At 70.2% G+C, this 456,506-nt stretch carries 416 protein-coding genes, 4 tRNA genes, 5 pseudogenes and 2 riboswitches (2 of these 427 running past the window's edge); of the genes and pseudogenes, 212 read left to right on the top strand and 213 right to left on the bottom strand.

Going from position 1 to position 456,506, the window contains the following annotated elements; translation table 11 throughout:
* The 5 genes from OG828_RS29570 to OG828_RS29550 form a co-directional block, all read left to right on the top strand.
* On the top strand, positions 1–1,098 hold the 3' portion of the coding sequence (locus OG828_RS29570; RefSeq protein ID WP_328502841.1) for a diaminopimelate decarboxylase. 282 nt of this gene lie to the left of the window's left edge; the window shows 1,098 of its 1,380 coding nt (coding positions 283–1,380); its start codon lies beyond the left edge, outside the window; its stop codon occupies positions 1,096–1,098.
* A 169-nt stretch (positions 1,099–1,267) separates the two neighbouring features.
* A complete protein-coding gene (locus OG828_RS29565) occupies positions 1,268–1,660 on the top strand; it encodes a hypothetical protein (protein WP_328363295.1) in 393 nt (130 codons plus the stop codon).
* Positions 1,657–2,406, top strand: a complete 750-nt coding sequence (locus OG828_RS29560; protein ID WP_328440265.1) for a transcriptional regulator — start codon at positions 1,657–1,659, stop codon at positions 2,404–2,406. Before OG828_RS29565 ends, OG828_RS29560 begins: the two co-directional genes overlap by 4 nt.
* Positions 2,407–2,428: 22 nt before the next feature.
* On the top strand, positions 2,429–2,914 hold the full coding sequence (locus OG828_RS29555) for a roadblock/LC7 domain-containing protein (RefSeq protein WP_328502840.1): 486 nt from the start codon (positions 2,429–2,431) through the stop codon (positions 2,912–2,914).
* Positions 2,915–2,927: 13 nt separating this feature from the next.
* A complete protein-coding gene (locus tag OG828_RS29550) occupies positions 2,928–3,302 on the top strand; it encodes a hypothetical protein (RefSeq protein WP_328363286.1) in 375 nt (124 codons plus the stop codon).
* A 94-nt stretch (positions 3,303–3,396) separates the two neighbouring features.
* Here OG828_RS29550 and OG828_RS29545 read toward each other — a convergent pair whose 3' ends face one another.
* The 3 genes from OG828_RS29545 to OG828_RS29535 form a co-directional block, all read right to left on the bottom strand.
* Positions 3,397–3,981: a hypothetical protein gene (locus tag OG828_RS29545; RefSeq protein ID WP_328502839.1), complete on the bottom strand. Its 585-nt coding sequence runs from the start codon at positions 3,979–3,981 to the stop codon at positions 3,397–3,399.
* 119 nt (positions 3,982–4,100) lie between these two features.
* Positions 4,101–4,961: a MurR/RpiR family transcriptional regulator gene (locus OG828_RS29540; RefSeq protein WP_328363280.1), complete on the bottom strand. Its 861-nt coding sequence runs from the start codon at positions 4,959–4,961 to the stop codon at positions 4,101–4,103.
* Positions 4,958–6,466 carry an aromatic amino acid ammonia-lyase gene (locus OG828_RS29535; RefSeq protein WP_328363277.1) on the bottom strand — a complete coding sequence of 503 codons (1,509 nt, stop codon included), beginning with the start codon at positions 6,464–6,466 and terminating at the stop codon, positions 4,958–4,960. The genes OG828_RS29540 and OG828_RS29535 overlap by 4 nt, the downstream gene beginning before the upstream one ends.
* 141 nt (positions 6,467–6,607) lie before the next feature.
* Here OG828_RS29535 and OG828_RS29530 point away from each other — a divergent pair, with 141 nt between their 5' ends.
* The 5 genes from OG828_RS29530 to OG828_RS29510 all read left to right on the top strand — a co-directional run bounded on the left by OG828_RS29530 (position 6,608) and on the right by OG828_RS29510 (position 10,400).
* On the top strand, positions 6,608–7,651 hold the full coding sequence (locus OG828_RS29530; protein WP_328502838.1) for an ABC transporter ATP-binding protein: 1,044 nt from the start codon (positions 6,608–6,610) through the stop codon (positions 7,649–7,651).
* Entirely contained in the window at positions 7,648–8,289 is a 642-nt protein-coding gene (locus OG828_RS29525) for an ABC transporter permease (RefSeq protein WP_328502837.1), read from the top strand. The genes OG828_RS29530 and OG828_RS29525 overlap by 4 nt, the downstream gene beginning before the upstream one ends.
* A complete protein-coding gene (locus OG828_RS29520; RefSeq protein WP_328372273.1) occupies positions 8,289–8,951 on the top strand; it encodes an ABC transporter permease in 663 nt (220 codons plus the stop codon). The genes OG828_RS29525 and OG828_RS29520 overlap by 1 nt, the downstream gene beginning before the upstream one ends.
* 10 nt (positions 8,952–8,961) lie before the next feature.
* Positions 8,962–9,894: an ABC transporter substrate-binding protein gene (locus OG828_RS29515; RefSeq protein ID WP_328363267.1), complete on the top strand. Its 933-nt coding sequence runs from the start codon at positions 8,962–8,964 to the stop codon at positions 9,892–9,894.
* Positions 9,895–9,968: 74 nt separating this feature from the next.
* Positions 9,969–10,400, top strand: a complete 432-nt coding sequence (locus tag OG828_RS29510) for a hypothetical protein (RefSeq protein ID WP_328372271.1) — start codon at positions 9,969–9,971, stop codon at positions 10,398–10,400.
* Between the two features lie 439 nt (positions 10,401–10,839).
* On the opposite strand, the gene OG828_RS29505 is transcribed toward OG828_RS29510, so the two are convergent.
* A complete protein-coding gene (locus OG828_RS29505; protein ID WP_328363264.1) occupies positions 10,840–12,228 on the bottom strand; it encodes a cystathionine beta-synthase in 1,389 nt (462 codons plus the stop codon).
* A 161-nt stretch (positions 12,229–12,389) separates the two neighbouring features.
* On the opposite strand from OG828_RS29505, the gene OG828_RS29500 reads away from it, so the two are divergent.
* From OG828_RS29500 to OG828_RS29490, 3 genes are all read left to right on the top strand, one after another.
* Positions 12,390–13,409 (top strand): SGNH/GDSL hydrolase family protein, encoded by a 1,020-nt coding sequence (locus OG828_RS29500; protein ID WP_328363261.1) that lies wholly within the window; start codon positions 12,390–12,392, stop codon positions 13,407–13,409.
* Between the two features lie 366 nt (positions 13,410–13,775).
* On the top strand, positions 13,776–14,993 hold the full coding sequence (locus OG828_RS29495) for an acetyl-CoA C-acetyltransferase (protein ID WP_328440257.1): 1,218 nt from the start codon (positions 13,776–13,778) through the stop codon (positions 14,991–14,993).
* Between the two features lie 281 nt (positions 14,994–15,274).
* Positions 15,275–16,051, top strand: a complete 777-nt coding sequence (locus OG828_RS29490; RefSeq protein ID WP_328504958.1) for a hypothetical protein — start codon at positions 15,275–15,277, stop codon at positions 16,049–16,051.
* Positions 16,052–16,128: 77 nt separating this feature from the next.
* Here OG828_RS29490 and OG828_RS29485 read toward each other — a convergent pair whose 3' ends face one another.
* Positions 16,129–16,440: a hypothetical protein gene (locus OG828_RS29485; protein ID WP_328363255.1), complete on the bottom strand. Its 312-nt coding sequence runs from the start codon at positions 16,438–16,440 to the stop codon at positions 16,129–16,131.
* 102 nt (positions 16,441–16,542) lie between these two features.
* Between OG828_RS29485 and OG828_RS29480 the strand changes: the two genes are divergently transcribed.
* Positions 16,543–16,773, top strand: a complete 231-nt coding sequence (locus tag OG828_RS29480; protein ID WP_210576407.1) for a DUF4287 domain-containing protein — start codon at positions 16,543–16,545, stop codon at positions 16,771–16,773.
* A gap of 90 nt (positions 16,774–16,863) precedes the next feature.
* On the opposite strand, the gene OG828_RS29475 is transcribed toward OG828_RS29480, so the two are convergent.
* The 3 genes from OG828_RS29475 to OG828_RS29465 form a co-directional block, all read right to left on the bottom strand.
* The gene (locus tag OG828_RS29475) at positions 16,864–17,775 is read right to left on the bottom strand and encodes a Bax inhibitor-1/YccA family protein (protein WP_328440256.1); all 912 of its coding nucleotides are present in this window, start codon (positions 17,773–17,775) and stop codon (positions 16,864–16,866) included.
* Between the two features lie 188 nt (positions 17,776–17,963).
* Positions 17,964–19,139 (bottom strand): 4-hydroxybenzoate 3-monooxygenase, encoded by a 1,176-nt coding sequence (locus tag OG828_RS29470; RefSeq protein ID WP_328502836.1) that lies wholly within the window; start codon positions 19,137–19,139, stop codon positions 17,964–17,966.
* Positions 19,140–19,301: 162 nt separating this feature from the next.
* A tRNA-Leu gene (locus tag OG828_RS29465) sits at positions 19,302–19,384 on the bottom strand.
* A 378-nt stretch (positions 19,385–19,762) separates the two neighbouring features.
* Here OG828_RS29465 and OG828_RS29460 point away from each other — a divergent pair.
* Entirely contained in the window at positions 19,763–20,533 is a 771-nt protein-coding gene (locus tag OG828_RS29460; protein ID WP_328363247.1) for an ABC transporter ATP-binding protein, read from the top strand.
* Entirely contained in the window at positions 20,533–23,070 is a 2,538-nt protein-coding gene (locus OG828_RS29455; protein WP_328502835.1) for an ABC transporter permease, read from the top strand. Before OG828_RS29460 ends, OG828_RS29455 begins: the two co-directional genes overlap by 1 nt.
* Before the next feature lie 73 nt (positions 23,071–23,143).
* On the opposite strand, the gene OG828_RS29450 is transcribed toward OG828_RS29455, so the two are convergent.
* A complete protein-coding gene (locus OG828_RS29450; protein ID WP_328502834.1) occupies positions 23,144–24,433 on the bottom strand; it encodes a cyclopropane-fatty-acyl-phospholipid synthase family protein in 1,290 nt (429 codons plus the stop codon).
* A 189-nt stretch (positions 24,434–24,622) separates the two neighbouring features.
* Positions 24,623–26,014 (bottom strand): NAD(P)/FAD-dependent oxidoreductase, encoded by a 1,392-nt coding sequence (locus OG828_RS29445; protein WP_328363243.1) that lies wholly within the window; start codon positions 26,012–26,014, stop codon positions 24,623–24,625.
* Positions 26,015–26,536: 522 nt separating this feature from the next.
* Here OG828_RS29445 and OG828_RS29440 point away from each other — a divergent pair.
* A complete protein-coding gene (locus OG828_RS29440; protein ID WP_328363241.1) occupies positions 26,537–26,749 on the top strand; it encodes a hypothetical protein in 213 nt (70 codons plus the stop codon).
* A gap of 52 nt (positions 26,750–26,801) precedes the next feature.
* Here the strand turns inward: OG828_RS29440 and OG828_RS29435 are convergent, their stop codons facing one another.
* The 7 genes from OG828_RS29435 to OG828_RS29405 all read right to left on the bottom strand — a co-directional run bounded on the left by OG828_RS29435 (position 26,802) and on the right by OG828_RS29405 (position 34,622).
* Positions 26,802–27,761, bottom strand: a complete 960-nt coding sequence (locus OG828_RS29435) for a Ppx/GppA phosphatase family protein (RefSeq protein WP_328502833.1) — start codon at positions 27,759–27,761, stop codon at positions 26,802–26,804.
* A complete protein-coding gene (locus OG828_RS29430) occupies positions 27,758–28,288 on the bottom strand; it encodes a DUF501 domain-containing protein (protein WP_328363237.1) in 531 nt (176 codons plus the stop codon). Before OG828_RS29430 ends, OG828_RS29435 begins: the two co-directional genes overlap by 4 nt.
* A 26-nt stretch (positions 28,289–28,314) precedes the next feature.
* On the bottom strand, positions 28,315–28,791 hold the full coding sequence (locus OG828_RS29425; protein ID WP_328502832.1) for an FtsB family cell division protein: 477 nt from the start codon (positions 28,789–28,791) through the stop codon (positions 28,315–28,317).
* A gap of 92 nt (positions 28,792–28,883) precedes the next feature.
* Positions 28,884–30,170 (bottom strand): phosphopyruvate hydratase, encoded by a 1,287-nt coding sequence (eno, locus tag OG828_RS29420; protein WP_328363233.1) that lies wholly within the window; start codon positions 30,168–30,170, stop codon positions 28,884–28,886.
* A gap of 294 nt (positions 30,171–30,464) precedes the next feature.
* The gene (locus OG828_RS29415; RefSeq protein WP_328363232.1) at positions 30,465–31,160 is read right to left on the bottom strand and encodes a transglycosylase family protein; all 696 of its coding nucleotides are present in this window, start codon (positions 31,158–31,160) and stop codon (positions 30,465–30,467) included.
* A 3-nt stretch (positions 31,161–31,163) separates the two neighbouring features.
* Positions 31,164–31,346, bottom strand: a riboswitch (cyclic di-AMP (ydaO/yuaA leader).
* A gap of 177 nt (positions 31,347–31,523) precedes the next feature.
* Positions 31,524–32,522, bottom strand: coding sequence for a LysM peptidoglycan-binding domain-containing protein (locus OG828_RS29410; protein WP_328502831.1), 999 nt, complete (start codon positions 32,520–32,522; stop codon positions 31,524–31,526).
* 126 nt (positions 32,523–32,648) lie between these two features.
* The gene (locus OG828_RS29405; protein ID WP_328502830.1) at positions 32,649–34,622 is read right to left on the bottom strand and encodes a recombinase family protein; all 1,974 of its coding nucleotides are present in this window, start codon (positions 34,620–34,622) and stop codon (positions 32,649–32,651) included.
* Between the two features lie 157 nt (positions 34,623–34,779).
* Between OG828_RS29405 and OG828_RS29400 the strand changes: the two genes are divergently transcribed.
* Positions 34,780–36,018 (top strand): cytochrome P450 family protein, encoded by a 1,239-nt coding sequence (locus OG828_RS29400; protein WP_328440249.1) that lies wholly within the window; start codon positions 34,780–34,782, stop codon positions 36,016–36,018.
* Between the two features lie 6 nt (positions 36,019–36,024).
* On the opposite strand, the gene OG828_RS29395 is transcribed toward OG828_RS29400, so the two are convergent.
* Both OG828_RS29395 and OG828_RS29390 read right to left on the bottom strand, forming a co-directional pair.
* Entirely contained in the window at positions 36,025–36,999 is a 975-nt protein-coding gene (locus OG828_RS29395) for a nucleoside triphosphate pyrophosphohydrolase (protein WP_328502829.1), read from the bottom strand.
* A gap of 69 nt (positions 37,000–37,068) precedes the next feature.
* Positions 37,069–37,716, bottom strand: a complete 648-nt coding sequence (locus OG828_RS29390; protein ID WP_328502828.1) for a SurA N-terminal domain-containing protein — start codon at positions 37,714–37,716, stop codon at positions 37,069–37,071.
* Positions 37,717–37,953: 237 nt separating this feature from the next.
* On the opposite strand from OG828_RS29390, the gene OG828_RS29385 reads away from it, so the two are divergent.
* Entirely contained in the window at positions 37,954–38,259 is a 306-nt protein-coding gene (locus OG828_RS29385; RefSeq protein WP_328363222.1) for a hypothetical protein, read from the top strand.
* A gap of 13 nt (positions 38,260–38,272) precedes the next feature.
* On the opposite strand, the gene OG828_RS29380 is transcribed toward OG828_RS29385, so the two are convergent.
* From OG828_RS29380 to OG828_RS29365, 4 genes are all read right to left on the bottom strand, one after another.
* Complete coding sequence (locus OG828_RS29380) at positions 38,273–39,760, bottom strand: protein kinase domain-containing protein (protein ID WP_328372266.1); 1,488 nt, start codon at positions 39,758–39,760, stop codon at positions 38,273–38,275.
* A 38-nt stretch (positions 39,761–39,798) separates the two neighbouring features.
* Positions 39,799–40,419, bottom strand: a complete 621-nt coding sequence (locus OG828_RS29375) for a hypothetical protein (protein ID WP_328363219.1) — start codon at positions 40,417–40,419, stop codon at positions 39,799–39,801.
* A 231-nt stretch (positions 40,420–40,650) separates the two neighbouring features.
* Positions 40,651–41,394 carry an N-acetyltransferase gene (locus OG828_RS29370; protein WP_328363216.1) on the bottom strand — a complete coding sequence of 248 codons (744 nt, stop codon included), beginning with the start codon at positions 41,392–41,394 and terminating at the stop codon, positions 40,651–40,653.
* A gap of 15 nt (positions 41,395–41,409) precedes the next feature.
* Positions 41,410–42,180 carry an HNH endonuclease family protein gene (locus OG828_RS29365; protein ID WP_443062441.1) on the bottom strand — a complete coding sequence of 257 codons (771 nt, stop codon included), beginning with the start codon at positions 42,178–42,180 and terminating at the stop codon, positions 41,410–41,412.
* Positions 42,181–42,290: 110 nt separating this feature from the next.
* Between OG828_RS29365 and OG828_RS29360 the strand changes: the two genes are divergently transcribed.
* Positions 42,291–42,476 carry an antitoxin gene (locus OG828_RS29360; protein ID WP_328440246.1) on the top strand — a complete coding sequence of 62 codons (186 nt, stop codon included), beginning with the start codon at positions 42,291–42,293 and terminating at the stop codon, positions 42,474–42,476.
* A gap of 104 nt (positions 42,477–42,580) precedes the next feature.
* On the opposite strand, the gene mfd is transcribed toward OG828_RS29360, so the two are convergent.
* The 3 genes from mfd to OG828_RS29345 form a co-directional block, all read right to left on the bottom strand.
* Positions 42,581–46,111 (bottom strand): transcription-repair coupling factor, encoded by a 3,531-nt coding sequence (gene mfd, locus OG828_RS29355; protein WP_328502827.1) that lies wholly within the window; start codon positions 46,109–46,111, stop codon positions 42,581–42,583.
* Between the two features lie 451 nt (positions 46,112–46,562).
* Complete coding sequence (locus tag OG828_RS29350; RefSeq protein WP_328502826.1) at positions 46,563–49,127, bottom strand: ABC transporter permease; 2,565 nt, start codon at positions 49,125–49,127, stop codon at positions 46,563–46,565.
* The gene (locus OG828_RS29345; RefSeq protein ID WP_328363204.1) at positions 49,124–49,912 is read right to left on the bottom strand and encodes an ABC transporter ATP-binding protein; all 789 of its coding nucleotides are present in this window, start codon (positions 49,910–49,912) and stop codon (positions 49,124–49,126) included. Before OG828_RS29345 ends, OG828_RS29350 begins: the two co-directional genes overlap by 4 nt.
* A gap of 460 nt (positions 49,913–50,372) precedes the next feature.
* On the opposite strand from OG828_RS29345, the gene OG828_RS29340 reads away from it, so the two are divergent.
* The 7 genes from OG828_RS29340 to OG828_RS29310 all read left to right on the top strand — a co-directional run bounded on the left by OG828_RS29340 (position 50,373) and on the right by OG828_RS29310 (position 58,453).
* Entirely contained in the window at positions 50,373–51,866 is a 1,494-nt protein-coding gene (locus tag OG828_RS29340; protein WP_328502825.1) for an MFS transporter, read from the top strand.
* 15 nt (positions 51,867–51,881) lie between these two features.
* The gene (locus OG828_RS29335; RefSeq protein ID WP_328502824.1) at positions 51,882–52,370 is read left to right on the top strand and encodes a GNAT family N-acetyltransferase; all 489 of its coding nucleotides are present in this window, start codon (positions 51,882–51,884) and stop codon (positions 52,368–52,370) included.
* A gap of 272 nt (positions 52,371–52,642) precedes the next feature.
* The gene (locus tag OG828_RS29330; protein WP_328502823.1) at positions 52,643–53,482 is read left to right on the top strand and encodes a helix-turn-helix domain-containing protein; all 840 of its coding nucleotides are present in this window, start codon (positions 52,643–52,645) and stop codon (positions 53,480–53,482) included.
* Entirely contained in the window at positions 53,454–53,669 is a 216-nt protein-coding gene (locus OG828_RS29325; RefSeq protein WP_328502822.1) for a DUF397 domain-containing protein, read from the top strand. The genes OG828_RS29330 and OG828_RS29325 overlap by 29 nt, the downstream gene beginning before the upstream one ends.
* 353 nt (positions 53,670–54,022) lie before the next feature.
* The gene (locus OG828_RS29320) at positions 54,023–56,260 is read left to right on the top strand and encodes a hypothetical protein (RefSeq protein WP_328502821.1); all 2,238 of its coding nucleotides are present in this window, start codon (positions 54,023–54,025) and stop codon (positions 56,258–56,260) included.
* Between the two features lie 187 nt (positions 56,261–56,447).
* Complete coding sequence (locus OG828_RS29315) at positions 56,448–56,849, top strand: DUF485 domain-containing protein (protein WP_328363185.1); 402 nt, start codon at positions 56,448–56,450, stop codon at positions 56,847–56,849.
* The gene (locus tag OG828_RS29310; protein ID WP_328502820.1) at positions 56,846–58,453 is read left to right on the top strand and encodes a sodium/solute symporter; all 1,608 of its coding nucleotides are present in this window, start codon (positions 56,846–56,848) and stop codon (positions 58,451–58,453) included. Before OG828_RS29315 ends, OG828_RS29310 begins: the two co-directional genes overlap by 4 nt.
* Before the next feature lie 58 nt (positions 58,454–58,511).
* Here the strand turns inward: OG828_RS29310 and OG828_RS29305 are convergent, their stop codons facing one another.
* From OG828_RS29305 to OG828_RS29295, 3 genes are all read right to left on the bottom strand, one after another.
* Positions 58,512–59,399 carry a cellulose-binding protein gene (locus OG828_RS29305; RefSeq protein ID WP_328363181.1) on the bottom strand — a complete coding sequence of 296 codons (888 nt, stop codon included), beginning with the start codon at positions 59,397–59,399 and terminating at the stop codon, positions 58,512–58,514.
* 209 nt (positions 59,400–59,608) lie between these two features.
* Complete coding sequence (locus OG828_RS29300; RefSeq protein WP_328502819.1) at positions 59,609–62,644, bottom strand: SUKH-4 family immunity protein; 3,036 nt, start codon at positions 62,642–62,644, stop codon at positions 59,609–59,611.
* 8 nt (positions 62,645–62,652) lie between these two features.
* Positions 62,653–63,636 (bottom strand): SMI1/KNR4 family protein, encoded by a 984-nt coding sequence (locus OG828_RS29295; RefSeq protein WP_328502818.1) that lies wholly within the window; start codon positions 63,634–63,636, stop codon positions 62,653–62,655.
* A gap of 292 nt (positions 63,637–63,928) precedes the next feature.
* Here OG828_RS29295 and OG828_RS29290 point away from each other — a divergent pair, with 292 nt between their 5' ends.
* Positions 63,929–64,465, top strand: coding sequence for a YwqJ-related putative deaminase (locus OG828_RS29290; RefSeq protein WP_328363174.1), 537 nt, complete (start codon positions 63,929–63,931; stop codon positions 64,463–64,465).
* A gap of 34 nt (positions 64,466–64,499) precedes the next feature.
* Positions 64,500–64,994 carry an SUKH-3 domain-containing protein gene (locus OG828_RS29285; RefSeq protein ID WP_328502817.1) on the top strand — a complete coding sequence of 165 codons (495 nt, stop codon included), beginning with the start codon at positions 64,500–64,502 and terminating at the stop codon, positions 64,992–64,994.
* Between the two features lie 24 nt (positions 64,995–65,018).
* Here the strand turns inward: OG828_RS29285 and OG828_RS29280 are convergent, their stop codons facing one another.
* Entirely contained in the window at positions 65,019–66,320 is a 1,302-nt protein-coding gene (locus tag OG828_RS29280) for a sensor histidine kinase (protein ID WP_328363170.1), read from the bottom strand.
* A gap of 241 nt (positions 66,321–66,561) precedes the next feature.
* Between OG828_RS29280 and OG828_RS29275 the strand changes: the two genes are divergently transcribed.
* The 7 genes from OG828_RS29275 (at position 66,562) to OG828_RS29245 (ending at position 72,168) form a co-directional block, all read left to right on the top strand.
* Positions 66,562–66,633: transfer RNA gene (locus OG828_RS29275), tRNA-Gln, on the top strand.
* A gap of 116 nt (positions 66,634–66,749) precedes the next feature.
* Complete coding sequence (gene glmU, locus OG828_RS29270) at positions 66,750–68,198, top strand: bifunctional UDP-N-acetylglucosamine diphosphorylase/glucosamine-1-phosphate N-acetyltransferase GlmU (protein WP_328502816.1); 1,449 nt, start codon at positions 66,750–66,752, stop codon at positions 68,196–68,198.
* Between the two features lie 85 nt (positions 68,199–68,283).
* Complete coding sequence (locus OG828_RS29265; protein ID WP_210576446.1) at positions 68,284–69,264, top strand: ribose-phosphate diphosphokinase; 981 nt, start codon at positions 68,284–68,286, stop codon at positions 69,262–69,264.
* 192 nt (positions 69,265–69,456) lie between these two features.
* A complete protein-coding gene (locus tag OG828_RS29260; RefSeq protein ID WP_328363162.1) occupies positions 69,457–70,050 on the top strand; it encodes a 50S ribosomal protein L25/general stress protein Ctc in 594 nt (197 codons plus the stop codon).
* A gap of 164 nt (positions 70,051–70,214) precedes the next feature.
* Positions 70,215–70,811: an aminoacyl-tRNA hydrolase gene (gene pth, locus OG828_RS29255; protein ID WP_328440231.1), complete on the top strand. Its 597-nt coding sequence runs from the start codon at positions 70,215–70,217 to the stop codon at positions 70,809–70,811.
* Between the two features lie 54 nt (positions 70,812–70,865).
* Positions 70,866–71,354, top strand: a complete 489-nt coding sequence (locus tag OG828_RS29250; protein WP_328440230.1) for a hypothetical protein — start codon at positions 70,866–70,868, stop codon at positions 71,352–71,354.
* Positions 71,355–71,487: 133 nt separating this feature from the next.
* Positions 71,488–72,168 carry an LPXTG cell wall anchor domain-containing protein gene (locus OG828_RS29245; protein ID WP_328502815.1) on the top strand — a complete coding sequence of 227 codons (681 nt, stop codon included), beginning with the start codon at positions 71,488–71,490 and terminating at the stop codon, positions 72,166–72,168.
* 67 nt (positions 72,169–72,235) lie between these two features.
* On the opposite strand, the gene ppc is transcribed toward OG828_RS29245, so the two are convergent.
* A complete protein-coding gene (gene ppc, locus OG828_RS29240) occupies positions 72,236–74,965 on the bottom strand; it encodes a phosphoenolpyruvate carboxylase (protein ID WP_328502814.1) in 2,730 nt (909 codons plus the stop codon).
* A 308-nt stretch (positions 74,966–75,273) separates the two neighbouring features.
* Between ppc and OG828_RS29235 the strand changes: the two genes are divergently transcribed.
* Positions 75,274–76,284 (top strand): acyl-CoA desaturase, encoded by a 1,011-nt coding sequence (locus OG828_RS29235; protein WP_328502813.1) that lies wholly within the window; start codon positions 75,274–75,276, stop codon positions 76,282–76,284.
* Positions 76,281–76,955, top strand: a complete 675-nt coding sequence (locus OG828_RS29230; protein WP_328363148.1) for a TetR/AcrR family transcriptional regulator — start codon at positions 76,281–76,283, stop codon at positions 76,953–76,955. The genes OG828_RS29235 and OG828_RS29230 overlap by 4 nt, the downstream gene beginning before the upstream one ends.
* On the opposite strand, the gene OG828_RS29225 is transcribed toward OG828_RS29230, so the two are convergent.
* Together OG828_RS29225 and OG828_RS29220 are read right to left on the bottom strand one after the other, a co-directional pair.
* Positions 76,952–77,314, bottom strand: coding sequence for a glyoxalase (locus OG828_RS29225; protein ID WP_328502812.1), 363 nt, complete (start codon positions 77,312–77,314; stop codon positions 76,952–76,954). The two genes, OG828_RS29230 and OG828_RS29225, sit on opposite strands and share 4 nt — an antisense overlap.
* Positions 77,314–78,123 carry a trans-aconitate 2-methyltransferase gene (locus OG828_RS29220; RefSeq protein WP_328502811.1) on the bottom strand — a complete coding sequence of 270 codons (810 nt, stop codon included), beginning with the start codon at positions 78,121–78,123 and terminating at the stop codon, positions 77,314–77,316. The genes OG828_RS29225 and OG828_RS29220 overlap by 1 nt, the downstream gene beginning before the upstream one ends.
* A gap of 125 nt (positions 78,124–78,248) precedes the next feature.
* Between OG828_RS29220 and tamR the strand changes: the two genes are divergently transcribed.
* Entirely contained in the window at positions 78,249–78,746 is a 498-nt protein-coding gene (tamR, locus tag OG828_RS29215; RefSeq protein ID WP_059196100.1) for a MarR family transcriptional regulator TamR, read from the top strand.
* A 94-nt stretch (positions 78,747–78,840) separates the two neighbouring features.
* Here tamR and OG828_RS29210 read toward each other — a convergent pair whose 3' ends face one another.
* Positions 78,841–79,611 (bottom strand): response regulator transcription factor, encoded by a 771-nt coding sequence (locus OG828_RS29210; RefSeq protein ID WP_328363135.1) that lies wholly within the window; start codon positions 79,609–79,611, stop codon positions 78,841–78,843.
* 230 nt (positions 79,612–79,841) lie between these two features.
* On the opposite strand from OG828_RS29210, the gene OG828_RS29205 reads away from it, so the two are divergent.
* Complete coding sequence (locus OG828_RS29205) at positions 79,842–80,297, top strand: GNAT family N-acetyltransferase (protein WP_328372261.1); 456 nt, start codon at positions 79,842–79,844, stop codon at positions 80,295–80,297.
* Here the strand turns inward: OG828_RS29205 and galK are convergent.
* The 3 genes from galK to galT all read right to left on the bottom strand — a co-directional run bounded on the left by galK (position 80,290) and on the right by galT (position 83,564).
* A complete protein-coding gene (gene galK / locus OG828_RS29200) occupies positions 80,290–81,453 on the bottom strand; it encodes a galactokinase (RefSeq protein WP_328502810.1) in 1,164 nt (387 codons plus the stop codon). The genes OG828_RS29205 and galK overlap by 8 nt on opposite strands.
* A 90-nt stretch (positions 81,454–81,543) precedes the next feature.
* Positions 81,544–82,506, bottom strand: a complete 963-nt coding sequence (gene galE, locus OG828_RS29195) for a UDP-glucose 4-epimerase GalE (protein WP_328502809.1) — start codon at positions 82,504–82,506, stop codon at positions 81,544–81,546.
* Positions 82,503–83,564 (bottom strand): galactose-1-phosphate uridylyltransferase, encoded by a 1,062-nt coding sequence (gene galT, locus OG828_RS29190; RefSeq protein ID WP_328363129.1) that lies wholly within the window; start codon positions 83,562–83,564, stop codon positions 82,503–82,505. Before galT ends, galE begins: the two co-directional genes overlap by 4 nt.
* A 177-nt stretch (positions 83,565–83,741) precedes the next feature.
* Here galT and OG828_RS29185 point away from each other — a divergent pair, with 177 nt between their 5' ends.
* Both OG828_RS29185 and OG828_RS29180 read left to right on the top strand, forming a co-directional pair.
* Positions 83,742–85,421 (top strand): sodium:solute symporter family protein, encoded by a 1,680-nt coding sequence (locus tag OG828_RS29185; protein ID WP_328440224.1) that lies wholly within the window; start codon positions 83,742–83,744, stop codon positions 85,419–85,421.
* A 21-nt stretch (positions 85,422–85,442) separates the two neighbouring features.
* On the top strand, positions 85,443–85,790 hold the full coding sequence (locus OG828_RS29180; protein ID WP_210576462.1) for a hypothetical protein: 348 nt from the start codon (positions 85,443–85,445) through the stop codon (positions 85,788–85,790).
* Between the two features lie 44 nt (positions 85,791–85,834).
* Here OG828_RS29180 and OG828_RS29175 read toward each other — a convergent pair whose 3' ends face one another.
* The 5 genes from OG828_RS29175 to OG828_RS29155 all read right to left on the bottom strand — a co-directional run bounded on the left by OG828_RS29175 (position 85,835) and on the right by OG828_RS29155 (position 93,170).
* A complete protein-coding gene (locus OG828_RS29175) occupies positions 85,835–86,551 on the bottom strand; it encodes a helix-turn-helix transcriptional regulator (protein WP_328363124.1) in 717 nt (238 codons plus the stop codon).
* A gap of 259 nt (positions 86,552–86,810) precedes the next feature.
* Entirely contained in the window at positions 86,811–88,637 is a 1,827-nt protein-coding gene (locus OG828_RS29170; RefSeq protein ID WP_328502808.1) for an outer membrane protein assembly factor BamB family protein, read from the bottom strand.
* Positions 88,638–88,720: 83 nt separating this feature from the next.
* Positions 88,721–90,577, bottom strand: coding sequence for an outer membrane protein assembly factor BamB family protein (locus OG828_RS29165; RefSeq protein ID WP_328502807.1), 1,857 nt, complete (start codon positions 90,575–90,577; stop codon positions 88,721–88,723).
* Positions 90,578–90,811: 234 nt separating this feature from the next.
* On the bottom strand, positions 90,812–92,614 hold the full coding sequence (locus OG828_RS29160; RefSeq protein ID WP_328440220.1) for an ABC-F family ATP-binding cassette domain-containing protein: 1,803 nt from the start codon (positions 92,612–92,614) through the stop codon (positions 90,812–90,814).
* Between the two features lie 178 nt (positions 92,615–92,792).
* Positions 92,793–93,170, bottom strand: a complete 378-nt coding sequence (locus tag OG828_RS29155; RefSeq protein ID WP_328363117.1) for a MerR family transcriptional regulator — start codon at positions 93,168–93,170, stop codon at positions 92,793–92,795.
* A gap of 75 nt (positions 93,171–93,245) precedes the next feature.
* Between OG828_RS29155 and OG828_RS29150 the strand changes: the two genes are divergently transcribed.
* Positions 93,246–93,974, top strand: a complete 729-nt coding sequence (locus OG828_RS29150) for an SDR family oxidoreductase (RefSeq protein WP_328440219.1) — start codon at positions 93,246–93,248, stop codon at positions 93,972–93,974.
* 133 nt (positions 93,975–94,107) lie between these two features.
* On the opposite strand, the gene OG828_RS29145 is transcribed toward OG828_RS29150, so the two are convergent.
* The 7 genes from OG828_RS29145 to rsmI form a co-directional block, all read right to left on the bottom strand.
* Entirely contained in the window at positions 94,108–95,226 is a 1,119-nt protein-coding gene (locus tag OG828_RS29145; protein ID WP_328502806.1) for a peptidoglycan recognition protein family protein, read from the bottom strand.
* A gap of 222 nt (positions 95,227–95,448) precedes the next feature.
* Positions 95,449–96,342 (bottom strand): 4-(cytidine 5'-diphospho)-2-C-methyl-D-erythritol kinase, encoded by an 894-nt coding sequence (locus tag OG828_RS29140; protein WP_328502805.1) that lies wholly within the window; start codon positions 96,340–96,342, stop codon positions 95,449–95,451.
* The gene (rsmA, locus tag OG828_RS29135) at positions 96,339–97,256 is read right to left on the bottom strand and encodes a 16S rRNA (adenine(1518)-N(6)/adenine(1519)-N(6))-dimethyltransferase RsmA (protein ID WP_328502804.1); all 918 of its coding nucleotides are present in this window, start codon (positions 97,254–97,256) and stop codon (positions 96,339–96,341) included. Before rsmA ends, OG828_RS29140 begins: the two co-directional genes overlap by 4 nt.
* Before the next feature lie 101 nt (positions 97,257–97,357).
* Positions 97,358–98,845, bottom strand: coding sequence for a ubiquitin-like domain-containing protein (locus tag OG828_RS29130; RefSeq protein ID WP_443062440.1), 1,488 nt, complete (start codon positions 98,843–98,845; stop codon positions 97,358–97,360).
* Between the two features lie 144 nt (positions 98,846–98,989).
* Positions 98,990–99,871 (bottom strand): TatD family hydrolase, encoded by an 882-nt coding sequence (locus tag OG828_RS29125; protein ID WP_328502803.1) that lies wholly within the window; start codon positions 99,869–99,871, stop codon positions 98,990–98,992.
* A 59-nt stretch (positions 99,872–99,930) separates the two neighbouring features.
* On the bottom strand, positions 99,931–100,326 hold the full coding sequence (locus tag OG828_RS29120; protein ID WP_328502802.1) for a hypothetical protein: 396 nt from the start codon (positions 100,324–100,326) through the stop codon (positions 99,931–99,933).
* A gap of 190 nt (positions 100,327–100,516) precedes the next feature.
* The gene (gene rsmI / locus OG828_RS29115; protein ID WP_328363103.1) at positions 100,517–101,374 is read right to left on the bottom strand and encodes a 16S rRNA (cytidine(1402)-2'-O)-methyltransferase; all 858 of its coding nucleotides are present in this window, start codon (positions 101,372–101,374) and stop codon (positions 100,517–100,519) included.
* A 62-nt stretch (positions 101,375–101,436) separates the two neighbouring features.
* On the opposite strand from rsmI, the gene OG828_RS29110 reads away from it, so the two are divergent.
* From OG828_RS29110 to OG828_RS29100, 3 genes are all read left to right on the top strand, one after another.
* Positions 101,437–103,188 carry a dolichyl-phosphate-mannose--protein mannosyltransferase gene (locus OG828_RS29110; RefSeq protein ID WP_328502801.1) on the top strand — a complete coding sequence of 584 codons (1,752 nt, stop codon included), beginning with the start codon at positions 101,437–101,439 and terminating at the stop codon, positions 103,186–103,188.
* A gap of 73 nt (positions 103,189–103,261) precedes the next feature.
* Complete coding sequence (locus tag OG828_RS29105; RefSeq protein ID WP_328440213.1) at positions 103,262–104,890, top strand: penicillin-binding transpeptidase domain-containing protein; 1,629 nt, start codon at positions 103,262–103,264, stop codon at positions 104,888–104,890.
* A 111-nt stretch (positions 104,891–105,001) separates the two neighbouring features.
* On the top strand, positions 105,002–106,681 hold the full coding sequence (locus OG828_RS29100) for a penicillin-binding transpeptidase domain-containing protein (RefSeq protein ID WP_328502800.1): 1,680 nt from the start codon (positions 105,002–105,004) through the stop codon (positions 106,679–106,681).
* Positions 106,682–106,769: 88 nt separating this feature from the next.
* On the opposite strand, the gene OG828_RS29095 is transcribed toward OG828_RS29100, so the two are convergent.
* Positions 106,770–107,117 carry an SsgA family sporulation/cell division regulator gene (locus tag OG828_RS29095; protein WP_328363094.1) on the bottom strand — a complete coding sequence of 116 codons (348 nt, stop codon included), beginning with the start codon at positions 107,115–107,117 and terminating at the stop codon, positions 106,770–106,772.
* 168 nt (positions 107,118–107,285) lie between these two features.
* Here OG828_RS29095 and OG828_RS29090 point away from each other — a divergent pair, with 168 nt between their 5' ends.
* From OG828_RS29090 to OG828_RS29065, 6 genes are all read left to right on the top strand, one after another.
* Positions 107,286–108,341, top strand: coding sequence for an energy-coupling factor ABC transporter permease (locus OG828_RS29090; protein ID WP_328502799.1), 1,056 nt, complete (start codon positions 107,286–107,288; stop codon positions 108,339–108,341).
* Between the two features lies 1 nt (position 108,342).
* Positions 108,343–109,104 (top strand): cobalt ECF transporter T component CbiQ, encoded by a 762-nt coding sequence (cbiQ, locus tag OG828_RS29085; RefSeq protein ID WP_328502798.1) that lies wholly within the window; start codon positions 108,343–108,345, stop codon positions 109,102–109,104.
* Positions 109,092–109,859: an energy-coupling factor ABC transporter ATP-binding protein gene (locus OG828_RS29080; protein WP_328502797.1), complete on the top strand. Its 768-nt coding sequence runs from the start codon at positions 109,092–109,094 to the stop codon at positions 109,857–109,859. The genes cbiQ and OG828_RS29080 overlap by 13 nt, the downstream gene beginning before the upstream one ends.
* Positions 109,860–109,916: 57 nt before the next feature.
* The gene (locus OG828_RS29075; RefSeq protein WP_328363085.1) at positions 109,917–110,378 is read left to right on the top strand and encodes a MarR family winged helix-turn-helix transcriptional regulator; all 462 of its coding nucleotides are present in this window, start codon (positions 109,917–109,919) and stop codon (positions 110,376–110,378) included.
* A 129-nt stretch (positions 110,379–110,507) separates the two neighbouring features.
* Positions 110,508–110,990 carry an organic hydroperoxide resistance protein gene (locus OG828_RS29070; RefSeq protein WP_328363083.1) on the top strand — a complete coding sequence of 161 codons (483 nt, stop codon included), beginning with the start codon at positions 110,508–110,510 and terminating at the stop codon, positions 110,988–110,990.
* Positions 110,991–111,065: 75 nt separating this feature from the next.
* The gene (locus OG828_RS29065; RefSeq protein WP_328504955.1) at positions 111,066–112,229 is read left to right on the top strand and encodes a serine hydrolase domain-containing protein; all 1,164 of its coding nucleotides are present in this window, start codon (positions 111,066–111,068) and stop codon (positions 112,227–112,229) included.
* Between the two features lie 113 nt (positions 112,230–112,342).
* Here OG828_RS29065 and OG828_RS29060 read toward each other — a convergent pair whose 3' ends face one another.
* On the bottom strand, positions 112,343–112,885 hold the full coding sequence (locus tag OG828_RS29060; protein WP_328502796.1) for a hypothetical protein: 543 nt from the start codon (positions 112,883–112,885) through the stop codon (positions 112,343–112,345).
* A gap of 119 nt (positions 112,886–113,004) precedes the next feature.
* Positions 113,005–113,280, bottom strand: coding sequence for a DUF1876 domain-containing protein (locus OG828_RS29055; protein WP_328502795.1), 276 nt, complete (start codon positions 113,278–113,280; stop codon positions 113,005–113,007).
* Positions 113,281–113,456: 176 nt separating this feature from the next.
* Here OG828_RS29055 and OG828_RS29050 point away from each other — a divergent pair, with 176 nt between their 5' ends.
* Positions 113,457–114,971: a metallophosphoesterase family protein gene (locus OG828_RS29050; protein ID WP_328502794.1), complete on the top strand. Its 1,515-nt coding sequence runs from the start codon at positions 113,457–113,459 to the stop codon at positions 114,969–114,971.
* 39 nt (positions 114,972–115,010) lie between these two features.
* Here OG828_RS29050 and OG828_RS29045 read toward each other — a convergent pair whose 3' ends face one another.
* Both OG828_RS29045 and OG828_RS29040 read right to left on the bottom strand, forming a co-directional pair.
* Positions 115,011–115,856 (bottom strand): EamA family transporter, encoded by an 846-nt coding sequence (locus OG828_RS29045; RefSeq protein WP_328502793.1) that lies wholly within the window; start codon positions 115,854–115,856, stop codon positions 115,011–115,013.
* Entirely contained in the window at positions 115,853–116,413 is a 561-nt protein-coding gene (locus OG828_RS29040; RefSeq protein ID WP_328502792.1) for a YbaK/EbsC family protein, read from the bottom strand. Before OG828_RS29040 ends, OG828_RS29045 begins: the two co-directional genes overlap by 4 nt.
* A 139-nt stretch (positions 116,414–116,552) precedes the next feature.
* Here OG828_RS29040 and OG828_RS29035 point away from each other — a divergent pair, with 139 nt between their 5' ends.
* Positions 116,553–117,113: a class I SAM-dependent methyltransferase gene (locus tag OG828_RS29035; RefSeq protein WP_328502791.1), complete on the top strand. Its 561-nt coding sequence runs from the start codon at positions 116,553–116,555 to the stop codon at positions 117,111–117,113.
* Positions 117,114–117,317: 204 nt separating this feature from the next.
* On the opposite strand, the gene OG828_RS29030 is transcribed toward OG828_RS29035, so the two are convergent.
* Complete coding sequence (locus OG828_RS29030) at positions 117,318–118,505, bottom strand: RNA-guided endonuclease InsQ/TnpB family protein (RefSeq protein ID WP_328502790.1); 1,188 nt, start codon at positions 118,503–118,505, stop codon at positions 117,318–117,320.
* 923 nt (positions 118,506–119,428) lie between these two features.
* Entirely contained in the window at positions 119,429–119,998 is a 570-nt protein-coding gene (locus tag OG828_RS29025) for a YceI family protein (RefSeq protein WP_328502789.1), read from the bottom strand.
* Positions 119,999–120,096: 98 nt separating this feature from the next.
* Here OG828_RS29025 and OG828_RS29020 point away from each other — a divergent pair, with 98 nt between their 5' ends.
* The gene (locus OG828_RS29020; RefSeq protein WP_328502788.1) at positions 120,097–120,771 is read left to right on the top strand and encodes a GNAT family N-acetyltransferase; all 675 of its coding nucleotides are present in this window, start codon (positions 120,097–120,099) and stop codon (positions 120,769–120,771) included.
* 70 nt (positions 120,772–120,841) lie between these two features.
* Here OG828_RS29020 and OG828_RS29015 read toward each other — a convergent pair whose 3' ends face one another.
* Both OG828_RS29015 and OG828_RS29010 read right to left on the bottom strand, forming a co-directional pair.
* Complete coding sequence (locus OG828_RS29015) at positions 120,842–123,064, bottom strand: MMPL family transporter (RefSeq protein ID WP_328502787.1); 2,223 nt, start codon at positions 123,062–123,064, stop codon at positions 120,842–120,844.
* Between the two features lie 138 nt (positions 123,065–123,202).
* Positions 123,203–123,817 carry a TetR/AcrR family transcriptional regulator gene (locus OG828_RS29010; RefSeq protein ID WP_328363026.1) on the bottom strand — a complete coding sequence of 205 codons (615 nt, stop codon included), beginning with the start codon at positions 123,815–123,817 and terminating at the stop codon, positions 123,203–123,205.
* A gap of 178 nt (positions 123,818–123,995) precedes the next feature.
* Between OG828_RS29010 and OG828_RS29005 the strand changes: the two genes are divergently transcribed.
* Entirely contained in the window at positions 123,996–127,223 is a 3,228-nt protein-coding gene (locus tag OG828_RS29005) for a S41 family peptidase (protein ID WP_328502786.1), read from the top strand.
* 76 nt (positions 127,224–127,299) lie between these two features.
* On the opposite strand, the gene OG828_RS29000 is transcribed toward OG828_RS29005, so the two are convergent.
* Positions 127,300–127,920, bottom strand: a complete 621-nt coding sequence (locus OG828_RS29000; RefSeq protein ID WP_328372248.1) for a MerR family transcriptional regulator — start codon at positions 127,918–127,920, stop codon at positions 127,300–127,302.
* A 209-nt stretch (positions 127,921–128,129) separates the two neighbouring features.
* Between OG828_RS29000 and OG828_RS28995 the strand changes: the two genes are divergently transcribed.
* From OG828_RS28995 to OG828_RS28980, 4 genes are all read left to right on the top strand, one after another.
* A complete protein-coding gene (locus tag OG828_RS28995) occupies positions 128,130–129,635 on the top strand; it encodes a flavin-containing monooxygenase (RefSeq protein WP_328502785.1) in 1,506 nt (501 codons plus the stop codon).
* Entirely contained in the window at positions 129,632–130,549 is a 918-nt protein-coding gene (locus OG828_RS28990) for an alpha/beta fold hydrolase (protein ID WP_328502784.1), read from the top strand. Before OG828_RS28995 ends, OG828_RS28990 begins: the two co-directional genes overlap by 4 nt.
* A complete protein-coding gene (locus OG828_RS28985; RefSeq protein WP_328502783.1) occupies positions 130,546–131,430 on the top strand; it encodes an SDR family oxidoreductase in 885 nt (294 codons plus the stop codon). Before OG828_RS28990 ends, OG828_RS28985 begins: the two co-directional genes overlap by 4 nt.
* Before the next feature lie 77 nt (positions 131,431–131,507).
* Entirely contained in the window at positions 131,508–131,747 is a 240-nt protein-coding gene (locus OG828_RS28980; protein ID WP_328363011.1) for a hypothetical protein, read from the top strand.
* A gap of 88 nt (positions 131,748–131,835) precedes the next feature.
* Here OG828_RS28980 and OG828_RS28975 read toward each other — a convergent pair whose 3' ends face one another.
* A complete protein-coding gene (locus tag OG828_RS28975) occupies positions 131,836–132,627 on the bottom strand; it encodes an exodeoxyribonuclease III (RefSeq protein ID WP_328502782.1) in 792 nt (263 codons plus the stop codon).
* Positions 132,628–132,787: 160 nt separating this feature from the next.
* Here OG828_RS28975 and OG828_RS28970 point away from each other — a divergent pair, with 160 nt between their 5' ends.
* From OG828_RS28970 to OG828_RS28960, 3 genes are all read left to right on the top strand, one after another.
* Positions 132,788–133,594 carry an SDR family oxidoreductase gene (locus tag OG828_RS28970; RefSeq protein WP_328502781.1) on the top strand — a complete coding sequence of 269 codons (807 nt, stop codon included), beginning with the start codon at positions 132,788–132,790 and terminating at the stop codon, positions 133,592–133,594.
* A 27-nt stretch (positions 133,595–133,621) separates the two neighbouring features.
* Positions 133,622–134,491, top strand: a complete 870-nt coding sequence (locus tag OG828_RS28965) for a helix-turn-helix transcriptional regulator (RefSeq protein ID WP_328363003.1) — start codon at positions 133,622–133,624, stop codon at positions 134,489–134,491.
* Between the two features lie 64 nt (positions 134,492–134,555).
* Positions 134,556–135,038, top strand: coding sequence for a GNAT family N-acetyltransferase (locus OG828_RS28960; protein WP_328440192.1), 483 nt, complete (start codon positions 134,556–134,558; stop codon positions 135,036–135,038).
* Here OG828_RS28960 and OG828_RS28955 read toward each other — a convergent pair.
* Both OG828_RS28955 and OG828_RS28950 read right to left on the bottom strand, forming a co-directional pair.
* Positions 135,028–135,699 (bottom strand): response regulator transcription factor, encoded by a 672-nt coding sequence (locus OG828_RS28955; protein ID WP_328502780.1) that lies wholly within the window; start codon positions 135,697–135,699, stop codon positions 135,028–135,030. The genes OG828_RS28960 and OG828_RS28955 overlap by 11 nt on opposite strands.
* Positions 135,660–136,943 (bottom strand): sensor histidine kinase, encoded by a 1,284-nt coding sequence (locus OG828_RS28950; protein WP_328502779.1) that lies wholly within the window; start codon positions 136,941–136,943, stop codon positions 135,660–135,662. Before OG828_RS28950 ends, OG828_RS28955 begins: the two co-directional genes overlap by 40 nt.
* A gap of 153 nt (positions 136,944–137,096) precedes the next feature.
* Between OG828_RS28950 and OG828_RS28945 the strand changes: the two genes are divergently transcribed.
* Positions 137,097–138,476: a penicillin-binding transpeptidase domain-containing protein gene (locus tag OG828_RS28945; protein WP_328502778.1), complete on the top strand. Its 1,380-nt coding sequence runs from the start codon at positions 137,097–137,099 to the stop codon at positions 138,474–138,476.
* A gap of 114 nt (positions 138,477–138,590) precedes the next feature.
* Here the strand turns inward: OG828_RS28945 and OG828_RS28940 are convergent.
* The 7 genes from OG828_RS28940 to galU form a co-directional block, all read right to left on the bottom strand.
* A tRNA-Ala gene (locus OG828_RS28940) sits at positions 138,591–138,664 on the bottom strand.
* Positions 138,665–138,791: 127 nt separating this feature from the next.
* Positions 138,792–140,069 (bottom strand): divisome protein SepX/GlpR, encoded by a 1,278-nt coding sequence (gene sepX, locus OG828_RS28935; protein ID WP_328502777.1) that lies wholly within the window; start codon positions 140,067–140,069, stop codon positions 138,792–138,794.
* Positions 140,070–140,253: 184 nt separating this feature from the next.
* A complete protein-coding gene (locus OG828_RS28930) occupies positions 140,254–140,889 on the bottom strand; it encodes a GNAT family N-acetyltransferase (RefSeq protein WP_328362985.1) in 636 nt (211 codons plus the stop codon).
* 20 nt (positions 140,890–140,909) lie between these two features.
* On the bottom strand, positions 140,910–141,416 hold the full coding sequence (locus tag OG828_RS28925) for a MogA/MoaB family molybdenum cofactor biosynthesis protein (protein WP_328502776.1): 507 nt from the start codon (positions 141,414–141,416) through the stop codon (positions 140,910–140,912).
* On the bottom strand, positions 141,413–141,925 hold the full coding sequence (moaC, locus tag OG828_RS28920) for a cyclic pyranopterin monophosphate synthase MoaC (protein ID WP_210576518.1): 513 nt from the start codon (positions 141,923–141,925) through the stop codon (positions 141,413–141,415). The genes OG828_RS28925 and moaC overlap by 4 nt, the downstream gene beginning before the upstream one ends.
* 84 nt (positions 141,926–142,009) lie before the next feature.
* A complete protein-coding gene (gene glp / locus OG828_RS28915; protein WP_328502775.1) occupies positions 142,010–143,332 on the bottom strand; it encodes a molybdotransferase-like divisome protein Glp in 1,323 nt (440 codons plus the stop codon).
* A gap of 5 nt (positions 143,333–143,337) precedes the next feature.
* Positions 143,338–144,240, bottom strand: a complete 903-nt coding sequence (gene galU, locus OG828_RS28910) for a UTP--glucose-1-phosphate uridylyltransferase GalU (RefSeq protein WP_328362975.1) — start codon at positions 144,238–144,240, stop codon at positions 143,338–143,340.
* A gap of 132 nt (positions 144,241–144,372) precedes the next feature.
* Here galU and OG828_RS28905 point away from each other — a divergent pair, with 132 nt between their 5' ends.
* Entirely contained in the window at positions 144,373–144,954 is a 582-nt protein-coding gene (locus OG828_RS28905) for a 5-formyltetrahydrofolate cyclo-ligase (protein WP_328502774.1), read from the top strand.
* Positions 144,955–145,015: 61 nt separating this feature from the next.
* Here the strand turns inward: OG828_RS28905 and OG828_RS28900 are convergent, their stop codons facing one another.
* The gene (locus tag OG828_RS28900) at positions 145,016–147,808 is read right to left on the bottom strand and encodes a penicillin acylase family protein (RefSeq protein WP_328502773.1); all 2,793 of its coding nucleotides are present in this window, start codon (positions 147,806–147,808) and stop codon (positions 145,016–145,018) included.
* A 253-nt stretch (positions 147,809–148,061) separates the two neighbouring features.
* Here OG828_RS28900 and OG828_RS28895 point away from each other — a divergent pair, with 253 nt between their 5' ends.
* From OG828_RS28895 to mscL, 6 genes are all read left to right on the top strand, one after another.
* On the top strand, positions 148,062–149,591 hold the full coding sequence (locus OG828_RS28895; RefSeq protein ID WP_443060194.1) for a potassium/proton antiporter: 1,530 nt from the start codon (positions 148,062–148,064) through the stop codon (positions 149,589–149,591).
* Between the two features lie 231 nt (positions 149,592–149,822).
* A complete protein-coding gene (locus tag OG828_RS28890) occupies positions 149,823–151,115 on the top strand; it encodes an MFS transporter (protein WP_328502772.1) in 1,293 nt (430 codons plus the stop codon).
* A gap of 67 nt (positions 151,116–151,182) precedes the next feature.
* The gene (locus tag OG828_RS28885; RefSeq protein WP_328362960.1) at positions 151,183–151,509 is read left to right on the top strand and encodes an FmdB family zinc ribbon protein; all 327 of its coding nucleotides are present in this window, start codon (positions 151,183–151,185) and stop codon (positions 151,507–151,509) included.
* A 106-nt stretch (positions 151,510–151,615) separates the two neighbouring features.
* Entirely contained in the window at positions 151,616–152,449 is an 834-nt protein-coding gene (locus tag OG828_RS28880; protein WP_328362957.1) for an S-methyl-5'-thioadenosine phosphorylase, read from the top strand.
* 169 nt (positions 152,450–152,618) lie between these two features.
* Entirely contained in the window at positions 152,619–153,173 is a 555-nt protein-coding gene (locus OG828_RS28875) for a hypothetical protein (protein ID WP_328502771.1), read from the top strand.
* 138 nt (positions 153,174–153,311) lie between these two features.
* The gene (mscL, locus tag OG828_RS28870; protein ID WP_328440180.1) at positions 153,312–153,770 is read left to right on the top strand and encodes a large conductance mechanosensitive channel protein MscL; all 459 of its coding nucleotides are present in this window, start codon (positions 153,312–153,314) and stop codon (positions 153,768–153,770) included.
* 82 nt (positions 153,771–153,852) lie between these two features.
* Here mscL and OG828_RS28865 read toward each other — a convergent pair whose 3' ends face one another.
* Positions 153,853–154,035: a hypothetical protein gene (locus OG828_RS28865; RefSeq protein ID WP_210576529.1), complete on the bottom strand. Its 183-nt coding sequence runs from the start codon at positions 154,033–154,035 to the stop codon at positions 153,853–153,855.
* Positions 154,036–154,172: 137 nt separating this feature from the next.
* On the opposite strand from OG828_RS28865, the gene OG828_RS28860 reads away from it, so the two are divergent.
* From OG828_RS28860 to OG828_RS28845, 4 genes are all read left to right on the top strand, one after another.
* Complete coding sequence (locus tag OG828_RS28860) at positions 154,173–155,411, top strand: low temperature requirement protein A (protein ID WP_328362946.1); 1,239 nt, start codon at positions 154,173–154,175, stop codon at positions 155,409–155,411.
* 40 nt (positions 155,412–155,451) lie between these two features.
* Positions 155,452–156,477, top strand: coding sequence for a P1 family peptidase (locus tag OG828_RS28855; protein ID WP_328502770.1), 1,026 nt, complete (start codon positions 155,452–155,454; stop codon positions 156,475–156,477).
* A gap of 174 nt (positions 156,478–156,651) precedes the next feature.
* Positions 156,652–157,887, top strand: a complete 1,236-nt coding sequence (locus OG828_RS28850; RefSeq protein ID WP_328502769.1) for a L,D-transpeptidase — start codon at positions 156,652–156,654, stop codon at positions 157,885–157,887.
* A 186-nt stretch (positions 157,888–158,073) separates the two neighbouring features.
* Positions 158,074–158,820: a DUF6227 family protein gene (locus OG828_RS28845; protein WP_328362940.1), complete on the top strand. Its 747-nt coding sequence runs from the start codon at positions 158,074–158,076 to the stop codon at positions 158,818–158,820.
* Positions 158,821–158,923: 103 nt separating this feature from the next.
* Here the strand turns inward: OG828_RS28845 and OG828_RS28840 are convergent, their stop codons facing one another.
* The 4 genes from OG828_RS28840 to OG828_RS28825 all read right to left on the bottom strand — a co-directional run bounded on the left by OG828_RS28840 (position 158,924) and on the right by OG828_RS28825 (position 164,780).
* Entirely contained in the window at positions 158,924–161,029 is a 2,106-nt protein-coding gene (locus tag OG828_RS28840) for a PTS fructose transporter subunit IIABC (protein WP_328502768.1), read from the bottom strand.
* Between the two features lie 358 nt (positions 161,030–161,387).
* The gene (gene pfkB, locus OG828_RS28835) at positions 161,388–162,335 is read right to left on the bottom strand and encodes a 1-phosphofructokinase (RefSeq protein ID WP_328502767.1); all 948 of its coding nucleotides are present in this window, start codon (positions 162,333–162,335) and stop codon (positions 161,388–161,390) included.
* A complete protein-coding gene (locus OG828_RS28830) occupies positions 162,332–163,093 on the bottom strand; it encodes a DeoR/GlpR family DNA-binding transcription regulator (RefSeq protein WP_210576535.1) in 762 nt (253 codons plus the stop codon). Before OG828_RS28830 ends, pfkB begins: the two co-directional genes overlap by 4 nt.
* Before the next feature lie 172 nt (positions 163,094–163,265).
* A complete protein-coding gene (locus OG828_RS28825; protein ID WP_328502766.1) occupies positions 163,266–164,780 on the bottom strand; it encodes an MFS transporter in 1,515 nt (504 codons plus the stop codon).
* Between the two features lie 62 nt (positions 164,781–164,842).
* Between OG828_RS28825 and OG828_RS28820 the strand changes: the two genes are divergently transcribed.
* Positions 164,843–165,808, top strand: a complete 966-nt coding sequence (locus OG828_RS28820; protein ID WP_328502765.1) for a helix-turn-helix transcriptional regulator — start codon at positions 164,843–164,845, stop codon at positions 165,806–165,808.
* 64 nt (positions 165,809–165,872) lie between these two features.
* On the opposite strand, the gene OG828_RS28815 is transcribed toward OG828_RS28820, so the two are convergent.
* Positions 165,873–166,475 (bottom strand): TetR/AcrR family transcriptional regulator, encoded by a 603-nt coding sequence (locus tag OG828_RS28815; RefSeq protein WP_328442423.1) that lies wholly within the window; start codon positions 166,473–166,475, stop codon positions 165,873–165,875.
* A 485-nt stretch (positions 166,476–166,960) separates the two neighbouring features.
* A complete protein-coding gene (locus OG828_RS28810) occupies positions 166,961–167,956 on the bottom strand; it encodes a sigma-70 family RNA polymerase sigma factor (protein ID WP_328362927.1) in 996 nt (331 codons plus the stop codon).
* A gap of 196 nt (positions 167,957–168,152) precedes the next feature.
* Between OG828_RS28810 and OG828_RS28805 the strand changes: the two genes are divergently transcribed.
* The gene (locus OG828_RS28805) at positions 168,153–168,671 is read left to right on the top strand and encodes a GNAT family N-acetyltransferase (protein WP_328502764.1); all 519 of its coding nucleotides are present in this window, start codon (positions 168,153–168,155) and stop codon (positions 168,669–168,671) included.
* Positions 168,672–168,705: 34 nt separating this feature from the next.
* On the opposite strand, the gene OG828_RS28800 is transcribed toward OG828_RS28805, so the two are convergent.
* Positions 168,706–169,497 carry a dioxygenase family protein gene (locus OG828_RS28800; RefSeq protein WP_328362923.1) on the bottom strand — a complete coding sequence of 264 codons (792 nt, stop codon included), beginning with the start codon at positions 169,495–169,497 and terminating at the stop codon, positions 168,706–168,708.
* 130 nt (positions 169,498–169,627) lie between these two features.
* Between OG828_RS28800 and OG828_RS28795 the strand changes: the two genes are divergently transcribed.
* A complete protein-coding gene (locus tag OG828_RS28795; RefSeq protein WP_328502763.1) occupies positions 169,628–170,155 on the top strand; it encodes a MarR family winged helix-turn-helix transcriptional regulator in 528 nt (175 codons plus the stop codon).
* Between the two features lie 215 nt (positions 170,156–170,370).
* On the opposite strand, the gene OG828_RS28790 is transcribed toward OG828_RS28795, so the two are convergent.
* Together OG828_RS28790 and OG828_RS28785 are read right to left on the bottom strand one after the other, a co-directional pair.
* Positions 170,371–171,912, bottom strand: coding sequence for an MFS transporter (locus OG828_RS28790; RefSeq protein WP_328362919.1), 1,542 nt, complete (start codon positions 171,910–171,912; stop codon positions 170,371–170,373).
* Between the two features lie 137 nt (positions 171,913–172,049).
* The gene (locus OG828_RS28785; RefSeq protein ID WP_210576543.1) at positions 172,050–172,697 is read right to left on the bottom strand and encodes a TetR/AcrR family transcriptional regulator; all 648 of its coding nucleotides are present in this window, start codon (positions 172,695–172,697) and stop codon (positions 172,050–172,052) included.
* A 255-nt stretch (positions 172,698–172,952) separates the two neighbouring features.
* Between OG828_RS28785 and OG828_RS28780 the strand changes: the two genes are divergently transcribed.
* From OG828_RS28780 to OG828_RS28755, 6 genes are all read left to right on the top strand, one after another.
* Positions 172,953–174,257: a M6 family metalloprotease domain-containing protein gene (locus OG828_RS28780; RefSeq protein WP_328502762.1), complete on the top strand. Its 1,305-nt coding sequence runs from the start codon at positions 172,953–172,955 to the stop codon at positions 174,255–174,257.
* A gap of 167 nt (positions 174,258–174,424) precedes the next feature.
* Positions 174,425–176,110: an IclR family transcriptional regulator domain-containing protein gene (locus OG828_RS28775; protein ID WP_328502761.1), complete on the top strand. Its 1,686-nt coding sequence runs from the start codon at positions 174,425–174,427 to the stop codon at positions 176,108–176,110.
* Positions 176,111–176,264: 154 nt separating this feature from the next.
* Positions 176,265–177,269 carry a sugar ABC transporter substrate-binding protein gene (locus tag OG828_RS28770; protein WP_328502760.1) on the top strand — a complete coding sequence of 335 codons (1,005 nt, stop codon included), beginning with the start codon at positions 176,265–176,267 and terminating at the stop codon, positions 177,267–177,269.
* Between the two features lie 178 nt (positions 177,270–177,447).
* Positions 177,448–178,416 (top strand): ABC transporter ATP-binding protein, encoded by a 969-nt coding sequence (locus OG828_RS28765; RefSeq protein ID WP_328502759.1) that lies wholly within the window; start codon positions 177,448–177,450, stop codon positions 178,414–178,416.
* A gap of 26 nt (positions 178,417–178,442) precedes the next feature.
* Positions 178,443–179,294: an ABC transporter permease gene (locus OG828_RS28760; protein ID WP_328372240.1), complete on the top strand. Its 852-nt coding sequence runs from the start codon at positions 178,443–178,445 to the stop codon at positions 179,292–179,294.
* A 174-nt stretch (positions 179,295–179,468) separates the two neighbouring features.
* Positions 179,469–179,541, top strand: a tRNA-Arg gene (locus tag OG828_RS28755).
* Positions 179,542–179,621: 80 nt separating this feature from the next.
* On the opposite strand, the gene OG828_RS28750 is transcribed toward OG828_RS28755, so the two are convergent.
* The 9 genes and pseudogenes from OG828_RS28750 to OG828_RS28710 all read right to left on the bottom strand — a co-directional run bounded on the left by OG828_RS28750 (position 179,622) and on the right by OG828_RS28710 (position 188,702).
* The gene (locus OG828_RS28750) at positions 179,622–180,050 is read right to left on the bottom strand and encodes a type II toxin-antitoxin system VapC family toxin (protein WP_328502758.1); all 429 of its coding nucleotides are present in this window, start codon (positions 180,048–180,050) and stop codon (positions 179,622–179,624) included.
* Entirely contained in the window at positions 180,047–180,325 is a 279-nt protein-coding gene (locus OG828_RS28745; protein ID WP_328362903.1) for a hypothetical protein, read from the bottom strand. The genes OG828_RS28750 and OG828_RS28745 overlap by 4 nt, the downstream gene beginning before the upstream one ends.
* A 434-nt stretch (positions 180,326–180,759) precedes the next feature.
* Positions 180,760–182,454, bottom strand: coding sequence for an IS1182 family transposase (locus tag OG828_RS28740; RefSeq protein WP_328441959.1), 1,695 nt, complete (start codon positions 182,452–182,454; stop codon positions 180,760–180,762).
* 461 nt (positions 182,455–182,915) lie between these two features.
* A complete protein-coding gene (locus OG828_RS28735) occupies positions 182,916–183,239 on the bottom strand; it encodes a helix-turn-helix domain-containing protein (RefSeq protein ID WP_328502757.1) in 324 nt (107 codons plus the stop codon).
* Positions 183,239–183,501 (bottom strand): annotated as a pseudogene (locus tag OG828_RS28730) (type II toxin-antitoxin system RelE/ParE family toxin); the annotation flags it as partial. The gene OG828_RS28735 and the pseudogene OG828_RS28730, both read right to left, overlap by 1 nt.
* Before the next feature lie 100 nt (positions 183,502–183,601).
* The gene (locus OG828_RS28725; protein ID WP_328440165.1) at positions 183,602–184,099 is read right to left on the bottom strand and encodes an FBP domain-containing protein; all 498 of its coding nucleotides are present in this window, start codon (positions 184,097–184,099) and stop codon (positions 183,602–183,604) included.
* A 528-nt stretch (positions 184,100–184,627) separates the two neighbouring features.
* A complete protein-coding gene (locus tag OG828_RS28720) occupies positions 184,628–184,963 on the bottom strand; it encodes a hypothetical protein (RefSeq protein ID WP_328502756.1) in 336 nt (111 codons plus the stop codon).
* Positions 184,964–185,157: 194 nt separating this feature from the next.
* The gene (locus OG828_RS28715) at positions 185,158–186,873 is read right to left on the bottom strand and encodes an ABC transporter ATP-binding protein (protein WP_328502755.1); all 1,716 of its coding nucleotides are present in this window, start codon (positions 186,871–186,873) and stop codon (positions 185,158–185,160) included.
* A complete protein-coding gene (locus OG828_RS28710; protein ID WP_328502754.1) occupies positions 186,870–188,702 on the bottom strand; it encodes an ABC transporter ATP-binding protein in 1,833 nt (610 codons plus the stop codon). The genes OG828_RS28715 and OG828_RS28710 overlap by 4 nt, the downstream gene beginning before the upstream one ends.
* A gap of 77 nt (positions 188,703–188,779) precedes the next feature.
* Between OG828_RS28710 and OG828_RS28705 the strand changes: the two genes are divergently transcribed.
* Both OG828_RS28705 and OG828_RS28700 read left to right on the top strand, forming a co-directional pair.
* Positions 188,780–189,640: a helix-turn-helix domain-containing protein gene (locus tag OG828_RS28705; protein WP_328502753.1), complete on the top strand. Its 861-nt coding sequence runs from the start codon at positions 188,780–188,782 to the stop codon at positions 189,638–189,640.
* 243 nt (positions 189,641–189,883) lie between these two features.
* Entirely contained in the window at positions 189,884–190,234 is a 351-nt protein-coding gene (locus tag OG828_RS28700; protein WP_328440159.1) for a hypothetical protein, read from the top strand.
* 40 nt (positions 190,235–190,274) lie between these two features.
* Here OG828_RS28700 and OG828_RS28695 read toward each other — a convergent pair whose 3' ends face one another.
* The 3 genes from OG828_RS28695 to OG828_RS28685 are packed head-to-tail and all read right to left on the bottom strand — an operon-like array spanning position 190,275 to position 193,833.
* Positions 190,275–191,129, bottom strand: a complete 855-nt coding sequence (locus OG828_RS28695) for a transferase (protein WP_328502752.1) — start codon at positions 191,127–191,129, stop codon at positions 190,275–190,277.
* Complete coding sequence (locus OG828_RS28690; RefSeq protein ID WP_328502751.1) at positions 191,126–192,382, bottom strand: glycosyltransferase family 4 protein; 1,257 nt, start codon at positions 192,380–192,382, stop codon at positions 191,126–191,128. Before OG828_RS28690 ends, OG828_RS28695 begins: the two co-directional genes overlap by 4 nt.
* A 59-nt stretch (positions 192,383–192,441) precedes the next feature.
* The gene (locus OG828_RS28685; RefSeq protein WP_328502750.1) at positions 192,442–193,833 is read right to left on the bottom strand and encodes an alpha-amylase family glycosyl hydrolase; all 1,392 of its coding nucleotides are present in this window, start codon (positions 193,831–193,833) and stop codon (positions 192,442–192,444) included.
* A gap of 105 nt (positions 193,834–193,938) precedes the next feature.
* Here OG828_RS28685 and OG828_RS28680 point away from each other — a divergent pair, with 105 nt between their 5' ends.
* The gene (locus OG828_RS28680; protein WP_328502749.1) at positions 193,939–194,676 is read left to right on the top strand and encodes a TetR/AcrR family transcriptional regulator; all 738 of its coding nucleotides are present in this window, start codon (positions 193,939–193,941) and stop codon (positions 194,674–194,676) included.
* A 103-nt stretch (positions 194,677–194,779) separates the two neighbouring features.
* Here OG828_RS28680 and OG828_RS28675 read toward each other — a convergent pair whose 3' ends face one another.
* On the bottom strand, positions 194,780–195,052 hold the full coding sequence (locus tag OG828_RS28675) for a hypothetical protein (RefSeq protein WP_328362870.1): 273 nt from the start codon (positions 195,050–195,052) through the stop codon (positions 194,780–194,782).
* Between the two features lie 221 nt (positions 195,053–195,273).
* Between OG828_RS28675 and OG828_RS28670 the strand changes: the two genes are divergently transcribed.
* Complete coding sequence (locus tag OG828_RS28670) at positions 195,274–195,705, top strand: SRPBCC family protein (protein WP_328362867.1); 432 nt, start codon at positions 195,274–195,276, stop codon at positions 195,703–195,705.
* Positions 195,706–195,748: 43 nt separating this feature from the next.
* Positions 195,749–196,501, top strand: a complete 753-nt coding sequence (locus OG828_RS28665) for a PP2C family protein-serine/threonine phosphatase (RefSeq protein ID WP_328440152.1) — start codon at positions 195,749–195,751, stop codon at positions 196,499–196,501.
* A 5-nt stretch (positions 196,502–196,506) separates the two neighbouring features.
* Here the strand turns inward: OG828_RS28665 and OG828_RS28660 are convergent, their stop codons facing one another.
* Positions 196,507–198,141 (bottom strand): cellulase family glycosylhydrolase, encoded by a 1,635-nt coding sequence (locus OG828_RS28660; RefSeq protein ID WP_328502748.1) that lies wholly within the window; start codon positions 198,139–198,141, stop codon positions 196,507–196,509.
* Between the two features lie 236 nt (positions 198,142–198,377).
* On the opposite strand from OG828_RS28660, the gene OG828_RS28655 reads away from it, so the two are divergent.
* Positions 198,378–199,148 (top strand): SAM-dependent methyltransferase, encoded by a 771-nt coding sequence (locus OG828_RS28655; protein WP_328502747.1) that lies wholly within the window; start codon positions 198,378–198,380, stop codon positions 199,146–199,148.
* On the opposite strand, the gene OG828_RS28650 is transcribed toward OG828_RS28655, so the two are convergent.
* A complete protein-coding gene (locus OG828_RS28650) occupies positions 199,121–200,350 on the bottom strand; it encodes an MFS transporter (RefSeq protein WP_328502746.1) in 1,230 nt (409 codons plus the stop codon). The two genes, OG828_RS28655 and OG828_RS28650, sit on opposite strands and share 28 nt — an antisense overlap.
* Before the next feature lie 71 nt (positions 200,351–200,421).
* On the opposite strand from OG828_RS28650, the gene OG828_RS28645 reads away from it, so the two are divergent.
* Entirely contained in the window at positions 200,422–201,405 is a 984-nt protein-coding gene (locus tag OG828_RS28645; RefSeq protein ID WP_328502745.1) for a winged helix-turn-helix domain-containing protein, read from the top strand.
* Positions 201,406–201,414: 9 nt separating this feature from the next.
* Positions 201,415–201,921 carry a glutathione peroxidase gene (locus OG828_RS28640; RefSeq protein WP_328502744.1) on the top strand — a complete coding sequence of 169 codons (507 nt, stop codon included), beginning with the start codon at positions 201,415–201,417 and terminating at the stop codon, positions 201,919–201,921.
* Positions 201,922–202,036: 115 nt separating this feature from the next.
* On the opposite strand, the gene OG828_RS28635 is transcribed toward OG828_RS28640, so the two are convergent.
* Both OG828_RS28635 and OG828_RS28630 read right to left on the bottom strand, forming a co-directional pair.
* Entirely contained in the window at positions 202,037–202,840 is an 804-nt protein-coding gene (locus tag OG828_RS28635) for a maleylpyruvate isomerase family mycothiol-dependent enzyme (protein WP_328440145.1), read from the bottom strand.
* Positions 202,837–203,451, bottom strand: coding sequence for a TetR/AcrR family transcriptional regulator (locus OG828_RS28630; protein WP_328362843.1), 615 nt, complete (start codon positions 203,449–203,451; stop codon positions 202,837–202,839). Before OG828_RS28630 ends, OG828_RS28635 begins: the two co-directional genes overlap by 4 nt.
* A 72-nt stretch (positions 203,452–203,523) precedes the next feature.
* Here OG828_RS28630 and OG828_RS28625 point away from each other — a divergent pair, with 72 nt between their 5' ends.
* From OG828_RS28625 to OG828_RS28615, 3 genes are all read left to right on the top strand, one after another.
* Complete coding sequence (locus OG828_RS28625) at positions 203,524–204,312, top strand: SDR family NAD(P)-dependent oxidoreductase (protein WP_328502743.1); 789 nt, start codon at positions 203,524–203,526, stop codon at positions 204,310–204,312.
* A gap of 56 nt (positions 204,313–204,368) precedes the next feature.
* On the top strand, positions 204,369–205,796 hold the full coding sequence (locus tag OG828_RS28620; protein WP_328502742.1) for a coniferyl aldehyde dehydrogenase: 1,428 nt from the start codon (positions 204,369–204,371) through the stop codon (positions 205,794–205,796).
* Positions 205,797–205,900: 104 nt separating this feature from the next.
* Positions 205,901–206,788 (top strand): MerR family transcriptional regulator, encoded by an 888-nt coding sequence (locus tag OG828_RS28615; RefSeq protein WP_328362836.1) that lies wholly within the window; start codon positions 205,901–205,903, stop codon positions 206,786–206,788.
* A 4-nt stretch (positions 206,789–206,792) separates the two neighbouring features.
* On the opposite strand, the gene OG828_RS28610 is transcribed toward OG828_RS28615, so the two are convergent.
* The 3 genes from OG828_RS28610 to OG828_RS28600 form a co-directional block, all read right to left on the bottom strand.
* A complete protein-coding gene (locus tag OG828_RS28610; protein ID WP_328362834.1) occupies positions 206,793–207,653 on the bottom strand; it encodes a hypothetical protein in 861 nt (286 codons plus the stop codon).
* A 113-nt stretch (positions 207,654–207,766) separates the two neighbouring features.
* Complete coding sequence (locus OG828_RS28605; protein ID WP_328502741.1) at positions 207,767–209,611, bottom strand: MFS transporter; 1,845 nt, start codon at positions 209,609–209,611, stop codon at positions 207,767–207,769.
* 207 nt (positions 209,612–209,818) lie between these two features.
* Entirely contained in the window at positions 209,819–212,089 is a 2,271-nt protein-coding gene (locus tag OG828_RS28600; protein ID WP_443062520.1) for a serine hydrolase, read from the bottom strand.
* A 1,053-nt stretch (positions 212,090–213,142) separates the two neighbouring features.
* Between OG828_RS28600 and OG828_RS28595 the strand changes: the two genes are divergently transcribed.
* From OG828_RS28595 to OG828_RS28585, 3 genes are all read left to right on the top strand, one after another.
* A complete protein-coding gene (locus OG828_RS28595; protein WP_210581551.1) occupies positions 213,143–213,901 on the top strand; it encodes a GOLPH3/VPS74 family protein in 759 nt (252 codons plus the stop codon).
* 340 nt (positions 213,902–214,241) lie between these two features.
* Positions 214,242–215,099, top strand: coding sequence for a helix-turn-helix domain-containing protein (locus tag OG828_RS28590; RefSeq protein ID WP_210581553.1), 858 nt, complete (start codon positions 214,242–214,244; stop codon positions 215,097–215,099).
* Between the two features lie 219 nt (positions 215,100–215,318).
* Complete coding sequence (locus tag OG828_RS28585; protein WP_210581554.1) at positions 215,319–215,528, top strand: DUF397 domain-containing protein; 210 nt, start codon at positions 215,319–215,321, stop codon at positions 215,526–215,528.
* Positions 215,529–215,642: 114 nt separating this feature from the next.
* Here the strand turns inward: OG828_RS28585 and OG828_RS28580 are convergent, their stop codons facing one another.
* Positions 215,643–216,320: a hypothetical protein gene (locus OG828_RS28580; RefSeq protein ID WP_328504953.1), complete on the bottom strand. Its 678-nt coding sequence runs from the start codon at positions 216,318–216,320 to the stop codon at positions 215,643–215,645.
* A 449-nt stretch (positions 216,321–216,769) separates the two neighbouring features.
* Between OG828_RS28580 and OG828_RS28575 the strand changes: the two genes are divergently transcribed.
* The 5 genes from OG828_RS28575 (at position 216,770) to OG828_RS28555 (ending at position 221,013) form a co-directional block, all read left to right on the top strand.
* Positions 216,770–218,275 (top strand): helix-turn-helix domain-containing protein, encoded by a 1,506-nt coding sequence (locus OG828_RS28575; protein ID WP_328502740.1) that lies wholly within the window; start codon positions 216,770–216,772, stop codon positions 218,273–218,275.
* A complete protein-coding gene (locus tag OG828_RS28570) occupies positions 218,257–218,841 on the top strand; it encodes a helix-turn-helix domain-containing protein (protein ID WP_443062439.1) in 585 nt (194 codons plus the stop codon). Before OG828_RS28575 ends, OG828_RS28570 begins: the two co-directional genes overlap by 19 nt.
* 170 nt (positions 218,842–219,011) lie before the next feature.
* Positions 219,012–219,728, top strand: coding sequence for a ParA family protein (locus tag OG828_RS28565; protein ID WP_328502738.1), 717 nt, complete (start codon positions 219,012–219,014; stop codon positions 219,726–219,728).
* 674 nt (positions 219,729–220,402) lie between these two features.
* Complete coding sequence (locus OG828_RS28560) at positions 220,403–220,579, top strand: hypothetical protein (RefSeq protein WP_328502737.1); 177 nt, start codon at positions 220,403–220,405, stop codon at positions 220,577–220,579.
* A 122-nt stretch (positions 220,580–220,701) separates the two neighbouring features.
* Positions 220,702–221,013, top strand: a complete 312-nt coding sequence (locus tag OG828_RS28555; RefSeq protein WP_328502736.1) for a hypothetical protein — start codon at positions 220,702–220,704, stop codon at positions 221,011–221,013.
* Between the two features lie 110 nt (positions 221,014–221,123).
* On the opposite strand, the gene OG828_RS28550 is transcribed toward OG828_RS28555, so the two are convergent.
* Both OG828_RS28550 and OG828_RS28545 read right to left on the bottom strand, forming a co-directional pair.
* Positions 221,124–221,771, bottom strand: a complete 648-nt coding sequence (locus OG828_RS28550) for a X2-like carbohydrate binding domain-containing protein (protein ID WP_328502735.1) — start codon at positions 221,769–221,771, stop codon at positions 221,124–221,126.
* On the bottom strand, positions 221,717–223,519 hold the full coding sequence (locus OG828_RS28545) for an alpha-L-fucosidase (protein ID WP_328502734.1): 1,803 nt from the start codon (positions 223,517–223,519) through the stop codon (positions 221,717–221,719). The genes OG828_RS28550 and OG828_RS28545 overlap by 55 nt, the downstream gene beginning before the upstream one ends.
* A gap of 503 nt (positions 223,520–224,022) precedes the next feature.
* Here OG828_RS28545 and OG828_RS28540 point away from each other — a divergent pair.
* Positions 224,023–224,949: an expansin EXLX1 family cellulose-binding protein gene (locus tag OG828_RS28540; RefSeq protein WP_328502733.1), complete on the top strand. Its 927-nt coding sequence runs from the start codon at positions 224,023–224,025 to the stop codon at positions 224,947–224,949.
* Between the two features lie 45 nt (positions 224,950–224,994).
* On the opposite strand, the pseudogene OG828_RS28535 reads toward OG828_RS28540, so the two are convergent.
* Positions 224,995–225,318, bottom strand: a pseudogene (locus tag OG828_RS28535) (TetR family transcriptional regulator C-terminal domain-containing protein); the annotation flags it as partial.
* Between the two features lie 351 nt (positions 225,319–225,669).
* On the opposite strand from OG828_RS28535, the gene OG828_RS28530 reads away from it, so the two are divergent.
* A complete protein-coding gene (locus tag OG828_RS28530; protein ID WP_328502732.1) occupies positions 225,670–225,792 on the top strand; it encodes a cellulase family glycosylhydrolase in 123 nt (40 codons plus the stop codon).
* Positions 225,793–225,973: 181 nt separating this feature from the next.
* Here OG828_RS28530 and OG828_RS28525 read toward each other — a convergent pair whose 3' ends face one another.
* Entirely contained in the window at positions 225,974–226,609 is a 636-nt protein-coding gene (locus OG828_RS28525; protein WP_328502731.1) for a TetR/AcrR family transcriptional regulator, read from the bottom strand.
* A 137-nt stretch (positions 226,610–226,746) separates the two neighbouring features.
* Here OG828_RS28525 and OG828_RS28520 point away from each other — a divergent pair, with 137 nt between their 5' ends.
* The 8 genes from OG828_RS28520 to OG828_RS28485 all read left to right on the top strand — a co-directional run bounded on the left by OG828_RS28520 (position 226,747) and on the right by OG828_RS28485 (position 237,620).
* A complete protein-coding gene (locus tag OG828_RS28520) occupies positions 226,747–227,892 on the top strand; it encodes a VOC family protein (RefSeq protein WP_328502730.1) in 1,146 nt (381 codons plus the stop codon).
* A complete protein-coding gene (locus OG828_RS28515; protein ID WP_328502729.1) occupies positions 227,889–228,827 on the top strand; it encodes a fumarylacetoacetate hydrolase family protein in 939 nt (312 codons plus the stop codon). Before OG828_RS28520 ends, OG828_RS28515 begins: the two co-directional genes overlap by 4 nt.
* Positions 228,824–230,458 carry a bifunctional 3-(3-hydroxy-phenyl)propionate/3-hydroxycinnamic acid hydroxylase MhpA gene (gene mhpA, locus OG828_RS28510; protein WP_328502728.1) on the top strand — a complete coding sequence of 545 codons (1,635 nt, stop codon included), beginning with the start codon at positions 228,824–228,826 and terminating at the stop codon, positions 230,456–230,458. The genes OG828_RS28515 and mhpA overlap by 4 nt, the downstream gene beginning before the upstream one ends.
* Entirely contained in the window at positions 230,455–232,473 is a 2,019-nt protein-coding gene (locus tag OG828_RS28505) for an acetoacetate--CoA ligase (RefSeq protein WP_328502727.1), read from the top strand. Before mhpA ends, OG828_RS28505 begins: the two co-directional genes overlap by 4 nt.
* A gap of 56 nt (positions 232,474–232,529) precedes the next feature.
* Positions 232,530–233,150 (top strand): malonic semialdehyde reductase, encoded by a 621-nt coding sequence (locus OG828_RS28500; protein WP_328502726.1) that lies wholly within the window; start codon positions 232,530–232,532, stop codon positions 233,148–233,150.
* A gap of 624 nt (positions 233,151–233,774) precedes the next feature.
* Entirely contained in the window at positions 233,775–235,925 is a 2,151-nt protein-coding gene (locus OG828_RS28495; protein ID WP_328502725.1) for a PP2C family protein-serine/threonine phosphatase, read from the top strand.
* A gap of 271 nt (positions 235,926–236,196) precedes the next feature.
* Entirely contained in the window at positions 236,197–236,733 is a 537-nt protein-coding gene (locus OG828_RS28490) for a hypothetical protein (protein ID WP_328504952.1), read from the top strand.
* 95 nt (positions 236,734–236,828) lie between these two features.
* Positions 236,829–237,620 (top strand): SURF1 family cytochrome oxidase biogenesis protein, encoded by a 792-nt coding sequence (locus OG828_RS28485; RefSeq protein ID WP_328502724.1) that lies wholly within the window; start codon positions 236,829–236,831, stop codon positions 237,618–237,620.
* A 7-nt stretch (positions 237,621–237,627) separates the two neighbouring features.
* Here the strand turns inward: OG828_RS28485 and OG828_RS28480 are convergent, their stop codons facing one another.
* Together OG828_RS28480 and OG828_RS28475 are read right to left on the bottom strand one after the other, a co-directional pair.
* The gene (locus OG828_RS28480) at positions 237,628–238,176 is read right to left on the bottom strand and encodes a MarR family winged helix-turn-helix transcriptional regulator (protein ID WP_328502723.1); all 549 of its coding nucleotides are present in this window, start codon (positions 238,174–238,176) and stop codon (positions 237,628–237,630) included.
* Positions 238,177–238,369: 193 nt separating this feature from the next.
* Complete coding sequence (locus tag OG828_RS28475) at positions 238,370–239,248, bottom strand: helix-turn-helix domain-containing protein (RefSeq protein WP_328502722.1); 879 nt, start codon at positions 239,246–239,248, stop codon at positions 238,370–238,372.
* 168 nt (positions 239,249–239,416) lie between these two features.
* Between OG828_RS28475 and OG828_RS28470 the strand changes: the two genes are divergently transcribed.
* The 3 genes from OG828_RS28470 to OG828_RS28460 are packed head-to-tail and all read left to right on the top strand — an operon-like array spanning position 239,417 to position 241,346.
* The gene (locus OG828_RS28470) at positions 239,417–239,956 is read left to right on the top strand and encodes an NAD(P)H-dependent oxidoreductase (protein WP_328502721.1); all 540 of its coding nucleotides are present in this window, start codon (positions 239,417–239,419) and stop codon (positions 239,954–239,956) included.
* Positions 239,957–239,996: 40 nt separating this feature from the next.
* Positions 239,997–240,440 (top strand): DUF6069 family protein, encoded by a 444-nt coding sequence (locus OG828_RS28465; protein ID WP_328502720.1) that lies wholly within the window; start codon positions 239,997–239,999, stop codon positions 240,438–240,440.
* Positions 240,441–240,485: 45 nt separating this feature from the next.
* Positions 240,486–241,346, top strand: a complete 861-nt coding sequence (locus tag OG828_RS28460; protein ID WP_328502719.1) for an SDR family oxidoreductase — start codon at positions 240,486–240,488, stop codon at positions 241,344–241,346.
* A gap of 95 nt (positions 241,347–241,441) precedes the next feature.
* On the opposite strand, the gene OG828_RS28455 is transcribed toward OG828_RS28460, so the two are convergent.
* Positions 241,442–241,606 (bottom strand): hypothetical protein, encoded by a 165-nt coding sequence (locus tag OG828_RS28455; RefSeq protein ID WP_328502718.1) that lies wholly within the window; start codon positions 241,604–241,606, stop codon positions 241,442–241,444.
* Positions 241,607–242,050: 444 nt separating this feature from the next.
* On the opposite strand from OG828_RS28455, the gene OG828_RS28450 reads away from it, so the two are divergent.
* The gene (locus tag OG828_RS28450) at positions 242,051–243,037 is read left to right on the top strand and encodes an ester cyclase (RefSeq protein WP_328502717.1); all 987 of its coding nucleotides are present in this window, start codon (positions 242,051–242,053) and stop codon (positions 243,035–243,037) included.
* 307 nt (positions 243,038–243,344) lie between these two features.
* On the opposite strand, the gene OG828_RS28445 is transcribed toward OG828_RS28450, so the two are convergent.
* On the bottom strand, positions 243,345–244,241 hold the full coding sequence (locus tag OG828_RS28445) for a LysR substrate-binding domain-containing protein (protein ID WP_328502716.1): 897 nt from the start codon (positions 244,239–244,241) through the stop codon (positions 243,345–243,347).
* Positions 244,242–244,353: 112 nt separating this feature from the next.
* On the opposite strand from OG828_RS28445, the gene OG828_RS28440 reads away from it, so the two are divergent.
* Together OG828_RS28440 and OG828_RS28435 are read left to right on the top strand one after the other, a co-directional pair.
* The gene (locus OG828_RS28440) at positions 244,354–245,316 is read left to right on the top strand and encodes an oxygenase MpaB family protein (RefSeq protein WP_328502715.1); all 963 of its coding nucleotides are present in this window, start codon (positions 244,354–244,356) and stop codon (positions 245,314–245,316) included.
* Positions 245,317–245,351: 35 nt separating this feature from the next.
* Positions 245,352–245,654, top strand: a complete 303-nt coding sequence (locus tag OG828_RS28435; protein ID WP_328502714.1) for a YciI family protein — start codon at positions 245,352–245,354, stop codon at positions 245,652–245,654.
* Positions 245,655–245,795: 141 nt separating this feature from the next.
* On the opposite strand, the gene OG828_RS28430 is transcribed toward OG828_RS28435, so the two are convergent.
* The 3 genes from OG828_RS28430 to OG828_RS28420 form a co-directional block, all read right to left on the bottom strand.
* Positions 245,796–246,398, bottom strand: a complete 603-nt coding sequence (locus tag OG828_RS28430) for a transposase (RefSeq protein ID WP_328504951.1) — start codon at positions 246,396–246,398, stop codon at positions 245,796–245,798.
* Positions 246,399–246,847: 449 nt separating this feature from the next.
* Positions 246,848–247,000 (bottom strand): transposase family protein, encoded by a 153-nt coding sequence (locus OG828_RS28425; RefSeq protein WP_328502713.1) that lies wholly within the window; start codon positions 246,998–247,000, stop codon positions 246,848–246,850.
* Between the two features lie 179 nt (positions 247,001–247,179).
* Positions 247,180–248,640: an aldehyde dehydrogenase family protein gene (locus OG828_RS28420; RefSeq protein WP_328502712.1), complete on the bottom strand. Its 1,461-nt coding sequence runs from the start codon at positions 248,638–248,640 to the stop codon at positions 247,180–247,182.
* Positions 248,641–249,021: 381 nt separating this feature from the next.
* On the opposite strand from OG828_RS28420, the gene OG828_RS28415 reads away from it, so the two are divergent.
* The 6 genes from OG828_RS28415 (at position 249,022) to OG828_RS28390 (ending at position 254,510) form a co-directional block, all read left to right on the top strand.
* A complete protein-coding gene (locus OG828_RS28415) occupies positions 249,022–249,582 on the top strand; it encodes a MarR family winged helix-turn-helix transcriptional regulator (RefSeq protein WP_328502711.1) in 561 nt (186 codons plus the stop codon).
* A 236-nt stretch (positions 249,583–249,818) separates the two neighbouring features.
* Entirely contained in the window at positions 249,819–250,226 is a 408-nt protein-coding gene (locus OG828_RS28410) for a nuclear transport factor 2 family protein (RefSeq protein WP_328502710.1), read from the top strand.
* A gap of 637 nt (positions 250,227–250,863) precedes the next feature.
* Positions 250,864–252,060: a cytochrome P450 gene (locus OG828_RS28405; protein ID WP_328502709.1), complete on the top strand. Its 1,197-nt coding sequence runs from the start codon at positions 250,864–250,866 to the stop codon at positions 252,058–252,060.
* Complete coding sequence (locus tag OG828_RS28400) at positions 252,057–252,254, top strand: ferredoxin (RefSeq protein ID WP_328502708.1); 198 nt, start codon at positions 252,057–252,059, stop codon at positions 252,252–252,254. Before OG828_RS28405 ends, OG828_RS28400 begins: the two co-directional genes overlap by 4 nt.
* Positions 252,251–253,381 (top strand): NAD(P)/FAD-dependent oxidoreductase, encoded by a 1,131-nt coding sequence (locus tag OG828_RS28395; protein WP_328502707.1) that lies wholly within the window; start codon positions 252,251–252,253, stop codon positions 253,379–253,381. The genes OG828_RS28400 and OG828_RS28395 overlap by 4 nt, the downstream gene beginning before the upstream one ends.
* Before the next feature lie 154 nt (positions 253,382–253,535).
* Positions 253,536–254,510 (top strand): oxygenase MpaB family protein, encoded by a 975-nt coding sequence (locus tag OG828_RS28390; protein WP_328502706.1) that lies wholly within the window; start codon positions 253,536–253,538, stop codon positions 254,508–254,510.
* Between the two features lie 633 nt (positions 254,511–255,143).
* On the opposite strand, the gene OG828_RS28385 is transcribed toward OG828_RS28390, so the two are convergent.
* Both OG828_RS28385 and OG828_RS28380 read right to left on the bottom strand, forming a co-directional pair.
* A complete protein-coding gene (locus OG828_RS28385) occupies positions 255,144–255,764 on the bottom strand; it encodes a TetR/AcrR family transcriptional regulator (protein ID WP_328502705.1) in 621 nt (206 codons plus the stop codon).
* Between the two features lie 143 nt (positions 255,765–255,907).
* The gene (locus tag OG828_RS28380) at positions 255,908–256,579 is read right to left on the bottom strand and encodes a TetR/AcrR family transcriptional regulator (RefSeq protein WP_328502704.1); all 672 of its coding nucleotides are present in this window, start codon (positions 256,577–256,579) and stop codon (positions 255,908–255,910) included.
* A gap of 130 nt (positions 256,580–256,709) precedes the next feature.
* On the opposite strand from OG828_RS28380, the gene OG828_RS28375 reads away from it, so the two are divergent.
* From OG828_RS28375 to OG828_RS28365, 3 genes are all read left to right on the top strand, one after another.
* Positions 256,710–259,925: a bifunctional cytochrome P450/NADPH--P450 reductase gene (locus OG828_RS28375; RefSeq protein ID WP_328502703.1), complete on the top strand. Its 3,216-nt coding sequence runs from the start codon at positions 256,710–256,712 to the stop codon at positions 259,923–259,925.
* 138 nt (positions 259,926–260,063) lie between these two features.
* A complete protein-coding gene (locus tag OG828_RS28370) occupies positions 260,064–261,110 on the top strand; it encodes a zinc-binding dehydrogenase (protein WP_328502702.1) in 1,047 nt (348 codons plus the stop codon).
* A gap of 867 nt (positions 261,111–261,977) precedes the next feature.
* Positions 261,978–263,660, top strand: a complete 1,683-nt coding sequence (locus OG828_RS28365) for an RICIN domain-containing protein (protein ID WP_328502701.1) — start codon at positions 261,978–261,980, stop codon at positions 263,658–263,660.
* On the opposite strand, the gene OG828_RS28360 is transcribed toward OG828_RS28365, so the two are convergent.
* The 6 genes from OG828_RS28360 to OG828_RS28340 all read right to left on the bottom strand — a co-directional run bounded on the left by OG828_RS28360 (position 263,630) and on the right by OG828_RS28340 (position 268,078).
* Positions 263,630–263,887, bottom strand: coding sequence for a hypothetical protein (locus tag OG828_RS28360; protein ID WP_328502700.1), 258 nt, complete (start codon positions 263,885–263,887; stop codon positions 263,630–263,632). The two genes, OG828_RS28365 and OG828_RS28360, sit on opposite strands and share 31 nt — an antisense overlap.
* Positions 263,888–264,036: 149 nt before the next feature.
* A complete protein-coding gene (locus OG828_RS28355; RefSeq protein WP_328502699.1) occupies positions 264,037–264,942 on the bottom strand; it encodes a diacylglycerol/lipid kinase family protein in 906 nt (301 codons plus the stop codon).
* A gap of 57 nt (positions 264,943–264,999) precedes the next feature.
* Positions 265,000–265,431, bottom strand: a complete 432-nt coding sequence (locus OG828_RS49620; protein ID WP_443062519.1) for a hypothetical protein — start codon at positions 265,429–265,431, stop codon at positions 265,000–265,002.
* Positions 265,431–265,601, bottom strand: coding sequence for a hypothetical protein (locus OG828_RS49615; RefSeq protein WP_443062438.1), 171 nt, complete (start codon positions 265,599–265,601; stop codon positions 265,431–265,433). The genes OG828_RS49620 and OG828_RS49615 overlap by 1 nt, the downstream gene beginning before the upstream one ends.
* 1,031 nt (positions 265,602–266,632) lie before the next feature.
* Positions 266,633–267,490, bottom strand: coding sequence for a hypothetical protein (locus tag OG828_RS28345; RefSeq protein WP_328502698.1), 858 nt, complete (start codon positions 267,488–267,490; stop codon positions 266,633–266,635).
* Positions 267,491–267,940: 450 nt separating this feature from the next.
* Positions 267,941–268,078, bottom strand: coding sequence for a hypothetical protein (locus OG828_RS28340; RefSeq protein ID WP_328505069.1), 138 nt, complete (start codon positions 268,076–268,078; stop codon positions 267,941–267,943).
* Positions 268,079–268,361: 283 nt separating this feature from the next.
* Between OG828_RS28340 and OG828_RS28335 the strand changes: the two genes are divergently transcribed.
* Positions 268,362–269,147 (top strand): SDR family oxidoreductase, encoded by a 786-nt coding sequence (locus OG828_RS28335; protein ID WP_328440137.1) that lies wholly within the window; start codon positions 268,362–268,364, stop codon positions 269,145–269,147.
* A gap of 147 nt (positions 269,148–269,294) precedes the next feature.
* Positions 269,295–270,869, top strand: a complete 1,575-nt coding sequence (locus OG828_RS28330; RefSeq protein WP_328362811.1) for a sodium:solute symporter family protein — start codon at positions 269,295–269,297, stop codon at positions 270,867–270,869.
* Positions 270,870–270,995: 126 nt separating this feature from the next.
* Here OG828_RS28330 and OG828_RS28325 read toward each other — a convergent pair whose 3' ends face one another.
* Positions 270,996–272,111 carry an ADP-ribosylglycohydrolase family protein gene (locus OG828_RS28325; protein WP_328440135.1) on the bottom strand — a complete coding sequence of 372 codons (1,116 nt, stop codon included), beginning with the start codon at positions 272,109–272,111 and terminating at the stop codon, positions 270,996–270,998.
* 121 nt (positions 272,112–272,232) lie between these two features.
* Between OG828_RS28325 and OG828_RS28320 the strand changes: the two genes are divergently transcribed.
* From OG828_RS28320 to OG828_RS28310, 3 genes are all read left to right on the top strand, one after another.
* Positions 272,233–273,330 (top strand): hypothetical protein, encoded by a 1,098-nt coding sequence (locus OG828_RS28320; RefSeq protein WP_328502697.1) that lies wholly within the window; start codon positions 272,233–272,235, stop codon positions 273,328–273,330.
* 104 nt (positions 273,331–273,434) lie between these two features.
* Entirely contained in the window at positions 273,435–273,935 is a 501-nt protein-coding gene (locus OG828_RS28315; RefSeq protein ID WP_328502696.1) for a DUF2165 domain-containing protein, read from the top strand.
* Positions 273,932–274,435, top strand: coding sequence for a DUF1579 family protein (locus OG828_RS28310; protein ID WP_328502695.1), 504 nt, complete (start codon positions 273,932–273,934; stop codon positions 274,433–274,435). The genes OG828_RS28315 and OG828_RS28310 overlap by 4 nt, the downstream gene beginning before the upstream one ends.
* Before the next feature lie 19 nt (positions 274,436–274,454).
* Here OG828_RS28310 and OG828_RS28305 read toward each other — a convergent pair whose 3' ends face one another.
* The 3 genes from OG828_RS28305 to OG828_RS28295 form a co-directional block, all read right to left on the bottom strand.
* Positions 274,455–274,997, bottom strand: a complete 543-nt coding sequence (locus OG828_RS28305) for a hypothetical protein (RefSeq protein ID WP_328502694.1) — start codon at positions 274,995–274,997, stop codon at positions 274,455–274,457.
* A 78-nt stretch (positions 274,998–275,075) separates the two neighbouring features.
* On the bottom strand, positions 275,076–277,661 hold the full coding sequence (locus OG828_RS28300) for a bifunctional FO biosynthesis protein CofGH (RefSeq protein WP_328502693.1): 2,586 nt from the start codon (positions 277,659–277,661) through the stop codon (positions 275,076–275,078).
* A 123-nt stretch (positions 277,662–277,784) separates the two neighbouring features.
* On the bottom strand, positions 277,785–278,630 hold the full coding sequence (locus OG828_RS28295) for an LLM class F420-dependent oxidoreductase (RefSeq protein WP_328502692.1): 846 nt from the start codon (positions 278,628–278,630) through the stop codon (positions 277,785–277,787).
* Positions 278,631–278,830: 200 nt separating this feature from the next.
* Here OG828_RS28295 and OG828_RS28290 point away from each other — a divergent pair, with 200 nt between their 5' ends.
* Both OG828_RS28290 and OG828_RS28285 read left to right on the top strand, forming a co-directional pair.
* Positions 278,831–280,282 (top strand): CapA family protein, encoded by a 1,452-nt coding sequence (locus OG828_RS28290; protein ID WP_328502691.1) that lies wholly within the window; start codon positions 278,831–278,833, stop codon positions 280,280–280,282.
* A gap of 61 nt (positions 280,283–280,343) precedes the next feature.
* Positions 280,344–280,505, top strand: coding sequence for a hypothetical protein (locus tag OG828_RS28285; protein WP_328362785.1), 162 nt, complete (start codon positions 280,344–280,346; stop codon positions 280,503–280,505).
* A gap of 31 nt (positions 280,506–280,536) precedes the next feature.
* On the opposite strand, the gene OG828_RS28280 is transcribed toward OG828_RS28285, so the two are convergent.
* Complete coding sequence (locus OG828_RS28280; protein ID WP_328502690.1) at positions 280,537–281,226, bottom strand: hypothetical protein; 690 nt, start codon at positions 281,224–281,226, stop codon at positions 280,537–280,539.
* A 720-nt stretch (positions 281,227–281,946) separates the two neighbouring features.
* Positions 281,947–282,627 carry a GntR family transcriptional regulator gene (locus OG828_RS28275; protein ID WP_328502689.1) on the bottom strand — a complete coding sequence of 227 codons (681 nt, stop codon included), beginning with the start codon at positions 282,625–282,627 and terminating at the stop codon, positions 281,947–281,949.
* Between the two features lie 80 nt (positions 282,628–282,707).
* Here OG828_RS28275 and OG828_RS28270 point away from each other — a divergent pair, with 80 nt between their 5' ends.
* On the top strand, positions 282,708–283,247 hold the full coding sequence (locus OG828_RS28270; RefSeq protein ID WP_328502688.1) for a YbhB/YbcL family Raf kinase inhibitor-like protein: 540 nt from the start codon (positions 282,708–282,710) through the stop codon (positions 283,245–283,247).
* A 7-nt stretch (positions 283,248–283,254) separates the two neighbouring features.
* Positions 283,255–283,683 (top strand): annotated as a pseudogene (locus OG828_RS28265) (metal-dependent transcriptional regulator); the annotation flags it as partial.
* A 45-nt stretch (positions 283,684–283,728) separates the two neighbouring features.
* On the opposite strand, the gene OG828_RS28260 reads toward OG828_RS28265, so the two are convergent.
* The 4 genes from OG828_RS28260 to OG828_RS28245 all read right to left on the bottom strand — a co-directional run bounded on the left by OG828_RS28260 (position 283,729) and on the right by OG828_RS28245 (position 287,730).
* Positions 283,729–284,598 (bottom strand): NAD(P)H-binding protein, encoded by an 870-nt coding sequence (locus OG828_RS28260; RefSeq protein WP_328502687.1) that lies wholly within the window; start codon positions 284,596–284,598, stop codon positions 283,729–283,731.
* A gap of 119 nt (positions 284,599–284,717) precedes the next feature.
* Positions 284,718–285,569: an MBL fold metallo-hydrolase gene (locus tag OG828_RS28255; protein ID WP_210581585.1), complete on the bottom strand. Its 852-nt coding sequence runs from the start codon at positions 285,567–285,569 to the stop codon at positions 284,718–284,720.
* A 384-nt stretch (positions 285,570–285,953) separates the two neighbouring features.
* Positions 285,954–286,511 (bottom strand): GNAT family N-acetyltransferase, encoded by a 558-nt coding sequence (locus OG828_RS28250; protein WP_328362768.1) that lies wholly within the window; start codon positions 286,509–286,511, stop codon positions 285,954–285,956.
* Entirely contained in the window at positions 286,495–287,730 is a 1,236-nt protein-coding gene (locus OG828_RS28245) for a transcriptional regulator (protein WP_328502686.1), read from the bottom strand. Before OG828_RS28245 ends, OG828_RS28250 begins: the two co-directional genes overlap by 17 nt.
* 204 nt (positions 287,731–287,934) lie before the next feature.
* Here OG828_RS28245 and OG828_RS28240 point away from each other — a divergent pair, with 204 nt between their 5' ends.
* From OG828_RS28240 to cyaB, 4 genes are all read left to right on the top strand, one after another.
* Entirely contained in the window at positions 287,935–288,465 is a 531-nt protein-coding gene (locus OG828_RS28240) for a hypothetical protein (protein ID WP_328502685.1), read from the top strand.
* A complete protein-coding gene (locus OG828_RS28235; RefSeq protein WP_328362756.1) occupies positions 288,462–288,650 on the top strand; it encodes a hypothetical protein in 189 nt (62 codons plus the stop codon). Before OG828_RS28240 ends, OG828_RS28235 begins: the two co-directional genes overlap by 4 nt.
* A gap of 192 nt (positions 288,651–288,842) precedes the next feature.
* Entirely contained in the window at positions 288,843–290,225 is a 1,383-nt protein-coding gene (locus OG828_RS28230; protein ID WP_328502684.1) for a hypothetical protein, read from the top strand.
* On the top strand, positions 290,222–290,803 hold the full coding sequence (gene cyaB / locus OG828_RS28225; RefSeq protein WP_328502683.1) for a class IV adenylate cyclase: 582 nt from the start codon (positions 290,222–290,224) through the stop codon (positions 290,801–290,803). The genes OG828_RS28230 and cyaB overlap by 4 nt, the downstream gene beginning before the upstream one ends.
* A gap of 19 nt (positions 290,804–290,822) precedes the next feature.
* On the opposite strand, the gene OG828_RS28220 is transcribed toward cyaB, so the two are convergent.
* Positions 290,823–291,659, bottom strand: coding sequence for an endonuclease/exonuclease/phosphatase family protein (locus OG828_RS28220; protein WP_328502682.1), 837 nt, complete (start codon positions 291,657–291,659; stop codon positions 290,823–290,825).
* 91 nt (positions 291,660–291,750) lie between these two features.
* Here OG828_RS28220 and OG828_RS28215 point away from each other — a divergent pair, with 91 nt between their 5' ends.
* Both OG828_RS28215 and OG828_RS28210 read left to right on the top strand, forming a co-directional pair.
* Positions 291,751–292,143, top strand: a complete 393-nt coding sequence (locus OG828_RS28215; protein WP_328502681.1) for a nitroreductase/quinone reductase family protein — start codon at positions 291,751–291,753, stop codon at positions 292,141–292,143.
* A gap of 20 nt (positions 292,144–292,163) precedes the next feature.
* Positions 292,164–292,394 (top strand): hypothetical protein, encoded by a 231-nt coding sequence (locus OG828_RS28210; RefSeq protein WP_328502680.1) that lies wholly within the window; start codon positions 292,164–292,166, stop codon positions 292,392–292,394.
* A 63-nt stretch (positions 292,395–292,457) separates the two neighbouring features.
* Here the strand turns inward: OG828_RS28210 and OG828_RS28205 are convergent, their stop codons facing one another.
* From OG828_RS28205 to OG828_RS28185, 5 genes and pseudogenes are all read right to left on the bottom strand, one after another.
* Positions 292,458–293,909: an aldehyde dehydrogenase family protein gene (locus tag OG828_RS28205; RefSeq protein ID WP_328502679.1), complete on the bottom strand. Its 1,452-nt coding sequence runs from the start codon at positions 293,907–293,909 to the stop codon at positions 292,458–292,460.
* Positions 293,910–294,000: 91 nt separating this feature from the next.
* Positions 294,001–295,725: pseudogene (locus OG828_RS28200) on the bottom strand (N-acyl-D-amino-acid deacylase family protein); the annotation flags it as partial.
* A gap of 96 nt (positions 295,726–295,821) precedes the next feature.
* On the bottom strand, positions 295,822–296,940 hold the full coding sequence (locus OG828_RS28195) for an LLM class flavin-dependent oxidoreductase (protein ID WP_328440117.1): 1,119 nt from the start codon (positions 296,938–296,940) through the stop codon (positions 295,822–295,824).
* 115 nt (positions 296,941–297,055) lie between these two features.
* The gene (locus OG828_RS28190; protein ID WP_328502678.1) at positions 297,056–297,826 is read right to left on the bottom strand and encodes an SDR family NAD(P)-dependent oxidoreductase; all 771 of its coding nucleotides are present in this window, start codon (positions 297,824–297,826) and stop codon (positions 297,056–297,058) included.
* A 17-nt stretch (positions 297,827–297,843) separates the two neighbouring features.
* A complete protein-coding gene (locus tag OG828_RS28185; protein WP_328502677.1) occupies positions 297,844–298,758 on the bottom strand; it encodes a TIGR03619 family F420-dependent LLM class oxidoreductase in 915 nt (304 codons plus the stop codon).
* A gap of 232 nt (positions 298,759–298,990) precedes the next feature.
* Between OG828_RS28185 and OG828_RS28180 the strand changes: the two genes are divergently transcribed.
* Positions 298,991–304,147: a hypothetical protein gene (locus OG828_RS28180; protein WP_328502676.1), complete on the top strand. Its 5,157-nt coding sequence runs from the start codon at positions 298,991–298,993 to the stop codon at positions 304,145–304,147.
* Between the two features lie 6 nt (positions 304,148–304,153).
* Here the strand turns inward: OG828_RS28180 and OG828_RS28175 are convergent, their stop codons facing one another.
* Positions 304,154–305,386, bottom strand: coding sequence for an amidohydrolase family protein (locus OG828_RS28175; protein WP_443062437.1), 1,233 nt, complete (start codon positions 305,384–305,386; stop codon positions 304,154–304,156).
* 206 nt (positions 305,387–305,592) lie between these two features.
* On the opposite strand from OG828_RS28175, the gene OG828_RS28170 reads away from it, so the two are divergent.
* The 3 genes from OG828_RS28170 to OG828_RS28160 all read left to right on the top strand — a co-directional run bounded on the left by OG828_RS28170 (position 305,593) and on the right by OG828_RS28160 (position 311,061).
* Positions 305,593–308,544, top strand: coding sequence for an AfsR/SARP family transcriptional regulator (locus OG828_RS28170; protein WP_328502675.1), 2,952 nt, complete (start codon positions 305,593–305,595; stop codon positions 308,542–308,544).
* Between the two features lie 206 nt (positions 308,545–308,750).
* Positions 308,751–308,960 (top strand): hypothetical protein, encoded by a 210-nt coding sequence (locus OG828_RS28165; RefSeq protein WP_328362714.1) that lies wholly within the window; start codon positions 308,751–308,753, stop codon positions 308,958–308,960.
* Positions 308,961–309,633: 673 nt separating this feature from the next.
* Positions 309,634–311,061, top strand: coding sequence for an O-antigen ligase family protein (locus tag OG828_RS28160; RefSeq protein ID WP_328440112.1), 1,428 nt, complete (start codon positions 309,634–309,636; stop codon positions 311,059–311,061).
* On the opposite strand, the gene OG828_RS28155 is transcribed toward OG828_RS28160, so the two are convergent.
* On the bottom strand, positions 311,021–312,583 hold the full coding sequence (locus OG828_RS28155) for a FadD3 family acyl-CoA ligase (protein WP_328502674.1): 1,563 nt from the start codon (positions 312,581–312,583) through the stop codon (positions 311,021–311,023). The two genes, OG828_RS28160 and OG828_RS28155, sit on opposite strands and share 41 nt — an antisense overlap.
* Positions 312,584–312,680: 97 nt before the next feature.
* Between OG828_RS28155 and OG828_RS28150 the strand changes: the two genes are divergently transcribed.
* The 3 genes from OG828_RS28150 to OG828_RS28140 are packed head-to-tail and all read left to right on the top strand — an operon-like array spanning position 312,681 to position 315,020.
* Positions 312,681–313,829, top strand: coding sequence for a lipid-transfer protein (locus tag OG828_RS28150; protein WP_328502673.1), 1,149 nt, complete (start codon positions 312,681–312,683; stop codon positions 313,827–313,829).
* 4 nt (positions 313,830–313,833) lie between these two features.
* A complete protein-coding gene (locus OG828_RS28145) occupies positions 313,834–314,250 on the top strand; it encodes a Zn-ribbon domain-containing OB-fold protein (RefSeq protein WP_328362702.1) in 417 nt (138 codons plus the stop codon).
* Positions 314,247–315,020: an enoyl-CoA hydratase/isomerase family protein gene (locus OG828_RS28140; RefSeq protein ID WP_328502672.1), complete on the top strand. Its 774-nt coding sequence runs from the start codon at positions 314,247–314,249 to the stop codon at positions 315,018–315,020. The genes OG828_RS28145 and OG828_RS28140 overlap by 4 nt, the downstream gene beginning before the upstream one ends.
* Positions 315,021–315,207: 187 nt before the next feature.
* Here the strand turns inward: OG828_RS28140 and OG828_RS28135 are convergent, their stop codons facing one another.
* Together OG828_RS28135 and OG828_RS28130 are read right to left on the bottom strand one after the other, a co-directional pair.
* Entirely contained in the window at positions 315,208–317,568 is a 2,361-nt protein-coding gene (locus tag OG828_RS28135; RefSeq protein WP_328362697.1) for a serine/threonine-protein kinase, read from the bottom strand.
* A gap of 246 nt (positions 317,569–317,814) precedes the next feature.
* Positions 317,815–318,558: a VOC family protein gene (locus OG828_RS28130; protein ID WP_328502671.1), complete on the bottom strand. Its 744-nt coding sequence runs from the start codon at positions 318,556–318,558 to the stop codon at positions 317,815–317,817.
* Positions 318,559–318,692: 134 nt separating this feature from the next.
* On the opposite strand from OG828_RS28130, the gene OG828_RS28125 reads away from it, so the two are divergent.
* Entirely contained in the window at positions 318,693–319,328 is a 636-nt protein-coding gene (locus tag OG828_RS28125; protein ID WP_210582598.1) for a TetR family transcriptional regulator, read from the top strand.
* Between the two features lie 235 nt (positions 319,329–319,563).
* On the opposite strand, the gene OG828_RS28120 is transcribed toward OG828_RS28125, so the two are convergent.
* Positions 319,564–320,013, bottom strand: coding sequence for an Lrp/AsnC family transcriptional regulator (locus OG828_RS28120; protein ID WP_328362692.1), 450 nt, complete (start codon positions 320,011–320,013; stop codon positions 319,564–319,566).
* Positions 320,014–320,095: 82 nt separating this feature from the next.
* On the opposite strand from OG828_RS28120, the gene OG828_RS28115 reads away from it, so the two are divergent.
* Positions 320,096–320,725, top strand: a complete 630-nt coding sequence (locus OG828_RS28115) for a LysE family translocator (RefSeq protein ID WP_328502670.1) — start codon at positions 320,096–320,098, stop codon at positions 320,723–320,725.
* Positions 320,726–320,772: 47 nt separating this feature from the next.
* Here the strand turns inward: OG828_RS28115 and OG828_RS28110 are convergent, their stop codons facing one another.
* Together OG828_RS28110 and OG828_RS28105 are read right to left on the bottom strand one after the other, a co-directional pair.
* Positions 320,773–321,255: a nitroreductase family deazaflavin-dependent oxidoreductase gene (locus OG828_RS28110; protein WP_328502669.1), complete on the bottom strand. Its 483-nt coding sequence runs from the start codon at positions 321,253–321,255 to the stop codon at positions 320,773–320,775.
* Positions 321,255–322,565 carry an acyl-CoA dehydrogenase family protein gene (locus tag OG828_RS28105; RefSeq protein ID WP_328502668.1) on the bottom strand — a complete coding sequence of 437 codons (1,311 nt, stop codon included), beginning with the start codon at positions 322,563–322,565 and terminating at the stop codon, positions 321,255–321,257. The genes OG828_RS28110 and OG828_RS28105 overlap by 1 nt, the downstream gene beginning before the upstream one ends.
* 76 nt (positions 322,566–322,641) lie before the next feature.
* Between OG828_RS28105 and OG828_RS28100 the strand changes: the two genes are divergently transcribed.
* Positions 322,642–323,817, top strand: a complete 1,176-nt coding sequence (locus OG828_RS28100; RefSeq protein WP_328502667.1) for a thiolase C-terminal domain-containing protein — start codon at positions 322,642–322,644, stop codon at positions 323,815–323,817.
* Between the two features lie 3 nt (positions 323,818–323,820).
* On the opposite strand, the gene OG828_RS28095 is transcribed toward OG828_RS28100, so the two are convergent.
* Complete coding sequence (locus tag OG828_RS28095) at positions 323,821–325,029, bottom strand: esterase-like activity of phytase family protein (RefSeq protein ID WP_328502666.1); 1,209 nt, start codon at positions 325,027–325,029, stop codon at positions 323,821–323,823.
* Between the two features lie 162 nt (positions 325,030–325,191).
* Here OG828_RS28095 and OG828_RS28090 point away from each other — a divergent pair, with 162 nt between their 5' ends.
* On the top strand, positions 325,192–325,617 hold the full coding sequence (locus OG828_RS28090) for a pyridoxamine 5'-phosphate oxidase family protein (RefSeq protein WP_328362674.1): 426 nt from the start codon (positions 325,192–325,194) through the stop codon (positions 325,615–325,617).
* Between the two features lie 45 nt (positions 325,618–325,662).
* Positions 325,663–326,328, top strand: coding sequence for a pyridoxine/pyridoxamine 5'-phosphate oxidase (locus tag OG828_RS28085; protein ID WP_328502665.1), 666 nt, complete (start codon positions 325,663–325,665; stop codon positions 326,326–326,328).
* 17 nt (positions 326,329–326,345) lie between these two features.
* Here OG828_RS28085 and OG828_RS28080 read toward each other — a convergent pair whose 3' ends face one another.
* On the bottom strand, positions 326,346–326,723 hold the full coding sequence (locus OG828_RS28080) for a Zn-ribbon domain-containing OB-fold protein (protein WP_328362666.1): 378 nt from the start codon (positions 326,721–326,723) through the stop codon (positions 326,346–326,348).
* Between the two features lie 141 nt (positions 326,724–326,864).
* Positions 326,865–328,592: a hypothetical protein gene (locus OG828_RS28075; protein ID WP_328502664.1), complete on the bottom strand. Its 1,728-nt coding sequence runs from the start codon at positions 328,590–328,592 to the stop codon at positions 326,865–326,867.
* 718 nt (positions 328,593–329,310) lie between these two features.
* Between OG828_RS28075 and OG828_RS28070 the strand changes: the two genes are divergently transcribed.
* From OG828_RS28070 to OG828_RS28060, 3 genes are all read left to right on the top strand, one after another.
* On the top strand, positions 329,311–330,546 hold the full coding sequence (locus OG828_RS28070; RefSeq protein ID WP_328362660.1) for a flavin-containing monooxygenase: 1,236 nt from the start codon (positions 329,311–329,313) through the stop codon (positions 330,544–330,546).
* A gap of 288 nt (positions 330,547–330,834) precedes the next feature.
* Positions 330,835–333,060, top strand: a complete 2,226-nt coding sequence (locus OG828_RS28065) for an acetate--CoA ligase family protein (protein ID WP_328502663.1) — start codon at positions 330,835–330,837, stop codon at positions 333,058–333,060.
* A gap of 1 nt (position 333,061) precedes the next feature.
* Positions 333,062–333,910, top strand: coding sequence for an enoyl-CoA hydratase/isomerase family protein (locus OG828_RS28060; RefSeq protein WP_328502662.1), 849 nt, complete (start codon positions 333,062–333,064; stop codon positions 333,908–333,910).
* A 5-nt stretch (positions 333,911–333,915) separates the two neighbouring features.
* Here OG828_RS28060 and OG828_RS28055 read toward each other — a convergent pair whose 3' ends face one another.
* On the bottom strand, positions 333,916–334,878 hold the full coding sequence (locus OG828_RS28055) for a hypothetical protein (RefSeq protein ID WP_328502661.1): 963 nt from the start codon (positions 334,876–334,878) through the stop codon (positions 333,916–333,918).
* Between the two features lie 83 nt (positions 334,879–334,961).
* On the opposite strand from OG828_RS28055, the gene OG828_RS28050 reads away from it, so the two are divergent.
* Positions 334,962–335,555, top strand: coding sequence for a flavin reductase family protein (locus OG828_RS28050; RefSeq protein ID WP_328502660.1), 594 nt, complete (start codon positions 334,962–334,964; stop codon positions 335,553–335,555).
* A 66-nt stretch (positions 335,556–335,621) separates the two neighbouring features.
* On the opposite strand, the gene OG828_RS28045 is transcribed toward OG828_RS28050, so the two are convergent.
* On the bottom strand, positions 335,622–335,762 hold the full coding sequence (locus OG828_RS28045; protein WP_328502659.1) for a hypothetical protein: 141 nt from the start codon (positions 335,760–335,762) through the stop codon (positions 335,622–335,624).
* Positions 335,763–336,092: 330 nt separating this feature from the next.
* Positions 336,093–336,485 (bottom strand): ester cyclase, encoded by a 393-nt coding sequence (locus OG828_RS28040; RefSeq protein ID WP_328440095.1) that lies wholly within the window; start codon positions 336,483–336,485, stop codon positions 336,093–336,095.
* A 126-nt stretch (positions 336,486–336,611) separates the two neighbouring features.
* Here OG828_RS28040 and OG828_RS28035 point away from each other — a divergent pair, with 126 nt between their 5' ends.
* From OG828_RS28035 to OG828_RS28025, 3 genes are all read left to right on the top strand, one after another.
* Positions 336,612–337,190: a PadR family transcriptional regulator gene (locus OG828_RS28035; RefSeq protein ID WP_328440094.1), complete on the top strand. Its 579-nt coding sequence runs from the start codon at positions 336,612–336,614 to the stop codon at positions 337,188–337,190.
* Positions 337,191–337,210: 20 nt separating this feature from the next.
* Entirely contained in the window at positions 337,211–338,191 is a 981-nt protein-coding gene (locus OG828_RS28030; RefSeq protein WP_328440093.1) for an NADPH:quinone reductase, read from the top strand.
* A gap of 214 nt (positions 338,192–338,405) precedes the next feature.
* Entirely contained in the window at positions 338,406–339,935 is a 1,530-nt protein-coding gene (locus OG828_RS28025; RefSeq protein ID WP_328502658.1) for an AAA family ATPase, read from the top strand.
* Positions 339,936–339,971: 36 nt separating this feature from the next.
* Here OG828_RS28025 and OG828_RS28020 read toward each other — a convergent pair whose 3' ends face one another.
* Positions 339,972–341,303 (bottom strand): MFS transporter, encoded by a 1,332-nt coding sequence (locus tag OG828_RS28020; RefSeq protein WP_328502657.1) that lies wholly within the window; start codon positions 341,301–341,303, stop codon positions 339,972–339,974.
* A 117-nt stretch (positions 341,304–341,420) separates the two neighbouring features.
* Between OG828_RS28020 and OG828_RS28015 the strand changes: the two genes are divergently transcribed.
* Entirely contained in the window at positions 341,421–342,482 is a 1,062-nt protein-coding gene (locus tag OG828_RS28015) for a GlxA family transcriptional regulator (protein ID WP_328502656.1), read from the top strand.
* On the opposite strand, the gene OG828_RS28010 is transcribed toward OG828_RS28015, so the two are convergent.
* The 4 genes from OG828_RS28010 to OG828_RS27995 all read right to left on the bottom strand — a co-directional run bounded on the left by OG828_RS28010 (position 342,390) and on the right by OG828_RS27995 (position 346,962).
* Positions 342,390–343,643, bottom strand: coding sequence for an MFS transporter (locus tag OG828_RS28010; protein ID WP_328502655.1), 1,254 nt, complete (start codon positions 343,641–343,643; stop codon positions 342,390–342,392). The two genes, OG828_RS28015 and OG828_RS28010, sit on opposite strands and share 93 nt — an antisense overlap.
* Positions 343,644–343,739: 96 nt before the next feature.
* Positions 343,740–344,789 (bottom strand): Zn-dependent alcohol dehydrogenase, encoded by a 1,050-nt coding sequence (locus OG828_RS28005; protein WP_328362637.1) that lies wholly within the window; start codon positions 344,787–344,789, stop codon positions 343,740–343,742.
* Complete coding sequence (locus OG828_RS28000; protein ID WP_328440088.1) at positions 344,789–345,940, bottom strand: acyl-CoA dehydrogenase family protein; 1,152 nt, start codon at positions 345,938–345,940, stop codon at positions 344,789–344,791. The genes OG828_RS28005 and OG828_RS28000 overlap by 1 nt, the downstream gene beginning before the upstream one ends.
* A 113-nt stretch (positions 345,941–346,053) precedes the next feature.
* Complete coding sequence (locus OG828_RS27995) at positions 346,054–346,962, bottom strand: SDR family oxidoreductase (protein ID WP_328502654.1); 909 nt, start codon at positions 346,960–346,962, stop codon at positions 346,054–346,056.
* 84 nt (positions 346,963–347,046) lie between these two features.
* Here OG828_RS27995 and OG828_RS27990 point away from each other — a divergent pair, with 84 nt between their 5' ends.
* Entirely contained in the window at positions 347,047–347,973 is a 927-nt protein-coding gene (locus OG828_RS27990; RefSeq protein ID WP_328502653.1) for a cyclase family protein, read from the top strand.
* Positions 347,974–348,371: 398 nt separating this feature from the next.
* Here the strand turns inward: OG828_RS27990 and OG828_RS27985 are convergent, their stop codons facing one another.
* From OG828_RS27985 to OG828_RS27975, 3 genes are all read right to left on the bottom strand, one after another.
* On the bottom strand, positions 348,372–348,845 hold the full coding sequence (locus OG828_RS27985; RefSeq protein WP_328504950.1) for an ATP-binding protein: 474 nt from the start codon (positions 348,843–348,845) through the stop codon (positions 348,372–348,374).
* A gap of 481 nt (positions 348,846–349,326) precedes the next feature.
* A complete protein-coding gene (locus OG828_RS27980) occupies positions 349,327–350,193 on the bottom strand; it encodes an acyl-CoA dehydrogenase family protein (protein WP_328362625.1) in 867 nt (288 codons plus the stop codon).
* Between the two features lie 8 nt (positions 350,194–350,201).
* A complete protein-coding gene (locus OG828_RS27975) occupies positions 350,202–351,329 on the bottom strand; it encodes an acyl-CoA dehydrogenase (RefSeq protein WP_328362622.1) in 1,128 nt (375 codons plus the stop codon).
* 124 nt (positions 351,330–351,453) lie between these two features.
* On the opposite strand from OG828_RS27975, the gene OG828_RS27970 reads away from it, so the two are divergent.
* Entirely contained in the window at positions 351,454–352,956 is a 1,503-nt protein-coding gene (locus OG828_RS27970; RefSeq protein ID WP_328502652.1) for a class I adenylate-forming enzyme family protein, read from the top strand.
* Between the two features lie 16 nt (positions 352,957–352,972).
* Here the strand turns inward: OG828_RS27970 and OG828_RS27965 are convergent, their stop codons facing one another.
* Complete coding sequence (locus OG828_RS27965) at positions 352,973–353,485, bottom strand: EF-hand domain-containing protein (RefSeq protein WP_328362616.1); 513 nt, start codon at positions 353,483–353,485, stop codon at positions 352,973–352,975.
* A gap of 177 nt (positions 353,486–353,662) precedes the next feature.
* Positions 353,663–354,043: an STAS domain-containing protein gene (locus OG828_RS27960; RefSeq protein WP_328372227.1), complete on the bottom strand. Its 381-nt coding sequence runs from the start codon at positions 354,041–354,043 to the stop codon at positions 353,663–353,665.
* A 338-nt stretch (positions 354,044–354,381) separates the two neighbouring features.
* Between OG828_RS27960 and OG828_RS27955 the strand changes: the two genes are divergently transcribed.
* Together OG828_RS27955 and OG828_RS27950 are read left to right on the top strand one after the other, a co-directional pair.
* The gene (locus OG828_RS27955; RefSeq protein ID WP_328362613.1) at positions 354,382–354,960 is read left to right on the top strand and encodes a sigma-70 family RNA polymerase sigma factor; all 579 of its coding nucleotides are present in this window, start codon (positions 354,382–354,384) and stop codon (positions 354,958–354,960) included.
* A gap of 299 nt (positions 354,961–355,259) precedes the next feature.
* On the top strand, positions 355,260–356,636 hold the full coding sequence (locus OG828_RS27950; protein WP_328504949.1) for a zf-HC2 domain-containing protein: 1,377 nt from the start codon (positions 355,260–355,262) through the stop codon (positions 356,634–356,636).
* Positions 356,637–356,803: 167 nt separating this feature from the next.
* Here OG828_RS27950 and purU read toward each other — a convergent pair whose 3' ends face one another.
* Positions 356,804–357,685: a formyltetrahydrofolate deformylase gene (gene purU / locus OG828_RS27945; protein WP_210582561.1), complete on the bottom strand. Its 882-nt coding sequence runs from the start codon at positions 357,683–357,685 to the stop codon at positions 356,804–356,806.
* A gap of 46 nt (positions 357,686–357,731) precedes the next feature.
* Positions 357,732–358,232: an SCO4402 family protein gene (locus OG828_RS27940; protein ID WP_210582560.1), complete on the bottom strand. Its 501-nt coding sequence runs from the start codon at positions 358,230–358,232 to the stop codon at positions 357,732–357,734.
* A 117-nt stretch (positions 358,233–358,349) separates the two neighbouring features.
* On the opposite strand from OG828_RS27940, the gene OG828_RS27935 reads away from it, so the two are divergent.
* Entirely contained in the window at positions 358,350–359,657 is a 1,308-nt protein-coding gene (locus OG828_RS27935) for an ABC transporter substrate-binding protein (protein WP_328502651.1), read from the top strand.
* A gap of 58 nt (positions 359,658–359,715) precedes the next feature.
* Here the strand turns inward: OG828_RS27935 and OG828_RS27930 are convergent, their stop codons facing one another.
* Positions 359,716–361,251 carry a hypothetical protein gene (locus tag OG828_RS27930; protein ID WP_443062518.1) on the bottom strand — a complete coding sequence of 512 codons (1,536 nt, stop codon included), beginning with the start codon at positions 361,249–361,251 and terminating at the stop codon, positions 359,716–359,718.
* Between the two features lie 805 nt (positions 361,252–362,056).
* Positions 362,057–363,445: a transcriptional regulator gene (locus tag OG828_RS27925; protein WP_328502649.1), complete on the bottom strand. Its 1,389-nt coding sequence runs from the start codon at positions 363,443–363,445 to the stop codon at positions 362,057–362,059.
* 305 nt (positions 363,446–363,750) lie between these two features.
* Between OG828_RS27925 and OG828_RS27920 the strand changes: the two genes are divergently transcribed.
* The 3 genes from OG828_RS27920 (at position 363,751) to OG828_RS27910 (ending at position 366,860) form a co-directional block, all read left to right on the top strand.
* Positions 363,751–364,413, top strand: a complete 663-nt coding sequence (locus OG828_RS27920; RefSeq protein WP_210582233.1) for a bifunctional DNA primase/polymerase — start codon at positions 363,751–363,753, stop codon at positions 364,411–364,413.
* 90 nt (positions 364,414–364,503) lie between these two features.
* Entirely contained in the window at positions 364,504–365,274 is a 771-nt protein-coding gene (locus OG828_RS27915; protein WP_328362593.1) for an ABC transporter ATP-binding protein, read from the top strand.
* Positions 365,271–366,860 carry a transporter gene (locus tag OG828_RS27910; RefSeq protein ID WP_328362590.1) on the top strand — a complete coding sequence of 530 codons (1,590 nt, stop codon included), beginning with the start codon at positions 365,271–365,273 and terminating at the stop codon, positions 366,858–366,860. The genes OG828_RS27915 and OG828_RS27910 overlap by 4 nt, the downstream gene beginning before the upstream one ends.
* A 120-nt stretch (positions 366,861–366,980) precedes the next feature.
* Here OG828_RS27910 and OG828_RS27905 read toward each other — a convergent pair whose 3' ends face one another.
* Positions 366,981–367,895, bottom strand: coding sequence for an alpha/beta fold hydrolase (locus OG828_RS27905; protein ID WP_328440078.1), 915 nt, complete (start codon positions 367,893–367,895; stop codon positions 366,981–366,983).
* Between the two features lie 629 nt (positions 367,896–368,524).
* Entirely contained in the window at positions 368,525–369,217 is a 693-nt protein-coding gene (locus tag OG828_RS27900; protein WP_133912046.1) for a metal-dependent transcriptional regulator, read from the bottom strand.
* Positions 369,218–369,427: 210 nt separating this feature from the next.
* On the opposite strand from OG828_RS27900, the gene OG828_RS27895 reads away from it, so the two are divergent.
* From OG828_RS27895 to OG828_RS27885, 3 genes are all read left to right on the top strand, one after another.
* A complete protein-coding gene (locus OG828_RS27895) occupies positions 369,428–369,826 on the top strand; it encodes a RidA family protein (protein WP_328502648.1) in 399 nt (132 codons plus the stop codon).
* Between the two features lie 31 nt (positions 369,827–369,857).
* Positions 369,858–370,271: a GNAT family N-acetyltransferase gene (locus OG828_RS27890; RefSeq protein ID WP_328504948.1), complete on the top strand. Its 414-nt coding sequence runs from the start codon at positions 369,858–369,860 to the stop codon at positions 370,269–370,271.
* 147 nt (positions 370,272–370,418) lie between these two features.
* Positions 370,419–371,846, top strand: a complete 1,428-nt coding sequence (locus OG828_RS27885) for a PAS domain-containing protein (protein WP_328362580.1) — start codon at positions 370,419–370,421, stop codon at positions 371,844–371,846.
* A 31-nt stretch (positions 371,847–371,877) separates the two neighbouring features.
* Here OG828_RS27885 and OG828_RS27880 read toward each other — a convergent pair whose 3' ends face one another.
* The 3 genes from OG828_RS27880 to OG828_RS27870 all read right to left on the bottom strand — a co-directional run bounded on the left by OG828_RS27880 (position 371,878) and on the right by OG828_RS27870 (position 374,588).
* Positions 371,878–372,633, bottom strand: coding sequence for an SIS domain-containing protein (locus tag OG828_RS27880; protein ID WP_328502647.1), 756 nt, complete (start codon positions 372,631–372,633; stop codon positions 371,878–371,880).
* A gap of 139 nt (positions 372,634–372,772) precedes the next feature.
* Entirely contained in the window at positions 372,773–373,150 is a 378-nt protein-coding gene (locus OG828_RS27875; RefSeq protein ID WP_328440074.1) for a VOC family protein, read from the bottom strand.
* Between the two features lie 337 nt (positions 373,151–373,487).
* Positions 373,488–374,588 (bottom strand): citrate synthase 2, encoded by a 1,101-nt coding sequence (locus OG828_RS27870; RefSeq protein WP_328362574.1) that lies wholly within the window; start codon positions 374,586–374,588, stop codon positions 373,488–373,490.
* 305 nt (positions 374,589–374,893) lie between these two features.
* Between OG828_RS27870 and pdxH the strand changes: the two genes are divergently transcribed.
* A complete protein-coding gene (pdxH, locus tag OG828_RS27865; RefSeq protein ID WP_443060191.1) occupies positions 374,894–375,577 on the top strand; it encodes a pyridoxamine 5'-phosphate oxidase in 684 nt (227 codons plus the stop codon).
* Between the two features lie 12 nt (positions 375,578–375,589).
* Here the strand turns inward: pdxH and OG828_RS27860 are convergent, their stop codons facing one another.
* The 11 genes from OG828_RS27860 to OG828_RS27810 form a co-directional block, all read right to left on the bottom strand.
* Positions 375,590–376,150 (bottom strand): hypothetical protein, encoded by a 561-nt coding sequence (locus tag OG828_RS27860; protein WP_328362571.1) that lies wholly within the window; start codon positions 376,148–376,150, stop codon positions 375,590–375,592.
* A 34-nt stretch (positions 376,151–376,184) separates the two neighbouring features.
* Positions 376,185–376,787 (bottom strand): TetR/AcrR family transcriptional regulator, encoded by a 603-nt coding sequence (locus OG828_RS27855; RefSeq protein ID WP_328362568.1) that lies wholly within the window; start codon positions 376,785–376,787, stop codon positions 376,185–376,187.
* On the bottom strand, positions 376,775–377,509 hold the full coding sequence (locus tag OG828_RS27850; protein ID WP_328502646.1) for an enoyl-CoA hydratase family protein: 735 nt from the start codon (positions 377,507–377,509) through the stop codon (positions 376,775–376,777). The genes OG828_RS27855 and OG828_RS27850 overlap by 13 nt, the downstream gene beginning before the upstream one ends.
* On the bottom strand, positions 377,506–379,074 hold the full coding sequence (locus OG828_RS27845; RefSeq protein ID WP_328362562.1) for a 4-coumarate--CoA ligase family protein: 1,569 nt from the start codon (positions 379,072–379,074) through the stop codon (positions 377,506–377,508). Before OG828_RS27845 ends, OG828_RS27850 begins: the two co-directional genes overlap by 4 nt.
* 17 nt (positions 379,075–379,091) lie before the next feature.
* On the bottom strand, positions 379,092–380,225 hold the full coding sequence (locus tag OG828_RS27840; protein WP_328502645.1) for an acyl-CoA dehydrogenase family protein: 1,134 nt from the start codon (positions 380,223–380,225) through the stop codon (positions 379,092–379,094).
* A 57-nt stretch (positions 380,226–380,282) separates the two neighbouring features.
* Positions 380,283–382,124, bottom strand: a complete 1,842-nt coding sequence (locus tag OG828_RS27835; protein WP_328502644.1) for an acetyl/propionyl/methylcrotonyl-CoA carboxylase subunit alpha — start codon at positions 382,122–382,124, stop codon at positions 380,283–380,285.
* Positions 382,125–382,141: 17 nt separating this feature from the next.
* A complete protein-coding gene (locus OG828_RS27830) occupies positions 382,142–383,740 on the bottom strand; it encodes an acyl-CoA carboxylase subunit beta (RefSeq protein WP_328502643.1) in 1,599 nt (532 codons plus the stop codon).
* Positions 383,737–385,404 carry an acyclic terpene utilization AtuA family protein gene (locus OG828_RS27825; protein WP_328502642.1) on the bottom strand — a complete coding sequence of 556 codons (1,668 nt, stop codon included), beginning with the start codon at positions 385,402–385,404 and terminating at the stop codon, positions 383,737–383,739. The genes OG828_RS27830 and OG828_RS27825 overlap by 4 nt, the downstream gene beginning before the upstream one ends.
* Positions 385,401–386,195, bottom strand: coding sequence for a TIGR03084 family metal-binding protein (locus tag OG828_RS27820; protein ID WP_328502641.1), 795 nt, complete (start codon positions 386,193–386,195; stop codon positions 385,401–385,403). The genes OG828_RS27825 and OG828_RS27820 overlap by 4 nt, the downstream gene beginning before the upstream one ends.
* Before the next feature lie 100 nt (positions 386,196–386,295).
* Positions 386,296–387,255 carry an EamA family transporter gene (locus OG828_RS27815; RefSeq protein WP_328502640.1) on the bottom strand — a complete coding sequence of 320 codons (960 nt, stop codon included), beginning with the start codon at positions 387,253–387,255 and terminating at the stop codon, positions 386,296–386,298.
* A gap of 190 nt (positions 387,256–387,445) precedes the next feature.
* Complete coding sequence (locus tag OG828_RS27810; RefSeq protein WP_328502639.1) at positions 387,446–390,313, bottom strand: FAD-binding and (Fe-S)-binding domain-containing protein; 2,868 nt, start codon at positions 390,311–390,313, stop codon at positions 387,446–387,448.
* Positions 390,314–390,475: 162 nt separating this feature from the next.
* On the opposite strand from OG828_RS27810, the gene serC reads away from it, so the two are divergent.
* Entirely contained in the window at positions 390,476–391,594 is a 1,119-nt protein-coding gene (serC, locus tag OG828_RS27805; protein WP_328502638.1) for a phosphoserine transaminase, read from the top strand.
* A 69-nt stretch (positions 391,595–391,663) separates the two neighbouring features.
* On the opposite strand, the gene OG828_RS27800 is transcribed toward serC, so the two are convergent.
* From OG828_RS27800 to OG828_RS27790, 3 genes are all read right to left on the bottom strand, one after another.
* A complete protein-coding gene (locus OG828_RS27800) occupies positions 391,664–392,029 on the bottom strand; it encodes a hypothetical protein (protein WP_328362537.1) in 366 nt (121 codons plus the stop codon).
* Positions 392,030–392,094: 65 nt separating this feature from the next.
* Positions 392,095–392,916 (bottom strand): ABC transporter permease, encoded by an 822-nt coding sequence (locus OG828_RS27795; protein WP_328502637.1) that lies wholly within the window; start codon positions 392,914–392,916, stop codon positions 392,095–392,097.
* A complete protein-coding gene (locus tag OG828_RS27790; RefSeq protein ID WP_328362531.1) occupies positions 392,913–393,884 on the bottom strand; it encodes an ATP-binding cassette domain-containing protein in 972 nt (323 codons plus the stop codon). The genes OG828_RS27795 and OG828_RS27790 overlap by 4 nt, the downstream gene beginning before the upstream one ends.
* A gap of 100 nt (positions 393,885–393,984) precedes the next feature.
* On the opposite strand from OG828_RS27790, the gene OG828_RS27785 reads away from it, so the two are divergent.
* Both OG828_RS27785 and OG828_RS27780 read left to right on the top strand, forming a co-directional pair.
* Positions 393,985–394,761 carry a TetR/AcrR family transcriptional regulator gene (locus tag OG828_RS27785; RefSeq protein WP_328362528.1) on the top strand — a complete coding sequence of 259 codons (777 nt, stop codon included), beginning with the start codon at positions 393,985–393,987 and terminating at the stop codon, positions 394,759–394,761.
* Between the two features lie 32 nt (positions 394,762–394,793).
* Entirely contained in the window at positions 394,794–395,210 is a 417-nt protein-coding gene (locus tag OG828_RS27780; RefSeq protein WP_328362525.1) for a PPOX class F420-dependent oxidoreductase, read from the top strand.
* 21 nt (positions 395,211–395,231) lie between these two features.
* Here the strand turns inward: OG828_RS27780 and OG828_RS27775 are convergent, their stop codons facing one another.
* The gene (locus OG828_RS27775; protein ID WP_328502636.1) at positions 395,232–396,200 is read right to left on the bottom strand and encodes a WD40 repeat domain-containing protein; all 969 of its coding nucleotides are present in this window, start codon (positions 396,198–396,200) and stop codon (positions 395,232–395,234) included.
* A gap of 89 nt (positions 396,201–396,289) precedes the next feature.
* On the opposite strand from OG828_RS27775, the gene OG828_RS27770 reads away from it, so the two are divergent.
* Positions 396,290–396,964 (top strand): SGNH/GDSL hydrolase family protein, encoded by a 675-nt coding sequence (locus OG828_RS27770; protein WP_328502635.1) that lies wholly within the window; start codon positions 396,290–396,292, stop codon positions 396,962–396,964.
* Here the strand turns inward: OG828_RS27770 and OG828_RS27765 are convergent.
* Positions 396,952–397,579, bottom strand: a pseudogene (locus tag OG828_RS27765) (aminoglycoside adenylyltransferase domain-containing protein). The gene OG828_RS27770 and the pseudogene OG828_RS27765 overlap by 13 nt on opposite strands.
* Entirely contained in the window at positions 397,576–397,956 is a 381-nt protein-coding gene (locus OG828_RS27760; RefSeq protein ID WP_328362516.1) for a winged helix-turn-helix transcriptional regulator, read from the bottom strand. Before OG828_RS27760 ends, OG828_RS27765 begins: the two are co-directional and overlap by 4 nt.
* A 97-nt stretch (positions 397,957–398,053) precedes the next feature.
* Between OG828_RS27760 and OG828_RS27755 the strand changes: the two genes are divergently transcribed.
* Positions 398,054–398,893 carry an SDR family oxidoreductase gene (locus OG828_RS27755; protein WP_328502634.1) on the top strand — a complete coding sequence of 280 codons (840 nt, stop codon included), beginning with the start codon at positions 398,054–398,056 and terminating at the stop codon, positions 398,891–398,893.
* Between the two features lie 56 nt (positions 398,894–398,949).
* Positions 398,950–399,579 carry a maltokinase N-terminal cap-like domain-containing protein gene (locus tag OG828_RS27750; RefSeq protein WP_328362510.1) on the top strand — a complete coding sequence of 210 codons (630 nt, stop codon included), beginning with the start codon at positions 398,950–398,952 and terminating at the stop codon, positions 399,577–399,579.
* A 40-nt stretch (positions 399,580–399,619) separates the two neighbouring features.
* On the opposite strand, the gene OG828_RS27745 is transcribed toward OG828_RS27750, so the two are convergent.
* Positions 399,620–400,039, bottom strand: a complete 420-nt coding sequence (locus tag OG828_RS27745; protein WP_328502633.1) for a hypothetical protein — start codon at positions 400,037–400,039, stop codon at positions 399,620–399,622.
* Positions 400,040–400,122: 83 nt separating this feature from the next.
* Here OG828_RS27745 and OG828_RS27740 point away from each other — a divergent pair, with 83 nt between their 5' ends.
* The gene (locus OG828_RS27740; RefSeq protein ID WP_328502632.1) at positions 400,123–400,935 is read left to right on the top strand and encodes a helix-turn-helix domain-containing protein; all 813 of its coding nucleotides are present in this window, start codon (positions 400,123–400,125) and stop codon (positions 400,933–400,935) included.
* Positions 400,932–401,177, top strand: coding sequence for a DUF397 domain-containing protein (locus OG828_RS27735; protein ID WP_328502631.1), 246 nt, complete (start codon positions 400,932–400,934; stop codon positions 401,175–401,177). The genes OG828_RS27740 and OG828_RS27735 overlap by 4 nt, the downstream gene beginning before the upstream one ends.
* Here the strand turns inward: OG828_RS27735 and OG828_RS27730 are convergent.
* Positions 401,174–402,103 (bottom strand): nuclear transport factor 2 family protein, encoded by a 930-nt coding sequence (locus tag OG828_RS27730; RefSeq protein WP_328502630.1) that lies wholly within the window; start codon positions 402,101–402,103, stop codon positions 401,174–401,176. The genes OG828_RS27735 and OG828_RS27730 overlap by 4 nt on opposite strands.
* A 131-nt stretch (positions 402,104–402,234) precedes the next feature.
* Here OG828_RS27730 and OG828_RS27725 point away from each other — a divergent pair, with 131 nt between their 5' ends.
* Positions 402,235–403,230, top strand: coding sequence for an aldo/keto reductase (locus tag OG828_RS27725; protein WP_328440053.1), 996 nt, complete (start codon positions 402,235–402,237; stop codon positions 403,228–403,230).
* 120 nt (positions 403,231–403,350) lie between these two features.
* Here OG828_RS27725 and thpR read toward each other — a convergent pair whose 3' ends face one another.
* Positions 403,351–403,923: an RNA 2',3'-cyclic phosphodiesterase gene (thpR, locus tag OG828_RS27720; RefSeq protein WP_328502629.1), complete on the bottom strand. Its 573-nt coding sequence runs from the start codon at positions 403,921–403,923 to the stop codon at positions 403,351–403,353.
* A gap of 58 nt (positions 403,924–403,981) precedes the next feature.
* On the bottom strand, positions 403,982–404,719 hold the full coding sequence (locus OG828_RS27715; protein ID WP_328502628.1) for a hypothetical protein: 738 nt from the start codon (positions 404,717–404,719) through the stop codon (positions 403,982–403,984).
* Positions 404,720–404,797: 78 nt separating this feature from the next.
* Here OG828_RS27715 and OG828_RS27710 point away from each other — a divergent pair, with 78 nt between their 5' ends.
* Positions 404,798–405,328 (top strand): GNAT family N-acetyltransferase, encoded by a 531-nt coding sequence (locus OG828_RS27710; protein WP_328502627.1) that lies wholly within the window; start codon positions 404,798–404,800, stop codon positions 405,326–405,328.
* A gap of 164 nt (positions 405,329–405,492) precedes the next feature.
* Here the strand turns inward: OG828_RS27710 and OG828_RS27705 are convergent, their stop codons facing one another.
* Both OG828_RS27705 and OG828_RS27700 read right to left on the bottom strand, forming a co-directional pair.
* The gene (locus OG828_RS27705) at positions 405,493–406,854 is read right to left on the bottom strand and encodes an MFS transporter (protein WP_328502626.1); all 1,362 of its coding nucleotides are present in this window, start codon (positions 406,852–406,854) and stop codon (positions 405,493–405,495) included.
* A gap of 27 nt (positions 406,855–406,881) precedes the next feature.
* Positions 406,882–407,319 carry a MarR family winged helix-turn-helix transcriptional regulator gene (locus tag OG828_RS27700; protein ID WP_210582160.1) on the bottom strand — a complete coding sequence of 146 codons (438 nt, stop codon included), beginning with the start codon at positions 407,317–407,319 and terminating at the stop codon, positions 406,882–406,884.
* A 153-nt stretch (positions 407,320–407,472) separates the two neighbouring features.
* On the opposite strand from OG828_RS27700, the gene OG828_RS27695 reads away from it, so the two are divergent.
* Positions 407,473–407,655, top strand: coding sequence for a ribbon-helix-helix protein, CopG family (locus OG828_RS27695; protein ID WP_328362478.1), 183 nt, complete (start codon positions 407,473–407,475; stop codon positions 407,653–407,655).
* A gap of 7 nt (positions 407,656–407,662) precedes the next feature.
* Here the strand turns inward: OG828_RS27695 and OG828_RS27690 are convergent, their stop codons facing one another.
* Positions 407,663–409,075, bottom strand: coding sequence for an NCS2 family permease (locus OG828_RS27690; protein ID WP_328502625.1), 1,413 nt, complete (start codon positions 409,073–409,075; stop codon positions 407,663–407,665).
* A gap of 148 nt (positions 409,076–409,223) precedes the next feature.
* Here OG828_RS27690 and OG828_RS27685 point away from each other — a divergent pair, with 148 nt between their 5' ends.
* Together OG828_RS27685 and OG828_RS27680 are read left to right on the top strand one after the other, a co-directional pair.
* The gene (locus OG828_RS27685) at positions 409,224–409,508 is read left to right on the top strand and encodes a DUF2530 domain-containing protein (protein ID WP_328362473.1); all 285 of its coding nucleotides are present in this window, start codon (positions 409,224–409,226) and stop codon (positions 409,506–409,508) included.
* Positions 409,509–409,612: 104 nt separating this feature from the next.
* Positions 409,613–412,006 (top strand): HAD-IC family P-type ATPase, encoded by a 2,394-nt coding sequence (locus OG828_RS27680; RefSeq protein ID WP_328502624.1) that lies wholly within the window; start codon positions 409,613–409,615, stop codon positions 412,004–412,006.
* 95 nt (positions 412,007–412,101) lie between these two features.
* Here the strand turns inward: OG828_RS27680 and OG828_RS27675 are convergent, their stop codons facing one another.
* The 5 genes from OG828_RS27675 to OG828_RS27655 form a co-directional block, all read right to left on the bottom strand.
* Positions 412,102–412,947: a hypothetical protein gene (locus tag OG828_RS27675; protein WP_328502623.1), complete on the bottom strand. Its 846-nt coding sequence runs from the start codon at positions 412,945–412,947 to the stop codon at positions 412,102–412,104.
* A 93-nt stretch (positions 412,948–413,040) separates the two neighbouring features.
* Positions 413,041–413,937 carry a hypothetical protein gene (locus OG828_RS27670; protein ID WP_328502622.1) on the bottom strand — a complete coding sequence of 299 codons (897 nt, stop codon included), beginning with the start codon at positions 413,935–413,937 and terminating at the stop codon, positions 413,041–413,043.
* 191 nt (positions 413,938–414,128) lie between these two features.
* Positions 414,129–414,998, bottom strand: coding sequence for a calcium-binding protein (locus tag OG828_RS27665; protein ID WP_328440045.1), 870 nt, complete (start codon positions 414,996–414,998; stop codon positions 414,129–414,131).
* Between the two features lie 415 nt (positions 414,999–415,413).
* Positions 415,414–418,533, bottom strand: coding sequence for a sacsin N-terminal ATP-binding-like domain-containing protein (locus tag OG828_RS27660; RefSeq protein ID WP_328502621.1), 3,120 nt, complete (start codon positions 418,531–418,533; stop codon positions 415,414–415,416).
* 76 nt (positions 418,534–418,609) lie between these two features.
* A complete protein-coding gene (locus OG828_RS27655; protein ID WP_328502620.1) occupies positions 418,610–419,347 on the bottom strand; it encodes a helix-turn-helix transcriptional regulator in 738 nt (245 codons plus the stop codon).
* Positions 419,348–419,526: 179 nt separating this feature from the next.
* On the opposite strand from OG828_RS27655, the gene OG828_RS27650 reads away from it, so the two are divergent.
* Positions 419,527–419,796: a hypothetical protein gene (locus tag OG828_RS27650; protein WP_328502619.1), complete on the top strand. Its 270-nt coding sequence runs from the start codon at positions 419,527–419,529 to the stop codon at positions 419,794–419,796.
* Between the two features lie 34 nt (positions 419,797–419,830).
* Here the strand turns inward: OG828_RS27650 and OG828_RS27645 are convergent, their stop codons facing one another.
* Entirely contained in the window at positions 419,831–420,757 is a 927-nt protein-coding gene (locus OG828_RS27645; protein WP_210582133.1) for a DUF3027 domain-containing protein, read from the bottom strand.
* Between the two features lie 439 nt (positions 420,758–421,196).
* Between OG828_RS27645 and OG828_RS27640 the strand changes: the two genes are divergently transcribed.
* The 4 genes from OG828_RS27640 to OG828_RS27625 all read left to right on the top strand — a co-directional run bounded on the left by OG828_RS27640 (position 421,197) and on the right by OG828_RS27625 (position 424,852).
* Entirely contained in the window at positions 421,197–422,600 is a 1,404-nt protein-coding gene (locus tag OG828_RS27640; protein WP_328362447.1) for an MFS transporter, read from the top strand.
* A gap of 275 nt (positions 422,601–422,875) precedes the next feature.
* Positions 422,876–423,355, top strand: a complete 480-nt coding sequence (locus tag OG828_RS27635) for a DUF2771 domain-containing protein (RefSeq protein WP_328372218.1) — start codon at positions 422,876–422,878, stop codon at positions 423,353–423,355.
* A complete protein-coding gene (locus OG828_RS27630; RefSeq protein ID WP_328362444.1) occupies positions 423,325–424,014 on the top strand; it encodes a futalosine hydrolase in 690 nt (229 codons plus the stop codon). The genes OG828_RS27635 and OG828_RS27630 overlap by 31 nt, the downstream gene beginning before the upstream one ends.
* A complete protein-coding gene (locus tag OG828_RS27625) occupies positions 424,004–424,852 on the top strand; it encodes a 1,4-dihydroxy-6-naphthoate synthase (protein ID WP_328440038.1) in 849 nt (282 codons plus the stop codon). The genes OG828_RS27630 and OG828_RS27625 overlap by 11 nt, the downstream gene beginning before the upstream one ends.
* Positions 424,853–424,883: 31 nt before the next feature.
* Here the strand turns inward: OG828_RS27625 and OG828_RS27620 are convergent, their stop codons facing one another.
* On the bottom strand, positions 424,884–425,267 hold the full coding sequence (locus OG828_RS27620) for a cold-shock protein (protein ID WP_067434904.1): 384 nt from the start codon (positions 425,265–425,267) through the stop codon (positions 424,884–424,886).
* A 174-nt stretch (positions 425,268–425,441) separates the two neighbouring features.
* On the opposite strand from OG828_RS27620, the gene OG828_RS27615 reads away from it, so the two are divergent.
* Positions 425,442–425,690 carry a hypothetical protein gene (locus OG828_RS27615; RefSeq protein WP_328362435.1) on the top strand — a complete coding sequence of 83 codons (249 nt, stop codon included), beginning with the start codon at positions 425,442–425,444 and terminating at the stop codon, positions 425,688–425,690.
* On the opposite strand, the gene OG828_RS27610 is transcribed toward OG828_RS27615, so the two are convergent.
* Both OG828_RS27610 and OG828_RS27605 read right to left on the bottom strand, forming a co-directional pair.
* Positions 425,669–426,319 (bottom strand): HAD family hydrolase, encoded by a 651-nt coding sequence (locus tag OG828_RS27610; RefSeq protein ID WP_328372215.1) that lies wholly within the window; start codon positions 426,317–426,319, stop codon positions 425,669–425,671. The genes OG828_RS27615 and OG828_RS27610 overlap by 22 nt on opposite strands.
* A gap of 40 nt (positions 426,320–426,359) precedes the next feature.
* A complete protein-coding gene (locus OG828_RS27605; RefSeq protein WP_328502618.1) occupies positions 426,360–427,358 on the bottom strand; it encodes a hypothetical protein in 999 nt (332 codons plus the stop codon).
* A 208-nt stretch (positions 427,359–427,566) separates the two neighbouring features.
* On the opposite strand from OG828_RS27605, the gene OG828_RS27600 reads away from it, so the two are divergent.
* The 3 genes from OG828_RS27600 (at position 427,567) to OG828_RS27590 (ending at position 430,777) form a co-directional block, all read left to right on the top strand.
* Entirely contained in the window at positions 427,567–430,092 is a 2,526-nt protein-coding gene (locus tag OG828_RS27600) for a helicase C-terminal domain-containing protein (RefSeq protein ID WP_328502617.1), read from the top strand.
* Between the two features lie 235 nt (positions 430,093–430,327).
* Positions 430,328–430,456, top strand: coding sequence for a hypothetical protein (locus tag OG828_RS27595; protein WP_282615195.1), 129 nt, complete (start codon positions 430,328–430,330; stop codon positions 430,454–430,456).
* Positions 430,457–430,546: 90 nt separating this feature from the next.
* Positions 430,547–430,777, top strand: coding sequence for a hypothetical protein (locus OG828_RS27590; protein ID WP_328502616.1), 231 nt, complete (start codon positions 430,547–430,549; stop codon positions 430,775–430,777).
* Here OG828_RS27590 and istB read toward each other — a convergent pair.
* Entirely contained in the window at positions 430,746–431,978 is a 1,233-nt protein-coding gene (istB, locus tag OG828_RS27585) for an IS21-like element helper ATPase IstB (RefSeq protein WP_328502615.1), read from the bottom strand. The two genes, OG828_RS27590 and istB, sit on opposite strands and share 32 nt — an antisense overlap.
* A gap of 164 nt (positions 431,979–432,142) precedes the next feature.
* Between istB and OG828_RS27580 the strand changes: the two genes are divergently transcribed.
* Positions 432,143–433,786 carry a DNA repair helicase XPB gene (locus OG828_RS27580; RefSeq protein WP_210577876.1) on the top strand — a complete coding sequence of 548 codons (1,644 nt, stop codon included), beginning with the start codon at positions 432,143–432,145 and terminating at the stop codon, positions 433,784–433,786.
* Positions 433,787–433,802: 16 nt separating this feature from the next.
* On the opposite strand, the gene OG828_RS27575 is transcribed toward OG828_RS27580, so the two are convergent.
* Positions 433,803–433,985, bottom strand: coding sequence for a hypothetical protein (locus tag OG828_RS27575; protein WP_328362418.1), 183 nt, complete (start codon positions 433,983–433,985; stop codon positions 433,803–433,805).
* 202 nt (positions 433,986–434,187) lie between these two features.
* Here OG828_RS27575 and OG828_RS27570 point away from each other — a divergent pair, with 202 nt between their 5' ends.
* Positions 434,188–436,227 carry a HelD family protein gene (locus OG828_RS27570; RefSeq protein ID WP_328502614.1) on the top strand — a complete coding sequence of 680 codons (2,040 nt, stop codon included), beginning with the start codon at positions 434,188–434,190 and terminating at the stop codon, positions 436,225–436,227.
* 79 nt (positions 436,228–436,306) lie between these two features.
* Here OG828_RS27570 and OG828_RS27565 read toward each other — a convergent pair whose 3' ends face one another.
* The gene (locus OG828_RS27565; protein WP_328362412.1) at positions 436,307–436,999 is read right to left on the bottom strand and encodes a copper homeostasis protein CutC; all 693 of its coding nucleotides are present in this window, start codon (positions 436,997–436,999) and stop codon (positions 436,307–436,309) included.
* A gap of 95 nt (positions 437,000–437,094) precedes the next feature.
* Positions 437,095–437,760 (bottom strand): maleylpyruvate isomerase family mycothiol-dependent enzyme, encoded by a 666-nt coding sequence (locus tag OG828_RS27560; RefSeq protein WP_328502613.1) that lies wholly within the window; start codon positions 437,758–437,760, stop codon positions 437,095–437,097.
* 48 nt (positions 437,761–437,808) lie between these two features.
* Between OG828_RS27560 and OG828_RS27555 the strand changes: the two genes are divergently transcribed.
* Positions 437,809–438,471, top strand: coding sequence for an HD domain-containing protein (locus OG828_RS27555; protein WP_328502612.1), 663 nt, complete (start codon positions 437,809–437,811; stop codon positions 438,469–438,471).
* Positions 438,472–438,481: 10 nt separating this feature from the next.
* Positions 438,482–439,549: a GNAT family N-acetyltransferase gene (locus OG828_RS27550; RefSeq protein WP_328502611.1), complete on the top strand. Its 1,068-nt coding sequence runs from the start codon at positions 438,482–438,484 to the stop codon at positions 439,547–439,549.
* Positions 439,550–439,552: 3 nt separating this feature from the next.
* On the opposite strand, the gene OG828_RS27545 is transcribed toward OG828_RS27550, so the two are convergent.
* Together OG828_RS27545 and OG828_RS27540 are read right to left on the bottom strand one after the other, a co-directional pair.
* Positions 439,553–439,831, bottom strand: coding sequence for a DUF4031 domain-containing protein (locus OG828_RS27545; RefSeq protein WP_328440030.1), 279 nt, complete (start codon positions 439,829–439,831; stop codon positions 439,553–439,555).
* The gene (locus tag OG828_RS27540) at positions 439,828–440,232 is read right to left on the bottom strand and encodes a hypothetical protein (protein ID WP_328362397.1); all 405 of its coding nucleotides are present in this window, start codon (positions 440,230–440,232) and stop codon (positions 439,828–439,830) included. The genes OG828_RS27545 and OG828_RS27540 overlap by 4 nt, the downstream gene beginning before the upstream one ends.
* Positions 440,233–440,287: 55 nt before the next feature.
* Between OG828_RS27540 and OG828_RS27535 the strand changes: the two genes are divergently transcribed.
* The 9 genes from OG828_RS27535 (at position 440,288) to OG828_RS27495 (ending at position 447,459) form a co-directional block, all read left to right on the top strand.
* Positions 440,288–441,205, top strand: coding sequence for a MurR/RpiR family transcriptional regulator (locus OG828_RS27535; protein WP_328362394.1), 918 nt, complete (start codon positions 440,288–440,290; stop codon positions 441,203–441,205).
* Between the two features lie 75 nt (positions 441,206–441,280).
* The gene (murQ, locus tag OG828_RS27530; protein WP_328502610.1) at positions 441,281–442,216 is read left to right on the top strand and encodes an N-acetylmuramic acid 6-phosphate etherase; all 936 of its coding nucleotides are present in this window, start codon (positions 441,281–441,283) and stop codon (positions 442,214–442,216) included.
* Positions 442,217–442,232: 16 nt separating this feature from the next.
* Positions 442,233–443,669, top strand: coding sequence for a PTS transporter subunit EIIC (locus OG828_RS27525; RefSeq protein ID WP_328502609.1), 1,437 nt, complete (start codon positions 442,233–442,235; stop codon positions 443,667–443,669).
* A gap of 9 nt (positions 443,670–443,678) precedes the next feature.
* Positions 443,679–444,518 carry an aldo/keto reductase gene (locus OG828_RS27520; protein WP_328502608.1) on the top strand — a complete coding sequence of 280 codons (840 nt, stop codon included), beginning with the start codon at positions 443,679–443,681 and terminating at the stop codon, positions 444,516–444,518.
* An 82-nt stretch (positions 444,519–444,600) separates the two neighbouring features.
* Positions 444,601–445,152, top strand: coding sequence for a DinB family protein (locus tag OG828_RS27515; RefSeq protein WP_328502607.1), 552 nt, complete (start codon positions 444,601–444,603; stop codon positions 445,150–445,152).
* A 219-nt stretch (positions 445,153–445,371) separates the two neighbouring features.
* The gene (locus OG828_RS27510; protein WP_328440025.1) at positions 445,372–446,241 is read left to right on the top strand and encodes a hypothetical protein; all 870 of its coding nucleotides are present in this window, start codon (positions 445,372–445,374) and stop codon (positions 446,239–446,241) included.
* 90 nt (positions 446,242–446,331) lie between these two features.
* Positions 446,332–446,607, top strand: coding sequence for a type II toxin-antitoxin system Phd/YefM family antitoxin (locus tag OG828_RS27505; protein ID WP_328362377.1), 276 nt, complete (start codon positions 446,332–446,334; stop codon positions 446,605–446,607).
* Positions 446,604–446,855, top strand: coding sequence for a type II toxin-antitoxin system RelE family toxin (locus OG828_RS27500; RefSeq protein ID WP_328362374.1), 252 nt, complete (start codon positions 446,604–446,606; stop codon positions 446,853–446,855). The genes OG828_RS27505 and OG828_RS27500 overlap by 4 nt, the downstream gene beginning before the upstream one ends.
* Positions 446,856–446,889: 34 nt before the next feature.
* Positions 446,890–447,459: a hypothetical protein gene (locus OG828_RS27495; protein WP_328440024.1), complete on the top strand. Its 570-nt coding sequence runs from the start codon at positions 446,890–446,892 to the stop codon at positions 447,457–447,459.
* A gap of 13 nt (positions 447,460–447,472) precedes the next feature.
* Here the strand turns inward: OG828_RS27495 and OG828_RS27490 are convergent, their stop codons facing one another.
* The 5 genes from OG828_RS27490 to thrC all read right to left on the bottom strand — a co-directional run bounded on the left by OG828_RS27490 (position 447,473) and on the right by thrC (position 453,389).
* Positions 447,473–448,987 carry an MFS transporter gene (locus OG828_RS27490; RefSeq protein ID WP_328362368.1) on the bottom strand — a complete coding sequence of 505 codons (1,515 nt, stop codon included), beginning with the start codon at positions 448,985–448,987 and terminating at the stop codon, positions 447,473–447,475.
* A gap of 178 nt (positions 448,988–449,165) precedes the next feature.
* The gene (gene groL / locus OG828_RS27485; RefSeq protein ID WP_328362365.1) at positions 449,166–450,794 is read right to left on the bottom strand and encodes a chaperonin GroEL; all 1,629 of its coding nucleotides are present in this window, start codon (positions 450,792–450,794) and stop codon (positions 449,166–449,168) included.
* 332 nt (positions 450,795–451,126) lie between these two features.
* Entirely contained in the window at positions 451,127–451,333 is a 207-nt protein-coding gene (locus OG828_RS27480) for a cold-shock protein (RefSeq protein WP_019057200.1), read from the bottom strand.
* Positions 451,334–451,741: 408 nt separating this feature from the next.
* A complete protein-coding gene (locus tag OG828_RS27475) occupies positions 451,742–452,017 on the bottom strand; it encodes a MoaD/ThiS family protein (RefSeq protein WP_328362361.1) in 276 nt (91 codons plus the stop codon).
* 88 nt (positions 452,018–452,105) lie between these two features.
* The gene (gene thrC / locus OG828_RS27470; RefSeq protein ID WP_328502606.1) at positions 452,106–453,389 is read right to left on the bottom strand and encodes a threonine synthase; all 1,284 of its coding nucleotides are present in this window, start codon (positions 453,387–453,389) and stop codon (positions 452,106–452,108) included.
* A gap of 18 nt (positions 453,390–453,407) precedes the next feature.
* Positions 453,408–453,565, bottom strand: a riboswitch (SAM riboswitch).
* 158 nt (positions 453,566–453,723) lie between these two features.
* On the opposite strand from thrC, the gene OG828_RS27465 reads away from it, so the two are divergent.
* Together OG828_RS27465 and OG828_RS27460 are read left to right on the top strand one after the other, a co-directional pair.
* On the top strand, positions 453,724–454,668 hold the full coding sequence (locus OG828_RS27465) for a glucosyl-3-phosphoglycerate synthase (protein WP_328372213.1): 945 nt from the start codon (positions 453,724–453,726) through the stop codon (positions 454,666–454,668).
* A gap of 87 nt (positions 454,669–454,755) precedes the next feature.
* A complete protein-coding gene (locus tag OG828_RS27460; RefSeq protein ID WP_328502605.1) occupies positions 454,756–456,165 on the top strand; it encodes an alpha,alpha-trehalose-phosphate synthase (UDP-forming) in 1,410 nt (469 codons plus the stop codon).
* Here the strand turns inward: OG828_RS27460 and otsB are convergent.
* Positions 456,133–456,506, bottom strand: the final stretch of a protein-coding gene (gene otsB, locus OG828_RS27455) for a trehalose-phosphatase (RefSeq protein ID WP_328502604.1). The gene runs 463 nt beyond the window's last position; 374 of the gene's 837 nt are visible here — the last part of the coding sequence; its start codon lies off the right edge, out of view — the gene reads right to left on this strand; the stop codon is at positions 456,133–456,135. The two genes, OG828_RS27460 and otsB, sit on opposite strands and share 33 nt — an antisense overlap.

Below are 456,506 nucleotides of genomic sequence, written 5' to 3'. Positions count from 1 at the left end.
GCGAGCCCGGGTGAGCTGGCCCTGGCGCGGGCGGCGGGGCTGTCGCCGGACCGGACGGTGCTGGACTCGCCCGCGAAGACCCCGGCCGAGCTGCGCGAGGCGCTGGCGCTGGGGATCGCCGTCAACGCGGACAATCCGCAGGAGCTGGACCGTATCGACGGGCTGATGAAGTCCGCGATCAGCCGCTCACCCCTGGGGATACGGGTGAATCCGCAGGTCGGCGGGGGTTCCATCGAGGCGACTTCCACGGCGACGGCGACCTCGAAGTTCGGGGTGGCGCTGCGGGACGAGGGGGCGCGGGAGTGGGTCGTACGGGCGTATGCCGTGCGCCCGTGGCTGACGCGGCTGCATGCGCACACCGGGTCGCAGGGCATCCCGCTGTCGCTGATGGCGCGGGGCACCGCGGAGACGTTCGCGCTCGCCGAGGAGATCAACCGGCGGATCGGGCGGCCGCAGATCGACACGATCGACATCGGCGGCGGGCTGCCGGTGAACTTCGCCTCGGACGCGACGACGCCGACGTACGCGCAGTACGCGCGGGTGCTGCGGGAGGAGGTGCCGGGGCTGTTCGACGGGCGGTACGGGCTGGTGACCGAATTCGGGCGGTCGTTGCTGGCCAAGCACGGGACGGTGGTGGCGCGGGTCGAGTACGCCAAGAGCGCGGGCGGGCGGCGGGTGGCGGTCACGCACGCGGGCGTGCAGGTGGCGGCGCGGACGGTGTATGTGCCGGGTTCGTGGCCGCTCAGGATCGCGGCATACGACGGGAAGGGGCGGCCCAAGGAGGGGCCCGAGGTGGTGCAGGACGTGGCCGGTCCGGCGTGCTTCGCGGGTGATCTGCTCGCCGAGGGGCGTGCGCTGCCCTTGCTGGAGCAGGGCGACCATGCGGCGGCGCTGGACACGGGCGCGTACTACTTCGCGCACCACTACGCGTACAACTCCCTTGCCCGGCCCGGGATTTACGGGTTCGCGCCGGACGGCTCCGGGGGCGTCGCCTTCGCGACGGTGCGGGAGCCGCAGAGCGTGGACGAGATCGTGGCCGAATCGGGAGGGGCGCACGCGGCCGCTCTCACCACTCTTCGCGCACCCGGGCGCCCTTGACGCACCCCGGCGGAGCTCCGGCTCAACGGCTGGGGAAAAGGGGTCAGTTGACCCACCTTAGTCACTCGCCGCATGTTCCACTGGAAAATGCCAGAACCCTCACCCGCCGCTCACACGGAGCGTAGTTTCGGCGTCACTCAGCCGAACACCAGGCGGGAGGGGAGCCACGGTGCCCGGAATCGACGAGTGCTTACAGGAAGCCATGCGACTGCCCGGCGCCCGGGGCGCCGCCCTGGTCGACTGGACCAGCGGCCTGGCCCTGGGCTCGGTCGGCGAGTCTCCCGGCGGCGACCCGGACACGACCGCCGCGGAGACGGCCGAACTGGCCCGGCTGGCCGCCGAACACCGGGCGTTCGCGCCGCGCGACGACGCCGATGAGGCGGACCTCCCGGTCGAGGACCTGATCATCAGCAACCGGGACAGCTACCACGTGCTGCGGTTCGTGTGGACGTCCTTCGACAGCAGCGTGTTCCTGCATCTGTGGCTGGCCCGCGCGGACGGCAACCTCGCACTGGCCCGGATCCGGCTCGGTGAGATGGCCGGACGGCTGGTGCTGGGATGACGACCGTGCGTACCTCCCCGGCCACACCACCACCCCGCCTGCCGGTACGGGACCGGACGGCAGCCGATCGGCGTGCGAGGGTCGGTGTGTCGCCGATGCTCAGCCGACTCGCCGACGAGCGCGCCACCGGCGTCCTGCTGCGCGAACGCGGCACGCTCCACCTCGCCGAGGGCCATGTGGTGCACGCCGAGAGCCCGTCCTCCCCCGGCCTCGACGCGCTGCTCACCCGGCCCGACATCGCCGAGGGCGCCCTGGAGATCTGCCATCTGCTCGCGCTCTACGACGCCGCGTACTTCGCCCTGTCCCCCAGCAGCACACCGGGCCGCTTCCGTTACGAGGCCGAGCCCTCGCCCGGCCCCGGCCGCCCGGTCCCGGTGGCCGCCGTGGAACACGAGACGCTCCGCCGGCGCGACCTCCTGCACGCCATCTGGCCCGATCCCTCGACGGACGCCGATCCCCTGATCAGGGCCGACCCCGCGGACGCCCCGCCCGTCACCCCCCGGCAGCGGGCGGTCCTGACCCGGGTGGACGGCGTCCGGACGGCGACGGACATCGCACGGGAGCTGGGCCGCCCGGCGTTCCACACGCTGGTGGACATACGGCGGTTGGCGGCGGCGGGGCTGGTGACCGCGACCACCGCACACGGCGCGCGGGCCTCCGTACCCGCCGAGCCGCTGCCGCCGCCACCGCCCGATCCCGACATCGCCTTGCTGAAGAGAGTCAGGGATGCGCTGGAGGCCCTTTGACCGACCGAGGAGAAGAACCCTGATGGCGGCCGACCCGGCAATACTCGACGAACTCCACCGGCTCACCACCCGCGTCCCCCAGCTGACCGGCGCCCTCGCCGCCAGTGTCGACGGCCTGGTCATCGCCGCGGACACCCCCGGCTGCGAACCCGAGAGCGTCGCCGCCCTGACCGCCGCCGCGCTGGGCGTGGCCGTACGGATGACGGACGTCACCGGCCAGGGCGAGCTGCGCGAACTGCTCGTACGCGGCGTGCAGGGCTATGTGGCGACGTACGCGGCGGGCCGCAGCGCCGTACTGACGCTGCTGGCCCGGGACGACGTGAGCGTCGGCCGCCTCCACCTGGAGGGGCGCCGCGCGGCCACCCGTATCGGAGAGCTCGTCGACGCCCGGCCCAAGACGAGGCCGGCCCCGGCCAAGGCCGCGAACGGTGCCGTGCCCAAGCCCCCGCCCACCCGCACCAGAACTCCCCGCACCAACCGCACCACACCCACCACCACCGAAAGTTGAGAGGAGCCCCGACATGGCAAACACCGAGACCGCACTCAAAGAGGCCCTGACGTCCATAGAAGGCGCGACCGGAGTCGCGCTCGTCGACTACACCTCCGGTATGGCACTCGGCACGCTGGGCGGCAGCAAGAGCTTCGACCTCGGCGTGGCAGCCGCCGGCAACACCGACGTCGTACGCGCCAAGATGCGCACGATGGAGCACCTCGGCCTGAAAGGCCAGCTCGAGGACATCCTGATCACGCTGACCGACCAGTACCACCTGATCCGCCTGCTCACCGGCCGCAGCGGCAACGGCCTCTTCCTCTACCTGGTCCTGGACGCCAAACGCTCCAACCTGGCGATGGCCCGCCACCAACTGAGGAAGATCGAGCAGGACCTGGAGGTGTAGCGCCCCGAAGGGGCGCGGGGAACTGCGCGACCAGCCACGACGGCGCCGCACCAACCCGACGCCCCATCCCGGCACTACCAACGCAACGCACCACTCAAGCCAGCGCAGCAGCACGGCGACGCGCCCCACCCGGGGCCGCGTCGCCCGCCGCGATGCCGGTGCTGCGGTAGGCCTTCACGGTCTTACCGACCGGCCCCCCACCATTCCCGCCCAGCCAATCCACCCGCACCCACAACAACGCGTCCCCCGCCCGCTCGCGCCGCCCGAGCCACGCCGCCTTCAGCCACAGCCCGACCCCGCACCCGGCCAGCAGCAACCCGCCGGCGACCGGGACGGCAAACGCGCTGCCGAGGGCGGCGAGGAAGGCGAGCAGCAGCCACCACCGGTGCCCGCGCCGCCAGTTCCGTACCGTCACATGCCGGTCCTGGAGTACGTCGTGCTTGCCCGCGCGGGCGGCCGACTGGGCGAGGGCGACGTACCGCTTGCGCCGGCCCCAGGCCACCACGGCCGTCCCCACGATGAACAGCGCGGCCCCGGCGAGCACGCCGATCCGCCGTCCCGTCAGCCCCGGCACCAGAATCCCGATGCCTGCCGCCACCACACCCAGCCACCACATGGGCGCCGCTCCGGCCCGTACGACGACGGCCACCCGAGCCAGCCCCTGACCTCCGCGTGACACTTCCCGCCTCCTCGTCGCGTTGCCACACAGTGCTCGTTCGAGCGGGAGGTTAGCCGCACAACGTGAGACGAATCTAAGAGTCGCGTCACTTCACCGCGTCACGCGACGAAGAGCCCTTGTCACTCCACGAAAAGCCCCTTAGCCGCAGCCTTCGCGTCGAACTCCTCCAGGCGGGCCTGCGCGTCGGGCAGGTCGTCGCACATCGCCTCCAGCAGTACCCGGCCCAGCAGCATCGGCGCGCAGGCGGTGTCGAAGGCAAGCCCCGTGCCGACGGCGGCGGGCAGCAGCAGGTCGGACACCTTGGCGACCGGCGCGAACGCGGAGTCGGCGACCGTCACGACCGTCAGGCCCGCCTCCTTGGCGTAGCCCAGCGTGTCCACGACCTCCCGCGGATGCCTCGGCAGCGCGAAGCACAGCAGGGTGGACGCGCCGGCCCGGACCGCGGCGTCGATCCGGTCGTGGATCATCGTGCCGCCCTCGTTGAGCAGCCGGACGTCGGGATGAACCTTGGCGGCGAAGTAGGCGAAGCCGTACGCCTGGGAGGCCGCGGCCCGCAGCCCGAGCACCGGCAGCGGGCGGGACGCGGCCAGCAGCCTGCCCGCCCTCGCGACCGGCCGGGGATCGGCCAGCAGCTCCGCCAGATGCCTCAGGTTCTCGATCTCGGCCTCGACGGCCTGCTGGTACTCGTTGTACGACGCCGAGGCCCCCGTCTGTTCGGCGGGCGCGACCTCGCGCAGGTGCTTGCGCAGCGCGGGGTAGCCGTCGAAGCCGAGGGCGACCGCGAACCGGGTCACCGACGGCTGGCTGACCCCGGCCAGCTCGGCCAGCTCCACGCTGGACAGGAACGGCACCTCGGCCGCCCGCCGCACCATGCTGTGCGCGATGCGCCGCTGGGTCGGCGTCAGCCGGTGCCCCTCGAAGAGCGCCTGCAGCCGTGCGGCCGGGCTGTCGGTCACGCTCGTACTCCCCTCGGCGGTCATGACTCGCTGCCCCTCCAGATGTCCGTGAAACGGTCCAGCAGTGCGGTCGCGGCCGTCACGTCGTCCGTGAGCGGCCGGTCGGCCAGGTCGTCGTCGAGCACCGACTCGGCCAGTTCCAGCGCCCGGCCGACCGGCAGCTCGGGGTCGGGCCTGAGGCCGCGCAGGTGCAACGCCCGTACGGCGGCGACGAGTTCGCAGCCCACCACGAGACGGTACGCGCCGCACGCCCGCAGCGTCTGCCGGGCGGCGAGCGAGGCGAAGCTGGCCTGCTCCTCGACGCCCCGGGAGAGTACAGCGTGGCCGAGCGACGCGGGAGCGGAGAAGGCCCGCAGATCGCCGAGGGCCGCCGCGGCGGCGTACTCGAGGATCATCACGCCGGAGGAGGCGGGTTCGTTGTCGGCGAGGAAGGGCTTGAGGCGGGTGTAGGCGGGCTCGTTGAGGGTGGACAGGCGGGAGGTGGACAGCCTCGCCACCTGTGTGAGCGCGAGCCTGAAGTGGTCCAGGGACAGGGCGAGTTGGGCCTGGTAGAAGCCGCCGTGGTGGTAGGCGGTCATGTCCTCGGGGGAGATCAGCGGGTTCTCGGCGGCGGCGTTGATCTCGACGTTCAGCACCTCCTCCAGCGCGTCCGCCGCGTCCTGCGCGGGCCCGTGGATCTGGGGCAGGCAGCGGAAGCCGTACGGGTCCTGGATCCGCCCGAGGGGAGGGGTCGGCCGGTCCGCCGCACCGAGCAACTCCCGCATCCGGCGGGCGACTTCGGAGGAACCCCGGTGCGGGCGGGCGGCGTGCACGGGGGCGGCGTACGCCTCGTACGAGCCGTCGACGGCGAGCAGTGACAGCGCGCCGACGACCTGGGTGGCGCCGATCAGCCCGCGCAGTTCGTGCACGGCGAGGGCGGCCTGGCCGAGGGTGAGGGCGTTGCTGCTGATCAGCGCGAGGGCGTCGTTGTTGTCGAGGGGCTGCGGTTCGGGCGCCCCGGAGCCGCGCCACGGGTGCTCGCCGGCCAGCGCGAGCCCGACCTGCGCGAGGGCGGCGAGGTCGCCGGTGCCGACCGAACCGAACTCGTTCACGACCGGGTACGCGCCGCTCTCCAGCGCCTCGCACAGGGCGGTGACGACGGAGGGGCGCAGGCCCGCGCCGCCGGCCAGCAGCTGATTGGCGCGGACGGCGAGCATGGCCCGCACCTGCCGGGCCGGGAGCTCGTCGCCGATGCCGCCGGCGTGGCTGCGCAGCAGACGGAGGCCGTGTCCGGCGGCGGCCTCGGTGGGCACGTCCTCGTTCCGGTTGGCGCCGACGCCGGTGGAGCGGCCGTAGACGCGTCCGGTCGCGGCGATCTGCCGGGCGGCGTCCCAGGACTCCTCGGCGCGTTTCATGGCCTCGGTCCCGGGGACCGGCCGCGCTCCACCGTCGGCGAGGCGCACGACGTCCGCGACGCCGAGCCCGACACCGTCGAGGACGACCAGGCCGGTATGCGCGGCCTCCGGCATGTCCACGATCCGAGACGACATAAGGCCCAAACTCCCCTCAAGTCGGACATTCGATCTTGCCTGCCGGTCATCCGTTACCTCGGATTAACGCCCGAGCATTGACAACCTATTCAGACACCAAGAACTCTGCATGACGTTATACAGCCGGGCAAGGGACACATCATGATCCAGTTCGACGCGGTCCACAAGCGCTTCCCGAACGGCACGACAGCAGTCGACGACCTCTCCCTGGAGATGCCGGAGGGCGGCGTCACCGTGCTGGTCGGATCCTCCGGTTGCGGGAAGACGACCACCCTCAGGATGATCAACCGGATGGTCGACCCGACCTCCGGCACCATCCAGGTCGGCGGCAAGGACGTCACCCGGCAGGACGCGGCCGAACTGCGCCGCTCCATCGGGTACGTCATCCAGCAGGCCGGGCTCTTCCCGCACCGCACGGTGCTCGACAACATCGCCACCGTGCCGCTCCTGCTCGGCTGGGGACGCCGCAAGGCACGCTCCCGCGCCGCCGAGCTGCTGGAGACCGTCGGCCTCGGCGCCGACACCGGCAAGCGGTACCCGCACCAGCTCTCCGGCGGCCAGCAGCAGCGCGTCGGCGTGGCCCGCGCGCTCGCCGCCGACCCGCCCGTCCTGCTGATGGACGAGCCGTTCGGCGCGGTCGACCCGGTCGTGCGCGCCCAGCTCCAGGACGAACTCGTCCGCCTCCAGCAGGAGTTGAACAAGACCATCGTCTTCGTCACCCACGACGTCGACGAGGCCGTCCGCCTCGGCGACCAGATCGCGATCTTCCGCACCGGCGGCCACCTCGTGCAGTGCGCGACCCCCGCCGAGCTGCTCGCCCGCCCCGCCGACGACTTCGTGGCCGACTTCCTCGGCGCCGAGCGCGGCCTGAAGCTGCTCTCCCTGAAGACCCTCGCCGAGGTCCCGCAGGGCCCCGCGCCGGAGGGCGGCGACTGGACCCTCGTACTGGACGAGGCGCGCAAGCCCCTCCACTGGGCACCGACATCGGACAAGGGCGACCGGATTCCCGTACGACCGCTGGGGGACACCGACTCCCTGCTGTCCGCGCTCAACGAGTCCGTCGCCTCCCCCACCGGCCTGATCGCCCGCGTCGACGCCGACGGCGTCCTCACCGGCGTCTCGTCCCGCGACGACATCCACGAGCACGCGGGCAACGCGCACAGCGAAGCGCGAGTGGCCGCATGACCATCGACTGGTCGTGGATATCCGACCACACCGACGACCTGACCACCCTCACGGTCTCCCACCTCCAGGCGGCCCTGGCCGCGGTCTTCTTCGGCCTGCTGATCTCGCTCCCGCTCGCGGTCGTGGCCCACCGGATCCGCCCCCTGCGCGGCTTCCTGCTCGGCTTCTCGAACGTGCTGTTCACGATCCCGTCGATCGCGATCTTCGTCCTGCTGCTCCCGGTCAGCGGCCTGACCCGCACGACGACCGTCATCGGCCTGACGGTCTACACGCTGGTCGTCCTGCTGCGGAACACGGTCGAAGGCCTCGACTCCGTCCCCGCGAAGACGAAGGAGGCGGCGAAGGCGATGGGCACGCGCCCGTTGCGCACGCTCCTCACGGTCGAACTCCCCCTCGCCCTCCCCGTGATCATGGCGGGCGTGCGGATCGCGACCGTCATGTCCATCTCCCTGGTCTCCGTCGCGACCTACATCGGCGACGGCGGCCTCGGCCAGCTGTTCACGGACGGCTTCCAGCGCAACTTCCCGACCCCGGTGATCGTAGGAGTGGTCCTCACACTGCTGCTCGCCGTGATCGCGGACGCGCTCCTGGTCGCCCTCCAGTACGCCCTCACCCCGTGGAAGAGGCGGCGAGCCTGATGTACGAACTCTTCAAGGACCTCGGCAGCTGGCTGACCAGCGGCGCGCAGTGGCAGGGCTCCGACGGCATCGCCCACCGCCTCGCCGAGCACCTCCAGTACTCGCTGCTCGCGACCCTCATCGCGGCCGCGATCGGCCTCCCCCTCGGCCTGCTGATCGGCCACACCGGCAAGGGCGCGTTCGTCGCGATCAACCTCGCGTCCTTCGGCCGCGCGCTGCCGACCGTCGGCCTGGTCGTGCTGGTCTTCCTCGCCAGCGGCCTGTCCATGACCCCGGTGTACGTCGCCCTGGTCGCCCTCGCGGTGCCCGCGATCGTCACCAACACCTACGCGGGCATGACGGCCGTGGACCCGGACGTGAAGGACGCGGCGAAGGGCCAGGGCATGCGCGCCCACCAGGTCCTCTTCCAGGTGGAACTCCCCCTCGCCCTCCCCCTGATCATGACCGGCCTGCGTCTGGCGCTGATCCAGGTCGTCGCCACGGCCACCATCGCCGCCTACGTCTCCTTCGGCGGCCTGGGCCGCTATGTCTTCGACGGCCTCGCCCAGCGCGACCTCGTGCAGGTGATGGGCGGCGCGGTGCTGGTCGCCGTGATCGCCATCGCCCTGGACCTCGCCCTGTCCGGCCTCCAGCGCTTCCTCTTCCGCCACCGCACCGCCTAGGGAACCCGCCATGAATCGTCGTACGCTCCTCGGCGGCCTGTTCGCAGCAGGCTCCGTCACCGCCCTGTCCGCCTGCTCCAGCGGCGTCACCTCCCTCGACGGCCAAGGCACCACCAGCGGTGGCGGCGGCTCCAGCAAGAGCGGCATCACCATCGGCACCGCCAACTTCACCGAGAACCAGGTGCTGGGCTACCTTTACGCGGCCGTCCTGGAATCGGCCGGCGTCAAGACCACCGTCCGCCCCAACCTCGGCACCCGCGAGATCCTCATCCCCGCGCTCAAGGGCGGCGACATCGACCTCCTCCCCGAGTACCAGGGCGCCCTGCTGCACTACCTCGACACCAAGTCGACGGCGACGGAGGAGGGCGAGATGCAGAACGCCCTCGCCATGGCCCTACCCGCAGGCCTCCAGGTCCTGCCCTACGGCAAGGCCGAGGACTCCGACGCCTTCGCGGTCACCCAGGAGACCGCCAAGAGGTACGGCCTGACCTCCCTCGCCGACCTGAAGAAGCAGAACGGCAAGCTGGTCATCGGCGCGGCGCCCGAGGTCAAGAAGCGCGAGGTGGGTGTCGTAGGCCTGAAGGAGGTGTACGGGGTTGAGTTCAAGGAGTTCAAGTCGCTGGACTCCTCCGGTCCGCTGGTCAAGGGCGCCCTCAAGAAGGGCGACGTGGACGTGGCCAACCTCTTCACCACCGACACCGACATCGTGGCCAACGACTGGGTGGTCCTCACCGACCCCAAGAACCTCATCCCCGGCCAGCACATCGTCCCCCTCATCGCCGACCGCAAGGCCGACTCCATCGTCCGCAAGGCCCTCGCACAGCTCGGCAACGTCCTCACCACGGCCCAGCTCACCGAGCTGAACCGCCAGGTCGACAAGGACAAGAAGGACCCGGAGGACGTGGCGAACGACTACGCCAAGCAGCACGGGCTCACCAAGTAGCCCGAGGACGAACAGGGGGGCTAACCCCAGTGCGACCCCCGTCCGCGCTGCCTACCGTGGAGCGCATGACGGGAATGGACGCGCGGGACGCCGAAGTCAAGAAGGAACTCAACGCCACCCTGCAGGCTCGCAGGGAACTGGGCGAGGAGTACGAGTCCGCGCTGGTCGACTCGTTCCTGGAGAAGGTCGACCAGCGCATCGACGGCGCGGTGGAGCGCCGGGTACGCCGGCAGCTCGCCGAACAGCAGATGGTGGTGGCCCGCGACTCGCGGTCGCCGAAGGCCAACGACTCCGACACCTTCGGCGAACGCTGGGGCTTCGGGATCGTCTCGCTGGTCCTCGCGGTACCGCTGTCCGCGATCGGCGGCGGCGTCGCGGATCTGCCGGGCCTGCTCGTCGCCTGGGCGGGCATCGTCGGCGTGAACGTGGTCCAGGCCGCCCGCAACAACCCGGGCCTGTTCCACCGGCGCAGCAAGTCCTCCCGGGACAGCGACTGGGAGGGATGACCGCGCGGGGCCTCGGGCCTGGCGGGGCCGCGTAGTGCGGGCGATGGCGGTACCCGGCGGTGCCAAACCCACCTCGGCCGAAGTCGGCCCAAAAAGCTATCGCGGGGACCGCCGCACCCCCGTTGACGGGGGGCGGGACGACGGCGGTCCCCGCGAGGGACGCGGGCCGGGTCAGGCCGGGCTTGCGCGTCCTAGGCGTCCATGGAGGTCCGGGAGCCGCTCCGGAGGTCCTTGACGCCGTTCGGCGTCGGCCGGGGCGGGGAGCCGCTCCCGCCCTGCCGACACCCACTAATGTGCCGGACCCGTGTTAAGCGGGTGCTGCGCGGACGTGACGCGCTCGTACCACTTCCGCGAAGTCCACGAAGCCCGTCGATCACCACAAGTTCCCCACGTCCACGGCCCGTTCACCGGACGTTTCCCGCTGAGGGCCTGCCCGGCCCTACTTCCCGACCTTGGCGAGGAAGGCCAGCAGGTCCTGTCGGCCGATCACGCCGGTCGGCTTGCCCTCGACCAGGACGATCGCCGCGTCCGCCTTGCCCAGCACGGACATCAGGTCGGCGACCGGCTCGCCGGAGCCGACCTGCGGCAGCGGCGGGGACATGTGCTTCTCGAGCGGGTCCTCCAGCGAAGCCGTCTTGGTGAACAGCGCGTCGAGCAGCTCCCGTTCGACCACGGAACCGACCACCTCGGCGGCCATCACGTCCGGGTGCCCGGCGCCCGGCTTCACGATCGGCATCTGCGAGACGCCGTACTCGCGCAGCACCTCGATGGCCTGGCCGACCGTTTCGTCCGGGTGCATATGGACGAGGTGGGGGATCGCGCCGTGCTCCTTGTCGTCGAGCACGTCGGCGACGCGGGCGCTGGGGCCCGCGTCCTCCAGGAAGCCGTAGTCGGCCATCCACTCGTCGTTGAAGATCTTGCTGAGATAGCCGCGCCCGCTGTCGGGCAGCAGGACGACCACGACATCGTCCGGTCCGAGCCGCTCGGCGACCCGCAGCGCCGCGACGACGGCCATGCCGCAGGAGCCGCCGACCAGCAGCCCCTCCTCCTTGGCCAGCCGCCGGGTCATCTGGAAGGAGTCCTTGTCGGAGACCGCCACGATCTCGTCGGCGACCGTCCGGTCGTAAGCCGTGGGCCAGAAGTCCTCACCGACCCCCTCGACGAGATACGGCCGCCCGGACCCGCCGGAGTACACGGAGCCCTCGGGGTCGGCGCCGATGACCTGGACCTTGCCGTCGCTCGCGTCCTTCAGATACCGGCCCGTACCCGAGATGGTGCCCCCGGTCCCGACCCCGGTCACGAAGTGCGTGATCCGTCCCTCCGTCTGCTCCCACAGCTCGGGGCCGGTGGAGTGATAGTGCGAGAGGGGGTTGTGGGGGTTGGAGTACTGGTCGGGCTTCCACGCGCCGGGCGTCTCGCGTACGAGGCGGTCGGAGACGTTGTAGTACGAGTCGGGGTGCTCGGGGTCGACGGCGGTGGGGCATACGACCACCTCCGCGCCGTACGCGCGCAGCACATTGATCTTGTCGGTGCTCACCTTGTCGGGGCACACGAAGATGCACTTGTACCCCTTCTGCTGGGCCACGATGGCCAGCCCCACACCGGTGTTGCCGCTGGTCGGCTCCACGATCGTGCCGCCGGGCCGCAGCTCGCCGCTCTTCTCCGCGGCCTCGATCATGCGCAGCGCGATGCGGTCCTTCACCGAGCCGCCCGGGTTGAAGTACTCCACCTTGGCCAGGACGGTGGCCCTGATGCCCTTGGTGACGTTGTTGAGCCTCACCAGCGGGGTGTTGCCGACGAGACTGATCATCGAGTCGTGGAATTGCACCGTTGTCTCCGGATGCTTGCAAAAGAAGTGGTCGTGATTGGTTCCGCCAGCCTATGACCTTCGGCTTCACCGTAGCGGTCGTTCACTCACCGTTGAGATTGGGCGACGCCCCGTACGGGGCAAGCAGTGGATGTACGGCAATGAGGAGGTGGCGGCTACGCATGACGAGCATGTCGAGGGCGCGGGTGGCCCGGCGGATCGCGGCCGGCGCGGCGTACGGGGGCGGCGGGATCGGCCTGGCCGGCGCCGCTGCCGTGGGACTGCTGCTGGCGGAGGTGCAGCTGGCCAAGCGCCATGTCAACAACGGCACGTCACCCCACCCGCCGAACGCGGACGGCCGGTACGGCGACGCCTGCACCACCCCTGAGTCACCGCCCCTGCGGCTGGCGATGCTGGGCGACTCCACGGCCTCCGGCCAGGGCGTCCGCCGGGCCGGCCAGACACCGGGCGCGCTGCTCGCCTCCGGGCTCGCGGCGGTGGCGGAACGGCCCGTGGAGCTGCGGAACGTGGCGCTGCCGGGGGCCTGCTCGGACGATCTGGACCGCCAGGTGTCGTTGCTTCTCGCGGACCCGGCGCTCGCGCCCGACGTCTGCGTGATCATGATCGGCGCGAACGACGTGACGAACCGGATGCCGCCGACGCGCTCGGTGCGTCATCTCTCGGCGGCGGTACGGCGGCTGCGCACCGCGGGCGCGGAAGTGGTCGTCGGCACCTGTCCCGACCTCGGCACGATCGAGCCGGTACAGCAGCCGTTGCGCTGGCTGGCCCGCCGGGCGTCCCGCCAGTTGGCGGCGGCCCAGACGATCGGCACGGTCGAGCAGGGCGGGCGCACGGTGTCCCTGGGCGACCTGCTGGGCCCCGAGTTCGCGGCGAATCCGCGGGAGCTGTTCGGCCCCGACCACTACCACCCGTCGGCGGAGGGTTACGCCACCGCCGCCATGGCCGTCCTCCCCACGGTCTGCGCCTCCCTCGGCCTCTGGCCGGCGGAGGAGGAGCGCCCCGACGCCTCCCGCCGCGAGGGCTTCCTCCCGGTGGCCCGCGCCGCGGCCGAGGCCGCCTCGGAGGCCGGCACGGAGGTCACGGCAGCGATGCCGACGGGACCGCGGGGACCGTGGGCACTGCTGAAGCGCCGACGCAGGCGCCGGGTAACCGAACCGGAGCCACTCCACACACCAAGCTGACCTCGCCCCCGCCGCCCCTACCCGTCCCATCCCTGGGGGCTGCGCCCCCAGACCCCCGCTTCGGCCCTGAACGGGCCTTGTCCTCAAACGCCGGACGGGCTGAAAACCAGCCCCTCCGGCGTTTGAGGAGCGGGGTGCAGGGGCGGAGCCCCGCGGGGGTCCAGGGGGCGGAGCCCCCTGGCGGGGTCGAAGGGGCGGAGCCCCTGGGGGATGGGAGGGGTAGGGGCGGCGGGGGCGAAGAAAAGCAAGCGCTTAGAAAATTGCGGTCAGTGTCACACCACCGCGCACGTGACCGACTCCATACGTACGGGTAACTTCCCAAGCAGCCCAGCCCGTATATTCCGCACGTACGTCAATGGAGCCGTGATGCCCGAAGCCGTGATCGTCTCGACCGCCCGCTCCCCCATCGGCCGCGCCGGCAAGGGCTCCCTCAAGGACCTGCGCCCGGACGACCTGACCGCCACGATCATCCAGGCGGCCCTCGCCAAGGTTCCCGACCTCGACCCCAGGGACATCGACGACCTGATGCTCGGCTGCGGCCTCCCCGGCGGCGAGCAGGGCCACAACCTCGGCCGCATCGTCGCCGTACAGATGGGCATGGACCACCTCCCCGGCTGCACGATCACCCGCTACTGCTCCTCGTCCCTCCAGACGAGCCGCATGGCCCTGCACGCCATCAAGGCCGGCGAGGGCGACGTCTTCATCTCGGCCGGCGTCGAGATGGTGTCCCGCTACGCCAACGGCTCCTCCGACATGCCCGGCGCGCGCAACCCGCTGTTCGCCGACGCCGAGGCCCGCACCGCCGCCGTAGCCGAGTCCGAGGGCTCCACCTGGCACGACCCGCGGGAGGACGGCCTCCTCCCCGACCCGTACATCGCCATGGGCCAGACCGCCGAGAACCTGGCCCGGGCGAAGGGCATCACCCGCCAGGACATGGACGAGTTCGGCGTCCGCTCACAGAACCTCGCCGAGGAAGCCATCAAGAACGGCTTCTGGGAGCGCGAGATCACCCCGGTCACCCTCCCCGACGGCACCGTCATCAGCAAGGACGACGGCCCCCGCCCCGGCGTCACCATGGAGGGCGTGTCGGGCCTGAAGCCGGTCTTCCGCCCCGACGGCCTGGTCACCGCCGGCAACTGCTGCCCCCTGAACGACGGTGCCGCCGCGGTCGTGATCATGTCCGACACCAAGGCCCGCGAGCTCGGCCTCACCCCGCTCGCCCGCATCGTCTCCACCGGCGTCTCGGGCCTGTCCCCCGAGATCATGGGCCTCGGCCCGGTGGAGGCCAGCAAGCAGGCCCTCCAGCGCGCCGGGCTGACGATCGACGACATCGACCTGGTCGAGATCAACGAGGCGTTCGCCGCGCAGGTGATCCCCTCCTACCGCGACCTGGGCATCGACCTCGACAAGCTGAACGTCAACGGCGGCGCCATCGCCGTGGGCCACCCCTTCGGCATGACCGGCGCCCGCATCACCACCACGCTCATCAACTCCCTCCAGTTCCACGACAAGCAGTTCGGCCTGGAGACGATGTGCGTCGGCGGCGGCCAGGGCATGGCCATGGTCATCGAGCGCCTGAGCTGAACCTCTAGGTAGTCAACTCACGACCCAGCGTGAGTCTTCGGCCCAGAACCCGTGAAACTCCAAGGTTCTGGGCCGTTTTGTGATCCAATCTCCCCCAGGATGTGACCTATCTCCCTCGCGAGAGGGATTTACGCAGCTCAGAGCCGTTTCACGACCAAACATCAGGCCCAAAGACCTGTCCCATTCGTGACGTTACGCACTGACAGCGGGATAGTCCTCCCTTCAAGCTGATGTAGGAAGTCGGGGGTCGACTTTGAACCGGGAGTACGTCAGTGAGCGCCATGCCGATCGCCTTGCTGCTCACCACGGCCGCCACAGGCGCCGTGGGCGTCGCCGCCCTGCGCACCCTCGTGGTGCTGCGCCGGCAGGTCGCGGCCCTGCACACCGAGCTGGCCGAGAGCCGCACCACCGCCCGCCCGCGCGTGCCCGCCGCACGCCCGTCAGCCGACGTCGATGAGATACGCGCCGCCGTGGCCGAGGCCCTCGCCGAGGAGCGCGAGCGCGAACTGGCCGAGGCGCGCGCCTTCTGGGCGGCCCAGGAGGCCCGTGACACCGACGCGCCGACCCTGCTGGGCCTCACCGACAGCGAGCTGTTCCTGCCCCGCCAGAGCGACTTCGCGGGCCTGGAACCGCTCGAGCCGGTCAGCGAGCCGGGCACGGACACCGACGAGTACGCCGGAGACTCCCCCGAGTTGGCCGCGGCCCGCCGCCGCCACCCCTCCCACCCGGACTTCGTCCCGGTCCAGTCACCGGTCGTCAACGACCACGAGCGCACCGTAGCCACCCTCGAAGAACTCGCGGCCGACCGCGTAGAACTCACCGACGTCCGCCCCGGCCCCCTCGGCACCCTCGACGTCTACGTCTTCGCCGACGGCACCACCCTCTGCATGACCCCCGGCCACCGAGAAACAGCAGAACGCCTGGCATCGGCTCTGACCAAGGGCGCGTCCCCGATCCTCCTGGGCGGCTCAGGAATCTCAGGTGCGTACACGCTGACGTTCGAGTGCGGCGAGGAAACGGTCTACATCCTGGCGGACAGGGTCATAGCGTCGCTCTAGCTTTGAAGACGCCGGAGGACCGGACGCCCCTTTAGGGGCGCGGGGAACTGCGCGACAAGCCACAACGCCACCGCGCCCTAGACCCCCGCCCTCTTCTGCGCCTCAACCACCATCCGCACAGCCTCCTCAACCTCACCCTCGCTCTGCAGCACAACAGCCAAGTCATGCACAGCAACGGTGATTTGATCAGCCGCAGCGAACATCCCGGCGTCCGGCATCTCCCTGGGCTCGACCCCCGGCGCCTCCAAAACCTGCGCCCACCGAGCCAACTCCCTGGCCAACGCCAGCGCCTCCCCGGCCCCGCCTCGCTGCAAGCGACTCTGCGGAGCCGCCCGCAACCGATCGGCAAAGTGATCCACAGCTCGCGTCAACGGCGTCGTATCAACCACGCACCGAGCCTACGCAGTCTCCCCACACTGTTGCCAACACGCGAACGCTCAGGCACGGTGACCTGAAGGACCGGCTTACATCCCATGCGTCCGGAGGCGCCGATGTCCCACGTCCTCTCTGAGGAGACCCACCGCAACATGCTCGCCCGCATCCCCCACTGCACCGGTCGTGAAGTCTCCGACTGGCTCCGCACCGTCGACGAAGGCCCCGCCCTCTTCCGCTTCGAGGAGAAGGTCAGCTGGCTCCGGCACGAACACAACCTCGCGTACGGCCACGCGAAGGCGATCATTCACGAGTACGACCTGAGGAGGGCCGCGCGCAAGTTCTTCTAGGCGCGCACAACGGAGAAGGGCCCCGAGCGAACCCGGGGCCCTTCCGCACGACCGACGCAGATCAGACGCAGCCTCAGTCAGAACTGCGAATCAGTCGGAACTGTTGAGGATCGCGATGATCCGCAGGAACTCCATGTAGATCCAGACCAGCGTCAGCGTGAGGCCGAAGGCCGCCAGCCACGCCTCCTCACGCGGCGCGCCGTACGCGATGCCGTCCTCGACCTGCTTGAAGTCCAGGGCGAGGAAGCACGCGCCGAGCAGGATGCCGACGACACCGAAGATGATGCCGAGCGGGCCGCTGCGGAAGCCGAGGCCGTCGCCGCCGCCGAAGACGGCGAACAGCATGTTGACGACCATCAGCAGGATGAAGCCGAGCGCGGCCGCCATCACGAAGCCGTAGAACCGGCGGTTGACGCGGATCCAGCCCGCCTTGTACGCCACCAGCACACCGGCGAAGACCGCCATCGTGCCGAGCACGGCCTGCATGGCCGCCCCGTCGGCGATGCGGTTGTCGACGATGTTGGACAGGACGCCGAGGAAGACACCCTCGAACGCCGCGTACGCCAGGATCAGCGCAGGCGAGGCCTTGCGCTTGAAGGACTGGACCAGGGCCAGGACCATGCCGATCAGCGCGGCACCGATGCCGATGCCGTACGACCGGCTGATGTTCGCGTCGTCGACCGGCAGCAGCGCCCAGGCGAGCGCGGCCGTGACGATCAGAACGCCGAGCGTGGTACCGGTGCGCATGATGACGTCGTCGATCGTCATGCGGCCGGTGGTGACCGGGGCCTGCGGCGGAGCGCCTTGCTGCAGGTCCTGCTGGGCGTACGGGTTCTGCGCGTAGGGGTTCTGCGCGTACGGGTTGCCGGCCTGCGGCTGCGCGTACGGGTTGCCCTGCGTGCCCACAGCTGCGCCCCCGGCCTGCGGCGCGGTGTTGAAGCCCGCGTAGCCGTTGTCGCGGCTGAACCCCCGTCGCGAGAAGACCGGGTTGCTGCTCCTCATTTCACTCCTCCATGGCCACCCTGTGTGGCTGCCTTGGCTCAAGAGTAATAGGTAGGCAAAGGATTGACCCTAGTGCTTGGGGAGGATCTTTCCCTCGTCGTGCTGCGCAACACGCTACGCGGGTGCTTGATTCCCGGCACCGGAGGGCCGCACTCATGACCAACCTGCGACATTGGCCTCCCCGCACCTCACCCGAACGGAAACCCCGTGTACCCCTCGGCGAGGTCCGTCTCGGCCGCCCGGGACGCCGCGATCCGCTCCAGCCGGGCCAGCTGGAGCCGGTCCTCGAAGGCGGTGGCGTCGGGGGTGCGGTGCAGCAGGGTCGTCATGTCGTAGGAGAACCGCTCGGCCTGCCACACCCGCCGCAGACATGTCTCCGAATAGGCGTCGAGCCGCTCCGCCGAACCGGTCTCCCTCTCGTACGACAGTGCCCGCGCGAAGGTGACGACGTCCCCGACGGCCAGGTTCAGCCCCTTCGCCCCGGTGGGCGGAACGATGTGCGCCGCGTCCCCGGCGAGGAAGAGCCGCCCGTGCCGCATGGGCTCATGGACGTACGACCGCATGGGCGTGACCGACTTCTGGGTGATCGGCCCGCGCTCCAGCCGCCAGTCGTCGGCGGTCTCGAAGCGCCGCTCCAGCTCGTCCCAGATGGCCTCGTCGGACCACTCCTGCGCGTCGGTGCCCTCCGGCACCTGGAGGTAGAGCCGGGACACGGACGGGGAGCGCATGGACAAGAGGGCGAAGCCGCGGTCGTGGCGGGCGTAGACCAGCTCGTCGTGCGAGGGCGGTACGTCGGCGAGGATGCCGAGCCAGCCGAAGGGGTACGTCCGTTCGAACGTGCGGGTGAGTTCGGCGGGGATCGCCTGCCGGGCCACTCCCCAGAAGCCGTCGCAGCCGACGACGTACTCACACTCCAGGACGTCCTCACGCCCCTCGTGCCGGAACCGCACCCGCGGGCTGCCGGTCTCCGCGCCCTCGACGGCCAGCGCCTCGGCGTCGAACAGCAGCGGGCCGCCCTCCTTGAGCTGGAGGGCGATGAGGTCCTTGCAGACCTCGGTCTGCGCGTACACCATCACGGACCGGCCGCCGGTCAGCTCCGGGAAGTCGACGCGGTGGCGCCTGCGGTCGAAGCGCAGCTCGATCCCGTCGTGCCGCAGCCCCTCCCGGTCCATCCGCTCCCCGGCCCCGGCCGCGCGCAGCACGTCGACCGTGCCCTGCTCCAGGATCCCGGCGCGCTGCCGCTGCTCCACGTAGGCGCGGTCGCGGCTCTCCAGCACGACCGAGTCGATCCCGGCGTTGTGGAGCAGCCGGGCGAGGAGGAGACCGGCGGGGCCGGCTCCGATGATGCCGACGGTCGTGCGCATCGATCGCTCCGTTCACGTGGTGAGTATTCGCGCGGTGAGTGTTCACGTGGCGAATGTTCGCGTAGTGAATTTTTATTCACCATTTTCTGAACGCGAGTCTCCGACGGCGCAGGCACGAAGTCAAGAAGCGGCCGCGAAGGCGGCCGCGCGGAGGTCGGAAGGTGCCCGGAACCGGACTTGAACCGGTACGCCCGCGAGGGGCAGCGAGGTTTAAGCTCGCCGTGTCTGCATTCCACCATCCGGGCAGGCCATGGGCTCCGCATCGAGGTTCCGAGCCTATCGGGGCGCATCCCTCGAACAGCGGACGGGCGAACCGATGTTGTCTTATTTTATTGACGCCTGAGGGTGCATCAGCACTTGGAACGGGCCATCCGCACTTGCCACCAGCCTTTCGTGCGGCACCGGGCGGCGTATACGGAATGACGGAATTTCACCGTCCGAACGAGGGGGCTCCACCTGTTCTTGACAGGTCGAGGGTCATCCCCAGGTATGACACAACCGCGCGCGGTCCGACCGAAGTCGCCCCCCGGAACCAGAACAGCGGGTGACTACACGGCGAGGGACGGCCGGGACGATGGATGACGTCCCCAGAACATCACCGTCGTCCTCAGGAGTGCCTACTCGTGACCACCGCATCCATCGCCGGCCGCGCCACCGCCGTGGCCGCGCGCGCCACGGATCTGTCGAAGATCTACGGACAGGGCGAGACCCAGGTGGTCGCCCTCGACCGGGTCTCCGTCGAGTTCCGTCAGGCCGAGTTCACCGCGATCATGGGTCCGTCCGGGTCCGGCAAGTCCACGCTGATGCACTGCGTGGCCGGCCTCGACACCTTCTCCTCCGGTTCCGTGCGCATCGGTGAGACCGAGCTGGGCTCCCTGAAGGACAAGCAGCTGACGAAGCTGCGCCGGGACAAGATCGGCTTCATCTTCCAGGCGTTCAACCTGCTGCCGACGCTGACGGCGCTGGAGAACATCACGCTGCCCATGGACATCGCCGGCCGCAAGCCGGACAAGCAGTGGCTGAACAACGTGATCGAGATGGTGGGTCTGAGGGACCGGCTGAGCCACCGCCCCGCCCAGCTCTCCGGCGGCCAGCAGCAGCGCGTCGCGGTCGCCCGCGCGCTCGCCTCCCGGCCCGAGATCATCTTCGGCGACGAGCCGACCGGAAACCTCGACTCGCGCTCCGGCGCCGAGGTGCTGGGCTTTCTGCGCAACTCCGTACGGGAGTTGGGGCAGACGGTCGTGATGGTCACGCACGACCCGGTGGCCGCCGCGTACGCGGACCGGGTGGTCTTCCTCGCCGACGGCCGGATCGTCGACGAGATGTACCGGCCGACCGCGGACAACGTGCTCGACTTCATGAAGCAGTTCGACGCGAAGGGCCGCACCAGCTGATGTTCCGCACCGCCCTGCGCAACGTATTCGCGCACAAGGCCCGGCTGTTGATGACCGTGCTCGCCGTGATGCTCGGCGTCGCGTTCGTCTCCGGCACCCTGGTCTTCGCCGACACCCTGTCCAACGCCTTCCGCAACCAGTCGGCGAAGAGCTACGACGACGTCGCCGTCTCCATCACCTCGTACGCCAACACCGACGACGCCAAGGAAGAGCCCGGCCTCTCCCGGAAGACGCTCGACAAGATCTCCGCGGTGGACGGCGCCGCCACCGTGTCCGGCCGCGTCGAAGGCTTCGCCGGGGTCGCCGACCCCGACGGGAAGCTGATCGGCGTCGGCTGGTCCAACAAGGGGTCCAACTTCGCCCCCGGCAAGGACGGCAAGGACCCCGCCTACACGTTCACCGACGGCTCCGGCCCGGTGAAGGACGATCAGATCGCCCTGGACAAGGAGTCCGCGGCCAAGGGCGAGTACCAGGTCGGCGACCGGGTCCGGGTCGCCACCAACGGACCGGTACAGGAGTTCACCCTCAGCGGTGTGTTCACCACCGAGGACGGCGCGGTGAACGCCGGCGGCAGCCTCGTCCTGTTCGACACCGCCGTCGCCCAGAAGCAGTACCTCAAGCCGGGCTACTTCGAGAGCGCCATCGTCACCGCCGCCCCCGGCGCGGACGACGCGAAGATCCTGGGCGCGGTCAAGCCGCTGCTGCCCGACACGGCCGAGGCGCAGACCGGTCAGGCGCTCGCGGACCAGCAGGCCAAGGACATCGAGCAGGGGCTGGGCTCGCTCAAGCAGATCCTGCTCGGCTTCGCGGGCATCGCGCTCTTCGTCGGGATCTTCCTGATCTCCAACACCTTCACGATGCTGGTCGCCCAGCGCACGAAGGAGATCGCCCTGATGCGCGCCGTCGGCGCGTCGCGCAAGCAGATCACCCGCTCGGTGCTCGCCGAGGCCGCGGTGGTCGGCCTGGTCGCCTCGGTGATCGGCTTCGTCCTGGGCGTCGGTCTCGCGGTCGGTCTGCGGTCCGGAATGGCCGCGTTCGAGATGAAGACTCCGGACGGCCCGCTGATCCTGTCCGCCACGCCGGTGCTCGCCGCGATCGGCGTCGGTGTGCTGATCACGATGTTCGCCGCCTGGCTGCCCGGCCGTCGGGCCGCGAAGATCCCGCCGGTGGCGGCCATGAGCAGCGTCCACGCGGTGGCGACGACCAAGTCGCTGGTGGTGCGCAACTCCATCGGTACGGCCATCACCGGCCTCGGCGCGGCCGCGATCGTGGCGGGTGCCTCGACCGGTGGCAGCGACGGCCGGATGTACATCGCGGTGGGCGCGTTCTTCGCACTGGTCGGTGTGATCATCCTGATCCCGCTGCTGTCCCGGCCCGTGATCGCGCTCGTCCGTCCGCTGCTGGTCGGCCCGTTCGGGGTGTCCGGCAAGCTGGCCGGCCAGAACGCAGTCCGCAATCCGCGCCGCACCGGAGCCACCGCCTCCGCGCTGGCGATCGGACTGACGCTGGTGACCGGCCTGTCGGTGCTCGGTATCACGGTCGGCACGGCCATCGACAAGATGACCACGGACAACATCAAGGCCGACTACATGGTCTCGATGGCGAACGGCGGGGACCTCGACCAGTCCGCACTGACGGCGCTGGAGAAGGCCAAGGGCGTCTCGGCGGTCTCGCCGCAGCAGGATGTCGGCCTCGAGGTCGCTGGCGACGGGGACTACGTGTCCGCTTCGGCGGTCACACCGGGCGCCATCCAGCACGTCCTGAACGTCGATGTCGTCAACGGCGACATCGACTCGCTCGCCAAGGGCCAGATCGCGGTCGCCGAGAAGACGGCCAAGGGCAAGGGCTGGAAGACCGGCGACCGCGTCGACGTCATCTTCGACGACCAGGAGAAGGCCACGCTGACGGTCGGCGCCGTCTACAAGGACAGCGAGTTCCTCTCCCCCGTGCTCATCGACACCAAGATCGTGAACCCGCACGAGGTGAGGCCGTACATCCCGCAGATCTTCGTGAAGGTCGACGGCGGCCAGACCTCGGCGAACGAGAAGGTCCTCATCGACGCGCTGGGCGACAACCCCGCGATCACGGTCATGGACAAGCAGGACATCCGCAACGAGTTCGGCGGCGCCATCAACACGATGCTGAACATCATGTACGGCCTGCTGGCGATGGCCCTGATCATCGCCGTGCTGGGCGTCGTCAACACGCTCGCCATGTCGGTCTTCGAACGGCAGCAGGAGATCGGCATGCTGCGGGCGATCGGTCTCGACCGGCGCCGGGTGAAGCGGATGGTCCGGCTCGAGGCCGTGGTCATCTCGGTGTTCGGCGCGGTGGTCGGCATCGGTCTCGGTTCGTTCCTCGGCTGGGCGATCGGCGAGACCATCAAGAGCGAGATCCCGGGCTACGCGCTGGTCCTGCCCTGGGACCGGATCGGGATCTTCCTGGTGCTGGCCGCACTGGTGGGCGTCCTGGCCGCACTGTGGCCGGCCCGCAACGCCGCGAGGCTGAACATGCTCAACGCGATCAAGACGGAATAGCCGTACTGGGGGTGTCAGAACACCCCCTGGCACAAGGGCCCCGTTCCCGGGAGGGAGCGGGGCCCTTGGCGTTTCAGGCCCAGATGCGGGAGCGCAACGGCATCCCCGAGTCACCCGACGCGGGTGTGCGGACGGCCAGCACCTGGTTGACGCCGATGCGGTTGTGCTCGAAGGCGAGCGCGCAGGCCGCCATGTACAGGAGCCAGACGCGGGCGCGGCCGGGGCTGGTGAGCCGTACGGCATGGGCCCAGTCGGCCTGCAGATTGGCGACCCAGCGGCGCAGGGTGAGGGCGTAGTGCTCGCGGATCGCCTCGACGTCCCGCACCTCGAACCGCGCACGCTCCAGCTGGGTCACCGTGGCGCCGACGGGGGCGAGTTCGCCGTCGGGGAAGACGTAGGAGTCGATGAAATCGTCCACGCTGTACGTCGATTCGTCGCGCTGCGGGCGGCGGGCGATCTGGTGGTTGAGCAGCCGTCCGCCGGGCTTGAGCAGGGCGTACAGGGTGCGGGCGTACTCCAGGTAGCGGGCGGAGCCGACGTGTTCGGCCATGCCGATGGAGGAGATCGCGTCGTACGGCCCGTCGGCGACGTCCCGGTAGTCCTGCACCCGGATCTCCACCTTGTCCGTCAGCCCCTCGCCCGCGACGCGCTTACGGGCGTACGCGGCCTGCTCGTGGGACAGGGTGATGCCGACGACGCTCACGCCGTGCTCGCGGGCGGCGTGGATGGCCATGGAGCCCCAGCCGCAGCCGACGTCGAGCAGCCGCTGACCGGGCGTCAGGGCGAGCTTTCGGCAGATGAGTTCGAGCTTGTCGCGCTGGGCGTCCTCCAGCGTCCCGGCGTCCTCCCAGTAGGCGCACGAGTAGACCATGGACGGGCCGAGGACGATCTCGTAGAAGTCGTTGCCGACGTCGTAGTGGTGGCTGATGGCGCGTCTGTCGCTGCGCTTGGTGTGGAGGTGGGCAGGGCCGCGGCGGACCTCCTCGCGGGGCGGGGCGGGCGGCAGCGCGGGCCCGCCGAGCTTCACCAGTCCGCGTACGGCGGCCCGCACCTCGGGGTCGCGCAGCGCCTGGACGAGGGTCCGGTCGTCCTCCCCGCGCTCCCAGATGAACCCGGACATCAGGTCGAGGGCGGTGTAGAGGTCGCCGTCGATGTCCAGGTCACCGGCGACCCAGGCGCGGGCGAGGCCCAGTTCGCCCGGCTTCCACAGCAGCCGGCGCACGGCACGGCGATTGCGTACGACGAGGGTCGGCGCACCCGGCGGCCCCGCCTGCGAACCGTCCCAGGCGCGGATGCGCACCGGGAGCGGTACCCCCAGCAACTGTTCGACGAGGCTCTTCAGCCGCTGTGCGGCGTCTGGCATGGCGCACACCTCCGTGACGGGGATCCCGGAATGTCCCCACACCACGTAAACAAAAACAGGGGGACTGCGCAGTCCCCCAAGAGCGTTACAACTGGGCAAAACAGCTGTAGCCGACAGCTACAACGCCGAAGGGCCTCCCGCACCACGGATGGCGGGAGGCCCTTCGGCTCGTTCAGCGACCGGAGCAGGTCAGGAGGCCTTGGCCTTCTCCTCGGTCTTCTTCGACTTCGCCGCCGCGGGCGCCGGCGCGGGCTTCGCCGCCTCGTAGAACTCCTCGCGCGGGTGCTCCATCGCGCCGAGGGAGACGACCTCGCGCTTGAGGAACATGCCGAGGGTCCAGTCGGCGAAGACACGGACCTTGCGGTTCCAGGTCGGCATGGCCAGACCGTGGTAGCCGCGGTGCATGTACCAGGCGAGCCGGCCCTTGAGCTTGATCTTCATCTTGCCCATGACGATCATCGCGACGCCCTTGTGGAGGCCGAGCCCGGCCACCGCGCCCTTGTTGGCGTGGGCGTAGTCCTTCTGCGGGAAGCCCCGCATACCGGAGATCACGTTGTCGCCGAGCACCTTGGCCTGGCGCAGCGCGTGCTGGGCGTTCGGCGGGCACCAGGCGTTGGGGTTGCCGGCCTTGCGGCCGACGAGGTCCGGGACCTGGGCGTTGTCGCCGGCGGCCCAGATGTAGTCCGTGCCCGCGACCTGGAGGGTCGGCTCGCAGTCGACGTGACCGCGGGGGCCGAGCGGCAGGCCATAGCGGGACAGGACCGGGTTGGGCTTGACGCCGGCGGTCCACACGATGGTGCTGGAGTCGACCTCGAGGCCGTTCTTCAGCACCACGTGGCCGTCGATGCAGGAGTCCATGGAGGTGGAGAGGTAGACCTCGACCCCGCGGGCCTCCAGGTGCTCCTTGCCGTACTGGCCGAGCTTGGGGCCGACCTCGGGAAGGATCTTGTCGGCGGCGTCGACGAGGATGAACCGCATGTCCTCGCGCGAGACGTTGGCGTAGTACTTGGCCGCGTCGCGGGCCATGTCCTCGACCTCGCCGATGGTCTCCGCGCCCGCGAAGCCACCGCCGATGAAGACGAAGGTGAGCGCCTTGCGGCGGATCTCCTCGTCGGTGGTGGAGGCGGCCTTGTCGAGCTGCTCCAGCACGTGGTTGCGCAGGCCGATGGCCTCCTCGATGCCCTTCATACCGATGCCCTGCTCGGCGAGGCCGGGGATCGGGAAGGTGCGGGAGACCGCGCCGAGCGCGACGACCAGGTAGTCGAAGGGCAGCTCGTACGCCTCGCCGACCAGCGGGGCGACGGTGGCGACCTTGCGGTCCTGGTCGATGGTGGTGACCCGGCCGGTGAGGACCTCCGCCTTGGGCAGCACGCGTCGCAGCGGGACGACGACGTGGCGAGGGGAGATGTTGCCGGCGGCGGTTTCGGGGAGGAAGGGCTGGTAGGTCATGTACGACCGGGGGTCGACGACCGTGACGGTCGCCTCGCCGTAGCGCATCTTCTTCTGAATGCGCCGAGCTGCGTACAGGCCTACGTACCCACCGCCTACTACGAGGATCCTGGGACGCTCCGTGGTGCTCATGCCATCGAGTATCCACCTGCCCCAGGGGGGTGGCTCGTGCGCCCCTTCACAAGCTCCTGCAGGGGGTGTGTTATTCTGCGCGGCCCGCGTGAAACAGGTCATGCCGGCGAGGGGGAACCACCGTACCGGTCGACCCGTTGTCAATGCCGCGTGAGCTGCCTCTCTGTTCCGCCGGGCCCCGCGTGAGCCCCTCGAAACACCCTCCGCGACACCCTCGCGCAACGTCTCCGTCACGCACTCCTGAGCACGCCCACAGACCCTCCCACCCCCCGCAAGGACCAACCGGAGTCTGTTCGTCGCTCAACAGGGCAGAATTCCTTGTGAAGAACTTCACGAACTTTTCCGGCGGGGTGTCGCGGAGCGGCGTGTCACGCCCCCTCGGATGCGCTCATACGTTATCCGGCCTGCTCAGCCGTTGGCTACCGATGAGTAATAAACGAGAGCTAGGCCACCGGTGCGTGTCGTTCACCCGTCAGCCACGCTCCGCGCGATATTGGACAGAAGTGTGCATAGCGTGCCCGCATGAGCACTTCACTGCTGGCCACGAAGGCCATCTCGCGAATAGGCGCTGTCAGCGCGGTCCTGGGTATCGCTCTTGCGATGGGCGCGGTGACGACCGCGTCCGCCGCCGCGGCACCCGCCACTCACGCCGCCGTAAAGGCCACTCCGGCCAAGGGTGGCGGCCATGGCGACGATGGGGGGTGCAGCGGCCTCATCGTCCTGCTCTGCAACTGACGGAAACTGACGGACTGCCCGCACGGGCTGCGGCGAAGGCCCCGGTTCCTCTCTACGAGGGGCCGGGGTCTTCTGCCACCTTGAACGCGATGCCGTCGAGGATGTCGTGCTCGCTCACGACGACCTCCTCGGCGCCGATCCGCTCCATGATCGAGAGGAGTACGAGGGCGCCCGCACCGATCACGTCCACGCGCCCCGGGTGCATGGAGGGGATGGCCGCGCGCTCGGCGTGGGTGGAGTGCAGGAGCCGTTCGGTGATCTCCCAGACCCGGTCGTGCGAGACCCGGGAGTGGTGGATGGCAACGGGGTCGTACTCGGGCAGGTCCTGCGCGATGGCGGAGACCGTGGTGACCGATCCGGCCAGTCCGACCAGCGTGCGCGCCTCGCGCAGCGGAACCGTCTCCTCGGCGAGGTCGAGGGCGGCGTCGATGTCGGCGCGCATCGCGGCGATCTGCTCGTCACCGGGCGGGTCGGACACGACGCCGTCGCGTACGAGGTGCCGCTCCGTCATCCGCACACAGCCGACGTCCACGGAACGCGCGGCACGCACATGCTCCTCCCCCACCACGAACTCGGTGGAACCGCCCCCGATGTCCACCACGAGGTACGGCTTGTCGAGGTGATCGCTCCCCGCCAGCTCCTTCGTCGCCCCCGTGAACGAGAACTCCGCCTCCAGGTCACCGGAGATCACCTCGGGCTCCACCCCGAGAATGTCCAGCACCCCCCGCACGAACTCGTCCCGGTTCTCGGCGTCCCGGGAAGCCGAGGTGGCCACGAACCGCAGCCGCTCCGCCCCGTGCTCCTTGATGATCGCCGCGTACTCCCGGCACGCCGCGAACGTCCGCTCCAACGCCTCCGGCGCAAGCCGCCCGGTCCGGTCCACCCCCTGCCCGAGCCGCACGATCGTCATACGCCGGTCCAGATCGACGAGTTGACCGCTCTGAGGGTCCACGTCGGCCACGAGAAGCCGGATGGAGTTGGTACCGCAGTCGATGGCGGCGACGCGGGTCACTGCTCGTCCTCCTTCGGCGCCGTCACACACGCCCCCTTGCGCCACCACTCCGGCAGCATCGCGAGCGCCTCGTCGCCGAGCGGATTGACACCGGGCCCCGCGGCCAGCGAGTGCGCGACGAGCACATGCAGACACTTCACCCGGTCCGGCATCCCGCCCGCGCTCGGAAAGCCCTTCAGCTCATCGATCTCGTCCCGGCGCCGGATGTAGTCCTCGTGCGCGGAGCGATACGCCGCGGCCAGCTCCGGCTCGGTCTCCAGACGCGCCGTCATCTCCTTCATGACGCCGTTCGCCTCGAGCGTGCCGATCGCCGACGCGGCCTTGGGGCACGTCAGGTAGTACAGCGTCGGGAAGGGCGTCCCGTCGGGCAGTCGCGGCGCCGTCTCCACGACGTCCGGCTGCCCGCACGGGCACCGGTGCGCGATGGCACGCAGCCCGCGCGGCGGACGCCCGAGCTGCTGCTTGAAGGCCTCGACGTCCGCGTCGGTGGGCTCGGTGCGCGGAGTGGACGGCGGGGGCGTTTGCATCCTCGTACGACATTCTCTCTGTCAGTTCACTGGACGGAGGCGTCGGACTTGTCGACCCCGTCCCAGACGTTCAGGTACCAGGGGCGGTCCGCCGCCCCGGTGTCGGCGCGCGACTGCTTCGCCGCGTGCGGGTCGACCACGATGAACCCGGTCTCCCCCGGCATCACATAGTGCAGCCGCCGCCGGATCTGCTGCTGGGCGTACGCGTCGTCCTGCCAGCGCGCCTTGACGTCCCGCAGCTGCTCGACCCGCTGCTGGGCCTGCTGCTTCTGCCGCTGCAGGTCGGCGATCTCGGCGCGCTGGGAGACGTACTGCCTTATCGGATAGGCGAGAGCCACGACCAGCGAGCACAGGACGAGTGCCAGCAGCGCCGCGCGGCCGGTCAGCCGGGAGCGGCGGGCCTGGCGTTTGGTCTGGGACCGGTAGACACGGGCCGCCGTCTGCTCGCCGAGCAGCCGGATCCTGGTCGCGGTGGAGAATCGGTCCCGGTCCTTGACCGCCATGACCCGCCTCCCCTTCATACGTGCGTACGTCCCCGCACACGGTACGGGACCGAGTACGGGGACGTACGTACGACGCTGCTCTAAGGCCTGTGTCAGTCCTTGAAGCGCGGGAAGGCGCTACGACCGGCGTACACCGCCGCGTCGTCGAGGATCTCCTCGATGCGCAGCAGCTGGTTGTACTTGGCGACGCGGTCCGAGCGGGCCGGGGCGCCGGTCTTGATCTGACCGCAGTTCACGGCGACGGCGAGGTCGGCGATGGTGACGTCCTCGGTCTCGCCGGAGCGGTGGGACATCATGCACTTGAAGCCGTTGCGCTGGGCCATCTCGACGGCGTCCAGGGTCTCCGTCAGCGAGCCGATCTGGTTGACCTTGACCAGCAGGGCGTTCGCGGAGCCCTCCTCGATACCGCGGGCCAGGCGCTCCGGGTTGGTGACGAAGAGGTCGTCGCCGACGATCTGGACCTTGTCGCCCAGCTTCTCGGTGATGACGTTCCAGCCGGCCCAGTCGTCCTCGTACAGCGGGTCCTCGATGGAGACGAGCGGGTACGCGGAGACGAGCTCCTCGTAGTACTCCGTCATCTCGGCGGCCGAGCGGGACTTGCCCTCGAACTCGTAGACGCCGTCCTTGTAGAACTCGGACGCGGCGACGTCGAGCGCGAGCGCGATCTGCTCGCCGGGGACGTAACCGGCCTGCTTGATGGCCTCGATGATGAGGTCGAGCGCGGCGCGGTTGGACTCCAGGTTCGGGGCGAAGCCGCCCTCGTCGCCGAGGCCGGTGGACAGGCCCTTGGTCTTCAGCACCTTCTTGAGGGTGTGGTAGACCTCGGCGCCCCAGCGCAGGGCCTCGGAGAAGGTCTCCGCGCCGATCGGGGCGATCATGAACTCCTGGATGTCCACGTTGGAGTCGGCGTGCGAGCCGCCGTTCAGGATGTTCATCATCGGCACCGGCAGCAGGTGCGCGTTCGGGCCGCCCAGGTAGCGGAAGAGCGGGAGGTCGCTGGCCTCGGAAGCGGCGTGGGCGACGGCGAGCGAGACGCCGAGGATGGCGTTGGCGCCGAGCGAGCCCTTGTTGTCGGTGGCGTCCAGGTCGAACATCGCCTGGTCGATCAGGCGCTGCTCGGTGGCGTCGTAGCCGACCAGCTCCGGGCCGATCTGCTCGATGACGGCGAGGACGGCCTTCTCGACACCCTTGCCCATGTAGCGGTTGGGGTCGCCGTCACGCAGCTCGATGGCCTCGAAGGCGCCGGTGGACGCACCGGACGGAACGGCGGCACGACCCGTGCTGCCGTCGTCGAGGCCGACCTCGACCTCGACCGTGGGGTTGCCTCGGGAGTCCAGGATTTCCCGGGCTACGACGACGTCGATGGACGGCACGAGCATCTCCTTCGTGATGTGACGCGGATTGGCAGGACCGCAGCGGCTCTGCGGGATGAGCCTAACCGGCTCCGGGCGATCGGCCACCGGGTCACCCACCCGATGGACAGAACCGAGAGCAAATTGTTTCTGAACGGAACAAAAAGTGGGGCAGAAAAAAGCCCCGCCCCGGTGCGTACGGGGGATGACGCACCGGGGCGGGGAGCCCGTGGGGACGGGGGCCCTCACGAGGCCTTCACTATGAGGACCACGGATGTGAGGGAGGTGTGGTTCAACTGTGTTCTGCCTGCGGAGGCAAGATCACTTGAGGTGCAGCTGCTGACCCGGGTAGATGAGGTCGGCGTCCGAGACGATGTCCTTGTTGAGCTCGAACACCTTCGCCCAGCCGCCCTTGACGTCGTGCTCCTCGGCGATGGTGCTGAGGGTGTCGCCCTTGACGACCTTGTACTCGCCGTCGCCCTTCTCGACCTTCTTGCCGGTCGGGGTGGTGACGGTCTTCTTGGTGCTCTGCTCGGGCGCGGGGCGCTCGGCGGAGCGGGAGGCCGACTGCTCCTCGCTGGAGCGCGTGCTGCTCTCGCTGCTCTGGTTCGACGAGGAACCGCTCGACGAGGAGCCGTTGTACGAGGCGCTCGACAGGCCGGTGCCGCAGTTCGGCCAGGCACCCTTGCCCTGGCCCGCGAGGACCTTCTCGGCTATCTCGATCTGCTGGGCCTTGGAGGCCTGGTTCGCGGTGGAGGCGTACTGCGTGCCGCCGTACGCGGCCCAGGTGGAGGCGGAGAACTGCAGACCGCCGTAGTAGCCGTTGCCGGTGTTGATGGACCAGTTGCCGCCGGACTCGCACTGGGCGACGGCGTCCCACTCGGAGGCGGTGGCGGCGGAGGCGTTGCCGGCCGCCATCAGCGGGGCGGCGACGGCGGCACCGGTGACACCGGCGATGGCGATGGCGCGAGTGGCCTTGGACGGACGGCGGTGCTTGCCCTTGCCGGAAAACAGCATGGTTGATCCCCTCACCGACGCCTGCGAGGTGAGCTGTCGGGTTCGGGCCGGTTGAGTTGCCCGGCCATGTCTCGTACGAGGCTCTCGTCCCGTACGGGGCACGGCTTCACCCCAAGCCGCTCGGTCAACTGACCGGCGCGGCGCTTACCTTGGGTCCCCCGCTCCTGCCTACGGCGCTGTTAAGCGACGACTGTTCCCGTGCGGCCACTGGCAGGATTCGGCGTTGTGGCAGCCGGGGCTCGTGTTGGCGAGCGGTGATGACCGTAGACACGCGATCCGCGGAATTTCAAAGACGATCAGGGCTTCTGAGACTCATCCCACACTTTCGCCGAACCGGACATTCAGCGTGAAACCGTGCCTCAACTACCGCTGGTTTTCGACCGTTTCGACACCGACTTCGAGGGTCTGACCGGGGATGATGAGGTCCGGGTCGGTACCGACGGTTCCCTTGTTCTCGGCGTAGAGCGCACGCCATCCGCCGCTCACCTCAAGGGAGTCGGCGATGGTCGCGAGAGTGTCCCCGGCGCGGACGCTGTAACCCTCCTCGTCCGCACTGGCACCCCGATGCTTGCCGGTTCCGGCGCCGGGGCCGGTGTCCGTAAGGTACGAAGAACCGCCGCTCTGAACGTACTTGTCCGTATCGTCACCCTCAGTGGAACCCGTGGAGGGGCTGGCGGAATCCTGTGAGGCACTCGGGCTGGATTCGACGAATGTGTCTGACTTGGCCGAGTTGTCCGCCGCATCCGACGGCTCGTCGGACGGAGACGGGGAGGACGGCGAAGGGGAGGACGAGGAAGGGGAAGCCGAGGGGGACGACTCCGAAGACTCTGAAGACGAGGACGACTCAGGCGAGTCGAACAAACCGGGTGAGTCGGAGGAGCCGGACGAGTCGGACGATTCGGCGGAGCCGGAGGAAGTGTCGGGCGACGTGGACGGTTCGGCCGACGCCTCGCCCGGCAGGCCCGTGTCGACGTTCGCCGAGCGGGAGTCCTCGCCGAGACCGTGGAGCAGTCCGCAGGCGGGCCACGCGCCGGCGCCCTGGTCCGCGAGGATCTTCTCGGCGACGGCTATCTGCTGGGAACGGCTGGCCTGGTCGGCGCTCGGGGCGTAGTCGAGGCCGCCGTACCGCTCCCAGTCCTCCTGGGTCAACTGCAGCCCGCCGAAGAACCCGTTGCCGCTGTCGGCGCTCCAGGCGCCGCCGCTCTCGCACTCCGCGACCTTGTCCCAGGTGCTGCCATCGGCCGCGCTCGCGCCGCTCGCACCGAGGAGGGGGATGGCGATGGCGGAGCCGGTCACTCCGGCCGCGACGAGCAGGGCCGGGGCCTGACGGGGGCGACGGTGACGACCGTTCCCGGAGAGCATGCGGGTGCCTTTCGCGAGACAGCAGGGACCGGCGCGGCGGGTGAGGCTGGGGGGCCGCGCTGATCCGTGAACGTATAGGCAGGCCCTCACTTGTCACAAGTTAATGCCGCGTAGATCACGTGAAGATCACAGACATGAGGGTCTGTCGCCTTTGGCTGCTTTCGAAGAGACGCGCCCCGTGATCTCAAACGGCGGGACAAGCGGCTCACGTTGGACCGGTGTGCCTCCGCCACGGAGGTTCAGATGGTTCACGAGGACCGGCCAAAATCCTTTTGCGAACCATGTGTTCTGCCTGTCCTTGGCGAGCGCCCACGGCCCGTACGGCTCGGGAAGCTGGTCCCAAAGGCAGCCGCTGCGCAACCGATGGAGGGCCCCGTTCACTTGAGTCCGGATGTCCACGGCGCCGCGCGCAAACTGACGACGCCGGAAATAGGTCGCCATCAGCTCCTCGACCGCCGGCCACTCCAACTCCAGCACTTCGCTGGGAACCAGGGTCCCGGTCCGCGCGCGCCATTCGGTCACCCTGCACTTGAGCCCGGAACGCTTCCGAACCTCTCCGAGCGGCTTCACCGTGATGTCCAGACGGTCGATCACCTGCCCCATCTCGGAGAGAGCCAAGTCCCGAGGCTTCCCCTTCACAGTCAGCATGAGACCCGAGAGGTCCCCGGCACGCAGCGCCGCCTCCTCCTGTTCCGCGAGCACCTCCCTGCCCCTGGCGAGCAGTTCCCTTGCGCTCCGTACGTCCTCTGCTAGCTGTCGCATGACCGCGTCCTTCACTGGCTGGTCAAGGTCGGGGACACGGGCCAGATCGGCTGCGGCACGTGCAGCGGCCTCCTCCTTCTCCTTGAGCGAATTCTCGAAGTGGGCAACGCGCTCCCTCTGCTTGCGGATGTCCCCGGGACGGACCTGCGGGCTGCACCCCGACAGTGACGCAAGCACCTCCGGCTCGGCCAGCAGCGTCAGCACCTCCCTCCACACCGCGGCCTCGATATCGTCGGCGGTCAGGTGAGGGTCCGAGCAACTCGCCTTCTTCCCGTTGCCGTTGTTACTGCCGCCGCATCGGTAGTAGCGAGTGTCGTTGGTTTTGCGATAGTTGCCGACGTAACGGCGTCCGCAGGAGCCGACGATCCGGCCGGTCAGCGGGTAGTACCCGGCAGGTGCATGCGAGGAGTGGCTGTTCACCAGCATTGCCTTCGCAAGAGCGTCGGCTCTCTCCTGGGTGATGATGCGGGGAACTCGGATGGCCACAGTGTCTCCATACAGAGGGACTCCCTCCTGATCCAATGCGGTGCGGTTCCTCCCGCTGCCTGCGGGGTTTCGGAAGACGACCTCCCCGCTGAGAAGAGCAGGGCTCCTGAGGCGCCGATGAAGATTGGCAGCAGTCCACAGTCGACCGCCGCGCGTGAGATACCCCAGGGCGTTCAACTCCCGAGCCGCCTCTGAGACGTTCATCTCCTCATCCACGATGAGACTCACGGCTTGGCGGACGACCTTCGCTTCGCCCTCGCTGATGGCGAGCGCGGACCCACGCTTGCCGACCTGCTCGATGACATACCCCCACGGCGGCGGGCCACCGACCCAGCCGCCTTCAAGGGCCTTGCGCTGACGGCCGCCCTGCGTGCGCTCGCAGATGATCTTCCACTCGGTCTCGGCCATCAGAGCGTGGAACTGCAGTTGCTGTCGGCCGGACGACGTGGTGGTGTCGATGTCCTGAGTGACTGACGCGAAGCTGACGCCGAGGTCCTCCATGGCCCAGATCCAGGTCCAGAATGCCCGGCCCGTACGACCGATGCGGTCGAAGTTGTGGACCACGATCACGTCGACGAGACCTTGCCTGGCCGCCTGTTCGAGTCGCAACATGCCGGGACGCTCGATGATCGCCCCCGACACTCCAGCATCCTTGAAGATCAACTCAGGGGACAGAGTCCATCCAGGCTGGTTACTGATGTAGGCACGCCCTTCGCTCTCCTGGACATCAAGCCCGTACCCCTGGGCCTGCTCATACGTGGAGACTCGCAGCATCAAAGCTGCTCGAACGGCGCGCGTGGGCTTCGATCCGCGGTTGGCCGCGGGCATGGACATACCGATAGCGTTGAACACGTCAGCCCCTTCACGGCTGGCAAGGCCCCGGAGCTCTGGACAGCTCTGGGGCCTCTTGCGTTATCGGGAATCTAACGCTTGGCAGGACATAGCACTGCGGAACAGGTGAAATTCAACGCCCACGCGTCCATTGCCCGGTTCCCGATACGGTCATCGCGTGAACGCCCCTTACGCCGTCCCCGAACTCTTCAGCTGGGAGTTCGCCGCCGACCCCTACCCGGCCTATGCCTGGCTCCGTGAGCACGCCCCCGTCCATCGGACCGAACTGCCCAGCGGGGTCGAGGCATGGCTGGTGACCCGCTATGCAGACGCGCGCCAAGCTCTCGCGGACGGGCGGCTGTCGAAGAATCCCGACCACCACGCCGAGGACGCACCCGGGAAGAGCAAGACTGGTATCCCTGGCGAGCGCAGCGCCAATCTCATGACTCACCTGCTCAACATCGATCCGCCGGACCACACACGGCTGCGGCGTCTTGTATCCAAGGCGTTCACCCCCCGCCGTGTAGCGGAATTCGCGCCTCGCGTGCAGGAGTTGACGGACGGCCTCATCGACCGGTTCGCGCCACGGGGCGAGACCGACCTCATCCACGACTTCGCCTTCCCCCTCCCCATCTACGCCATCTGCGACCTTCTCGGCGTCCCACACGACGACCAGGACGAATTGCGCGACTGGGCGGGGATGATGATCCGGCATGGAGGAGGTCCACGCGGTGGCGTCGCCCGCTCTGTCAAGAAGATCCGTGGCTACCTCGCCGAACTCATCCACCGTAAGCGCAACGACCTGGGCGACGACCTGATCTCAGGCCTCATCCGCGCCTCCGACCACGGCGAGCACCTCACCGAGAACGAGGCTGCCGCGATGTGCTTCGTGCTGCTCTTCGCAGGCTTCGAGACCACCATCAATTTGATCGGCAACGGCGTGTACGCGCTTCTGCGCAATCCTGAGCAGCGGGCCCGGCTTCAGGAGTCGATCAAGCGGGGTGAGCAGGAGCTGCTCGACACCGGCATCGAAGAGCTACTCCGCTACGACGGCCCCGTGGAGCTGGCCACCTGGCGCTTCGCGACCGAATCTCTCACCATCGGAGGCCAGCACATCGCCACCGGTGACCCAGTGCTGGTCGTACTTGCCGCCGCAGACCGCGACCCTGCGCGTTTCGCCGAGCCCGACACACTCGATCTCTCCCGCTCGGACAACCCTCACCTCGGTTACGGCCACGGAATCCACTACTGCCTCGGCGCACCCCTGGCCCGCCTCGAAGGTCGTACCGCTCTTGAGACACTGTTGCGCCGCCTGCCCGATCTCCAGCTGGCGGCCGACCCCACCGACCTGCGCTGGCGAGGTGGCCTGATCATGCGTGGCCTACGCGATCTCCCCGTGCAGTTCACCGCAGTCTGACCGAACTCAGCCCTCCGCGTCCTTGATCGCGTCCCGGTAAGCCCGTGCCGCCGCCCGCAGCGCGGCCTCCGGGTCGACCCCGTCGGCCTCGGCGCGGGACGCGAGCGCCAGCAGCTCGTAGCCGACGCCCTCGGCTTTCGGCAGCGGCACGTCCAGTCCTGCCGTGCGCGCGCGCGACGCCAGCTTCGCCGCGAGGGCGAGGCCGGGCTGGCCGAGGGGGACGCCGTCGGTCACCGACGTCCGCCGCTTCTCGGCCGCCTTGGTGCGCAGCCAGTGCTCCTTGACCTCTTCGGGGGTCGTCGCCGTCTCGTCGCCGAACACGTGCGGGTGGCGGTGGATGAGCTTGGTGACGATGCCGGCCGCCACGTCGTCGATGGAGTAGGGGGAGTCGGTGTCCTCCTCGGCGATGCGGGCGTGGAAGACGACCTGGAGCAGGACGTCCCCCAGCTCCTCGCGCAGTTCATCGGCGTCGCCGTCCTCGATCGCCTCGACGAGTTCGTACGCCTCCTCGATCGCGTACTTCGCCAGGCCCTTGTGGGTCTGCTGCGACGACCAGGGGCACTCGCTGCGGATCCGGTCCATGACCTGGACGAGGTCGAGGAGACGGGCGCCCGGCAGGTCGTACGAGGCGGGCAGCAGCTCCAGGTCGGGCATGTGGAAGCGGCCCGATCCCGCGAGCCGCGCGAGGCCGTCCGTCAGGGCCGGTTCGCCCTCACCCGTGGCGACGACCACCACCGTCCGCCCGCCGGCGCAGATGTCGACCAGTTCCTCGGCGGTCGGGGATGCCTCGTCCACCGATATGCCTGCCTCCCGCAGATACGGCAGCTGCGGGTGCGCGCCGTCCGCGCACAGCACCCGGTCGGCGCCGTGCAGCGTCTGCCACGCGGACCAGGACAGCAGTCCGGGCGCGACGCGGTGGCTGGTGGTGAGCAGGATGATGCGGCCGGGGGGCTGTTCTGCTTCTGCGCTGGTTGCGTTCACTCTCCGAACGTAACGCACCCCGCTGACGGTGCCCCGAGTTGTCCACAGGGGGCGGTTGCCGCCGCTCCGTTACGCCGTCTCCCGCGTCCCCGTCGCCGTGACCTCCCGGACCCACGGGGTCTTCGCGTCGACGCGGCTGCTCTTCTCGACGTCCCAGGCGCCGTAGCGCGGGTTGAGGTCGACGTTCAGTTTGTCGGAGGCCTCGGACAGCGCCTGCCAGAAGGCGGGCTGGCCGGTGTCCGTGCCGAGGTTCTCGGCGAGTTTCTGGGCCTCCAGCTGGAGGCGGAGGTTCTCGTCGAGGCGCTCCGGGGGGACGCCGTACTGCTGGAGCCAGGTCGTCTCCAGTCCCTTGGCGCCGCCGGCCTGTTCCTCCAGGGAGGCCCTCATTTCCTGGATCTCCTTGCGGGAGACGGTCACGCCCGCGTCCTGGGCGGCGCGGTGCAGCACCTGGTCGAGGACCATGCCGTGCAGGGTGTCGCGGGTGAGGCTGCCGGTCTTGGTGATGGCCTGCTCGTACTGTGCCTCGTCCGCGATGACCGCACGCTGGGCCTCGCGTACCTCGCTGACCCTGTTCTCCAGCTGGGAGACGGTGATCCGCTGTCCACCGACGACGGCTGCCGCGCCGGGGTGCGCGTCGTTTCCGCATGCGGTGAGAAGGGGGGCCGCGGCGACGATCGCGGCGGAGAGGAGGAGCGCGGTGCGACGGCGGCGGTGCAAGGAAGCCTCCCGAGGAGATTGTGCGGCGGTGCACAAAGTCTTGCGGTGATCGATGTTAGGCAGTGGCCAAGCTCTGGCCAACCCATTCGACCAACGATTCATCAGGACTTCGGGCACCTGGGAACCCCGTCGGGTCGCACGTACGGCCCTCGATGAAGGGCCGGGTCTGCCGGACCCGCCTAGCGTCGAGGTGAAAGCCGGTGCCGACCGCGCCGTGCTCCGAGGCAGAGGAGTCCCATGTCCGTCGTCCTGAATCTGCGCTGGCCGGAGATCACCCCCGAGGTGTACGAGGCCGCTCGCTCCGAGGTCCGCTGGGAGGAGGAGCCCGCGGACGGCCTGGACCTGCATGTGTCGTGGTATGCCGCGGACGGCTTCCACGTGCTCGACGTGTGGCGTACGGAGGACCACTTCGAGCGGTTCGTCGAGGAGCGGCTCGCGCCCGTGATCAAGGGCAAGCTGGGCGTCGAGGGCGACCCCGTCTACGAGTTCGCCCCCATGCACCGGCGGTTCGTGGCCCCCGGGGTCGCCGGAGCGTCCTCGTAGGACACGGCTCGGGCTACCCGCGAACCTGCCCCAGCCACTGCAGTGTCCGGCGGATGTCCGTGGCGAGTGGGTGGCCGGGGCCGTGCAGGCGTTCCACGTCGAGTACGAGGCGGGCGAGGGTGTCGTGGGCGGCGCCGCGGTCGCCGAGGGCGAGGAGGAGGTGGCCGATGCGGCGGCGCACGTCGTGGGAGAGGTGGGGGTCGCCGGCGACGTACTGGTTCTCGTAGTACGGCAGGAGCGTGCGGTACTCCGCGAGTGCCGCCGCCGGTTCACCGAGCTGTTCGAGGCACTGGGCGGCCTCGTAGCGGAAGCGCAGGGACTGGGGGTCGGCCTGGCCGGCCTCGGCGGCGCGTTCGTCGGCGAGGCGGCGGAGTTCGGGCAGTGCGCGCCGGTACTGGCCGTCGTCCATCAGCGTGGCCGCGTACTGCTTGCGCAGGGTGCGGACGACCGGGGAGTGCTCGCCGTGCTGTTCGGCGGCGACGGGCAGGATCGCGCCGAGGATGTCGACGGCCTGGGTGATGCGGCCCTCGCCGAGGAGGCGCTTGACCTCGTCCACGGCGCGTGCGACGTCCGGTTTCTCGGCGACGGGCGGGACGACGGGGGCGGGCTGCGGCGCGGGGGTGCGGGCGCGGTCCGGCCAGGGGGCGTGCGGGCGCAGGAAGGGGCGTCTGGGGTCGAGGGGCGCCGCGGTGGGTGTCCCGCGCCCGGGCAGGAGCGGCGCGAGGTGCTCGTACACCTCCTGCGCGGAGGCGGGCCGGTGCTGCGGGTCCTTGGCGAGGAGTCCCAGGACGAGCGTTTCGAGCGACTCGGGGACTTCGGGGCGGATGCGGCGCACGGGCACCGGGGGCTCGTACAGGTGCCGGTGCAGCACGCCGAGCGCTGTCGAGCCCGCGAACGGAACGTCGCCGCTGAGGAGTTCGTGCAGCACGACGCCGAGTGCGTACAGGTCGGTGTACGGGCCGACCGCGCCGCCCATCGCCTGCTCGGGGGCCATGTAGGCGGGTGAGCCGATGGGGGTGCCGGTGTGGGTGAGGCGGGTGGTGTCGGTGTCCATGACGTGGGCGACGCCGAGGTCGAGGACGGTGATCGTGCCGTCCTGCTTCACCATCACGTTGCGCGGCTTGAGGTCGCGGTGGACGATCGGCACCGCGTGCACGGCGCTCAGCACGGCGCACAGCTGCGCGGCGACCGCGACAGCCCACTGCCACGGGTACGGGTTGCGCTCGGCGAGATGACCGGCGAGGTCGACGCCGTCGACGTACTGCATGACGAGGAACAGCTCCTCGCCCGCGGTGCCCGCGTCATGGACCGTCACCAGGCCGGGGTGGTCGACCTGTGCGGTCACCCGGCACTCGCGCTCGAAGCGGCGGCGCAGTTCGTCGGCCTCGTGGCCCGCGACCTTGTCGGGGCGCAGCAGCTTGACCGCCACGCGCCGGTCGAGTCGCTGGTCGTAGGCCGTCCAGACCTGGCCCATGCCGCCCTGCCCGACGAGGGTGGACAGGGCGTACCGGCCGGCGACGACGCGTCCTGCCGCCACGGTCACCGTCCGCTCTCGTGGTTGCCGTCGTGCTTGCGCAGATAGTCACTGAGCTCGTCGAGTTCGGCGCGCACCTGGTCGATCCGGGCCGGGGCGGGGCGCTGCGGCGGGGTGGGTATCGGCGTCCGGTCCGCGGGGGCAGGGGGCATCGGGGGCGGGAAGTGCGGGGCGGCCGGGGTCTGCGGCGCGGCGGTAGCGGTGTACGGCGTCGGCCCCGACTGCGGGTAGCCCTGCCCCGGTATCGGCGTCTGCCCCGCGCCGTATGCACCTGCGCCCTGGCGGAGCCGCTGGAAGTGGCGTATCTCGGCCACGAGGTAGTACGCGACGCTCGCCATCAGCGAACCCATCAGAAGGAAGAACCCGAGGTAGCCGGCCGGGCTGTTGATCTCCTCGGCGGGCTCGGAGCCGAGCAGCCCGATCGCGACGATGTCGACGGCGATCAGGACTCCGAGCAGGACCCAGTCGCGCAGCCTGCGGGTGACGACCGCCAGGCGCAGCAGCATCGTCCAGGCGAGGAAGCCGAAGCTGATGATCGAGAGCGCCACGAACACCACACGGAGCAGAACCAGCCACAGCGTCGGGGGCGGCTGCTTCACCGGCTGCGGGTAGCCGTGGCCATGCATGACTGCTCCTGGTGCCTGAAGTGGGGCGTACGGGACCGTCGGCGTCGCCTCGCGCGGGCGCGACGTCGGTGGCGCGATTGTTCGGTTCGAGCGTATAGGCCGACACCGACAACCGGTCCGCGTTGTACCGAACCGTTGTCGTACCGACCAGTCCCTACGCCCGCCCAGGCGCCGGTCCTTACGCCCGCCCGGGCGCCGGTCCCTGCGCCCCTCCAGGCGAGAGCCGCACCCTCACACCGCGTGCCGCATCCACACGTTGGGCTCGACATATACGGCGTACCCCTGCTCCGGTTCGCACCGCACCGGCACCAGGGCGCCCGGCACCTCGATGTCGCCGGCGGTGTCGAAGGGCAGGCCCGTCCAGCCGCGCCACTGCTCCAGCGAGCCGGTGACGGTCATGGACGCCGGGGCGATGGAGTCGATGACGGCGCCGGCGCGGGCGTGGACGCGCAGCCAGGGGTCGTGCGGGAGCCCGTCGGGGCGTACGCGGTGGGCGTACTCCTCGATGGGCGTGCGCACTTCGAGGTGCTTGGCGCTGGGCCGGACCGGGGCGACGACCTCGCCGAAGCCGTGCGCGCGGGCGTTCTCGCGCATCGCCGACAGCATGCGGCCGGACAGTCCGCGCCCCTGGGCGTGCGGGGCGACGGTGACGGAGATGGCGCTGACCGTGTCGGGCCGCACCCCGCGGCGCAGATCGCTGAAGGCCCACACGAGCACCTCGTCCCACCCGCGCGCGGGCAGGTGCCCCCGCCCTTCGGCGGCGAGCGCGAACGGCACGCTATGGGCGTGCGCGACGACCTCCCCCGTCTCGTCCTCGGCGAACAGCACGAACTCGGGGAGTTCGGCTGCGATGCGCGGATAGTGCGCGTCGCCCACGGCGTCGTTGATGACGAACTCCGCCCAGCTGTGCGGCATTTCGGCGATCCGCTCACGCGCCTCGGGACGCTCGGCGAGGCTCCATATCTTCAGCTCCATGCGGTCACCGTAGGTTCAGCCTCCGCACTGGCGCAGCATCATTTCTTTGTCGGGCGCCGTCACCGGCAGCTCGTACTTGACGGAGACCTGCGCGAAGCGGACCACGTAGGAACAGCGGATCCGTTTGTTCGGCGGGAGCCAGGACGCGGGGCCTGAGTCGCCCTTGGAGCTGTTGGCGCGGCCCTGGGCCGGGATCAGGTTGAGCGGGTCGTTCGCCAGTTGCTCGCGTTTGTCCTCGGACCAGCGTGCGGTGCCCATCTGCCAGCTGTAGGACAGCGGCACCATGTGGTCGATCTGCACCTCGGTGGCCTTCTGCTTGCGCCACTCGATGGTCGTCCCGGTGTACGGGTCGTGCAGGGTCATGGAGATGACGACGCAGTCCGAGCCGGAGCGGAAACGGATGTCCTCGCCGTCCCGTTGGAGGAGGTCGTTGCGCGTGTCGCAGCCGTTGCGGGCCAGCGGCACCCCGTCCGCCGTGTCCATCCACGCATAGCCGAACTCGTCTCGGTCGTAGCCCGTCTTCGGGCCGCGCCCCTTGGTCGCCACCTTCTCGATCAGCGCCCGCGCCTCGGCCCGGTCGGCGTCCGAAGTGAGGGGCGCGAGGCCCGGTTTCGTTCCGTCCGGGTTGTCGAACGGGCTGGTGCCGGAGCCGGAGCCGGAGGGTCCGTCGGAGCCGGCGGGCTCGCTGTCGGCCTCGGGCAGATCGACGTTCTCGCAGCCCGCGAGCAGTAGTGCCATGCCGAGCATGACGGCGGCGGCGGCCGCCCCACCCCTGAGTTGTTTCACGTTGTCCCACGGTAGCGGCCCAGAGGTCCAGACCATAGAGGCCCTAAAGGAGCATTCGCCTCAAGTCGGGCGTATCGTCGGTTCTGAGTCACCTCCGGAAGGAGATCTGGATGGGCATCTTCGACAGGTTCAAGAGCAACAAGGCGGCGCAGGAGAAGGCCAAGGGCGCCTCCGACACCGCGGAACAGAAGATCAACGAGAAGACGGGCAACAAGTACGAGAGCCAGGTCGACCAGGCGCAGCAGAAGGCCGAAGGCGCCATGGGCATGGATCGCGACAGGCCCGAACAGCCGTAGCCACCAGACTCACGGAGGACAACGGAGGACAGCAGACCAGGCCGTCCGCGGACACCCACGTCCCGCGGACGGCTTTACTCACTCCTTCACACACTCCTGCGGCCCTACGACCCCAGGATCGACGCCAGGAACTCCCCGACCCAGCCGAGCAACTCCCGCCCGACCAGCGGCTTCCCGCCCACCTTCGCGGTCTTCGGGCGCGGCACCAGCAGCTGGTGGGCGGCCGGCTTGATGACCGTCCCCGGGTACAGGCGCTTGACGCGCAGCTCCTGCGACTCGCGCAACTCCACCGGCGCGAAGCGGATGTTGTTGCCCTGGAGGACGATCTCGCCGACGCCGCACGCGCGCGCGAGCATCCGGAGTCCGGCCACCAGCAGCAGGTTCTCCACCGGCTCGGGCAACTTGCCGTAGCGGTCGACGAGTTCCTCGCGTACGGACTTGATGTCCTCCTCCGTGTTGGCGGAGGCGATGGACCGGTAGGCCTGCAGCCTGAGCCGCTCGCCAGGCGCGTAGTCGTGCGGGACATGCGCGTCCACCGGCAGCTCGATCTTGACCTCCAGCGGCGGCTCCTCCTCGACACCGCCCTCCAGGGAGGCCCGGTAGTCCGCCACCGCCTCGCCGACCATCCGTACGTACAGGTCGAAGCCGACGCCCGCGATATGCCCGGACTGCTCGCCGCCCAGGAGGTTTCCGGCGCCGCGGATCTCCAGGTCCTTCATGGCGACGTACATGCCCGCGCCCATCTCGGTGTGCTGGGCGATGGTCGCGAGCCGCTCGTGGGCGGTCTCGGTCAGCGGCTTCTCCGGCGGGTACAGGAAGTACGCGTAGCCGCGCTCGCGTCCACGGCCCACGCGCCCGCGCAGCTGGTGCAGCTGGGACAGGCCGAAGTTGTCGCCGCGCTCCACGATGAGCGTATTGGCGTTGGAGATGTCGATGCCGGACTCGACGATCGTCGTCGACACCAGCACGTCGTACCGCTTCTCCCAGAAGTCGACGACGACCTGCTCCAGCGCCTGCTCCGACATCTGGCCGTGGGCCGTCGCGATCCGCGCCTCGGGCACGATCTCGCGCAGCCGCGCCGCCGCCCGGTCGATGGACTCGACACGGTTGTGGATGTAGAAGACCTGGCCCTCGCGCAGGAGTTCACGGCGGATGGCCGCGCCGATCTGCTTCTCCTCGTACGGCCCGACGAAGGTCAGCACCGGGTGGCGCTCCTCCGGCGGGGTGGTGATCGTCGACATCTCGCGGATGCCGGTGACCGCCATCTCCAGGGTGCGCGGGATGGGGGTCGCGGACATCGTCAGGACGTCGACGTTCGCGCGCAGCTTCTTCAGCTGCTCCTTGTGCTCGACGCCGAAGCGCTGCTCCTCGTCGACGATGACCAGGCCGAGGTCCTTGAACTTGGTCTCGGAGGAGAACAGCCGGTGCGTGCCGATGACGACGTCCACCGAGCCCTCGCGCAGGCCCTCCAGGGTCGCCTTCGCCTCCGTGTCCGTCTGGAAGCGGCTCAACGCCCGGACGTTGACCGGGAATTGCGAGTACCGCTCGCTGAACGTGCCGAAGTGCTGCTGCACCAGCAGGGTCGTCGGGACGAGCACGGCGACCTGCTTGCCGTCCTGGACGGCCTTGAAGGCGGCGCGGACCGCGATCTCCGTCTTGCCGTAGCCGACGTCGCCGCAGATCAGGCGGTCCATGGGGACCGACTTCTCCATGTCCTCCTTGACCTCGGCGATGGTGGTGAGCTGGTCGGGCGTCTCCATGTACGGGAAGGCGTCCTCCAGCTCCCGCTGCCACGGGGTGTCCGCGCCGAAGGTGTGTCCGGGGGCAGCCATGCGCGCGCTGTACAGCTTGATCAGGTCCGCGGCGATCTCCTTGACCGCCTTCTTGGCGCGGGCCTTCGTCTTCGTCCAGTCGGCGCCGCCGAGCCGGTGCAGGGTCGGGGCCTCGCCGCCGACGTACTTGGTGATCTGCTCCAGCTGGTCGGTGGGGATGTAGAGCCGGTCGCCGGGCTGGCCGCGCTTGGCGGGGGCGTACTCCACGACCAGGTACTCGCGGGTCGCGCCCTGCACCGTGCGCTGCACCATCTCGATGTACCGGCCGACACCGTGCTGCTCGTGCACGATGTAGTCGCCCGCCTCCAGGGTCAGCGGGTCGATGGTCTTGCGGCGCCGCGCGGGCATCCGGGCGCCGTCCTTGCCGGCCGCCTTCTGCCCGGAGAGGTCGGTCTCGGTGAGGACCGCGAGCTTCAGCGCCGTATCGACGAAGCCGTAGTCGATCGAGCCGCACGCCACGTGCACGACGGACGGGGAGATCTCGCCTAGGTCCGCGTCGAGCCGCGCGGCGATGCCCTCGCCGCCGAGCACCTCGACGGTCCTGGCCGCCGGGCCGTGCGCCTCCGTCACGTACACCGTGCGCCAGCCGTCGGCGAGCCAGCCCTTGGTGTCGGCGAGCGCCCGCGCGGTGTCCCCGCGGTACGACTCCGGCGCGTGCATGCCGAGCTTGAGCGTGTCGGCGTCCAGTTCCTCGTCCGCCGCGAACGGCGACACGGACCACCACATCATGTCCAGCTCGCGCGCCCGGTCCCGGACGTCCGCGATGGACCACAGGGAGGCCGCGTCGACGTCGATCGGCGCGTCGCCGCCGCCCGCGGTGGCCGCCCAGGATGCCTGCAGGAACTCCTGCGACGTCGCCACGAGATCCGAGGCACGCGTGCGTACCCGCTCCGGATCGCATACGACGGCCATGGCGCCCTTCGGCAGTACGTCGATCAGCAGCTCCATGTCGTCGACGAGGACCGGCGCGAGGGACTCCATGCCCTCCACCGCGATCCCCTCGGCGATCTTGCCGAGCAGCTCACCCAGCTCCGGGTGGGCCTCGGCGAGGGCACGCGCGCGTGCCCGCACCTCGTCCGTCAGCAGCAGCTCGCGGCAGGGCGGCGCCCACAGGCCGTGCTCGGCGACCTCCAGGGAGCGCTGGTCGGCGACCTTGAAGTAGCGGATCTCCTCGATGTCGTCGCCCCAGAACTCCACCCGCAGGGGGTGTTCCTCGGTGGGCGGGAAGACGTCCAGGATGCCGCCTCGTACGGCGAACTCGCCGCGCTTCTCGACGAGCTCCACGCGCGCGTACGCGGCGGCGGCGAGGGCCTCCACGACGGTGTTCAGGTCGGCGCTCTCGCCGGTGCGCAGGGCGACGGGTTCCAAGTCGCCGAGGCCCTTGACCTGGGGCTGGAGTACGGAGCGTACGGGCGCCACGACCACGGAGACCGGGCCCGTCTCCGGGTCGTCGGCCCTGGGGTGGGCCAGGCGGCGCAGGACGGCGAGGCGGCGGCCCATGGTGTCGCTGCGGGGGCTCAGTCGCTCGTGCGGGAGGGTCTCCCACGACGGGTACTCCGCGATGCCCTCCGGGGGGAGCAGGGAGCGGAGGGCCGCGGCCAGGTCCTCCGCCTCGCGGCCGGTCGCGGTCACCGCGAGGACGGGGCGACCGGACTCGCGGGCCAGCGCGGCGACGGCGAAGGGGCGGGCCGCTGGGGGGCCGACCAGGTCGATGTGCATGCGGTTGCCGTCTGCGGCCGCCTTGGTCGCTTCCGCGAGGGCGGTGTCCTTGACGACGGCATCGAGCAGACCGTGCAGGCTCATGTGGAGGGGGCTTCCGTCCGGGGGGTGGGCAACACGAAGGGCCCGACTCGTCACACGGGCCGGGGGGTCTCCAGCGTACGTCGGCGTCGGCGCGGGTGTCGGGGGCTGTGGATAACCCCGGGTTTCTCGCCCCCGCCGCCCCTACCCGTCCCATCCCTGGGGGCTGCGCCCCCAGACCCCCGCTTCGGCCTGAACGGCCTCGTCCTCAAACGCCGGACGGGCTGGATGATGCCTACCCGGCGCTGAAAATCCAGCCTCTCCGGCGTTTGAGGAGCGGGGGTCCAGGGGGCAGAGCCCCCTGGCGGGGTTGAAGGGGCGGAGCCCCTGGGGGATGGGACGGGTAGGGGCGGCGGGGGCGAAATCCGCGCCGGCATGCGCGAACCCGGTGCCGGAGAGTCCCCCAAGACTCCCCGGCACCGGGCCCTTCCCCCGCAACCCCCGTATGCGGTGGCTACTCGGTCGCGATGGCGTTCAGGACGTTCATGCGGCCCGCCCGGAACGCCGGGATGAGGGCGGCGAAGAGGCCGACGAAGGCCGAGCCGATGAACACGCCGCCGATGGTCACCCAGGGGATCTCCAGGACGTTGAGGCCCTCCAGGGCGAGGAGCTTCTGGGCGGTGGCGCCCCAGCCCATGCCCAGGCCGAGCCCCAGCAGCGCGCCGAACAGGGCGATGACCACCGACTCCATGCGGATCATCCGGCGCAGTTGGCGCCGCGAGAGGCCGATCGCCCGCATCAGGCCGATCTCCCGCGTCCGTTCCACCACCGAGAGGGCCAGGGTGTTCACGACACCCAGCACCGCCACGATGATCGCCAGGGCGAGCAGGCCGTAGACCATGTTCAGGAGCTGTCCGACCTGGTCCTTCAGTTCCTGCTTGTAGTCGGTCTGGTCACGGACCTGGTACTGCGGGTACGGCTCCAGGGCCTTCTTCAGGGCGGCGTACGCCTGGTCCTGCTGACCGTCCTTGGCCTTGGCGAACATGATCTCGTTCGGCGGGATCCTGTCGGCGGGCACGTACTTCCGCATCGTCTCGAGGCTGGTGTAGAGCGCCCCCTGGTCGATGGCGGTGTCGTCGTCGGTGATGGCGGCGACCTTGAGCTTCGCCGTCTCGCCGCCCTTGAAGGCGACGGTGATGGTGTCGCCGACGCGGACGCCGTGCTTCTTGGCGTAGTCGGTGCCGACCGACATGGCGTTCTTGCCGTACGCGGCCGGCAGGCTGCCCGCCGTGGTGGCGCGGCGCAGATCCTCCGCGTACGTCGGGTCGGCGGCGGTGAGGCTGGTGTCGTCCGTCTTGCCGTCCGGGGAGGTCAGCGTGGCTTCGACGTCCTTGTAGGAGGTGACGTGGGCCAGGCCCGGGCTCTGCTCCATCGCCTTCTGGGCCTGCGGCACGATCCGCTGGTTGCCCTGGACGATGAAGTCCGCGCCGACCGACTTGTCGAGCTCGCTGGTGGCCGAGGCGACCATCGAGGAGCCGACGACCGACAGACAGGCGACGAGTGCGAGGCCGATCATCAGGGCCGCGGCGGTGGCGCCGGTGCGGCGCGGGTTGCGCAGCGCGTTGCGTTCGGCCATGCGGCCGACGGGACCGAAGGCCCGCAGCAGCACCGCGCTGATCACCCGGACGACCGCGCCCGCCAGCAGCGGGCCGATGACGACGAAGCCGATGAGGGAGAGGACGATCCCCGCGCCCAGCATCAGCGCGCCGTCGCTCGCCTTGTCCGCGTTCGCCGCGGTGAAGAGGGCGAACCCGCCGGCGCCCGTGAGCACCGTGCCGATCACGCCGCGGATCCAGCCCGCCTTGACGTCGGCCGGCGTACCGGCGTCGCGTAGCGCGGCCATCGGGGAGACCTTGCCGGCGCGGCGGGCCGGCAGATAGGCGGCGAGGACGGTGACGACGACGCCGAGGATCACACCGGCGACCGGGGTGCTGACCTTGATGGTGAGGTCGTCGGTGGAGAGGTTCATCCCGGCCATCGACATGAGCTTCATCAGGCCGATCGCGATACCGACCCCGGCGGCGACGCCGAGGAGGGAGCCCACGACACCCAGGAACAGCGCCTCGACCAGCACGGAGCGGTTGACCTGCTTGCGGGACGAACCGATCGCCCGCATCAGGCCGATCTCGCGGGTGCGCTGGGCGACCAGCATCGAGAAGGTGTTGATGATCAGGAAGATGCCGACGAGGAAGGCGATCCCGGCGAAGCCGAGCATGGCGTACTTGATGACGTCCATGAACTCGCCGACGTCCTTGCGGTTCTCGTCCGCGGTCTCCTGCTGCGTCTGGATCTTGTACGTGCCGTCCAGGGCCTGCGTGACGTTCTGCTTGAGCTGTGTGTCGGAGACGCCCGCCGCGGCGGTGACGTTGAACTGCGTGAACCGGCCGGTGGAGCCGAGGAGTTCGCGCTGGGCGGTGTCGGTGTCGAAGTAGACGACGGAGGCGCCGGGGTTGGTCACCTTGAAGGTGGCGATGCCGACGATCTTCGCGGTGAAGTCACCGGTCTGCGCGATGGTGCGCAGCTCGTCGCCCAGCTTCAGGTCGTGCTTGTCGGCGGTGTCGGCGTCGACCATCACCTCGGTCGGCCCGCGCGGGGCGTGTCCGGAGGTGATCTCCATGGAACGCAGGTCGTTCTTGGTCCAGTTGCCGGCGATGGTGGGCGCGCCGGTCGTCGACCCCATGTTCTTGTTGTCGCTGTTGACGACGGTCACGTTCATCGAACTGACCGCGCCCTCGGCCGACTTGACGCCCTCGGCCTGCTGGGCCCGCGCCAGCAGCGAGGCGGGCAGCGACTCCGGGACGCCGTTCTGCGGGGCCTCGTCGGTCTTGGCCTCCTTCGGGGAGACCGTCACGTCGGAGGACGTCGTCGCGAAGAGCTTGTCGAACGTCGTGTTCATGGTGTCGGTGAACACGAGCGTGCCGCACACGAACGCCACCGACAGCAGCACCGCGACCGCGGACAGAGCCATGCGGCCCTTGTGCGCGAAGAAGTTGCGCATCGAGGTCTTCAGGACGGTCATGACGTACGTCCCCGGGCGTCGAAGTCCTTCATCCGGTCGAGGACGGCCTCGGCGGTCGGCTTGTACATCTCGTCGACGATGCGCCCGTCGGCGAGGTACAGCACACGGTCGGAGTACGAGGCGGCCACCGGGTCGTGGGTGACGATCACGATGGTCTGCCCCAGCTCGTCCACGGACCGCCGCAGGAACCCGAGCACCTCGGCGCCGGCCCGCGAGTCCAGGTTTCCGGTCGGCTCGTCACCGAAGATGATCTCCGGCCGGGCGGCCAACGCGCGGGCCACGGCGACACGTTGCTGCTGCCCGCCGGACAGCTGCGTCGGCCGGTGCTTGAGCCGGTCACTCAGCCCCACGGTGTCGACGACCCGCCCCAGCCACGCCTTGTCGGGCTTCCGCCCGGCGATGTCCATGGGCAGGGTGATGTTCTCTATCGCGTTGAGCGTCGGCAGCAGGTTGAAAGCCTGGAAGATGAACCCGATCCTGTCCCGGCGCAGTTGCGTGAGCTTCTTGTCCTTCAGCCCGGTGATCTCGGTGTCGTCGAGGTAGATCTGCCCGGACGTCACGGTGTCGAGCCCGGCGAGGCAGTGCATCAAGGTGGACTTGCCGGACCCCGAAGGGCCCATGATCGCGGTGAACTGCCCGCGAGCGATGTCCACGTCCACCTGGTCCAGGGCGACGACGCGGGTCTCACCGGACCCGTACGCCTTGACGACCTGCCGCGCCCGCGCGGCAACGGCCGTACGCCCTCCAGTACCCCCGTGCCTGGGAATGGTCACAGCCGATGTCACGGTATGTCTCCTATGTCGGTCAGCAGATGAAGCGTGTTGGTCCAGCGGACCCGTGCGTTCGTGAAGTCGTGCGTTCGTGAGGTCGTGCGCTCTTGCGTGAGACTCGGTACTCGGTACGCCCATGAGTCTGGTCGCGGCAGAGGGTCCTGCGCGCTGGTGCCCGACCCCGTCTTTTCCTGGGGAAAACCCCACCCCCGCGGGTTCGGTACGGCGCCCCCCTCGGCGTAAGGCCAGGTTAAGGACGACCCCGTACCCGTCACGTCCTCCAGGGGTACGAACCCTCCCCGAGCCCTAGTACGGAGGGACCCCTAGGGGCAGTCCACCCTTCGGTGGAGCGCGCCTCGGGGTTACCTCCACCCTCGGACGCACTCAGCCTCCACCCTCCCGCGACGTGAGGCTCAAGTGGGATGCTGGCGCGCGGAAGATAGATGCAAGGGGAATGTATGGGGAAGGAAGCCCGGTGGGCAGTACGAGACCCGCGATACCCGACACCGCACAGCGCACCGGAACCGAGAAGCGGGGAGCCGTCGTAGCGGCCCTCATGCTCGCGATGGCGCTGGCGGCCCTCGACTCCACCATCGTCTCCACGGCCGTACCGCAGATCGTCGGCGACCTCGGCGGCTTCTCCGTCTTCTCCTGGCTCTTCTCCGGCTACCTACTGGCCGTGACAGTCACCCTCCCCTTGTACGGCAAGCTCTCCGACACCTTCGGCCGCAAACCGGTACTGATCGCGGGCGCGGTGGTCTTCCTGCTCGGCTCCCTGCTGTGTGCGGTGGCCTGGAACATGGGGGCGCTGATCGCGTTCCGGATCGTGCAGGGCTTGGGCGGCGGGGCCCTCCAGGGCACGGTCCAGACGCTGGCAGCCGACATGTACCCACTGAAGGAACGCCCGAAGATCCAGTCCAAGCTGTCGACGGTGTGGGCGGTGTCGGCGGTCGCGGGACCGGGTATCGGCGGAATCCTGGCGGCGTACGCGGACTGGCGCTGGATCTTCCTGATCAACCTGCCGATAGGGGCGGTCGCGCTGTGGCTGATCGTCCGGTACCTGCACGAACCCGAGCGCGAACGGGCCGCACGCGTGCGTGTCGACTGGGCAGGCGCGCTCGCGGTGTTCGCCTGCGGCGGCGTGCTGCTGACGGCGCTGGTGCAGGGCGGGGTGGCGTGGCCCTGGCTGTCGCCGCCGTCCCTGGCGTTGTTCGGTACGGGACTCGCGCTCGTAGCGGTCGTGGTGATCGTCGAGCGGAGAGCCCGCGAACCGATCATCCCCGGGTGGGTATGGCGGCGCCGCACGATCGCGGCGGTGAACCTGGCGCTGGGCGCGCTCGGCCTGCTGATGGTGGCACCGACGGTGTTCCTGCCGACGTACGCCCAATCAGTCCTCGGCCTGGCCCCTGTAGCAGCCGGCTTCGTCCTGTCCGTCTGGACCCTGAGCTGGCCGATCTCGGCGGCATGCAGCCAGCACGTGTACCGGCGCATCGGCTTCCGCAACACGGCGATGCTGGGAGTGGGATCGGCGTCATTGCTCCTACTGGCGTTCCCCTTCCTCCCCTACCCGGGCCAGGCATGGCAACCGGCCCTGCTGATGCTGCTGTTGGGAGCGGCCCTCGGCCTCTTCCAACTCCCGCTGCTCGTAGGCGTGCAATCGACGGTCGGCTGGGAGGAACGCGGCACGACGACCGCCTCGGTCCTCTTCTGCCGCCAGACCGGCCAGACGATCGGCGCGGCGGTCTTCGGCGCGGTGGCCAACAGCGTCCTGGCAGCACGGCTGGGCGGCGCGAGCGACCTGGACTCGGTGACAAGTGCGCTGGACGCGGGCGCCGCGTCGGAGTCGGTACGGCGGGCGATCGCGGACGCCGTGCACGCGGTGTACTTGGGGGCGGCGGGGGCGGCGGCGCTGGCGTTCGTGGTGCTGTTGGTGATGGCGCCGAGGCGTTTCCCCGTACTCAAAGACTGAACTGAAAGGTGGCTCATGGTGAGGCTGGAACGGCTGCACGCTGACCACGCGCGCGTGCTGCTCGCGTTCGAGCGGGAGAACAGGGAGTACTTCGCCCGCTCGATACCGGACCGCGGGGACGCCTACTTCGCCGACTTCGCCGCCGTGCACGAGGCGCGACTCGCCGAACAGGACGCCGGAGCCTGCCACTTCCACGTCATCGTCGATGACGAAGGGCGTCTGATCGGGCGCGTCAATCTGATCGACATCGAGGACGGCTCGGCGGAACTCGGCTACCGCGTCGGCGAACACGCGACAGGCAAGGGCGTCGCGACAAAGGCGGTCGCCGAGGCGTGCCGGATCGCCGGTACGACGTACGGCCTGACATCTCTGATCGCCGTCACCACCCTGGACAACCGAGCCTCCCGGGCCGTCCTGGAACGGAACGCCTTCACCGCCGTAGAAGACATCACCATCGACGACCGATCCGGCATCCGCTATCGCCGCTCACATCTCGGGCACTGACAGGGCGGAAACCGTCCCGCGAGGTCAATTGGGGCATCCTTCCGGGACGGCTGATACGTCACTTCCGGCCCCCATGTCCGCCCACCGTCCCGGGACACCCGCAACGTCATCGACGCCCCGATGAGCCCCTTCTCCTTCTCCTCGTCCCACTGCTCCATGCCAACGCCCTTCACTTTGCGTGTTGTTGCCTGCACAGAGTGACGTCACCGTGGGTACGCTCGGAAGGTAGCTGAGCGTGACAACGGGGTCCGCACGGAGGGGGTTGTGAACAGGTGGCGATCGAGGACAATCCGCGGTCGAGGGAGCAGTACGGGCAGGAGCTGAAGCGGAGGCGTGAGGCGGCGGGGCTCACGCAGGAGGAACTGAGCCAGCGTGCGGTGATGTCGCGCACGCACATTGCGCATATCGAGGGTGGGCGGCGCAGGCCGTATGTGGAGGATGCGCGGCGACTCGATCAAGTGCTGGGTGGTGACGGGTTCTTCGAGAACTTCCTCCCGACGCTGGACGGGCGGGAGGTGGCGGAACACTTCAAGGAGGCGCTGGAGTTCGAGGACCAGGCGACGGTGATCAAGGAGTACGCACCGAGTCTGGTGCCCGGCATCTTGCAGACTCAGCCGTACGCCTACGAGGTTCTCAGCTGCGGCTACCCGCGCAAGAGCGACGAGGAGCGTGACAAGCTCCTCGTCACACGCCTCGAACGGGCCCGCATCCTCGACGACTTCCACGCCCCCGAGGTCTGGGCGCTCCTCGACGAGGCGGTTCTGCGACGCGTCGTGGGCGGGCCCACAGTGATGTGCGAACAGCTCTGTCACATCGCGCAGTTGGCTGAGAGCCGTCGCATTCGCTTGCACGTGCTTCCCTACTCCGTGGGGGCACACCCTCTGCAAGCAGGCTTCCTCTCCCTCATGTGGTTCGAGGAGTTGCCGCCCATCGCGTACTCGGAAGGCGTGAACAGCGGGCGGCTCCTGGAACTTCCGTCCGTAGTGCGCGAGTGCCAGGAGATCTACGATCTTGCTCTGGGCGACGCCTTGTCGCACCGTAAGTCCCTGGACCTGCTCCGGTCCGTCGCGGAGGATTACGAGCATGAAGCGCAGCGAGTACACCATCCCTGACGCCTCGGCGCTGACCGCCTGGCGCAAGTCCAGCTACAGCGGCGGCAGCAGCGACTCGTGCCTCGAAGTGAACGACACCGCCCGCCCCGCACACGTCCCCGTCCGCGACAGCAAGACCCCCACCGGCCCGGCTCTCCTCTTCTCGGCCTCCGCCTGGTCGGCATTCGTGACGTCTCTCGCCAAGTGACCGTGGGGCCGCCCGCTTCCTGGCCAGTGTCGTGCTTCCGCGACCCGAGTAAAGGGCGCTCCCTCCGGTCACGTACTGACAAGGGCTCAGGCTCACATCCCCCGGTCGGCAACCGCACAGTTCCCCTAGGGAAGTAACCCCCCACCCCGGACGCCACCTTCAGGGTCCCGCCGTCCTCCCGAACGACGCCCGGCACCACCCCGTCCGCGTCTGCTGGAGGCATGGACTTAAACAGGCGTACGGCACTTGCAGCGGGGCTCGGGGTCGCGGTGGCGGCGGGTGTTCCCTCCGCGCAAGCCGCTCCACGCACCGCCACTGTCACTGTCACTGTCACGGTGCCGGGAGAGTCCCCGGTGCGCACGAACATCCCCGTCGTGCGGGACCGGCGTGCATCCGGCGGGCGCTACCTCGCCCTGCTCACCTCCGAGGAACCGCCCTCCGCATACGGGTGGTTCGCCACGTACCGCCTGGAAGTCCCCCACGCCGGCGTCTACGCCCTCACCGCCGTCGCCACCGCGCCCGCCGAGACCCCGCACACCGAGGCCGTCGCCTCGTACCTCCAACTGGCCGTCAACAACAGCCCATTCACCGACCTCGCCCGCTCCCAGCCGCACTGGTACGACGACTCGGAGCCCGCCTGGGGTGACCTCTCCCTACTCGACCTCGGCCGTGTCGAACTCCGGTGCGGTGACAACACGTTGACCCTCCGCGTCCGCGAACCCGCCGTCCTCGACACCACCACCGCCTACGCCCTCTCCCTCGACCACCTCACCCTCCGCCTCCTCCACCGCCACCCCGCCCTGCACCGGCTCACCGTCCCCCGCCACCGCGACGGCGAGCCGGCTCACCTGCACCTGATCCTCGACGGGCACGCGACCCGCCCGCACGCCGTCCACTACACCGTCACCGACTACGACGGCCACCGCGTCGCCGACGGAGACGCCGCCATCCCCGTCGGCCGGACCACCGTGACCGTCGCCCTGCCGCACGGCCTCCCACCCGGCCACTACCGCGTCCACGCCGACAACGTCACCGGCGCCTTCGCCCGTCTCCCCGCCCGCCCCGCGCCCAGCGGCACCGCCAGCCGCTTCGGTGTCAATATCTGGCACTCCTCCCTGGTCCCCCCGTCCCGCCTGCCCGAATTCGCCGCCGCGGTGAGGGACATGGGCGCGGGATGGGTTCGCGACGGACAGTCCTGGCCCGTCGCCGAGCCCGCCCCGGGCACGTACGACACCGCCCACCACGACCGCGCGATCCGCACCCTGCGCGCCCATGACCTCGCCGTCCTCGACGCCCTCTCCCCCGCCCCCGAGTGGGCGATGACCGACGCCTCACTGCCGCTGCCCGCCGACCTGCGGCACGCCTATCGCTACGCCCGCCGCCTCGCCCAAGCCGGGCCCGAGGCGCTCCAGCTCTCCAACGAACCCGACGTCGACACCACCCGCAGCACCGGTGACGCCCATGCCGCGTTCGTGAAGGCGGCCGCGCTCGGTGTCAAGGACGCGTCCGACGCGCCGCCGCTCGTCGTTCTGCCGGGTATCGCGCAGGCGGGCCCCTTCCAGGACCTGATGCTGGCGAACGACGTCGTCCGGTACGCCGATGTTTGGGCCTTCCACGGCTACCCCGACCCCACCGCGCCGGGCGAGCCGCAGTTCCCCGGCGCGGCGGACGAGCAGCACGCGCTCGCGCGGGTGCACGGGGCGGACGTACCGCTGTGGATGACGGAGTGCGGGGCGTTCCAGATGACGCCCCGCGATCTGACGCCCGCGCAGGAAGCCGTACAGGCGCGGTATCTGGTGAAGTCCATGGTGGAGGGGCTGGCCGCGGGGAACGCCAAGCAGTTCTGGTTCGCCGGGCCGCCGCTGCACGACGACGGCGTGTACTTCGGGCTGCTCGACCGGGAGTTCGCCCCGCTGCCCGCGTACAGCGCCTTCGCCGCGCTGACTTCGCTGCTGGGGGCGGCACGGTTCGTGACGGCCCGGCAACTGGCGGACGGGGTCCGGGCGTTCGTCTTCGACAGCGGGCGGGGGGAGCTGGTGACGGTCGCATGGTCCGCGAAGCGGGGCTTGCGGCGGCTCGATCTGCCGGGTGTGGCGTACGACATCATGGGGCGCCGGATCTCCGGGACCGTGACCGCCTCGCCCGATCCCGTCTACGTCGTTTCGCGTGCGGACTTCGTACCTCGCGGCACGCCTCCGCGCCGCCGTCTCCCCTCCCCCGCCGAGCACATCGTCCTCAGCCAGCGCTACGCCGCCCGCAACGGCGCCCCCGGCAAGGACAACGGGGACGCGCCGCCGCCGTACGGGTATCGGCTGGGTCGGCGTACGCGCATGGTCGTCGACGTCTACAACTTCGGTGCGGCGGCTCGGTGGGTGACGGTCACGGGGCGTGGGGACGGTGGCTGGTCGGTGCGGGCAGACAGTGGCTCGGGCCGGGTGCGGGTGCCGGGGCGCGGGAGGGTCGCGGTTCGCTTCACTCTCGTCGCCGGGAGTTCCGTGCGGCGGCGCGTCGATCACCGGGTGACCTTCCGGGCGCGGCTCGACGATCAGCCCGACGTACCCGTTTCCGTAGCGCTCGTTCACGTCAAGTAATCGTAAAAAGTCTGAGTTAATGCGGGTAACAGCCCAGGTCAGCGAAGGAAGCGCGTACCGACCAATCAGTTTGGTGAAACCCTCGACCATCCCGGATACCAGCGAGTAGCGTGCGCACTCCGCCCGCCCCCCACACCTCCCTGCGGTCCGTCACCCAGCGGGCCCGAGCCACGCAAGGAACACCGGGATGTCCTACGACCCCTACGCCTACCCCTGGGCGCCACCACCCCCACCCGAACCGCCCGCCGCCCGGCGGGTGCCGGACCGGCCGCCGTTGGGGCACCACCGGGATCTGCGGATCCTGCGCACCGCCTACCGCTGGCAGCGGCGGGTGGCCACGCTCGCCGCGCTCGGCTACTTCACGCTGTTCCTGATCCTGTCGGCGTTCGCGCCGGGGTTCATGACGAGCACCGTCACCGACGGACTGCCCGCCGGTCTGCTGCTCGCGCTGCTTCAGCTGCCGGTCACCTGGCTGGCGATCGCGCTGTACGAGTACACGGCCCGCCGCCATGTCGACCCGCTCGCCGACCGCATCCGCAAGGAGGCCGCGCTGGACGCCAAGCGGGAGGGGAGGGAGGGGGAGCGATGAGTACCGACTTCGGCAACAGCTCCATGTCGCTCGTGGCGTTCTCCACCGTGGTGACCATCACGCTGCTGCTGTGTGTGATGACGGGGCCCGACCGCGACGACCTCGACGAGTTCTACACTGGCTACAACTCCCTGTCACCCATGCGCAATGGGCTGGCGATCGCCGGGGACTACGTCTCCGCGGCGACCGTGCTGGGCACCGGCGGGGTGATCGCGCTGTACGGCTACGACGGCATCGTGCTGGCGCTGAGCACCGCGCTGTCGCTGATGCTGCTGATGTTCCTGCTGGCCGAACCGCTGCGCAACGCGGGCCGGTTCACCATGGGGGACGCGCTGGCCCGCCGTATGCCGGGGCGGCGCGTGCGCATGACGGCGTGCGCGGTGACCATCGCGGCGCTGCTGCCGCTGATGCTGGTGCAGCTGGCGGGGACCGGGCAGTTGATGGCGTACATCCTGGGGTTCTCGGGCTCGGCCCTGAAGACCGGCTGCATCATCGGGCTGGGCGCGCTGATGATCAGCTACGCGGCGATCGGCGGGATGAAGGGTACGGCTCTCATCCAGATCCTGAAGATCGTGATGCTGCTCGGTTCGGGAGGCGTGGTCGCCGTACTGGTGCTGAACCGGTTCGACTGGGACGCGGGCGCGCTGTTCGACGCGGCGGCGGCGCAGAGCGGGGTGGGGTCGGCGTTCCTTGAGTCGGGGCTGCAGTTCTCCGGCGGGCCGCATCCTCAACTGGACATGCTGACCGCCCAGTTCGCGGTGGTGCTGGGCGGGGCGTGTCTGCCGCACGTCACGATGCGTATGTACACCGCGTCCAGCGCGCCTCAGGTGCGGCGCTCGATGTCCTGGGCGGTGTCGTCGGTGGTGCTGTTCGTGCTGGTCATCACGGTCGTCGGGTTCGGCGCGGCGGCGCTGATCGGGCGCGAGGCGATCGTGCAGGCCGATCCGCAGGGCAACTCGGCGTATCTGCTGGGCTCGCGGGCGGTGTTCGGGGCGGAGATGTCCACGGTGGAGACTTTCCTGTTCACGGCGGTCACCACGGCAATCTTCCTCACCGTGCTCGCCTCCGTCGCCGGCATGATCCTCGCCTGCGCCAACTCCCTGGCCCACGACGTCTTCGCGGCCCGCGTCCAGGAACTGTCGCCACGCCGCGAGATGCTGCTGGCCCGCCTCTCCGCGCTGGCGGTCGGCGTCCCGGCGATCCTGCTCGCCACGCTGGTCCAGCACCGCAGTCTGCAACCCCTGGTGACCCTGTCCTTCTGCCTCGCCGCCTCCGCCATCGCCCCCGCCCTCGTCTACAGCCTCTTCTGGCGCCGGTACACGCGGGCCGGTCTGCTGTCGACTCTGATCGGCGGCTCGGTGGTCGTGCTGCTGCTGATGCCGGGCACGAACCTGGTCTCCGGGTCACCGTTCTCGGCGTTCCCGGAGGCCGACTTCAACTGGTTCCCGTTCACCACCACCGGCCTGGTGTCCATCCCGGCGGGCTTCGCCTTCGGATGGCTGGGGACGATGATCTCCGGGCGGCGGAAGGCGGAGGAACAGCGGCGGCAGTACGAGGCGGTGGAGGGGTCGATTCTGGCGGGGGCGGTGCGCAGGGGCGAGTGAGAGGGGGGAACAGGGCGGGGGGAGCGGGGCGAATGAGAGCAGCGGATCGGCGCTGTTCTCACTCCGCCGTCGCACGCGCCTTCAACGCCGTCAGGCTGCTGCGTACGCGGTCGATGTGGGCGCGGACCTGGTCCCACCGCTCCCCGTGCTCACGCAGCACGCGCTCGGTCTCGCGGGCGATCTGTTCCCGGCGCGACCGTGCCTCGGCGAGCACCTCGGCCGCCCGCGCGTCCGCCTCTTCCTGGAGCCGCTCGATCGAGCCCTCGGCGTCGGCGTAGGCCTGCTTGGCGTCGGCGAGCGCGGCCTCGGCACGCGCGGCCCGTTCGGCGCAAGCCGCGTCCAGCGCGGCAATGGCTTCGTCCTCCTCGCGCTCCGCCTCCGCCCACCGCTGGGCGTGCTCCTTCGCCTGGTCGGCCAGCAGCGCGGAGACGCGTTGCCGCATCTCCCGCAGCGCGGCGAGGGACTCGGTACGGCTGTCCTTCACCTCGCGCCGGGCCGCGATACGGATCTCGTCGGCCTCGGCGCGCGCGACGACGAAGGCCTGGCGGGCGAGTTCCAGGGCATCGGCGCGTACGACGTCCGCGTCCGCCTGCGCCGCGGCCTGCGCGCTGGTCGCGTACACGTGCGCCTCTTTCGCACAGCGCTGCGCCTCCTGCCGCGCGGCCTCCCGTACGGCGGCGGCCTCCTCCTCCGCGAGCCGGAACACACGCTGCGCGCGCTCCCCGAGCGCCTCGTACGTCTGCGGGACGAGCTGCGCCACGGTCTCGCGCAGCTGTACGAGCTCCGCCTCCATGTCCTTGGCGAGCACGGTCAGACGCGCCGCGCGCTCCCAGGCGGCGTCCCGGTCCTGGGAGAGCGCTTCGACATACGCGTCGGCCGCTGCGGGACGGTAGCCGCGCCCCCGTACGGCCACGAAGCCATGTGGCGACACCGCTGCGCTGCTCATCCTGGGGCTCCTCTCCATCAGACGTGACGTCATCAGTCGTGGCATCAAATACAACTGATTTTGCGCACATCCTGCTGGATCGGACGGAAGTGTTCATAACGCGACACTCCGCGCAGAGGTCACGGCCGCAAGACAGAGCGCGGGGGCCGGTGGTGACCGGCCCCCGCGGAGGATCTTCGTACGACGTCAGCCGCGACGTCAGCCGCGTGTCAGAGCAACCCGTCCCACATCTCCTCCAGCAGCACCGACCACCAGCTCTCCGGCGAACCCAGCGCCGCCGGGTCGAGCGAGGCCAGCTGCGCCTGGAAGTCGACCGTCCAGCGGCCGGCCTGCTCCTGGTTCAGCCCGAACCGCAGCCGCCACATCCGGCCGAGCAGCGCCAGGCACCGCTGGAACTCGGGCAGCCCCGTGTTCACGAACTGCGGCGGTACGGACGTACCGCCCGGCCCCGCCTCCACGGGGACGGCGACGATGTTCGCCGTCCCGTACTGCACGCAGATCGCCTTGCCGAAGTCGCTGCCCATGACGAGGTACGAGCCCGCGTCCGGCGCCGGCTGCACCCCGCGCTCGGCCGCCAGCTCCGCCAGCGTCGGCACCGGCCGCCCCGGCTGGGCCTGCGCCCAGAAGAACGGGCCCATGTCCGTCGGCAGCCCCGCCATCACCAGCGAGTGCGCCACGACCGGCGGCACGCCCTGCCGGGACACCGCGGCCTCCTCGAACCGGAAGATCCCCGGTCCGAACGCACCCGCCAGCTCCTGTGCGATCCCTTCCGGGGGAATCGGCGGCGCCGACTGCACCTGCGGAAGCGGCGCCCGTACGGGGGCGGGGCGCGCGGGTCCGTCGGCAACCTGGTGCAACTCGCCCTGGTGAGCAAGGAGTTGCTGCATGCCCTGCTGCCGGCTCGCGTGATCCGTGCCGTACGGCGCGATGCTCGTGATCCGCGCCTGCGGCCACTGCTCCCGGATCATCCGCGCACAGTACGCACCCGGCAGCTCACACGACTCCAGCTCCGTGTGCAGCTCCAGCACCTTGTCCGGCGGGATGTTCATCGCCCGCAACTCATGGAAGATCTGCCACTCCGGGTGCGGCGTCCCCGGCGCCGAACGCCGGATCAACTGCTGCTCGGACCCGTCCTGCGCGCGGTAACGGAGCACGGCTTGGTAGCCGGGGCCGACGGTGGGCTGGGCGGTGGGGGGTTGGGGGTAGCCGTAGGCCGGGGGGTGCTGGGCGGGGGGTGGGGATTGGGCTGGGGTGGGGTGGCCTGGGGTGGGGTGGCCGGGGGTGGGGTGTCCTGGGGTGGGTTGGCCGGGGGTGGGTTGGCCGGACATGGGGTGTCCGGGCGTGGGGTGACTCGGCGGCGGGGGTCCGGGCGCGGTTTGTCCGGGCGCGATCTGTCCGGGCGGAGTGTGTCCGGGCATGGGGTGACCCGGCCCGGGGAGCGTGGGGGGTGGCACAGGGCCGGGGGGCATGGCGCCGGGGGGTACGTGGCCTGGAGGGGCCTGGCCTGGAGGGGCTGCACCAGGAGGTGTCTGACCCGCGCCGGGTGCCGTGCCGGGGGCGCCCGGAACGCCGGGGGCGCCGGGGGCCGGCGGTGGGCCCGGGACCTGCGGCGGTGGCGGAGGAGGGCCGGGGGCGCCCGCGGGGGGCGCGGACAGCACGGTCTCCGCGTGGTGTACGGCACCCTGGCCGCCGGAAGAGCCTGGCATGCCCGGGGCACCCGGAGGCTGCGGAGCGCCAGGCGCACCCGGCCCCATCCGGCCAGGGTCGGAAAGCACCGTGGCGGCATGGTGGACGCCGCCCGGAGGAGTACCGCCGGGAGCGCCCGGCGCACCGGGCGGATTCGGCGCACCCGGCGTCTGCGGGCCGCCACCCGCGCCGCCCGGCCCCTCGGAACCGTCGGGGCCGAGCGCCGACACAAGCTGGGTCGGCACATACCCGCCCGCCGGCGTACCCGGCGCACCGGGCCCGGACGGCGGGGGAGGCGGAGGAGGCGGCGGGCCACCCGCCCGCGCACCCGGCGCCCCCGGTGCACCCGGCGGAGGAGGCGGCGGCACTGCCCCGCCCCGCGCGGCACGCGGCGGCCCCGCCTTGCTCGTCGCCGCGTCGGCGATGTCCTCGGCGTTCGGCGCGAGCGGCCGCCCCGGCGCCCCCGGAGACGGCGTCCCGGCATCAGCACCACCCGGCCCCTGGGGATACCCGTACGACGGCGCACCAGGCCCACCCGGCGCACCCGGACCCTGCGGATAGCCGTACGACGGCGCAGGAGGCGGAATACTCCCCTGCGGCCCACCCGGACCCTGCGGATAGCCGTACGACGGCGCGGGCGGCGGCATGCTCCCCCGCGGCGCACCCGGCGCACCGGTGTCATCGATCGCCGGCTCCTGCGCCGTCGGCGGAAGCTGGCTGCCCCCCGACATCAACGCCGTCTTGGCGTCCGGCGGCGTAGGCGGCGAAGTCTCGTCGTCGGCCCCGCTCAGCGGCGGCGCGAACACGGTCTCGGGCAGCGGCACCGAACGGTCGTCCCCCGCATCCGCGTTGGTGTCCGTCCCGGCCCAGGGAGTCGCCCCGGCAGGCACACCGGCACCACTGGGACCGCTGGGCGCCCCCGCACGCACCCCCGCGCCCCCACCGGTCTCCGACGCACGGCCTCCGCCACCAGCACCATCCGAGGCACCACCAGCCGCAGCCGCAGCCGCCGACGCAGCCGATTCCTGATCCGCCCGCGCACCCGCAGACGCACCCGTCCCGGACCCCGCACCCGACGCCCCAGCTCCCGCACTGGAACTCGAACCCGCAGTCGACGACCCGGCTCCCGCACCCGAACTCGAACCCGACGCCCCCGCAGACGCCCCCCGCCGATCCGCGATCCCCAGCTGATCCGCCGCCTCCTGCAACCACTCCGGCGGTGTCAGCAAGAACGACGTCTGATTCAGGTCCACCCGCGCCGGTGCGGCCGGCGCCGGTGCCGGCTCGGCGGTGCCGTCCGGGCCGCCGTACTCCTCCTCGTACCGGCGGATCACCTCACCCACCGGCAGGGACGGCCAGAGCGTGGCCTCGCCGCTGTCGCGGGCGATCACCAGCCGCTGCCTGCCGCCGTCCGAACTCGGCCCGTCGGCGCGGTCCTCCGCCCACACCACGAACCCGAGCTCGAACTCCCGTACCCGCACCTCACGATGCTGGTACGCCGGCACATCACCGTTGATCCACTCTTCCGCGCGCTCCTGCGCCTGCGCGAACGTCACCATCGGTCAGCTCACTCCCCGGACACCGGAACGGACCGCGCGAAGCCGCCGTCCACCATCAGATTCGCCACCGTCTCCAGCTCCGGCGGCGATCCCGCCAGCCGGGACAGGAACGCGTCGAAGTCTTCGCCGCACGGCAACAGCAACCGCTCCACCCGCTCCGCGGGCGCCCACGAGGGATCGACGTCGCGTGCGTCGTCGTACGAGCAGAACCACACCGAGCCGATCCGCTCGCCCTTCACCTTCACGGCCAGCAGACCGCCCTGCACGAACCCGACGCCCAGGTAATCCTTGGTCAGGTGGTCGCGCAGGCACTTGTTGACGTAGACCAGGTCATTGACGGCCGCCTCGTCCCGCACGGTGAAGAACGGCTGGTCGATCAGCAGGCCCAACTCCGCGTCCAGCGCGGTCCCCACCGGGGCACACCCGCCGGCCGCCTTGAGGAACGACCGATACGCGCCCGGCAGCCGGTACCCGAGGTCCTCCTCGACGCCCAGCACCTGCGTCTCCGTCACCGCCAACGCCGACTTCGGCAGACCGAAATGCGCCGGACGCGTCTCCTGCAACGGCCGCGTGCCCCGCTTGTGCTGGTCGACCGCCGCCGTCGCCACACCACCGTGATGCCGCAGCAAGGCCTTCACCTCGACCGGAACCAGCTCCAGCCGCCGCGACCCGGCCATGTGATGCCACGTCCACCCGTGCGGCGTCGCCACCGAGGGAATCGTGTCCCACAACTCGTGGCCCGACGCCGCCAGCGCCGCGTTCGCCGACACGTAGTCCGTCAACCGCAACTCGTCGACGCCGAAGCCCTCCGGCGGATCGGCGATCTCGGCAGCCGCACGCGCATACGGCGAGAAGACGGGGTAGCCGCGCTCGTCCACCCGTACTCCTCTGGGGTGACGGGCCGCCCGGACCGGGTCCGGGAAATGCACGACCTGCCCGGCATAGGCCGCGTTCGGCGGCGCGGCTTGCTGCCCGAGCCGACCTGTCGTCATGGCGGTTGCCCCCTGCGGCACTCTGTACGAGCCCGCGACGGACACCATCGATCCGCCACGGCCCGTATTCGACTGTCTCCAACGCGTTGACCGCGCGCATCGCGGTGCCGACAGCCTATGCGGTACGACCAACCCGGTCACCGCCACCGGGTCCCCACCCCTTCGGTTCCGTGACCTGCCGTCACCCCGTCGTGACAGCGTGCCCAAACCCGGGCGTGTCGCACCGCCCCAGCTTCCGCACCAGCCACGCCATTTGGCACTCTGTGTGATCCGGGGGGATGCACGGGAGGGGATGACGACCATGAACGCGACGCAAACGGGACCGCACCCAGGGCCTCACACGGGCGCGAGCGGCGACCCCAGAATCGGCTGGAGCAGCACCGAGAGCCGCCATGTCCCCGCGCTCCTCCATCGCCGCGACGGCATACTCCCCACCGTCGCCGCCGCCCTCTCCGTCCGCGGCGCCACCCTCACCGGCACCGCCGCCCGCGGCGACCAGGCCCCCGCGCTGCACCCCCTCGTGCAGGACTTCCTCGACACCCTCACCAGCGCCCAGCGCGACCGCTTCACCGGCCGCTGCGCCGAGACCATCCTCATCTCCAGACACATCGCCACCGCCGACGCCGCCCGCAGCAAACGTGCCGCACGTAAACCCATGACCAACGGTGAAGCCCGCAAAGCCCTCAAACAGGCCAAACTCACCGCCCGCCGCATCCGCGAGGACGGCGACCCCCTGCACGGCAGCTTCGCCGCGCCCTGCCGCGCCTGCACCGCCCTCAGCGCCCACTTCGGCGTCCGCATCGTCGACCCCACGGCGACCGACGACTGACTCCCGTCCCCGACACCCGCGAATCTGAGGGCAGATGCACGCCGACCGCTCCTCCACCACCCGCTTCCCCGTGCCCGTCGACGCCGCCCTGCGTACCGCCGGCTGGCAGCCCGGACGCTGGGACATCAAGCAGGCCGAGTACTGGGCCGACGCACTCCGCGAACACACCTCACCCGCGGGCCACCGTCACGCCGTCTTCCCCGCCGCCGTCGAAGCCTGGGCCGAGTTCGGCGGACTGCACATCACCCCCGGCGCCCCCGGCCGCCAGATCGCCCCCGCGACCCTCCACGTCGACCCGCTGCACGGCCTCCACATGGCCCGCACCCTCGGCGACCTCGGCCGCGCCCTCGACACCGACGTCAGCCCTCTCGGCGCCGAAACCGACACCCAGTCCATCCTCGCCATCGACACCGAAGGCCGCGTCTACGCCCTCGACCACACCGGCGACTGGTACCTCGGCCCCGACATCGACCAGGCCCTCGCCGCCCTCGTCGCAGGCATCACCCCCGTACGCCTCACCGCAGGCTGACGCGACCGGGCGGCTGCTGTACGCCTACGACGCCGGAATCACCGCCGAGACCCGGAAGCCCCCCGCGTCCGTCGGTCCCGAGACGAAGACCCCGCCCAGCGCGGACACCCGCTCCTTCATCCCCACCAGGCCGTTCCCCCCGGACGGCAAGCGCGCCGACGACGCGGCCTCCGGTGGCGGTTCGTTCTCCACCTGCATCGCGATCTCCGAGACCCGGTGCGCCAGCCGCACATGGGTCTTCGCCCCCGCCGCATGCTTGTGGACGTTCGTCAACGCCTCCTGCACCACCCGGTAAGCGGTCTGCTCGACCTCCGGCGCATACGGCCGCGACTCCCCCTCCACCGAGAAATCCACGGCCATCCCCGCAGCCGCCGACTGCCCGATCAGTTCGTCCAGTTCGGACAGACAGGGCCCCTCGCCCGTGCCGTCCTCATCGGCGGCCCGCGACGCCGCGGCGGCCGCGGCCGCCCCCACCGCCGCCAACACACGCTCACGCTGCCGCAGCCCGTCCCCGCTGCGCAGCACCCCGAGCATCTCCCGCAACTCGGTCAACGCCTGCCGTCCCATGTCCCCTACGAGCGCGGCATTCCGCACAGCCTTCTCAGGGTCCTTGCGAGCCACCGCCTGCAGCGCGGCAGCATGCACGACCATCAGGCTCACCCGGTGCGCGACGACGTCATGCATCTCCCGAGCGATCCGGGTCCGTTCCTCGTTCCTGGCCCACTCGGCCCGCTCCTCGGCCCGCTCGGCAAGCAGTTGGAGCTCCCGCTCCAGCGAGTCCGCCCGCTCCCGCAAGCTCTCCATCAGCCGGCGCCGTGCCCCTACATACAGCCCCAGCAGCAAGGGCGGCGCGGTCACCCCGAGAGACGCGCTGATCGAAGCGAACGGAACGAACCAGTCCCCCAGCGACACATCCCCCGACGCCATGTCCTGCCGCACCCGCACGAACGTCACGATGAACGTCCCCACCAGCGACATCCCCGCCAGCGACGCGATGATCCGCCGCGGCAGCTCGGACGCGGCCAGCGTGTACAGACCGACGATGGCCATCAGGAAGCCCATCTGTGCGGGCGTGATGGCGATGGAGACGAGCACGACGGCTATCGGCCACTTCCGCCGGATCACCAGCACCGACCCGGCCAGCACCCCGAACAGCACTCCCGCGGCCACCGGAATCCCGGCATCCCGCGCGAACGGAATCCCCTCCGCCGCACATTCCATGGCGGATACGAACGCCAGGCTCCCGTCGAGCACGGCACTCCGCCACCTGGTCCACCACCAAGGCCCGGTCAAGGCCGGTGCGTGGTCTTCCCCCGTCGTGGTCATGCATCCAGCCTACGGGCGCAAGCCCCCCGTTTTCCGGTGAGTTTTCGCGACTGGCCTACACCACTCCCCGTAACCGAACAGAAGCGAAACCGCCCTATATATCTCGAACTGCTGAATCGCACATCGTTCACGCGGAACCGGCGGTGCGTGACGGGCACCGTCGCGTCAAAGGGTCTTGGTGCGGCATAGTAGGAGGCGCCGCTCGGCGACCCGGTGCAATGCCCGGCTCCGTCGAGTTTGTTCCCCCGTGGTGTAATTGGCAGCACTGTGGCTTTTGGTGCCATCTGTCCGGGTTCGAGTCCTGGCGGGGGAGCCCCTTCTCGGTTCGGGCCCTGACAGCTGTGTCAGGGCCCGCTCTCATGTCCCCCCTGATTCCCCCCGGTATCCTGCGGATGTCACTCCACCCCCTCCACAGCCGAAGGGCATCCCGTGAGCGCCATTCGCCCGGCAGCCGTCGTCGTTCTCGCAGCGGGTGAGGGCACCCGTATGAAGTCGGCCACACCCAAGGTCCTGCACGAGCTCTGCGGCCGCAGTCTCGTGGGCCATGTGCTCGCCGCAGCACGGGAGTTGCGGCCCGAGAATCTGGTCGTCGTGGTGGGTCACGCGCGGGAGAAGGTCGCTGCGCACCTGGCGGAGATCGACCCGCATGTGCGTACGGCCGTACAGGCGCAGCAAAACGGTACGGGGCATGCCGTGCGGATGGCGCTGGAGGAGTTGGGCGGTTCCGTCGACGGCACGGTTGTCGTCGTGTGCGGGGACACTCCGCTGCTCACCGGGGAGACGCTGCAGGCTCTCGCCGCCACGCACTCCGGCGACGGCAACGCCGTCACCGTCCTCACCGCGGAGGTGCCGGACGCGACCGGGTACGGACGTATCGTGCGCGACGGTGCTTCCGGTGCCGTCACGGAGATCGTCGAGCACAAGGACGCGTCCGAGTCGCAGCGGGCGATCCGTGAGATCAACTCCGGTGTGTTCGCCTTCGACGGACAACTCCTCGCGGACGCCCTCGGCAAGGTCCGTACCGACAACAGCCAGGGCGAGGAATACCTCACCGACGTCCTCGGGATTCTGCGCGAGGCCGGTCACCGGGTCGGGGCTTCCGTCGCCGTCGACCACCGTGAGATCGCCGGGATCAACAACCGGGTCCAGCTCTCCGAGGCCCGCCGGATCCTCAACGACCGGCTGCTGACCCGCGCGATGCTGGCCGGCGTCACCGTCATCGACCCCGCGACGACGTGGGTCGATGTGACCGTGACCTTCGAGCAGGATGCCGTCGTCCACCCCGGAACCCAGCTGCACGGCTCCACTCACCTCGGCGAGGGCTGCGAGGTCGGCCCCAACACCCGGCTCACGGACACGCGCGTCGGCGCCGGTGCACGGATCGACAACACGGTCGCGAACGGGGCGGAGGTCGGGCCGCAGGCGTCCGTCGGGCCGTACGCCTATCTCCGGCCCGGCACGCGGCTGGGGCTGAAGTCGAAGGTCGGTACGTACGTTGAGACGAAGAACTCCCTGATCGGGGAGGGCACGAAGGTTCCGCACCTCTCCTACGTCGGGGACGCGACGATCGGTGAGTACACGAACATCGGGGCCGCGAGTGTCTTCGTGAACTACGACGGGAAGGACAAACACCACACGACGGTCGGCTCACACTGCCGTACCGGTTCGGACAACATGTTTGTGGCTCCTGTCACGATCGGGGACGGTGCCTATACGGCCGCCGGGTCCGTGATCACGAAGGATGTGCCGCCCGGTTCGCTCGCCGTGGCCCGGGGCCAGCAGCGGAATATCGAGGGTTGGGTGGCCCGTAAGCGTCCGGGGAGCGCGGCGGCGAAGGCGGCCGAGGCGGCGGCGCGGGAGGCCGTTGACGAGGGCTGACCGGAAACCGGTGCGTCAAACTCGGCGTACCGTGATAAGTGCACATCCGCACACCCCAGCTGAGAACCTCTGAGGAGACAGTGCTGTGACCGGGATCAAGACGACCGGCGAGAAGAAGTTGATGTTCTTCTCCGGCCGCGCCCACCCCGAGCTTGCCCAGGAGGTCGCCCAGCAGTTGGGTGTCGGGGTTGTCCCGACGAAGGCCTTCGACTTCGCGAACGGTGAGATCTACGTCCGTTACGAGGAGTCGGCGCGTGGTGCGGACTGCTTTGTGATCCAGAGCCACACGGCTCCGATCAATCAGTGGATCATGGAGCAGCTGATCATGATCGACGCGCTGAAGCGTGCGTCGGCCCGCTCCATCACCGTCATCGTGCCCTTCTACGGTTACGCGCGGCAGGACAAGAAGCACCGCGGACGTGAACCCATTTCGGCGCGTCTGATCGCGGACATGATGAAGACGGCGGGTGCGGACCGGATCCTCACCGTCGATCTGCACACCGACCAGATCCAGGGCTTCTTCGACGGCCCCGTCGACCATCTCTTCGCGCTGCCGCTGCTCGCGGACTATGTGGGCCGCAAGGTCGACAAGGCGAAGCTGACCGTCGTCTCCCCGGACGCGGGGCGTGTGCGGGTGGCCGACCGCTGGTGCGACCGGCTCGGTGCGCCGCTCGCGATCGTGCACAAGCGGCGCGACAAGGACGTGGCGAACCAGGTGACCGTCCACGAGGTCGTGGGTGAGGTCAAGGGCCGCGTGTGTGTCCTGGTCGACGACATGATCGACACGGGCGGCACGATCTGCGGGGCCGCCGATGCCCTGTTCGCGCACGGCGCCGAGGACGTCATCGTGACGGCGACGCACGGTGTGCTGTCGGGTCCGGCGGCGGACCGGCTGAAGAACTCCCGGGTGAGCGAGTTCATTTTCACCAACACCCTGCCGACGCCGGCCGAACTGGGCAGCCACCTCGACAAGATCACGGTGCTGTCGATCGCGCCGACGATCGCGAGCGCGGTGCGTGAGGTGTTCGAGGACGGTTCGGTGACGAGCCTGTTCGACGAGCAGTGAGAGCCGAGCGGTAAGGCTCCTCGAAGATCCTTTTGGGTACGGCCTCCCCTGCCGAGTAGACTGCTGAAGTTGCTCGGCGAGGGAGGCCGTACTCATCGCGGTACGGCTGTCCGTTATCGACGCGCTCTTCGTAGCAGGCCGTTCGTGGCCGGGTGACCCTGTCCGTTCTCACCCATACGAGGAGTGCACAGCATGTCCGAGGTAAAGATCTCCGCCGAGACCCGCACCGAATTCGGCAAGGGCGCTGCCCGCCGTATCCGTCGTGACTCGAAGGTTCCCGGTGTCCTGTACGGCCACGGTGGCGACCCGCTGCACCTGACCCTTCCGGGCCACGAGCTCCTGCTCGCGCTGCGTACGCCGAACGTCCTGATCGCCCTGGACATCGACGGCAAGACGAACGAGCTGGCGATCCCGAAGGCCGTGCAGCGTGACCCGCTGAAGGGCTTCCTGGAGCACGTCGACCTGCTGCTCGTGAAGCGGGGCGAGAAGGTCAACGTCGAGATCTACGTGCAGACCGAGGGCGAGCTGGCCCCCGGTGCCTACCTGCTCGAGCACGTCCTCAACGCGCTTCCGGTCGAGGCCGAGGCCACCCACATCCCCGAGTCCGTCACGGTGTCCATCGAGGGCCTGGCGGCCGGCGACTCCATCCTCGCCAAGGACATCCCCCTGCCGAGCGGCACCAAGCTGGCCGTCGACGACGACACGGTCGTCCTGCAGGTGCTGGCCGCACAGGCCGAGGAGGCCCCGGAGGGCGAAGAGGGCGGCGAGGAAAGCGCCGAGGCCTGACCGGCGGTTGAGCCGTAGCTGACGTGCCGCTGATTCAACGGCACCCGGCGCTGCAGGCTGTGCCCACCCGTTCCGCCCTGCGGAACGACTGCCCACAGCGGTACGCTCCAGCCGCTGCTCCCCTCCTGAGGGGAGCAGCGGCTGCTGCATAAGGAGACGCAGACGTGACCACCTCCGCCAACGACCCCTGGCTGATCGCCGGACTCGGCAATCCCGGGGCCGAGTACGCCATGAACCGGCACAACGTCGGGTTCATGGTGGCCGATCTGCTGGCTGAGCGGATCGGGGGGAAGTTCAAGCGGGCCGGGAAGGCGCAGGCGCAGGTGGTCGAGGGGCGGATCGGGCCGCCGGGGCCGGGGAGCCGGCGGGTGGTGCTGGTGAAGCCGATGTCGTACATGAATCTGTCCGGTGGGCCCCTGAACGCTCTGCGGGACTTCTACAAGGTCCCGGTCGGCAACATCGTGGCCGTGCACGACGAACTCGACATCGACTACGGCACGTTGCGGCTGAAGCTCGGTGGCGGGGACAACGGGCACAACGGGCTGAAGTCGATGACGAAGGTGATGGGGCCGGACTACCACCGGGTGCGGTTCGGGATCGGGCGGCCGCCGGGGCGGATGCAGGTCGCGGACTTCGTGCTGAAGGACTTCTCGGCGGCGGAGCGCAAGGAGCTGGACTACTTCGTGGACCGGGCGGCGGACGCGGTGGAGTGCCTGGTGATCGAGGGGCTGGAGCGGGCGCAGAGCACGTACAACTCCTGACATTGCCCCCACGGGAGTTGACCGAGCGCGCGGGCATGGCCAATGATCCCCGCCATGCCTTCTGCCGTCATTTCCCACCGGGGCACGGAGACCGCGCTGCGGTTCGGCCGGCTCGCGGCGATGGGTACGGTCGCCGCGCTGATTCTGATCGCCGGTGTATGGGCGTCGTGGGGGACGGCGCAGTACGTGATGCTGACGAAGGGCCGGGAACGTGGCACGGTCGAGGTGACGCGGTGCGGTGCGGACACGTGCACCGGGCCGTACACGCCGGTCTCGCCGGGGTCGCAGCCCCGGGAGAGCGTGGTCATCGAGAAGACGGTCGCCGTGCGGAAGGGGCAGACGTACGCGGTCGTCATGAAGCCCGGCGGCAGTGACGTCGTGCGCTCCGGGCCCGGCGGTGTCCTGTACTCCTGGGCTCCGATGGGTGGTGCGCTGCTGCTCGCCTCGGTCGTGGTGGCGGGCGGGCTGGGGCGGGTGCGGGCGGCGTGGGTCATGGCGGGGAGCGGGGTAGCGCTGCTCACGGCCGCTTTTGTGGTGATCTGAGGGGTCCGGGGCGGCTGCGTTCTGTGGGGAAACTGTTCGTTTCCTGTTCGTGATTGACCCAGGGTCAGCCGCGGCTGGAAGCTGAGCCGCCCCCTCCACATCTTCCCGCTCACTTCTCGAAGATGGACTGCCCATGCGTACCCTCACGGTCGTGGCCGCGGCCACCGCCTCGCTGCTGCTCGCCCCTTCGGCCCAGGCCACGGACACCTACACCGTCGAACTGCGGCAGCAACTGCCGCGTACCGCCACCACCCAGGACGACGGGGCCCCGCAGGAGGACGGCTGCCCCGGGATTCCCGAGGACATGGACGGCTGGCACTTCGTCCTGCCTGGCAACTCCAGCTCGTTCGTCAGGCTGACGGTGACCTTCCAGCCCGGTGGCGAACAGGTCGTCACCAGCTTCGGCCCGCCGTCCGACAAGCACGCCTACGTGGCGTCGAAGCCGGGTGCCCTGCTGACATCGGCGGTCGCCGAGGTCGAGGGCGGCAGCCTGGAGCTGTTCAACCTGTCGCACACCTGCCCGGCGGGCACGGCTCCCGATCAGCCGGGCGACGACAAGCCGACCGATGAGCCGAGTGCCACGCCGTCGGCCTCCGCCACTCCGACGACCGAGGAGCCGGCCGCGTCCGCCTCCCCCACGGAGAGTGGACCGGCCGCCGCGCCGTCCTCCTCTCCCTCCGCGCAGGGCGGCAGCGGTGCGGGCGACCTCGCCGAGACCGGCAGCGGCGTCCCCGTCGGTCTGCTCTCCGGTGCCGCGGCGGCGCTGTTGGCGGCGGGCGGTTACCTGGTGTTCCGGCGTCGCAAGTCCGCCTGACGTCCCCGCACGACAGTGCCCCCGAGCCTCTCCGCGGAGGCCGGGGGCACTGTCGTACCAGGGGTGATCAACCGGTGTTGCGCAGTCCCGCCGCCACACCGTTCACCGTGAGCAGCAGGGCCCGCGCCAGCAGCGGATCCGGCTCCTCGCCGGCCGCCGCGGCGTCCCGCTGGCGCTTGAGCAGGGTGACCTGGAGGTAGGAGATGGGGTCCAGGTAGGCGTCGCGGATGGTGAAGGTCTGCCTTAGGACCGGGGTGGCGTCGAGGAGTTCCTGTTCGCCGGTGATCTTCAGTACCTCGGCGACGGTCAGCGCGTGCTCGGCCTTGATGGTGTCGAAGACGTGCTTGAGGTCGTCGGGGACGAGGGTGTCGACGTAGTGGGCGGCGATCCGCAGGTCCGTCTTGGCGAGGGTCATCTCGACGTTGGAGATGAAGTTGCGGAAGAAGTGCCACTGTTCGTGCATCTCGGCGAGGACGGTGTCCAGGCCCGCCTCGCGCAGCGCCTTCAGGCCCGAGCCGACGCCGAACCAGCCCGGCACGATCTGCCGGGACTGGGTCCAGCCGAACACCCACGGGATGGCGCGCAGTCCGTCGAGTCCGGCGCCGGAGTCGGGGCGGCGGGAGGGGCGGGAGCCGAGGTGGAGGTCGGCGAGCTGGTCGACGGGGGTGGCGGCGAAGAAGTACGCGGGCAGGTCCGGGTCCTCCACCAGCCTGCGGTAGGCGGCGTGCGCGGCGTCCGACACGACGTCCATCGCGGCGTCCCAGCGGGCCAGCGCCTCTTCCGGCTGGCGGGGTGCGGTGTGCAGGGCGGAGGCCTGGAGCGTGGCGGCGACGGTGAGTTCGAGGTTCTCGCGGGCGAGGGACGGCACGAGGTACTTGTCGGAGATGACCTCGCCCTGCTCGGTCACCTTGATCTCGCCCTCCAGGGTGCCCCAGGGCTGGGCGAGGATCGCGTCGTGGGAGGGGCCGCCGCCGCGGCCGACGGTGCCGCCGCGGCCGTGGAACAGCCTCAGCCGTACGCCGTAGCGATGTGCCACGTCGCGCAGGCGGCGCTGGGCGCGGTGGATCTCCCACTGCGAGGTGGTGATGCCGCCGAACTTGGAGGAGTCGGAGTAGCCGAGCATGACCTCCTGCACGTCCCCGCGCAGGGCCACGAGCCTGCGGTACGACGGGTCGGAGAGCATGTCCTCCAGGATCGTGTCGGCGGCCTTGAGCTCGTCGGTGGTCTCGAGCAGCGGCACGATGCCGATCTTCGCCCAGCCGGCGTGCAGATCGATCAGGCCCGCCTCGCGCGCCAGCACGGCGGCGGCGAAGACGTCGTCGGCGCCCTGGCACATGGAGATGATGTACGACTCGACGACCTCGGGTCCGAAGACCTCCAGGGCCCGCTTGACCGTCTCGAACACACCGAGGGTCTTCGCGCCGGCCGCGTCGACGGGCGCCGGGGTCGGGCCCAGCGGCCTGCGGGAGCGGAGCTCCTTCGCGAGCAGCTTGAGCCGGTACTCGCGGGGCATGTCCTCGTACCGCCAGGACTCCTCGCCGAGGCGGTCGAAGAGCTGGCCGAGGGCGTGGTGGTGGGCGTCGGCGTGTTCGCGGACGTCCATGGTGGCGAGCTGGAGGCCGAAGGCGGCGAGCGTACGGATCGTACGGTTCATCCGGCCTTCCGCGAACAGTCCGCCGCGGTGCTCCCTGAGCGAGGTCTGGATCAGGGTCAGGTCGGCCAGCAGCTCGGAGGTGCCGAGGTAGTCGCGGCCCGGCTCGTGCGGGGTGCCGGTCGCGAGGCGCTGCTTGGTGTTCTCCAGCTTCTGCCGGACGCAGGTGGCCTTGAGCCGGTAGGGCTCCTCGGCGTTGAGCCGCTTGTAGCGGGGGCTGATCTCGGGCAGGCGTTCGAGGTCGGCCTGCAGCGACGTGAGCAGTTCTTCCGTCGCGCCGGTGTAGCGGATGGAGTTCGACAGGAAGCCGCGCAGCTCGTCGACCATCTCCAGGGCGTCGTTGATGCCGTGCTCGTGCTGGAGGATCAGCACCTCCCAGGTGACCTCGGGGGTCACATTGGGGTTGCCGTCGCGGTCGCCGCCGATCCAGGTGCCGAAGGTGAGCGGGCGCGTGTCGTCGGGGAGCTTCACGCCGACGCGCTCCAGCTCGGCGGTCAGGTCCTCGAGTACGTCACCGACGGCGCCGGCGTGCAGTTCGTCGAGGTAGTAGATCGCGTTGCGGGCCTCGTCCGCGGGCTCGGGGCGTACGACGCGCAGCTCGTCCGTCTGCCAGACGAGGTCGATGTTCTCGGCCAGCCGGGTGTCGTAGCGGCGGCGGTCGGCCTCGATGACCGGGGTCTCCAGGAGCGCGGCGATGCGCCGGAGTTTGTTGAGCACCGAGCGGCGCGCGGCCTCGGTCGGGTGGGCCGTGAACACGGGACGAACGTTGAGGTTCCTGACCGTCTGGCGCAGGTGCTCGGGGTCGGCGTCCTTCAGCCGGTCGGCCGTACGGGCGAGGAGTCCGCCCTCGGCGGCACGCTTGGCGCGCAGCTCCCGGCCGCGGTGGACCTGCTCGGTGACGTTGGCCAGGTGGAAGTAGGTGGAGAAGGCGCGGACCAGCTTGGCCGCGGTGTCCAGTTCCGTGCCGCGCAGCAGCTCGGCGGCGGCCTCGCCGTCCTCACGGGTGAGGCGGCGGACCTTCTCGACGAGTTCCAGCAGCTCAGGGCCTTCCTGGCGGACGAGGGTCTCGCCGAGGAGATCGCCCAGCCGCCTGATGTCGGCGCGCAGCTCACTGCTGGTCGTGGTCTGGTCGTCGGCACTGCTCACAGGTGCGGCTCCTTGCAGTGTTGAAGCTCGTCTGGAGGGAACCCGAAGGAACGGTCGCGCGGCGGGGGCCGCATACGGGCCGGGCATCCGGGAATTAATCAGAGCGGACCGCGCTGTCCGACCGACTCCTAAGGATAGGTGTCCGTGCGGACGCGCAGGCCCACGGGCTCTTGCCGACCGGCGACGCGCTGCCATACTTACGTCGCCGTAGGTTACGGAACCGTAGGGACTCCCGTCAGAGCCCTCGACGACCCTGGGTTCCAGCCCGGGCACTAGCCTCAACCCACGAACCCCACAGGGGACGCCCCATGACCACGAGCTCCGATGTGATCGACGACGCCCCGAAGGCGCCCGACAACACCCCACTCCCCAAGGCCACGCTCGGCGGCGAGAAGAAGGGGCGCGTCGAGCAGCTCGCGCTCCTCCTCTTCATCGTCGTCCCCTTCCTCGCGCTCGCCGCGGCGGTGCCGCTGGCCTGGGGCTGGGGAGTGAGCTGGCTCGACCTCGGCCTGCTGGTCTTCTTCTACTTCGTCGCCTGCCACGGCGTCACGATCGGCTACCACCGCTACTTCACCCACGGCTCCTTCAAGGCCAAACGTCCGCTGCGCATCGCGCTCGCCGTCGCCGGTTCGATGGCGGTGGAGGGCCCGCTGGTCCGCTGGGTCGCGGACCACCGCAAGCACCACAAGTTCTCCGACGCGGAGGGCGACCCGCACTCTCCGTGGCGTTACGGGGAGACGCTCCCTGCACTGATCAAGGGACTGTGGTGGGCGCACGTCGGCTGGATGTTCGACGAGGAGCGGACGCCGCAGGACAAGTACGCGCCGGATCTGATCAAGGACGACACGATCCGGACGATCTCCCGTCAGTTCCTCTACTGGACGGTGCTCTCCCTCGCCCTGCCCGCGCTGATCGGCGGGCTTGTGACGATGTCGTGGTGGGGCGCGTTCACGGGCTTCTTCTGGGGATCACTCGTCCGAGTGGCGCTGTTGCACCATGTGACCTGGTCGATCAACTCGATCTGCCACGCGGTCGGCAAGCGCCCCTTCAAGTCGCGTGACAAGTCCGGCAACGTGTGGTGGCTGGCGGTCCTGTCCTGCGGTGAGTCCTGGCACAACCTGCATCACGCCGATCCGACGTCCGCGCGGCACGGTGTGGAGCGCGGCCAGATCGACTCCTCGGCCCGGATCATCCGCTGGTGCGAGCAGTTCGGCTGGGCGTACGACGTGCGCTGGCCGTCACGCTCGCGTATCGATTCCCGCCGTAACACCGGGAACGACAGCTCTCGGCGGGGGAAGGCGCCCGCCGAGGCTGCATGATTGACGGCGTGGCGACCGATCCCAGCACCTCCAGCAATGAGAAGCCGCGGCGAGCGCGCCGAACCCGGATGACCGGAGCGGAGCGCCGCCAGCAGCTGCTGGAGATCGGTCGCACCCTCTTCGCGGAGAGGGGCTTCGAGGCCACGTCGGTGGAGGAGATCGCGGCGAAGGCCGGGGTGTCCAAGCCGGTGGTGTACGAGCACTTCGGCGGCAAGGAGGGCCTGTACGCGGTGGTGGTGGACCGCGAGATGCGGCGCCTGCTGGACATGGTGACGAGCTCCCTGACGGCGGGCCACCCCCGAGAACTCTGCGAGCAAGCGGCCTTCGCCCTGCTCGACTACATCGAGGAGTACACGGACGGCTTCCGCATCCTCGTCCGCGACTCCCCCATCCCCCAGTCCACGGGTTCCTTCGCCTCCCTCATCTCGGACATCGCCACCCAGGTGGAGGACATCCTCGGCCGCGAGTTCAAACGCCGGGGCTTCGACCCCAAGCTGGCCCCCCTCTACGCCCAGGCCCTGGTCGGCATGGTCGCCCTCACCGGCCAGTGGTGGCTCGACGTCCGCCGCCCGAAGAAGGCGGAGGTCGCGGCCCATCTGGTGAACCTGGCATGGCACGGCCTGGACGGGCTGGAGGCGAAGCCTCGGCTGATAGGGCGCCGGAAGGCCTAGCCGAGCGGTTCGAGGAACTCCAGCCGGTTGCCGACGGGGTCCTCCGAGTAGAAGCGCCGGTACCCCGGCAGATTCTCGTCCCAGATGACGGTCGCCCCATGAACTTCGAGCCGGGCGGCGTACGTCTCGATCCCGGCGACTCGCAGCCCGGGGTGCGCTTTCCTCGCCGGACGGAAATCCTCCTCGATTCCCAGGTGCAGTTGCACCGGTCCCGACTGGAACCAGCAGCCCCCGCGCGCGGCGAGCGCCGGCGGCTTGGGTATCCCGGTCAGGCCGAGGACATCGACGTAGTACGACCGCAGCCGCTCCTCCGAGCCTGGGGGCGCCGCGAGCTGGACATGGTCGACGGCGGTGATCATCACGCCTCCTTGCGGGCGACGGCGAAGATGCGGCGGAACGGGAACGGGGTGCCGTGCGGCGTGGCCGGATAGGCCGCGCGCAGGGCCGACCGGTACTCGGCCAGGAAGGCGTCTCGTTCGTCGGGGTCGTCGGCGAGCGCGGTGAGGACGGGGCGCAGGCCTGTCCCCTTGACCCAGTCGAGTACCGGGTCCTCGCCGGTGAGCAGGTGGATGTACGTCGTCTCCCAGACGTCGGCCGTGCAGCCCAGCGCGGTCAGGTGTGCCAGGTAGGTCTCGGGGGCGAGGACCGCGTCGTCGTGGCGGATGGTGGCGGCGAGGCGGTCGCCGAAGCGCGGGGAGTGGGCGAGTTCGCGCAACAGGCGGTGGCTGGGGGCGTCGAAGTTGCCGGGCACCTGGAAGGCGAAGGTGCCGCCGGGGGTGAGGCCGGCGATCCAGTCGGCGAAACGGTCCACGTGCCCCGGGACCCACTGCAGCGTGGCGTTGCTGACGATCAGGTCGTACGGCCGTACCGGCTCCCAGGTGCGGACGTCGGCGGGGGCGAAGTCGAGGTGGCCGCCGCCCGAGGTGGGCCCCGCATGAGCCCCGGCCCGGGACAGCATCTCGGGCGAGTTGTCGTAGCCGGTGATGTGCGCGGTGGGCCAGCGGTCGGCGACGAGGGTGGTGACATTGCCGGGGCCGCAGCCGAGGTCGGCGATGCGGGGCGGGGCGCCGGGGAGATCGGGGATGCGGGCCAGAAGGTCGGCGAAGGGGCGGGCGCGGTGGCCGGCGTGGCGCAGGTACTGGGCGGGGTCCCAGGTGGGGGCGGACATGGTGGGCCTCCGGGAGGGGAACGACCGTGGCTGACAGGTACCCAGCCTGCCCCGTTCATTAGCTCGCGGTCAAGAAACTTGATGTCAAGAGACTTCACATCGACACAACCACTACACTGATCGTCATGGAGGACGAGGTCGATCGGCTGGTCGCAGCGTGGCGCCGGGAGCGCCCTGACCTCGACGTGGAACCGCTCGAGGTGCTCAGCCGGGTGAGCAGACTGGCCCGGCACCTGGACCGCGCACGTCGGCTGGCCTTCTCCGAACACAGCCTGGAGCCCTGGGAGTTCGACGTGCTGACGGCGCTGCGGCGGGCCGGGACGCCGTATCAGCTCTCGCCGGGGCAGTTGCTGACGCAGACGTTGGTCACTTCGGGGACGATGACGAACCGCATCGACCGTCTGGCCAAGAAGGGGCTGGTGGAGCGGCTGCCGGATCCCAGCGACCGGCGCGGTGTGCTGGTTCGGCTGACCGATGAGGGTCGCGATCGGGCCGATCAGGCGCTTGCGGGGCTGCTTGATCAGGAGCGGGCGATTCTGGCGGAGTTGTCTCGGGCGCAGCGGGGGGAACTGGCGGGGTTGCTGCGGCAGTTGACGGCGCCGTTCGACAACATTCCCGGGTAGACATACTTGTTCGGCTGCGGCGCCGTTGTGGCTTGTCGCGCCCACGCGGCGGAGCCGCAAATCGATACAGCCCCGCGCCCCTTCGGGGCGCCTATCAGGCGCTGCTGCTTTCCTCCACCCCGATCCTCCCTACCGGACCCAGGTCCGCCGGGCCCACCCCCGCCCGCCTCGCCAGTGCCACCGCGGCCAGTGTCGAGTGGACGCCCAGTTTGCCCAGGACGTTCTGCATGTGGGTGCGGACGGTGTGCGGGGAGAGGAACAGGCGCTCGGCTACCGCTTTGCGGCCCAGGCCGGCGACCATGCAGCGCAGTACCTCCCGCTCGCGCGGGGTGAGGGACTCCACCAGCCGTTCGCTCTCGGTGCGGTGCTTGCGGGCGGCTGTCAGCTCGCGCAGGACGCCGGTGAGGAGGGCGGGCGGCAGATGGGTCTCGTCGCGCAGGACGCCGCGGATGACGGTGAGCAGCCGGGACAGCGAGCAGTCCTTGGCGACCCAGCCCGACGCCCCGGCCTGCAGGGCGAGCGCGGCCCGGCGTGGGTCGTCCTTCTCGGCGAGGACGACGATGCGTACGTGCGGCTGGGCGACGCGGACGCCGGCGACCAGGGAGATCCCGTCGACGAGTCCGTCCTCGTTCCCTTCCTGTACGGGCGTGGGACGCACGCCCTGCATATTTCCGCCCAGATCGGCGTCGACGAGCAGCACGTCGAAGCGGCGCCCCTCGGCGACGGCGCGCTCCAGACTGCGCATGGCGGCCGGGCCGCTGCCCGCCGCGGACACGTCGACGTCCGGCTCGGCGGCCAGTGCGGCGGCGAGCGATTCGGCGAAGATGCGGTGGTCGTCGACGACTAGGACTCGGATACGAACCACTGAAAACCCCCACTGGTCCGGGAAAACGACGACCTGTGCGGGTACGACGCCAGGAATGGTCGCAGTCGCACGGCCGCCGCCGTGCCATGACTGCTACCCCCACTGCGGGCGTCGTACCCGACTTGTCTCGCCCCCTGATCAGCACCGGCCCCCACCGGTGCTGTTCATCAGAGTACGGGCGGGGGCCGACAGCGGAAGGTAATTTGCAGAACTGGTTGTCCAGCGCGTTTATGGTGAGCCGCATGTTTCGTATCGAGACAGAAGTCGACAAAGAGCGGCGCGACTTGCTTCGTTCCCGTCTCCGCGCCGCCAATACGGCGGCCTCACCGATCTTGCGCGGGCTGCGCGGAACGCCTGGTGAACGGGAACTTCCGCTCCATGTCTGGGTGTTGGATCACCACGACCGGCTGGCCGGCGGCCTCGTCGGCCACACCTGGACGACCTGGCTGCACGTGACCTATCTGTGGGTGGACGAGCGCCTTCGGGGCGGCGGACTGGGCTCCCGGCTGTTGGCAGAAGCGGAGCATGTGGCGCGCACCGAGCGCGGCTGCCGGGGCGCGCGCCTGGAGACCTGGGACTTCCAGGCACCGGAGTTCTACCAGAAGCGGGGCTATGACGTGGTGTGCGTGATCCCCGACTATCCGCCGGGGATCACGGAGTACACACTGACCAAGCGGCTCAGCTGAGCCGCCGCGCCCCCGCCGAAGGCACCGCCTCGAAGACACGCGGTGCCGTGAAAGCGGCCGCCGCGAAGGCCTCCTGCACCGCCTTGGTGATGGTCTCGACGTCCGCCGTCTCGGCCAGCACGATCGCGGAGCCGCCGAAGCCGCCGCCGGTCATGCGGGCGCCGATCGCCCCGGCGGCCAGGGCCGTGTCGACGACCAGGTCCAGTTCGGGGCAGGAAATACGGAAGTCGTCGCGCAGGGAGGCGTGGCCCTCCACGAGCACCGGGCCGATCGCGCGGGTCTCGCCGGCCTCCAGCAGGGCGACCGTCTGCTCCACCCGGTGGTTCTCGGTGACGATGTGGCGCACCAGCCGGCGCACCTCCTCCTCGTCGCCGAGCCGTGCGAGCGCCGCGTCCAGGCCGTCGTACGGTACGTCCCGCAGCGCTTCGACGCCCAGCAGCGCGGCACCCTTCTCGCAGCCGGCGCGGCGCTTGCCGTACTCGCCGGTCGAGTGCTCGTGCTTGACCTGGGTGTCGACGACGAGCAGGCGCATGCCCTCGGCGGCCAGGTCGAAGGGGATCTGCTGCTGGGAGAGGTCGCGGGTGTCGAGGAACAGGGCGTGGCCCGCGGTGCAGCAGGCGGACGCGGTCTGGTCCATGATGCCGACGGGGGCGCCGACGTAGACGTTCTCGGCGCGCTGGCACAGGCGGGCCAGCTGCCAGCCCTTGAGGCCGAGTTCGTACAGGTCGTTCAGGGCCAGGGCGACCGCCACCTCCAGCGCCGCCGACGAGGACAGGCCCGCGCCGGACGGGACGGTCGAGGTCAGGTGGATGTCGGCGCCGGTGACCGGGTGGCCCGCGTCGCGCAGGGCCCAGGCGACGCCCGCCGGGTAGGCCGTCCAGTTCGTGTCCGACCCCGGGTTCAGTTCGTCGACGCGCAGTTCGACGACCGGGCCCTCGACGTCCTCCGAGTGCAGACGCAGGACGCCGTCCTCGCGCCGGGACACCGCCACGACCGTGACGTGCGGCAGCGCGAACGGCATGACGAAGCCGTCGTTGTAGTCGGTGTGCTCGCCGATCAGGTTGACCCGGCCCGGCGCCGCCCACACTCCCTCCGGCTCGGCCCCGTACAGCTCCTTGAACCGCTCGGCGACACCACCGACGACAGGCTCGCTCATCCCCTGACCCCTGACCTTTCGAACCGACCGGTCTGTACCGGCCCTGAATTTACTTGCCGCGCATACGAGTTACTTGCCGCGCGTACGCAGTCACTTGCCGCGCGACTGCGCGAATTCCCACGCGTCCGCGACGATCCCGGCGAGGTCCGCTCGGGACGGGTTCCAGCCGAGCCGCTCGCGGGCGGTGTCGGCGGAGGCGACAAGGACCGCCGGGTCGCCGCCGCGGCGCGGGGCCGTGATCTCGGGGATCGGGTGGCCGGTGACCTGGCGGACGGTCTCGATGACCTCGCGGACGGAGAAGCCGTTGCCGTTGCCGAGGTTGCAGATCAGGTGCTCGCCGGGCTGCGCCGCCTGGACGGCCAGCAGGTGGGCCTCGGCCAGGTCGGCGACGTGGATGTAGTCGCGGACGCAGGTGCCGTCCGGCGTCGGGTAGTCGTCGCCGAAGACGGAGATCGCGTCGCGCTTGCCCTGCGCCACCTGGAGGACCAGCGGGATCAGGTGCGACTCGGGGTCGTGCCGCTCGCCGTACGCGCCATACGCACCGGCCACGTTGAAGTAGCGCAGGGAGACCGCGGCCAGACCGTGCGCCGCCGCCTCGCCGGTGATCATGTGGTCGACGGCGAGCTTCGAGGCGCCGTACGGCGACGTGGGCGCCGTCGGGTCGGTCTCGGTGATCGGGGTGCTGACCGGCTCGCCGTACGTGGCCGCCGTAGAGGAGAAGACGAGCTTGCGGACGCCGGCCTCGCGCATCGCGCCCAGCAGCGCCATCGTGCCGCCGACGTTGTTGTCCCAGTACTTCTCGGGCTTCACGACCGACTCGCCGACCTGCGAGAACGCGGCGAAGTGGAGGACGGCGTCGAAGGTCGCGTCCAGCCACTTGGCGGCGTCGCGGATGTCGCCCTCGATGAAGGTGGCGCCGGTGGGCACGCCCTCGCGGAAGCCGGTGGTGAGGTTGTCGAGGACGACGACCTCGTGGCCCGCTTCCAGCAGATGCTGGGCGACCACGCTGCCGACGTATCCCGCGCCACCGGTCACCAGGTACTTACCGCTCATGAACTCGCTACCTCTCGCAGTCGCTCGGCCGCGCGCTCCGGCGGCACGTCGTTGATGAACACGTTCATGCCGGACTCGGAACCCGCGAGGAACTTCAGCTTGCCGGACGTGCGGCGGATGGTGAAAAGCTCGAGGTGAAGGGCGAAATCGTCCCTGCTCACACCGTCGAACTCGTCCAGCGCGCCGAACGGGGCCTGATGCCAGGCCGCGATGTACGGCGTGGGCGGTTCGCCCTCGCCGAAGATCCGGTCGAAGCGCCTCAAGAGTTCCAGATAGAGCTGGGGGAATTCTGTGCGCGCCGCCTCGTCGAGCCCGAGCAGATCGGGCACGCGGCGCTTGGGGTACAGGTGGACCTCGTACGGCCAGTGCGCGGCGTACGGCACGAAGGCGACCCAGTGTTCACCCTCCAGGACGACCCGCTCACCGGCGAGTTCACGCTCCAGGACGGCGTCGAAGAGGTTCTCACCTCCCGTCGCTTCCTTATGAGTTGCGAGAGAACGCAGCATGAGCGCGGTGCGCGGGGTGGTGAAGGGGTAGGCGTAGATCTGGCCGTGCGGGTGGCCCAGGGTCACGCCGATCTCGGCACCGCGGTTCTCGAAGCAGAACACCTGGTCTACGGAGGGCAGATGGGACAGCTCCGAGGTCCGGTCGGTCCAGGCGTCGAGCACCAACCCCGCCTGTTCCTCGGTCAGTTCGGCGAAGGACGCGTTGTGGTCGGAGGTGAAGCAGACGACCTCGCAGCGGCCGGAGTCCCCGGCGAGCGAGGGGAAGCGGTTCTCGAAGACCACGACGTCGTACGACGAGTCCGGGATCTCGCTCAGCCGCTCGCCCTCGGAGGGGCACAGGGGGCATTCGTCGGCCGGCGGGTGGTAGGTGCGGCCCTGGCGGTGCGAGGCGATCGCGACGGAGTCGCCGAGCAGGGGGTCCTGCCTGATCTCGGACGTGGTGACGGTCCGCTCCAGCGGACGGCGGTCCACGGCGTCCCGGACCGTGTCGTCGCGCAGGTCGTAGTAGACCAGCTCGCGACCGTCGGCCAGCCGGGTCGAGGTCTTCTTCACTGCGGACTCCCTATCAGGGCCACTCCATCAACCAACATAAGTAAACATATCGAAACACAAGCAACCAGGTGCGTCAACGTCACAATCCAACAAAGAGCACCATACGAAGTGTTCAATTACTGAACACGGAGGCGTAGGTTCCGCTCTGGATCAGTTCGCGCAACGAAGCGAGTGCTTATGCAAACCCCCACATATCTGGCAGCTGAGCTCCGACTCCCCACCAACTGGCTCGACTACACGATCCTCGGCATCTACTTCGTCGTCGTCCTCGGCATCGGCTTCGCCGCCCGCCGCTCGGTCAAGACGAGCCTTGACTTCTTCCTCTCGGGCCGGTCGTTGCCGGCCTGGATCACCGGTCTCGCGTTCATCTCGGCGAACCTGGCCGCCACCGAGATCCTCGGTATGGCCGCCAACAGCGCGCAGTACGGCGCCTACACCGTGCACTGGTACTGGATCGGCGCCATCCCGGCCATGGTCTTCCTCGGCCTGGTGATGATGCCCTTCTACTACGGCAGCAAAGTGCGCTCGGTTCCCGAGATGCTGCTGCTCCGCTTCGACAAGTGGGCACATCTGCTCAGTTCGGCTCTGTTCGCCTTTGCCGCCGTTCTGATCGCCGGTGTCAACCTCTACGCCCTGGCGATCGTCGTCGAGGCCCTGCTCGGCTGGCCGCAGTGGGTGGCGATCGTGGTCGCGGGCGCCTTCGTGCTGGCGTACATCACCCTCGGCGGCCTCTCCTCGGCGATCTACAACGAGGTCCTCCAGTTCTTCGTGATCCTCGCGGCCCTCATCCCGATCGTCGTGCTGGGCCTGAAGAAGGTCGGCGGCTGGGACGGTCTGACGGACTCGCTGACGAAGACGCACGGCGCCGACTTCACCACCGCGTGGGGCGGCACCGGCATCGGCAGCGACAACCCGCTGGGCGCGAACTGGCTGACGATCGTGCTCGGCCTGGGCTTCGTGCTGTCCTTCGGCTACTGGACGACGAACTTCGCCGAGGTCCAGCGAGCGCTGTCGGCCAAGAACCTGTCGGCGGCCCAGCGCACCCCCCTCATCGCCGCCTTCCCGAAGATCTTCATCGTGTTCCTGGTGATGATCCCGGGGCTCACGGTGGCGGCCCTGATCCCCGGCTTCGGCACCCCCGACTCGGGCTACCAGTACAACGACGCCATCCCGTATCTGATGGAGCAGTTGCTGCCCAACGGCGTCCTCGGCATCGCGGTGACCGGTCTGCTCGCGGCGTTCATGGCGGGCATGGCGGCCAACGTGTCGTCCTTCAACACGGTGTTCACCAACGACATCTGGGCCCGGTACGTGGTCAAGGGCCGGGAGGACGAGTACTACGTCGGCTTCGGCCGCCTGATCACGGTGATCGGCGTGTGCGCCTCGGTCGGCACGGCGTTCCTCGCGTCGTCGTTCTCGAACATCATGAGCTACCTCCAGACGCTGTTCTCCTTCTTCAACGTGCCGATGTTCGTCGTCTTCATCGTCGGCATGTTCTGGAAGCGCGCCTCCGCGGTGTCCGGCTTCTGGGGACTGCTCGCCGGCACCGTGGCCGCGATGGTGAACTACTTCTGGATCTACAAGGAGGGCATCATCGACATCCCCTCCGACCAGGGCGCCAACTTCGTCTCCGCGATCGTCGGCTTCGTGGCCGGCGCGGTCGTCATGGTCGCCGTGTCGCTGTTCACCAAGCCGAAGCCGGCCGAGGAACTCCAGGGCCTGGTCTACGGCACCGTCTCGCCCGGCATGTCCGAGGCACCGGCCGTCGGCGACGACGCCTGGTACCGCAGGCCGGCCCTGCTGGGCTGGGGTGCGATCGTCCTGGCCGCCGCCTGCTACATCCCGTTCTCGTTCTGATCGCGGGAGGATTGAGAAACCATGTCTGAGCACTCAGGGCCCTCCGAATACTCCAAGTACTCCGAGAAGGACGTCCTGCGGGAAGTCAGCGAGTTGCAGGCCAAGTCCGCGACCGCGGCCCGCATCTTCGACCTGCGCCGCATCATCGGCGGCCTGTTCGTGATCTACGGCGTGATCGTCACGATCGCGGGCATCTCCCCGTCCGACGCCGACCTGGACAAGGCCGAGGGCGTCAACATCAACCTCTGGACCGGGCTGGGGATGCTGGCGTTGGGCGTGTTCTTCCTGGTGTGGCTGAAGCTGCGACCTGTGGCTCCGCCGCCTCCGGACATCCTGCCGGACGAGTCGGCCGAGTCGCCTCGCCCGTGAGACCGGGGCCGGAGTCCGCGACGGACTCCGGCCCCGTTTCCGATCTACTCCAGTCCGTTCCCCATCCCCGTCCCCGTCTCAGGAGCCGAGTGCGGTACCGGACCCGCCCGGTCCAGCAGCCCCGTCCTGGCCGCAAGGGCCGCCGCCTCCAGCCTCGATCCCACCCCCAGCTTCATCAGGACCCGCTGCACATGCGTGCGTGCGGTCGACGGGGCGATGCCCATGCCGGCCGCGATCAGCCGGGTGTCCTCGCCGTCGGCGACCCTGACCAGGACCTCGACCTCGCGAGGCGTCAGCATCTGCAGCAGGCGCTGGCCCTCGTCGTCCGGCTGAACCGCGGGGTTGAGAAGTTCGCTGAAGGCGCCTTGCAGGAGCTGCGGCGCCACGGCCGCCTCGCCCGCCCTGGCCTTCATGATCGCCCGCTCCACACCTTCGATGCGCTCGTCATGCCGTACATAGCCCGAAGCCCCCGCGGCGAACGCGGCGGCTATGCCGCGCGGTGACGGCACGGGCCCCAGGACCAGCACCGCGACCTGCGGGCGCTCGCGTTTGATCTTCATCACCGGGTCGAATATGCCCGGTTCCGCAGGTGTCGCCGTCCCCAGCAGGCACACCTCCGGCGCCCGCGTGATCACCAGCTCCGCCGCCCCCGCGGCAGGCGCCGCGGCGGCCAGCACCCGGTGCCCCCGCAGTTTCAGCGCCGAGGCCAGTGCCTCGGCCAGCAGTCGGTGGTCGTCGACCACCATGAGCCGCACTCCCATCGAGCAACCCCCCAGTCCCCCCAATGGATGCCCCACTATGCATGCCCACTGGTCCGCGCGGCCAGAAGCCCCCACCCGGCTCCCCCGCTCTTCATGCCCCCGGAAGCTACACGCTTGTTCGACGTTGCGCTCCCCCTACCGATGAGAAGTGCCCCGGATCGACGGAATTTCTCGCTTTCCGCTCATTCGAGGGTGATGGGCGGTACGCGCACGGCCCCGTCTCTGAGCAGGGACGGGGCCGTCAACGCGAGTGAGTGGTTCAGCCGTTGGTGCCGAACGCGATCACCAGGTACCTCTTGTCGTCCGGATTGCCGAGTTCACTCGCGTACACAGAAGACATGTACAGATGCCCCTGCGCGTAGAGGATCTCGGCGTACTGCGGAGACATACGGGTCTCCACATCCCGCACCGTCTTCACGGACGGGTTCTCCAGCAGCTTCGTCTCCTTGAAGGTGCCACCGTCGATGCTGACGATCTGCCCGCCCTTGTCGTACGGCGGGCGCTTGTACGCGATGATGTTGCCGCCGTCCATGCGCAGCGGCGTGATCGTGTACCGGTCGCCCGCGTCCGCACGCTGTCCGGTCTGCTTGCCGGTGGCCAGGTCGAAGGCGACGATCTCGTTGGTACGGCCGTACTCGCCGCCGCCGGCGTGCTCCTTGGTCTCCACATAGAGCCGGTCGTTGCCCACCACGACGCCCGTGCAGGACTCGATCCTGGTGACGCCGGAGCAGCGGGCCTCGAACTGGTCGCCCGGCACAGAGATACGGATGCGCAGCTTGCCGGTGGCGTTGTCGATCGAGAAGACGTCCGTGATACCGACGGCGTCCTTGGACTCGCCGACCTCGGCGGCCACGACGAGCGGCTGGGTGGACACGACGCTGGCGTAGTCGACACCCTCGGCCAGCTTGTATTCGGAGTTCACCTTCCCGGACTGGGGGTCGATGGTCTGGATGTGCAGCTGGGGACTGTCGTACGTGCCGCACCTGCGGACCGCGACCAGCTTCTCGCCGCCGGCGTACCCGGAGTCGCGGCAGTCCTCGTTGGCCTTGGGGAGCCACAGCGGCTTGCCGGTCTCGAGGTCGAACGCGGCGCCGCCGCTGCTGCCGCCTGCGGCGACCGTGCCGCCGCTGACGGTGATGTTGTCGAACCGGATCGGCTGGCCGCCGACCTCGGCGGTCTTCGTCCACAGCTTTTTGCCGGCGTCGAGGTCGAGCGCCGCGATCTGGGTGCAGCCGTTCGAGGGCTTCGCCTTGGTCGGCATCGCGGGCTCGAAGGCGACGGCCGTCAGATTGTCGGTGACGTGCTTGCTGGCCTGGCAGACCGGGCCCGGCAGCGGGATCGTCCACAGCTCGGTGCCCTTGTCGGGGTCGTAGCCGACGATCTCGGCGACGCCGCTCTTGACGTACGCCTTGTCGGTCAGCCACGAGCCGGACACGACGACGGTGGTGTCGTCCTCGACCTTGGGTGACGGGACCTGGAAGAGGACGTTGGAGGAGGCGTCGGCGGGCACCTTCTCCGTGCCGGCGGGGACGCTGCCGCCGCCTCCCGTGCCGTTGTCGTCCCCGCCGCCGGTGCCGCCGCTGGAGGTTGCGGTGTCCTCCTTGCCGCCCGCGTCACCGGACTGCGAGTACCACACGCCGCCGACGACGAGCGCGATCACCACTACGGCCGCGACAATCACGGCGAGCGTGGTGTTGGACTTCCGCCCGCTGCCGTTCGGCACGGTGGGGTGGGGGTGCGGATGCATGCCCGGCTGCGGATAGCCGTAGCCGGGAGGCTGGCCGTACGGGTTCTGCGGCTGGTTCTGAGGCTGTGCGTACGGGTTGGGCTGCTGGCCCGGGTAGCCGTATCCGGGCGGGGGCGACTGGGGGTGGCCGAAGCCCGGCTGCGGCGGTGGGGCGGCGGGCGGCATGCCCTGGGGGGCCTGCGGTGGGTGCGCGGGCGGCTGCGCGGGTGTCTGCGGTGCGCCGAAACCGGGGCCCGGCTGCTGGGGCGGTTGCTGCTGGGGCGGCTGGTCCTGGGGCGGGCCGAACCCTCCCCCCTGCGGGGGCTGGTGGGGCGGCGGTGGGGGCGGCGGCTGGGTCATGGCGTGGCTACCTCAGGGGAGGGGGACGGCGGGTGCGGCGGGTACTTCGGGGACGGCGGTCAAGGTCATGCCTGGTGCGCGCCTCACTTGCCGAAGGCGAGCATCAGCTTCTCCTTGCTCTCGTCGTTGCCGCTCAGCCGGGTGCTCGCCAGGTAGAAACGTCCGTCGACCCAGTCGAACGCGCTGGAGAAGAAGCCGTTTTCGATGTCCGCGGTGCCCGCCGGGTTCTGCAGCAGCTTCGTCGGGGTGTGGCTGCTGCCGGTGACCGGGATCGACACGACCTGGCCGCCCGCGTCGTACGACGGCTGGACGTACGCGATGAGCTTGCCGTCCTCGACCTTGATCGGCAGCATCGGCTCTTCCACCGGGGACTTGACGCGCCACTTCTCCTTGCCGTTGGCGAGGTTGATCGCGACGATCTCGTTGGCGCTGGTGGTGGCGTCGGTGGGCAGGTAGAGCGTGTCGCCGTCGGCGGCCGCACCGGTGCAGCCCCGCAGATCACGCTGGAGGATGGCCCAGCCGCACTTGGCGCCGATGTTGATGTCGACGCTGACCTGCGAGCGGAACTTGCCGCCGGCGCCGAAGGTGGAGATGTTCCACGCCTTCTTGTCCTCGTTGGTGCTGTAGATGACCAACGGGTCCATGGAGTAGACGCGCGCGACCTTCCAGCCCGTCTGGAACTTCCGGGTCCACTTGGCCTTGCCGGTCGCCGGGTCGAGCTCCTGCACCTCGTCGTGCTCATTGGTGCCGGTGGCATCGCAGGACGCCACGGCGATCAGCTTCTCGCCGCCCGCGAACGCGTCCGGGAAGCACTTGTCGCCGTACCTCGTCTTGTCCCACAGCTTGTCGCCGCTGTCGATGTCGTACGCCGTACCGGACTGCGAGCGGCCCACCATCAGCGTCTTGCCGGTGATGGACAGCTCGACGTCGAGCGTGCTGTCGAACAGCGCGCCGTCGCCGACCGTGCCCTTCCAGCCCTGTTCACCGGTGTTGAGGTCGATCTGCTGGAGCTGGTTGCACTTGGCGCGGTCGCTGGAGCCGCTCATGTACGCCACGACGATCTTGTCGCCGGACGACTTCTCCGGCGTGACCGCGCAGATCTTCTGCGGGAAGGTGATGGGGTCCCAGGTCTCGCCGCCGTCGCCGACGTTGTAGGCGAAGACCTGCTTGTACGCCGCCTTCACCGCCGCCTTGTCGGTGATCCACAGGCCGGGCGCGTCGGCGCCGCTGCCTGGCGCGTCCGGTGCCTCCTTGTACCAGAGCACCTTCGACTCGCCCGACTGGCGGCCCTCGTTGAGGTCCTCCGGGTCGGAGCCGCCGTCAGCGCCGCCGTCACCGGAGCCGGTCGGGGACGCTGAGCCCTTCGGGTCGTCGCTCTGCTGGGCGACCGGCTTCTTGTCCTGGTCGTCGCTGCCCCTGGTCACCGCGAACACGGTGCCGCCGATGACGACCAGCGCCGCGACCGCCGCGCCGATGACAAGAGCGGGCTTTCCCTTGAAGGGGTTGCGCGAGCCGGGGCCGGGAGCGCCCGGGTACTGCGGCGGCGGGTAGCCGTAACCCTGGGCGGGCTGCTGGCCGTAGGGCCCGGGCTGCGGTTGGCCGTACGGTCCCGGCTGCTGCGGCGGCTGGGCGTACGGACCGGAGGTGTACGGCCCCGGCTGCTGGCCGTACGGGCCTGCCTGCCCCGGCTGCTGCGGATAGCCGTACCCCGGCTGCTGCGGGCTGCCGGGCGGCGGGCCCTGCGGGGGCGGCGGCGCCTGGGGCGGGCCCTGGGGCGGAGGGGGTGTCTGAGGGGCGCCCTGCGGAGCACCTTGCGGGGCCGGCGGGGTCTGCGGCGCATCACCTTGCTGCGGTGGCGGCGGTGCCCCGAAGCCGCCCTGGCGTGGGTCCTGTGGTGCTCCGAAGCCACCCTGCGGCGGCTGGTTGGGCGGCTGACTCATGAGCGGTTCCCCCTTCGACCGGTGTGGTGCCACGTTCTGTGCCGTCGCGTCTCGGCCACACCAGCCGTCTCTCAGACTTTTCTCAGACGAGCCTTTCTATCACCCGCCGCCGACAGCGCACCGGCGCTCATCGGCCGCTGTTCCCAAGGGAGAACCGGCCCGTGACGCCCTCGTTATGACCCTTCACGCACCCTTCACGCACCAGCGCGCCGCCCGCGCGCAGGGCCCCAAGTGCTACGCGTCCTCGGCGAGTTCCAGCCAGCGCAGTTCCAGTTCCTCGCGCTCACCGGTCAACTGGCGCAGCTCGGCGTCCAGTTCGGCGACTTTCGCGAAGTCCGTGGCGTTGTCGGCGATCCGGTCGTGCAGCTTGGTCTCCTTCTCGGAGATCTTGTCGAGTTGCCGCTCGATCTTCTGCAGTTCCTTCTTGGCGGCGCGCTGGTCGGCGGAGCTCGGTCCGGCGGCGGTCTTCACCGCGACGGGCGCCGAAGCGGCCACCGCCTCCTCCATGCGCCGGCGCCGCTCCAGGTACTCGTCGATGCCGCGCGGCAGCATCCGCAGGGAGGCGTCGCCGAGGAGGGCGAAGACGCGGTCCGTCGTCCGCTCGATGAAGAACCGGTCGTGGGAGATGACGATCATCGAGCCGGGCCAGCTGTCGAGGACGTCCTCGAGCTGGGTGAGGGTCTCGATGTCGAGGTCGTTGGTGGGCTCGTCGAGGAAGAGGACGTTGGGCTCGTCCATGAGGAGCCGGAGGATCTGGAGCCTGCGCCGCTCACCACCGGACAGATCACCGACCGGCGTCCACTGCTTCTCCTTGTTGAAGCCGAACGTCTCGCACAGCTGCCCGGCGGTCATCTCGCGCCCCTTGCCGAGATCGACGCGCTCCCGCACTCGCTGCACGGCTTCCAGCACCCGCAGATTCGGGTCGAGTTCGCCGACCTCCTGCGAGAGGTAGGCGAGCTTGACGGTCTTCCCTACGGCGATCCGCCCGCCGGCCGGCTGCGTCTCGCCCTCGGTCCGCGCCGCCTCGGCCATGGCGCGCAGCAGGGAGGTCTTGCCGGCGCCGTTGACGCCGACGAGGCCGATGCGGTCGCCGGGGCCGAGCTGCCACGTCAGATGCTTGAGCAGCACCTTCGGCCCGGCCTGGACGGTCACGTCCTTCAGATCGAAGACCGTCTTGCCGAGCCGCGAGGACGCGAACTTCATCAGCTCGCTGCTGTCCCGGGGCGGCGGTACGTCCGCGATCAGCTCGTTGGCGGCCTCGACGCGGAAGCGGGGCTTCGACGTACGGGCGGGAGCGCCGCGCCGCAGCCAGGCCAGCTCCTTGCGGACCAGGTTCTGCCGCTTGGTCTCCTCGGTGGCGGCGATCCGCTCGCGTTCGGCGCGCGCGAAGACGTAGTCCGTGTAGCCGCCCTCGTACTCGTAGACCGAGCCCTTCTGCACGTCCCACATGCGGGTGCAGACCTGGTCCAGGAACCAGCGGTCGTGCGTGACGCAGACGAGCGCCGAGCGGCGCTCACGGAGGTGGTTCGCGAGCCAGGAGATGCCCTCGACGTCGAGGTGGTTGGTCGGCTCGTCGAGCACGATCAGGTCCTGCTCGTCGATGAGCAGCTTGGCGAGCGCGATACGGCGGCGCTCACCGCCGGAGAGAGGGCCGATCACGGTGTCCAGCCCCTGCGGGAACCCGGGCAGGTCCAGGCCCCCGAACAGCCCGGTCAGCACATCCCTGATCTTGGCGTTGCCCGCCCACTCGTGGTCGGCCAGGTCCCGGATGACCTCATGCCGGACGGTGGCGGTGGGGTCGAGGGAGTCGTGCTGGGTGAGGACGCCCAGTCGCAGGCCGCCGGAGTGCGTGACCCGTCCGGTGTCGGCCTGCTCCAGCTTGGCCAGCATCCGGATGAGGGTCGTCTTGCCGTCGCCATTGCGGCCCACGACGCCGATGCGGTCCCCCTCGGAGACGCCGAGGGAGATCCCGTCGAGCAGGGCACGGGTGCCGTACACCTTGCTGACGTTCTCGACATTGACCAGATTGACGGCCATTACTCTCCTGACACGGGGGTCGATCGACCCTCCAGGGTAGTCCGCGCGGCGGGGCGGGATCCGTCCGGCGGGGTTCCTCGGCGGCTCCGGGCTCTGGACGCGGGCGGACCGGGCGACTCCGGGCTCTGGACCACCGGTCGGCGTCCGCTGGATCACCGGTCGGCCTGGCCGACCGCGCCTACGGGTGCGTGTCCGTGATCGCGATGACCTTGTCGAGGTGGTCCAGGGTGGCCTGCAGGTCGTTGATCTTGGCCTGGACGCGCTCGCGCTCGGCTCGCAGCATGGCTCGTTGCCCGGCGTCGGTGTGCCCTGCGTCCCAGCACGGCATGAGTTCGCTGATCCTTCGGCTGGTGAGGCCGGCGGCGTACATCTCCTGGAAGAAGCGGACCCGGGGGATGGCGTCCTGCCGGTACAGGCGCTGGCCGGACGGGCTGCGCTCCGCGATGAGCAGTCCTTGCTGCTCGTAGTAGCGCACGGCGCGCACCGAGACGCCGGCACCTCGTGCCACCTCGCCGATGCGGATCAACCGCTCGGTTGCGGCCCCTGTGACAGTCACGGTGATTCCTCTCACCCCAGTCCTGACGATCAGCACTTGCCTCTGACGCCAGCGTCAGGTTTTAGCGTACCGGCCATGGACATCAACAACTCCGTCGCCCTTGTCACCGGAGCCAACCGCGGCCTGGGCCGCGCCTTCGCCCAGCGCCTGCTCGAACGGGGCGCCCGCAAGGTCTACGCGACGGCCCGCCGACCGGAGACCGTGAACCTGCCCGGGGTCGAGGTGCTGCCCCTCGACATCACCGATCCCGCATCCGTGAGGGCCGCCGCCGAGGCCGCCCCGGACGTCTCGCTCCTCATCAACAATGCGGGAATCAGTACGGGGACCGACCTGGTGACCGGTTCGCTGGACGCGGTGCGGCACGAGCTGGAGACCAACATGTTCGGCCACCTGGGAATGATCCGGGAGTTCGCGCCGGCGCTCGCCAGGAACGGCGGGGGCGCGATAGTCAACGTCCTCTCCGCCGTGTCGTGGTTCGGGATCAAGGGCGCCAATGCCTACCACCTGAGCAAGGCCGCCGCCTGGGCCATGACCAACGGCGTCCGCCTGGAGCTCGCCGAGCAGGGCACGCTCGTCACAGCGGTACACCTCGGCCTGGCCGACACCGACATGGCGGCAGGCATGCCCGTGGACAAGATCGCTCCGTCGGACCTGGCCGACGCGGCGCTCGACGGTGTCGAGGCGGGCTCCGCCGAGGTCCTCGCCGACCAGTGGAGCCGGGACGTCAAGTCCCGTCTGCCGCTGACGCCGGAAGAGTTCAACGCCGCGATGGACCGCGCCCTGGCGGCGCTGATGGCGGCCTGAGGGGCCCCTCGGGCCGCGAGGAAATGTCACCCGACCTGAGACACGGCAGAGAGTCACGACTACGCGCGGGACCCCCAACCGGCCTCGGCCACTTGCCGGTTGGGGGCACCACAACCACTGTCGGGCGGAAGGGTCAGGAACCCGTGCCCGCGACCGCCGTGCGGACCTCGCCCAGGAGGTCGTACATCGTCTGGCCGGGGCAGTCGGTCTGGAGCCAGTCGCGGTGGCCGCTGATCGTGTTGACGTCCTTGGTGACGCCGTTGACCGGGTTGACGAAGGTGACCTGGGCCTGGGGGTCGAGGCCCTTGAAGCGGGTGATCACCTTGATGAGGCGGATCAGCGAGGCCTTGGCGGCGTCCGTGGGCGGCTGGCCGGTCAGGTTGCCGAGGAGGGCTATGCCGAGGTTGCCGGAGTTGAAGCCGGCGGTGTGGAAGGCGGTGACGAGGTTGCCCTTCGGGTCGAAGGCGGGGATGCCGTCGTCGCCGGAGTAGCGGCCCTCGTAGAGGGTGCCGGCCTCGTCGATGAGGAAGTGGTAGCCGATGTCGCCCCAGTCGTTGGTGATCGCGTGGAACTCGTAGATGCCACGCACGGTCGCCGCCGGGTCGGGGTCGGCGTTAGGGGTGTCGGTGTGGTGGACGGTGATCGTCTGCAACGGGTAGTACGTCTCGGGCGAGTTGACCTTCCCGTCCTTGTACCGCTTCGACTCGTCGGCGCCCCACGCCGGCCGCGACAGGTACTGCACCCCACGCACCCGGGTCGGCTCGGTCGGCACCCGGAACGTCTTGCCGGCCCCGCCCGTCGTGTCGATCGCCAGCGAGCGCACCCCGCTCGCCCCCTGCGGCGCCTTCAGCTCGTACCCGGTGGCGTCCCCCGCCGCCACCAGCGCCGTGCCGCCGTTCTCGACGGTCGCGCAACCGCCGCCCAGCTCCTGCCACTTGCCGTCCGCGAACCGGATCCCGGCACCGGCCTCCGCGCCGGTCCAGCGGACACCGACGTACGAGATGGCGAAGGGGGCGGTGGTAGCGGCGGTGCCGGTGGCGGCCTCGGTGCGGGTCGCCGGGAACTTCTGGGGCTCGGTGCCCGCGGGACCGGACGCGGTGTCCGACGTGGCGTCGCCGGAGCCGGAGTCGCCGGCCGCGAAAACGACCGGGGTCAGAGCGGTTCCCGCGGCCACCGCACCACCGGCGGCGATCATGCCGCGCCGGGAGAGGGAGCGCTTCCTGCGGTGGTCGGGAGTGGGGGATCCGGACACAGGTGTGCCTCCAGGGTCAGTTCACTTGGGGGACACCGCGCCGCGCGCACTCTGCGATGTGACACGGCGAGTGCTTGAAGTTGAAATGACCCTACGCGCAACACCCGCCCCACCCGCCCCAACTAAGACCAAGGAACGGTGAATTCACTGTGCCTGTCCGACAAATGGGGCGCGCGGGGAGGGCCCTGGGTTTCAGATCCGCCAGGAGGTTCAGAGCGAGGTTCAGATCACCGTGGCGCCCGGCGCCGGACCCGACGCCTGCCGTACCGAGCGGCATGTGCCGGACGCGAGCAGCGCCTCCGCCACCTTCGACGCCGACTCCCGGTCCCGCGCGAGGAACGCCGTCGTCGGACCCGACCCCGAGACCAGCGCCGTCAGCGCACCGGCCGCGCGGCCCGCGGCGAGGGTGTCGGCCAGCTCCGGGAAGAGCGAAAGCGCGGCGGGCTGAAGGTCGTTGGAGACGGCGGCGGCGAGCGCGTCGGGGTCGCCCTTCGCGAGCGCGCCGAGGAGTTCCTGGGAGGCGACGGGCTCGGGGATGTCCACGCCCTCGCCGAGCCGGTCGAACTCACGGAACACGGCCGGCGTCGACAACCCGCGTTCCGCCATCGCGAACACCCAGTGGAAGGTGCCGCCGACCTCGAGCGCCGTCAGCTTCTCCCCGCGCCCGGTACCGAGCGCCGCCCCGCCGACCAGACTGAACGGCACATCACTGCCCAACTCGGCGCAGATACCGAGCAGTTCGTCGCGGGAGGCGTTGGTGCCCCACAGCGCGTCGCAGGCGACCAGCGCCCCCGCGCCGTCCGCACTCCCGCCCGCCATACCGCCGGCCACGGGGATGTCCTTGACGATGTGGAGGTGGACGTCAGCGGTACGGCCGTACCGCGCGGCCAGCGCTTCCGCCGCGCGCGCCGCCAAGTTCGTACGGTCCAGGGGTACTTGACCGGCGTCCGGGCCCTCGCAGGTGACGCGGAGTTCGCCGGCCGGCGTGACGGTGATCTCGTCGTGGAGGCCGACCGCGAGGAACACATTGGCCAGATCGTGGAACCCGTCGGGCCGGGCGGCGCCCACGGCCAGCTGGACATTGACCTTGGCGGGGACGCGAACGGTGACGCTCACTGCTGACCGGGCTCCTTGTTGTCGGCGGCGCTCTTGCCGTGCTCGGCGGCGCTCTTACCGTTCTCGGCGATACGGGCGAACTCCTCGACGGTCAGCGACTCGCCGCGCGCCTGCGGTGAGACACCGGCGGCGACCAGGGCGGCCTCCGCGGCTGCGGCCGACCCCGCCCACCCGGCGAGCGCGGCGCGCAGCGTCTTGCGGCGCTGGGCGAAGGCCGCGTCGACGACGGCGAACACCTCGCGCCTGGTGGCCGTCGTCTTGACCGGCTCGACGCGCCGGGTCAGGGACACGAGCCCGCTGTCGACGTTGGGCGCGGGCCAGAAGACGTTGCGCCCGATGGCACCGGCCCGCTTGACCTCGGCGTACCAGTTGGCCTTCACGGACGGGACGCCGTACACCTTCGAGCCGGGCGGGGCGGCCAGCCTGTCGGCGACCTCCGACTGCACCATCACCAGCGTGCGCTCGATAGTGGGGAAGGTCTCGAGCATGTGCAGCAGCACGGGCACGGCCACGTTGTACGGCAGATTCGCCACCAGCGCGGTCGGCGCGTGACCCGGCAGCTCGGTCACGTGCATGGCGTCGGAGTGCACGAGCGCGAACCGCTCGGCCCGCTCCGGCATCCGGGCGGCGACGGTGGCGGGCAGCGCGCCGGCGAGCACGTCGTCGATCTCTACGGCGATGACGCGGTCGGCTGCCTCCAGCAGCGCGAGGGTGAGGGAGCCGAGCCCCGGGCCCACCTCGACGACCACGTCATCGGGGCGTACGCCTGCGGTGCGGACGATCCTGCGGACCGTGTTCGCGTCGATCACGAAGTTCTGGCCGCGCTGCTTGGTCGGACGCACACCGAGGGCTGCCGCCAGCTCGCGGATGTCGGCGGGGCCCAGGAGGGCGTCGGGGGGAGGGCTGCTGCTCACGGCCCCAAGAGTACGGGGCGCTCTTCGGTGGGTTTGCAGTCTGCGGGCCGGTGGGGGCTGGTCGCGCAGTTCCCCGCGCCCCTTCGGGGCGCGACCACCCCTCACCTGTGCAGGCGCGATCCGCAATGCGGCCACGGACTCGCCCCCCGCCGCACATACAGCCTCTTCGCCCGATGCGTCTGTTCCTCCGCCGACGCGTCCTGCGGGCGGCCCGTGCCGCCGAGGCTGTGCCAGGTTTGGGTGTCGACCTGGTAGAGGCCGCCGTATGTGCCGGAGGGGTCGACCGCGTTCGGGCGGCCCCCGGACTCGCAGGCGGCGAGGCCCTGCCAGTCCAGGTGGTCCGCGCCCTGCACGGACGTGGGCATCGGCTTCGTCCCGACCTTGACGACCCGGTCCCGTGGCTCCCGGACCACCTCGGTCTTCACCCACCGCGGCTTCTGCTTGACCCCGTTGACGGTCCGGAGCACGTACGTGATGCGCCGCAGCCCCAGCTGCCCGGCACGTTCGACGACTTCTGTTCCCTGGAACAGCGAGGGGTCGTCCACCCGCCGCACCTGGACCGGGATCGCTTCCTCCCGGACCTCCTTGGTGCGGGTGATCCGCAGTACGGAGACGGTCTGCCCGTCGCGCGGGAAGCTCCCCGGCGCCACGGAGGTGGTGTCCTGCCCGCGCAGGGTGACCCCGGCCTCCTCGACGACCTCCCCGACCGTTGCCGCGTTCGTACGGACCGTCCGGGCTCGTCCGTCGGCCATGACCGTCACCGAGCGCTCTGTGCGGACGTCCAGCGCGAGCCCTTCACGCCCGATGCGCCGGGAGCGCGCGATGGACACGTACGCGCCCTCCGCACGCACCCCCAGCTGCTTGAGCGCCTCTTCCACCGTGCGCGCGGTCGTCCACACCTCGCGCCGCTGACCGTCGAGGGTGAGCCGCACGGGCCGCCCGTACCGCACGGCGACCTCGTCACCGTTGGCGAGCGCCGCACCGGGCGCGGGCGCCACCTCGTCGTGGGCCCCCGTCTCCAGGCCCTGGTCCGCGAGCAGCTCGGTCACGTCGTCGGCGAAGGTGTGCAGCGTGCGGGGCTCCCCGTCGACGGTGAGCTCGATCGCCTTGTCCTTGGCGACGAACGCGGAGGTGCCGCCCGCGAGGAAGGCGACGACCAGCGCCTGCGGCAGCAGACGGCGCATGGAGCCGTCGGCGCGCTCGGCGTACCGCGACTTGCGCCGACGCGCGGACCGCCGATGCGCCCCGGAGCGCACCACGGGCACGGGCGCCTCCTCATACGCCTCGTCATCGGCTCCCTCGTCGGCCTCCTCCTCCGCCTCCTCGTCCGCCTCCACAGCACCGCCGACCTGCCGCGGCACCACCGGCTCGAGCATCTCGTAGGCCGGCGCGTAGGTGTCCCCGTACCCCCATGTCTCGGCGCTGTACGGATCGAACGCGCCGCCCGAGGCGTCGTACGCGCCGTACGCCTCGTACGACACATACGGCCCGTAGGCCGCGTCCACTCCGTACGGCGACTCCCCCGCGTACTGCGAGTCCTGCACGTTCTGCGCGTACTGCGAATTCCGCGCGTACTGCGAGTTGCTCACGCCGACACGCTCCAGAAGGCCAGAGGGGTCCGGATGGGGCCCAGAACCTAGCGGAGCGCCGGTCACTCTCCAAAGTCACTCAACTACACAGAGTAGTAATAGAGCGATGGTTGCGCCTCGGGAGCGTTACCGGGCGGTTATGCGTCAGTAGCCGAAGGCAGTTGCCGTGTTCGAGCCGAGGGCCGCGGCCAGCGTGTCCTCGTCGATGCCCCGTATGGCGGCCATGGCGCGCACCGTGACCGGAATGAGATACGGCGCGTTGGGCCGTCCGCGGTACGGCACCGGCGTGAGGAAGGGCGCGTCGGTCTCCACGAGGACCAGCTCCAGCGGGGCCACGGCGAGGGCATCGCGCAGGTTCTGGGCGTTCTTGAAGGTGACGTTCCCGGCGAAGGACATGTAGTAGCCGGCGCGGGCGCAGATCTCGGCCATGTCGGCGTCGCCCGAGTAGCAGTGGAACACCGTCCGCTCGGGTGCGCCCTCCTCCTTCAGCACGCGCAGTACGTCCGCGTGGGCGTCGCGGTCGTGGATGACGAGGGCCTTGCCGTGCCGCTTGGCGATCTCGATGTGGGCACGGAAGGACCGCTCCTGCGCCGCCTTGCCCTCGGGGCCGGTGCGGAAGTAGTCGAGTCCCGTTTCGCCGACGGCCTTCACGTGGGGCAGCGCGGCCAGCCGGTCGATCTCGGCCAGCGCCTCGTCCAGCCCCGCGTCCCCGCCGGGCTCGCGCGCTCCCTGCCGGGACCAGCCGTCGGGGTCGCCGTGGACGATGCGCGGGGCCTCGTTGGGGTGCAGGGCGACGGCCGCGTGCACGGCGTCGTGCGCCGCGGCCGTGTCCGCCGCCCACTGCGAGCCGCGTACGTCACAGCCGACCTGCACGACCGTCGTCACACCGACCGACGCGGCCTTCGCCAGGCCCTCCTCCACCGTGCCGGACTGCATGTCGAGGTGGGTGTGCGAGTCGGCGACGGGCACCCGGAGCGGCGCGGGCAGCGGCGGTGCGGCGTTCTTGTCGGACGCGTTCGAAGGCATGCCCCGATCCTACGAAAGGGGCATGCCTTCTCAGCGGGCGCTCTCAGAGGGCGCCCGGATCAGCTCGCCTTGCGCTGGAAGACGTGCAGCAGATCGGAGAGGTGCCAGTGGTGGGGTTCCCCGGCGGCGGGCTCCGGCACGTCGACCGGCCCCGCCTGCGCCGGCACCGGACGCCGATGCTCGGCGTCCCGCACGGACGACACCTGCCCCGCCCGCATGATCCGTACGACATGGTTGTCGCAGTTCTGACACGTGGGCCTGCTCAACGGGGACGGCACGATCTGCCCGTCGGCCACGTACATCACGAACTCATGGCCCTCGGCGTCCGTGTGGTGCTCTATCTCGTAGGACTGCTCCCAGCCGTGCCCGCAGCGCATGCAGGCGAAGGAATAGGACTCGTTCACTACGGCGGTCGCCCCGTTGCGAAGGCCGGTCTGCCCTGCGATCTCGGTCATGCCAGCTCCTGTTGTCCGCTGGAGGGACGGGGTGCGTCCCGATTCCCAGTGGACTGCTCGGCCGGAGCGAACGCACGGGACCTGTCCAGTGTTGGGGCTCATTTGGGCGTTCCTTGCCGAAAGGGCCCGCGCGCTTTACTCACCGATGGGGCGCTCGCTCAGCCGAGATACGCCCTGCTCAGAATAAGTTTCACGCCCCCGCGTTCTTCGCCGCCACCACCGCGTCGAAGACCTCCCGCTTCGGCACCCCCGCCGCCACGGCCACCGCGGCGATCGCCTCCTTGCGCCGCTCCCCCGCCTCCTCACGCACCCGCACCCGCCGCACCAGTTCCTCGGCGTCCAGCTCCTGCGCCCCCGCCTCCGGCGCCCCCTCGACCACGACGGTGATCTCCCCGCGGACGCCGTCCGCCGCCCACGCGGCCAGCTCGCCGAGCCCGCCCCGCCGTACCTCCTCGTACGTCTTGGTCAGTTCGCGGCAGACGGCGGCCCGCCGGTCCGCGCCGAAGACCTCGGCCATCGCGGCGAGCGTCTCGTCGATCCGGTGGGTGGACTCGAAATAGACCAGCGTCCGCCGCTCCTGAGCGACCTCCCGCAGCCGCGCCAGCCGCTCCCCCGCCTTCCGGGGCGGGAAGCCCTCGAAGCAGAACCGGTCGACGGGCAGCCCGGACAGCGCGAGGGCGGTCAGCACGGCGGACGGCCCCGGCACCGCGGTCACCTTGATGTCCTGCTCGACGGCCGCGGCCACCAGCCGGTACCCGGGGTCGGACACCGACGGCATCCCCGCGTCCGTGACGAGCAGCACACGGGCGCCGCCGAGGAGTTCCTGGACCAGCTCGGGCGTACGGGCGGCCTCGTTGCCCTCGAAGTACGACACCACGCGCCCCTTGGGCGTCACGCCGAGCGCCTGAGTCAGGCGCCGCAGCCGCCGGGTGTCCTCGGCGGCGACGACATCGGCTCCCGTCAGCTCTTCCGCCAGCCGGGGCGGGGCGTCGGCGATGTCGCCGATGGGGGTACCGGCAAGGACCAGGGTTCCGGGCGCAACTGTCACGTTTCCATCCTCGCAGCCCCCATGCACGGGACTCCCACAGAACGGTTCCCTACGATGGCGCGGTGACCAGTACAGCGTCGTCGGTGGACTCCACGGACATCCGACAGGGCGAGGCCCTTCACGACCAGCGGCCGTCGTGGCAGCAGCGGCTGCGCCGTTTCGGCTACACCGCGGGGCCCAGAACCGACATCCGGGACCGGCTGGTGCCGCCGTACACCCGGCCCAGCCCGCGTCTGTGGGCCGCGCTCGGACTGCCGAAGGCGCTGGTCGAGCGGCTGACGCGCTGGTCGGGCTGGGGCGGTCCGCTGCTGGTGACGCTGTTCGCGGGCGTGATCCGGTTCTGGAACCTGGGCAGCCCGAAGGCGGTGATATTCGACGAGACGTACTACGCCAAGGACGCGTGGGCGCTGGTCCACCGCGGTTTCGAGGTCAACTGGGACAAGAACGTCAACAACCTGATCCTGTCCTCGAACGGCGACGTCCCGATCCCCACGGACGCGTCGTACGTCGTGCACCCGCCGGTCGGCAAGTACGTCATCGGGCTCGGCGAGCTGATGTTCGGCTTCGACCCGTTCGGCTGGCGGTTCATGACGGCGCTGCTCGGCACGCTGTCGGTGCTGATGCTGTGCCGGATCGGCCGCAGGCTGTTCCGTTCGACGTTCCTCGGCTGCCTGGCGGGCGCGCTGATGGCGGTGGACGGGCTGCACTTCGTGATGAGCCGCACCGCGCTGCTCGACGGCGTGTTGATGTTCTTCGTGCTGGCGGCCTTCGGCTGCCTGGTGATCGACCGCGACAAGACGCGCGAGAAACTCGCCGCCGCACTGCCGGGCGACGCCGACGGACGGGTCGGCCCCGATGTGCATACGGCGGAGAACACCACATTCGGGCTGCGTCCCTGGCGGCTGCTGGCCGGCCTGATGCTGGGCCTGGCCATCGGCACCAAGTGGAACGGCCTCTACATCCTCGCCGCGTTCTGCGTGCTGGCCGTGTTGTGGGACGTCGGCTCCCGCAAGGTGGCCGGTGCCCGCCACCCGTACCAGGCGGTGCTCCGGCGGGACCTGGGCTGGACGTTCCTGTCGACGGTGCCGGTCGCCGTGGCCACGTACATCCTCTCCTGGCTCGGCTGGATCCTTTCGCCGACGGACGGCAGCGGCGGCTACTACCGCAACTGGGCCGCGACCGACGGCAAGAACAGCGACTGGTCCTGGCTGTTCCCGGACTGGTGGCGCAGCCTGTGGCACTACGAGCACCAGGTGTACGAGTTCCATGTCGGCCTGAGCTCTCCGCACACGTACCAGTCCAACCCGTGGAGCTGGCTCGTCGACGGCCGCCCGGTGTCGTACTTCTACGAGTCCCCCGCACCCGGCAAGGACGGCTGCCCGGTCGACGCGGGCGAGAAGTGCGCGCGCGAGGTGCTGGCGATCGGCACGCCGCTGCTGTGGTGGGTGGCCGCCTTCGCGCTCCTGTATGTGCTGTGGCGCTGGTTCTTCCGCCGCGACTGGCGCGCGGGCGCGATCGCCTGCGGTATCGCGGCCGGGTACCTGCCCTGGTTCATGTACCAGGAGCGCACGATCTTCTTCTTCTACGCCGTCGTCTTCCTGCCGTTCCTCTGCCTCGCCGTCGCGATGATGCTCGGCGCGCTCGTCGGCCCACCGGGCTCCAACGACACCCGCCGCGTGGCGGGCGCGACGGGCGTGGGCGTGCTGGTGCTGCTGATCGCCTGGAACTTCATCTACTTCTGGCCCTTGTTCACCGGCACGGCGATCCCCATCGACGACTGGCGTTCACGTATGTGGCTGGATACCTGGGTTTAGAGGAACTCCCCTCACAGGTTCCTCTCCCGCCACTTACAGTGCAGGGACATGAGTAGGGGGAGGGAGCGCAGCCATGCGCAAGGGGGTCAAGGCCACCGTCGTCGGTGGGGTGCTGGTCGTGATGCTGGGAGGCGCCGGGTACGGCGCCTTCAACCTCGTGTCCGCGCTGAACGGTGACGGCGGGCTCGGGGCGAGCGAGCCGGAGCCCGTGAGAACCGGGCCGCCGAGCGGCGACGAGGTCGAGGAGACGACGGGGAAGTTCTTCGCGGCCTGGGAGAAGGGGCAGGCGGCGACGGCCGCGGCGCTCACCAACAACGAGCTGGCGGCCGAGCCGCTGTTCACCGCCTACGGGCAGGAAGCGCACATCACCGGCGTCAGCATCACCCCCGGTGCGGGGACCGGCGCGACCGTGCCGTTCACGGTGAAGGCGACGGTGTCGTACGACGGGAAGTCCAAGCCGCTGACGTACAAGAGCAGCCTCACCGTGGTGCGCGGGAAGACCACCGGGAAGGCGCTGGTCGACTGGAAGCCGTCCGTCGTCCACCCCGAACTGCAGCGGGACGACACCCTCGTCACCGGTGAGGCGGCGAGCCCGCCCATCGAGGCCGTGGACCGCGACGGGACCGTTCTGACCGAGGACAAGTTCCCGTCCCTCGGGCCGATCCTGGACGAGCTGCGCGGCAAGTACGGCGAGCAGGCGGGCGGTACGCCCGGCGTCGAGCTGGCGATCCGGCACGCGTCCGCCGAGGCCGCCGACACCCCGCTGCTGACCCTCGCGGAGGGCAAGGCCGGCCGGCTGCCGACGACACTCAGCGCGAGCGCGCAGGCGGCGGCCGAGAAGGCGGTGAAGAGCTACGACGAGTCGTCGGTGGTCGCCGTCAAGCCCAGCACCGGCGAGGTGCTCGCGGTCGCCAACAACCGCGCGGACGGCTTCAACGCGGCCTTCCTCGGCAAGCAGGCACCCGGCTCCACGATGAAGATCGTGAGCGCGGCCACGCTCATCGACAACGGCATCACGGAGATGAACGGCCCGGCCCCCTGCCCACCCGACGCGGCCTGGCAGAGCCAGACCTTCCGCAACATCAAGGGCATGGACCCGAACCTGGACGCGACCCTCTCCGAGAGCTTCGCCCGCTCGTGCAACACGGCGTTCGTGAAGTACGCGGACGCGGTGAAGGTGGACTCCCTCACCAAGGAGGCCGAGGAGCGGTTCGGGCTCGGCAAGGACAACTGGCAGACCGGCATCCCGTCCTTCGACGGCCAGGTCCCGGCCTCCGGCGGCCCGGACACCGCGGCCAACATGCTCGGCCAGGGCCAGGTCCAGATGAACCCGCTGAACATGGCGTCGGTCACAGCGACCGCGATCACGGGCACCTTCCGGCAGCCGGTGATCGTGCCGCAGAAGCTCGACGGCCGTGAACTGGCAAGCGCGCGCGGCCTGTCCGCGGACACCGTCGGCCAGCTGCGCGCCATGATGAACCGCACCGCGACCAGCGGCACCGCGGCCGAGGCGATGTCCGGGCTGACCGGCAGCGTCGGCGCGAAGACCGGCTCCGCCGAGGTCGACGGGCAGAAGACGTCCAACAGCTGGTTCACCGGCTACCGCGACGACATCGCGGCCGCGGCGATGACCGAGGAGGGCGGGCGCGGCGGCGACGCGGCCGGGCCGATTGTCGCAGCTGTGCTACGGACCGGCGGCTGAACGGGCTGCGGAACTCACCCGCACAGGACGGGACTCTAGGGTGGTTGCCGTCGTTGATGAGGTGCATGAGGGCAACGGGGACCCTGGGGACTCGCGGAGGATTCGGAAGCTGTGGGAACGAGAAGGCGCGTCGCCGAGCGACGGAACACGAAGAAGCCGGCCGTCATCGGCGGGACGATCGCCGTGGTCATCGCGGGCGCCGGAGTGGGCGTCTACGCGCTGTACGGCGCGGGGGCCGCGGCCGACGACCGTACGTCCCCGACGGCGGCGCGCGCCGAGGAGAAGAAGGTCAAGACCGGCCCGCTGTCGGCGACCGAGGTCACCACGGCGGCCCGCACGTTCCTCACGTCCTGGCAGCAGGGCAAGGTGACCGCGGCGGCGGCCGCCACGAACGACGCCACGGCGGCCACCACCCTGCTCACCGGCTACACCAAGGACGCCCACATCAAGGACGTCACCCTCACCGCGGGCGCCCGCACCGGCGCCAAGGTGCCCTTCACCGTGAAGGCGACGGTGTCGTACAAGGGCACCAGCAAGCCGCTGACGTACGACAGTTCGCTCACCGTCGTCCGTGACACCAAGGACGGCAAGCCCTACGTCGACTGGCACTCCGCGGTCGTCCACCCGGACCTCGCGGACGGCGACACCCTGGTCACCGGCGCGTCCGGCACCCCGCCGGTCAAGGCGCTGGACCGGGACGGCGGGGAGATCACGACCGCCGAGTACCCGTCGCTGGGCACGGTCCTTGACGGGCTGCGCGAGAAGTACGGCAAGACCGCGGGCGGCAAGGCGGGCATCGAGCTGCGGGTGATCCGCGGCAAGGCGTCGAAGGCCAAGGAACTCTCCGACGAGACGGTCCTCGAACTCAGCAAGGGCACCCCGGGCACGGTCAAGACGACCCTGGACCCGGCCCTGCAGGCCGCCGCCGAGGCGCAGGTGGCCAAGAAGGCGAAGTCGTCGGTCGTCCTCCTGCGCCCGTCGACCGGCGAGATCCTCGCCGCCGCCAACGCCTCGCGCGGCTTCAACACGGCCTTCCAGGGCTCCCTCGCCCCCGGCTCCACGATGAAGGTCATCACCTCGTCGCTGCTGATCGAGAAGGGGCTCGCGTCGGAGGACAAGGCGCATCCGTGCCCGAAGTACTTCACGTACGGCGGCTGGAAGTTCCAGAACGACGACAAGTTCCAGATCAAGGGCGGCACCTTCAAGGCGAGCTTCGCCCGCTCCTGCAACACGGCCTTCATCAGCCAGGCCCCCAAGCTGGACGACGACGACCTCACCCAGCAGGCCCAGCAGGTCTTCGGCCTGTCCCTGGACAACTGGGCGATCGGCGTCCCCTCCATGGACGGCTCCGTGCCGGTCCAGTCGGACGCCCAGATGGCGGCCTCGCTGATCGGTCAGGGCGGCGTCCGCATGAACCCGCTCAACATGGCGTCGGTCTCGGCGACGATCAAGACGGGCGTCTTCCACCAGCCCTACCTGGTCTCCCCGGACGTCGACAACCGCAAGCTGGCCACCGCCTCCCGCACCCTGTCCGCCTCCACCCTCTCCCAACTGCGCGACCTCATGGCCTACACGGCGGCCTACGGCACGGCAGCGGAGGCGATGTCCGGCGTCACCGGCGACGTAGGCGCGAAAACCGGCTCCGCCGAGGTGGACGGCCAGAAGAAGCCCAACGGCTGGTTCACCGCCTACCGGGGCGACCTGGCGGGAGCGGGCGTGGTCCAGTCGGGAGGCCACGGCGGAGAAACGGCGGGCCCGATCGTGGCGGCGCTGCTGAAGATGGGGAGCTGAAGCGCCCCTTTAGGGGCGCGGGGCTGTATCGATATGCGGCTCCGCCGCGTGGGCGCGACCAGCCACAACGGACCCGCAGACGAAGCACTCAGTGAGGCACGGGTTCTGCCAAATACGTCCGCCGCAAGAACCGCATCAGTGCCTTCGTCTCGAACTGAACGACCGACACCCCCGTTGCCGAGTGAAACTCGACGACCGCCTGCACCCGGCCGCACGGCCACACTCGTACCTCCCCGGTACCGGCAGGTGCCCGCAGCCCCTGTTCCAGCAGCGCCCGCGAGAACGTCCACTCGTGCGACGCCCCCGGCAGCCCGACCCGCACCGAACGCGGGTCGGCCTCGGGGTCGTAACGCAGGACGACCGGAATCGTGTCGCTGTCCTCGATGGGCGCGTCCGTGACGATATGGGCTCGTGCGTACTGTTCGACTGCAGACATCGGACGGCCCCTTACGCTGCGTTACATAAGTAAAAAATGTGCATCCGCTTCCCCTCTAATGTCCCATATTTCGCGGATTACGCCCGCTGACGTCGCACATCTCACGTAGCCGATGTACGAGCCACTCGCTCTTGCGAGACGTTCGCAACAAGCCACTATCATCGAACGGTGCACGTACCTGACGGATTCATAGACGCCCCCACCTCCGCCGTGACCGGCGTCGTCGCAGCGGCGGCCGTCGCCGTGAGCCTGCGCGGCGCGCGCCGGGAACTCGACGAGCGCACCGCCCCGTTGGCCGGCCTGGTCGCCGCGTTCATCTTCGCCGTGCAGATGCTGAACTTCCCCGTCGCGGCGGGGACCAGCGGCCATCTCCTCGGCGGCGCACTCGCCGCGATCCTCGTCGGCCCCTACACCGGCGTCCTCTGTATCTCCGTCGTCCTGCTGATGCAGGGCATCCTCTTCGCCGACGGCGGCCTGACCGCGCTCGGCGTGAACATCACCGTCATGGGATGCGTCACGACGGTCGTCGCCTACGGCATCTTCCGCGGCCTGGTGAAGCTTCTGCCGCGCACCCGCCGCTCCGTCACCGCCGCCTCCTTCGTCGCCGCCCTCGTCTCGGTCCCGGCCGCGGCGGCCGCCTTCACGGTCCTGTACGCGATCGGCGGCACCACCGACGTCTCGATCGGCAAGGTCGCCACCGCCATGGTCGGCGTGCACACCCTCATCGGCATCGGCGAGGCCGCGATCACCGCGCTGACGGTGGGCTCCGTGATCGCCGTACGCCCGGACCTCGTGTACGGCGCGCGCGACCTGCGCCAGCGCCTCCAGCTGCGGGTGAACGGCGAACTCGTCGACGCGCCCGCCCCCGAGGTCGCCGTGGCCGCGCGCACCTCCCACCGCAAGGTGTGGATCGGCGGCCTGGTCGCCTCCCTCGTGCTGGCCGGTTTCGTCAGCTTCTACGCGTCCGCCGACCCGGACGGCCTGGAGAAGGTCGCCGCCGACAAGGGCATGGACCAGAAGGTCGAGGAGCACGACACCGCCGACTCGCCGCTCGCCGACTACGGCGTCAAGGACGTCGAGAACGCCCGCCTGTCCGGGGGGCTGGCGGGCGTGATCGGCGTGAGCGCGACGGTGGTCGCCGGCACCGGCGTCTTCTGGGCGGTGCGCAGGCGTCGTACCACCGAAGACACCGCCTCTTCCGGTCCCGTCAGCACGAGCGTCTGACATGGGAGCGGGGCACGCGCACCGGCTCTACCGGCACGGGCACTCGCCGGTGCACGCCCTGCCGCCGCACACCAAGCTCGCGGCGGTGTTCGCCTTCGTGGTCGTCGTGGTGTCGACGCCGCGGGAGGCGATGTGGGCGTTCGGGCTGTACGCCGTGCTGCTCGCGACGGTGGCGTCCATCGCGCGCGTGCCCGCCGGGTTTCTGCTCAAGCGGCTGCTGATCGAGGTGCCGTTCGTCGCGTTCGCGGTGCTGCTGCCGTTCGTGGCGGAGGGCGAGCGGGTCGACGTACTCGGGCTCTCGCTGAGCGTCAACGGGCTGTGGGGCGCGTGGAACGTGCTCGCCAAGGGGACCCTGGGCGTCGCCGCCTCCGTCCTGCTCGCCTCCACCACTGAACTGCGCGAACTGCTGCTGGGGTTGCAGCGACTGAAGCTGCCGCCACTGCTCGTGCAGATCGCGTCCTTCATGATCCGGTACGGCGATGTCATCGCGGACGAGATGCGGCGGATGCGGATCGCCCGGGAGTCGCGGGGCTTCGAGGCGAGCGGGGTCAAGCACTGGGGCGTGCTGGCCAAGAGCGCGGGCGCGTTGTTCATCCGCTCCTACGAACGCGGAGAGCGGGTGCATCTGGCCATGGTGAGCCGTGGGTACGCCGGTTCCATGCCGGTGATCGACGAGGTGACCGCGTCCCGGGCGCAGTGGTCGTACGCTCTCGCCCTCCCCGCCGCCGCCCTCGTCGTCTGTGTGTTGGGATGGGCCCTGTGAGTACCGCTTCCCTGGAGGTCTCCGGCCTCGCCTTCGCCTACCCCGACGGCCACCAGGCCCTGTTCGGCGTGGACTTCTCCATCGCGCGCGGCGAGCGGGTCGCGCTGCTCGGGCCGAACGGCGCCGGCAAGACGACGCTCGTGCTCCACCTCAACGGCATCCTGACCGGCGGTACCGGCAGCGTGCACATCGCCGGGCTGCCCGTCGGCAAACGGCACATGGCCGAGATCCGGCGGCGGGTCGGCATCGTCTTCCAGGATCCGGACGACCAGCTCTTCATGCCGACCGTGCGGGAGGACGTGGCGTTCGGACCCGCGGCGGCCGGGCTGAAGGGGGCCGAGCTGGAGGCGCGCGTCGACCACGCGCTGGAGCTGGTCGGCATGGCGGAGTTCAAGGAACGCCCGCCGCACCACCTCTCCTTCGGCCAGCGTCGCCGGGTGGCCGTCGCGACAGTGCTCGCGATGGAGCCGGAGATCCTCGTCCTCGACGAGCCCTCCTCCAACCTCGATCCGGCCTCCCGCCGTGAACTGGCCGACATCCTGCGCTCGTTGGACGTGACCGTGTTCATGGTCACGCACGACCTGCCGTACGCCCTGGAACTGTGCGCGCGCTCACTGATCCTCAGTGAGGGCGTGATCGCCGCGGACGGCAAGACCGGCGAGCTGCTCGCCGACGAGGAGCTGATGCGGGCGCACCGCCTGGAGCTGCCGTTCGGCTTCGACCCGCGCTCTGTGACCGCCGAGAACCGTCCGTGACACGTTTCCGTGACGGCCGTCCCTCGGTCGTCCGCGATCTTCCGTGACAATGGGCGTGTGACGAACCAAGAGGATGCCGGATCGCTGCTGCTGGACGAGCAGCTGTGCTTCGCGCTGTACGCCGCCCAGCGCGCGGTGACGGCCATGTACCGTCCGCTCCTCGACGAGCTGGGGCTCACCTATCCGCAGTACCTGGTGCTGCTGGTGCTGTGGGAGCGCGGCGAGACCACGGTGAAGGAGCTGGCGGCGGCGCTGCGGCTGGACTACGGCACGCTGTCGCCGTTGCTCAAGCGGCTGGAGAGCGCGGGTGTGGTGCGCCGGGAGCGCGCGGTGCACGACGAGCGCTCCGTGGTCATCGCGTGCACGGGGCGCGGAGAGGAACTCAGGGAACGCGCGGTGCGTATACCGGGCGCACTCCTCACGGCGACCCAGCTCGGCGGTGCGGATGTCACCCGGCTCCGCGAGGAGTTGTGGCAGCTCGCACAACGGGCGCGGGCCGCGGCCGAGCGCTCCCGCTGAGCTTCGGTTACCGCCGGTTTCCTCCCCCTCCCTCCCACACCCGCCGTTACCGGCGAGTACCTTGTGCACGATGCACTTGCACACACCTGTGTTGCCAGCTGCCCCGTCCCATCAGGGGGAGGCCCTGCCATGATCGACGGCGCCGAAGCCGACATCCGTCCCGACAGCCGTCCAGACACCCGTAGCGATACACGCCCCACGAAGATCGTGTACGTCGCCGAGGCCACCGCCCACGGCGGCCGGGACGGCTATGTCACCAGCCAGGACGGCCAGATCGAGCTGAAGGTCGCGATGCCGCCCGAGCTGGGCGGCGACGGCAACGGCACCAACCCGGAGCAGCTGTTCGCGGCCGGCTACAGCTCCTGCTTCCACAACGCGCTGGTCCTCGTCGGCCGACGCGAGGGCTACGACCTGACCGGCTCGACGGTCGCCGCCAAGGTCGGCCTCGGCCCCAACAGACAGCGCGGCTACGGCCTCGCGGTCGCCCTCAGCGTCTCGCTCCCGGTCCTCGACACGGACATCGCGGCCAAGCTGGTGGACGCGGCCCACGAGGTGTGCCCGTACTCCAACGCGACCCGCGACAACATCGACGTAACGATCCTTCTGGGCTGACGCGGGCGAGGAATCGCAGGCATCAGCGGGGCGTTCCACCCACTGTCGCAGGTGATCCGGAGGGAAGTGGCGGGCGTGGACGTGCACGGTGCGGTGGCCGAGGGCTTCGAGCCGGTCAGGGACGCGTTCGCGGCCAACTTCGAGGGGCTCGGGGACCGGGGTGCGGCCGTCGCCGTCTACCGGGACGGGCACAAGGTCGTCGACCTGTGGGGCGGCACCAAGGACGTCGACGGGACCGAGCCCTGGGCCCACGGCACCGCGCAGATCGTGCGCTCGGCGACGAAGGGCGTCGCCGCCGCCGTACTCCTGCTGCTGCGTCAGCGTGGGGAGCTGGACCTGGACGCGCCGGTGGGCGAGTACTGGCCGGAGTTCAAGGCGGCGGGCAAGGAGCGGACGGCGGTGTGGCAGCTGCTCGCGCACCGGGCGGGCGTGCCGGTGCTGGACCGGCCGCTGACGCCCGCGCAGGCCGCCGATCCCGTGCTCGGCGCGGAGGCGGTCGCGGCGCAGGCACCGGTGTGGGAGCCCGGGACCGACCACGGCTATCACGCGCAGACGTACAGCTGGCTGACCGGTGAGCTGGTCCGGCGGGTCACCGGGCGGTCGATCGGCGAGTGGGTCGCGGACGAGATCGCCGGGCCGGTCGGGGCGGACCTGTGGATCGGGCTGCCGGACAGGGAGATACCGCGCGTGGGGCGGGTGGGCCGCGTCGAGACGCCGGAGCGGGCGGGCGGTCTGAAGACCCGGCCGAAGCGTGCGGTGTCGGACGCCTACGCCGACCCGGACTCCCTCACCCGCCGCGCCTTCGCCGCCATCACCCCGCAGCCCGACGAGAACGACCCCGCCTACCGCGCCGCCGTCCTCCCCGCATCCAACGGCATCGCGACGGCCGACGGTCTGGCCCGTTTCTACGCCTCCCTGATCGGCGAAGTGGACGGCGGAACGCGGCTGTTCACACCGGAGACGGTGGAGCTGGCCCGTGGCGAACGTTCCGCGGGCCCCGACCGCACCCTCGTCGTCGCCACCCGCTTCGGCCTCGGCTACATGCTCCACGGCGCCGCCTCCCCGCTCCTCACCCCCACCTCCTTCGGCCACCCCGGCCGCGGCGGCGCCCTCGGCCTCGCCGACCCCGAGACGGGCATCGCCCTCGGCTATGTCACCAACGGCTTCCGCAAGAGCGTGACGGCGGATCCGCGAGCGCAGGCGCTGGTGCGGGCGGTGCGGCGGGCTACGGCTGGTTAAGCGCCCCAAAGGGGCGCGGGGCTGTATCGATATGCGGCTCCGCCGCGTGGGCGCGACCAGCCACGATGGCGCCGCAGCGGACCACCGGCACATCGCGCCACTTCCAGCCGTCTTCAACGGGAGGACAGCGACGTCGCGCGGAAGTGCCAGATCTGAGCCGGGTCCCGCGAGCGCAGGGCGGTCAGGTCGATGTGCGGCGGGTGGATCCGCAGAGGGCTGCCGTCGAGGGCGAGTTCGGTGCCGGGGGCCGTGAGGTGATGGCCGTTCGCGGCCGCGGTGAGGGACCACTCCACGGGGACGGCGTGTCCCATGACCCGCTCGCGGATGCCCCGGGTGCGCGCATAGCCGAGGTAGGTGCCTTCCTTGACGTTACGGATGGTCCTGTTGCCGTTGGCCAGGGGCTGGACCTCCCACACCTGGCCGCCGCCGGCGCCCTCCGGCAGCAGCACGACAGCCCCCTCCGCTTCAGTGAGCGTGAGGAACTGCCAGTGAAAGCGGGAGATCGTGTAGAGCCCGCTACGCAGCGGCGCGGCGGCACGGGCGGGACTCGCGGCCGGGAAGAGGGCGGCCAGCCCCGCGGCCGCCACGGTGCCGAGCGCGCCGCGCCGGCTGACGGATCTGACGGGACTGACGGGTCTGATGGATCGCTCTGTCATGCCGCGATCGTGACGCCCCGCCGACCCCTCGATCCGTCCGGACCCGCTAGGGCGGGCCGTTTTCCCTCAGCCGTGTGAGCCCGCCCGGACCGGTGTGCCTCCCTGACGTACTTCCCCGATCAGACGTGAATCGGATGCGAAGTGCGTCCTGACGCCGCGTCGATCTCGGTGTGCGCCTTGGTCAGCATCTGCATGGCGAGTTCGTTCAGTGCGCGGGCCGCGGCGATCTCCTCGCCGACCCGCGGCTGATTCGGGTCCGTGTGGTGGCGCGTGGCGTGCCCATGGGTCCGTACTTCCGAGCCGTCGGGCAAGCGCACCATCGCCGCCGCCCGGGTGTGGGTGTCGTCCTCCTGGAACTCGAGCTCGACATGCCATCCCACTGTGGTCTGCATCATGACGATCACCTCCGGAACACTTGCTTCCAGAGTGCTCCTTCCGGCCTACGGACGCATCCATGAGGCGTGTCCGAAGTCACGCGGACACGCCGCGAGTGACGGATGTCGCACGCCGGACCGTATGACGCCGCCGACAAAACCGCCGCAGTTAACGTCAACAGGGCACAAACTGCAGTATGCGCTGCTGCCTCTCCGCTCCTCTGACGGTCCTGGCCGCCCTCCCCAGCCCCTGCGACATCGCGCGCTCCGGCGCACTGCTGGCGCCCGCTCTGCTGCGCGGCGCCCTCACCCGCGCCCAGCGAGCACGCCACGCCTTCCCCCACCACCCCGACGCTCTGGCCGCCGTACACCTCGAACTGGTCACCCTCACCGAGGACCGCGCGATCATCACCTGGTTCACCGGCGTCCCCGGAACCGACGACGGCTGGGGCCATATGCTGCCCGCCTTCACCGAGGGCGAGGTCGTCTACGGCACGCACCCCGGCCGCCTGACCCGCACCGCGTCCGAAGGCCGCGTGACCGCGCACCACCAGGTGGAGATCACCGGCCTGGAACCGGGCCAGACGTACTACTACCAGGCCCGCTCCCGCGGTACGGCCGCCACACCCACGCCGCTGCACCTCGTGCGCGGCAACGCGGTCGGCACCAATCTGCACGGCATCGGCTCGCGCGGCGGACCGTACTCCTTCACCACGCCCCAGCCGCCGCCCGGCCGCCACCTGATGTCCATCGCCCTCTGCAACGACCTGCACCTCGGCGAGACCACCGCCGGCCGGGTGGCCGGAATGCCGATGCTGCGCGGCATCTCGCAGCAGCCCGGGCTCGCCCCGTACCCGGAGATCATGGGCCGGGCCCTGGTCGAGGAGGCGCGGCGGCGCGGGGCGGACGTGCTGCTGGCCGCCGGGGACATCTCGGCGGGCGGCGCGCCGCGGGACCTGGCCGAGGCGAGACAGATCCTGGACGGCTTCGGCGTCCACGGGCGGGACTACTTCGTCGTACGCGGAAACCACGACCGCCCCGGCCCCGCCGGAGACACCTTCCGCGACGGCTTCCTGGGCGGCACGGGCCCCGGCTACCTCACCCACGACCTGGGCGGACTGCGGCTGATCGGGCTCGACACCTACGAGAAGAAGGGCAACGGCGGCGACGCGGGCGGGCTCGGCGACGAGCAGCTGTCCTGGTTCCGGGCACAGCTGCGCGAACAGCGGGAGCAGCCCACGCTCGTCTTCGGCCATCACCCGCTGACCGTGCGGGACTCGGTCTTCCCGATGGGTCGCGGCCAGCGCCTCGACCGCCGCCAGGCCCGCGCGATCGTCGACGCGTACGCCGCCTCGCCGGGCGTCTTCCTCCACCACGCGGGCCACACCCACCGCAACAAGCGCACGGTCCTGCTGCGCGCACCGCACGTCACCCAGCAGGAAGTCAGCGCGGTCAAGGACTACCCGGGCGGCTTCTCCCTCCTGCGCATCCACACCGGCGGCTACGCCCTCAACTACTACAAATCCGGCACCGACCCGGCCCGCGAATGGAGCGAACGCAGCCGCCGCGTCGCCGGAGGCCTCTGGCCCCACCACGCCCTCGGCCGCTCCCCGGCCGACCGCAACAGCGTCCGCGCGCATGACCTGTCCGGGATCGCCGTCCCGCACCAGCGGACCGTTTCGGCGGCTTTGCCGGGGGCGGCGGGGCTGTAGCTGTGAGGCCTCACGACGGTATGAGGCCTCACGACGGTCTCACCCCGCGCGCAGCATCAACCCGATCCCCACGACCACTACCCCCGCCGCCACGATCCGGGACACCCCGAACCGCTCCTTGAAGAACACCGCTCCGATGGCCGCGCCGACGATGATCGACGATTCCCGTAAGGCGGCGATCGGTGCGAGGGCGGCCCTGGTCTGTGCCCACAGGACCAGGGCGTACGCCGATACGGACAGGGCGGCGCCGAGGAGGCCGAGGGGGGCGGACGGGCGTAGCTGGGTGAGGGTCTGACGTCGCCAGCGGCGGATGGCGTACGCGGGGATGATCGTCCCCTGTAGCACCATCAGCCAGGCGATGTAGCCGAGCGAGGACCCGGAGGCCCGCACCCCGAGGCCGTCGACCACGGTGTAGACGGCGATGGTCAGGCCGGTCGCCAGGGCCGCGCCGATCGCCGCCCAGTCGGGGCGTCGGCCGCGCAGCCCCCACAGGGCGACGCCGGTGAGACCGGCGCAGGACAGGGCGATTCCGGCGGCTGCCCACGCGTCCGGCACCTCATGGGCGAAGACGGCGGCGAGCACGGTGACGACGAGGGGCGCGCTGCCGCGGGCGATGGGGTAGGCCTGGCCGAAGTCGCCCAGGCGGAAGGACTTCATCAGCAGCACGTAGTACGCGATGTGGATGGCGGCGGAGAGGAGGAGGTACGGCCATGCGCCCGCCGCCGGTACCGCCACGAACGGGATCATGGCCAGCCCGATCAGCACGCCGCCGCCCGCGATCAGCGTGAAGCCGACGAGCTTGTCGGTGATGCGATGGGCGATGGCGTTCCAGCCGGCGTGGGTGACGGCTGCGAGGAGGACGGCGGCGGTGACCAGGGGGGTCACGGGGTGGGCTCGGGGGCGTCCTGGTTGTGGGCGTCCTGGTTGTGGGTGTCCTGCTCGCGTACGTCCACGAGGTTCGCGCCGGCGTGGGTGATCAGCGTCTTGGGCTCCATGGGGAAGACGGTGTACGGGGTTCCGGCGGCGGCCCACACCAGGTCGTGGTCGAGCAGGGAACGGTCGGCGAGTACCCGGGTCTTTGTGCGGTGCCCGAAGGGTGGCACGCCTCCGATCGCGTACCCGGTCGTCTCCCGTACGACGTCCGCCTTCGCGCGCGTCACCTTCTCGGCACCGAGTTCCCGCCGCACCAGCTCCACGTCGACCCGCGAGGCCCCGTCCATCAGCACCAGTACCGGTACGCCGTCCGCCGCGAAGATCAGCGACTTGCAGATCTGGCTCAGCTCACACCCGATGGCGGCGGCGGCCTCGGCGGCGGTGCGGGTGGCGTCCGGGAAGCGGCGGATGCGGCTGTGGAGTTCACCGAGCCCCAGCTGTTGGAGTGCCTCGGCGAATCGGGGGTGGGCTCCGGAGTCTTCGGTGGCGGAGGCGGCGGAGGTCGTCATGAACGGCACGCTAACTCACAACACCGTTGCCCTTCGCGTTCGTTTTCATCGGTGTCACCGCGCCCCGCGCAGAGCTCGCAGAGCCCGCAGAGCCCGCAGAGCCCGCAGAGCCCGCAGAGCCCGCAGAGGGAGAAACTCCATGTCCCGCTACCTGTTCGACAACACCGACGCCCGCACTCCCGACCGCTTCTCGACCCTGGAGTCGTGCTACGACCGCGTCTCCCGCCGCCAGTTGGAACTGACCGGCCTGGCCCCCGGTTTCCGTTGCCTGGAAGTCGGCGGGGGCGGCGGCTCGTTGGGGGCGTGGATGGGGGAACGGGTCGGTCCGGAGGGGGAGGTCACGGTGACCGACCTCGACCCCCGCTGGGCCGAGTCCCGGCCCCGGCCGCCGCAGGTGCGCCTGCTGCGCCACGACATCGTCAACGATCCGTTGCCGGGCGGCGACTACGACGTGATCCACGCCCGGCTGGTCCTGCTGCACCTGCCGGAGCGGATCGCCGTACTTGAACGGCTCGTGGCAGCCCTGCGGCCGGGCGGATGGCTCCTGTTGGAGGAGTTCGCTGCACGTGGATTCCGGTTCTCGCGACCCCGGATGAGGCTTCCACCGCCCTGTTCACCCACGTCCAGGCCGCGCTGCTGGCCCAGTTGGAGAAGGCGGGCGCCGATGTGGCGTGGGGACGCCGGGTGCCTTCGGCGATGACACGGGCGGGGCTCACGGACGTCACGGCGACGACGTACGCGGAGTCCTGGGCGGGCGGCGGCACGGGGATCGACCTGCATCGCGTCACCTTCTCGGCCGTGAACGGCCGAGCTTGTGTACTCGGTCGTTCACACCTTGTCGCGCTCCCGACTGCCCCCTACGACAGGACGGTCACGGGTCGCATCTCCCCACAATCCGGCCTGTTCAGGCTGGTGCGGGGACGGGTGCGGTGACGAACACCCACGCCGAGCGCGCGCGGTTGCGCACGTTGACCCCGGCGACGTGATCGGCAGGCCCAGCGAGGCCGCACCGACGACAGGAGAAACGGTCCCGGTCGGGCCGGTTGGCCCGCTCGGTGTGCCCGCAGCGCGGGCAGCGCTGCGAGGTGTACGCCGGATCCACCTCCACAAACGGCACCCCGGCCCGGCGGGCCTTGTAGGCGAGGTGCTGTCCGAGCTGGTGGAACGGCCAGGAAGACCAGGTGCCCCGCTGGTCGCGGCGAAGCCGTACCCGGTCCCGGATCCCGTCGAGCTGCTCGACGGCAATCCCGCGACCGGTGCGTTGCGCGACGGACACGATCTCCTTCGAGACCCGGTGGTTCACATGGGTGGCATGGCGCTGCTCCTTCTTCGCCCGACGGGCCAGGCGGCGGGTGGCCGAACGGCTTTGCTTTGCCTGGAGTTCGGCGCGTTTACGGGCCTGCCAGCGCCGGTAGCGGTTCAGCCGACGGCCCTGGTAGTTGGTGCCGTCACTGGTGGTAGCGAGATTGACGATGCCGCGGTCAACACCGATCCAGTCAGCCGGCTCATACACCTCGGGATCGGGAATGTCGCAGGTCGCGATCAAAAACCACTTCCCGCCCCGCTGGACCAGATCGGACTCGCCCTTGCGGTACTCGGCCAGCGTCTTGAGCTGGTCCGGCGAGCCGGTGTAGCGGATGCCGCGCATCCGCCCGTCCACCGTCCAGATCGACACCGTGCGCGCGTCCGTCTGCCAGGACAGGCACCGGTCGTCGAACGGCTGCGCCGCCTCGGGCCGGAAAGTGACCGGTGAGCCGACCGCCTTGCGGTACCGCTTCGACTCGGGGCCGCCCAGCCGCCCGGCTTGCAGGCTCGCTGCGAGCGCACCGTAGGCGTCCACGACCTTCTTCACCACCCGCACCGCGGGCTGTGCCGACAGGCCGAAGGCGGCCTTGATGTCCGCGTAGACCAGTTTCTGCGGCCCGTTGCGGTCCTTGATGCCCGATTGGAAGGCGGTCCGGGAGACGTGGTCGGCGGCCCGGTTGCAGGCACGCAAGGTCGCCTCCAGCGCCGCCGCCTGCTCCGGCGACGGCAACAGCTTCACCTGCACCACCAGCTTCACAGCCCCAAACCTAGGCAGCACATCGCACACCCGGGCGAACTTCGCACGCATTCACCCACCCTCGCGACCATCCAGCACGCGCGTACGAATTCGCCGCTCCGCTGGACAGCCGTGCGGGCACTCCGTGCCCGGCCATCGGACGCGGTGACGCTCCGCGTCACCGGTTCGCGATGCGATTCCTCCCCGGCGTGAACGCCGGGACATCCTCGCAAGAATCAGGTGACCATGGAGCAGGCGGAGGTGGAGCTTAGGGGGGATGGGGTTACGGAGGGGGAGCTGCGGCGGTTCTACGCGTTGTTGAAGGACCCTGCGTTTGTGATCAACTCCTATCCGCTGATCAGTACTCGGGGGCGGCGGCCGGAAACTGGCGAGGGCGAATTCCGGTGACCGTCGGGGCCGCCCGCTTCTTTGGCAGTGTCGTGCTTCCGCGAGCCGAGTAAAGGGCGCTCCCTTCGGTCGCGTCGGCTGCGCCGATGGCCTCCGGCCACCCTTGACTCGGCTCGCTCCAGCACGGGTTGGAAGCGAGCGGGCGGCCCGGAGGGGTGGGGGCCGAGGTGGGTTTGCGGTGAGGTGGCTGGGATGCGGGCCGAGGTGAGCGGCGCGGTCGCGCCTCGCCAGCACGCCAGGCGGGCTGAGCGGCTTGCGGTGCGTGGGTGGCGCGGGACGCGTCAGCCGAGTGGCGGCACGCCGGGCAGGCTCAGCGGCATGCGGCCGGTGGGTGGGGCGCGTCGGTGGGGTGGCGGCATGCCGGGTCGGGTCAGCGGCTTGCGGGGCGGTGGGTGGGGCGCGGTCCTACCTCGCGAGTCGCATGGGCCTCGCTGGTCCTGCCTGAGCCGGTAGTTGGCAGATTTGGGCCAACCTCTGTGCTGCCGAGACCCGAGGGATCCTGGCTCACTCGTGGCCCGAACGTTCCAATTGCTGCTTGCCGACGGGCCGGGGAGTGCCGGGAAGGGCTACCCCAGCGCCGCCGTCTCGGTCAGAGGGGCGAGGTCGAACTCGATTCGGGCCTCGTCCGCGAGTCGGAGGGCGCCGGCGAAGGCCTTGTACGGCTTGATGCCCCAGGTGCTTTGTACGACGGTGGCGGCGCCATGCACTCCCCCCTCGGCGTCCAGGCCCGCCTCGAGGGTGATCGGATGGGTTGTGCCCATGATCGTGAGGTCTCCGGTCACGGTGAAGGCGTGCGGGGTGCCTGCGATCTCGGTCGAGGTGAAGGTGATGCGCGGGTGCTCCGCGGTGTGGAGGATCTTCTCTCTGATCGTCCGCTTGATGTCCGCCCGATCGTCGTCCGTCAGCGGCTTCAGGCCTCCGACTCCCTCCCGGACCTCCAGGGAGTCGACCTCGATCGAGGCGACCACGGACGACCGGCCCGGATCGGCGACATCGACCGTGACATCCCCGGACCACCGGGTGACCTCGATCGTCAGGTCATGCCCGGCCTTGCGGCCCAGCCCGGTGCGGCTGGTCTTGATCCGTAGCTGCCCTGTGTCCGAACCGATGCCGTGCTTTCCGCTTGCAGGGTCCATACGGCCAACATACGTCCGGCCCCTTGCCAGCGCCTGACGCGCGTCACGAAAACCGCATTGCGGGGGCGGGGGCCTTGCCGGACAGGCAGCATGCGGTGATGACCTCTACGCCCGCCGGGACACATGACGTCCCCTCCGCCGCCGTACGTCCCTATCGCCCCGCCGATCGCGATCGCCTCGACGACATCTGTGTCCGCACCGCCCACGTCGGTCAGGACGCCCGTCCCCACTACGCCGACCCCGGCATCTTCCCGGTGATCTTCGCGCAGCCTTACGTCCATCTGGAACCGGAGCTGGCGTTCGTGCTGGACGACGGGCGCGGGCGGGCCGTCGGTTACATCCTGGGGACCGCGGACACCCCTCGCTTCGTCGAGGACTTCCGGGCGAAGTGGCTGCCGAGGGTGGCGGACCGGTATCCAGAGCCCGACGGTCCGCCGCGCACGGCCGATGAGGAGATCGTCGCGCTGCTGCGCCGACCCGAGCGGATGCTCGTGCCCGAGGTGGCCGACTATCCGGCCCATCTCCACATCGACCTGCTGCCGGAGTGGCAAGGGCGCGGTTACGGACGGGAGTTGATGCGGGCGTTCCTGCGGGCGCTGCACAGCAGAGGTGTGCCGGCCGTGCACCTGTCGATGCTGACCGCCAACACGCCCGCGCGAGCCTTTTACCGTCGTCTCGGCTTCCATGAGATCTCGGTGCCCGATCCGGGGCCGGTCACCTATCTCGGGCGCAGTACGGCAGAGGAGCGCGGCACTACAGCAGAAGGCCGGTGAAGGCCGCCGTCCCCACGGAGCCCTCACCGGCCGGTCCTGTCAGAAGCTGTACGCCGTCAGACGCCGTGCGTCAGACCCGTACCAGCTCCCTATCCTCGTCCGGATCCGCGTTCCTGCGGTCCTCCGCGGTCCTCAGGCCCTCGCCCTCGACGTCCACGTTGGGCAGCGCGCGGTCCAGCCACTTCGGCAGCCACCAGGCCTTGTGGCCGAGCAGTGCCAGTACCGCCGGGACGATCGCCATCCGCACGACGAACGCGTCGAAGAAGACCGCGATCGCGAGGCCGAAGCCGATCATCTTGATCATGGACTCGCTGGAGCCGATGAAGCCCGCGAAGACCGCCATCATGATCACCGCGGCGGCGGTCACCACACGAGCGCCGTGCTTGAAGCCCGTGACGACCGCCTGGCTCGGCTTCTCGCCGTGGACGTAGGCCTCGCGCATCCGGGTCACGAGGAACACCTCGTAGTCCATCGCCAGGCCGAAGACCACGCCGACCATGAAGATCGGCATCATCGACATGATCGGGCCGGTCTCCTCGACGCCCAGGAGGCCGGACAGCCAGCCCCACTGGAAGACCGCGACCACGGCGCCCAGCGCCGCCAGCACGCTCAGCAGGAAGCCGAGGGCCGCCTTCAGCGGGACCAGGATCGAGCGGAAGACCGCGATGAGCAGGAGGAAGGCGAGGCCTACCACCAGCGCCAGGTACGGGACCAGCGCGTCGTTCATCTTCTGGGAGAAGTCGATGTTCATCGCGGTGGTGCCGGTGACCAGTACGTCCGCGTCCGTGTCGGACTTGATCTGCCCGCCCGCGTCACGGATGGAGTGGACGAGGTCCTCGGTCTGTGTCGAGGAGGGCTTGGAGTCGGGGATCACGGTGATGGTGAAGGTGTCCCCGGCCTTGTTGAACGCCGCCGGGCTGACGGACACGACACCGTCCAGACCCTTGATGTCATCGATCGTGGTCTGCGCGACCGCCTTCGGATCGTCGCTGCCCTTCGCGTCGCCGGCGATCATCAGCGGCCCGTTGAAGCCGGGCCCGAAGCCGTCGGAGAGGGTGTCGTACGCCCGTCGCTGTGTCGTGGACGTGGGCTGTGAGCCGTCGTCGGGAAGGCCCAGCTCCAGTGCCGCGACCGGAACCGCGGCGGCTCCGAGGCCGATGACACCGAAGAGGAGGACGGCGACGGGACGGCGTACGACGAAGCTCGCCCAGCGCGTGCCCATGTTCGGCTTGGTCTGCGCCGCGGACGCGGACTTCCGGCGGCCGAGGAACTTGCTCTTCGACCCCGCCGGCTGCACCTTGCGGCCCGCGTACCCGAGCAGCGCCGGGATCATCGTCAGGGCGATCAGTACGGCGATGACGACCGTGCCGGCCGCCGCGAAGCCCATCTTCGTCAGCATCGGGATGTTGACGACCGCGAGTCCGGCCAGCGCGATCACGACCGTGAGGCCCGCGAAGACCACCGCGGAGCCCGCGGTGCCGACCGCCCGGCCGATCGCTTCCTCGCGGTCCCGGCCCTCGGCGAGTTCGGCCCGGTAGCGGGAGACGATGAACAGCGCGTAGTCGATGCCGACCGCGAGGCCGATCATCATGGCCAGCGTGGCCGTGGTGTCACCGAGGTCGAGGGGGTTGGCCAGCGCCGTGATGCCCGAGACGCCGATCCCCACGCCGATGAGCGCCGTCAGCAGCGGCAGTCCGGCCGCGACCAGCGAACCCAGGGTGATGACGAGGACGACCGCGGCGACGGCGATACCGATGATCTCGCCGGAACCGGTCTCCGGCGTCGCCTGGAGCGCGTCACCGCCGATCTCGACGGTCAGCCCGGCGTCCCGCGCGTCCTGCGCGGCGTCCTCCAGCGCCTCCTTGGAGGCGTCCTTCAGTTCCATGCCGGAGACGTCGTACGACACCGCCGCATACGCGACCGTCCCGTCCTTGCTGACCGCGTTCGCCTTGAACGGGTCGGCGACCGAGGTGACCTCGGAGCCGTCGGACAGGTCCTGGACGGTCTTCTCGACGGTCGCCTTGTTGGCGGCGTCGGTCATCTTCTCCCCGTCGGGCGCCTGGAAGACGACCCGCGCGGTCGCGCCGTCGGCGGCCATGCCGGGGAAGCGCTCCTCCAGCAGGTCGAAGGCCTTCTGGGCCTCGGTGCCGGGGATCGAGAAGGAGGAGGAACCCGCTGCGGGTGCGCTGGCCGCGCCCACACCCGCGAGCGTCAGCAGCGCCACCCATATCAGGGCGACGAAGTGGCGTCGCCTGAAGGCGAGCCGGCCGAGTTTGTAGAGAAACGTTGCCACGAGGGCGTACTCCCGGTCAGGTCGTGGGTGTAACAGGGCAGGGGTGATCGGCCTGATGGGTGGCAGGCGTGATCGGCCCGACGACGTGAGCGGTTACGTCAGGTGGGGTGGGGCTTGCAGTGGGGAATTGCCGGTGAACTACCGGTCGGCAGACCGGTTCGCGGTGATGCCGAGGGCGGGGAGGACCACGGCGTCGATGTACGAGGTGAGGAAGTCCCGGGTCGGCGGCCGGTCCTCGATCAGGCCCCGGGCGACGAACGCACCGACCATCATGTGCGTCACATAGCCCAGCGCCGGGTTGTCCGCCCGGATCTCGCCCCGGTCGACCGCCCGTTGCAGCACACGGTTGAACTCCGCCATTTCCGGCTCGACGAGCTTTTCGCGGAACTCGCGCAGGAGGTCGGGGTTGTTGTGCACCGCCATCGCCAGGCCTCGCATGAGCCCGGCGTTCTGCTCCATCTCGCAGTCGTCCGTCTGCTCCATGTGGGCGTGCAGATCGCCCCGGAGCGAGCCGGTGTCGAGGCCTTCGAACGGGCCGGGCTTGCTGTGCCGCACGGCCTTCACGACCAGCTCGGGCTTGCCGCCCCACTGGCGGTAGAGGGTGGCCTTGCTGGAACGGGTACGGGCGGCCACGGCGTCCATGGTCAGGGCGTCGTAGCCGACTTCGCGGAGCAGGTCGAGCACGGCCTCGTACAGCTCGGCCTCGCGCTCGGGCGTGATCCGACTGCGACGCACCGTTGCGGCCTCAGTCATCCCACTCACCTTCTCCTGCTCCTCGCCGGAGTAACCCGGCCTTCGAACGACACTGTTTCGTACGTCACGAATGTAGCGCAGACTTCCGCGAAACGAAACCGTTTCGTACGTGTGCTGGCTCACGTGTGTTCGTTCCGCATAAGTTGCCCGGGCCCATCGACGGGAAAAGCATGGGGAGGTGAGCTATCTGCGCCTGCCGCACCTCAGCGGCGACCTGCTGTGCTTCGTGACCGAGGACGACCTGTGGCTGGCCCCCCTCGACGGACCGGGCCGAGCCTGGCGGCTCACCGTCGACCGCACCAAGGCCGGCCACCCCCGCTTCTCGCCCGACGGCCGCCATATCGCGTACACGAGCTGGCGCAGTCTGGTCCCGGAGATCCATGTCGTGCCGGTGGACGGTGGCGCCGGACGGCAGCTGACGTACTGGGGCAGCGCGGACACCCGGGTGTGCGGCTGGACCCCGGACGGCGACATCCTCGCCGTTGCCTCCCACGGCGAGCCCTTCTCCTACTTCACCTGGGCCTACAAGGTGACCCCCGACGGCGACCCCGGCCGCAAGCTCCCCTGGGGGCCGGTCTCCGACATCCAGGTCGCCGACCTCGACGGCGAGCGCAAGAGCCTGCTCCTCACCGGCACCCCGCCGCACGAACCGGCCGCCTGGAAGCGCTACCGGGGCGGTGCCATGGGCCGCCTCTGGCTGCACGGCGACCGGCTCCTCGCGCACGTGGACGGCCACCTCGAAGCGCCCCTGTTCGTCGGCTCCCGCATCGCCTTCCTCTCCGACCACGAGGGCGTCGGCAACCTCTACTCGTGCGCCTACGACGGCTCCGACCTGCGCCGCCACACCGACCACGACGCCTTCTACGCCCGGCACGCCGCGAGCGACGGCACACGCGTCGTCTACCAGTGCGCGGGCGACCTGTGGATCGTCGACGACCTGACCGCCGATTCGAAGCCGCGCAAGCTCGACATACGCCTGAGCGGCCCCCGCGCCGGCCGCCGCCGGTATCAGGTGCCCGCCGCCCAGCACATCGACGGCATCTCCGTCGACGAGACGGGCCGCGCGAGCGCGGTGATCGTACGAGGAAGTCTCTACTGGCTGACCCACCGCGACGGCCCGGCCCGCACGATCACCGACACTCCGGGCGTACGGGTCCGGCTCCCGGAGATGCTCGGCAAGGTCGGCCAGGTCGCGTACGTCACGGACGCGGCGGGCGAGGACGCCGTCGAGATCGCGTACCTGCCGCGCGCGACGGGCGACCGCGCCCCCCGCCGCCTCGCCTCCGGCGAACTGGGCCGCGTCCTGGAGCTGGTCTCCGACCCCCAGGGCGAGCGCCTGGCGATGGCCTCGCACGACGGCCGCCTCCTGCTCATCGACGCGACAGAGGACTCGAACGGCGAGGTCACGGAGCTGATCCGCTCGATCAACGGCCCGGTGCGGGACCTGGCGTTCTCCCCCGACGGGGCATGGCTCACGTGGTCGCACCCGGGGATCGGCCGCACGCTCCGCCAGATCAAGATGGCGAGGATCAAGGACCGTTTCATCGTCGACGTGACCAACGGCCGCTTCGAGGACGAGAACCCCGTCTTCACGCGAGACGGCCGCTACCTGGCCTTCCTGTCCTGGCGAGGCTTCGACCCGGTGTACGACGTCCACACCGGCGACCTCTCCTTCCCCCTCGGCTGCCGCCCCTACCTGGTCCCGCTGTCCTCCGCGACCCCCTCCCCCTTCGCCCTGAACCCCGAGGGCCGCCCGGCGGCGGGCGGCCTGGACCCGGTGGAGGACGACGAGGGCGGCGACGGCGCGGTGACGGTCGAAGTGGAAGGCCTGGAAAGCAGGGTCACCCCCTTCCCGGTCGCCGCCTCCAAGTACTCGGCGCTGTACCCGGTGTCCGGCGGCGGCCTGGTCTGGCTGCGCTGGCCGATCTCGGGCGCGCTGGGCGAGACGTTCGCCAATCCCGACGACACGACCGGCCGCCCCACCCTCGAATACTTCAACATCACCAAGGCGAAGAAGTCCGAACTGGTCGAGCACCTGGACTGGTTCGCGGTGAGCGGCGACGGCACCCGCCTGGTCGTCGTCGACGAGGGCGACCTGCGAGCCGTCCCCTCCACCGAATCAGGCGACAGCGATACGACCGTCTGGATCGACCTCCGCCGCATCCTGCACGAGGTCGACCCGGTCGCCGAGTGGAACCAGTCGTACGAGGAGGCGGGCCGCCTGATCCGCGCCTACTTCTGGGAACCCGGCATGTGCGGCATCGACTGGGACGCGGTGCTGGACCAGTACCGCCCGCTGCTCGAACGAGTGGCCTCCCCCGACGAGTTCGCGGACCTGCTCCGCGAGGTGCTCGGCGAACTGGGCACCTCCCACGCCTACGTCTCCGCCGCCCGCCGCAACGAAGGCCCCCCGCACTACCAGCGTTGGCAGGGTCTCCTCGGCGCCAACTTCGTCCGCAGGGACGGCGGCTGGACGGTCAAGCGCATCCTGCCCGGCGAGTCGTCCGACTCCAAGGCCCGCTCCCCTCTCGCCGGCACGGGCATCCGCGAGGGCGCGGTACTGACCCACGTGGACGGCCGCCCGGTGGACGCGGACACAGGCCCGTACCCACTCCTTGCGGGAGCAGGCGGTACGACGGTGGAGCTGACGTTCACCCCCGCCGAGGGCGAGGGCCGCTCCCGCAGGGTCGCCGTAGTCCCCCTGATCGACGAACGCCCCCTCCGCTACCAGGACTGGGTGGCCAAACGCCGCGCGGTCGTACGCGAGTTGAGCGGCGGCCGCTGCGGCTACCTCCACATCCCCGACATGGGCGGCTCCGGCTGGGCCCAGTTCAACCGCGACCTGCGTATGGAGGTCTCCCGGCCGGCCCTCATCGTCGACGTACGCGGCAACGCCGGCGGCCACATCAGCGAACTCGTCGTCGAAAAACTCACCCGCACCATCCTCGGCTGGGACCTGACGAGAAACGCCCAGCCGGTGTCGTACGCGTCGAACGCCCCGAGGGGCCCGGTGGTAGCCCTGGCCGACGAGGCAACCTCCTCCGACGGCGACATGATCACGGCAGCCTTCAAGCTCCTCAAGCTCGGCCCGGTCGTCGGCCAGCGCACCTGGGGCGGAGTGGTCGGCATGACCGGCCGCCACCGCCTCGGCGACGGCACCGTCATCACGGTCCCCATGAACGCGGCCTGGTTCGACGCATACGGCTGGTCCATCGAAAACCACGGCGTCACCCCCGACCTGGAAATCCTCCGCACACCCCTGGACTGGGCAGAGGGCAGACATGCCCAGCTGGACGACGCGGTACGGCTGGCCCTGGACCTACTCCAGACGACGCCTCCGGCAACACCCCCGGACTACAGCCACGTACCGGACCGCTCAAGACCAAAATTGCCGCCAAGGTCTTGAGAAAGGGCATGTTGTCCCACCTAGGGGCGCGGGGAACTGCGCGACAAGCCCCCACGGCGGGAAAGCCGAAACACGACTACGACCGCTTCCGCATCCGCCGGTCCATAGCCAGCGAAAGTTCCGCCTCCACCACGCTCCGCGCCAGCGGCCGCAGACGCTGCATGTCGTCCTCCGTGGCATGGCGGAGCACCACGTCGGCGAAGAGTTCGGCGAGGGCGTCGACGTGTTCGCGTACCTGTTTGCCGGCTGCCAGGACTTCTGCCAAGGGGATGCCTTCGCGGACGAGGGCGGCTGACACGTCCAGCAGGCGGCGGCTGACGTGGACGATCTCGTCGCCGTCGGTGCCGAGGTAGCCGAGGTCCATCGCGGCAGCGAGGTTTTCGGGGGTGACCTCGCCCTCGAAGCGGGCGGCGAGTTCCTCGGGGGTGAGGTGGACCGGCTCCTCTTCGGTGGGGGTGTCCACGCCGAGTACGTCGGCGACGTCGCGGCCATGTTCGAGGGCCTCCGCGAGCTCCGCGATGCCGTTGAGGGTGTGGCCGCGTTCCAGCAGGGCCGCGATCGTGCGCAGGCGGGCCAGGTGGTGGTCGTCGTACCAGGCGATGCGGCCCTCGCGGCGGGGTGGCCGGATCAGCTTGCGTTCGCGGTAGAAGCGCAGGGTGCGGACGGTGATGCCGGCCAGGCGGGCCAGCTCCTCCATGCGGTACTCGCGTCGTCCTCCGTCTTCTGCCACGCCGGAAGCCTATGTTGTACCGCCGGTAACTTTCCCGCGCGCGACCCCTACCCATCAGTACGGTCCTGCCCTACTCTCCCATTGCGCCAGTGTTCACTGGCAGAGTCGTGAGCGGATGCAGCGAATGCGGCGGATGCAGCGAACGCAGCGGAAGCAGTCGGATGCATGGAGGCGGGATGGCCCAGCAGGAGCACGAGCATGTGCGGGTGGCGGTGGTCGGGTCCGGGTTCGGCGGGCTGGGAGCCGCCGTACGGCTGCGGCGCGAGGGTGTCACCGACTTCGTCGTACTGGAGCGGGCCGGCAGCGTCGGCGGCACCTGGCGGGACAACAGTTATCCCGGGTGCGCGTGCGATGTGCCGTCCCATCTGTATTCGTTCTCCTTCGCGCCCAACCCCGACTGGCCTCGCGCCTTCTCCGGGCAGCGGCACATCCGCGCCTACCTGGAGCACGTCGCCGACGTCTTCCGGCTCCGGCCCCACATCCGCTTCAACTCCGAGGTCCAGCGCATGACCTGGAGCGGCGAACGGCTCTGCTGGGACATCGAGACGAGCAGCGGCTCCCTCTCGGCGGACATCGTCGTCTCCGCCACGGGGCCGCTGTCCGAGCCCAAGATCCCGGACATACCGGGGCTCGACTCCTTCCCCGGCAAGGTCTTCCACTCGGCCCGCTGGGACCATGACTACGACCTGCGCGGCAAGCGGGTCGCCGTGGTCGGGACGGGCGCCTCGGCCATCCAGATCGTGCCGGCCATCCAGCCCCTCGCCGAGCGGCTCACCCTCTTCCAGCGCACCCCGCCCTGGGTGCTGCCCCGCGTCGACCGGGCGATCAGCGGCGCGGAGCGCGCACTGCACAGGGCCCTGCCCTTCACCGCCCAGGCCCGACGTGGACTGCTGTGGGGCATACGGGAGTTGCAGGTCCAGGCCTTCACCAAGCGCCCCAACGAGCTGGGGATGGTGGAGCAGTTGGCGAAGCGCAACATGGCCCGTTTCATCAAGGATCCGGCCCTGCGCGCGAAGTTGACCCCCGACTACCGCATCGGCTGCAAGCGGATCCTGCTCTCCAGCGACTACTATCCGGCGCTCGCCCGGCCGGGCGTCGACGTCGTCGCGAGCGGGCTCAGCGAAATCAGGGACTCCACCCTCGTCGCCGCCGACGGCAGTGAGGCCGAGGTCGACGCGATCATCTTCGGGACCGGCTTCCACGTCACCGACATGCCCATCGCCGAACGGGTGGTGGGCGCGGACGGGCGGACGCTCGCCGAGGCATGGAAGACGGGCATGAAGGCGCTGCGCGGAGCCTCGGCGGCCGGGTTCCCCAACTGGATGACGATCATCGGGCCCAATACGGGGCTGGGGAACTCCTCGATGATCCTGATGATCGAGTCCCAGCTGAACTACCTGGCCGACTTCGTACGGCAGTTGGACGTGCTGGGCGGTCGCGCCGCCCTCGACGCCCGCCCGGATGCCGTACAGGCCTGGAACGACAAGGTGCAGGAGCGCATGCGGCGCACCGTGTGGAACACCGGCGGCTGCACCAGCTGGTACCTGGACGCCAGCGGCCGCAACACCACCATCTGGCCGGGCACGACGACCGAGTTCCGGCGGGCGACGCGGCGGGTGGATCTGTCGGAGTACGACGTCCTGCGGGTCTCCGCGCAGAAGAAGGCCGAGGTGGACGCGTGAGCCGTCTGATGCACGTGGCCTCCGGCCCGTACGCCCCACCCGTCCCCACCCGCGAGCTCACCGCCGTCTCCGCCGACGGCGCCCGGCTGCACGTCGAGGTGCACGGCCCCGAGAACGCCCCCGCCGTCGTCCTCGCCCACGGCTGGACCTGCTCCACCGCCTTCTGGGCGGCCCAGATACGCGAACTGGCCGTCGACCACCGGGTCATCGCCTACGACCAGCGCGGCCACGGACGCAGTCCCGCGAGCCGTGCCTGCAGTACGGACGCGCTCGCGGACGACCTCGAAGCCGTACTGAAAGCGGCTCTCGCGCCGGGCGAGAAGGCCGTGCTCGCCGGGCACTCCATGGGCGGGATGACGGTCATGGCCGCCTCCACGCGGGCCGGGTTCCGGCAGCATGCGGCGGCGGTGCTGCTGTGCAGCACGGGGGCGTCGCGGCTGGTCGCCGAGTCGACGGTCGTACCGATGCGGGCCGGGCGGCTGCGGACCGCGCTGACCCGGCGCATCCTCGGCTCCCGGGCACCCCTCGGACCGGTCACGCCGCTCGCCCGGCGGATCCTCAAGTACGCGACGATGGGCCCGGGTTCGCATCCGCAGATGGTCGAGGCGTGCGCGCGGATCGTGCACGCGTGTCCGCGCAAGGTGCGGTACGCCTGGTCGCAGGTGCTCGACCTGCTCGATGTCGCCCACGGTGTCCGGGAGTTGACGGTGCCGACGGCCGTCGTCGTCGGTACGGCGGACCGGTTGACGCCGGTCGTGCACGCCCGCTCGCTGGTCGCCGCGCTGCCGAACTGCGTCGGGATCACCGAACTGCCCGGGCTCGGCCATATGACGCCGATCGAGGCGCCCGAGCTGGTCACCGGGAAGATACGGGAACTCGTCACGACGTACGCACAGGTCAAGGAGGGCGCATGAGCAGAGTCAGCCTGGAGGGGCAGGTCGCGGTCGTCACCGGGGCCGCGCGCGGCGTCGGCGAACTGCTCGCCCGGAAGCTGTCCGCGCGCGGCGCGAAGCTCGCGCTGGTCGGTCTGGAACCGGACGCGCTCAAGCAGGTCGCCGAGCGGCTGCACGGCGACAGCGGCCACTGGCACGCCGACGTCACCGACCACGAGGCGATGGCGCGGGTGGCGGGCGAGGTGAAGGAGCGGTTCGGGAAGGTCGACATCGTGGTCGCCAACGCGGGTGTGGCGACCGGCGGTCCCTTCGCCGACTCCGATCCCGATGCCTGGCGGCGGGTGATCGAGGTCAATCTGATCGGGTCGGCGGTGACGGCGCGCGCGTTCCTGCCGGCTCTGCGGGAGAGCCGGGGCTATCTGCTCCAGATCGCCTCCCTCGCGGCCATCACGCCGGCACCGATGATGACCGCGTACTGCGCGTCCAAGTCGGGCGTCGAGGCGTACGCGCACAGCCTGCGGGCCGAAGTCGGGTACCAGGGCGTGAAGGTCGGGGTCGGGTATCTGTCGTGGACCGACACGGACATGGTGCGCGGGGCCGACCAGGACGACGTGATGCGGGAGTTGCGGCAGCGGTTGCCCTGGCCCGCCAACAAGACCTATCCGCTGGGTCCCGCCGTGGACCGGATCGTCGCCGGGATCGAACGGCGGGCCGGCCATGTGTACGGGCAGTGGTGGCTGCGCGGGATGCAGGGCGTGCGGGGGTATCTGCCGGGGGTCATCGGGACTGTCGGGCAGCGGGAGATGAAGCGGTTCGCTCATCAGCTGGAGGGCATGCGGACGGGGCTGGTCGGTGCGGGGGGCTCCGCCGATGAGCAGGAGCGGGTTACGCGCCGTAACTGATCGACATGCGGAGCGTCACACCGCGTGTGAGGCTGGTCGAGCCCGATCCCCCTCACCCATTTCGGGAGTGAAACCACATGGGCATGAAGGACAAGTTCCAGGACCAGTCCGAGCAGTGGCAGCAGCAGGCCAAGGAGAAGGCTCAGCAGGGGCGCCAGCGGGAAGAGCAGGGACGCCCGCGCGAGGAGCAGGGGCGCCAGCGCGAGGAGCGCGGGCGGGAGCAGGAGCCTCAGCGAAGTGGCCGGCCGCGTGACGAGGAGACGGAGCGTCTCCAGCGGGAGGAAGAGGACCGGTTCAATCAGGACTACGACGCCTAACCGAGCGGCGTTCGGCTATAGCCGTTGACGTGGGGTGCCCTGTTCTTCGGGGCACCCCACGTTCGCATTTGCCCTCACGCCTGGCTCTTCAGGCCCCGTAGACCACGGTCACGGGCGCGTGGTCCGACCACCGCTCGGCATGGGTGGCCGCGCGCTCGACGTACCCCTTGAGGGCTTTCGCGGCCAGCCCGGGCGTCGAGACGTGGTAGTCGATCCTCCATCCCGCGTCGCCGTCGAAGGCCCGCCCCCGATACGACCACCACGTATACGGCCCCTCCACCTCCGGATGCAGCGCCCGCACCACATCGACGTACTCGTCGAACACCCGGGACAGCCACTCCCGTTCCTCCGGCAGGAAGCCGGAGTTCTTGGTGTTGCCGCGCCAGTTCTTGAGGTCGGCCTGCTGGTGGGCGATGTTCCAGTCGCCGCAGACCAGGACTTCACGCCCGTCGGCGGCGGCGCGCTCGCGCAGGCCCTTCAAATAGGCGAGGAACTCGCCCATGAAGCGGACCTTCTCGTCCTGGCGCTCGGTGCCGACCTCGCCGGAGGGGAGGTAGAGGGAGGCGACGGTGACGCCTGGCAGGTCGGCCTCGACGTAGCGGCCGCTGGTGTCGAACTCGGCCGAACCGAAGCCGACTTGGATGCGGTCGGGCTCGCGGCGGGAGTAGAGGGAGACGCCGGCGCGGCCCTTGGCGGCGGCGGGGGCGTGTACGACATGCCAGCCGTCGGGCGTGCGCACATGCTCCGGCAGCTGCTGCGGCTCGGCGCGCACCTCCTGCAGGCACACCACGTCGGCTTCGGTCTCCGCGAGCCACTCCACGAAGCCCTTCTTCGCGGCGGCACGCAGCCCGTTCACATTCACAGAGGTCACAGTCAGCAAAACACTCTCCAGAGCAGAGGAAGACGCAGGCACGCTACTGGACGCCGGCACCCTCCCAAGGCAAGGGGGCTCTCGCAGTACCTGTATCGCCAGGGTCTCCCGGACGTCCAGAACGCCTGTCAACCTGGCTGAGTCGAAAGCGCAGAAGTAACGGAGACCAATGGCGGACAACCAATTCACCACTCACAAAGAACTCTTCGATCTGAGTGGGAAGTACGCCCTCGTCACGGGCGGCACCAGGGGCATTGGAATGATGATTGCGCGCGGCCTTCTCCAGGCGGGCGCCCGCGTCGTCATCAGCTCACGCAAGGCGGACGCGTGCGCGGAGGCACAGCATCTACTGTCCGAATTCGGCGACGTTCAAGCAATCCCCGCCGACCTGTCCAGGCACGACGAGTGTCAGCGCCTCGCTGATCTCGTCACGGCCGACTCGGAACGCCTGGACATCCTTGTCAACAACGCGGGAGCGATGTGGCGCGAGCCGCTGGCGACGTTCCCGGACGAGGCTTGGGACGCAGTGATCGACCTCAACCTCAAGTCGCCGTTCTGGCTGGTGCAGGCGCTGCTCCCCGCACTGCGCAAGGCGGGCACCGCCGATGATCCCGCGCGGATCATCAACATCGGCAGTATCGCCGCCATCCGCGTCGCCCAGTCGCCCAACTACTCGTACGCCAGCAGCAAAGCGGCACTCCATCAACTCACCAGAGTGCTTGCCAGAGAGCTGGGCCCACAGCACGTCACGGTGAACGCGGTGGCACCGGGAGTGTTCCCGTCGCAGATGATGGCGTCCACGCTCGATGCCATCGGCGACACGATCGCGGCGGCGACCCCTCTGCGCCGGCTCGGCCGCGACGACGACATGGCGGGCATCGCCGTGTTTCTCGCCGGCCGGGCCGGGTCCTACCTCACGGGCACCATCATCCCGGTGGACGGCGGCATCGCGACGACCGCATCAGGTACCCCTTGAATTGCGGGACGGGCTTACGGTGAGGGAATGGCCACGATCGATCCACGCACCGAGATCCGGGAGTTTCTCAGCTCGCGCCGCGCCCGCATCACACCCGAGCGGGCGGGCCTGCCCGCTTACGGCGGCAACCGTCGGGTCAAAGGTCTGCGCCGCGAGGAGGTAGCGCTACTGGCGGGGGTATCGGTCGACTACTACGTGCGCATGGAGCGCGGCAGCCTCGCCGGTGCCTCCGATGGCGTGCTCGACGCGCTGGCCTCCGCCTTGCAACTCGACGAGGCCGAACGCGACCACCTGTTCCACCTCGCGCGCCAGTCCAGGGCGCCCGGCGGCCCACGCCGGCGTAGGCCTGCCGTGACGGTGCGCTCGACGCTGCAGCAGGTGCTCGACGCGATCTCCGATGCGCCGGCCTGGATCGGTAGCGGCCGTTATGACGTGCTCGCCATGAATCAACTCGCTCGCGCGCTGTATTCACCGGTGCTGGCCGACCCGCGACGGCCCGCGAACACAGCGCGGTTCGTCTATCTGAACCCCGAGGCGGCCAGAGATTTCTTTGTCGACTACGACCAAATTGCCGGTGCCGTGGCCGCGAAGCTACGCATGGAAGCCGGCCGCAATCCGCACGACGAGGAGCTGATCGCCCTGGTCGGCGAACTGTCCACGTGCAGTGAGCTGTTTCGGCAACGGTGGGCATCTCAGGACGTGCGGCTGCACCGGTCCGGCCGCAAGCGGCTGCGCCATCCGATCGTGGGCCGGCTCGACCTGGACGTAGAATCCCTGCAAATGCCCGCCGAACCCGGCCTGCACCTCAACGTCTACACCGCACCCGCGGGCACACCGACCACCGACAATTTGGCACTCCTGGCGTCGTGGGCGGCCACCCAACAGACGCCGTACTAGACAGCGGACCACGACGTGGGGCAACTCTGGATTTCCCTCACCTCATAGATATACGATTTACGGCATGCATATACGTCGCGTCCCTTTCGACCACCCCGACGCCGTCAAGCTCGACAACGAGGTCCAGGCCGAGTACCACGAGCGCTACGGCGACGGCGGCGACGCCACATCCCTCGCCCCGTCCGACTTCGAGCCGCCGAACGGCGTGTACCTCATCGCGTACGACGACCAGGACCGCCCCGTGGCCACCGGCGGCTGGCGCAGCCAGGACGAGAACGCCGAGGGCAACCAGGACGGGGACGCGGAGCTCAAGCGGATGTACGTCGTCGCGGACATGCGTGGGCGAGGGCTGGCGCGGCGCATGCTCACCGCCCTCGAGGACGACGCGCGTGCGGCGGGCCGTGTGCGCATGGTGCTGGAGACGGGGCTTCAGCAGCCGGAGGCGATAGGCCTGTACACGTCCAGCGGTTATGAGCCGTGCGAGAAGTTCGGCTACTACCGCTTCTACGAGTCCAGCCGCTGCTTCGCGAAGCCCCTCAGCTCCTGAGGAAGGCGAGGACCGCAAGGACGCGCCGGTGGACGTCGTCGGCCGGCGGCAGGTCCAGCTTGGTGAGGATGGACCCGATGTGCTTGCCGACGGCCGCCTCGGACACCACCAGCGCCTTGGCGATCGCGCCGTTGGAGCGCCCCTCGGCGATCAGCGCCAGCACCTCCCGCTCGCGCGGGGTGAGACGGGCGAGCGGATCCCGGCGCCGGCGCAGCAGTTGTCGTACGACCTCCGGGTCGACGACCGTGCCGCCGGACGCCACCTCGGCGAGCGCGTCCACGAACTCCTCGACCTGGCCCACCCGGTCCTTGAGCAGATAGCCGACGCCGGATCCGTCGCCGGAGTCGAGCAGTTCGGCCGCGTACGCCCGCTGCACGTACTGGCTGAGCACCAGTACCGGCAACCCGGGCCGCTCCTCGCGCAGTTGGACGGCCGCGTGCAGCCCTTCGTCCTGGAAGCCGGGCGGCATCCGGACGTCCGTGACGACGACGTCGGGTTCGTGTTCGGCGACCGCCGCCCGCAGGGCGTCCGCGTCGCCGACGGCGGCGGCCACCTCGTACCCGAAGCGGGTGAGCAGCCCGATCAGCCCTTCGCGCAGCAGCACGCTGTCCTCGGCGAGGACTATGCGGAGGGTTCTCGTGCGGGGCGGCTCGGACGGCAAGGAATCTCCATGCGCAGCAGGGTCGGTCCGCCCGGCGGGCTGGACAGACTGAGTCTGCCATCGAGGACCGACACCCGGTCGGCGAGGCCGGTGAGTCCGGTGCCCTGTGACATGTCGGCTCCGCCGCATCCGTCGTCCTCGATACGGAGCACCAGGCGTCCGCCGTCGTAGCGCCCGTGTATCCCGGCCGTCTCCGCCCCGCTGTGCCTGGCGACGTTGGCGAGGGCCTCGCGGGCGACGAAGTACGCGGCCGTCTCGACGGGTCGGGGCAATCGGCCGGGCAGGTCGAGGTCCAGGTCCACCGGCACGGGGCTGCGGTCGGCCGCGTCGGTGAGGGCGGCTTCGAGGCCGTAGTCGGCGAGGACCTTCGGGTGGATGCCGTGGATCAGCTCCCGCAGTTCGGCCAGGGCGCCGTCGGCGTCCGCGTGGGCCTTGGCCAGCTGGTCGGCGAGCGGGCCCGGCGGCGCGTCGAGGCGGGCGAGGCCCAGGGTCATGGTGAGGGCGACGAGGCGCTGTTGGGCTCCGTCGTGCAGATCGCGTTCGATACGGCGGCGCTCCGCCTCGAAGGCGTCCACCAACCGCACGCGGGAGCGGACCAGTTCGGTGACCCGTTCGCTGTCCTCGGCCTTCGTGGTGAGCAGCGCACGCGCCAGCTCGGCACGCGCCCCGGCGGCGCACCCGAGGGCGTACGCGCCGGGCGCGAGGAGTGCCAGCCCGAGCACGGCGACCCCGAAGGCGCCCGGCCACGTCTCGACCATCCACAGCTTGACCACCTTCGCCTCGCCGTCGACGGCGACGACCAGGGGCGTGCAGGCCATCGACAGCGGTACGCCCGCCAGCAGTACGACGGCCAGCGCGTCCAGCGGCCACAGCACCAGCCCGAACAGCACGGCGTACGCCAGCTCCCGCCAGGTCGCCGCTTCCTTGAGCCGCGTCGACAGCCACGCCCGCAACCCCGGCACGGCAGGCACCCGATGCTGCCCGGCGGCCACCTCCTGCCCGGCGATCCGCAACCGCCACCGCTCCACGCCCGCCACGGGTATCCCGACCAGCGCGGTGAGCAGCAGCAGCGGCAGCCCGACGACCACGACGGACAGCGCCGCCCCGACCACCACCCCACTGACGATCACCACCAGAACGACCGCCCCGCACACCGCCCCGCTCACCAGATAGCCAACGGCCCGCCAAGGCCACGGCGACAGCAGATACCCGCGGCCGCCCAGCGCCCGCCAGATGTTTCGCATGGGGATCACGGTAGGAGCCCGGGGCGGACCCCGCGATCGGGCTACGCGGAGAGTCGGAGGTATACGTGGCCCTACCCCAAGTCTCGGCCCTGCCGCACCGACGCCTCGACGAATACGTCACTGATTCCGGATCGATTCCCTACCCTGTCCTTCATGCACTCGACAATCAGGGGGGCGCTCAGCGTCTCGGGTGTTCTCGCCGTGCTGGCCGCTCTGTCGACCGGCTGCAGCGATGACGGCGCACAGACCGACTCCGCCGACAAGCCCACGTCACACCGCGGCCTCGGCGACATCCTCGTCGGTGGTCAGGCCGTCACTGGTTCGAAGGCCACCGGCAACAAGAAGGTGCCGTACCAGCGCACTTATTCCGACGGCGCGCTCTACGCGCCGGTCACCGGCTACCGGTCGATGGCGTACGGCAGCGCGGGGCTGGAGGCCGTGTACGGCGATGTCCTGTCCGCCACCGCGTCCGGTACCGCATCGGGCGACGTCGTGACGACCATCGATCCCAAGGCCCAGAAGGCCGCATTCGACGCGCTGGGTGACCGGCAGGGCGCCGCGGTGGCGCTCGACGCCGAGTCCGGGAAGCTTCTCGCGGTGGCCAGCACGCCCTCGTACGACCCGGCGACGTTCAGCGGACAGCGGCCGGCGGACGCGGCGGCATGGAAGGCGGCCAACGCCGACGAGCGCTCCCCCATGCGCAACCGGGCTCTGCATCGGGCAGGCCCCCCGGACGGGACCTTCAGCATCGTCGTCGCGGCCGCCGCGCTGGAGGCAGGGCTGTACAAGACGGTGGACGACAGAACCGACAGCCCCCTCCCCTACGTACTCCCCCAGACGACGACCTCCGTGGCCGGCTCGTCCCCCCGGTGCAAGGACGCTTCGATCAGGCAGGCGCTGCGCTACTCCTGCACCACCGTCTTCGCCAAGATCGCCGCCGACCTCGGTGCGGCCAGGCTCCGGTCGACGGCGGAGAAGTTCGGCTTCAACGACGACAGCCTGACCGTGCCCGTGAAGGTCTCCAAGAGCAGCTATCCCCAAGGGGACGTGTCACCCGCTGAGGCAGCGCTGACGGGCATCGGACAGGGCACGCTCACGGCGACCCCGCTGGAAATGGCGAGGGTTGCGGCAGTGATCGCCAACGGGGGACGGCTGGTTGCCCCCCAGATGGTGGAGCGGGTGGAGAAAGCCGACGGCAGCACTGAGAAACCCAAGACCTCGGGCGGCCAGGTCGAGCAAGTCGTCTCCCGCGATACAGCCGATGCACTCCGGTCGGCGCTCAAGGCCGCGGCAAGCGACGTGCTGTCCCAGGGATCGGATGAGACGGAGTCCGGCATCGGCGGAAAAACGGGACAGGTCAGGGACGGTCAGGACGGCTCCGCCACCTCGTGGTTCACCGCGTACGCGGACGGGGCGAAGGGACGGCGGATCGCTGTGACTGCCTGCGTCGAGGGACTCCCCTCTGGAGAAGAAGAGAAGGGCACCGAGCAGGCGGTTGTGGTGGTCGAAGAGATTCTGGCGAGCATCTCCTGACTGCCGGGAGTGCTCGCCTGCACGTTGCCCCAGACGCAGAAATCCCGCCCGATCGAAACGATCGGACGGGATCTCGTGAACCGCCTACGAGTTGACTCGCGAACGGCGCTGCGGTGGACCTGTGGGGATTTGAACCCCAGACCCCCTCGATGCGAACGAGGTGCGCTACCAGACTGCGCCACAGGCCCTTGCAACGAGTGAAACCTTAGCACCCCGATCCGGATGCTTGGAAATCCGTTCCGTCGCCGGTCGAGGGACGGGGACAGGGCCGGTGGGGCGGGTGGGCGGGGCCGGCGCCGGGTGGCGGCGCGTGGGCTACTCGTTCGCCGCGCGCGGCCGGTCCCCGTCCTCGTACTGGTCGAACAGCGGCGTGCGCCCCCGCTCCCGTGCCCGGCGGGCGGAAGCGGCGCGGCGGGCGTCGCTGCGGTCGCCTTCTTCTTCGTCCGCGCGGGCGCCCGTCTCGTCGTGGTCGGCGGATTCGCGTACGGCGGCGGAGTCGGCGCTGTTGCCACGTTCCCGCGTCCCGGCTCCCGCCTCGCCGTCCCGGGCGACCGAGCTGGAGCGTGCGGAGCTCCATGCGTCCGGTGCGCCGAGGTCCACGCCGGCGGTGGCCCGCGGAGCGACCGGCGCTGTCACATAGGTGGGCAGCGGCACCGGTACCGGGTCCCAGCTGTCGCCCTGCCCCGGCCGCCGTTGCCGCTCGCGCTGCTGGTCGACCCACTCGGCGTGGTCGGTCTGCTCGACGAGGGCGCGGCGGTCGGCGGCGAGGGCCGAGAGGCCGGCGTCCTGCTCCGGCTTGGGCCTTTCGTCGTGCTCGTCGGTTCCCGTGCCCGCGCCGGCTTCGGCGGAGGTACGCCGACGCGGCTGGCGGCTGCGCTCGCGCAGTCGCTGCGCCGCGGCCTCGGCTCGGCGCCGGTCCATCTGGTAGGCGAAGCGGCGGCGTTCCTGGGCGCGGAGGTACACGATGTACGCGCTGAGCATCACGGCGGGCACGCCGGGTGCCCAGAGGAACGCGAGCCCGCCGACCGCGGCGACGATCGCGCCGAGGGTGAAGGCGAGGAAGAGGACCACCGTGGTGCGCCGGCGGCGCGCGAGGACCTTCGTGCGCCGTGCCCGTGCTTCGGCCGCCTCCGCGTCGGGGGTGCGCCGGGCGGCCGGCACCCGCTTGCGCGGCGGCGCGGCGGCGGGTTCGGGCGCCGGCTTGGCTTCGGGCGCGGAGGCGTGGGTGGATTTGGGCTCCGGCGCGGGCGCCTGCTCGCGCGCCGGTTCCGAGCGCCCTTGGGCCGGCGGCTGAACCGCCGCGCGCGCCTGCGGGCGGATCGGTGGCATGGCGAAGGCCCGGACGTCCACCGAATCGGTGACCGTGCCCGGGTCGTCGGCGCTGGGCTCCCCCTCGTCGGCGGAGCGCGCGCGCAGGTCCTTGGCGTATCGGCGCTCCATCGCCGCCCGTCCGGACAGCAGCCGGATGGCGGTGCTGAAGCGTTCCGTCGGACGGGCCTCGTTCAGCTCGTCCTGCCTACGGAGCCACATCGGCACCAAGTAGGCGGCCCAGGCCCCGACAATGACTGCGTAGATGAGGCCGCTGCTGCTCACGCCTCACACGGTAGAGGGGTTTGCGTGAGGCCATCTGCCAATTGAGCCGGTGTGTCGCACGATCTGGCTGATATTTCGAACTTTTTTTGTGACCGATGCGATCAGCGGACCGCCGAGGGTGCGAATTTATTGGCTTGAGCCGGTCATCGGGCGAACAATTTCGAACACTTATTCAATTTCCGGGCTAGGCGGGATTCCCCTGGGTGTTCTGCGGGTTCGTCCGCGGCGCTTTCCGCGAGCGCGACCGGCGCCAGCGGCTCAGCAGCCCTTCGGGCACCTCTTCCGCGGTGAGCGCGAAGACGAGGTGGTCGCGCCAGGCTCCGTCGATGTGCAGATAACGCGGACGCAGCCCCTCCTCGCGGAATCCGAGTTTCTCCACGACCCGGCGGCTGGGCCCGTTCTCGGGGCGAATGCAGACCTCGATGCGGTGCAGACCAACGGTCCGGAAACAGTGGTCCACGACAAGCGCCACAGCCGTCGGCATCACCCCGCGCCCTGCCACGGCCTCGTCCACCCAGTAGCCGACGTGCCCCGAGCACATCGAACCCCAGGTGATCCCGGCGACCGTCAACTGCCCCACCAGCCGCCCCTGGTACTCGATCACGAACGGCAGCATCCGGCCCGCGTTCGCCTCGGACCGCAGATGGCGCACCATCTGGCGGTAGGTCGGCCGGTGCGCGATCGGCCCGGTCGGCGTGGGCGGCGGAATCGTCGCCTCCCAGGGCCGCAGCCAGTCGCGGTTGCGCCGGTTGACCTCACGCCAGGCTCGCTGGTCGCGCAGCTTTATCGGCCGGAGGACGACATCGCCGTCCACCAGCACGGCCGGCCAGGATGGGCTGTTCAGCTCGCACCCCCACTATCGGCGCCGGGTCTGGGGTGGTCCCCGCCGCGGATCTGGTCGACGGCGTGCGCCAACAGCGGCTGCAGGACGGCCAGTCCGTCCTTCACCCCGCCGGTGGATCCGGGCAGGTTCACGATCAGCGTCCGCCCGGCCACCCCGGCCAGTCCGCGGGAGAGCGCCGCCGTAGGCACCTTCTCCCGTCCGAACGCGCGGATGGCCTCCGCGATGCCGGGCACCTCGTGGTCGATCACCCTGCGGGTCGCCTCGGGTGTGCGGTCGGTGGGCGAGATGCCGGTGCCGCCGGTGGTGACGATGGCGTCATAGCCGGCCTCGACACCCGCGCGCAGGGCGGCCTCCACCGGGTCGCCGTCGGGGACGACCTGCGGGCCGTCGACGGCGAAGCCGAAGCCCTTGAGGCCGTCGGCGATCAGTGGGCCGCCCTTGTCCTCGTAGACCCCGGCGGCCGCTCTGTTGGAGGCGGTGACCACAAGAGCGCGGTACGTCATGTCCGGCTCCAGTCGCCCGACTTGCCGCCCGTCTTCTCCTCCACCCGTACGTCCGTGATGACCGCTCCCTTGTCGACCGCCTTGACCATGTCGATCACGGTGAGCGCGGCGACGGAGACCGCGGTGAGCGCCTCCATCTCGACGCCCGTGCGGTCCGTCGTCTTGACGGTGGCCAGGATCTCCACGGCGTCGTCCGCGACCGACAGATCCAGTTTCACACCCGACACCGACAACGGGTGGCACAGCGGGATCAGATCCGGCGTGCGCTTGGCGCCCATGATGCCCGCGATCCGCGCGGTGGCCAGGGCGTCCCCCTTGGGAACCCCCTCGCCGCGCAGCAGCTCGACCACACGGGGCGATACGAGGACGCGGCCGCTGGCACGGGCGGTGCGCGCGGTCACGTCCTTTCCGGATACGTCGACCATGCGCGCGGCGCCCGCGTCGTCAATGTGCGTCAGTCGGTCCTGCACAGAGGGTCCGGGGGTCTCCCCCCGGGAAGGCACAGTCATGGCGTGTGGCGCTCCCGGTCCGGGCCCGCCGCGGTACGGCGCCGGGCCAGTTGTGCGCGACACGGTACCCCCAACCTGGGGCGCTCAGCGGAGCAGGACCACCTCGACCTCGGCGCCGGGCTCGACGGACTCCGTGTCCTCGGGGACCACGATCAGCGCGTCCGCGTGTGCGAGGGCCGCGACCAGGTGGGATCCGGCCCCGCCGACGGGGGTCACCTCGCCGTCGGCGTACGTCCCGCGCAGGAACTGTCTGCGCCCCTTCGGCGAGGTCAGCGCCTCGTCCGCGGTGAGCGTGGCCCGCGTGGTGGGCCGGTGGACGTCGTCGAGGCCCATGAGGGTACGGATCGCGGGACGGACGAACAGCTCGAAGGAGACGTACGACGACACCGGGTTGCCGGGGAGTGCCAGCAGCGGGGTGTGGTCGGGGCCGATGGAGCCGAAGCCCTGGGGCTTGCCGGGCTGCATGGCGAGCTTGCGGAAGTCGATTCCGCTGCCCGCCTCGTCCTCGTCCCCGACGTGCGACAGCGCCTCCTTGACGACGTCGTACGCGCCGACGCTCACCCCGCCCGTGGTGACCATGAGGTCGGCGCGGACGAGCTGGTCCTCGATGGTGGACCGGAGCGTCTCCGCGTCGTCGGGGACGGCGCCCACCCGGTAGGCGATGGCGCCGGCGTCGCGGGCGCAGGCGGTGAGGGCGAAGCTGTTGGAGTCGTAGATCTGGCCGCTGCCGAGCTCCTGGTCGGGCTGGACGAGTTCGCTGCCGGTGGACAGAACGACCACGCGCGGGCGCGGGCGCACGCGGACCGAGCCGCGCCCGATGGCGGCGAGCAGGGCGATCTGCGGCGGGCCGAGGACGGTGCCGGCTTCCAGGGCGCGGTCGCCGGCCTTCACATCGCTGCCCATCGCGCGTACGTGCGCACGTGCCTCGGCCGGCCGGTACACCTGCACCTGCCCGTCGGCGCCCGCGGGGGCCAGGCTGCGTGCGCGCATCCCGGTCACCGGGCCCTCACCGAGGCCTCCGTCGGTCCACTCCACGGGGACGACGGTCTCCGCACCGGGCGGCAGCGGGGCGCCGGTCATGATGCGGGCGGCCTGGCCGGGCCCCACCTGAAGCAGATCGGCCTGGCCCGCCGCGACGTCCCCGATGACCTCCAGGACCGCCGGGAACTCCTCGCTCGCGCCCGCTACATCCGCGACCCGCACCGCGTACCCGTCCATGGAGCTGTTGTCGAACGGCGGCAGGGACACCGGCACCGTGACGTCCTCGACCAGGACGCAGCCCTGGGCGTCGAGGAGTTGCAGCTCGATGGGTTCCAGGGGGCGGACGGTGGCGAGGATGTCCTCCAAGTGCTCGTCCACCGACCAGAGGTGGTCCTGACCGGCGGTGCGGGGCGCGGCGCTGCTCAACGTTGCTACATCTCCTCGGCTACGTAACTGCGAAGCCAGGTCCGGAAGTCCGGGCCCAGGTCTTCACGTTCGCACGCGAGTCTGACAATGGCACGCAGATAGTCGCCGCGGTCCCCGGTGTCATAGCGGCGGCCCTTGAAGACGACGCCGTGCACCGGGCCGCCGACCTTCTCGTCCTGCGAGAGCTGCTGGAGGGCGTCGGTGAGCTGGATCTCGCCGCCGCGACCGGGCTCGGTCTTGCGCAGTATGTCGAAGACGTGCGGGTCGAGGACGTAGCGGCCGATGATGGCGTAGTTGGACGGGGCGTCGGCCGCGGCCGGCTTCTCGACCAGGTCCGACACCTTGACGACGTCGCTGTCCTCGGTGGTCTCCACGGCCGCGCAGCCGTAGAGGTGGATCTGCTCGGGCGCGACCTCCATGAGCGCGATGACGCTGCCGCCGTACTGCTCCTGCACCTCGACCATCCGCTTGAGCAGCGGGTCGCGCGGGTCGATCAGGTCGTCGCCGAGGAGGACGGCGAAGGGCTCCTGGCCCACGTGCGGGGCCGCGCAGAGCACGGCGTGGCCGAGGCCCTTGGGGTCGCCCTGGCGCACGTAGTGCATGGTGGCGAGGTCGCTGGACTCCTGCACCTTGGCGAGCCGGCTGGCGTCGCCCTTCTTCTGAAGGGCCGATTCCAGCTCGTAGTTGCGGTCGAAGTGGTCCTCGAGGGGGCGCTTGTTGCGGCCCGTGATCATGAGGACGTCATCGAGGCCCGCGGAGGCGGCCTCCTCGACCACGTACTGGATCGCCGGCTTGTCGACGACCGGCAGCATCTCCTTGGGAGTGGCTTTGGTGGCCGGCAGGAACCGGGTACCGAGGCCCGCTGCGGGAATGACAGCCTTGCTGATCCTGGGGTGCGACTGAGTCATGCCCGCAACCTTATCCGGTGCCTTTGTGGAGAATCTGTGGCTCCGGTTAATTGGCTCTCATATGAGCGCAATAGAAGGGTACGGGTGCGACCTTTGAGTCACATCGGACGTCCGGCTGAGCCTGACAAGCGAATGTTGCGGCGCGGGTTCATCTCGGTGAGAAGCAGGTTGACGGCGGATGACCTGCGAGAAGCCGCTGAGGCTCAGAGTGAGCGCGCGCTCGAGCTGCCCGAGCTGGCACAGGCCGGCACGGTGGCGGCGTACGTCTCCGTCGGGAGCGAACCCGGAACGCTCGCGCTGCTGGACGCGCTCCGCGCGCGGGGCGTACGTGTGCTGCTCCCGGCGCTCCTGCCGGACAACGACCTGGACTGGGGCGCGTATTGCGGAGCGGACTCCCTCGCGCGCGTCCAACACGGCGGCAGAATGGCCCTCTTCGAGCCCACCGGGGAACGCCTGGGCCCGGACGCGGTGACCGGCGCCGACGTCGTCCTGCTGCCCGGCCTGGCCGTCGACGCGCGCGGCATGCGGCTGGGGCGCGGCGGGGGATCGTACGACCGGGTCCTCGCCCGCCTGGAGCGCGCGGGCGCGCATCCGGTGCTGGTGGTGCTCCTGTACGACTCGGAGGTCGTCGAGCGGGTTCCCGCGGAGGCTCACGACCGGCCGGTGCACGCGGTGGTGACGCCGTCGGGCGTACGTCGCTTCGGTCGGCCGTGAACGGATCGCCCATGAACGCGAAATGCCCCTCCACGCGCGCGTGGAGGGGCATTTCAGTGCCTCAGGGCTTCAGCACCAGCGTGTCACTGGTGTTCTCCTCGACCGCCTTGTCCGAGAACGACCAGTCCAGCAGTTCGCCCTTGGCCCATTTGTTCGTCTGGTCGGTGTAGTGGGAGCTGTAGGCATGCCCTGACGCGCCGGTGAGGTTGATCCACTTCGACTTGTCGAGGTCGCCGAGGTTGACCACCATGCGCATCGACGGCACCCAGATGACGCCGTAGCCGCCGGCGGCGTTCCAGCCGGTCGCGTTGACCGTCGCCTCGCCGCCGCTGAGCCTCCAGGGGCCGCGGTTGAGGGCGTATTGGAGGAAGCCGGGGCCTTCGGTGCCCAGGGTCTGGTTCTTCAGGAACAGGCGGTGCAGCCGGCCCCAGTTCCAGGTGTCGATGTCCTTGCCGAGCTTGGCGGTCAGCTCCCAGCGGGCGTCGATCATGGCGCGCTCGAACAGCTTGTCGCGGTTGTCGGCGGCCGGGCGGGTGCCTGAGCGGGGTGTCTTCCACCAGTCGCTGTCCGGGTCGTCCATGAGATTGCGCACGACCTCGAACCAGCGGTCACCGCCGTCCGGCTGTGCCTGGTCGGCTTCGCGCTGGCCGCACTCGCGCACCTTCTCGGTCTCGTCCGCGGGCCCGGTGGTGTTGACCGGGTCGACCCACAGGCACTGGCCCTCGACGCGCAGTTCCTTGGGCAGTTTGTTGCCGAAGGCGAGCTTGAGGATGTTGCGCCAGACCGAGTTGAAGTAGGCGGCCGCCGCCGAGTCGGCGTCCTGGGTGTAGTCCCAGCCCTCGAGGAGCTTCTGGGCCTCGCGGACGTCCTTGTCGGCGAGGTTGAGCTTCAGCAGCTGGGGCACGAGCAGCTTGGCGATCTCGCTGCTGTTGTCGAGCTGCATCTGGCGCATGTCGTCGGTGGAGATCTTGCCGCCGTCGTCGATCTTCGACTGGATCAGATCGGTGATCCGCTGGCTGCGGGCGCCGTAACCCCAGTCCGTGGTCAGCGTGTAGGGGTACTCCTGATCGACGACGGCCTGGTTGGCGGTGACGATGTAACCGCGCTGCGGGTTGAGCTCAAAGGGCAGTTCGTCCTGGTCGAGGTAGCCGGTCCACTGGTACGTGGAGTCCCAGCCCGGCGCCGGGAACCTGCCGTCGTCGCCCTTCTCGCGCGCGGGGATCTTTCCGGGCAGCGTGTAGCCGATGTTGCCCTGGGTGTCGGCGTAGACCAGGTTCTGCGAGGGCACCTCGAACAGCGCGGCCGCCTCGCGGAAGTCGTTCCAGTCGGCGGCCTTGTTCATGGCGAAGACGGCGTCCATGGTGGTGCCCGCGTCCAGGGCGGTCCAGCGCAGGGAGATGCCGTAGCCGTCCCCGCGGTCGGGGGCCGCGGCGTCGACGGTGGCCTTCTTGCCGACCTTCACCAGCTCGTCGTCGCGGTCGGACAGCAGGGGCATCCCCTGCAGGGTCTCTCCGCCCTCGGTCTTCTCGTCCTGGGTCTCCCGGACGATGATCTTCTTCGATGCGCCGCCGGCGACCTTGATGGTCTCCTCGCGCGAGGAGAACGGCTTGACCTTGCCGTTGTACAGGTAGCCGTTGCCGGTGAGTTTCTGCAGGTAGAGGTCGGTGACGTCGACGCCGGAGTTGGTCATGCCCCAGGAGATGTTCTGGTTGTGGCCGATGACGACGCCGGGCATGCCCGCGAAGGTGTAGCCGCTGACGTCGTACTGGCACTTGCTGGAGACGGAGCGGCAGTGCAGGCCCATCTGGTACCAGACGGACGGCAGCGAGGCCGACAGGTGCGGGTCGTTGGCCAGCAGCGGCTTGCCGGTGATGGTGTGCCTGCCGGCGACGACCCAGGCGTTGGAGCCGATGCCGTTGCCGTTCACGCCGACGGCCGTGGGGAGGTCGTCGAGGACGTCGTAGAGGCCCGTCAGCTGGGTCTGGAGGGCCGAGGAGGCCGTGTCCGAGGAGGACTGGCCCGTCGTGCCGCCCGTGGACGTTCCTGAGGTGCCGCTCGCGCTGTCGCTCTGCTCGAAGGTCTCCGTGAGGTCGTCGTACTGGCCGTCCTGGACGATCGGCTTGTTCCGGCCGTACGGGTAGTCCGGGTACAGGTCCTCGATCTGCTTGGGGCCCAGGCGGCTGGTCATCAGGGCGCGGTCGATCTCGTCCTGCATGTTGCCGCGCAGGTCCCAGGCCATCGCCTTCAGCCAGGCCACCGAGTCGACCGGGGTCCACTTCTCGGGCTTGTAGTCGTTGCTGAACCCGAGCGCCGCGTACTCCAGGGAGATTTCCTCGCCTTCCTTGCCCTCCAGGTAGGCGTTGACTCCCTTGGCGTATGCCTGGAGGTACTTCTTCGTGGCGGGCGACAGCTTGGTGTCGTACTCCTCTTTCGCCACACGGTCCCAGCCGAGGGTGCGCAGGAATTCGTCGTTGTCGACCTGGCCCTTGCCGAACATCTCCGAGAGGCGCCCGGAGGTCATGTGCCGGCGTACGTCCATCTCGTAGAACCGGTCCTGCGCCTGGACGTAGCCCTGCGCCATGAACAGGTCCTCGTCGGAGGAGGCGTAGATCTGCGGGATGCCGTTGCCGTCACGCTTGACGTCGACCGGTGCCGAGATGCCGTCGAGCGAGATTGAACCCTTGGTCTGCGGGAAGGAGGCGCGGACGGTGCTGATGGACCAGTACCCGCCGTAGCCGACGCCTCCGACGAGGGCCAGCACGAGGACGAGGACGATCAGACGGGCTTTGCGCCCCTTCTTCCTCCGAGACTTGCCGGGCTGCTGACCCGATGAGGCGGTGGTATTGGGGGGCATCGCTGTCCTTGCTGTCCTTACGCGAGCGGCAGGGCCGGCTGTCCTTTTGAATGAGCGCTGGAGCAACCATAGGCGCAGGGCCCGGCGCCCCTTGACGCGGAGTGGGCAACCGGGACGGACGGGCGTTCGATCTCACCCCCGGAACGTCAAGAAATCGTCAAGAGTTAGGTAAGGTAACGAAGTACCTGGACGCGAAGCACCGTGCCTTCGTGTCAGATGTACATGAGCCCACGCCCACGCGCGCGTGCCGTGTGTGAGCCAGGAAAGGGAACGGCCGCTGACAGTCCACGATCTCAACGAACTTCTGCTCGTCTGCTCGCTCGTCCTGCTCGTCGCCGTCGCAGCGGTCCGGATCTCCTCGCGCAGCGGGCTCCCCGGCCTGCTCGTCTACCTGGGCATCGGCGTCCTCATGGGCCAGGACGGCATCGGCGACATCCACTTCAACGATGCCGAGCTGACGCAGGTGATCGGCTATGCGGCGCTGGTCGTGATCCTCGCCGAGGGCGGCCTCGGCACGAAGTGGAAAGAGGTCAAGCCCGCCCTGCCGGCCGCCACCATGCTGGCGCTCGTCGGGGTCGCGGTCAGCGTCGGGATCACGGCGACGGCCGCGCACCATCTCATCGGTCTTGAGTGGCGTCAGGCACTGATCATCGGCGCGATCGTGTCGTCCACGGACGCGGCGGCCGTCTTCTCCGTGCTGCGGAAAATCCCCCTCCCCGCGCGCGTGACGGGCACGCTGGAGGCCGAGTCCGGCTTCAACGACGCTCCCGTGGTCATCCTGGTGCTGGCCTTCTCCACGGCCGGACCGATCGAGCACTGGTACGTGCTGGTCGGCGAGATACTCCTGGAGCTGGCCATCGGCGCCGCCATCGGTCTCGCGGTGGGCTGGCTGGGCGCCTGGGGGCTCAGGCACGTGGCGCTGCCCGCCTCCGGCCTCTACCCGATCGCCGTCATCGCCATCGCCGTCACGGCGTACGCGGCGGGCGCCATGGTCCACGGCAGCGGGTTCCTCGGTGTCTACCTCGCCGCGATGGTCATGGGCAACGCGAAGCTGCCGCACTGGCCCGCCACCCGCGGGTTCGCCGACGGGCTCGGCTGGATCGCGCAGATCGGCATGTTCGTCCTGCTCGGCCTGCTGGTCACCCCGCACGAGCTGGGCGACGACATCGTGCCCGCGCTGGTCATCGGGCTGGTGCTGACCGTGGTCGCGCGTCCGCTGAGCGTGGTGCTGTGCCTGGTGCCGTTCCGGGTGCCGTGGACGGAGCAGGCGCTGATGTCCTGGGCCGGGCTGCGCGGCGCCGTGCCCATCATCCTGGCGACGATCCCCATGGTGGAGGGCGTCGAGGCCAGCCGCCGTATCTTCAACATCGTCTTCGTCCTGGTCGTCGTCTACACCTTGATCCAGGGGCCGACGCTGCCGTGGCTGGCCCGCAAGCTGCATCTGGGCAAGGAGGCCGAGGCCGCCGACCTCGGCATCGAGTCGGCGCCGCTGGAGCGGCTGCGCGGGCATCTGCTGTCCCTGTCGATCCCCGAGGGGTCGAAGATGCACGGCGTGGAGATCAACGAGCTACGGCTGCCGGCGGGGGCCGCCGTCACGCTTGTCGTACGCGACGGGAAATCGTTCGTTCCGCTGCCGACGACCGTGCTGCGACGCGGGGACGAACTGCTCGTGGTCGCCACCGACCCCGTCCGGGACGCGGCGGAGCGGCGGCTGCGTGCGGTGGGGCACGGCGGCAAGCTGGCCGGATGGCTGGGGACCAACGGCGACAACAATCACAGGTGAACGCCACCATGGTGCTCACTTTCACAGGTGCGCCAGTCACTGATCCCTGTACGATGAAGGCGCACTTTGATCGAACCACCTCTGTCTGACGCAGAGCTGGCGCGACCGTATGGCGGCCGTGACGCCCCCGCAGTGGGCGCCGGTATCTACCGCAGTTCCGCGCAAGAGGACAGCTCTCGGCGCCGCCCCCACCCGCGGGGCGCGCTACCAGGCGGCAGAAAGGCACGGACCGTGGCATCCACGGTCACCACCGAGCCGTCGAAGAACTCGCCGGCCTCCTCCCGCCCGGGCTACGGGCAACTGCTGCGCACCCGCGGCGCCTGGACGTTCCTGCTCCCCGCCTTCGCGGCACGCCAGCCGTTCGCGATGCTCACCCTCTCCATCGTGCTGCTCGTGCAGCACACCACCGGCTCGTACGCCGCCGCGGGCGCCGTCGCGGCGGCCACCGGCGTCTCCATGGCCGTGTTCGCGCCCTACAGCGGGCGCCTCGCGGACCGCTACGGACAGCGCGCCGTGCTGATCCCCGGCGTGCTCGTGCACACGCTGTCGGGCCTGACCCTGACGGCCCTCGCGCTCACGGACGCCCCTCTGTGGGCGCTGTTCGCGGCGGCCGTCCCCACGGGTGCCTCCGTGCCGCAGATCGGGCCGATGGTGCGGGCCCGCTGGGGCGTGAAGCTCCAGGACTCGCCCCTGATGACGACCGCGGCGGCCTTCGAGTCCGTCACCGACGAGCTGACCTTCGTCGTGGGCCCGCTGCTGGCGACCGCCCTGTGCACCGCCGTCGACCCGGCCGCGGGCCTGGTGACCGAGGCGGCACTGACGCTCATCGGCGGTCTGCTGTTCGCGGCGCAGAAGAGCACACAGCCCCGCGTCTCGGTGAGCGGGCACGCGCGCGTGGAGCACGTTTCCGCGCTGCGCATCCCTGGAGTGCGGGTCCTGATCGTGACGTTCCTCGGCATCGGCGCCGTCTTCGGCGGGATGCAGGTCTCGCTGGCCGCGTTCAGCGAGTCGATCGGCGAACCCGGCCTGAACGGCGTCCTGTACGGCGTCTTCGCCGCGGGCAACATGCTCTCCGGCCTCGTCTGCGGCGCGATCGCCTGGAAGGTCGCCCCGCAGCGCCGCCTCCTGGTGGCGTACGGGGCGCTCGCCCTGACGGCCTCCGGCCTGTGGGCCGCGCAGTCCGTGCTCGTCCTCGCGGGCCTCGGCCTTCTCGTGGGCATGTGCATCGCGCCCGCGCTGATCACCGGCTACACACTGGTCGAGGGCCTGGTCCCGGCCGGCGCCCGCACCGAGGCCTTCACCTGGCTCACCGGCGCGGTGGCCCTCGGACAGGCGGCGGCCGTCACGGTCGCCGGACAACTCGAGGACCGCTTCTGGGACGGTGCCGGATTCCTCGTGCCGATGGGCGGCACCGTGCTCGCCCTGGCGACGCTTCTCGCACTGCGCTCGAGGCTGGCGACGCGGCCCCGCAGCCGCACCGTCGCACGTGGCGTCGGTCACCGCACACCGGTCGCAGTGGACTGATCCCGCGGAATACGTCACTATGGTTCGTCGTTAGCACTCATCGAGTGAGAGTGCCAGGAGGAAGACAGTGCCCACCTACCAGTACCAGTGCACCGAGTGCGGCGAGGGCCTCGAGGCGGTGCAGAAGTTCACCGACGACGCCCTGACCGAGTGCCCCAGCTGCCAGGGCCGCCTCAAGAAGGTGTTCTCCGCGGTCGGCATCGTCTTCAAGGGCTCCGGCTTCTACCGCAACGACAGCCGCGGCTCCTCGTCGAGCAGTGCCCCGGCGTCGTCCAAGCCGTCGACGTCCTCCTCGGACTCCTCGACCACGTCGTCGTCCTCGGACACGAAGTCGTCGAGCACCGGCACCTCGTCGAGTTCCGGCACCTCGTCCAGCAGCAGCTCCGCCGCGTAGGCGCGCAAGCCTCGCTCACCGGACCCTGTCGTCGTACGACGACAGGGTTTCCGGCATTTCCGGAGCCCCTCTCAGCGCCCGGCCGGGGCCAGCTAGTGTGCTGGTCATGGCCAACGCAGAGATCGGTGTAATCGGGGGCTCCGGCTTCTATTCGTTCCTCGACGACGTGACCGAGATCCAGGTGGACACCCCTTACGGTGCGCCCAGCGACTCGCTCTTCCTCGGCGAGATCGCCGGGCGGCGGGTCGCCTTCCTGCCCCGTCACGGACGCGGCCACCATCTGCCGCCGCACCGCATCAACTACCGGGCCAACCTGTGGGCACTGCGGTCGGTCGGCGTACGTCAGGTCCTCGGCCCGTGCGCGGTGGGCGGCCTGCGCCCCGAATACGGACCCGGCACGCTGCTCGTGCCGGATCAGCTGGTCGACCGTACGAAGTCCCGGGCGGGGTCGTACTTCGACGGCTTTCCGCTGCCCGACGGCACCGTGCCGAACGTGGTGCATGTGTCCCTGGCCGACCCCTACTGCCCCACCGGACGGACGGCGGCGCTGAAGGCGGCGCGAGGGCGCGACTGGGAGGCGGTGGACGGCGGCACGCTGGTGGTGATCGAGGGGCCACGCTTCTCGACCCGTGCCGAATCGTTGTGGCACCGGGCGCAGGGCTGGTCCGTGGTGGGCATGACCGGGCACCCCGAGGCGGCACTGGCCCGTGAACTCGAGCTCTGCTACTCGTCGTTGACCCTGGTCACCGACCTCGACGCGGGCGCCGAGACCGGCGAGGGCGTCTCCCACGACGAGGTTCTGCGGGTGTTCGCGGCGAATGTGGACCGGCTGCGGGGCGTGCTGTTCGACGCCGTCGCCGCGCTGCCCGCCACCGAGGAGCGGGACTGCCTGTGCACGACGGCGCTGGGCGGGATGGATCCGGGGTTCGAGCTGCCGTAGCGGAGGGCGCAGTCTGATCAAGGGGACGGGCGGAAGGGCGGAACTTCCCGTTCGGGTGAGGGAGTTGTCCACAACCGGCCAGTAGCGCACGGGCCTCAGCGAGCGGCGGCGCGAAGCCTCATCGTGGCGTGGAAAGCCGATTCCTCGTCACGCACAGGTGGTGGTCCGCATGGCCTTCATGCCCTCGTCCTTGTCTTCGTCCTCTCCTTCTCCAGTTTCGCCTCGTCCGCTCGGCACCGACGCTCCCGCCACCTGCGAGGTGCCGCACTTCGCTCCCGTCCGGGTGCGCGGCGGTCGCTGTCAACTGCGCCGTCTTCTACGGCACCGGAGGCGGGCCGTGGCAGCCGGGCTCGCCGTCACCGCGGCGGCGCTCGTGGCCGCGGGCCCGCGGGAGTCCGACCGGGCGCGAGGGCACCCGGTGGCCGAACCGGTACGCCAACACCGCACAGTCGAGCGGGTGTCCGCGCCGGTGCGGATCGCCGACGGAGAGACGGTCAGGCTGCTGCGGCCCGGCGACCGGGTCGACGTCATCGCCGCCGAGGAGACCGCGACGGGCGGTGACGCGCGTGTGGTCGCGCGCGGGGCGCGGGTCACGAAGGTGCCCGAGCCTGTGGACTCCGCCGGTGAGAGCGGGGCGTTGGTCGTCCTGTCGGTACCGCGCTCCACGGCGGCGGGTCTCGCCGGCGCCAGTGCGACGGCGCGGCTGGCGGTGACGCTGTGCTGAGCCGGGTGGTTCGCCTTCTGCGCACGCTGATGTCAAGTCGCTCGTTCCAGCTACCCACCTGGACATGGCGGCCTCGGGCTGACGTAGGTTGCGGATCGTTTGATTCCACAGCCTGTGTGCGCGAGGAGAGGCTCCGCGGTGAGCGAGAAGAAGGAACCGAGCATCTGGGAGGGCTTCAAGGCCTTCCTGATGCGCGGGAACGTGGTCGACCTGGCGGTCGCGGTGGTCATCGGTGCCGCCTTCACCAACATCGTGAACGCGGTGGTGAAGGGGCTCATCAACCCGCTGGTCGGAGCGATCGGCACGAAGAACCTCGACAACTACAGCTCTTGTCTGAGCGACAACTGCGAGGGCGATCAGGGCATCCGGCTGCTGTGGGGCTCGGTCCTCGGCGCGACGCTGAGCTTTGTGATCACCGCGGCGGTCGTCTACTTCCTGATGGTGCTGCCGATGGCGAAGTACCTGGCCCGCCTGGAGGCCCGCCGGAAGGCGAAGGAGGGCACGCACGAGGTCATGGAGGTGACCGAGCTGGAGGTGCTCAAGGAGATCCGCGACGCCCTGGTCGCCCAGCGCGGCTCGGGTCACAACGAGCCGTAGCGGCAGCGGTCGGGGCGCGACGGGCGGTAGCCGCGGAGGTCCGGGAGGTCCGGCCGGCGAGGGCCTGCTGGACCCTCCGGACTCAGAGGTGGTGCGGCGGCTTCTCGTCCAGGAAGCGCTTGAGGTCGGCCGCGCTGCTGCCGTCGGCGCCGGGCCGCTCGCCCCAGCCGCGGTCCGTGTCGTCCGCGGACTGCTGGTCCAGCGGGTCGTCGAAGATCAGCGCGGGCTTCGGGGCGGGCTGCTCGGGGTCGGGGCCGGTGCTCATGCCTTCAGGGTACGGCCGCGGGCGGCCGCTCCCGCCCACATCTCGGCTGACCTGGTCTTTAACTGGCTCTCCGGGGCCCCCGGTGCTTCTGAGGCCTTCACAGGAATTTCGGCGGGTTATCTGCTGTGCTTGGACTCATGACGTCCAGCCCGACTCCGGCGCCCACCTCCCCCGGCCCGCCAGAACGCCGACGACCGCTGCGCAGGCTCACCGCCCGCGGTCGCGACGAGACGCACCGGGTCGCCACGCCACTGGAGCTCTTCTTCGACCTGTGCTTCGTCGTCGCCATCGCGCAGGCGGGCCTCCAACTGGTGCACGCCGTCGCCGAGGGGCATGCGGGCGAGGGGATCCTCTACTACGCGATGTCCTTCTTCGCCATCTGGTGGGCCTGGATGAACTTCACCTGGTTCGCCTCGGCGTACGACAACGACGACGTGCTCTACCGGGTCGTCACCCTGATCCAGATCGCGGGAGTCCTGGTCCTGGCGGCCGGGGTGTCCCGGGCCTTCGAGGACCACGACTTCCTGGTCGTCACCCTGGGTTACGTGATCATGCGGCTGGCCCTGGTGACACAGTGGCTGCGGGCCGCGCGGTCGGCCGACGGCCCGGAGAGAACGATGGCCCGGCGGTACGCCGGTGGGGTGCTGTTCTGCCAGATCGGCTGGCTGGCGCTGCTGGCCGTGCCGGACGACGCCCTGCCCTGGGGCTTCCTGGTCATGGCGATCCTGGAGATGTGCGTACCGCCGTACGCGGAGAGGGACTTCACCACGTCCTGGCATCCGCACCACATCTCCGAGCGCTACGGGCTGTTCACGATCATCGTGCTGGGCGAGACGATCGCGGCGGCCACGATCGGGGTGAAGACCGGCATCGACGAGAACGACGCGCTGGGCGAACTGGTGCCGATCGCCGCGGGCGGGCTGCTGATCATCTTCGCCGCCTGGTGGATCTACTTCGTGGTGCCGATCCACGGCCATCTGCGGACCAACGGGCAGGCGTTCCTGTGGGGGTACGGGCACTACCTGATCTTCGCGTCGGCGGCGGCGATCGGCGCCGGACTGGAGGTGGCGGTCGAGCAGTCCGTCGGCAAGGCGCACATCTCCACGCTGGCGGCGTCGGCCGCGGTGACACTGCCGGCGGCGCTGTATCTGCTGACGGTCTGGGCGCTGCATTCCCGCCACTTCAAGGTGGGCATCGCCCAGCAGCTGGTGCTGCCGACGGCGGCCCTGCTGGTGATCCTCTGCACCTTCCTGGGCGACTGGGCGGTCCTCGCGGCAGGCGTCGTGCTGGCGCTCACGGTGGCGACCGGGGAGACGATGACGGCGCGCCTGACGGCGCGGGAGCGCAAAGAAAGCACGCCGGCCTCGGCGGCGTGAACCGACCGCGAGGGCAGGCGCACGGGCGAGACTGGGTCACATGACAGTTGACGCATTGACGGACGTGGCCGGTGTGCGGGTAGGACACGCGACGCGTACCGGCGGCGGTTGGCTCACCGGCACCACGGTCGTGCTCGCCCCGGAGGGCGGGGCCGTCGCCGCGGTGGACGTGCGCGGCGGCGGGCCCGGCACCAAGGAGACCGACGCGCTGGACCCGCGCAACCTGGTGCGGAAGGTCGAGGCGATCGTGCTGACCGGGGGCAGCGCGTACGGGCTCGACGCGGCGTCCGGCGTGATGGCCTGGCTGGAGGAGCAGGGGCGCGGGGTGCGCGTGGGCGCCGATCCCACGCATGTCGTGCCGGTGGTGCCCGCCGCCTGCGTCTTCGATCTGGGGCGGGGCGGCGACTTCCGGGCCAGGCCGGACGCGGCCACCGGCCGGGCCGCCGTGGAGGCCGCCGCGGCGAGCGAGCTCGGCGCGCGGGTGGCGGAGGGATGCGTGGGCGCCGGCACGGGCGCCACGGTCGGTCCGGTCAAGGGCGGCATCGGCACCGCGAGCGCCGTCCTCGACTCCGGGATCACGGTCGCGGCGCTGGTGGTGGCGAACGCGGCGGGTTCGGCGGCGGATCCGGAAACGGGGGTGTTGTACGGGGAGTTGTTCCAGGGGCGGGTGAGCTATCCGGAGGCGCGGGTCCACGAGGCCGCGCATCGGCGGCTCGCCGAGATCGCGGCCAAGAACGCGCCCCCGCCGCTCAACACCACGCTCGCGGTAGTGGCCACGGACGCGGACCTGTCCAAGGCGCAGGCCCAGAAACTGGCCGGCACGGCGCACGACGGCATCGCGCGCGCCGTACGGCCGGTGCATCTGCTCAACGACGGGGACACGGTGTTCGCGCTGGCGACGGGAGAGCACGCCCTGGACGCCGAGCACCCGCTCGCCCTGAACGAGGTGCTCGCGGCGGGCGCGGACACGGTGACGCGGGCCATCGTGCGGGCCGTGCGTGCCGCCGAGTCGGTGGACGGGCCGGGCGGGACGTGGCCGTCGTACCGGGAGCTGTACGAGCGGTGACTCCGAGGGCCGTCCAAGAGGCGACTACGACAGCTGACTGAGAGGTAACTCACAAGCCTGTACGCGGAATTGTCCCGGTTCTGTCACGTGATGGCGTTCACGGCGCTCGGCGGGAACCCGACCGGGGGCCGACCCCCTCTTTCTCCACACACTGGAGCGGATCACGCACATCACATGAACCTGGAGCAGCTAGTGACAACGCCGGACATAGCAGCACGGCGCGCACTGGGGGCAAGTGCCGTCCTGATGGTCGGCGCCCTCACTCTCACCGCGTGCGGCGGCAGCGCGAACGCGAGCAACGACGGCAAGGGCGGCGAGGGCAACCCGAAGACGTCCGTCGCGAAGATCGTCATCTCGGCGAAGGACGGCTCGACGAGCGCGTCGATCAACACGACCGGCGTGAAGGTGAGCGGCGGCAAGCTGACCGACGTGAAGATGACGGTCGCGGGCGTGGGGACGGCCGTACCGGGAGAGATGTCCGCGGACGGCTCGGTCTGGAAGCCGAAGGAGCAGCTGGAGCGGGGGACGAAGTACCAGATATCGGCGACCGCCAAGGACTCGAAGGGCAAGACGGCCGCCGCCAACTCCATCTTCACGACGGTCAGTTCGGCGAACAGCTTCATCGGGACGTACACGCCGGACAACGGGAAGACGGTCGGCGTCGGGATGCCGGTGTCGTTCAACTTCGACAAGGTGATCAGCGACAAGAAGGCCGTGCAGTCGCACATCTCCGTGACATCGAGCAGCGGGCAGAAGGTGGTCGGGCACTGGTTCGGGGCGCAGCGACTCGACTTCCGGCCCGAGGAGTACTGGAAGGCCGGTTCCAAGGTCACGATGAAGATCGACCTGGACGGCGTGGAGGGCGCGAACGGCGTCTACGGGGTGCAGAAGAAGACGGTCACGTTCACGATCGGCCGGTCGCAGGTCTCCACGGTCGACGTCAACACGCAGACCATGACGGTCGTACGGGACGGCAAGACGATCAAGTCCGTGCCGATCTCGGCGGGCAGCGCTCAGAACACCACGTACAACGGGCAGATGGTGATCTCGGAGAAGTTCACGCAGACGCGCATGGACGGCACGACGGTCGGCTTCGGCGGCGAGTACGACATCCCGGACGTGCCGCACGCGATGCGACTGACCACGTCGGGCACCTTCATCCACGGCAATTACTGGTACAACAAGGGCAATCCGCCCTTCGGGCGTGAGGGCACCAGTCACGGCTGCGTCGGTCTCGCGGATGTGCAGGGCGCGCAGGGAGACACCCAGGCCAAGTGGTTCTACGACAACTCGCTGGTCGGGGACGTGGTGATCGTGAAGAACTCCCCCGACAAGACGGTGGCACCGGACAACGGGCTCAACGGCTGGAACATGCCGTGGAGCCAGTGGCTCGCGGGAAGTGCCGGCTGAGCGCGTCGGGCGGCACAAGTTGTCGCTGACCAGCAAGCTTTGACGGACCATCGGGCCGCGTGGGAACTTCCCGCGCGGCCCACGCGTTTTCCGTGCGCACGTTTTCTCGGTTCCCGGACATGATGTCCGACCGAGGGGCTACGGTATGCACCCACAAGGTGACATGCAGCAACGCCGGGAGAAACCTTGAGCGTTCCGTACGAGACGGCAGCGTACGAACCACACGAGTCGCCCGAGTCTCCGGAGGAGCACCTCGCGCGGCTCCTCGGCCGTGCCCTGAACTCCTTCGAGCTGCCCGACGAGACGATACGGCGACTCGACTGCGCGCTGGCGCACGACAGTTCGCTGCACTCCGCGCACCACAGCGCGGGACTGCACCGCGAGACGTACCGGCACACCTGGCTGCTCGCCGACGGCTCCGCGCTCACCCTCTGGGAACTCGTCCACAACACCGCCCCGGGCCGCGACCCGCAGCACGAGGTGTACGTCGACGAGGAGGAGCTGCGCGCCGCCACCGCCCGGCTGCCGCTGCCTGCGGACCCCCCGGACTTCGAACTGCCGGTGACGGTGCAGCTGTCCCCGATCCCGGTGCCCCGGCACGCGTACATGCACGACGACTCGGCGGACCACGCGCGCCGGCTGCTGCGCCGCGCGGAGAACCCGGACCGGCCGGGGGCGGACACGGCCGCGCTGCTGACCACGGCCTTCGCGTACCAGATCACGCAGGCCTTCGGCCGCCCGTGCCGGGCGGGACGCGTCGCGCTGTGCTTCTCGCTCTACGAACACGCCTTCCTGTTGCGCGACGGCGAGGAGATCTCCCTCTGGGAGGTCGAGCACACGGCGACGCCGGACGGGCGGCACATGTGCGAGGTCTACGTCACCGAGGACGCGGCCCGCGACGCGATGGAGCGGCGGGCGGCGCGGGTCTCCTAGTCTCCTAAGGCACGAGCGGAGATGCGGTCGGCCGCGAGCCTCCGGAGAGGACCGCGGCCGACCGCATCTGCCATGTGCGCCGTGTCCCGCCGCTACACCACCGTCACGCCGCCACCGGCTGCTTCGCCTCCGCCGGTGCCGTGGGCGAGCCCGCTGCCTCGGCGGTCACCGTGCCCGGGACCGTCCTGCGCAGGCCCTTGAGGATGATCACCAGGCCGGTCGTGACGCCCACGCCCGCGGCGATGGCGACCAGGAAGAGGAACGGGTTGCCGATCAGCGGGACCACGAAGATGCCGCCGTGCGGGGCGCGCAGCGTGGCGTCGAAGGCCATCGACAGGGCGCCGGTGACGGCGCCGCCCGCCATCGACGCCGGGATCACGCGCAGCGGGTCGGCCGCGGCGAACGGGATCGCGCCCTCGGAGATGAAGGAGGCGCCGAGGACCCAGGCGGCCTTGCCGTTCTCGCGCTCGGTCGGGGTGAAGAGCTTCGCGCGCACGGTCGTCGCCAGCGCCATGGCCAGCGGCGGAACCATACCGGCCGCCATCACGGCCGCCATGATCTTCATCGCGGAGTCACTGGGGCTCGCGACCGCGATGCCGGCCGTGGCGAAGGTGTACGCGACCTTGTTGACGGGGCCGCCGAGGTCGAAGCACATCATCAGGCCGAGCAGGGCGCCGAGCAGGATGGCGTTGGCGCCGGAGAGCCCGTTCAGCCAGTCGGTCATGCCCTTCTGAGCCTCGGCGATGGGCTTGCCGATCACCACGAACATCAGGAAGCCGACGATCGCCGAGGAGATCAGCGGGATCACCACGACCGGCATGATGCCGCGCACCGCCGGGTGGATCTTGACCTTCTGGATGGCCATCACCACGCCACCGGCGATCAGACCGGCGGCCAGACCGCCGAGGAAGCCCGCGTTGATGGTGAGGGAGATCGCACCGCCCACGAAGCCGGGCACCAGGCCCGGCCGGTCGGCCATGCCGTAGGCGATGTAGCCGGCCAGGACCGGGACGAGGAACTGGAAGGCCACGCCGCCGATCTGGAAGAGCAGTGCGCCCCAGCTGTCGACCTGGCCCCAGTCGAAGTGCTCCATGACCGACGGCGCCTTGTTGACCTCCCAGCCGCCGATCGCGAAGCCGAGGGCGATCAGCAGACCGCCGGCGGCGACGAACGGGACCATGTAACTCACACCGGACATCAGCCACTTGCGCAGCTTGGTGCCATAGCCCTCGCCGGAGTCACCGGCGCGGTCCACCGGCGTGCCCGCGCCGGAGGACGCCGCCGCGGTCTTCTCACCGCGCGCCGCCTTCCCGCGCACCTCGGTGATCAGCTCGCCGGGCCGGTTGATGCCCGCCTTCACACCGACGTCGACGGTCGGCTTGCCGGCGAAGCGGTCCTTCTCCCGTACGGGTACGTCGTGGGCGAAGATCACGCCGTCCGCCGCCGCGATGACCGCCGGGTCGAGCCGGGTGAAGCCGGCCGAGCCCTGCGGCTCGACGACGACCTCGACGCCCGCCTCGCGGCCCGCGTTCTCCAGCGACTCGGCCGCCATGTAGGTGTGCGCGATGCCGGTGGGGCAGGAGGTGACGGCGACGATACGGAAGGGGCGCTCGCCGGAGTCGGACGACGTGCCCGGCTCCGTGCTGACCGCTGCGGCGCCGACGGAGGCCGCCCCCGGCGCCGCAGCGGTGTCTTCGGAGGCGCTCTCAGCGCCCTGCGCACCCCGCACGCCCTCGGACGCGCCCTCCGCACCGCTCGCCGCCGGCACCTCGTCCCCGCGGATCAGCGCCGCCGCGGACACCGCGTCGCCCACCGACCGGAGCGCGTCCGTGAACTCGGTGTTCATCAGCTGCCGGGCCAGCGACGACAGGATCGTCAGGTGGGCGTCGTCGGCGCCGGCCGGCGCGGCGATCAGGAAGATCAGGTCGGCCGGGCCGTCCGCCGCACCGAAGTCGATGCCGTCGGCGCTGCGCCCGAAGGCGAGCGTCGGCTCGGTGACGTGCTCGCTGCGGCAGTGCGGGATGCCGATGCCGCCGTCGAGGCCGGTCGGCATCTGCGCCTCGCGGGCGGCCACGTCGGCGAGGAAGCCCTCGAGGTCGGTCACCCGGCCCTGGGCGACCATGCGCTCGGCGAGGGCTCGGGCCGCCGCTTCCTTGGTGTCGGCGGACAGGTCGAGATCGACCAGGTCCGCGGTGATCATGTCGCTCATCGCGGGCTCCTTCGCACGCGTATCGCCCGGGGACTGCGGTGGGCGCTTCTGGGGACGGGGGTGCTGTGGGGGGCTTCGGGGGGTGCGGAGGCGGGGCCGGGGAAACCCCGCCTCCGCCGGTCGGCAGAGCGGCTCAGGATGCCCTGCCGACCGTCGGCCGCGGCGAGTAACGGGGCGCTTCGCCGCTTCAAGGCCGGTCCATGGGGTGTCGCCGATGACGCCAAAGCCGTAGCCCTAGCTCTAGCCGTAGCCGCAGCCGCAGACGTAGCCATAGCCATAGCCATAGCCATAGCCGCCATCGTCATCAAAGTCACCAATGCATCAAAAGCCGTGAGCGGCATGAAAGATGTCACATCGGTCATGACACCGGCTCCTTCAGTACACGGTCCACCGGCACCTCGGCCGTGACCGTCACCGCGGCCGGGTCCAAGTCGCCCGGGGTCGGCATCACGCTGCCGGGCAGCTGGACGGCGGCAGCACCGTGTGCGACGGCGGAGGCGAGGGCCTCCGGGCCGCTGCCGCCGGCGATCAGGAACCCGGCGAGCGAGGAGTCTCCGGCGCCCACGTTGGAGCGCACGGCGACCACGTTCGCGCTGCCGAACCAGGCGCCCGCGCCGTCCACGAGCAGTTGCCCGTCCGCGCCCAGGCTCGCCAGCACGGCCCGCGCGCCCATCTCGCGCAACTCCTCGGCCGCCTTCACCGCGTCGCCCACCGTCGCCAGCGGGCGTCCGACGGCCTCCGCGAGTTCCTCGGCGTTCGGCTTCACGACGTCGGGCCGCTCACGCAGCGCCGCCAGCAACGCGGGTCCGGAGGTGTCCAGCGCGATCCGTGCGCCCACGGCGTGCGCCCGCGCGACCAGCTCGGCGTACCACGAGGGCGCGAGCCCCCGCGGCAGGCTTCCGCAGCACGCGATCCACGCGGCGTCCTGCGACTGCCGGCGCACCGTCTCGAAGAGCAGCTCCTGCTCCTCGGCCGACAGCTCCGGACCCGGTGCGTTGATCTTCGTGAGCACCCCGTCCGACTCCGCGAGCGCGATGTTCGAGCGGGTGGGCCCGGCGACCGGGACCGGCGCCACCTCGATGCCCTGCGCGTCCAGCAGATCCGCCACGAGTGCGCCCGGCGCACCACCCAGGGGCAGCACCGCCACCGTGCGCTGCCCGGCTGCCGTGACGGCCCGCGAGACGTTCACGCCCTTGCCGCCGGGGTCCATGCGCTCGCCGGTGGCGCGGATGACCTCGCCGCGCTCCAGCGAGGGGACCTCATAGGTGCGGTCGAGGGACGGGTTGGGGGTGACGGTGAGGATCATGCGCGCACTACTTCCGTGCCGCCGCGCTCGATCGCGGTGGCGTCTTCGGGGCTCAGCCCGCTGTCGGTGATCAGCAGGTCCACATCGCTCAGGTCGCCGAACCGGGCGAAGTGCTCCTGGCCGTGCTTGGAGGAGTCGGCGAGCAGCACCACGCGGCGGGCGGCGGCGAGGGCCGCGCGCTTGACCGCGGCCTCGGCGAGGTCGGGGGTGGTCAGACCGTGGTCGGCGGAGAAGCCGTTGGCCGCCACGAAGAGGACGTCCGCCCGGATCTCGCCGTACGCGCGCAGCGCCCAGGCGTCCACAGCGGCGCGCGTACGGTGCCGTACGCGCCCCCCGACGAGATGGAGCTGCATGCCCGGGTGGTCGGCGAGGCGGGCCGCGATCGGCAGGCTGTGCGTGACGACGGTGAGGGACGCCTCCAGCGGGATGGCCGCGGCGAGCCGCGCCACCGTCGTGCCGGCGTCGAGGATCATCGTGCCCTCGGTCGGCAGCTCGGCGAGGGCCGCCTTGGCGATGTTGTCCTTCTCGTCGGCCGCGGTGGTCTCGCGCTCGGCGAGGTCCGGCTCGAAGTCGAGGCGTCCGGCCGGAATGGCCCCGCCGTGCACCCGGCGGACCAGGCCGGCGCGGTCGAGGGCCTTCAGATCGCGCCGGATCGTCTCCGCCGTGACCTGGAACTCCTCGGCCAGCGACACCACGTCCACGCGCCCGCCGTCACGGGCGAGGCGGAGGATCTCCTGCTGCCGCTCCGGTGCGTACATGCCCGTTCACCTCCGACTCATGCCCGAACTTGTGGTTTCAGTCGGGAGGCTACGCCCGGATTTCCGGAAAGTAAACAGGGTCGGACGTCATCCGGGCATGAACGGACTTCCGGGCACGACAGGAGGGCTCGGCGCCACCAGCGGCACCGAGCCCTCCGACAAGCTCCCCGGCTCAGGACACGAGCTCAGGCTCCCGCTCCGTCACCCGCACCTCGGCCTCCGCCCCCTCCACATGCTGAGCCGGCCGCTTCGGCAGCGCGAACATCAGCAGGAAGATCGCGCCCATCACCAGGGCCACCCACCCCAGCGCGTACTGGAAGGCGTCCACGAACGCCGGGCCCACCTCGGCCGGCGCCAGCCGCTCGCTGATCCGGCCGAAGAACACGACGGACACCAGCCCGAGCCCCAGCGCGTTCCCCATCTGCATCACGGTGTTGATCAGCCCGGACGCGGAACCGGCATGCTCGCGCGGCACCTCCGACAGCACGGCGTCGGTCAGCGGGGCGAAGATCAGGCCCATGCCCGCGCCCATCACGATCAGGGGCAGCGCCATCTGCCACGAGGCGATCCCGAGGCCGTACCGCTCGGACTCCCACAGGTAGAGCAGGACACCCGCCGCCATCGTCAGCGCGCCTGCCTGCAGCACCTTGCGCCCGAAGCGCGGGACGAGCTTCTGCACCGACAGCCCGGCCGCCACCGACACCGCGATCGAGAACGGCACGCCCGTCAGCCCCGCCCGCAGCGGGCTCCAGCCCAGCCCGGTCTGCATGTACAGCGTCCACACCAGGAAGAAGACACCGAGCCCGATCCCGAACACCGTCTGCACGGCGATACCGGCCGCGAAGCTCTTCACCTTGAACAGCGACAGCTCGACCAGCGGGGAGCCGTCCCGCGCGGCCTTCCGCTTCTCGTACGCCACCAGCGCCGCGAACACGACGAGCGCGCCCGCCATCGACACGTGCCCCCACAGCGGCCAGCCCAGCTCACGGCCGCGGGTCAGCGGGTAGAGCAGCATCAGCAGACCCAGTGTCACCAGGCCGACGCCGACGAGGTCGAGCTTCAGCGCCCGCGGTGCCCTGGACTCGGTGATGAAGCGGCTGCCGAGGATCAGACCGACGATGCCGACCGGCAGGTTGATCAGGAAGATGGGCCGCCATTCGAGCCCGAACAGGTTCCACTCGGTCAGCAGCGCACCCAGCAGCGGACCGGAGACGGCCCCCAGACCCACGATCGCGCCGAACAGCCCGAACACCTTGCCCCGCTCGTGCGCCGGGAACGTCGCGTGCACGATCGACAGCACCTGCGGCACCATCAGCGCCGCCATCGCGCCCTGCAGGATCCGCGCGGCGACCAGCATCTCCGCGTTCGCCGCGAAGCCGCACAGCGCCGACGCGAGCGTGAAGCCGCCGATGCCGACGAGGAACACCCGCTTGCGGCCGTGAATGTCGCCGAGCCGTCCGCCGGTGATCAGGCCCGCGGCGAAGGCGAGCGCGTAACCGGCCGTTATCCACTGGATCTGGCTCCAGGAGGCGCCGGCTTCCTGCCGGATCGACGGGATGGCGATGTTGACGATCGTGACGTCGACGAGGTCCATGAAGGCCGCGGTCATCACGATCGCGAGGGCGAACCAACGGCGACGGTCTGCCGGAGCGGCCGGCCCGTGCGGTGAGGTCTCGGTGGAAGTCATGGCCTCAAGTTAGAACCGCACTAGGTCAGATCATGTCCTAGTTCTGCGGCATCCTCGAACTCATGACGACAGACACTCCGGCCCGGCTCCTCCAACTGCTCTCCCTGCTCCAGACGCCCCGCGAATGGCCCGGCGGCGAGCTCGCCGACCGGCTCGGCGTCTCCCGCCGCACGGTCCGCAGGGACGTCGACCGGCTGCGCGAACTGGGCTATCCGGTACAGGCGACCATGGGCGCCGACGGCGGCTACCGGCTGGTCGCGGGCAAGGCGATGCCGCCGCTCGTCCTCGACGACGAGGAGGCGGTGGCGATCGCGGTCGGGCTGCGGGCCGGCGCGGGGCACGCGCTGGAAGGGGTCGACGAGGCCTCCGTACGGGCCCTGGCCAAGCTGGAGCAGGTGCTGCCGTCCCGGCTGCGGCACCGCGTCTCCACCCTCCAGGCCGCGACCACACCGCTGACCAGCGGCGACGGGGCGAGCATCGCGCCCGAGACGCTCACCGTGATGGCGTCGAGCGTCGCCGGGCGGGAGCGGCTGCGGTTCGCCTACCGGGCGAAGGACGGAACCGAGTCGCGACGGCTGACCGAGCCGTACCGGCTGGTGTCGACGGGACGCCGCTGGTACCTCGTCGCCTACGACCTCGATCGCGCCGACTGGCGTACGTTCCGCGTCGACCGCGTCAGCGAGCCCTTCGCCACCGGCGCGCGGTTCGCTCCGCGGGAGCTGCCGACAGGGAGCGCGGCGGAGTATCTGCGGCAGTCGATCCGAGGGCAGCAGGACACCTACGCGTTCACGGTCACATTCGCCGGCTCCGCCGAGACGGTGGGCCCACGGCTGCCGGCCTGGCTCGGGGCACCCGAGCCGCTGGGCACGGACCGGTGCCGGCTGCGGGCCACCACGAGCGATCCGGTGGAGTGGCTGGCGGTACGGCTAGCGATGCTCGGGATCGACTTCACGGTGCAGGCACCCACCGAACTAGTGGAGTGCGTACGGGAGTTGGGCAGCCGGTTGAGCCGAGCGGCCGGGGAGTGAAGCGCCCGAAGGGGCGCGGGGAACTGCGCGACCAGCCACAACGAACCCGCAGACAAACGACGACCTACCCCTCGCCCCAAAACTCCCGCACCGCCGCCAAGTTCCGCAACGCCAACGCGGCCGGCCCCTCCGGCCCCGTCGCCGGCGCCTCCCCCGACGCCCAGGACTCGACCGCCACGCGCACCGCCGCATCGGCGACGGCAGCGGCGTAACGGAGTTCGGGGGACATCACAGCGCCCTCGGCAACGTTGTCGTCACCGCCCGCAACCCCGCCCCGCTCCCCCAGCACCACAGCCATCGACGTCTCCGACGCCAGACACACCTCGCCCCAAACCTTCCGCAACGCGGGGCTGGTCATGGCCAGGCGGACCAGCGTGCGGACCCACTCCCAGGACGCGGCGGAGACCGCCGTACCCGGCGTCAGGGTGTGGCGTACGGCGTGTTCCAGGGCCTCGGGGAGCGGCAGTTCGGGGGGAGCCTCCCGCACCGCCTCGGCCCAGCGCTGGGCGCCCATGATGTAGAGCGGGGCGACGGCCTCCTCCTTGGTCGCGAAGTAGCGATAGAAGGTGCGGGGAGCGATGCCCGCGGCCTGGGCGATGTCCTCGGCGCGGGTGGCCCGCAGGCCCTGGGTGACGAAGAGACGGGCCGCCGCCCTGGCGATCTCCATCCGGGTCTCCGCCTTGCGGCGCTCGGTCAGCGACATCGGCGCGGACCCGGAGGGCGCCGCGGAGGCGCCCCGGTTCTGTGCGGGGGTGGGACTGCTCACACTCGGCAGGCTATGCCCCTGTGACACAATCTGCCATTCGGCGGGCCACCCCGTGGTTCAGGTACGGGGTGGCCTGCCCTCCAGCATGCCCTGGCAGGGGGAGGCCGGGGCAGAGCCGGGCCCCGGCGCCCGGGGGGAGGGGCACCGGAACCCGGCTCGGGGAGAGTCCCGGCGCCGGGGGGAGGGCGTCGGGACTTGGTTCAAAGGGGGTCGCTGGTCTTGTTCCCGCGCCCCCACGGGTTGAAGCGGCGTTAAACACGCCATGTTTGCGCGGTCTTCCGCCACCAGCGCACGCGCCTGCCGAGGCCGTACGCCGCCCGGCGCACGCAGCTTCCCACGCGCGCCGGACCCGAAACAGTCTCTCCTACAGGTCTCTTACAGGTCTCTTACGCCGCCGCGTCGAACCCGGTGTCCCGGGCCAGCTTCTTCAGCTCCATCAGGGCGTGCTTCTCGATCTGCCGGATCCGCTCGCGCGTGAGGCCGTGCTCCTTGCCGACCTCGGTCAGCGTGCGCTCCCGGCCGTCCTCGATGCCGTACCGCATCTTGATGATCGAGGCGGTGCGCTGGTCGAGGCGGCTGATCAGGTCTTCCAGGCCCTCGCTGCGCAGCAGCGTCAGCACCGACTGCTCGGGCGAGACCGCGGAGGTGTCCTCCAGCAGGTCGCCGAACTGGGTGTCGCCGTCGTCGTCCACCGACATGTTGAGCGAGACCGGGTCACGGGCCCAGTCCAGGACGTCCGTCACGCGCTCCGGCGTCGAGCCGAGCTCGGCGGCGATCTCGGCGGGCTCCGGCTCGCGGCCGTTCTCCCGGTTGAACTCGCGCTGGATGCGGCGGATCCGGCCCAGCTCCTCCACCAGGTGGACGGGCAGCCGGATGGTGCGGGACTGGTCGGCTATCGAGCGGGTGATGGCCTGGCGGATCCACCAGGTCGCGTACGTCGAGAACTTGAAGCCCTTGCGGTAGTCGAACTTCTCCACCGCGCGCACCAAGCCGGCGTTGCCCTCCTGGATGAGGTCCAGCAGGGGCAGGCCGCTGCGGGGGTAGCGGCGGGCCACGGCGACGACCAGGCGGAGGTTGGAGCGGATGAAGACGTCCTTGGCCCGCTCACCCTCGGCGATCAGTGCCTCGAGCTCCTCGCGGGTGGCGTCCACCTGGGACTCCGCCTCGCCGTCGAGGACCTGTCGCGCGAACACACCCGCCTCGATGGTCTGAGACAGCTCGACCTCCTTGGCGGCGTCGAGCAGCGGTGTGCGCGCGATCTCGTCGAGGTACATGCCGACCAGGTCGCGGTCGGCGATCTCGCCGCCGTGGGCGCGAACACTGCGTGCCGCGTCGGTCCCGCCCTTGGCGGACTGACGACGGGCGACGGCACCGGTTGCCATGCGTGCTCCCTTGCGATGGTGAGGTCAGCGGGTGGTTCTGCGGATGCCCGGTTCTACGCCTCGGGTGGCTCTTCGGTTCACTCCTCGGGTGCCCTGCATCCGATGGAAACAACGACTGGAATCAGGACAGAATTCCCAACCGGCCCCTCTATTTTTCTGATCATGCAGTACCCTGTGCCGCCACATAGGAGGCGTGATGTCGTCGGAACGTACAGAGGTGCAGGTCAGGCCGGGAGTCGAGGCTGATCTCGAAGCCCTCACCGACCTCTACAACCACTACGTACGTGAGACGCCCATCACATTTGACACGGCTGCCTTCACTCCGGAAGAGCGTCGTCCTTGGCTGCTCTCCCACCCTGAAGACGGCCCGTACCGGCTGAAGGTTGCCGCGGCGGTGGACTCACAGGAAATTCTGGGCTACGCCACATCCAGCCCTTACCGTGCGAAGCCCGCCTACGCGACCTCCGTCGAGGTCACGGTGTACGTCGCCCCCGGCGCGGGCGGCCGCGGCATCGGCACGCTCCTCTACAAGGCCCTCTTCGAGGCGCTGGCCGGCGAGGACCTGCACCGGGCCTACGCGGGCATCGCTCAGCCCAACGAAGCGTCCACGCGGCTGCATGAACGCTTCGGATTCCGGTACGTCGGCACGTACCGCGAGGTGGGCCGGAAGTTCGGGCGCTACTGGGACGTCGCCTGGTACGAGAAGGATCTGTAGGACACGTAGGCCGCGTAAGCCACTCGGACAGAGGTCACCCGAACTGAACGGACCGCTTCGCCATGCCCATCCAGAACCCGTCGATCACCGACTTCTGCGCGTCCAGCTCACCGGCCGCGTCCGCCGCGCCCAGCGTCACGAACAGCGGGGCGAAGTGCTCGGTGCGCGGATGGGCGTAGCGGCCGGCCGGGGCCTTGTTCAGGAAGTCCAGCAGGGAGTCCACGTCACGGGACTCCAGCGCGCTCCGGCCCCAGTCGTCGAACTCCGACGACCAGCGCGGCACTCCCCCGCCGGTGTGCCGCAGCGCGGCCAGGTTGTGGGTGAAGAAGCCGGAGCCGACGATCAGCACGCCCTCGTCGCGCAGCGGCGCGAGCGTGCGGCCGATCTCCATGAGCCGGACCGGGTCGAGGGTCGGCATGGAGACCTGCAGGACCGGGATGTCGGCCTCGGGGAACATCTCCACCAGCGGGACATAGGCGCCGTGATCGAGACCCCGGTCCGGCACGTCCTGCACGGGCATACCCGGCGCCCGCAGCAACTTCCGTACGGAATCGGCGAGTTCGGGGGCGCCCGGGGCGTCGTAGCGCACCTGGTAGTAGTGCTCGGGGAAGCCCCAGAAGTCGTAGACGAGCGGGACCGGTTCGGTGGCGCCGAGGGCGAGCGGGGCCTCCTCCCAGTGGGCGGAGACCATCAGGATCGCCTTGGGGCGCGGCAGGTCGGCGGACCAGGCGGCGAGTTCGCCGGGCCAGATCGGGTCGTCCGCGAGCGGCGGGGCGCCGTGACTGAGATACAGGGCGGGCATGCGCTCCTGAGTGGCGGCGGACATGATGGCGACTCCCTCCGACGAACTGCTGCGAACTCTGCTCGAAGCTGTTGCTTAAAATCTAAAGCATCTCTTCTGAATCCTACGCCTCGTTTGTTTAACCTTCAAGGAGAGCCCTCGTACAGTGGAATACATGAACACGGCACCCGCATCCACCGAAGCAGCGCCCGCAGCCGAGGAGCCCCGCTGGCTCACCGCTGACGAGCAGCGCACCTGGCGCTTCTACCTGCACGCCACCACGCTCCTCGAGGACCACCTCGACCGCCAGCTCCAGCGTGACGCGGGCATGCCGCACATCTACTACGGCCTGCTGGTCGCCCTTGCCGAGGCCCCCGACCGCCGGCTGCGGATGACCGAGCTGGCCATGAACGCGAAGATCACCCGGTCCCGGCTCTCCCACGCCATCGCGCGCCTGGAGAAGAACGGGTGGGTACGGCGGGAGGACTGCCCCTCCGACAAGCGGGGGCAGTTCGCGGTGCTGACGGAGGAGGGTGCGGGGGTGCTGCGCCGTACCGCGCCGGGTCATGTCGAGGCCGTGCGCCAGGCGCTGTTCGACCGGCTCACGCCGGAGCAGCAGAAGTCGCTCGGGGAGATCATGCAGATCATCGCGGAGGGGCTGCAGCCGGGCGAGGCGGGTGCGGATCTGCCGTGGCTTCGCTAAGGGCTCTGTAGTTCGTCGGCTGCGGGGCGGTGGGGGCTGGTCGCGCAGTTCCCCGCGCCCCTTACGGGGCGCTGCCGCTAAGGGCGTTGTCATAAAACGGTTCGGACCTGCCCCCGGCTCCGGTGCGCGGAGTCGGGGGCAGGTCCTGGGAGTCGTACGTACGAGAGCGTCCCCTCCCCCGTACGTACGAGTCGGTCCCGAAGGGTGTCGTCGGCTCAGTGGGCGACGACGGGTATCGCCACCTCATCCTCGACGCCTTCGGCCGATCCGGCCACCGCGGAGGTGTCGGGCTTGCCGGCGTTGACGAGGACCATGACGATGACCGCGGCGAGGACCAGCATGCCGACGGCGAACCAGATCGCGTTGGTGTAGCCGTGCACCTGGCCCTGCAGCTGGACCAGCTGCTGCTGGGAGCTGGAGGTCGCCGAGCCGATGTGGTCCGCGATGTAGGTGGTCGTGGCCGACGCGGCGATCGTGTTCAGCAGGGCCGTACCGATCGCGCCGCCCACCTGCTGCGAGGTGTTGACCATCGCGGAGGCGACACCGGAGTCCCGGGGCTCGACGCCCAGGGTGGCCAGGGACATGGCCGGCATGAAGGCCGTACCCATACCGAGGCCGAGCAGCAGCATCGCGGGCAGGATCGTCGAGTTGTACGACGAGCCGATCTCCAGCTGCGTCATCAGGAGCATGCCGATCGCGGCGACCAGGAAGCCGGGGCCCATCAGCATCCGCGCCGGGACGCGGGTCATCAGACGGGTACCGATCTGGGTCGAGCCGATCATCATGCCGACGATCATCGGCATGAAGGCGAAGCCGGTCTTGATCGGCGTGTAGCCCTTCACGATCTGCAGGTAGTAGGTGAGGAACAGGAACGTGCCGAACATCGCGATGATCGCGATACCGAGCGAGAGGTAGATCCCGCCGCGGTTGCGGTCGGTGATGACGCGCAGCGGCAGCAGCGGGGCCTTGACCTTGGCCTCGGTGATGACGAACGCGATCAGCAGCACCGCCGACGCGACGAACATGCCGACGGTCACCGAGTCGCCCCAGCCGTCGGACTCGGCGCGGGTGAAGCCGTAGACCAGCGCGACCAGGCCGAGGGTGGAGAGCAGGACGCCGGGGATGTCGAGCGGGTTGCGGTTGCGGCCGCCCTCCGGCTCACGGATGACGAAGTACGCGCCGAGCGCGGCGACGATCGCGAACGGGATGTTCACGAAGAACGTCCAGCGCCAGTCCATGTACTCGGTCAGCACACCGCCGAGGATGAAGCCCACGGCACCGCCACCACCGGCGATCGCGCCGTAGATGCCGAACGCCTTGGCGCGCTCCTTGGCGTCCGTGAACATCACGGCGAGCAGGGAGAGCGCGGCGGGCGCGAGCAGTGCGCCGAACACGCCCTGCAGGGCACGGGCGCCGAACATCATGGCCTCGTTGGTGGCGGCGCCGCCGAGCGCGGAGGCCCCGGCGAAGCCGATCAGACCGACGACGAAGGCGCGCTTCCGGCCCCACAGGTCGGCGACCCGGCCACCGAACAGCAGCAGTCCGCCGAAGGCGAGGGCGTAGGCCGTGACGACCCACTGCCGGTTGCCGTCGGAGATGCCCAGGTCCTGCTGGGCGGAGGGCAGCGCGATGTTCACGATGGTCGCGTCGAGCACGACCATCAGCTGGGCGAGCGCGATGAAGACGAGCGCTTTCCAGCGGTTGGCGTCGCCGGACGTGGCCGGGGCGCCGGGAGCCTTTGAGGCTGTTTCAGACATGGGGATACCCACTTCGGGACTTCGGGACGGAAAAACGGTGAAGTAAGGGAACGACTGGTCTAGGGAACGGCTCGTCGTCACTGACGGCCGGAAGCTGTGTGTCGTGACTGACTGGCGCGAGGCGCTGAACTAATCGGTCAGGCTGGGCTCCGCAGGTCCTCCATCGTCGATGCCACCCCCGGCAGGACCGAGCGGGCCGGAGCCCGCAGTCCGTCCAGGAAGAGCTGCAGGTGCCGGTGGACGAAGCGGTCGAGGCTCATACAGCCGACACCGGCCGGGGGCCGGCTGAGCTGGGCCACGGCGAGCATCACGTCGCCGACGGCCACATCGGAACGGAGCTGGCCCGCCTTCTGGGCACGCTCCATGACCTCTGCGATGAGCTGCTCGACCCGTTCCCGCGCCGCCACCAGGTCGGGGTGGTGCTGGTCGAAGGCGCTGGAGATCATCGGGCACAGCGCGCTGATCCGCTCGTCGGCGGCGGCGTGCACGAAGCGCTCCAGCGCCTCGAAGGCATCCCCGGTCTCCGCGAGCGCCTGGTGCGCGGCCTCTGCCGTACGGTCCATGACCGAGCAGACGACCTCGCGGACCAGCGCCTCGCGGTCGGGGAAGTTGCGGTACACCGTGGCATTGCCGACGCCGGCCCGGCGGGCGATCTCATCGAGCGGCACATCAGGGCCGAACTCGGTGAACATCTCGCGGGCGGCGGTGACGATCCGCTCCCGGTTGCGCAGGGCGTCGGCGCGCGGCCGGGTCACCTTCTTCTGCACGGGGGTCGCGGTCTGCACGGCGTACTCCTCGATGGACTCTGGTGCGATCCGGGGAAGCGCTCCCCGTTTCGCGCGGACACAGGTCTAAACGGGGAAACGATCCCCGGTTATTTCCCGCCCTCGAAGAATCTTCCTGTGACCTGAGTCACATCCCTACCGGCGGGAAACGCACGTTCGGCCCCTCCAGCGCGCGCCCGCCCCGCCCCCCGCCCCAGGGTGATCGAAAGGGCGCAGTCCGTGACCTGCGGCTGCCCGGAGCGAAGGGGGCCGTGCATGCCGCAGCCGACCGCCACCCGTCGGATACGCCCGCGCCGCCTGGCCGCCCTCGCGTCCGTGACCGTCCTGACCTTCACGGTCAGCAACGCGGCCGGTACGGGGCACCTGGCGGCGACCTCCACGACGGCCGGCGCCGGCTCGATCGCCCTGGCCCGCTCCGCCGCCCACGGCCCCTGCATGATCACCGGCGGACCCCAGGTCCAGATGTCGGAGGGCGTCCCGACCCCTCGCGGCTACTCCCGCTCCACCGGCACCGTCCGCGCCCTCACCCTCATGATCGACTTCTCCGACGCGCCCGGCCAGGGCACCGCGCTCGACCGCTACGCCGAGTTCTTCCCGCAGACCCGGGAATGGTTCCGGACCAGTTCCTACGGCCGCCTGGACTACCGCCCCGACACGCCCATACGCCAGTGGCTGCGCATGCCGAAGCCGTTCCGGGCGTACGGCATAGAACGCGGCGCCCCCTTCGACCCCGGCTACCGCGACCTGGTCCAGGACCTCGTCGCCGCCGCCGATCCCAAGGTCGACTTCACGTCGTACGACTTCCTGAACGTGCTGATCACCCCGAACGCCGGCCCCTCCGCCCTTGACACCGTCCTGTCGGTGACCTTCGCAGGCAACACCGAGGCACCCGTCGCGGACGGCAGGCCGGTGGCGAACGCGTCCTTCGTCTACTCCCGCCAGGACGACGGCTCCGGCACCTACGGCAAGACCGGCTACCGCGTCCTGCCCCACGAGAACGGCCATGTCTTCGGCCTGCCCGACCTCTACACCCAGGAAGGCGGGGCCGCTGTCGGCCACTGGGACATCATGAGCGAGGACTGGGGCGCCAACAACGACTTCCTCGGCTGGCACAAATGGAAACTGGGCTGGCTGGACGCCGCCCAGGTCAGCTGCGCGGCCGACCCCGGCACCAGCGACCACACGCTCACCCCCCTGTCCCGCGCGGGCGGCCCCAAGCTGGTCTTCGTCCCGCTCGACGCCCGCACCGGCTACGCGCTCGAGCTGCGCACCCGCAGCGGCAACGACGAAGCGGTCTGCCGCCCCGGCGTCCTGATCTACAAGGTCGACGCGACCGTGGACACCGGCCGGGGACCGGTGACGGTGTACGACTCACGCCGAGACAGCGGCGGCTGCACCCGCAGCCCGAACGTCCACGCAGAACTCTCCGACGCACCCTTCACCCCGGGCGAGGACTTCCGCGACCCCCGCCACGACATCCGGATCGCGGTGACGGACGCGGATCCGGGCGGGGAGCATCAGGTCCGGGTGACACGGGGGCCGAGGCCGACGCGGAAGTGAAGGGCTTGGGGCGCTTGCAGCGCCCTCAAGGGGCGCGGGGAACTGCGCGACCAGCCACGACGAACCCGCAGACGACCGACCACCCATCGCGGCACTCTCCGCCTGCGGGCCGGAGGAAACGCCGCGGATTACCGTAGGGCTGCCGCGACCGCCGTACCGGAGAGCCGATGCCCGCGAACACCACGACCGCCGCCCTCGGGGCGACCGGCCAGCCCGACGCCGTACCGGCCGAGGCGGTCACCCCGCTGATGCGGGGGATCGCCGTGCTGCGGCACCTGACCGAGGCGGGCGGCACGCTGAGCCCGAGCGGGCTGGAACGGGCCACCGGACTCGCTCGCTCCACCATCGACCGGATCACCTCGACGCTCGCGCGCATGGGGTACGTCCGTCTCGACGGCCGGGACGCGGTCCTCACCCCGCGCCTGATGGAACTGGGCAACGCCTATCTGTCCGCCCTGCGCCTGCCGGCCCTCCTCGCCGCCCGCGCCGACGAACTCGCCGACGAACTCGACGAGTCGGTGTCGCTCGCGGTGGGCGACCGCGACGGCATCCGCTTCATCCACCAGGCCACCCGCCGCCGCGCGATGTCCCTCAGCTTCCGCATCGGCGACCTCCTCCCGGCCGAACGCACCGCGCCAGGACCGCTGTTCGCCGCCGAGTGGAGCGACGACGACTGGACACGCTGGCGCGCACGCCGGGCGGCGGACCCGCAGGACCGTGCCTTTCCCGCCGTACCACCACGCGAACACCCCCACCCCGACGAGGAGTTCGAGCAGCGGGCGGCACAGGCGGCGGCGGACGGCTGGGCGCTGGACGACCAGCTGATCGAACCGGGCCTGGTCGCGGTGGCCGCACCCGTACGCGATCCGCGCACCGGCCAAGTCGCCTGTGTGGCAAGCGTGGTGAGCCACACCAGCCGCCACACCGCCGCCGGCCTGCGCGACACGCTCCTGCCCCGGCTGCGGGCGGCGGTGACGGACATGGAACGCGAACTGCGCGAGTCCCCGCCGCCGGAGCCGGCCGCGCCGCCGTCGGGCCTTGCGACCTGGACGGGGGCGTCGAAGCAGGAGCTGGGGAGGGAGTTCGTGGAATCCCTGGCCCGCGGCCTGACCGTCCTGACGGCCTTCGGTGAGGGCCGCGCGGAGCTGACCCTGACGGAGGTCGCGAAGGCGACGGGCCTGGCACGGGCGACGGCCCGCCGGGCGCTGATCACCTACGAGCATCTGGGGCTGGTACGGCCGGCTCCGCACCGCACGTTCACGCTCACCCCGCGAGTCCTCTCCCTGGGCTTTCCGCCCCTCTCCCGCACGACCCTCTCCCAGATCGCGACCCCGCACCTCGCCGACCTCTCCACCCGGGTCCACGAGTCGGCGTCACTGGCCGTCCTGTCACCGTCGGGCGAGGAGATCCAGTACACGGCCAGGGTGGCCACGATCCGGGTGATGAGCGTCAACATCACGGTGGGGACGCGGCTGCCGGCGTACGCGACCTCGATGGGGCGGGTGATGCTCGCCGACGTACCTGAACAGGCGCGTGTGCTCGGCGAGTTGAAGGCGCTGACCCCGCGCACGGTCACGGACCCCGCGGCGCTCTCCGCGACCCTGGACGAGGTCCGTGCGCAGGGCTACGCCCTGGTCGACGAGGAGCTGGAGGAGGGCCTGCGCTCCATCGCGGTACCGGTCCGTGACCGCACGGGCCGGGTGGTGGCCGCGGTGAACGTCGCGATGCACGCGGCCCGGCACACCGCCGACGAATGCGTCCACGACATCCTGCCCGAGCTGAGGGCGACGGCGGCGGGCATCGAGGCGGACCTGCATGTGGCGGGGAGGTTCACGCGGGTGTCGGCTGCGTGAGAAGCACGCACCCTCCCCTTCAGCCCTTGTAGAGACGTCCTGACATATCCATTGACAGCCCTCCGGGGCGGCCTCATAGTACGTGGCACTTGGCACTAGAGCGCGCTAATAAAGCGCTCTAGTGCCCCGGACCGCACAGCGAGGTGCAGGGGACATGCGCAGACACCAACGAGCCGCCACACTCACCGCCACCGCTCTGGCCGGCGTCCTGTTCGCCGCGGGCTGCTCCAGCAGCTCGGGCGGCAAGAAGTCCGAGGAAGAGGGCGCGGCCGCCTCGGCGGGCAAGGCGAACACCCCCCGGATGACGGTGGCCATGATCACCCACGCGTCACCCGGCGACACGTTCTGGGACCTCATCCGCAAGGGCGCCCAGGCCGCCGCCGCCAAGGACAACATCAAGCTCGTCTACTCCAGCGATCCCAGCGCCGGCAACCAGGCCAACCTCGTGCAGAACGCCATCGACCAGAAGGTCGACGGCATCGCCCTCACCGCCGCCAAGCCGGAAGCCATGAAGGACGTGGTGGCCAAGGCCCAGTCGGCCGGCATCCCGGTCGTCGGCTTCAACTCCGGTGTCGGCAACTGGAAGGAGCTCGGCATGCTCGAGTACTTCGGCCAGGACGAGAACATCGCCGGCCAGGCCTTCGGCGAGCGCCTCAACGAGCTCGGCGCGAAGCACGCCGTCTGTGTCATCCAGGAACAGGGGCAGGTCGCCCTGGAGGCCCGCTGCGCCGGCCTGAAAAAGGGGTTCAAGGGCAAGACCGACACCCTCTACGTCAACGGCACCGACATGCCGTCCGTGAAGTCGACGATCACCGCCAAGCTCAAGCAGGACAGCTCCATCGACCAGGTGGTCACCCTCGGCGCCCCGATCGCCCTCACCGCCGTGCAGTCCGTGTCCGACGCGGGCACCGACGCCAAGGTCGCGACGTTCGACCTCAACAAGGATCTCGTCAAGGCCGTCCAGGACGGCACGGTCGAATTCGCCGTCGACCAACAGCCCTACCTCCAGGGCTACCTGTCCGTCGACGCCCTCTGGCTCTACAAGACCAACGGCAACTTCAGCGGCGGCGGCACCGCCCCCGTCCTCACCGGACCGGCCTTCATCACCAAGGACAACGTCGACCAGGTCGCCGACTTCGCGGCGAAGGGGACGCGCTGACGGTGAGGGCAGCGGTTCCGGCGCCACGTCGGGTGGCGCCGGCAGCCGCTCTCATGTATCGGCGCGCAGGTAAACGTTAGGTAATGTGTTCGCCCGGGTAGGGCCCATCGGCGCGGCCTTCGGCCCCTGATGCCAAAGGGGACGACCAGGAGAAGACAGACTGACCGGGGGAACACTTATGAAGACCGCTCACGCCCTGTCCGGGTCCGGGAGCAGTCCACCACCGCAGACCGACACGGTCATCGACGTACGCGATCTGCGGATGCGCTACCGCACCCAGGACGTACTGAAGGGGGTCGGCTTCACGGCCCGTCGAGGGGAAGTCGTCGTACTGCTCGGCCCGAACGGCGCGGGCAAGACGACCACGATCGAGATCCTGGAAGGCTTCCGGATGCGCTCGGCCGGTGACGTGACCGTCCTCGGCACCGATCCGGCGCGCGGGGACGAACGGTGGCGTGCGCGCCTGGGCATCGTGTTGCAGTCCTGGCGCGACCACGGCAAGTGGCGGGTGCGGGAGCTGCTGGTCCAGCTGGGTTCGTACTACGCGCCGTACTCCGCCCCCCTCGTACGGCGGCCGTGGGACATCGACGACCTCATCGCCGCCGTGGGGCTCACCGAGCAGGCGAACAAACGGGTGGGGACCCTGTCGGGCGGGCAGCGCAGACGGTTCGACGTGGCCATCGGCCTTGTGGGCCGACCCGAGCTGCTGTTCCTGGACGAGCCGGCGGCCGGTCTGGACCCGGAGGCCAAGAACGAGTTCCACGGCCTGGTGCGCGGGCTGGCGGACGAGAACACCACCGTTCTGCTGACCACGCACGACCTTGCCGAGGCGGAGAAGCTCGCCGACCGGATCCTCATCCTGGCCGGTGGCCGCATCGTGGCCGACGGCCCCGCCGAGGAGCTGTCCCGGCAGGCATCGGCCGAGGCCACCGTGCGCTGGACCCTGGACGGGAAGCCCTACGAGCAGGCGACGGCCGAGCCGACCCCCTTCGTCCGCCGGCTGTTCGAGGAGCACGGCGAGGCGATCGGCGGGCTGGAGGTGCGCCGGGCGAGCCTGGAGGACACCTACCTGACGATGGTGCGCGAATCGGAGGCGGGGAGCGTCTCCGGCGAGCGCGCGGCACAGGCCTTCGGAGAGGGATCGTGATGAGTCCGATGAGTCGGATGAGTCCGATGAGTCCGGTGTGGCACGCAGCGAGAGCGGGAGTGCGGCGTGGCTGCATAGAACTCCGGCAGACCTTCACCACCGGCCAGGACGTGTTCGGATACACCATCTGGACGGTCCTGCTCGTCGTGCCGCTGTTCCTGGTCAGGGACGATCGGCTGGAGGGTGCCGGCATCTCGGTCGGCGCGTTCATGCTGCCGAGCATGGTGGGCATGACGCTCGCCTTCACCGGCATGATGACCACCGCGCAGCTCCTGGCCACCGAGCGCGAGGACGGCACCCTGCTGCGGGCCAAGTCCGTGCCTCACGGCATGGTCGGCCACCTGGTCGGCAAGATCGTCATGGTGTCGGGTACGGCACTCGTCTCCATGGGACTCGCCCTCGCCGCCGGCGTGTTCCTCGTCGATGACGTTGCCCGGCAGGGCGGCGGAGCATGGCTGACGCTGCTCTGGGTGGTACCGCTGGGCCTCCTGGCCACCCTGCCCATCGGCGCCGTCATCGGCTCCCTCGTCGACAGCCCGCGCACCATCGGCCTGCTGATGCTTCCGGTCATGGGCCTCATCGTGATCTCCGGAATCTACTTCCCCCTCTCGAAGCTGCCCGACTGGCTCCAGACCGTCGGCCAGATCTTCCCCGTCTACTGGCTCGGCCTCGGCCTCCGCTCGGCCCTCCTCCCGGCCGACGCGGTCGCCGCCGAACTCGGCGAATCCTGGCGGCACCTGGAGACAGCGGGGGTACTGGGCGCCTGGGCAGTCGCCGGGCTACTCCTCGCACCGCCCGTACTGCGGAGAATGGCCCGCCGCGAGTCCGGATCCACGATGGCGGAACGGCATCGGAAGGCTATGCAGCGGGTCGGTTAGGGGCGTGCGTGGCGGGGCGTTGGCAGGGGGCGGGGGCCTCGGGGTGGCGGGCGGGGGCAGCGGGCGTCGGCGGTGGCATCCGGCCCCGGAGCCGAGCCTCCTGCGGAAACGAGGGCCTGCCCACTGCCGATCCCTTATCCGCTAGGCTGGTCGCCGGATCTCACGGAGATCCTCGCCTTCGTAGCTCAGGGGATAGAGCACCGCTCTCCTAAAGCGGGTGTCGCAGGTTCGAATCCTGCCGGGGGCACAGAGAAACATCAGGTCAGAGGCCCTTCCGTCCGGCGGACGGGAGGGCCTATGCGCATGCGGCACAGACGCCGCGGCCACCTACAGTTGCTGCTCCCACGGATTGACCACCAGAGCCCCGGTTCGGGCCATGTGCTTGATGTTGCGTGTGGCAACTGTCCAGCCGTTGGCCAGGGCAGAGGCGGCGATCAGGGCGTCCGGTGGGTCGATGCTGGTGCCGGCAGCCTTGAGCGTCTTGTGGATGGTGAGGTAGGCGGCCGCTTCCGGTTCGCCGATCGGTGCGATGCGGTCACGGAATTCGTGCCGTACCGCAGCGAGGGCTTGTGCGTAGCGGGCTTGCCTTACGGGATCCGGGGCGGCGGCAACGCCGGCCTCGATCTCGGCCACGGTGATCACGCTCAAGAAGCGGTTGGGGCGGGCCGTGGACCGGAACCAGGCCAGGACGCGCGGGTCGGGCTTCGCCCGGGTCGTGAGTTCGGCGACGACATTGGTGTCGAACAGGTAGATCACTCGGCGTCCGTCTGCGCATCGTAGGAGCGGGCGCCGAACTCCAGACCCTCGAAGGGCCGGGAGAGCAGAAATTCCTCGAAGCCGTCGTTGCTCAGCGTCACCCAGCGGTGCAGCATCTCGGGCAGAGCCTCGATCTCCGTGTCGGCGAGCTCCGCGTCAAAGTGCCGACGCTGGTCCTCAGGCAGGGACTCCCGGATGTCACGGATGGTCCGCAGCGGATGCGACGACGGGCGCGGCGGGTGAGGAACACCGCTCGAAGCTGTGGTCACCGGCATCCCCTCCGCATGCATCGGGCTGCGTACTGCTGGTCCCAGGCTACGGGTTTCCGCCTGTCCGCTCACACCTTTGGGACGAGAGCGGGGCATCCGTCAGCCTGGCCGCCCAGCGAGAGTGGCAGTTCTTACGGCGTGCGCCTGGTCGTCCTCGTCAACAGGTACCGCCCCCAACCAAGTGGCCGACCGGAACGGATTCGGCACACATGAGGCCGGGAATGGCTGAGAACACGCGAGAACCGTGGAGGAGTGATTTCGCAGGTCAGGTGCACTGGAGGCTACGTTTACGCAGGTCACGGCCTCACCGGAGGAGATCTCCTAAAGCGGGTGTCGCAGGTTCGAATCCTGCCGGGGGCACCACGCGTTACCGCGCTGACCTGGGGTTTCTCCCCCAGGGATGGCTCCTGTTCGGCCTCGGACGACTCGGACGCTGTTGGTTAATTCGGGGCCGGGCACTTCGCCCCGCTGGCCGCTTCTTGGTCGGCGGGGCGAAGTGCTGCGAAGTGGCTGATGCGAGTGCGGGCTCGTGGTGTGTCGATGAGGTGGGCGTCGATGCGGGCGAGGTTGATCGCGGCGCCAGTGAGCTGGTGCTGGAGGCTGGTTTTGGCCAGGCCTCGGTAGCGGGACCTGCGCAGGCCGCAGCGTAGGACGGCCTGGGACATGGTGCCCTCGACACCGGCGCGGATCTGGTAGCGCTCCTTCCAGGCGTCGGTCTGCTGTTCCGCCCTGGCCGCATGCAGCGCGTGGTGTTCGTCCTGGCGGCGTAGCCGCAGTTCACGGGGTCGTTTGGCGTTGGTGGTGTTGATGCACGCCTGTCGCATGGTGCAGGGGCGGCAGTCGCTCGCCGAGAAGACCACCCGGAGTACCGGCTGGCCGCGCTGGGAGAGCCGTTCGCTCCAGGTGGTGCTGGTGTGGCCGCCAGGGCAGGCGGCCTGCTGCTTGTTCCAGTCGATGGTGAAGGCGTCTTGGGCGAAGCCGTCTTCGGCGCTGGTCTGGGCGCTGTTGTCGGCTTGGATGGGTCCGTGCAGGGCGATGCCGTGGTCGCGTCGGGCGCTGACCAGGGCGGGGGCGGTGGGATAGCCGGCGTCCACCCAGTGTTCGGCGGGCAGGCAGTCACGTGCGGCAAGCTGGGTGTGGATCGTCTCGGCCATCGACCGGTCCTGGACGGTGGCCACGGTCGTGGTGACGTTCGTGATCAGGTTCGGGGCGTCCGGCTCGCAGGTCTCGGTGAAGTGGACCTTGTAGCCGTCCCACATGATGTCGCGTTTGACGCTGCCACGTGCGTCGGTGTCATACGGGGTGACCAGGCGCGTCGCGTTCGGCGGGCGGTCTTTTGGGTCCCTGCGCCGCACCTCGCCCTCCACCAGGTGAAAGTGCTGGATCCACATCTGCCGCAGGACCTCCACCTTGTTCAGGTCGCGCAGGCCATCGGGAGAACGGGGGTCGAAGACAGCTGCCAGCAAGCGCATCCCGTCCCGGCCGATCCGCTCGGCCACCTCGGCCCGCTTCGCGCGGGAGGCGGGAAACCGGGTGTCATCGATCCGGGTGGCGTAGTGCTGGAACCAGTCCGGCTCGGCAATGTCGGCCAGCCAGTCCGGGGCGTTGTGGGCGACCGCGTTGAGTGCCGCACGCAGGGTCTCGGCCACCATCTCCAGCCAGTTCAGCTCCCGTGCGGCGGACAGCACGTGGGTGGAGTCGGTGCGGGCCCGGCCCGAGCTTTTGAGCAGTCCTCGTTCCCTGGCCGCGGCCAGGACACCGTCCATCACCCGCCGCCCGCCGTCCGTGCCGGTCAGGCGGTCTCTGAACTCCGACAGCACCGAGAAGTCGAATCCCGGGTCGTCGAGCTCCAGCCCGAGCGCGTACTTGAAGTCGATCCTGGCGCGGACCGCTTCCGCCGCCTGCCGGTCGGTCAGCCCCTCAACGAACTGCAACACCAGCACCAGCGCCAGCCGCCCCGGCGACCACGCATGCCTGCCCCGGGACGGGAAGAGATCAGCGAACTGCTCATCGGTGAACAACACGCCCAGTTCATCCCGCAGCCGGGTCGCCAGACTGCCCTTCGGGAACGCCGCCCGCGCTACCCGCACCGTCTCCCCGGGGATCTCCCCATCCCCGGCCGAACGCATCGACATCAACACCCACCCCATACGACAACGTCGGTCTTCAAGACCACAACCGAGTCTTGAAGACCGACGTCACGCAGGCCCCAAATTAACCAACAGCGTCCGCCCGTGCGTGCGGGGCCGTTTGCGTGAGCGGTGCGTGAGCGGACGGAGAGTTGATCTCCGAAATACCGCCCACCGGATCAGCATCGTCCGGCACGGACTCCGGAGCGGGCTTCTCCACGTGAGCCCTCGCAGTCGGCTTCCGATTGCCCCGCCACTAATCGCATCGGACGCTCTTCACAGATCAGGCTCAGTGATGGGTCTCGCGCAGCGCATCCAGGTCTGGGTCCGGGAAGCCGCAGGTCACCGACACAGTGCCCCCTCTCTCCCAAGGCTAAAGCCGGTGATGGGACACAGCCGGGTCAGCGGGGCAACCTCGCTCACCGGTTCGCTGAGGTCCACCCCCTCGAGCGGGGCGGGGCTCGGTTTCAAGCGGCGTGCGGGGTGAAGGTGACGCGGGAGTCACCCTCGTCGATGGCCAGGTTCAGGGTGCCGTCCAGTGCCTTGGCCAGGCGTCGTAGCAGCGGGAGAGTGGGCACGGTGTCGCTACCCTCCATCCGGGACACCTGAGGCTGCGTCATCCCGGCCCGCTCGGCCAGTTCGGCCTGGGACAGACCGAGCTCGAGCCGACGGTCGTAGACCGCCTGACCAAGGTCGCCAGCCAGCCGTGCGTCGACGTACTCCTGGTCGTACTCCACCGCCTCACCCGCCAGCTGCCGGGCCCGGCGCGTCCTCCACGTGCTGTGATTCATCAACTCTCCTTGCGCCGGTCGTAGGTGTGCTCGGCCCGGCCATGCTCGGCCTCGCAGACCTTCTGGGCCTATGCGCACGCTCGACTTCCGCCGCCTCACGCATCCTCGTCTTACGGAACACCGTCAACAGAACGATCCGCTGCCCGGGGGCGAGCCAGTACGGGATGCGCACGGACTCGCCGTCCAGCTCGAAGCGCAGCTCACGCAGCTTGCCGCCCAGGTGACGCGAGTACGGCTCACCAAGTGTCGTCGGCTCGTCCAAGGTCAGGGAGGGTCCGGGGCCTTTCTCATGAGGCGATCACGCCGTTTGAGGCGGGAGTGGAGCAGGGCTCGGCGGCGATGGCCGTCGAGCCCTGTCGGGCTCAGTGGAAGAGCCGCTCCACGAACGCGTCGAGGTTGTCGCGCAGGCGCTCGATCTGCTGCTCGACGGTGAGGGACTCCTCCATGCGCCCGCCCGGTGCTGCCTTCTTCCTGCCGCGTACGTACAACGAGCAGTCCAGGTCGGAGCAGATGTAGAGGCCCACCGAGTTGCCTTCGCGGCCGGCCGGGCCTGCCTTGGGGGCGGTCATGAGGGAGACGCCGCTGCCGGGATGCGTGGTCAGGCACAGGGAGCACAGGCTGCGGCGCAGGAAGCCGCGGTTGCCGGAAGCGGAGCGGAGGGACAGGCCGACGAGTTCATCGGCGCGTTCGACGACGAGATACCTGCGATCGGGCGCGGACAGATCGAACCAGCCCAGGAAGTCCAGGTCGTCCCAGTGGTCGAGGTCCGCCAGGTTCTTGGGCAGGGGGAGGCGTTTGGCCTCGCCCTTCGAGCAGTTGACGAACGAGGTACGGATGTCGTGCTCGGTCAGGGGTTTCATGAGGATCCTTCGAGGAAAGCCGGCCAGGGACGGTCGCAGTGGTGACGACGGGCCGGTGTACGCAGCACGGGGACACGGCAGTGCCGAGATCACGGTGACCAGCGAAAGTAGGGCCCGTCTTCGGGCGCGCGCCCCCGCGGCCCTCGCGGCGACGAACCGCGCAGGCCAGGGCATCTCGTGACGCGGCATCTCAGGAAGATGCCGGAGACAAGAAACAAGAAGGGGGGAGAGTTACCGCGCGCCGCAGAGGAGGGAGGGCACACGGCCGGAGGCAACTATGGCCGCAACGCATTCGGCACGGTCCATGTCTCTCGCCTCCTTCCGGGCAGGGCACGCGGTGCGTGTCGACGCCGAGCGCGCCGAGTGGGGCGGCAGAGAACCTGCCGCGCGAAATCCCGGACAGAATATCCGATCAACGCCACCGCGCGACCGGAATTTCCGACCGCCCGCGCGCTCAGCATGTGTGATTGCCTGGGGGTGGAAGACAGCTGCTGGTGCAGCCCCGAGTACCGTGCTCAGGCTCAGCACTCAAGCCGACCGCCCGTCCATGCCTCGCGCTTCGGCGAGCAGGATGCGCAGCCGGCGCAGGACGTCCGACTGGGCTTCGTTGTAGATCTCCTGGAAGGCGTTGCCGACAGTCTTCTTGGCGAATTTCTCGCCCCGCGGGGCGTCGGCGGACAGTGTGCTCAGACCCGGGTGCTGCCGCCACAGCTCTTGCACGAAGGCGACCAGGCCCTCGGCCACCTCGGCGCGGGTCTGCTCGTCGGCGTCGGCGGGCAGTTGTTCGAAGGCCGCGCCGGCGGGATCCTCGACGGGGTTTCTCATCAGGTCGGCATAGGCGGCGGTGCCCTGCGGGCCGAGCATCCTGCTCCGTTTCGACTGCTCGGGTATCGGCCGACCGCCTCTGCTCACTCCACTCGGCACCATGCCGTCGCGGCATGGTCAAGCGCGACCGCACGCGCGCTTCACGCGCCCCCGGCCACCCCGACCGGGGCTCCCACTCGCCCTCGGACTCCTTGTCCGGGGCCGTTTGCCACCGAGGCCCCCGCACGGCCGTCTCAGTCCCGCGCCGCCGCTGCCCGGGACAGGTCCCAGTACGCGGCGTACCGGTCGGCGTGCCGCAGCAGCTCCTCGTGGGTGCCCTGTTCGACCACCCGCCCGGCGTCCAGGAAGGCGACGTGGTCGGCCCGGCGCACGGTTCTCATGCGGTGCGCCACCAGCACCACGGTCCGGCCCGCCATCAGCTCCTCGATGCCGGCGTGCACGGCCGCCTCGTTCACCGGGTCCAGGGCCGAAGTGACCTCGTCGAGCAGCACGATCGGCGCGTCCTTCAGCAGTGCGCGGGCGATGGAGACGCGCTGCCGCTCGCCGCCCGACAGCAGGGCCCCGCCCTCGCCCACGTCCGTCGACCAGCCGCCGGGCAGCCGCTCGATCACCTCGTCGAGACGGGCCGCGGCCGCCGCGGCCCGTACCTCGGCGTCGGTGGCGTCCGGGCGGCCGAGGCGCACGTTCTCCTCGATCGTGCCGTCGAAGAGGTAGACGTCCTGGAAGACGATGGCGATCCGCGCCATCAGCGCCGCCGTGTCCATCTCCCGTACGTCCACGCCGCCGATCCGCACCGCGCCCGCGTCGACGTCGTAGAAGCGGGCGAGCAGCTGCAGCAGCGTCGTCTTGCCCGCGCCCGACGGCCCGACGACGGCGAGCCGCCGGCCCTCGGGTACGGACAGCGCCACCCCGTCGGCGACCGTCCGGTCCCCGTGCCGGAAGGTGACCGCGTCGAACTCGACGTCGTGGCAGGACGGTTCGCGCGGCGCGCGGGGCTCCGGCAGCGGCTTGGTGGTGAGGACGTCGTCGAGGCGGGTGAGTTCGGCGCGGGCGGCTCGGATGCCGCCACTCATCTCGGCGAGGGACAGCAGCGGGTCGGCGCAGCGGGCGGCGAGCACCAGGACTGCCAGTGTCTCGGCCGCACCTATGTCCCCGCCGAGGGCGAGGTAGGCGCCGAGCGCGAGCAGCGCGGTGAACACCGCCTGCACGGTGACCGCAAGACCCAGCACACCTGGCAGCGCCGACATGGTGGAGCGACGCGAGGCGCAGCGCAGTTCCTTCAGGGAGTCGTCCAGCAGACCGAATCGCTCGCCGGTGCGGCCGCCGGCGCGCAGCACCGGCTGGGCCTGGAGGTACTCGATGACGCGGCCGGTGGCCTCGCGCTCGCGTTCCACGCGTTCCGCGTCGGTCGCCGTCGTCGCGCGGGCCGTACGCAGCTGGACCGCGGCTACCAACGGCACAGCGGCGAGGGCGGCAAGCCCCAACTGCCAGTTGACGGCGAGCATCACGGCGACGATCGTCAGCGGCGTCGCGCAGGCGGAGATGAACGGCGCCAGGAGGTGCGCGATCACGCTCATCGCCTGCAACACGCCCTGGCTGGCGAGGACGGATATCTCGCCGGTGCGGCCGGGTTGGTACCAGCCGATGGGCAACCGGGCGAGGTGTTCGCCGAGACGCTCGTACATGCCATGCAGCATCGTCGTACCCACGCGGAAACCGGAGCGGTCGCTGACGTACCGCAGCACCGCGTAGACCGCGACCGCCGTGCCGAAGGCGGCCAGCCAGGGCCGGGCGTCCTCGGGTGTGCTGCCGAAGAGCGCGCGCAGCACGGGCACCAGCAGGGCGTACGACAGTCCCTCGGCGAGGGCGGTCGCCGTCATCAGGGCAATGGTGCGGCGCACCGGCCCGGCGTACTCCTGGCCGAGCACACGCAGCAGGGTGCTGATCATCGGGCCTCTTCCCCTTCCATGGCATCGGCTTCCGCGGCACGGGCTTCCATGGCACCGGCGTGGATCTTCCAGAATTCGGCGAATGCGCCGTTCCGCGCGAGGAGTTCCGCGGTCGTGCCCCGCTCCACGATCTCGCCGTCGCGCAGCATTACGACGGTGTCGGCGTCGGCGATCGTCTCCAAGCGGTGGGCGATGACCAGCGTCGTCCGCTTCTCCCGGGTCTGCGCCAGCGCCTCGCGCACCGCCTGCTCGGTCTGCGGGTCGGCGAAGGCGGTGGCCTCGTCGAGGACCAGGACGGGGGTGTCGGCGAGCAGGGCGCGGGCGATCGAGACGCGTTGCGCCTCGCCGCCGGAGAGGCGGGCGTCCTCGCCGATCACCGAGTCGTAGCCGCGGGGCAGTTCGAGAACGCGGTCGTGGATGCTCGCCCGGCGGGCGGCGCGGACGACCGCGTCGCGGTCGGCGTGCGGGACGGCGAGGGCGATGTTGTCCGCGACCGAGGCGCGCAGCAGCCGGACGTCCTGGAAGACGAAGGACACCCGCCGGTACAGCTCCTGGCTGCCCACCTCGCGCAGGTCGACGCCGCCGAGGAGCACGGAGCCATGCGTCGGATCGTAGAACCGCGGCAGCAGCTGCACCAGCGTGGACTTGCCGCTGCCGGACGGCCCGACCACGGCGGTGATCGTGCCCGGCTCCAGCACCAGGTCGATCCCGCGCAGCACCTCGCGCCCGGCCTCGGCATCCTCGTACCCGAAGCGACCCTCGTACCCGAAGCGGACGTCCCGCAGCTCCACCCGGTGTCCCTCGGGCGCCACCGGCCGTACGGGCTCGGGCAGCGACGGCTCGGCGAGTACGTCCCGGATTCGGCCGACGGCGCGCCGCGCGGTCTGCAGGTCGTCGAAGCCGTGCCCGAGCGCGGCCACGGGCGCGGTCAGCCCGAGGCCGAGGAGCAGGAACGGCAGCAGGTCCGCCGGGGCGAGCCCGCCCCCGGTGATCCGGTACGCGCCGCCGACCAGCACCGCCAGCAGCACGAACGGCGGCGACAGCGCCACCTGCATCCCGGCGGCGACCCCGGCAAGACCGCGCACCATCCGGTAGAAGCTCCGGGTGAAGTCGCCCACCGCGGTACGGAACGTGCCGTGCGCCCGCTCCGCCCCGCCGAACGCCTTCACCACCGCGATGCCCTGCACGAACTCGACCACCGACGCCGAGATCCGCCCCATCGCGGCGTCGAACTCCTTCTGCTCGCGCAGCCGCGCAGGGGTCATCATCAGCGGCACCAGCGCGACGGCCAGCAGCACGGGGATCAGCGTGATCAGTGTCAGCCGCCAGTCCACGGTGAGGAGGTAGCCGAGCGAGACCAGCGGCACCACGAAGGCGGAGACCAGCTCGCCCGGCGTGTGGGCGATGAGCGGGTGCACGGCGCTGACGTCCTCACCCACCAGCTTCGCCAGCTCCCCGTTGCGCCGCCGTGCCAGCCAGCCGATCGGCACCCGCCCGAGCCGCGCGGCGAGTTGCCGGCGCAGCGACAGCTGCACCCGGGTGTCGAGAAGGTGTCCGACGCCGGACGAGGCGGCCGTGAACAGCAGCCGTACGAGCAGCCCTGCCGCGCCCACGATCACGACGTTGCGCACGTGCCCGTCGTCGGCCGGCCCCGGCGCCAGCAGCGTACGGCCGAGCTCGACGACCGCGAGGAGCGGCGCCAGGCCGGCGACGGCGCCGATGACCTGGAGGACGACGACAATGGCGAAGCCGCCCGCGTACGGGCGCAGTAGACGGGCCACGCCCGGTGGTGGCGGCGCGGTGGGTCCGGTGGGTCCGGTGGAAGTCATGCGCTCACCTTCGCCGCGGGTGCGGCCCACTGGATTGAAGAAATGTTCCGTCCGGGCGGGCGCCGTAGCATGGACGCATGTCAACTGCCGTGCGCCGGCGCGTCATTGCCCCCGTGTGGCAGGTCACGCGCCCGGCCCGGCCCAGCCGCGTACCCGGCGTCGTCCTGGCGGGGCTGCGCGACCGCGGCCCGGCTCCGGTCGACCACCGGCTCGACCCGCACCCCGTGCTGACGCTGGCGCTGGCCTGCGGTGAGGCGGCGCTCGGCATCGACGAGTCGACGGGGCGGCGGCACCGCGGCAGCCTTGTCACCGGGCTCGGGTTCGGCGTCGGCGGTGCGGCGCGGGTGCGGGCCGCGAACGTCGAGTGGATGCAGGTGCGCCTGTCCCCCGCCATCGCGCGCGCCGTGCTGGGCGTGGACCCTGCCGAGCTGGAGAGCTCCGTGGTGGCCCTGGACGACCTGTGGGGAGAGCGGCGGGCGGCCCGGCTGCGCGAGCAGCTGGCCCAGGCCGCCTCGTGGGAGGAACGCTTCGCGCTCGTCGAAGCGTTCCTCGCCCGGCTGTCCGCCGCGGGGCCCGCCATCGAGCCGGAGCTGGCCTGGGCCTGGGACCGTATCGTCGCCGGGCACGGCCAGGTGCGGGTCGAGGGGCTGGCCGGCGAGCTGGGCTGGAGCCGCAAGCGCCTGTGGTCCCGCTTCCACGCGCAGCTCGGCCTGCCGCCCAAGCGCGCCGTGAAGCTCGTCCGCTTCGACTGGGCCGCCACCCGCCTGGCCGGGGGCCAGGAGGCGGCCAGGGTCGCGGCCGACTGCGGCTACGCCGACCAGTCGCATCTGCACCGGGACGTCGTGGCGTTCACCGGTGTGACCCCCGGGGTCGTGGCCGGCCAGTCGCTCATCGCGACGGCCGACATGGCGTGGGTGGACCACGTGCCGCGCCTCTAGGCGGACGCGCGCTCGCGGCGCGGCCACACGGGTGGTTCGGCGCGGAGCGCCTACGCCGCGTTCGGCCCCGTAATGCCTTGACGGCACAGGGGACTTGAGCAGGCCGCCGAGCCGGCGCCCGCGCTCGTTGATCAGACGATCCGGCGTGCCGACGAGTCAATATCGGACATTTACCTATTAACCTCTCGCCATCTTATGACGTGGTGGATCGCATACGCGTCCGTTTCAACGCTCGGAGAAGACATGCGCAAGACTCTCAAGACGGCTGTCGTCACCGTCCTCCTCGGCACCGTCGGCTTCCTCGGCGCCGGCACCGCCTACGCCCACGGGGACGGGCACGAGAAGGGGCACGGGAAGGGGCACGGGCACGGGAAGGGACACGGGAAAGGGAAAGGGCACAAGCACCGCGGCGGGGAGAGCAAGACGATCGTCATCACCCAGAGCACCTCATGCAGTACGACCGACAGGAACACCGACGTACAGGGCCAGTCCGTGTACGGCAACTGGTCCAACGGCAAGGTCTCACCTGGCCCGCAAACCACCGACATCGGCTCACGCCTGGGGTGCAACAACACCCTCGTCCTCGGCAAGTAGCTCACTCGGGTCCCCGCGCCGAGCCACCCGCCCGGCGCGGTCACTCGGCGGTTGTCACCTCCACGGAGAGGTCGTTGTCGACCGTGTAGTAGGGACGCACGGCGACACCGCCGACCGCGGCCGACGGGTACACGAAGATCTCCTTGCGGTCCGCCACGTCGTCGAGCAGGCGACCGACGCGGATGAGAGGGGATCCCTCCGCAGGTCGAGCCTGAACGCTGATGTCCCAGACGCGGGTTCCGATGGCGTCGGCGGCGGCCAACTCTTCGTGGTCCACGGTGAAGGAGAAGCGCCGGCCGGCATTCTCGACCTGTGGCTCCCGGGTCCGTACAGCGCCCTTGGGACCCCTGGCACGCAGACGTACGACGGCTCCCGCGGAGAGCGTGGCGCCATGCAGCCGCCCCCTGACCGTCATCGACCGGTCCGTCACCTCGATGCCCTCGACCTCGGCATGGGCGGTGCGCAGCCAGGCCCGTACCGCGAGATAGCCGTCCTTGGTGGTGTACGGAACCCGCACCGCCACCGGCGACGGCCAGTCACGGGTGTGTCCGTCGACGAGGGCTCGCAGGTCCCGCAGACCGGGGCGGAGCCGCTGTCGCGGCGCTCCCGGTTCGGGGAGCAGGTACACGTCCCACCGTCCCTCGGCGAGAGAGGGCCGCGACTCCAGGATGGCGCGACGGCCGCCGTCGCCCACCGCTTCGACATCGAGGACACGAAGGGTCTCCTCGGGCTGTCCCTTCTTGGGACGCAGCCGCAGCAGCAACTGGGCCGACTGGGCCGACTGGGAGTCCGGTTTCCCAAGTGGTGGAAGGTGGAAGGTGATTCGGCCATCCACTTCGGCCGTGCAGTCGGCACGGAGCTGTGCGTCCTGTGTCGTGCCCGGTTCCCTGTTCATCGCCGTCCCCTCCGTACCGTGCGCAGCGCACTGCCGGCCGCGGCATGGGCGGCGTCGCGCGCGCCGAAGCCCCGGCTGATCAGGGCGCGATGTATCCGGCCGGGTTCCGGTGCGACCGGCCGCCCGGCCCTTCTCGCCTCGCCGATCAGGCGCTCGGCCTGCTCCACGACGGGGGCCGGGGCGAAGCGTCGCGCGTTCTCCATGGCCGTACGGCCCATCCGCCGGCGCCGCTCGTCGTCACCGACGAGTTCCAGCAGAGCGTCGCCCAGCGCGTCTCGGTCCCCGACCGGCACCAGCCTGCCGTCGACCCCGTCCTTGATGATCTCGCCCGGTCCGTACGGGCAGTCGGTGCTCACCACGGGCAGTCCGCAGCGCATCGCCTCGACCAGGGTCATGCCGAACGGCTCGAAGTTGGACGCGGCCGCGCCGATCGAGCCCTTGACCCACTCCGCCTCCATGGGCGCGGCCGCACCCATCAGAAAGACGTTGTCGCACAGGCCCAGGCTCTGGATGAGCTGCCGCAGCCGGGCCTGTTCCTCCCCTTTTCCGTAAATCCGCAGCTGCCAGTCCGGGTGCTCGGCGGCGACCCGGGCGAACGCCTCGACGAGCAGGTCGTAACGCTTCACCGGAACCAGCCGCCCGGCCGCGACCACCACTTTCGCGGTGCCGTCCGCGGCAGGCAGCACCGGATCGGGAACGCTGTTGGGAAGCACCTCCACTCTGACGCCCGGCAACCGCATCTTGCGCCGGTACGCGGCAGCGTCCGCCTCCGTGACCGTGGTGAGCACATCGAGACGGCGGTAGGCCCGGCGCAACGTGGTGCGCAGCCACGGTGAGTGGTTGTCGAGCGTGAGGTGCTCCTGCCCGACGCGGACGACATGGCGCGGGGCCTGCGACGCGAGATGTACGTTGAGCCCCGGTCGAGTGCCGATGACCACGTCGGCGTCGGTCGCGTTCAGCCACTCACCGATCCGCTGATCCGTCAACTCGCTGTACTGCCGGTAGCGGTACTCGGACGCCGGGAACACTCTCGCGGGTCTCAGATGAAGTGGATGTTCCTTCTCCTCCCGCAAGTCCACCAGTGGCCGCAGGGAAACCCTCGGGTCCAGGGCGAAGTTGGGACGTTCCCTGTGCCGCAACACCGAGACGACCTCCACATCGTGCCGCGCGGCCAGCGCCTGGGCCAGATTGAAGGTCGTGGTGATCGTGCCTCCGATGCCATAGGCGTTGTGGATCAGGAAAGAGATCTTCATGGCGGACTAGACCTCACCAGCCCCCTTCCCGTTGCCTGCTGTTATCACTTTGTTCCCCTTCAGTGAGCGCGGAGGTCGCCTGACGACGGGAGCTCGAGTACGGCCCAGGCGTGCGGGGCGACCCGGTGCGTCGGGCCGGCGTCGGCAGCGTCGTCGTACGGGGCGCCGGCGAGCAGTCGTTCGGCGGAGGCGTCGACGGACGGGAAGTCCACCGGGGAGTCGGAGATGTTGAGCAGCACGGCGAGCCGCGCGCCGCTCTCGGGGTCGACGGCCCGGTAGGCGAATGCCTGGTTGTCCAGGTGCAGCACCTCGGTACGGGCCCGGACCAGCCAGGGGTGGCGCCGCCGCAGCCCGATCAGGTTCTGGTGCAGCCGGTACACGGGCCGGCCGTGGGGCGCGAGCCCGGAGGGGCTGTCGGGGAAGGCCGGCCGGATCTCCGCGTCGCCGTCCTCCCGCTCGTACTTGACGCCGCGGAAGGCCTGTTCGTCACCCGCGTAGACGCTCGGCGTCCCGGCGACGGTGAACAGCACGGCCAGGGCGTGGGCGAGGTGGCGCGGGTCGTCGAGCCTGCTGGCCATGCGGGTGACGTCGTGGTTGCCGACGAAGGTGAGCGGCTGGAAGAGCGCGGCGAGGCCGTTGTGCCGGTCCAGCGTCCAGGCCAGTTCGAAGAAGTTGTGGTCGTTGAGGGAGCTCCACAGGGCCTTCCACAGCTCGTACTGCGTCACCGAGTCGAGCCCGCCGTCGCTGACGGCCGCGGTGTAGTCGCCGTGGATCACCTCGCCGAGGAACCACGCGTCCGGATGGTCCGCGCGCACGGGGCCGATGACGTCCCGCCAGAAGGACGACGGCACGGCGTAGGCGGCGTCGAGGCGCCAGCCGTGCGCGCCGCGCCGCAGCCAGTGGTCCATCACCCGGCGGACGTGGTCCTGGACGGCGGGCTCGGCGTGGTCGAGGGCCACCAGGTGGCGGTGGCCCTCGAAGTCGGCGTAGCCGAAGCCGTCCGGGCCGTCGACCGACCAGTCGATCCGGAACCAGGAGGCGTAGGCGGACGCGGCACCGTGCGCCCGTACGTCCCGGAAGGGGCCGAAGTCCCGGCTCACGTGGTTGAAGACGCCGTCCAGCAGCAGCTTCACCCCGCGCTGCCGGCAGGCGGCGACGAGCCGGTCGAAGTCCTCGTCGGTACCCAGGCGCGGGTCGACGCGGAAGTGGTCGACCGTGTCGTAGCCGTGGGTGGAGGAGGCGAAGACCGGGCCCAGCGCCAGTCCGTCGCAGCCGAGTTCGACCAGGTAGTCGAGCCAGGGTTCGAGCCTGCCGAGCCGGTGCGCGCAGGGGGCGTCGGCGGGGAGCGCCCGCGGTTCGGCGCCGAGGAAGGTCAGGGGGTGCAACTGCCACCAGACGGTCTGGACGGGTGCGGGGTGGACAGGTGCGGTGTGGAGGGGTGCGGTACTCATCGGCACTCGGCTCGCCTTCACGGTCGAACGGTTGAACGCGCGTTCAACAGCCTGTGTACAGGACTCTAGCGACAGCCTTGGCGGACACAGAACGGGTTCGGGCGAATGCCGCACAGTGGAAACCGGGACGGGCACGGAGGCGAGGGGACGGCCGCCCCGGCACGCGAGCCGGGCGCGACGACGCGGCGGCGCCTGGAGCCGCGGGAGCGCCGGGAGGCGATCCTGCACGCGGCCCGCGAGCTGTTCAGCGACCGTCCGTACGCCGGCGTCTCGGTCGCCGACGTCGCCCACGCGGCCGAGGTCTCGTCTCCACTGGTCGTCTTCTACTACGGCAGCAAGCGGGCGCTGTACCTGGCCGTCATCGAGACCGCCGCGGACAGCATCCGGCACGGGCTGCGGGCGCTGCCCGGGCCGCCGTCGCCGCAGCGGTTCGCGGCAGGCGTGCGCTTCTACGCGGAGTACGCGCGCGCCCACCGGGCCGGGGTTCTCTCCCTGCTGCGCGGGGGCCACGAGGCCGCCCTGCCGGAGGCCGCCGCCGCGTTCGAACGGTTGCGGGACGAGGTGGCCGCACAGATCCTGGCGGACCTCGCGTCCGTGGACGACGCGGGCGAGGGCGGGGGCGGTGACGGGTCCGCCCCCGCCACCACCACCCCCGCCCCCGTCACCGCCCTCGCGGTCCGTGGCTGTCTCGGGTACGTGGACGCGGTGGTCGCTCACTGGCTGACGCTCCCTGAAGGCGTCGGCGAGGACGGTGCCGCCGTGGAGCCGGACACCATCGCCGCGCTCGCCGTCGGGGCGTTCACCGGCGGGCTGTCCGCGGTCGCCTCCCCGGGGGAGTGCTGACCACGGCACCCCTGGGCGCGGCACGGCTAAGGGGCCCGATCCAGAAAGCGGATCGGGCCCCTGGGGCTTCGAGTGCCCCCGTACTCACCGAAGAGGCGCGGCCTTAGAAGGCGCTGTTGTTGCAGCCCATGGTCGAGCCCACGTGGGTGTCCTGGCTTCCCGCCTTGCCCTCGCCGTTGAGCGCGTTGCCCAGGACGCCGTTGAGGATGCCGACCTGGCCGAGGACGTCGACGTTCAGGTCGTGCGACTTGCAGTGCGAGCTCTGCATGACGCTCTTGCCGCCGTGCCCGTCGTTGGCGGAGGCGGTGCCGGCGCTCAGGATCCCGACGCTGCCGAGAGCGACGACCACGACGGCAGCCTTGTGAAGCTTGTGCATGTCATCTCCGGAAGTGAGGTGTGGTGCTGGTGTGTGCGATCCGCGACAGATCGACTTCCTACAGTTACGGGAGGTTAATATGAAAAATGGTGATAGAAACCAGCGACGCGCCGTGATCCGCGAGCCGGCGAGGAAGCACCCGGACGGCCCCGAACCGGGCGCACACTGGAAGCACAGGACACATAGGACCGTGCGTCATGAGCCGAACCCGGAGGTGGGCCATGAGCACCCTCGAAGAGCACATCGATGTCGCAGTCCCGGTGGACAGGGCCTGGGACAGACTGCACCGGGTGGAGGACTATCCGCGCTTCGTGGCGGGAGTGCGGGGCGCCCGTCCGGAGGCGCGGGGGCGGGCGCATCTGGACGTCGAAGCCGGCGGACGGGCACGGGAGTTCGCGGCCGAAGTCTCCGACCACGGCGACGAACGTGTGATGGAGTGGCACACCACGGGTGCCGCGGAGCTGACGGGCTCCTTCTCGCTGCAGCCGACCGACCAGAACCACACCCGGGTCCAGGCGCGACTCGAGTACGACCCCGGCACCATCAGGGAGATCTTCGGCGGGCCGAAGGGATTCGCGCAGGCGAACGCGATCGAGCGGCTCGTCCGCGGTGATCTGGAGTCCTTCAAGGAGTACGTGGAAAGGGAGCAGTGAACGACAGGACAGCGGTGGACGCGGTGGGCGGTGATGGTGTCGTATGCCGTACGTCGCCGTGAGTGCGCTGAGTCATCCGGGGCTGCTCAGGGACCGCAACGAGGACAGTCTCGTCGTCGGCCCGTGGACCCTGTGCGCCACCGTCACCGAGAACCCGCAGACCCTGGCCTTCCCGCTGGGCACACCGCTCGTCGTCGCCGTCGCCGACGGACTCGGCGGGCATCCCGGCGGTGAGGTGGCCAGCGCCCTGGTCGCACGCCAACTCGCGGCGGTCGGTGCGGCACTGAGCGACGAGGACGCCGTACGCAGCGCCCTGAGCACCTGCAACCGCGCCGTGTACGAAGCGGCCGGCGGCGACGCGGGCGGCGAACTCGCCACGATGGGAACGACGGTGGCCGGCGCCGTCGTACAGCCCGATGCGCTGCTCGTGTTCAACGTGGGCGACAGCCGCGTCTTCGCCGCCTCCCCCGACGGGCTGCGTCAGGTGAGCGTCGACGACAGTGGGCCGCTCGAACCCGGGCAGCGCACCACCTCCCTCGTCACCCAGTGCCTGGGCGGCAGCCCGACCTACCGCCCCGTCCGCCCCCATGTGACGTCCCTGCCCCTGTCCCCCGGCGACCGCTACCTCATCTGCACGGACGGTCTGACCGACCCGGTACCGACCGACGTCCTCGACAAGGTGATGCGCGAACACGACGACGGACGGGCCGCGTTCGAACTCTGGAAGACCGCCATCGAGGCCGGCGGCCCCGACAACATCACGCTGGCGGTCGTGCGTGTCGGGGACGACGAGTAGACAGTTCACGCGCTTGCGCAGACCGCCCCGTTGAGCCTGAAGGACGTCGGTGCCGTGTTCGTGGCTCCCTTGCTCCCCGTGAACCCGACCGTCACCGAGCCCGCCGCCGGGATGGTGGACGTGTACGACGCGGGCGATACCGTCACCGTGCCCGCGTTCTGGGTCGCCGTCCCGCCCCACATGTTGGTGACGGTCTGTCCGTCGGCGAAGGTGAAGGCCAGGCTCCACCCGGTGAGCGGCGTCGTGCCGGTGTTGCGGATCACGATCTCGCCCTGGAAGCCGCCCGTCCACTCGTGCACCGCCCGGTAGCCCACCGAGCAGCCCACCCCCGCCGCCTCGTCCGTCGTGACGCTCACCGTCGCCGAGCGTGCCGAGCGGTTGCCGGCGGCGTCGCGGGCGTGGACGGCGAAGGTGTACGTCGTGTCGGGGGTGAGGCCGGTGAGGGTGACGGTGTTCGTACTCGAAGCGGCGACCGGCAGATCGGACATCCCCTGGACCCGGATCACGTCGTACGCGGTGACGGCCACGTTGTCCGTGGCGGCGGGCCAGGTGAGGGTGGCCGACGTGGCGGTCACGGAGGACGCCGTCGGTGTGCCGGGGGCCGTCGGGGCCTGGGTGTCCGCCCCCGTGCCGCCGAAGATCGTGGCCTCCTTCGACGTCTGGACGATGCCGTTCGGGCCGTTGAAGATGCGCTGGCCCCAGGAGCTGAGCCGGCCCGGGTCGAAGTCGATCGCCAGGTCGAGGATCGGGTCGGTGTTGCCGCTCCAGGACCAGGCCAGGTAGCCGAGGTCGAGCTGCTCGGCCGCCGCCATCATCGTGTCCTCGTCGGGGTCGCCGTACTGGTCGGGAGGACCGCCGAACTCGCCTATCAGGATGGGCAGTCGGGCCGTCACGAAGGCGTTCAGGTAGTCGGTGATCTCCTGTGCCGTGTCGAAGACGCTGTACATGTGGATGGAGAAGATCAGGTTGCCGGTGGGGTCGGCGTCGTACACGGTCCGGGCGTTCGCCCGCATCACGCCCTGCCAGTCCTGGCCCCAGTTGGGCGCGTCCACCATGATCGTGTGCTCGAATCCGGCCGACCGCAGCTTCTGTACGGCGGCGACGGTCGGGGCGGTCCAGCCGGCGGGGTTCGTGTTGCCCCAGGGCTCGTTGCCGATGTTGACGATGACGTAGTTCTCCTGGCCGGCCAGGACGTCCTTGAGGCCGATCCAGTAGTCGGCCGCCGAGTCCAGCGTGGCGGCCGCGGCCTCCTCGCCGTAGCCGGTGGTGTCGTGCACCTCCAGCACGCAGATCAGCCGGTTGGCCTTGCAGTCCGCGACGACCGCGGCCACGTCCTCGGCGCTGTTGCGCGTCCAGCGGTGGCCGTTGGAGAGGACGACCCGGACGGTGTTGGCGCCGAACGCCTTGATGTCCGCCAGGGACTGCGTCTCGCCGGGGTACCAGGTGTGGGCGTGGTTCACGCCGCGCATGACGAAGTCGTTGCCGTTGCCTTCGAGCAGACGGCCGTCGCTGATGTGGAGGCCGGTGGCCCGGGCGCCGGGCGGCTCCGCGTGGGCGGGGGCCGTGCCGAGGGCCAACAGGCCCACGAGGAGGGCCAGGAGGGCCAGTAACGCGGTGACGGGACTCTTTGCGCTCTTCATGCTGCTTCTCGTAGTTCTCACTGCGACTCCAGAGGCTCCAGAGGAATGAATGAGCGTGAGCAACGTGAGCATCGATAGAGATGTGGGAGCGCTCCCATGAACCCACTAGGGCAGGGACACGTCAAGACATCGCGCAAGCGCTTTCTCGAACACCCCCGCATACGCGCCGAGTTGACCTAAGTTGGTGACTCGATCACCGCACCGATCACCCGCACTCCCGAGGAGGAGGGTCTCCCGTGTCGTCGGACCCCACGACCAAGCCGCACTCGGCCCGCTTCTGGAACTACTTCGTCGGCGGCAAGGACCACTACCCGGTCGACCGCGAGATCGGGGACCACATCAAGGAGATCTTCCCCGGCCTGGTCGACGTGGCGGTCACCAGCCGGCACTTCCTGGGGCGTGCCGTCCGCCACCTCGCCGGTGAGCAGGGCATACGGCAGTTCCTGGACGTCGGCACCGGTCTGCCGACCGCCGACAACACGCACGAGGTGGCCCAGCGCGTGGCACCGGACGCCCGGATCGTGTATGTCGACAACGACCCGATCGTGCTGACCCACGCCAACGCCCTGCTCACGAGCACACCCGAGGGCAGGACCGCGTATCTCGACGCCGACCTGTACGACCCGAAGGGCATCCTGGAAGCCGCCACCGGCACCCTCGACTTCTCTCAGCCGGTCGCCCTGATGATCCTCAACACCCTCGGCCACGTCGCCGAGTACGAGCAGGCGCGCGGGCTGGTACGTGAGCTCATGGCGGGCCTGCCGCCAGGCAGCTACCTCGTGATCAGCGACAGCACCGCCACCAGCGAGGGCATGATCGCCGCGTCGGAGGCCTACAACGCGAGCGGCGCGGTGCCGTACCACGTACGCAGCGTCGAGGAGATCACCGGATACTTCGACGGCCTCGAACTCGTGGAGCCCGGCGTCGTCCAGGTCACCGAGTGGCGCCCGGAGTACGGCGACCCGGTCGCCGTCGACGCCTACTGCGGCGTGGGGCGCAAGCCGTAGGGCTCACGCGTCTGCCACAACCCGGGTGCCAGCGCCGCCGTCACCCCGAGCGACACCAGCGCCATGACGGTCATCGCGGTTGCCGGCGAGGTCAGTTGGGCCACGGACCCCGCCAGTGCCGCGCTCACGCCCTGCATCGTGAGCATTCCGGAGGAGTGCAAGCCCAGGGCTTGGCCCGCGAGTTCGTCCGGGGTGAGGGACATCAACCGCTCCTGCTGCACCAGGCTCGCGCCGAACCCGACCGACGCGAGGGTGACCGCGACCGCGGCGAGCGGGAGTGGCGGGTGGAGGAAGAAGAAGGCGTACGGGGTCGCCAGCAGGACCAGCAGCGGTACGCCGAGCCGTCCGCGCACCCTCCGCGGCAGCAACCGGCCCACCGTCACGTCCCCGACGAACATCCCCAGCGCCGCACAGGCGAACAAGGTGCCCGCGTCGGCGGGGGCGTAGGAGACGTACAGCGACTCGCAGCCGACCACCAGACCGTTGGGGATCCAGAGGGCGAGAAAGACGTACCGGCGTGGGCGGGACGACCACAGCAGGGCGTTCGCGCGCCAGGTCGCCGTCACCGACGGGCGGCCCGACGCGCGCGGTGGGCGGGCCGTCAGGCCGAGCCGGAGGCCGAGCGCGGCCGTGCCGTGCAGCACCGCCGCGAGCAGCAGGACTGTGCCCGGGGACAGGACCGCCAGCAGCGCGCCGCCCACCGCGTATCCGGTGATCTGCACGAGCCCGCTCATCATGTTGAAGACCGAACGCCCCAGCATGAACCCGCCCTTGGCCACCACCTCGTTCAGCAGCCCCCACCGCACTCCCCCGCCGAGCGACGCGACCAGCCCCTGCGCCAGGACGACGACGAAGACCGCCCAGATCGGCAGTCCGGGCGCGGCCAGCACGGCCGTAGCGGCCCCTAAGGCGACCGAGATACCCGCCAGCGTCGCCCTCGGCGGCAGCCGGTCCGCGCCCGACATCAGCAGCGTCGCGCCCACCATCTGTGCCAGCGACGGACCGAACATGCTCACCGCCGACAGCAGCGGTGACGCGGTCGCCCGGTAGACGAGCGTGCCGAGCGCCAGCCCGGCCATCGTCTGCGCGGCGACGCTCGCCGCGGAGGTGAGGAAGAGCGGAGTGAACTCCGGTGTCCGGAACAGGGACTTGTAGCCGTGGGTCACGCCGTCGGTCACGCCGTCGGTCACGCTTTTGGTCATGCGCGGAGTCTCGGGCGCCCACGGTCGCGGGAGTTATTGTTTCGCGCAGAAGCGAAAGGTGGCGTACGTCCATGGGCTGGTGGCAGATCAACGCCGACACCCTCGCCCGCAGCCGCTTCGTCCTCTCCCCGCTCGCCGAGACCTTCGCGAGCCTGAAGCTGCTGCACGCGGGCACGGCCGCGCACCCCGGCGAGCGTGCCTGGCTGCAAGCCCATCTCCCCGCCTACCAGCAGCACTTGGACATAGACCCCGTCACCGCTCTCCTCGTCCGCTCCGGACTCGGCCGCAGCTGGATCGCCGACTTCCTCACCCCCACTCCACGCGACGGCGAGACCTTCGAGGAGGGCCTCGCCCGCGTCCGCGCGGCCCGCCCGGAGGACGCCCGCGCGCACCTGAAGGTCTCCCTCGCCGGCCCCCTCCCCACCGCCCTCGACCGCGACGACCTCCCCGACCGCGCGGCCGACCTCCTGTCCTACGTCTGGACCGAGACCGTACGGCCGTACTGGCCCCGGCGACGGCGCATCCTGGAGGCCGACGTGATCGCCCGGCTCGCGCAGGTGAGCCGGGGCGGCTGGGCGGCCGTACTGGATGGGCTGCGGCCCGGGACACGCTGGCTCGGCGACAGCCGGTTCCAGGTCAACCTGCACGAATATCCGCCCCGCGAGATCTCCGGCGCGGAGCTGGTGTTCGTGCCGGTGACTCCGAAGGCGGGCTGGGTGTCCTGGGCGGAACCCGAGCGCCGATACGCGGTGATCTACCCGTGCAGGGGCGCCCTGGCCGACGTATCGGACAGACCTCCGCCCGCGAGCCTCGGCGCGCTGCTCGGCACCGCGCGGGCCGCCCTGCTCGTCCTGCTCGACTCCCCGCTGAGCACGACCCAGCTCGTCGCCCTGACCGGCCAGGGCCTCGGCTCGGTCGGCCGCCATGTGAAGATCCTGCTGGACGCGGGGCTGGTGGAACGGCGTAGGGCGGGCCGGTCGGTGCTGTACTCGCGGACGGCGGCGGGGCAGGTTCTCGTCGACGCTCAGAACGGTGCCGACACCTGTCGCGGTTAGCATCCGCTCATGACTACTGACACCACCGGCAATTCCGTACTCGACGTCGACATCGCTGCGCTCCAGGGCGGTGCGGCGGACCTCGGCCAGTACAAGGGCAAGGCCGTCCTCATCGTGAACGTGGCCTCCAAGTGCGGGCTGACCCCGCAGTACGCGGGCCTGGAGCGGCTCCAGGAGCGTTACGCCGCGCAGGGCTTCACCGTGCTCGGCGTGCCCTGCAACCAGTTCATGGGCCAGGAGCCCGGCAGCTCCGAGGAGATCGCCGAGTTCTGCTCGGCGACGTACGGCGTGACCTTCCCGATGACCGAGAAGGTCGAGGTCAACGGGGACGACCGGCACGCGCTGTACGAGCGCCTCACCGGCTTCGCCGACGCCGAGGGCCACGCCGGCGACATCCGCTGGAACTTCGAGAAGTTCCTGATCGGCCGCGACGGCGAGGTCGTCGCCCGCTTCTCACCGCAGACCGAGCCGGAGTCGGCGGAGATCGTGGCGGCGGTGGAGGCCCAGCTGGCCTAGCGGCTTCTTGCCCTTGACCTTGCCTGTGGGGCAAGGGTGAGCGTCCTTGTCACCGGGCGGACGGTGCCCGGTGAGGAGGACGAGGACGAGGCCAGCAAATCCCGGGCCGCCCCGGTCAGATGACGTTGACGACGTCGAGGAAGCGGGCGGCGAGTTCGGCGTCGCCGGTGACCGTCACGTCGCTGTCACGCCAGGACGACCGCTGCGTGCCCCAGTCGGGGAAGGTCAGCGCGGGGGCGGTGACATGCGCGGCCACCTTGCCGTCGGACGGAGCCAGGCCGCCTGCCTCGTCGAACCACCAGGTCCCGCCGCCGGGGCCGGTGAGGGTCAGTGCGACGCGGGCGTCCAGCCCGGCGACCGGCGCCTGCGCGACCTGATTGCTCAGTACGGCGATCATCCACGTCAGGACCGCGCGCATCCTGTCCGCGTCGGTGGGCGGCGCGGGCCGGCCGAGCGCCGGGGCCATGTCGTGGCGCAGGTGGGTGTGGTGGTCGAAGACGAGGGCGCCGGCCATCAGCAGACCCAGGGGGAAGCGACCGAGTTCGGCCAGCGGTACCCGCACTCGGGCGGCGGGCGTGCGTCTGACCACGTCGAGGATCGTGGTGGCTCGTCGGCTGGCGCCCTCGTACTCGGCCATCACCTTGGCGCGGCTCCAGTTCCGCCGTCGGCCGACGGGGTCTTCGTTGGCCTGTTCCAGGCTGGCGGCGAAGGTCGTGCGTATTCCGGAGGGCATGTAGAAGCTCCGGGCCGTGGCACCGATGTGGGCGACGACGTCGGCGATGCGCCATCCGGCCGCGGCGCTGGGCGCGGTCCATTCGTCGTCGGTGAGGCCGCTGGTGAAGTTCAGCATCTCGGCGCGTTCGGCGCGGAGGGCGGCGGCCATGTTCGGCAGGTCGGCGGGGGGCAGGCGCTTGCTCATGTCGTCTTCTTCTCTGGTTGTGAGGCCGGGCGGCGGATGGCCTGCACTGCCGCGTCGTAGAGGTCGAGCTGGTCGACCTCTCCGCCCAGGCGCATCCACTCTTCTACTGCTGCCTGGAGGCAGGTGATCGCCGCGGCGGCGATCGCGCGCGCCTGCAGGGCACGGTGGTCGGAGTCGGGCAGTCGCGGCTCGATCAGCGGCGCGAACAGGTCCTGCCAGCGCGCCTGCTTCTCGGCGTGGCCGGCGCGCAGGGATTCATTGCCGAACAGCAGGGTGACCAGCTCGAGCCGCCGCTCGGCGGTGGTCTCCATCTCCTCGAGCGCCTGGAACGCCGCACGCAGCGACGTCCACGGGTCCTCGTCGGCCGGGCGCTCGGCGAGCCGCGCGGCGATCAATTCACCCTGCTCGGCAAGGCCGTTGAGGGCGAGGTCTTCCTTGCTGCGGAAGTAGTTGAACAGGGTCCGCTTGGAGACACCCGCCGCGGCAGCGATCTCGTCGAGTGTCGTGTCGTCGTACCCCTTGGCGGCGAACAGTTCGAGGGCGGTTTTGGCGAGGAGCGCGCGAACCATCGAGCGGGTCTGCTCACGAAGGGGTGCCGGTTTCTGAGCCATGCACCGATGGTACATCTCTTCGCGAGATGCAGTATCTTGCACTCAGTGCAAAAGCATGCGTAGAGTGAAGCCATGAGCAAAATCGACTATCGCCGCCAGACCGTCATCGTCACCGGCGCCAGCTCCGGCCTCGGCGCGGAGTTCGCACGGCAACTGGCCGCCCGCGGCGCGAACCTCGTACTCGTCGCCCGCCGCGCGGACCGGCTGGGGGACCTGGCCGACGAACTCACCCGCACCCACGGCGTCACGGTGACCGTCATCGCCCGCGACCTCGGCCAACCCGACGCCGGCCGCACCCTGCGCGCCGAACTCGAATCCCGCGGCATCCACGCCACCGGCCTCGTCAACAACGCCGGCTTCGCCACCCACAACGCCCTCACCGACGAGGACCCGGACCGCCTGCAGAGCATGATCGCGCTGAACGTCAGCGCGCTGGTCGACCTCAGCCGCGCCTACATCGGCCCGCTGACCTCCGCAGACAACGGCATCCTGATCAACGTCGCGAGCCTGCTGGGCTTCCAGCCGACCCCGTACCTGAGCGTCTACGGCGCCACCAAGGCCTTCGTCCTCAGCTTCACCGAATCGCTGTGGGAGGAGAGCCGCGGCACTGGCCTACACGTCCTCGCCGTATGCCCCGGCGCCACGAAGACCGAGTTCTACGACGTCGCCGGCAGCCAGTCGGCCGACTACGGCACGCGGCGAGTCACCCCGGACCACGTCGTCAGGACCGCCCTCGACACGCTCGACCGCCGCTCCGCGCCCCCGTCGGTGATCACCAACGGCCGCCCGCTGGCCCTCGCGAGCAAGTTCCTGCCGCGCCGCCTGATCGTCCGGTTCATGGGCCGGATGGCCCGCCGCTGACCGGCACTGCTCCTCCGTCGCCCTCACCGGCCCAGCCACAGTAAGGAAACAAGATCATGACCATCACGGAAGCCACCTCACAGCCCACGGACGCGGAGCGCTTCGGTCGTATCCTCGCTGTTCAGCGCGCTGCTTATCTCCGCGACGGAGCGCCCTCACTGGCGGCGCGGCGCAGCGATCTGCGCAGGTTCAAAGCGGCACTGATCGCCCGGCGGAGCGCCATCGAGGAGGCCATCAGCACCGACTTCGGAAACCGCTCGCGCCACGAGACCGCGATGATGGAACTCGGAGGCGTCGTCCAGGGCATCGACTACCTGGACCACCATCTCCGCCGGTTCATGCGCCCGACCGGCCGTCACACCGCCTGGCCCATGCGTTTCGGCACCAACCGCATCGAGTACCAGCCGCTCGGCGTGGTCGGGGTCATCTCACCGTGGAACTATCCCGTCAACCTCTCCCTGATGCCGGTCGTCACCGCGATCGCCGCCGGCAACCGCGTCATGCTCAAACCATCGAAGTTCACCCCGGCGACGAACACCGTGCTCGCGTCGATGCTCAGCGAACTCTTCCCGCAGGAGCAGGTCACGATGGTCAGCGGCGACGGCAGCGCGTTCTCCTCCTTGCCCTTCGACCATCTCGTCTTCACCGGAAGCACCGAGGTCGGACGGGCCGTCATGAGGGCGGCGAGCGAGAACCTCGTCCCCGTGACGCTGGAGTTGGGCGGCAAGTCCCCGACCATCGTCGCCAAGGGACACGTAACCGACCGGACCGTGTCCGACATCGTCTTCGGCAAGCTCCTCAGCGGCGGTCAGACCTGCATAGCCCCCGACTACGCCCTGGTGCACGAATCCGAGATCGACGCCTTCATCGACAGCTACGACCGACTCGTGAAGGCCGCCTACCCCGACGGCCCGAACAGCGAGGACTACACCTCGATCGTCAACGACAAGCAGTACGCGATCCTCACCGACCTGATCGAAGACGCCCGCAGCCACGGGGCACGGATCATCGAGGTCGGTCACCGGCCGGGCGAGGCCGGGAACCGCCCGCACACCCTCGCACCGACCGTCGTACTCGGCGTCACCGACGAGATGCGCATCGCCCACGAGGAGATCTTCGGCCCCATCCTCCCGGTCTTCCCCTACCGCGACATCGACGACGCCATCGACTACGTCAACGCACGCCCACGACCGCTCGCGCTCTACTACTTCGGCAGCAACGACACGGACCGGCGCAGGGTCCTGGACCGCACGACCTCCGGCAATGTCACCGTCAACGGCACCATCATGCACGTCGGCCAGGACGACCTCCCCTTCGGCGGCGTCGGCGCGAGCGGCATGGGCCAGTACCACGGCATCGAGGGCTTTAGGACGCTCAGCCACCCCAAGGGCATCTACGTGCAAGGCCGTTGGAACGCCGCCCGCCTCCTCTATGCCCCCTTCAGCAAGCGCACCGACGCTCTTCTCAACTTCTTCCTTCGATAACCGGCGGCTTCCTTCCGCCGCCAACGACCGACCCGCCCAGCAGCTCCTTGACCTTGCCCCAGGGGCAAGGGTGAGCGTCCATGTCACCGGGCGGAAGGCGCCCGGTGACGGAGGATGACGTGGTGGACGACGAACTGCTCACCATCGGGGCGTTCGCCGCCAAGGCCCGCCTTTCGGCGAAGGCCCTGCGGCTGTACGACCGGCTCGGACTGCTGACCCCGGCCCAGGTGGACGAGGCCAGCGGCTACCGCTACTACCGCGCCGACCAGGCCGAACACGCCCGGCTCGTGGCCCTGCTGCGGCAGCTGGACATGCCGCTCGCCCGGATCGCCGAGATCGTCGAGGCGGCCGACGGTGACGAGGCCGCGCGACTGCTCGCCGCGTACTGGGCGGACGTAGAGGCGCGGGTGTCGGGGCAGCGGACGCTCGCCGAGTACCTCCGTGGACGGCTGTCGGGGAGGAGCTCCGAGATGTACGGGAAGTTCGAGGTCGAGACGGTGGACGTACCGGCGCAGGTGGTGATCACCGAGACCAGGCACACGCTGGCGGACGAGCTGCCGGCGTGGATCGGCGCCTCGCTGGGGCGCCTGGAGGCGGCCTCACGGGAGTGCGGGGGCATCACGGCGCCGCCCTTCGTCGTGTACCACTCCGAGGTGTCGATGGAGAGCGACGGGCCCGCCGAGGCCTGCGTCCCCGTCGCCGACGAGACCGCGGCCCGGGCGTGGGCCGAGGCACAGGGGCGGACCTGGGAGACCAAGGTCCGGGTGGATCCCGCACAGCGGTTCGCCTACACCAGGATCACCAAGGCGCAGGTGGCCTACCCCCAGATCATCGCCGCGTTCGAGGCGGTGGAGGAGTGGATCGCGAAGGAAGGGCTGGAACACGCGGGCCCCTGCCGTGAGGTGTACTTCGCCGACTGGGATGCGGCGGGGGCGGAGGATCCGGTGTGCGACATCGCGTTTCCGGTAAAGGTGGACGCGAAAGATCGCTGAGGGCTCAGTGCCTCGCAGGACCGAGCGGCCGGCCGGTGAACGCGTCCAGCAGAACTCGGTCGCCCACCGGCCGGTCCAGTTCCACCGTCTTCTCCTGGGCGTGCAGGCTGTCCTGGCACAGACCGTCGTCCGTCCCGACCATGTACCCCGACAGCACCACACTGCCGTCCGTCTCGAGTACGTCCACGGCGGGCCCGTCGTCGCAGGCTCCATGGTGGGCCACGACGGTCACCGACCGGCCGTCCCCGGCCACCTCGACCACCCCGCCGAGATCCCACAGATCAGCGGAGACCCCCTCCGCGGCCGGACCGATGGGCGGCTCGGGGACCTTCGACGGGCCGATGGCGACCCGTTTGAGCGGGGTGTCGTAGCCCTCCAGCGTGAACAGCCAGGCCGGGACGGTCGCCGGACCACGGCTGGTGGCCTGCGTCATCTCGCCCAGCTCCGCCCCGGTCACGGTGAGGCGCGGTCCCTCGCCGCTGTTGCCGGCCAGGGTCTCGTACGCCTCCCGCGCGCCCATCAGGTCCAGCGTGAGCGTCTCTCCGCTCTGCCATGTCACCTTGCCGCCCTTGTGCGTCCTGGGCAGTTCGGCGCTCAGGGCGAAGTTCTGGGTGGCGTAGGCCTCCTCGTCCTCCGCGTCGCGCCAGCCGCCCTCGGGCCGCTGGACCGGGCCTTGCATCGGGTAGTAGCCCTTGCTGTACGCCTCGGCGGCCGCAGACCCGTCCCAGGCCTCGGCGACCTGTCCGGCGCGCTCCTTCGTGTCCGGCGCCGAGCTGTTGCCACCGGCCCCACCGGCCGCCTCACTGCCGCAACCGACGACGGCGAACAGGACGAGCGCGATGATCCGTGTCAGGTGTGTTCGCATGGGTCCCCCAGGGCATGACGAGCGATACACACCTGTGACGCCCGGCCCCCGGCCCGCGTTCGCCTCGTTGTCCTTCCGTTACGCGGGTCCGTCGCGCGGGTCCGTTCGCGTGACTACCTCAGCTCCTCCGGACACGGCGTCCCCCGCGGCACCCCGTACGGCGCCCCCAGCCGGTAGGTGCCCGCCTTCGGTGCCAGCAGGACCGTCCACTTGTCGCCGTCCGCGTCCTCCTCGGCCTCCATCAGGCAGCCGTTGACGTTGTCGTACGACTTCGGGGTGCCGTCGGGGCGGTCCTTGGAGGCGTCCGTCTCCTGCGGGGCCTCGAGCTTCTTGCCCTCGGCGTCGACGATGCTCAGCCACGGCGAGTACGGGATGCGGACGATGATGCGGCCGGGCACGGTGACCTTCATGGTCAGCTCGGTCTGCTCGGTGCGCTCGACGACGGCGTTGGGCTCGGCGAGCGGCGTCGGATCGGTGACGCGGAACAGCTGCCAGTTGGCATCGCCCCAGATCTGCTTCAGATACGGCATGCCGCGCTGGACCAGCTCCCGCTCGCGCTCACCGCCGTCGCCGTCCGCCTTGCCCTTGGGCAGCACGACGAAGTGGACGGCCCAGCGCCTGAGCCACTCGTAGTAGTTCGCGGAGTTGAGCGTGTCGTCGTAGAAGAGGGGGTTGCGTCCCATGTCGGCCTGGCGGTTCCAGCCGCGGGCCAGGTTGACGTACGGGGCGAGCGCGGAGGCCTCGCGGTGGGAGCTGGCCGGGACCACCTCGACGCGGCCCTTCTCGGCGCCGACCTCCTGGAGTTCGTTGACGAGCGGCGCCAGCTCGCGGGCCCAGGAGGCGGTCGGGGTCGTGTTCACGACGTCGTCCACGGACTTGAAGCCGATCCATGCGTTGAAGCCGACGGTGACCACGACGAGCGCGTACCACTTGCGGGTGCGCGGCACTGTGAACGGCAGCGCGGCGACCAGCGCCACACCCGCGAACAGCATCGGCAGCCGGGTGATGTTGGAGCCGATCTGCGAGCTGATCAGCCACACCAGCAGGACCGAGAGCCCGTACACGGCGGCCGTGATCCGTACGGTCTTCCACTCGCGCGGCACGGCGGCGTAGACGAACACCGAGTACAGCAGCGGCAGCGACGCCGAGCCGACGGACATGGGCTGGGTGCCGGAGAAGGGGAACAGCCAGGCGGAGACGGCGACCACGGCCGCGGGCGCGAGCCCCAGCGCCCAGGCGCCCGGCCGGCGCTTCTGCAGGAAGAGGGCTACGGCCACCAGCCCGACGAACAGGCCCGCGACCGGCGATGCCATCGTGGCGAGCGCCGCCAGCGGGGCCGCGCACAGCGCCTTCGCCCAGCGTCTGTAGCGCCAGCGGTACGGCCAGCAGAACACCACCGCGACCGCGCCCAGCGCGAACACCGTGCCAAGACCGAAGGTCACCCGCCCCGACGCGGCGTTGCACAGAAACGCGAAGACCCCCGCGAGCGCGGCCCACAGCGGGTTCTTCACGGACCGGCTGCGCAGCAGGATCAGCGTCAGCAGGCCGGCCGAGATCGTCCCCGCGATCATCATCGACGTACGGACACCGAAGACGGACATCAGATACGGCGACACCACGCTGTACGAGACCGGGTGCATACCGCCGTACCAGGCGAGGTTGTACGCGGAGTCCGGGTGCCGGCCGACGAACTCGGCCCAGGCGTCCTGTGCCGCGAGGTCGCCGCCACTGTTCGCGAACGTGAAGAACCAGACGATGTGCAGGGCGCCGGAGAGGGCGGCGACGGACAGGACGGGGTGGCGCAGGAACCGTTCACGGAGGGTCAGGACGGCACGCTTGAGCGCCGCCGTCGCACCATCGTGCTCAGTGTCGGCCTGTGGGGCGGGCACGCGTATTCGCGGGCCTGATCCCGGATCCGGACCGGCGTCGTCTGCGTGTTTCGGCTCCGCAGTGGCCACCTGAAGGCACTCCCCGTGTCCCGTCTTCTGTTCTCTTCAGGACGCGTCCCGTTCCCCGTGCGTTGCCTGCCGCGTCCCTGCGGCTTTTCCGGGCGCGTCCCGTGAGCGGTGAGCTGCCCCGATTCGCGACGCTAACACGTGGCCCGCCGCTCGGCTCCCGGGTGGGCGCCGAGCGGCGGGCGACGGCGGAAAACGTCGCGCCCGGGATCAGGCGACGCGCGTGAGCTTGTCCGTGAAGCCCGGTTCGCCGAGGTCGGTCTGCAGCGCGACAGGCACCTTCACGGCACCGGCTGTGCTGCCGTCGCCGACGGTGAGCGTGCCGACCTTGGTGCCGGCCTTCGCGGTATGCGGTACGGCGTCGGCGGCGAAGTCCAGCTTGACCTTCAGGCTGGACCAGCCGACGGCGGTGACGTCCTTGGTGGCGACGACCGGGGTGCGGCCGCCGAGGCCGTCGTCGACGGAACCGACGACCTCGCCCTTCTTGATGATCGTCGCGGCCTGCAGGGCGTCCTGGGCGGCGCGGATCAGCTTGTCGCCGCCGTCGAGTGCGGCGCTGATGATGGTGTTCTCGGGGCCGCCGGCGGGCTGCCGGATGACCGCGCCGACGATGGTGCGGGTCTCGCCGCCGATGTCCTTCTTGGCGGCGAAGACGAGGTTGCCGAGGGCGGAGGTGGTGGTGCCGGTCTTGATGCCGACGACGTTGTTCTTGCCGACGAGCTGGTTCCAGTTCGAGTGGTTGACGCCCTTGTAGTCGTCGTACGACATCATCGCGGCGACCTCGCGGAAGGCGGGTGCCTCCATGGCGGCCTCGGCGAGCTTCACCTGGTCCACGGCGGTGCTGACAGTGGTGTCGTTGAGCCCGGACGGGTCGGTGTACGTCGTGTTGGTCATGCCGAGGTCCTCGGCGGCGGCGTTCATCTTCTCCACGAACGCCTTCTCCGAGCCGGCGTCCCAGCGGGCGAGGAGACGGGCGACATTGTTCGCGGATGCGATGAGGATGCTTTCCAGCGCCTCGCGCTGGGTGATCGAGTCGCCCGCGGTGACGTCGACGGTGGACTCCTGGCCGGCGTCGGACTGATCCTGTGCGGTCTGGTCGATCTTGATCTTCGGGCCGTCCTCGCCGCTCTTGAGCGGGTGGTCCTTGAGGATCACGTACGCCGTCATGACCTTGGCGACGCTGGCGATGGGGACGGGCTTCTGGTCGCCGGAGCTGCCGAAGGTGCCGATGCCCTGGACGTTGAGGGCGGCCTGCCCGTCGGAAGGCCACGGGATGTCGACTTTGCCGCCCTCGAAGGTGTAGGCGTCCTTCGCGGTGAGGTCGAGAGTGGGCGTCGGGAGCGGGCGGACACTCTGCACGACCCCGAAGACAATCACCAGCAGCAGGACCAACGGCGTCCAGATCTTGACCCGCCGCGCCGCCGTGCGCAGCGGCGTCTGCGGAGGCGGCGGCGTGTTCGTCAGCTCCGCCAGCAGATCCAGCGGCGGTTTCGGCGGCAACGGCTGCTGCGTCGTCCGCTCCGGCCCGACCTGCGGCACGTCACTGGTGACGTCCGGCGCGGCGGGACGTGGCTCGTCGAGCGGCTTGAGCGCGACGAACCGACTGGTCCGCTCGACGTCGGCCACGGGCTTGCGGGACGGGCCCTCGTCGGCCTTTTCGGGCTGGTCGGCGTCCTTGGGCTCCGGCTTGGCCACCCCGCCAAACTTCAGCATGGTCGTCGGCTGATCAACAGCGGGCGCGGACGGCCGCACGGCCTTGAAGACAGCGGTGGGCTGGTCTACGGGGCGCTTGTCGGCCTTGGAAGAGCCCTCGGCGCCGACGCCACCATCCCCGGCTCCGGCACCCGGCTCAACGTCGGCGTCGGGCTCGGGCTCGGAGTCAGCCGCGGCCTCACTGCCGGCGTCACTCTCAGGCTCGGCGTCAGCCGCGGCCTCACCGTCGGCGTCACCCTCAGGCTCGGCGTCAGCCTTCGGCTCGGAGCCGGAGCCAGCCACGGCCGCATCGTCGGCCTCGGCCGCCGCGTGAGCGTCGGCATCCGCCTCATCCGCAGAACCGGCACGCGTCTCGGCATCGACGTCGCCCTCAGACTCGGAATCAGCCTCGGCCTCCGGCTCGGCGCCAGCCTCCGGCTCGGACTCAGCCGCGGCCTCACTGCCGACCTTGCCCTCCGCGGCAGCCTCAGCACCACCCTCGGAATCGGCACCCGTCTCGGCATCGACGTCGCCCTCCGGCTCAGCGTCAGCCTGCGAATCGACCCCGGCTTCACTGTCGGCCTCAGTCTTCGCATCCGCATCGCCCTCGGACTCGGCCTCCGGCTCGGCGTCAGCCTCCGCATCGGCCCTGGCCGTCGCGTCAGCCTCAGCATCACCGTCGGCGTCCGCGTCGCCCTCAAGTTCGGCGCCCGCCCCGGAAGCGACCTTGGCCTCACTGCCGGCCTCGGTCCCGGCGTCAGCCGCCCCGGCATCACCGGCGGCGTCCACGTCGCCAGAGGAGGCGGCGACGCCAGTCTCAGCGTCGGCGTCCGGCTCAGCATCGGCCTCCGGCTCGGCGTCGGCCTCGGCAGCCGCCTCAGCCCCACCAGCAGCCTCGTCACCGCCCTCCGTGCCCTCATCGGCGCCCTCGGATGTCGCCACGTCTCCGTCGGCGTCCTCGGCGGCTTCAGACGTCGCCGCGCCTCCGTCAGCGTCCTCGGCGCCCTCGGACGTCACCGCGCCTTCGGTCTCACCCCCGTCACCCTCGGCTTCCGCGTCCCCTTCCGCCGGCTCATCGTCCGCCGTGGCCACCCAGGCAGCCACAGCCGCCCGCAGCCGGTCGTCACCCCCGGCGCTCTCCTCGCCACCGCCGGCGTCCCCGGCGCTCGCCTCGTCCCCGCCGGCGTCCCCGGCGTTCCCCTCGTCCCCGCCCGAAGAGTCCTCCGGCACGGCGGAATCCGCGGCACCGTCACCCTCGGCCTCACCGGCGTCCGCGGCGTTCCCCTCGTCCCCACCCGAAGAGTCCTCCGGCACGGCGGAATCCGCGGCACCGTCACCCTCGGCCTCACCGGCGTCACCGGCGGCGCCGGCCGCATCCCGGACATCCTTCGGGAGGTCTCGTACGGAGAAGACTTTCGTCGCCGTATCCACCCCACCGCGCGCCTCGGACGACGAGGACGAGGACGACCCAGCGTCCCGGGCCACCGCGAGGCGCGGATCCGCGGCCTCGCTCCTGGCTTCGGGAACCGGACCCGCGCTCCCCGACGTCGGTTCTGCCGACGACTCGCGCTTCTTCGACCTGTCGGGGGACTCGCCCGCCACCGATGCCTCCTCCATGCGCCGCACGGAGCCTTCCGTGCGCGTACCGAACCGTGAATCGCCGCCCGGACACAGCATCCCTACCCCTGTCCGAACCATGTACCAGTGTCCTGTGTGCGGGCTTAACCCCTGCGGTAGACGAGAACGACATACCTGCCGGTTCCACTACATTCCGGTCACGCGCTCTCGACAGACCAATGTGAGAGGGGTCACCCTGTCATTCATCCACGCGGGGAGGCATGGATGGGCAGGAGCCGCAGAACACTTCCGGAGGAGCTTCTGCTGCTGGCGTTGGACCCGACCACGGGTACCACCGCACAGCCGCAGTCGCTCGACCTTGGTCTGGCCGGAGCACAGCTAGTGGAGCTGGCGCTGGCCGGACGGATAGCCCCTGACGGGGATCGTATCGCCGTGGTGTCCCCACGGCCGACTGGAGATCCGACTCTGGACTGCGCGTTGGAGTTGCTGCGAAGGCGCGGCGCCCCGGTGCGGGCAGTCCACTGGATTGGCGGGCCACGACTGGGGCTGCGCCAGACCTATCTCTCGCATCTGGAGCGGTGCGGCATGGTGCATGCCGTGGCGGGCCAGATGTGCGGGGTATTGCCGACGACTCGCTACCAGGCGAGTCAGACCGAGATCAGCCGGGAGATCAGGGCCCGGCTGGACTCCGCGATCCGCACCGGCGTCCCGCCGGACCCGCGGACCGCGGCGCTCGCCGCACTGGCGCACGCGGTCGGCCTCGGCAAGCACCTGTATCCGGGTAATGAGGGACGCTCGTCCCGCTCCCGGCTACGGGATCTGATCAGGCACGACCCCATGGGCGGCCTCGTGGCGCACGCCGTGATGGACGTCCAGAACGGCGTGGCGGCCCAGCCGCGCCGCAGCCCGGCATCATCGGCCGGCCGCCAGGCCGCCCCCGGTGGCAGGGCCGCACCGGAACCCGCCCGCGGTGTTCCGATGCAACCGCGTCGCGGTTCCATGACGCGTGTCGTGGCGCACTGAGCCGCAGTCCCACGACACGAGCAGCACCACCAGAACCGCCGCACAACCGCACCACGCACATCAGCGCCGCACCGCATCCCCCCGGACCCGGTACGGGAGCCGCTGGACCGCGCGGGGCAATGAGGCCGTACGTCCGGACGACGACGCGGCCTCACCGCCCCGCGCGGCCGTGCGTCGCGGCGCCTTCACGCCGCGCCACCCGGCGCCACCGCGTCCGAACTGGCGCGTACCCGCCGTATATCCACCGTTTCCCAGCGGTAAGAAGCACCTTGGTGGCAGTCTGCTCAGCAGCAGATACGCAAAGTGGCAATCAAGGCACGCAGCCGGAGGTGCACGTCCCGTGGCGTCCAATGTCAATCCCACCGTCAGGCGGCGCCGGCTGGGCCAGGAGCTGCGCAGGCTCCGCGAGCTCAAGGGCATGACGGCCGAGGAAGTGGCGGAGCGACTGCTGGTGTCGCAGTCGAAGATCAGCCGGCTGGAGAACGGCCGGCGCAGTATCAGCCAGCGTGACGTCCGCGATCTGTGCGGGGTCTACGAGGTGGAGGACCACCGGATCGTCGACTCGCTGATGCAAATGGCCAAGGACTCCCGCCAGCAGGGCTGGTGGCATTCGTTCGGCGACATCCCGTACAGCGTCTACATCGGCCTGGAGACGGACGCGGCGAGCCTTCGGGTGTACGACCCGCAGGTCGTCCCCGGTCTGCTGCAGACCCGGACCTACGCGGAGGCGCTGATCGCGGGCGCGCTGCCGGAGACCGCGGCCGCCGAGGTCGAGAAGCGCGTCCAGGTGCGCCTGCGCCGGCAGGAACGAATCACCGCCCCGGACAACCCGCTGCGCCTGTGGTCCGTCCTGGACGAAGCGGCCCTGCGCCGGGTGGTCGGCAACCGCACGCTGATGCGCGAGCAGTTGGAGTACCTGGTCGAGCAGTCACAGCTCCCGCACGTCACCGTGCAGGTGATCCCCTTCGACATGGGCGCCCATCCCGGCCTGAACGGGCAGTACGCGATCCTGGAGTTCCCGGACGCGGCGGATTCCAGCGTCGTCTACATCGAGGGCGTCACCAGCGATCTGTACCTGGAGAAGGCGAACGACGTCCAGAAGTACGCGGTGATGTACGAGCATTTGCGGGCGCAGGCACTGAATGTGGATCAGTCCCGGCAGTTCATCGCGGACATTGCGAAGGACTACGCCCGCTAGCGGCGAGGAGGGCCGAGGGCCTGAATCCCGCCCCCTGGGCAGAAAGAAGCGCACAGTACACCTTCGCCCGGCCTGGATGGAAGATCCAATGGAATATGCCATCCGGTCGAGTGAATGGTCGCTTCATCAGCCGATGTTGGCGAGTAGCGTCGATCACGCCATCGAGCAACACCGTTGGCGCAATCTCAGCAACTCATCAACTGGCAATGCGGAGCGAACATGGCAATTCGTCAGGGCGCCACGGACACGTGGACCAAGTCCTCGTACTCCACGGGAAACGGCGCGTGCATCGAGATCAAGTCACCGGTTCTCGCGGCCATGGCCGTCCGGGACTCCAAGGTCCCCGAAGGACCCACGCTGGCCTTCCCGGCCGACGCGTGGAACGCCTTCGTGGCTCAGGCCGGCCGGGGAGCATTCGACCTCGGCTGATGCCGCACCGTCTCCCACAACTCCATAAGCACCACAGGAAGAGCCCTCTCGACTAGCCCGCCGTCCTTGCCGAGGGGGCTCGGCTTATGGTCCCGCGCCCCCTCCCCCTCCTCGCTACCTAAGCCGGTCCACGTACATGTCCGTCCCCGGCACGGTCGGAACGAACGGCGCCACCAGCTCCACCCTCCCCAGCCCCGCCTCCCCGACCGCCGTGTCCAGCCCGGTGAAGTACTCCTCCCAGCACTCCCGCGGATCCGCCTGAAGGAACCACAGCAGGGTCAGCCGCGTATCGACGCCCTCGACCTGCTTCACGTACGACATGCGATCCCCCGGCAGCGGGGTCGGCCTGAAGACGGTGACCATCGCTGCCGGGGAGCCCGCGAGCCGCTTCGGCAGATGGCGTGAACGCAGCCATTCCAGCAACTCGGCCCGCTGCCCGGCCGATTCGGCGTCGACGACCTCCACGACCAGTCCGGCGTAGGGGTGGTCGAGGGCGTGATAGTCACGGGGACCGGCCGCGCCGTCCCGGTAGACCGTCGCCTCGTGGTCCTGGAACGCCGTGAAGACGTGCGTGCGGTCCTGGTAGACGCGGCCGTCGCGGTTGAGGCGCTTGTTGATGCCGACGGTCCACCTCATGTGGTCGTCGTAGCGGCCGTCGGTGATCCAGTACGTCGAGATGTAGCAGCCGGCGGTGACCGGCTGGGCGATCGCCGACTTCTCGGGGTAGCGGAGGAGTTGGAGGTCGCGGGTGGCCACCCAGCGGCGCCCGGCGTACATCCAGGGCATGGCCATCGCGCCGGCGTAGTAGTGATCGTCCTCGTACCAGCGGTAATTTCGGCGCACCCCTCTGACCTGGGCTTATAAAGGTCGAAACGGCTGTGACCTGCTAGGACGGGTTGCAAAGGCGATCGGAGGCAGTCAGAGGAAAACGCTCTGATTCGACCCCGGTTCGACCCGGGCCGCTCGCAGGCAGTCAGAGGCGATCCCTCTGCAACTTGACTCCGAGAGGCCCGAGTTGGCCGGGCGTCGATCGGAATTGCCGACCTCTACGGCTCTCCGCTCCGACCCCGGTCGAGCTGCGATGGGGACGCCTGCCTCCAATGCGGAGCCTGGCATGCGAATGCCTCCAGGACCGGAAATCCTGGAGGCTTCGCCTGGCACCGATTGGAGGTCGGTTCCGGACACCACCCGTGGTTTTAGCGGGCCTGGGTGGCGTCCACGTCCTTGCGAGACGACCCACCGTGCCACACCACAACGACCAGGCAGAACCACAACAACAGACCTCTCGACCGTTCGGCCGACCGGGCCGCCACCGACTCCCACCGGCTGCTGCCGAGCTCATCCTGCTCGGCGACCTCACCGGCCGCTACGCAACAGGCAGCTACAGCAGGCTCGGCTCCGACGGCCGGACCCTGGCACTGCGCGAGAACCGCCAGGGTGCGGCCGAGCACGGGCACCGGATCACGGCGGCCATCGCCTGCCATGTGGCCCGCGCCGACGGAACCGTCGACCAGCTGACCCGGCTGCTGCTCCACCCCGAGCACGACGGCGGTCGGCACGCCCGGCACATTGCGCTGCGTTCCGGGCAGGCACGCGCCCTGGACTACATCCGGCGGGTGTGGACCAGCGCCTCGGCTGCGGTGAGCAGCACGCGAGTGCTGGAGTCCCGCCATCACGCGCACGAGGTTCTCGCCGCTCTGCGGGACCGTATCGAGACCACGCCCTGGCGCGGGGAGCGGGGGCGGACCGCGCTGCGGGTGCTGCGGGCGCATCTGAACTTCGCCGAGATCGCGGGCGGCCCCCTGCACCACGCCAGCGAGCGCCAGACCGCGGAGGAAGCAGGGATCTCCCGCACGACCCTGCGGGCTGTCTACGAGACCGTCCTGAAGCCGCGAGGGTGGCTTCGTCGTCTGCGGATCGGCCACGGCCGGGAGGGATCCACCTGGTATCTCGGCGACGGCAACACCGATGGCCATGGCGCCTCGGCTTCGCTGTCTCGTTTCCGTACCACTCAGTACCCCCCCGACCCGGCACTTGAGGAGTGGACCACTCCTGAGACAGGCGCGACGGCGGACATCGACTCCACCGTGATCAGCCGGCTGATGGGCCACGACGCTTTCGCCCACCACGGCCTCGGCAGCTCCGGCCTCATGATCATCGGTGCGCTGCACATCCGACCCGCTCAGACCGTCAGCGAGCTTGTCGCTACGGCCTCGGTATCCCGTGCCACCGCCTACCGGACCCTGGGACGCCTGGCCGACCACGGTCTCGTGCACCACACCGGCGAGACCTGGGCCCTCGCTCCCCGTGCGCTGGAAGGATTCGGTAACAGCCCTCTGGATGCCGCTACCGGCCCAGACGTACAGCCGACACGGGGCTGGGACGAGGTCGCCCGGCGATACGGCACTGCGGGCGCCGCGGCCCGGCGCACGGCACTGCACGCGGCCGAGCGCGCGGCGTACCGGGAGGTGCTGGACCGGCTCGCGGAACACCGCAGCAAAGCCGTGGTGATCGTCCGCGACGGACGCCAGGTCCTGGTCCCGGCACCGGGACCCGATGAGATCCCGGTCGCGTGGCAGGCCTCCGACGGGTCCGTCCTCGACCCGGCCACCGGCCGCCCTGCCGCCGGCTGGCGGGTCGCCACCGACGGTCGGCTGATCCTCATCACCCCGACTGACCAGCGCAGTTACGACGAGCTGGCCGCCGCCCATGCCAAAGCCCTCAGTGAATGGGAGTCCGCCGCGTGAATCCACAACCGCCACGTGCCGGTGCCGAGAACGGAGCGGCTACCGCTCAAGCTCTCCGCGAGCAGTACGAATCCGGCGCCACGGTCGCCGAAGTCGTCGCAGCCAGTGGGCTGTCGTACGGGACGGTCCTCAACCGGCTGCACGAGGCCGGGACCGTGATGCGCACGTCCTGGCAGACGCGGAGGCTGCGTGACGGCCAGGCCCGCCGCAATCTGGCGGCTCATCTGCGCCTCCTCTACGAGCAGCATGGCGCGACGCTTGCGGAGTTGGCTGCGGCGGGATCCGTGACACGGCGTTCCGCCAGGCGGCTGCTGATCGAAGCCGGGGGCACGCCCCGCACCACTCAGCAGACATTGCGCATCCGCTCGGCAGCGGAGGCCACGGCGCGTAAGAAGCTCGCGGCGTCCTTGCGGGCACGGTACGAGGCCGGCGCCTCCGTGCCGGAGCTGGCCAAGGAACGCAACTACTCGGTCGCCACGGTGTACCGGCTTCTGCACGAGGCCAACACCCGGATGAGGCCCCAGCACCGGCACGGCCCCGCTCGCACATCGGGGAAGCGGTCATGACCGTCCCGGCCCTCGCTGATCTCGCCGCGCGTGCCGGTCGACTGCCGACTTCGCCGCGGTGCCCTTCCCGGTCCAGCCGCGCGGCCCGCGCCCCGCCCCCAGGCCGCTGCGCATATGCGCAGCCACCGAATCAGACAACACCCTTCTATTTTTCAGGAGATCGAGCACACGTGAACGAGAACACCCGTCACAAGACCCTGGCGGCGGCCACAGCCCGCCCCTGGGACGCCTTCGTGATTGTCGTCGGCATGCTCAAGGGCGGCACCGGCAAAACCACCTCCGCCTGGTTCATCGCCCTGTACTACGCCGTCGTCCTCGGCCTGCCGACGCTGCTGCTGGACGCCGACGCGACCAGCCAGTCCGCCTACGACTGGTTCAAGGTCGCCCAGGCCGAGGGCTTCGAAATCCCGGCCAATCTGGTGGTCGAGCGGTACCCATTCGACGACATCGCCGAATACATCCGTGAAAAGCGTGCCGAGTTCGGGGCGATCGTGGTCGACGCGGGTGGCGGCAGCGCCCGGATCTTCCACGAGGCTGTCACCGAGGCGGACCGACTGATCGTGCCGGTCGCCCCGACCACGATCGAGCGCCGCAAGCTCGTGGCCACCTTCGACGAGGCCGAACGCGCCGCCGCCCGCAACGAGCGCGACATCACCGCCCACGTGGTCCTGGTAAAGGCGGACGACCGCACCAGCCTGCCCCGCAATGCGAAGGACAAGCTGCTGGAGCCCGCGAAGGGCGAGGGCATCGGCCCGGACCGCGACGAGCCGTTCCCGCTCGCCGAGACCGTCATCCACTCCTGGGTGCATTACATGGAGGCCTTCGGCGAGATCCCGACCGAGCTGAGCGAGTACGCCGAGCTGATGAAGGAGCTGACCGCGGCATGAGCGAGCGAATGAAGCCCCCAGCCCGCCGCAACAGTCGCACCCTGGGCGTCAAGAAGGCAGCCCCTCCGCCCCCTCCGCCGGCCGCCGAACTCACCCCCGAGCAGTTCGCTGCTGAACAGTCCGCCGACCAGGGCGAAGGCCGTCCCACCGCCAGCGAGCCGCAGGTTCAGCCCTCTTCCGCAGTTCCCGTCGAGGCATCGGCGCAGGGCCGGACAGAGCCGGTGCCCGAGGTGCCGCAGGCCGCTGCACAGCCGACCGACAAGGTCGCATCCAGCGGCCCCGTGCAGGAGCCAGCCGCGGCCAGTCAGCCGACTCGCCCAGCGTTCGCCACCCCCGAGGAGCGGGGGGAATCCGCTGCGGAACCGGTGGCGCAGCAGTCTGCGGTCCCGGCTGCGGACCCTCTGGCACCTGCAGTTCAATCCACGCCGCGGGCCGAATACGTTTCACAGAACGGGCCGTCCCACGTCACGTCCGCGGCTCCTGGTGTGGCTTCGGCCGCCGAGGTGGCGGTTCGCCCGGCGGCTCCTCCGACCGTGGGCGGTACGGCGTTCCCAATGAGGACCGATGTTCCGGAGGCTCACCGGGACCAGGACGCGCGATCGGAGGCAGCGCCGAGCGAGGGAACGCCATGGGCTCCGGGGCCTGGACGTCCCAAGGACATTCCTGAGACCGCCATGGTTCTCAACCAGCGCATCATCGCACGCGAGAGCCTCGACTCGTCGGTCCCCGCTGCGCTGAAGCTGAAGAAGCGGATCAAACGGTTCGCCCTGGACAACGAACTCGATCATTTGCCCATCGGCGACATCGTGGCGGTCGCGCTGGACGAGTGGCTCACCGCCCGCGGGTTCTGAACCCAACCGCAGTGCACGGGCGGCCGCCTCCGACGGGATGCGGCCGCCCCTCGTGCCGACTATTCCAATAGCCCATTAGGCGGCTAACTAGTTGCCTAGTCGGACCGACCGGAGCAACTCTCGTGCCTGATCCCTCCCACTACGCCCGCCGACTGCGTGAAATCGCCGACGCGCTCGACTCCGAGTTCCAACCAACCGCCGACGCTCTTACGCCGCACCCGGACACGCTGGACGTCATCGGCAACCGGCACACAAAGCGCGGACAACTCAACTACGCCGTCCCCGAGGTTCTCCAGCTCCAGCGCCGGATCCGCCGCTATCACGCCGACACCGGCGTACCGCACGGGGACATCGTGGCCCTGGCTGTCGACACCTGGCTCCGCGCAAAGGGCTACCCGCCTCACCCCAAACCACCGGGGGCAGAAGTTCCGTGACCTGCGTCGCGGACCGCGGACTGCCTCGACGAGCCCTTCATCTACGAGATGGCCCGCGGAGTCGGTGCCCATGGCTTGCCGGTGTATACCGGAAGCCGTGGGCACCAGTGCTACGACTTCCAGCCGGTGACCGTGGTGCCCGACTTGCTGACGTTGTACGTCACGGTCTTGCCGCTCCAGAAGTGGAAGGTGAGCGACACCGTCCGGCCGTCGTCGAACTCCTTGAAGGGGTCGGACGTGAGCTTGATGGCGTTCCTGGCGTAGTCCGGCTCGTAGGACCTGGCGTACTCCTTGTACGGGATCCAGGCGCCCTGCCCGACGTTGCTGCCGTCGGCGTACTTCGCCTTCATCGTCTTCAGCCGGTCGCCGTGGAACTGGACGGGGAGGGTGAAGACGTCTGTCGTCCCGGTCGCGTTCGCAAGCGCAGGTGTGTCGTGGGTGATGACCTGGATGAGCCAGGGCACGCCCCGGGAGAAGTGGGCGTTGAGCGTGGCCGCCTTCAGGGTGAGCCGGGTGCCGGAGAGGGTGTAGTCCTTGCCTCGGACCAGGGTGGTGCCGCCCTGCTTGAGGGCCCTGAACGTCTTGCTGTGCGGGTTCAGGGTGAGCGTCCGGTCAGTGATCCGCCCGGACTTCGGCACGAAGACCATGCCGGAGGAGGCGGTCGCCGAGCGGGTGTCCCGGGGGTGGACGGTGGTCGTGTCGGTCAGCCGGTCTTGGTCATGGCCCAGCGCTGCGGCGTCCCGCCGTTGGCGGACCACTGGATCACCGGGTCCCCGTCACCGCTGGTGTTGCCGTTGTCCAGCACCTTTCCGCTGTGCCGGTTGGTGAGCCGGTACTCGCCGTTGCCGAGCGCGGTGATGGCCCACTGCTGCTGGTGGCCGCCGTTGTCGGTCCGCTGCACCATCGTCGCCCCGTCGCCGGTGCTGCCGTTGTCGTCGAGGGCCTTGCCGCTGCGGACGCAGACCAGCTTGTAGTAGCCGTGGTCCAGGCCCGTGACCGTCCACTGCTGCGGAGTCCCGCCGTTGGGGGCCCACTGGATGACCTGGCCGCCCTCGGTGGTGGTGTTGCCGTTGTCGAGGGCTTTGCCGCTGCGGACGCTGACCAGCCGGTAGACGCCGCCCGCGAGGACGGCCGGCATGCCGTTGACCTCCACGCAGACGACGGAGTCGTTCGCGTTGGGTGCGGTGGCCGGCACGGAGACGTTGATGGTGCCGCCGTTGACCGTGTACGAGAGGGACGTCCAGGGGTTGTTCATCAGGTAGACGCGGTTGATGGTGTTGTGCACCGCCGGGATCTGCAGGGTGCCGCCCGTGGGCCAGGTGAAGACGTGGGCGAAGAGCTTGCCGTTCTTCTTGGTGATCCTGCCCCAGGACGGTTCGGTGGCGAAGGGGCTGCCGCTGGTGCCGTGGATGCTGTCGGCGTGGGTGGACATCCAGGAGGCCAGGCCGTTCAGGACCGTCACGGATCCGGCGGTCACGGTGCCGTCGCCCTTGGGGCCGATGTTGAGCAGGTAGTTGCCGTCACGGGAGACGACCGTGACCATCTCCTGGATGATGGTCTTCACGGACCGGTAGGAGTTCTCCCCCCACTCGGCGTAGCCCCACTGGCCGTTCATGGTGGCGCAGGCCTCCCATGGCCGCTCGATCGGCGCCTCGGGGATACCGAACTCCGCGACCGCGTAGTCACCGAGACCCTGTTCCCGCTTGACGCGCTCGTTGACGACGAGGCCCGGCTTGCGGGCCATCAGCCAGGCGTAGAGGTCCTGGCCGTCGGCCTTGGTCCACCAGTCGGTGAGCGTGGGGGTGGAGGGGTTGCCGCACCAGTCGCCGTCGAACCACAGGACGGCCGGGTCGTAGCGGTTCAGCAGTTCCTGCAAGTGGGCCTTCATGTCGTTGATGTAGGCGGTGCGGGCGGCCTGCGACGACATGGTGGAGAAATAGGCGCTGCGGTTGATGGTCTGCGAGGGGTGGCTCCAGTCCAGGATCGAGTAGTAGAGCCCGAATCTGATGCCCCGGCTCTCGCACTCGGTCTTCAGCTGGGCCAGCAGGTCGGGCTGGAAGCCGTTGTAGTCGCGCAGGTTGTACTGCTTGGCGCCGGTGGCGTCGGTGAAGCCCGCGACGTTGGAGTCCCACATCGCGTAGCCCTCGTGGTGCTTGGCGGTGATCACGAGGTACTTCATGCCGGCGTTCTTGGCCAGTTCGGCGATGGTGGCGGCGTTGAAGCTGCTCGGGTTGAACGGCGCGGTCACCTGGGCGTGGTAGGTGGACTTGGTCCAGTGGGTCTCGGAGCTGAACGCCCACTCGCCGTGGCCGAGGTAGGAGTAGGACCCGAAGTGGATGAACATCCCGAAACGGGCCTGGTACCACCAGTCCAGCTTCGAGGGGACGGTGTACGCCTCGGCGGTGGCGGGCCACAGGGCCTGCGGCAGCCCGAAGGCCACGGCACCGCCGGCGAAGGTGGCGGCCTTGATGAGAGAGCGTCTGCTGAGGGGAGCGGAGGGGGACATGGTGCGGCTCCTTGGTATGTCCGGGGACACGGGGAAGGGCGAACGCGGGCGTGCCCGCAGGACTTGGGGACTGCGGTGCGGGCCGGTGTCCGGCGGGTGAGGGTTGAACAGATCGGACGGCTCGGTGAGACAGGGGGCGCAGGCGGCACAGAGGCGTGATGCCTGCGGCTACCCTCGGGGACATCGGATGTATTAAGGAACATGATTCCGTTGTGTGTCCAGAGTCATGACTAGATCCCGAGGTATTTTCGTTTGTCGCCAGCCATCCCGATCGGGGGACGCGAAGAAACATCCGATGCATCTGGGGGGATCGCCGGGGGCGATGTCGCGCGGACGACCGGCTGGAGCTGCTTCCAGTGAGTAGCTCAGTGAGAAGTCGTCGGCCACCTTTGCGCGTCCTGTGGCCACTGAGCAGTGAACCGTCGACTCGATCTTCCGAACGGACAGGCACGAGGACAGCGAGGCAGGCCGCACGGCAGCGCAGGCGCAGACACAGGCTGCTGGTGGGCACCACGGTGGCAGTGGCCGCTGTGGCCGTCCTCGCCGGCCTGGTCATGGCGTTGGCTCCCGACCGCGAGACCGACGCGGCGTCGGTCGCGGTGGCACCCGACGTCGGCAACCAGGCGAGCGCCCCGGCCTCAACAGGCACTCCGGCCCCGACCGGCACTCCGACCCCGACCGGCACCCCGACACCCACGGGCAGCCCGGACGCGACGGGGACCCCGACCCCGACCGCGACGGTCGGTGCGACCACCGCTGCGGCGCGGCCGTCGGCCACAAAGGCCCCGCGAGCCACGTCCGACGTGGCAGTGTCGCCCGGACGGATTCGGCCCGGGACCGCCTATCAGGGAGTCGCCACCGTCTACGAGGCCGGGAACGGCGACGGTGCCTGTCTGTTCGGACCGAGCGACGACCTCATGATCGCGGCGATGAACACCACCGACTACGAGTCGTCCAAGGCGTGCGGGGCACACGTGCTCGTCCGCGCGGCGAACGGCAACTCCGTCACGGTCCGGATCACCAACGAATGCCCCCTGCCCTGCGCCCCCGGGCAACTCGACCTCAGCGAACAGGCCTTCGCCAAGCTCGCAGACCCCAAGCTCGGCCGGATCCCGATCACCTGGAGCCTGCTCAGCCCCAGCACGTCCGACACGATCTCCATCCGGTACAAGGTCGGGTCGAGCCAGTACTGGTGCGGCATCCAGGTGATCGACCACCGCAATCCGGTCGCGCGGCTGGAGGTCCGCACGGCGGGCGTCTGGCGGCAGCTGCCCCGTACCGACTACAACTACTTCCTCTCCGCCGACGGCGCTGGGTGCGGCGGTGCGATCAGGATCACCGACATCCATGGAGAACGACTGACGGTCGACGGGATCGCGATACGGCCGGACGTCGCGCAACCGACCCGGGTCCAGTTCGCCAGGCACTGAACCCGCCAGTGCCCCCGGCTCAGGTACCCGCCGGTGCGGACGCTCTCAGGCCATGGCCAGGACGGCGGAGACCAGGGCCCGCGGGCAGACCCTTTCCGCTTCCTCGTCCGGCCGCGCGAGGTGCCGCATCATCAGCCCGTCGAAGCCCGCGAGGAAGAACCTCGCGATCGTCTCGGCGGGCTGGGCGAGCTTGTGGCCGGTGCGTTCGGCGGCCTCGCTGATCAGTTTCGCGGTCACCGCCGAGACGCCGCTGTAGTGACTGTGCAGAGCCTCCTTCAGGTGGGGCGTGCGCAGGGTGTGCATGGTCAGTTCGGTGAGCAGCTGATACGACGCGGGCTGTTCGAGCGCAGTGCGCCACAGCGCCTGCGCAGCACCGTCGGCGCAGGCTCGGGTTGATGGTGGGGACCCCGTTGGCGCCGGTCGCCGCGGGTGCCATGGCCTACGGCGGGGTGTTCGGGGCCTTCGGACGACGCGCGACCCGAGGCGGCGGCACCGTAGCCGGTGTCCGACGACGCGATCGGCCGTGGCCGCGATGCAGCCCGGCTGGGATCTGGGCAACACCCTGAGCGCCGTCCCCGACGAGACCTCGTGGGCAACCCCGCATCACCAAGGTCCTGCTGGACAAGGTCCGCGCCCAGGGCTGCAACAGCATCCGTATTCCAGTGACATGGCGGGACCGCCGGAGCGGAGCACCGGGTTGCATCATCGACCCGGCCCTGCATGAGCCGGGTCAAGCAGGTGGTCGACTGGGCGCTGGCCGAAGGCTGCTACGTCATGCTCAACGTCCACCACGACTCCGGCTGGATCAGCAAGATGCCGCTCTGCGCGACGGCCGGCGGCTGATCCAGGCCGCCGGCTGAACCTGCCCTGTCCGGGTCACGAGTACGACGTCTTCCTCAAGCACGAGTTCTTCTTCGAGCAGATCGTCGACATGCGGGCGGAGCCCCGGCACTCCGGTCCACGCTGAGCGCTCAGCCGGCCGCGGATGTCCGGAGTCGGCGTCAGGATGTCCCGCTGACTCCCGTCAGCCGAAGTCGGGCAGCGGACGTCGGGTGACCTCGTGGGCGTCGTCCGCGGGGACACCGAGCATGCGCAGGACCATCTCGGCCAGGTCCGAGGCGGCCTCGTCGCCGTCGAGATCGGGGCGGGCCAGCCGCAGCGCGACGAGGGACATCAGGGTGCCGCCCAGGGCGGACAGGGCGGTGGTGGGGTTGCCGGCGATGAAGCGGCCCGAGGCGATGCCGTGCTCCAGGTCGCGCAGCGCTCGTGGGGCGAGGCCCTGGTCGGAGTGGATGTGGGCCAGGCCGCGATCGCGCAGGATCTGCAGCAGTTCCGGGTGGGAGTCGGCCATCCGGGCGGTCAGCCGGAAGCCCGCCGCGACGAGTTCGGCCGGGTCCTCGATCCCTCGTACGCGCTCGTCGATGACCTGCCCGAACTCCTCCAGGGCGTCCGTCACTGCGACGTCGAACAGCTCCGTCTTCGACTCGAAGTGGTTGTAGAAGGAGCCGAAACCCACGTCCGCGCGCTCGGCGATCGTCTGGATGGTGGCGCTGGTGTCCCCAGTCTCCGCGAGGATCTGCCGGGCCGCGCGGACGAGCGCCTGACGGGTCTCGGCGCGGCGCCGCTCGAAGCGGTTCTTGGGTGGGGCTGACGTCGGCATACGGCGAGTCTAACAACCGTCACGATGAGACTCCCATCACTGATGAAATCCTCAATTCTTTGCTCACATCCTATTGACGATGAGGAAGACCAAAGTTGATGATTTCCTCATTACGGCAGTGTTGCTTGGAGGACACCATGTCCCACACCCCCGTTAACAGGGCGGATCGTCAGACGCCCCACCAGGACCTTCACAGTGAGCAGGGCGCCCTGCGGGGCGAGCACCCGGGGCGTGCCCGGAATCCCGTGATCAAGGTGGCGGACCTGGCCTGGCTGGAGTTCGAGAAGCCGGATCTGGACCGGGCCGAGGTGTTCGCCCGTGACTTCGGCTTCCAGATCGCCGCGCGTACCGAGAGCGAGCTGTGGCTGCGTGGCACCTTCGCGGGCTCGCCCTGCATGGTGATCCGGCGCGGGCATACGTCCCGTTTCCTCGGCCCGGCATTCCGTGCGGCCGAGCGGAGCGACCTGGACCGCCTGGCCCGTGCCACCGGCGCCGACGTGCGGGACATCGGCGTACCCGGAGGCGGACAGTCCGTCACCCTGCTCGATCCCTCGGGTTTCCCGGTGCGGGTCGTGCACTGCGCCGAACAGTTGCCCGCGCTGCCCGAGCAGCAGCCCCTGCTCCTCAACTTCGGCACGGATCACCGTCGTACGAACGTCACCCAGCGACCACCCCGTGAGCCGTCCCGCATCCAGCGGCTGGGCCACGTGGTGCTGGAGACGCGGGTGTTCGCCCGCACGCTGGACTGGTACCTGGACACCCTCGGCATGATCGTGTCCGACTTCCTGTTCCTGGACGGGCAGCGCGAGCGCGGGCCGACCATGGCGTTCATCCGCTGTGACCAGGGCAGCCTGGCCGTGGACCACCACACGCTGGCCATGCACCTGGGGCCGGGGACGGGTTATGTCCACTCCGCCTATCAGGTCACCGACCTGGACTCGATCGCCGCCGGCGGCGAGTACCTCGCCGAGCGCGGCTACCAGCGCAGCTGGGGGATCGGCCGGCACATCCAGGGCAGCCAGCTCTTCGACTACTGGCGCGACCCCGACCACTTCATGCTGGAGCACTTCGCCGACGGAGACCTGTTCTCCCGCGACGTCGACCCCGGCTGGGCGCCCATGTCGGCGAGCGGCCTGGCCCAGTGGGGCCCGCCGGTCACCCGCGACTTCCTGGGTACGAACCCGTCCCCCGCCAAGCTCCGCGAGGTCATGACGGCCCTGCGCGGCGACAACGAACTCGACCCCGCACGCCTACTGGGCCTGATGAAAGCGATGAGCTCATGAGCACCAACGTTCTGCGCACCACCGACGGCTGGTGGGCCATCCGGGACGAGCGCGCCGTCCGCATCGAGACCAAGGCGGTCACCACCGCCGAACTGCTCGCCGACCGCGACGCGGTCCGCGCGGCCGCCGCGTCCTCCGAGAGCGGCACACCCGTCGCCGACCTGGCGGCCCTGCCTCCGGTCACCACTCCGTGCCGGGTTGTCGCCCAGATGGTCAACTACCGCAGCCACGCCAAGGATTCGGGTTTCACCGGCGAGATCCCGCCGACCTTCTTCCGCAAGGCGTCAGGCTCGGTCAGCGGCCCGCACGAGGCGATCGTCCGCCCCGCACACGTGAAGTTCCTCGACTACGAGGTGGAACTCGGCCTGGTCATGGGCGCACCCCTGCCCGTGGGCACCGTCGTCGAGGAGCGGGACCTGCCACGCTACGTCGCCGGACTCGTCCTGACCAACGACGTCAGCGCACGCGACGTCCAGCTGACCAAGACCCAGTTCTACGAGAGCAAGTCCTACCCGACCTTCACACCGACGGGGCCGTATCTGGCCCTGCTGGAGCCCGAGGACTTCGCTCATCTGCTCAACCTGCGGCTGCGGCTGTCGGTCAATGGTGAACCGCGCCAGGACCGCACGCTCGCCGACATGATCGTACGGCCCGCGCAGGCACTCACCCTGCTCGCCCGCTTCCAGACCCTGGACCCGGGCGACCTGCTGCTGACCGGTACCCCCGGCGGCACGGCCCTGAAAGCCCCGCCCAAGCCGATCGAGAAGATCGGTGCGCTGCTGCCGCCCGCATGGAAGTGGAAGGCGTTCTTCAACAGCCAGGCCAAGAACCCCCACTACCTGCGTGACGGTGACCTCATCACCGCCACGATCGCCACGCCGGACGGGCGGATCAACCTCGGCGAGCAGCGGACCGCCGTAACGGACGCGCCATGAGCACCCCATCCCGGATCCCGGTGGTGATCATCGGTGCGGGACCCGTGGGCGTCACGGCCGCCCTCCTGCTCGCCCGCCGTGGAGTGCGCAGCCTCGTCCTGGAACGCCACCGCGACGTCTACCCCCTGCCGCGTGCCGTCGTCGTGGACGACGAGGTCCGCCGGATCCTGCAGAGTGTCGGCGTCCACGAGGAGTTCGCCGCCCTCTCGCGCCCTGCGCGCGGGCTGCGGCTGCTGGACGCCCGGCACGGCGTGATCGCCGAGTTCCCGCGCTCCTCGCACGGACACCACGGCTTTCCGCAGACCAGCATGTTCGACCAGCCCGAGCTGGAACGCCTGCTCCGCGAGGCTCTGGCACGCCGCCCGGAGTGCGAGCTGCGGGGCGGCGTGGAGGTCGCGTTCGTTACTCAGGACACCGACGGACCGAACGGTTCGACGGGTCCGGTCCGGGTCGCCTTCCGCCGCGACGGCAGCGACGAGGTGGAGCACGTGTGGGCCGATGCCGTCCTCGGCTGCGACGGCGCGGGCAGCGTCACCCGCGACGCCATCGGCGGCGTATGGGAGGACCTGCACTTCGAGGAGAGCTGGCGGGTCATCGACGTGCGCACGAGTCGTCAGGTGCGCACCTGGGAAGGCGCGGAGCAGATCTGCTGCCCGACCCGGCCGGCCACCTTCATGCGCGTCGGCGAGGACCGCTACCGCTGGGAGTTCCGGCTGGACGGCCACGAGCCCCTGGACGGCCCGGAAGGGCTGGAGCGCCTGCGCGAGCTGGTCGCCCCCTGGGTCGCCCTGCCGTCCGATGGTGCGTCGGACGACGACTTCGAGGTGATCCGGCAGGCGCAGTACACCTTCCGGGCCCGCCTGGCCGACCGGTGGCGCCGGGGTCGTGTCTTCCTGCTGGGCGACGCCGCCCACCTCACCCCGCCCTTCATCGGGCAGGGGCTGTGCGCGGGCCTGCGCGACGCCCACAACCTCACCTGGAAACTGGCCCGCGTTCTCCAACAGGGCGCCGGCGACGCACTGTTGGACACCTACGAACGCGAACGCAAGCCGCACGCCCGCCACCTGATCCGCGTCGCGGTCGCCGTCGGATGGGCCATGACCGGCGGACAGGACCGCGCCGCGGCGCTCCGCCGGGCCGTCGTGGGCACGGCCTGCCGCATCCCCGGTGTGACAGCGGCGGTGGGCCGCGATCTCAGCCCTCCGCTGGGCTCCGGTCCACTGGTACGGCGCGGCCCCCGGCTGCTCGGCCGCGGGCCTGCCGGCAGCGCGTGCCCGCAGCCTTGGGTGGTCGTCGACGGCAGGCGCGTGCGCCTGGATGACGTCCTCGGGGATTCCTTCGCCGTCCTGACCACCGTGCCCCCGGCCCCGCAGGTGACGGCCGTGGCCACGGCACTCGGCGCACGCACGATCCGCGTGGACGACCTGGGCGACGACGGCACTCTCGCCGCCTGGCTGGCACGCGGCCGGGCGGATGCCGTCCTGCTGCGTCCCGACCGCGTAGTCCTGGACACGGTCCCCGCCGGCACCGGCGACTTCACCGACACCGCCGCCTGGGCACCGCTGCTGCACACGGCCCGCCGCCCCGCCGAGGGCCGCCCCGCACCCCTGTCGAGGAGTACCGCACGATGAGCACCCCGCACACCACGCCGTATCCGGAACCCTTCTTCACTCCCGACCCGACGGCGGCCGCAGGCAGCCGCATCGCGGACTTCGCCCGATGGGCAGCTCGGCACCAGGGCGCCGAAAGCCTCCAGGACCCCACCGACTACCCGGCCCTGCACCGCTGGTCGGTCACCGACCTGGAAGGGTTCTGGGCCGCGATGTGGGAGTACTTCGCCATCGACGCAGCGACCCCGTACGAGAAGGTGCTGGCCGAGGAGACCATGCCCGGCGCCCGCTGGTTTCCTGGCGCCACTCTGAACTATGCCCAGCACGCGCTGCGCAAGCTGCAACCGGACGCCCCCGCGATCACCGCACTGGATGAGACCGGCTCCGGCTACGAGATCACGGGCCGACAACTGCGCGCCCGGGTCGCCTCCGTCGCGGCCACCCTGCGCGACCTGGGCGTCGGGCAGGGCGACCGGGTGGTGGGGTATCTGCCCAACACCCCCCACGCCGTCATCGCCTTCCTCGCCACCGCCAGCCTGGGCGCGGTGTGGTCGGTGTGCGGCCAGGACTACGCACCCAAGGCCGCCGCCGACCGCTTCGCCCAGCTCCGGCCCACCGTCCTCGTCACCGCGGACGGCTACCTCTTCAACGGCACCGCACACGACCGCCGAGCCGCTTCGCTCGAACTGGCCGGCGCGCTGCCCACGCTGAAGGCCACGATTCTCGTGGACCACGTGGGCCTTGCCTGGCCCGAGGCCCGGCACGCAAGGCTGACGGTTCCCTGGGAGGACGCGGTCGCCCGCAGCGAGTACCTGACCTTCGCTTCGGTGCCGTTCGACCACCCGCTGTGGGTCGTCTTCTCCTCCGGCACCACCGGCCTGCCCAAGGGCATCGTCCACGGCCACGGCGGCGTCCTGCTCGAACACCTCAAGATCCTCGGCCTGCACACCGATCTGGGCCTCGGGGACCGCCTGCTGTGGTACACCACCACCCACTGGATGATGTGGAACCTGGTCGTCTCCACCCTGCTGACCGGCGCCACCACCTGCACCTACGACGGCAGCCCGGCACCGGTCGCGCGACCGGACATCCTGTGGGAGCTGGCGGCCCGCCACAAGGTCACCGTCTTCGGCACCAGCCCCCAGTACCTGCTGGCCATGGCCAAGCTGGGCATCGAACCCTCCGCCCACGACCTGTCGGCCGTCCGCGTCATCGGCTCCACCGGATCGGCTCTGCCCGCCTCCGCCCACCCCTGGGTCCGCGACCACGTGGGGGCCGACGTCCAGTTGGCCTCCACCAGCGGCGGCACGGACGTCGTCTCCGGCTTCGCCGGCGGCGCCCCCACCGCCCCCGTCTGGGCGGGCGAGCTCTCCGCCCCCAACCTGGGCGTGGCGCTCGCCGCCTACGACGCCGAGGGCTTCCCGGTCGTCGACCGGGTCGGCGAACTGGTCGTCACCCGCCCCATGCCGTCCATGCCGCTCTACTTCTGGAACGACCCCGACGGCAGCCGCTACCGCGACGCCTACTTCGGCGCCTACCCCGGCGTGTGGCGGCACGGCGACTGGATCACCCTCACCTCCCACGGCTCGGTGATCGTCCACGGCCGGTCCGACGCCACCCTCAACCGCAACGGCGTACGCCTGGGCAGTGCCGACATCCACGAGATCGTCGAACGCTTCCCCGAGATCACCGAGGCCCTTGTCGTCGGAGCGGAGGAGCCGGACGGCGGCTACTGGATGCCCCTGTTCGTCGTCCCCGCGCCCGGCGTCACCCTGGACGACGGTCTGCGCGAGAAGATCCGCGACGCGATCCGCGCCGGCGCCTCACCCCGACACGTCCCCGACGAGATCCTCTCCGTGCCGGCCATCCCGCACACGAGGACCGGCAAGAAACTCGAGGTTCCGGTCAAGCGCCTGCTCCAAGGCGTGCCCGCCGAGCAGATCCTCAACCTCGCGGCGGTCGACAACCCCGAACTCATCGACTTCTACGCCCAGCTGGGCGCAGAGCGGAGCAAGCGAGCAGCACACCACGGCTGAGAGCCCGCCCCGAGACCACACCATCCGCACACCGAGGCAAGAGAGAAACCGTGAGCATGACCAACATTGAACCGCAGGCCACCCTCGACGTCCTTGCCGACGCCGGGCGAAAGCTGCTGTTCACAGAGGCCCGCACTGCGAACACCTTCGCCGCAACGGCCGTTACCGACGACGAACTCGCCATGATCTGGGAACTCGCCCGCTGGTCCCCGAGCGCCGCCAACGGCCAGCCCCTGCGCGTGCTCTTCGTACGCACCCGCGAGGGCAAGGAGCGCCTGGTCCAGCACCTCGACGAGGGCAACAAGGCCAAGACGCTTCAAGCACCGGCCGTGGCGGTCCTGGCGTACGACGCCGACTTCCACGAGCAGATGCCGACCGTCTTCCCGGCTCGCGGCGACATGCTGCGAGCGGCGTTCGCCGGCCAGACCGAGAAGCGCGAGAGCATCGCCGCCTACAACTCGGCACTGCAGACCGGGGTCTTCCTGCTCGCTGTGCGCTCGGCAGGGCTCGCTGCCGGTCCCATGGCGGGCTTCGACGAGGCCGGCGTGGACAAGGAGTTCTTCCCCGGTACGAGCTGGCGTTCGCATCTGGTGGTCAACATCGGTCACCCCGGTGCCGACCCATGGTTCCCGCGGCTGCCCCGCGTGCCCGTCGAGGACGCCGTCGCCTGGGCCTGACGGCACAACACCGCGCATGCGCGGCGGGGTCCGGCACCTGACCCGAAGTGACATCGAGGCTTGTGACCCTCCCGGCTTCGGCGCACCACGGCCGCAAGGCTTTGCCTTTCTCACCGCGCGAGTCGCTTGCATACCGCCGGGCCCGGTTCGTACGTGGGCCGGTGGTAGCGCTCCAGTCAGCCATCAGTACGTGTCTGGTATCGGCCGAAGCAGCCGAGGAAATGGTCCGCTGGACGGGGCGATGGAGGTGGGTTCGCGGCGCGCGGATCGGTAGGCGTGGCGGATCCAGCGCACGGCTATGACGTCGTAGGGGCGGCCCGTGCCGGTGCCGTGCCGGCGGCGCACCGCGCGGCGCCTGTCGGCACGTCGTTCTGCCGCCGCTCTTCCGCTGACGCATTCGACGACGGAACCCGGCGCGAGAGGGCCGCTCGCCGGGCCCAAACCAAGCATGAGTGGGTGTTTGCGAGCCTCGAAGGCGCTGTTCAGAGGGCCGACGGCCGACAGGCTCGGTGGATGAGCCTTTGCGCGGCCCGGGAGCGTCGGGCATTGGGAACCTGCGGGGCACTGACCAGCACATCCGGCATATTCTGCACACACAGGTGTTTTCGAGTCGGAGTGCGCAGGATGGATCACGCTGCCGAGGAGCTGGAGCAGGCCGCCGTACGGCATCTGCTGGACCAGAGTCTCGCCTGGACCATGGAGCGTCTGGGGGCGCACATCGGTGCGATCTACCTGGCCGAGCCCGGCGGCGAGGTCTTGAGCCTGGAGGTGGCCAGGGGAGCACCGCCGGAATGGGTCAAGCCGCTGCAGCGCATGAGTCTGGCCACTGTGGTTCCGAGTCCAACGGTCGACGCGGTACGCAGGCGGCACATGGTGTGGATCGGTTCGGGAGAAGAGTACGCACGCCGCTATCCGCAGATCCTCATGCTCGTCCCGTATCCGTCTGCCACGGCCTTTGTCCCCCTCGCCACACGGGCCACCGTATGGGGCACCATGGTGCTGATCTGGCCCCATGGAAGGCCGCCGGAGCTCAGCCGCGTCGAGCGCGACTCGATCGCCGCCGCCGGTGACCGCCTCACCAGACTGCTCGAGGGCACCGCCGAAGCCGGACGCCCTCTCGTGCCCGCCCCCGAGCCCCGCCACCTGCCTTCGGCACCCCGCGATGTGGCAGGCCCGGCCGAGGCTCATGCCGCGCTGGACTTCGTCACCCGGCTTCCCGAGGGCGGATGCGCCTTGACCCCGGACGGACGGATCACCTTCATCGACGGCACCGCGGCCGACCTCGTGGGCGAGAGCGCCCCGCGCCTGCTGGGCGCCCACCTGTGGGAGGCCCTGCCATGGCTGGGCGAGCCGGGCTACGAACACAAGCATCGGAATGCGGTGGTCAGTCAGCAGCCGACCTCCTTCACCGCCACCCGTCCCGCCGACCAGTCCCTGCTCTTCCAGCTGTATCCGGACCCCACCGGCGTCAGCGTGCGCATCACCCCCACGCGGCCCGAACACCGCCCCCCGGACCCACGCCCGCCCGAAGCCCGGTCGGCCGGGCCCACCCGGCCGGGCGCGATCTACCACATGATGCACCTGGCCGCCGCCCTGACCGAAACCGTGGACATCGACAACATCGTCAAGGTGGTGGCCGACCAGTTCCTCCTCGCCTTCGACGCCCAGGCCTTCGCTCTGCTCGTCCCGGAAGCCGGCCGGGCACAGATCATCGGCGCCCATGGCTTTACCACCCAATGGCTGCACCGCCTCGACCACAGCCCCCTGACCGCGGACACACCGGCCATACCGAGCCCGACCGCCGGTCAGCCGTCGTTCTTCGCCTCCCGGCAGGAGCTGCCGTACGCCTGTCCCGCCCAGGCCGAGTTGGAGGACGGCCTGGGCGCCTGGGCCTTCCTGCCCCTGACCGCCTCCGGACACTCCGTCGGCACCTGCGTGCTCGGCTACGACCGGCCCCACCCCTTCACCACCGAGGAACGCCTCACCCTCACCACCTTCAGCGCCCTGATCGCCCAGGCCCTGGACCGGGCACGCCTGTACGACGCCAAGCTCCGGCTCGCACACGGTCTCCAGGCCGGACTCCTGCCCCGCAACCTGCCGGAGATCCCCGGTCTGGCCCAGGCCGCGCGCTATCTCCCCGCCAGCCACGGCATGGACATCGGCGGTGACTTCTACGACCTCATCCGCATGACTCCGACCGACGCCGCCGCCGTCATCGGCGACGTCCAAGGCCACAACGTGCGCGCCGCCGCCCTGATGGGCCAGGTCCGCACCGCCGTCCACGCCCACGCCGTCGCCGGCGCCGCCCCGGGAGACGTCCTCGCGCGTACCAACCGGCTGCTCACCGACCTCGACCCCGACCTGCTCACCAGCTGTCTGTACGCCCACCTCGACCTGGCACACCACCGCGCCCGCCTGGCCACCGCCGGACATCACCCGCCCCTGGTGCGCCACCCCGACCTGTCCACCGAAATCCTCCCCGTGCCGCCAGGACCGCTGCTCGGGGCCGATCCCACAGCCGCCTACCCCACCACCGACGTCGCCGTGCCTCCCGGCACTGTCCTCGCCTTCTACACCGACGGACTCGTCGAGGCCCCCGGCACTCACTACGACAGCAACCTCGCCGCCCTCATCACAGCCCTCGCCCGAGCCGGCCACCAACTCGAGGAGATCGCCGACACACTGATCGACCAAGCGCAGCCATCAGGCGACCGCGCCGACGACACCGCCCTCCTGCTGCTGCGCATCGAGCCGGACCCTCGCACGAGCACCTGAAGCCCGCCGACGCCCGGCCTGATCGTGTGCCCGGTCGGCTCGGAGGGTGCGGGCATGGGGCGCTCACCAACTGGACAACCGCACAGCGCGTTCCGGAGGCAAGATGGGGTTGAGTGCAGTGAGCCACGGCGGCGCGTGTGACCTTGCCTCGCTGGTCCGAGCGACGGCGGGCCGGTAACGGGAGGATACGGTCCTCACCCACAGCCGGTTTGCCTCCGCTGGCCGTCGGCGTGATGCTTCTGGCCGCTTCCCCGGCAAGACCACAGCCAACCTGTTCAGCCACCTCTTCGGCAGAGACGTTGCCCTCAACATCACGCTGACCGCGATCAGCTTGGTGCTCGCCGCCCTCACCATTCCGATCATCACCAACCTCGCCGTCGACCATTTCGACACCCAGGGCGACCTCGGCCTGCACCTCGGCAAGGTGGTGCAGGTGATCGGGATCGTGCTCATCCCGGTCGGAATCGGCATGGCGGTTCGTCTGCGCTCCGCCGACTTCGTCGCACGCGCCGACCGCCCGGTCCGGATCTTCTCCATCGCCGTGCTGGTAGTCGTTGCGGTCGGTGTCCTGCTGGGCGAGCGGGAGAATCTGGCCGACTACGTGCAGCGAGTCGGGCTGGTGACCGGCATCTTCTGCCTAGCGAGCAACGGCCCGGCACGCATCGCACGGCAGGGGTGCCGCCCCGCCGGAAGGGTCCGTCACGTTTATCGCTCCTGCCTGTGCTCCGCGCGTTCAGTCAGCTCTGCACTCACTCCCCATCCTCGCGCAGCGCCCGTGCGGCCCCCTCGCCGGTGGGAGGCCCTCTGAAGTTCGCTAGAAGTCTAGCGATATTCTGATGATTCAGAGGTGGCCTAGGGATGGGGACCGCCCGATCCTAGTCGTGCCGTTTGGGGAGTAGGACCTTGTACCGCTTTATGCTGACCCGCCAATGGGTCCTCCTCACGCTGGCGTGCCTGGCCCTCGTTCCCGCGATGGTCCGGCTCGGCCTCTGGCAGTACCACCGGTACGAACAGAGGGTCGCGCAAAACGAGTTGATCGGCGCCAATCTGGCCGCCCCCGCCACCCCCGTGCAACGGCTCAGCCGTCCGGGCACACCGCGTCCCGTGTCCGACACCCACCGGCACGCCACCGCGATCGGCCGCTACGATTCCGCGCACCAGTCGCTCGTGCGCCGTCGGACTGCCGCCGACGGCGAGACGATCGGCTTCCACGTCCTGACCCCGCTGATCCTCGGCAACGGCGACCGTGTGCTCGTCAACCGCGGCTGGATCCCCGGCGGGGGAGGCCTGACGGCCGCCCCGAAGGTTCCCGCCGCTCCGGCCGGTGAAGTCACCGTCACCGGCCGTCTGAGGCCGGACGAGACCACGGCTTCCAGCGGCATCAAGGACATCAAGGGCCTGCCGAAGGACCAGGTGCTGCTGATCAACAGCGACATGCAGAGCCGAGTCCTCCGCGCTCCCGTACTCTCCGGATATCTGGAGCTGACCCGGACGTCACCCGAACCTGCCGCAGATCAACCGGAGTTGATTCCCGAACCGGACCACGGCAGCATCGGCCCGCACGTCGGCTACGCGTACAACTGGTGGTTCTTCGCGGCCATGGTGCCCGTCGGCTGGGGGATCCTGGTGCGCCGAGAAAGGCGCGACCGGTCGAATCCGAGACCGGCACCAAACCCGCCTGCGTCGCCGACGTGATCTTCCGTTACTTCCCGGCCATGCCCTGACGGGTCGGCGCCTTCCGCGCGCCGGGCGGCCTCGCCGACCGCGCGCGGAGACCGGCAGGGGCGTTGCCCTCATCGCTTCCCAGTCCGGCCAGTACGGTGCGGAAGATGTCCCTCAGGTGACGCACCTGCTCGCGGTCGAGACGGTCGAACAGCGCCCTGCGCACCTGCTCGACATGGCCGGGCGCCGCATCCTTCAGTGCGGCGAGCCCGTCGTCGGTCAGGGTCGCCACCACGACGCGGGCGTCCCTCCAGTGGCGGTCACGTCGCACCCATCCTCTGGCTTCGAGTTTGGGCATGGCATGGGACACCTTGCTCAGTGAGGAGCGGGTGAGCTCGGCGACCTCGCCCATCGACAGCGACCGCCTGGGTGCCTCCGACAACATGGCGAGAATCATGTAGTAGCTGTGCGGCATCCCGGCCTCGCCCGCCAGCTGCCGGTCGAGGACGTCGTGCAGCATCTGGGTGGCGAACACGAAGGCCCGCCAAGCTTCCTGCTCCTCGTCGTCGAGCCATCTGACGGTGGTCATGCATCCACTCCAGGCAGTGTTCGAGCCGGACCCGCGGGGCTTGTGATGGCGCACAGCGCGCGGGATCGGTCACCGCCGGCGGGATTCTGTCCCTGGTGACGGCACCCCACGGGACTGAATCAGGCTCGCGGAGGGCTCAGGAACAAGAAAGGTGCGGCACGGACTCCCTCGGATAACTAACGGACACCTTCGCTCAATCCTCTGCCCCTGTGTTGTTCCTGCGGAACTCCAGCGGAGCGGTGCCGGCGTTCCGCACGAAGAACTTGCTGAAGTTCGTCGCCTCGGCGAAACCGAGGGCGGAGGAGATCGATGCAACCGTCCAGTCCGTGTGCGTCAGCAGGCGCTTGGCCTCCAGCACGACCCGGTCGTCGATGACACGCTTCGCGGAGTGGCCAGTGGCGGCGAGGCAGGCCCGGGTCAGCGTCTTGGGCGTGTATCCGAGGCGGGCGGCGTAGTCCTCGACCCGCCGCGTGCGGGCGTAGGACTCCTCCAGCTCACGCAGGAACAGGGTGAAGGTCTCGCCGGCTTCGTAGGAGTTGAGCGTGTCGGCCGGCATGGGCAGGCGCCTGATGCGCAGCAGGAGCGCGGCCAGCAGATGACGCAGCAGGTCCGCGTCCGCGGCGGAGCGGGCGGACTCGTCCGCGAGTTGGCCGACGAGCTCCAGGTGCCTGGCCAGCTCTGGTTCGTCCAGCTGGTGCCGCACGGGTGCGAACGGGGCACTCAGCAGCCGGTCGGAGTCCGGCAGGGGTGGTGGGAAGTCGGGTGTGAACCAGACGATCCAAGCATCGAGCTCCTTCGGAACGAAGTGCCGCTGGACCTGACCGGGCCGCACCCACAGCAAAGTGCCGGGCGAGCAGGGATGGGACACGAAGTCGACTTCGTGCTCCGCGTGGCCTTCGGCCACCAGGACCAGTTCATGGAAGTTGAGGCGATGCGCCCCCAGCTCGGGGGCTCCGCCGCGGGCCGGGTCCCGCACGTCACGGGATCGGACCACCTCGATGCCGAGCGTCGTCCGCCCGTGACTGCGGTGGTAACCCACCTCCACGATGGGCTGTCCGTTCTTGACCGTCACGAGTCCCAAGCGTACCTGGCTCACCTGCGCAAGCACGACGGATGATTGAGACCTCAAGCGTTTGGTTTCCGATCGAAACCCGACACGTTCGTCGGAGCACCGGTGGCGTCGCCCGCCCCGAGCGGCGAAGCCTTCCGGCCCGCGTCATCTCAAGGAGCTGTTCCCGTCATGCCCAAGGTCCTCGTCCTCGTCGCCCACCCTGATCTGTCCCAGTCGAGGCACAACGCCGCCCTGGTGGACGCCGTCCGCGACCTGCCGAACGTCACCGTGCACGACCTGTACGCCGCCTACCCGGACTTCCAGGTGGACGGGGAGCGCGAGCGCGCACTGCTGGCGCAGCACGATGTGATCGTCTTCCAGCACCCGGTGTACTGGTACAACGTCACCCCCATGATCCGGCACTGGCAGGACGCCGTCCTCACGCACGGGTGGGCGTTCACCTACGACGGGACCCGCACCCAGACCGCCGGCAAGAAGGCCATCGTCTCGCTGACCATCGGTGGGGTCCCCGAGGCCTACACGCCGGAGGGCATCAACCGGGCCAGCATCGAGAGCCTGTTCCACAACTGGCAGGCGACGCTGAACCTTTGCCAGTTCGACGTCCAGCCGCTGGTCAAGATGTACGGCACCGTCTTCGGAGTGTCGGACGAGGACATCGCCACCGCCGCCAAGAACTTCCGCGAACTGATCGCCTCCCACGCCGCCTGACCGGCCGCCCACCGCCACCCCCTCCCGGGAAAGGGAAACCATGGCCTCCTCCACGTCCCCTTCCACGACCGCCGGCCGCTCCAGCGTCCCGCTGGTCATCGGCGGTCTGCTGGCCGCGATCGTGGCCTCCTCCGTCGTCAACGCGATCATCGCGGTGATCGCCCACGCGGCCGGGGCCTCGGACGACTTCCGCCCGCTGAAGACGCCGTCGTACGTGTCCTTCACGCTGCTGGGCGTCCTGATCGGCGCACTCGGCTGGTCGATCGTCCGCAAGATGTCCGCCGACCCCGACGCCCTGCTGCGCAAGCTCGTGCCGATCGTCGTCGTCCTGTCGTTCATCCCGGACCTGGCGATGCCGGTCAGCGACTACCAGCCGCACGCCGACAGCACCGGCGTGGCCGCCCTGATCATCATGCACATCACCACGGCGGCGATCGCGGTCTTCGCCTATCGCAAGGTTCTTCCCGTCTCCACGACGGACTGATTTCCCCCCGCTGGCAATTCCCCTTGTAAACCAGGAGATTTCATCATGAGCATCGTCGTCACCGGAGCCACCGGAGCCCTCGGCCGCCACGTCATCGAGGGACTTCTGAAGAAGGTCCCCGCCGAGCAGATCACCGCCGTGGTCCGCAGCGAGGAGAAGGGCGCCGACTACGCCTCCCGCGGCATCAAGCTCGCGATCGCCGACTACTCCAAGCCCGAGACCCTGGACGGCGTCTTCGCCGCCGGAGACAAGGTCCTGTTCATCTCCGGCAGCGAGATCGGCCAGCGCGTCCCACAGCACACCGCGGTCGTCGAGGCCGCCAAGAAGGCCGGCGTCGCCCTGCTGGCCTACACCAGCGTCCTCGGTGCCCCGGAGGCCGACTTCCGGCTCGCCGCCGAGCACCAGGTCACGGAGAAGCTGATCCTCGAGTCGGGTCTGCCCCACGTCTTCCTGCGCAACGGCTGGTACAACGAGAACTACACCGAGCAGCTGGCCCCTGTCCTGCAGCACAACGCGGTTGTGCAGGCCGCCGGTGACGGCCGGGTCGCCTCCGCCGCCCGTGCCGACTACGCGGCCGCCGCCGTGGTCGTCCTGACGGAGGAGGGCCACGAGAACAAGGCGTACGAGCTGAGCGGCGACACCGCCTGGAGCTACGCCGAGTACGCCGCCGAGCTCTCGAAGCAGACCGGCAAGGAGATCGTCTACCAGAACGTCCCCGCTGAGGCCTACCAGGGCATCCTCACGGGTGCGGCGGGTCTGCCGGAGCCGCTGGCTGCGACCCTCGTGGACGTCGACAAGGCCGTCGAGCGCGGGCGCCTGGCCGGCACCAGCGGGCAGCTGTCCAAGCTGATCGGCCGGCCGACCACGCCGATCGCGGAGTCGATTGCGGCGGCGCTGAAGGGCTGATCGGCTCCTGGGCCGGGTGAGTGTGCGAGGAGGCGGCGGAGTTTGCGAGAGGGTGGGCGACGGGTGTCGCCCACCCTCTCGCCCTGCCGTCGCGGTCAGCCGAGGTCGTAGTTGCACTCCAGTGGTTCGCCGGACTTGGCCGTGACCTTTTTGACCTCGTCGTCGCCGCCGACGGCTGAGCAGCCGACCTCTCCCTTGACGCCGTCCGCGCTCCCGACAGCCGCCGAGACAGTCGAGCCGGACCCGCATCGCGGGTCCATCGGCATGCCTGTTCGACACTGCGCTGTGGGCTCGCCCCAGGTCGACGGCCAGTGTGGTTTCGCCGCCGAGCCGTCCAGGTGGTCCCTGGGGCGTCAGACATCGCCACCGTCCTTGACGGCCGCCCTCAAGGGGGCGGGAATCTGCGACGAGGTGAGCCCTGGCCATGTCCGTTGCGGGAAGGCAGGGAGTGATCGGTGCGGATCAAGGGCGGTGGCTGCTTTAACCATTCCCGCCTTGGTACCAGCGGAAAAGCCCTCATGGCCGTCCCGTCGACCGGGCCTGAGGATCGACGACGTTTGAGAGCTTGTCCGATTCTCACCCGATGGAGTCCTCGGTGAACCTCGCCGCATGTTGCCCCAGAGCGGTTTATTGAAGTCTCAAGAGAGCGTCGGTCGAACGAGTCGCCGACGCCACCGAGTCGAGAGTTTTCCATCATGAATACGTTGCGCAGGTCTGCACTCGCCGCCGGGGCCGTGGCCTCGGCCATCGCCGGGATCATCGCCCTTGTGCCGGGCGGTACGGCGGCTGCGACGCCCGAGTCCGTGCCGGTGGCCGGTCACCCGTGGGGCAAGTCAATGAGTCCGGAGGAACGACAGAACGTCGCGGTGGTGAAGGCGTATGTCGAGCACGTGCTGAACGAACACGAGGTGGGAAGCATCGGCCGGTACATCAGCGCGGACTACGTGGAACACAACCCGGGCATCGGCAAGACCCGCGACGACCTGGTGAAGGACCTCACCGGTGTCTTCGAGGGCTTCCCGGACTACCGGGTCGCGGTGAACAACCTCATCGCCGACGGTGACAGGGTCGTCATCATCAACACCGTGAACGCCACCAACACCGGCCCGCTGTCCGGCAAGCCCGCGACCGGCGAGACGCTCCAGCAGCGCAACGGCGACTTCTTCCGGCTGAAGCACGGAAAAATCGTCGAGCACGGTGACGTGTACGACTACTCCCGGACCGCCAACTTCGGTCTGACCACGCCCAGCGGGCAGCAGGCGTTCCAGACGGACTTCACCAGCCGCTACACCCGTCAGGAGAGCGCCAACCTCAGCGTCGCCACGACGTTCTTCAACGAGCTCATCAACGGCCACGACCTCGGCGCCATCGACCGCCACCTGTCACCGGCCTACGCGCAGCATGTGGAAGAACTGCCGCCGGGCCGTGACGGCGTGCGCGGATTCTTCGCCGAGCAGTTCAAGAGCTTCCCCGACACCGCCATCACGCTGGAGCACGTCTTCGCCTCCGGTGACCAGGTCGCGCTGGTCACCACCCTGACCGGCACCAACACCGGTCCGTACTTCGGCAAGCCGGCCACCGGACGGGAGTTCACCTTCCGGGCTGTGGACTGGTTCCGCGTCCAGGACGGCAAGCTCACCGACCACTGGAACGCCGCGGACAACAGCTCGGCCGTCACCTTCCTCGGCTGAGCCTCAAGGACGGTCGGCCGGCGGAGCTGTGGGGGCTCACCGCCGGCCGGCCTTCATCGCCGGGCTTCCGGTACCGCAGGGCACGGCGTGTGAAAGCTGTCAGCGAGGCGGTCGCTCGGCGGGATTCCGCTCCCACCCTGGACGGCGCCGCAGTTCCGGGAGGTGTCCGTGGTGAAACAAGCGCCACGAACGCTGTCCGGTATGAGCCGCGCCGCGTCTCCGCGCTGGTCGCCATCCTCGAGAAGGACGGCCTGATCACCAAGGACCGAGCCGCACGACAAACGCGCGGGCCGGCCACCCCACCCGGCTACTTGTCCCCGCCCACGCAGTGCCTGAGGAAGAGTTGGGCGCGGCGGGTGAGGCGGGCTCCGGTGGGGTGGGCCAGGACGACGGGGCGCGGGGGTACGGGATCACTCAGGGGGCGTACGACCATGTCGCCGGCCCAGGTGGCGGGGTCCAGGCCGGCGGGCTGCGCGTACAGGGTGTAGCCCAGACCGTGGGCGACCAGTGCACGGGCGTGTTCGAAGCGCTCGGTGCGGAAGCGGATCTTCGGGGTGCTCTGCGCCGCGGCGAAGACGGATTGGACGAAGTCCGTGCCGGGGGCAGCGGTGAGCAGGATCATCGGCTCGGCGGCCAGGTCCCGTGCGGAGACGGCCTCGCGGCGGGCGAGCCGGTGTCCGGGCGGCAGCAGCACCTGCGGGAGCAGCGGGTACAGCTCGTGGGTGGTGATGCCGGGACGCAGTCCGATGTCCCACAGCAGCGCGAGCTCGCACCGGCCCTCCATCAGCTGGTCCTGGAGCACTACCTGACCACCTTCGGTGAAGTCGGGCTCGATACGTGGACATCGGTGGGTGAAGTCGCGCAGGAGGGGCGGCAGGACGAAGGCGGCGAAGTCGGTGAAACAGCCGATGGTCAGCCGTCCGGCCGGCTCGTTGCCCAAGTCGGTGATACGGGACTGGAGTTCTTCACTGGCGATCAGCAGCCGGCGGGCGTCGGGCAGCGCCTCTCGACCGGCCTGGGTGAGGGTGACGCCCTTGGCCTTGTTGCGGAGCAGCAACTGCACGCCGAGGGTGCGCTCGAGGTCGGTGAGGGCGGAGGACATCGCCGACTGGGAGATGCCGTGCGCCTGCGCTGCGGCGGCCGTCGTGCCCTGGTCGGCAGCAGTGACGAAATATGAGAGCTGGCGCAGCGTGAATCTGGTCATTGACCTCAGTTTATCGGCTGTGCCGATGTCTTTGAACAGAGACAGTTGTTTTACAAAGATCTGGCCGACGGTCACCGTGAGAGGGCGACATTCCGAGATGAAGGAGCCGGCCATGCCGACGAGCCCGACCGAGAAGCGCGGATACCACTGGGTGAGCCGCGAGCTGGCCCGGATGGATCCGGAGACCGAGTGGGAGCGGATGATCTCGCTGTACACCCAGTACCAGGTCAACGAGTTCGCCCTCGCCCTGATGATCTATCCGGTCACCATGCACGTGATGCAGCCGTCCCTCGGCTCCGCGACCCTGGATCACACCAGGAAGCTGGAGTTGAAGCCGCACCGCCGCTTCCAGGACGGCAACGACTTCTTCATGCACTGGATGGTCGACGGCCCCTCCAGCGAGGCCGGCAAGCAGGCGGTCACGCGCCTGAACCGCATGCACATGGCCATTGCCAGGGAGACCCCCCACCTGCCCGGTAACTTCGACGACAACGACGACTTCATCTTCCCGCTGGTGCAGATCGCCACCTTCGGCCACCGGCTCCAGCGCGCGCTCGGCCTGCCCGGCCTGCCCGAGCACATGAAGATCGCCTGGCACCACTGGTCAGCGGCGGTCTTCCAGCTCTTCGAGCGCGAATCGGGACCGGTCAGCGGCTTTCCCGAGGACTACGACGCGATGATCGCCTTTGCTGAGGAGTTCGATGCCCGGCCCTACGAGCGGACCGACTCCGGGCAGCGGGTCGCGACCGCGATGATGAACTTCTGGGCCGAACGCTGGTTCCCCCGCCCGCTCCAGTCCTTCGGCCGTGACCTCACCCGCTACCTGGCCGGCGAGCGAACGTGCCGGATCCACGGCATCGGCTGGATCACCCCGGGCCGGGAGCGCGTGATCCGCCTCTTTCTGAAGACCATGTTCCGAGCCCAGGGCCTCGCCCCCGAGAGCCGCACCCCGGTGACCGAGAAGCTGAAGAAGACCCGCCTCACCAACCAGCAGCTCAAGGAACTGGAGCCGTACGAGGGCTCGGTCCGCCGTGCACAGGAGCGCGGGGACCGCACCGCCTCCACCACTGCCTGAACTCCACGCGCAACAGAACGGAACTGATTGCCATCATGGCCCTTTACCTGCTGTCCGTCGGCTACATCCAGCCCATGGAAGAAGTCAGCAAGCACTTCGAAGGACACGTCTCCTGGCTCCAGGCCAAGTACGCCTCCGGCGTGCTCCTCGGCTACGCCAAGAAGGTCCCGCTGACCGGAGGCATCATCTTCGCCACCGCGTCCAGCCGCGAGGAACTGGACGCCGTCATCGCAGGCGACCCCTTCGTCAAGGCGGAGGTCGCGGCCTACGACGTCACCGAACTCGACCCCACCCGGCTCAGCCCGGCACTCCTGGAGTTCGCCGAGGAGAAGAGCTGACCTACCCCGCGCGGCCGAGGACACGAGCCTCTCCGAGGCGTCTCGGCCAGAAACGGGTTCGATCCGTCGGCGAGGGTTCCGAGGACCCTCGCTGACGGTGCGCCCCAGGACCCCGGGGAGAGTCACGTTCGTCCGGTTTGATCACGGGATTCCGTGGAGTGTGCGGGCGGTTTCGGGGTGGGTGTGGGCGCGTCGGCCGTCGGCGGTGTTGGTCCATCCGCTGCGATGGAGGGTGGCGCGGGCCAGGTCGCGCAGGGCGCTCATGACGGCCGGGGTGTGGTGGCGGCGGACCTGGCTGGCGTCCTCGGCGAAGGTGACGTCCTTGGTCCAGTGGACGGTGTTCTCGATGATCCAGTGGCCCCGCGCCCAGGCAGCGATCTCGGCGGCGGACGCGTGGTGGGCGAGCAGGTCGGTGACGGCACAGACCGTCTCAGTGGTCCATTTCTCCGCGCCGATGCGGCGGCGTTTGCGGTGGATGCGCACGACCTGGCGGGCGTGCGGGAAGAGCAGTCCGTCCACGGCACCGCCTTCACCGCCCGGACCTCCTCGCGGCCGTGTCCGCGAGCACGGGAGTGGCTCAGGACCGGTGCCTGCGCCCAGGGCAGGCTTCTTCAACTGCCGTGCCAGGGCGGGCTGGTTGCTCTTCACGGACAGCAGGTAGTGCGCCTTTCGGTCCTCGACGAGGTAGCGGGCATGGTTCTTCTGGGCGTGCAGGGCGTCGACCGTGACCACGGCATCGTTCAGGTCCTGGTCGTCGATGGTGTCCAGCAGCGGGGCGAACTCGGGGATCTCGTTCGTTTTCGCGCCGATCTCACGCAGGGCCCGCGGTCAGCGCGTCATCGTGACGGACGGCGGTCAGCACGCATACCGGACTGCCATGAGCGCGGACGGCTCCGCGCAGGCACTTGCCGTCCGCCGCCCACGCCGGCACTGATCCTGCCCGCGTGCGGTAGCCCGGTGGGCACGGCGTTGCTCGCCCTCCGCAATGCCGTCCGGGCCCAGCGGCCCCACCACGGGCGGTGTCAGCGCGGTGAGCCGGGCGAACCCGGCCGATGTGAGGGCGCTGGGATCGAACCGGGCGAAGACGTCCCGCAAGGTCCGCTCTCCCGGCGCCCGGAAGTGGCCGGCGAACGGATCGAAGGGACAGCCCAGCCGGGCCAGTACCGCCTGATCACAGCGGCGGGCCCACTCGGCTATCGCGACAGGGAGTTGTGACCGGCCGCCGTCATCGCGCACACCTCGATCGCCAGGAACGTCGGCAGCCGGTAGCGCACTCCGCGTGGATCCCGGGGATCAGGCACTCCGGCCAGCGCCTGCAGCAGTCCGCCCAGGCAGCGGACCGGCACCTGGCCGACGGACCCCTGCCCCAGGAGCAGTTGGCGAACCGGCAGCGCGGGCCTGCCCGGGGTGCCGCTGCGCGGCCAACAACCCCTTCGGCGCCCCCTTCGCCACTACGGCAGAGGGCGCCGAAGGGGTCGGGCCAGTCGGCCTCCGCCCTGACCCGTGCGGCGTCGCGCGGCCGGGATCAGAAGGGATAGTCGGGGATCTCACTCTGGGCGGTGACCCACTGGACCTCGGTGAAGGCCTCCAGGTTGCCCTGTATGCCGCCGAAGCGGGCCCCGGTGCCGGAGGCGCCCTGGCCGCCGAAGGGTGCGACGGCCTCGTCGGAGACGGTCTGGTCGTTGATGTGGACGGCGCCGACCGGGAGGCGCTCGGCCCATTCCATGGCCTTCAGCCCGTCGCCGGTAAGGATGCCGAGCTTGAGACCGTACGGGCTGTCGGTGGCGAGCGCGACGGCCTGGTCGAGATTCTCGTAGGCGACGACGGGCGCGACGGGGCCGAAGACCTCCTCCGCGAAGGCGGGCGCCGTCACGGGCGTGTCGGTGAGGACGGTGGGACGGTAGAACAGCTCGTCGTAGGTGCCGCCGGAGGCGAGCCGGGCGCCCGCGGCGACCGACTCCGTCACCAGCCGGTGGATCGTGTCGCGTTGTCCGGCGTCGATCACCGGGCCGAGCGCGACCTGCCCGGTGGACGGGTCGCCGACGGTGAGCCGGTCGGCGTGCTCGGCCAGAGCCGCTGCGTAGTCGGCGGCGATCGCCGCGTCGACGATGTGGCGTCCCGTCGTCATGCAGATCTGTCCCTGGTGCATGAAGGAGCCGAATGCGCCCGCCGATACGGCCTTGTCCAGGTCGACGTCGGCGGTCACGATGAGCGCTGAGTTGCCGCCGAGCTCCAGGTGGGCGCGCTTGAGATGCTCGCCGGCGAGTCGGCCGACGATGCGTCCGGCACGGGTGGAGCCGGTGAAGGAGATCACCCGTACCCGTGGGTCGGTCACCAGTGCCTCTCCGACGTCGGCGCCGCCGGGCAGCACGGACAGGACCCCCTCGGGCAGTCCCGCCTCCTCGAAGACGCGCGCGAGGATGACGCCGCCGCAGACGGCCGTGCGGGGATCGGGCTTGAGGATGACGGCGTTGCCCAGGGCGAGGGCCGGGGCGACGGACCGGATCGAGAGGATCAGCGGGAAGTTGAACGGGGAGATCACGCCGACGACGCCCGCCGGGACACGGCGGGCCAGGCTGATCCGCGGCTGGGCGCTGCGCAGCAGTTCACCGGCGGGGTGCGAGGCCAGCGCGGCGGATTCGTAGCACTCCTCGGCCGCCGTGTGGACTTCCAGTGCGGCCTTCGCCTGGATGGAGCCGGCCTCACGGACGATCCACTCGCCGATCTCCTCGGCTCTGTCGTTCCAGAGGTCGCCTGCCCGGCGCAGTACGGCCGCCCGCTGGTCGTAGGGCAGGGCGGCCCAGGCCCGCTGAGCCTCGGCGGCGCCCTCGGCGGCGGTGGCGACGTCGGCCGCGGTGGCCTGCCCGGCGCGGGCCAGCTCCTTGCCGGTGGCGGGCTCCACGACGGGGTAGTCGCCGCCGGAGCCCGGCACCCAGCCGCCGAGTTGGATCCGGGACTGCCAAGGGGACTCGTTCAACCACGTCATGACTGATTCTCCAGCTGCTGGTAGCGGGTGCGGGATGTGGATGCCGCCAGGGGCGTGCACCGGTGTGCCGCCGTCACGTCGGCGGTAGCGCCACAACAGCGGCGCACAGGCCGTATCAGGGTTTGTGCTCCAGGCAATCGACGAGCGCGGAGACATTGGCGCGGCCGCCCTCCGTGCCGGTCGGCGGACCGGGACAGCGCGCACCCGACCGGGGAAGGTACGACGCTGTCATGGTGACCTCCGCACACTTCGCTAGACTTCTAGCGATTTCAAACGACCGTAGCAACCCCGCATCGATGGTTGTCAAGCCATCGGAGGCGGAAGAATGGGACGCGCCCGGAAGGCGGGTGCAGTCAGGACTCCGAGACGGGGGCGACACACGTGACGGACAAGTCGAGCGACAGTGCGGAATCCGGGCCGTACGGCGAGCGTCTGGCGGCCGCGTCCGGCTTCACTCTCCCGGACGCCGACCTGGAGCTCGCGATCGCGTCGGTGGGGATGAACCTGATGCGGGCCGCGAGGAGGATCGAGCGCGACATGGAGTCCAACTTCGCCCGGCCCGCCGGGCTGACCTTCGCCGGCTTCTGGCTGATGACCGCGCTCAAAGTGGAAGGCCCGGCCGCTCCGCGGCGACTCGCCGAACTGCTCAGCGTCTCCACGGCGAGCGTCACCTCCACTCTGCACACCCTGGAGCGCGCAGCCCTCATCAGGCGCAACCCCCAGCTCGATGACCGGCGCATGCTTCTGATCACGCTCACGGAGCAGGGTGAAGCGGTCGTAGGCGAGTTCATGCACTGGTGGACCGTCAACCGCGAGAAACACTGGCTCGAGACCCTCACGCGCGACGAGGAGCTCACCCTGGCGCGACTGCTCGCCAAGATCGCCGCACACGAGCCGGAACCGCTCTCCGAGCCTCAGCGCCGCCTGATTCCGCCCAGCTGAACCCACGCCGCGACATTGCGGCTTAACGGCGACGCAACACCCTCTTGACAACTCCGTTCTCCGGGTCTCTACTTTCGTGAAACAGGTCGCTAGACATCTAGCGAATTGGTTTGGCGGGCGCCCTCCGGACAGCTCCTGCCCGTGCGCGGCCTGCCTCCTCCCCACCGCTGTGGTTGCGGATGCGGGAGGCGCCAGACCTCTGTCCGACCACCGTTACCGCCGCTCATGGACCCGGCATGGAGACCAGCATGGATTACGACGGCTACATCAAGACCTACAACCAGGGCGACGACGCCGAGACCGCCCAGCGCTACTACACCGAGGACTTCGCCCTCATCCTGCCCTTCGGGGAGCTCCGCGGCAGGGACACGGTGATCGACTTCCTGACCAAGAACCACCTCGGCATCCCGGAGGAACTGCGGCCGAGAATCGTCGCGCGAACCGAGGGACACATCCTCGTCGAGCTGGACATCGTGCTGCGGCCCGAGCGGGACGTGCCCGACCACTTCCTCACCCCGCTCGTGTCCGGCCGAGAAGTGACGATCCGGTTCTTCGCCTCCTACGACCTGCGCGGCGACCGCATCGCCGCCATGCGGCTCGCCTGGTGGCCCGTGGCCGACGACCAGCAGGCGCCCGCCGCCTAGGCCCTGTGTCGGAAGTGGCGCCTGCGGCCTACGCCTGGCACGCGCCCCCACTGCCTTAAGGGCGTGGGAGATGCCCCCACTCGCCGCACCGGGCGAAAGCCCAAGTGCGTCCAGTACGAGGGCTTCCGCCCGGCACCCCCCAGCCTTCGGCCGGGGCCCCAGAGCACGCTCCCCCACCCTCGAACCCGAACTCGCGCGGGCCCCCATCGCCGCCGCCCGGCCCGCCCTTCGGGCGGACGACGCCACTTCCGACACAGGCCCTGGTGCCGCGACCGGAAAGGTTCACCGGCTCGCTACGCCCGGCACGGCACCTCGCCGCGTTGTAGCACCACGTGAGCACGTCCGGTACGCGGGAGATGCTCTGCTTCGCGACGCACCGCACCCGACGCCGCGAGCTTCCCGGCAAGCCTTTCGACGGGCGTTGGTGATCGCTCGCCGAACGAACCCCTTTCGCACCCCCATCGATGAGCAGCAGTTCGCTGCTCCCGCCGCCGGGACGACCCCGTGCCGAGCCCTTGCACGCCGCCGGCACCCCCGTGAGAACGGAGCCTTTGCGGAGTCCCGCGAGCCCCTGCGCGCACAGCCGCCACACCGGTATGACCTCTGCCCCCGACCCGGCAGTACCGCTGGAGGAACCGTGACACAGCTCGACCAATCCGCCCCGGCCACCGCAGTCGACCTCTTCGGACCAGAGGTCGCGGCCGACCCCTACCCCGTCTACCGAGCCCTGCGCGACCTCGCGCCCGCCGTGCATGTCCCGGCGCACGACGTCTGGGCACTGACGCGCTACGACGACGTGCGCGCCGCGTCGGCCGACTGGCAGACCTATTCGTCGGCGTCCGGAGTCGCCCTGCTGGACGACTTCAACACCCCTTTCCTGGGCACTGTCCTGACCTCGGATCCCCCTCGGCACACCGAACTGCGCTCGGTGCTCTCCGAGCAGGTGTCGCCCCGCGGGATCGCAAAGCTGCGCCGGCAGGTCGCCGAGGCGGTCGACGCGATCGTCGCAGAGGCTGTCACGGACGATGCCTTCGACGGGGTGACCGACCTGGCCCAGAAGGTGCCCGTGCGCCTCGTCGGTGACCTCATCGGGGTCCCGCCGGAAGGACGAGAGCGGCTTCTCCCTGGCGCGGACGCTGTTTTCACCACCTTCGGTCCGGCCGGCGCCACACTCCAGGAGCGCATGCCGGTCTTCCTGGACTACGTCGAATGGATGCAGGCGGCCGCGACCCGCGAGGGTCTGGCGCCCGGAAGCTGGGGCGCGGCGATCCTCGACGCCGTCGACGACGGAAGGATCGAGGCGAGCGGCGCCGTACCCCTGATCCATGCCTTCCTGGTCGCCGGACTGGACACGACGGTCAACGCTCTGGCGTCCATGCTGCGTGTCTTCGCCGAGCAGCCCCACATCTGGGAGGTCCTCAAGTCCGACCCGGCCCTGGCCGGACCGGTGTTCGAGGAGGTGCTGCGGACCGAATCACCGGTCCAGGTCTTCTCCCGCGTCACGACCCGGAGCGTCCGCCACGGTGACGTCGAACTCCCGGCCGGTACGCGGGTGCTGCTGCACTTCGCCGCCGCCAACCGCGACGAGCGGCACTATCCCGACCCCGACCGCTTCGACGTCCGACGCAACCCCGTCGACCACCTGGCCTTCGGCTACGGACCGCACGGCTGCGCCGGCCAGGCCCTCGCCCGACTGGAAGGCAGGTGCCTCATCGAGTCGCTGCTGAGCCGCGTCGACAGCTTCGTCGTCGACGGCACGCCCGTCCCGCACGACAACCCCGTACTGCGCGGCCTGGAGAGCCTGCCGCTGACGATCCGGAGGGCCGACGGATGAGGGTGGAGATCGTCCCCGACCGCTGCGAGGGCCACGGCCTGTGCGAGACGACCGCCCCCGCCGTCTACCGACTCGACGAGGAGGGAATGGTCCACGCACGCGTCGACCCGGTCCCCCCGGAGCTCGCCGCAGCCGCTCGGGCGGGCGCGCGGGTGTGCCCCATGGCGGCGCTGCGTGTCGGGGGCCCGTCATGAGACGGATCCTGGTGGTGGGCGGCTCGATCGCGGCAGTCACCGCGGCCGGCGCACTGCGCGCCGAGGGCTACGACGGTGAAGTGGTGGTCGCCTCCGCCGAGACCGTTCCTCCGTACTCCCGGGTGCCGCTGTCCAAGGGAGTGCTCGCGGGCACGGAGACGCCGCAGAGCACGGCGCTGCCCACCCTCCCGGACGACATCGAACTGCGGCTGGGCTGCCGGGCCCGGTCAGTGGACATCGCAGGCCGCGAGGTCGTGACCACCGCGGGCGACCGGATCGGCTACGACGGGCTCGTCATCGCCACGGGGAGCAGCGCACGACGCCTCGCCGCTCCGGGGCAGTTGGGTGAACGGACGGTGCGCGACCTGGGCGACGCCGTCGGGCTCGCCGAAGCCGCCGGTACGGCCCGGTCAGCCGTCGTGGTCGGTGGGGGGTTCCTCGGCATGGAGGTCGCCTCGACGCTGTGCGCCCGGGGCCTGCAGGTCACGGTGGTCGATCTGGTACCGCACCTGCGTCGGCTTCTGGGCCCCGGCCTTACGGACATGGTCTGCACCCGGGCCCGGGAGCGCGGGGTTCGGCTGCTGGTGGCCGACTCCGACGTACGACTGCAGGGAAGTCCGGTCCGCGCAGTCCTCCTCGACGGCAGTCGGCGCATCGAGGCGGACCTCGTCGTCACCGCGGCCGGCGACCGGCCCAACGTCGCGTGGCTCGCCGGCACGCACCTGCCCGTCCACGCCGAGGGCCTGTTGACGGACGAGACCGGCCGTGTCGTGCCGGGCGTCGTGGCTGCCGGCGACGTCACATGCACCCTGCGGCAGGGGCGGCGGTGCCGGTCCCCGCACTGGACGAACGCCGTCAACCACGGCCGTACCGCCGCGCTGGCCCTGCTCGGCCTACCGGTTCGAGCGCGGCACGACGCCTACTTCTGGACCTCGATGTTCGGCCTGGACATCAAGCTGAGCGGCACACCGGACCGGACCGTCGTCCCCACCGTGCTCGAAGGCGACCTGGCATCCGGTTCCGCCCTGCTGCGGTGGAACAACCCCGACGGAACAGCGGCAGCGGCTTCCGTCAACCGCCGCATCCCCGTCGGACGACTCAGACAACTCGCCGGCGAAGCCGCCTGAATCCCTCCGCCCGCAGGCAGCACGACGAAAAGCGAGATCCGCGCCTCAGCCCGGCTCGCACGGCGCAACCGAGGCGGAGCGACCGCCGACGTCATCAACCCATCTTCCGCACACAGGAGTCGAGGCGCGATACACCTCGACACAGGAGTCGATCATGAGCGAACGAACTCGACGAGGACGCAGTGGATACAAGTGGGTGGATCGCGAACTGGCGCGCATGGACCCGGAGACGGACTGGGAGCGCATGATCGCGCTCGTGACCCAGTACCAGGTCTCCGAGTTCGCCCTGGCGATGATGATCTATCCGGTGACGATGCGGGTCATGCAGCCCACCCTCGGCTCGGCGACCCTGGACCACACCAGGAAACTGGAGCTGCGGCCGCACCGGCGCTTCCAGGACGGCAACGACTTCTTCATGGCGTGGATGGTCGACGGGCCATCGAGCGAGCAGGGCCGAAAGGCGACCCAGCGCCTGAACCGCATCCATATGAACATCGCCCGCACCACCCCGGATCTGCCGGGCAACTTCGACGACATCGATGACTTCATCTACCCTCTGGCCTCCCTCGCCACCTTCGGTCACCGCCTGCAGACGTCACTCGGCCTGCCCGGTATGCCCCCGCATCTGCGAACGGCCTGGCATCACTGGGCCGAAGCCGTCTTCCACCTCTTCGAGCGGGAGTCGGGTCCGCTCACGGACGCCGGCTTCCCGCCGGACTGGGACGCCATGGTGGCCTTCGTCGAAGAGTTCGAGGCCCGACCGTACGAGGAGACCGTCACCGGCCACCGGGTCGCGAACGCGATGCTGAACTTCTTCGCCGAGAACTGGTTCCCTCGCCCCCTCCACCCCTTCGCCCGGGACCTCACGCGGTATCTCGCCGGGGAGCGTGTGTGCCGTCTGCACGGCATCGGCTGGCCGGGCCCGCTCCGCACAAGGCTCGTCCGGGTCTTCTTGAAGACCGTGTTCCGCCTCCAGGGCCTGCTCCCCGACCCCCGGACCCCACTCACGGCGCGACTCAAGAAGTCCCGGCTCAGCAACGGCCAACTCAAGACCATGGAGCCGTATGCCCCGGCCGTAGGACGCGCCGAGGCAGCCGGGCGCGACACCGCCGCAGGCCCCAGCGCTTGAGCCAACGCCAGGCGGTCCGACAGCGGTGTGCGGACTTCGGGCCCGACCATGCCTGCGAGCTGCGGCGCCGACGGCCCCCGTCCTGCGACGAGTGGCATTTGGGCGAGGACTTCACAAGTCCGGTGCCGCCCACCATCTCGGCCTCACTCTTGCCTCCCCCGCCATCGGCTACCGCATGCCGCGGTCGCCGAACACTCGGGTGTAGGGCGGGCCACGGACTACCGCCGCGCATGCGGGAGTTGCGGCAGCGCCTCTACGGCGCCGCCGCCGAAGACCTCCGTGCGGCTTTGCGGATCGGCGTGAAGCGTGGCGAACTGCGCCCCGGCGCTGACGGCCACGCATCTCTCCTCCTCGCACGGATCATGGGGCTGCTGTTCTTCCGGCTATCTGCTCGGCCAGACGTTGGACGAGGAGTTCGTGGTGCGGAGCGTGGACAAAGCGCTCGTCGCTTGGCTGCCATTCACGTGGTCCGACTGGTCGAGGCAGAGTGTCTCGAAAGTTACGGACAGTTCGCGGGCGGAGTGGGCCTGGAAATCGGTGGGGCGGCGGCTGAGCCGCCCGCAGCGATCGGTACCGTGGCTGAGGCCGTGACGGGCCGATCGGCAGGGAAGAAGCGCGCGCTGCCTGGGTGGTTCACGGGGTGTCAGCGCTCAGCAGTGCCGGCAGGACCACGGCGTCCACGTAGCGGCTGAGATACGCGGCGTCCGCTTCGGCGCGTTCGACGACCGGTCGGGCGAGGTTCGCCCCGGCGATGAGGTGCGGCAGGAAACCGAGCGCCGGATTGTTCGCCGCCACCTCGCCACGGTCGATGGCGCGGTCGACCACCGCGCGCATCGTCTGCAGTTTGGGCCTGATTCTGCTGTCGTACATAGCGTCCGCCAGTTCGGGATGGGCGTGGGCCGCACGGCTGAGTGCCCGCAGCAGCACGACGTCCTCCTGGTGGGCGGCTCCCCCTGCCCTCCTGGCGATCTCGTGCAGATCGCCCGCCAGGGACCCCGTATCCAGGGCGTCGCTCTCAACGGGAGTGCGGTGCCGCAATGCCGCTGCCACGAGCCGCGGCTTGCCCTGCCATCGACGATAGAACGTCGCCTTGCTCGCCCTGGCCCGCGCGGCGACGTCGTCCATGGCGAGCGCGTCGTAGTCGACCTCCCGCAGCAGGGTCAGGACGGCCTCGTAGATGTCTCGCTCCCGATCCGCGGTCAACCGGCTGTGCCGTGATCTCTCGGCGTGCTCGGATGCCTCACCTGCGGACATGCTCACTCCCTTGCCGAAACCAGCCGTGCCCTTGGTTGTCCACCCGTCGTCCGTTGCGGCTCGGCGCGGCTCTGTCTCGCCATCGGTGGGCTGGTTGTCACCCCTCGTCGGAGGCGCCTGGACGGCTTGAAGGCGCTCCGGGCTCATTGGCCCTCACCGCCGTCCCGGCCGGCACGTTCGGCTGTGAGTCGGCTCTCCAGTCCCGTGATGATCATCTCTAGCGCCTCGTGGAACATCCGGCTGTCATCAGAGCCTGTGTCCGTGCGCTCGCCATTGCCGGCAGCGGGGGTAGTCGGCAGGAGAGCTGACCACCGGTGAAGTGAACCGTTGATTTCGGCGATCAGCACGCCGAGTACGGCGGCGCAGACAGGAGCGGCCACGCGTGGGGTCTCTTGCTGCGGTACCCCCGCGTCCTCCAGCACGGCGGTGAGTCCGAGCCAGAAGGGGTCTTCGGGCTGGATGAATTCCGGTCGTCCGAACGAGTAGGTCATGAGCTCAGGGTGGCGGTACGCCAGCGTGCGGAAGTCCTCGGCGAGTTGGCGGAGGCGGTCCTGCCAGGCAGCGTCTTCCCGGGTCGCGGTGCGGAACTGGGCGCCGACTGTTCTGGCCACGCCACTCAGCAGTGCGTCCTTGTTGGGCACGTGGTGGTACAGCGACATCGGGTTCGCGTCCAGCGCGGTCGCGAGTTTGCGCATGGTCAGCGCCTCGACCCCGTCGGCGTCGATGAGCTGCAGCGCCATGGCGTAGATGCCGTCCTCGGTGAGCGGTACGTCCCTCTTCCTCGTTCCCCGGGGAGCCTTCTTTGGCGTTTCCATACGGCGTATGGTACCACTGAAAGCAGTTCCATACGTCGTATGGAAACTTGGAGATGTCGCTGCTCCAGCGACGTTCCAAGCATTCGACCGGCGCCCTGGCCCCTCCCCCTCCTCACAAAGGAGCAAGCCCATGACCACGCAACCCGTGAGCGACCGCCGTTCCGCGTCTCCGAGCGGGATCCCGATGCTCGGCCAACCCCCGCAGATCCCCGACACCAACCCGGTCGCGTACATCGGCGAGCTGTCCAAGCAGTTCCCCGAGGGCATATTCAGCATGGACGTCGGGGGCCAGGAGAACGTCTTCGTCTACGACCCGGACCTGGTCACCGAGGTCTGCGACGAGACCCGTTTCGGGAAGCCGATCTTCGCGCCGCTGGCCCATGTCCGGGACTACACCGGCGCCGGACTCTTCACGGCCCACGACGACGAGGAAGTCTGGGGCATGGCGCACCGGATCCTCATGCCGGCCTTCAGCCAGCGGGCCATGAAGGGCTACTTCGGGCAGATGCTGGAGATCGCCCAGAACCTGGTGGGCAAGTGGGAGCGTAAGGAGGGGCAGCCGGTCAACATCACCGACGACTACACCCGGCTCACCCTGGACACCATCGCTCTGTCGGGGTTCGGCTACCGGTTCGACTCCTTCGAGAAGGAAAAACTGCACCCCTTCCTCCAAGCGCTGCTGGAGTCGCTGGTGGAGTCGATGCGGCGCTCGCAGGAACTGCCGAGCATGACCGCGCTCCGCAAGGACGACGACAAGAGGTACCACGAGAACATCAAGCTGATGCGGGACCTGGTCGAGAGTGTGATCAAGGAGCGCCGTCAGGGGGAGAGCAGCGGTGAGGACGACCTGCTCGGTCTGATGCTGCAGGCCACCGACCCGGAGACCGGCAAGCTGCTGGACGACGACAACGTCCGGGACCAGGTGGTGACGTTCCTGATCGCCGGCCACGAGACCACCAGTGGTCTGCTGTCGTTCGCCACGTACTCGCTGATGCGCAATCCGCACGTGCTGGCGCAGGCCTACGCCGAGGTGGACCGGCTGCTGCCCGGCGACACCGTCCCGGACTACGACACGATCATGAAGATGGACGTGATCCCGCGGATCCTGGAGGAGACCCTGCGTCTGTGGGCTCCCATCCCGCAGATCATGAAGGCGCCGCTGGAGGACACCGTCATCGGTGGCCGTTACGAGCTGAAGCAGGGGACGAAGACGAACCTGCTGATGGGACCGCTGCACACCCACCCCAAGGCGTGGGAGCGGCCGGAGGAGTTCGACATCGACCGGTGGCTGCCGGAGAACCGAGCCCAGCACCACCCGCACGCCTACAAGCCGTTCGGCAACGGCCGGCGTGCCTGCATCGGCCGGCAATTCGCGCTCACCGAGGCCCGTCTGGCCCTCGCGCTGGTGCTGCAGAAGTTCAAGTTCTCCGACACCAGCGACTACAAGATGGACGTGCGGGAGGCGCTGACGCGGAAGCCCGGCGACTTCGAACTGAAGGTGCGGACCCGCCAGGAGCACGAGCGGACCGTGTTCGGAGCCGAGGCCGAGCAGACGGATGACACGCGGCAGCAGGCCGCGGTCAGCGGTGTCGGGGTGAACCTGACCGTCGCCTATGGCTCCAGCCTGGGCAGCTGTGAGGATCTGGCGCGCACCCTCGCCGATCGCAGCGAGCGCTCCGGGTTCGGGACCACGCTGGCGAGCCTGGACGAGCTGGGCGACCACCTGCCCACCGAGGGCCTGCTCGTGGTCGTCGCCGCCAGCTACAACGGCAAGGCGCCCGACAACGCGCAGCGTTTCGACGAGCTGATCGCCGCCGGGCTGCCCGAGGGTTCACTGTCGGGCGTGCGGTTCGCGCTGCTGGGTGCCGGCAACACCCAGTGGGTGGCGACCTACCAGGCTTTCCCCAAGCGGATCGAGGAGGCGCTGCTCGCCGCCGGGGCCACGCCCGTGGTCGAGCGGGGCATCGCGGATGCGGCCGGTGACTTCGACGGCATGGCCTCTCGCTGGATGGACACCCTGTGGGCCACGCTGGCCGAGGAGTACGCCGCCGACACCTCCGACGCGGGCGGACCACGCTTCGAGGTGCAACTGCTGACCGAGGCCGATGTCCGCCCGGCGATCGTCTCCGAGCAGGCCTACCCCCTCACTGTCGTCGCCAACGAGGAACTCGTCAGCGACGCGACCGGCCTGTGGGACTTCAGCATCGAGCCGCCGCGCCCGTCGGCGAAGTCCATCACCATCGAGCTGCCCGAGGGTGTCACCTACGCGACCGGTAACCACCTGGCCGTCTTCGCCAAGAACGAGCCCGCGCTGGTCGACCGCGCCCTCGCGCGGCTCGGCGTCGACCGGGACCAGGTGCTGCGACTGGACCAGCCGGCCGGCGGCAGGACGCACCTGCCGGTCGGCACGCCCGTCACCGCGGGCCTGCTGCTCACCGAGTTCCTGGAACTGCAGGACGTGGCCACCCGCTCCCAGATCCAGACCCTGGCCGAGAACACCCCGTGTCCGTGGACCAGGCCGCAGCTGGAGGCGTACACGGCCGACACCGAAGAGGCCCAGCAGCGGTACCAGGAGGACATCCTCGACAAGCGCATGTCGGTGCTGGATCTTCTGGAGCGCTTCCCGGCGGTCGAGCTGCCGCTGGCGATCTTCCTGGACCTGATGGGCCCGATCCGTCCCCGCTTCTACTCCATCTCCTCTGCCCCGCTGGCCAACCCTCGCCAGGTGCGCCTGACCGTCGGTCTGCTGGAAGGGCCCGCCCTGTCCGGCGACGGCCAGTACCGCGGCACCTGCTCGTCCTACATCGCACGCCTGGAGCCGGGAGATGTCTTCTACGGCTACGTGCGGGTGCCTTCCCCCACCTTCGCCCCGCCGGCCGACCCTGCCACCCCGCTGATCCTCATCGGTCCCGGCACCGGCATCGCACCGCTGCGCGGCTTTTTGGAGGAGCGCGCCCGGCAGCACGAGAACGACACGAAGGTGGGCCTGTCGCAGGTCTTCGTCGGCTGCCGTCACCCCGAGCACGACTACTTCTACCAGCAGGAGATGCAGTCCTGGGAGCAGGCCGGGATCGCCCAGGTCCACACCGCGTACTCCGCGGTGACCGGCCACCCCGCCCGGTTCGTCCAGGACGCGATCACCGCCGCCTCCGACACGGTGTGGCAGGCCATCGAAGAGGGTGCCTACATCTACGTCTGCGGTGACGGCCGCCGCATGGCACCCGCGGTGCGCGAAGCCCTGGCCGCCATCCACCGCCGCCACACCGGCAGCGACGACGAGACCGCCCAGCAGTGGCTCGCCCAGCTGGAGGCCGACGAGCGCTACCAGCAGGACGTCTTCGCCTGACCCCGCACGCCGGGAGGCGTGCGGCACCCCTCCCTGGCCGTACGCCTCCCGGTCCCCACCCCCACACCCACGGGGGAACACTCGGCACCCAACGGCGCGAACCGTCGGCGGGGTGCCGCTCACAGAAAGCAGATCCTCATGGACACCATGCTCGCCGGACGCTTCCACCTGGACAGCAAGAAGTTCGTTGTGGAAGAAGTCCCCGTCCCCGTACCCGGGCCGGGCGAGGTCCTCGTAGAGGTCAAGGCCGCGGGCGTCTGCCTCTCGGACGTCCACCTGATCGACGGATCCCTCCCCCCGCTCTTCCTGGACTCCGATGTGGTCACCGTCGGCCACGAGGTCTCCGGTGTGGTCCACATCCTCGGCCCCGGTCTCAAGCGAGAACTGGCCGTCGGCACCCGCGTCACCCTGGAGGCCGGCAAGAGCTGCGGCCAGTGCGCCGGCTGCGTGCGCCGCCGCCCTTGCACCCAGATGCTCACCGCCGGCATCGACTACGACGGCGGCTGGGCCCAGTACATGGTCACCCCCGAGGAGACCCTCGTCCCCATCCCCGACAGCCTCCCCTTCGACCAGGCCGCGATCATCCCCGACGCGGTCTCCACCCCCTACGCCGCCGTCGTCGCCACCGCAGGCGTACGTCCCGCCCAGTCCGTCGGCGTGTGGGGCGTGGGCGGAGTCGGCGCGCACAACGTACGCCTCGCCCGCATGGTCGGCGCCGCACCGATCATCGCCGTCGACCCGCTGCCCAGCGCCCGCGAGCGCGCCCTGGACTTCGGCGCCGACCTCGCCCTCGACCCGGCCGCCCCCGACTTCGCCGACCAGGTCCGCGCCGCCACCGCCGGGCAGGGCCTGGACTTCGCCTTCGACTGCGCCGGCGTGCCCGCCGTCCGCGAGCAGGCCGCCTCCGTGCTCGGCCGCGAGGGCGCCCTGATCCTGGTCGGCATCACCCCCAAGCCGCTCACCATCACCGAGGGACTGACCCTCAACTACATGATGAAGCAGGTGCGCGGCCACTACGGCGCCACCCCCGAGGGCGTCACCGAGCTCGTGCGGCTGACCGCAGCCGGACGTCTCGACCTCGCCCCCTCCATCACCGATCACATCCCGCTGGCCGACGCCGCCGACGCGGTCAACCGGCTGGAGAACAAGATCGGCGACCCGATCCGCCTCATCCTCGTCCCCTGACACCAGTCCAGTGGGACATCAAAGCCACCTCGGGCAGGGGTGAGTGGGCGCCGGTGGTCCCCGACACCGGCGCCCACGGTCTTGTGTGGGCGGTCGGTTCATAAGGGTCTGTGTGAGCGCGGAGCCACCACGTGTGGTGGCCGCACGGATGAGGGTGCGGCGGACGGCGTACCCGAAGCGGTGGGCGGGCAGCCTGACCAAGCCCACGGACCTTGACCGAACAGATAGAAGCACCCCCAAAGCGGACGGCGGCAGGCGGTCACGGCCGCGCTCCCGCCGCGGCGACGTCCTCGCTGATGTTCGCCGCGGCGGCCGGGCGCGCGTCCCGGTACCGGGCGACAGTGGTTTCTTCGTGGTGCGAGGTCGTCGACACGTTCACGGCGGCCACCTCCGCACCGGAACGTCGAGCACCGGCGCGGCGAGGGAGCACAGGCCGCGCTCCAGCTCCTCCTCCACGTAGGCCCATCCTGGGCGCGGGCCGTCGCCAGGATCTCCCTCAGGGCGCCGGTTCATCGTGCACCGCCTGCGGCGTGAGGGCGGCGTGGTGAAGGCGGGCGTGGTACGCGGTGTGCGACGTGAGCGGCAGGGGCGGGAGCAGCCATCAGGCGTTCGCCACCGCCGGCGTTCGCCGGGCCGCGCTTCGCGGCGAAGGGGGAAGCGATCAAGGCGGAAAATCTGTGAATCTCCGCGGCAACCTTTTCGGCCACCCGGACCACACAGTGTTGTCCGGGCCGGTGGTCCGGTGAGATGCAACGGCTGAAAGAGAGCACAGACATGCCCCTTGAAGGGGAGCACAGACATGTCCCTCGCCCACCCACGTCATCGGTGGCGGACCGCGCCGGCGGCCACGCCCGCGGTAGTCGACCGATGCATCGTGCCCGTCGGTTGTTCGCGCGTCAGGGTTTCTGGGCGGCCATCGTCATGGCTGTCGTGGCCGGCTCCGCTGTTGTGGTCAACAGTGCCTCAGCGGAAACCCTGGATCTGAAGACGTGGTATGTGCTGGCCAACCGCAACAGCGGCAAGGTGCTGGACAGCCGCGCCTTCGACAAGACCAACGGCGCGGCGGTGGTGCAGTGGAGCCGTCACGGCGGAGCCAACCAGCAGTGGCGCTTCATCGACGCGGGTGACGGGTACTACCGGCTGCAGAACCGGAACTCCGGCAAGGTGCTGGACAACTACAACTGGTCGAAGACCGCCCGCTCCGGCATCGTGCAGTGGAGCGACCTGAAGGGCGCCAACCAGCAGTTCAAACTGGCGAAGTCGTCGGACAGTCACGTGCGTTTGATCAATCGCTTCAGCGGCATGGCCGTCGAGGTCAACAACGCCTCCAAGGCTGACGGGGCCGACGTCGTCCAGAACCGCGACCGGGGCGGCGCCAATCAGCAATGGCAACTCGTCCCGGCCGGGAAGGTCGACAGCGCCGGCACGCCCCCGTCGTCGGCGTCGTCTCCTGCGTCCGGTGGTGGCGGCTCGACGAAGAGTTTCATGGGTAGTAGCAAGGTGCTCATCGGCGGCTCGATGACTGACGCCTCGGCGACCGCCGCGCCGTTCGACGTGCGATACGCCTATGTGCACAGCCAGCCCGCGCCCTCGTCGGATTACTATTCGGCATCGCGTTGCAAGGATGAGTGGAAGAGCTGGTGGGGTTGCTGGGGCGGCAGCACCACGGAGCCCGGCAGTTACGTGACCTGGCAGGACGCCAATGTGGCCAAGGCGACTTACAAGGGCAGCCCGCGCCCGCAGAAGTTTTTCTGGACTTGGTACTCCTTGCGCGATCTCGGGGATTTGGCAGGCTCGGGCGACGGTCCGGGCGAGGTCAAGGCCATCAACAGGCGCGACCTGCTCACCCGGTATATGGACGACTACCGCTTCTTCCTCCAGAAGATCGGCAACTCGCACGACATGATCGACCTTGAGCCGGATTTTTGGGGCTACGTCCGGTCGCTCGGCGATCCGCACGAGGTTCCCGCGCAGGTCTCGGGCGCAAATCCGAAGGATTGCGGATCCCAGGAGAACAGCGCCGCCGGACTCACCCGCTGCCTGATTTCGATGGCGCACAAATATGCGCCGAACACCACTGTGGGGATGCACCTTTCCTGCTGGGACTGGCAGAGCAACACACAGGGATGCGCCAAGGATTACGCGAAGCTCGGTGCACAGAACGCCGACTTCCTGGTCGCCGATGTGTCGGACCGCGATGCAGGCTGGTACGCACAGCCCGCCCACGGCGGCCATGACAACTTCTGGACTGACCAGAAGGCCGCTGCCTCGCTGAAGTTCTACAAGACGATGGCCGAGTCCGTGGGCAAGCCGGTCGTCCTGTGGCAGATCCCCGTAGGCAACATGGCGCAGAACAACACCCTCAACCATTACAAGGACGACAAGGTGGACTGGTTCTTCGCGCACATGGACCAGGTGGCGAACGCGCATATCGCCGCCCTGCTGTTCGGCGCGGGGCATCACGAACAGACAGGGATCGAGTCCGACGGCGGAAACCTGATCCGCAAGACGATCGCCTATCACAACTCGGGTGGTGTGGCGCTCAAGTAGTCGAAGGCGCGAACCCGACCCCATCTCTTCGACGGGGTCGGGTTCGTCCTCTTCGTCGGGCTGAGGACTTCTCGGCTGGTGCCGGCCATGCTGCCGTCGGTGGGGGCACCAATCGAGGTGGCCTTGGCGAAGGAGCTGATCGTGTTGATGCGTGACGGCGGGACGCCCAGCTCGATCGCGAGGTCGAGATGGTGCGGGCCGTGCAGGTCGATGCCTGAACTGGGCACTCATCACCATGATGACCCGGCGACTGACCCGCAAAAGCCCGCGGACCAGCCAGTGGCCGAGGAAAACTCTTACGTGATCACCAGGACCGGCACCCCGCAAGGCACGGAAATACGGTAGTCCCGGAGTTCCGGACTCCGGGACTTCGCGTTCAGTGGCGCACTGCGCGCTCCGGCGGGATCCGCGGCCGGTCCTTCGGCAGCAGCACACGCAGGGCACCCGGCCGGATTCCGCACAGGACGGGGAGAGGAAGCCGCACCGCTTCGCCGTCGATCCCCGCGTCCAGGTGCCGCACGTCACCGTGCAGTGCGATGCCGGGAGACGACCAGACGACGACTCCTTCACCCGCCGGGTCAGCACCGCGCTTGTGCTGCCGCAGTTCGCCGCGCAGGTGCCGCAGAAGATCCGGGGGCGCCTCCGCCGGGCGCTTGAGGACGATGGCGCCCAACTGTCCCGTGCTGAGGGAGAAGCGACGCCCCAGCCAGCGCGGTGTGGCCAGGTGGTAGGGGTTGTTGGAGATCAGCACCACCTGCGGGAACTCGATGGTCCCCCCTGGGGTGTCCACGCGGGCCTCGACCCACTGCTTGCCCTTGAGATAGTCGGGCGCCACCGCGGCGAACGCGCGCGGCTTGTCCTCCCGGTACCCGGGCTCCAGCAGGGCGTCGGCGTACATACCGAAAGAGACGTTGTTGACGAAGACACGCGAGCCGAGCACCCCCAGGTCCACTCGGGCGGGCTCACCGTCGACCAGGGCGTCCAGCGCCTGCCCCGGATCGCGGATGTCGAGGCCTAGGTCCCGGGCGAAGTGGTTCCGGGTGCCCGCGGGGACCACGACCAGTGACCGGCCCGTGTCGGCGGCCACTGCGGCGACTGCCGACACGGTGCCGTCGCCGCCCGCGGCCCCCAGCACCTGCGCCCCCTCCTGGACGGCGTTCCTCGCGAGCGACGCCGCGTCCAGTTCCGGTCTGGTCGTCCAGACCTGAGCTCCCATGTCCTCGGCCCGCTGTACCAAGCCGTAACGAGCAGTCTTGCCGCCGCCCGAGCGTGGGTTCGTCACGATCACTACCCGGGCACACGTCCGAACGTCGGCCATCACCACACCCACTCTCGCTGCTCAGGCCGGCCTTCGGCCGCCCGGTGGACATAGGAACAATTGGCGCCTGCCAACGGCGTGGCGGCGGCGCCGAGCAGTGCCGGTTGGCGGCGCATTCGTGCGCTGCGGCAGCCGGGCGATGCTGCGTGCCGCAGGCGCCCGGTATGGCGGGCGCCGCACAAGCGGGGCGCCGGAGCCTGCGCCGCGATCAGTGCTGGGGGTGCGGTTGAGAGCGGAACAGAGGCCGCCGCTCGGCAGCGGTTCCCGGAGCGAGACGATCAGCACGATGCCCGCCAGCATGCCGATGATCCCGGTGAACAGCATCCAGCCTCGCGACGGTGTGTCCGGGGCGGAGGCCGCCGTAGCCGTCACCATGGTGCCGCGCAGCAGCCAACTGAAGCCAATCCACAGGGCGAGCAGCAGGATGGACTGCAGAGTGCCCCGGAAGCACATCAACCCGAGCAGGACAGAGAGCGCACCCGTGAGGAAATGCAGCGCCCGAAGATGTCCGGGGACGTGCGTGCCGAAGGCGGCAGCCAGCTGAAAGACATGATGACCAGCAGATAGATACCGAAGAGCACGCTGACGACCCGCAGCGTCTCCTCCGGCCAGGCAAGGACCACGACGCGAGGGCGATGGCAGCCAGGCCCGTGGTGAGAAGGATCTGCCAGCTCATGTTCGCCAAGGCCGCCAGGCTTCCGCCGAGGGAGGCGTCTTGTGGCCCGGTGCCGTGCGGGTGCGGGTGCGGAGTGCCGGTGCCTGCTGGGGAATCGGAGGGAGATGTCATACCAGCTCGCCCTTCCGGGAACAGCGGGAGCGGATCGGTTCCCCTCCATCGTCACCCCGCCCATCCCGGTATCGCCTGGCGAGGACGGAGGGGGTCAACCGAGAGCTGCTGTGTCGGTGCCGTCGGCCGGGGTTGGGTGCCGCTTCGCGCGATCTCCGTGCGCTGCTGACAGTGCCGGGGGACTCCTCGCCCCGGCCCCCGACCAGCGCCCAGAGCGCGCTGGACCACCCACCCTCGGGAGGAACCTCTGGCGGTTCCCCCTGGACCCGCTGGGTCACTCCGTACGCGACCTGCGCGCTTGATCGGCAGCACGGGGCGTGCATGGTCTCGGTCTCCCAGTCCTCGAACGGGGGAGCCCGGACACAGGATCGCTCGTAGATTGAAAGGGCATGCAGTCGCGCTCGCAAGGGACGGAGAGCGCGTAATGACAGCAGACATCGACTTCACGGCGTTCTTCGACCACACCAAGCCCGTACCTCGTGCTGGACACGCAACTGGTGATCCGCTACGTCAACCCGGCATGCCTGCGGACCACCGGCCGACCGCACCGTGCGCATCGTGGCGCCCGGGAGCGACGCCGGGGGGAGGGTCTTCAGGATGACCCGGTCGCACCGTCCGCCGTCGATCGAGCGGCTTCCGCCTCGGGCGCGGTGCTGGTGCCGGACACCATGGCCGCCGCGGCGGCGAGGTCGAGGTGGGATCGTGGATCGCACCATTCGCTCGGCAGGCGCGACAGTGGTCAACACGTTGTACAGGCGTGCTGCCCTCACGCGGAGTCTGGCTGCCCAGGCTGGTGTCGTCGAGTGTCGCGGCGACGGCATCGTCACAGCCGTCGTGCAGGCGGGGGTGCGCCTGGCCTCGGAGGACTCACCGCAGTTCATCCACGTAGCGGTCCGTGCCGGGCACTGTGGGGATGAACGGTGCGACGAACTGCACGTCGCCCAGCCGCGAAGCCCTCACTGCCGTGTCCAGGTCCGCGAAGTGCTCCCGCCAGCTGTCGCGGGGATCGTGCTGGAGGAACCACAGGAGGGTCAGCCGGGTCCCGATCCCCTCGACCTGTTTGACGTAGGTCATCCGGTCCAGGGGCAGCGGCATCGGCGTGAAGACGGTCACCATGGCCGCGGGCGAGCCCGTCAGCTGTTTCGGGAGGTGGTCGTCGCGCAGCCACGCGAGCAGGTCCGCGCGCCTGGCGGGGGTGTAGGCGTCGATGACCTGGACGACGAGCCCGGCGTAGGGGTGATCGAGGGCGTGGATGTCACGCGGGCCCTGGCCGCCGTCGCGGTAGATGGTCGCCGCGTGGTCCTGGAAGGCCGTGAAGACATGAGTGCGGTCCTGAAAGACCCGGTGGTCGCGGTTGAGGCGCTTGTTGATGCCGACGGTCCACCGCATGTGGTCGGCGTAGCGGCCCGCGGTCATCCAGTAGACGGATATGTAACACCCTGCCGTCACCGGCTGCGCGACGGCAGAGGTCTGGGGATAGCGCAGGAGCTGCAGGTCCCGCGGCGCGACCCAGCGACGCCCTGCGTACATCCAGGGCATGGCCATCGCGCCGGCAATGAAGTGGTCGTCTTCGTACCAGCGATTGTACTGGCGTTCGTGGCCGGGGTGCGGCTCGACCATGGTGATCAGGGCGTGTCCGAGGTCGGCTCCGTAGGGGCCGACGGCGGCCAGTTCCGCGTACGTGCGGCTGCGGGTTTCATCGGCGTGCGTCGCATCCTCCGTCATGGGTCCGGTCTACCTGACAAGGCGTCAGATTGGGAGAGGGCCCGCTCAACTCCGGCTGAGGTTCGGTGATCACCTGCCCCAAGCCTGCAGGCGAGTCAACACCGCGCGCACGACGAACCCCGGCGCCGTCACATGCGATCCCCGATGCCGTCAGACCGGCCAGAGCCAGGCTGAAAACGGAGGTGCTGAACGCGTGGCCGTCAACCCCTTCGCGCCCCAAGGGAGTCATACCAGGAGTCTTATGCGCATCTGTAACGCGCAACATCGGGCGGGTAAGAAAGGACACTGTGGCGCCTATGGGGTGATTTATCCTCTCGCGGCGAAGCTGACGATGGCCCGGTTCCGTGTCGGCGGCCGGGTCGAGACGCCCCCGATTCGACCCGGCCGCAGTGTCCGCGTCAAGGAGTGGCGCCCTGGCCTGCGCATATGTGAGCGATGGGCGACATGTACCTACAACCAGCGGTTGTAGGCGTACTCGTGGCCCGGATGCGGTTCGACCATGGTGATCAGGGCGTGGCCCGGATGGACCCCGTACGGGCCTACGGCGGCCAGCTCGGCGTAGGTGTCGCTGCGGGTGTCGTCGCTCATGCGGTTCCCCTTTCCTGCGGTCGCCCATACTCTGACGCTTCGTCAGATAGAGCGCTAGGGCCTGTCCTGAGTTCCCCGTCGTCCGCGCGGAGCGCGGGCGCAGCGGCGTTCGGTGCGTGCGATCGGCGTGCGGTGTCGCAGGTCATGTGGCGGAGCCACCTGTCCTGCGGCGCCGTGCGGCTGGGGGTCCCCCCACGCCCTTAAGGCAGTGGGGGAGTGCGTGCCGGGCGTCGGGGCGCAGGCGGGGAACTCAGGACAGGCCCTAGAGGCGGGAGGGAACGGGATGTCACTGCTCGCGGGCAAGACGGTCGTCGTGTCGGGAGTCGGGGCCGGGCTCGGGCATCAGGTCGCGGCGGCCGTCGTACGGGACGGGGGCAATGCCGTGCTGGGGGCGCGGACGGAGGCGAATCTGGCCAAGAGCGCCGCCGAGATCGATCCGGACGGGGCGCACACGGCATACCGGGCGACGGACATCACCGACGAGACGCAGTGCGAGGCCCTGGCCGGGCTGGCGCGGGAGCGGTTCGGGGGGATCGACGCGGTCGTCCATGTGGCCGCGTGGGACGGCTACTTCGGCGGTCTGGAGGATGCCGACTTCGTGACGTGGCAGTCGGTGATCGACGTGAATCTGCTGGGGTCGCTGCGGATGACCCGGGCCTGCCTGCCCCCGCTGAAGGAACGCGGGGGCTCGGTGGTGTTCATCGGGACGCAGTCGGCGGTGGCAGCGCCCTCGGAGGTGCGGCAGGCGGCGTACGCGGCGTCCAAGGGTGCGCTGACGAGCGCGATGTACTCGCTGGCGCGGGAGCTCGGGCCGTATCGGATCCGGGTGAACACCGTGCTGCCGGGGTGGATGTGGGGGCCGCCGGTGCGGGCGTTCGTGCAGTTCGCCGCGCAGACGGAGGCGGTGCCGGAGGGGGACGTACTGAAGCGGCTGACGGACCGGATGGCGCTGCCGGAGCTGGCCACGGACGGGGACGTGGCCGACGCGGCGGTTTTCCTGTCGTCGGACCGGGCGCGGGCCATCACGGGGCAGTCGTTGCTGGTCAACGCGGGGGAGCTGATGCGCTGAGCCGTTTTCTGGGGTTCATGTCTGTGAACGCAGGTCATCAAGGGGAACATTTTTACTGTCCCTTGACCTGACGCTTGCTTGTCGTGCTCGTGTAAAGACACTCACGATGAGCGGGCCGTTCACATGGCGGACCCTGGAAGGGGGCACATGAACAGTCTCGACTGGGCCGTGCTCATCGGCTATTTCGGTGTGATGGTCGCCATCGGCGTCTGGTCGCACAAGCGCGTGGACAACGTCAGCGACTTCTTCACGGCCGGCGGCAAGATGCCCTGGTGGCTCTCCGGCATCTCGCACCACATGTCGGGCTACAGCGCGGTGATGTTCACCGGGTACGCGGGCATCGCCTACACCTACGGCGTCACCTCCTTCGTGACCTGGTCCTTCCCGATCGCCCTCGGTATCGCCATCGGGTCGAAGCTGTTCGCGCCGCGCATCAACCGGCTGCGCTCCCGGCTGCGCGTAGCCTCCCCGCTCGAGTACCTGAAGAACCGCTACGACCTCAAGACCCAGCAGGCGCTGGCCTGGTCCGGGATGCTGCTGAAGATCGTGGACGTGGGCGCGAAGTGGGCCGCGATCGCCACGCTGCTGTCGGTGTTCACAGGTGTGTCGCTGAACCAGGGCATCCTCATCACCGGTTCCATCACCGCGGTCTACTGCACCATCGGCGGCCTGTGGGCGGACGCGCTGACCGAGCTCGGTCAGTTCGTCATCCAACTCCTCGCCGGTGTCGCGATGTTCGTCGCGGTGATCGTCGAACTCGACAACAAGGGCATCGGGTTCTTCGGCGCCTGGGACGAGCCGGCGCTCCAGGGCCACGACAAACCGCTGGTCGGACCGTACGGCACCGTCTTCCTGCTCGCGTTCCTCTTCATCAAGCTCTTCGAGTACAACGGCGGCATGCTCAACCAGGCCCAGCGCTACATGGCCACGCGCAACGCGCACGAGGCCGAGCGCTCGGCACGGCTGTCGGCGATCCTCTGGCTGGTGTGGCCGCTCGTCCTGTTCTTCCCCATGTGGATGTCGCCGCTGCTGGTCGAGTCGCAGAAGCCGGACGGTTCCGACTCGTACGGCCTGATGACCGAACAGCTCCTCCCGCACGGCCTGTTGGGCCTGGTCATCGTCGGCTTCTTCTCGCACACCATGGCCATGTGCTCCTCCGACGCCAACGCGATCGCGGCCGTCTTCACCCGTGACTGCGCGCCGGTGATCTGGCGCCGGGCACGGACCTGGAGCGAGGGTCAGGGTCTGCGGGTGGCCCGCGTGGCCACGGTCGTCTTCCTGGGCCTGTCCATGGCGGCGGCCACCCAGGTCAACTCCCCGGCCTTCAAGGACATCATCACGGTCGTGATCAAGTGGGTGGCCGGTCTGATGGGCCCGATGGCGATCCCGATGATGCTGGGCCTGCTGCGCCCGTTCCGCCGCTCGGGACCGACCGCCGCGCTCACCAGCTGGGCCATGGGCCTGTTCGCCTTCTGGCTGGTCAACTACCCGATCAACTGGAACGTCGAGGGCGGCGTCCCGCTCCAGTACCAGGTGTCGATCCCGCTGGCGGTGTCGCTGGTCCTGTACATCCTCATCGGCTTCGTGAAGCCGGAGGACACCCCGGAACGGCTCGCCATCATCGAGAAGATCAACACGGACGGGGACGGGGCGGCGGCCGCCGCGGTACCGGCTCCGGCGGGGGCGGGGGACGACGTGGTGCGTACGACGGTGAAGGACTGAGTCCGGCGCTCCGCGGGAAGGGCCGCATCGGTCCGTCGTTCGTCTGCGGGCGCGTCGTGGCTGGTCGCGCCCGCGCGGCGGAGCCGCATATCGACACAGCCCCGCGCCCCTTCGGGGCGCTGCCGCTCAGGCCCTCGGATAGCGGGCGATCCACCCCGGGGCCGAGCCCGCCGGGCCGTGCAGCGCGGGTCCCTGCGTCATCTCCATCGCGAAGTCGTCGGCGAGTTCCAGGATCGTGGGACGGCCCTCCAGCTCGGCCAGCCAGGCCGGGGGGAGGGCCGTTTCGCCGTGGAGGGCGCCCAGCAGCCCGCCGGTCAGCGTGCCGGCCGCGGCCGAGGGGCCGGCCTGGTTCACGGCGAGGCAGAGACCGTGCCGTACGTCCTCGCCCACCAGCGCGCAGTACACGGACGCGGCCAGCAGCCCGTCCGCCGTCCCGTCCCCCGCCAGCTCCTCCACCCGCGAGGGTGTGGGCATGCCCTGCCGTACGGCGCCCAGGGCGTGCTGGAGCGAGTCGGAGACGGGCTGGTGCCCGGGCCGGGCGGCGAGCAGCGCGAGGGCCCGCTGCACGGCGCCGTCGAGGGTCTCGCCGCGGGCCAGGGAGTGCACGATCACGGCGTACGCGCCCGCGGACAGATAGGCGGCCGGATGACCGTGCGTCTGCGCGGCGCACTCCACGGCGAGCTGCACGACCAGCTGCGGCTCCCACCCCACGAGCAGCCCGAACGGCGCGGAACGGGCGGCGGCCTCGGGCCCGGTCTCACCGGGATTCTTGGGAGCGTCGAGCGTCCCCATGGCCTCGTCCCCGAACCCGACGACCAGGGAGCGCGCCGGATCCCGTCGGGCGTACAGCCACTCCTCCCGGGCCAGCCACCCATCCTCCTTGCGCCGCTCGTCGGGCCCCCAGTCCCGCTGGGTCGCCGCCCAGCGCAGATACGCCCGGTGCAGATCCGTCGGCGGATGCCAGGCGCCGGTGTCGCGGCGCACCTGGGCGCGTATCAGCCCGTCGACGGAGAAGAGGCTGAGCTGGGTGAGATGCGTGACGGCTCCCCGCCGCCCGTACCCGACGGCGAGATCTACGAGCCCCTCGGCGCCGTACGCCTCCCGGATCTCCTCACTCCCGAGCCCGTCGACGGGCGCGCCCAGCGCATCCCCCAGCGCCGCCCCGAGCAGCGTCCCACGCACCCGGCTACGGAAGTCCTGCTGCTCGGCACGTCCCCAGACGGCCCCGGCTGCCGCACCCACCAAGACCTCCGTTGGTATCGCCCGCACGTACGACAGCTCAGCACTGTAATCGAACGGGGACGGTCCGTTCAGGCCCACGATCAGTCACCTGTGCCACAGCGGAGTTGAAAATGGATCACCGTTGGCTGTCGCGGCACCGAAGACGTCCCTCGTGGACGGCGACCGTGGCCGTGGTGGTAGCCACGGCGTTGATCTGCGGCACAGGAGTGTCCGCCGAGGCGGCGGTGCAGAAGCCGTCACCGACCAAGACGTACTGGGACTGCTGGTCGGCCAGATAGACGCGCGCAACGCCCGCTTGAGCGACACGATCAGGGAGGACTTTCAGAACTACGACGTGAAGACCCCGGGTGACGGGTTCACCAACTGGGTCTCCTTCGACGCCACCATCTCCGCAACGCCCACCGGGATCGACTTCGTCATCCCCGAGTCGGAGGTGCACACCGAGGCCTCTTGGTGGCAGAACATCATCGCGGTGACAGTGGGCGTGGCGATGCAGATTTTCACGCGAGCCCTGTGTCTCGGCTTCCTCCCTGCGGCGGCCGTGGTCTGTGCGTCGATCGGCGCGTTCGTCGGGACCGTGGCCGGCCGCTTCACCGTCCAAGGCTTCGACCATCAAGTGACGGACGGTGAGGCGTGGGCCAGCACCCTGCTCTATGCGGTGGCTGCCGCGGCAGGAGCGGCCCTCTGGGAGGCGGGTATCGGCGCGTGGGCGAAGACCAAACTGCCCGAACTTCTCAGGCGGGCCGGCGAATGGCTGAAGAATGACCTGCCGAGGCATCTGAAGGGGTTTTGGAGCTGGGGGAAGGACGCGGCCATCGCGGCCGGGACGGGCGTGATTCGGGTCGCCGGATGGGTCTACGAAAAGGGCAAGAGCTTCGTACCGGAATGGGGCAGCGGCAATCTCCCCGGCAGGCTGCGGATCCTCGACAGCGGCGGCACCTACGAACCGGACATCTTCACGGCCGACGGCACCAGCCACGGTGTCGGGTTCCTGTTCCCCGGCACCTGGAACTACGAGTTCTGTGTCACGGCCTTCAACGGGTCCGCCGAGTCGAGTCGCTCCGAGTGCGTGGTCGCACCACGACCCGAAGACACGGCCGGCGATCCGGGCGGCAACCCAGGGAGCACCGCGACGGACCAGGGCGGCACGCTCGATGACCTCAATGACCTCAATGAGCTCACGCAGGCTCTCCGTGAGTCGGCCTCGATGACCGGCTGATCCCGGGGTTCCCCGCCCCGTACACTCGCCGTCCCGGCAGGGTGGGTGTACGGGGTCCACCAAGGGCGAGCGGACGAACCCGCCCGCCGGGCAAGATGACCATCATGCCTACGACACCCCCACGAAACGCACTCCGCCTCACCGCCACCCTCCTCACCGCGAGCGTCGCGCTCTACATCGCGCTCGTCGCCTTCGGGAACATCACGGACTTCGGGACCAACCAGCAGTTCGTGCAGCACGTCCTGGCGATGGATACGACGTTCAAGGACGACGACCTGATGTGGAGAGCCGTCACCAGCAAGGGACTTCAGAACACGGCGTACGTGGCGATCATCGTCTGGGAGACGGTCGCCGCACTCGTCCTGATATACGGCACGTGGCTCTGGTTCCGCCGCGACGACACCCGCGCCCGCCGCTTCGCCACCTACGGCCTGCTGATGGTTCTGCTGCTGTTCGGCGCCGGGTTCATCGCGATCGGCGGCGAGTGGTTCTCCATGTGGCAGTCGGCCGACTGGAACGGCCTCGACGCGGCGACGCGCGCCTTCGTGTTCAGCGGAATCGTGCTGCTCGTCGTGCAGTTGACCGGCGGACGGAGCGAGTCATGACGGACGGGACGACACCACGCGTGGTGGCCGTCAACCGCGGCACCGAGCAGACCACCGACGCCCCGCCGACCGGGCCCCGGCACCGGGCGCTCGACGCCTGGGTGGGCCGGTGGATCAACCAAGGTCACATGATCGATGAGGACGGCAGCCCGGGAGCGACGATCACGACCTCCGACGTGTACGAATGGGGTCCCGGCGGGGTCTTCCTCGTCCACTCCGCCTACGGGCGGATCGGGGAGTTCGACGTCGGTGGCACGGAGATCATCGGCTACGACGAGACGAGCGGCGCCTACCGGTCGCACTTCTTCGACAGCCAGGGCAATGTGACCGTCAGCCGCCTCGTCGCGGACGGCGACACCTGGACCTACCAGGGCGACACGACCCGCTCCACCGTGGAGTTCAGCGACGGCCATCGCGTCCAGACGGTCCTGCACGAGCGGACCGACGGCGGGACCACCTACCGGCCCTCCATGCGGGTCACGCTGACCAAAGTCACGTGAAGTCACGTGACCGTAGGGGCTAGTTGACGACCACCACCGTCGTCCCCGTCGAGCCGAACGTCCACACCGCCGACCCGTCGGCCTTGCGCATCCGGATGCCGCCGGTCTGGGTGCCCGAGGCCGGCGGGGGTGAGGAGCCGTCGACGGCGTTGGAGAAGGCGATGTTGAGGCCGGACTTGGTGGCGAAGTAGACGATGTTCTCGATCGCCACCCCGTCCGAGCCGGTCGTCGCGTCGCGGCGGGAGACGACGGAGTAGCTGCCGGGGTCGGGGGCGACCGTCCCCGGCCATACGGCGAACGTGCGGCGGGCGGCATCGCTCTCGTCGACCAGCCACACCCGCCGCAGCCCGAGGGAGTAGACGATGCGCCGGCCTGTGCCGGAACCGTCCGGTATCGCGGCCGGTGCGGAGGCCGAGGGCTTCGGCGACGCGCTCGCCGACGCGCTGGGCCGCGCCGCCGTCGCCGTGGGACGCGGGCCCTTGTCGGCCTGCACGGCCAGGACGGTGACGGCGGCGATCGCGCCCACCGTCAGTGCGGCCACCCAGACCTTGGGAGCAGGCACGGGCACGCATCTCCTCAGCTCACCGACAGGGTCGGATCATCGTACTGCGAGCCCTCTGTCCCCTCGGTCCAGCACCGGTCAGTCCAGCACCGGCAACAGCTCCGGCAGATGCCCGTCCGACGCCTGAGCCGCCCGCTGCCGCTCCTGAGGCACCTCCCCGTAGAGCGTCGTACGCGGCTTCGCCGGCCGGCCCGCCGCCTCCGCCACGGCCACCAGGTCACGTACCGACTTGTACGAGCCGTACGACGACCCCGCCATCCGCGAGATCGTCTCCTCCATGAGCGTGCCGCCGAGGTCGTTCGCGCCGGAGCGGAGCATTTCCGCCGCGCCCTCCGAGCCCAGCTTCACCCAGCTGGTCTGGATGTTGGGAATCCACGGGTGCAGGAGGAGCCGGGCCATCGCCGTGACCGCGCGGTTGTCCCGCATCGTCGGGCCCGGGCGCGCGATGCCCGCCAAGTACACCGGCGCGTTGGTGTGGATGAAGGGCAAGGTCACGAACTCCGTGAAGCCGCCCGTCCGTTGCTGGATCCCGGCCAGGGTGCGCAGGTGACCCAGCCAGTGGCGCGGCTGATCCACGTGGCCGTACATCATCGTCGACGACGACCGGATACCGACCTCGTGCGCCGTCGAGATCACCTCGATCCAGGTCGCCGTCGGCAGCTTGCCCTTCGTCAGGACCCAGCGGACCTCGTCGTCGAGGATCTCCGCCGCCGTGCCGGGCACGGAGTCGAGGCCCGCTTCCTTCGCCGCCGTCAGCCACTCGCGGATCGAAAGCCCGGTCCGGGTCGCGCCGTTGACCACCTCCATCGGCGAGAAGGCGTGTACGTGCATCCCCGGCACCCGCTCCTTCACCGCCTTCGCGATGTCGAAGTACGCCGTGCCGGGCAGGTCCGGGTGGATGCCGCCCTGCATGCACACCTCCACCGCCCCCACGTCCCACGCCTGCTGCGCCCGGTCGGCGACCTGCTCCAGCGACAGCGTGTACGCGTCCGCGTCCGAGCGGCGCTGCGCGAAGGCGCAGAAACGGCAGCCCGTGTAACAGACGTTGGTGAAGTTGATGTTCCGCGTGACGATGTACGTGACGTCGTCGCCGACCACCGACTTGCGCACGTCGTCGGCCACCGAGCACAACGCGTCCAGCGCCGGCCCGTCCGCGTGCAGCAGCGCCAGCGCCTCGTCGTCGGTCAGCTTCGTCGGGTCGTCCGCCGCCGTCGCCAGAGCGGCGCGTACGTCCGTGTCGATCCGGGACGGCACCATGCCCGGCGCCGCCGCCTCGCGCAGGGCGCCCCAGTCGCCGTACACCTCGTCGAAGTCGTCGCGGCGGTCGGACGTACGGCCCTCGGTGTCGATGGTCGTGTGCAGATCCGTACGGCCGGAGGGGACGAACACCTCCTCGGGCTCCTGCCAGGGGTGCCCCTCGACCACGGCGTCCTCGAGCGCCAGCCCCGTCTCCGGGTCGGCCAGCGCGCGGACGTGCGGGCGCAGCCGCGGGTCCAGCCAGGGCTCGCCGCGCCGCACGAACTCCGGGTAGACGCAGAGGCGTTCACGCAGTTCGAAGCCGGCGGCACGCGAGCGCTCGGTGAGTTCCTCGATCTGCGGCCAGGGGCGTTCCGGGTTGACGTGGTCGATGGTCAGGGGCGACACCCCGCCCCAGTCGTCGATCCCGGCGCCGATCAGCCGCTCGTACTCGGAGTCGACCAGGTTCGGCGGGGCCTGCAGACACGCCGCCGGGCCCATGATGTGCCGGGCCACCGCCACCGTCGCGACCAACTCGTCCAGCTCCGCGTCCGGCATACCCCGCATCGCGGTGTCCGGCTTGGCGCGGAAGTTCTGGATGATCAGTTCCTGGATGCCGTGGTACGACCGCGAGACACGGCGCAGCGCGAACAGCGACTCGGCGCGCTCCTCGTATGTCTCGCCGATGCCGATGAGGAGCCCGGACGTGAAGGGGACGGACGAGCGCCCCGCGTCCTCCAGCACCCGCAGCCGTACGGCGGGTTCCTTGTCCGGGGAGCCGTAGTGCGGCCCGCCCGGCTCGGACCAGAGCCTGGTGGCCGTGGTCTCCAACATCATGCCCATGGAAGGGGCGACCGGCTTGAGCCGCTGGAAGTCGGTCCATGACATGACCCCGGGGTTGAGGTGGGGCAGCAGCCCCGTCTCCTCCAGGATGCGGATCGATATGGCGCGGACGTACGCGATCGTGTCGTCGTAGCCGTGCGCGTCGAGCCATTCCCGCGCCTCCGGCCACCGCTCCTCGGGCTTGTCGCCCAGGGTGATGAGCGCTTCCTTGCAGCCGAGGGCGGCACCACGGCGGGCGATGTCGAGCACCTCGTCCGGGGACATGAACATCCCGTGCCCGGCCCGGCGCAGCTTGCCGGGGACGGTCACGAACGTGCAGTAGTGGCATTTGTCCCGGCACAACCGGGTGAGCGGGATGAAGACGCTCTTCGAGTAGGTGATGACCCCGGGGCGGCCACCCGCCTCGAGGCCCGCGTCCCGCACCCGGGCGGCGGACGCGGTGAGATCGTCGAGGGCCTCACCACGGGCCTGAAGCAGCACCGCCGCCTCATTGACGTCGAGCGCGACGCCGTCCCGGGCGCGTTTGAGGGCGCGACGCATGGAGTTCTCGGTGGGACCGGTTCCGGAGCTCGCGAGGGTCGTCATCTCTTGAGCATACGATCGGGCTGATCAGCGCCCCGAAGGGGCGCGGGGAACTGCGCGAGCAACCACGACGAACCCGCAGCCACCCACCGCGCCGGACACGGCAGACGAGACGACACAGCCCACTCAGATGTACGCCGCATACTCGTCCAGCACCCGCAGAACTTCCGCCTCCCCCGCCGGAGGCAACTGCACCACAACCTCCTCGATACCCAGGTCGGCATAGTGCGCCAGCTTCCCCGGGCTCGGATAAACCGCGTACGGCACAACCTGAAGCCCCGCCGGATCACGCCCCGCGTCCGCCCACGCGGCCCGCAATCGCGGCATCGACTCCGACAGGCCCCGCCCCCCGATCGGCATCCACCCGTCGGCGTACTCGCAGATGTGCGTGAAGAGCTTCGGCCCCGCGGCGCCCCCGACAAGCGTGCGCGGACCGACGACCGGCCCACGCGGCTTCTGTACGGGCTTGGGGTAGGCGTGACTCGCCCGCACACCCCCGAACTCCCCCTCGTACGCGGTCGGTTCCTCCGCCCAGAGCGCCCGCATCAGAGCCATCCGGTCCCGGACGAGCTCGCGACGCGTCCGCCACTCCACCGTGTGGTCGGCGGCCTCTTCCACGTTCCAGCCGAAACCGAGCCCGAGCGTGAACCGGCCGCCCGACAGATGGTCGAGCGTCGCGATCTGCTTGGCCAGGTCGATCGGGTCGTGCTGGGCCACGAGCGTGATGCCGGTGCCGAGGCCCAGGCGGTCCGTCACGGCGGCGGCCTGGCCGAGCGCGACGAAGGGGTCGAGCGTACGGCCGTACTCGGGCGGCAGTTCCCCGCCCGCCGGGTACGGCGTGACCCGCTCGACGGGGATGTGCGTGTGCTCGGGCAGATACAGCCCGGCGTAGCCCCGCTGCTCCAGCTCGCGAGCGAGCCGGGTCGGGGTGATCGTCTCGTCGGTGAGGAAGATCGTGACGGAGAGGCGCATGGCCCATCTCTACCGCGACGGACCTCGAATGTCCATACCGACCAGTCGGCATCCACACGGCTCCCACAGGTGGATATCCGTGGATTCCCTTTCCTTGTACGGCAGTTAGCGCCCGATAGCCAGAGTTCTGCACCGGGGCGGGCATCCGGGCCGGGCGCCACCCCCTTCACGGGCAGCCGCGCGTACCGAAGAATCGCCGTATGTCCTCCCGAGCCCTGGTCCGGGGCCGGTCCCGGCGGGAGGCCCTGGCGCTGACGGCCGCGGGGGCGGTGCTGGCTGCCGGGTGTACTTCCTCCCCTCCTGCACCGAGCCCTGGTCCCAGTCGCAGTCCCCGTCCCAGCACCAGCCGTAGCAAGGCGGCGGCCCGGCTCCCCCTGGTCCTGGCCGTCCATCCCACCCGAGCCCTCGGACTCGCCGCCGGCAGAGGGCTGGTGGCGGACCTGCGGGACGGCGGGAGCGTGGCCTGGGAGCAGCTCGGTGGGCAGGGCGGGCGCGCCCGGGTCGTCCGCGGGGCGCCGGGGTCCGACCGGGAGGCGGTGACGGCCGTACGACACGACCCGGACGCCATCGCGGTCGTACGGGCCGACGCGCTGGACCCGAGCGTGGCCGCGCTGCCGGTCGACGGCCGGGACCCGGTGACGGAGCCGGGCCGCTATCCGGTGACCGTGGCCTCCGAGAAGGGGCCGGACATGGTCGTCACGACGCTCTGGACCGGCGACATCATGCTCGGCAGGCGGGTCGGTGAGGGCATCGCGCGGGCCGGGGATCCCGGAATGCCGTTCGCGCGGACGCGGCGTCGGCTGAGGGCGGCAGATCTGACCGTCGGGAACCTGGAGTGCACCCTGTCCCGCGCCGGGGAGCCGACCCAGGGCGGGGACTCCTTCGCGGCGGACCCAGCGGTGCTCGGGGCTCTGCGCGGGGCGGGCTTCGACGTGCTGCTGCTGGCCAACAACCACCTCGGCGACTTCGGCACGGAGGCGCTGCGGCGGACGGTGCGGGCGGTGCGTGAGGGGGGTTTCGCGGCGACCGGGGCGGGCGAGAACCTCGCCGCCGCCCGGGAACCGGCGATCGTACGGGCGCAGGGCCTGCGCTTCGGGATCCTCGCCTTCAACGCGATCGGCGAGACACCGGCGGCGGGGCGGGCGACGCCGGGTGCGGTGCAGGTCCGGATGCCACCGCGGACGGGCCCGCTGGACATGCCCAACCTGGCGGCGTTGGAGGCCTCGGTGCGTGACCTGCGCAGGCAGGTGGATGTCGTGGTCGTATGCCCGCACTGGGGGCAGCAATACACGCACCGCCCCGTCGAGGAGCAGCACACCGTCGCCCGGCGGCTCGTCGACGCGGGCGCGGACGCGGTCATCGGCTCGCATCCGCACTGGGTGCAGGGCATTGAGCTGTACCGGGACCAGCTCGTCGCGCACTCGCTCGGCAACTTCGTCTTCGACATGGACTTCTCCCGCCAGGTCCGGCAGGGCGTGGTGCTGGAGCTGGTGTTCTGGGGAGCCCGGGCGATGGCGGCGAGGCTGCTGCCGGTGCGGATCGGGGACGGGCATGTGCCGCACTTCCTGGGGGCGGGGAGCGGGGAGGCGCGGGAGATCCTGGCGGATGTGTGGCGGACGAGCGGAGAGCCGTTCTCGGAGGGCGTCGAGTGAGGCGGGGAACTGATCGATCCCTGCTGGCGTCGTGACGTCCATGGCGCAGGGTGGGAGCACGATGGAAGAGGAACCGACGTGGGCGGAGCTTCTGCTGACCTTCGCCATCATCGCGGCCGTCCCTACCGTCATCGGAGGGGCGTTGTTCCTTTCCCTGTTCGGATTGACGATGTGGGTGACGGCGCCGCTGCGGCGGCGCAGGCGCGCACGCAAGGCAGAGTGATCGACGCGATCGCCGGTCCGGGAGCAACGGCCTACGTGTCGCTGTCGAAGGCGATGTGCAGATGATCCCGATGCACGCGATCGGAGAAGAACGCCCCGCCCCCGAGCAGCCGCGGCCCGCCGATGTTGTACGCCCCCGCCCGCGCCGCGTCCCGCATGAACCCGTCGATGAGCGAGTCGGGAGTCTCCGGGTCGATCACCGACCTCCCGTCGACCGCCCACACGTCGAACGCCCGCATCCGCGTGTGATCGCTGAGCCGGTTCGTCCCGAAAACGTTCCGCGGGTGCCCGGTGTGCACGACGCTCACATCGATCTCGTACGTCTCCGCGAGCGCGAGCAGCGCACGCAGCGCCCTGGGCCGCAGCCGGCCTGCCCGTACGTCGGCGTCGGCGGCGGGCGGGAGGTGGATGCGGTCATGGCCGACGACCCGCTCGATCAGCGCGCCGGGCCGGGCGAGGGGCGGCGCGGGACGGGACGGATACAGGGCGCCGACCCGCCACCCACCGGGCGACCGCCCCAGCCGTACGTCGACGGTGGCACCCCCGGCCCGGACCGCACCGTCCTCCGCACGCCCCCACTGACGCATCGCCACGAGAACACTGGCCCGCGTGGCGAGCAGCCCGCCGTACTGCGCGGCGATGACACGGGCGGTGGCCTCGGAACCGGCGTCGAGGAGGGGTTGAGCCTGATCGACGACTCCAGGCGCGGAAGCGGACGACACGCCCTGCGCCTCCGCCCTCCGCCTCGCGGGCCCGGTTCCGCCCTGCCCACGGGGCCAGGTACCGAGGGCTTCGAGAAGCCGTACGGCGTTCCGCTTGGCCTGCGGTTCGACTTCCGTGCGGGCGAGGGGCCAGGGGGAGGCGGCGGGGAGCGGTGTTTCGGTCGGCGTCGGGAGCACCGAGGTGGGCGTCCGGGGAGGCGTGCCCGAGGGACTGGGCTTCTCGCCGGCCCGCTCCTCAGAGGTACATCCGACTAGCCCCAGCCCGGCAGCGGCGGCGGCCAGGAGAAGGGTCCGCCTGGCGGGTTCGGTCACTTCTTCAGGGTGCCGGGGCGGGCGGAGGGGGTGTCAAGGCGGTGGCACAGGCGCGGCGGTAGTGGAGGTTCGCGACCAGCGAGCTCGTCGGCGCAGAACGGGCGGGAGACGGGCGCACGCGGCACCGCTCATCAGGCCCCTCCCTGATGCCGGCCCAGCGCCATCGCGCACAACTTCGGCCCCCCCTCGAAGGGCACCGTCTCGCCCACCGTCCGGTAGCAACCTGTACGTCGGCCACCGTGGCGAACCTGACGTCCAGGAGATCGAGGGTGCGCGCGGCTTGTTCTTCCGCCCGGGCATAGAGGCCGGCACTCTGGTGGGCGCAGAGGGGGCGGGGGGCTGTATCAATGTGCGGCTCCGCCGCGTGGGCGCGACCAGCCACGACGGCGCCGCGGACGGCCGACGGGATCAGGATCCGTTCAGGCCCGCCGCAGTCAGCGTGAGGTGCTGGACCAGCATCTCGGCCGCCCCGTCGGCGTCCCGCGCCAGCGCCGCCTCCTCCAGGCGGCGGTGCTCGCGGAGGCCGTCCCGGTCGGGGTTGCGGTGCGACGACCAGCGGCGGGCCAGCTCGCTCACGGTCCACAGCCGGTCGCAGGTCTCCAGCAGGACGGGGTTGCCGCAGCCCTCCAGCAGGGTGCGATGGAAGGCCCGGTGGGCCTCGGCCCAGGCGCCGGTGTAGTACTCGCCCTCCTCCGGCAGATACGGCGGGGTGCGGGCCAGGCGGTGGTGGGCGGCTCGTACGCGGGCCTCCCAGTCGAGGTCGCCGCGCTCGATGGACATGCGCAGCACGACCGGTTCGACGGTCCGGCGGGCCTCCGCGATCTCGTGCCAGCGGAGGTCGGAGGAGGCCGGGACGGCGAACCCGCGATTGGGCAACCGGTCGGCGAGACCCTCGCCGACCAGCCGCACGAGCGCTTCGCGTACGACGGCCAGGCTGACGCCCTGCTGCTTGGCGAGGTCCTGCGGTTTGAGGGCGTCACGGGGGGCGAAGTCACCGCGCATGATCGCGTCGCGCAGGTGCGCGTAGACCTGCTCGGAAAGCATCTGCTTCCCCGAGGAGGTCGGGGTGCTGTCGGCCGTCTGCGTCATACCTCGAGCATAGACGATCCGTTCAATAATCGATTATCCATGTTATGGTCGATCTGCATCAGACAGAGAGGAACGACGCGATGAGCGCCAACGACCCGTTCGCCCGCCTCCCCGAGGCGGCTTCGTTCACCGTCACCAGCACCACCGTCACCGACGGCACGGCCTGGTCACCCGAGCAGTTCTCCGGCATCTTCGGCGTCCCCGGCGGAAAGGACGTCTCCCCGCAGCTTTCCTGGAGCGGCGCCCCGGAGGGCACCAAGAGCTACGCCGTCACCGTCTACGACCCCGACGCCCCGACCGGGTCCGGGTTCTGGCACTGGGCGGTCGCCGACATCCCCGCCACCGTCACGGAGCTGCCCGAGGGCGCCGGCGACGACACCGGCTCGGGCCTGCCCGAGGGTGCCTTCCAGCTGCCCAACGACGCCCGCCTGGCCCGCTTCATCGGCGCCGCCCCGCCGGCCGGACACGGCCCGCACCGCTACTACGTCGTCATACACGCCCTCGCCGTCGAGTCCATCGGCGTCGCGGCCGACGCCACCCCGGCCCTCCTCGGCTTCACCATGGCGAGCCACATCCTCGGCCGCGCGGTCCTGACCGCCACCGCCGAGACGCCCGCCTGACGACGGCGTGTCCCGACTCATCGACACCACGGAGATGTACCTCCGTACGGTGCTCGAACTCGAGGAACAGGGCATCGTCCCGCTGCGGGCGCGGATAGTGGAACGGCTTGCCCAGTCGGGCCCGACGGTCAGCCAGACGGTCGCCAGGATGCAGCGGGACGGCCTGCTGCATGTGGCCCGCGACCGGCGACTGGTGCTCACCGAGGCGGGCAGGGCGCTGGCCACCCGGGTGGTGCGCAAGCACAGGCTGGCCGAGTGCCTGCTCGTCAGCGTGATCCGGATGCCATGGGAAGAGGTGCACATCGAGGCGTGCCGCTGGGAGCACGTGATCTCCGAGTCCGCCGAGCGGCACCTCTACGAACTGCTCGGCCATCCGGACCGGTGCCCGTGCGGCAACGTCATCCCCGGCTTGGACGAGCTGGTCGCGGAGGCCGGCTGTCCGAGGTGAGCCTCCGCGTCCTGCCCACGCACTACCCGCGGGCTATGCCGTTGCCGCAGAGGACTGGGCCGTGAAGGCGTCCGCGTGCTCCGTGGCCCACTGGCCGAAGGTGCGGGCCGGGCGGCCGGTGACCTTCTCGACGGTGTCGACGACCGTTCGGCCCACCTCCGGGGTGTTCCCGTACGCCTCGAGCAGGAAGCCGATGACATCCTCCGGGTGGCCCGCCGCCCGCCACTGGGCGACTGCCTCCCCCTCGGTCAGCTCGGCCAGGGCGATCTCCCGGCCACAGGCGGCTGCGATCGTCGCCACCTTGTCGCCGACGGTCAGCAGCTCGGGACCGGTGATCACGTACTCCTTGCCTCCATGCCCCTCCTCGGTGAGCGCGACCGCGGCGACCGCGCCGATGTCGCCCTCGTGCACCATGGCGCTCAGCCGAGAGACGAACGGCTCGCGCACCACACCCGAGGCCATGATCCCGTCCGCCCACTCCAGGGCGTTGGCCATGAACTCGACCGGCATGAGCACGGTCCAGTCCACACCGTCGTCGGCACGCACGGCATCCTCCAGCAGGGACGGCCCGCCGCCGTGCAGCACGGTGACCCGGCGTACGCCGGCCGCGCGGGCCAGCTCCAGGATCCGCGGGCCGGTCTCCAGCGGAGCGAAGTAGGGCCCGCCGAAGGTGATCAGATGAAGGCCGGTGACGCCCTCCAGGGCCGGGATCAGGCTGTCGGGTTCGGTCAGGTCGCCCTGGACGACCTCGACGTCGGCCGGGAGGTCGGCCGTCGCCGCGTCCCGGGTGAGAGCGCGGACCGCGTGGCCGCGGGCGAGCAGTTCGGCGACGACCTGGCGGCCGACGGTTCCCGTGGCGCCGGTGACAAGGATCTTCTGCGTCTGCGTGCTGTTCTGCGTCATGGAACGACCGTAGGAAGCCTTGCGGTCAGCTTCTGTCCGCAAGGCTTCCCTGCCAGAGATGGCGGGCGTGTCCTAGGCGCCGGAGTGCAGCAGATCCCAACGCCACGCGGCAGCGCCGCTCACGTCCCCGACGGCCGCGGCTGCTCCGGCGGAACCGAGCTCTCGGCAACCGCCATCCACTGGTCCAGGTCGGCCTGGGTGAACTCTGCCCACGGCGGGATTCCGGGGAGCTGGCGGAGGAGGTCGTAGGCCTCGGGGATCTGGGCTCCGCGGAGGACCGGGCAGTGGCAGCCGGCGATGACCTCGGCGTTCAGGTGTTGGAAGTCGGTGACGACCGTCCCGAACTTCTGGGCGTCCAGCAGGGCGACCCAGGGGGAGACCAGCCTTCCGCCGAAGAACTGGCCGTCGCGGAATTCGTCCGGCGACAGCGCCGCCGTCTCGGGCATAGGCGTCGGCACGTTCGTGGCGAAGGTGTCCACGGCCCACAGGACGTTGGCCTTCGGGTCGAAGAGGGCGCGGGTCGTGGGGTTGTCGTACAGGGGCGGTCGCTTGGCGACCAGGGTGCGATCGCCCACGTCGATCGTGTCGCCGTCGGTCATGAAGCGGCACCGGTTGACGGGCGTCTCCCACTCCTCGGCCATACGGCCGATGGAGAACCATGTCGTCAGCAGGGTCGCGTTCGGGCATTCCGCGAGGACCGCCAGAAGGTTGCCGGCGTGGTCGCGGTCGTCGTGGGTGAGGAAGATCCACCGTACGTCCAGGGGATCCACGACGGACCAGGCTGCCTCCAGCCACTGGGACCGCACTGCGGGTGCCCCGGTGTCCACGAGGACCGGTTCGGTTCCCCGGATCACCATCGAGTTCATCGGGAAGTGGCCGACCGGCGGGGCCTCAAGGGCCCACGGGATGACGAACGTCTCCTCAGCGATCTTGTACGGCTGCAGCAGGTTGAAGCTCTGCAAGGTTGTCATCGCTGCTCTCCTTAGGACGGAGTCGCCGCAGCGGCCATGAATCCAGTGCAGCCCCGTGCCGGGCTGTCGTCAAACGCAGAACTCGTGACGGTCGGCTCCCTTGGTGCTTCGCTGGAGCTGGTGATAACTCGCGCAGATGGGTGTGAGGTCATGGTCGCCGGGTGGGGCGGCCCTCCCCTGAGGTGCATCCGACGAGCCCCAGCCCGGCAGCGGCGGCGGCCAGGAGAAGGGTCCGCCTGGCGGGTTCGGTCACTTCATCAGGGTGCCGGGGCGGGCGGAGGGGGTGTCAAGGCGGTGGCACAGGCGCGGCGGTAGTGGAGGTTCGCGACCAGCGAGCTCGTCAGCACAGAACGGGCGGGAGACGGGCGCACGCGGCACCGCTCATCAGGCCCCTCCCTGATGCCGGCCCAGCACCATCGCGCACAACTTCGGCGCCCCCTCGAAGGGCACCGTCTCGCCCACCGTCCGGTAGCCCCATCCCTCGTACAGTGCCCGCACCTTGCCGTGCGCCTTGTGCACCAGGAGCGTGACCCGTTCCTCGCCGCGCCAACGCAGCAGCTCGTCATGGATCGTCTTGGCGGCTCCGGTGCCACGCCACCTGGCACGCACCATCAACTCAGACAGGGCGAAGGTCCGCGTACCGGTCTCCGCCGTGAACTCCCCCGGCAGAGGTGGGGTTACCTTCGCCCACCAGGTCGTGGCTGTGCTCAGCGGCGCCCCGTACGCGTAGCCGACCGGTTCGCCCTGGTCGTAGCCGACCACGCACGCGAAGCCCTCGCGAGCCGACCAGTGGTCGACGAACTTCGCGAACTCTTCCCGCCCGGCGAGCGGATCGTCACTGCCCTCGTACACCTCGTCGTGCACGTCCAAGAGGAGCCCGCGGATCACGCCCGCATCCGCGTGCCTGTAGTGCGTGAGGTCGAGATCAGCGTGCGTCGTCACGGTGTCCCTCCGGGGCGTGGGCTGCTGCGGTGACCCGCTCTATACGGGCCGCGATACGGCTGCTGGCTACCCCGGCGACCTGCACGTCGGCCACCGTGGCGGCTGCCCGATCGAGGTCTCCTTGGGCGAGCTGGAGTTCAGCGAGCAGCACCGTGTAGTAGGCGCGGTTGCGGGCGAACCTGACGTCCAGGAGATCGAGGGTGCGCGCGGCTTGTTCTTCCGCCCGGGCATAGAGGCCAGCACTCTGGTGGGCGAGGGCGGCCAGCCCGGAGAGTTCGGCCGGGGTGAGGAAAGCGAGCCACGAGGCAGCGCCCACGATGTCGGCCCGGTCGTAGGTGCCTTCGGCGGCGGCGAGCTGGCGGCCCATGCCCTTGGGATCACCCGTCTGGGCAAGGCAGTCGGCCAGCCGGGCGTGCAGGAGTGAGGCGATCAGCGGCTGGGCGCGTACATGCCGTTCTGAGAGCGCGGCCCGGTTGATGCGGGCGGCTTCTGCGGGCCGCCCGGCGTGCTCTGCCTGCGCGGCGAGGTCGGACCATGCCCGGGTCACCGCGATGGGATCGCGGGCCAGCAGTGCCGCTTGTAGCGCCTGGTTGCGCAGTTGGGCAGCGCGGGCGTAGTCGCCGCAGTCATGCGCAGACCATCCCGCGCAGGCCGCGACGTCGGCCACGGCTCTGGTCAGGGCACGCTCGACACGTTCGCCGTAGGTGCAGTGGTCCAGAGCGTGCTGAAGTCGGGTCAGGTAGTCGGTGGCGACGTCGACCAGTGCGCCGCCGCCGAGCCCGTTGAAGTGGGCGTCGAGGCGGGTGATGGTGCCCTGGACGCGATCGACGTCGGTCATGCCGAGGCGGCCTCGCCGGGGGGTCTGGTCTGTGCCGAGGGTGGCGGCGAGGGCCCCGGCGATGAAGGTCCGACGCTGCACCGGGTGCTGGTCCTTGACGGGTGCCGACTGCGGCCGGGCAGGAAGCGGTAAGGCTTTGCGCGGTACGAACCCCATGTCCTGTGGGCTGCGGCCGAAGATGTGCTGGAGAGGCCGAAGGTAACGGCTCCAGGGCCATTGGACTTCTCCGGAAATCCAGCGCCGTACATGCCGGTCAGTGCAGTTCGCTGCTGCGCCGAACTCGTCATCGGCGACCCGGTTGACCTCGTCGGCGAGCCGCTGGTGGGTGTAGCCGAACTCCGTGAGCAGCACTTCGAGCTGGGTGTTCCGCTGCTTCGCCATCAAGTCCCCCTGGTACGTGCGCCCTTCGAAGGTAGTGGTACCGCCTCCATCCGGTGGACGAAACTGTCCGGTCGGCTGTTGGGAACTGCTGTCGATCTGTCCTGACGGGCGGCAGCGCACTTCCGGTTTCCTCAGGTGCAGACGAAACCCCGGCGACCGTGCGACCGGTCCCGGGGCGTGGCCAACCTGAGGAAGCAGGTCGACATGCCGAACACTACGACTCCTGGGGAGACCAGCACATCTCCGCCCCGCCAACTCGACTCGGGGCCGGTCAATGAGTGGTTGGCCTCAGCCCACCCATCGCCGAACACGGCACGCACCGAGTGGAGCAGCGCCGCGAGGCTCGCGCTGATCCCGCTCGGCCGACGGTTCGAGGCGATCCGCCTTCCCGAGGACATCGCCCACGGCGCCGCGCAGAGCGATGAGCCGTCCACCGTGGGCGCCTGGCTCGCCCGGAACCTGCGCGGTCCGGTCATCCACGACCCTGGATTCCGCCGCTACTACGCCCTCGTACCCGTCGGCACGCACCAGGCATGGAGCCAGAGAGGCACGGAGTGCCTGAGCAACGGCACTTACCTGGGCGTGCCGCGCACAGACCGCGCCGAGCTGGACGCGGAGACGCTTGCCTCGTACTGGTTGGTGCCGGTGACCCGGCCAGGCCACTTGTGCAAGGCCGCCACTGTGCTGGAAGCCGTGCTCTTGGCCCGCGTCCTGGCCGATGAGGACGAATCATGACCGCGCCCGCGGCCGAGGCGCCGCCCCTGTCCGCCGAGTGCACGCTCGCGCAGAAACCCGAGTACAGCGACCTGCATCGGCAGTGCCGCCAGACCAAGGACGTGCCGCTACCGCATGCCGGCGGGGTATTACTGGCGCGCCGTTGCGGCTGCACCTGCCACAGACGGACCGAAGGCGAGCCGTGATCAAGATCCTCGCTCTCGTCGCGTACGTGGCGGCTGTTACCTCCCCCGTACTTGCCCTGGTGCCGGCACGGCTGCCCGCCTGACGCACCCCCACGGCGACCGCAGGGTCAGGGTCGCACCCAGAGAAGTCCCTCCCGTCGGATCTCCGCCAGGGTCCGCCGGGAGGCCCCCACGACTCCCAGGAGCGTGCACGTGCCCGGATCCACGTTCACCACAACCCTGAAGTCTGCCGCCACCTATATCGATGTGGCGGCCAATGCACACGGCGAGGAGAAGGCGCATCTCGCTCTCCAGGCACTCAAGCGAGTGCCCCACGCCGGCCCCCACCTGGTGGAGGTCGGGCCCGGAGGAGGCTCCGCCGTCTGCTATCTGGCCTCCCAGCTGGCCACGGCACAGCCCCGGATCGACGGTGTCTCCCTCACCCTGGTGGAAGTCCCGGGCGTGACGTCGGCGTCGCTGGAGCAGGCCATGGACGCCTTCAACCGCATTGGCAGCTGCCGCCTGCTCACCGGCTTCGCCCAGGACATCGGGGCCCTGCTCACCGAGCCGGCCGACGTCATCAGCGCGTCCGCGCTACTGCACGAGGTGTACTCGTACGGCGGCGGCTACGCCGGGCTGCAGTCGATGATCCGTACGCTGCCCACGGTGCTGAAGCCCGGCGGCATGTTCGCCTACCGTGATGTATACGCAGTGAAGACCGCGTCACTGCATGAGCCCACACTTCAGACGTACACCTCGCGATCGTGGATTCAGTTCATGCGGATGTTCTTGCCGCAGTACCTCCAGGAAGGCACGCACCCGTACCACAGCGCGGCGGACCTGCTCGTGTTACGGCAGGACTCAAGAATCGTGGCACCGGAGAACTTGGCGGAGCGGACCAGTGTGGTCGCCGCTGCCCCGGTCGGTATCTTCCGCGAGGTACAGCGGCACTACCTCACCTTGCGGGACCACATCTGGCGGTCGGGCGTCCTCGGGTTCACCCCGTACCTGGAAGGCCCACTGGCGGGGGACTGGATCGACGCCCGCCACGGCCACAAGCGAGTCCACTACGCGCTGACCGACAGCGAGTGGCTGCCTGCCTCACAGCGGACAATGCTGCTGGCGCTGAGCGAGCAGTACATGGACCACCACACAGTGGACGGGGACATCCTCGACGAGTGCACCGACATCGCCCTGCACGCGTTCCTGGCGCGTGCCGAGCAAGGCGACGGCGAATGCGCGGACGTGTGGCAGACCTGGGTCACCCGGGAGGGTCGGGAGACGTACGCGTACATGACGCTGGACGCCCTGCTGGCAGCGGTTGCCGTGCATTCCAGCGAGGCAGCGCACGACCAGCGCACCGTGCTCATGCCTGTGCGCCTGGCCGACGTGACGCGCCGGGACCGCGCCTACTACAACCGGTACCTGCGACGCGCGCTGTCCAACCCGCTGAAGGATGCGAAGCAGTTGGTGCTCTTCTCCAACATTCCGGTGACGGACACCGGCTCGTTGGGAGACGGGATGCACTGCCTTCAGCAGTGGTGCAGCAAGAGCAGCCTGGCCCGCGTGTACGCAGCCATCAACTCGGGAGGATGACCACAGTGGACGGACAGATCGAAGTCGAACGAAAGCGGGAACTGGCCGACGACGGAGAGACACTGGCGCGGTTGCTGACCGATCTGGGCTGGACGCCCGACGCGTCCGTGACAGAGGTGGACACGTACTACAGCCGACCGGATGTCGACTTCATGAAGACTGTCGAATGCCTGCGGGTGCGACGGCGCGACGGCTTCTCAGAGATCACTTACAAGCCGCCGTCCACCGCGGCCACCCACAGCACGGACAGCGTGATCTCCAAGCCGGAAACGAACGTGCACCTCGTGCCCGACCACGCGGAACAGGCCGACCAGCTCCTGGAGAACATCGGGATGCGGCGTCTGGTCCGTGTGGAGAAGCACCGGACGACGTACCGGCACCCGGCGCATCCGGGAGTCTCGGTGAGCATCGACATGCTGGCCGGAGTCGGTGCCTTCGTGGAGACCGAGGTCATCAGTGGGGACGCTGCGGCGGCGGCGAGAACCATCGCGGACACCGAGATGCGCCTGGGGGTGGCCGACCTCCCAGTCGTCGATCTGCCGTACCGCGACCTCGCCCTCAGCCACACACCTGTGTAACTCCCGTAGCCGGCACGTCCTACCCGCCTACTCGGTGCCGATGGGCGAGGTCCGCCACGACCGCCGCATGGTCGGAGGGCCATACCCCCTCGACGGGGCCATCGCCCGCGCGCCGCACACCCTGCACATGGCCGATTCCGCCGGCGCCCGGAGGCCCTACGTGGATGTAATCGATGCGGGCGCTGGGGCCCAGACCTGCGGCGGCGTAAGGGTTTGCCGCGTCCCAGGTGAAGGCAGGCGCGCCCGGCTCGGCGTACTCCCAGGCGTCGTAGAGGACTTGCCCGGGGACGGCGGGTGCGGTGCGGTAGCCGCCGAAGAGGCGGATCTCGTCCGAGTCCGGCAGGGCGTTGAAGTCGCCGGTGACGACCGGCGGGAACGGGGTGCCGCTCCGGTGCTCCGCGACGAACTCGGCCAGGGCCCTGACCTGACGGCAGCGTACGGCCGAGGCGTGGACGGCGGAGGTGAGGTGGGTGGTGAAGAAGGGGACGTCGTAGGAGGGGGTGGCCAGGCGGGCGTACAGGGCGAGGCGGCCGTCGGCGACGTCGGTGGGGGCGGGGAGGGGCAGCACGGCGTGGTCGGTCACCGGCCAACGGCTGAGTACGGCGTTTCCGATCCCGACCGCCGCGTCGCCGATCCTGCGCTGCCAGCGCTCGGGCGCGGGTGAGGGGCCCCAGGCCCAGTGCAGGCCGAGTTCCCCGGCCAGCCACTCGGCGAGGTTCTCCCCGTCGTCGGTCGCCCAGACCTCCTGCAACCCGACGACATCGGGGCGCAGTTCACGCAAGACGCCGAGAATCGCCTTCTGCCGCGCCTCCCAAGGCCCGAACCGCCACCAGAGGTTCCACGTCACGACGCGCACGACCCCATCACCGCCCCTACGCCCTACCGCTTGCCGGCTCAAGGCAATGATGGAGTCCCGTCCCGGACCCGACACAGGAGACCCGGAAACAATGCCCCGTCACTCCGAACGCAAATACCGGGCCGTCACCGCGGTCCAGCGTCACCTCAACCGCGTCATGCGCCGCCTGCCGGCCCACACCCTCCTGGAGACCACCGGCCGCGCCTCCGGCCTCCCCCGCCGCACCCCCATCGGCGGCCGTCGCGTCGGCGACTCCTTCTGGCTGGTCTCGGAGTTCGGGGAGCGGTCGCAGTACGTCCGCAACATCAAGGCCAACCCACGGGTGCGGGTCCGGCTCCACGGCCGCTGGCACTACGGCACCGCCCACCTCCTCCCGGACGACGACGCGGTGGCCCGGCTGCGGAGCCTGCCGCGGATGAACAGTGCGGCGGTACGGGTGGTGGGGGCGGGGTTGCTCACGGTGCGGGTGGACTTGGACAGCTGAAAACTCTGCATGATGGTGGCGTGACGGTGAACATGACGATGAGCCTGCCTGACGACGTGGCCGCATTCGTCAAGGCCAAGGGCAATGCTTCCGCGTACACGGCACGGATACTGCGCCGTCAGATGCTCGCCGAAGCGTTGGAGAAGTCGGTACGAGTGCGCGCCGAGGCCGGGATCGTGGCGGTGGTGGCAGAACCCGCCGAGAGCGAAGAGGGCAGCCTGGAGCGGTGGGGCCAGGTGGCGGGCCGGTGAAGCACGGCCACGTCTACGAATTGACTCCCGGACGTGCTCGATCTGTAGCTCCAAGCGACTCTCTCACCCCGGCCAAACAAGCGCCTGCACCTCGCTGTACGCATGCAGCGCATACGACCCCACATCCCGCCCCACCCCGCTCTTCTTGAAGCCCCCGAACGGTGCCTCCATGTTCCGCCCGACGGTGTTCACGCCCACTCCGCCGGCCCGCAGTTGCCGGGCGACGCGGAATGCGCGGGCGACGTCCGACGACCAGACGTAGTCGATCAGGCCGTAGTCGCTGTCGTTGGCGAGGGCGATCCCCTCTTCCTCCTCCTCGAAGGGGATGACGGATACCACCGGGCCGAAGATCTCCTCCCGGGTCACGCGCATCGAGGCAGTGCAGTCCGCCAGGAGGGTCGGGGAGACGTAGAAGCCGCGGTCGTACGAGGGGCGTTCGCCGCCCGTCACCACCGTGGCTCCCTCCTTCCGGCCCGACTCCACATACGACTCGACCCGTTCCCGGTGATCGGCCGAGATCACCGGTCCGACCACCGTCCCGGGCTCTCTCGGGTCTCCGACCTTCAACCGGTCCGCATAGCCCGCGAGTTGCTCGACCAACCGGTCGTACACCCCGCGCTGCGCCAGCACTCGCGTCGGTGCGGTGCAGATCTGGCCGCTGTAGAAGGAGAAGGTGGTCCCGATGCCGGCCACGGCCGAGCCGAGGTCCGCGTCGTCGAAGACGAGCGCCGCGCCCTTGCCGCCCAGCTCCATCAGCTGGCGTTTCATGTCGCGCCCGCACACCTCGGCGATGCGCTGTCCTACGGCGGTGGAGCCGGTGAAGCTGACCATGTCGACGTCGGGGGACGATACGGCCGCCTCGCCCACCTCCACCGACCGGCCGCAGACCACGTTCACGACGCCCGCCGGAACGCCCGCAGCCTCCAGCGCCTCCGCCATCCGGAACACCGACAGGGGGTCCTGCGGGGCGGGTTTGACGACGACCGTGTTGCCCATGGCCAGCGCGGGGGCGATCTTGCCGGCCGGGTTGGCCCAGGGGTTGTTGTAGGAGGTGACGCAGGTGACGACGCCGACGGGCTGGCGTACGGCAAGGGCGCCCATCACCGCCGCCCTGCCCATCGGGCCCGCCTCGTTGATCTGCGGCGGGATCGCCCACTCCGCCGGCTCGACCTTCGCGTACCGCCGGAAACGGGCCGCGCCGACCCCGACCTGCATGCCGTACGCCGTCCCGGTCGTCGCCCCCGTCTCCGCCTGCGCCAGCCGGGCATACGGCTCCAGGTGCCCGCGGATGATGTCAGCCGCCCGGCCCAGTACGACCGCCCGCTCCTCCGGCGTCGTACGCGACCACGAACCGAAGGCCTCGCGGGCCGCGGCGGCAGCCGCGTGCACCTGATCCCGCGAGGCCTCCGGCGCCCACCCGACGGTCTCCTCCGACGCCGGGTCGGTCACCTCGTAGTGGCCGCCGTCCGGTTCGACCCACGAACCGCCGACGAACAGACGTTGTCCCTCGGTCACCTTCGGGTCACCCGTTCTTGTCGTGCGGGGTGCCGTGACCGACCTGCTTTTCCGGCCGGGGGTCCGGGGGTTGGCCCCCGGGAGAATGCAGCGTGCTCACCGTGCTCGTGTCCCGTCCGGACCGCAGCACCTTCCCCGGCACCGCCCCCGTCACCACGTCGTCCCGGATCGCCTCGACGCCGTTGACCCACACGGCCCGCACCCCGAGCGCCTTGGAGTCCAGCCGCGGACTGTCACCCGGCAGGTCGTGCACCAGGGTGGCCGTGCCGGCGCCGATCCGTTCCGGGTCGAAGAGGACGAGGTCCGCATGGAATCCCTCCGCCACCCGGCCCCGCTCCCGCAGCCCGAACAACCGCGCCGGATCGTCGGTCAGCATCTTCACCGCCTGCTCGAGCCCGGCCAGCTTCCGGCCGCGCAGACAGTCCCCGAGGAACCGGGTCGTGTACGGCGCCCCGCACATCCGGTCCAGATGCGCCCCCGCGTCCGACCCTCCGAGCATCACGTCCTCGTGCTGCCACGCCTCGGCCCGCATCGCCCAGGACGCCGGGTCGTTGTCGGTCGGCATCGGCCAGAGCACCGTGCGCAGCTCGTCCGCCGCGCAGATCTCCACCAGGCACTGGAAGGCGTCCTGCCCGCGTTCCGCCGCGATGTCCTCCACGACCCGCCCGCTGAGCCCACGGTTCGCCTCGCTGTACGTGTCGCCGATGACGTAGCGCCCGAAGTTCGTCAGCCGCCGGAAGACACCCGCCTCCTTGCTGCCCGCCCGCTCCAGCATCTCCGCCCGCACGCCGGCATCCCTGAGCCGCGCGATCCGCTCCGGCACCGGCAGCCCCAGAATCGGCCCCCACCCGGGGATGAGGTTCAGCGCGCAGAAGGTGCCGAGCGACATGTTCATCGGCGTGAGGATGGGCATCGTCAACGCCACCACCCGCCCACCCGCCTTCCGCGCCCGCTCACTCGCCACCAACTGCCTCGGCACCCGCTCAGGGACGGACGAGTCGATCGTCAGCACATTCCAGTTCAACGGCCGCCCCGCCGCCGCGCTCATCTCCACGAACAGATCGATCTCGGCATCACTGAACTGATCCAGACACCCGGCCACGATCGCCTCGATCTGCGTCCCCTCGTGCTCCCCCACCGCCTGGGAGAGCGCCAGCAGTTCGGCAGGCTTCGCATGCCGCGAGGCAACCGGCTGCCCGTCCCCGTCGGAGTGGGTCGAGGACTGCGTGGTCGAGAGTCCCCACGCCCCCGCATCCATCGACTCATGGAGCAGGCGGAGCATGGCGCCGAGTTGCTCCTCGGACGGCTGACCGCCGACCGCATCCGGCCCCATCACATACCGCCGCAACGCACAATGCCCCACCATGAAGCCCGCGTTGACCGCGATACGTCCTTCGAGGGCATCCAGATACTCACCGAAGCTGCTCCAGCTCCAAGGCGCCCCCTCCTCCAGCGCCACCAGCGACATCCCCTCGACCTTGGACATCATGCGGCGGGTGTAGTCCGCGTCGTCCGGGCGGTCGGGGTTGAGGGGGGCGAGGGTAAATCCGCAGTTACCGGCCGCGACCGTGGTCACCCCGTGGTTCAGGGACGGGGTGGCATACGGATCCCAGAACAGCTGGGCGTCGTAGTGAGTATGGGGATCGACAAACCCGGGCGCGAGAACGAGCCCAGCAGCATCCTCACTGCTCCGAGCCTCCTCGGTGACGGCACCGATGACGGCGATACGACCGTCCCGGATACCGACGTCAGCGGTGTAGGCGGGCGCACCCGTCCCGTCAACGACGGTCGCCCCTTTGATGACGTGATCGAGCATGAGCCTTACCTCCTTGAACTCCGGGCAGCTGGAGACACCCAGGGGCGCGGGGAACTGCGCGACAAGCCCCAACGGACCCGCAGACGCCGACGAACCTCAGCCAGCCCTACGGAACCGCGTAGTCCGATGCACCGGATCCGTATCGATCTTCGGAATCACGTGCTCCCCAATAAGCCGAATCGTCTGCAACGTCTCCTCCTTCGGCACCCCCACCGGCAACCCGAAGCTCAACTGATCCGCCCCCGCCTGCTCCCACCGCTTGCACTGCGTGAGCACCTCATCCGGATCCCCGCAGATCAGTAGCTCCTCCTCGATGAGGACCTCGACGAACTCCGCGGTGTACTCAGGCAACGTCTCCGGCCACACCGGAAACCCTTCCGGCCGCGGAAACGTGTCGTGGTACCGGAAGACCAGCGACGGCAGATAGTGCAACCCGCCATTGACGGCGATCTCGATCGCCTCGGCATGAGTAGGCGCACAGATCGCCGTCGTCGTCACCATCACGTTGTCGTTGACGAAGTCCCCGATCGGCTCCGCGTCCACCACCGCCGTCTTGTACTGCTCCAGCACCCACTCCATGTCGGAGACCTTCTGCACGCTGAACCCGAGCACACCGAGCCCCTTCTTCGCCGCCATGGCGTACGACGGCGGCGACCCCGCCGCGTACCACATCGCGGGGTGGGACTTGCCGTACGGCTTCGGCAGGATCTTCCGCGGCGGCAGCGACCAGTGCTTGCCCTGGAACCCGGCGTACTCCTCCTGGAGCCACATCTTCGGGAACTCGGCGATGGTCTCTTCCCAGATCTCCTTGGTGTAGTTCATGTCGGTGATCCCGGGAAGGAACCCGAGGATCTCGTGCGATCCGGCGCCTCGCCCGCTGCCGAACTCGAAGCGGTTCTGCGAGAGGTGGTCGAGCATGGCCACCTTCTCGGCGACCTTGACCGGGTGGTTGACCTGGGCGAGGGGATTGAAGATCCCGGAGCCGAGATGGATGCGCTCGGTCGCGTGGGCGAGGTAGCCCAGGAACACGTCGTTGGCGGAGAGGTGCGAGTACTCCTCCAGGAAGTGGTGTTCGGAGGCCCAGGCGTACTTGAAGCCGGACTTGTCGGCCTGGATGACGTACTCGGTCTCCTCCATCAGCGCCTTGTGTTCGGCCAGCGGGTCGGTCTCGGCGCGCTTGCCCACATATCCCTGTACAAAGAGCCCGAATTCCAAGGAGGTTCACCGTCCCCGGTCTGGAGTGCTTGGATGATCCGAATCTGAATCTGATGGCCCGTCAGATCGCTGACTGTGGCACCGTCCGCATGAAGCGTCAATACCTGACGGTCAGTCAGACGACCGAGACTCCCGCGAGCCACCCACCGTCGATCACGAACGGCTGCCCCGTGATGTACGACGAGTCCGCGCATGTGAGGAACAGCGCCAGCCGTGCCACCTCCTCCGGCCGCCCGATCCGGCCCAGCGGCACGAGCTTGCGGTAGAGCCCGTCGAGCGCCTCCGTCATCTCCGCGGCGTCCGCGTTCGGGTCCAGCTGGGCCGGGTTGGACATCGCCGTGTCGATGGCGCCGGGGCACATGGCGTTGACCCGGATGCCCCGGTCGGCCAGCTCCAGCGCGGCGACGCGGGTGAGGCCGAGGACGGCGTGCTTGGTGGCGGCGTAGGCACCGACCGCCGCCATGCCGGTCAGGCCGGTGTAGGAGGCGGTGTTGACGATCGTGCCGCCGTCGGCCAGTTCGGTGGCCACCGATTTGATCCCCAGGAAACAGCCGACCTGGTTGACCCGTACGACCTGCATGAACTCGTCGAGCGGCGTGTCCGCGAGCGTGTTGAAGCGCAGGATCCCGGCATTGTTGACCAGCCCGTCGAGACGGCCGTACGTCTCCTTCGCGGCGGCCACCGCCGCCTGCCAGTCGGCCTCCTCGCCGACGTCCAGATGGACATACGTCGCCCCGATCTCCTTGGCGAGGGACTCCCCCTGGTCGTCCAGCACGTCGGCCACGACGACCGCCGCGCCCTCCGCCCTGAACAGCCGGGCCTCCTGCTCGCCCTGTCCGCGCGCCGCGCCGGTGATGATGACGACGCGTCCGTCCAGCTTGCCCATGGCGTCTCCTCGGATCCTCAGAGGTGGGGTGCTATGTCGGCGCCGAACGCCGCGATCTGGTCGATGAGTTCGCCGCGGCCCCGGCTGCGGAACCGCACCTGGATCTGGTCCACACCCATCGCGCGGTAGGCCCGGAGGGACTCGGCGAGGGCGTCGGGGGGTCCGGTGAGGGCGCGCCGGCCGACGTCCCAGGCAGGCGTCCCGACGTACAAGGGCTCGGCGATGGCGCCGATGACGAAGGGTCCCTGGATGCCGGCCTCTTCACGGAGCCGCCTGATCCGGGCGATCTGTTCCGGCAGCCGGTCCCGTGGGTCCCCCTGCGGCAGCCACCCGTCCCCCTTCAGCGCCGCCCTGCGCACGGCGGCCGGCGACGATCCGCCGACCCAGACCGGGACGTGCTCCTGAGCGGGACGCGGACGCTGGCCGAGCCCCTCGAAGTCGTACAACTTGCCGTGGTGCTCGGGGAATTCGTCGGGGCCGAGGGCCGCGCGGAGGGCGTCGATGGTCTCGTCGAGTACCGCGCCCCGGTGCTGGAAGTCGACGCCCAGCGCCGAGAACTCCTCCTCCACATGCCCCGCCCCGACCCCGAGGATCAGCCGGCCGCCGGAGAGGTGGTCGAGGGTCGCGTACTGCTTGGCGGTGAGCAGGGGGTGGCGCAGGCCCACGACCGCGACATGGCTGAGGAGCCGTACGTGCCCGGTGGCCGCCGCCAGGTACGCGAGCGTGGCGACGGGGTCGTACCAGACCGTGCTCATCGCGGGCGCGAGACGGCGCGGGATGGCCACGTGGTCGCAGCAGGCGACGTAGGAGAAGCCCGCGCGGTCGGCGGCCCGGGCGATGGCCACGAGGTCGTCGGGGCCGGCGGCCGCCTCCCAGGGCTCGGTGTAAAGGGTGCTCTGGGACTGGACCGGGAGCTGGATGCCGTAGGACACGCTGGCCCTCCATTATCTGACGGGTCGTCACATGCATGGTCCGAGCTGATGACTCGTCAGGCAAGGGGTCGGTGGAGGTCGGTGGAATGTCCCCGGCTGCAAAGACGGCGCCGAAGTCGTAAATGGCCCCTGGATGTACTGGAGTTGGCGCACCGGTGCAGCGCGAGCGGCAACTGTGCCAGGAGTGCGCGGAGTGATCTCGAACCGTCTCCGCGCTGGCTACGTTGAGGCCGTGCGGACTCAGCAGCAGCCGGGGAGCGGCAGAACCGGCGACTCCCAGCAGTCGTCCCAGGCGCCCCGCAACGCCAGGCCACCCGTCTCCGGCGCCGCTCCCCCCGCCCTGCTCGGACTCCAGCGGTCCGCGGGCAACGCGGCCACCTCGCGGGCGGTGCAGCGTGCGCGGAACGCGAGTGCCCGGACGGAGTTACCCGCTGTCGACGAGAGCCCGGAAGTCGAGTTCGAGCTGCCGTCGTACCTGATGAACCTCCAGGCGGGCGGGCTCTCCTCGACGTACGGACTGACCGGGCACGAGTTCGTGCGGCATGCGGTGTCCGCGGTCGTCGGGCACGCCGATGGGACGGTCGCCGACATCGCGGGCGAACTGACCGGACGGCCGGAGAGCTTCTTCGGGCAGGGCCGTGCCTTCGCCGTGGAGGGCCGTACGGGCAAGGAGTGGTGGGACATCACCGTCGCCATCTCCCGGGCCCCCGACGACAGGCCGCCCGTCTTCCAGCAGAACGACCTGGCCGACGCCTCGCCGGAGACGGCGACTGAGACCAACGGTGTGCCCAAGGCGCGGCTGGACGACCCGGTGGGCAAGGACACCAAGCTCGACGTCCACCACAACACGGCCGCCACGGCCAGTTCCCAGGCCGGCGGGAACTCCAGCCACGGCGCCGGAGGCCTCGCCTTCGGGCTCGTGCCCGTCGTCCCCGGTCTGTGGCTGGGCGGCGCCGGCATGCTCAACGCGCAGCCCTGGCAGTCCTCCCGGGAGTCCCGCCACCAGCGGAACGTGGCCGAGCCGCGGGTGCTGCGGAGCAAGGACGGCACGGTCGAGGTGCGGCGCAAGGTGCGTTTCGAGGTGCGGGCGAAGCTGCGCGGCGGCACCGAGGACGCGCAGACGTTCGGCGGTTCCGGCGCGCTGACCCAGCGCGTGCCGACCGAGCATCTGGTCCCGGCCGGCCTCGCGGCACCCGCCCCGCCGCGGCCCGTGAGCGCGGACACCGCCCGGAACGTCTCGCTCGCCGACTCCATGGCCCCGGTCGCGGCGGCCGACTCCGCCGCCCCGCACGAGGGTGGCGGCGGGCTCTTCGACGCCGTCGCCTCCGTACTCCACCCCTCGCTCACCGCACCCGGAGCGCCGGGCCGGAGCCGGCTGTACCAAGCGACCTCCACGGCGACCGTCCTGGAGGACATGCCCCGGCTGCTGCGGGACGGCGTGGTCGGCGAGGATCTGCGCTCCAAGGACGACAAGACGGCGGGCAGTTACCACCTGCGTGCCGCGATCACCGGCCTCTCCCCGGCCTGGGGCACCGGCGGGACCCAGCTGCGCACCCACCAGCAGAGCCAGACGTCGGTCACGGAGAGCGCGGGCAAGGGGCGGTCCGTCGCGGGCGGCGTGGGACCGGCGATCGGCGTCGGGGCTGTCGCCAACGCGGCGGTCGTGCGGGGCACCGCGATGCCGGTCGGCGCCGCCCGCAAGGCGCGCTTCACCACGACCGAGCAGAGCGTCACCAGCCGGCAGGGCGCGGAGATCCGCGGCGAGAAGGCGCTCTACGCCGGGACGGTCGTCTTCACCGTGGAGGGGACGGGCCCGCGGTCGGCCCGGGCGATCCTGGACCCCGCCACCCGGGTCGCCCGGCACTCGATGAACGTGTGGATCAGCCTGCGGGCCGACGAGGCGGCGTCCTTCGGGCTGCCGCTGCCGGCCGGCATGACCGCCGAGGACTTCGTCCAGAAGCCGACGCGGGTCGACGAGAACGGCGAGGAGCAGGAGGTCGAGCGCCATCTGCCCTACGACGGGAAGGGCGCCGGCGTCGCGCTGAGCCGGGTCGACACCGGGCCCATGATGCGGGCGGTGCGTGAGCTGTTCGCCACCGACCCCCGGCTGGCCGGTTACCTCCCCGCCTTCGGCACCGCCGCGCCGGCCGGTCAGGTCAGCGACGAGGAGCAGGAGGCCCAGCGGCACAACTACCGCGAGCTGATGACCGCGCTGTCGGAGACCAACCTCCGGGTGAACAAGGACCAGTTGCTGTCCACCGGCATCCGGGTGCGGCTGCGCCGCAAGACGACCATGCACTCCCATGACGTGCAGCTCCTCGTCAAGGGCAGGCTGAGCGACACCGCCTACGAGGGCGACATCAAGGACTGGTCGGTGCGCAGCCACTCCGGCGTCACCGGCAACGCCCAGAGCGGGCGCAGCAGCCAGCGGTCGATCGGCGGTCTGGTGCTCGGCCAGGCCCGGATCGTCCCCGGCGTCCTCACCGGCTCGGCCCGCTACGAGCGGCACAGCACCGGCACCCACCGCAACCAGGCCGGCACGACCGGCCGTACGGACGTCGTGGCCAACGGCTCCGACACGGCCAGCGCCTTCCGGGCCGCCCTGCAGCTCGACGTGGAGGCCACCATGACCTCCCGGCCCCGCAAACTCGCCCGCGGCATCACCCCCGGCAAGCCCGGCCGGGACGTGCCGGAGGCCGAGACGGTGACGTACATGAACATGGGCAGCCAGGACGTACGGCTGACCACGCCCACGGAGTTCACGGTGGACCAGGAGGGGAAGGACCGGCTGGACGCGGTGGTCGGGGGCCGCGGGGAGCCGGCGCCCGCCACCGGCAACGTCGCCGCCGAGGGCATCGGCGACCTGGCCACGCTCGTGCCGCAGCCGGCCACCGGGTCCCTGGTGCGGGACTGGCAGCTGGTGGAGACCGTCGAGGCGGCGCCCGTCCGGGAGCTCGCCTTCGCGCTGCTGTCCAAGGCCGCCGCCCGCAACAAGACCCTGCGCGAGGACCCGGCGCTGGCGACGGAGGGGCTCGCGCCACGGCAGGCGGTCGAGGAGCGGTTCGGCGAACGGGCGGTCCAGGGGGCGCTGCGGCAGGCCGGGTCCTCCGGCTGGGTCGTGAAGAACCTCCGCTATCCGCGCCGCCTCGCGGCCCTCAAGGGCGCGGTCGGCACCCGGCTCGCGCTGGCCAACCCGAAGTTCGTGCACAGGGGCGCGGGCCCGGGCACCGAGACCTTCGTGCTGGGCGGCCACCAGTCCGGGGGGCAGGCCGGCGAGGGCACCACCAGCAGCTGGCAGTTCGGCGTCATGGGCTCGGAGCAGGGCAGCTTCTGGCGGGCCGGTCAGGGCCTGACGGCGATCCGTACGTCGAGCGAGGGCGAGGCCCGGTCCCAGGCCGTGTCCGGCACGGTCGAGCGCAACGCCCACACTCCGAAGAAGGCCCCGCTCTACCTGGTCCAGTGCGATGTGCTGGTCGACATGATCGCGGAGGTCAAGGTCACCGGCGGCGGCCCCTACGTGGCGAAGGGCGCCCAGACGCTGCCCGCCGCGGCCGGCGTGTGGCTGACGGAGGCGCAGTTACCGGCGGAGATCCGGCGGGAGCTGGGGCTGGACGCCCCCGCACCGGCCAAGGCGTCCGGCGGCGGGCAGGAAGAGAGCCCGGCGGAGAGTTCCCGGACGGCCGCCGAGCGGGCCGGGGCGGGCACGGCAGGCGCGTCCTCGTCCGCGGCGCCCGCCGGCACCGGGACGGCCGCCGAACGGGCCGCCACCGAGACGGCCGGCCCGTCCTCGTCCGCGGCGCCCGCCGGTGCCGGCCCGTCGTTGCGTCGCGAACTGCCGCTGGGGTTCGGCATGATCGAGGATCTTCCGGACTTCGTACCGCTGCTGGCACAGCTGCGGTCGCGTCTCGTCGCGAACCGGCGGCAGGGTCTCGCCGACGATCTGCTGCCGCGCCGGCAGCTCGACGACCGCAACGACAACGTGCAGCGGCTGCTGCGGGTCCTGGACCGCGACGGCTCCGCCGGGCTGCTGGCCAGTGCCATGGACGGCGGGGTCACCGTTGAGCTGTTTGACGGCCGCAGGACGCCGTACTGGGCCGTGTTCAAGGTCGACCGGGTCGGCGACGGCACGTTCCTGGGCGAGGCGGGCGACAAGCGGGACATGGAGTACATCACCTCGGCCGTCGCCCAGCAGGCCGACTCCCGCGACAAGGGCGTGGTGACCGGCGTCGAGGGCATCCTCGCGGGATCGGGCAAACCGGAGGCGGGGGCCGGGCAGTTGAAGAGCACCGGCGGTGCGGGGGGCCTCGGACTCTCGTCCGGCACCTCGCGGCGCAGCGGTGCCGCGAGCCGGGGCCAGCTCGGTATGAAGACGGTCGCGGAGGCGGGTGCGGCGCCGTCGTCGAAGATGCGGGTGCCGGTCCGGGCGAGCCTGGAACTGTACCGGGGCAACTCCCGGGTGGCGCTGGCCCGGCTGGACAATCTGGCGCTGACCCACCGCGTCCTGAACGCGGACCTCAAAGCCCTCTCCCACGTGGAGCTTCCGCCTCAGGACGTGGCGCTCGTCGCCGGGGGCGGCTCGCGTGACGACGGCTCGGTCGGCCTGGACGGCTGGCGTGCGGGCGGTGTGCGGCTGCCGTTGGAGGCGCAGGTCAACGGCTTCCAAGGGGCGCCGCAGGTGCGGCGGTTGGTGACGGACGCGGTCCGGCGGGCGGGCGGCGGCGACCGGTTCCGCGACAAGGGGCAGGCCGCCGCGTACGCCCTGAACGAGGCGGTCTCCACGGAGTGGATGATCGCCGCGCTGCCGCTGCTCACCTCCGCCGGCGTCGACCTGCCGCCGGTGCACGCCTCCGGCGCCGAGGGCCAGAATCTGAACGCCTCCCTGCACGCACGGCTGCGCAACGGCCTGGTGCTGGGCGTCGGCGACAAGATGACCTTCGAGACGATCGGCCAGAGCGATCTGGACGCGCCCCGCCCCACCCAGGAGGACGGCCAGAGCTCCACCGACCGCAGCAGGGCGGCCCGCCCGATGTTCGGCGCGGGCTTGCTCAACGCCGACCAGTTCCGCCTCAACCAGATGATGGGCAACACGGGCGGCTCCGGCGGCGCGACCGACGCCACGGCGAACTCCTCCGGCTCGATGCCGATGCACAAGCCGAAGATGAAGTCCGTGCTGGTCCAGTTCACGCTGGACGTCAGGGTGGTGGCTCAGGTGACCAACCGGGTCCGCGGCGGCCGGACGAGTACGGCCGTACGGGAGACCACCCTGGCCCGTCCGGTGCTGGTCCGCATGCCGGAGCCCGTGGTCCGCCGGATGCTGGCCACCCAGGGCAACCAGCTCTCCGTCCGTCGCACGCCCAGGATGGCGCCGTCGGCGCGGACCGGCCCGTGAGCCGGCTCAGGGGCCGGCCCACAGCCCGTCGTCCGTGAGCCCCAGCAGCTCGATCGCGTTACGCCGTACGATCCGCTCGACGACGTCCGCCTCCAGGTGCCCCATCTGCGTCTCGCCGACCTTGCGGGACTCGGGCCAAGTGGAGTCGGAGTGGGGGTAGTCGGTCTCGTAGAGGACATTGCCGACCCCGATGGCGTCGAGGTTGCGCAGCCCGAAGGCGTCGTCGAAGAAGCAGCCGTAGACATGCTCGGCGAACAGCTCGGACGGCGGCCGGTGCACCTTGTCCGCGACACCGCCCCAGCCCCGGTTCTCCTCCCAGACGATGTCGGCGCGCTCGAGGATGTACGGGATCCAGCCGATCTGCCCTTCCGCGTACATGACCTTCAGCCCCGGGAAGCGCTCGAACTTGCCGCTCATCAGCCAGTCCACCATCGAGAAGCAGCAGTTGGCGAAGGTGATGGTGGAGCCGACGGCGGGCGGCGCGTCGGCGGAGGTGGAGGGCATACGGCTGCTGGAGCCGATGTGCATCGCGACGACGGTGCCGGTCTCGGCGCAGGCGGCGAGGAAGGGGTCCCAGTAGTCGGTGTGGACGGAGGGCAGGCCGAGGTGCGGGGGTATCTCGGAGAAGGCGACGGCCCGGACGCCGCGGGCCGCGTTGCGCCGTACTTCCGCCGCCGCCAGCTCGGCGTCCCAGAGGGGAATGAGGGTGAGCGGTATGAGCCGGCCCCGGGCCTCGGGTCCGCACCACTCCTCCACCATCCAGTCGTTGTAGGCCTGGATGCAGAGAAGGGCGAGTTCGCGGTCGCTCGCCTCCGTGAAGGTCTGCCCGCAGAAGCGCGGGAAGGTGGGGAAGCAGAGGGCGGACTGGACGTGGTTGACGTCCATGTCGGCGAGGCGGGCGGGGACGTCGTACGAACCGACGCGCATCTGCTCGTACGTGATGACTTCGAGCTTGATCTCGTCCCTGCTGTAGCCGACCGCCGTGTCCAGGCGGGTGAGCGGCCGATGCAGATCCTCGTAGATCCACCAGTCGCCGATCGGTCCGTCGTCGCTGCCGGGGGTGCCCATGACGGGCTTGAAGCGGCCGCCGAGGAAGGACATCTCCTTCAGCGGCGCGCGGACTATGCGCGGACCGATGTCCAGGTACTTCTTCGGAAGCCGGTGCTGCCATACGTCCGCGGGCTCCACGGTGTGGTCGTCGACGGAGATGATCTTCGGAAATGCCGGTGTGGTCTCCATGACGCTCACGGTAGCGCTGATCTGACGACCCGTCAGCTATGCGGTGAGGGGTCGATGGTGGTGGGGTCTGTGCGGAAGTGTGCGGAGAGGGTGTGTGGGCTTTGTGGTATCCCGCGCGCCGACCTGTGATCGTGGCCTCCAGAGCTGACGCGCCCGGCATGCACAAGGCAAACTGACCTAGTTGTCGGGTCGGCTAGGGGGACTGCATGGACGGAGTACCGCGGGTGCCTCAGCAGCGGAGTCCAGGTTCCACCGAGGATCAGGCGGCGCTGCGCTTCAGCGTGCTCGGACCGGTGCGCGCATGGCGCGGCGAGGAGCAACTGACCACCGGTTCCCCCCAGCAACGCGCCCTGCTCGCCGCCCTCCTGCTCCGCGAGGGCCGCACCGCGACCGCCGCGGAACTGATCGACGCCCTCTGGGGCGAGGAACCCCCGTCCCAGGCACTGGCGGCACTGCGCACCTACGCATCCCGCCTGCGCAAGGTGCTGACCCCCGGCGTCCTGGTCAGCGAGTCCGGCGGCTACGCGATCCGGGGCCTGCCCGACGGCTCCCTGGACCTGACGACCGCCCAGGACCTGGCGACCGAGGCGGAGAAGGCACGCAACTCCGGGGACCTGTGCCATGCGCGGGAGGTGCTGGGCCGCGCGCTGTCGCTGTGGGACGGAGAGGTGCTGGCGGGGGTGCCGGGCCCGTACGCGGAGGCGCAGCGGGTGAGGTTGGAGGAATGGCGCCTCCAACTCCTGGAATCCCGCCTGGACATGGACCTGGAGCAGGGCTGCCACGCGGAGAGCGTGTCGGAACTGACCGCCCTGACGGCGGCGCATCCCCTCCGGGAGCGGCTGCGTGAGCTGCTGATGCTGGCCCTGTACCGCTCGGGCCGCCAGGCGGAGGCCCTCGCGGTGTACGCCGACACGCGCCGCCTGCTCGCCGACGAACTGGGCGTGGACCCGCGCCCGGGCCTGCGCGAACTCCAGCAGCGCATCCTGCGGGCGGACCCCGGCCTGGCGGAACCGTCCACGCCGGTGACGGAACCCCCGGCCGTACCGGTCCGCCCGGCCCAACTCCCCGCAACCGTCCCCGACTTCACGGGACGGGCCTCCTTCGTCTCCGAGCTGAGCGAGGTCCTGGCCTCGGCGGAGGGCCGCGTGATGGCGGTCTCCGCCCTGGCCGGAATCGGCGGCGTCGGCAAGACGACCCTCGCGGTGCACGTCGCCCACCAGACCCGGGCCGCCTTCCCGGACGGCCAGCTGTACGTGGACCTCCAGGGCGCGGGCAACCGGGCGGCGGAGCCGGAGACGGTACTGGGCTCCTTCCTCCGCGCGTTGGGCACCGCGGACTCGGCGATCCCGGACTCCCTGGAGGAACGCTCGGCGCTGTACCGGTCCGTCCTGGACGGCCGGCGCGTGCTGGTGGTGTTGGACAACGCACGGGACGCCGCCCAGGTACGTCCCCTGCTGCCGGGGATGGAGGGCTGCGCGGCCCTGGTGACCTCCCGGGTACGGATGGTGGACCTGGCGGGCGCCCACCTGGTCGACCTGGACGTGATGTCCCCCGACGAGGCGTTGCTGCTCTTCACGAAAATCGTGGGCGAGGAGCGCGTCGCCTCCGAGCGGGAGGCCGCGCTGGACGTCGTAGCGGCATGCGGCTTCCTGCCGCTGGCGATCAGGATCGCGGCGTCCCGGCTGGCGGCCCGGCGCACGTGGACGGTGTCGGTGCTGGCGGCGAAACTCGGGGACGAGCGCCGCCGCCTCGACGAACTCCAGGCCGGCGACCTGGCGGTGAAGGCGACCTTCGAGCTGGGCTACGGGGCCCTGGAACCGGCCCAGGCACGGGCGTTCCGGCTCCTGGGCCTGCCCGACGGCCCCGACATCTCACTGGCGGCGGCCGCGGCGGTACTGGACCTCCCGGTGGAGGAGACCGAGGACCTCCTGGAGGCCCTCGTCGACACCTCGCTGCTGGAATCGGCGGCGCCCGGCCGCTACCGGTACCACGACCTCGTACGGCTCTACGCGCGTGCGTGCGCGGAACGGGACGAGTGGCCGCCGAGCGAGCAGGACGCGGCGATGTCGCGGTTGCTGGACTTCTACCTGGCCACCGCGGCGGGGGTCTACGCGAGGGAGCGGCCCGGGGACCGGCTGGTGGACCACCTGGAGCGGACGGACTACCCCGGGCTGAGCTTCACCGACCGGCATGCGGCACAGGACTGGCTGTACTCCGAAGCGCATGCCTTGCTCGCGTTCACCCAGCAGTGCACCGGGAACGCCGTGCTGCGGCGGGCGGTGGACCTGCTGTGGGCGGCGAAGGATCTCGCCGAGTCGGGCGCCAACTCCAAGCAGTACGAGACTGTCGCCTTCACGCTGCGGGGGGCGGCCGACCGGGCCCGGGATCCACGGGCGCTGAGCCGGGCGCTCACGACGCTCACCAATGTCCATCTCGTGGCCGGACGCTTCAGTGAGGCGGACGAAGAGGCCCGGCATGCCATGGAGCTGGCCCACATCGCGGACGACCTGGCACCCAGGTGCTGGGCCGCCAACGACCGCGGCATCATCGCGCTCTATCAGAACCGTTACGCCGACGGTGAGGCGTATCTCCGGCAGGCCATCGACAGCTTCCGCCAGGACGAGAACCTCGCCGGAGAGGCCAGCGCCCTCTGCAACCTCTCGCGCATCCGCCTCGCCCTGGGCCGGGTCGGCAGCGCGGTGGAACTCGCGCAACAAGGCATCGCCATCTACGACCGCCTGGGCCACACCCTGCGGGGCGCCAACGGCCGCTACGCCTTGGGCATGGCGCTGACCGGCCAGGGCGGACTGAGCGCGGCGGTCGACCGGCTCACCGAGGCCCTGGAGGTGTTCCGCGACAGCAGGCAGCGGCTCTGGGAGGGGATGACGCTCTTCCGGATGGCGGAAGCGCATCTCGCGGCACGCAAGCCGGCCGAGGCCGCGGCTCTGGCGGAGCAGGCTCAGGCCGTCCTGCGCGGCATCGGCGGTGAATGGCGCCGCGGCAACATCCTGACCGTCCTCGGCCGCGCCCTGAGCGACCTGAACCAGACCGGCCGCGCGCGAGCCTGCTGGCAAGAGGCCCTCTCCATCTACGACTCACTGGACTCCCCGGAGGCCGCCGACGTACGGCTCCTGCTCAGCCCGGCGACGGCCGCCTGAGCTTGTCGCTCAAGGTCCGGCAGAGCGTTCATCGTTCGTTTATCGCGCCACGGCAGTCTGTGCCTTGTCGATCCGTCGCGTCGGGGGGCAGACGGGTCAGCGGTGATCTTGACCGCTAGGGTGTACGACCCTGACATGCCCGTCCGGCGGCCCACGGGGGAGTTGCCGGACGGGCATCGCCCATCCATGAACGGGAGTTGCAGTCCATGAGCGATGCCAAGAAGGACACCGTGGTCAAGCCGCTCGACAACCACGCCACGGATGTCACCACGCAGGACAACCACGCGACCGACGAAGAGATCACCACGCTCGACAACCACGCGACGGGCGGCCCCGTGAAGCCGCTCGACAACCACGCGACGGGCGGCGGCACCGTGAGGCCGCTCGACAATCACGCGACGGGCGAAGAGGCCTGAACAGACCAACTCCACACGGGGATCGGCCGCGGCGGCGCGGAGGGGATGCCGCCGCGGCCGATGCGTGGTCCCGGCAGCCGGTGACGGCCGTCGGCTACGGCGAGCTCTTCTCGCCGCACACGGTGCAGCGGGACCCCGTCCCGTGGTGATAGTCGTGGGTCATGGCGGTCACATAGCCGCACGTCCCGCACCTCACGACGCGGTCGCACGGGCCCATGTGCAGGGTCTCGGCGGCCGGATGTCTCTTGCGGAACTCTGCCGGCACCTGATTGCCCCACACGCTGTTCCCGGGGACGAAGGGCTGCTCGGCAGATGTCAGGCGGCCGTGGCGGGTGGAGTACTCCGTCTCCCCGCATTGGGTGCATCGGCGCTTCTGGCTGCAGGCGTCCATCGCGACCCAATCGCCCCAATGTGAGGTGTAGGAGGGCGAGCGATGTGAGCATCGCCGGCAGACGTCGGCCTCCGTGCAGGGATATTCCGGGTAAAGGACCCGTACTTTCTCAAAGTCGTGGGAGCCCATCAGGCAGGCCAAGCGGTCACGGATGCGCACGTCTGGTTCTTTCCCCGCCCGCTGGTGCGGCACAACCCCGCCGGCGTCCGTCCCCACACCCGCTCCACCCCGTTCGCCCCTTCGACACCCCGCGTACTCCCCTCACCGCCAGGCTCGGGTGTCATGGCATACGACCGGACGACGGCAACGCCAGGCCAGGGGCTGCCGGGGGCCTTTCAGAAGTTCGTGCAGTTCGTGCCGCTCGGTGTGGTGGCCGTCATCCTGGTCGACGCGGCGACGGACTTCTTCCCCGACGATCCGCTCGTCGGGATCGTGACACCGCTGCGGCTGCTGGTGGTCGTCGGGTTCGTCGCCCTGCTGCTGCCCGGTCCGACGCGGGCCCGAATACGGGACTTCCGTACCCGGCTCGACATCCCGATCGGCGTGCTGGTGCTGGCCGCGACCGCGTCCACCGTCCACGGCGGACACCCGACCGCCCCGCTCCGTGGTCTGGTCACGGTGCTCGCCTGCTACTACCTCGTCGTCGGAGTGCGCCGCACGCAGCCGGAGTCGTGGCGGGCGATCGGGCTGCTGGCGCTGGTCGGCGTGGGGGCCGCCGCGACCGCCGCCTTCTCGCAGTTCACGAATGACACGCCGACCGGCTTCTGCCGTACCGGGCTGCTCACGGACATCTCGTGCGACGACACCAGCGGCGACGTCCTGATCCGGGCGATCGGCACGTTCGCCAACCCCAACCTGCTCTCCGCCTTCCTCGTCCTGCTCGTGCCGTTCGTGCTGCTCGCCGCCGTCTCCGTCGACGAGCGCACCGCCCGTACCGCCGTGGTCCTCGTCGGTGCCGTCGGATACGCGGCGCTGCTGACCACCTTCTCCCGCGCGGGTTACGTCGCCGGCGCCGCCGGCCTGCTCGTCCTCGCCGGTGCCTACTGGCTCGCCCCCCGCCTCGCCGACCGCGCGCAGCGCCGGATCGTCGCCACGCTCGGGGCGCTGGGGCTGGCCGCCGCCGCTGCCGCGATCTGGGCCGTGTCGCAGGCCGGGAACTCCCTCGGCGTCCGCGGGCAGGCCTGGGACGCCGCGCTCACGCTGGCGAAGGAGAACCCCCTCGGTGTCGGCCTCGGCCGCGCCGGTGCCGTCATCTCCGCGACCGCCCCCGGCGACCGCGTCTTCGTGCACGCGCACAACATGTGGCTGAACTGGCTCGTCGAGACGGGCGCCCTCGGTCTGCTGGCGATGCTCGCCGTGGCCGTCGTCGCCTGGCTGCACGCGGCCCGTATCGCCCGCGCGAAGTCGGTCCTCGGCACCGTCGGACTGGCCTCGCTGACCGGGTTCTTCCTGATCGGCATGATGGACCACCCGGCCAACCTGGACCGGATCGACATCCTCTTCTGGGTCGTCCTCGCCGTCGTCATGGCCGAGACGCCTGACCGGGCGAGCAGCACCACGGCCGGCGCCCCCGGCAACCGGCACCGCCAGAACAGCCAAACCAGCCAGAGCAGCCAGCCACCGCAGCTTCAGCCGCTCCCCGAACCCCGGCCGGAGCAGACGCAGCCCCTCACCCCGATCGCAGCTCGCCCTTCACCACCTTCCCGCTAGCGTTCCTCGGCAGCTCCGGCACGAACTCCACCACCCGCGGCACCTTGTAGTTCGCCATCTCCCGCCGCGCCCACGCGATCAGGTCGTCGCCGGTGACCACAGCCCCCGGCCGCCGCACCACGTACGCCTTCCCGACCTCGCCGAGCCGCGCGTCCGGTACGCCGATCACCGCGACGTCCGCCACATCGGGATGCAGGCCGAGGAGTTGCTCTATCTCCGCCGGGTACGCGTTGAAGCCGCCGACGATGAACATGTCCTTGATGCGGTCCGTGATGCGCAGGTTGCCCTCGTCGTCCAGCACGCCCACGTCGCCGGTCCGCAGCCACCCGTCCGACCCCAGCACTTCCGCCGTCGCCGCCTCGTCCTCGTAGTAGCCGCGCATCACGTTGAAGCCGCGGACCAGGACCTCGCCGGGCTCGCCGACCGGTGCCTCGACGCGTACCTCCGTGCCCGGTATCGCCCGTCCCGAGGTCGACGCGATCACCGGCAGCGGGTCGCCTCGCCGGCACATCGTCACGATGCCGCTCGCCTCCGACAGGCCGTATGCGGTGAGTACGGTCTCGACCCCCAACTCGCCCCTCAGCCGCTCCACCAGGCGCAACGGCACCACCGCGGCGCCCGTCACCACCAGCCGCAGCGCGGACAGGTCGTGCGCGTCCCTCGCGGGGTGGTCAAGCAGCGACTGGTGCAGGGTCGGTGGCCCCGGAAGGACCGAGACCCGTTCCGCCGCTATGTTCGCCAGGGCCGTGTCTACGTTGAACACCGGCTGCGGGATCATCGTCGCGCCGCGCATCAAGCAGGCGATCACACCCGCCTTGTAGCCGAAGGTGTGGAAGAAGGGGTTCACGATGAGGTAGCGGTCGCCGCGCCTCAACCCGGCGAGATCGCTCCAGACTTCGTACGCCCGCAGCGTCTGGGCATGCGTGATCACCGCGCCCTTGGGACGGCCCGTCGTACCGGACGTGAAGACGATGTCCGACGGCCAGGAACCGTCCACGGCCGCCGAGCGTGCTCGCACCTCGGACGGCTCCACTCCCTCGCCGCCGGCCAGGAAGTCCTTCCAGGTGCGGTAGTCGGCGGGGGCGTCGTCCGACAGCACGACCACCTGCTCCAGCGCCGGCAGCCCCGGCCCCTCCGCGACCGCCCGCCGCAGGGACGCCACATACGACGTCCCCAGGAACGTCCCCGTCACGAACAGCAGCCGCGCCCCGCTCCTGCGCAGCACGTCCGCCGCCTCCACGCCCTTGAAGCGGGTGTTGACGGGGACCAGCACCGCCCCGGCCGACACCGCGCCGAGCGCCGCCACGATCCAGTCGAGGGAGTTCGGGGCCCAGATCCCGACCCGGTCACCGGGCTCGATCCCGTTCGCCATGCAGGCCGCCGCCGACCGTTCGACGCGGGCGCCCAGTTCGGCGTACGAGATCCGGGTGCGGCCCTCCACCACCGCCTCGGCGTCCGCATACCGCTCGGCGGCGGACCGGACGAGTCCCGGGATGCTGCCCCACTCCACGTCACCGCGCACAGCACGCCTCCCCAACCTCATAGCTGACTACCCGTCAGATTAGCTGTACTCTGACGACCTGTCAGCAGCCCTTCAGCAGCATGGAGGTGTGCAGCACATGGCCGGACTCAAGGACGCCACCGCCATCGTCGGCATCGGGCAGACCCCCTTCGCCAAGCACCTCCCCGACGACGAGCGGACCCTGGCCTGCCGTGCCGTTCTCACCGCTCTCGACGACGCCGGTATCGCGCCCGGCGAGGTCGACGCGCTCGCCTCGTACACGATGGAGGAGACGGACGAGGTGGAGCTGGCGAAGGCCGTCGGGTTCGGCGACCTCACGTTCTTCAGCAAGGTCGGCTACGGCGGCGGCGGTTCCTGCGCCACCGTCGCCCATCTCGCCGCCGCCATCGCGACCGGGCAGGCGACCGTGGGCGTGGCCTGGCGGTCACGCAAGCGCGGGTCCGGCCCCCGCCCCTGGACCAACACCGCCGTCCAACTCCCCACCCCCGCCCAGTGGACCCGCCCCTTCGGCCTGCTGCGCCCCGCCGACGAGATAGCCATGCTCACGCGCCGCTATATGCACGAGTACGGCGCCACCCGCGACCACCTCTTCAACGTCGCCCTCGCCTGCCGCAACCGGGCCAACCAGAACCCCGCCGCGATCATGTACGACCGCCCCCTCACCCGCGATATGTACATGACCTCCCGCTGGATCAGCGAGCCCCTCTGCCTCTTCGACAACTGCCTGGAGACGGACGGGGCGTTGGCCTGCGTCATCGTCAGCAGGGAGCGCGCCCGCGACTGCCGGCACACCCCCGCTTACGTCCACTCCGCCGCCCAGGGCCTGCCCGCCCAGCACCACGGCATGGTCAACTACTGGAACGACGACCCGCTCACCGGCCCCGCCTGGACCGCCGCCCGGCACCTGTGGAAACACGCCGACTTCACGCCCCAGGACATCGACGTCGCCCAGATCTACGACGCGTTCACGCCCCTCATCCCGCTCTCCCTGGAGGGCTACGGCTTCTGCGGGCGCGGCGAGGGCGGTGCGTTCACGGAGGGCGGCGCGCTGGAGATCGGCGGGCGGCTGCCGCTGAACACCGGGGGCGGCGGGCTCTCCGAGGCATACGTGCACGGCTTCAACCTCATCAACGAGGGCGTGAAGCAGTTGCGCGGGACGAGTACCGCCCAGGTGCCGGGGGCGGCCACCTGCCTGGTCACGGCGGGTGAAGGGGTTCCGACGTCCGCACTGCTGCTGAGGAGTTGAGAACATGCTGGCTCCCGTCACCGACACCGACGGCGCCCCCTTCTGGCGCTACGCCGCCCAGGGCGAACTGCGCATCCAGGCCTGCGCCGACTGCGGCGAACTCCGCTTCCCGCCCCGCCCCTGCTGCCCCCACTGCCAGTCCTTCGCGAGCGAGTGGCGGCAGGTCAGCGGACACGGGCGCATCTGGTCGTACGTCGTCCCCCACCCGCCCCTGCTGCCCGACTACGCGGCGCAGGCGCCGTACAACGTCATCGTCGTCGAACTCGCCGACGCCCCCCGGATACGCCTCGTGGGGAACCTGGTCACGGAGCCCGGGGCGCCGCTCAACTCCCTTTCCCCCGACCGCGTTCGCATCGGCGCCAGGGTGCAGGTCGTGTTCACCGACACCGGCCTTCCGCAGTGGATCCTGGAGCGCCCATGACCCTCGGCCTCACGACCGACAAGGACACCGGCGTCGCGGTCGTCACCCTCGACCGCCCGGACCGCCTCAACGCGATCGACCTGACGACGGCGACCGAACTGCACGACGCCTGGCGGGAGTTGCGGTTCGACGACTCCGTACGGGCCGTCGTCCTCACCGGGGCCGGGGAGCGGGCGTTCTGCACGGGGATCGACCGGGACTCCGTCGTGCCGCAGCCGAACTCGCCGTACATGACGGACGATCCGCTCCTGCGCATCGGACCGAAGGCGAACGACCTGTGGAAACCGGTCATCGCCGCCGTGCGGGGCATCGCCTGCGGCGGCGCCTTCTACCTCCTCGGCGAGTCCGACTTCCTCATCGCCGACCCGACCGCCACCTTCTTCGACCCGCACACCACCTACGGGATGGTCAGCGCGTACGAGTCGGTGCTGATGGCGCAACGGATGCCCTACGGCGAGGCCGCGCGGATGGCCCTGATGGGCACGGCGGAACGTATCTCGGCCCAGCGTGCCTACGACATCGGGCTGGTCTCCGAACTCACGGCGCCCGGCGAGGCATTGGCTGCGGCCACCGAGTGCGCGACGGTGATCGCCGGGTATCCGGCGGAGGCGGTACAGGGGACGGTACGGGCGCTGTGGGCGGCACGGGAGGGGGCCGTGGCCCAGGGGTTCGCACAGGCGCCGCACCTGGTGGCCCTCGGCAATCTGCCGGGTGAGCGGCAGGCGGAGTTGTTCGCCGGGCGACGGGGCGGGGAGTTCCGACTGCGCTGAACGGCGCCGCATGGCGGGGCCCTCCGACCGGGCGTAGCGTCTGCCATGACGGCCGCCGTCCGGAACGACCCTTCCGTGCGCCCGGCACGACGGCCGTCCCAGAAAAACCGACCTGGGCAACAGCGCCCCGTTAGGGGCGCGGGGAACTGCGCGACAAGCCACAACGGACCCGCACCCGGCAACGAACCTACGCGGTCCGTGCAGTCCCCGTACCCTTCTCCGCATCCAACGCATACACGCAACGATCCTTACTGCACGCGTACACAACCCCATCCCGCACCACCGGCGACCCAGTGATCTCCCCACCCGTCGCCAGCTTCCACCTCAACCGCCCGTCATCGGCCTTGAGCGTGTACAGCAGATGATCCGTGGACCCGAAGTGAATCCGCCCCTCCGCCACGGACGGCGAACCGACGATGTCCCCACCCGCCTGGAACCGCCACTTAGGCGTACCGGTGACCGCATCGAGCGTGTAGAGCCCCTTGCCGCTGCCCACATGGACATGCCCCGCGGCCACCAGCACCGGCTCGACGGACGCACGGGACTCGGTCGCGATGCGCCAGCGATCGCGGCCGTCCGTGGCGTCGAGGGCGTACACCGTGCCGAGGTAGTCGGCGAGATAGACCCCGCCGCCGGTGACGGCCGGGCCGGGGACGAAGGTCGGCGGGCAGAGGAAGACCGCCGGCGCCTCGAAGTGCCAGCGGACATGGCCTGAGGTCACGTCGACGGCGAGGACGCGCGTCCCGGCACAGACGTACACGAATCCGTCGTGGGCCTGCGCCACCCGTACTGGAACGCCGCCGCAGGAGGCCGCGTCGCCGATCGGGTACGACCAGCGCTCGTCGCCGGTGCGGGCGTCCAGCGCACGCAGCCGTGCGTCCTGCCAGACGAAGACCGTGCCGTCGTACAGGGCCGGCCCCGCCTCAGGCGACTCGAAGTCGGTCTGCGCGCCGGTGATCTCCCACAGCTTCTGCCCGTTCGAGGCCTCCCAGGCCTGGACGCCGCCACCGCGCGTGCCGGTGATGACGGTGCCGCGGTCGGCCTTGAGCGAGTACACCCAGGCGTCGGTGGACAGGCGCCACAGGTCCGCGCCCTCCCGGGCATCGAGGGCGTACAGCGTGGGTCCGTCGGAGGCGTGGATACGGCCGTCCGCGACCGCCATCGACCAGGCGACGTCTCTCGTCTTGAAGCGGCGGCGGCCGGTGGCCACGTCGAGGGCGTGGACCTCGAAGGAGGTGACGTAGACGAGGTCGCCGGAGACGGAGGGGGTGCCCCAGACGTCGTTCGACATACGGAAGCGCCAGGGGCGCCAGCCGGCGGCGGTCTCCGGGGGTGCGGGCGGCGGTGCGGTCACGGCAGGGCCCACGGCGGGCTCCGTGCCGTTGACGCCGGGGCGAGGGCGGGACCAGGAGGCGACCAGGCCGGCCTCTGGAGGGGGTGCCTTCACGGCGGCGGCGCGGGCGTCGGCGACGCGCGGGCCGGGTCCGATCGGCACCGCGCCGCCGGCCAGCCGTACGGGACCGGTGTCGGGGGCGCCGACCGGGGCGGGCACGGGCGCCGGGACGACGGGGTCGTGCGAGGGCGGGGGCGGATGCGGCACGGCGCCCCGACCGCCGCTGCGGCCGGAGCCCGGCGTGGGCTTGGCCGGCGGGCGTCCGTTGCGGCGGGCCTCGATCAGGCTCACCGCCCGCTCAGGCAGCCACGCCGACGCCGTACCGCTGTCGTCGGAGCCGGAGCCGAAGAGGTGGGGGGCCAGCTGGGCCTGGAGGTCGGCCGGGTTGGGGCGGGCGGTGGCCTCCATCTTCATAACGGACTCGATGAGGGGGCGCAGCTCCTCCGGGAGTCCCTCCAGGTCCGGGCCCTCGCGCAGCAGCATGAAGACGGTCTCGACCGGGTTGGCGCCGTGGAAGGGGGCGTGGCCGGTGGCGGCGAAGACGAGCATCGAGCCGAGCGAGAACACGTCGCTCGCGCCGGTCACGCTCCGCGAGTCCTTGGCCTGCTCCGGCGACATGTAGGCGGGCGTCCCCACGGCGACGTTGGTCATCGTCAGACGTGTGTTGGAGACGCCGGAGGCGATACCGAAGTCGATGACGCGAGGGCCGTCCTCGACCACGAGGACGTTCGACGGTTTGAGGTCGCGGTGGACCAGACCGGCGCCGTGGATGGACTGCAGCGCCTCCGCCACACCCGCCGCGAGCCAGCGGACCGCCTGGGCCGGGAGGGGCCCGCACTCGTTCACTATTTCCTCGAGCGAGGGAGCGGGCACATACGCGGTGGCCAGCCAGGGCACGGCCGCCCGCGGGTCGGCGTCGACCACGGCCGCCGTATAGAAACCGGAGACCGCCCGTGCCGCCTCGACCTCACGCGTGAAGCGGACCCGGAAGAGCTGGTCCTCGGCCAGCTCCGTCCGGACCGTCTTGATCGCCACGCGCCGGCCCGAAGCCGAGCGCGCGAGATAGACCAGCCCCATGCCGCCGGCACCCAGCCGTCCCAGCACCTCGAACGGCCCGATCCGCCGCGGATCGTGCTGCGTCAGCTGATCCACCACTTGCCTGCCACCTCCCCGTACGAGCCGCGTCATTCCACATGTGTACGCGACCGAAGTGCAGCGTCTCACCACCGCACCGCCTTGGCGGCACGCACCCTGATTCTTCCTGTCCCGGGCACTGGTTGCGAACCCGGGGGCGGATCGGGGTGTCTTGGGACAAAAACACAGTGCCCTGGGACAGAAACACAGGTTCAGGGCCGCGCAAAGGCCCCTTTCGCATGCTGGACGCGGTATCTCAGCAAGAGATCAGCGCTGCAGCAACGCGAAGGACGCCCCCTGATTGTCCGTGACAACGGCCACCCTGCCGTATGACGCGTCGAATGGGGGTGCCTGTACGCGTCCGCCGAGCTGCCGCACCGTTTCGAGTACGGCGTCGCAGTCGTCGGTACCGAAATGGACGAGGAGGTGGGGCGGCATCTCGGGCGGGAAGACGTCGGAGACGGGCGCGCGGCCGAAGTCGGGCTCGGCGTCCGGTCCGAACAGGGCGTCGGTGAACAGACCGCCGTAGAAGTTGTTCGCCCCCTCCGTGTCCCGCGTGTACAGCTCGGTCCAGGCGAAGGTGCCGGGCTCGTGCCGCTCGCCGAAACCGCGGTGCGAGCCCGCCTGCCAGAGGCCGAAGACGGCGCCCTCCGGGTCGGCGACCAGCGCGGCCCTGCCCAGGTCGCCGACCGGCAGGGGCTCCGTGACGATCTGGCCGCCGGCCCTCTGGACCCGCACGGCCAGCGCCTGAGCGTCCGGCGTCGCGAAGTACACGGTCCACACGGTGGGCATACGGCCGTCCGCCTTGTGCGCGAGCGCGGCGACGGGGGCGCCGTCACGAACGGCCCATACGGAGCCGCCACGCGCCGTCGGCTGATCTTCGAAGGTCCACCCGAAAAGTTCGCCGTAGAACCGCTTGCCCGCCGCCACGTCGGGCAGCTGGGCCTCCACCCAGCACGCGACGCCCTCGCCGTATGCCTCTTCGCCCGCGGATGCCCTGTTTTCGGCCATGCCGTCAACGTAACGGGCTCGCACACACCGCGCAGACCAGGCGCACCACCCGCTCCACCCCCGTGCACCCCATTTGCAGTCGGCCGAATCGCGCTCCGATCACCCCTCGGTAAGCTGACGGCATGACAGGACAAGTGCGTACCGTCGACGGCCGCGTGGCCGGTCGGCGTGGGCAGGCGACCCGGCAGAAGCTGCTCGACTGCCTCAGCGAGATGCTCAGCTCCTCCCCGTACCGGGACGTCAAAGTCATCGATGTCGCCCGGAAAGCGGGCACTTCGCCCGCCACCTTCTATCAGTACTTCCCGGACGTCGAAGGCGCCGTCCTGGAGATCGCCGAGCAAATGGCCGCCGAGGGCGGCCAGTTGACCGAGCTGCTCGAGGGCCGGTCATGGGTCGGCAAGGCCGGCTGGCAGACCGCGCAGGAACTCGTGGACGGTTTCCTGGAGTTCTGGCGCCGGAACGACGCGATCCTGCGCGTCGTCGACCTCGGTGCCGCCGAGGGAGACAAACGGTTCTACAAGATCCGCATGAAGATCCTCAACTCGGTGAACAACTCCCTGGTGGACGCGGTCGCCGAACTCCAGTCCAAGGGCCGGGTCGACAAGGACGTGAACCCGGCCGCGGTCGCCGGTTCACTGGTCGCGATGCTCGCGGCCGTCGCCTCGCACCAGAAGGGCTTCCAGACGTGGGGCGTCAAACAGGCTGAACTCAAGCCGAATCTGGCGCTGTTGGTGCACCTGGGCGTGACGGGAAAGAAGCCGACGAAGTAGCACGCGCGCTCTTTTCCTTTCCTTCTTTTCCTTTCCTTCCCAGGTTCCCAGTCCTGTCTGACAGGCGGCGGCTCACTCCGGTGGGCCGCCGCTTGTTGCGTGCGGCGGATCCGATCGACTCCGGCGGGTATCGCGCCCCAAAGGGGCGCGGGGCTGTATCAATATGCGGCTCCGCCGCGTGGGCGCGACCAGCCCCCACCGGCCCGCAGACAAGATTCGGCCCTCCATCGCAGCGTCAGGGCAACGGCCGGTCCTTGACCACGTGCTTCATCACCAGCGTCGACGTCAGCCGCTGCACCCCCGGCAGCGTCGCCAGTCGCTCGTCGTACAGCCGCTGAAACGCCGCCAGGTCGGCCGTGGCGACCCGCAGCAGATAGTCGGGCTCTCCGAACAGCCGCTGCGCCTCCAGTACGTGCTCCACCTCGCTCAGCGCCCGCTCGAACTCGGCGACCGTGTCCCGGTCCTCCTGCCGCATCGACACGAAGACCAGCGCCTCGAAGGTCAGCCCCACCGCCGCCGGATCGACGACGGCCCGGTACCCCTGGATCGCCCCGGACCGCTCCAGCTCCCGCAGCCGCCGATGACACGGCGAGACACTCAGCCGCACCCGCCCGGCCAGCTCGGTCACCGTCAGCCGCCCGTCCTGCTGCAACTCGGCAAGAATCTTCCGGTCCACGTCGTCCATGAGGCAGATTTTCCCCCACATTCCGCGATCACGAGCAAACTTAAGGAACACTTTCGGCCCATTCCCGCCTAATGTCCCCACCATGGACTCCGGAACGCTGATTTCCTTCCTCGCCGTCGACCTTCTGCTGGTGTGCGTACCGGGCGCCGACTGGGCGTATGTGATCTCGGCGGGCCTGCGCGGCCGTTCCCCCCTGCCGGCGGTGGCGGGCCTGGTCGCCGGTTACGCCCTGCACACGGCCCTGGCGACGGCCGGTCTCGCGGTGCTGGTGGCCAAGTCGCCGGGCCTGCTGACCGCACTCACGGTGGCGGGAGCGGCGTACCTGGTGTGGCTGGGGTGGGGAGTGCTGCGGAATCCGGGGGTGCCGGGGGTGCCGGGGGCGGATCAGGCGGTCGAGACGAGTCGCGGCCGCGTCTTTCTGCGCGGCGCCACGATCAGCGGGCTGAACCCGAAGGGGCTGCTGCTGTATCTGTCGGTGCTGCCGCAGTTCCTGGTGGCCGGGGCCGGACAGCTGCCGGTGCCGGTGCAGACGGCCACGCTCGGCGTCCTGCACATGGCGTGCTGCGCGGCGGTCTATCTGACGGTGGGCCTCCTGGCCCGCGCGGTCCTCGGCGCCCGCCCGTCCGCCGCCCGCGCGGTCACCCGCACGTCGGGGGCGGCGATGCTGGGAATCGGCGCGTTTCTGCTGGTGCAGCGACTGGGGACGCTTTAGGGATCAGCGCGGTAGAGATCACCGCCGTACGCATCATCGTCGTCGCATCACCGCCGCACCATCCTGAACAGCCGGATCTCCCGCTCCACCCGTGCCTGATACGCCGCATACGGCGGCCAGAACTCCAGCGCCGCCTTCCAGGCCGCCGCCCGCTCCTCCCCCTCCAGCAGCCGGGCCCGGACCGGAATGTCCCGTCCCTTCCAGCTGACCTCGGCGTCGGGACGGGCGAGGAGGTTGTGGGTCCAGGCGGGATGGCCGGGGCGCCCGAAGTTGGAGCCGATGAGGATCCAGCTGCGCCCGTCGTCCTCCGGCATGCAGGCGAGCGGCGTACGGCGGGCGACCCCGCTCTTCGCCCCCGTCGAGGTCAGGATCACCCCCGGCAGCATCTGCGCGCTCAGCAGCACCTTGCCGCGGGTGAGCCGGTGGACGGCGCGATCCAGCGCGGGAACGACATGCGGGGCGACCTTGGCGAAGCCCGGCGTGGACGACACCTTCTGCACGAACCGCACCCCGGCATCCTTGACGCCCATCAGACGGTCACCTCCCCACCCGCGAAGAGCCGCGCCGCGTCGGCGGCATGCGCCCGCAGCCGATGCACGGGCCCGAAGAGCAGCTCATCGCCCGCAGCCCGCTTGAAGTACAGGTGAGCCTCGTGCTCCCAGGTGAAACCGATGCCGCCGTGCATCTGTATCCCTTCGGCCGCCGCACCCCGCAAGGCCTCCAGGGCCTGCGCGAGCGCAAGCCCGCCCACCTTGAGCGGCTCCGATGAAGTCGGCTGCGGTCCGGCAGCGCCCCGAAGGGGCGCGGGGAACTGCGCGACCAGCCCCAACGGACCCGCAGACGACACACGACCCATCGCGGCAGTTCCCGCGGAGCGCACCGCCCACGCCGCGTAGTACGCAGCCGAGCGCGCGGCCTGAATCTGGACATACACATCGGCCAACCGGTGCTTCACCGCCTGGAACGACCCGATCGCCCGCCCGAACTGCTCCCGCTGCCCCACGTACTCCACGGTCCGCTCCAACACCCGGTCGGCGACCCCAACGGCCTCGCAGGCGAGCACGGCGGCGGTGTGATCGCCGACGCGGGTGAGGGTCCCCAGGACATCGCCGCCCTCATCGCCCAGCAACTCGGCGTCGACGTCCCGCAGTTGGAGGCGGGCCTGCGGACGGGTCGCGTCGAGTGCGGTGAGGCGGGTACGGACGAGCCGTGCCGAATCCCCGGGCACGAGGAACAGCAGCGTGCGCGAGCGGGCGAACCCCCCGGCGTGGGCGGCGACGATCAGCAGCTGCGCGCTGTGCCCGTCGAGGACCTGGTCGACCTGCCCGTACAACCGCCAGCCCCCGTCCTCCGTCCGCCGCGCCTGGACGCCCCCCGCGCGCCCCCCACCGGCCCAGCCATCGCCATTGCCGCCACCGTTGTCGCCGGTCAGCCCGAGCGCGGTGGCGAGCGCGGCGCCGGGTACGCCGAGGGCCGCGGTGAGCGAACCCGCGGCGAGGCGCGGCAGCAGCTCCGCGCGCTGGGCCTCGGTGCCGAGGGCGAGCAGCAGGGGCGCGCTGAGGACGGTGGTCGCGAGCAGCGGTGAGGGGGCGAGGGCCCGGCCCGTCTCCTCCGCCGCGAGGGCGAGTTCGGTGACGGAGCAGCCGACACCGCCGTAGGTCTCGGGAAGGGCGAGGCCGGGCAGGCCGAGTTGTTCGGCGAGGGCTGTCCAGAGTGCGGGATCGTGGCCGGCCGGCTGATCGACGGCGGCGCGCAGCTCCTCCGGTCCGCACCGCTTGTGGAGCAGTTCGCGCAGGGTGCGGCGGATCTCGTCCTGCTCGGTGGTGAAGCTGGCGTCCATGGCTCTTCCCTCCCGATCTGACGGGCCGTCATATTAGGAGCCCACGAACGATATGCCCAGGGGCAGGAGGCCTCTCATGATTCCCGGGAGCCGGAAAGTCGCCGTGGCCGGCGTCGCCCTCTCCGACTGCGGCCGCGTGGACGACACCACCCCGTACGCGCTGCACGCCCAGGCCGCCCGCCGCGCGCTGGCCGACGCGGGCCTCGACAAGTCCGTGATCGACGGCTTCGCGTCGGCGGGCCTCGGCACGCTGGCCCCGGCGGAGGTGGCCGAATACATGGGCCTGCGTCCCACCTGGGTCGACTCGACCTCGGTGGGCGGCTCCACCTGGGAGGTGATGGCCGCCCACGCGACCGACGCGATAGCGGCCGGGCACGCGAACGCCGTCCTGCTCGTCTACGGCTCCACCGCCCGCGCCGACATCAAGGCGGGCCGCCGGACCGGCAACCTGTCCTTCGGCGCACGCGGCCCGCTCCAGTTCGAGGTCCCGTACGGCCATACCCTCATCGCCAAGTACGCCATGGCCGCCCGTCGCCATATGCACGAACACGGCACGACCATCGAGCAGTTGGCGGAGGTGGCGGTGCAGGCGCGGGCGAACGCCGCCCTGAACCCGGAGGCGATGTTCCGGGAGCCGATCACCGTCGACGACGTGCTCGACGGCCCGATGATCGCGGACCCCTTCACCAAGCTGCACTGCTGCATACGGTCCGACGGCGGGGCGGCGGTGCTGCTGGTGGCGGAGGAGTACGTACGGGACTGCCGTACCGCGCCGGTGTGGGTGCTCGGCACCGGGGAGCACGTCTCGCACACGACGATGTCCGAGTGGCCTGACTTCACCGTCTCCCCGGCGGCGGTGAGCGGACGGCTCGCCTTCGAGCGGGCGGGCGTGCGGCCGGAGGAGATCGACTTCGCGGAGATCTACGACGCGTTCACCTACATGACGTTGGTGACGCTGGAGGATCTGGGGTTCTGCGGGAAGGGCGAGGGCGGGGCGTTCGTCGAGAAGGGGCGGCTGAAAGTCGTAGGCGGGGAATTGCCCGTGAACACGGACGGGGGTGGGCTGTCGGCTCAGCACCCGGGGATGCGGGGGTTGTTCCTGCTGGTGGAGGCGGTGCGGCAGTTGCGGGGGGAGGTGGGCGAGGCGCGGCAAGTGCGGGCCCGGGACGGGCGGTTGCCGCGCCTCGCGGTGGCGTCCGGGACGGGCGGGTGGTTCTGCTCGTCGGGGACGGTGGTGCTGGGACGCCAGTGAGGCTTAGAGGAACGCGCGCCAGTCGGCGTGCAGGCGGTCGCCGAGCCGGATGGTGATGTACTCGTTGTTGTCCGCCTTGCCCGCCGTGCGGCCGGTGGAGAAGGGGAAGTTGTTGTCGTTCAGGACGGCGAGGGTGCGGTCGTCGAGCAGGACGACGTCCTCGATCGTCTGGAACGGGAAGGTGAACGTCTCGCCGAAGCCGCCGAGCTTCTTCGGGTTGGCGATGTTCATCAGGTCGGCGACGAGGGTCTTGTCCATCACCCCGTCGTCGTTGCGGTCCCGCGTGTCGGCGAGGTAGATCCGCTTGAACTTGGCGGTGTCGCCCTGTCCGCCGTCCCGCTCGATGACCAGGAAGCGGTGCTTGTCGACGGCGATGGCGTCGCCGATGGCGTGGGCGGCGGACTCCAGGCGGTAGGTCCAGTGCTTGCCCGTGTACTTGCCGGCCTTCAGATCGAAGTCGTTGAAGCGCAGGTCGCCGGGGGTGTCACCGGTCACCGTGCCTTCGAGCAGCGGGTAGAGGTGCCGTCCGTCGACGGAACGGGCCATGCCCTCGAAGCCCTTGCTGCTGCCGAGGTTGGGCGTGCCGCCGTTCAGGTACGGGTTCTCGGGCGCCTGCACGCCCTTGAGGGAGATCGGCGCCTCCAGCAGCTTGCCGGTGCGCGAGAAGTGCAGCAGGAACGGGCCGAATTCATCGCCCATCCAGTACGTCCCGTCGTACGCCCGCACGATCGACTCGACGTCGAAGTCGGCGCCGGTGAGGGTGCGGTCGGCGCGGGTGAGCGCGAACGGCACCTTGTGGTACGGGTCGGTCAGGTTGAACCCGCCGAGCACCTTGACCTTCCCTGTGCGCGTGTCCGGCTTGACGCGGTGGACGCGGAGCAGGAAGTCGGCGCTGTTGGCCTTGTTGCCGTAGCCGTTGTCCGACAGCACGTCGTAGGTGCCGTCGTGCCGGTTCACGATGCCGCTGAAGCCCTGCACCGGCTGCCCCGCGAACGGCGCCGCGATCCCGTTGAACGGGCCCGCCCCTATCGCGGCCCCGGACGGCTCACTGCCCGGCACGTACGTCTCCGCAGGCAGCGATGCCCATCCGGTGAGCGTGGCCTGGCCGAAGTCGTGGGTCTTCGCACCGGTCTTCTCGTCGGCCAGGGCGGCGGGCGCCGTGAGGCCGACGGTCAGCGCGACGGCGCTGAGCATGATCGAGATTCTTCTCATGGCGGGCACAGTAGGGACACGGGGTGACGAACGGCCCAACGGCAGGCGACGGACCGCCGGTGGGGGAACAGGTACCCGTCGGCGGACGTTGTGAACAACGGAGCGTCACAGAAGGACCACAGAAAGACCGCCGAACGACTCGAGTCGCTGGAGGATCCCGACATGGCCCTGACCCGCGAGGAGCGCGAACAGTTCCTGGCCGAGCCGCACATCGCCGCGCTGGCGGTGGACGCCGAAGAGGGGCGCGCGCCGCTCAGCGTCCCGATCTGGTACCAGGTCGAGCCCGACGGCACGGTCTGGATCCTGACCGGGCTGGACTCCCGTAAGCACCAGCTGATCAGCAAGGCCGGCAGGTTCTCCCTGATGGTGGACCGGCTGGAACCCACGATCCGCTATGTGTCGGTGGAGGGCCCGGTCCTCGACACCACACCCGCCACCATCGAGAAACTCCGCGAACTCTCGGCCCGCTACCTCCCCGCCGAGAAGGTCGACGGCTATGTCGACTTCTCCTGGAACAACCACGGCGAGATGGTGATCATCCGGATGCGCCCGGAACGCTGGGTGTCGTCGGATCTGGGCACGGTTTAGCGGTCACCGGGCGGGACAGAGGCGCCGGGCGGGAGAATCGGAGGCATGGACTCCGAGTTTGTACGTCTGCTGCGGTCGTCCCGCGTCTGGGAGGCGGGAGTCACCGAACTCCGCCCCTTCGACCCGGCCACCGCACCCGCCTCCCCTCTCCCGCTCTTCACCACCTGGTTCGCGGAGGCGGTGACGGCAGGCCAGCCGGAGCCGCACACCATGTCGCTGGCGACCTCGGACGAGGAGGGCCTGCCGGACGTACGCACGGTCATGCTGCACGGCGCCGACGAGGACGGCTGGGCCTTCGCCACGCACGACCACAGCGCAAAGGGCCGCCACCTCGCGGCCCGCCCGTACGCGGCCCTCGGCTTCTACTGGCCCACCCTCGCCCGCCAGATCCGCATCCGCGGCCCCGTCACCACCGCCCCCTCCCGGGAAGCCCAGTCCGACCTCCACGCCCGCTCCACCGGCGCCCTCGCCGCCGCCCTCACCGGCCACCAGAGCGAAGTCCTCGGCTCACTGGAGGAGTTGGCGACGGAATCAGCCGCGGCCTGGGACCGCGCCCAGCGCGACCCGGACACACTGGTCCCGTCCTGGACGCTGTACCACCTCCAGCCGGACACAGTGGAGTTCTTCCAGGGGGACGCGGAGCGACGGCATGTGCGGCTGAACTACCGGCGGGCGGAGGGGGGTTGGACCAAGGAACTTCTGTGGCCTTGAACGGACCGGCCAGTGCCCTACACACCGAGAACCCGGAACACCGGCACCCCCTCCCGGAACCCCACCTCCAGTTCCATGCCCACCCGCAACTCCCCGCCCCCCACGACCTCCGTCATCATCCGGGGCCCCTCCGCGAGGTCGACGACGGCGGCGACGTAGGGGGTGCGCTCGCCGAAGGGTGGCAGGTCGTTGCGGTGGACGACGGACCAGGTGTAGAGGGTGGCGCGGCCTGTCGCGGGTTCCCAGGTGACGTCCTCGCTCCAGCAGTGCGGGCAGAACTCGCGGGGGTAGTGATGGGCCCGGCCGCACGCCCCACAGCGACGGACCAGCAGTCGACCCTCCGCGGCCGCGTCCCAGTACGTCCTCGTGAACGCGTCGATCTCCGGGACGTCCATGCGCACTCCCCGTGACGGCTACAGAATCTGACGGTACGTCAGTTCAGCAGCGCCCGGCACGGTCGCGCAAGAGGCTGTCGATGACCTGTCGAACCGCCGTGAATCTATGAGCCCGCCTTGAATTCGATGAGGAAACCGTTCCTAAGCTGATTGGCCGATGGTGGCCGTTTCGGGCATTCCGAACAGCGTGAGTTGCTGGTCGTGGATGCTGGGCCCCCGAACGGTGGTGGGGCCGTGGGGCGGGTGCTTTCCGGGTGGGCGCGCTCGCGTCTGACGCACCGAGGGGGTGCTGCGCGAGGTCCGTTCCGGAGCTGTCTGCTCCGTACGGCTTGGGATGTGGTGACTCGGCGGTGTGGGGGCGGTTGTCCCGGTGCGATCCTCCGGTCGCACGGCCCCTGCGTCAGCACGCCGGAGGGCGGTGGTGGCGGGGGTTTGGCGGGGTCCGTCTTTCCTGCGCCGGGCCGTACAGCCCAGACCGCGTCTGCCGACGACCACCGCGGCGGCATGATGCCCGCTCACGGCGGTCGAGCCGGTAGAAGCCTGTTTCTTCAGGGGGTTCAGCCAGTGCTGGGCACCCCATCTGCTCGTGTACGCCGGGTCGACCGCGATCACGGAGAGTCCGGCATGGTGGGCCATCCCGGACAGCCGGTCACGGAACTTGGCCGTGGGGATCCCCGCCACCAGACGCCGGAAGGCTTTGCCGCGTCTGCCCCGGCCCAGTCTCTCCCGGCCGGTGGCGCGAGCGTCGGCGAAGTCCAGGTTCTCGATCACCAGCGCCGCGCACTCCTGCTGCTGGGCGAGGTGCAGGAGGTGGGAGATCGCTGAGCGCAGCCGTGCGTCGCGGGTGGTGGCGGGCAGCCCGGACAGCTGAAGGGGGATCGTGTGGGCGGTGCCGACGGGGTTGCCGTGGGGGTCGATGACCCAGGTGGCCAGGTGGTCGGCGCTCACGTCCACCGCGAGCACCGGGTGTTGGCGCAGCGTCTGTAGGGCAGGGGCCGGGGCCGTTTGGCCCTTGGCCGCGGTGGACCAGGAGGCATCCAGGTACCAGCGTCCGCGTGCCGGGTCGTAGGTGATGTCGTAGCGGACCGAGGCGCCCGAGGCGATCCGGTCCGCCCATGCCTCGCCCTGATGGCTGAAGACGGCCGCCGCGTCCAGCACGTACCGTCCGCGTGGGGCGTTGGCGTGCTGCTGGCGCAGCGGGTCGGGCAGCACCATCGCGATGGAGCCGTCGGCCGGGTCGATGCTGAGGGTGTAGTTCCCGAACGGTGCACCCGCCTCCCCGTCCGCGGTGAGGAACATCCGCCGCGCCGACCACACCTCACCCCACCCGTCCAGCTGGGCTTGCCAGTCGGCTGCGGTCAGCGGCTTCGGTGCGGTGGCGGTGTCGTAGAGGTGGTGGCGGGCGTTGAGCAGGCGGCGTCCGCCCCGGGTGACCCGCACCCGACCACTGGCCCGCTCCCGTACCGCCCGGCGTAGTTCGCCCTGCAGGATCTGCAGCCGCTGCTGCTTGGCCCGCCGCTCGGCGTCATCGGCGTACCCGCGTACCCACCCGCGCCCTCGTCGCTCCCGGCTGCCGGCTGCGACGGCGAGGCGGGAGGTGATCGTGGCGATCGTCCGGCGCAGCGAGCCGATGCGGGCGTTCAGCGCCCGCTGGGACTGCTGGTACTGGTCCTCGCTGGTGCGGGTGATCGACCCCGCCCAGCGGGAGGAGGACTGCGCGGTCAGCGCCTTCTTCCGCTCGGCCCGCCGATTGTGCGCGGCAGGCACGTGCCCGATCCGCACCCGCGCCGCCAAGTCCGCCCCGGCCAGCGCGCCCAGGTGCTCCCCGACCGCCCGCAGCACGGCCACATCGGCGGGCGAGAGGTGCAAGCGGGTGCGGATGCGACACCCGGAGGGTGGGGCGACCACGAACGGGACGGACAGCGCACGGTAGGGACGCGGCTCCCGCCGTTTCGCTCCCCGCCCTCGCTTACCCATCGCCGTGCCCCCCGCTCACCTGTGATGATCTCGACAGGCCGAAGCTAACCCCCGCCCCAATACCCCGGGAAGCACATGGCAGCGATTGGCGAACAAGTGATCCCATCTGCACAGGAAGGGCAGAAGATGATCGCCGACCAGATCATTCGCTACCGACCACACCCCTCCGCCCCGCCCGAAATGACCAGCACCGGGCTACACATCCGGGAACTGCTTCCGACCCGACCCGAGACACCTCTCCCGTCTCCGTCAACATCGCCGCCGCGAGCAGCCTCGGCGACGACGTCAACCACCTGTACTACTGGGACGAGGGACACGGCGCCAACACCGACCCCGGCGACTTCATCACCTGGATCGCCAAGGTCACCGGATACAAGAACCGGGCCAAGAAGTAAGACCGTAGGTCCGGCCCGTCCGGCCCACCCGGCCCCTCCCCACGAACGCGGCGTCGTTTCCCGAAAAGCCCCCTTTACAGGCCCGTGAAAGCCCCCACAATCAGTCGCCCTACGCCACCGGTCCCACTCACTCCTCCTACATGCGTGATCAATCCGCAACCAATTCCGGTCTTGACCGAGACCCATCAATCGGACACGTGATTACGCTCGCGCTCATGGCCGACTCCACAGCGTCCGCATCTCCCGCGAACCAAGCGGCGCAGAGCCCCGCGAACCCCGCGGCGCACAGCCCCGCAGACCGCCCGGTGTACATCATCGGCGGCGGTCCCGGCGGACTCGCCGCCGCGTACGCCCTGCGCGCCCGCGGCATACGCGCCGTCGTCCTGGAGAAGTCCGACCGGGTGGGCGCGTCCTGGCGGCGCCACTACGACCGGCTGCACCTGCACACCACCCGCCGCCTCTCGGGCCTGCCGGGTCTGCCGATGCCGCGCCGCTTCGGGCGCTGGGTGTCCCGCGACAACGTGGTCCGGTACTTGGAGAAGTACGCCGAGCACCACGAGCTGGAGATCGTCACCAGCGTCGAGGTCTCCCGCGTCGACCGCGCGCCCGACGGCTCCGGCTGGCTGCTGCACGCCACCGGCGGCCGCGAACTCACCGGCGCCGCGGTCATCGTCGCCACCGGCTACAACCACACACCCCACCTCCCCGACTGGCCCGGCCGCGACTCCTACACCGGGGACCTCCTCCACGCCGCCGACTACCGCAGCGCCGAGCCCTACGCCGGCCGTGACGTCCTCGTCGTCGGCGTCGGCAACACCGGCGCCGAGATCGCCGTCGACCTCGTCGAGGGCGGCGCCTCCCGCGTACGGCTGTCCGTCCGCACCGCCCCCCACATCGTGCGCCGGTCGACCGCGGGCTGGGCCGCCCAGTACTCGGCCGTGCTGTGCCGACGCCTCCCGGTCGGCCTCGTCGACCGGCTCGCCCGTCCGCTGGCCAAGGTCAGCGTGCCGGACCTCTCGGAACACGGCCTGCCCCGCCCCGACACCGGCCTCTACAGCCGGGTCAACGAAGGGTCGATCCCGGTGCAGGACGTCGGCCTCATCGACGCCGTACGCAAGGGCACCGTCGAGGTGGTGGCCGCCGTCGACGGCTTCGAGGACGGCAAGGTCGTCCTCGCCGACGGCGACCGCGTCGGCCCGGACGCCGTGATCGCCGCCACCGGCTACGCCCGAGCACTCGACGGTCTCGTCGGCCACCTCGACGTCCTCGACACCCGCGGCAAACCGCTCGTCCACGGCGCCCGCACCCCCCAGCACGCCCCCGGCCTGTACTTCACCGGCTTCACCAACCCCATCAGCGGCATGCTCCGCGAACTGGCCATCGACGCCGAGAAGATCGCGAAGGCCATCGCGAAGAACGGGGCGGGTTCGGTGTCCCGGCTGCCGGTCTGAGGCCGGGGGACCCCTCCCTCTCCGGTGGGTCGGGTGCCGGAGAGTGCAGGGAAGTGGATGCCGGAGTATGCGGCCAAGTGGGTGCTGAAGTGGGTGCCGACGTACCGTGACGGCCGGCCGCAGCAGGCGACGACAGTCACCGCCGCAGCACTGTGACCGTAGCCGCAGCCACCCCCCAACAGCCGCCTCCGCAGTACCTCCCCGGTTCAACGACTTCCTGACGCAGCGTCAGTTCAGTAATCTGACACTGCGTCAGTTAGTTGCTGTCACACAGGAGCGGGGCGACCGATGCTTGGATCAACCCACGGCACCCTTACCACCGACTCCCGCCGGGGCCGGGTCGTCGCCTGCGGCGAGCAGCCCGCCCCCGCCGTCCACGGCCGCCCGGCCGACGTGGACGACTACGACGTCAGCGGGCGTCCGCTGTATGCGGGCGTCCCCGATCTGGACCGGTTCTTCCGGCCCGAGTCCGTCGCCGTGATCGGCGCCTCGGACGGGGAGGGCCGGCCCAACACCGGCGTCACCCGGCAGCTGTTGTCCTGGGCCGAGCGGGTCGGGGCCCGGCTGTATCCGGTGCATCCCACGCGGGACTCCGTCTTCGGCATCTCCTGCTTTCCTTCCGTCCGGGACCTGCCCGAGCAGGTCGATCTCGCCGTACTGCTGGTCGCCGACCCCCTCCCCGTGATCGAGGAACTGGGCGAGGCCAAGGTGAAGTTCGCCGTCGTCTTCGCCTCCGGGTTCGCGGAGACGGGGGACGAGGGCGCCGTCCTGCAGGGTCAGCTGACGGCCGCCGTGGAGCGGGCCGGTGTGCGGTTGCTCGGACCGAACACCAACCTGAACGCCTTCGAGCGGTTCCGGGACGACCTGGACGGTCCCTCCATCGCCCTCATCACCCAGTCCGGGCATCAGGGCCGCCCCGTCTTCGCCCTCCAGGAACTCGGCATCCGGCTCTCCCACTGGGCGCCCACCGGCAACGAGGCCGATCTGGAGACCGCCGACTTCATCTCCTACTTCGCCGAGCAGCCCGACGTCGGTGCCATCGCCTGCTATATCGAGGGGCTGAAGGACGGCCGCTCCTTTCTGCTCGCCGCCGACCGGGCCGCCCGGCGCCGGGTGCCGGTCGTCGCGGTCAAGGTGGGCCGCACCGAGACCGGCGCCCGCACGGCCGCCTCACACACCGGCAAGCTGACCGGCGCGGACGAGGTGGTGGACGCCGCGATGCGGCAGTTCGGGGTGATCCGGGTCGACGGGCTCGACGAACTCCAGGACACCGCCGCCCTGTTGGCCCGCGCCCGTCCGCCCCGCGCCGATGGAGTCGTCGTCTATTCGATCTCGGGCGGCACGGGCGCGCACGTCGCCGACCTGGCGAGCGAGGCGGGCCTGCGGCTGCCGGAGCTGTCTCAGGCCCGGCAGGCCGAGCTGCACCAGTGGATACCGGAGTACCTCAGCGTGGCCAACCCGGTCGACAACGGCGGGCATCCGGTCGGGGACTGGCGCGGCCGGAAGATCATCGACGCGATCCTGGACGACCCGGAGGTCGGGGTGCTGATCTGCCCGGTCACCGGGCCCTTCCCACCCCTCAGCGACCGGCTCGTACAGGACCTGGTGGACGCGGCCGAGCGGACCGACAAGCTGGTGTGCGTGGTGTGGGGGTCGCCGGTCGGCACCGAGCCGGCGTACCGCGACGTACTGCTCGGCTCCTCCCGCGTGGCCACCTTCCGCACGGTCACCAACTGTCTCACCGCGGTCCGCGCCCACCTCGACCACCACCGGTTCGTCACCGGCTACCGCTCCCCCTTCGACGAGGCACCGCGCACCCCTTCGCCCTCCTTCCGCAAGGCGCAGGCCCTGATGCGCCCAGGACAGCAGCTGAGCGAACACGCGGCGAAACAGCTGCTTCGTGCCTACGGAATCCGGGTGCCGCGCGAGCAGTTGGTCACCAGCGCGGCGGCGGCCGTGCGCGCGGCGGGCCTCGTCGGCTACCCGGTGGTGATGAAGGCATCCGGCGCGCAGATCGCCCACAAGACCGAGCTGGGTCTCGTCAAGATCGGACTGACCTCGGCCAGCCAGGTCCGCGACGCCTACCGCGACCTGACCGACATCGCCCGCTACGAGGACGTCTCGCTGGACGGCGTGCTGGTGTGCCAGATGGTCGAGCGGGGCGTCGAGATGGTCGTCGGCGTCACCCACGACGAACTCTTCGGACCGACCGTGACCGTCGGGCTCGGCGGTGTGCTCGTCGAGGTGTTGCGGGACGCCGCCGTACGCGTGCCGCCCTTCGGTGAGGAGCAGGCGCGGGACATGCTCGGTGAACTGCGCGGGCGGGCCCTGCTGGACGGGGTCAGGGGGCGCCCCCCGTCCGACCTCGACGCGCTCGTCGAGGTCGTCCTGCGGGTGCAGCGCATGGCACTGGAACTCGGGGACGACCTCGCGGAGCTGGACATCAATCCGCTGATGGTGCTGCCCAGGGGGCAGGGAGCGGTGGCGCTGGACGCGTTGGCGGTGTGCCGCTGACATGAATCCACCCAGTGAACTGAACATCCCCGATTCCCCCCGTGAGTCCAGAAATTCCGCTGAGTCATTGATACGGCACACCACTGACAATCACGTCCGCCGTATCACCCTCAACCGCCCCGAGGCCCTCAACGCCATCACCCCTGACCTGCGAGAACGCCTGATCCAACTTCTCTCCGACGCCTCCGCCGACCCCGCCGTGAGAGCCGTCGTCCTCACCGGAACCGGCCGCGGCTTCTGCGCCGGCGCCGACCTGCGGGGCGGGGCGGCGGGCGGCGGGGAGCGGATCGCCGGTGACGTCGCCCGCACCCTCCGGCTCGGCGCTCAGCGGCTGATCAGCGCCGTCCTCGACTGCGAGAAGCCGGTGATCGCCGCCGTGAACGGCACGGCGGCCGGGCTCGGCGCGCATCTCGCCCTCGCCTGCGACCTCGTACTGGCCGCCGAATCCGCCAAGTTCATCGAGGTGTTCGTACGGCGTGGACTCGTGCCGGACGGCGGCGGCGCGTACCTCCTCCCCCGCCTCATCGGCCCCCACCGCGCCAAAGAACTGATGTTCTTCGGCGACGCCCTCCCCGCCGCGGACGCCGAACGCCTGGGCCTGGTCAACCGCGTCGTCCCGGACGCCGAGCTGGACAAAACAGCCCGCGAGTGGGCCGACCGCCTCGCCACCGGCCCGACCCGAGCCATCGCCTTGACCAAGCAGCTCGTCAACGCCTCCCTCGACACCGACCGCACCACCGCGTTCGCCGCGGAGGCAGCCGCCCAGGAGATCAACATGACGACGGCAGACGCGAGGGAGGGAGTGGCGAGCTTCGTGGAACGCAGGAGTCCGGAATACCGGGGTCGGTGAGGTCGTCACTCCCGTTTAAGTATCCGCAGGTCACCCGCGTCAGGGTCGCCGAACAGGACGAACAGCTCAGGCTCGTGTGCCGTGCCGCCGATCGTCCAGTACGTCTGCTCCCCACATCCCCCGTCGAGCCGCACGACGACCCCGTCCCGCTCCTCCGGGCCCTGACCACCCCACCGGTCGTCGCGGCCCTCCGTGTCGAGCCACCAGCTACCCATGCCGTCGCACACCTCGATGTCCTCGGCGGACTCCATATCGAACTCGGCCTCGGCAGGCAGGTCTGTGACGTGGGCCCGGCCACCCGGAAGCAGTTTCAGTGCCGCGCCGTTGTCGCCGCGCCAGACTCCGGCGAGCTGCGCGGCGGACAGCTTCGGAGGCTCGTACTCCTCGATCAGTCCCGAGGCCGCGACCAGCGACCCACCCACAAGGGCCAGCCCGCACAGCCCGAAGCAGCCGAGGCTTCCACGCCACCAGACGCCCAGCGCTCCCCACGTCCGCCCGGTGCCCTGGGCGCGTCGGCGGGCGTACGCGACACCGAGTACGGGGAGTATGCCGAGGGCCGCGAGGACCAAGGCCGTCGCCGTGAACGACCAGCCCCAGAAGATCACGGGCAGGAACGCCCAGCCGGCACCGAGCAGCACGACGTACAGGAGGTGCCAGGCCCACCCGGGTCCGCGGAACCGGCGGGCCGACGGATGGGCCAGCAGGGCGGCCGGGGTGATCTGCGTGACCGTCTGGAGCAGGCCCAGAATCGGCAGCACCAGTGGTGCGAAGAGGAGCGCGCACATCAGGCCCAGGGCCAGGCCGCCGGTACCGACGCCGTAGTCGTCCTCCGCGGTGCCGCCGAAGAGCGACAGCAGCCAGGCCGCCGGAAGCTGCGCCGCGCACACCCCCACGGCGACAGTCCGGTCGTCGTTCGTCCAGCTCAGCCGGGCTCTGCGGAGCCCCCGCCGGATCTTTCCCCACCCCATGGCCCGGAGCGTACGCCGCGGCCCCGGACGGTCTCCCGCACCCCTTCCCATCTGACACCCCGTCAGCTTCAATGGATGACGTGATGGGACACGCAGGAATGGCGGCAGCGGCCGTCCGTTATCTCAGGTCCGGGCCCGCCCGCCCCGTGGAGGCGCTGCCGCGCCCGGAGTTGCGGTGTGTGGGTGAGGACGAGCGGGCGCCGGTCGAGCAGGGCGAGTTCCGGCGGGTGCTCGGGAACTTCGCGACGGGCGTGGCCGTTGTCACCTCACCAGCCACCGATGGCGAATCCGGCCCCGCCGGCTTCGCCTGCCAGTCCTTCTCCTCCCTCTCCCTCGACCCACCCCTCGTCGCTTTCATGGTCGGCCGTACGTCGACGACCTGGCCCCGCATCGCCCGCGCGGGCGCCTTCTGCGTGAACGTGCTCGCCGCCGGCCAGGGCGCGTTGTGCCGCGGCTTCGCGGTGAGCGGCGCGAACAAGTTCGCGGGCGTCGAATACGACACAGCACCGGTCTCCGGGTCACCGCGTCTCACGGGCGCGCTCGCTTGGATCGACTGCACTATCCATGCCGTCCACACCGGCGGCGACCACCTCATCGTGGTGGGCCGGGTGGACGACCTCGGCACGTCCGAGACCCTTGAGGCGCCCCTGCTGTTCCATAAAGGACGCTTCCTGTAATCGGTCGAGCATCCTTGCGCGGTCTGCCTCTCTTCGGAGCGTCAGGCTCCGGTCGACCAGGCCGTACTATATGTACACCCGCCCATCGAGTTCCTCCTGGACTGCGATCACCCGCGACCGGAGCGTGTGCCATCGCTCCTCGACCGAGGCGAGGAACCGGTCGTCGAGCCGGGTGGCAGGGTCGACGACTTTCTCCAGGACGCGCATCGACTCGGCCGCCAGCCGGTCAAGTTCTGCCGCCTCGGCGAGGGGAAACGCCAGGGGAAGCGGCAGATCGAGAAGCCGGGTGGAGGTGAACTCGCACTGGTGGACTGTCGGTATTCGAGGGTTGCAGTATTCGCCGTAGAGCGAGCAGTTCCGTACCCGGCTCGGTCACGTCAGCGGTGACAGAGTGCAAGCTCTCGCGGAACGGGCGCTGTCTGCGCGAAGACGCCGGATCAAGAAGAAAACCGGCCTCTTGCGGTGAACCCGCGCCGTACGGCCCCCTCCTGGCAGCGGCAATCCCGCGCGGCAGAAGACTTACCGGCGCTACGAGGTTCACGGCGCCGGTAGGGCACCGATCTGCTGCATCACCCCGAGGAGGTCAGGCTGGCCCCGTTCGCCGACGATCCGGCCGTCGGCCAGGTAGTAGAAGTTCATGGCCTGCACCGAGATCTTGTTGCCGCTCGCCGGGATCCCGAAGAATTCACCGTCGTGGGTTCCCCGCATGGTGAACCGCGCGGCCACGGTGTCGCCTTCGGTGACCGTCTCCTCCAGCGTCCACTCGACGTCGGGGAAGGCGCTGCGCATCATCCCGAGGACTTCCATGTACCCATCGGGCCCCCGCAGTGGTTCCGGGTGGCTGGGTGCGTGGAACACCGCGTCCGGAGAAATGACCTCGCGGGCGAGATCCTCGTTGCCCGTGTTGATGAACTCGACGAAACGGTTCATCACTGACTCGGTGGACTGCGACGGCATCTTGCTGTGCCTCTCCAGAGACGTTTGAGCGGATATCTGCGAGCGTAACATCGAATCGATGTTCACATCGATTCGATGTCCGCGTGCGAAGATGGACTCATGCTGGAACTCGCGATACTCGGCTTCCTCACCGAGGCACCCCTGCCTGGACACGAGCTGCGCCGCCGCGTCTCACAGCTGACCGGCTATACGCGTCCGGTCAGTGACGGCAGCCTGTATCCGGCGATCAACCGTCTGACCAGGGCGGGCTTGATCGAGCGGCGCGCCGACCCGGCCGCGGGGGCGGCCCGGTACGTGCTCAACCTGACCGCGGCCGGACGGGCCGACATGCTTCAGCGTCTGCGCAAACCCGCCGACCATGAGATCACCGACTTCACCCGGTTCTACGTCGTCCTGGCCTTCCTCTCCCACCTGCCCGACGTGGCCGAACAGCACGCGGTGCTGCGCAGACGGCTGGAGTTCCTGGAAGAACCGGCGAGCTTCTTCTACGACAACGAGCGGCCCCTGCGCGCCGAGGAGATCGCCGACCCCTACCGGCGGGGCATGCTGCTCACCGCCCGCGCCACCAGCCGCGCCGAACGGACCTGGCTGCGCGAGACCCTCGGCGAGGAACCGCCCGCGTTCGACACCGCATGCACCGACAGCGATCCGCATGCGCCCGCCGCTCCCGCAAGCTGACTGTCCACGGAGGTACTCCCATGCTTGCTTCCTGGTACGACGTCCAGGGCCCCGCCGCCGATGTCCTGCACGTCGGTGAACTACCTGATCCCGTCCCAGGTCCCGGCGAGGTCCGCGTCCGCGTCACCGTCTCGGGCGTCAACCCCGGCGACACCAAGAAGCGGCGGGGCTGGCTCGGCTCGTCCATGCCCTTCCCGCGGGTGATCCCGCACAGCGACGGCGCCGGAGTCATCGACGCGGTGGGCGACGGCGTCGACGCCCGCCGCGTCGGACAACGGGTCTGGGTATACGGCGCCCAGTCCTACCGCCCCTTCGGCACCGCCGCCCAGTACACCGCCGTACCCGACCACCAAGCCGTACCTCTGCCCGACCACCTCAGTGACGAACTGGGCGCGAGCCTCGGCATCCCCGGCATCACCGCCCACCGGACCGTCTTCGCCGACGGCCCGGTCGACGGCCGACTGGTTCTGGTCCACGGAGTTCTCGGCGGCGTCGGCTCCCTGGCCGCCCAGCTCGCCCACTGGGCCGGCGCCACTGTGATCGCCACCGTCCGCCGCACCGCGGACCTCGACCACGTCGACCCGGCCGTCGCCCACGCCATCGCCCTGGATACCGGCGACCCCGCCGCGGCCATCCGCTCGTACGCGCCACGGGGCGTCGACCGGATCATCGAGGTCGCACTGTCCGACAACGCCGATCTCGACACCGCCGTCGCCGCTGGCAACGCCGTCATCGCCGCCTACGCCACCCGCACGGACCGCACCGAGATCCCCTTCTGGCCTCTGCTGTTCAACAACGTGACCCTGCGGCTGCTCGGCAGCGACGACTTCCCCGCCGAGGCTAAGCGCCAGGCCGCCCGCGACCTCACCTCCGCCGCCGCCGTGGGTGCCCTCACCGTCGCCGTCGGCGACCGCTACCCGCTGGACGACATCGCCGAAGCCCACGACCACGTCGACGCCGGCGGTAGCCACGGCCGAATCCTGCTCACCATCCCCCAATAGCGCAGACTCGGAACACTGCCCTGCTCAACTGCCCAGCCCTACGGGCCGGCCCGTCGCGTTGCTAAGTAGTCGGACCAGTTCCCGTCGGCGAGGGTTGCCCAGACAGCCGGTGTCGTCCGGGAGGCCCCGGGAGGGCGCCGCTTTCTGAGCGGATGAGCCGCGAGGAATATACTCCTTAGAAGTGTGTTCCTAACAAGGATTGCCGAGGGCGATCATGCAGCAGCCAAGGCCGATCAAGCCGTCACGCATTTTCGACCGAGGCCCTGAGTGGGACGCGCTCACCGCCTTTGTCGACCGGCCCCTGCCGCACGCCGCGCTCGGAGTCCTCAGCGGCAGGCGGCGTATGGGAAAGACATACCTACTGCGAGCACTCGTCGAGCAGTGCGGCGGGTTCTACTTCGGGGCCACGGACGCCACCGAGGCGGAGTCCCTTCGGCAGTTCAGCGCCGCCCTGGCCGCACATGTGGGTTCTCCAGTGGCTTTCTCCTTCGCCACCTGGGACGACGCGGTCTCGTACCTCTTCGGGCTCGCGGCATCCGGCCCCAGGACGCCTGGCGGTCCGGCGCCGGAAACCGCGTTTCTCGTGGTCATCGACGAGTTCCCGTATCTGGTGCGGGCGGCTCCGGAACTTCCCTCACTGATCCAGCGCGCGATCGACCGGGGCCAGGTTGAGGAGAGCCGCATGCGGCTGCTGCTGTGCGGCTCGGCGATGTCCGTCATGGGCGGGCTGCTGGCCAGCAGCGCACCCCTGCGTGGCAGGGCCCAACTGGAACTCGTCGTACGTCCCTTCGGATACCGGGCGGCGGCGGACTTCTGGGGCGTTGCTGCCGACCCGGCACTCGCTGCCCGACTGCATGCGGTTCTCGGCGGTACGCCCGCGTACCGCCGTCAGTTCCTGGCGGACGACGTCCCCGCCGATCTGGAGGGCTTCGACGAATGGATCTGCCGCACGGTCCTCTCGCCGTTCAGTCCCCTCTTCCGGGAGGCTCGTTACCTGCTCGCCGAGGAAGCCGACATCCGGGACACCGCGTTGTACCACTCAGTGCTCGCCGCCGTGGCGCAGGGCAACACCACGCGCGGAGGCATCGCGGGATACATCGGCCGCAAGTCCGTCGACATCTCGCACCCACTCAATGTCCTGGAGGACAGCCATCTCCTGGTCCGGGAGGCAGACGTCTTCCGAGCCGGGAAATCCCAGTACCGCATCACCGAGCCTCTGATCAACTTCTATGAGGCGGTCATGCGCCCGGCTTGGGCCCGACTGGAAGGGGGCCAGGCCACCGAGGTTTGGGCCCAGGCAGGACAACGTTTCGCGGCGCAAGTGGCCGGTCCGCACTTCGAGGCGATGTGCCGTGAGTATGTGTTGGGGCCCGGTCGAACCCTGCTCAGCACCTCGCTGGGCGAGGTGGGCAACGGCATCGTGACCGATCCGAAAGAGCGCCGGCAGATCCAGGTCGATGTGGCCGTGGTCGAACAGGGGTCCGGCGGAAACCGCCCGTCGGTCGCCCTGCTCGGCGAGGCGAAGTGGGGCACGGTCATGGGAGTCCCCCACCTCGAGCGTCTGTCACGGGCACGGGAATTGCTCGCCGGGCGCGGCATGGACACCTCGCACTGCGGGTTGGCCTGTTTCAGCGCGGCGGGTTTCAGCGAGGCCCTGCGGGCCGAGGCGGCACGGGGTGGGGTGCTGTTGATCGGCTTGGACGAGTTGTATGGCCGGGCCATGCCGAGTGGGTTCCTGCCGTAGGACATAGCTGCGGATCAGCCGTAGGGAGACACCGCCCTAGGTCGGCAAAGATTGGCCCACGGCCGCAGGTTCTGCCGCCGGTGTGACCGGCCGCCGCCGGATCACCAGCGCCATCAGCGCCGCCGCCGCGCACAGCGCGCCCGACGCGTACCAGACCATGTCGTACGAGCCGGAGACATCGCGTACGACGCCGCCGATGAAGGCGACCAGGGCGGCGCCGACCTGGTGGGAGGCGAGGACCCAGCCGAAGACGATCGCGCTGTCGTCGCCGTACTGCTCGCGGCACAGGGCCACGGTGGGCGGGACGGTGGCGACCCAGTCGAGGCCGTAGAAGACGATGAAGAAGATCATCGGCGGATGGACGCTGGGCGCCAGCAGTATGGGCAGGAACAGCAGCGAGATGCCGCGCAGCGCGTAGTAGACGGCGAGCAGCCGGCGCGGTTCGTAGCGGTCGGTGAACCAGCCGGAGGCGATGGTGCCGACCACGTCGAACACGCCGATGACCGCGAGCAGCGAGGCCGCCGCCGGGATGGGCATGTGCTCGTCGTGGGCGGCGGGTATGAAGTGGGTCTGGATCAGGCCGTTGGTGGAGGCGCCGCAGATCGCGAAGGTGCCGGCGAGCAGCCAGAAGGGGCCGGTGCGGGCGGCCTTGAAGAGGACGGTCACGGCGCGGCGCGCGGCGCCCGGCACCGGGTCCGGCTTCGGTACGAACTCCTTCGCGCCGTACGGCTTCAGGCCCACGTCGGCCGGGTGGTCGCGCAGCAGCAGCCAGACGAAGGGGACGACCGCGAGGGCGGTGAGGGCGACCGTGACGGCGCCCGCGCGCCAGTGGCCGGCGTCGACCATCAGGGCCAGCACGGGCAGGAAGATCAGCTGGCCGGAGGCCGACGCGGCGGTGAGGATGCCGGTGACCAGGCCGCGCCGTTCGGTGAACCAGCGGTTGGTGACCGTCGCGGCGAAGGCCAGCGCCATCGAACCGGTACCGAGGCCCACCAACAGGCCCCAGCACAGCAGCAGTTGCCAGGCCGCCGTCATCCACACCGTCAGGCCGGAGCCGATCGCGATCACGGTGAGCGCCGCCGCGACCACGCGCCGGATGCCGAAGCGGTCCATCAGGGCGGCGGCGAAGGGTGCGGTCAGTCCGTACAGGGCGAGGTTGATCGAGACGGCGGCGGCGATCGTGCCGCGTGACCAGCCGAACTCCTGGTGCAGCGGGTCGATGAGCAGCCCCGGCAGGGAGCGGAAGGCGGCGGCGCCGAGGATCGTCACGAAGGCGACGGCGGCGACGAACCAAGCGCGATGGATGCGGGTACGGCGCGGCTTGTGCGGGGTCCGGTCGGCGGCGGTGGCTTCGGTTGTCTGCGTCACGACAACGAGCTTCGGGCCTGTGCGCCCACAGATCCATTGGCCCGAAGGACAGCATTCGTTAGGATCGGGCCATGAGCATGAGCCGGAACGTCATGAGCGCGAGTGAGGGTGAACGCCATGAGCGTGCGTGAGCCGGAGCACCTGAGCTCGAGTCAACGCCACGCGCGTGACTCGGAGTTCCGCCCGCACCGCGTCGTCGTCCTCGCCCTGGACGGGCTGCTCCCGTTCGAGCTGGGCATCCCGCACCGGATCTTCGGGCGCCCCAAGGACGCCGAGGGGCGGTATCTGTACGAGGTCGTCACCTGCTCGGTCCGGCCGCCGGGCCCGGTCCAGACCGACGCCGACTTCTCCATCCACGTCGAACACGGCCCTCAGGCGCTGGCCACCGCCGACACCGTGATCGTCCCGGCGTCGTACGAGCTCGGCCCGGTCTTCGACGAGGGTGTGCTGACCGACGAACTGGCCGCCGCGCTCGCCCGCATCCGCCCCGGCACCCGGATCGCCTCCATCTGCACCGGCGTCTATGTCCTCGCCGCCGCCGGCCTGCTCGAGGGCCGCCCGGCCACCACGCACTGGTCCGACGCCGAGCGCTTCCAGCGGCTGTTCCCGAGGATCAAGGTCGACGCGGACGTGCTGTTCATCGACGACGGCGACGTGCTGACCTCGGCGGGCGTCGCCGCCGGGATCGACCTGTGCCTGCACATGGTCCGCCGTGACCACGGCACGGCGATCGCCAACGACGTGGCCCGCCGCACGGTCGTACCGCCCCACCGCGACGGCGGCCAGGCGCAGTACATCCACCGCCCGGTCCCCGACCCGCAGCAGGCGACCACGACCACCGCCCGTGCCTGGGCCCTGGGCCGCCTCCACGAGCCGATCCAGCTGCGCGACATGGCGGAGCAGGAGGCCATGTCCGTACGGACCTTCACGCGCCGCTTCCGCGAGGAGGTCGGCGTCAGCCCCGGCCAATGGCTCACCCAGCAGCGGGTGGAACGCGCCCGCCACCTCCTGGAGTCCACCGATCTCTCCGTCGACCAGGTCGCCCGGGACGCCGGCTTCGGCACGGCCCAGTCGATGCGGCAGCACCTACAGGCGGCGCTCGGCGTCACACCCACCAGCTATCGGCGCACCTTCCGCGCCGGGAACAACGCCGACGTCCAGGTCCCCTGCCGCACGTGAGCCGTCCCGGCGGGCCTCTCCCCACCAGCCGAGCGCCGTCAGCAGCAGGGTAAGCACCACACCGGCCAGCATGGCCGTGGACGGCGCCACCACCTGGAGCAGGCCACCGGCGAGAGAACCCGTCGCCGCATAGCCCGCGCCCGCGGCGGCGTACATCACCGAGTAGCCGGCCGCCAGCGCGCCCGGCGGCAGGGCCTCGCGCAGGGACAGGTTGCGGGTGATGAGCGCACCCGACTGGAGCGTGCCCGCCAGGGCGAGGGCGATCGCGATCCCGGCCGCGCCCGGTATCAGCGCGGCGAGGCTCACGAAGGCCGACATGCCACACATCAGCACCACACTGCGCATACGAAGCCGCCCCGGCCACGACCGCACGCCGTACACGAACGCCCCGATCCCCGCCCCCACCGCGAGTCCCGCCAGCATCGGGCCGGACCAGCCCACGCCGATGCCGCGCTGCTCCAGCAGGGCGGGCAGGGTGAGTTCGGCCAGGCCGAGCAGGGTGAGGCTGGCCGCGCCCGTGACGTACACCGGCCAGGCGCGTATCAGCACGCGGAGCATCCCCCGGCCCGCCTCCCCGTCCTGATCCCCCTTGGCCCAGCCCGCCGGAAGCAGCCAGTGGCCCGCTGTCGACGACGCCATCAGGGCGGCCCCGAGGAGCAGCGGTATCCGAGGCGCCACCCCGAGGGCGAGGCCGGCCACCGCGACCGGGGAGACGGCCCACACACCGGACATCAGCATCGACTCGGCCGACAGCGCCTGCGTCACGGCACGTTCCGGAACCAGCGAGGTCAACAGCGCACGCTGACCGCCCGCGACGGCCGCCGGAGCGGCACCGGCCAGAAACGCGAACGCCCCCAGCACGACAGGATGCGCACCGGCCAGCACCCCGAGCCCCGCGAACCCCACCGCCCCGCCCGCGAGTCCCACGGCCAGATGCCGCCGGCCGCGCGCCGGATCCAGCCGCATCCCGAGGACCGGCGCCCCGATGATCTCGCCGATCACATAGGCCGCCGCGAGCGCCGCGCCCAGCGTGTAGCCGCCGGGCCGCTCCCGCACCAGGAACACCAGCGCCAACGGCGCCATGGCGACCGGCATACGGGAGCCGACGGCGGTGCAGGCCCAGATCAGGACCTGCTTGGAGGCGACATCGCGGTAGGTCATGAGTCGAAGGTAGGCGGCGGCACTGACAACGCGGCAGCCGATTTCCGGGCCTGTGGACAACTCCGCGAGGACAGCGCCGACCAAGCACCGAATGACTCAGAACGTGAGCACCCCGCGAGCCACCTTCCCCGCCTCCGCATCCGCCGCCGCCCGCTCGAACTCCTCGACCGGATACGTCTGCGTCACCAACTCGTCCAGCAGCAGCCGCCCGTTGCGGTACAGCTCGGCGTACAGCGCGATGTCCCGCTGCGGGCGCGACGACCCGTACCGGCACCCCAGGATCGACTTGTCCAGATACATCGAGGACACGACGAAGGAGGCCTCGGCGCCGGCCGGCGGCACCCCCAGCAGGATCGCCTGCCCATGCCGGTCGAGCAGATCGACGGCCGCACGGATCAACTCGACGCGCCCCACGCACTCGAAGGCATGGTCCGCCCCTGTCGGCAGCAGCTCCCGCACGCCGTCCGTCGAGGTCAGAAAGTCGGTAGCCCCGAACTGCCGCGCCACCGCCTCCTTCGCCGGATTGGCATCGACGGCGACGATCCGCAGCGCACCCGCGATCCGCGCCCCCTGAAGGACGTTGAGCCCGATGCCTCCCGTACCGATGACGAGCACGCTGTCCCCGCGGTCCACCTTCGCCCGGTTGAGTACGGCGCCGACGCCCGTCAGCACCCCGCACCCGATGAGCGCGGCGGAGGGCAGGGGAATGTCCTTCGGGATCCGCACGACCTGCACGGCCTTGACCACGGTCCGCTCGGCGAACGCGGAGTTGGACGCGAACTGGAAGACGGGCCGCCCCCCGCGGACGAACGGCTGCCCGGGCCGCCCGATCGCCTGCCGGCACATCGTCGGCCGCCCCCGGTCGCACTCCGCGCAGGTACCGCAGTTGGCCAGCGTGGACAGGGCGACATGGTCACCGGCCGCCACATGCGTGACCCCCGCCCCCACGGCCTCCACCACCCCGGCCCCCTCATGCCCCAGCACTACGGGAACAGGGAACGGAATGGTGCCGTCCACCACGGACAGATCGCTGTGGCACAGCCCCGCCGCCGAGATCGACACCAGCACCTCACCCGGCCCCGGATCCCGCACCTCCAGGTCGTTCGCGACCTCGACCCGCTTCCCGTCGAACACCACGCCGCGCATCACACAACCCCCTTGGGTTCCCTCGGCAGCCCGAGCACCCGCTCGGCGATGATCGTGCGCTGAACCTGGTCCGAGCCGCCGTAGATGGTGTCGGCCCGCGAGAACAGGAACAGATGCTGCGCCTCGTCGAGTTCGTACGGCGCCGAGGCCGACCAGTCCGCGGGTCCCACGCCCGCCCGCGCCCCCCGCACCTGCATGGCCAGCTCCCCGAGCCGCTGATGCCAACCGGCCCACAGCAGCTTGGCCACACTGGGCGCCCCCGCATCACCCGAACTCCCCAGCGTCCGCAGGGCGTTCCACCGCATCACCCGCAGCTCCGCCCACTGCCGCACCAGCCGATCCCGTACGACCGGATCACCGACCGCCCCCGTCTCCACGGCCGTCCCCACGATCCGCTCCAACTCCCGCGCGAAGCCGATCTGCTGGGCAAGGGTGGAAACACCGCGCTCGAAGCCGAGCAGGCTCATCGCCACCCGCCAGCCATTGCCCTCACCCCCGACGACATGCTCCACGCGCGCGTGCGCCCCGTCGAAGAAGACCTCATTGAAGTCACTGGTGCCGGTCATCTGCCGAATCGGCCGCACATCGATGTGATCCGGCTGATCCATCGGCACCAGCAGAAAACTCAGCCCCCGATGACGACGGGAATCCACATCCGTCCGCGCCAACACAAAACACCAGTCCGCCTCATGCGCGAGCGACGTCCAGATCTTCTGCCCGGTAATGCGATACGTCCCCTGCGACTCCCGCGTCGCCACGGTCCGTATCCCCGCCAGATCCGACCCCGCGCCAGGCTCGCTGTACCCCTGACACCACAGCTCCTCCCCCGCGGCAACCGCCGGCAGAAAGCGCCCCTTCTGCTCATCGGTGCCATGAGCAATCAGAGTCGGGGCAAGCAAATTCTCCCCGATATGCCCCGACCGCGGTGGCGCCCCAGAACGCGCATACTCCTCCGCCCAGGCAACCTGCTGAGTAAGCGTGGCCGACCGATTGCCATACCCGGTTTCCCCCCACGAAAGCCCAATCCACCCAGCCTCCCCGAGGACCCGCTCCCAACTACGCCGATCCCGCACCCTCCCGGCATGCCCATCGAGCCACGCCCGCGCCTCCACCCGAAACGCTTCATCCTCAGCCGCAAACCCGAAGTCCATGAGGGGCCTCCCTAAAAATCACCGGCCAACAAGAGCGCCCCTTTAGGGGCGCGGGGAACTGCGCGACAAGCCACAACCAACCCGCAGCCGCCAAACAAAGAACACCCCCCGAGCTACTGGGCGTTAGGCCGCACCCCAGAAACCGCCGCCCTCTCCATCCCCGCCACCTCGGAGAGCATCGGCATCGGATCCACCCCCACCGACCCCGGCAAAAACTCCGCAATCCGCTCCGGCGTCCAAGAACCCTCCGCATAAGCCGAACGCAGTTCCCTCGGCTGCGCCCACACCGCGATCTTCGGCCCGGCGATCGTGTACACCTGCCCGGTCACTCCCTGAGCCCGATCCGACAGCAGGTAGACCACCAGCGCCGCCACATCCTCCGGCTCCCCGATCTCCGCCAGCTCCATCGGCACGTTCGCCGACATCCGCGTACGAGCGACCGGCGCCACCGCATTGGCGCTCACTCCGTACTTGTGCAACCCCAGCGCGGCGCTCCGCACCAGCGAGATGATCCCGCCCTTCGCGGCGCTGTAGTTGGCCTGCGACACGGACCCCTGATGGTTGCCGCTGGTGAAGCCGATCAGCGTCCCGGCCCGCTGCTTCCGCATCACCGCGGACGCCGCCCGGAACACCGTGAACGTGCCCTTGAGATGCGTGGCCACGACCGGGTCCCACTCCTCCTCGGTCATGTTGAACAGCATCCGCTCACGCAGAATCCCGGCCACGCAGACCACACCGTCGAGCCGGCCGTACGATTCCAGCGCCGTGTCGACCACGCGCTGCCCGCCCGCCATCGTGGCGACGTCGTCGGCCACGGCGACCGCATCACCGCCCGCCGCCTCGATCTCCTTGACGACGGCTTCGGCGACCTCGCTGGTCGGGGAAGCACCGTCGATCGCCACGCCGTAGTCGTTGACCACGACCTTCGCTCCCTCGGCGGCCGCCGCGAGCGCGACCGCCCGCCCGATGCCCCGTCCGGCGCCGGTCACGGCGACGACCTTGCCTGCCAAGAAGTTCCCCATGCCCGGCCCCTTCCCGCGGTTTCTGACGGACCGTTAGATTTTAAGTCCCGTCAGACACCTGGAGACAAGCCCCGGGGGGCTCCCATGTCACTACCGGCCGAGTTCCACGACATCGCCAAGCGGGTCAACAACTGGGGCCGCTGGGGGTCCGACGACGAGATCGGGACCCTGAACCTCGTCACCGACGAGGTCGTACGGGAGGCAGCCGCCTGCGTCCACAGCGGACAACGGATTCCGCTCGCGCTCCCCCTGAGGCAGGACGGCGTCCAGACCGGGATGATCCCGGGGCGCGTCAATCCGCTGCACGCCATGGTGCAGATCAACCAGGAGATCTTCGGCCCGGGAACGGTCGCGTGCAGCGACGACGCGGTGACCATGGGGTTGCAGGCCGGCACCCACTGGGACGCGCTCACGCATGTCTCGCACTCGGGCCGGCTCTACAACGGCCGCCCGGCCGACACCGTCACCCCGCACGGCGGCGCCGAGTTCAGCGGCATCGACAAGGCGCGGCACATCGTCTCGCGCGGAGTGCTGCTCGATGTGGCGAAGGCGCACGGCGTGGACCGCCTCGACGGAGGGCATGCCGTGACCCCTCAGGACCTGGACGCCGCCGAGGAACTCGCGGGCACGCGCGTGCGTGCCGGTGACATCGTGCTCGTACGGACCGGGCAGGTGCAGGTGTATCTCGCCGGGGACAAGCATGCGTACGCCTATCCGTCACCCGGGCTGTCGATCCGCACCCCGGAGTGGTTCCACGCGCGCGATGTCGCCGCCGTCGCGAACGACACCCTCACATTTGAGATATTTCCGCCGGAAATAGAGAATTTGTGGCTGCCCGTGCATGCGCTCGACCTGGTGGAGATGGGGATGCTGCAGGGCCAGAACTGGAATCTCGAAGAGTTGTCCACAGCCTGTGGACAAGTGGGCCGCTATGACTTCCTGCTGTCGGCGATGCCCGAGCCGTTCGTCGGCGCCACGGGAACTCCGGTGGCCCCGGTGGCCGTTCTCTAGTCGCCGGCCACGCTTCCGCCTCCCCGGGCGCGGCCGGCTGGCGACGCGCCGCGCCCGCCCCGAGCACGGTGTCGCGCGCCGCCATCCGGCTTCGGCGCACCCGCCCCGGTTCCTCATGGCCCCAAGCAGAACCGACGCCGTCGCGACCCACACTCGTCGAGGGCTCCCGTCACCGAAACCCTCGTCGTCCCCTCGCGGTGAATCGCTGACCACCAGCGTGATCAAACGGTCACGTCCCGTCAACACCCGAAAGGGGATTCATCACTTACGCACCGATTTCGGTGGCCGCGCACAGAAGCACATCCGGGCGCATGCGTCCTGGTGGCCGGAGAAGGGCGGCAAGCCTTTGTCGCCACGCCCGCGACCATGCGCCGGGGGGCACACTCAGCCACGAGCGGCTATACGGCTTCGTACGCCAGCCCCTCATACCCTTCATAGGCCGCGGCCCCGCCGCCGAACGCCGTCGCCGCCTGAGGCGGCTCCGTACAGCGGTCCAGTTCGCACCAGATGCGCTTGCCGGCGCCCTCGGGGCTCCAGCCCCAGCGGTCGGCCAGGCCGTCGATGAGGGCGAGGCCACGGCCGCCCGTCTGCTCGCCGTCCACGCACCGGGGGACGGGGGCCCGGTCGCTGGCGTCGGCCACCTCCAGCCGGACCGGAGCAGCCGACTCCGCCGCCTCTGCGGGCAGCGACAGCCGGAGCACGGCCGGGCAACCGGTGTGCACGACGGCGTTGGTGACAAGTTCGGAGACGAGCAGGATCAGCGTCTCGGCAAGCGACTCATCGGCCTCTATCCCGGACCCGGCGAGCCGCGAACGGGCCCACCGCCGGGCACGCCCCACTTCTGCGGGGTCGGGCCGGATCTCCAGCTGCACTTGAAGCACCTGCACCGCTCACACCATCCGAACCGGCGGACACATGACCTCGCGCCACACGAGTGCCACGATCGTAGCCATTCTTTGCATGACCAGAACAATGGTCAGAGCCGGGTTCACAGAACGTGAATCCCTTACGAGACAGCATGGTTGACGTACAGTCACCCCAACAAGCGCTTCGGGCATATTCCAGCGCGAAGGAGTACCCGTGCGGCATACTGTGCGACGCTCGTCGTGGCGAGTCGAACAGGGGCACATCGCCGGATCCGGGGCCGCCTCAAGGGCAACACCGGCATGATTCGTGCTCGGACCCGCTCGCATCCCACACAAGGTACCGGAGCAACACAGCGACTCCAGGCCGTGACAAGTCACCCTTAGGACACAACCCGATATCAACGCTCCGTAATTCCGGTATGCCACAATCCGCGACATCCATGCCGCCTGTGTGCGTGATATCGCAGCCCAGCGCCCCTTTCGCCGCTCAGGCCACCAGATCCGCCGCGAGCAATTCCTCACTCTCCGTGCTCGCACCACCACGCCGAGCACGCACCCAGGCGCGCTTCAGATGGAGATGCACCTCGGACTCCCAGGTGAAGCCCATTCCGCCATGCACCTGAAGGCAGTCACGGGCGCCGAGCACCGCGGCCTCGTCGGCGAGCAGCCGGGCCGCCGCGATGTCCGTCCGGTCGGCGGTGACGGCGGCGGCATATACCGCCGCGCGGGCCACCTCCGTCCGCACCAGCATTCCGGCGCACAGATGCTTGACCGCCTGGAAGGCCCCGATCGGCTGCCCGAACTGCTCACGGGTCCGGGCGTGTTGCACCGCCAGCTCGCACACCCGCCCGGCCGTGCCCAACTGTTCGGCGGCGGTCAGGAGTACGGCGACGGGCTCCACGGCCGCCCCGCCCCCCACCCGGTGCAGCGGAGTCAGCGGATCCACCGACCTCAGCGGTACGGCCCCGGCGGCGTCCCCTCGTACGACGTCCGCCTCGGCCAGCCACTCCACGAGCCCGCTGCCGTCCACGGCCGCGACCACGGTCTCGCCCTCCGCCGCGCCCGCCACCTCGCCCGCCGCCAGATGCGTGGCGATCAGCGGCCCCGGCAGCAGCGCCCGGCCCGCCTCCTCGAAGGCCAACACCGCCTCGGGCAGCCCGAGTCCGACCCCGCCGTCCGCCTCCGGCAGCCGCAGCGCGAAGAACCCCGCCTCGCCGAGCGCCCGCCACAGCCCACGGTCCAGTCCGGGTGCGTCCACGGCCGCCCGCAGGGCCTCGGCGTCGAAGCGCCGCGTCAGCAGCTGTCGTACGCCGTCACGCAACGCCCGCTGATCCTCGGTGAGTTGGAATTTCATACGCGCAGTCACCGTCCCTTCGGCAGCCCGAGGATGCGCTCGGCCACGATGTTCTGCTGGATCTGCGAGGTGCCGGCGGCGATGGTGTAGGAGAGGGAGGACAGGCGGTCCAGCATCCACGGCCGGTCGAGGTCGAGACAGTCCGCGCCCAGGACGTCGGCCGCGGTGTCGTACAGCTCCTGCCGTGCCTGCGAATATCTCAGTTTGAAAACCGAACTCCCCACCCCGGGGACCCCGCTCTCCGCCTCGCTCACATTCCACTGGGTCAGTCGCCACAGCGCCCGGAACTGTGCGTTCAGCCGACCCAGCCTGCGCCGCAGCACGGGATCGTCCCAGCGGCCGTTCTTCCGTGCCTCACCGGCGAGTTCGCGCAGGACGCGGCGGCAGGCGACGACCTCGCCGACGAAGGCCGTGCCGCGCTCGAAGGAGAGGGTCACCATCGTCACGCGCCAGCCGTCGTCCTCATCGCCGACGCGGTTGGCGACCGGGATGCGGACCTCGTCGAGGAACACCTCGGCGAACTCGGCGGACCCGGCGAGCGTGCGCAGCGGACGTACGGTGATGCCCGGGGCGTCCATGGGCATGGCGAGCCAGGTGATGCCGCGGTGCTTGGGCGCGGCGGGGTTCGTGCGGACCAACAGCTCGCACCAGTCGGCCACTTCGGCATGGGAGGTCCAGATTTTGGACCCACTCACTACATAGTCGTCGCCGTCCCTACGCGCGCGCGTGCGCAGCGCCGCGAGGTCCGATCCGGCGTCCGGTTCGCTGAAGCCCTGGCACCAGACCTCCTCGCCCCGAAGGATCGGCGGCAGCCAGCGCGCCCGCTGTTCCTCGCTCCCCTCGGCGGCGATCGTGGGCCCCGCGTGCAGCAGCCCGACGAAGCCCGCCCCCACATAGGGGGCGCCCGCCTTCTCGGTCTCCTCCAGGAAGATCAGCCGTACGGTCGGGGAGGCGTCCCAGTGCACGTGCGCGTACCCGGCGTCGTACAGCATCCGCTGCCAGCCGAGGTCGTACGCCCTGCGCGCGGGCCAGTCGTCCGGGGACGGCTTCGGCGGCAGGGTCGGAAGGACCTTCCCCAGCCACTCCCGCAAGCGCGCCCGGAACTCGTCCTCTTCGGGCGTGTACGTGAGGTCCATCCACCACCTGCCTGACGATCCGTCAGATTCAGCAGCAGGCTAGCCCCGCACCCCTGGACCGACAAGGCGTCGAGCCCTACGCTCTCCGCACGATCTGACACACCGTCAGCCAGAGGGGGTCGTCGTGAACGACACCGCACACGCCCTGGGTTCCTCGCGCACGCTCTGGGAACTGGTCACACGCCGTGCCGAACTGACCCCCGACCGCCCCGTCCTCCTCCAGGACGACCGCACGCTCACCTTCGGTGAGCTGCATGACCGCGCCGAGCGGGTGGCGGCCGGCCTCCACGGCAGGGGCATACGCCCCGGTACGGTCGTCGCCTGGCAGCTGCCCACCCGCATCGAGACCGCCCTGCTGTCCTTCGCGCTGGCCCGCCTGGGCGCCGTGCAGTCGCCGGTCATCCCGTTCTACCGGGACCGCGAAGTCGGCTTCGCCCTGCGGGAGTCCAAGGCCGAGCACTTCGCCGTGCCCGGCGCGTGGCGCGGCTTCGACCACGCGGCGATGGCACGACGGCTCGGCGCGAAGGGGATCTTCGAGGCGTACGACGATCTGCCCGACGGCGATCCCTCCGCACTGCCCGCGTCGCCCGCCGACGGCACGGATGTCCGCTGGATCTACTGGACCTCGGGAACCACCTCCGACCCCAAGGGCGTTCTCCACACGGACCGCTCGCTCATCGCGGGCGGCGCCTGCCTCGCTCACGCGCTGCGGCCCACCTCCACCGACGTCGGCTCGATCGCCTTCCCGTACGCCCATATCGGCGGCCCGGACTACATGGTGATGCTGTTGCTGTACGGCTTCCCGGCGATGCTGTTCGAGCAGTTCGCGCTGCCGGACGCGCTGGAGGGGTATCGCAAGCACGGGGTGACGATGGCGGGCGGGTCGACGGCGTTCTACTCGATGTTCCTCGCCGAGCAGCGCAAACGGCCCGAGGAGAAGCTCATTCCGAGCCTGCGGCTGCTCGCGGGCGGCGGGGCGCCGAAGCCGCCGGAGGTGTATCACGCCGTCGTACGCGAGATGGGCGTGCAGCTCACCCATGGGTACGGCATGACCGAGGTGCCGATGATCACGATGGGGGCGCCGGACGACACGGTGGAGAACCTGGCGACGACCGAGGGGCGGCCGCCGGAGGGCATGGAGATCCGGATCGTGGACGGGGAGGTGCGGCTGCGCGGGGAGGCGGTGTGCCGGGGGTATCTGGATGCGGCGCAGACGGCGGAGGCGTTCGACGGGGAGGGGTTCCTGAGGACCGGTGACCTCGGGCGACTCACCGACAGCGGGCATCTGGTGCTGACGGGACGGCTGAAGGACGTGATCATCCGCAAGGGCGAGAACATCTCCGCCAAGGAGATCGAGGATCTGCTGCACCGGCACCCGGACGTCGGGGACGTGGCCGTGATCGGGCTGCCGGACGCCGAGCGCGGGGAGCGGGTGTGCGCGGTGGTGGAACAGCCGCCGGGGGCCGGGGAGTTGACCCTGGAGGCGGTGTCGTCTTATCTGCGCGCGGAAGGGCTGTCGGTGCACAAGCTGCCGGAGCGGCTCGAGGTGGTGGACGCCCTTCCGCGCAACGAGACCTTGCGGAAGGTGCTCAAGTACAAGCTGCGCGAGCGCTATTCAGACGGGTGACGGGTGACAGGTGACGTCATTCGGGCACGGTGAAATAGCGGGCGAAGGAGGAGACGATCTCCGCCTCGCCGATCTTGCCGTCGCCGTCGGTGTCGAGGGTGGCGGCGGCCGTCGCGGCCACGTCCTGGCTCACGCCGAGCGCGGTCAGCACGCGCGCGGTGTCACCGACGGTGGCCGCTCCGTCGCCGTCCCGGTCGGCGAGGTCGAGCGCGGCATGCAGAAAGGGGCGGGCGATCTCGGCGAACCGGTCCGGGTTGTCGCGCAGGCGCTTGACCGCGCCGCCGACGAACTCGTCCCGGCTGATCCGCTGGTCGCCGTCCCGGTCCGCTATGCCGGCCATCCCCTGCCAGAACGCCTCGGCGCCGATGTACAGGGCCTGTCCCTTGTCGGAGCGGGCCGCCGTACCGAACTCGGCGAGCAGCCGCTTGGCCGCCGCGCTGAAGTCCTCACGGTCGATGTAGCCGTTGCCGTCCTGGTCGAAGGTGGCGAACCGGGCGGCGATCTTGCCCTCGTACTCGCTGCTGACCATGTCTGTTCGTGCCGCCTTACGTCACGTGGGGTGCGTACTGGCAGGGAGCGTACGACGCCCGGAGCGGCCTTGGCGCGGAAAACGTCGCTTGTGCCAAGACCGGGCTAATTTTGCGACAACGACGTGGCAGAGCGGCGGTGTGACGTGCACCGAGTGCGGAGATCCGGTAGCGCCGGGTCACGCCGAGAGCGGTTCGGCCCCCTCGTCGACCGCCGCCGCCACGTCCGGGTACACCTCGAACAGACGGCGTACGCCGAGGGCACCGAGCACCCTGTTGACGTGGGAGCCGTCCACGGCCCCCTGGGCGGGCAGTATCAGCCGCAGGCTGCCCTGGCAGGAGCGGATGAGGCGGCGGGAGCCGATGAGCACGCCGACGCCGCTGGAATCGCAGAAGAAGACCTCGGAGAGGTCGAGGACGAGACTGTGCCGGCCCTCGGCCACCACGTCGTGCACCCGCTGCCGCAGCACGGGCGACGTCACCAGGTCCAGTTCGCCCGACACTTGGAGCACGGCCCACTCGCCCTGCTTGTCGCCGGTCACGTAGAACGCCACCACCAGGCCCTTCGCTCGCCGGAAACGGAAGCCTCACCTACGCTTCCTTGCAGCGCGGCTGCCCAGCGGCCGTTCCCCGAAACCAGGTACTGGAAACGGAAACCGATCAGAACAGGCTTGTTTCAGTCGTATTCGATCCTGTTCGATCGGGTCTGATGGCCCCGGGAGTGGGTAGGCGCGCGAAGGCACGGGGGCGGACGGGGCCCGGAAGGTGCACTACCACCTGCGCCTCCGCAGGGAGCGCCCATTGGCACAAAGGGGCGTGCGTTGTCAGAGGTGCCGACTACATTCGAGATGACGGTGGACGCAGGCCGGACCGGAGAAGAGCAGGGTGAGGGGGCCGTATGGCGAAGAAGGACGCGCCGCCCCGCTGGGACCGCAAGATGCAGCAGCGGCTCGCACGCGGAGAGGCGGCGGCCCTCGGTGAGCTGTACGACCGTTTCGCTTCGCTCGTGCACGGCCTCGCCCACCGCGTCCTCGGCGACGAGCGCGCGGCCGACGGCATCACCAGGGACGTCTTCGCCCACGTCTGGCAGCACCCGGAGGCGTACGACCCCAAGCAGGGCCCGCTGCGCTCCTGGGTCGCCACGCTGACCCATCGCCTGGCCGTGCAGCGGCTGCGCGCCACCGAGACCGCCGCCCTCACCCAGGGCGGCGGCTCCACCGAGGACCTGGAGCGCAAGGTCCGACAGGCCTCCGTCGCCGCCCGCGCCGACTACATCGTCCAGGCCATGCCCGTCCCCCTGCGCACCGCACTGGAGCTGGCCTACTTCCAGCGCCGCGACTACCGCCAGACCGCCGCCGACCTCGGCGTCACCGAGGACGAGGCCCGCCGCCGCCTCCGCCTCGGCCTGCAACTCCTGTCCACCGCCCATGACGCCGGCGCCCCCGGGCCGCCCTCGGGATACGGGGGTGCCATGTGACCGGCCCGGAGCGGTTCGAGGCGTACGACAACCACGAGGGATACGGCGACGCGGGGCACGGCGGCTACGACGGCCCCGGGCCCGGCGGCGGATCCAACGGCCCCGGTAACGGCGGCGGCTACGACGGCCCCGGCCACGCGAAGGAGCAGCACGGCGTCCCGGACGACGAGGACCGCCCGGAGGTGACCGGGCCCGGCGGCGCGGGCGGATCCGACGGTCCGGGCAGCGCGGGCGGACCCGACGGCCCCGGCCACGCGAAGGAGCAGCACGGCGTCCCGGACGACGAGGGCCGCCCGGAGGTGACCGGGCCCGGCGGCCCGGGCAGCGCGGACGGACCCGACGGCCCGGGCAACGGCGGTGGCTACGACGACCCCGGGCACGAGAAGGAGCAGCCCGGCGGCCCGGGCAGCGCGGACGGACCCGACGGCCCCGGCAGCGGCGGCGGCGGCGGGGACGACCCCGGCCGTGGGCGAGAGCCCGGCCATCCGCCTCGCATACCCCTGCCGCGCTCCTCCGTCGAGGACGGCGGGCGGCCGCTGCCGTCGCTGGAGGAACTGGGCGACCTGGTGCCGCGGCCCGCCCCGCCGGCGCTTGAGCACCACGTCCTGAAGGCGCTGCTCGGCGCGTGGGCGCTGGCCGCCTGCTCACCGGAGGAGACGGCGGCCGTCGAGGACCACCTCGGCACCTGCGGCACCTGCGCCGACGAGGCGCTGCGGTTGCGGGAGGCCGTCGGGCTGCTGCACCCCCCGGAGAGCCTCGACCTCGACCCGGGCCTGCGCACCCGCGTCCTGACGGTCTCCTTCGACCGGCGACCGCCGCGCATCCCGGTGCCAGAGTGGGCCGGTCCCTACGACGCCGAGACCGCCCGTCTCGACGCCCTGCTGCAGGACATAGGGGACGCCGAGTGGCACGCGCCCGTGCGGCTGCGGTGGTTCGAGGCCGACAAGGAGACGACCCGGCGTACGACCGTCGCCGGGGTCATCGCGCACCTCCTCACCGTCGACGGCCTCGTCGCCCTCGCCCTCGGCCTGGACGACCCCCTGGGCGACATCCCGTCCGCGGCACCCACCCCCGCCGAGCGCACGGAGGCGTACTGGGCGGCCTCCCACTTCCCGCCCACCCGGTCCGTGCGGGGTCCCTGGCGGGAGCAGAGCCATGACCTCGTGCGGACCGTGTCCTTCACCGGCGGCAGCTCCGGCTCGCTACCGGTGTCGTACGGTGCCTGCGAGCTGCCGCTGCGGGACGCGATGCTGGACCGGGCGTTCGAGTGCTGGGTCCACGCGGAGGACATCGCCGAGGCGGTCGACTACCCGTACGAGCCGCCCGCGCCGAGCCATCTGCACGGCATGATCGATCTTGCGGCGCGGATGTTGCCGGGTGTGCTTACGGCTCGTCGCCGTGATGACCGCCGGCATCTCGTGCCGGTGGGCGAGCCCGGTCGCAGCCTGCGGCTGGAGATCGAGGGGCTGGGCGGCGGGGAGTGGTTGATTCCCCTGGACTCCCCCGGGTTGGGCTCCGCCGAGCGTGAGGTCGCCCATGTCGCGCTGGACGGCGTGGAGTTCTGCCGGTTGGCGGCGGGTCATGTATCGCCGCAGGAGGCGGCGGCGGGGCAGGTCGGGGACCGGGAGGCGATCAGGGATGTGCTGTTCGCTGCGGCGAGCTTGAGCCGGATGTAGGGGCGGGTTGGGGGTGCGAGGGCGGGTGCGGGTGCGTGGGGGTTGCTCGCGCAGTTCCCCGCGCCCCTAAAAAGCACGAGCAGTGAACGCCCCTTCAGGGGCGCGGGGAACTGCGCGACCAGCCCACGACTACCCGCAGCCGCCGCACGCGAGAACCCTCCACCTCTCTAGGCGAACACAACCGTCCGTCGCCCATTGAGCAGAATCCTCCGCTCCGCATGCCACTTAACCGCCCGCGCCAGCGCCTGGCACTCCACATCACGCCCCACCGCCACCAGCTGATCCGGCGTGACGTCATGCCCCACCCGCTCGACCTCCTGCTCGATGATCGGCCCCTCATCGAGATCCGCGGTGACATAGTGCGCGGTCGCCCCGATCAGCTTCACGCCCCTCGCATGGGCCTGGTGATACGGCTTCGCGCCCTTGAAGCTCGGCAGGAAGGAGTGGTGGATGTTGATGATGCGTCCGCTGAGCGCCTTGCAGAGGTCGTCGGAGAGGACCTGCATATAGCGGGCCAGCACCACCAGCTCGACGTTCTCCTCGCGCACCAGCTCCAGCAGCTGCGCCTCGGCCTGCGGCTTGTTGTCCCTCGTCACCGGAATGTGGTGGAAGGGGATGTCGTACGAGGCCACCAGTTCGGCGAAGTCGGTGTGGTTGGACACCACCGCGGCGATCTCCACCGGCAGCGCCCCGATCCGCGACCGGAACAGCAGGTCGTTCAGGCAGTGGCCGAACTTGCTGACCATCAGGACGACGCGCATCTTCTCGTCGGCCCGGTTGAGCTGCCACTCCATGTGGAAGGCGTCACCGATCGCCGCGAAGCTCGCCCGCAGCTTGTCCACGGTCACCGGGGCCTCCGCCGAGAAGTGGACGCGCATGAAGAACAGTCCCGTGTCGTGGTCGCCGAACTGCTGACTGTCCTCGATGTTGCAGCCGGTCATGAAGAGGTAGCTCGACACGGCGTGCACGATGCCCTGTTTGTCGGGGCAGGACAGGGTGAGGACGTACTGGTCGGGCGCGACCGCGGGTCGGTTGGACTGCTCGTTCATGCAGGACAGGGTCGCATATCGGCCCAGCCCCGGCGGCCCCCGTCCGCTACGCGGACCTCGTCATGATCTGCAGCACCTCGAGACTCCGGGGAGGCGTGTCAGGGTCGTCCCCGTCACTCGCCGCGAGGCGCACGTGTGCGTCCCGGGCCGCCCGTACGGCCTCCGGCCACGCCTGGTTCTCGAGGTAGGCGGAGACCGGGGCATCCGGCCCGACCTGGTGCATGATCCGCAGCACACGCAGGACGGCGGTGTCGACGAGCGCCGCCTCCTGGGAGTCCCGGAAGATCGTGCCCACGTATTTCTCGGCGGACCAGTTGTCCAGCCAGGTGTCCTCGACCAGGCGGTACACGGCGTCGGTGACGTCTCCGTACCCGTCGACTCCGGCGAGCCAGACCTCTCGCTGGAACACCGGATCGGAAAGCATGTGCAGCGCGGAGCGCACATTGCTGCGCCAGCGCCACCACGGCATGTCATTCAGTGGCATGCCGCCCATGGTGGAGGAGCGACGGCCGCGACGGGAAGAGTTCTCCGAACCTTGCACGGTCACCGATCGTACGTTCTTTCTCATACGACGCTCAGGGACCCCCGTAATTCACCTCGCCGTCACCTACCGTTGACCGAGGGTCACTCCCGGGTTAGTGATGTGGCGGAATCGTGCGTGTCCATGACCGGCAGGCGCCACCACCGCAAGACCGACCTCCCCACCTTCACCCGACCCGTCAGAAGCACCGTCCGCAGAGCGGCGGCCCTGGTCGCGTGTGCGTCGCTCGCCGTCGGTTGCGGGGTCGTCCCCGGTGTCTCGGGGGGCGCCGGGGACGACACCATCACCGTCATGACCTGGGCGCCGAGTGAGACGGGCGCCACGAACAAGCCCGGCATGCCCGCCCTCGCCCTCGCCTACGCGCGCTGGGTCAACGCAAGCGGCGGCATCAACGGCCACAAGCTCAAGGTCCTGATCTGCAACGACCACAACGACACCGTGGACGCGGCCAACTGCGGCCGGCGCGCGGTCAAGGAGAACGTCGTCGCGGTCGTCGGCTCCTACAGCCAGTACTCCGACTCGTTCTTCCCGCCCCTGGAGGGCGCGGGCATCCCGTACATCGGCGGCTACGGCCTCACCGAGTCGGAGTTCACCAGCCCGCTGTCGTACCCGGTCAACGGCGGCCAGCCCGCCCTGCTGGCCGGCCTCGGGCAGGCGCTCGCCAAGAACTGCGGGCGCGTCGCCCTGGTCCGGCCCGACACCATCGCGGGTGACGAGCTGCCCCCGATGCTCAACTCCGGCCTGAAGGCGGGCGGACACGCGCCGACCGGCAATCAGCTGGCCAAGGACGACGCCACCGAGTACTCGGCCCCGGCCGAGCGGGCCCTCGAGTACGCCACCGCCGACTCGGCGGAAACCGGCTGTGTGGTGCCCGCCCTCGGCGACCGCACCAGCACCTTCATGGACTCCTTCCGGCGTGCCCGCGCGGACTACCCCGACGTACGGGCGGGCACCGTGCTCGGCAGCGTCGACCAGTCGGTGATCAACCAGAGCGGCGGTGCCTCGTCGCCGTACGAGGGGTCGTTCATCACGGGCTGGTACCCGGTCTCCACCGACAAGCGGTGGGACGAGATGAAGCAGGTCATCAACAAGCACGCGTTCGGCGACAACCGCATCGACACCGGGGATGTCGGCGTGCAGACCACATGGATCGCCTACACCGTGTTCAAGGCGGTCGTGGAGTCGCTTGGCGACGGCGAGGTGAGCGGCGACTCCGTGCGCAAGGCCCTCGACGGCGGCCTCAAGGTCTCCACGGACGGGCTCACACCGACCCTGCGCTGGCAGTTCCAGGACAAGCTCGCCTCCATCGGCCTCCCGCGCATGGTGAACGCCGATGTGACCCTCCAGGTCGTACGCAAGGGCCAGCTCGTCGCGGCACGCAAGGGCTCCACCGACATGACGGACACGCTGAAGCAGGCGGATGTGAGCTGACCGGTGGAGCCGGCCGGCACGTGTGCGTCACTTGCACACGGCCGGTCGGCTCCTGCCGTCACAGCTGGGTCGGCTGGCGCTGGGTCAGGCCGTACGTCTTGGCGATCGCGTTCCACAGCTGGGCCGCCTTGGCCTTCTGCGTGGTCGCGGTGCCGCTCGCACGGTTGCCTGCCGCGGTCTGGCCGGTGGTGCGGGCCTGGCCCTTCTTGCAGAGGCTGCCCTTCTTGGCCGCGACCTGGTCGGCCCACGCCGCGTAGTGGTTGTCGGCCGACGCCGACGCCTGCCACGCGCTGTTGAGGGCCGAGGTCAGCGCGGCATGGTTCGGAAGCTTGTCGACGGACAGCTCCGACAGGCTGGTGACCAGGCCGGTGCGCTGCTTGGCCGCGTCGCGCAGGTCGGCCGCCGCCTGCCCCATGTTCTTGCACGTCTTCACATCGGCGACCGCGTTGATCACGGTGGCCCGGCTGTCGCCGCTGTCGGCCAGCAGCTTGTCCAGCGCGACGGCCTGCTGCTCGGCCGCGTCGGTGGACGGCGAGGCGGAACCCTCGGTCGCCGGGGCGGTGGCGGACACCGTCTGGTTCTTGTCGTCGCTCTGGTCGTCGCCGCCACCGCTCGCGAGCAGCGCGCCCGCGCCGACCCCGAGGACGGCGATGCCGACCCCGACAGCCGCGATGAGCGGCACCCGCGAGCCGGTACGGCCGCCGCGGCCCCCGTGCCCGCGGTGGTCGTCGGCGCCGGGTGGGACGTAGGCGGGCTGGGGGCGCGCCGGTGCCTGCCCCGGCTCGAAACGGGGCAGCTGCTGGGTTGCCGCGGCGGGATGCTCCCTCCCCGGCTCGCTGCGGAAGAGGCTGTCGAACTCGGCGGGCGGCTGCCGGTCCTGCCCGGCCGCAACGGGCGGGATGTACTGCGTCGCCTCGGCATCAGGATTGGCCGGCGGCAACGGGCCCGGGTTCTGCCGCGCCCGCCCCAGATAGCGGGTCTCCTCCCCGGCCGCCCCAGCAGGCACCTCGGGCGGCAGCGCCCCGGGCCCCACCGGCGGAATGTATTGCGTCGCACCCTCGTCACCGGGCCCGGAAGGCGCCGCGGTGACGGGCGGTATGTACTGGGTGGCGCCGTCCGGCGAGCCATGCGCGGGCGCACCCCCACCGGCGACCGGCGGTATGTACTGGGTCGCGCCTTCCGGCGAGGCATGCGCGGGCGTGCTGCCACCGGGACCGGGCGGCATGTACTGCGTCGCCCCGTCCGGCGAGCCATGCGCGGGCGCACCCCCACTGGCGACCGGCGGTATGTACTGGGTCGCGCCTTCCGGCGAGGCATGCGCGGGCGCACCCCGACCGGGAACCGGCGGTTTGTACTGAGTCGCGCCGTCGTCGGCGGGTGGCAACGGCGCCCCGAAGCCGCCGGATCCGGCAGGTGGCTGCGGCGCGGCGGCAGCGGAGCCGTACGCGCCGGGGGCCGGGCTGCCGTAGCCATTGTCTGCGGCCGGGGGCTGTGGCTGGGGCTGGGCAGTCGTCTGAGGGCCGTAGCCGGGCGTGGGCGGCTGGGCCGACCCGGAAGGGGAGGCCCCGTATCCGCCGGCCTCCGCGGGCGGCAGAGCGCCACCTGCCGCATGCCGACCCTGACTGCCGCTCGGGGACTGGCTGTTCGGCGTGTGAGAGGTGTACGACGGCTGCTGCGCGCCCTGCCCCTGGGGTGGCTGCGCATGCGATGTGTACGACTGCTGGGGTGGCTGCCCGTGTGACGTGTACGACTGCTGAGGTGGCTGCCCGTGTGACGGGTACGACTGCTGAGGTCCCGGCTCCTGCGGCGCATACGTCGGCTGCGCGCCCGATCCCGGCGGCGCCTCACCGCCGTATGCCGCCTCCTGCGTCGGCTGCGGCTGGGCCGGGATCGCGCCCGCCTGGTCCGGTGTTGTGCCCCAGGCGCCCGGTGCCGGCTGCTGGTACGGCTCCGGGGAGCCCCAGCCCTGGCCCTGCGGTGGGGGCGGGGGCTGGTGTTGGTCGGGGCCCCAGGGGGTGCCCCAGGCCTGGCCCTCGGGCGGCGGGGCTGGAGTCGGCGGGACGGGGCGGCCGTACTGCGGACCGCCCTGTCCGTTCGTCGTGCCCGGCAGCAGGGGCTCGCCACCGTCCGATGGCAGCACGATGCCTTCGCGCGCTTGCCGCGGCGAGGGCTCCTCGCCCTGTCCACTCTGCGTCACCGGGACTCCTACGAATGGGGGACCTTCGGAATCGTCGGCTCACGCTACCGGGTCCCCAGAGCCCGGTGCCATGCAGCACAGGACCTGACCTCCTTCCCTGTGACCGCCGTAACAAAACCGGGCCCTCATCCGCTATATACGCCCCTCCTTCACCACCAGCACCTTCGTTTCCCACGCGTTCACGCGGGCGTATCCGCGTCTTTCACGCCGCCGCCGCCTGCACATCCAGCCGCGCCCCGAACTCCCTTACCACCGGCTCGTCCCGGAACGGCTCCAGCCGCTGCTGGAAGTCCTCCAGATACTCGGCGCCCCGGTTGGAGCGCAGGGTCTCCAGCAGCTCCACGGCCTTCAGCCCCGTATGCACGGCCTGTTCGACCTCGCGCTGCTGGACCTGTGCGGTCGCCAGCAGGACGTAACCGATCGCCCGGCGCCGCGCCCGCGACTCGGGCAGCGCGGACAGACACTCCTCGGCCCGCTGAGCCGCCGCCTCGGCCTGCCCCAGGTCACGGTGGCAGTGCGCCAACTCGTCGGCCAGATAGGCCTCGTCGAAGTGGGCGATCCAGGTCGGGTCGTCGCCGGAGGACGGGTCGGCCGACTCCAGCGCGCTCACCGCACGCCCCGACGCCGCGTGGGCGGACCGCGCGTCCCCCATCAACGCGTGCCCCCGGGCCTCGGCCGCGTAGAACATGGCCTCCGCGCGCGGGGTCACGCGACCCCGCGCCCCCTCCTGCGCCGCCCGCGCCAACTGCGCGATCTCCCGCGGGTTTCCGAGCTGCGCGGCGAGATGGCTCATGGACGCGGCGAGCACATACCCGCCGTACGCCCGGTCGCCCGCCGCCTGCGCGAGCCGCAGCGCCTGGATGTAGTAGCGCTGGGCCAGGCCCGGCTGCCCGGTGTCGATGGCCATATAGCCCGCCAGCTCCGTCAAACGGGCCACCGCGGCGAACAGTTCACGCCCCACGGCCTCCCGGTACGACCCCGCCAGCAGACCGGAGACCACGCTGTTCAGGTAGTGCACGACCACCGGGCGCACATGCCCGCTGCCGTACTGGTGGTCCAGGTCGACCAGCGCCTGGGTCATGGCCTTCACGGCCGCCACGTCGGACTCCCCCACCCGCGGGCCCGCCGAGCGCGCCACCTGCGAGTCGGGCGAGGAGATCAGCCAGTCCCGGCTCGGCTCCACGAGCGCGGACACGGCGACGGACGAGCCGGACAGGAAGTCCCGCCGGCCGACGTCGCTGCGCCACAGCTCACAGACCTGCTCGATGGCTCCCAGTACCGTCGGCGAGAACTGGAGGCCGACGCCCGAGGCGAGGTTCTTGCCGTTGGCCATGCCGATCTCGTCGATCGTGACCGTACGGCCCAGCTTGCGCCCCAGCGCCTCGGCGATGATCGCCGGAGCGCGTCCGCGTGGCTGCTGTCCGCGCAGCCAGCGGGCGACGGACGTCTTGTCGTAGCGCAGGTCGAGGCCGTGTTCGGCACCGCACATGTTCACTCGGCGGGCCAGCCCTGCGTTGGAGCAACCCGCTTCTTGAATGAGCGCCTGCAGCCGTTCGTTCGGCTGCCGCGCGACGAGAGGCCTTGCGGCCATGGCGTACCCCCTGTGGCTGCGGTGCCTGCCCACGCACCGAGTTGATGTGTCTTCCCTGACCCGGCGCCTTCCGGTGAGCGAAAGGATCCGGCCGTGAAGATCAATGCCCCGCCGACATGACGAAAATGCGAGGCTTGCGAGGATTGCCGGGGTAAAGGCCGAAGCCGACCCCACTCGTGGCTACCCAGCCGAGGCCATGGATCCTCCTGCGCGCCCCCACCCATGCACCCATGCGCCCCAGTTGCGGAATCAGTGCTCCTCCCCCGCGCGCGCTACAGCCGTAACCGGAGGTGGGTGCGGGAGTTGTGATGAGCGTGGAAGAGACGATCGCGAGCACCGAAGCCGCCCAGATTCCGCAGCAGCGTGGGGAATCGCTGCTGGACACCGCCGTTCGCTACGCCGAGGAGCGCCACTGGGACGTCTTCCCGGGCACCTGGCTGGAAGCCGTCGACGGGGTGCAGCGCTGCTCGTGCGGCGACGTCGCGTGCGCCGCGCCCGGCGCGCATCCGACGCGGCCGGACTGGGCGACGCAGGCGACGGGCAGCGCGACCGTTGCGCGCCGGATGTGGCAGAAGCAGCCGACGTCGTCGATTCTGCTGCCGACGGGGCGTACGTTCGACGCGATTTCCGTTCCGGAGACGGCGGGGTTTCTGGCGCTGGCCCGGATGGAGCGGATGGAGCTGACGCTGGGGCCGGTGACGCTGACTCCGGACCGGCGGATGGAGTTCTTCGTGCTGCCGGGGGCCGCGGTGAAAGTTCCCGATCTGGTGCGCAAGCTGGGGTGGGCGGTCGCTTCGCTGGATCTCGTGGCGCTCGGGGAGGGCGCGTGGGTGGCTGCGCCTCCTACGCGGTTCGGGTCCCGGGGGGCTGTGCAGTGGGCTTGTCGGCCTACGCCGGCGAATCGGTGGTTGCCGGATGCGGAAGAGTTGATCTCGCCGCTCGCCTATGCGTGTGGGCGGGATCGGTAGCGCCTACTGATCTGCCTCGCGTTCGCCGTCGGCGGCTGCGGGTTCGTCGTGGTTGCTCGCGCAGTTCCCCGCGCCCCTTAGGTTGGCACCATGACGTCGGCTGTAAGTGTGCGTGGGCTCTGGAAGCGGTTCGGGCAGCAAGTTGCCGTTGCCGGGGTTGATCTTGAGCTGCCTGCGGGGAAGTTCATCGGGCTCGTCGGCCCGAACGGTGCGGGCAAGACCACCACGCTCTCCATGGTGACCGGGCTGCTCCGGCCCGATCAGGGGTCCGTCGAGGTCGTCGGGCATGACGTATGGCGGGACCCCGTCGAGGTGAAGGCGCGGATCGGGGTGCTGCCGGAGGGGCTGCGGTTGTTCGAGCGGCTGTCGGGGCGGGAACTGCTCGGTTACATGGGGCGGTTGCGGGGGCTGCCCGGTGCCGAGGTGGACAAGCGGGCGACGCAGTTGCTGGATGTGCTGGATCTTGCCGGGGCCCAGCACAAACTGGTCGTCGACTACTCGACCGGGATGCGGAAGAAGATCGGGCTCGCGACGGCGCTGCTGCACAATCCCGAAGTGCTGTTCCTGGACGAGCCGTTCGAGGGCGTCGACCCGGTGTCCGCGCAGACCATCCGGGGTGTACTGGAGCGGTACACCGGCTCCGGGGCGACCGTCGTCTTCTCCTCGCATGTGATGGAACTCGTGGAGTCGCTGTGCGACTGGGTGGCCGTGATGGCCGCCGGGCGCATCCGGGCGCACGGGCCGCTGGCCGAGGTGCGGGGCGACGCCGCCTCGCTCCAGCAGGCGTTTCTTGAGCTCGTGGGGGCGAACGGGCGGAACGCCGGGTCCGATCTCGACTGGCTGGGCGGCGGGGCACGATGACCGCCGACATCACCCCGGTCGTCGTACGACTGAAGCTATCACTGCTGCGCAACGGGCTACGGCAGTCCGGCGGCCGCAAGGCCGCCTACATCGCGTCCGCCGCCATCACGCTGCTCTTCACCGCGCTCCAACTGCTCGGCCTGATCCTGCTGCGCGGCAACGAGCACGCCACGTCGGTGGTCGTACTCCTCGTCGCGGTGCTGGCGCTGGGCTGGGCGGTGATGCCGCTGTTCTTCCCCAGCGGCGACGAGACCCTCGACCCCACCCGCCTGGTGATGCTGCCGCTGCGCCCCGCGCCGCTCGTGCGGGCGCTGCTGGTGGCCTCGCTGGTCGGCATCGGGCCGCTGTTCACGGTGTGCATGCTCGCCGGTTCCGTCGTCGCGGTGGCGCATGGCGGTGTGGCGTACGTCGTCGGCGTCGTCGGTGTGGTGCTGGCGCTGCTGGTGTGCGTGGCCCTCGCGCGGGCCGTCGCCGCCGCCAACATCCGGTTGCTGACCAGCCGCAGGGGCCGTGATCTCGCGGTGCTCAGTGGTCTGGTCATCGCCATCGGGGCGCAGCTCGTCAACTTCGGGGTGCAGCGGCTGGGTTCGGCCGGGCTGGGGCAGCTCGCCCCCTTCGCCGATGTGCTGAAGTGGGTGCCGCCCGCGTCGGCGATCGGGGCGGCGGATTCGGCGAGCGAGGGCTCGTATGGAGTCGCTGTTGTTCAACTCGCCCTGAGCGCCCTGGCGCTGTGGCTGCTGCTGCGGCAGTGGTCGGGTCATCTGAACCGGCTGATGACCGCGCCCGACGGGTCCACCCTCCAGAGCGCCGAGGGCGCCACTCGCGAGCGGACCTCGACCGGACTGTCGCGTTTCCTGCCCGCCGGCCGTACCGGCACGGTCATGGAGCGCAGCCTGCGCTATGTGTGGCGCGACCCCAAGACCAAGGCCGCCTGGGTGACTTCGCTCGCGATCGGCCTGATCGTTCCGGTGTTCAACGCCCTCCAGGGCACCGGCTCGATCTACTTCGCCTGCTTCGCCGCCGGGATGCTCGGCATCCAGATGTACAACCAGTTCGGGCAGGACACCTCCGCGTTCTGGATGGTCGCGATGACGATCTCGTCCACGAAGGATGCGTACGTCGAACTGCGCGCCCGTGCCTTCGCGTTGCTGGTGATCACACTGCCGTACGCCGCACTGGTCACCGTCCTGACGACGGCCCTGCTCGGCGACTGGGCCAAGCTGCCCGAGGTGCTGGGTCTGTCCTTCGCCCTGCTCGGCGCGATGCTGGCGACCGGGGCGTGGACGTCGGCACGCTTCCCGTACTCCATCCCCCAGGAGGGCTACAAGAACGTCGCCCCCGGACAGGCCGGCCTCGCCTGGATCGCCATCTTCGGCGGCATGGTCGCGTCCGCCCTCCTCTGCGCCCCGGTCATCGCCGTCACCATCTGGCTGAACGTAACCGCTAACGGCGACGACTGGACGTGGGTGCTGCTACCGGTGGGGGTCGCGTACGGCGCCGCTGTCACTTGGCTGGGCCTGAGGCTGGCGGCCCCCAGGACGGCAGAACGACTGCCGGAGATCCTTACGGCGGTGAGCAAGGGCTGAGGGGACTTGGAAGGAGCGGTTGGGCAGCGCACCTAAGGGGCGCGGGGAACTGCGCGACAAGCCACGACGAACCCGCACCCGCCAACGAACATCACCCGGCAGACAAGAACGCGCCCAGCCTCACAGCGCATTCAAAAACGGCTCGATCGCCGCGCGCCACCCCTCCGGCTGGTCATAGTGGACAAGATGCCCGGCATCAGCCACCTCCGCGTACTCCCCGAGAGGCAACACCCGCACCATCTCCTGCGCCTCGGCCCGCCCCAACTCCCCATCCAGCCCGCGAACAACGAGCGCCGGGCACTGCACCTGGGCCAGCTCCTCCCAGTGCGCGTCGTACACCCACGTCTCCCGGGACTTGAGCATCTGGTCGGGTTCGAAAACGGGCCGCCAGCCGTCGGCAGACTCGTGCATCACCTCGGCGTAGAACTCGCCGCGGGACGGAATGGGCCGCTCCACCCAGGGGTCGTCCTCACCGAACCACTTGCGGACGTCGGCAAGCGTGGCGAACGGAACGGGCCAGGACTTGAACCACTGGGCCCACTCCCGCTGCGAGGCCGCACCGAGTGCGGAGGCCCGCATATCGCAGATGATGACTCCGCGGACCAGATCGGGGCGCTTGGCGGCGAGTTGCCAGGCGGTCAGGGCGCCCATCGCGTGGCCGATGAGGACGGCCGGGCCGAGGCCGAGCTGTTCGAGGGCGGCCTCGGCGTCCTCGACATAGGCCTCGCGGGTGAAGGAGGCCTGCGGGGGCTTGTCGCTCTGGCCGTGGCCGCGCTGGTCGAGCGCGACGGCGCGATGGCGTCCGGAGAGCCAGCGGGCGGTGGAGGCCCAGTGCGAGGCGCGGCCCATCAGGCCGTGAAGTAACAGCACGCCGGAGCAGCGGTCCTGTTCGCCGGGGCCGGGCGGCTGGTGCGGTGTCGCACGGTCGGTGTGTCCGGTCGTCTCGCTCGCCGGGTCGGGCTTGGGAGGGTCGCCGAACTCCCAGGCCGCCAGGCGTACGCCGCCCGCCCCGGTCACGTCGATGCGTCGCGCCATGGATCCTGGCACCCCCCTAGCTCCGCTCGGACCGCTCGCTCCCGCTCCCGCTCGAGCCGGCCGGTCCTGTGAACCGTGTCCTGCCTGCCGTGGTACCACTCTCTGCCGGGGCCGGTCAGGGCCCTCGCTCGTTTGCCGACATGCCGCGCCTACTGGTGAAGCGCAGGTTCCACATGCCGTGTCACCCTCAGGCTATCGAATACACATTCGAAGATGCGGGGTCTGCCGGTAACACCCCTCGTACGAGTGACCTCGGTCAGGGATTGACCGCCCGCGGCGAGGGGAGATCTTCTGCGGGAGGCGGACCGCTCGGGGAAAGCGGTCCGAGGGGAATGACCCTGAGAGCTCGGGGCTCCGGGTCAGCACAGGGGAGGACAGGCCCCGGCGCCACACGGCGCCGGGGCCCTCTCCACGTCTACGGCACATCCTCCCCGCCCCCTCCCCGGCCGGACGACATCGCTGTCGCACCACGGCCAAGAATCCCTCAGGTCATATGCCTCACGCGACAGCCTCGCACGTGATCCGTCCGAGCGCTGCAATTCGGCGCGGTGAATTCCGGAATCGACGAAACCAACGCGGCGCCGCAACTGCCCCTCCGGCCCCGGAAGTTGCCGACTCCCGGCGCCCGGTCAGCGCTTGGCGACGAACACGTGAGAGGCGACGTCCGACTCCAGCTCGGCCGCCTCGCCGCCACTGCCCACCAGCACCCCGCCGGCCGACTCCGTCACGCTCACCACCGAGCCGGGCTGCACGCCCGCGCGGCGCAGCGTGTACATCAGCTGTGCGTCCGTCTGGATCGGCTCGCCGATACGGCGCACCACGACCGTCTTGCCTTCCGTCCCCGGGTCCAGGTCGGCCAGCGACACCATGCCCTCGTCCAGGAACGGATCGGCGCCGTCCTTCTCGCCCAGCTCCTCCAGGCCCGGGATCGGGTTGCCGTACGGCGACTCGGTGGGGTGGCGCAGCAGCTCGAGCACGCGGCGCTCCACGGCCTCGCTCATCACGTGCTCCCAGCGACACGCCTCGGCGTGCACCTGCTCCCACTCCAGCCCGATCACGTCGACGAGCAGGCACTCCGCCAGGCGGTGCTTGCGCATCACGCGCGTCGCCAGCCGGCGGCCCTCGTCCGTGAGCTCCAGGTGCCGGTCGCTGGCGACGGACACCAGTCCGTCCCGCTCCATCCGCGCCACGGTCTGGCTGACCGTCGGCCCGCTCTGGTCCAGCCGCTCGGCGATCCGGGCGCGCATGGGGACCACACCTTCCTCCTCCAGCTCGAGGATGGTGCGGAGATACATCTCCGTGGTGTCGATCAGTCCGGACATACGTGCCCCTCGTGAGATCTGCCGGAAGCACGACAGCTTCCCGGCTTGTGCGCTGGCCCTGGAGTCAATTCTGCCGGATACCACTGACAAGCGTGCCGTGCCGGTGAAACCGGGGGTGCGGCGACTCGGAACGGGAGTGTCATGCGCGCAGCGGGGAGCGGCGATCTTGGTACTCGACGCGGCGGGACACGGTCGCCTAGCGTTCCGCACATGACCAAGCGGCGAGCGATACTCAGCGGTTCGGTGTTCGAGGAGCAGATCGGGTATGCCCGGGCCGTGGTCGACGGGGAGTGGGTGCATGTGTCCGGGACGACCGGCTACAACTACGCCACCATGACGATCTCCGACGACGTGGTCGAACAGGCCGAGCAGTGTCTGCGCAACGTGGGCGCGGCGCTGGCGGAGGCGGGGTGCTCGTTCGCCGATGTCGTCCGGGTGCGGTACCTGCTGCCCGAGCGGGACGACTTCGAACCCTGCTGGCCGGTACTGCGCCGCCACTTCGGCGAGGTCCTCCCGGCAGCGACCATGATGGTGTGCGGGCTGGCCGATCCCCGGATGAAGTTCGAGATCGAGGTCTACGCGCGACGCACGGACGGCGACGGTGTCTGACCTCCGCCTGGAGCCGGTGTCCGGCGACGTCATGCTGGAGCAGTGGCGGTACGTGCACAACGTGATCGTGCCGCCCGCCGCCATGGACCTCGACGAGGTACGGGAGCGCGGTGGCCGCTACCGGCTGGAGAACGCGTATCTCGGCGACGAACTCGTGGGGTGCTCCACCGTGCGGCCGCCCGAGGGCGAGGAAGCCGTCGCGACGGTGATCGCGCGTGTGCTGCCCCGGTATCGGCGGCGCGGGATCGGGAACGCTCTGTACGAGAAAGGGCTCGCCCACGCGCGCGTGCTGGGTGCCGACGTGATCGAGACCTGCGTGCTGGCCGTCAACGAGGACGGGGTGCGGTTTGCCGGGGCGCGCGGATTCGTGGAGGTGGAGAGGTATGTGCTGCCGGGTGCGAACGACCTGTGGATCGACCTCCGGCTTGCCACCTCCCGACCGTAAGGAGGGGTTCACGTCGCGTTTCCGGCGTGCAACGATTCTCTCAATCTTGCGGGAACTCGATGTGTGCTGCGTCACGTTCGAGTTGAATGATTGTTAGTGAGCGAACCGACGTGCCGTACGTACGGACGCAGCCTGCAGGGGGTCCAGGTGAGTGCTTCCAGGCGTAGTGGGACCACCGACGAGCTGGGACCGGACGAGCCCGAAAGGGAAGGTCCGGAGGGCTCGGGCGGTTCCGATCTGCTGGCCGCGCTCCTTGACGGCATGGACGCGGCCCTGTGCGCCTTCGACGCCGACGGTGTCGTCACGCACTGGAACCGTGAGGCCGAGCGGATTCTCGGGTGGACCGCGAGTGAGGCCGTGGGCCGACGCGGGTTCGCCGGGTGGGCCGTAAGGCCGGCGGACGCCGACGAGGTCGAGTCCCGGCTGATGGCCGCCATGCACGCGCCGGGACGCCAGGTCCATGAGTTCGCGCTGCTCACCAAGGACGGCGGCCGGGTCCTCGTACGGACCCAGTCCGCGGCCGTCCGCGGCCCCGACGGAAAGCCCGCCGGTCTGTACTGCGCCTTCAGCGAGGTGCACACGCAGATCGACCTCGAGCGGTCCATCGCGCTGAGCGAGGCCCTCTTCGACGACGCGAGCTGGGGCGTCGTCCTCGTCGACGCCGACCTGCGGCCCGCCGTGGTGAACGCGCACGCGGCCCGCGCGCTGGGCATCGGGCGTACGTCCGTACTCGGCAGACCGCTCGGTGAACTGCTCTCCCAAGGCGTCGAGGAGCTCGAGAGCGCCCTCACCCATGTCCTCGCCGAGGGTGCGCCGCCCGCGCCCGCCGAGATCTGGGTCGGCGTACGCACGCCGGAGGGCGAGAAGCGGCGCTGCTGGCGCTGTGGCTTCGTACGGCTGGCCTCCCCGCTCGCCGAGGAACCGGTACCGCTCGGCGTCGGCTGGCTGTTCAACGACGTCACGGAGGCCAAGCAGGCCGAGCAGGAGGCGTCGTTGCTGCGGTTCCGCAGCAATCAGCTCCACCGTGCCGCACGGGCCGCCGCCGAGTGCGAGGACCCGGCCGAGGCCGCCGTCGTCCACCTGGACTTCGCGCTAGCGGGGTTCGCCGACCACGCCCTGATCGACCGCGCGGCGGGCGGCGCGATCACCGACGCCGAGACCGCCGAGCCCGTACGACTGGTACGCATCGCCACCACACCCGCGGGCGCGCCCGGGCCCAGCCTGGTCACCGGTCAGGCCGGCCTGCCCATCCGCTACGGCGAGGGGCACCCCGCCCTGCAGTGCGTTCAGCGAGGCGGCTCCGTGCGGGCCAGCGTCGGCACCGTACCGGCCGAACAGGCGCGCGCCTGGGCGCTGGCCCGGCAGTGGCCGGCGGACGCCGTGCACGCGCTGTGCGCGGTGCTGCGCAGCCGGGGGCGGACGCTGGGCGTCGTGACGTTTCTGCGCGGGGCCGGACGCAGCGCGTTCGAACGGCCCGACGCGGCGTACGCGGAGGATGTCGCCGTACGGATCGCTGGGGCGCTGGATCTGGCGGGGGCGGTGCGCGGGGACTGGCCGCCGGAAGGTTCGGAGTAACGAGTGAAAGGCTGGGGCCGGGCGCTTCCGGCTAACGGCGATAGAAGATCCGGTCCCCGTACTCCTCCATCACCCGCCGGTTCCAGTCATGGCCCCCGTCGACGTTGCCGGAGCGCAGCAGCGGAGGCTCGACGCCGCGGGCGGCCAGCGCGGCGGCCGCTTCGGCCATCACCGCCTGGAGCAGGGCCGATGTGACGACCGTGGAGGCCGGGGCGAAGGGCGCCGGGACGGTGTCGAGGGTGAGTTCCGCGTCACCGACGGCGATCTTCGAGTCGAGGACGATGTCGCAGTGGTCCTTCAGATACGTCCCCGAGGAGTGCCGGGACTTCGTCTCCGACGCGTACGCCACCGAGGTCACGCCGATCACCTTCACGCCCAGGGCACGGGCCTTCATGGCCATCTCCACGGGCAGCGCGTTGCGGCCGGACAGCGAGATGATCACCAGGGCGTCGCCCTCGCGGACCGGCGACGTGTCGAGCACGGCGCTCGCGAGACCGTCGACCCTTTCCAGCGCGGAGCCGAGGGTGGCCGGGACGACATCGACTCCTACGACGCCGGGTACGGCCAGCAGATTCATCAGCGCGAGTCCGCCGGCGCGGTAGACGACGTCCTGCGCGGCCAGCGAGGAGTGCCCGGCGCCGAAGGCGAACAGCCGGCCATCGGCGACGACCGTGTCCGCGAGGAGTGACCCGGCCGCCGTGATCGTCCCGCCCTCCTCGTCCCGCACACGTTGCAACAGCCCGATCGCGGCATCGAAGAACTGACCGGACGGCTTGCTGTCGCTCATGCGGGGTCCCTTCGGGGGCGGCCGTGGCGGCGTGCGGCGGCGATGTGTTGCGGATCACGGTGCGGTCTGGACCAGTGCGGTGTCAATACGGCCGTCGCTGCGTGACGTTGTTCTTTGGGACGGGTGCCGCACCCATCCTTCAGTGGCGGACCAGGCAGAACGGATGCCCAGCTGGATCGGCATAGACACGCCAGCTCCGCCCGTCCGCACCGCCGTCCAAGACCGTCGCCCCACGGTCCAGCACCTGCTCCCCGGCTCGGTCCAGGTCCGCGACACCGAAGTCCAGGTGGAACTGCTGGGGCCGGGCAGGATCGGGCCACACCGGCGGCAGGTAGTCCGCCACCCGTTGGAAGGCAAGGACGAGCCCGGACGGCGCGTGCAGTGTCGCCCAGCCGTCGCCGAGCGCCCACCGCTTGTCCCGCTGGTTGACTGTCCCGCCCAGCAGTGAGTGGTAGAACGCGGCGAGTTCCGCAGGGTCAGAGCAGTCCAGGACTACGCACTGAAGGTCGGCGATCATGGGCAGATCCTAGGTGGCTGCCCGAGAGGACCGCCGGTTCGTCAACATCTCGAAAAACCGGTTGAAGCCGCCGGAGGGGGATCCTTAGGGTGTGAGGCACACGAGAAGGGAGGTGGTTCGGCAGATGTATGAATACCGGACGCGTGAGGTGACTGCGGGCTAGCGGCCCGCCACCACACCCAGTGCGGTGCCGGACCAGCGTGCGTAAGAAGCACGCAGCCGGCCCAATCCCAGCAGTCACCCGACCCGCGAGCTCGCCGGTACGTCCGGCCGGCTTCTCCGCCGTCAGGCGGAGGGACCAGAGCTCGCGGGTCGTCTGCGTGTGGGGACTACCAACTCAGTGCGCGATGTCGCCGTAGCCCTCGATCTCGCGCGGGTTCCGGGAGCCGGGGCCGACGTAGCGGGCGGAGGGGCGGACCAGGCGGCCCGTGCGTTTCTGCTCCAGGATGTGGGCGGACCAGCCGGCCGTGCGGGCGCAGGTGAACATGGAGGTGAACATGTGGGCCGGGACCTCGGCGAAGTCGAGGACGATGGCGGCCCAGAATTCGACGTTCGTGGCCAGGACGCGGTCCGGGCGGCGGCTGTGCAGCTCCGCCAGGGCCGCCTTCTCCAGGGCTTCGGCGACCTCGAAGCGGGGGGCGCCCAGTTCGCGGGCGGTGCGGCGGAGGACTCGGGCGCGGGGGTCTTCGGCGCGGTAGACGCGGTGGCCGAAGCCCATGAGGCGTTCGCCCTTGTCGAGGGCTTGTTTGACGTAGGCCTCGGCGTCGCCGGTGCGCTCGATCTCCTCGATCATGCCGAGGACGCGGGAGGGGGCGCCGCCGTGCAGGGGGCCGGACATGGCTCCTACGGCGCCGGAGAGGGCGGCGGCGACGTCGGCTCCGGTGGAGGCGATGACGCGGGCGGTGAAGGTGGAGGCGTTCATGCCGTGTTCGGCCGCGCTGGTCCAGTAGGCGTCGACGGCGGCTACGTGCTTGGGGTCGGGCTCGCCGCGCCAGCGGATCATGAAGCGTTCGGTGATGGAGTTGGCCTTGTCGATCTCGCGCTGCGGGACCATGGGCCGACCCTGGCCGCGGGCGGACTGGGCGACGTAGGACAGGGCCATGACGGCGGCGCGGGCGAGGTCCTCGCGGGCCTGGGCGGAGTCGATGTCGAGCAGTGGTTTCAGGCCCCAGACGGGGGCGAGCATGGCGAGTGCGGACTGGACGTCGACGCGGATGTCGCCGGAGTGCACGGGGATCGGGAAGGGTTCGGCGGGCGGCAGGCCGGGGTTGAAGGCGCCGTCGACGAGCAGGCCCCAGACGTTGCCGAACGAGACGTGGCCGACCAGGTCCTCGATGTCGACGCCCCGGTACCGGAGTGCGCCGCCCTCCTTATCCGGTTCGGCGATCTCCGTCTCGAACGCGACGACTCCCTCGAGTCCGGGTACGAAGTCGGACATCAGGCGGCTCCTCGTGATGTGTGCGACGTGTGGTGTGGCTTGTGGGGATGGTGTTGCGAGAGTTCTTTGATGGGTGAGGTCTGCTGCTGCGTGCCCGGTGGATCCGCGGTCGGTGCGCTGCGGAGACTCGCGGTCCTGGGCGTCATCCCTGTGATGCCCCGTGCGGTCGGCGGTCACCCAACCGGAACGGCATCTGAACGATATCTCCGAGTGTCACCCTTGGGGAGGGTTCGCGGCACTCAGTGCCACTCAGTGATGAAGGACACCGTGGCGAACGGGGCGTGCGGATACGGCAAGATGACCGCGTGAACGATCGTGACGCCGTGTCCGCCGTCCCCGTCCCCCTTGATCCCGCGTTGATGCGCAAGCAGTACCGGGCCGAGGGTCTGGCCGAGTCCGATCTGGCCGGCACGCCGGTGGAGCAGTTCGCGCGCTGGTTCCGGCAGGCCGCGGCGCAGGCCCATCTGTTCGAGCCGAACGCGATGGTCGTTTCGACGGCGGACGGTGAGGGGCGGCCCAGTTCTCGTACGGTGCTGTTGAAGCAGTTCGACGAGCAGGGTTTTGTCTTCTACACCAATTACGACTCCCGCAAGGGCCGTGATCTGTCCGAGAACCCGTACGTGTCGCTGCTGTTCCCGTGGCATCCGATGGCCCGGCAGGTGATCGTGTCCGGGGTGGCACGGCGTACCGGCCGTGATGAGACGGCCGCCTATTTCCGTACCCGGCCGCATGGTTCGCAGCTCGGGGCGTGGGCCAGCGCCCAGTCCTCGGTGATCGCCACACGTGCCGATCTCGACGCCTCGTACGCCGAGTTGGCGGCCCGCTATCCGGAGGGCGAGCAGGTGCCGGTGCCGCCGCACTGGGGTGGTTTCCGGGTGGCTCCGCAGTCGGTGGAGTTCTGGCAGGGCCGGGAGAACCGGCTGCATGACCGGTTGCGGTATGTGGCGGAGCCGGACGGGAGCTGGCGGGTGGAGCGGCTGAGTCCCTGAGGTCGGTCGCGGTCAGACCTTGCCGTGGAGGTACGCCGTACTGTGCCCTTCGAGGAACTCGGCTATGCGTGCGCGGAAGTCCTCGGAGAGTGCGGGCCAGTTCCAGAACTGGAAGCCGAGATGGGCGAAGGCAAGGGAGTTGTCGGTCCACCTCCATGCGGAGAGGGGGACGGACTCGGCGCAGGCGGGGCAGTCGACGTCGGCGCTGCCCGTCTTGTGCCAGGCTTCGGCGGCGGTGCTGATGCGGGACGAGACGTCACCCTCCACAGCGGTGGTTTGCCCGCAGCGCGGACACGTCACCGCGTCCGGGCCGCGTTCGCCGAGGCTGTAGAAGACGTGGCGTTCGGTGTGCACGGCGAGGCCCTCCGGGTCGCCCCAGCGGGCATCGGCGACGGCCTTCGACCAGTTCGGGCCGGGCGGGTGGGCCGGATGGTCTTCCAGGGCCCAGCCCGGTTCCGCCGTGGCGAGCACGATGCCCTCGGCCACGAGCCACTCGACCACGGGCGCCGCCAGGCGTGCCGCGTCGTGCGGGCTCGCGTCCAGGTCGACGATCGTCTGGAATGTGTCTCCCATGCCCGAACCGTAAGCCGTGCCACTGACAACGCCCTCAGCCCAGCGTCTCGTCCAGCAGTGCCGCCCACTGTGCCACCACGCGTTCGCGGCGGGGTTCGTCGTCGGTGAGGAGGTTGGCGAGGCCTAGGCCGCGGGCCATGTCGAGGAGGCCTTGGACGGTTTCGCGGACGCCGGGGTGGGATTCGTCGGCGCCGAGGAGGTCGACGGCGATGTGGTGGGTCTCGCGGCCGACGCGGGCTTCGAGTTCGGTGACGCGGGGGCGGAGCTGCGCTTCGTTGGAGGCGGCTACCCACAGGTGGAGGGCGGCGCGGAACAGTGGGCCCGTGTAGAGGTCGACCAAGGCCGTCACCACGGCCCGGCGGTCCTCCGCCGCGCCCTGAGGGAACAGCGCCCGCAGCGCCGTCGAGCGTTCCTCGGCGACGTATTCGACCGCCGCCGTGAAGAGGTCCTCGCGGGTCGGGAAGTGGTGTTGGGCGGCGCCGCGGGAGACGCCGGCGCGTTCGGCGACGACGGAAACGGTGGAGCCTGCCCAGCCGTGTTCGGCGAGGCAGGCCACGGCGGCTTCGAGGAGCCGTTGCCGGGTGGCTCGGCTGCGGTCCTGTTTGGGTGCACGGTCGAACGTGCTCACAGCACCCATGGCGGTTCCCGTCGTTCTAGGAAGGCCGTCATGCCCTCGCGGGCGTCGGCGGAGGCGAACAGCCGGGCCGAGAGCGCGGTGAGGTCGGCCGCGTCCCGGTCGAAGGCTTCCAGCACCCTAGCTGTGAGCAGCTGTTTCGTCTCGGCCAGGGCCTGTGGTGAAGCGCGGCGCAGTCCGTCGAGGACGGGTTCCAGTACGGCGTCGGCGTCGTCGCCGGATGCGGTCAGCAGGCCGATGCGGGCCGCCTCGGCGGCGTCGAAGCGTTCGCCGGTGAGGTAGTAGCGGGCGAGGGCGCGGGGGTCGGTGCGGGGCAGGAGCGGGAGGGTGATGACTGCGGGGGCCACGCCGATCCGTACCTCGGTGAAGGCGAAGCTCGCCTCGTGCGAGGCGGCGGCGATGTCGCAGGCGCCGAGGAGTCCGAGGCCGCCCGCGCGGACGTGTCCGGTGACGCGGGCGACGACGGGTTTGGGCAGTTCGACGATCTGCCGGAGCAGGCCGACGAGTGCGTCGGGGGGTGGTGGGTCGCGCAGGTCGGCGCCCGCGCTGAAGGTGTTGCCGGTGTGGGTGAGGACGATCGCGCGGATGTCGCCGTCCTTGCCGCAGTCGGTGAGCGTGTCCGCGAGTTCGCCGACGAGGGCCGCCGACAGGGCGTTGCGGTTGTGCGGGGAGTCGAGGCCGATCGTTTCGATGCCACGCGCGCGCGTGCGGCTGATCAACGTCACGTGCGCTCCCTGAGTTCCCGGCGCAGGATCTTCCCGGAGGCGGCGCGGGGTACGCCGTCGATGAAGGTGACGTGTCGGACGCGCTTGTAGGGGGCGACGCGTTCGGCGACGTACATCATGACCTCTCCTTCGGAGAGGTCGGTGGCGGTGGGCTGGCGGACCACGTAGGCGTGGGGGACTTCGTTGCCCTCGTCGTTGTAGGCGCCGATGACGGCGGCGTCGGCGATGCCGGGGTGGGTGAGGAGGAGGGCTTCGAGTTCGGCGGGGGCCACTTGGAAGCCCTTGTATTTGATGAGTTCCTTGACGCGGTCGACGACGAACAGCCAGCCGTCGGCGTCGACATGGCCGACGTCTCCGGTGTGCAGCCAGCCGTCGGTGTCGATCATCGCGGCGGTGTCGTCGGGGCGGCCCAGGTAGCCCTTCATGATCTGGGGTCCGCGGATGAGGATTTCGCCGGGTTCGCCGACGCCGACGTCCTTGTCGGGGTCGTCGAGGGAGACGATGCGCATCTCGGTGCCGGCGATGAGTTTGCCGACGGTGCCGGGGGGCGCGTCGTGCATGGCGTTCAGGGGGACGACGTGGGTGCCGGGCGACAGTTCCGTCATGCCGTACGCCTGGCCGACCGGCGGCAGGTTCAGGCGCCGGGAGCAGGCCGCGGCGAGCTGGGCGTCGAGCGGGGCGGCGGCGCAGACGATGTATTTCAGTGACGACAGGTCGTACTCGGCGACGAGTGGGTGCTTGGCGAGGGCGAGGACGATCGGCGGGGCGACGTACAGGCCGGTGATGCGGTGGTTCTGGATGGCGGCGAGGAAGGTCTCCAGGTCGAAGCGGGGCAGGACGACGACGGTGGCGCCCAGTCGCAGGGGCGCGTTCATCAGCGCGGTGAGCCCGTAGATGTGGAAGAAGGGCAGGACGGCGAGGATGCGGTCGCCGGGGCCCGCGCTCATGAGGGGTTCGAGCTGGGCGAGGTTGGTGGCGATCTGGCGGTGCGTGAGCATCACGCCTTTGGGGGTGCCGGTGGTGCCCGAGGAGTACGGGAGGGCCGCGACGTCCTCCACGGGGTCGATGTCGATCCGCGGTTCGGGGGCGGTCGAGCCGAGCATGTCGATGAGGGAGCGGTGTCCTGGCGCGCTGTCGCAGACGAAGATCTCCTCGACGCCGCCCGCGAGTTCGGCGGCCCTGCGGGCGGTCTCCAGGAGCGGTGAGACGGTGATGATCCAGCGGGCGGCCGAGTCGCGCAGCTGCTTGGCGAACTCCTCGGCGGTGGACAGCGGGTGCACGGTCGTGACGGATGCCCCCGCGCGCGTGGCGGCGTAGAACGCGGTCGGGAAGGCGACGGTGTTCGGGCTGTGCAGGGCGAGCACGTCGCCCTTGCGGACGCCCGCCTCGGCCAGCGCGGCGGCGACACGCCGGTGGAACTGGTCCACCTGCGCGTACGTGAGGGTCATGCCGTTGGTGCCGTCGATCAGCGCGGGTATCTCGCCGAACTCGGCGGCCCGGCCCAGCACTGCTTCGTGGATGGGGAGTTCGACGGGCGGGACGTCTGCGTACTCGCTGCGGAACATCGTTCCTCCAAGACGGCCTAGTACGACTTGGGCAGGCCCAGGGTCTGGTGGGAGACGTAGTTGAGAATCATCTCCCGGCTCACTGGGGCAATACGAGACACGCGCGCCGCCGTTATCAGCGAGGCGAGGCCGAATTCCCGGGTGAGGCCGTTTCCGCCGAGGGTGTGCACGGCCTGGTCGACGGCTTTCACGCAGGCCTCTCCGGCCGCGTATTTGGCCATGTTGGCGGCTTCGCCCGCGCCGGTGTCGTCTCCGGCGTCGTACAGGTGGGCCGCCTTCTGCATCATCAGGCGGGCGAGTTCGAGTTCGATGTGCGACTGGGCGAGGGGGTGCGCGATCGCCTGGTGGGCGCCGATGGGGGTCTTCCAGACGGTGCGTTCGCGCGCGTAGGTGACGGCTTGGGCGAGGGCGTAGCGGCCCATGCCGATCGCGAAGGCGGCGGTCATGATGCGTTCGGGGTTGAGACCGGCGAAGAGCTGGAGGAGGCCTGCGTCCTCGTCGCCGACCAGGGCGTCGGCGGGGAGTCGTACGTCGTCGAGGGTCAGCTCGAACTGCTTCTCGGCAGCGTTGAGTTCCATGTCGATCTGCCGTCGTTGGAAGCCTTCGGCGTCTCTCGGAACGATGAACAGGCAGGGTTTGAGGTTGCCGGTGCGGGCGTCTTCGGTGCGGCCGACGATGAGGGTCGCTTCGGCGATGTCCACGCCGGAGATAAAGACCTTGCGGCCGGTGAGGAGCCAGTCCGCGCCGTCGCGGCGGGCTGTGGTGGTGATGCGGTGGCTGTTGGAGCCGGCGTCTGGTTCGGTGATGCCGAACGCCATCGTCCGGGTGCCGTTCGCCAGTGCGGGGAGCCATTCGCGTTTTTGGGCCTCAGTGCCGAAGCGGGCGATGACTGTGCCGCAGATCGCCGGGGAGACGATCATCATGAGGAGGGGGCAGCCTGCGGCGCCGAGCTCTTCGAGGACGATGGAGAGTTCGGTTATGCCGCCGCCTCCGCCTCCGTATCCCTCGGGGAGGTTGACGCCCAAGTAGCCGAGTTGGCCTGCGTCGGACCAGAGGTCTTCTCGGGTGTAGGTGCGGCCGTGGCGTTTGCCGAGGGCGGCTACGGCTTCTCGTAGGGCTTTGTGTTCTTCGGATTCGAGAGTGGGGAGCATGAGGGCTCCTTCCGGGTGCGGGTTGTGTGTGGCTGGTCGCGCAGTTCCCCGCGCCCCTTAGGTTTCTCGCACTACCGCCAGCAATTGGCCGACCGTTACCTGTTGTCCAGGTACTACGTCCAAGGCGCTGAGCGTTCCTGTCGTCGGCGCGGACACGCGGTGTTCCATCTTCATCGCCTCCAGCCACAGAAGCGGCTCTCCGGCCCGTACAGCCGCTCCTACGGCCAGCCCGTCCGCCACGCGGACCACCGTTCCCGGCATGGGGGCCAGAAGCGACCCGGGTGCGTGCTGGGTCGTCGCGTCGGGGAAGCGGGGCAGGGCCTTGAGGGCGGTGGTGTTGACGAAGATGTCGTCGCCGTAGCGCGTCACCTCGAACTTGCGCTGTACGCCGTCCGTTTCGAGTACGACCAGACGCGCGTCGGCGTGGACGACGCGTACGCCGTCCGCCTCCAGGCCCACGCGCGCGTGCCGGTAGTGGACCTCGTGTTCCTCGCCTGCCATCTCGTACCGCTTGGTGTGGGGCTGGGAGGGCACGTTGCGCCAGCCGCCGAAGCGGGAGGCGCCGTGGGCGTCGGCGAGGGCTGCGGCGAGGGGGGCGTGGGGGTCGGGGGTGGGGGTGGTGAGTTCGGGGAGGTGGCGGTCGTAGAACCCGGTGTCCATGCGGGCGGTGGTGAACTCCTTGTGCCGCAGGGAGCGGACGAGGAGGTCGCGGTTGGTGGGTGGGCCGTGGACGGCGGCGCGTTCGAGGGCGCCGGCGAGTGTGCGGATGGCCTCCGCGCGCGTGGGGGCGTGGGCGACGGCCTTGGCGAGCATGGGGTCGTAGTGGACGCCGATGGTGTCGCCGTCGGTGTAGCCGGTGTCCAGGCGGATGCCGTCGGGGACGGCGAGGCGGTGCAGGGTGCCGGTCTGCGGGGCCCAGTCGCGGGCCGGGTCCTCGGCGTACAGGCGGGCTTCGACGGCGTGGCCACGCGCGCGTGGGGGGTCGGTGTCGAGGGCGTGGCCTTCGGCGACGCGGAGTTGGAGGGCGACGAGGTCGATGCCGTACACGGCTTCCGTGACGGGGTGTTCGACCTGGAGGCGGGTGTTCATCTCCAGGAAGTGCGGTGTGTCGGCGGCGACGAGGAACTCGACGGTGCCGGCGCCCACGTAGTCGACGGCTCGGGCGGCGCGTACGGCCATCTCGTACAAGGAGTTGGTCAGTTCGGGTTTCAAACCCGGTGCCGGGGCCTCCTCGATCACCTTCTGGTGGCGTCGTTGGAGGGAGCAGTCGCGGGTGCCGAGCGCCCACACGGTGCCGTGTGTGTCGGCGAGGATCTGCACCTCGACGTGCCGGCCGTCCTCCACGTAGGGCTCGATGAAGACTTCGCCGTCGCCGAAGGCGCTGTGGGCCTCGGCGCGGGCGCCCTCCAACTGCGCGGGCAGGTCCTCGAGGCTGCGGACCACACGCATGCCGCGGCCCCCGCCGCCCGCCGCCGCCTTCACCAGCACGGGCAGGTCCGCCTCGGTGACCTCGTGCAGGGGCGCCATGCCCATGAGTTCCTTGGCGCGCGTCTTGGACGCCATCGCCTCGATCGCTTCCGGGGGCGGGCCGATCCAGGTGAGGCCCGCGTCGATGACCGCGCGGGCGAAGCCGGGGTTCTCGGAGAGGAAGCCGTAGCCGGGGTGCACGGCGTCCGCGCCTGCCGCGAGTGCGGCCTTCACGATCAGGTCGCCGCGCAGATACGTGTCGGAGGGCGCCGCCCCCGGCAGCCGTACCGCCGTGTCGGCCACGCGCGCGTGGAGGGCGTTTTCGTCGGCGTCGGAATGCACGGCGACGGTCCGGATTCCCAACTCACGGCAGGTGCGGAAGACCCGGCAGGCGATCTCGCCCCGGTTGGCGACGAGCACAGTCCCAATCATGTGATCCCTCATATCCGTCACATCCGGAAGACGCCGAAGCCACCGCGCGCGCCCTCGTAGGGGGCGGTGTGGACGGCCGACAGGCACAGGCCGAGGACGGTGCGGGTGTCGCGCGGGTCGATGACGCCGTCGTCGTACAGCCGCCCGGACAGGAACATGGGCAGGGACTCGGACTCGATCTGCTGCTCCACCATCGCCCGCAGCGCCGCGTCGCCCTCTTCGTCGTACGGCTGTCCCTTCGCGGCGGCCGACTGGCGGGCGACGATCGACAGCACGCCGGCGAGCTGCTGCGGGCCCATGACGGCGGACTTGGCGCTGGGCCAGGCGAAGAGGAAGCGGGGGTCGTAGGCGCGGCCGCACATGCCGTAGTGCCCGGCGCCGTACGAGGCTCCCATGAGCACGGACAGATGCGGCACCGTCGAGTTGCTGACCGCGTTGATCATCATCGCGCCGTGCTTGATGATGCCGCCCTGCTCGTACTCCTTGCCGACCATGTAGCCGGTGGTGTTGTGCAGGAACAGCAGCGGGATGTCGCGCTGGTTGGCGAGCTGGATGAACTGGGCGGCCTTCTGGGACTCCTCGCTGAAGAGGACCCCTTGGGCGTTGGCCAGCACTCCGATGGGATAGCCGTGGAGCGTCGCCCAGCCGGTGACGAGGCTGGTCCCGTACAGCGGCTTGAACTCGTCGAAGTCGGAGGCGTCGACGATCCGGGCGATCACCTCGCGCGGGTCGAAGGGGGTGCGCAGGTCGCCGGGGACGATGCCCAGCAGCTCGTCCGCGTCGTACTTCGGCGGCTCGGCCGGGCCCGGATCGCCGTACGTCTTGCGGTGGTTGAGCCGGGCGACGACGCGTCGCGCCTGCCGGAGCGCGTCCTGCTCGTCCACGGCGAAGTAGTCCGCGAGACCCGACACGCGCGCGTGCATCTCGGCGCCGCCCAGGGACTCGTCGTCGCTCTCCTCGCCAGTGGCCATCTTCACCAGGGGCGGGCCGCCGAGGAACACTTTCGCGCGCTCCTTGACCATGATCACGTGGTCGGACATGCCGGGGACGTACGCGCCGCCCGCGGTCGAGTTCCCGAAGACGACGGCGAGGGTCGGGATTCCGGCGGCGGAGAGCCGGGTGAGGTCGCGGAAGATGGCTCCGCCCGGGATGAAGATCTCCTTCTGGGACGGGAGATCGGCGCCGCCGGACTCGACGAGGTTGATGCACGGCAGCCGGTTGGCGAGCGCGATGTCGTTCGCGCGCAGGGCCTTCTTCAGGCTCCAGGGGTTGCTGGCGCCCCCGCGCACGGTCGGGTCGTTGGCGGTGATCAGGCACTCCACGCCCTCGACGACCCCGATGCCGGTGACGAGGGAGGCGCCGACCGTGTAGTCGCTGCCCCAGGCGGCCAGCGGCGACAGCTCCAGGAAGGGCGTGTCGGGGTCGAGGAGCAGCTCGATGCGTTCGCGGGCGAGGAGTTTGCCGCGTTTGCGATGCCGTTCGACGTACTTCGGGCCGCCCCCGGCGAGCGCCTTCGCGTGCTCGGCGTCCAGGTCGGCGAGCTTGGCGAGCATGGTCTCGCGGTTCGCCCGGTAGTCCGCGCCGTCGAGGTCGAGGGCCGTGCTGAGAACCGTCACAGGAGGGCCTCCGGGATGTCCAGGTGGCGGGAGCGCAGCCATTCGCCGAGGGCTTTGGCCTGCGGGTCGAAGCGGTGCTGGGCGGCGACGCCGGCGCCGAGGATGCCCTCGACGACGAAGTTGAGGGCGCGGAGGCCGGGGAGGAGGTGCCGGGTGACGGTCAGCTGCCGGCTTTCCGGGATCAGTTGCTGAAATCGGTCCACCGTCAGCTCGTGCGCCAGCCACCGCCAGGCGTCGTCCGTACGCGCCCACACCCCGACGTTCGCGTTCCCGCCCTTGTCGCCGCTGCGGGCGCCGGCGACGAGGCCGAGAGGAGCACGGCGCACGGGCCCCGGAGGGAGGGGCTCGGGCAGGGGCGGCTCCGGCACTTCTTCGAGTACGACGGTGTCCTGGGCCGGTGCCACAGGAACCCGCCGTCCGTCATAGAGGACCGCCACATGGGGGACGGCGCCATGGGGGACGTACACATCCTCGAAGACCCCATAAGGGGCGCCCTTTCCAGGTGGGGCGAGCACATGGAAGCCGGGGTAGCTCGCGAGCGCGAGCTCGATGGCGGCCCCGCTGAGCACCCGCCCCACGGCCTCCTGGTCCGGGTCCCGTACGACGAGCCGCAGCAGCGCGCTCGCGGTCTCCTCGGTGTCGGCGTCGGGGTGGTCGGTGCGGGCCAGGTCCCAGCGGACGTCGGCGGCTTTGGCGAGTACGGGGTCCATCTGCTGCCGCACCAAGGCCGCCTTGGCCTCGATGTCGAGCCCGGTCAGCACGAAGGCGACCTCGTTGCGGAAGCCGCCGAGCCGGTTGAGGCCGACCTTGAGGGTGGGGGGCGGGGGTTCGCCGTGGACGCCGTCGATGCGGACGCGGTCGGGGCCGTCCTGGGTGAGGCGGACCGTGTCGAGGCGGGCGGTGACGTCCGGCCCGGCGTACCGGGCGCCGCCCGTCTCGTACAGGAGCTGCGCGGTCACCGTGCCGACGTCGACGAAGCCGCCGGTGCCGGGGTGCTTGGTGATGACCGCCGTGCCGTCCTCGTGGAGCTCGGCGAGGGGGAAGCCGGGGCGTCGGACGTCCCCCTCCTGGAAGAACGAGTAGTTCCCGCCGGTCGCCTGCGTCCCGCACTCCAGCACATGCCCGGCGACGACGGCCCCCGCCAGCCTGTCGTACTCCCTGGGCCCCCACCTGAAGTGCGCGGCGGCGGGCCCGGTGACCAGCGCCGCGTCCGTCACGCGCCCGGTGACCACGATGTCGGCGCCCTCCCGCAGACAGGCCGCGATGCCGAAGCCGCCGAGGTAGGCGTGGGCGGCGAGGCTGCCGGGGTGCTGTGCGGTGAGGTCGTCGCCCTCGACGTGGGCGACGCGGACGGGGATGCCGAGCCGGTCGGCCAAGTCCCTCACGCGGTCGGCGAGTCCGGCGGGGTTGAGGCCGCCCGCGTTGGTCACGAGCTTGACGCCCCGCTCGTGGGCGAGACCGAGGGATTCCTCGAGCTGGCGCAGGAAGGTGCGGGCGTAACCGGCGCTCGGGTCCTTCAGCCGGTCCCTTCCCAGGATGAGCATGGTCAGTTCGGCGAGGTAGTCGCCGGTGAGGACGTCGAGTTCGCCGCCGGTGAGCATCTCGCGCAGGGCGTCGAACCGGTCGCCGTAGAAGCCGGAGGCGTTGCCGATACGGAGGGTCACGCCCCGGCTCCCTTCGGCGGGCGTCCGGTGCCGGGCGGGCCCGCGAAGGCTTGGGCGATGTCCAGCCAGCGGTCGGCGTCGGGGCCCTCGGCCCGTACGGCGAGGTCGACGCGGTGGGCGCGCTGGGTGACCAGGAGGCAGAAGTCGAGGGCGGGGCCGGTGACGCGGTCGGTGGCGTTCTCGGGGCCGTAGACCCACAACTCACCCGAAGGGGCGGCGAGTTCGACGCGGAACTCCTCGAAGGGCGGGGTCAGGCCGTGCACGCCGAAGGAGTAGTCGCGGGTCCGGACGCCGAGACGGGCGATGTGGCTCAGCCGGTCGGTGGGGGTGCGGGTCACGCCGAGTGCGTCCGCCACGTCCAGGCCGTGGGCCCAGGTCTCCATGAGGCGGGCGGTGGCCATGGAGGCGGTGGACATGGGCGGGCCGTACCAGGGGAAGCGGGCGCCTTCGGGGGCGGTCCGCAGGGCGTCGGCCAGGTCCTCACGTCCCGCGCGCCAGTACGCGAGCAGCCGCGCGGGCGGCTTCCCGGCACCCTCCTCCGCCCCGTTGTCCACGAAGTCGCCGGGCGCGGCCAGCGCCTTCTCGACCTCGCGGGAGAAGGCGTCCTGATCGGTCACCGCCAGCAGGGCGGCGTGGTCGGTCCAGGCGAGGTGGGCGATCTGGTGAGCGACGGTCCAGCCGGAGGCGGGGGTCGCGAGCTTCCACTGCTCCGGGCTCAACTCGGCCACGAGCGAGTCGAGTTCGTCGCTCTCGGCGCACAGATCGTCGATGACGGGCGTGGGGTCGGCCATGGGGCGAGGATGGCAGCGCGCCGAGAAACAAGCAAGCGTGCTTGCATTGTTAGCGGCCGGATTCAGACCCGATTCGGGTCGGCCTCAGAACAGCCCCAGGTCAGTGCGCCTCCAGCCCCTTCACGTTCCCCCGCCCCACCTGCGTCCGTACCGCCCCCATGCTGGCCGCGATGACCAGGGCGATCGCGGCGGCCTCGGTGGCGGAGAGGGCCTGGTGGAGGATGAGGAAGCCCGCCGTCGCGGCGATGGCCGGTTCCAGGCTCATCATGATCGCGAAGGTGGAGGCGGGGAGACGGCGCAGGGCGACGAGTTCGAGGGTGTAGGGGAGGACGGAGGAGAGGACCGCCACCGCCGAGCCGAGGGCGATCGTCGTGGGGTCGAGGAGCTTCGCGCCGGATTGGGCGATGCCCAGCGGGAGGAACACCAGCGCGGCGACCACCATGGCGAGGGCGAGCCCGTCGGCCTGCGGGAAGCGGCGCCCCGTACGGGCGCTGAAGACGATGTACGCCGCCCACATGGCGCCGGCACCCAGGGCGAACAGGACACCGACGGGGTCGAGGCCGCCGAAGCCTCCGCCGCTGAGGAGGAAGACACCGGCGAGGGCGAGAGCCGCCCAGACGAGGTTGACCGCCCGGCGGGAGGCGGCGACCGAGAGCGCCAGGGGGCCCAGGACTTCCAGGGCGACCGCCGGGCCCAGGGGGATGCGGTCGATGGACTGGTAGAAGAGCCCGTTCATCCCGGCCATCGTGATGCCGAAGACGACGACCGTGCCCCAGTCCGCACGCGTGTACCCGCGCAGCCGCGGCCTGCAGACGACGAGCAGGACCAGCGCGGCGGCCACCAGCCGCAGGGTCACCACCCCGGACGCCCCGGCCCGCGGCATCAGGCTCGCCGCGAGGGCGCCGCCGAACTGCACGGAGATGCCCGCGGACAGCACCAGGCCGATGGAGCCCAGGGAACCCCAGCGGCGCGGGGCACCCGCCGGAGCGGGCCCATGATCCGTCATGGGAGCGGCAACCGAGGTCGGGTCGGACGGGGCGGCGGCGCTGGGGGTGCTCACGGGGCCTTCCAGAGGTCAGCTCAGGGTTCGTTCGTCATTTCGTTCAGCATGATGCACTGCTCAGTCCAGGGTAGTGGACTTCGTCAGGCGTGTGAACTCGTTATGCCACTGTCTTTCATGACGAGACGCGCGACCCGTGCGAGGCTGAGCGGCGCGTGTCAGGGCCTGCGGAGCGTCGGCGTGGTCCGGATCAGGCGCCCAGCCCCTCCGCCAGCACCTCCGCCAGCACCTCCGCCACATGCCTCCCCCGGACCCCCGCCACCTCCCCCAACTGCGTCCGGCAGGAGAAGCCGTCGGCCAGTACCACCGCCCCCTCGCCCGCGTCCCGCACCGCCGGCACCAACTGCTCCTCCGCGCACGCCACCGACACCCCGAAGTGCCCCTTCTCGAAGCCGAAGTTGCCAGCGAGACCGCAACAGCCTCCGCTCAACTCACCCTCCAAGCCAGCCAATTGACGCAACCGCCGATCCGCCGCGTCACCCAGCACCGCGTGCTGGTGGCAATGGGTCTGCCCGACCACCGGACGGTCCACGCGGGGCGGCGTCCAGTCGGGCGCCAGCTGCTCCAGCGCCTCCGCGAAGGTCAGGACGCGGTCGGCGAGGCGGCGGGCGCGGGGGTCGTCGGGGAGGAGTTCCGGGACGTCGGTGCGCAGGGCTGCCGCGCAGCTGGGTTCCAGGACGATGACCGGTACCGGCCGGTCCAGCAACGGCTCCAGGAGGTCGAGCGTACGGCCCAACATTCGCCGCGCCCGGTCCAGTTGGCCCGTCGACACATACGTCAGCCCGCAGCAGACCCGCCCCCTGCGCCCCGCCATCGTCCTCGTCGGCGGCGGCACCGCCGAGATCCCCGCCGCCTCCAGGACCCGTACGGCCGCCTGTCCCACCGTCGGCGACAGATGCTCGGTGAAGGTGTCCGGCCAGAGCAGGGCGACCGTGTGGAGGCCGTCGCCGAAGGAGGCGTCCCCTTCCCGTACGGGCCTCAGGATCCGTCCGGCCCGCTCCTCGACCCGCCGCCCCCACCACCGGCTGAACGTCTCCGTCGCCAGCCGCGGAATCTCCCGTTCGGGCGCGAGCCCGCCCAGCCGTTTCGCGATCCGGGCCAACGGCCGCAGGGAAGCAAGGGCATTGACCAGCCATGCCGTGCGCGTACGCGCCACCGTCCGCAGCCACACCGGCAGCCACCCCATGCTGTAGTGCGCGGCCGGGCGACGCCGCCCCGCGTAGTGGTGGTGCAGGAACTCCGCCTTGTACGTGGCCATGTCCACCTCGACCGGACAGTCCGACCGGCATCCCTTGCAGGACAGGCACAGATCCAGCGCGTCCCGGACCTCCTCGGAGCGCCAGCCGTCGGTCACCAGCTCGCCCGCCAGCATCTCGTGCAGCAGCCGGGCACGCCCGCGCGTGGAGTGCTGTTCCTTGCCGGTCACGCGGAAGGACGGGCACATGACGGCGGACCCGGACGCCGATGTCGTACGGCATTTGGCGACCCCCACGCACCGCCGTACCGCCGCCGAGAAGTCGCCACCGTCGGACGGGTAGCCGAACACGACGTCCACCGGTTTGCGCGGCAGGACGGAGAAGCGGAGGTTGGAGTCCAGCGGCGCCGGGCGCACCAGCATCCCGGGGTTGAGCAGGTCGTCCGGGTCCCAGACCCCCTTCGCCCGCTCGAAGAGCCCCACCATCTCCTCGCCGTACATCTTCGGCAGCAGCTCCGCCCGCGCCTGCCCGTCCCCGTGCTCCCCCGACAGCGAACCACCGTGCGCCACGACGATCTCGGCCAGCTCCTCCGAGAAGCGCCGGAAGCGGCCGATCCCCGCATCGGAGAGGAGATCGAAGTCGATACGGACGTGGATACAGCCGTCCCCGAAATGGCCATACGGCGTCCCGCGCAGCCCATGCTCGCCCAGCAGCCCCCTGAAGTCCCGCAAATACGCGCCCAGCCGGGCCGGCGGCACCGCGCAGTCCTCCCAGCCCGGCCAGGCCTCGCTGCCGTCCGGCATCCGGGTGGCCGTACCGCTGGCGTCCTCGCGGATGCGCCACAGGGCGCGCTGATCGGCCGGGTCGGTCACGACCACCGCGTCCACGACGTCGGCGGCCCGCACGATCGTCTCCGCACGCGCGCGTGCCTCGGCCTGTGTGTCACCGCCCGTCTCCACGAACAGCCAGGCCCCACCCCGGGGCAGCGCGGCCGCCGACGGCACCATGTCGGCCGCCATGCCCTCCACCGTGAGCGGCCCGTACGGCAGCAGCCCGGCCGCCGCCTCCGCCGCCGCGCTCTCGTCGGCGTACGCCAGCACGGCCAGCGCACGCGCGCGTGGTGCCTCCACCAGTCGTACGACCGCCTCGGTGAGGACGCCCAACGTGCCCTCGCTGCCGCAGAAGGAACGGGCGACATCGACGCCCTTCTCGGGCAGCAGAGCGTCCAGCGCGTATCCGGAGATACGGCGGGGCAGGTCCGGGAATCCGGTGCGCAGCCGCGCCAACTCCCCGTCCACCAGGGCCCGTAGCCCCTCCGGCGCCCCGGACCAGCCCTGCCCGAGCCGCAGTCGCTCGCCGCGCGCGGTGAGCACGGACAGCTCCCGCACGCTGTCCGCGGTGGTCCCCCACGCCACCGAGTGCGAGCCGCAGGAGTTGTTGCCGATCATTCCGCCGAGCGTGCACCGGCTGTGGGTGGAGGGGTCGGGCCCGAAGCGCAGTCCGTGCGGGGCGGCGGCGTCCTGGAGACGGTCGAGGACGAGGCCGGGCTGGACGACGGCGGTGCGGATCCCGGGGTCCAGGGACACGAGCCGGTTCATGTGGCGGGTGAAATCCAGCACGATGCCGGTGCCGGTGGCCTGTCCGGCGATGGAGGTCCCTCCACCACGGGCCACCACCGGCACCATGTGGTCCCGGCACACCTCCAGCACGGCGGCGACGTCGTCGGCGTCATGTGGTGCGACCACACCCAGGGGGACGCGCCGGTAGTTGGAGGCGTCCATGGTGGTCAGCGCCCGCGAGGTGACGTCGAAGGCGACCTCACCCCGGACGACCTTGCGCAAACCGGCCTCGAGATCACTCATGCGTCCACACTCTCAGCCCGTCCGGCGTTTGAGGACGAGGCCGTTCAGGCCGAAGCGGGGGTCTGGGGGCGGCAGCCCCCAGGGGCGGACGGTCACCGAAACGCCGTCTCACCCGACGGACGAGGTTTCACCCAGGTTTCCCCCACCGGCTAACCTCACTCCGTGGCTGAGATCCAGATTCCCGCTGACATCAAGCCCGCCGACGGACGTTTCGGCGCGGGCCCCTCCAAGGTGCGGACGGAAGCGCTGGACGCGCTGGCCGCCACCGGCGCCTCTCTCATGGGCACCTCCCACCGCCAGGCCCCGGTGAAAAACCTGGTCGGCAAGGTTCGCGAGGGCGTCCGCGACCTGTTCCAGCTGCCCGAGGGCTATGAGGTCGTCCTCGGCAACGGCGGCTCGACCGCGTTCTGGGACATCGCGACCCACGGCCTGATCGAGAACAAGTCCCAGCACCTCACGTTCGGCGAGTTCTCCTCGAAGTTCGCCAAGGCCGCCAAGCTCGCCCCCTGGCTCGCCGAGCCGGACGTCATCTCCACCGACCCGGGCACGCACCCCGAGCCGGTCACGGCAGAAGGCGTCGACGTCTACGCCTTCACCCACAACGAGACGTCCACCGGTGTCGCCATGCCGATCAAGCGCGTGGCCGGTGCCGACGAGGGCGCGCTCGTTCTCGTGGACGCCACCTCGGGTGCCGGCGGCCTGCCCGTCGACGTGTCCGAGACCGACGTCTACTACTTCGCCCCGCAGAAGTCCTTCGCCTCCGACGGCGGCCTGTGGATCGGCGTCTTCTCCCCCGCCGCGATCGAGCGCGCCGAGCGCATCCACGCGTCCGGCCGCCACATCCCGGAGTTCTTCAGCCTCCCCACGGCGATCGACAACTCCCGCAAGAACCAGACGTACAACACCCCCGCCCTCGCCACCCTCTTCCTCCTCAACGACCAGCTGGAGTGGATCAACGGCCAGGGCGGCCTGGACTGGGCGGTCCGCCGCACCGCCGCCTCCGCCCGCACGCTGTACGGCTGGGCCGAGGACATCAAGTACGCCAACCCGTTCGTCACCGACCCGGCCAAGCGCTCGCAGGTCATCGGCACGATCGACTTCACGGACGAGATCGACGCCGCCGCCGTCGCCAAGGTGCTGCGCGCCAACGGCATCGTCGACACCGAGCCCTACCGCAAGCTCGGCCGCAACCAGCTGCGCGTCGCGATGTTCCCGGCGATCGACCCGGCCGACATCGAGGCGCTGACCAAGTGCATCGACTACGTGATCGAGAAGCTCTGATCGCAGCGGTACGACGATGAAGGGCGCCCTGAGAGTTCCGGGCGCCCCTCATCGTCATATATGCGGCCGTCAGCCCATCTGGGACTTCACGTGGTCGATGACGCGGTCGAACTCCGGCGTCGGCGAGAAGTCCATGAACTCGACGTCCTCCAGCGCCACCGGAATGTGGCCGGGTGCCCAGTAGAAGGCCTGACCCGCTTCGTACGTTTCGTCGCCCTCGGCCGTCTTCAGCTGGAGACGGCCCTTGAACACATAGCCCCAGTGGGGGCACTGGCACATGTCATCGGGCAGGCCCTTCATGGCCGGCTCCATGTCCGTGCCCTTCGGCAGGTGGATGAATGCCACGCTCATCTCGCCACCGAGTTCGGTCTTGCGCAGTTCCACACCCTCGCCTTCAAGGGCGACCGCGGTACCTTCCTTCGTCGCCGCCGTCATGATTCCTCCTGACTCGCCCCCTTCCAGTCTCAGCCCGGGGGCGGCGCCGCGCACATCCGTACCGATCAGCGGCTGAGCTTCTGGAACCGCCGTACAGCGAGCGGCAGGAAGATCAGTGTGAGGATCACCGGCCAGACTCCCGCCATCAGCAGGGCGTGCTGCTCGACCCAGGAGTCGCCGGTCGCGCCCGGTGAGCCGAAGAGGTCGCGGGTGGCCGCCGCCGTGGAGGAGATCGGGTTCCAGGCCGCGACCCAGCCGAGCCAGTCCGGCATCAGCTGCGGGGCGACGAAAATGCTGGAGATCATCGTCAGCGGGAAGGCGACCGCGAACAGTCCGCCCGCCGCCTCGGGGTTGGGTACGAGCAGACCCAGCCACACGCCGATCCAGATCAGCGCGAACCGGAGCCACAACAGCAATCCGAAGGCGGCGAGGAAGCCGAAGCCGCCGTCCGGCCGCCAGCCCATCGCGAACGCCGTCAGCATCATGATGCCGAGTTCCGCGCAGGCCACGACGAGGTCGGTCACCCCGCGTCCGGCGACGACCGCGGAGGAGGCCATCGGCATGGAGCGGAACCGGTCGATGACGCCCTTGGTGGAGTCGTACACCACGACGGTCGCCGTGTTGATGAAGCCGAAGGCCATGGTCATCACGAACATGCCCGGCATCAGGAAGTCCTGGTAGTTCCCGCCGCCGGGCACCTTCATGGCGCTGCCGAAGACATAGCCGTAGAGGAGGACGGACAGGATCGGGAAGCCCAGCTGCCAGGCGATGTTGACGGGCTGGCGCTGGTAGTGGGTGAGGCCGCGGCGGACGATGTTCCAGCAGTCGGCGAGGGCCCAGTAGGTGCGGCTGCGGGTGGGGTGCCCGGTCAGGTCGAGAGCGCTCACTTCGCGGCCTCCTTCTCGGTCTTCTCCGTACGGTGTCCGGTCAGCCGCAGGAACACGTCGTCCAGGCTGGGCCTGCGCAGCCCTATGTCCTCGACCGGCACACCCTCGTCCTGGAGGGTGCGGGCGACGTCGGTGAGGGCCGACACCCGGTCGGTCACCGGCGCGTGCACGCGCAGTTCGGTCTCGTCGGCCTCGGGTTCGCCGTCCGAGACACGGGCGACCACCTTCACCACGCGCGGGATGTCGGACCGCTCGGCGACCACGACCTCGATGCGGTCGCCGCCGACGAGGTTCTTCAGCCCGTCCGGGGTGTCGTCGGCGATGGACCGCCCCTGGTCGATGACGGTGATGCGGGAGGCCAGCTTGTCGGCCTCCTCCAGATACTGCGTGGTCAGCAGCACGGTGGTGCCGCTGGCCACCAACGCCCGTACGGATTCCCAGACTTCACCGCGGCTGCGGGGGTCGAGGCCGGTCGTCGGCTCGTCCAGGAAGAGGACCGCCGGGGCGAGGATCATCGACGCGGCGAGGTCGAGGCGGCGCCGCATGCCGCCGCTGTAGCCGCCTACGCCCTTGTCGGCGGCGTCGGCCAGGTCGAACTGGTCCAGCAGCTCGGTGGCCCGCAGCCGCGCCCGCTTTGAGCCGAGGTGGAACAGCCGGCCGAACATCTCCAGGTTCTGCCGCCCGGTGAGCACCTCGTCCACGGCGGCGTACTGCCCGGTCAGCCCGATCCTCGCGCGCACGTCGCGGGGATGCCGTACGACATCCAGGCCGGCCACCGTCGCGCTCCCGCCGTCGAGCCGGACGAGCGTGGACAGGATGCGGACGGCGGTGGTCTTGCCGGCGCCGTTCGGCCCGAGCAGGCCGTGCACGGTGCCCTCGCGCACGGTGAGATCGAAGCCGTCCAGGGCGCGTTTCTCGCCGTATCGCTTCTCCAGGCCTTCCGCCCGGACCGCGTAACCGTCACTCATGGGGTCCCCCTCCTCATCGGCCTTTCCTCAATTGAGTACACCGTACCCTATTGCGCGTACAGCGTACCCAATTTTTCCGCGAGGATCTAAGCTGAACGACATGACGAGCGGCAAGGGCGGTACCGGCTCCACGGAGACCAGCGGCAGCGGCGACATCGGGCGCACGCTCGAACTGCTGTGGGACACCGGCCGACGGCCCAGCCGCGGCCCGAAGCCGGGGCTGAGCGTGGACCAGATCGTGGAGGCAGCCGTCCGGATCGCGGACGCGGACGGCCTGGAGGCGCTCTCCATGCGCCGGGTCGCCGCCGAACTCGGCACCGGCACCATGTCCCTCTACCGCTATGTCCCCGGCAAGGGCGAGCTGCTCGACCTGATGCTGGACCGCGTCCAGAAGCCGTCCGAGAACCCGGCCGACCTCGGCGACGGCGACTGGCGCTCGGCGCTGGAGGCCCTGGGCCGCGCCACCCTCGACCTCTACCGGCGCCACCCCTGGCTGCTCCAGGTCAACCAGACCCGCCCGATCCTCGGCCCGAGCGCACTCGACGGCATGGAGAAAGTGCTCACGCTCATCCGGCCGATGGGGCTGAGCGACCCCGAACTGGTCTCGGCGATCATCATGATCGACGGGTACGTCGTCGGCGCGGCGCGCACGCAGCTGTACCAGCAGGAGGCGGAGCGCCGGACCGGCCTCACGGACGCGGAGTTCTGGCAGGCCCAGGTGCCGACACTGGAGAAGGTCCTCGCGTCGGGCCGCTACCCGGTGATGGCCTCCCTCTCCGAGGACACCTTCGGCCCCGACTTCGACCACTTCGAGTTCGGCCTGCAGCGGATCCTGGACGGCCTGGAGGTGTTCGTCGCCCGGCGCGGCGAAGGGTGACAGAGCAGGCGATCGGTGCCTGTATGGAAGGCATGGATACGACGAGCACGAGCCCCGAGCTCACCCGCTTCACCAAGCAGTGGGCCGTCCTCCTCACCAGCCACAAGAAGGACGGCACCGGAGTCGGCACCCCCGTGAGCATCGCCGTCGAGGGTGACCACGCGTACTTCCGCACCCCGGGCGCCGCCGCGAAGGTGAAGCGCCTGCGCAACAACCCGGAGGTGGAGATCGCGCCCTCCACCGTCCGCGGCGCCCCGACCGGTCCGGCGATCCGCGCGCGGGCCCGGCTCCTGGACCACGGCAGCGACGAGGACAAGCACGCGGCCCGACTGCTGCGGAAGAAGTACCCCTTCCTGCAAGGGGTGTTCGTGCCGCTGACCCACAAGGTGATGCGGACGCGGACGCTGCACTACGAGGTGCGGCCGGTGGCGGAGAACCCGCAGGACTGAGCAGGACTGAGACGGGGCGGCCTACGACCGCCGCAGCAGCCGCCTGAACCACAGGCCGACGCCGAGTGTCGCGACGACGGCGATGGCGCCGATCTTCAAGCTTTCGCTGTCGCCGTCGCCGTCCCCGCCCGCCGCCGAACTCCCGTTCCCGGAGGGCGACTCGGACTCGTCGGCACGGTCGGGCGCGTCCCTGGCCTCCACCTCGCTGTTCGCGCCCTCGCTCCCGAGCATCAGCTTCGTGCCGTCGAGGCTGTAGCTGACGGACTCCCCCTGCCCGATCGGCACGCTGATCCGCCCCTGCCGCTTGATCTTCCCGTCGTTCCAGTCGTAGGAGATCCCGCCGAAGTATCCGCGTACGGCGAGCTGCTTGCCGTCGGGCGAGAAGGCGGCGTCGGTGGCCCACAGGTCGACGGCGGCGGCGGGCTTGAAGACGTTGCTCCCGGAGGCGGAGAGCTTGGCGGGGCCCTCGTAGAGATGCCCGCCGTCCTCCTGCTTGTCGATGATGTAGACGCGCCCGGTCTTGGGGTGGACGACCATCGACTCGGCGTCCCGCGAACCGTTCGAGTACTTCACGACGTACTGCGTGGCCTTCACGCTCTGGTCGGTGAGGTTCTTGGGCTCGGGCAGCTGGTAGATCCACACATAGGGCCAGGTGACACCGTCGTTGTCGCCGATGTCGCCGACCCAGATCTGGTTGTCCGGCCCGATGGCGATCGCCTCGACGTCGCGCGGCGTGCCCACGCCGGTCATGGTGATCCGCGCGACGGTCTTGCCGGTGGCGCTGTCGACGGCGTACAGGTAGGCGCCGTCGTCCTGGTCGTTGTGCGTCCAGTAGATGCCCGGGTGCTGGCGTGAGGCGGCGAGGCCGCTGGACTCGGTGATGCGGGGGTCGCTGATGGAGAAGGTCTCGTCGCCGTCGGCGGCGGAGGCGGGCAGGGCGAACACACCCACGAGGAGAACCCCGGCAAGGAACGCGAGCAGTCGGCGCATGCCCCCAAGCCTGCCATCCCGCGCCCGCGTTCACGGAGCGTGTCGGGCTTCACATCCCACCGCCGCCGCTGATCGTCCATCATGAGCGGATGCTCAGGTTCATGCCCGTCGGCGACTCCCAGACGATCGGAAGCGCGGGCGAACACACATGGCGTTACCGGCTGTGGCAGCACCTGCGCGAGACGTACGGCGGCCCGTACAAGCTGGTCGGCCCGCGCGAGACGCTGTACGACCAGGCCACGGGCACCCCCACGTCGTACGAGTACGCCGACCCCGACTTCCCCCGCGCCCATCTCGCCGGCTGGGGCGAGGGCTGGCTGCACATGGCCCCGCTGATCGGCGAGGCGGTGCGGTCGTGCCGGGCCGATGTGCTCCTGGTCTCCCTGGGCCTGATCGACCTGGGCTTCTACACGAACGCCGACCAGACGGCACAGAACGCCCGGGCCTTCGTGACGGCGGCGCGGGCGGCGAACCCGAAGGTGCGGATGGTCGTCCTCCCGGTGATCCCGAACGTCCGCGCCGACACGGACGCCGCCTTCGCCGCCCAGGTCACCCGCTTCAACGAACTGCTGGCCAAGGCGGTGGCCGACCTGGACGAGCCCCGCTCCCCCCTCCTCCTGGCGTCGCCGCCACCGTCGTACGACATCAACTTCGACACCTACGACGGCACCCACCCGAACGCGAGCGGCGAGCACAGGATCGCGGCGGCGTTCGCGGACGCGATGTATCAGGCGTGGGATGTGGGGGAGCCCTACGAGGCGTGAGCGTAGATGGCGCGTACCAGGAACTCGGCGCACGGCCGCACACCCGAAAGCAGGTCCCCCCACCGTTCCTCCTCTTCCCTCAGGTAGACGGCACGTGCGTGGGCGAGCACGGGCCGGTGGGCGGCCGGTAGCCGCTCGATCGCCCAGTCGGCGGCCGCGTCCTTGGAGCGGATCCGGCCGGTGGCGAGGGTGGTCCACACACGGGCGAGGGTGAGCAGCCCGTTCCGTGTGTCGGACTCCAACTCACCCATCAGCCCCGGCACTCCGGAGATGATCGCCCGCCTCAGGTCGTCGTGCGGGACGGGGTCGAGGAGTTCGGCGGGTGGCGGGCCGTACAGCGGGGACGAGGCCGCGCTCGTAGTCGCCCCGCAGCCACTCCCCGTACAGGAACTCGCAGGTGGGCGGGTACCGCCAGGGCCGTACGGCGTCCTGTACGACGACGATGAGCTCGACTGGGCGGGAATCCCCGCCGGACACGTCCATCAACGCCTTGACCAGGGCTCGGCGTTGAGCATGGGACATGGGCTCCCGTACGACCACCAGGACATCGACGTCACTGTGCGGGCGGAGGCCGCCGAGGGTGGCGGAGCCGTGGAGGTAGATGCCGGGGCCTATTCCGCGCTGCCCGCGTTGCGAGGCGGCAGTTGCCGTGTGATGCGGTCGAACAGCTCCTTCAGCGGCTCGCCGACGTCCCGGCCGAACTCGGTCAGCCCGTAGGTGACCTGAGGCGGTGTCGTCGGCTCGACCTCGCGCCGGACGAGGCCGTCCTGGACCAGCGCGCGCAGGGTCTGGGCGAGCATCTTCTCGCTGATGCCCTGGATGCTCTCGCGCAGCTCGTAGAAGCGGAGGTCGTTGCTCTGCAGGGAGATCAACACCCAGACGCCCCACTTGCTGGTCACGTGGTCGACCACATCGCGCGCGGCGCAGTCGGTGTGAAACACCTCATACGGCTTGCCTGCCCCGGCCTGTATGAACTGCGCGCCTCCCGCCACGTGAGGAGCTTACCTCAGGGTATGTCCTTACCAAAAGTTAGCCCTACTCCTAGCGTGAGCGTGAAGTCCACACAAGACATCGAACAGGGAGCTGATCATGATCGTGGTGACCGGGGCTACCGGGAATGTGGGACGGCCGTTGACGCGGGCACTGGCCGAGGCAGGCGAGCAGGTGACGGCGGTTTCACGGCACGCGGCGGACGTGCCGGACGGCGTCCGTCATGTGGCTGCCGACCTGGCCGAGCCGGCCGGCCTCCGGCCCGCGCTGGCCGGGGCGAAGGCGCTGTTCGTGCTGGTCTCCCACGACCTGCACGCCGCCGGGGCCAACCCGGCCGACATCATCGGCGAAGCAGCAGCCGTCGGGGTCCGCCGCGTCGTACTGCTCTCCTCGCAGGGCGTGGCGACCAGGCCCTTCGGCCGCACGCGGATCGCGATGCGCGCCGTGGAGGACACGCTGCGGGAGTCCGGTCTGGAATGGGTCATCCTGCGGCCGGGCGGCTTCGCCTCCAACGCCCTGTGGTGGGCCGAGTCCATCCGCGCGCGGCGCGTCGTCGCCGCGCCCTTCGGCGACGTGGGGGTGCCGATCATCGACCCGGCGGACATCGCCGAGGTCGCGGCGGCCTGCCTGCTGAATGACCGACACACAGGCGACGTATACGAGCTGACCGGCCCGGAGGTAATCACCCCCCGTCAGCAGACGGAAGCCATCGCCGCCGCGCTGGGCTCGCCGGTCCGGTTCGTCGGCCTCACCCGCGACGAGGCCAAGGCCGCCATGGCCCGCAGCATGCCGGCCGAGCTCGCCGAGGACACCCTGGACATCCTCGGCTCCCCGAACCCGGCCGAACTGCGCATCAGCCCGGACGTCCAGCGGATCCTCGGCCGCGCCCCGCGCGCGTTCGCCGACTGGGCCGCCCGCAATATCGCGGCGTTCCGCTGAGACGGGTCAGCGGAAGGGGAACTGCTTTCCCCCACGGCTGATGAGAGGCTGAGGTCATGGCGATCATCCACCGCACCACCCTCAAGCCGACCAAGCTGGAACTGCTCACCACCTGGCTGCCGACCCGCCCCTGGTACGAAGGCGGCGCGGGCGCCCCGGAGTTGACAAAGGCGGGCGGCTTCCGGCTGGACGACCCGGAGGGCGAGGTCGGCATCGAGTTCATGGCGGCCATGGACACGTCCGGCCCACACCCGGTCACCTACCTGATACCGCTCACCTACCGAGGCGCCCCCCTCGACGGCGCCGACCACGCCCTCGTCGGCACGATGGAACACGGCGTGCTGGGCAAGCGCTGGGCCTACGACGGCTGCCACGACCCGGTCCTGGTAACCCAGTTGCTGGCCCTACTGGAGGGCCGCGTCCAGGCCCAGGCGCAGAGCATCAGCGACACCCCGGACCATGAGGTCGCCCACTCCTACGCCGGCCCCACCCTCCCTTCCACCGCCACGGCCGCCGACGACCAGGACGGCACGGAGCTTCGCCTCGCCGGCAGTACGGCCGTGCTCCGCCTGCATCGACGCCCGCGACCCGGCACGGAGGTGCCCGAGGGGTCCCTCGGGCACATCACCGGCGCGTGGGAGCTGCCGGACGGCACGCGGACGCGGGCGCCGTTCGCCACCCTCTGAAGCCCTTGAGCGGACCCGGGGTTTGCACGCGGCCCCACGGTCACTGCGCAGCACCGGTCACCTGATCCACCACTTCCCACAGCAACTCCGCCCTTACAAACGGCACTTCCGCCGTAGGAACCGATCGCCAGCCCAACGGCCAGGTCGTCCCCGTCAGCGCCGGTACGCCCACGTACGCCAGGACGCCGTCACCGCGCGTCAGTGCGCGCACGCCGGGCGGCCAGCGGTGCGCTGACGCGGTTTGCGGGGGCAACAGGAAGTACATGTTCCGTTCGCCGGTGAACTCCTGGACGACCGGGCCCGCGTCGAAGTCCGTGGCCGACATCAACTCGTTGGCGACGCGTTCCCCCGCAGCTCCCCTGATGCGTACGGCATCGAAGTGGATGCCGGCGTGACGGAGGGCGAGGCCGGAGGCGGGGATCCAGGTCGGGATCCAGGGGGCGGCGATTCTCTCGTTCATGCCGCAAATGGTTCCGCGCGGTCACATACTGTGACCAGGGGTTCGCAAGGGTGGTGCGGGGCTGTGCAGTTGGGGAGGTTCGTGTGCACGCGAGTGAACAGGGCTCGGGAAACCTGGAGATGTTCGGCTCGTTGCTGAGGTTCTTCCGCGAGCGCGCCGGGATGACGCAGGAGGGGCTGGGCAAGTACGTCGGGTACTCCAAGTCCCAGGTGGCCATGGTGGAGCGAGGCGAGCGGCCACCCAAGGGCAAGCTCGTCGAGATCGCGGACGAGGTGCTGGGTGCACAAGGTGCACTTCTGGCCGCAGGCAGGAAGCTGAAGACGAGCCGGTTTCCGTCGTGGTTCGAGGACTACGCGGACCTGGAGGCGAAGGCCACCGCGATCTACATGTACGCGAACCATGTGATTCCGGGGTTGCTTCAGACCGAGGCGTACGCGCGGGCGGTCTTCAGCCAGGAGAACCCGCCCTACGAGGACGATGAGCTTGAGGCAAGGACCGCCGCTCGCCTGGACCGACAGCGCGTATTGCAGCGCAAGCCCGTGCCTGTCGTCGGTTTCGTGCTGGACGAGCACACACTCAAGCGCCCGATCGGCGGCAAGCACATCCTCAAGGAGCAGCTGACCCAGCTACTTGAGGTGAGCCAGCGGCGCAACGTCACGATCCAGGTGATGCCGACCGACCGGGAAGTCCACGCCGGGTTGAACGGCTCGATGACTCTGCTGGAGACAGATGAGCGCACGCAGATCGCGTACGCCGAAGCACCAGGGGGCGGCTACTTCGTCAGCGAACAGCCGCACCTGGGCAACATGTTCGCGCAATATGGCATCCTGCGAGCGCAGGCCCTCAACCCCGAGGAGTCGGCGCAGTTGATCAGCGAGGTGACGGGCAGGCTATGAGCACGGACCTGAACTGGTTCAAGAGCAGCTACAGCGGCGGCCAGGGCGGCGAGTGCGTCGAGGTCGCGCTGGTGTGGACGAAGTCGAGCTACAGCAGCAGCCAAGGCGGCGAGTGCGTAGAGATAGCCCTCACCCCCACCACCATCCACATCCGCGACTCCAAAACCCCCACCACCCCCGCCACCCCGGCCGTCCAGGTAACCCCCACCACCTGGACGACCTTCCTCAACTCCCTGTCCTAGAACATGGTGTTGTCGTTCGCGGAAGTCGCCGGAACATCCTGGATCACATCCCAGTGCTCCACGATCTTCCCGTTCCGCACCCGGAACAGATCCACGATGGCCTGACCCCGCTCCCCCGGCGAGTTCACGTAGTGGCTGTGGACGGCCACCAAGTCACCCTCGGCGATCACCCGCTTCGGCGTGACCTTCAGCTGGGGAAACGCCTGGAAGAACCCCCCAAGCCCCGCCTTCGCACCGTCCACACCGTCCGCGATGTTCGGGTTGTGCTGGTGGTACTCGGAACCCCAGTACCGGTCGAGGGCGGACACGTCCTTCTGGACCAGAAGCTGATCGAAGGCCTTGGTGACCAGCTTCTTGTTGTACGCGGTCAGCCACCGCGGCCCCGGCTGCTCGGTCCGCGGCCAACTCTCCGTAGAGAACATGTCGTTGCCGTTGGCGGACGACTCCGGCACCTCCTGCCCCACATCCCAGTGCTCCGCGATCTTCCCGCCCTGGAACCGGAAGATGTCGAAGACGGCCTGCCCCCGCGCCCCCGGAGTCATCACGACGTTTGAGTGGACGATCACCAGATCGCCCTCGGAGATGACCCGCTTGACGTCGTACTCGGCGTCCGGGAACTGCTGGTGGATCGCGACGCCGAGGTTCTTCAGCGTCTCCGCACCGTCCGGCGCCAGCGGGTTGTGCTGGATGTAGTCGGCGCGGACGTACCGGTCCACCACCTCCGTGTCGCCCTGCTCGAACACGCCCTTGAGGACGCGGACGGTGACGTACTTCTGGTAGGCGAGGCGGGCGGAATCGCCGTAGCCGGCGTGCTCACGGGAGGCGGCCGGCGCAGACGCGACGGCCGGCACGGCACCCGCGCCCAGAAGAGCAGCGGAAGCCAGCACAGCGACAAGCGCCCTACGGGCAGGCGTAGTGGGGGGCATGGCACTCTCCAAGCGAGAGAAATTGAAAGATTGAAAGTTCAAGGTCATGCTTTCCACAGGAAAGCACTAACTACCAGTTAGTGTCAAGATCGCTTGCCTAGAGCGCACTCCACGACGTTGGCTAGGAAGCTATGAAGTACACGCAGCTCGGACGCACGGGACTCAAGGTCAGCCGACTCGTCCTCGGCACCATGAACTTCGGTCCGCAGACGGACGAAGCGGACAGTCACGCGATCATGGACGCGGCGCTGGACGCAGGCATCAACTTCTTCGACACGGCGAACGTGTACGGCTGGGGCGAGAACAAGGGCCGTACCGAATCGATCATCGGCAACTGGTTCGCGAAGGGCGGCGAGCGGCGCGACAAGGTCGTGCTCGCCACCAAGGTGTACGGAAACATGGCGGCGGACGGCACCCCCGCCTGGCCCAACCACGACAAGCTGTCGGCGCTGAACATCCGGCGGGCGGTGGACGCGTCGCTCAAGCGGCTGCAGACCGATTACATCGACGTCTACCAGTTCCACCACATCGACCGCTCGACTCCCTTCGAGGAGATCTGGCAGGCGATCGACGTGCTGGTGCAGCAGGGGAAGATCCTCTACGTCGGGTCCTCCAACTTCCCCGGCTACAAGATCGCCCAAGCGAACGAAATCGCCGCCCACCGCTCCGGCACCATCGGCCTCGTCAGCGAGCAGTGCCTCTACAACCTGGCCGAGCGCCGCGCCGAGATGGAGGTCATCCCGGCCGCGCAGGAGTACGGCCTCGGGGTCATCCCCTGGTCGCCGCTGCACGGCGGTGTGCTGGGCGGGGTCATCAAGAAGGAGGTCGAGGGCGGACGCCGGGCCAGTGGGCGGGCCGCGGACTACCTCGCCAACCCCGCCACGCGCGCGCAGATCCAGTCGTACGAGGACCTGCTCGAAAAGCACGGCGTCGAGCCGGGTGAGGCCGCCCTCGCCTGGCTGCTCACCCGTCCCGGCGTGACCGGCCCGATCGTCGGCCCGCGCACCGCGGAGCAGTTGGAGTCCGCTCTGCGGGCGGTCGAGCTGGAGCTGGGCGAGGAGCTGCTGTCCGGGCTGGACGAGATCTTCCCGGGCCCGGGCCCGTCGCCGGAAGCCTTCGCCTGGTAGCGCCGGAGGCGCGCGGCGGCGTTACTTTCCGAGCGCCGCCGCCAGCGCCACCATCACGAACATCAACACGAGCGCACCGGCCATGATCCGGTTCCGGGTTTTCGGCTTCACGTATCGAGACTAACCGGCCCCTCCGAGCGGCCAGCGGGCGACCACCTCGTAGCGCGGCTGCTCGCCCGGTACGCCCGATTTCGGCAGATTGCTGCGGACCAGCGCCAGTTCGTCCACCGTCCACGTCCTGCCGGTGAACCGGTCGAGGGCCTCGACATACGGCCGTACATCCACCGCGTCCCGGCTTCTCGCCACCGTCAGATGGGCCTTGTACCGGCGGTGCTCCCCCATCGGCACCCCTGCCTTCCGCGCGGCGGCCTCTGCCCGGTCCGCCAGCAGCCGCAGCGCCCCGAGGTCCCCCTCCGCCCCCACCCACAGCGCCCGCCCGTGCCCGAACTGTCCGCCGCCCCGGAGCGCCAGCGGGAAGAGGCCGGTGCGGTGCGCGGCCCGCTCCAGCCTCGCCGACAGTTCCGGTACGAGGTCGTCGTCGACCTCCCCGTAGAACGCCATCGTGAAGTGCCACCCGGGCCGCCCGGTCCACCGCAGTCCGTCCGCGCCGGGCAGCTTCCGCAACGCGTCGATCTCGGCGGCGAGTTCACGGACGACGTCGTCGGGGGGCAGTACGGCGGCGAAGAGTCTCACGGACGCCACTGTTCCAGGGAACGGATCATCCGGCGAGCTGTCTGTCCGCCACGGGCCTTCAGACGTCGACCTCGAGGGTCATGGCCAGTTCGGCGCGGCCGGTGACGCGCAGCGGAATGTGCGCCGCCGGGTTCAGTGAGTCGTTGACGGCCATCAAGGCGCCTCGGAGGTCGGCCGGGGCCGGCAGCGTGATCAGGTCCAGTCCGGCTTCCAGGACCTCACGGAGTCCCGGGGCCGCGCATGTGAAGTTCAGCAGGCGGTCGTGCGTCGCGTGGGAGATGTGCAGCTCGACGGTCTCGGTGGCGTGGGCGGCGGCGAGGAACTCCTGGACGTCCCCCAAGCCGACCAGCATGGCGGTGTCCAGGTCGATGTCCATCGACGGCAGCGCGAGCGAGGCGCGCAGGAAGCCCGGGTGCGCGTCGAGGTAGAGGGACGCTCCGCTGTCCTCGATCGCCTCGCCCACGTCGAGGAGGTTCCGGCGCTGGTCCCGTGTCAGTTTGACCACGATGGCCGCCCGGCCGCCGAGCCCCATGTAGACCACCGAGCCGGCTTCGGCATGCGTGCTGTGACTCGTCACGACGTGCACCGGTCCGGTGCCGGCGGGAAAGCCCCGCCGGGTCTGCGCCGCCGTCTGGTCCATGATGCTCGGGGCGGTGATCTGGGGCAGCCGCCGGCCGCCGACCATCAGTCCCGGACGTTCGAACGATCCCGTCACCGCTCCGGGATCGAACACGCTGACCGATATAGGCGGCTGCTTCCGCCCCGCCTGCTGCTTCTTGCGTCGCCACCATGCCATGGCCCCGACGGTAAGCGCACCGCCCCGGGACGGGTCCCGGCCTCAACAGGGCGGCGCCGTACGGGAGATCATGGGGCCATGGACAACGGGAGCACGATCAGCATCAGAGAAGGCGGACCCGACGACATTCCCGCGATACTCGCCATGCTCGACAGCTGTGTCGAGTGGCTGGTCTCGCAGGGGCGCACGGGGCAGTGGGGAACGCAGCCGCTGTCGCAGAGCCCGAAGACGGTGGAGTCGGTGGCGCGTTACATGGACGAGGGAGACGTCTTCATCGCCGAGGTCGACGGCGAGCCGGCCGCCACCCTCACCCTCACCGACTCGCCCGGCCCCTACCTGGCCCACCTCCCGCCGACCGGCGAGCCCGAGCGGTACATCCACTGGCTCGCCTCCGACCGCCGCTTCAAGGGCCACGGCGCGGGCAGCGCCCTGCTCGCACACGCCGCCGAGGTGACCCGCCGGGCGGGCGTCTCGCTGCTGCGCGTGGACTGCTACGCGGGCGACGACGGCAAGCTCGTCCGCTACTACGAGAGCCAGGGCTTCGTCCGTACCGAGACCTACGCGGGCAGGGACGACTGGCCGGGGCAGGTGCTGGCCAGAAGGGTCTGAACAGGTCGGTGCGAAGTCAGCCACGGTTCGGCAACGCCCCCCAAGGGGCGCGGGGCTGGTCCCGATATGCGGCTCCGCCGCGTGGGCGCGACCAGCCACAACGGCGCCGCAGACGCCCGACGACAGACCGCGGCACTCTCCATCGCGGCTGTCTCAGCGGAGCGCTACGCCACCGTCGCCATCTCCTCCCGCCGCTCCCGCGGCACGAAGCGGACCACCGGATGCCCGTGGTTCCAGCGCACCGACAGCCGCAGGCCGCCCGCGCGGGCCAGGATCAGGCCGATCACCGCGGCCGCCGTCGCGGCGATCGTGCCGCCGACCGCGAAGCCCACGCGTGCGCCGTAGGTGTCCGTGATCCAGCCGACGATGGGTGCGCCGACGGGTGAGCCGCCGAGGAAGACCATCATGTAGAGGGACAGGACCCGGCCGCGCATGGCGGGGTCGGTCGCCATCTGGATGCTGGTGTTGGCGGTGACGTTGACCGTCATCGCGGCGATGCCGATGGGGGCCATCAGCAGGGCGAACAGCCAGAGGGAGGGGGCCAGCGAGGCCACCACTTCCAGCACGCCGAAGGCCACCGCCGCCGCGATCAGCACCCGCATCTTCGCCGTGCCTCGGCGTGCCGCGAGCAGGGCGCCCGCCACCGAGCCGACGGCCATCAGCGTGTTGAAGAGGCTGTAGGAGCCGGCGCCCGCGTGGAAGATGTCGTCGGCGAAGGCCGACAGGTACACCGGGAAGTTGAAGGCGAACGTGCCGACGAAGCCGACCAGCACGATCGGCCAGATCAGCTCCGGCCGCCCGGCGACATACCGCAGCCCCTCCCGCAGCTGACCCTTGCCGCGCGGGGCGCGTTCGACGACGTACAGCTCACGCGCCCGCATCAGCAGCAGGCCGACGATGGGGGCGACGAAGGACAGGCCGTTGAAGAGGAACGCCCAGCCGGTGCCGACGCCGGTGATCAGGACGCCCGCGACGGCGGGGCCGATGAGGCGGGCGGACTGGAAGTTGGCGGAGTTCAGACTGACGGCGTTCTGCAACTGGTCGGGGCCGACCATCTCGGAGACGAAGGACTGGCGGGCCGGGTTGTCGAGGACGGTGGCGAGGCCGACCGCGAAGGCGGCTACGTAGACATGCCAGACCTCGACGTGGCCGGTGATCGTGAGGAACGCGAGCGCCAGGCCCGTCAGGCCCATCGCCGTCTGGGTGACCAGCAGGGTCGGACGCTTGGGGAGGCGGTCGACGAGGACGCCGCCGTACAGCCCGAACAGCAGCATCGGGAGGAACTGCAGCGCCGTTGTTATGCCTACGGCCGTGGAGGAGCCGGTGAGGCTGAGCACCAGCCAGTCCTGGGCGATGCGCTGCATCCAGGTGCCGGTGTTGGAGACGACCTGGCCCATGAAGAAGAGGCGGTAGTTCCGGACCTTCAGCGAGCTGAACATCGAGGACTTGCGCTCGACGGGGTCGTCGGGGGTGGTGTCGTGGGTGGCCGGTGCGGGTGCGGAGTCTGCTCCGGGTCCCGGACTCAACAGCGTTCGCCTCCTCGGACGGTGGGGTTACAGGTGTGCGAGCTTCTCCAGCACGGGGGCGGCGGCGCGCAGTTTCGCCCACTCGTCCTCGTCGAGGCCCTCGACCAGGGAGGCCAGGAACGCGTTGCGCTTGCGGCGGCTCTCCTCGAGCATCGTCACGGCCTCCTCGGTCTGTGTGACGACCTTCTGGCGCCGGTCCTCGGGGTGCGGCTCCAGCCGGACCAGGCCCTTGGCTTCGAGCAGCGCGACGATGCGGGTCATCGAGGGCGGCTGCACATGCTCCTTACGGGCGAGTTCACCCGGGGTCGCGGTGCCGCAGCGAGCGAGGGTGCCGAGCACCGACATCTCGGTGGGGCTCAGCGATTCGTCGACCCGCTGGTGCTTGAGCCGACGGGACAGCCGCATCACGGCAGATCGCAGGGAGTTCACGGCGGCAGCGTCGTCGCCATGGCTAAGGTCCGACATCTCTTTAGCGTAACTCATTACTCTCCCTAAAGACCACTGCAGCGCGCGCGAATGCCCGTGACCCGGGCCACTGAACCCTCAGATCACCCATCCGGGTGAGTTGGTTCCGAAAAGTGACGCGGTACTCGGTCCGGTCCGGCAACCCTCGTAGGCATGGGGACCAGCGTGCTCAGCCTGCGGATAGACGGGGAGCTGCTCGAACGGCTCCGGGACCATGCGGCGAAGAGGGGAATGAGCGTCCAGGACTATGTGATCCGGACGCTCGTCCGGGACGACTTCGACGAACGGTTCCAGGCCGCCGTCGAGGAGACGGAAAAGTTCTACGGGGTCACGTGAGCGCGGATCATGTGAGACCCAGCGCCGGCATCAGGTAGTAGAACGCGAAGACCGCCGAGACGACGTACATCGCGACCGGGATCTCCTTGCCGCGGCCGGCCGCCAGGCGCAGCACGACGAAGGTGATGAAGCCCATGCCGATGCCGTTGGTGATCGAGTAGGTGAACGGCATCATCAGCATCGTCACGAAGGCCGGGATCGCGACCGTGTAGTCCGCCCAGTCGATCTCCTTGACCGAACCGGCCAGGATCAGGAAGCCGACCGTGAGCAGCGCCGGAGTGGCCGCCTGTGACGGGACCATCGTGGCGACGGGCGTCAGGAACAGGGCTACGGCGAACAGCGCGCCGGTCACGACGTTCGCGAGGCCGGTGCGGGCGCCCTCGCCGACGCCGGCCGTGGACTCCACGAAGCAGGTGGTGGCCGAGGAGGAACTGGCGCCGCCCGCGGCGACCGCGATGCCGTCGACGAAGAGCACCTTGTTGATGCCGGGCATATGGCCCTGGGCGTCGGTCAGCTTCGCCTCGTCACTGACACCCATGATCGTGCCCATCGCGTCGAAGAACGTCGACAGCAGGACCGTGAAGACGAAGAGGGTGCCGGTCAGGACGCCGACCTTCCCGAACCCGCCGAACAGGCTGACCTCGCCGATCAGGCCGAAGTCGGGCGTGGCCACCGGGTTACCCGGCCAGGTCGGGGTGGTCAGGCCCCAGGAGGGGATGTCCGCGACCGCGTTGATGACGACGGCCAGCACCGTCATCGCGACGATCGAGATCAGGATCGCGCCGGACACCTTGCGCACGATCAGCGCCAGCGTGAGCAGCGTGCCGAGGATGAAGATCAGCACCGGCCAGCCGGTGAGGTGACCGTCGCCGCCCAGCTGGAGCGGGACGGTGGTCTGCGCGGCGTCCGGGATGCGGGAGACGAAACCGGAGTCCACCAGGCCGATCAGCATGATGAACAGGCCGATACCGATGGAGATGGCCTTGCGCAGGCTGTAGGGCACGGCGTTCATGACCCGCTCACGCAGGCCCGTGGCCACCAGCAGCATCACGATGAAACCGGCCAGCACGACCATGCCCATCGCGTCCGGCCACGACATCCGCGGGGCGAGCTGGAGCGCGACGACCGAGTTCACGCCGAGACCGGCGGCGAGCGCGATCGGTACGTTGCCGATGACGCCCATGAGCAGCGTGGTGAACGCCGCCGTCACCGCCGTAGCGGTCACGAGCTGGCCGTTGTCCAGCTGGTTGCCGTACATGTCCTTCGCGCTGCCGAGGATGATCGGGTTCAGCACGATGATGTAGGCCATCGCGAAGAAGGTGGCGATACCGCCGCGGATCTCGCGCGGCAGCGTGCTGCCCCGCTCGGAGATCTTGAAGTAGCGGTCGAGTGCGCCGTAGGCGGCGGGCCCGGCAGACATGTATTTGGTGATTCCTACGAAGAGAAATGGACAGGCACAAACGGTTTCAGTATGAACGTATATGGCCCGGGTCGGCCATCTCCGCGCGTAGATAAACCCCTCCCCTCAGACACCGATAGACACCCGATCGCCTCGTAAGCTGTCCCCCATGGCGAAGTGGACCCCAACACACGAGGCGCCGGAGCCCCTGGAGGGCCCCGTGGTCGGCACCGTCACGGGCGGCACGATCCTCTGGTTCGTCCTCTTCCTGGTGCAGCTGCCCTTCTACGGCTGGTTCGACGACCGCGGACACACCTGGTGGGTGTGGACCTGTCTGGCCGGCGCCGGGCTCGGACTGATCGGTATCTGGTACGTCCGCAGGCGCGACGCCGCACTCAAGCGAGCGGCCCTCGAGCAGCCCGGGGAAACGACCGGAGAACACCGGTCGTCCTGATGTGTCCGCGCCCTACAACCAGGGCACGACACCCCTCCTCCCCAAGTCGGAACTTCCGCGCACTCAGCGGGTGAAGGGCCAAAAGCGCACGTACCGTCGAATGCATGACGCATATCGACGCGGGCGCCGACCTCGAATCAGCGCACCCGATACCCACCGGCGTGGCCGTGACCGGGCTCACCGCCGCCGAGGTGGCCGAGCGGGTCGCGCGCGGGGAGGTCAACGACGTCCCGGTGCGCAGCAGCCGCTCCACCGTCGACATCGTCCGCGCCAACGTCTTCACCCGGTTCAACGCGATCATCGGCGTGCTCTGGGTGATCATGCTGTTCGTCGCGCCGATCCAGGACAGCCTGTTCGGCTTCGTGATCCTCGCCAACACCGGCATCGGCATCATCCAGGAGTGGCGGGCGAAGAAGACCCTCGACTCCCTGGCGGTGATCGGCGAGACCCGGCCGACCGTACGGCGGGACGGGGTGGCCGTAGAGGTCAGCACCTCGGACATCGTCCTCGACGACCTGATCGAGATCGGGCCGGGTGACAAGGCCGCCGTCGACGGGGTGTGCGTCGAGGCCGACGGTCTGGAGATCGACGAGTCCCTGCTCACCGGTGAGGCCGATCCGGTCGTCAAGCAGCCCGGGGACCAGGTGATGTCCGGCAGCTTCGTGGTCGCGGGCGGCGGCGCGTTCAAGGCGACCAAAGTGGGCCGCGAGGCCTACGCCGCCCAGCTCGCCGAGGAGGCCTCCCGCTTCACGCTGGTCCACTCCGAGCTGCGCACCGGCATCTCCACGATCCTCAAGTACGTGACGTGGATGATGGCGCCGGCCGCGATCGGCCTGATCATCACCCAGCTGGTCGTCAAGGACAACGACTTCAAGGACTCCGTCGCCCGCACGGTCGGCGGCATCGTCCCCATGGTCCCCGAAGGCCTGGTCCTGCTCACGTCGGTCGCCTTCGCGATCGGCGTGATCCGTCTTGGCCGGAAACAGTGCCTCGTCCAGGAACTCCCCGCCATCGAGGGCCTCGCCCGCGTCGACACGGTCTGCCTCGACAAGACGGGCACCCTCACCGAGGGCGGCATGGACGTCTCCGAGCTGAGGCCCCTCCAGGGCGCCGACGACACGTACGTACGACAGGTGCTGGGCGCCCTCGGTGAGTCGGACCCCCGCCCGAACGCCTCCCTCCAGGCCATCATCGACGCCTACCCGGACGCCGACGAATGGCGCTGCACCGAATCCCTCCCCTTCTCCTCCGCCCGCAAGTACAGCGGCGCCTCCTTCAGCGAGGGCAACGGCGAGTCCAGCACCTGGCTCCTAGGGGCCCCGGACGTCCTCCTCGCCGACGACGACCCCACGCTCGCCGAGACGGACCGGCTCAACGAGCAGGGTCTACGAGTCCTGCTGCTGGCCCGCGTCATCCGCGACCTCGACGACCCCGAGGTCGCGCGGGGCGCCCACCCCACCGCCCTGGTCGTCCTGGAGCAGCGGCTGCGCCCGGACGCCGCCGACACCCTGCGCTACTTCGAGGAGCAGAACGTCCGGCCCAAGGTCATCTCCGGCGACAACGCGGTTTCCGTCGGCGCGGTCGCGAGCAAGCTGGGCCTGTCCGGTACGACGGTCGACGCCCGCCGGCTCCCCTCCGACAAGGACGGCATGGCGGACGCCCTCGACGAGGGCACCGTGTTCGGGCGGGTCACCCCGCAGCAGAAGCGGGACATGGTCGGCGCGCTGCAGTCCAAGGGACACACGGTCGCGATGACCGGCGACGGCGTCAACGACGTACTCGCCCTGAAGGACGCCGACATCGGGGTGTCCATGGGGTCGGGCTCGGAGGCCACGAAAGCCGTCGCCCAGATCGTGCTGCTGAACAACAGCTTCGCCACGCTGCCGTCGGTGGTGGCGGAGGGGCGCCGGGTCATCGGCAACATCACGCGCGTCGCGACCCTGTTCCTGGTCAAGACGGTCTATTCGGTGCTGCTGGCGATTCTGGTGGTGTGCTCGCAGGTGGAATACCCGTTCCTGCCGCGCCACTTGACGTTGCTGTCCACGCTGACCATCGGCGTCCCGGCGTTCTTCCTCGCCCTCGCGCCCAACAAGGAACGGGCGAGGCCTCATTTCGTGCGGCGGGTGATGCGGTACTCGATCCCCGGTGGGGTCCTGGCCGGCCTGGCGACCTTCGCGACGTACCTGATAGCCCGCAACTACTACACCGGCGAAGGCTCATTGGCAGCGGAGACGAGCGCGGCGACGCTGACGCTGTTCCTGATCTCCATGTGGGTCCTGGCGATCATCGCCCGCCCCTACACCTGGTGGCGGATCCTCCTGGTCGCGGCCATGGGCTTCGGCTTCCTTGTGGTGCTGGTCGTGCCCTGGCTGCAGGAGTTCTTCGCGCTGAAGCTGGTCGGGGTGACGATGCCGTGGATGGCGGTGGGGATCGCGGTGGTGGCGGCGGCCGTCCTGGAGGTGCTGTGGAGGTGGGTCGACCGCCGCGTTCCCGCTTAGCGCTGGCTCCGGCCAAGACGGCGCCGGTTGAGTGTCGGCTGCGGCGCCGTCATGGCTGGTCGCGCAGTTCCCCGCGCCCCTGAAGGGGCGCGGTCCTACTGCACGTCTATGTAGTCACCGGCGACGGCCGTCGGCGCCGTGGTCGCCGTGCCCGCGAAGGTGAAGCGGTAGTAGCCGTCCGTGGAGGCCGTGACTGTCGTCTTCAGGGCGCCGGTCGACGTCGACGTGATGCCCTTGACGTTGGTGTAGTTGGTGGTGCCCGCCTTGCGGAACTGGAGCACGACCTTCTGGGTGCTGTAGCCGGCGTAGGAGTTGGTGTCCCAGTTGGCGCGGGACAGCTTGCCGGTGACCGTGAGGGTCTTGCCCTTCTTCACGGGCTCGGGGGTGGCGTTGACCGTCAGCTTGGCGGCGCGGAGGACCTTGCGGGTGCCCAGGTCGCCCTGCCACTTCGCGTCCCCGTCGGCGGTGACGGCGAGACCGCCCGCCTTCCAGGTGCCGGCCTCGGAGCTGGACAGATCGCCGTCGGCCGGACGGATGTTGATCACCGCCGAGCAGTTGAGGACCGTCGACGAGGCGGCGGTGCAGGTGCCCGGGTCGTCGCTGATGATGACGTTGGTCGCCGACTCCACCGAGGAACCCCGGTAGATGAGCGGACCGTTGGCGAAGTTGTCGGCGCTGGTGTCGAGATCGGCGGCGTGGGTCAGGGTGTACGTGACCGGCACGGCGACCTTGGCCGTGGTGCCGACGACGATCGACTTGCCCTTGTTGACCTTCATGTTGGAGAAGGTGACGTCCAGCTCGGCGGCGGCGGCCGCGGTGCCGGCGGAGCTCAGAGGGAGCTTGCCGGAGACGGGCGAGTCGGCGGCCTGGGCGGCCGGGACGGCGAGAGCGGAGAGGGCCAGGGCGCCGGTGACGGCGGCCACGGTGGTACGGATGCGCATGAACTTCCTCAGGTGGGCCGAACAAAAGGTGGGGAGACTGCCCGACCCGGGGCACGGGCCCCGGGTCGGTGACGAACGCTTCTCGGGGGCCGCTTACTTCACGTCGACGAAGTCGCCGGCGACGGTGATCGGCGCCATGGCCGTGGTGCCCTTGAACTGGAAGCGGTAGTAGCCGTCGATGGATGCCTTGACGGTGGTCACCAGCTTGCCCTGCGTCCTGGTCTTGATGCCCTTGACGTTCGTGTAGTTGGTGGTGCCCTTCTTGCGGAACTGCAGCACCACCGACTGGTTGCCGAAACCGACGTACCTGCTGTTGTCCCAGTTGGCGTGGGTCAGGTTGCCCTTGATGGTGATGGTCTTGCCCTTCTTCACCGGCTCCGGGGCGGCGTCGACCGTCAGTTGGGACTGACGCAGGAACCTGAAGGAGTTCGTCGGGTCCTTCACCACGACGCCGATGTTGTCCGGGTCCTCCGGCTCGTCGGGGTCCTCACCGTTGTACGCGACCGCGAACGCGGCCGCCTTCCAGGCGTCGGCGTCGTCGTTGAACAGGTAGAACGGGTCGATCGCGACGGTGGCCTTGCAGGAGGCGACGGTCGCGGACGAGTCCGTGCAGGTGGCGTCGGTGCTCGTGAAGTCGGAGACGGAGTCACCGAACGACGTGCCGCGGTACAGCTGGACGGCCGCGACGAAGTCGGCGGCGTGGATGTCGACGTCCGCGCCATGGGTCAGCGTGAAGGACACCGGCACCTTGACGATGGCGGTGGTGCCGACGGTGATGTCCTTGCCGCTGTTCACCTTCACGTTGGAGAAGGAGGCGTCCAGGACGTACGCCGCGGCCGTGGCGAACGCCGACGTGTCGTCGGACGCGGCGTCGAGGGCGGCGGCCACGTTCGCGGGGACCTTCGGCTCGGCGGCCGTCGCGACCGGAGCGGCGACGGCGGAGAGGGCCAGGGCGCCGGTGACGGCGGCCACGGTGGCACGAATACGCATGCGTTCCCCAAGTGGAGAGAAAGGGGCCCCGGCGCTGGTCGTTCCCGACGGCTCGTCGTCGGCACGGGGCCCAAATGATCACGGAGTCTGTTGACTCACGTGATCAGACCTGTGGCGGAGGGGAATGGTTGTGCGGATAGTGCGAAATTTGTGCGGGCACTATCAAGATCCCCTCCGCCACAGGGTCAGGTCTAGCGCACGCCGACGTAGTCGCCGGTCGCGGTGACCTGCCCGGTGCTGGAGATGCCCGCGAAGCTGAAGCGGTGGTGACCGTCGACGTTCGCCGTCGTGGTCGTCTTCGCGGCGCCGCCGGTGGTGGACTTGATGCCCTTCACGGTGGTGTACGCGCTGGCGTCCGTGCCACGGAACTGCAGCTGCAGCGCCTGGCCGCTGAGGCCGACGTACGTGCCGGTCTCCCAGTCGGCGCGGGTCAGCTTGCCGGAGACGGTGATGGTCTGCCCCGCGTTCACCGGCTCCGGCGCGGCGTCGGCGGTCAGCTTGGCGAGACGCTGGACCTTGTGGGTCTTGAAGAAGTCGTTGTTGTAGACCTCGCCGTCGTTGGACAGCACGGCCGCGGTGACGTGCCAGGTGCCGGCCAGCGCGTTGCGGTACAGCTCACCGATACCGTCGCCGTTCAGACCGGGCGACGCCGTGATGGTGAGCTTGCAGGTCGACGTCGTCTCACTGGTTGCCGTGCAGTCGGCCACGTCCTCGTTCGGCGGCAGGAAGCCGTCGATGTTGTCGAGGTCCGCGCCGTGCCAGAGGTCCATGTAGGCGTCCGCGATACCGCTGGGGTGGCTGGCGGTCAGGGACACCTCGAAGGTCCTGACGGTGGTGGTGCCGAAGACGAGCGCCTTACCGGCGTTGACGGTCACATTGGACACCTCGGGCGCGGCCTGGGCGGCGAAACCGGACCTGGCCGAGGAGACCCCGAAGCGCTCCTGAGCGCTCGGCTTGTCGATGCTCACAGCACCCTGGCCGTCGGCCTGCGCGGCCGGCACAGCAAGGGCGGACAGGGCCAGGGCGCCGGAAAGGGCAGCCACAGTGGCTCGAATACGCATGCATTCCCCACGTCGTGTGCGGATCCCGACGCCAGTCGTTCCTCACGGCTCGTCGCCGACGCGGGACCCAAGTGATGGCGGAGTCTGTTGACTCCGGTGAGGAGATCCGCGGCGGTGGTGAAAGGTTGTACGGATGCGGTGAATTATGTCCGCGAACTCGTCGTACATGAACGGGCGTTGACCGGGAGGGGATGGAACGGGTGAACGACAAGCAGCTCATCGAGAAGATTTGACGTGGGCAGCCCGGGGAGATTGCTCGACGGGTTCAACGAGTGGCTCGTCGCGCAAAGGCGAGAGGAGCAGCCTCGGCTGGACGGCGCTCGTCATCGAGGATGCCTTCCCCGGTGCCGGATCCGGCACCGGGCGGGACTGAGGGCGCCGCCAAGGAAACCTGCGGCGCCCTCACGCACAAGCCTCAGTCGAACCACCGATCCCGCGCCAACTCCTCCGTCCGCGAAGGATCCTCCAGCAACGCCGCCACCTCGAACCGCCGAGGCCATTGCCGGGCAGCCCACGCAAGCCCCGCCGCAACCCCCTCGAGGGTCGAGGCATGCAGCACGCCGTCAGTGGTCAGCCGCCAGTCGATCTCCACCCCGTCCACGACGAGTTCCTCGTGCTCGACGTACGACTCGGGGGTCCGTGGGCCCAGCAGGACCCGTACGGAATCCGGTACTGCGTGCTCCGTGCCCTCGGAGTCCACCGAGCCCGTCACGGACTCGCTCAGGCGCCGGACCTGGAACAGCTCGGCTAGTTCGGCGGCGCGGGAGGGGCGGACGGGGAGGAGGGGGACGGCGTCGGTGAAGGGGAGCAGGTCGGGGGAGTCGACGACCATGGCGTCGGTCGCGTCCACGACGGTCACCTCCCCGTCGACGACGGCCCGCAAGTCGTCCGGCAGGGTCACCTGCTCGGGGTCTAGGTCGGCCAACGCGGTGTAGAGGGCGTGCAGTTGGGCGCCGGTGACCTCGCGGTCGGAGTCGGCGAGGCGGTCCAGCAGCTCCGCGGCGCCGCCCGGCTCGTCGAGGAGCGCGGACACCGACGTCCGTACGCCCAGGGCCCGCAGTACCTGCTCGTCCTCGAACCCGGTCGCGTCGGCCTCCTCGTACAGACCGCGGAGGAGGGGGTCACCGCCCGCCGCCAGCAGACCGGCCGGGCGGCGGCCGTCCAGGACCGGGTGTCCGCGCAGCCACCATGCGGTGTAGGGACGTACGACCTCGTGGGTGCCGTCCGGGAGGAGGATCCGGACCGGCTGGACGATCGCGTCACGCAACGGCGGTTGGGAGAGCAGCGCCAGCGCCTGGGGCCAGCGGTCGTCGTCGATCAGGTCCAGGTCGCGTACGGCCACCAGCTCCGTGGCTACCGGCGGGACCGGCGTGTCCGGGAAGCGGTCGAGGATGTCCTCGCACCAGACGTCCACCGCGTCGAGCAGTCCCGCGTCGTCGGGCTCGGCGAAGTCGCCCTCGCGCGGCTCCAGTTCGTCGGGGTCCAGCACCACGTCCGTGGCCCGTACGAGCGCGAAACCGGCCAGTACCCCGCAGGCCGCCAGCGGCTGCTCGCCCCACTTCTCGGCCAGCTCGGCGTCCACGGTGGCGAGTTCGCCCTCCCGCATGACCTGGTGGAAGGGGCTGCCGGGGAAGACGAGTTCACCGGCGGGCACCAACTCGCCCTCCTCGTCGGGCAATGCGAGCGCGCCGAGCCACGGCTCGTCGCCGGGCTCCAGTCCCGCGTCCCGGACCAGCGCGAGGACGATGTCGGCCAGCTCCTCGGCGTCGAGGGTGGCGTCCTCCTCCCAGGAGATCCCGCCGTCCTCGTCCAGGGAGGCGGCGACGGCGGCCCGTACCTGAGGGGTGGTGAGCACGGCGCGCGGGGTCGCGGGGAGCGCGCCCAGCTTCTCCAGGAGCGGATGCGCGCCGTCCGGGTGGGCGACCTTGAGGCCGAGCCGGGCGAGCATCTCCGGGTCGATACGGGAGGCGTCCGCGGTGGGGAGCAGGACCTGCCGGGGGCCGATCGTCGTACGGCCGTCGGCGAGCGGTACGGGCAGGCCGGAGAGGCGATCCGGGTCGACGCCCGCGAGGCTGTCGTAGAGCCGCCGCCACCAGTCCGGCTCCTTCTCCAGCCCGGCGAGGCGGTCGATCGCGTCGGTCAGCGGAACCCGCGCGACGCCCAACGTCCGCAGCTCCACCCGCCGTTCGAGCCCGGCGGGCAGCAGCGTGGGCAGCACCTCGGCCAGCACCCGCACGGTGTCGGCACCGGCGCCCTCGACGATCTCGGCTTCACGGGGGCGGAGCGACTCGGGCAGCTCGTCGTCCTCCGTACCGGAGACCGCGGGGGGAAGGAAGGACGTACGGGGCAGACGCTGGAGGATCGCCTGGCGCAGCGCGCCGTCCAGTTCGCCCTTGCCGAGCGGCCCGGGGACGAGGTCGATGATGCCGGTGCTCACAGGGCGCCAGCCGGCGAGCAGCTCGGTGTACGCGTCCGCCGCCCGCTCCACGAGGTAGTCGGTCAGCGGGCCGGGGGCCGCGTGCCGCCGGGTCGTGTCGAGGGGGAAGGAGGCGATGAGCAGGGCGGGGACGCCGAGGGGCTCGTCGCTGGGGGTGGGGGCGTGGACGACGGCGCTGGTGCGCGGGCGGGCCGGGGAGCCGTCGCTGTCTACTGGGACGGCCCAGGTGACGGAGAAGTGCGGGCGCAGGCGCTCTTCGGTGGGGCGGTCGGCGAGGAGTTCGGGCGCGAGCGGCCCGTGCGCGGAGACCGTACGCCACCGCGTCGTGCCCTCCCTGGAGTCTTCTACGACCGTCAGGGCGCCCTCGGTGCGGCGGCTCAGGGTGCGGACGTCCTCGGTCTCGATCACGACCTCTTCGAGGCCGGGCAAGGCGAGGAGGAGGGCGTCGTCGACGGCCTGCAGCAGGCGCTCGGCGAGGTCGGCGGCGGCCGTGTCGCGCAAGGGCAGGATGACGACGGTGTCGTACGGGTCGGGGGCGGTGCCCTCGGCGGCGAACGGGAGGCGGAGGAGCGGTACGTGGCCGTCGCGCCGGCGGATCTCGTCACCGAGGCCGGGGCTGTGCCGTGCGGTCTCCGCGGACAGCTCGCGCGCCTCGGCGAGGGACCAGCGGACGCCGCCGTGCCGGCCGACGACCGCGGGCTCGTCGGTGACGGCGAGGACGGCGGCGAAACCGACGCCGAAGCGGCCGATCGCCGTTTCCGCGGTCTCGCGTTTGGCGGAGGCGCGGAGCGTGGCGAGGGACTCGACACCGGCCGCGTCGAGGGGAGCGCCGGTGTTGGCGGCGAACAGGACGCCGTCGCGGAGGGTGAGCCGGAGCCGTCCGGGTACGCCTGCCCTGGCCGCGGCGTCGGCGGCGTTCTGAGCGAGCTCGACGACCAGACGGTCCCGGTAGCCGCCGAGGACGAGATCTTCCTCGGCGTTGGCGTCCTCACGGAACCGGGCCGGGCTGGTCGCCCACGCGTCCAGCACTCCGCGCCGCAGACGAGCCGTCCCGAAGGGGTCCGCCCCCTCGGGGGCCGGCCGCACGAACTTACTCACGTACCTTCACTCTCCTCATCGGCGTCGCGATGAAGGTACCGCGCGATGAGGGTGAGGTGATTCGCTGACTCCGCTGTCACTGCGTCTCGGGGAACACCCTCGCGACGGCCGCCGTACGGCTCGAGACACCGAGCTTGCGGTAGACGTTCTCCAGGTGTTTGCGGACCGTGCTCTGCTCGACCACGATCTGCCGGGCGATGGCCTCGTTGCTCAGGCCCTTCGCCACGGCACGCATGACGTCGAGTTCGCGGAGCGTCAACCGTACGGGCGTCTGCCGTCGTCGGGAGGCCTCGCGGTAGATGTCGTACAGATGCGGGCGCATCAACTCCAGCGTGAGCCTGTCCCGTTCGGTGAAGGGGCGCGTGCTCTCGCGGCAGAAGGTGTACATGCGCATGCGGCCGGGGGCGGTGGGCAGCGGCACCACGAGCATGTTGGGGAAGGGGCGCAAGTAGTCGGTGTACAAGGCCAGGTTCCGGAACTCCCGCGCGGCCATCCAGTCCGTCAGCTGGGAAACCTCCAGACCACCGGGGCTTCGCTCGACCGCGACGCAGTGGGGATGCTGGTGCTTGAACCGCCACCAGATCTCGCTGTCCGGCACGGGGTAGTGGCCGCCGTACTCCACCTCCTGGTCCCCGAAGAAGCACCGGGTGGGCAGGTCCACCTCGCCGAACTCCGCCAGGTCACAGGGCACCAGCCGCCCCAGCCCCTCCAGCAGCGACCGCGGCGGGACCTCGTCCCCCTTGTCGTGCCGCGCCTCGTCGATGACGTCGAGCATCGCCCGCATGTGGCCCTCGGTGATCGAGTGACGGCTCATGACCGCGCCCCCCTTCCCCGGCCCCCGGCCTGCTTCGAAGGTACGCCCGTTCACCGGAAACCGGGGTCCGAAGGATTCGCGGAATGCCGAATGGTCGCCACGAGGGGGCGGGGCCACCGTGGACCACAGAACATCCGCCCGACGAACGGGGGGATCGGCTCTTGAAGGGGGAGAGGTCCATGAACGCACCAACCACACCGAGGATCACCCGAACGAAGATCCTCGCGGGGGCCGGCGCGGCAGTGCTGGCCCTGACAGCCACGGTGGCCACGGCCGCCACGGCAGCCACCGAGACTGACGCCGTGGCCAGTGGCGTCGACGCGGACTTTCTCTGGGCCAGGGCGGGCGCCTGCAGGCTGTACGCCCATGACGGTGTCTTCGACGTCGTGTCCGGTCGTGACGGCTGGGATCGGTGCATGGCCTATCGCGTCGACGACAGGTCCAAGTGAGAGGCGAGGCGCCTCTCACCCACCGTACCCAGAGCTACGAGTGCCCGAGTTCCACGGACTCCTCGTCCGTCCCGATCGGCACCGACCCGGAATCCGGGGAGGGCCGCAGCGGGAAGGGGTCCACTCGGGTCTCGTCGATGACCGGCGGGGCGGGACGCGGCGGCTTCGGCATGACCGCCGCCTCGGAGTGGCCGCCGCAGCCGTAGGCGAGGGACACGACGTGGCCGTCCGCCGGTGAGAACTCGTTCGCGCACACCCCGAAGGCCTGTCCCATCGCGCCGCCGATCGGCGCGAGGAAGCCGCAGCTCACGCAGGACGCCGGTGCCGCCTGGGCCATCGCGGTCTTGGGGCCGTACGCGTCCTCCCAGCGGTCGGCGGCGACGTGCAGGCCGTAGCGGGACAGGACGCGGGCCCGGCGCATGCCGAGTTCCTCCGCGACCGACGCGATCGAGCCGCGCGAGGGCGTGACGGAGAAGTTCGACGGCGGGCCCGCCGTCACCTCCGCGTCCTCCGCCTCGACCAGCTCGGCCATCTCGTGCGACAGGACGGAGTTGGGCGGCGGCTCGTCCTCGCCGGTGTAGCCGGGCTCCAGACGCAGATCCTCCGCGTCGGTGGGCAGCAGATCGCCGGGGCCCATGTCACCGGGGCGCAGCCGCTCACTCCACGGCACCCACTCGGGGGCCAGCAGCGCGTCCGGGCCGGGGAGCAGCACCACCTCGTCCAGCGTGACGAACTTCGCGCGGGAGGCTCGGGCCACCGTGACGGCCCAGCGCCAGCCGCGGTAGCCGAGTTCCTTGCACTCGAAGAAGTGCGTGACGACACGGTCGCCTTCCGACACCAGGCCCGCGTGCTCGCCGACGACGCCGGGCGCGGCGGCCTCCTCGGCGGCGGAGCGGGCGAGGTCGACGGCCTCGGCACACAGGCGGTCGGGGGTGCGGCTTCGCGTGGTCGCTGCGCTCACTGGTATCGCTTCTCTCCTACGCCAGTCTCTCGGGTGCGCCTTTGCCTGAAGGCGGTCGGGCGGAACGGAGCGGACCATGGGGCCGCGTCGACGTCCGCGCCCGATCGTGCTCGGGCGCACCTGCTCCATCCATTCTGCGGGATGACCGAGAGGCGCGCGGCCGAGAACGTTCGCCACGACGCGCTACGCACGCTACCTGTTCGCTGGCGCTGGGCCTACACCGACTTGGGTTTCCGTGGGTTCTTGAGGCTCGGGGGCGTTTGTGTGCGCCTTCTGATGTGGCACGTTCTGCCGTCTGGCGGGTGCTGCGTTGTGGGGGCTGGTCGCGCAGTTCCCCGCGCCCCTTACGGGGCGCTGTAGAGACCGAAACTATGCAAAAGTGCGGCGCTTCCGTGCCGTAACCGCACTACCCGCGGGCATCTCGGGGCACTATGGCGGAATGGCAGGTGCAAGGACGCCCCACGGTGCCACCCGTGTCGGTGGGATCAAGGGGAGCCGGGTGAGTGGGTCGCTGCGTTCGGTGGGCCGTGCGCTGCACTTCCCGGTGACGGGCACCGCCCGCGGTATCCGAAAGGCCACGCATGCGCAGGGTGCCGGTGAGTCCGGGCTCGGCAAGCTGATCGAGCTCCACGGGGTGAACGGCGCCGGGGACATGATGATCACCGTCGCCCTCGCCTCCACCGTCTTCTTCTCCGTCCCCACCGACGAGGCCCGCGGCCGGGTCGCGCTGTACCTCGGTATCACCATGGCGCCGTTCACGCTGCTGGCCCCCGTGATCGGCCCGCTCCTCGACCGCATACCGCACGGCCGCCGCGCCGCGATGGCGATGGCGATGATGGCCCGGGCGCTGCTCGCGCTGATCCTGGCCGGTGCGGTCAGTACCGGCTCCATCGAGTTGTACCCGGCGGCGCTGGGCGTGCTGGTCGCGTCCAAGGCGTACGGCGTGGTCAGAAGTGCCGTCGTGCCGCGGCTCCTGCCACCCCGTTTCTCGCTGGTGAAAGCCAACTCGCGGGTCACGCTCGGCGGGCTCCTCGCCACCGGTGTGGCCGCGCCGATCGGAGCCGGCCTGCAGTCCGTCGGGGATCGCTGGCCGCTCTACGGCGCCTTCGTGATCTTCGTCGCCGGTACGTTCCTCTCCTTCTCCCTGCCGCCGAAGGTCGACTCGGCGAAGGGTGAGGACACGGCACTGCTCGCCGCCGACGAGGAGCATCTGCACGGCCCGCACCGCAAGCCCGTCAAGCGTCCCGGGCTGCGCACCGTCGGCATCGCCGTCACCCACGCCCTCGGCGCCAACGCCGCCCTGCGCTGTCTCTCCGGCTTCCTGATCTTCTTCCTGGCGTTCCTGCTGCGCGAGCATCCGCTGACCGGGGAGAGCGCGGCGGTGTCGCTGGGCATCGTGGCGGTCTCGGCGGGCGCGGGCAACGCGATCGGTACGGCGGTCGGGGCGTGGCTCAGGTCACGCGCACCGGAGATCATCATCGTGACGGTGGTGGCGTTCGTGCTCGGTGCGGCGATCGCCGCGGCGATCTTCTTCGGGGCGGCGATGGTGGCGGTCCTGGCGGCCTCCGCCGGGTTCGCGCAGGCGCTGGCCAAGCTGTCCCTGGACGCGCTGATCCAGCGGGACGTACCGGAGACGGTCCGCACCTCCGCCTTCGCCCGCTCCGAGACGCTGCTCCAGGTGTCGTGGGTGTTCGGCGGCGCGGTCGGCATCGTCCTCCCCCTCGAAGGCGGCTTCGGCCTCTCGGTCGCCGCCGCGATCGTCGCCACCGGCTGGCTGACCACGGTCCGCGGCCTACTCAGGTCGGCCAGGCAGGGCGGCTCGCCGAGGACGCGCGTGACGTGACGATCCGCGCCCCGAAGGGGCGCGGGGCTGTATCGATATGCGGCTCCGCCGCGTGGGCGCGACCAGCCCCCACCGGCCCGCGGCCTGCTCACCGAGGCCCGCCAGGGCGGCTCGGCACGGGCACGCGTGGAGTGACTGGAGCGCCCCGAAGGGGCGCGGGGCTGTATCGATGTGCGGCTCCGCCGCGTGGGCGCGACCAACCCCCACCGACCCGCAGATTCGTCACCCCGCCTCCAGCGGAGCGAAGACGCGCCCGATAGCCTTCGCCCATGACCATGCAATCCGCTGTGCGACGCCGCCGCGCTGTCGCCGCCGCCGGCGCCGTATCCGCCGGACTGCTCGTCCTGTCGGCCTGTGACAAGCCGACCCCGATGTCCACGATCACCGTCGGCACCTCCTCGGTCAGCGAGGAGGCCACCTGCGGCGGTGAGGGCGAGGCCCTGAAGTCCGCGGACCTGACGAAGTGCCTGAAGGACACCGGCGTCAAGTCGATCACCGTGGACCCGGACGAAACCGTCCGCTTCGGTGTCGACCCCGAGGTCGCCGAGAAGCGCTGGACGATCCTGATGAACGGTCAGCCGCTCACCGAGGACACCGACAAGACGTACCGCACGATCCCGGGCAGCGTGTTCTTCAACGCCCAGTACGGCGCCCAGGGCGACTCCACCCTCGTCTCCATCAAGGCGGCCGACGGCAAGAAGGAAAGCCAGACGGTCACCGGCCTGTGGTCCTTCAAGCTGAAGAAGGACGACTGACCACGCCTGCCGTACGTGTCCTCGTAGCCACCGCCGTCCCGGCCGAACGGGACGCGGTGGCACGGGCGTTCACGGTCCCGTTCCCCGGTGACGTCCTCGCCGTCGGAGTCGGTCCCGCCCGCGCCGCCGCCCGCACCGCCACAGCCCTCGCCAAAGCCTCGTACGACCTGGTGATCTCGGCCGGAATCGGCGGCGGTTTCCAGCCGTCCGCCCCCGTCGGCTCCCTCGTCGTCGCCGACGAGATCACCGCCGCCGACCTGGGCGCCGAGACGCCCGACGGCTTTCTGCCGGTCACGGAGCTGGGCTTCGGCGCGGTCACCCATCGTCCGCCGGAATCACTCGTACGAGAGCTCGCGGCGGCCACCGGAGCGCGTACCGGCGCGGTACTCACCGTCTCCACCGTGACCGGCACCGCCGCCCGCGCCACCGCGCTGCTGGAACGCCATCCGACCGCCCTCGCCGAGGCGATGGAGGGCTTCGGCGTCGCCGAGGCCGCCGCCGCGCACGGCGTTCCCGTGCTGGAGATCCGCGCCGTCTCGAATCCCGTCGGCCCGCGCGACCGTGCCGCCTGGCGCATTGCCGACGCCCTCGACGCCCTCACCGAGGGTTTCGGGAAGCTCGCGCCCGTACTGGAGAGTTGGAACAGGCATGACCGCTGAGCCGCTGCAGATCGCCTACTCCCCCTGCCCGAACGACACCTTCGTCTTCGAGGCCCTCGCCCACGGCCGCGTCCCCGGCGCTCCCGCGCTCGACGTGACCTTCGCGGACATCGACATCACCAACGGCATGGCCGAGCGCGGCGAGTTCGACGTGCTGAAGGTGTCGTACGCCGTCCTGCCGTACGTCCTCGACGAGTACCGGCTGCTGCCGTGCGGGGGTGCGCTGGGCCGGGGTTGCGGCCCCCTCGTCCTCACCCGCGAGCCCGGGGTCGACCTCGCCGGGCGCACGGTCGCCGTGCCGAGCGAGCGGTCGACGGCGTATCTGCTGTTCCGTCTCTGGGCGGCGGACACGGTCGAGGCCGGCGTCGGCGAGATCGTGGTGATGCCGTTCCACGAGATCATGCCGGCCGTCCGGGACGGAAAGGTCGACGCGGGACTCGTCATCCACGAGGCGCGCTTCACGTACCAGAACTACGGCCTGCACAAGCTCGCCGACATGGGCGAGCACTGGGAGAACACCACCGGCCTGCCGATCCCGCTGGGCGCGATCATCGCGAAGAAGTCGCTGGGCACGGACACGCTGCGGCTGCTCGCCGAGTCCATCCGCACCTCCGTGAAGGCCGCCTGGGACGACCCCGAGGCCTCCCGCCCGTACGTCATGGAACACGCCCAGGAAATGGACCCGTCCGTCGCCGACCAGCACATCGGCCTGTACGTCAACGAGTTCACCCACGACCTCGGCCCGGACGGCTATGCGGCGGTCCGGGGCCTGCTGACACGCGCGGCGGCCGAGGGGCTGTTGCCGCCCCTCGGCCCGGATGCGCTCGATTTCCCCTAGAAATCCGGAAGATCTACAGGATCTGTACGTCCTATACGTCGAGCTGGTCGGCGACCGCTCGCAGCAGACCGGCGATCTTCCCGCCGGCGGCCTTGTCGGGATAGCGGCCCCTCTCGAGCATCGGTGTGATGTTCTCGAGGAGAGTCGTCAAATCCTGGACGATGGAGGCCAACTCGTCCGGCTTCTTGCGAGTAGCGGCGGCGACGGAAGGGGTCGGGTCGAGGATCGTCACCGAAAGCGCCTGGTCACCGCGCTGCCCGGCGACGACCCCGAACTCAACTCGCTGACCCGGCTTGAGTGTCTCGACTCCGGCGGGGAGGACCGAGGAATGGACGAAGACGTCGCCGCCGTCGTCACGGGAGAGAAAGCCGAAGCCCTTCTCGCTGTTGAACCACTTGACCTTGCCGGTAGGCACGTCTGTCCTCGTCCTCGTACTCGTCGGAAAACTGCTTCGGAAAACGCCAGGGAACTGCTCTTGATAGCACTGGGGCGGGTCGTCGGGACCCGCCGGTACCAAGGCTAATGGTCTTCCACCCGGTGACAAGACGTCACCCGGTTGTTCCTTCGCGCAGGGAACTACCCTGGTCGGGTGCGTGACAAAACCCAAACGAATTCCGCCGCGCCCGGCGACCGCCTGGTCCGTGCCGGAGCCATCGTCTTCTTCGCCGGTGCCGTGGCCACACTCGTCACCGTGGCCCCGCTTCTCCTCGGTACGACGCCTTTTCCGACGTACATGTTCGGATTGAGCATGCTCATGGGCGTCGGCTTCCTGGTGGCCGGAGCCGGGGTCTTCCAGTCGATCGCGGCCGGCCGCCGTCAGGCGCGCGCCGGGCGGTAGTCCGCGAGCCAGGCCGGAAAGTGGGTGAGGTCCGGCAGGACCACATCCGCTCCGGCCGCCCGCAGTTCGTCGCCGTCACACGGCCCGGTGGTGACGGCCACGGAGAGCGCTTCGGCGGTACGGGCCCCGCGCACGTCGCCGATGTGGTCGCCGACGTACACCGCCGCGCCGTGCTCGCGCAGCGCCTCCGCCTTCTGCTCGGCCCACAGGTCGCCTATCACCGCGTCGGCGTCGATGCCGAGGTGTTCCAGGTGCAGTTTGGCGTTGGGCTCGTACTTGGCGGTGACGACGATCGCCCGCCCGCCGGCCGCGCGCACGGCGGCGATCGCCTCACGGGCGCCGGGCAGGGCGAGCGTGGCGGTGATGGCGAACGTCGGGTACATCGACCGGTACAGGTCGCACATGGCCTCCACCTGGTCCGCCGCGAACCAGTTGATCATTTCGTCCACGAGCGGCGGCCCGAGCCGGCTGATCGCCAGATCGGCGTCGATGAACGTCCCCGTCCGCTCGGCCAGCGCCGTGAAGCAGGCGTGGATGCCGGGCCGGGAGTCGATGAGCGTCATGTCGAGGTCGAAGCCGACGGTGAGGGAGGCGACGGGAGGCAGGGCGGCAGAGGTCATATGGGCCATTGTGCCCAGGCGGGCGGCGATCAAGACGCCCGGTCCTCCCCTACCGCTGCCGCTGGGACCGCCACAGCAGGAACAGCGCGGAGGCGATGGCGGCGCCCCGGACGACCCACGGCCAGGTGTCGGAGACGGCGGTGTTCATGTGCCCCTCGGCGACGGGATCACCCCACCGCCGTTCATTGCGTCCCCACAGCCAGACGAGCCCGGCGGTGATCGCCGCGCCCGGCAGCCACATGACCGCCACCTGCCGCTCCGCCTGCGTCAGCCGCCGGGAGGCGTAGGCGATGAGCCAGCCGAAGAGGAGCACGAGCAGGTTCCCCAGGAAGGCACCGGCGACGAGGAGGGCCGCGCCGAGCAGGAGGAAGGGGTTGCTCCACTGTCCGGGTCGCGGGAGGCGGAGCCGTCGGCGCCCGGAAGCGCCCTCCTCGGCCTTCCCCACCTTCTCCGCCTTCTCCACAGAGACAGGCTCGTCCCGTACGACACCCTTCTCCGCCTTCTCGATCTCCTTCGGCCTCTCCTTCGGCAGCGGAGGCTTCAGCAGATCCGGAATCTCCACCCCGCCGACGAACCCCGGCACCTCGTCCCCGGCCCCGAACGGACTGCCGTCCCCCCGCCACCAGTCGGGGTGCGTCGCACTGTTCCCGAGTTCGTCGGCACCGGCGAGGTGGGGCGGGGTGGGCGCATCCGCGGGGCCCTCGACGGGTTCGGCGGGCCGAGGCCGGGGCACCACGCGCCGCAGCCCCTTGGCCCTGGGCCGCTCCTGGGCCCGGTCCGGCTGTACGGGCACGGAGGCGCCCGGCGCCTGCGGCACGCCGCCACCACCGGCGTTGGCGACGACCTCATCGGGGCTGCCCAGCCGGGCGAGGATACGGCGCACGGCGGCAGGACTGTCCACCGGCGTCTTCGCCCGACGCCGGTCGATCTCGTTCCGCAACTCCGAGACCAGCCGCATCCGGTCGGACGACGGCAACTGCCGCTGCTGAGCCACGTCACCGACGCGGCTCAAATACTCGTAGACGACCTGGTCGCTCTCGATCCCCACGAAGTCCCCTCCGGGGCGGGTGCGTTGGATAACCCCGTGGTGACAGACGTTACCGCGATGAGAGTCAGGAGTCGCGCCCCGAAGGGGCGCGGGGAACTGCGCGACCAGCCACGACGGACCCGCAGACGAGCGACGGCCCATCCCGGCACTTCCGGCCGCACTTCCCGCGGCAACGAAACCGACGGAGTCACCCGGTACCGTGAGTCGGATGAGCACCGAGGACAAGCCGGCGACCCCGCGTTCACTCGCGGAGGCACTCCGTGGCCGGGACGACGCCGCCCTCGCCGCGCTGCTGCGCAGCCGCCCCGACCTCATCACCCCCGTCCCGACGGACCTCACGCAGCTCGCGACCCGCGCCGGCACCCGCGCCTCGGTCGTACGTGCCCTGGAGCGCCTGGACCGCTTCGCCCTGCAGACGGCGGAGGCGCTCGCCGTCGCCCCGGACCCGGCGCCGTACGAAGAACTCCTCGGTCTCATGACCGGCGACGAGGGGGACCAGGCCGTCGCCGCCGCGCTTCCGCACGCCCTCGCCACCCTGCGCGAACAGGCCCTCGTCTGGGGCCCCGACGACCGTCTCCGCCTCGTCCGCACGGCCCGCGAGCTGCTGGCCCCGTCCCCGCAGCACCCGTCCCCGACCGGCCTGGGCCCGACGGTGCAGGAGGCGACCTCGGGCATGTCGCCGGGCCGTATCCAGGAGATCGTCACGGCGGCCGGGCTGGCGTCCACGCACGACGCGGTCTCGGCGGTCGCCGCGCTGACCGCGCTGTTCAAGGACCGCAAGCGGATGAAGGCCCTGCTCGCCGACGCACCCGAGGAGTCCCTGGAGGTGCTGCGCCGCCTGGTCTGGGGCCCGCCGTACGGGCAGGTCACCGCCGACCCGGCGGCCCGGCTGCGCTGGCTCCTCGACCGCGGGCTGCTGCTGCCGACGGCGCCCGGGACCGTCGTACTCCCCCGCGAGGTGGCCCTGCATCTGCGGGGCGGCCACGCCCACCGTGCCACCGAGCCGCTGCCGCCCCCCGTCGAGCCCGCCGGCACGCACCGTCCACAGGTTGTGGACGCGACGGCGGCCGGGCAGGCGTACTCGGCGCTGGCGACCGTCGAGGAGCTGCTGCGGGACTGGGACGAGGGCGGTCCGACGGTGCTGCGGGCGGGCGGGCTGAGCGTCCGGGACCTGAAGCGGACGGCCGTCGCCCTGGACGTACCGGAGCCGGTCGCGGCGTTCTGGGTGGAGCTGGCGTACGCGGCCGGGCTGATCGCGTCGGACGGTGAGGCGGACGAGCGGTACGCGGCGACCCCGGCGTACGACGAGTGGCTGGAACAGCCCGCGGACCGGCGCTGGGTGCGGCTCGCGGAGGCCTGGCTGGCGGCGACCCGCACGGCGGGCCTGGTCGGCGGCCGGGACTCCAAGGAGCGCACCATGTCGGCCCTCGGCCCCGGCCTGGACCGCTCCGCCGCGCCGGAGGTACGGCACCGGGTGCTGGCCCTGCTCGCCGAACTGCCGGAGGGCGCCGCGCCGTCCGCCGAGTCGGTGCTGGCCCGGCTGCGCTGGGAGCGCCCGCTGCGGGCACCGCAGAGCGACGACGACCTGCGCACCCGGCTCGCCCGGTGGACGCTCTCGGAGGCGGAACTGCTCGGCGTCACCGGCCGCGGCGCGCTGTCCGCGCACGGGCGGGCGCTGATCGGAGCGCCGAAAGCGAAGGCGTCCGCGGACGCGCCCTCCGGCCCCGGCGACAAGCTCCCCGTCCACCACAAGCACCACAGGGTCCCGGCCCGCGAACCCCTCGCCCCCGCCGAACAGGCCGTCGCCTCCGCCGCAGCCGCCCGGCTCCTCGCCCCGCTCCTCCCGGAGCCGCTGGACCACGTCCTCCTCCAGGCCGACCTCACGGCGGTCGCCCCCGGCCCGCTGCAGCGCCCGCTCGCCGACATGCTCGATGTCCTCGCGGACGTGGAGTCGAAGGGCGGGGCCACCGTGTACCGGTTCACGCCCGGTTCCGTACGCCGTGCGCTTGACGCCGGCCGCAGCGCGTCCGACCTGCACGCCTTCCTCGCCGCGCACTCGCGTACGCCGATCCCGCAGCCGCTGACGTACCTGATCGACGACGTGGCCAGGAGGCACGGCCATCTGCGGATCGGCGCGGCTTCGGCGTACGTCCGCTGCGACGACGACGCCCTGCTGAACGAGATCCTCGCCGACAAGCGCGCCGCCGCCCTGCACCTGCGACGCCTCGCCCCGACCGTGCTGGCCGCCCAGGCCGACCCGGCGACGCTGCTGGAGGGCCTGCGCGCGATGGGATTCGCGCCGGCCGCCGAATCCGCCGAGGGCGACGTCCTGATCACCCGCGCCCACGCCCACCGCACCCCGCCGCGCACGGCCCCCGAGCCGGTCCCGGACGGCCCCCGGGCGCCCGACCCGACGCTCCTGACGGCCGCGATCCGCGCGATCCGAGCGGGCGACCTCGCCTCCACGACCCCGCGCAAGCAGACCCCCGTCACCAACGGCGAACTCCCCCGCACCGGCTCCGCCGAGACCCTCGCCACCATGCAGGCCGCCGTCCTCACCGGCGAGACCCTCTGGATCGGCTACGTGAACGCGGAGGGCTCCGCCAGCCAGCGCGTCATCGCCCCCATCAAGGTCGAGGGCGGCTTCGTGACGGCGTACGACCACACCGCGGACGAGGTCCGCACGTATCCGCTGCACCGGATCACGGGTGTGGCGGAACTCGCCGACGACTAAAGCGCCCCAAAGGGGCGCGGGGAACTGCGCGACCAGCCACGACGGCGCAGCAGACAAACGACGGCCTATCGCGGCAGCGCAGCCCTTCCCTCGGACGGGTGTACGCCCAGGTTCATGCACGCCACGCCGATCACTTCCCACCCATGAGCGAACCCGCAGGTCACCCCGCATTCCGAAGCGGAGCGCCGGGCAGCCAACGGATGTCCTGATCCGCAGTGAAAGGAAGTCCACGCCCATGCGTGCTGCCCGTCGTGTCGCCGCCGTCCTGTCCGCCACCGCCGTGATGATCGGCGCCTTCGCCACCCAGGCCGCGGCCATCGGCATCGACGTCGCCGGCCTGATCATCGAGACACCGGCCATCTGACCCGTCCCCAGGCACTCTCCGGCCGGACCCGGTGTCCCCGGGTCCGGCCCACCCCGATCGACCCCCTCCGTGAAAGGCCCCTACGTCCCCATGCGTGACAAGCTCAACCACCGCGCCCGTGCCGCCGTCGCCGTGTCCGCCGCCGCGCTGGTCTCCGCGGCCGCACTCGTCGGCGCGCTGGCGCCCGAGGCCTCGGCGGCTCCCACGCTGCCGCTGCCGCTCCCGGCCGCCGGGGCAGGCGGCGAGCCCCTTCTCAACATCGACGGACACGTCTTCGCCCAACCGCTGGTCAACAACCTCGACCTGTCCAAGCTGAAGTAGCCCGGCGCATCCGGTAGCTGTCCCCGTCCAGCCGCACGATCTCGGCGTGGTGGGCCAGCCGGTCCACCATCGCCGGGGCGGCCGGGCCGCCGAACACCTCGTCCCACCGCTCGAGCGGGCGGTCGCCGGTCACGATCAGCGACCCCCGCTCGTAGCGGTGCGCCACCAGTTGGAAGAAGAGCCGGGACGTGTCCGCGTCGAACGGCACGTACCCGACCTCGTCGACGATCAGCACGGGACAGTCATCCAGCTCCGCCAGTTCCTCCGCGAGCCGTCCCGCGGCCTGCGCTCCGGCCAGCCGTGCCGCCCATCCGGCGGCCGTGTCGAACAGCACCCGGTACCCGGCCTCACAGGCACGCACCCCCAGCCCGACGGCCAGATGCGTCTTGCCCGTGCCGGGCGGCCCGACGAACACCACGTTCCCGCAGGCCCCGACGAAGTCCAGCTTGCCGAGCCGTGCCACCGCCTCCCGGTCGAAGACCCGGGGGTGCTCGGCGTCGTACTCGTCCAGCAGCTTCCGCGCCGGGAACCCGGCGTCCCGGATCCGCTCCTCGGCCCCCGTCTCCACGGCGGGCGCCCCCGCCTGGCCCGGAATCGGGGCGGCGGCCCGCACGGGCGCGGGCGGTTCGACCGCCCTGTGCTCGTAGTGGTCCCGGTGCCGGCCGGCCCGCTCGGCGTGCGCGGCCATCGGCCCCGACATGTACGCCAGGATCGCCGCCGAGACGATGAACGCCATATGGATCACCGTCCCCCACAGCAGCGAGTGCCGTGCGGTGTGGTGCACATCCACGAACATCTGCAGCAGATGGACGGAGGAGATGCCGACGATGGCGGTCGCCAGCTTGACCTTCAGCACGTTGGAGTTGACGTGCGAGAGCCATTCCGGCTGGTCGCGGTGGCCCTGGAGGCCGATGCGCGAGACGAACGTCTCGTAGCCGCCGACGATCACCATGATCAGCAGGTTGGCGATCATCACGACGTCGACCAGCTTGAGTACGGCGAGCATGACGTACGTCTCGTTCGCCTGCCCGGTGACGCACCGGAGGATTAAGGTCCACAACTCGTTGAAGAACTTGTAGACGTAGACGCCCTGGGCGGCCACGAGGCCGAAGTAGAGCGGCGCCTGAAGCCAGCGTGTGGCGAACAGGGCGTAGCCCAGCGTGGTGGACGGTGTGGACGGATCACGAGTGAGGATCTGCACGGTCGGCCATTCTCCGCATCCGCCGCCGTACAGGTGAAACCACACCACTCACAGGAATGAATAGACATCCTGTACGACGGGCCACCCGCCCCGGCCCCGACCGGGGAACGATCAGGCACACTGGACGTTTGGCCGACCTCTGGCCTTAGGGAAGGAAGCCGCGCGTGAACGGTCCCCTCATCGTCCAGTCCGACAAGACGCTGCTCCTGGAAGTCGACCACGAGCTGGCCGACGAGTGCCGTCGCGCCATCGCGCCGTTCGCCGAGCTGGAGCGGGCGCCGGAGCACATCCACACCTACCGGGTGACGCCGCTCGGGCTGTGGAACGCGCGGGCGGCCGGGCATGACGCCGAGCAGGTCGTGGACGCGCTGGTGCAGTACAGCCGCTACCCCGTGCCGCACGCGCTGCTGGTCGACGTCGCCGAGACGATGGACCGCTACGGGCGGCTGACGCTGTCCAAGCACCCGGCGCACGGGCTGGTCCTGACGACCACCGACCGTCCGGTGCTCGAGGAGATCCTGCGCTCCAAGCGGATCGCTCCGCTCGTCGGCAACCGGCTCGACCCGGACACCGTGGCCGTGCATCCCTCCGAGCGCGGACAGATCAAGCAGACGCTGCTGAAGCTGGGCTGGCCGGCCGAGGACCTCGCCGGGTACGTCGACGGTGAGGCTCACGCGATCGATCTGGTCGAGGACGGGTGGGCGCTGCGCCCGTACCAGAAGCAGGCCGTGGAGAACTTCTGGCACGGAGGGTCCGGGGTCGTCGTACTCCCCTGTGGTGCCGGGAAGACGCTGGTCGGCGCGGGGTCCATGGCCCAGGCGAAGTCCACCACGCTCATCCTCGTCACCAACACCGTCTCGGCCCGGCAGTGGAAGCACGAGCTGGTGAAGCGGACCACGCTGACCGAGGAGGAGATCGGCGAGTACAGCGGTACGAAGAAGGAGATCCGGCCGGTCACCATCGCGACGTACCAGGTGCTGACGACCAGGCGGAAGGGCGTCTATCCGCACCTGGAGCTGTTCGACTCCCGCGACTGGGGACTGATCCTCTACGACGAGGTGCATCTGCTGCCCGCGCCGGTCTTCAAGTTCACGGCGGATCTGCAGGCGCGGCGGCGGCTCGGGCTGACGGCGACGCTGGTGCGGGAGGACGGCCGTGAGTCGGACGTGTTCTCGCTGATCGGACCCAAGCGGTTCGACGCGCCCTGGAAGGAGATCGAGGCGCAGGGCTATATCGCGCCCGCCGACTGCGTCGAGGTCCGGGTCAATCTCACCGACGCCGAGCGGCTGGCGTACGCGACCGCCGAGCAGGAGGAGAAGTACCGGTACTGCGCGACGACCGACACCAAGCGGAAGGTGACGGAGGCGCTGGTACGGCGGTTCGCCGGGCAGCAGATCCTGGTCATCGGGCAGTACATCGACCAGCTCGACGAACTGGGCGAGCATCTGAACGCCCCCGTCATCAAGGGCGAGACCTCCAACGCCCAGCGCGAGAAGCTCTTCGGTGCCTTCCGGGAGGGCGAGATCAGCGTGCTGGTCGTGTCGAAGGTCGCGAACTTCTCGATCGACCTGCCGGAGGCGACGGTCGCCATCCAGGTGTCGGGGACCTTCGGGTCGCGGCAGGAGGAGGCGCAGCGGCTGGGGCGGGTGCTGCGGCCGAAGGCGGACGGGCACCAGGCCCACTTCTACTCGGTGGTGGCGCGGGACACCATCGACCAGGACTTCGCCGCGCATCGGCAGCGGTTCCTGGCCGAGCAGGGGTACGCGTACCGGATCGTGGACGCGGACGAGTTGCTCGCGGAGAGCTGAGCCGGGCGGGCCGGGGTCACTTGCGGCGGACGCCGGCTTCCTCGCCGTACTCGCCGAGGACGATCACGTCGAAGGCGGCGCCCGCGTACACCTTGAGGGCACGCAGGGCCTCGCCGAGGCGGTGACGGTGGTGGGTCGAGGTGATGGCGGTCGCGCCTGAGGCGCGGCCGGGGGCTGGGGTGAAGGTTGCTGCGCTCATGTATCCATGGTGGCTCTCCGGCCATAAGGAAGGCATCGGTCTGCGGGGCGAACCCGTGTCGTCCGTGGGTACACCTGCGGGGCTAGCCATGGCCCTTAGGGCGGAGGGGGCCGTCCCCTAGGGGACGACAAAAACCGTTGGCAGCCGGCTCCATCGGCGGCCTAGAATCTCCGCTCTTGTCTGGATCCAACGGAGGCACCCCTTGTCCACGCCGTCGTCCGACGATCCCCTCTCCCGAGAGCGCTCCCATCTCGCCTCCTCCCGTGCCGCCCTGCGCGCCATGCGCGAGGACGTCGAGTCCCTCGACATCAGCGACGTAACCGCGAACTGGGTCAACGCCGAAGTCCTCGCCCGTCAGATCGACGAGCGGATCAAGGCCCTCGCCGACCTCAGCGACACCCCGCTGTTCTTCGGCCGGCTCGACTACCTGCACGCACCGGGCGCGGACCGGGCGGAGGGCGCCGAGGGCGAGCGCTTCTACATCGGGCGGCGGCATGTGCACGATCACGACGGCGACCCGATGGTGATCGACTGGCGTGCGCCGGTGTCCCAGCCCTTCTACCGGGCCTCGAAGAAGGCCCCGATGGACGTCGCGCTGCGCCGCCGCTTCGGGTACACGGGCGGCGACCTGACCGCGTACGAGGACGAGCACCTCTCCGACCCGTCGGAGGCCGCGCGGACCAGCAAGCTGCTCCAGCAGGAGATCGAGCGTCCGCGTGTCGGCCCGATGCGGGACATCGTGGCGACGATCCAGCCGGAGCAGGACGAGATCGTACGCAGCGGGCTGGGCGGGACCGTGTGTGTGCAGGGAGGCCCCGGGACCGGAAAGACGGCCGTCGGTCTGCACCGGGTGGCGTATCTGCTGTACGCCCACCGCGAGCGGCTCGCCCGCACCGGCACGCTCGTCATCGGGCCGAACAAGTCCTTCCTGCACTACATCGAGCAAGTGCTGCCTGCCCTCGGCGAGTTGACGGTCCGGCAGGCGACGGTCGACGACCTCGTGGCGCATGTCGAGGTGCGGGGCACGGACGACGCGGCGGCCGCGGTGATCAAGGGGGACGCGAGGATGGCGGAGGTGCTGCGACGCGCCGTCCGCTCCCATGTGACCATGCCGACCGAGCCGGTCGTCGTCGTGCGCGGTTCGCGTCGCTGGCGGGTCCCGGCATACGAACTCGAAGGCATCGTCCAGGAGTTGCTCGACCGCGACATCCGGTACGGCGCCGCCCGCGAGGCCCTGCCGCAACGGATCGCGCACGCAGTGCTGGTGCAGATGGAACGCTCCGGTGAGGCGCCGGACGACCGGGTGCAGGATGCCGTCGCCCGCAACGCCGCGGTGAAGGCGGCGGTGAAGGCGATCTGGCCGCCGGTCGATCCGGCGAAGCTTGTGCTGCGGCTGCTGACGGACGCGGACTTTCTCGCCGTCCACGCGGAGGGTGTCCTCAGCGAGGACGAGCGGAAGAGGATCCTGTGGGCGAAGCCGGTGCGGTCGGTGAAGGCCGCGAAGTGGTCCGCGGCAGACGCCGTGTTGATCGACGAGGCGACGGATCTGGTGCAGCGTACGCATTCGCTGGGGCATGTGGTTCTCGACGAGGCGCAGGATCTCTCGCCCATGCAGTACCGCGCGGTCGGCCGGCGGTGCACCACCGGTTCGGCGACGGTCCTGGGGGATCTGGCGCAGGGTACGACGCCGTGGGCTACGCGGAGTTGGGACGAGGCGCTGGCCCACCTGGGGAAGACGGACGCCGTGGTCGAGGAGCTGACGGCCGGTTTCCGTGTGCCGACGGATGTGATCACGTATGCGTCGCGGCTGCTGCCGCATATCGCGCCAGGGCTGACGCCGGTGGCTTCGGTGCGGGAGAATCCTGGGTTTTTTGAGGTTCGTGAGGTGGCCGAGGCGGGGGAAGTGGTGGCCGCGTGTGAGGAGTTGCTGCGGAATGAGGGGTCTACGGGGCTGATCGCTGCGGATGCGCGGATCGCTGCGCTGGCGGAGGCGCTGGCTGTGGCGGGGATCGGTTTTCTCGATCCCGGTGAGGAGACGACGCAGGAGACGCGGCTGACGTTGGTGCCGGCGTCTCTTGCGAAGGGGCTTGAGTACGACTATGTGGTTCTGGATGAGCCGCAGGCGGTGGTTGATGGGGAGCCGGATGAGCGGACGGGGTTGCGGCGGTTGTATGTGGCGCTGACTCGGGCGGTTTCGGGGTTGATCGTGACTCATGCGGCCGCGTTGCCGGAGCAGCTGTGATTGCCGCTTGAGGTTGTGCGGTGGGTGCGGGCTGGTGGGGGCTGGTCGCGCAGTTCCCCGCGCCCCTAGGTGGGTCGACTCAGCCCGCGTCCAGTACTTGGCGCCACTCCCGCACCGCCTCCGCCGCGACCGGGTTCTCCCAGCCCTTCGGCCTCGCCGCACCCCCGATATGGAAGGCGTCGACACCTGCGGCTTGCAGCTGTGGGACGTGGTCCAGCCGTAGGCCCCCGCCCACCAGGATCTGTTGCTCGTACCCCGGTTCCCCTCGCCGCGCCGCCTCCGCGAGCAGCGTCGAGAGGCCGTCGTCCACGCCGTCCGCCGATCCGGCCGTGAGGTAGGTGTCGAGTCCGGGCAGGTCGGCGACTTGCTTGCGGAGGGCTTCCCGGTTCGCCGCGTGGTCGATGGCGCGGTGGAAGGTCCATCGGCAGCCGTGCAGTTCGCCGACGACTCGCTCCACCGCGTCCAGGTCGACGCACCCCTGCCCGTCCAGGAATCCGAGCACGAACTGGTCGGCCCCCGCCCCGCGCAGCTCCCGCGCCACCTCGGCCAAGCGCTCGACATCCTCCGCCGCGAATCCGTCCGCCAGTCGCAGCATCACGCGCAGGTCGATGTCGACGGCGGCGCGGATCGCGGTGAACGTGGTGGTCGGCGGGGTGAGGCCGTCCGCCGCCATGTCGGTGACCAGTTCGAGGCGATCCGCGCCTCCGGCCTGGGCGGCGAGGGCGTCCTCGGCGTCGAGGGCGATCACCTCCAGGACTGCACGCTTGCTCATGGGACCCCATTCCTCATTGCTCGGCGGCTCGGGACGGCTAGGAGGTCTAGTCCAATGCCAGCCTACGCGAGGACGAGGTCGCGGGAAGATCGCCGTCAGCCGAAGATGTTGAGTTCGTCCTCCTTCACGCCCGCCAGCTCGTACGACGCCCCTGCCGTCGTACGCCCCGAGTACAGCCGTACGAGCGTGGCGGCGTCCCCGATGAACCGTGCGGGTGTCCGCGTGCCCGACACATCGCCCAGCCGCACCGGCTCGTCGACGTCGTCGAGGTCGGCGTGCAGCGGCAGATGGCCGCGCTCCCGGGTCACCGCGGCCAGCAGCGTGAGCGCGTACGGCAGTCCGGCTCCGGCGTAGGCTCCGGGCTCGCCCCACGCCTCGCGTACGTCCCCGGCGTGCACCCACTCGCCGAGCGCGATCCCGTCGAAGACGCCGCCCGACGCGGCGATCACGGGCCCGGCGTCGGTCATCCCGCGCTCCAGCTCGTCGACGACGCGCGCGTTCGTCCAGTCGGCGCGTTCGGCGATGTCCCGGTCGTTGGCCTCGGGCGAGAACACGTCGTTCTCGAACCGGCTCCCCACGACCCTCAGCAACGCGGCCGAACAGTGGGCCAGCACATCCCGGACGCTCCAGCCGGGGCAGGCGTCGACGGGCCTGGCGAAATCCGTGTCCGGTCGCCGGCGCAACAGCGGAATCAGTGTGTCGCGCTCGGTGATCAGCAGCCGTCCGGGCAGTTCGGGGTCACGTACGTCAGCAGAAGTCATGTCTCCCACGCTAGGGTGCGTGGCCCACGTCACGGGAGAATGGCGTACATGTCCGATCTCGAAGCCCTCGCCGCCCGCTTCACCGACGCCCTGCGAGCGGCCCGCGCCCCGGTGGACTCGCCCGACCCGGCGCCGTACGCCGACGATCTGCTCACCCGCTGGCAGGAACCCCAGCGCCGCTATCACACGCTGAAGCACCTCACCGCGGTCCTCGACCACATCGACGTGCTGGAGAAGCACGCGGCGGACCCGGACGTCGTACGTCTGGCCGCGTGGTTCCACGACGCGGTGTATCTGCCCGAGCGGTCCGAGAACGAGGAGCGGTCGGCCCGGCTCGCCGAGCGGGCGCTGCCCGAGGCCGGTCTGTCCGCCGCGAAGACCGCGGAGGTCGCCCGGCTGGTCCGGCTCACGGTCACCCACGCCCCGGACGGCGACGACCGCGAAGGGCAGGTGCTGTGCGACGCGGACCTGGCGATCCTCGCGTCGCCGCCGTCGGCGTACGCCGCCTACACCGCGGCCGTCCGCGAGGAGTACCACTTCGTCCCCAACGAGGCTTTCCGTGAAGGCCGTTCGGCGATCCTCCGCCATCTGCTCGACCTGCCCCGTCTGTTCCACACGCCGCACGGGGAGAGGGAGTGGGAGGCGACGGCCCGCTACAACCTGCGGTCGGAGCTGGAAATGCTGTCGCTCGGCCGGCCTCCGTCGGCTTAGCGTGCACGGCATGCGGAACACGGGTGGGGATCAAGTACAGGAAGCCGTCGCGAGCTGCGTCGCTCTGCTGCGGACGGCCACGGACCGGGACTGGGAAAGCGTCAAGGCGGGTGGGCTGAGCTGGAGTTGCCGTGACACCGCGTTCCATGTCGCCGAGGATCTGATCGCGTACGCGGGCCAGCTCGCCGGACGCGCGCGGGACCGGTACATCCCGTTCGAGATCATGCCCGAGGAGGGCATCGACAACGACGGCGTCCTGGACGTGATCGAGACGACCGGCGCGCTGTTCGTGGCCACCCTGCGCAGCACCCCCCGGGAGGTGCGCGCCTTCCACCCGTACCCCTTCCGCAGCGCGAACCGCGAAGGCTTCGCGGCGATGGGGATCGCGGAGGTGCTTCTGCACACGCATGACATCGCCGAGGGGCTCGGCCTGTCGTACGAACCACCCGCCGAGCTCTGTGAGTCCGTCCTCACCACGCTCTTCCCGGACGTCCGCCCCGGCCCCGCGCCCTGGCCCACCCTGCTGTGGGCCACCGGCCGCGGCGACCTGCCCGGCCGCGCCCCCGTCTCCCAGTGGCGCTGGCACAACAACCTGGTCCTCCCCACCGACCGCCTCACCCTCGAGGGCGTCACCCCCGCGACCGCCGCCGACCTGCACACGGGCGGCGACGGCGGGTTCGAGTGGGTCGACGGCGAGCCGTTCGAGGGGACCCGCGTTGCCTCCGGGATGCTGGTGAAGGCGTATGAAGAGGGGCTGCTGCGGCCGGAGTTCGGGGTGTTCGTGCTGGTGCGGCGGGAGGACGGGCGTGCCGTCGGTGCCATGGGGTTTCATGCGGCGCCGGACGACGAGGGCATGGTGGAGATCGGGTACGACCTGGTCGAGGGCGGCCGCGGTCATGGGTACGCCACGGAGGCGCTGCGCGCCCTGTCGGCGTGGGCCCTGGCCCGGGACGACGTCCGGCGGATCATCGCCAAGGTCGACCAGGGCAATCTGCCGTCGCAGGGTGTCGTGACCCGCGCCGGATTCGAAAGGGTCGGCGCGGACGAGGAGTTGTTCGTCTACGAGCTGCGCGGCTGACCGCTATGAGCTGCGCGGCTGACCCCGCCCCTTGGGCCGCCGCAGCCCCGCCCCGTGCAACAGCCGCACCACCTCCCGGCTGCTGACCTCCACCGCCCCGGCGGCCACCACGTCCGCGTAACGGTGCGACGGGATGTCGTAGTGATCCCGCTCGAAGGCGCGGCGGGGTACGCCCAAGCCCTCGGCGAAGGTGTGGAGTTCGTCGTACGAGACGTCGCTGACGAGGTGGGACCACATGCGGCCGTGGCCGGGCCAGGTGGGCGGGTCGATGTAGAGGGTCACGACGAGGTGGTCCCGCCGGCGGATGAACCGAGGGTGCCGACGGAGGCGACCTTCACGCCCGCCTTGTGGCACACCCAGTGCGGGTCGGGCCCGAGTTCCGGTTCGACGTCGAGGGCGTGCGGGTCGCCGGAGCCGCAGACGGGGCACAGGGGCCAGCGGCCGTACCGCTCCAGCAGCGCGTCCTGGACGTCCTGGGCGATCAGCCCGGCCACGAACGCCGCGCCCTCCGGCCACTGCTCCACCCACCAGCGCCGCTGTACGACGGACTCCTCGACCAGTGACACCACGTCCGCCTCGGCGACATCGCCCGCGATCAGGTCGGCGAGCACGAGGGCGCGTGCCGCGTGCAACGCCTGCTCCAGGGGGCTGACAGAGGAGTCGGGGGAGTCGGTGGGGTCCATGCCTCCATTGTGCGCACTCTTGACCATCACACCGCGCCGAAAATATCTTTCAAGAGTGACCCAGGAAGTGAAGGAAATTTTCGGAGCCGGCGCGCCCCCCGCGCCCGCCGCTCTCGCGGCCAAGGTGCGCACCCTCGCCCCCTCGATGACCCGTTCCATGCAGCGCGTCGCCGAAGCCGTCGCCCAGGACCCGGCCGGCTGCGCCGCCCTCACGGTCACCGGCCTCGCCGAACTCACCGGCACCAGCGAGGCGACCGTCGTCCGCACCGCCCGTCTGCTCGGCTACCCCGGCTACCGGGATCTGCGCCTCGCCCTCGCCGGGCTCGCCGCACAGCAGCAGTCCGGGCGCGCACCCGCGCTCACCACCGACATCGCCGTCGACGACCCGATCGCCGACGTGGTCGCCAAGCTCGCCTACGACGAGCAGCAGACCCTCGCGGACACGGCGGCCGGGCTGGACACGGTGCAGCTGGGGGCCGCGGTGGCGGCGTTGGCCTCCGCGCGCCGGGCCGATGTGTACGGCGTCGGAGCGTCCGGGTTGGTGGCGCAGGACCTCACCCAGAAGCTGCTGCGGATAGGGCTGATAGCCCACGCGCACAGCGATCCGCACCTCGCCGTGACGAACGCGGTGCAGCTGCGCGGCGGTGATGTGGCGATCGCGATCACGCACTCCGGGTCCACGGGGGACGTCATCGAGCCGCTCAGGGTCGCGTTCGAGCACGGGGCCACGACGATCGCGATCACCGGGCGGCCGGACGGTCCGGTGTCGCAGTACGCGGATCATGTGCTGACGACGTCCACGGCCCGGGAGAGTGAATTGCGGCCCGCCGCGATGTCGTCCCGCACGAGTCAGCTCCTCGTCGTGGACTGCCTGTTCATCGGGGTCGCACAGCGGACGTACGAGACGGCTGCGCCCGCGTTGTCGGCGTCTTATGAGGCGCTGGCGCATCGGCATCGGAACGGTTCGCGGTAGACGTAGGTCCGCCCCTGACGCCCCTGATCCTTGAGTGACCCTCGAGTGATCCTTGAGTGAAAGAGCCGCCCCCTCATGACCTCCGCCTCTCCCCAGCGCGACGTCCGTGCCGAGTTGGAATCGCTGACCACGGAAGCCTTCCGGCCCGAACTCTCCGAGATCGATCAGCTGCCGACCCTGGAGATCGCGCGGCTGATGAACGGCGAGGACGCGACCGTCCCCACCGCCGTCGCCGCGAAACTCCCGCAGATCGCCGCCGCCATCGATGCCGTGGCCGAACGGATGACCCGTGGCGGCCGGCTCGTCTACGCCGGTGCGGGCACCGCCGGCCGCCTCGGTGTCCTGGACGCCTCCGAGTGCCCGCCCACCTTCAACACCGACCCCTCCCAGGTCGTGGGCCTGATCGCGGGCGGCCCTGCGGCCATGGTCACCTCAGTCGAGGGCGCCGAGGACTCCGCCGAGCTGGCGAGACGGGACCTCGACGGGCTCGGCCTGACCGCTCTCGACACCGTCGTCGGCGTCTCCGCCTCCGGCCGCACCCCGTACGCCGTCGGCGCCGTGGAGCACGCCCGGCAGCTGGGCGCCCTGACCGTCGGCCTGGCGTGCAACGCGGACAGCGCGCTCGCGGCGGCTGCCGATCACGGCATCGAGATCGTCGTAGGGCCGGAGTTGGTGACCGGATCCACCCGCCTCAAGGCGGGCACGGCGCAGAAACTCGTGCTCAACATGCTGTCGACGATCACGATGATCCGGCTGGGCAAGACGTACGGGAACCTGATGGTCGACGTACGCGCCTCGAACGAGAAGCTGCGCGCCCGCTCCCGCCGTATCGTCGCCCTCGCCACCGGCGCGTCGGACGAGGAGATCGAGGCCGCGCTGGCGGCCACGGACGGCGAGGTGAAGAACGCGATCCTGACCATCCTCACCGGCGCAGACGGCCCGACGGCCGCCCGCCTTCTGGAGGAGTCCGGCGGCCATCTGCGCGCCGCGCTGGCGGCGGCGAGGGGCTAGCCCGCACGCTCACCGCATGCACACCCCGCACACCCCGCACACCCCCGCGAGCACGGCCGCCGCCCTCCTCCCCCTGGTCGGCGGCCCCACGAACATCACCTCCGTCGCCCACTGCATGACCCGCCTCCGCCTGGGCCTCGCCGACCGCTCCCTGGTCGACGACGAAGCCGTACGGTCCGTGCCCGGCGTCCTGGGCGTGGTCGCCGACGACGACACGTACCAGATCGTGCTGGGGCCGGGGGTCGTGGCGAGGGTGACGCCGGAGTTCGAGGCGCTGGTGACGCAGGCTGCTCAACTGGCTTCATATGGAGGTGAGTTGAGAGAGAATCAGCGACAGCGCAACGCGACCCCCCTCAAGCAGACCCTCCGCCGCATCGCAAACATCTTCGTCCCCCTCATCCCCGCCCTCATCGGCTGCGGCATCCTCGCTGGCGTCAACGGCCTGCTCCTGAACGCCGGTTGGCTGCCCGGCCTCACCCCCGCCCTCACCGCCATCGCCGCCGCCTTCATGGCCCTGATCTCGGTCTTCGTCGGCTACAACACGGCGAAGGAGTTCGGCGGCACACCGGTGCTGGGCGGGGCGGTGGCGGCGATCGTCGTGTATCCCGGGGTGGCGAAGGTGACGGCGTTCGGGGTCACCCTCGCTCCCGGCCAGGGCGGAGTGCTGGGCGCGCTGGCGGCGGCGCTGCTGGGGACGTACATCGAGAAGTGGTGCCGCGCCCGCGTCCCCGAGACCCTCGACGTCCTCCTCACCCCCACCCTGACCGTCCTCCTCTCCGGCCTGGCCACGCTCTACGGCCTCATGTACGCGGCCGGCGAGATCTCCACCGCCGTCGGCACCGCCGCGAACTGGCTCCTCACGACGACCGGCGCGCTCGCCGGCCTGATCCTGGGCGGCCTCTTCCTCCCTCTCGTCATGCTCGGCCTCCACCAGGCCCTCATCCCCGTCCACGTGACCCTGATCGACCAGCAGGGCCACACCACCCTGCTCCCCATCCTCGCCATGGCCGGCGCGGGCCAGGTCGGCGCGGCCCTCGCGGTGTACGTCCGGCTGCGCCACGACACCTCCATCCGGACGACGATCAAGTCGGCCCTCCCAGCAGGCCTGTTGGGCGTCGGAGAACCCCTGATCTACGGCGTCTCCCTCCCGCTGGGCCGCCCCTTCCTGACCGCCTGCGTGGGCGGGGCAGCGGGCGGCGGCTTCGTGGGCCTGTTCGCGATGCTCGGGGAGCGGGTGGGGGCGACGGCGATCGGCCCGTCGGGCTGGGCACTGTTTCCGCTGCTGGCGGGGGACGGGGGTTGGGCGGTGACGGTGGCGGTGTATGCGGGCGGCCTGGTGACGGGGTACGGGGTGGGATTCGCGGCCACGTACATGTTCGGCGGCTTGAGCGCCCCCGAAGGGGCGCGGGGAACTGCGCGACCAGCCCCCACCGGCCCGCAGATGACCGAGTAGCGTGGCCGCATGTCATCCGCAGCAATGACCACATTTCAGATCGGCGGCAATTTAGAGGTGGGCCGGCTCGGATTCGGGGCGATGCACCTACCCACCGAACCGGCGGACGCCCGAGACGCAGCGATCGCGGTCGCACGACGAGCCGTCGAACTCGGCGTCACCCTGATCGACACGGCCCACATGTACGGCTGGGGCGCGAACGAGGAGCTGCTCGCCGAGGCCCTGCACCCATACCCCGATGACCTCCTCGTCGCCACAAAGGTCGGCATCTCCCGGGTCGACGGCGAGTGGCAGCAGGACGCCAGCCCCGCCGGGCTGCGCGCGGGCGTCGACGCGGCCCTGCGCCGACTCCGCCTCGACCGCATCGAACTCCTCCAACTCCACCGCATCGACCCGAAGATCCCGGTGACCGACCAGGTCGGCACGCTCAGCGAGCTGGTGACCGAGGGCAAGGTCGGCCGGATCGGCCTCTCCGAAGTCACGGTCACCGAACTCGCCGAAGCACGGACCGTCGCCGACATCGCCGGCGTCCAGAACCGCTACAACCTGCTCGACCGCGAGCACGAGCCCGTCCTGGAGGCCTGCGAGGCAGCGGACATCGCCTTCCTCCCGTGGCGCCCCGTCGCCCACGGCACCTCGCACACGACCGCCGAGATCGCCGCCGTAGCGACCGAGACCGGCGCCACGGCGACGCAGGTGATGCTGGCCTGGCTCCTCGCACACTCGCCGGTGATGCTGCCGATTCCGGGGACGGCGAAGACGGCTCACCTGGAGGAGAACGTGGCGGCGGCGGAGCTGGAACTCACGGAGGAGCAGATGGCACGCCTGGACAAGCTCCACACCGCGTAACCAGGAACTCACGGCAGCCGGCCTTCCCGGTGCCGTTCATTGCGGACAGGAACTGACCTAAAGGGCCCCTAGCGTGGCCGTCATGACTGAGACCACGCACACCACCGCCACCGCCACCGCCACCGCCACCGACGAGCGCGCCGACCTGCTGGAAGCGCTGGCCAAGCAGCGGTACTTCCTGCGCTTCACCACCCGCGACCTCACCGACGAACAGGCCGGTCAGCGCACCACCGCCAGCGAACTGTGCCTGGGCGGCCTGATCAAGCACGTCACGTCGGCGGAGCGGAACTGGGTGGACTTCATCCTGAACGGCCCCTCGCCGACGGACGACTTCACCGCCATGACCGAGGCCGACTATGCGCGACGGGCCGACGAGTTCCGCATGCTGCCCGGCGAGACGCTGGAGGGCGTGCTGGCGGAGTACGAGGAAGTGGCCCGCCGGACAGACGAGTTGGTCGCCGCCCTGCCCGACCTGAACGCGGCCCATCCGCTGCCCAAGGCCCCGTGGTTCGAAGCCGACGCTCGATGGTCGGCCCGCAGGACGCTGCTGCACATCATCGCCGAGACGGCCCAGCACGCCGGCCACGCCGACATCATCCGCGAGTCCCTGGACGGCGCGAAGAGCATGGGCTGACCCGCCCCCGAAGCTCAAGCCTCCAGCTCCAAGCGCTCTTTTCAAGGAATGGGTGGAGGGCCTCAACCCGCCCTCCCACCCCGCGTGTTGACTTGACGCGTTCGGCTTGCCACGCACGGTGACGATCGTCTAGCGTCCCAAACGACAAACAGCCCCCGCCAGGTGCTAGCAACACCTGCGGGGGCTTGACCTACGAGATCGAAGGACAATTTCGATCCCATGGCTGATGCCAAGCTTAGTGCTGCCTTCCTGCCCGCGCACGCCTCCCCGCACCCCATGGCCAATCCGGGTTACGGAAAGCGCTCCGCGCCTGACCAACTCCCCCGCACGGCTCACGACTTCGCCCACCTCCCACCCCGCGAAGCAGCCATCGCCGCGTACATCGACCGCCTCCCCGACGGCGCCGACATCTCCGTAAAGACGCTGGCCAAGACGCTGCCGTACGGGCAATGCGCCCTCCGCACGGCCCTCAACAACCTTCAGCAGGCAGGGCACTTGCGGCGCGGGCGCGAGCACATCGCACACTCCGGCAGTCAGCACTGGATCACCCGAACGTGGTTCAGCCGTACCGCACGTGACGACACCTGGTGGGCGACCTTCGCGCGCGGCGACGTACCGGAGGAAGCGCCACCGGAACGCGCCCGCCCGACCCGTTCCCGCGCCCACATCCTCCTCGCCGCCCTCGGCCGTACGGCGCCCGTCCTGTCCCTCTCCGAGGCCGACTGCGCGGCCCTCGCTCCGCTGGTGACGGAGTGGTTCGCGCGGGGCGCCACCGACGAGGCCGTACTGCACGCCCTGACCACCGGCCTGCCTTCCCCGGTCCACCACCCGGCGGCCCTGGTCCGCAGCCGCCTCACCGCCAAGCTGCCGCCTCCGCCCGAGGACGCGCGCCCGCCCCTCCGTGTCCTGGAGTGCGGCAAGTGCGGGACACCGGGGCGCCCGGAGGCCCTGCCCGGCGGCATCTGCGGCGCATGTCGGGGTGAGCGCGCGCCGACGCGCGACAACGCACCTCTGCCCGCCTCCGCAGTCCGTGCCCACGCGGCCGGGATCCGCGCCGCAATCTCCCAACGCTCTGCACCGAAATATTGAAGGACTATGCCCAGTGACATCCGCGCGGATCAGCGCAGAAGCAGCCTCATGGACACACCGCACACACTCGCAGGTGTGTACAGTTTCAGCATGGACACGTACGCGCTTGTGGAAGCCCGCAACCAGCTCGGCCAGCTGGTCGGCCGGGTCCGGCACGGCCAGGAGCACATCCTGATCACCGAGTACGGCAAGCCTGCCGCCGCCCTCATCCCGATAAGCGAACTGGAAGAGCTCCAGCGATTGCGCGACGAGGCAGACATCGCCGAAGCACGAGCTCGTGAAGCGGCTCCATCCGGTCCATCGATGCTCCACGACGAGTTCATGGCGCAACTGGAGACCGAGGACCGCCAAGAGGCCGCTTCATGACGTACGCCGTGGTGTGGGAGAACCACGCCATGAACGAGTTCCGGCGGCTCCGCACCGCCGACCCCGTGGGCGCCAAGGCGACTGCCGCAGCGGTACGCGCACTCGCCGACGACCCTCGCCCGGAGGCGGCCCGCGCCTTGGGCGGCTCCGGCTACTACCGGCTGCACGTTGGACAGTGGCGTGTGCTGTACCGACCGGACGACGACACCGTCACCGTCCACGTACTGAAGGTGGGCCGCAGCACCTGACCGCGGCCACCCGAAGCGACCGGAGCCACCCCGTATGAACCACGCCCAGCTAACCGCCCTCGGCCGCGCCCTCCGCCTCCTCGGCGAGCACGGCGAGGCGCTCACCGGCGACACCCCCGACGCCCGCCTCCACGAGGTCAAGGCCGACCTCCGTCGTGCCCTGGACCTCCTCGACGAGAGCGTCACCGGCGCCGCCCCCGCCACCCGCTGCCCCGAGCACCCCACGGGCCCGGTCGACGAGAGCGCCCCCGATCTGTGCCTGCTCTGCGAGACCAGGCGCCGCGCCGCCCGCCGTTCCGAGATCAACGGAACGGCGCCTCGCCCTCAGTCCGTCTCCCCCGTCCCCTCCCGGTACGGCGTCCGCGACGACCGTCCGCAGCCGCAGCAGCGCTGGCTGCCGGAGATGTGGAACGGCCAGGTCTGGCAGCTGTGCGGCACCCCGCGCCGTGACCGGCGCGAGGCCGAGCTGTATCTCGCCGCCCAGCGACGCGGCCCGCGCCCGGCGATGGCGTACCGGCTGGTGCACGAGTTCACCGACTACGAGGTGCTGCGCGTGTGGGGCACACCGGTGCACGTCGACATCGAGCCGCTCGGCAACCTGTGAACACCGGCGCCCCTTACGACTTCACCGCCGTCTCCGCGCCCGCCGGCTCCGACGCCGCCCGCGCCGCCCCCACCTGCTCCGCCTGCTGGCGCGGGATCAGCGAGGCCACCGCGAAGGCCAGCAGCGCCGCCCCGGCGCCCACGGCCAGGACGACCTTGAAGCCGTTCTGGGACGGGAGGGCGTAGCCGCCGAAGTCCGTCGTCATCTGGGCCAGGATCACACCGGCGATGGCGCTCGCCGTCGACGTACCGATGGACCGCATCAGGGTGTTGAGGCTGTTCGCCGCGGCCGTCTCCGACGCGGGCACGGCAGCCATGATGAGCGCGGGCATCGAGCCGTAGGTGAAGCCGATACCGGCGCCGATGACGCAGGACACCAGGACGAAGTGCCAGACCTCGGACATCAGGACGATGTTGAGGAGGTAGCCGGCGGCCACGATCAGGGCGCCGATCATCAGCGTGACCTTCGGGCCGCGGGCCTTGGAAACCGCGGCGGAGACCGGCGCCGTCGCCATCATGACCAGGCCCGACGGTGCCATGACCAGACCGGCGATCAGCATGGACTTGCCCAGGCCGTACCCGGTCTGCGCGGGCAGCTGGAGCAGCTGCGGCAGGACCAGGGACATCGCGAACATCGCGAAACCGACGGCGATCGAGGCGAGGTTGGTGACCAGGACCTGACGGCGGGCGGTGGTGCGCAGGTCGACCAGCGGCTGCTCGGTGCGCAGCTCCCACCAGCCCCACAGCAGCAGGACGACGACGGACGACAGGAACAGTCCGATCGTGGTGGCGCTGCCCCAGCCCCAGTCCGCGCCCTTGGAGATCGCCAGCAGCAGGCAGACCAGGCCCGCGGCCATACCGAGACCGCCCACCAGGTCGAACCGTCCGCCGGTGCGCACCTTCGACTCCGGTACGAGCATCAGCACCAGGCCGAGTGCTACGACGCCCAGTGCGGCCGACGTCCAGAACAGCGTGTGCCAGTCGAAGTTGTCGGCGATGAGCGCGGCGGTGGGCAGTCCGAGGGCGCCGCCTACGCCGAGGGAGGCGCTCATCATGGCGGTGGCGGAGCCGAGCCGTTCGGCGGGGAGTTCGTCCCGCATGATGCTGATGCCGAGCGGGATCACGCCGGCGGCGAGGCCCTGCAGGACCCGGCCGACGACCATCGGGACCAGGGACTCGCTCAGCGCGCAGACCACCGAACCGGCTATCAGCATCACGACACTGACCAGCAGCATCCGCCGCTTGCCGAACATGTCACCGAGCCGGCCGACGACCGGCGTCGCCACGGCCGCGGCGAGCAGTGTCGCCGTGACCGCCCACGCGGTGTCCGACGCGGGGGCGTCGAGCAGTTTCGGCAGCTCCGGGACGATCGGGATGACCAGCGTCTGCATCAGCGCGACGACGATTCCGGCGAAGGCCAGCACCGCCACCACGGCGTTCGGCCTCGGCGATGGGGGCCCCTCCCACGCCTTTCGGGCAGTGGGGGAGGAGCCTGCCGCCTCGGCGGGACGGGCGAGGGCGTCGGACATGAGGAGGCCTCCGTAGGAGCGCAGTAAGCTTGACCAAGGCAACTTTAAGTCAGTTGCTTGACTTAAGCAAGCGGCACTCTCGCTCCTCGGAAACGCACGGAAACGACCGAGGGCGGCACCCCCTGCTGAACAGGGAGTGCCGCCCTCGGTCGTAGGACAGGCGATCGACCGGAGTCGATCAGAAGTCCATGTCACCGCCCGGCATGCCGCCGCCGGCGCCGGCGCCGGCCGAGGCCTTCTCCGGCTTGTCGGCGATGACGGCCTCGGTGGTGAGGAACAGCGCGGCGATGGAGGCGGCGTTCTGCAGAGCGGAACGGGTCACCTTCGCCGGGTCGATGATGCCTTCGGCGATCATGTCGACGTACTCACCGGTCGCGGCGTTCAGGCCGTGGCCGACGGGCAGGTTGCGCACCTTCTCGACGATGACGCCGCCCTCGAGACCACCGTTGACGGCGATCTGCTTGAGCGGGGCCTCCAGGGCGAGCTTCACGGCGTTGGCGCCGGTCAGTTCGTCACCCTCCAGCTCCAGCTTCTCGAAGACCGTGGAGGCCTGGAGCAGGGCCACGCCACCACCGGCGACGATGCCCTCCTCGACGGCCGCCTTCGCGTTGCGAACGGCGTCCTCGATGCGGTGCTTGCGCTCCTTGAGCTCGACCTCGGTGGCGGCACCGGCCTTGATGACGGCCACGCCGCCGGCCAGCTTCGCCAGACGCTCCTGGAGCTTCTCGCGGTCGTAGTCCGAGTCGCTGTTCTCGATCTCGGCGCGGATCTGGTTGACCCGGCCGGCGACCTGGTCGGCGGAGCCGGAGCCGTCGACGATGGTGGTCTCGTCCTTGGTGATGACGACCTTGCGGGCGCGGCCCAGGAGGTCCAGGGTCGCGTTCTCCAGCTTGAGGCCGACCTCCTCGGAGATGACCTCGCCGCCCGTGAGGATGGCGATGTCGCCGAGCATGGCCTTGCGGCGGTCACCGAAGCCCGGAGCCTTGACGGCGACGGACTTGAAGGTGCCGCGGATCTTGTTGACGACCAGGGTCGACAGAGCCTCGCCCTCGACGTCCTCGGCGATGATCAGCAGCGGCTTGCCCGACTGCATGACCTTCTCCAGGAGCGGGAGCAGGTCCTTGACCGAGGAGATCTTGGAGTTGGCGATCAGGATGTACGGGTCGTCGAGGACGGCCTCCATACGCTCCATGTCGGTGGCGAAGTACGCCGAGATGTAGCCCTTGTCGAAGCGCATACCCTCGGTGAGCTCCAGCTCCAGACCGAAGGTCTGGGACTCCTCGACGGTGATGACGCCTTCCTTGCCGACCTTGTCCATGGCCTCGGCGATGAGCTCGCCGATCTGGGTGTCGGCGGCGGAGATGGAGGCGGTCGAAGCGATCTGCTCCTTGGTCTCCACGTCCTTGGCCTGGTCGAGCAGGGCAGCGGAGACGGCCTCGACGGCCTTCTCGATACCGCGCTTGAGGGCCATCGGGTTGGCGCCTGCGGCTACGTTGCGCAGGCCTTCCTTGACCAGGGCCTGAGCGAGCACGGTCGCCGTGGTCGTACCGTCGCCGGCGACGTCGTCCGTCTTCTTGGCGACTTCCTTGACCAGCTCGGCGCCGATCTTCTCGTACGGGTCCTCGAGCTCGATCTCCTTGGCGATGGAAACACCATCGTTGGTGATCGTGGGGGCGCCCCACTTCTTCTCGAGGACGACGTTCCGGCCCTTGGGGCCAAGGGTGACCTTGACGGCGTCGGCGAGCTGGTTCATCCCGCGCTCGAGACCGCGCCGTGCCTCCTCGTCGAACGCGATGATCTTGGCCATGTGAAGTGGTCCTCCCGGACTGGGGTGGATTGCTCCGGACCGCGCTGGCGCCCGCGACGGACGGCTCGCCTGCCTGTGGTTCCTTGCCCCACCCGGCCTGCGGGCCTCACCGACCCGGTCCTGGTTGTCACTCTCACCTTCAGAGTGCTAACGCCAATGATTAGCACTCGCCCATGCCGAGTGCAAGCGCTCCTCAGTGATCCTCAGGCGGGACAAGGGGTCCGGGACCTGCTCCGGACATGCCGGAGGGCTCGCAACCCATGACTCCCCATGGGAAACGAGCCCTCCGAAGTTGAACCAAAGAACGTCGCTGCAGTCAGTCGGCGCGTGCTTCAGCTGGTCGCGAGACGGACCATGTCCGCCTGCGGCCCCTTCTGGCCCTGCGAGATCTCGAAATCGACTCGCTGACCTTCTTCCAGGGTGCGGTAGCCGTCCATCTGAATCGCGCTGTAGTGGACGAATACATCCGCACCACCGTCGACCGCGATGAAGCCGTACCCCTTCTCCGCGTTGAACCACTTGACGGTGCCCTGAGCCATGCCTAACTCCCCTATTACTGGCCCTTGCACAGATCCACACTTCGCGGATCCGGGTCAGACCTCACCCCCCACGGTTGGGGGCGTGCGCCGGAACGCGTCGACCGCGGCTGAATGTATCTGTCCAACTGCCGTCTGCAACAGGTCAATCGGACGAGAAATCCGGGCGCGACCGGTCGGCGAAATGGGGAGAATTTGTGTAAATCCAGGGCAAGTCGGACCCAATAAAGGGAGCGAATGACGCAAAAGGCCCGCGTACTTTGGCTACTTCTTGTCGGCCGTGCGGGCGGAACTCATATGCGCGCGGCATGAAAGCCCGAGCAGGTTCCCCAACTGTACCGTGCTCAACCATAGAGAATGGCCCCCTCCGCTTCTCTCACGGAGGGGGCCATTCGATGAACAATGCGTGATTCAGCCGCCCGCGACCGCCGGAATGATCGAGACACCGGCCCCGTCCGGCGTCGCCGTCTCCAGCCCCTGCTCGAACCGGACGTCGTCGTCATTGACGTACACGTTGACGAACCGCCGCAGCTTCCCCTGGTCGTCGAGGATGCGGGCGGCGATGCCGGTGTGGTTCTTCTCCAGGTCGGAGATGACGTCGGCGAGGGTGCTGCCTTCGGCGGAGACCTCGGCCGCACCGCCGGTGTAGGTGCGCAGGATGGTAGGGATGCGGACGCTAACGCTCATGACTTGGACCTCCGGTCAGTACAGCGCCCCTTCAGGGGCGCGGGGAACTGCGCGACCAGCCCCCACCGGCCCGCAGACGAACAACAGCTCAGCCGAGACCAGCGTCCCGGAACGACTCCAGGTTGGGACGAATGGTCGCAGTCAGCCCCGTACCGGCCACCGCGTCCAGCGTCTTGAGACCATCACCGGTGTTGAGGACCACAGTGGTGAGGGTCGGGTCGAGGACACCGTCCTCGATGAGCTTCTTCGCGACGCCCACCGTCACGCCACCGGCGGTCTCCGCGAAGATGCCTTCCGTCCGCGCCAGCAACTTGATCGCATCGACGACCTGCTCGTCCGTCACGTCCTCCACCGCACCGCCGGTACGGCGAGCGATGTCCAGGACATAGGGACCGTCCGCCGGGTTACCGATCGCCAGCGACTTGGCGATCGTGTTCGGCTTCTGCGGCCGTACGACGTCGTGCCCGCCCTTGAAGGCGACGGACACCGGCGAGCAGCCCTCGGCCTGCGCGCCGAAGATCTTGTACGGCTTGTCCTCGACGAGCCCGAGCTTGATCAGCTCCTGCAGACCCTTGTCGATCTTCGTGAGCTGCGAGCCGGAGGCGATGGGGACGACGAGCTGGTCGGGCAGCTGCCAGCCGAGCTGCTCGCAGATCTCGTACGCCAGGGTCTTGGACCCTTCCGCGTAGTACGGCCGCAGGTTGACGTTGACGAAGCCCCAGCCCTCGCCGGCCGGGTCGCCGATCAGTTCGGAGCAGAAGCGGTTCACGTCGTCGTAGTTGCCCTCGATGCCGACGAGCTCACCGCCGTAGACCGCGGCCATGACGACCTTGCCCTGCTCCAGGTCGTGCGGGATGAACACGCAGGAGCGGAAGCCGGCGCGGGCCGCCGCGGCGCCCACCGCACCGGCCAGGTTGCCCGTGGAGGAGCAGGACAGGGTGGTGAAGTTGAACGCACGCGCGGCCTCGATGGCCTGGGCGACGACGCGGTCCTTGAAGGAGTGCGTCGGGTTGCCGGAGTCGTCCTTGATGAAGAGCTTGCCGGCGTCGACACCCAGCTCGCGCGCGAGGTTGTCGGCCTTGACGAGCTTGGTCCAGCCCGGGTTGATGTTGGGCTTGTCGGCCACGTCCGCGGGGACGGGCAGCAGCGGTGCGTACCGCCAGATGTTCGCGGGTCCCGCCTCGATCTGCTTGCGGAGCTCTTCGGCGTCGTAGGCCGAGAAGTCGTAGGCGATCTCGAGCGGGCCGAAACACTCCTCGCAGGCGAAGACCGGGCCGAGGGGTACTCGGTGACCGCATTCGCGGCACGAGAGCGCCGCGGCGGGGCCGAGGTCGACGGCGGGGGTGGTGCTTGCAACTGTCTGCGCAGCCATGTGAGGCGAGGCCCTTTCTCCTCATCTTCCTCACGACGCATCTCGCCGTGAGACGGATTTGGCACCTTCCCTAGCCGGGAGCCTCGCGGAGAACGATCAACACTGATCTACGAGTACCGACTGGAGGGTTGCCGGGGCTTCAACGGGCCGTATCCCTCTGCCCCTCTGGATGAGCGGTATTTAGTTGTAGACGCAAACGACCCCCGACATGCGATGGTCATCAGCGTTGTTCAAGACTGTAACCGAAGGCCAGGACAGTTGAGATAGTCGTCCGAACCGCGAGATGGATCACACACCTCTAGTCGTGATCCGCGACAGTGAGGAGCCGCTTACTGTGCTGGAAGAAGTCGAGCGCTGGTTGAGCGCACGCTCCTGGTCCCTGACCGATCGCCCGCTGCACAAGATCCTGGCCGCGAAACGCGCCACGGGACAGACCGTCAGTGTCGTGCTGCCCGCGCTCAACGAGGAGGAGACGGTCGGCGAGATCGTCGCCGTGATCCGTCACGACCTCATGCAGCAGGTCCCGCTCGTCGACGAGATCGTCGTAGTCGACTCGGGATCGACCGACCGCACCTCCGAGGTGGCCGCCGCCGCGGGCGCCCGGGTCGTCCACCGCGACGACATCCTGCCGCGCATACCGGCCGTCCCCGGCAAGGGCGAGGTCCTGTGGCGCTCGCTCCTCGTCACCAGCGGTGACATCGTCTGCTTCATCGACGCGGACCTGAAGGAGTTCTCGTCGGACTTCGTCACCGGCATCGTCGGCCCGCTGCTCACCGACCCGGAGGTCGACCTCGTCAAGGGGATGTACGACCGTCCGCTCGGCGGCGCGGCGGGCCAGGGCGGCCGGGTGACGGAACTGATGGCCCGCCCCCTGCTGAACATGCACTGGCCGCAGCTGGCCGGATTCGTCCAGCCGCTGGGCGGTGAGTACGCGGCCCGCCGCTCCCTGCTGGAACAGCTCCCGTTCCCCGTCGGCTACGGCGTGGAGCTGGGCATGCTGGTCGACGCCCTGCATCTGGTGGGCCTGGACGCCCTCGCCCAGGTCGACATCGGCGTCCGCAAGCACCGGCACCAGGACGGCCAGGCCCTGGGCCGGATGTCGGCCGCGATCTACCGCACGGCCCAGCTCAGGCTGGCCCGCGGCCATCTGATCCGCCCCTCCCTCACCCAGTTCGAACGGAGCGAGGACGGATTCGAACCCCGCACCTACTCCGTGGATACGGAGGAACGGCCTCCGATGGCCGACATCACCGAGTACCAGTCCCGCAAAGCGGCATAAACGTGCGCGTGGCGTAACGGAACGCGCCGGTTGTATACCGCTGAGCCGCACGTTTGAGCGGTTCTGGCCTGGGCTAGGTTGTGGCGTATGGCTGCAACTTTCGGTGCTGCGCAGGTACTGGTCGCCTCCAACCGCGGCCCCGTCTCGTACGGGGTCCGGGAGGACGGCTCGCTGCACGCCAAACGCGGCGGCGGCGGGCTGGTGTCCGGTCTCTCCGCGATCGGGTCGGACGCGGACGCCCTGTGGGTCTGCTCGGCCCTCGGCGACGGCGACCGCGAGGCGGTACGGCGCGGAGTCGGCGAGTCCGGTGTACGGATGCTGGACATTCCGGCCGACGTGCACGCGGACGCGTACAACGGCATCGCGAACTCGGTCCTCTGGTTCGTCCACCACCTGCTGTACCAAACGCCGCTGGAGCCGGTCTTCGACGCGGAGTTCCGGCGCCAGTGGGAGTCGTACGTCCGCTACAACCGCGCGTTCGCCGAGGCGCTGGCCGAGGAGGCGGGGGCCTCAGCGGCGGTGCTGGTGCAGGACTACCACCTGACGCTGGTGCCGGGCATGCTCCGCGAACTCCGCCCCGACCTGCGGATCGGCCACTTCTCGCACACGCCGTGGGCGCCGGTGGAGTACTTCCGCATGCTGCCGGACGACATCGCCGAGCAGGTGCTGCGCGGGATGCTCGGCGCCGACCGGCTGGGCTTCCTCACCCACCGCTGGGCCGACGCGTTCACCGCGTGCGCCGAGGTCCTCGTCGGCGGGCTCGGCGACACCCGCATCGGCGTGCACGGGCTGGGCGCCGACGCCGACTTCCTGCGCCGGCGCTCGCACGAGACCGACGTCGAGGAACGGATGGCCGCGCTGCGGGCCGAGATCGGCCCGGGCCGCCAGACCATCGTCCGGGTCGACCGCACCGAGCTGTCCAAGAACATCGTGCGCGGCCTGCTGGCGTACCGGCAGCTCCTCGACGACCACCCCGAGCTGCGCGGGCGGGTCGTCCATGTCGCGTTCGCGTATCCGTCGCGGCAGGATCTCGCCGTCTACCGGGAGTACACGGCCGAGGTGCAGCGGGTCGCGGAGGAGATCAACTCCGCGTACGGAACACCGGACTGGACGCCGGTCGTGCTGCACGTGAAGGACGACTTCGCCCGCTCTCTGGCTGCCTACCGGCTCGCGGACGTAGCCCTCGTCAACCCGATCCGCGACGGCATGAACCTGGTCGCCAAGGAGATGCCGGTCGTCTCCGACGAGGGCTGCGTACTGGTGCTTTCGCGGGAGGCGGGGGCGTACGAGGAGCTGGGCGAGGACGCGATCACCGTGAACCCGTACGACGTGACGGGCACGGCCGAGGCGTTGTACGAGGCGTTGACGATGCCGGCCGGGGAGCGGGGCGAGCGGACGAAGCGGCTGGCGGCGGCAGCGACTGCACTGCCGCCGGCGCAGTGGTTCCTGGATCAGCTGAACGCCCTACCCGATACGGGCCGCCAGCTCCGCCAGTAGTCGCACGACCCCCGCCGGACCGTCCACCACCACGTCCGCCCGTTCCCTCAGCTCGGTCACCTCGTCGCTGCCGCTGCACACCAGCAGGCCGGGGGTGCCGTCGGAGCGGAGCTTGTCGATGGCGGCGTAGGCGGGAAGGTCGCCGAGGTCGTCGCCGGCGTAGAGGACGGACTCGGCGCCGATGTCGCGAGCGTGGTCGGTCAGGGCCACACCCTTGTCCATGCCCCGCGGGCGGAGTTCGAGGACCAGGCGACCCGGCTCGACGATCAGGCCGTTGCGGGTGGCGAGGTCAGCGAGCGGCTCGCGGAGTGCCTCGAAGGCGGCCTGGGGATCGTCGGCAC

This window comes from Streptomyces sp. NBC_00457, assembly GCF_036014015.1.
Classification (GTDB): domain Bacteria; phylum Actinomycetota; class Actinomycetes; order Streptomycetales; family Streptomycetaceae; genus Streptomyces.
Note: the sequence above shows the minus strand (reverse complement) of the source record. Positions and strands in the feature narration are given on the sequence as shown.

Excerpts from the sequence above, each read along its gene's own strand:
- OG828_RS27680 (WP_328502624.1), top strand. The coding sequence starts at position 409,613 with ATGACGCATATCGACGCGGGCGCCGACCTCGAATCAGCGCACCCGATA.
- OG828_RS28150 (WP_328502673.1), top strand. The coding sequence starts at position 312,681 with ATGGCCGGACTCAAGGACGCCACCGCCATCGTCGGCATCGGGCAGACC.
- OG828_RS27990 (WP_328502653.1), top strand. The coding sequence starts at position 347,047 with ATGTCACTACCGGCCGAGTTCCACGACATCGCCAAGCGGGTCAACAAC.
- OG828_RS29410 (WP_328502831.1), bottom strand. The coding sequence starts at position 32,522 with ATGCTCTCCGGGAACGGTCGTCACCGTCGCCCCCGTCAGGCCCCGGCC.
- OG828_RS28400 (WP_328502708.1), top strand. The coding sequence starts at position 252,057 with ATGAGGGTGGAGATCGTCCCCGACCGCTGCGAGGGCCACGGCCTGTGC.
- OG828_RS29180 (WP_210576462.1), top strand. The coding sequence starts at position 85,443 with ATGTCTGAGCACTCAGGGCCCTCCGAATACTCCAAGTACTCCGAGAAG.
- OG828_RS28715 (WP_328502755.1), bottom strand. The coding sequence starts at position 186,873 with ATGATCAGCACCCTGCTGCGTGTGCTCGGCCAGGAGTACGCCGGGCCG.
- OG828_RS29535 (WP_328363277.1), bottom strand. The coding sequence starts at position 6,466 with ATGTCGTCTCGGATCGTGGACATGCCGGAGGCCGCGCATACCGGCCTG.
- OG828_RS28310 (WP_328502695.1), top strand. The coding sequence starts at position 273,932 with ATGACGGACGGGACGACACCACGCGTGGTGGCCGTCAACCGCGGCACC.
- OG828_RS28665 (WP_328440152.1), top strand. The coding sequence starts at position 195,749 with ATGCCGTACGTCGCCGTGAGTGCGCTGAGTCATCCGGGGCTGCTCAGG.
- OG828_RS27775 (WP_328502636.1), bottom strand. The coding sequence starts at position 396,200 with ATGCGCCGACTGCTCGCGTTCCTTGCCGGGGTTCTCCTCGTGGGTGTG.
- OG828_RS27995 (WP_328502654.1), bottom strand. The coding sequence starts at position 346,962 with ATGGGGAACTTCTTGGCAGGCAAGGTCGTCGCCGTGACCGGCGCCGGA.
- OG828_RS29480 (WP_210576407.1), top strand. The coding sequence starts at position 16,543 with ATGTCCCACGTCCTCTCTGAGGAGACCCACCGCAACATGCTCGCCCGC.
- eno (WP_328363233.1), bottom strand. The coding sequence starts at position 30,170 with ATGCTCGTGCCGTCCATCGACGTCGTCGTAGCCCGGGAAATCCTGGAC.
- OG828_RS29010 (WP_328363026.1), bottom strand. The coding sequence starts at position 123,817 with ATGACTGAGGCCGCAACGGTGCGTCGCAGTCGGATCACGCCCGAGCGC.
- OG828_RS29025 (WP_328502789.1), bottom strand. The coding sequence starts at position 119,998 with ATGGACCCTGCAAGCGGAAAGCACGGCATCGGTTCGGACACAGGGCAG.
- OG828_RS28770 (WP_328502760.1), top strand. The coding sequence starts at position 176,265 with ATGCGCAGACACCAACGAGCCGCCACACTCACCGCCACCGCTCTGGCC.
- OG828_RS29440 (WP_328363241.1), top strand. The coding sequence starts at position 26,537 with ATGAGCACTTCACTGCTGGCCACGAAGGCCATCTCGCGAATAGGCGCT.
- OG828_RS29495 (WP_328440257.1), top strand. The coding sequence starts at position 13,776 with ATGCCCGAAGCCGTGATCGTCTCGACCGCCCGCTCCCCCATCGGCCGC.
- OG828_RS29300 (WP_328502819.1), bottom strand. The coding sequence starts at position 62,644 with ATGGTGACGTTCGCGCAGGCGCAGGAGCGCGCGGAAGAGTGGATCAAC.
- OG828_RS28775 (WP_328502761.1), top strand. The coding sequence starts at position 174,425 with ATGCCCGCGAACACCACGACCGCCGCCCTCGGGGCGACCGGCCAGCCC.
- OG828_RS27745 (WP_328502633.1), bottom strand. The coding sequence starts at position 400,039 with ATGAACGAGAGAATCGCCGCCCCCTGGATCCCGACCTGGATCCCCGCC.
- OG828_RS29160 (WP_328440220.1), bottom strand. The coding sequence starts at position 92,614 with ATGGCCGTCAATCTGGTCAATGTCGAGAACGTCAGCAAGGTGTACGGC.
- OG828_RS28445 (WP_328502716.1), bottom strand. The coding sequence starts at position 244,241 with ATGACCAGATTCACGCTGCGCCAGCTCTCATATTTCGTCACTGCTGCC.
- OG828_RS29080 (WP_328502797.1), top strand. The coding sequence starts at position 109,092 with ATGGGCCCTGTGAGTACCGCTTCCCTGGAGGTCTCCGGCCTCGCCTTC.
- OG828_RS27670 (WP_328502622.1), bottom strand. The coding sequence starts at position 413,937 with ATGCGTATTCGTGCCACCGTGGCCGCCGTCACCGGCGCCCTGGCCCTC.
- OG828_RS29560 (WP_328440265.1), top strand. The coding sequence starts at position 1,657 with ATGACGACCGTGCGTACCTCCCCGGCCACACCACCACCCCGCCTGCCG.
- OG828_RS27635 (WP_328372218.1), top strand. The coding sequence starts at position 422,876 with ATGCAATCCGCTGTGCGACGCCGCCGCGCTGTCGCCGCCGCCGGCGCC.
- OG828_RS29035 (WP_328502791.1), top strand. The coding sequence starts at position 116,553 with ATGTCCCGCTACCTGTTCGACAACACCGACGCCCGCACTCCCGACCGC.
- OG828_RS27475 (WP_328362361.1), bottom strand. The coding sequence starts at position 452,017 with ATGAGCGTTAGCGTCCGCATCCCTACCATCCTGCGCACCTACACCGGC.
- cbiQ (WP_328502798.1), top strand. The coding sequence starts at position 108,343 with ATGGGAGCGGGGCACGCGCACCGGCTCTACCGGCACGGGCACTCGCCG.
- OG828_RS28375 (WP_328502703.1), top strand. The coding sequence starts at position 256,710 with ATGACCACGCAACCCGTGAGCGACCGCCGTTCCGCGTCTCCGAGCGGG.
- OG828_RS28160 (WP_328440112.1), top strand. The coding sequence starts at position 309,634 with ATGGCATACGACCGGACGACGGCAACGCCAGGCCAGGGGCTGCCGGGG.
- OG828_RS28385 (WP_328502705.1), bottom strand. The coding sequence starts at position 255,764 with ATGTCCGCAGGTGAGGCATCCGAGCACGCCGAGAGATCACGGCACAGC.
- OG828_RS28370 (WP_328502702.1), top strand. The coding sequence starts at position 260,064 with ATGGACACCATGCTCGCCGGACGCTTCCACCTGGACAGCAAGAAGTTC.
- OG828_RS28080 (WP_328362666.1), bottom strand. The coding sequence starts at position 326,723 with ATGGACGTCCCGGAGATCGACGCGTTCACGAGGACGTACTGGGACGCG.
- OG828_RS27510 (WP_328440025.1), top strand. The coding sequence starts at position 445,372 with ATGGCTGATGCCAAGCTTAGTGCTGCCTTCCTGCCCGCGCACGCCTCC.
- OG828_RS27710 (WP_328502627.1), top strand. The coding sequence starts at position 404,798 with ATGGACAACGGGAGCACGATCAGCATCAGAGAAGGCGGACCCGACGAC.
- OG828_RS49620 (WP_443062519.1), bottom strand. The coding sequence starts at position 265,431 with ATGTGCTTCCGGGGCACTCTGCAGTCCATCCTGCTGCTCGCCCTGTGG.
- OG828_RS28040 (WP_328440095.1), bottom strand. The coding sequence starts at position 336,485 with ATGAACCGTTTCGTCGAGTTCATCAACACGGGCAACGAGGATCTCGCC.
- OG828_RS29530 (WP_328502838.1), top strand. The coding sequence starts at position 6,608 with ATGATCCAGTTCGACGCGGTCCACAAGCGCTTCCCGAACGGCACGACA.
- OG828_RS28145 (WP_328362702.1), top strand. The coding sequence starts at position 313,834 with ATGCTGGCTCCCGTCACCGACACCGACGGCGCCCCCTTCTGGCGCTAC.
- purU (WP_210582561.1), bottom strand. The coding sequence starts at position 357,685 with ATGAACGAGCAGTCCAACCGACCCGCGGTCGCGCCCGACCAGTACGTC.
- OG828_RS27915 (WP_328362593.1), top strand. The coding sequence starts at position 364,504 with ATGACGTCGGCTGTAAGTGTGCGTGGGCTCTGGAAGCGGTTCGGGCAG.
- OG828_RS29295 (WP_328502818.1), bottom strand. The coding sequence starts at position 63,636 with ATGACGACAGGTCGGCTCGGGCAGCAAGCCGCGCCGCCGAACGCGGCC.
- galK (WP_328502810.1), bottom strand. The coding sequence starts at position 81,453 with ATGAGCGAGCCTGTCGTCGGTGGTGTCGCCGAGCGGTTCAAGGAGCTG.
- OG828_RS28380 (WP_328502704.1), bottom strand. The coding sequence starts at position 256,579 with ATGGAAACGCCAAAGAAGGCTCCCCGGGGAACGAGGAAGAGGGACGTA.
- OG828_RS28810 (WP_328362927.1), bottom strand. The coding sequence starts at position 167,956 with ATGGCAACCGGTGCCGTCGCCCGTCGTCAGTCCGCCAAGGGCGGGACC.
- OG828_RS28260 (WP_328502687.1), bottom strand. The coding sequence starts at position 284,598 with ATGACGCAGAACAGCACGCAGACGCAGAAGATCCTTGTCACCGGCGCC.
- tamR (WP_059196100.1), top strand. The coding sequence starts at position 78,249 with ATGGAGGACGAGGTCGATCGGCTGGTCGCAGCGTGGCGCCGGGAGCGC.
- OG828_RS28025 (WP_328502658.1), top strand. The coding sequence starts at position 338,406 with ATGCAGCAGCCAAGGCCGATCAAGCCGTCACGCATTTTCGACCGAGGC.
- OG828_RS29315 (WP_328363185.1), top strand. The coding sequence starts at position 56,448 with ATGTCCTACGACCCCTACGCCTACCCCTGGGCGCCACCACCCCCACCC.
- OG828_RS28660 (WP_328502748.1), bottom strand. The coding sequence starts at position 198,141 with ATGAAGAGCGCAAAGAGTCCCGTCACCGCGTTACTGGCCCTCCTGGCC.
- OG828_RS29510 (WP_328372271.1), top strand. The coding sequence starts at position 9,969 with ATGGACGCGCGGGACGCCGAAGTCAAGAAGGAACTCAACGCCACCCTG.
- OG828_RS28840 (WP_328502768.1), bottom strand. The coding sequence starts at position 161,029 with ATGAGCGACATGATCACCGCGGACCTGGTCGATCTCGACCTGTCCGCC.
- OG828_RS28000 (WP_328440088.1), bottom strand. The coding sequence starts at position 345,940 with ATGGACTTCGGGTTTGCGGCTGAGGATGAAGCGTTTCGGGTGGAGGCG.
- OG828_RS27515 (WP_328502607.1), top strand. The coding sequence starts at position 444,601 with ATGACTGAGACCACGCACACCACCGCCACCGCCACCGCCACCGCCACC.
- OG828_RS27820 (WP_328502641.1), bottom strand. The coding sequence starts at position 386,195 with ATGGCCGACCCCACGCCCGTCATCGACGATCTGTGCGCCGAGAGCGAC.
- OG828_RS28085 (WP_328502665.1), top strand. The coding sequence starts at position 325,663 with ATGGACTCCGAGTTTGTACGTCTGCTGCGGTCGTCCCGCGTCTGGGAG.
- OG828_RS28670 (WP_328362867.1), top strand. The coding sequence starts at position 195,274 with ATGAGCACCCTCGAAGAGCACATCGATGTCGCAGTCCCGGTGGACAGG.
- OG828_RS27725 (WP_328440053.1), top strand. The coding sequence starts at position 402,235 with ATGAAGTACACGCAGCTCGGACGCACGGGACTCAAGGTCAGCCGACTC.
- OG828_RS28520 (WP_328502730.1), top strand. The coding sequence starts at position 226,747 with ATGTCCCACACCCCCGTTAACAGGGCGGATCGTCAGACGCCCCACCAG.
- OG828_RS28525 (WP_328502731.1), bottom strand. The coding sequence starts at position 226,609 with ATGCCGACGTCAGCCCCACCCAAGAACCGCTTCGAGCGGCGCCGCGCC.
- OG828_RS29350 (WP_328502826.1), bottom strand. The coding sequence starts at position 49,127 with ATGACCGTCCTGAAGACCTCGATGCGCAACTTCTTCGCGCACAAGGGC.
- OG828_RS28290 (WP_328502691.1), top strand. The coding sequence starts at position 278,831 with ATGTCCTCCCGAGCCCTGGTCCGGGGCCGGTCCCGGCGGGAGGCCCTG.
- OG828_RS27895 (WP_328502648.1), top strand. The coding sequence starts at position 369,428 with ATGACCAAGCGGCGAGCGATACTCAGCGGTTCGGTGTTCGAGGAGCAG.
- OG828_RS29360 (WP_328440246.1), top strand. The coding sequence starts at position 42,291 with ATGGGCATCTTCGACAGGTTCAAGAGCAACAAGGCGGCGCAGGAGAAG.
- OG828_RS28045 (WP_328502659.1), bottom strand. The coding sequence starts at position 335,762 with ATGCGCGTCCTGGAGAAAGTCGTCGACCCTGCCACCCGGCTCGACGAC.
- OG828_RS29230 (WP_328363148.1), top strand. The coding sequence starts at position 76,281 with ATGATTGACGGCGTGGCGACCGATCCCAGCACCTCCAGCAATGAGAAG.
- OG828_RS29470 (WP_328502836.1), bottom strand. The coding sequence starts at position 19,139 with ATGCGCACGACCGTCGGCATCATCGGAGCCGGCCCCGCCGGTCTCCTC.
- mhpA (WP_328502728.1), top strand. The coding sequence starts at position 228,824 with ATGAGCACCCCATCCCGGATCCCGGTGGTGATCATCGGTGCGGGACCC.
- OG828_RS28765 (WP_328502759.1), top strand. The coding sequence starts at position 177,448 with ATGAAGACCGCTCACGCCCTGTCCGGGTCCGGGAGCAGTCCACCACCG.
- OG828_RS29335 (WP_328502824.1), top strand. The coding sequence starts at position 51,882 with ATGGTGAGGCTGGAACGGCTGCACGCTGACCACGCGCGCGTGCTGCTC.
- OG828_RS29515 (WP_328363267.1), top strand. The coding sequence starts at position 8,962 with ATGAATCGTCGTACGCTCCTCGGCGGCCTGTTCGCAGCAGGCTCCGTC.
- OG828_RS28680 (WP_328502749.1), top strand. The coding sequence starts at position 193,939 with ATGCCGCACAGTGGAAACCGGGACGGGCACGGAGGCGAGGGGACGGCC.
- OG828_RS27565 (WP_328362412.1), bottom strand. The coding sequence starts at position 436,999 with ATGAGCAAGCGTGCAGTCCTGGAGGTGATCGCCCTCGACGCCGAGGAC.
- OG828_RS27810 (WP_328502639.1), bottom strand. The coding sequence starts at position 390,313 with ATGAGTGATCTCGAGGCCGGTTTGCGCAAGGTCGTCCGGGGTGAGGTC.
- OG828_RS28820 (WP_328502765.1), top strand. The coding sequence starts at position 164,843 with ATGACGACAGACACTCCGGCCCGGCTCCTCCAACTGCTCTCCCTGCTC.
- OG828_RS29285 (WP_328502817.1), top strand. The coding sequence starts at position 64,500 with ATGCACGCCGACCGCTCCTCCACCACCCGCTTCCCCGTGCCCGTCGAC.
- OG828_RS28620 (WP_328502742.1), top strand. The coding sequence starts at position 204,369 with ATGACCATCACGGAAGCCACCTCACAGCCCACGGACGCGGAGCGCTTC.
- OG828_RS28515 (WP_328502729.1), top strand. The coding sequence starts at position 227,889 with ATGAGCACCAACGTTCTGCGCACCACCGACGGCTGGTGGGCCATCCGG.
- OG828_RS29430 (WP_328363237.1), bottom strand. The coding sequence starts at position 28,288 with ATGCAAACGCCCCCGCCGTCCACTCCGCGCACCGAGCCCACCGACGCG.
- OG828_RS28545 (WP_328502734.1), bottom strand. The coding sequence starts at position 223,519 with ATGTCCCCCTCCGCTCCCCTCAGCAGACGCTCTCTCATCAAGGCCGCC.
- OG828_RS28175 (WP_443062437.1), bottom strand. The coding sequence starts at position 305,386 with ATGGAGACCACACCGGCATTTCCGAAGATCATCTCCGTCGACGACCAC.
- OG828_RS27650 (WP_328502619.1), top strand. The coding sequence starts at position 419,527 with ATGAACGCACCAACCACACCGAGGATCACCCGAACGAAGATCCTCGCG.
- OG828_RS28035 (WP_328440094.1), top strand. The coding sequence starts at position 336,612 with ATGCTGGAACTCGCGATACTCGGCTTCCTCACCGAGGCACCCCTGCCT.
- OG828_RS28795 (WP_328502763.1), top strand. The coding sequence starts at position 169,628 with ATGAACACGGCACCCGCATCCACCGAAGCAGCGCCCGCAGCCGAGGAG.
- OG828_RS27715 (WP_328502628.1), bottom strand. The coding sequence starts at position 404,719 with ATGGCATGGTGGCGACGCAAGAAGCAGCAGGCGGGGCGGAAGCAGCCG.
- OG828_RS28790 (WP_328362919.1), bottom strand. The coding sequence starts at position 171,912 with ATGTCTGAAACAGCCTCAAAGGCTCCCGGCGCCCCGGCCACGTCCGGC.
- OG828_RS28005 (WP_328362637.1), bottom strand. The coding sequence starts at position 344,789 with ATGCGCGGCGTGGTGTTCGACGGGAAGCGGGTCGAGGTCGCGAACGAC.
- OG828_RS28095 (WP_328502666.1), bottom strand. The coding sequence starts at position 325,029 with ATGAGAAGAATCTCGATCATGCTCAGCGCCGTCGCGCTGACCGTCGGC.
- OG828_RS28980 (WP_328363011.1), top strand. The coding sequence starts at position 131,508 with ATGGGCATGAAGGACAAGTTCCAGGACCAGTCCGAGCAGTGGCAGCAG.
- OG828_RS28610 (WP_328362834.1), bottom strand. The coding sequence starts at position 207,653 with ATGCGAACACACCTGACACGGATCATCGCGCTCGTCCTGTTCGCCGTC.
- OG828_RS28335 (WP_328440137.1), top strand. The coding sequence starts at position 268,362 with ATGTCACTGCTCGCGGGCAAGACGGTCGTCGTGTCGGGAGTCGGGGCC.
- OG828_RS27610 (WP_328372215.1), bottom strand. The coding sequence starts at position 426,319 with ATGGCCCATATGACCTCTGCCGCCCTGCCTCCCGTCGCCTCCCTCACC.
- OG828_RS28530 (WP_328502732.1), top strand. The coding sequence starts at position 225,670 with ATGAGCCGGGTCAAGCAGGTGGTCGACTGGGCGCTGGCCGAAGGCTGC.
- OG828_RS27480 (WP_019057200.1), bottom strand. The coding sequence starts at position 451,333 with ATGGCTCAGGGCACCGTCAAGTGGTTCAACGCGGAGAAGGGGTACGGC.
- OG828_RS28825 (WP_328502766.1), bottom strand. The coding sequence starts at position 164,780 with ATGACTTCCACCGAGACCTCACCGCACGGGCCGGCCGCTCCGGCAGAC.
- OG828_RS28065 (WP_328502663.1), top strand. The coding sequence starts at position 330,835 with ATGCTTGGATCAACCCACGGCACCCTTACCACCGACTCCCGCCGGGGC.
- OG828_RS28090 (WP_328362674.1), top strand. The coding sequence starts at position 325,192 with ATGGCCCTGACCCGCGAGGAGCGCGAACAGTTCCTGGCCGAGCCGCAC.
- cyaB (WP_328502683.1), top strand. The coding sequence starts at position 290,222 with ATGACCACAGTGGACGGACAGATCGAAGTCGAACGAAAGCGGGAACTG.
- OG828_RS28140 (WP_328502672.1), top strand. The coding sequence starts at position 314,247 with ATGACCCTCGGCCTCACGACCGACAAGGACACCGGCGTCGCGGTCGTC.
- OG828_RS29290 (WP_328363174.1), top strand. The coding sequence starts at position 63,929 with ATGACGACCATGAACGCGACGCAAACGGGACCGCACCCAGGGCCTCAC.
- galU (WP_328362975.1), bottom strand. The coding sequence starts at position 144,240 with ATGACTCAGTCGCACCCCAGGATCAGCAAGGCTGTCATTCCCGCAGCG.
- OG828_RS28100 (WP_328502667.1), top strand. The coding sequence starts at position 322,642 with ATGATTCCCGGGAGCCGGAAAGTCGCCGTGGCCGGCGTCGCCCTCTCC.
- OG828_RS28700 (WP_328440159.1), top strand. The coding sequence starts at position 189,884 with ATGCGCAAGACTCTCAAGACGGCTGTCGTCACCGTCCTCCTCGGCACC.
- OG828_RS28285 (WP_328362785.1), top strand. The coding sequence starts at position 280,344 with ATGGAAGAGGAACCGACGTGGGCGGAGCTTCTGCTGACCTTCGCCATC.
- OG828_RS27525 (WP_328502609.1), top strand. The coding sequence starts at position 442,233 with ATGCACACCCCGCACACCCCGCACACCCCCGCGAGCACGGCCGCCGCC.
- OG828_RS28905 (WP_328502774.1), top strand. The coding sequence starts at position 144,373 with ATGTTGCGGCGCGGGTTCATCTCGGTGAGAAGCAGGTTGACGGCGGAT.
- OG828_RS29280 (WP_328363170.1), bottom strand. The coding sequence starts at position 66,320 with ATGACCACGACGGGGGAAGACCACGCACCGGCCTTGACCGGGCCTTGG.
- OG828_RS28010 (WP_328502655.1), bottom strand. The coding sequence starts at position 343,643 with ATGACCTACCGCGATGTCGCCTCCAAGCAGGTCCTGATCTGGGCCTGC.
- OG828_RS28815 (WP_328442423.1), bottom strand. The coding sequence starts at position 166,475 with ATGGAGATCGCCAGGGCGGCGGCCCGTCTCTTCGTCACCCAGGGCCTG.
- galE (WP_328502809.1), bottom strand. The coding sequence starts at position 82,506 with ATGAGCGGTAAGTACCTGGTGACCGGTGGCGCGGGATACGTCGGCAGC.
- OG828_RS28460 (WP_328502719.1), top strand. The coding sequence starts at position 240,486 with ATGAGCATCGTCGTCACCGGAGCCACCGGAGCCCTCGGCCGCCACGTC.
- OG828_RS29305 (WP_328363181.1), bottom strand. The coding sequence starts at position 59,399 with ATGAGCAGCGCAGCGGTGTCGCCACATGGCTTCGTGGCCGTACGGGGG.
- pfkB (WP_328502767.1), bottom strand. The coding sequence starts at position 162,335 with ATGATCCTCACCGTCACCCCCAACCCGTCCCTCGACCGCACCTATGAG.
- OG828_RS27780 (WP_328362525.1), top strand. The coding sequence starts at position 394,794 with ATGGATACGACGAGCACGAGCCCCGAGCTCACCCGCTTCACCAAGCAG.
- OG828_RS27965 (WP_328362616.1), bottom strand. The coding sequence starts at position 353,485 with ATGGTCAGCAGCGAGTACGAGGGCAAGATCGCCGCCCGGTTCGCCACC.
- OG828_RS27880 (WP_328502647.1), bottom strand. The coding sequence starts at position 372,633 with ATGAGCGACAGCAAGCCGTCCGGTCAGTTCTTCGATGCCGCGATCGGG.
- OG828_RS28635 (WP_328440145.1), bottom strand. The coding sequence starts at position 202,840 with ATGAGCAAGCGCCTGCCCCCCGCCGACCTGCCGAACATGGCCGCCGCC.
- OG828_RS28340 (WP_328505069.1), bottom strand. The coding sequence starts at position 268,078 with ATGAGCGACGACACCCGCAGCGACACCTACGCCGAGCTGGCCGCCGTA.
- OG828_RS27590 (WP_328502616.1), top strand. The coding sequence starts at position 430,547 with ATGCGTGACAAGCTCAACCACCGCGCCCGTGCCGCCGTCGCCGTGTCC.
- OG828_RS28800 (WP_328362923.1), bottom strand. The coding sequence starts at position 169,497 with ATGTCCGCCGCCACTCAGGAGCGCATGCCCGCCCTGTATCTCAGTCAC.
- OG828_RS28330 (WP_328362811.1), top strand. The coding sequence starts at position 269,295 with ATGAACAGTCTCGACTGGGCCGTGCTCATCGGCTATTTCGGTGTGATG.
- OG828_RS28030 (WP_328440093.1), top strand. The coding sequence starts at position 337,211 with ATGCTTGCTTCCTGGTACGACGTCCAGGGCCCCGCCGCCGATGTCCTG.
- OG828_RS27690 (WP_328502625.1), bottom strand. The coding sequence starts at position 409,075 with ATGTCTGCCGGGCCCGCCGCCTACGGCGCACTCGACCGCTACTTCAAG.
- OG828_RS28850 (WP_328502769.1), top strand. The coding sequence starts at position 156,652 with ATGAACCTGGAGCAGCTAGTGACAACGCCGGACATAGCAGCACGGCGC.
- OG828_RS29415 (WP_328363232.1), bottom strand. The coding sequence starts at position 31,160 with ATGCTGTTTTCCGGCAAGGGCAAGCACCGCCGTCCGTCCAAGGCCACT.
- OG828_RS28120 (WP_328362692.1), bottom strand. The coding sequence starts at position 320,013 with ATGGACGACGTGGACCGGAAGATTCTTGCCGAGTTGCAGCAGGACGGG.
- OG828_RS29170 (WP_328502808.1), bottom strand. The coding sequence starts at position 88,637 with ATGACCCAGCCGCCGCCCCCACCGCCGCCCCACCAGCCCCCGCAGGGG.
- OG828_RS29490 (WP_328504958.1), top strand. The coding sequence starts at position 15,275 with ATGCCGATCGCCTTGCTGCTCACCACGGCCGCCACAGGCGCCGTGGGC.
- OG828_RS28580 (WP_328504953.1), bottom strand. The coding sequence starts at position 216,320 with ATGGCCATGCCCTGGATGTACGCCGGGCGCCGCTGGGTGGCCACCCGC.
- OG828_RS28995 (WP_328502785.1), top strand. The coding sequence starts at position 128,130 with ATGGCCCAGCAGGAGCACGAGCATGTGCGGGTGGCGGTGGTCGGGTCC.
- OG828_RS27600 (WP_328502617.1), top strand. The coding sequence starts at position 427,567 with ATGAGCACCGAGGACAAGCCGGCGACCCCGCGTTCACTCGCGGAGGCA.
- OG828_RS29245 (WP_328502815.1), top strand. The coding sequence starts at position 71,488 with ATGCGTACCCTCACGGTCGTGGCCGCGGCCACCGCCTCGCTGCTGCTC.
- OG828_RS28640 (WP_328502744.1), top strand. The coding sequence starts at position 201,415 with ATGACTACTGACACCACCGGCAATTCCGTACTCGACGTCGACATCGCT.
- OG828_RS28830 (WP_210576535.1), bottom strand. The coding sequence starts at position 163,093 with ATGTACGCACCGGAGCGGCAGCAGGAGATCCTCCGCCTCGCCCGTGAC.
- OG828_RS29375 (WP_328363219.1), bottom strand. The coding sequence starts at position 40,419 with ATGCATGGCCACGGCTACCCGCAGCCGGTGAAGCAGCCGCCCCCGACG.
- OG828_RS27860 (WP_328362571.1), bottom strand. The coding sequence starts at position 376,150 with ATGGGAGACACATTCCAGACGATCGTCGACCTGGACGCGAGCCCGCAC.
- OG828_RS28235 (WP_328362756.1), top strand. The coding sequence starts at position 288,462 with ATGACCGCGCCCGCGGCCGAGGCGCCGCCCCTGTCCGCCGAGTGCACG.
- OG828_RS27790 (WP_328362531.1), bottom strand. The coding sequence starts at position 393,884 with ATGAGTGACGGTTACGCGGTCCGGGCGGAAGGCCTGGAGAAGCGATAC.
- OG828_RS29500 (WP_328363261.1), top strand. The coding sequence starts at position 12,390 with ATGACGAGCATGTCGAGGGCGCGGGTGGCCCGGCGGATCGCGGCCGGC.
- OG828_RS27685 (WP_328362473.1), top strand. The coding sequence starts at position 409,224 with ATGGCGAAGTGGACCCCAACACACGAGGCGCCGGAGCCCCTGGAGGGC.
- OG828_RS28805 (WP_328502764.1), top strand. The coding sequence starts at position 168,153 with ATGTCGTCGGAACGTACAGAGGTGCAGGTCAGGCCGGGAGTCGAGGCT.
- OG828_RS28105 (WP_328502668.1), bottom strand. The coding sequence starts at position 322,565 with ATGGACGCCAGCTTCACCACCGAGCAGGACGAGATCCGCCGCACCCTG.
- OG828_RS27700 (WP_210582160.1), bottom strand. The coding sequence starts at position 407,319 with ATGTCGGACCTTAGCCATGGCGACGACGCTGCCGCCGTGAACTCCCTG.
- OG828_RS29120 (WP_328502802.1), bottom strand. The coding sequence starts at position 100,326 with ATGACCGAGATCGCAGGGCAGACCGGCCTTCGCAACGGGGCGACCGCC.
- OG828_RS28630 (WP_328362843.1), bottom strand. The coding sequence starts at position 203,451 with ATGGCTCAGAAACCGGCACCCCTTCGTGAGCAGACCCGCTCGATGGTT.
- OG828_RS27910 (WP_328362590.1), top strand. The coding sequence starts at position 365,271 with ATGACCGCCGACATCACCCCGGTCGTCGTACGACTGAAGCTATCACTG.
- OG828_RS28720 (WP_328502756.1), bottom strand. The coding sequence starts at position 184,963 with ATGCTCGGCCCGCAGGGCACCGCCGCCTATGCCGACCTGATGAGAAAC.
- OG828_RS29525 (WP_328502837.1), top strand. The coding sequence starts at position 7,648 with ATGACCATCGACTGGTCGTGGATATCCGACCACACCGACGACCTGACC.
- OG828_RS28970 (WP_328502781.1), top strand. The coding sequence starts at position 132,788 with ATGGCGGACAACCAATTCACCACTCACAAAGAACTCTTCGATCTGAGT.
- OG828_RS27875 (WP_328440074.1), bottom strand. The coding sequence starts at position 373,150 with ATGATCGCCGACCTTCAGTGCGTAGTCCTGGACTGCTCTGACCCTGCG.
- OG828_RS28130 (WP_328502671.1), bottom strand. The coding sequence starts at position 318,558 with ATGGCCGAAAACAGGGCATCCGCGGGCGAAGAGGCATACGGCGAGGGC.
- OG828_RS28645 (WP_328502745.1), top strand. The coding sequence starts at position 200,422 with ATGGGCTGGTGGCAGATCAACGCCGACACCCTCGCCCGCAGCCGCTTC.
- OG828_RS28570 (WP_443062439.1), top strand. The coding sequence starts at position 218,257 with ATGGGAGTCCGCCGCGTGAATCCACAACCGCCACGTGCCGGTGCCGAG.
- OG828_RS28165 (WP_328362714.1), top strand. The coding sequence starts at position 308,751 with ATGAGCGATGCCAAGAAGGACACCGTGGTCAAGCCGCTCGACAACCAC.
- OG828_RS27640 (WP_328362447.1), top strand. The coding sequence starts at position 421,197 with ATGGCAGGTGCAAGGACGCCCCACGGTGCCACCCGTGTCGGTGGGATC.
- OG828_RS29450 (WP_328502834.1), bottom strand. The coding sequence starts at position 24,433 with ATGCCAGACGCCGCACAGCGGCTGAAGAGCCTCGTCGAACAGTTGCTG.
- OG828_RS28465 (WP_328502720.1), top strand. The coding sequence starts at position 239,997 with ATGGCCTCCTCCACGTCCCCTTCCACGACCGCCGGCCGCTCCAGCGTC.
- OG828_RS27870 (WP_328362574.1), bottom strand. The coding sequence starts at position 374,588 with ATGTCCGACTTCGTACCCGGACTCGAGGGAGTCGTCGCGTTCGAGACG.
- OG828_RS28650 (WP_328502746.1), bottom strand. The coding sequence starts at position 200,350 with ATGACCAAAAGCGTGACCGACGGCGTGACCGACGGCGTGACCCACGGC.
- OG828_RS29070 (WP_328363083.1), top strand. The coding sequence starts at position 110,508 with ATGATCGACGGCGCCGAAGCCGACATCCGTCCCGACAGCCGTCCAGAC.
- OG828_RS29310 (WP_328502820.1), top strand. The coding sequence starts at position 56,846 with ATGAGTACCGACTTCGGCAACAGCTCCATGTCGCTCGTGGCGTTCTCC.
- OG828_RS29445 (WP_328363243.1), bottom strand. The coding sequence starts at position 26,014 with ATGAGCACCACGGAGCGTCCCAGGATCCTCGTAGTAGGCGGTGGGTAC.
- OG828_RS28455 (WP_328502718.1), bottom strand. The coding sequence starts at position 241,606 with ATGGACCCGCGATGCGGGTCCGGCTCGACTGTCTCGGCGGCTGTCGGG.
- OG828_RS28780 (WP_328502762.1), top strand. The coding sequence starts at position 172,953 with ATGCCGCAGCCGACCGCCACCCGTCGGATACGCCCGCGCCGCCTGGCC.
- OG828_RS27460 (WP_328502605.1), top strand. The coding sequence starts at position 454,756 with ATGGCTGCAACTTTCGGTGCTGCGCAGGTACTGGTCGCCTCCAACCGC.
- OG828_RS27505 (WP_328362377.1), top strand. The coding sequence starts at position 446,332 with ATGGACACGTACGCGCTTGTGGAAGCCCGCAACCAGCTCGGCCAGCTG.
- OG828_RS28950 (WP_328502779.1), bottom strand. The coding sequence starts at position 136,943 with ATGCGAAACATCTGGCGGGCGCTGGGCGGCCGCGGGTATCTGCTGTCG.
- OG828_RS29555 (WP_328502840.1), top strand. The coding sequence starts at position 2,429 with ATGGCGGCCGACCCGGCAATACTCGACGAACTCCACCGGCTCACCACC.
- OG828_RS28170 (WP_328502675.1), top strand. The coding sequence starts at position 305,593 with ATGGACGGAGTACCGCGGGTGCCTCAGCAGCGGAGTCCAGGTTCCACC.
- OG828_RS27655 (WP_328502620.1), bottom strand. The coding sequence starts at position 419,347 with ATGAGCCGTCACTCGATCACCGAGGGCCACATGCGGGCGATGCTCGAC.
- OG828_RS29205 (WP_328372261.1), top strand. The coding sequence starts at position 79,842 with ATGGTGAGCCGCATGTTTCGTATCGAGACAGAAGTCGACAAAGAGCGG.
- OG828_RS28505 (WP_328502727.1), top strand. The coding sequence starts at position 230,455 with ATGAGCACCCCGCACACCACGCCGTATCCGGAACCCTTCTTCACTCCC.
- OG828_RS28875 (WP_328502771.1), top strand. The coding sequence starts at position 152,619 with ATGGCCTTCATGCCCTCGTCCTTGTCTTCGTCCTCTCCTTCTCCAGTT.
- OG828_RS28735 (WP_328502757.1), bottom strand. The coding sequence starts at position 183,239 with ATGAATCACAGCACGTGGAGGACGCGCCGGGCCCGGCAGCTGGCGGGT.
- OG828_RS28215 (WP_328502681.1), top strand. The coding sequence starts at position 291,751 with ATGCCCCGTCACTCCGAACGCAAATACCGGGCCGTCACCGCGGTCCAG.
- OG828_RS27975 (WP_328362622.1), bottom strand. The coding sequence starts at position 351,329 with ATGGACCTCACGTACACGCCCGAAGAGGACGAGTTCCGGGCGCGCTTG.
- OG828_RS29185 (WP_328440224.1), top strand. The coding sequence starts at position 83,742 with ATGCAAACCCCCACATATCTGGCAGCTGAGCTCCGACTCCCCACCAAC.
- OG828_RS29550 (WP_328363286.1), top strand. The coding sequence starts at position 2,928 with ATGGCAAACACCGAGACCGCACTCAAAGAGGCCCTGACGTCCATAGAA.
- OG828_RS29250 (WP_328440230.1), top strand. The coding sequence starts at position 70,866 with ATGCCTTCTGCCGTCATTTCCCACCGGGGCACGGAGACCGCGCTGCGG.
- OG828_RS27980 (WP_328362625.1), bottom strand. The coding sequence starts at position 350,193 with ATGAAATTCCAACTCACCGAGGATCAGCGGGCGTTGCGTGACGGCGTA.
- OG828_RS29425 (WP_328502832.1), bottom strand. The coding sequence starts at position 28,791 with ATGGCGGTCAAGGACCGGGACCGATTCTCCACCGCGACCAGGATCCGG.
- OG828_RS29040 (WP_328502792.1), bottom strand. The coding sequence starts at position 116,413 with ATGACGACCTCCGCCGCCTCCGCCACCGAAGACTCCGGAGCCCACCCC.
- OG828_RS28710 (WP_328502754.1), bottom strand. The coding sequence starts at position 188,702 with ATGACTTCCACCGGACCCACCGGACCCACCGCGCCGCCACCACCGGGC.
- OG828_RS28560 (WP_328502737.1), top strand. The coding sequence starts at position 220,403 with ATGGTTCTCAACCAGCGCATCATCGCACGCGAGAGCCTCGACTCGTCG.
- OG828_RS27595 (WP_282615195.1), top strand. The coding sequence starts at position 430,328 with ATGCGTGCTGCCCGTCGTGTCGCCGCCGTCCTGTCCGCCACCGCCGTG.
- OG828_RS28365 (WP_328502701.1), top strand. The coding sequence starts at position 261,978 with ATGCATCGTGCCCGTCGGTTGTTCGCGCGTCAGGGTTTCTGGGCGGCC.
- OG828_RS28115 (WP_328502670.1), top strand. The coding sequence starts at position 320,096 with ATGGACTCCGGAACGCTGATTTCCTTCCTCGCCGTCGACCTTCTGCTG.
- OG828_RS27845 (WP_328362562.1), bottom strand. The coding sequence starts at position 379,074 with ATGTTCCGCAGCGAGTACGCAGACGTCCCGCCCGTCGAACTCCCCATC.
- OG828_RS28440 (WP_328502715.1), top strand. The coding sequence starts at position 244,354 with ATGCCGACGAGCCCGACCGAGAAGCGCGGATACCACTGGGTGAGCCGC.
- OG828_RS27835 (WP_328502644.1), bottom strand. The coding sequence starts at position 382,124 with ATGATTGGGACTGTGCTCGTCGCCAACCGGGGCGAGATCGCCTGCCGG.
- OG828_RS28270 (WP_328502688.1), top strand. The coding sequence starts at position 282,708 with ATGAGCGCCAACGACCCGTTCGCCCGCCTCCCCGAGGCGGCTTCGTTC.
- OG828_RS28880 (WP_328362957.1), top strand. The coding sequence starts at position 151,616 with ATGGCCAACGCAGAGATCGGTGTAATCGGGGGCTCCGGCTTCTATTCG.
- OG828_RS27490 (WP_328362368.1), bottom strand. The coding sequence starts at position 448,987 with ATGTCCGACGCCCTCGCCCGTCCCGCCGAGGCGGCAGGCTCCTCCCCC.
- OG828_RS28695 (WP_328502752.1), bottom strand. The coding sequence starts at position 191,129 with ATGAACAGGGAACCGGGCACGACACAGGACGCACAGCTCCGTGCCGAC.
- OG828_RS27900 (WP_133912046.1), bottom strand. The coding sequence starts at position 369,217 with ATGTCCGGACTGATCGACACCACGGAGATGTATCTCCGCACCATCCTC.
- OG828_RS29540 (WP_328363280.1), bottom strand. The coding sequence starts at position 4,961 with ATGACCGCCGAGGGGAGTACGAGCGTGACCGACAGCCCGGCCGCACGG.
- OG828_RS27905 (WP_328440078.1), bottom strand. The coding sequence starts at position 367,895 with ATGGCGCGACGCATCGACGTGACCGGGGCGGGCGGCGTACGCCTGGCG.
- OG828_RS28110 (WP_328502669.1), bottom strand. The coding sequence starts at position 321,255 with ATGGGCGTCAAGGATGCCGGGGTGCGGTTCGTGCAGAAGGTGTCGTCC.
- OG828_RS28725 (WP_328440165.1), bottom strand. The coding sequence starts at position 184,099 with ATGAAACCCCTGACCGAGCACGACATCCGTACCTCGTTCGTCAACTGC.
- OG828_RS27695 (WP_328362478.1), top strand. The coding sequence starts at position 407,473 with ATGGGGACCAGCGTGCTCAGCCTGCGGATAGACGGGGAGCTGCTCGAA.
- OG828_RS29385 (WP_328363222.1), top strand. The coding sequence starts at position 37,954 with ATGTCCGTCGTCCTGAATCTGCGCTGGCCGGAGATCACCCCCGAGGTG.
- OG828_RS27625 (WP_328440038.1), top strand. The coding sequence starts at position 424,004 with ATGACCGCTGAGCCGCTGCAGATCGCCTACTCCCCCTGCCCGAACGAC.
- OG828_RS28855 (WP_328502770.1), top strand. The coding sequence starts at position 155,452 with ATGACAGTTGACGCATTGACGGACGTGGCCGGTGTGCGGGTAGGACAC.
- murQ (WP_328502610.1), top strand. The coding sequence starts at position 441,281 with ATGACCTCCGCCTCTCCCCAGCGCGACGTCCGTGCCGAGTTGGAATCG.
- OG828_RS28585 (WP_210581554.1), top strand. The coding sequence starts at position 215,319 with ATGGCAATTCGTCAGGGCGCCACGGACACGTGGACCAAGTCCTCGTAC.
- OG828_RS27730 (WP_328502630.1), bottom strand. The coding sequence starts at position 402,103 with ATGCCCCCCACTACGCCTGCCCGTAGGGCGCTTGTCGCTGTGCTGGCT.
- OG828_RS28345 (WP_328502698.1), bottom strand. The coding sequence starts at position 267,490 with ATGACGGAGGATGCGACGCACGCCGATGAAACCCGCAGCCGCACGTAC.
- OG828_RS27555 (WP_328502612.1), top strand. The coding sequence starts at position 437,809 with ATGTCCGATCTCGAAGCCCTCGCCGCCCGCTTCACCGACGCCCTGCGA.
- OG828_RS28420 (WP_328502712.1), bottom strand. The coding sequence starts at position 248,640 with ATGACGTGGTTGAACGAGTCCCCTTGGCAGTCCCGGATCCAACTCGGC.
- OG828_RS28675 (WP_328362870.1), bottom strand. The coding sequence starts at position 195,052 with ATGCACAAGCTTCACAAGGCTGCCGTCGTGGTCGTCGCTCTCGGCAGC.
- OG828_RS29000 (WP_328372248.1), bottom strand. The coding sequence starts at position 127,920 with ATGGAGGAGCTGGCCCGCCTGGCCGGCATCACCGTCCGCACCCTGCGC.
- OG828_RS29060 (WP_328502796.1), bottom strand. The coding sequence starts at position 112,885 with ATGACAGAGCGATCCATCAGACCCGTCAGTCCCGTCAGATCCGTCAGC.
- OG828_RS27735 (WP_328502631.1), top strand. The coding sequence starts at position 400,932 with ATGAGCACGGACCTGAACTGGTTCAAGAGCAGCTACAGCGGCGGCCAG.
- OG828_RS28900 (WP_328502773.1), bottom strand. The coding sequence starts at position 147,808 with ATGCCCCCCAATACCACCGCCTCATCGGGTCAGCAGCCCGGCAAGTCT.
- OG828_RS28685 (WP_328502750.1), bottom strand. The coding sequence starts at position 193,833 with ATGAGTACCGCACCCCTCCACACCGCACCTGTCCACCCCGCACCCGTC.
- OG828_RS29105 (WP_328440213.1), top strand. The coding sequence starts at position 103,262 with ATGCGCAAGGGGGTCAAGGCCACCGTCGTCGGTGGGGTGCTGGTCGTG.
- OG828_RS28255 (WP_210581585.1), bottom strand. The coding sequence starts at position 285,569 with ATGACAACCTTGCAGAGCTTCAACCTGCTGCAGCCGTACAAGATCGCT.
- OG828_RS28925 (WP_328502776.1), bottom strand. The coding sequence starts at position 141,416 with ATGACGTACCGCGCTCTTGTGGTCACCGCCTCCAACAGAGCGGCCGCC.
- OG828_RS28985 (WP_328502783.1), top strand. The coding sequence starts at position 130,546 with ATGAGCAGAGTCAGCCTGGAGGGGCAGGTCGCGGTCGTCACCGGGGCC.
- OG828_RS27500 (WP_328362374.1), top strand. The coding sequence starts at position 446,604 with ATGACGTACGCCGTGGTGTGGGAGAACCACGCCATGAACGAGTTCCGG.
- OG828_RS29475 (WP_328440256.1), bottom strand. The coding sequence starts at position 17,775 with ATGAGGAGCAGCAACCCGGTCTTCTCGCGACGGGGGTTCAGCCGCGAC.
- OG828_RS29020 (WP_328502788.1), top strand. The coding sequence starts at position 120,097 with ATGACCTCTACGCCCGCCGGGACACATGACGTCCCCTCCGCCGCCGTA.
- OG828_RS27935 (WP_328502651.1), top strand. The coding sequence starts at position 358,350 with ATGACCGGCAGGCGCCACCACCGCAAGACCGACCTCCCCACCTTCACC.
- OG828_RS28625 (WP_328502743.1), top strand. The coding sequence starts at position 203,524 with ATGAGCAAAATCGACTATCGCCGCCAGACCGTCATCGTCACCGGCGCC.
- OG828_RS29220 (WP_328502811.1), bottom strand. The coding sequence starts at position 78,123 with ATGTCCGCCCCCACCTGGGACCCCGCCCAGTACCTGCGCCACGCCGGC.
- OG828_RS28240 (WP_328502685.1), top strand. The coding sequence starts at position 287,935 with ATGCCGAACACTACGACTCCTGGGGAGACCAGCACATCTCCGCCCCGC.
- OG828_RS27770 (WP_328502635.1), top strand. The coding sequence starts at position 396,290 with ATGCTCAGGTTCATGCCCGTCGGCGACTCCCAGACGATCGGAAGCGCG.
- OG828_RS29260 (WP_328363162.1), top strand. The coding sequence starts at position 69,457 with ATGTCCGAGGTAAAGATCTCCGCCGAGACCCGCACCGAATTCGGCAAG.
- OG828_RS28435 (WP_328502714.1), top strand. The coding sequence starts at position 245,352 with ATGGCCCTTTACCTGCTGTCCGTCGGCTACATCCAGCCCATGGAAGAA.
- OG828_RS29370 (WP_328363216.1), bottom strand. The coding sequence starts at position 41,394 with ATGGAGCTGAAGATATGGAGCCTCGCCGAGCGTCCCGAGGCGCGTGAG.
- OG828_RS28275 (WP_328502689.1), bottom strand. The coding sequence starts at position 282,627 with ATGACGCAGACGGCCGACAGCACCCCGACCTCCTCGGGGAAGCAGATG.
- OG828_RS29055 (WP_328502795.1), bottom strand. The coding sequence starts at position 113,280 with ATGATGCAGACCACAGTGGGATGGCATGTCGAGCTCGAGTTCCAGGAG.
- OG828_RS28595 (WP_210581551.1), top strand. The coding sequence starts at position 213,143 with ATGGGCAGGAGCCGCAGAACACTTCCGGAGGAGCTTCTGCTGCTGGCG.
- OG828_RS28410 (WP_328502710.1), top strand. The coding sequence starts at position 249,819 with ATGGAGACCAGCATGGATTACGACGGCTACATCAAGACCTACAACCAG.
- OG828_RS28070 (WP_328362660.1), top strand. The coding sequence starts at position 329,311 with ATGGCCGACTCCACAGCGTCCGCATCTCCCGCGAACCAAGCGGCGCAG.
- OG828_RS27540 (WP_328362397.1), bottom strand. The coding sequence starts at position 440,232 with ATGGACCCCACCGACTCCCCCGACTCCTCTGTCAGCCCCCTGGAGCAG.
- OG828_RS28745 (WP_328362903.1), bottom strand. The coding sequence starts at position 180,325 with ATGCCGGTGACCACAGCTTCGAGCGGTGTTCCTCACCCGCCGCGCCCG.
- OG828_RS28500 (WP_328502726.1), top strand. The coding sequence starts at position 232,530 with ATGACCAACATTGAACCGCAGGCCACCCTCGACGTCCTTGCCGACGCC.
- OG828_RS28390 (WP_328502706.1), top strand. The coding sequence starts at position 253,536 with ATGAGCGAACGAACTCGACGAGGACGCAGTGGATACAAGTGGGTGGAT.
- OG828_RS28965 (WP_328363003.1), top strand. The coding sequence starts at position 133,622 with ATGGCCACGATCGATCCACGCACCGAGATCCGGGAGTTTCTCAGCTCG.
- OG828_RS29225 (WP_328502812.1), bottom strand. The coding sequence starts at position 77,314 with ATGATCACCGCCGTCGACCATGTCCAGCTCGCGGCGCCCCCAGGCTCG.
- OG828_RS28395 (WP_328502707.1), top strand. The coding sequence starts at position 252,251 with ATGAGACGGATCCTGGTGGTGGGCGGCTCGATCGCGGCAGTCACCGCG.
- OG828_RS27520 (WP_328502608.1), top strand. The coding sequence starts at position 443,679 with ATGTCATCCGCAGCAATGACCACATTTCAGATCGGCGGCAATTTAGAG.
- OG828_RS28245 (WP_328502686.1), bottom strand. The coding sequence starts at position 287,730 with ATGGCGAAGCAGCGGAACACCCAGCTCGAAGTGCTGCTCACGGAGTTC.
- OG828_RS28945 (WP_328502778.1), top strand. The coding sequence starts at position 137,097 with ATGCACTCGACAATCAGGGGGGCGCTCAGCGTCTCGGGTGTTCTCGCC.
- OG828_RS27750 (WP_328362510.1), top strand. The coding sequence starts at position 398,950 with ATGGCGATCATCCACCGCACCACCCTCAAGCCGACCAAGCTGGAACTG.
- mfd (WP_328502827.1), bottom strand. The coding sequence starts at position 46,111 with ATGAGCCTGCACGGTCTGCTCGATGCCGTCGTCAAGGACACCGCCCTC.
- OG828_RS29455 (WP_328502835.1), top strand. The coding sequence starts at position 20,533 with ATGTTCCGCACCGCCCTGCGCAACGTATTCGCGCACAAGGCCCGGCTG.
- OG828_RS28470 (WP_328502721.1), top strand. The coding sequence starts at position 239,417 with ATGCCCAAGGTCCTCGTCCTCGTCGCCCACCCTGATCTGTCCCAGTCG.
- OG828_RS27495 (WP_328440024.1), top strand. The coding sequence starts at position 446,890 with ATGAACCACGCCCAGCTAACCGCCCTCGGCCGCGCCCTCCGCCTCCTC.
- OG828_RS28960 (WP_328440192.1), top strand. The coding sequence starts at position 134,556 with ATGCATATACGTCGCGTCCCTTTCGACCACCCCGACGCCGTCAAGCTC.
- OG828_RS28480 (WP_328502723.1), bottom strand. The coding sequence starts at position 238,176 with ATGACCACCGTCAGATGGCTCGACGACGAGGAGCAGGAAGCTTGGCGG.
- OG828_RS29125 (WP_328502803.1), bottom strand. The coding sequence starts at position 99,871 with ATGCCTTCGAACGCGTCCGACAAGAACGCCGCACCGCCGCTGCCCGCG.
- OG828_RS27800 (WP_328362537.1), bottom strand. The coding sequence starts at position 392,029 with ATGACGGCGGCGACGAAGGAAGGTACCGCGGTCGCCCTTGAAGGCGAG.
- groL (WP_328362365.1), bottom strand. The coding sequence starts at position 450,794 with ATGGCCAAGATCATCGCGTTCGACGAGGAGGCACGGCGCGGTCTCGAG.
- OG828_RS27890 (WP_328504948.1), top strand. The coding sequence starts at position 369,858 with ATGCTGGAGCAGTGGCGGTACGTGCACAACGTGATCGTGCCGCCCGCC.
- OG828_RS29235 (WP_328502813.1), top strand. The coding sequence starts at position 75,274 with ATGACCACGAGCTCCGATGTGATCGACGACGCCCCGAAGGCGCCCGAC.
- OG828_RS29175 (WP_328363124.1), bottom strand. The coding sequence starts at position 86,551 with ATGGGAGTGCGGCTCATGGTGGTCGACGACCACCGACTGCTGGCCGAG.
- OG828_RS27560 (WP_328502613.1), bottom strand. The coding sequence starts at position 437,760 with ATGACTTCTGCTGACGTACGTGACCCCGAACTGCCCGGACGGCTGCTG.
- OG828_RS29165 (WP_328502807.1), bottom strand. The coding sequence starts at position 90,577 with ATGAGTCAGCCGCCCAACCAGCCGCCGCAGGGTGGCTTCGGAGCACCA.
- OG828_RS27840 (WP_328502645.1), bottom strand. The coding sequence starts at position 380,225 with ATGCTCCCCACTCTCGAATCCGAAGAACACAAAGCCCTACGAGAAGCC.
- OG828_RS29150 (WP_328440219.1), top strand. The coding sequence starts at position 93,246 with ATGGACATCAACAACTCCGTCGCCCTTGTCACCGGAGCCAACCGCGGC.
- OG828_RS28190 (WP_328502678.1), bottom strand. The coding sequence starts at position 297,826 with ATGGGCAAGCTGGACGGACGCGTCGTCATCATCACCGGCGCGGCGCGC.
- OG828_RS27575 (WP_328362418.1), bottom strand. The coding sequence starts at position 433,985 with ATGAGCGCAGCAACCTTCACCCCAGCCCCCGGCCGCGCCTCAGGCGCG.
- OG828_RS29520 (WP_328372273.1), top strand. The coding sequence starts at position 8,289 with ATGTACGAACTCTTCAAGGACCTCGGCAGCTGGCTGACCAGCGGCGCG.
- OG828_RS28865 (WP_210576529.1), bottom strand. The coding sequence starts at position 154,035 with ATGAGCACCGGCCCCGACCCCGAGCAGCCCGCCCCGAAGCCCGCGCTG.
- OG828_RS28740 (WP_328441959.1), bottom strand. The coding sequence starts at position 182,454 with ATGTCGATGCGTTCGGCCGGGGATGGGGAGATCCCCGGGGAGACGGTG.
- OG828_RS27755 (WP_328502634.1), top strand. The coding sequence starts at position 398,054 with ATGATCGTGGTGACCGGGGCTACCGGGAATGTGGGACGGCCGTTGACG.
- OG828_RS28300 (WP_328502693.1), bottom strand. The coding sequence starts at position 277,661 with ATGACGACCCTCGCGAGCTCCGGAACCGGTCCCACCGAGAACTCCATG.
- OG828_RS27665 (WP_328440045.1), bottom strand. The coding sequence starts at position 414,998 with ATGCGTATTCGAGCCACTGTGGCTGCCCTTTCCGGCGCCCTGGCCCTG.
- moaC (WP_210576518.1), bottom strand. The coding sequence starts at position 141,925 with ATGACTGTGCCTTCCCGGGGGGAGACCCCCGGACCCTCTGTGCAGGAC.
- OG828_RS28295 (WP_328502692.1), bottom strand. The coding sequence starts at position 278,630 with ATGCGCCTCTCCGTCACGATCTTCCTCACCGACGAGACGATCACCCCG.
- OG828_RS27550 (WP_328502611.1), top strand. The coding sequence starts at position 438,482 with ATGCGGAACACGGGTGGGGATCAAGTACAGGAAGCCGTCGCGAGCTGC.
- OG828_RS28015 (WP_328502656.1), top strand. The coding sequence starts at position 341,421 with ATGAGCGTGCGTGAGCCGGAGCACCTGAGCTCGAGTCAACGCCACGCG.
- OG828_RS27675 (WP_328502623.1), bottom strand. The coding sequence starts at position 412,947 with ATGCGCATCCGTACCACCGTGGCCGCCGTCACCGGCGCCCTGGCCCTC.
- OG828_RS29050 (WP_328502794.1), top strand. The coding sequence starts at position 113,457 with ATGCGCTGCTGCCTCTCCGCTCCTCTGACGGTCCTGGCCGCCCTCCCC.
- OG828_RS28690 (WP_328502751.1), bottom strand. The coding sequence starts at position 192,382 with ATGAAGATCTCTTTCCTGATCCACAACGCCTATGGCATCGGAGGCACG.
- OG828_RS29325 (WP_328502822.1), top strand. The coding sequence starts at position 53,454 with ATGAAGCGCAGCGAGTACACCATCCCTGACGCCTCGGCGCTGACCGCC.
- OG828_RS27785 (WP_328362528.1), top strand. The coding sequence starts at position 393,985 with ATGACGAGCGGCAAGGGCGGTACCGGCTCCACGGAGACCAGCGGCAGC.
- OG828_RS27955 (WP_328362613.1), top strand. The coding sequence starts at position 354,382 with ATGGCGAAGAAGGACGCGCCGCCCCGCTGGGACCGCAAGATGCAGCAG.
- OG828_RS28060 (WP_328502662.1), top strand. The coding sequence starts at position 333,062 with ATGAATCCACCCAGTGAACTGAACATCCCCGATTCCCCCCGTGAGTCC.
- OG828_RS27855 (WP_328362568.1), bottom strand. The coding sequence starts at position 376,787 with ATGGGTGCTGTGAGCACGTTCGACCGTGCACCCAAACAGGACCGCAGC.
- OG828_RS28860 (WP_328362946.1), top strand. The coding sequence starts at position 154,173 with ATGACGTCCAGCCCGACTCCGGCGCCCACCTCCCCCGGCCCGCCAGAA.
- OG828_RS29095 (WP_328363094.1), bottom strand. The coding sequence starts at position 107,117 with ATGTCTGCAGTCGAACAGTACGCACGAGCCCATATCGTCACGGACGCG.
- OG828_RS28055 (WP_328502661.1), bottom strand. The coding sequence starts at position 334,878 with ATGGGGTGGGGAAAGATCCGGCGGGGGCTCCGCAGAGCCCGGCTGAGC.
- thrC (WP_328502606.1), bottom strand. The coding sequence starts at position 453,389 with ATGGCTGCGCAGACAGTTGCAAGCACCACCCCCGCCGTCGACCTCGGC.
- OG828_RS27925 (WP_328502649.1), bottom strand. The coding sequence starts at position 363,445 with ATGGCCGCAAGGCCTCTCGTCGCGCGGCAGCCGAACGAACGGCTGCAG.
- OG828_RS28315 (WP_328502696.1), top strand. The coding sequence starts at position 273,435 with ATGCCTACGACACCCCCACGAAACGCACTCCGCCTCACCGCCACCCTC.
- OG828_RS28760 (WP_328372240.1), top strand. The coding sequence starts at position 178,443 with ATGAGTCCGGTGTGGCACGCAGCGAGAGCGGGAGTGCGGCGTGGCTGC.
- OG828_RS28705 (WP_328502753.1), top strand. The coding sequence starts at position 188,780 with ATGTCAACTGCCGTGCGCCGGCGCGTCATTGCCCCCGTGTGGCAGGTC.
- OG828_RS28495 (WP_328502725.1), top strand. The coding sequence starts at position 233,775 with ATGGATCACGCTGCCGAGGAGCTGGAGCAGGCCGCCGTACGGCATCTG.
- OG828_RS28050 (WP_328502660.1), top strand. The coding sequence starts at position 334,962 with ATGGGACACGCAGGAATGGCGGCAGCGGCCGTCCGTTATCTCAGGTCC.